Origin of the sequence: Acinetobacter lanii (assembly GCF_011578285.1) — a bacterium.
Taxonomy (GTDB): Bacteria; Pseudomonadota; Gammaproteobacteria; order Pseudomonadales; family Moraxellaceae; genus Acinetobacter; species Acinetobacter lanii.
In genome coordinates, this window is the sequence record NZ_CP049916.1 from 288,139 (window position 1) to 749,511 (window position 461,373).

The following is a 461,373-nucleotide window of genomic DNA, read 5'->3' on the forward strand; positions in this document are numbered from 1 at the left end:
CTGCAGATAAACAACAAGCCAAAGTGGCTTCAGGTCAACAAATTCCTTATCAAACCACTGAAACAGCCGGTGGAGCAGCCACAGCCACAACTTCCTTTAAAGATGCATTGTTAAGTTTGGATGTAACCCCAAGTATTACCCCAGACGGCAAAGTGCAAATGAAATTGAACATTTCAAGTGACTCACCTGCAGGTTATGCACAAAATGGTGAAATCATTTTGAATAAAAATGAAATCAATACCAATGTGTTGGTAGACAATGGAGAAACCGTGGTTTTAGGCGGGATTTTTGAGCAGGAAACCTCGAATACTCAAACTAAGGTGCCGTTTTTAGGTGATATTCCGTATTTAGGTCATTTATTCCGTAAGGATGCAAAAACCAACAATAAACGTGAATTATTAATCTTTGTCACCCCAAGAATTGTTAATGACAGTCCATCGAGAAATCATTAATATACTTTCAATGAAAGCAATTCAATAGGTGACTCCTTGCCAAGCAAAGAGTTTGAATCCCTACCGAATATTTATTTGGTGGGGCCCATGGGAGCTGGGAAAACCACAGTTGGTCGACATCTCGCAGATTTACTGCATCGAGAATTTCTTGACAGTGATCACGAAATAGAAAGAAAAACTGGGGCGACCATCCCATGGATTTTTGAAAAAGAGGGTGAACAAGGATTCCGAGCACGAGAGTCTCTTGTAATTAATGATTTAACGTCAAAGAATAATTTAGTGATTGCGACAGGTGGCGGTGCGGTAACGCAACCGATCAATCGTGAGTATCTTAAACATCGTGGTATCGTGATTTATCTGTATACTCCGGTCGAAATTCAATTACAACGCACTTATCGCGATAAAAATCGTCCTTTACTTCAAGTTGAAAATCCTGAACAAAAACTTCGCGATTTATTGTCTATCCGAGATCCTTTATATCGTGATGTAGCGCATCATATTATTGAAACCAATCAAGGTGCGGCACGCGATTTGGCACAACGGATTTTACATCTGATCTTGACCAAAGAATTGAACTCTCTTTAATGTTATTGGCTTACCATCATGCAAACCCTATTTGTTGAACTTGGCGATCGCCGTTATCCGATTTTTATTGGTAGTCATCTTAATCCGCAGCAACTGCTTGAGCCTTATATTCAGGGTCAGCAAGTGATGATTGTGACCAATACCACGGTACAGCCTTTATATCTTGAGCATTATGTGACAGCGATTGAAGCACTAGGTAAAAAGGTCAACACATGCGTATTGCCAGATGGTGAGCAGTATAAAAACATTGAACATCTGAATTTGATTTTTGATGCCTTGCTTGAAGCCGGCTTTAATCGAGATTGTACCGTGTTGGCTTTAGGTGGTGGTGTAATTGGGGATATGGCCGGTTTTGCTTCAGCCTGTTTCCAACGCGGTGTGTACTTTATTCAAGTCCCGACCACGCTGTTGTCTCAAGTCGATTCAAGTGTTGGCGGGAAAACCGGGATTAATCATCCTTTGGGCAAGAACATGATTGGGGCTTTTCAACAGCCGCAAGTGGTGCTTGCAGACATGGCACAACTCAGTACTTTACCTGATAGAGAGCTTTCAGCAGGTTTGGCAGAAGTGATTAAGTATGCTTTGTTGGGTGATACTGAGTTTTTAAGCTGGCTTGAAGAGCATATGGATGGTCTCGTTGCACGTGATCCTGACTTATTAGCTGAAGCGGTATATCGTTCATGCGCGCATAAAGCACGTATTGTGGCGAATGATGAAAAAGAACAAGGCGAGCGCGCTTTACTCAATTTAGGTCATACCTTTGGGCATGCGATTGAATCCTATTTAGGTTATGGCGTTTGGCTGCATGGTGAAGCGGTGGCAACCGGGATGGTCATGGCTGCAGACTTATCTCATTTGATGGGATGGATTTCAGCAGACGATCTAGCACGTACAAAAAAAATCATTCAACGTGCGCATTTACCGATAAAATGTCCGCAAATTCCAATGGATGAATTCTTGGCTTATATGTCACATGACAAAAAAGTCTTGAATGGGCAACTCCGTTTGGTGCTGATGAAAGCACTTGGGCAAGCCGTCATTACCAAAGATTTTGATCTTGAGTTAATGAAACAGGCCATTTTGCAGAATCAACATTGATCACAGGTACACATATGACAGCAAAACACGCACAGAGAAACCATATTCAACACTATATTTGGTTGATTGCTGGATTGCTGTTTTTATTGTTTGCTTTTATTTTTTGGATCATGACCGACACTAAAGAATTGGTCACCCAGTCGAAACAAATTGAAGAAACCCAAGTCTTAATTCAACCTGAAAAAGTGGCGGCAACCACTAATCTAGGCGGTCTAACCGAAGAAGTGAGACCTTTGCAAATGACCACACGCATGGTGGCATCTGGCAATCATTTGGCTGAATTTCGCGGTACCAAGTTTATTGAAGAAAATGCCAAGCATTATAGTGTTGAGTTGTTTCGCGCAACGAATGAAGACGTGGTGAAGAGCTTTTTACAGAAACTGGATAATCGTAAGGATTTGATTTACTTCCGTTTGAGTGGTGAAGAGCAGGCTGAGCAGTATGTTTTAAGCTTTGGTAATTTTAAAAGTGAACATGATGCAAAAGCTCAACTAGAGCGCTTAACTGTGCCATTGCCTGCTTCAGTTAAGCCTCAATTGGTGAAATTTGAAGATTTTAAAAACCTAGTTAATGATTTGGGTTCTGACGAATTAGTCGGCGGCAACAAAGTCTATGAAGTTAAACTCAAGCCTGCTGCTGTTCCAGTGATTGATGAATCGATTTTGGCGCAAATGAAGCAACAAGTCACCCAAGCTTTAGCCGCTAAAACCACAGATCCTAATCAAACTACCACCCGCACTACGGTGACCCGCAAAGATCAGCAAGGCAATGTCGTTGATGTACAACGTTCACAATCTGCTGTAGTGCCAAAACCTGCGGAAAATCGACCACCAGCTCAAGAGCGTAAACCGGTAGAAACACAGATTAGTGATCCATTTAATTAAAAATAGTTCTAAAATGGCGCAAATTAGGGTATAAAAATATTAAATGCACACTAACAGTGCAACCATAAAGCCACATAAGCATGCCAAACGCCATTGTTTATGATGTGTTGTAATAACTATTTATTTTTAGAGAATAATAATTTTCTGGCACAAATATTGCTTTATTGGTGCACTGCTTTGATTCTTTGTCCCTATTATGGAGCGAAAATATTGAAACAGTGTGCGATTGAAGCGGCGTGTTCTGCGTTAAATAAGTGCGATCTGAGCGAATCATTTCAGCCTATTTAAACAGCCGATGGGAATCCAGCCCAAGACTGATAAAACGAACAACCGAAGAATTAAATCGTATTGAACAATTGAATAAGTTTTTGCCCCCTAGGGCCTTGTTGAGAAGGGTACGCTATGCACATGCCATCGCCTAATACTGTAGCTCCCGCTAAAGGTTTATACCAACCGGATGAGTTTAAAGATAACTGTGGTTTCGGATTAATTGCCCATATGCAGGGTGATGCAAGTCATGACTTGGTCAAGACCGCGATTCATAGTTTAAGTTGTATGACGCACCGTGGTGGTATTGCTGCAGATGGTAAGACCGGTGATGGCTGTGGCTTACTCTTGGCCATGCCAAAACAATTCTTTCGTGAAGAAGCCAAAAAACTCAGCGATATTACCTTAAGTGAAATTTTTGCAGTCGGGACGGTGTTCCTGAACTTAGATCCTGCGCTTGCAGCCCATTCAAAACGTATTTTAGAAAAAGAAATCGAGTCAGAAGGCTTGAGAGTATTGGCTTGGCGTGTGGTGCCGACCAATGTCGATGCATTGGGATCGATTGCACTGCAATCAATGCCTGCTTTTGAACAGATCATCGTGAACTGTCCAATGGGTGTAACTGAGGTTGAGTTTAACCGTAAATTGTTCTTGGCACGTCGCCGTGCAGAACAACAGCTGACCCAAGATTCGTCATTTTACGTTACAACTTTATGTTCTACCGTGATCACTTATAAAGGTCTGATGATGCCTGCAGCCATTGCAGACTTCTATACCGACCTTGCCGATGAGCGTTTAGAATCGCATATTGTGGTGTTCCACCAACGTTTCTCCACCAATACGTTGCCACGTTGGCCTTTAGCGCAACCATTCCGTTACTTAGCACACAATGGTGAGATCAATACCATTACTGCAAACCGTAACTGGGCTATGGCGCGTGTACCAAAATTTGAAAACCCATTGCTACCCGGCTTAACCGAGCTGAATCCAATCGTAAACCGTACGGGTTCGGACTCTTCAAGTTTGGACAATATGCTTGAAATCTTAGTCGGTGGGGGTATGGACTTGTTCCGTGCACTACGTATGCTGGTTCCGCCGGCTTGGCAAAACGTGGAAACTTTAGATGCAGACTTACGTGCATTCTATGAGTTTAACTCTAAGCACATGGAAGCTTGGGATGGTCCTGCAGGTCTAGTCATTCAAGATGGTCGTCATGCGATCTGTATGCTCGATCGTAACGGTTTACGTCCGGCACGTTGGGTGATTACCAAAAATGGCTACATTACATTGGCATCAGAAATTGGTGTGTGGGGCTATGAGCCTGAAGATGTGATATCCAAAGGTCGTGTTGGTCCAGGTCAAATCCTCGTAATCGATACTTTTACCGGTAAGATGCTGGATACCAATGACGTCAGCAATCATTTGAAAAAAATGCGTCCATATCGTCAATGGCTACGTGAAAACTCAGTGCGCCTGCAAGGCAGCCCTGAGCTTGAAGAATATTTGTGTGACCAAGGCTTAAAAGGCGATGCTTTAAAAGCTGCACAAAAAATGTTTATGGTGACCTTTGAAGAACGTGATCAGTTGCTTCGTCCAATTGCTGAAAGTGGTCAAGAAGCGGTCGGCTCAATGGGCGATGATACCCCAATGGCGGTATTGTCTCGTCAAGTGCGCCATGTGACCGATTACTTCCGTCAGCAGTTTGCCCAAGTGACCAATCCACCGATCGATCCCTTACGTGAATCGATTGTGATGTCACTGGAAACGTGTCTAGGTCGTGAGCAAAATGTGTTTGAACAAAGCCCTGAGCATGCAGACCGTCTGATCATTTCAAGCCCAGTGCTATCCAATTCAAAAATGCACCAAATTCGTACCCTCGGTCGTAAGGGCTATGAAATTGCAGATATCGATTTGAACTACCCTGAAGCTGAAGGTTTAGAAGCTGCGATTGCGCGTATCTGTATTGAAGCGGCTCAAGCCATTCGTGATGGTAAAACTTTATTGGTGATTTCGGACAAGAAGATTCGTCAAGGTTTCTTACCTGCAAACTCAGCGATGGTCACAGGTGCGATTCATCACCACTTGATCAAAGAAGGTTTACGTTCAGATGCCAACATTGTGGTTGAAACGGCATTGGCACGTGACCCACATCAATTTGCCGTGATCTTAGGTTTTGGTGCAACTGCGATCTATCCATACTTGGCTTATGACGTGATCAATGACTTGATTGCCAAAGGTGAGTTACTGGGTGATCCGATCCATGCACAATCGAACTTCCGTAAAGGGATTGAAAAAGGCCTATTGAAAGTCCTCTCTAAAATGGGGATTTCAACAGTGGCATCATACCGTGGTGGTCAATTGTTTGAAGCCGTGGGTCTGTCTGATGAAGTGGTTGCGAAATGCTTCACCGGTGTACCAAGCCGTATCAAAGGGGCAACCTTTGTTGATCTTGAAAATGATTTGAAAAAATTGGCAGAGACGGCGTGGAAATCACGTAAGCCAATCGATCAAGGCGGTATGCTGAAATTTGTCTTTGACAAGGAATATCACGCATTTAACCCAGATGTCATCAACGCACTGCATAAGTCTGTTCGTTCAGGTCAATACGCTGACTTCAAAGAATACGCAGAATTGGTGAATCACCGTCCAATCGCAACGATTCGTGATTTACTTAAACTGAAAACAGACAACCCGATTCCGCTTGAGCAAGTGGAGTCTGTAGAAGAGATTCTGCCACGTTTTGACTCTGCGGGTATGTCACTTGGTGCATTGTCACCTGAAGCACACGAAGCGATTGCCATTGCTATGAACACCATTGGCGGTCGTTCAAACTCAGGTGAGGGCGGTGAAGATCCTGCACGTTATGGCACGATTCGTAACTCGAAAATCAAACAGATTGCATCAGGTCGTTTTGGTGTCACCCCAGCCTACTTAACCTCTGCAGAAGTGCTTCAAATTAAAGTCGCGCAAGGGGCGAAACCGGGTGAAGGCGGTCAGTTACCGGGCGGTAAAGTGAATGGTCTTATTGCACGTTTACGTTACTCTGTACCGGGTGTGACTTTGATCTCTCCACCTCCTCACCACGATATTTACTCCATTGAAGATTTATCTCAGTTGATCTTTGACTTGAAACAAGTCAATCCTCAAGCCATGGTCTCAGTGAAACTGGTGTCTGAACCGGGTGTGGGTACGATTGCAGCAGGTGTGGCAAAAGCCTATGCCGACTTCATTACCATTTCAGGTTATGACGGGGGTACGGCAGCATCACCATTGTCCTCTATTCACCATGCAGGTTCGCCATGGGAATTAGGCTTAAGTGAGGCGCATCAAGCACTTCGTGTCAATGACCTTCGTGGCAAAGTCCGTGTACAAACTGATGGTGGTTTAAAAACCGGTTTAGACGTAGTGAAAGCAGCAATTTTGGGTGCGGAAAGCTTTGGCTTTGGTTCAACCCCAATGATTGCACTCGGTTGTAAATACCTGCGTATTTGTCACTTAAACAACTGTGCAACCGGTGTGGCAACCCAACAAGATCATTTACGTCAGGAACACTACATTGGTGAACCTGAAATGTTGATCAACTTCTTCCATTTTATTGCCGAAGAAACCCGTGAATGGTTGGCGGCTCTTGGTGTATCACGCTTAAAAGACTTGATTGGTCGTACAGACTTACTTGAAATGTTGCCGGGTGAAACGGATAAGCATGCCCATTTGGATTTGAGCGCACTGCTTGAATCACATCCTGCGGCAGACGGTAAAGCACAGTACTGCCAAGTGGAAGGCAATGCGCCATTCGATAAAGGTGTGTTGGCAGAGAAAATGGTGGCAGAAATGCTGCCTGCAATTGAAGCGGGTACCGGTGGTGAATACTACTTTACCGTGGGTAACTGTGACCGTTCGATCGGTGCGCGTATTTCAGGTGAAATTGCAAAACGCTATGGCAACTTGAGCATGGAAGCACATCCGGTCACCATGAACCTTAAAGGAACTGCAGGTCAGTCTTTAGGGGTGTGGAATGCGGGTGGTTTACACATCAAATTGGAAGGGGATGCCAACGATTATGTCGGTAAAGGCATGGCCGGTGGTCGGATCTCGATTTTCCCACCAAAAGGTTCACCATTCCAAACCCAGAATACCGCAATCATTGGTAACACGTGTTTGTACGGTGCAACCGGCGGTAAGTTGTATGCTGCAGGTACTGCCGGCGAGCGTTTCGCGGTACGTAACTCAGGTGCCTTTGCGGTGATTGAAGGTGCAGGCGACCACTGCTGTGAATATATGACCGGTGGTATCGTAACGGTGCTCGGTAAAGTGGGACATAACTTTGGTGCGGGTATGACCGGTGGTTTCGCTTATGTGCTTGATTTAGATAACGACTTCGTGGACCATTACAACCACGAGTTGATCGAATTGAATCGTATTTCAACCGAAGCAATGGAAGACCATAAAGCCTTCCTGAGCCGTATTTTAGATGATCATATTAAAGAAACAGGTAGTGCTTGGGCGTATAAGATCCGCAACGAGTTTGATTTCTACAGCCGTAAATTCTGGTTAGTCAAACCAAAAGCTGCCAATTTACAAACGCTGTTAAAAACAACCAAAGCCGATCCACAATAATTCCACTACTGCAGATAGATAGGCAGGTGTAGCGAGAAACACGACTACACCTACCCACGGAGAGAGACATGGCAGAGCGCCTCAACAATGACTTTCAATTTCTGGATGTATCACGCCAAGATCCAGAGAAAAAAGATCTCAATGTCCGCAAAGCAGAGTTTGTGGAAATTTATAAACCGTTTACAGCAGAAGTCGCGGCGAATCAAAGCCACCGTTGCCTCGGTTGTGGTAACCCGTATTGTGAATGGAAATGTCCAGTTCATAACTATATTCCAAACTGGTTAAAACTGATTGCAGAAGGTCGTATTTTCCAAGCAGCTGAACTGTGCCATCAAACCAATACTTTGCCTGAAGTCTGCGGACGCGTTTGCCCGCAAGACCGTTTGTGTGAAGGGGCATGTACCCTAAACGATGGTTTTGGTGCAGTCACCATTGGTAATGCCGAAAAGTACATTAACGATACCGCCTTTGCCTTGGGTTGGCGTCCAGACATGTCGCATGTCAAATGGACCGACAAAAAAGTCGCAATCATCGGTGCAGGGCCTGCGGGCTTAGGGTGTGCTGACATTTTGGTACGTAATGGCGTTAAACCTGTGGTTTTCGATAAGCGTCCTGAAATTGGTGGCTTGCTGACCTTTGGTATTCCAGAATTTAAAATGGAAAAAGACGTGATGAAACGTCGCCGTGAAATTTTCACTGGCATGGGCGTTGAATTCCGTTTAAATACTGAAATTGGTACAGACGTGACCATTGAGCAACTGTTGGCAGATTATGATGCGGTATTCATGGGGATGGGCACATACACTTATATGAAAGGTGGTTTTGCTGGTGAAGATTTCGATGGTGTCTATGATGCACTGGATTTCTTGATCGCCAATGTTAATCGTACCCAAGGTTGGGAAAAAGCTCCGTCTGAATACATCAGCGTAGAAGGTAAAAAAGTCGTCGTGCTTGGCGGTGGTGACACAGCAATGGACTGTAACCGCACTTCAATTCGTCAAGGTGCTGAATCGGTTCTCTGTGCATATCGCCGTGATGAAGAAAATATGCCGGGTTCACGTCGTGAGGTGAAGAATGCACGTGAAGAGGGCGTAAACTTTGCCTTTAACCGTCAGCCGATTGAAATCGTGGGTGAAAATGGCAAAGTGACGGGTGTTAAAGTCGTGACCACGCAACTGGGTGAGCCTGATAGCCGTGGCCGTCGTAGCCCAGAGCCAATCCCAGGTTCAGAAGAGATCCTACCTGCGGATGCGGTATTGCTTGCTTTTGGTTTCCGTACTTCGCCTGCAGATTGGTTTGCAGATGCCAAGATCAACCTCGATGGTTCGGGGCGTGTGGTTGCGGCTGAAAAGCAGCAATACAAGTTCCAAACTTCGAATCCGAAAATCTTTGCCGGTGGCGATATGGTACGTGGTTCTGACCTTGTGGTGACCGCTATTTGGGAAGGGCGTGAAGCAGCAGAAGGCATTTTAGATTATTTAGATGTTTAATCTAAACTGTACAATCCGATAAAGAACCCACTTCGGTGGGTTTTTTTATATCGGAAAGATGAAAAAATTACTGATTTTGTCCAACAAGATCCACTATTATTTTTAATAACTGTTTTGATGCTATTCCACTGAATTTAAAGGTTTAAATGAGTGCATTTACTCGCTTGAATGTGATCGAATTGGCAAAAAATCACATCTGTGCAATGGAGTGAATTTTTTTGCAATATACAAAGTCAAGCATGCAGACAATAGTGGTTTAAATTCCAACAAATGTAGGATTTAAACCATGACGACAACCGCATTGACGACAGAAAAATCATACTTAAATCGTCCAAAAGCACTCGGCATTAAAGTGCGTCGTTTGAGCTATAACCCAAAAAAGATTAAACGCCATTTTTTTGCCAATTCTCCGGTGATGTCGCATTTACTCACGGCATTGTCTTCGACTTTTCCCATCGGTGAACAGTTCTTCGTGCATAGCGTACGCAATGTACGCGACAAAGTGACTGATGAGCGTTTACAAGCACAAATTGCGGCCTTTATTGGGCAAGAAGCCATGCATTCCAAAGCCCATGCAGAGTTTAATGATGCGTGGCGCCGTGATGATTATCAATTGGATAATTTCCAAGCGTGGTTGGCACGCCGAGATGAATTTATCCGGACCGTACATCCTAAATTACAACTGGCCATTACCTGTGCCTTTGAGCATTTCACTGCCTTGTTGGGCGGTTATATCCTGCGTCATCCTGAGATTTTAAGTACCTTGGATGAAGATGCGACCAAGCTCTGGGTGTGGCATGCCATTGAAGAAATTGAGCACCGTGCAGTGGCATTTGATGTTTATCAAGCGGTGTATAAAGATGACAAAGTACGCCGTAGTGTGATGCGCAGTGTGACCACTGGCTTTGCCAGTTTAACTTTTTATTCTGCCAGTCGACTGTTTATGCAAGATTATAAAAAGAGCATTCCTAAAGTTTCCGGTAATCTGTATGGGTTTTATTTGGTCGGCAAGATGTTGATTGAACTGATTCCTGAATATTTATCCTATTACAAAAAGCATTTTCACCCGTCTGAAATTGATTACAGCGATATTGTGGCGCATTGGAAAGAAAAATTAGCCAATGAATATCAGATTGAAGGCTTCCAAGAAGATGAGCCGAAAGCAATTTTATATAGTTAATTCAAGCGAAGTTAAAAAAGCCAATGTTAAACATTGGCTTTTTTGATTGCATAGAACACATTGTATAGAACATTTAGCCGGCATTGAATTGACGTTGGAACATATTTTCCATGGTGTCGACCATGGTGCGGGTCATTTGATCCACTTCATAATTTAACTTGCCACCGACGTACACGTGTTTAAAGGTGGTTAAACGTAAAGTTTCAGGAATTAAATCTACGGAAAGTTGGTTCTTGTCGCGATCTACGCCATTGACAGTTAAGCTACAGCCTTGCAAACCAATAAAGCCTTTTTTAAAAAAGTACTTGATATTGTCTTCAGGGATTTCGAGCTCAAGATGCAGGGTTTCACCATTACGCTCAACCTTCACAATCGTTGCCATACCTTCGATATGCCCATACAGATTATGCCCGCCATTTTCCATGCCGGCTTTGATTGAGCGTTCGAGATTGACTTCATCGTCAATCTTTAAAGCACCCAAAGTGGTGACGCTATTGGTCAGTGCAGAGACATCGAAAGAGGCGATATTCTTGATAGCATCAAAATGGGTTGCAGTTAAGCAGGTCCCGTCAATTGCGACACTTGCCCCGATAAAGACATCATCTAATAAGTGGTTGGTATTGGACACAAACAGGGTGGTGTAGTGATCACCGTGTTGAATGTCGACAATTTTTTCGACGCCTTGAACAATGCCTGTATACATATTGATCTCTTAAATATTGATGCTTCATTGCATGCGAATAGGATGGACGAGCGTTAAATGATGTGCCATAACACACCTTATCGTTTAGAGCTTATCATCTTCAAACTGTTGGATCCGCTGTTGACGTTGCCAAGGAAGTGGACGGTCAATGGCTTCAGGCACTTCACCTGAATTGGAGCGCAGGCGCAAATGGATGGCCGCTTGTGCAATCAAATTCGCCGACACGGGTGCGGTAATAAATGCCAATAACGTAATTAATAGTTCGGCAAAGCCCAAACGGCTGTTAAATGCCGCATACAGCATTCCGGCAATCAAGAAACTGCCCAAACCCAAAGTACTGGATTTGGTTGGGGCATGTAGGCGCATAAATAAATCCGGTAAACGCACCATCCCAATCCCACCGACCAAGGTGAAAAATGCCCCCACCACCAAAAAGAAGGACACCAAGATTTCCATCAATAATTGCATAGACATAGGTATCTCCTAATCGATCACATGACCGGTGGTGAAATAACGGGCAAGCGCAGCAGTGGAGACAAAACCAAGCATAGCCACCAATAACGCACCTTCAAACAAAGACGTGCTGGCCCAATAGATGCCTAAAATCACCACAACACAGGTCGCATTTAAAAACAACGTATCGAGTGCCAGCAGACGGTCGACAATTGAGGGTCCCATCACCAAACGAATCAAGCACAATAACATCGACACCGTCAAGGCAAATAAACAGATGCCAAGGGCATAAGGCAAAATGGTCATGCTTGATCTCCTGGTTCAACGCTAAGTTTTACGCTAAAAATAGCCATCAGTGGGGCTTCGTATCGGGTTTTAATCTCGAGAATATCCGCTTCAGGGTCATCGGTATTGAGTGAGTGAACTAAAATATCGCCACGTTCTTGATCGATACCCGCGCTGACCGTGCCCGGTGTGGTGGTAATGATCATAGCCAACAAGGTATTGACATGCTCATGGTTGGTGTCTAAAGGCACGCGATACCATTTTGGATGCAATTGATCGAGTGGCCCCAAGACCTGTTTTGCCACGCGCATATTCGATACGATAATGTCCCACAAAACCACAAACAGCAATTTAATCGCAAGCGACCAATGAATATTTGGGGTGCGTACAATAAAGGGTTGTACAATTTTGGGAATAAACAGCGCCAATAAAATCGCCACCATCAAGTCAAATAGCTCAATGCTGTGATTGAGCATCAGCCAACTTAAACCCACAATCACCGAGACAAAGGGATGGGGAAAAATTCGGTCACGAAATGAATTTTTATGCTCCATTTATGGCTCCATCGGTTTAAGTTGAGCATCATGCGCGGGTTGAGCGACACGCTGCTCTTGTTGATTGATTTGACGTTGTTTGTAATCCGAAATATGTTCGCCTTTTAAGGTGTCATCACTAATGATATGCGGAATCAAATGTGCATTCGGATCTTGCGACTCTCCACCATACTTGGTTTCAGGCAAATAGGCAGGATCATAAGGTTGCACACTGATGACCTGATCGGATTCATCTTTTTTCAGCACTTGATTGATATACAAAGACTGATTTTGCAGTTGTTGTGCAGTTTGCTCAAGATAGCGCATCACATTCGGTGCGAACACCACATACAGCATCAAGCCCGCCAATAACAGATAAATAGTCCGGTCATTGCGTGGCGGTGCGATGGCAGGCAACTGTTGATATTCGGCAAAGGCTTTTTCTTTCGGATTGTCCTCAGGTGCTGTTGCACGCCAAAACAGCACAAAGCCAACACGCGTAAAGGCAATAATACTGAGTAAACTCACCATCAATACTGTGATGATAATCAGCAACTGATAAGGCGAGCTTGCCGTGGCTTGCAGAATGAAGACTTTACCCAAGAATCCACTAAATGGAGGTAAACCTGCCATCATTAAAGCAATGATGAAGTAAGTAATCGACACCACTGTATTTTGTTTAATTCGCGGTGCTGTTTTAAAATGATCTTTGTAAGCTCCGCGTTGAGAGGTGACCCAACCACAGAGCAGGTAGAACGCACCTGCAATCAGGGTACTGTGCACCAAATAATACAGCGCTGCACTCCAAGCCTGCTCGGTCCACAATGAAAATGCAGTCACGATGGTGCCGACAGAGGACAAAATCATAAAGCCGACAAAACGCCTTAAGCGCTCGGCGCCCATAGCCCCAATCACGCCATAGACTGAGGTGATCAGTCCAATCGCAAGAAGTAAATGGGCGAGTATTTCACGTCCGATCGCATCATCAAAGACATTGGCATTGATACGTAGAATGGCATACAGACCGACTTTGGTCATGATGGTGAAGAGTGCAGCCACAGGTGTGGTCGCCACCGCATAGGTTTTCGGTAACCAAAAGCCGACCGGTAGAATTGCTGCTTTGATGCCAAACACCACAAATAACAGTAGTCCGCCTGCAATCGCCAATTGATGTTGATCGGCTTCAAGGGTAGGCAATAGGCGATGGACGTCCGCCATATTTAGACTGCCGACACTGCCATAAATCATGCCGAGACCAATCAAGAACAGAGCGGAAGCGACTAAATTGATGGTGACATAATGAATACCGAGTTGGAAACGTGCTTTGCCTTGACCATGTAACAGCAATACATAGGATGCCATCAGCAGGATTTCAAAGAACACAAACAGGTTAAATAAGTCGCCGGTTAAAAATGCGCCACACAGACCCATCAATAAAAAATGGCACATGGCATGGAAGTATCGACCACGCTCATCCCATTCTTTACTGGCGAACCACATGATCGGTACTGCCAGTGCATAGGTCAGTACCAACATGAACGCGGCAAGTCGGTCGAGCACCAACACAATCCCAAAGGGTGCGGTCCATTCACTGAGTTGATAGACCGTAATTTGGCCTGTATTGGCTAATTGCAAGTAGCTGATCGCCGTCGCAAGCCCCAACAGCATGGACACTAAACTGATGCCACGACGCCACGGTTGACGCCAATCATGCGCCAAGGACCCCGACCCCGGATTACCCAATAACAGTAAAATAAAGGCGGTAAATGCCGGAATTAAAATACTGAAAATCGGGCTGTGATGCTGCCAAAATTCTAACATCGTCATGATTAAGGCTCATCCTCACGTGGGTCAATTAAGTTTGGATCCTCTTTGGAATCGATATGATCTGTGCCTGATTCATAGCGACTGCGTAGCGCCAATTGCACAATAAAAGCTGTGGTGGCAAAGCCAATCACAATCGCAGTCAATACCAAAGCTTGAGGCAAAGGGTCAGTGACTTTGCTTGAGTCGGTTAAAATGGCCGGTGAACTGATATGCAGTCGTCCCATGGCAAACAAAAACAAGTTGACCGCATAGCCAATCATGGACAGTCCCAGTACCACAGGGAAAGTACGGGCACGTAAAATCAGGTAAATACCTGTTGAAACCAAAAGTCCGATTGCGGTTGCGAGTAAAAATTCTAAACTAATCATGCATTACCCCTTTGGTACCGGACCGGTGATACTGGTGTTACGTGAATCTCCCAACACTGAAATCATCAGCATGGTGGCGCCGACCACGGTGATATACACGCCTAAATCAAATGCAGCAGCAGAGGCCAAATGCATTTTTCCAAGCAGGGCAGGGTGGATATAAATATGGGCACTGGTCAGGAATGGACGTCCCCACAGCCAAGCCGCAATACCGGTGAGACCTGCGATCATTAAACCGATCCCGATCCAAATTTCATAAAGACGCCCAGACTTCGCGCGCAATAGCTTTTCCGCTTGATCTTGACCTAAGGCAATGTATTGAATCACGAGCGCCATTGAGGTGATCAGACCCGCAATAAAACCACCTCCAGGTAAGTTATGACCACGTAAGAAAATATACAGGCTCACCACCAATGCGATCGGTAGAACCCATGACGCTGTCATACGGAACATTAGAGGGGATGGATTGAAACGGTAAGTGAGCCCTTGCGTGATGATGGTGCCATGAGCACGCATCCCATCCATCAAGCACAAAGCACCAATCGCAGCAATGCCGAGTACGGTAATTTCACCGAAGGTATCAAACCCACGGAAATCCACCAAGATCACATTCACCACATTGGAACCGCCACCCAACGGTAAGGACTGTTGCATAAAGAACCATGAAATCGAGTTATGGTCTCGGGTCAGAATCAACCACGCAATCCAACCAATGCCTAGTCCCCCGACAATCGCAATGACGGCATCACGCCAACGGCGTGTTCGAGAAGATTCATAGGGGGTCAGTTGTGGTAACAGTGCCAAGCTCATCAGGAGCAGCACCGTAGTCACCACATCCACCGTGATTTGGGTTAATGCCAAATCCGGTGCAGACAGGCTGACAAACACCATGGTCACCACCAGTCCAACCGCACCACTGATCAGTACCGCTTTAATGCGTTCATGGTGGAACCACAGCATCATCCAGCAGGCAGAGAACAATAATAACCACAGCACAATCGCCAACAACGGTGCATGGGTCAGTTCACGGGTGCCAGTGGTGATGCCTTGCCCAATGAAAGGTAGTGCCACCACTGCGACAGTGAAAATCACAATCCAGAGTAGATAATTTTGTAGTGAGCCGGTCTCGGTGGCACGTTTGAATTTGCGTGAGTTGAGTAATAATTGTTTTAAAAATTGTTCAAATAATAATTTACCTTGAAAAGCCCCCAACATTGGGTCAAGGTCGATGTCACGAATTTTGCCGCCTTTGGCCAAGGCAAAGTAAAAGATCAAACCACCAATCAAAGCAATCGCGCTCATCAGAAGCGGTAAATTAAAGCCATGCCATAAGGCCAAATGAGTGCCTTCAAAAGTTGCCAACTGTGTACTGGCACGTGTGCCAGCATTGACAATTTGCTCAACCAAAAGCGCAGGAAGAATACCCACTGCAATGGTTAGGGTCGCCAATAAAATGGCAGGTGCGCGCATACCGATATGGGGTTCATGCGCATCTTTTTTCGGTACATCTCGGCCGATGTCACCATCAAAAAATACCCCATGAATCAAACGTGCTGAATAGGCAACGGCAAATAGGCCTGCCAAGGTCGCAACAATCGCTGCGGTGACAGCCACACCACCACTTAAATTTTCAAGCAGCTCAGTAAAGAACATTTCTTTGGACAAGAAACCATTGGTCAGTGGCACGCCTGCCATCCCTGCGGCGGTAATCATGGCTAAGGTGGCAGTAAACGGTAGCAGTTGCCAAATCCCACTGAGTTTTCTGAGATCTCGTGTGCCAGTTTCATGGTCAATAATCCCTGCAATCATGAACAATGCCGCTTTGAAAGTGGCATGGTTAATGATATGGAAAATCGCAGCAGCCACGGCAAGCGGTGAGCCAATCCCCAGCAACGCCACGATTAAACCCAAATGGCTGATGGTGGAATAAGCGAGTAAACCTTTTAAATCTTCTTTGAAAATGGCAAAGAATGCCGCCATACACAGCGTTAAAAGACCAATCGTGGTCACTAGGTTGTGATACAGCGCTGAGCCGACAAAGATCGGCAGCAGTCGTGCCAACAAGAAAATACCGGCTTTCACCATGGTCGCCGAGTGTAAATAAGCCGACACAGGCGTCGGCGCTGCCATGGCATTGGGTAACCAAAAATGAAAAGGGAACTGCGCACTTTTGGTAAAGGCACCTAAAAGTACCAACAACAGCGTAGGGATAAACAGCGGACTACTTTGAATGGTTTCACGCATCGTCAGAATTTGATCAATCTGATACGTGCCGGTGATTTGCCCCAATAAAATAAAACCACCAAGCATGGCAAGCCCGCCCAGTCCTGTGATGGTCAATGCCATACGTGAGCCTCTTTGGGCTGCATCGTAATTGTTCCAATACCCGACCAACAGGAACGAGGAAATACTGGTCAGTTCCCAGAAGGTCAGCAAAATCAGTAAATTATTTGAAAGCGAAATACCCAACATGGCTGCCATAAACAGCATCAGTAGGAAATAAAGTTTAGAAAGCGAATTTTTAGGATTTAAATAATAATAAGCATAAATGTAAATCAGGGTGCCAATACCGGTAATCAGTAAGGCAAAAATCAGTCCGAGCGCATCGAGCCGAAAACTAAAATCAATACCGAGCTGCGGTAGCCAAGCCCAAGTTTCAGAAACAGCAGCACCATTAAACACTGCTTTGGCTTGAGTCAGTAATAAGCCGAAACTACTTAAACTGACCCCGATTGCCCCTAAAGCTGTCACCCCGCGTGAGAATTGCTTCAGCCAGAGGACGAGGAAAGTGCCAAGTATTAACGGTAACAATATAATAATCGGTAGCACACTCATATCCGTTGTGTTGAGTAGGTCGAAACCTAATGTGAGTTTTATCTTTCAAAGATTTGAGGATAACAAAGAGAGATCCAATTACTTAAATTTTGAAAGCAGAACAGTTTTAAAAATAAACAAAAACAAGCTGTGTTGCGCAACTTGATAAAGATTTCAAAAAATCAATGAAAAACCCATACCCTTTCATAGATGTATGCGTTTCTCGATCTTATTACATGAACAAAATAACAGCAAACGTTTTTGTCCCCACTTGCAGGATTTTAAAGCTTTTTCATTCCAAGGTCTGTTAAAAAGCGTATGCATTGCAAGAGGGAGCGTACACATTTCATCGGTCAGTCGATGTCGCTCGTTGTTAAAGCTTCACCGACTGATGACTGTCATCCCCACGCATCAGTTTTAGCAATGCCTGTTGTTGCTCATCACTCAATTGTTGGACTTGTTCAAAAAGCGTTTCCACCTTGTTGAGCGCGGTTTGCGGTTCAGTCAATTGCTCAAGCTCCGAGGCAGACACTTCGCTCATTAAGTCTTGATATAAATCATCGAGTGCCATTTGATTGGCTTCAAGGTCAATCTCTTCAAGAGATTGGTGTTCCAGTCTGAAATATTGATAGTGCGTAGCATGCTCAAGCAAATCTTCACTAGTCCCTGTGGCGATGATCTGCACATTGGGAAAGGCTTGATGCAGACGCGGTAAAACATTCTGGGTCATGTCTTGGTCTAGCTGAGCATCAATATTGTCTATCAATAAAATGCCATCGCCTTCCATGCAAGGGAACAGGCTCTTTGGGTTGAGCAGACACATGCGTCGCACGATATCGCCCACCAACGCCACCCAGTTGCGAATACTATTGGACAGTTGGCTAAAAGGCATGGTTTGCCCCTGATAGACCACCATCAACTGTAACTTGGGTTGATATTCCAAATACAGATCAGAAAATTCAGGAAAAACCGTGTTAAGTGCTGTTTTAAGCGCATTCAAACTCGGGGTATGCAGTTGAGCTTGTGCTTGAAACAAACTCTGGCTCAAGGAGCTGTCCTTAAATGTTGTTTCGGACGTATCATCGGCGCTTGGATCTTGTTGTGCATTGTGTGATGTATCTGCGCCATTAGGCGCTGCATCTTGCTGTTTTGATTGTTGTAAAATCTGTTGAAACAGTTGTGCCGTTTGTGCATTTTCAATATCACTGACTTCACGAAACCATTCAAAAAAACGCGCAAACGTGGTGTAAGGTAAGGCTGCCAGTTCATAAGCAGAATGTTGTTGAAACACGCCCGGATTATTTTTACTGATCAGATTCATCTCATTCACGAAACGATCGGTTGGGTAATAGGCAATCATCGGTAGACCAATAAATGGGTCTTGGGCAAGGGCTTGATTGTATAGCTTGGCCATCTGTTCGAGTTGTTGGGTGTCGACTTTACTAAAACCCACGCCATTCGAGTTCAGAGTTTTATATAGTTTCCATGCGCAGACGGAAACATCTTTTTCTTCACTGGTGGTGCTCTCAGCCAAACTGCCAATTTCACTGGGGAAACGCACCTGAACTTCAATTTTCGATTGCACTCGATGTTGCATAATGTCTGAATCGAGCATCACCACACCTGCAGTACGGTTGTCTTTAAAACGTGCCGGGAACCACGTCAGTGCTTGATAAATATTTTTCAGAATAACGGTTTTACCCGAAGACTGCTGACCCAAAATTAGACTAATCGGTTTTTGGGTGGCGTTGAACCTGATGTTTAAATCAGCGAAATGGTGCGCATGGCGCAAATGTATCGATTGTAATTTCATAATCATCCTGCAACGTCTAGTCTGTTATATGCATGATTTGAAATGCACATTGCAGGGTTTAGAGGATGCAGTCTGACAATGTGTTCAAATTATGCTGTTGCTTTATTTTCTAAGGGTTTCAAAGGTGCTTTGATTTTAAGTTGCTGCACCAAATCATAAATATGGTGAATATTTAAACTGATTTTAGCACGAGTACAGGCCACATACAGTAAACGCAGTTCTTCATCGCTGATTTTATGTTCTAAACCGTTAATTTTAAATTGGTAATCATCTTCAATATGCACCCGATTCCACTCTAAACCTTTGGCTTTATGTGCCGTTGAAATCACATAATCCGCTTGCTCAATCGGGGTGATTTTGGCCAAGGCTTTTTTGAGTGGGTCGGTACCATGATCATCGACCAACTTGACTAAGGGTTTAATGTCACTGCCATCATTGGTTTCACAGTATTCATGCACATCATGCCATGAGTTAAACCATGCCAACTCAGGCACATCGACCACACGTTTGCCTTGTTTCAGTAAACTCGCCGCATCGACAAAACGATTCAATTTGGCATGATCCGCTTGTAGACTGACTTTATCCCCTTGCACCAAGCCTGAAAGTAGCAATTCCATGGCACGGGCATTGGTGCGACATAAAATCGCATCGCGCATTTTGGTATGCGGTTTGTTGACAACACTGGATTTCACATCCGGATTACCAATCAAAGGTACGGTTTCTGATAATGCACCGAGTAAACGATTGGCAACATCGGCAATGGCATCGCCAAAACGAAACGAGGTGGTGAGTCGGGATTCAGGCAAAGGCATTTGTTGCATGGCATTGACCGCACCACGCCACGCATAAATTTGTTGATGCGCATCCCCGACATAAATGACTTGGGTATTACGCTGTCTCAGTAAAATCCCAAGCATCAGGGGGTCGGCATCTTGTGCTTCATCGAACAATACATAATCCGCAGGAATATAGGGATCGGATAATGCCCAGAGTTTTAAATAAATATCATGTCCGATGCCGGCTTGATGATTTGGATCAATCGACTCGAGCCAACGTTTTTCCACCGCAGGGTAGAGGTGCGTTTGTAGCGGTTCTATATCATCCGGATGTAACCAACTCGGCGCTTGAATATGACGCGGAGCAGGGTATTGCGAACTGGTCGAACAGAAATAACTGACTGCATTGGCGACAAGGCTCGCTAAACGACTTGGCATCAGGGCATATTTTTCATAACGTCCGCCCATCATGCGGCGTAAGGTAATCGGCTGGAGGCGATATTCTTTGGCGATAAAACTGGGGCTTAAACGGGGCAGGCGAAGTTTGTCAGTCACTCCACGTGGAACGCTACGAAAGGCGAGGGAGTGAAAGGTACGACAGTCGACCCGTTGATGAAATTTATTCTGCGCTTCAGAAGCAATGGCTTTATTGAAAGCCAAATACATACCCCGACGCTGCTGCATCGCATCACTGACCAATTTTAACGTGGTGGTTTTCCCTGTGCCTGCATATGCAATGACTTTGAATGAGTCACCTTTTTGCGCTTGCTCAATGGCAAATTGCTGTTCAAGGGTCGGTTTAATCAGTTCAGGCACAGTGATATCAAGTCTACGAAAGTGGATCAAAATTGATCAGTGAGTATAGCAAGAAATTGAATTGAACAGGCAGAACAATTCAGATGAAACGACATGTTCTGTCTTATTAAATAGCTCGTTTAGACAGATGTACAAAAAACGCTGTAGCCATAAAAAAAGCCATGTCTAAACATGGCTTTTCAACACTAAAGCATTTGAGCGATCGGACTTAGTGACTACGATTGGCTTTTTCAACAAGTCCTGACAAACCTTGACGACGTGCGAGCTCATTCAGCACCAACTGAATGTCGAGGTCGAAATAACCGAGCATCACGATAGTGTGGAACCACACATCAGCCACTTCATAGATCAGGTCATTTTTATTGTCTTCATTGGCTGTTGTTTGAAATTCTTTCGCCGCAATCACGGTTTCAAAACTTTCTTCACCAATTTTTTCTAAAATTTTATTTAAGCCTTTGTGGTAGAGCTTTGCCACATAAGAGGAATCTGGATCAGCCGCTTTACGCTCTGCCATCATTTGACCCAAGTAGCTTAAAACATCGACTTGTTCAGCTTGAGCAGTTGATGCATTCATGGCCAAAGTATGTGGGTTGACAGATTTTTCACCATAGATTTGGTTTGGGTCTTTGAGCTGCGCATCAACAATTTCCCAGCCATTTGGGGTCAATTTACGGTAGAAGCATGATTCACGACCGGTATGGCAGGCAATCCCACCATGCTGTTCAATTTGCAGCACGATGACATCAGCATCACAGTCTAAACGGATTTCATGTACAGTTTGAAAATGACCAGATTCTTCGCCTTTGTGCCATAATTTTTGACGTGAACGAGAGAAGTACACCGCTTGATTTTTTTCAGCCGTCAGTGCCAATGCTTCACGGTTCATCCATGCCACCATCAAAATTCGCCCGCTTTGATGATGCTGAGCAATAGCAGGAATCAATCCTTGTTCGTTAAATTTTACTTCATCGAGCCATTGCACATTGTTCATGAGAGTTTCACCAAAATAGAAAATTTTAAAAGGGCTGGAAAATAAGCCAGCGCCTTAGTTTAAGCGATTTGCATTATTTTGCGAGTAAATTAATACCTTTTGCCTAGAAGCAACACAATTTCATAAGTTTATGTTGAAAGGTCATGGCGATCTGAGCGTGCAATATCCTGATATTGCATCTGGGTGAACATGCCCGACTTTAGACCTGACACCGTTAACGCCATTTCTTTTCTAAAATACGGCACTTTATACATCCAGCCAAAACTCAAATCTCTTAAGCCACCCGCCCACCAAAGATCGGATTGATACAGTGGGGTAATCAAACGACTTAAAAATTGATAAAAGCGGGTTGAGGAGCCTCGTTGCTGATGATAATGCTGCCACAGTTTGCTCCAATCGATCTGTTCATGACGACGTGAGAAATCAATAGATTGACTCAGTGCCCATGCATCCAAAAGCGCCATATTCGCCCCTTGTCCCAATTGCGGACTCATGGCGTGCGCAGCATCACCGATCACCGCAACCCGAGCTTGGCCAAACTTGGACATCACCACATCACGATACTGCGCAGAAAGCCATTGCCTTGACTGCATCAGCCCGTGTTCATTGGGCTGATGAATCACATTTGCCAACCACGTCGCAACTTCCGGCCATTGATCGGCAATATGATTCAGCCACTGTACTCGGTCTTGGCTACGTCTGAGAAAATGATCCAATAAAGGGGTTGGCATACTCCAAAAAATACTCGAGAGACGCTGTTCAGGTTGAGACGGAATAGCGCCTGTTGGCAAAATCCCCAACATCAGTTTTGAGCCCTGATGAAACTGATGCAAAATTTCAGGATCTAAAGCCAAGCATTCAGGCACGATGGTCCATTTTGCTCCCCACGGATATGCCTGATCGACTTTAACCCAAGCCTGCGGTCTAAGAGTACTGCGAGCACCATTGGCAATGATTAAGCCATCAAAGCCACCTTCATAAGTTTGCCCTGAAATCAGGCCTTTCACTCGAATCTCATGTTTCGATTCGCTATAGGATTGAATATCTGCATCCATCTGCCAGTGAATCAAATCCGGATAACTTTGGGCTTTGGAGGCAAGCACATGACACAAGCTGGAACGATGCATTCCGAGTCCGTAGTACTCAGCTCCGACTTGATGATAATGGCTGTTGACCAACAGTTGTTGATTGGGCAGGCGTCCTTCTAAACCATTGACTCGAGCGCCGAGTTTTAAGGCATCGTCTAAAATGCCCAAATGTTCAAAGACCGCTAAACCCGCAGGCTGTAACAAGAGTCCTGCACCCACAGGATCAAGGGTTGGGGCTTTTTCAAATAGTGTGACCTGAATGTTGCGTTTGGCCAGTAAAATAGCCGTGGCGATACCGGCTGTACCTGCACCGACGACTGCAAAATGAAGAGATGTCATTGTTATAAAAATTGTTATGTTTGATTCAATGTAGCAAATAAATCAGTCGCTGCACAATAACGGTGTTGATTGCGTTTGGTTTTAATGAAAGATGCGTATAGAGACTAGCTGATAGCACATCTCTATAGATAGTGATCTTGTATATCGTAACTTAGGTTTGAGCTACAGTTCACATGCAAGATCAAAGATCTTGCATGATGGTTTCAAATTCCTGCTTCTCGACCAATTCCAAAAAGGCGTCTCCTAGACGTTGACTCTCAGCAATGCTTTGCTTCCACAGTGCAATACGTTGCTGTTGGCTCAATCCTTTGAGTGTGAAATCTTTACGGTCAGGCAAGCGTCCGAGTGGTAAACCCCTTAAATACGATGCTGATGGCGAAATCAACACGGTACGGGCTTGATTGTCAGGATTGGCTTTTCTCGACTTCAACATTTTGTCAAACCATCCTGGCGTAATGCTGTCGGTAAAATGCGGATACAGCACCAGTCCTTGGCTTTGAAAGGGCAGGTCAATGTGATAATCAATTAAACCCCCATCTCGATACGCCCCTTCAGGTGCATCGGCAATATTGCGCACTGCAGGCACCGCCACCGGAATCGAGGCCGATGCCATCAGCCAGTCTTCTAAATTAGATGCATTGAGAGGGCAATAATGGGTTTTAAAGCCGTCATCGCTGATTTTAAAGTTTTGTTCGGCTTGTGGCTGTGCAATGACGCGTTCGACAAAAGTCTTCATTTTCGGACGGGCAATCGCATTACTCGCCACGATGCCCAACACTGAAGCAAGGAGCGGCAGGGTACGATCACTTTTAAAAATTTTTTCAGACTTTACCGCCAGTACCGTGAGGTGATAATCAGTATGCTCAACGATATTCTGCTCAAGACCGGCCACCAATTGATGCAACATCTCTCGGCAGACCACACCGACTTCATGGCGGGTCATCTTTTTATCAAATTCTAAATGGGTATACAGTTCGCCGAGTAAATCAGTGCCTGGCTTAGCGCCGTGACCTGCGATACTGGCAAAACGCCAACTGCCAATCGATGAACCGATTAAAGTACGGCGTTGTTGCGCACGTGGTAAAAACTCACCAAAGATCGCTTGGTCTAAACCTTGAATACCAATGCCTTTTGGTCCCCCAGCCGCACCGGGAATAATGTCGACATGATGCGCCTGTAGACCTTCTTTTAAAATCAGTTGACGTGCTTGAGACCCGACACGGATATCTAAAACAGGGTCTGATTTTTTTAAAATTTCGGTCATCTCAAAGCACTCAGGTGATTAGCCATTGAATATTAAAGCTTTGATTAAGCTGAGCAATGGCAAGATAAAACAGAAGTTGACTTATCAGTCATCATCAATTTTAAAGCAAAAAAAAGGATGATTAACAGCATCATCCTTCTGTGAATAGGGGAAAGTTATTTAGCAACACGCCAAATGGCAATGAAACTTGAAACTACAATCAGAATAATCGACACATACCACGGTGCAATAATGGCAATGGACAATAGAATCGCCATCAGGCTACCAAAAATCCAACTGCGTTTTTGCTGATGCTCCATTTGTAGGCGCATACTTTGCAATTCATTCAGTTGTTTGGCATGCCAAGCCGACTGATTCTTTAAGCCATTTAAGCTGTCAATCATCAGGGTCGGTAAATCCTGCGCGCCTAAAAGTAAGTCTGGGATTTTTTGCCCCAACTCTTTTAAGTTCTTTTGCGGATTCATTTGGGCTTTAATCCAATCGGTCAGGATCGGTTTTGCCAGTTTCCAAATATCCAGCTCAGGGTATAAATCTGTCCCTAAACCTTCCACATGCACTAAAGTTTTTAGCAATAGCATCAATTGTGGTGGAATCTCGAGATGGAAACGACGTGCAATATCCATCACTTGAATCAAAATACCGGCAAAGTCCAACTCATGCATCGGTTTGGACACCATCGGTCCCACGGTACGGCGCATTTCACGTGCCAAAGCATCTTGATCAGTGCCCGGTGGAATCCAACCGGCTTGATGCACGATTTGAATCAGTTGCATGAAATCGCTGTTCATCACGGCGAGTAACATGCGTGCCACGGTCATCTGATCGTTCTTGGACAACTCACCCATAATGGCGCAGTCCAAGGCAATAAAGCGTGGATTGCTTGGGTTAATGGTTTCAACAAACACATTGCCCGGATGCATGTCGGCATGGAAGAAGTTGTCACGGAACACTTGGGTAAAGAAGATGGTTAAACCTTTTTCAGCCAAATCCTTGCGATCCATACCCAATCGATCAAAAGTCGCAATATCTGAAATCGGTACACCGGTAATGCGCTCTTCGACCAAGACATGCTTACTGTCCATATATACTTCAGGCACATACATCATGCTTGAGCCGGTGAAGTAATGACGCATACGGCGGGTATTGTCGGCTTCTAGGGTCAAATCCAATTCATTCAAAATGGTCTGACGATAGTCTTGAATGATTTCAGATAAATGCAATGCACGTGCGGCTTCAAGACGCTTTTCAAGATAGTGACCGAGCCATTCTAAAATTTCAAAATCTTGCAGGATTTGCGCACGAATATTCGGACGTGTGACTTTCACCACCACTTCACGGCCATCATGCAAAGCTGCCGTGTGGACTTGGGCAATGGACGCCGCAGCCAAAGGTTGTTCGTCAAAACGTGCAAATAAAGTATTAACGTCTGCTTTTAGCGATTCTTGAATGCGCATTTTGGCTACGTCATTGCCAAAGGGCTTAACCCGATCTTGCAATAAAACCAACTGTTGCAACAGCTCAGGTGGAATCAAATCACGACGGGTTGAGAGCAATTGCCCCATTTTGATCGCAAGAGGCCCCATGTCTTCCAATGCTTCTTTGAGCTTGAGCGGGTTTTTACGCTCACGACTCGACCACGCCGCAGGGTGCATATGGATCAGTTTTAAAATCGGACGGGCTTTTGCAGGGATCTCTTCCGCGGGAAATAACGTGTCGAGTCTATAGTGCGCGGCGATGCGCCAAAGTTCGATTAAACGTCTAATGTGCGGAATCATATATGCAATTACCTAGATCTTATTGGGGATTAAACTGATTTTGAAGTTGTTGAATTTTGGCTTCAAGACGGTCGATATTTTGGCTGAGCTGACGCGTCCCGTGCTGTAAATCATCCATTTGCCAACGTGGTGCAAACAGACCACTGTCTTCTTTTAAGAAGTCTTCTGCAAAGAATAAATGACTGTCTAGAGACTTAAACAGTTGTTTCGGAACGTTTTGAATTTTGCCCAATTGGCTGGCCAAGTTTGGTCCAATCCAAGGGCTGAGTTGCGAGGCCAAATCAGGCTCCGCCTGTTGAAGAATACGTTGAATATTCTGCAAAAGGTGATAATCACCTTGCAATGGAATATTGCCGACATCCTCTGCCAACAGTAATTTAACCAAAGCCACTGCATTTTCAACATGTAAAGTGGCATTGGCTTCAGAAATTTTCTGTGCTTGATCAAAAGGACGTTGCTCGAAAATTGAGGCTTGGGCACTTTGACCAGTCACCGTTGGTTCTAAACGTACTTTTTCATGGTCAAAAAACACATCAACAGAAACTTGCGGAGAATCAATCACCACACGCAACATCTTGCCTTGAAGCTCATTGAGTTGAATGCGGGTAATCGCATCCAAATTAATACAATGATGAATAATGCGTTCAACTGCACCCAATGCCAGAATCGACCACATGATGCTTAACCTTAAAGTTTGAAACCACGGTGGACTGCAACAATACCGGCAGTCAGGTTGTGGTAATCACAGTTTTGGAAGCCTGCATTTTCCATCATGCCTTTTAAGGTACGTTGGTCAGGGTGCATACGAATAGATTCTGCCAAATATTTATAACTTTCTGAGTCATTGGCAATGATTTTACCCATCAATGGCAATGCCGTGAATGAGTACAAATCATAGAGTTTAGAGAACGGCTCAAACACCGGTTTAGAAAATTCAAGCACCAATAAACGACCGCCTGGTTTCAACACCCGGTACATTGCAGCAAGTGCAGCATCTTTATCCGTCACGTTACGTAAACCAAATGAAATGGTCAACAAGTCAAAACTGTTGTCTTCGAATGGCTCCAAGGTTTCAGCATTGGCCAGCACGAAGTCAACATTGGTACAGCCGGCATCGATTAAACGATCACGACCCACATTCAGCATCGATTCATTGATGTCAGATAACACCACATGACCGGTAGGACCTACTTCACGGCTAAACACTTTGGCAAGATCGCCTGTACCACCTGCGATGTCCAACACACGTTGACCACGACGCACGCCCGACATATTGATCGCAAAGCGTTTCCAAAGACGGTGAATACCAAATGACATTAAGTCATTCATAATGTCGTATTTGCTGGCAACTGAATGGAATACTTCTGCCACTTTTTGCGCTTTTTCTTCGCTATTCACGGTTTTAAAACCGAAGTGGGTGGTTTCACCGACATTGCCGGTATTGGCACCACGTGGCAAATTGTATTTAGGCACAGTACCGTTAACAGGGGTAGTGGTCAGCTTTTGTTCTAAAGATTGTTGTTGACCTTGTGGTGTACCTGTTGGCAGCGGTTCAGTTAAAAATGGACTCACTTTGTCTGTGTTATTGTTCGCCGACTCAGCTTGAGCGGTAGGCTGTTGATTTTCGCTAGACATTCGAGTCACTCCTGAACACAAAAATAGTCAATCTTAATGGATTGCATGATGACAGATTCTTGCATTTTTTACAGTCTTGATCATGCAATTGATATGAAAAATATACAGAAAATTGGATCAATTGCTCTGTATTGGATATTCCTGCACAGGATTTCGCAGATGGCTGAAAAGCTGATCAGAAATATCCTGAAATCATTCAGACCTTATCATACTCTAAAGGGATTGGCTTGGCCTGAATGTACATTGTCAACAATGATGCGCTCTTTTGTGGTAAAGCTTTGGATAAATTTGGTCGCCGATTTTAACGGTTTCATGGCAGCAAAACCTTCGCCAATAAAATCATACATCAAATCAAACTTATATTTGTGCGCAGGGCCTTTACACATTTTAAAAGCAGTATGCACAATGAAAGAACGTAAATATTTATCTAGGCTGACACCTAAGCCATCTAACAAATCGAGTTGTTGCAGACGTGCTTGTCGTTGATCTAATTTGATCAAGGTCAGGCGCATCATTTCATCATCGATGGCTTGATCTGCTGGATAATCTTCTAATAGTTGTTTGGCCACTTCTTGATCAAGTCGCATTGCCAATACAGCAAGCCCTACCGATTGTATGCCAGTCAGAATCGTATTTTCAGGCACCATTTTTTCGGCTTTGTGGGCAATTTTCACCAAGCGTTCAATTTGTTTGGCTAAAGCATCGAACTCAGGACCGCCATACAGACGATTTAAAAAGTACTGTGCCATCAACTGGTTTTGAGTTTCGTTAAATAAATCTTGGTGCGTCACTTGAATGCGGTTTTTCAGCCATTGCTGTGCTTCATGTAAACGTTTTTTTAATTGAGGATCATTGTGATAATCAAATTGCTTATATTGTTTAACTAAATCATCTAAAGGGGCAAGTTTGGACATGTGACTGCTCAAAAGGTATTTCGGTTGAAAGCATAAGCGCACTTGTAAATAAGTACTATGACAAATCAACATTAAAGTGGTGAAAATCAAGTCATTCGGTCTGAATAGATTAGATTGCAATAATGCAACATCTCTGACTTTTTATGTTCTACAACATCAGTATACTGAGGAAAACAGAAGAACTTAGAGTATTTCATGACTGAGCATAACACAGAAATTCAGCCGGATAATTTAGAACAACTCAGCTTGCAATTGATCGAAGCGCAGTATGCCTTAAAAAATACCAAAGCCAAAAAAAATGCCAAAAGTGTCCTGATCTTGGTCAATGGCATTGAGCTTGCTGGAAAAGGTGAAGCGGTCAAACAATTACGAGAATGGGTCGATCCACGTTATCTCAGAGTTAAAGCCGATCCACCCAATCTGATTGATGCGCAAACTCCATTTTGGCAACCCTATACACGGCATATTCCGGCTGAAGGGCAAATGATGGTTTGGTTTGGCAATTGGTATAGCGATCTCTTGGCAACTTCACTGCATGTGTCGAAACCCTTTGATGACACCACTTTTAATACTTATGTTGATCAGATGAAAACCTTTGAGCAGGATTTAAAAAACAACCATGTTGATGTGATTAAAGTCTGGTTTGATTTGTCATGGAAATCATTGCAAAAACGGTTAGATAAAATGGATGCCTCGGAACAACGTTGGCATAAATTACATGGACTGGATTGGCGCAATAAAAAGCAATATGACAACCTGCAAAAGCTGCGCAATCGTTTCACTGAGGATTGGTACATCATCGACTGTGAAGATGAAGACAAGCGAGATCAAAGTTTTGCGCAGCATATTTTAAAACATCTAGATCATTTACCGAATCATCCCGTTAAAGTACGTAGCAAATGGCAACAGGCACCTATTCCTGAAGCCTTAATTCAACCGGATGATCAGGCATTAGACAAAGATCAGTATAAAACTGAATTGAAAAAACTCACCAAAAAAGTAGCAGATGCCCTACGCACGCAAGGACGTAAAACCGTAATTGTGTTTGAAGGGATGGATGCCGCAGGCAAAGGCGGTGCCATAAAACGAATAGTCAAAAAATTGGATCCTCGTGAGTACGGCATCTATAACATTTCGGCACCGGAAAAATATGAATTGGCCCGTCCGTATTTATGGCGTTTTTGGAGCAAATTGTTAGATGAGGAAAGCATTTCGATCTTTGACCGTTCTTGGTATGGTCGTGTCTTGGTAGAGCGAATCGAAGGCTTTGCGACCGATGTAGAATGGAAGCGTGCCTACGATGAAATTAATCGCTTTGAAAAAGATTTGGTCGATACCCAAACCACCGTCGTGAAATTTTGGTTGGCCATCAGTAAAGATGAACAGGAACAGCGCTTTAAAGCCCGAGAAGTCACCCCGCATAAACGCTTTAAAATCACCGAGGAAGATTGGCGTAACCGTAGACGATGGGATGATTATTTACATGCTGCCGCAGATATGTTGCAGCGAACCGATACCGAATATGCACCGTGGTATGTGATTGCGACCAATGATAAATATTCTGCACGCATTCAGATTTTAAATGCCTTATTGAAACAACTCAAAGTAGATTAAGTATTGTTGAATGGGCAACAAAAAAGCGGATTTAGAATCCGCTTTTTTATATATCCAAATATGCAAGCTTTAGCTCACCACTTGAGCACTTTGTTTTTGTTGAATGCCTTTGGCCAATTTGTAGCATTCTTCGACATGCGCTTCAGCAACTTTCTTCATCACGATATAACCCAAACTTGCAGCGATGATTGAACCACCAAGCGGGATGAATTTGGTCACTTGTTTGGTAATGACTTTGGCAGCAATATTATTCAGTGATGTTTTTGCCGCAGTACGTGCTACCACTAGACCTGAAAACTCAAAACCACGTTTACGTAATTCGTTCCAATGAATTTTTTTAGTTGCAGGGTCAAATACACTGACTTGTTCAGGCGATAAACCAAAGCGTGCATTAATGTCTGGAATCAGCAGTGACAGCATACCGACATCGATCACTACATCTAAAAACGGCACAGGAATCACCGCTGCACCTGCAGACACATAAGAACGCTTTTTGACGAGTTCCAGACATTCCGCACGTACTTGTTCTAAGTTTAAGTTGGGGTCAATAGAATCTGGAATTTTATCGATTTTCATAACATATCACCTAAAGTATCTGTCTGATTATTATTGGTTAAATCTATGCTTTCGCATAGTGACGTTAAAGTTTTCATCAAGTCTATGCAGCAAAAGTGACATACTCAGTTTAAGATGTATAGTAATTTATGTTTATGATTTTGTGCATTTATGAACATAAACGTTGCGGCTTAAAATAGAAGAGGGTGTATGGGGATTCATGTGATTCAAAGTCAAAACATTGATGTTTTGGTGAAAGGTGTTTTACTCCGTATTCAAAAGCCCTCCAAATCACCCTTAGCGGTGTTGAAAACTGAACATTTTGTAGTGCCGAGTCCTGCAATACAAGAATGGCTGACCCAAACCATTGCCGAGCAACAAGGCATCAGTGCCAACAGTCAGTTTCATCAGCGGATTCGTGGCTTTCAATGGTTTTGTTATCAACAAGTGCTTGAAGATAAAGACCATGTGCGTAAGGCGAATATCCCACGTTTGATGATGAAATGGCGGATTTATCAAAGCCTCAAAGCCTTTATTGAGCCTGATCAAAACGCATTGGCAACTGACCATCCGCTCTATTCAATCGTGCATCGCATCTACGACAGTGCTGCACAGCTTGAAGAGGGTTTAGCCAAACAACTAAAAAAACAAAGCATGTTGTATTGGGTATCGGAACAGGTATCGAAGCTATTTAGTAACTATATGGTCTATCGGGGGTATTGTCAGAACGGTTGTGGTGCGAGTTGTCAATGTCCAACCAATTGGCTAAATACTTGGGGACAAGATCAAAGTATCGATTTGGAAAAGTATTTTCCACAAAACTCCGGGCATGACCATGCCTTTAAGTTCAACCAAGCGCAAGAATTAGAACGCTGGCAACGCTGGTTATGGCAGCATACCTTTCATGACGATTTTATTGACATGCAAGGCATTGATGATGAGTTTTGGCAAGTGTTGGATGATGATCAGCGTCGTGCTGATGCCTTAAAAAAATTACCATCACAAGCGATTATTTTTACGGTATTAGATTTGCCCCCATCCCAATTACAATTCCTACGCCGTTTGGGGCAATACTTGGATGTGTTGATCTTGCATTACAATCCCTCGCAAGAATATTGGGCAGACAGTGTCGATCCAAATTGGAAAAAACGTTATGACCTTAGTGTGAAAGAACGGTTTATTGCTAGACATCCGGACGCCACAGATCAACAGATAGAGGTATTTTTTCAGGCATTCACCTTAAATTTTAATGCGGAAGTGCGTGAATCGCGCCATCCTTTACTGACCCGTTTTGGCAAACAAGCCCGTGACCATTTCTCGATTCTTTCACATTTGTCTTCAGGCGATGAAGGGCAATGGGTGGATGCTTTTGTGGATGAGTATCCAACCCATCTATTAGGAAAACTACAATCGGATATTTTGTATTTGGTTGAACCTGAGCAACAAGGCTATTTGCTTGACGCACAGGATGACTCGATTCAAATACATGTTTGTCATTCCGGCTTACGTCAGTTGGAAGTGCTGAAGGAACAATTGATTCATTGGTTGTCACAAGGTACGCCTGAACAGCCCCGCCGTCCGAGTGACATTCTGGTATTAGCCCCTGATTTAAAGCAGATGGAACCTTTGATTCGTTCAGTGTTTCCACAGAGTGCACAGCATGATGGGGTGTATTTACCTGTAAAAATTGCAGGGGTGACCCAGATTGATGTGAATAATGCATGGCGGGCGGTGCTTGGACGCATGACTTTGGTCCGTGGGCGTTTTAGCCTAGAAGAATTTGCCGATTGGCTGAATCTGACCGCAACGCAACTGCGTTATCAGCTCGATACCCATCGCACGGAACGTATGATTGAGCTATTGGTCAGTGCAGGCTTTAAACGCGGTTTGGATGCTGAGCATTTAAAACAGAGTTTAAGCGAGCAAGATCAGGATTATCGTTTTAGTTTGAAATTTGCTTTGGATCGTTTATCGATGGGGATTGCAATCCCTGAACATGCCATGTTCGATGAAACCTTGAGTTATGCCCAAGTTCAACCAAGTGATTTTGACATTATCGGCACCTTGATCGAGATTTATAACGACTTTGCCCAGCGTCGTGATTGGATGACGCTACATGAGAAACCGAGCGAAAAAGATCGTGAGCGCACACAGGCAAAACCAGTAGAACAATGGCTGAACATTCTTAAAAAAGAGATTGAGGAATTTCAACAGGCCGGTGTCGATGCCTTGCAAGCGGTACATAAGATTGTGAAAAAGCAATACACCATGCTGACCTTGTCCTATAACTATGCCTCGGACAACCCCGTACATCAGCAAATGCATCAGATTCAATTGCCTTTGCCATATTTGATTCAGGAAATTCAAACTGCGCTCGACAGCCAAATAGAGCAGACTTTACCAACAGGGCAAATCACCTTTAGTCAAATCGGTCATATTCGCCCTGTGCCTTATAAATTGATGGTGATACTGAACTTAGACGGCGGGAAATTTCCGAATCGTAATACTCAATTGCCGTTCGATTTGATGAGCTTACTTAAACCGCAATTGGGTGATCGATCACGCTTGGAAGATGATCAAGGTGCATTTTTAGATGCCTTGTTATTGGCACAAGACAATCTATGGCTGTTCTACAATGGTTTTGATGTTAGTGATGGTGAAGTCCGTGATCCATCGAGTGTGTTACAAGAACTGATCAGCCATTTGGCTTTTATTACCCAGTCACCGCATCTGGATGCTACAACTGAAACTGTTGATGTTGTGAATGTTCACGGTGTGGATGTGCCGGCTCAGATTCAGCAACTGTTTCATGTTCATCCCTTACAGCCCTTTGACCCGATGGGTTTTGAAGCAGCACAGGTAGTACGCTTCCAAGACCAATGGTTTGAAGTGGCGCGTCAAATCCAACAGGCGACAGGGCAACGTGAGCCTTGGGTGAATCAAGCTTATGAAGCTCAACAAGACCCCGTGACAGTGCTCGATGCAGCGCAATGGATCCAAGATGTCACTTTCCCTGCTCGATTGTATTTAAAAACCTTAGGGGTGGATAATCTGAAACCTGAGGATATTCCTGCCAATGATGAACCTTTGATTTTAGACGGCTTGGGTCGTTATGCGATTCGAGACTTTTTGCAACAGCAAGAAAGGCTTGAACAGCTGGATTTTAATGTTTTACAAGATCAGTTGCCGGTCGGGAAAGTTCAGCACAGCGCCTTAGAAATGAGCTTGGTTGAGCATAAAAGTTTAAAACACCGCTTAAATCTCTATGCTGAAACCGTCACGGCAACTACACAAAGACAGTGGCGAGTCAGTCCTGAACTGACCATGAATATCAGTTTGCCGAAAAATCCGATGCAGGATTGGGTCAGTCTGGATGCCGCCAGTGCACGAGGCAAAAGACGCGCCAAAGTCTGGTTGGAATACTTACTGTGGTTAAACTATTTAAAGGCCTGTCACCCCCATTTAAGTGATGAAACATCGGCTCAGCTCAAACGCATTGCGGTGTTGAGTGATGCCACGATTTTAAATACAGGGGTCACGGCGACACAGGCACAACAGTATTTACAGTATTGGCTCAATGCCTATAACTATGGCAAAACCCAACCCTTGGTCTTGCCTGCGGCACTGTTATTGGTCTTGGCTGAAAAAGGCAAAGCGCTTGAATGGCAAACGGATGAGTTTGGTAAAGCCAGTATTACCAACTTTAAAGAACTGCAAAAAGAATGGGACAAGAGCGATGCTTTCTTACCCTTCTCACTGTCAGAGATGGAGTGGAGTAAACGCCATCGAGATTGGCAATTTATTTTACAAGAACAGGATGCAACTGCACTGCTTGCCCATGCTTGTGACACCTTTGCTTACGAGCTATATCAGCCGATTTATCTGCATCAAACTGTGGTTCAGGAATAACTGTTGAGGAATACATTATGACGAATCATTTAGGAGCCTCAGTAGCGGTGTCGACCCAACCAATTCAGGACATGCAATTCAGTGGTTTACATTGGATTGAAGCTTCGGCAGGCACGGGGAAAACTTATACTTTATCGAGTCTGATGGTGCGTATTTTGTTGGAAAAATACTTACCTAATCAGGTCATCGCTACCACTTTTACCCGTAAGGCCTCGGCTGAACTGAAAAGTCGAGTACGTAGTCGTTTACAAGATACCCAGCGCTATTTTGAAAGCTGTCGTGAACTGACCGAACAGCAAGTATTGGATAAAGCAGAACAAGAGTCCGATCCACTGTTTGCCGTGGTATTAAAAACCTTTGCCACACAAATCGGCTATGCCTGCGAACGATTAAAATTGGTCATTGATCAACTTGATGAGCTGTTTGTCGGGACATTGGATAGCTTTAGTCAGAAACTGCTGCGTGAGTTTGCTTTTGAAAGTGGCAAAATTGAATATGCCACCATCACCGATGATGCGCAGAAATATAGCTATCAATTGATTCACGATATATTGCGTGAATGGATTCAGCAACAACCGCAACATACCATTGATTATCTACTGCTAAACAATAAGTTGAAATCACAAGATGCCTATGTAGCTGTGGTGGAAAATAGTCTGAATTTTGCTTCCGCCCATTTTCAAGCAGTTCAAATGCCTGAACTCAATTTGAGTCGCTTTGAGCAACAGATTGAAGCTTTAATCCAGTTGGATTTAGAACAGGTTCATACGTTATCTGAGTATTATTTGGCGACAGGGCAATACAATAAGCTCCTTGCGAAAAAATGGCGTGATCAATCCAAACTGCACGTGTTCTTAGAGCAAGATTTACCTGACTTTATCGCAGCATTGAGACAGCAAGGGGCTTATGCCTTATTTGCTCCGCATTATGCAAGCACCTTGAAAATGTGTGCGGACCTATCCAAAAAAGCCTTAAACAAATGTCCTGAGGATGTTCTACAGGGCTTTGAGCAGCATGTGGTGATTGCCAGTCTTAAGCGGTTTTGTGAGGGAGTCGAGCGTTTATCCGCAGATTTAGATCAGCTAGATCGCTATTTAAAATACCACTTGGCCAGTGAAGTTAAAAAACGCTTACCGCAAGTTTTACAGCAAAAAGGCGAAACCACTTTTGCTCAGCAAATTCGCACCTTGGCCGAGTCTTTACACGGTGAGCAAGGACAGCGTTTTGCAGCCTATGTGCATGCACGTTATCCGCTGATTTTAGTGGATGAATTTCAAGACACCAATCAAGATCAGGACGATATGTTGGCGCAAATTTGGCGTCATCCCAACCGAGTGAGTAAAGGCTGTATGATCATGGTTGGTGACCGTAAACAGGCGATTTACGGTTTCCGGGGTGGCGACATGCTGACTTTCCTGAAAGCCCATCAGGACGTGTTTGGTAAATCAGGTCATGCTTATAACTTGGTTCATAACCACCGTTCAGTCCAGCCTCTGGTTGAAGTGGTCGATGCATTGTTTAAGCGCCAAGCCGATTTTGGTGAGCAGGTGATGTATACCCCTGTACAGGCAGGGCCACGACCGCATCCACATTTGATTGACCGCACTGAAATCAATCCTACGCCCCTGCGTTGGATTCAACTTGAAGACAAAGATTCTGAAGCGGAACAAGTCGCATGGAAGATTCGTGATTTGCTTAATCAAAGTATTGAGGGGCAGTTGTATTTAAACGATAGCAAAGCCCCTGAAGCTCAACAGCAGATTCAGATTGATGAAAATGACATTGCGGTGCTGTCTAAAAATCATGATGGCTTAGACAAAGTGCAATCCGCTTTGGAATACTTAGGCATTCGAGTCAATCGACCGTCCAAGAAAAGCGTGTTTGAAAGTCAAGTGGCACGAGATGTCGGCGCAATACTGACCGCGATCATGCATCCTTTCGATGAAGCCAAAATCAAACGGGCATTGCTCAGTCGACTGTTGGGTTTTAATTTACATCGCTTGACTCAACTCGAATTAAAGCCGGATGGTTTAAGTCATTATATCGAGCAGTTCGACCACATCCGTGAGCTTTGGCTCAATCAAGGGTTTTTAACCGCTTGGCAATATGCTCTCAATCAATTCAAGGTGTGGAAAACCTTGGTTGAAAAGCAAAGTCGTGACAATAAACGTGCGGTGGTTAATCTAAGGCATTTAACCGAAGCACTCAGTCAACACAGTGAAGTCTACCAAGGTGCTCAAAACCTGTATCACTGGTATTTAAAGCAACTGACTGAACCGTTACAACGTGAATGGGAAATGGAACGCAAGCTGTCGAATGATGCAGGCGTACAGTTGATGACCATTCACCAGTCTAAAGGTTTGGAATTTAAAATCGTCTTTCTGCTTGGCGCAGATAAATCTGTGACCGAGATGAACAAGACGTTAAATTTTTCCAAAACCGAACAGCTCAATCCGCTTACAGGCAAAATTGAAGAACAGCGTGTCGTCGCGATCAACGATAAAAATGCTTTAGATAAAACTGCACTGGCACAGCATGAAGAACGTCAATTGGCCGAGCATCGCCGTTTATGGTACGTGGCATTGACCCGTGCCAGTCACCGTGTCTATGCCATGCTGAGTGATGTAAAAGGCACATCGACCACAGGACTTGCATTCTGGCGGGGACAGGGTGCGGATGCATTTGAGCATCCATTGTCTCAGCTTGAGCCTTTATTGCTTGAATGCCCAAGAAAAATCCAGCCCAAACAAGAGACAGTGCTTAAAAACATTCAAGCCCTGAATTTTCCATCACAGCGTTTTTATCCACGCGGCAAAACCAGTTTCAGTTATTTGGCACAGCATCTGACCCGTCAGCAAATCCAAGATGCTTTGGCGGTGTCCGAACCTGAAATTGGCAGTGCAGATGATGAATTAAATCAAGAGGTATTTCAAAGCGACTCATCATTTGCGTTGCTAACTGACACTGAAATCCGCAGTGCGCCGATCGCTTGGATCAAAGCCAATTTCCCGATGGGAACGCTGGCGGGAAGTTTCTTACATGAAATTTTTGAGCACATCGATTTCAACAACAATCAAGATTGGGCGCTTGAAATCCGTCGTCGTTTTAAAAATGATTATTTGGCGCTATGGCATGAGATTTTAGACAAAGTAAAGCAAGCCTTTCCACAAGAGGCGGAGCCTGAAAATTTTGTGATTGAATCGGTCATGGTTTGGCTGAATGATGTGCTAAGTACCCCCATTCATAGCCAATTTAAACTCGGTCAACTGCAAGCCCATGAACACTTGGCGGAGTTTCCCTTCCATTTAGCATTGTCCGATAAAGTCTTGGCGATCCGGCGCATTCATCAACTGTTTGCCGACTATGGCATCCACATGCCTGAGTTTTTAGAAGCCAATTCAGCACGCTATTTAAAAGGTGAAATTGATTTGGTGTTCTTCGATGGAGAGCAATATCACATTGCCGATTATAAGAGTAACTTTTTGGGACTACAGCAACATCACTATGCACATGCCGCGATTCAACAGAGTATGAGTCATGCCAGTTATTGGCTACAAGCCGCCTTGTATTTGGTGGCGTTGCATCGTTATTTAACCATTCAATTGCAAGATTATGACATTGAGCGTGATTTGGGAGGCGCAAGTTATCTGTATTTACGCGGCATGAATGGTCAATCTGAGCAAGGTCATTTTTATTGGAAACCCGAGTCTGAGTTTATTTTAAGACTTGATGCAATTTTGGGTTATTTTGCTGATGATAAATCCCGCAAAATTGCATGATTATTTCAATGAATTAAAAATTAAACAGCAACTTACATTGTGGATAACAATGTTGAAAAACATGTAGATAAGTTTGAGGATAACTGTGTGGAAAATAATCAAAATATAGAAGTTGAGTCGCCACAATGGCTTAAGACTTGGACTGAATTGATGCTTCAACACAGTTCAATTCGCCCTGAATTGAAAGAAACTTCTAGTAAGCTGATTCAAGATCTTATGCTGGCCAGCATGCAAGGCGACAGCTGCTTAAAAAAAGCAGAACAATGGGCAGATGCTTCAAGCACACTGTTGGGCGATTTAGTGATTGATGACACCCAAGCCATGCATCAGGTTGCGCCTTTCGTGGTCGATGAGCAGTACTTTTATTTGTATCGTTATTGGAAGCTAGAGCAGCGTTTAGCCACGCAAATTCAACGCTTAAAACAGCAAAACATCGAGCCAGTCGATATCATTGCATTTGAGCATTTGCTTGAAGACCCCTTTCAAAAAGCGGCTTTAACCATGGTTGCCAGCCAAACCTTAAATATCATCACTGGTGGTCCGGGTACCGGTAAGACCTATACTTTGGCACGCATCATTGCTGTGTTGAATCAAGCCATACCTGATTTGCGGGTGGCGATGGCAGCACCGACCGGTAAGGCAGCACAGCGCATGAAAGAAGCGCTTCAAGGCTCGTTAAATGATCCCAAACTCAACCAAATGGGACTCATCTCCGATCGTCTTAAAAACCAAGATACTCTGACCATTCACCGTTTATTGGGTTTAGGCAATCAAGCCACGCCACGCTTTCATCAAAAACAACCCTTGGCTTATGATGTGATTGTGATTGATGAAGCTTCAATGCTAGATCTGAATTTAGCCACTTTATTGCTCGAAGCTGTGCCCGAACACTGTCGCTTGATTTTACTTGGGGATGCCAATCAATTGGCCTCGGTCGATGTTGGTTCAGTCTTGGCAGACCTACAACAAGTACAGATGCTCAAAGACAATCATGTCAATTTGGTCACCAGTCGCCGTTTTAGAGACGGGGCATTGATTGGTGACATGGCGAAGTTTATTCAAGCGCAGCACGATTCGAATGTTCAAACCGAGAAACTGTTATCTGCATTTGAACAGCAGATTGTTCACGCAGGTGAGTTAAAGCCGATTGCTTTGAGTCAAAGCATGGATGATGTGATTCAACTGGAATATTTGCCGGAAAAAATTCAAGCCAGTGCATTAAAAGATTATTACCAAAAACTCAGTTGGGGCTTTCAATCTTATTTTTCAGCCCTAGCGCAGTATATTGAACAGGACTATGCCGAAACTGCGATTGCAGAGGTACTCAGTGCATTTGATCGTTATCGCATCCTGACCGCCATTCGACATGGGGTGTTTGGGCTACAGCAACTCAACTTTGAAATGCAAAAAACCTTACTGAGCCAAGTGTCGAATGTGATCCCACAAGGTGATTGGTATATCGGACGTCCCGTGATGATGACCTATAACGATTATCAGTTGGGGCTCTCTAATGGTGATATTGGGGTATGTTTTAAGCATCGTAGCCAAGCACACCAGTTTGAAGTATTTTTCCCCAGTTTAAACAAATGGGTGCCGGCAACACGCTTGCCGAAATCCATTCAAACCGCCTTTGCATTGACCATTCATAAATCGCAAGGCTCTGAGTTTAACCATACTGCGGTAGTCCTTGATCAAGCTGCCACCAAGCTACTCAGTCAAGAATTGATTTACACCGCCATCACCCGTGCCAAATCGGTGGTGAGTTTATTGGTTAGTCCTGAAGCATTTGCACAATCACTTCGTATAAAAACAACACGTTCTAGTGGATTATCAAATAAAATGAATAAGATAAGTTTAATTTGATATATGACTTTTTTATTTTCTGTTGTAAGATAATGCTTACAAGGATTCAAGAAATTGACGCATAGAGCTTCACGCATTTTTTTGCGATGATGCTTAAACAAAGAAGTTCAACATGGAATGTCGAACAACACCGCATAATAAAAACAATTTGAAGTCGAGAGACTGCGAACTTACATTGAGGTAAGGGATAAAAGAGGAAATTACAGCCGCTAAGCCTTGTAGTTTTGGGAGAGACTACAGGGCTTTTTTATGCCTGTTTGAACAGCATTTGTGCAACATTACTTACAACACGTAAGTTTTTGCTTACATAAAGATACGAAAAATGTGACTTGTGTATCACTTTTTTTGTGCAATAATAGATCATGTAAGGAAATGAATGATTAAGAACAGGGACCGTATTAATAATAAAAGTGACTAAACACTCATTATGACAATATAAATAAAACTACAATAACTAAAACATAAGAATCTACAGCGCAATGAAAAGCCCCTAAGGAAACTTAGGGGCTTTTCTTATTTTTTGGTATAAAATAAATATAAACAATAAGATATAGTCATATTAAACAAGATTGCTTTCAGTTTGATCTGAACCAAATAAGGAGCGACGTTGTTGTTTTGGCACTTTGGGGCAGTGTTTGGAAATCTGATAGAGCACATTGGCTAAGGCCGGTAAATGCGTGCCCAACACCGATTTTCCGGTGTTTAAAAAAGAAACACTGATATCACGCTCAGGATCCGCCCAACATAAAATATTGGAAAAGCCCAAATGACCAAAAGCTTGTCCAGAGTTTGGCCCAAAAATTCCCACAGGATTACTGCCGAGCATCGGACCGAGTGCATAACGCATCGGTGCCAGTAAATTACGATCGAGGGTGGTATTTGAAGTCGGTAATGTAGCGCGAAATACAGTTTCAGGGCTTAAAATACGCTGACCTTGATATTCACCGCCATTGAGTAACATTTCCATAAAGCGGTTGGCTTGCTCTGCACTGGTGTAAATGTTGCCGGCAGGGCAAACCGTGTCCATAAAACGATGATCATTGGTCACGTTCACCGCCAAATTCAGTCCACCGCCTAAGACGCGATTTAAATACAGATCGGTGCCCAATGCGGGGTGCATCCCGGTGGCATAGTTCAGTGCAGCTTCATCACGGAGTTCAGCTTTGAGTCCATAATTAAAAAACGGCATATTCATCGGCTGTTCAATATGTTCATGCAGAAATGCTCGAATATCTTGTCCCGTCACACGCTCAATAAACTCTCCTAAAATATAACCTGCCGTTACCGCATGATAGGACAGTTGCGAGCCGACCCGTGCCACAGGTTTAGCTGCATATAAAAGTTTTAAGATTCGTTCCCGATCGAACAAAAGTTCAGGGGTGACTTCGGTATCAATACTCGGAATGCCACCACGATGTGATAGCAAATGGAAAATGGTGGCACGACGTTTGCCATTGGCGGCAAATTCAGGAATGTAATGGCTAATCGGGTCGAGTAAATTAATTTTGCCTTGTTCATTCAGCAAATGCACCAACATGGCATTGACCAGCTTAGAGGCTGAAAATAAACAAATTGGGGTGTCCGGTGTGGCAATCACCGCATCGTATTCTAAGCCTTGAGCTGAATTCCCACGGCTATAACCTATGCTTCGATTAATCAGAATTTTGCCTTGGCGTCTTAAACACATGCTGATCAGTGGGTGATTGCCGGTGCGATATAAAGCTTCAACGCTCAGCCAAATCTTATCGATCTGTTGAGCGCTCATACCGCCTTGCTCAGGTGCAACTTCATCTTTAGCTTGTGTAATTGAAGCCAGCTCGGCAGGCACATGGCAGGTATTGCTTGAAAATAATTTCACAACTCATTCCATCTGGCTTTTGTTTTTATTGCTGAACAGTGTGTAGCTTTGATGATGCTTTGTCAGTGTCTGAACTGACCTTTGGACTCAGACGTTTATGCAAACCATTTAAACGCCGGATAACTTTGCAATCTGAGGGTAGTTCCTTTAAAATGATCCACTGCTGTAGTGATGCACGGCAGTCAGCTTGGTTTTGAAGACCCAACTTGATTTGTATCAAATACTTAACATATAAGCATCTCGGAGAAATCGAATGGCTTTAACAAACGCAGATCGCGCAGAGATCATCGCTAAATTTGCTCGCGCAGAAAACGACACTGGTTCACCAGAAGTACAAGTATCTTTATTGACTGCTCAAATCAATGATTTGCAAGGTCACTTTAAAGAACACAAACACGACCATCATAGCCGTCGTGGTTTGATCCGTATGGTAAACCAACGTCGTAAATTGCTTGATTACCTTAAAGGTAAAGACACTGCACGTTATGCTGCTTTGATCGCTGCTTTAGGTTTACGTCGTTAATTCGATTAAACTTTTATTTTCGGACTATTGCATGTTAAGTGCTGTATTGCTGAAAACGAAAGTCTATCTGACTTACCTCAGATAAAAGGGAAGGGGCGATGTTTCGCTCCTTCTTTGTGTCTTAAAATCGTATTTTACTCATTTATGAGTATTTAAATTGTCTGGTGAGGTCGGCTTCTAAGCTTTGTCATTTATGTGCATGTCCAACAGCGGTCATGTGAATGCCAAACCTTAGGGGTCTCCACTAGAATAAAATCGGGAAACAAAAATACATGTCTATGTTTAATATTATTCGTAAAGAATTCCAATTCGGTCAGCACCAAGTTGTGCTTGAAACAGGTCGTGTTGCGCGTCAAGCAAACACGGTTGTCATCACCATGGGTGGTGTACAAGTACTTGTTGCTGTGGTTGCTCAACCAAAAGCAAAAGCAGGTCAAGACTTCTTCCCATTGACCGTTAACTACCAAGAAAAACAATATGCTGCGGGTCGTATCCCAGGTGGTTATGGTAAACGTGAAGGCCGTGCGTCTGAAGCTGAAACTTTAATTTCACGCTTAATCGACCGTCCAATTCGTCCATTGTTCCCAGAAGGTTACTTCAACGAAATTCAAGTGACTGCAACTGTGATTTCTTCTGACAAGACTATGGATGCTGACATTGCTGCAATGCTTGGTACATCTGCTGCATTGTCAATTGCAGGTACACCGTTCCGTGGTCCAATCGGTGGCGCACGCGTTGGTTTAATCAACGGTGAATACATCCTAAACCCGAACCATGAACAATTGGCTCAATCTGATCTTGACCTTGTGGTTGCAGGGACTGAGTCTGCAGTATTGATGGTTGAATCTGAAGCGAAAGAGCTTTCAGAAGACCAAATGCTTGGCGCTGTACTTTTCGGTCATGACGAAATGCAAATCGCGATCCAAGCGATCAAAGAATTTGCTGCAGCTGCGGGTGCAGTTGAGTCAACTTGGGTTGCGCCTGTTAAAAATGAAGAACTTCTTGGTAAATTGAAAGAAGCATTCGAAGCGAAAATCTCTGAAGCATATACCATTGCAGTTAAGCATGAACGTTATGCAGCATTGGATGCACTTCAAGAACAAGCATTAGCGCAATTCGTTCCAGAAGGCGACGAAACTGGCATTGCTGACGAAGTAAACGAATTATTCGAAGACTTAAAATACCGCACGGTTCGTGACAATATCTTGTCTGGTAAACCACGTATCGATGGTCGTGACACTAAAACTGTTCGTGCAATCGACGTTCAAGTGAATGTATTAGATCGTGCTCACGGTTCTGCATTGTTCACTCGTGGTGAAACTCAGGCGTTGGTAACCACGACTTTGGGTAATACACGTGATGCGTTGATGGTTGATACCCTTGCAGGTACGAAAACTGACAACTTCATGTTGCATTACAACTTCCCTGCATACTCTGTAGGTGAAACAGGTCGTGAATCTGGTCCTAAACGTCGTGAAATTGGTCACGGTCGTCTCGCGCGTCGTGGTGTTCAAGCGGTTCTTCCTGCAGCTGACCGCTTCCCGTACGTGATTCGTATCGTATCGGATATTACTGAATCGAATGGTTCATCTTCAATGGCGTCTGTATGTGGTGCGTCACTATCACTTATGGATGCAGGTGTTCCACTTAAAGCACCAGTTGCGGGTATCGCAATGGGTCTAGTGAAAGAAGGCGAGCGTTTCGCAGTACTTTCTGACATCTTAGGTGATGAAGATCACTTAGGTGATATGGACTTTAAAGTAGCAGGTTCTGCAAACGGTATTACTGCGCTTCAAATGGACATCAAGATCGAAGGCATCACTGAAGAGATCATGGAATCTGCATTGAACCAAGCGTATGCAGGTCGTATGCACATCTTGAACGAGATGAACCAAGTGATTTCACGTGCTCGTCCTGAAATTTCTATGCATGCGCCGACATTCCAAGTGATCAACATCAACCCGGACAAGATCCGTGATGTGATTGGTAAAGGTGGCGCAACCATCCGTGCGATTACTGAAGAAACCAAAGCGGCGATTGATATCGAAGATAACGGTACAGTACGTGTATTTGGTGAAACCAAAGCGGCAGCGGCTGCTGCGGTTGCAAAAATCCAAGCACTGACTGCTGAAATCGAACCAGGTACAATCTACACCGGTAAAGTGATTCGTATTGTTGAATTCGGTGCGTTTGTTAACATCATGCCAGGTACTGACGGTCTACTTCACATTTCTCAAATTTCAAACGAACGTGTTGCCAATGTGACTGACGTTCTTGCGGAAGGTCAAGAAATTAAAGTTCAAGTGGCTGACGTAGACAACCGTGGTCGTATCAAATTAACCATGAAAGACATCGAACAAGCATAATGCTGTGATGAATTAACATTGTTGTAGAAAAAAGCCTGCGTTAAGCAGGCTTTTTTTATGGCATGATGCACAATGACAGATCAAACACTTATAAAAACGTCATATGCAAACTTACTTTTTTTATCAACATGCGGCTGAACACTATACCTATGTAAGCAAAGTGGCTTTGCCAGATCAAACCCCTGAATTTGTGTGGTTGGATTGCACTCGTAGCGATGTCATCCATCAGGCAGAAACGTGGCATAAAGCAGTACAACAACAAACCGGTATTCTCTTAAATGAATACCACATTCGCGATATTTTAAATCTCGAACATCCTTGTGTGTTTGACACCATGGATGATTATGATCTGTTGATTTTCCGAAAATTAATCACCCCGGATGATCAGATCAATATCAGTGAGCAGGCATTAGAAAAGCATGAAAGTGTGTTTGGCCTTGCCACCACCCCGATCAGCTTTATCATCACCCCTGAGGTGTTGTTGACCGTCCGAGAAGCGGGCAATAAGGCAATTGAAAGCTATGTGGCGCGGATTGAAACCATTCTCTGTCGACATATTGATGAACAAAATAAACCACGTAAATTGCCGAGTACCCCGATTGATTTGGCTTTAAGACTGCTCAACAGCATGGTCGATGGCTATTTGGATTTACGTATTCCTTTAACCCGTCGGGTGGAATTTTGGCAACAGGAACTGTTGCAAGGTCATCGTCGATTCACCAAGTGGAATCAACTGTTGCAAGAGAATATGGCCTTTCAACAGGTGGAAAATCTTTGCGAAGAACAGATTGAGTCTTTGCAGGAACTGCGTGATGAAATCGTCGATAACTATGCGCATTTAAAAGGTAAACGCAAAACTGACAAACAAGATCTGATGTTGGTGCGTGTCGATGATTTATCCAGTCATATTGAACGAATTCAAAAACATACTACTCGGTTAAGAAGTGCGATTCAGGCAGCCATTGATTTACATTTTTCTGCGATTGCCAATCAAACCAATGAAAATATGCGAATTTTAGCCATTATCACCGCCGTGTTTGCCCCATTGACTTTATTGACCGGGATTTATGGAATGAACTTTGAATTCATTCCCGGCTTAAAGTCACCAACCGGATTTTGGGTGATGCTGGGTATTATGCTGATGACCACGATTTTATTGCTTTACTATTTCTATCGTCGGCATTTGGTCGGGCGAGGGGAGCGTAGTGTGATGGATATGTTGGCACAGCAACATAAAGGTCAGCACGTTAACCTGTTTTGGTTTTTAGATTATGAACCGATTAAACAAACCATGAAAGAAGTTGAGAAATTAACTAAATTTAAATAGCTGTTGTCATGCTATCTAAACATTCAATTTCTCAACTGGGCTTTTCATTCTTTAAAGCTTTGAACTTTAATACTTACTCGGTGTCTTTCACCGCCGCCTTTTTTAACAGGGTATATAGGCTGTCTTTCAGTTTAAGCTTCTTGCGTTTTAGTGACTCAATATCATCATTGATCAGATTGACAGGGTCTTGCTCAAGCTGGGTAATTTGCCGATCTAACTCGTCATGATCCTCCATCAGTCTGGCAAAATGCGGATCATCTTGAGCGAGTACCTGCATGATCTCACGATATTCAGGGAACATATTTTTTAATTTTTTATTCATAATTTTGGTATTCATGGTCGACGCTTTACCTCATTTTCAAACAGAGTAAAAATACGGATAAGACTAGAAAATGATTTAGTGTGAAAAATCATCCACCAGTTGTAAATGAATAAAACATGATTAAGTTTGCTTTAATTTAGCTTTTCCTGATCTGAGAGCTACGCACTTGTTTGCGCAGGTGTTGTACCTCATCAATCAAGTCCAGCATCATCGCCACCGCAGATAAACTCGCCTCAAAATCACGCTGTAAGCGGTAAGCTCGACGTGCGCGAGTCACTTCATCGGCAAAAAATTGATGAATCCGGGTTTCGGTTCGTGCAGGCAAAATTTCGTATTCAAGTAATTGCAGTACCCATTCAGGGCTTTGTCCGCAGGCTTGTGCAAAATGATTCAGATCGAAAATACAGTTTTCATCAACGATTTCTGCTTCCAAGCAACCATCTTTAATAATTTCACGATAATGAATTGTCGTCATCACTGTTCTCCTTTAATGGGATCGAGGATTAAAGTGCGAGAAGGCTTTGGCTAAATCTTCATAGGCATGCACTTGCTGTTCAGTTTCGGCTTTCGGATAAACAATATTTAAAATCAGATATAGATGCCCCGGCACTTTGGCCGGAATGCCTTTGTCTTTTAGGCGCAGTTGTTTGCCATAGACCGTGTTTTTGGGAATACCGACTTTGACCTTGCCGTTGGGAGTATTGACTTCAATTTCTTGACCGAGTGCGGCTTCCCATGGACTGATGTCAATGTTGTAGTAAATGTCGGCACCTTCGACACGAAGTTTGTCGTCTTGTTTATAGTGAATTTGAATATAAAGATCACCGGCTTCACCGCCATTGATACCGGCTTGTCCCTGTTTCGACAAACGAATTTGTTGACCTTCTTTCATGCCTTTAGGGATTTTGACTTGTAAGGTTTTGCGCTGAACTTCAGGTTCACCATAGGCATTGTAGGTGGGAATTTGTAAGGTAATATTTTGCGTTGCACCCTGAAAAGCGATCTCGAGATCCACTTCTATGCTGGCATGTTGGTCTTCTCCGCGAAAACTTTGTTGTCTTGAACCATTCGAATATTGTTGATATTGCCCGCCACCAAAACCTTGGCCAAAGCGTCCAAACAGATCTTCAAAACCACTGAAATCTCCCCCTTGAAAACCGCCTTGCGCATTGCCTTGATGAGCACCTTGCTGATAGCCTTGATCGAATCCTTGTCCAAAGCCTGAATGCGTATCTGAACCACCACCATTAAAGCCATAGGCAGCTTGTGGATGATCAAGTTCAAAGTCGTATTGTTTCTTTTTTTCAGCATCACCTAAGGTGTCATAAGCCACATTAATTGCCTGCATCATTGCTTCGGCATTGGCTTCTTTACTGACATCAGGATGATATTTTCGTGCCAATTTTCGGTAAGCTTTTTTAATGTCTTCCGCACTGGCTTGCCGTGAAATCCCAAGGTCATCGTAATAATTTTTTGCCATAGTGTGGTCAATATTTTTGTTTAAGTTTTGATCATTATGAGCCGAGTTTGAATGGCTACAGTATTATCATTGGGTATCTAATTGTTTCAATTTTTTGCAAAAAAAAGAGTGCGAACTAACACACTCTTTCGGTTTTTTTCAGGATCTTAGCAAGCTGATGGCTTAGCTTTGTGGATCCGATAAGGTTTAACTTAAATGTTCACCGAATAGTCCTAAGGCTTCTTCAGCACTAAAGCTATAACGGGTTTGGCAGAACTGACAATCCATGGTAATTGGATTTTGTTCTTCCAAAGTTTCACGCACAGAATCTACACCAATTTGAATTAACGCATCGGCACAACGCTGTTTCGAGCAGGTACAACCGAAATGCAGTTGTTCCGCTTCAGGCAGACGTACTTCTTCTTCGTTATATAAACGATAAAGAATTTCTTGCGCATCCAAATCGGTTAATTCTTCAGCTTTCAGTGTTTCGGTCAACATGGTTAAACGTGGCCAAATGTCTTCATCAACACGTTGCTGTTCTTCTTCATTGTTACGCGGTAACAATTGAATCAGTAAGCCGCCTGAGCGTTGTTCTGAACTTGCTAGAACAATACGGGTTGGAATCTGTGCAGACAAATCGTAATACTGCATTAAACATTTGGCTAAATTCGGTTGATCAAGTGGCACAATCCCTTGATAACGTTCACCAAACTCCGGCTCAATATTGATAAACAAAACTGGATTAAGCAAAGTCGACAGTACGGTCGAGCTGCTGCTGGCTTCAGCAAAACGGTCATCCGCTTCGTAGTCTGCTAGGGCACGCACTTCACCCAAGTGATTACATTCAGCCATCGCCCATTTTAATGAACCTGATGCTTGAATCTGAAGACTAATACGTCCTTTGATTTTCAATGTGCTGGCCAATAACGCCGTTGCACTGAGCATTTCACCCAAAAGAATTTTCACCGCAGGTGCATATTCACGTTGCAATAAAATGGTTTTTAAAGCGTCTTCGAGATGAACCACTTCACCACGCACAGGGCTATTTTCAATAAAAAAACGTTGACGTAAATCAGACATAAAATTCTCCAAATCCCTGCTTAGATGGTGATTATATTGCAAATCACAAGTTAATTTTCTTCATCACGACAAACATTGATCTCATCAAGCCGATCTTTATCTTTAAGTTGTTGATTTCGCACAGACGTCACATCGGGTTGATGTTGTAAATTGGGCTCTAAGTGTTCAAAGTTTTTTGAGTCACTTTCAAAAATATGTTCAAGTTCTGCTAAAAAGTTACGATAACTCTCATAGACTTTTTGTTCATCGGTATAAATTCGTTGCTGTTCATTGATCAGTTGTTCATCATAATCACGGAACAACTCAATACTGTCATGGGCTTCTTGTTCAGGCACATCGAGTAAACATAAAGCACGGTAGGCCATCCCCAGTGAAGACAAATAAGTTTCTCGCCAAATATGCTCAATGCCGAGATCTTTGAGTAAATGCATATGATAGCGATCACGGGCACGTACCAACAGCAACAGGTTGGGGTAATTCAGTCGAATATGCCGTGCCACATTCATTGACACTTCAACGTCATCCACCGCCAAGATAAAAACTTTGGCACTTTGAATGCCTGCAGAACGCAGCAACTCTGGTTGGGTGGCATCGCCATAGTAGAGCTTACCGCCAAACTTACGCACGAAATCAATCCGCTCCAAATTGTTATCAATCGCGGTAAACGGGATGCGTTGCATATGCGCCAAACGTGCAATGATTTGTCCGACTCGACCAAAACCGGCAATGATCATTGGAGGATGTTGATTGGGGATGTCATCGTATTCCGGTTCAACATGTTGCTCAAACAGCGGTACCAGCCATTTGTTCACCATCCAAAATAAAATCGGGGTGAGTGCCATAGACAACGTCACAATCAGAATGATTGGATCCATAATGGCTTGAGTAATGACTTTTTCGCTTTTAGCGACGGCCAAGACCACAAAGGCGAATTCTCCGCCTTGTGCCAAGCACGCCGCAATCATCGCGCTTTGTCCCCATTCATATTTGAAGTAACGTGCCACAGCGAGCATTACCGTAGCCTTGATTGCCATCAGTAACACAGCGCCACCAATAATCAATAATGGCGTATCCACAATTAAATCCAACGGTGTGGTCATCCCCACCGTCATAAAAAACAGACCCAGCAATAATCCCTTGAATGGGGTGATACTGGCTTCAAGTTCATGGCGGAACTCAGAATCAGCCAATAAAACGCCAGTTAAGAAAGCACCCAAAGTCGTAGATATGCCGAGTACATCCATCAGCATCACCACCGCAATCACAATAAATAAGCCTGCAGCCGTAATCAGTTCAGTGGCACCACTTTGCACAATAAATCTGAAAAAAGGACGCATCACATAACGGCTAAATAAAAATAGCCCGCTAAAGGTCGCCACAATCGCTGCAAAGTAAGCAATACCGTGATGACTGCTTTGACCGCCTGCGAGCAGGGGAATCACCGCAATCAACGGAATCGCAGCGATATCTTGAAACAGTAAAATGGAAAAGGATTGCTGACCGTGGGTGCTATTCAGTTGCTGTTTTTCTGCAAGCAGTTGCAATACAAAAGCGGTTGAAGATAAGGCAAGGGCAAAACCAATCACAAAGCTGGCAGAGAAATCACGTTGAAACAGCAACCATGTGGTGGCCATTAACACGATTCCTGTGATCAGCACTTGCGCCGTCCCCACCACAAAAATCGAATGACGCATTTGCCAGAGGCGTTGTGGACGTAACTCTAAACCAATCAGAAACATCAGTAAGATCACACCAAACTCTGCCAAATGGGTAATGGCAGTGGAATCCTGTGCAATATTCAGCACATTTGGACCGAGGATGATACCGGTAAATAAATAGCCCAATACTGTCGCAATACCCAAACGTTTTCCCAAAGGCACCAGGATTAACGCTGCACCTAAGAACAGGGTGATTTGAAGTATTAACGGCATGTACTCATCCTAAGTTTAATTATTGATCTGACTTGATTGTAATGCTGAACCACAATGCCATGTATAAAAATTTGTTGATCGGACACAGGGTTCCACATTCAATCATCAAACCCTCAATTTAACTCAGTTCTTGTGGGTCGACATCAATACTGACTTTCATGCTCGAGGGCTTGTAATGCAACACCTGTTGCCACCATTCTCGGACATAGAAATGCATTTTGGCACGATCCTGTGATAGCAATACTACATGTGCTTGGTAGCGACCGGCTTTACGTTCCATGGGCGCAGGAATCGGCCCCCAAATATCGATCAAATCGCCCGCATGTTGTCTTAACAGTTGGGTCATCTCGGTTAAAAACCGTTGATTATCTTCTTGGTTTTTAGATTCACAACGTAACAATACCGCATAGCGACAAGGCGGCATCAGTGCCAATTGACGGTCGGCCAAGGTAGCTTTGGCAAAAGCACGGTAGTCTTTATGAATCAGGGTATTAAATAGCGGATGATCAGGACGAAGTGTTTGTACATACACCTCACCTTTTTTATCGCCCCGTCCTGCACGACCTGCCACTTGTATGATCAGTTGCGCAGTACGCTCAGTGGCACGAAAATCGACACTGAGCAAACCTGAGTCGATATCCAAAATCGCCACAAGGGTGACATAAGGAAAATGATGCCCTTTGGCCAACATTTGGGTGCCCAATAGAATCATCGGTTCACTTTGATGAATTTGATCATAAATCTTTTGCCAACTGCCGACCCGAGAAGTGGAATCTCGATCGACCCGAAGCACTGGATGATCGGGAAACAGTTCATTCAGGCTTTCTTCAACCTTTGCGGTGCCCATGCCAATCGGCTTTAAGGTTTGCTGATTACACTGAGGACAGGCATCAGGCACACGGTTGATGGTGCCACAATGATGACAATGCAAATGCTCATACGGCTTTTTATGCAGGGTAAAGTGTGCATCACAGTGCGGACAATTGGCTTGCCATGCGCAGCTTTCACAAATCAGCACAGGGGCATAACCGCGACGATTCAGGAAAATCAGCACCTGTTCTTTTTTGTCCAAACGGATTTGGATTTCTTTGATCAGTGTGTCTGAAATGCCATGCTGCTTCTTGGCAATTTTTAGATCAATCAAATGCATTTTTGGCATCAACGCCCCACCGGCACGATGATTCAATTGCAAATGGGTCAATTTGCCCTGTTGTGCCAAAGAGAAACTGTCAATGCTCGGTGTGGCTGAACCTAAAACAATCGGACATTGCTCTAAATGCGCGCGGTACATGGCAACATCACGGGCATGATAGCGAAAGCCCTCATGCTGTTTAAAAGACAGGTCGTGCTCTTCATCTAAAATGATCAAGCCCAATTTGGGCATAGGGGTAAACAGCGCAGAACGTGTACCTAAAATAATCGAGGCTTTCCCTGTTTGTGCATGTTGCCAAGCTTGTAAGCGTTTCGAGTCATTCAATCCCGAATGTAATAGCGCAATGTTGCAATGAAAACGAGATTGAAAACGGCTAACCGTCTGTGGGGTCAGTCCAATTTCGGGCACCAACACCAATACTTGTTTGCCTTGTTTCAGCACCTCATGCATGACTTGCAAATAGACTTCGGTTTTACCACTACCCGTCAAACCATCGAGTAAAAAACCTTGATATTTGTTTTGTGCTTTTAAAATCGTTTGAATCGCTTTTTTTTGTTCATCGTTGGCGGTCAACGGCATTTGTGCCAATTGCAACGGTTCTGGGCTGAAATTTTGGTTTTCTAATTCACAGCGGATAATGCCTTTTTTTTCAATCGCTTTTAAAGTTGCAGTTTCGATGCCACTTAAATTCAAAATCGTTTCTAAAGTCCCATGCGGATGCAACTTTAAAACTTTATAGGCTTCTTGTTGTTTTTCAGAGCGTTTGACTTTGGCTTCTGCATGTTCATCTAGCACTTTCCATGTACGCGCCAAAAGATTATACGGTTTACCTTGGCGCAATAAAGTCGGCAGGGCGGTATGCATTACTTCACCGATCGGGAATTGATAATATTGCGCTGCCCAGCCCGCTAATTTTAAAACCTTGTCATCGATAATGGCATGATCATCTAACAGCTCAGTGATGGCTTTTAGCTGAAAGCGTGGATCGATTGGGGTATCTGGGCTGAGTTTTTCAGTCACCACACCCGTCAGATGTTGACGGCCAAAAGGCACGGCAACACGTGCCCCAACTTGAATCTGATCATATTCAACTTGTGAGACTTTATAGTCAAAACAATCATAGACATGCACAGGCACAGCAACACGAATGCGGTAAAGATCTGAGCTATTTAAACAAGTATTTGTCATAAGTTAGACGAATTCGCTAGTTGAAAAATGATCGTGAAGGGTGATGGCTTATGCTAAAGTGTGCTGTCATTTAGCACCAAGAATATGAATGATTTTAGTGGTCTGAAGCAACAGTGATGACCAAATAATTTGGAAAACTAGAGCATTATAATGCCTGCATATCAATATATTGCCATAGATGCATCAGGGAAGCAGCAGAAAGGCGTGTTAGAGGGTGATTCAGCACGTCAAATTCGACAACAACTCAGGGACAAGCAATGGATTCCTGTGCAAGTCGATGCTGTCGAGCCAAAAGACAAGCAGCAGTCGAGTCGTTGGTTTCAGAAAAAATTTACCGCTTATGACTTGGCACTCATGACCCGTCAATTGGCGGTGTTGGTGGCAGCCGGCATTCCTTTAGAGGAAGCGCTTCGCGCCGTGACCAAACAAAGTGAAAAATCGCATGTGCAAAATATTCTGTCCTCAGTGCGTTCTAAAGTCATGGAAGGGCATTCGCTTGCACAAGGCATGCAACAGTCAGGGCGCTTTCCCGATCTGTATATTGCCACCATTGCAGCAGGTGAACGTTCAGGGCATCTCGATCTGATATTAGATCAATTGGCGGATTACACTGAAAACCGCTTTGCCATGCAAAAGAAAATTCAAGCGGCCATGATCTATCCGATCATTTTGATGATTATGTCCTTTGCGATTGTTATGGGGCTGATGACTTATGTCGTGCCGGATATCGTCAAGACTTTTGATCAAAGTAAGCAAGCTTTGCCATGGATTACCGTGGTGATGATGAAGTCCAGTGAAATCATTCGTCAGGCGTGGCCTTTTATGTTGGTGGCATCTGCCCTCGGTATTTTTCTATTAATGCGATTTCTAAAAACTGCAGCCGGCCATTATGCCTTTGATCGGTTGATTTTGAAAATGCCGTTGTTTGGTAAATTGTCACGAGGCATTAATGCTGCCCGTTTTTCCAGTACCTTATCGATTTTGACCCAATCCGGTGTGCCTTTGGTCGATGCATTGAAAATTGGGGCAGCGGTCAGTAGCAATTGGGTCATCCGAGATGCGGTTAATGTGGCAGCGGAGAAAGTCACAGAGGGCGGTAACTTAGCCTCGCAACTGGAACGCTGCGGTTATTTCCCCCCGATGATGGTACAAATGATTAAAAGTGGTGAAAGCTCAGGTGAGCTCGATCGGATGTTAAAACGTGCTTCAGATATGCAGGATCGTGAAGTCACCACACTGATTTCAACCTTATTGGCACTACTCGAGCCTTTAATGTTGGTATTGATGGCAGGTATCGTTTTGGTGATTGTGATTGCGGTGATGTTGCCAATCGTCAATATGAACAATATGATTTAGCGCAATCCTATTTCGATTAAATCATCTACAGTATTTTAAAATTGAATCTAAAAAATTAGACCGAATAGTCGAGAGATATTGATGCAACGGAAGACAAAACAAATGAAACAGTCAGGTTTTACTTTAATTGAAGTCATGGTGGTGATCGTGATTTTAGGCGTATTAGCGGCATTGATTGTGCCCAACGTGATGGGGCGGGGAGAAAAAGCCAAAGTCGATACCACACAAATTACCTTGAAAGGGGTGGCTGGGGCATTGGATCAATATAAATTGGACAATAACCATTATCCAAACATGCAAGAAGGTGGTCTCGATGCTTTGGTGAATCAGCCGGCTTCTGCAAAAAACTGGTTGCCGGGCGGTTATGTCAAAGGCGGTTACCCGAAAGATAGCTGGGACAATGACCTGCAGTATGTGATTCCAGGCTCAGAAGGTCGTACCTTTGATTTATATTCTTTTGGTGCCGATGGTAAGCAAGGTGGCGAAGGAAATGATGCCGATCTTTATTATCAGCCTTGATTAAGAATCATTCTAAATTAAATTTGATGGGATTAATCAATTCATTGAATCGAATAAATAAAGATTAAGTGAATTGATAATCCTTCCTATTTAATAAAATAATCATAATATACTGATAAATAATAGAATATAAAAATATATTGAGTTGAGAGTTAAAATAAGAATTATTCCCATATTGAATGGTTACAATAAATCCAAATCATGAATCAATATAGACTTTTTATTTAAAATAAATCTTGCATAATAGCACTCATAACAGGGATTAAATAAAGGAGGGTGCGATGAAAACAGTATTATTGTCAGATCAAATCAATCAATGTCATTGGTCGATGCTGAAATCTGTTGTTTTGATTCTTAGCCTTCTTCCACTGAGTCATTTCTTTATGAATCTTTGGCAATCGACTGAGGGCAGTAGTCAGATTATGATTGGCTTTATGGTCATCAGCGTATTTAGTGCCTGTTCGATCATCAGTTTTTATGCTGCTTTAAATGCCACTGTGATGCCGATTGAACAAACTGAAGCTTCAGCGTTTGAACGTGCTGTGGTGAAGGTGTATCGCTATATTCCAATGCTGAGTTTAACTGGCATGATGTCGTTTTTAGCGACTCAGTTCTAAATGAATTTTATTATATTGAATTATAGAAAACCGAGGCATTGACCTCGGTTTTTTCATTGCAGATTTAGATTGTCTAGCGACGCGATTTAAAACTCACATCCACTTTACGTGGGCGAAAGCGGAAACCAATCAGCAACAACAACGCTGAGAAAATCAAAATCGGCCAATCGCTGAGTCGGTTATACAGGGTTCGACCTTCAAAGGCAGGCAAATCACCACGCAGTACCGCTTTTTGATCGGTTGGCGCTTGTTTAACAATATGCCCTTGTTCATTGATAAATGCCGTCACACCCGTATTGGTAGCACGAATAAACCAACGCCCATTTTCTTTGGCACGCATTTGTACCATTTGTAAATGTTGTAAAGGTCCAGCAGTGCCTTTAAACCACGCATCATTGGACACGGTGACCAAGAAATCACTGTCGACTGCATTGCGACGAGTCAGGTTTGGATAAGCCACTTCATAGCAAATCGCGGCCGCCAAATGATGACCTTTAATGTTAAAAGGTTTCTGATCGCTGGCACCTTGAGAAAAACCACTCATGGATGGGTCATTTTGTAGGGCAGGTAAAACCCAACTCAAGAAACCTGAAAGTGGAATATATTCACCAAAGGGCACCAAACGTTGTTTTTTATACAGACCAAATGCATCACTACCTGATGCCATCATGGCATTGTAATACATCGGGTAGCCCTGAACCTTGGACTCTTCAAGATCCCAATAGGGAATGCCGGTCACCCATGCAGTATGAGTGCTTTGGGCTTGATCATCCATCGCAGACAAGAACATTTTAATGTCGGATTGGAACAGTGGAATCGAAGATTCAGGCCAGACAATCAGGTCTCGTCCCCATTCACTACGGCTCAAGTTGGCATAAATTTCTAAGGTTTTGACTTGATATTCGGTCAGCCATTTTAAATCTTGCGGAATATTGCCCTGAATGAGTGAAACAGATAATGGCTTTTCTGCTTTGGGTTCCACAAACTGAATGAATGAAACCGCCCAAGCACCGAGCACTAAAAGTGCCGATGGAATCAGCCAAAAGACACGTTTACGTAAAACTTCGACCAAGGCTGCAGCAAGCAGAATAACGACAAAAGAAACCGCATAGATACCGAACAAAGGCGCATAGTTATCAAGCAGGCGTTCGGTAAAGGCATAGCCGGCAAACAACCATGGGAACCCAGTAAAGACCCACGTTTTCGCCCACTCGAAAAATACCCAAATTGGCGCAAAGGTCAATGGAGTTTCAGGAAAGAAACGACGATAGAGCCAAGTTTGGATGGCGGTAAATAAACCCATGACTAAGGCCATGATCGCAATCATGAGCACGCTTAAATAGGCATTGGTATCGCCATAGACATGGATTGAGGTATACAGCCAAAACGCACCCACAAACCAGAGCCCAAAACCATAGGCCCAACCAATGCCAAAGGCTTGTTTGGCAGAACGTTTATGTAAAGTGGCATACAGCAGGGCAGGCGATAAAATCGCAATCCACCACCAATAAAAAGGGGCCAGTGCCAAACTAAAGATTGCACCCGAAGTGAGTGCAATCAAAAGTGGATAAATCAAAGGGAGTGTTTTTTGTTGTTCTGAAGAATTTAGCAGCTTGTTAAAGTAGGCTCTCATTGACGTACAGCTCGAATCAGATGAATGGTACGGGCATCTGCTTCAACAATGGTAAATGTCCATGCGTCCAATTCAATAATTTGACCCTCTAAATCACTCACCAAGCCAATCTCTTGAAGCAAAAGACCGCCCATAGTTTCTACTTCATCATCTGAAAAATCAGTGTCTAAAACATTATTAAAATGTTCAATCGGTGTAAGTGCTTGGACTAACCATGTATTGGCTGCCTGTGCTGAAGTGTCAGGCACAATGAAGTTGGCTTCTTCATCGATATTGTCATGCTCATCTTCAATTTCACCGACAATTTCTTCTAAGATGTCTTCTAGAGTGACCAAGCCTGAGGTTGTGCCATATTCGTCAATTACAATCGCAATATGGGTTTGGGTATTTTTCAGCATACGCAGCACTTGATCTGAACGTGCGCTTTCAGGGACAAAAATCGGTTGACGCATTAAAGCGTGCACCGTAATTTTTGCATCACGATTGGCCAAGAAAGGCAGTAAATCTTTGGCCAACAAAATCCCAACTACAGTGTCAGGATGATCAGATGAGAACACTGGAAAACGTGAATGTGCAGAGTCAATTAACACCTGCAAAATATCAAGTAATTCATCATCTTCTTGTAAGCTGATCATGGAAGTGCGTGGGGTCATGACCTCACGAATTTTGGTCGCTGGAAGTTCAAAAATCCCTTCAAGCATAGCAACCGTATCAGGTTCGAGTAATCGACGTGAATCTTGTACTAATTTTAACAGTTCATCTCGGGTTTCTGGCGCTGTGCCTAGCCATTTGCGTAAACCGCGCATACCCCATGATGTGCCTGATTCATCGTGCATGATCTTTCCTAAAGACTCTTTCAAATTAAAATATAATTTTTATCATACCGTAGAAAATACAGATGTCTATCTCTATCCATGAACCAAAAGATGAAACTGTTCGGTGTCGATGAAAACAGATGAATAATGTGATTAAATTTAGTCGATAAATTCTATTCAAAGCATAAGACAAAACAATGATAAAAAGACTTATTCTGATCTTTTGTGCAATGATAATCACGAATCTAGTGGTTGCACAAACAGAGCTACAGCAGTATTCCTCTTCGAATACCAACACTGAAAAAGTTCAAGAATATAGTGATGAACCGTATTATTTTATTCATGCATTTCATGGTGTTCATGCCGAGTTTTTAGGTGGGTGTGGTAAAGCGCTTCAGAGTTTAAATAACGTTAAAGCTCAACAGAGAATTCATGAGCCAACCCTAAAGAAGTCAATCGCTTATCACTTGAACACAGATCAAGAGTTTACTGCGATGACATTTAAAATCGAGAATCAAACAATTTATGCAACGATTTTCGATCAAGTATTTCATAAACGCTATTGTCGTAGTGATATTCTGAAACCTCTAAAGGTTTCAATTAATGGTTTCCAAGTCGACATTCAAAACGTAAATAAATATCAGCAGCAGGTGATTATCACTAAGGTGAAAGCAATAGACTAGATAGGATGTCAGTCATAGGCTTATGTTAAAATAGTTTGAGTTGAAAAAATGAGTTTAAATATGTCTGATACATCTACAGCTACAATTCAGTTAAATACTCGAGGCTTACGTTGCCCTGAACCTGTAATGATGCTGCACCAAGCGATTCGTAAATCAAAATCAGGCGATATTGTTGAAGTCTTTGCCACTGACAATTCAACCTCATGGGATATTCCAAAATTCTGTATGCATTTGGGTCATGAATTGTTGCTTCAAGAAGAATGTCTCGATGAACAGGGCAATAAAGAATTTCATTACTTGGTCAAGAAAGGCTAAGAGATGATTATTAATTTAGGAACTCAGTGCTGTTAGCACTTAAGAGTGAAGTTAGCCTAGTTCCTATTTTAGAAAAACAATACCTATACAGCAAAATTGTTAAAAAACATAAATATGTATAGAATGCATACAGAATAATTAGATTTTCTAATCAATTTTAATTTCAAAAATAAATGTTTTTCATAAAACAAATCTAAAAATAAACAATAAAGGTTCGGTATGACATTTCAAGACGTGAATAACGCAAGTGCATCAGGTGCAAGTTCAGTAGGTGAGACTGAGCAAGACGTGGTTGAGCAACCAGTTGAGGTGGCGGTATTTAACCTTGAAAGCACGCGCAGTCCAACCGATTTGCAAATGATGGCCAATCAAATTCAGCGTTTTTTACATGATTGTGGTGATACCAATTTATCGAATTTACAACCCTCGGCGAATGTGCCGATGGTGGCAAACTCCTTTGCACTTACGGGCAGTGTACTGGATCTGATTTTATATAGCTTACTGCCTAAACAAGGCGAGCTCGGCGTACAACAAGTCGCGATGTTGAGTGCTAATCTCATTGGTTTATTTTTGGCACCGCAAGCGGAAGCCCATGTGCGTATGGCCTTACGCCCAATGCTAGGCCTCATGGCCGAGTGCTTATACCGAGAAGGTGGTCACAAATACGAGAAGGCGACATCAAACGCCTGTCGCTGCATCTCAATGCCCGTATTGCTGGGGACTTGGGATTATTTCTTAAAGAAACCAAAGGCAAACTTGGTGGTTTGCTCTCTAGTGCCAGTGCGCTGGGTACCCAAATATTAACGACACTGGCACTGCCTAAACCCAATATCAGTACGGTATTGACTGCATCCACCATTGCAGCGGGCGGTGGGGGAGCGAGTGCTGATAAGCGTGATCCGAAGGAACAATTCACCAACTGGGCTTCGCCCTTGGCCAGTTTGTTGGCCACCCCATCTTTAGCCGATATTAAACCTGTTTTTCCCCTGATTCCCGGTATGAACTTGCAAATTAAAGCCAGCCTTGCCTTGAGCACCCTTGCAGGGGCGATGCAACAACAAGCCGGTGGGCAGAAATACACCCTGATGTGGTTGATCGATGAAACCTTAAAAGCCATTGAGGCACTCGGGGAAAAGGTCAGTGCCAGTGTGCCGATCTCACAAACCGGTGAATTGGAGCGCCATGTCAAAGGGGATATTTTAGAGTTTGTCTCGCTACAGGCGAATGCATTAAATGATCCAAGTTGTGTCACTAAAGCAGGAGATTCTGCCACAGGACAAAGTATTAGCTATGCGATCGGTGCTGAACGAGTCAAACATAGCGATTTCTACCTGTCTAAACTTGGTTTTGGTTTTAGCCGGCAATACAACTCGCAGATGTCAGAGTTTGATGACAGTTGTATCGGTGCACGTTGGATGATGCCGTTTTCCAATCGGATTGAAGCGACCGAATATGGTTATCTGTTTATTGACAGCAATGGACGTAAACACCGCTTGCCAGCCAGTATTACTGAGCAAGCCTACGAAGTGCCATTTGAAGGTTTTGTGGTTGTTCCCTTAGAGAACGGTGATTTGACCCTGAATTTTGGCGGTGATTGGAGCTTTCACTTCCACAATTTTAATGCCGCACAGAATTTGCATGGCACCTACCATCTGATTCAACAGCACAATACCAAAAGCAATGAACAGGTGGATTTAGACTATCTGGTGGTCAATGGACAAGCCTACTTGAAGCAAGTCGATTTTAAACTGAAAACCGCACAGCACAGCCTGAAATTTGCCTACAACGATCAGATTAAAATCATTGCCGTATTTGTTGATGAGCAGGCACAACCCTTAGCCCAATATCAATATGATGCCCAAGGTAACCTGATTAAAGCCATCGATGAAAATGGTCATACCCGAGACTATCAATATAACCATGCCCATCAACTGACACGCTACAGTGACCGTACGGGACGTGGACAAAACATTCGTTATGAATCGACAGCAGTGGATGCCAAAGCCATTGAAGAATGGGCAGATGATGGCCGTTTCCATACCAAGCTCAAATGGCATCCGCGCTTACGCCAAGTTGCCGTTTATGACGCCTATGACAACCCGACTTATTACTACTTTGATCTAGAAGGCTTTACTTACCGCACTCGACTCGCTGATGGACGAGAATCATGGTATTCCCGAGATCAATACAAACGCATTACACGCCAAATTGATTTCGAAGGGCGAGAAATCCAACAAGAATATGATAAAGCTGGGCAACTGAGTAAAATCGTGCAGCCCAATGGTGGGATCATCCGCTTTGCCTATGATGAGCAAGGCAACTTAATCGAAACCAAAGACCCTGAAGGCAATATTTGGAAACGCGAATACGATGCTGAGGGCAATGTCAGCAAAGAGATCAATCCACTGGGGCAGGTGACCCAATACAAATATAACGCCGAAGGACAACTCACAGAAATCATCGATGCCAAAGGCGGTAAAAGGACCTTGCAGTACAATGAACTCGGTCAAATGACCCGTTATAGCGACTGCTCAGGCAAAGAAAGTGCATGGGAATATGATGAAGAAGGGCAACTCAAACAACAACAAGATGCCACAGCTCATGCAGTACAGTATATCTACAGTGAAAAAGGCATGGATAAAGGCCAATTAAAAAGCATTATCTATCCAGATGGCCTCAAAGAACACTTTGAACATGATCAAGAAGGACGCTTACTCAAACATACCGATACCGCAGGCAAAGTCACCACATACAGCTATAATCAAAGTGGCTTATTGACCCAACGCATCGATGCCAATAAACATCAAATTGCTTATCACTGGGACAAACAAGGGCGTATTCAAAAGCTGATCAATCAAAACCATGCCGAATATCTGTTTGACTATAACGGTTTTGGCCAACTGATGCGGGAACAAAGCTTTGATGGCGAAGAACGCCACTATGCCTATATGGAAAATGGACGCCTGTTCCAAATCCGTATGCCAAACGTCATCATCCAGTTTAGTTACCATGCTGATGGGCAAATTGCAGAGAAACTGTATACCCATATTGAAAGCCGTAAAACGCAGAAAGAAACATTTGACTATAACCTCAATGGCCAACTCAGTCGGGTCAGCAATGAACACAGCCAAATCGACTTCTACCGAAATCAAATTGGGCAATTAATACGAGAACATCAGCACTACAAACTGCCTGATCTCAATCCGATGACGGCAGTACTACGTTATGACTATGATGAACTAGGCAATCTGATCAAAACCATCCGACCGGATGGCCATGAAGTCACACATTTAAGTTATGGATCAGGTCATGTCTACGGCATTGCCCTCAATCAAAAAGACATGATTGGCTTTAAGCGTGATGACTTGCACCGAGAAACAGAACGTTACTTGGCCAATGGCTTGATTCAACGCAACCAATATAACGATGTAGGGTTACTGATCTCCCAACAGATTCAGCCTGAGCAAGAAACCCAATCGCCACTTGATCCATCACAACAGACAAAAGTACTGCATCAGGCACAGCGCCACTACCACTACGACAAGAACTACCTACTCACCCAAGTCGACGACAGTCGTTTGGGCAAACTGAACTACCACTATGACCCGATTGGACGCTTGATTAAAAGCCAAAGTCCTCAGCACATAGAAAGTTTTAGCTTTGACCCCGCAGGGAATCTGATTGATCCGATTGCCACTCAAGTCAGCCAAGTCAAAGACAATCTGATTAGAGAATACCAAGGCAAACGCTACAGCTATGATGCACAAGGCAATGTGATTGAAACCACACAGGGCAACAAGACCTTAAAACTCACATGGGACAACCTGAATCGATTAATTCAAAGTAATCATAATGGACGCATCACCCATTATGGTTATGACGTATTTGGCCGACGCCTGTATAAAAAATCCCAAGATCAAAAGGGCACAGAGACCTTAACCTTATTTGGTTGGGATGGTGACCTGATGATTTGGGAGTCTAAAACCATAGCAGCGCATAAAGCTCAGAATAGCCAAGCCGATCACCACAACAAACAGGAATACACCAAGCACTATATCTATGAACCGAACAGCTTTGTGCCAGCCCTACAGGCAGGCTATAGCCAATTTATCAAACTGATTGACACCCCAGACTACAGCCGATTTAAAACTGAGCCATATTCGATTTATAAAGACCCCGTATGGAAAACAGAAACGCGAAAACAACGCACTGAACTCGAACGCGTCGCTTTTTACCACTGTGATCAAGTGGGTACACCGCAAAGTCTGAGTAATGAGTTAGGTGAATGTATTTGGAGTATCCGACAAAGCACATGGGGCAGAGCAGAAGAGATCAGCCAACAAAACCCAGACAACCCGTTTGAGCAAACAGAGATTCGTTTCCAAGGTCAATATTACGATGAGGAAACAGGACTACACTATAACCGTTACAGATATTATGAGCCGCACAGTGCACGCTATATTTCTAAAGATCCAATTGGGCTTAATGGTGGATTAAATAATTTAGCTTATGTAAGTGATCCTAATCAGTGGGTGGATCCGTTAGGGCTTAATCAAGTGTGGGTAAATGTTAAAACTGGTGAGCGTGCTGGGCGAAAAAAAGGACCAGATTGGGAAAATTGGGTGCCTTATAAGGATCCAGATGGACGAGTGAATACTGCGGCATCTAATGTAGAAGCGAAATTAAATAGTCAACGTGAACAAGAAATTGAAGGTTATAATCGTAGAATTGAAAATACTAGAAAAATTGAAAAAGTTAACGAGGCTTGGAATAAGTCTATAGAAAGTATGAATAATCAAAATGAATTATTATCAAAACGAGTATCAAACATCGATTTTATATGTGGGTGTAAAGTTACGTTATGGGGGTCAATAAAAGAAGACTATCAACGTGGTGAAATATTAGATAATGGTCTGCGAGGTGCATTAGGAGTAACTCACGGTTTTACAATGGGGTTATCGACAATAGCGTTAAGAGAAAATAATTTGGTACCTGAGCATCTGCTAGACACAGAGCACATATCGTTCAAAGCAGCGGATAAAGTAGTATTAGTTGGTACTATAGCTACAGGCCGAGGAGTCGTACTATTAAAGCAGGGAGCACATTTATCTAAAAATGTGAGACGTATGGATCCTGAGCAAGTTGGTTATGGGTTTATATCTAACGCAAATAAAGTTGCTGATAAAAAAATGGCTAAAGGTACAGCAATAATAGGGGGGCAATATATACAAAGTGAGGTTGAAGGTGTGGTTGTAGATAAGTTAGATAATTTAATTTTTGGTGATAAATAATATGAAGTTTTTTTTTATATTAGTTTTGATTGGTTTTTTATTTTATAGTTCTTATGATTGTATTATAAATGATGCTTGTGGTTTTGGTCGTGCTGGTAGAGATGTTTTGTGGGGTACGTTAACGTCATACTTTAAAATATCCATTAATGTTTTTTTTATAATATTCTTTATAATTTATTTATTGATAGGTTTTAATAAAAAGTAATTGCAGAGATTTAATATGAAGTTTGTGGTTGTTTTTTTTACAATGATTTTTATATCTAATGCATATTCTAAAGAATTTCTGCTGAAGCTCAATATTGGTAATTTTTTAGAAAAAATAAAAAATTATGATAAAGATAGAAGGTTTGTTTATAAAAATAATGATACTCCTAAAAATAGCCCTCAATTATATTTTTTGAGAGATGCAAAAAGTAATAATAATTTCGGGAATTTTGATAAAGAAGTAATAGAATATGGGTTTGTTGATATGGGTAAGGATATTGATTATATATATGCAGAGCATTTTTTTGATTGTAAATCAAAACATAAAATTATATATAGTCAGATATTTGATGAAAATGGAGTATATTTAAGATCAAAAATATCATATTATAAATTTGAAGACTCAAGCTTGCAATTAGATCAAATGATTTGTAGCGTTAATTAAATATTTTTTAAATGATTTTAGGCTAATCAATAGATCTTGTATCTTAGCGCTTGTAGTGATTAGCTTCCACTATATGCAAATTGTAGAGTTTGTAATAGACCTAAGACTTTTAGTCTGTGAAAGAGATAAAACCTACAATTTGCCCTAACCACTTGCACAACTCTGGACGGTAACTAAGCACTTTGATGCTGTATTCACAAGAAAAGACGGTGGTTATGCTAAAACAATAATTGAATAAATAAAGCAGGTAAAAATTATGTTTTATCTTGGTATTGATGTTGCTAAAGCTAAAATTGATTGCTGTTTAATTTTAGAAAACTCTGTAAGTAAAAAGAAGACTAAAACTTTTTCAAATACACCAAAAGGTTTTGAGCAACTTCAAACTTGGCTAAAGCAGCATGCTGTAACTTCTACGCAGACCATTACTTTAATGGAAGCAACTTCTATTTATCATGAACTCTTGGCGAAATATTTATTTGATGCGGGCTATCAAGTCTGCGTAACCAATCCTGCCAGAGCTCGATATTTTGCTCAGAGTATGTCTAAGCTGAATAAAACAGACAAGGTAGATAGTGAGGTTCTAGCCCGATTCGCAATGACTGCTGATCTACATTTTTGGCAACCTTTACCCCAACATATTCAATTGCTGAATGCTTTGTTGGATAGAAGAGCTGCTCTTTGTGAAGATTTACAACGTGAAGAGAATCGTTTGGAAAAAGCAGAGTCTACCTTCACGATGGAACCTGTACTTCAATCTATCCATAAGAGCATTGAACAGTTAAACAAACACATTCAGGGTATCGACCAGCAAGTTGATGATCACATTGATCAGAATCCCGATTTAAAAAATGATAAAGCTGCTCAGCAGTATTCCAGCCATTGCAGATCGAACCAGTTTATTAATGCTGAGTTTCTTGCGCAGCCATACGTTTGAAAGGGCTAGTCAAGCGGCTGCCTTTGTTGGCTTGGTTCCCATTCAAAAGCAGTCGGGTAGCTCGATTCATGGTAGAAGCCGTTTATCCAAAGCGGACTCTTCCAAAATACGTGCTGGTTTATATATGGCAGCCATTGTCGCAACTCGACATAATCCTCATATCAAAGGGATGAATAAAAGGTTATTGGCCAATGGTAAAACCAAAATGATAGCGATTGGAGCTGCGATGAGGAAGTTGGTTCATCTTTGTTATGATGTACTCAAACATCAACAACCTTACCAAGCAGATTATTCAGCATGAATTTTCAATAATTTGCTTGACGTTTCAGACGGTATCTCTTTCATAAATCAAAAAACGATCTATCTTTTGCTGATTATTTATACCAAAGAATTTTAAATATTCATGCATAATTTGCGGATGAAATACATCGACTCAAAGAAGCTTTCTGAAACACAGTTTAAGCGATATACAGGCATCTCATGGTCAACCTTTGATTTGATGGTTGAACAACTGAAAATGCATGTCCCTGCTAAAGGTAGACCACCTAAGTTAAGTGTAGAAGATCAGGTTTTACTCTGTTTGAGCTATTGGCGTGAATACCGAACATTGTTCCATGTCGCAACAAGTTATGGCGTGTCAGAGCCTACTGCTTCAAGAATTGTTCGCCATGTAGAAGATTGCCTAATCAAGTCCAATTTATTCAATTTACCGAAGGATTTGCCTGAAGGCGAAGGTATAGACTGGAATGTGGTGATCGTAGATGCTACAGAAATCCCAATACAAAGACCTAAAAAAACAGAAGAAAAGCTATAGTGGGAAGAAGAAGGCACATACTTTCAAAGTACAGGCCATCATTCATTATAGAACTCAGCAAGTTCTGAGTTTATGCATAAGTCGTGGTGCAGTACATGATTTCGAGCTCTTCAAAGGTAACTTGAATCAGATTCCTAAAGGGTCTTTTATTCTTGCAGATAAAGGCTATCAAGGGATTTATGCAGTATATCCGAATAGCTTATTGCCTCTAAAAGCAAAGAAGCACTGCAAACTAGATCCCGAGCTAAAAATTTACAATCAAGAAATCAATAAAAGAAGAATTGGAATTGAGCATGTATTTGGCAGTTTGAAAACCTTTAAAATCCTTGCTGAGCGATATCGTAATCGAGGCAAAAGACTAGGTTTAAGATTCAATTTAATTGCTGGAATCTACAACATGGAACTGAGTAAAAATGACTTATGAAAGAACTCTATTTAGAAAACCGAATAAGGGTAATATAACTTTAGATAATATCTGTATAAAGCCTAAAACAGCCTGATCTTATTTGGTTGGGATGGGGATTTGATGATTTGGGAGTCTAAAACCACAACAACATATAAAGTTCAGAATAGCCAAGCCGATAACCCCAAAAAACAGGAATATACCAAGCACTACATTTATGAACCGAACAGCTTTGTGCCGGCCCTACAGGCAGGCTATAGCCAATTTATCAAACTGATCGAAACCCCTGACTACAGCCGATTTAAAACTGAGCCGTATTCGATTTATAAAGACCCCGTATGGAAAACAGAAACGCGAAAGCAACGAACTGAACTCGAACGTGTCGCTTTTTACCACTGTGATCAAGTGGGTACACCACAAAGTCTGAGTAATGAGTTAGAAGAATGTGTGTGGAGTATTCGACAAAGCACGTGGGGTAGAGCAGAAGAGATCAGCCAACCCAACCCAGACAATCCATTTGAGCAAACAGAGATTCGTTTCCAAGGGCAATATTACGATGAGGAAACAGGACTGCACTATAACCGTTACAGATATTATGAGCCGCATAGTGCACGATATATTTCAAAAGATCCGATTGGATTGCAAGGAGGATTAAATAATTCGGCTTATGTAAGTGATCCGAATCAGTGGGTCGATCCCTTGGGGTTAGCAGGAATATGGACAAATGGGAAAGGTGCATATTCAGATCGTAAGGAAGGATCAGATTGGTATCCGGCATCAGACAGCTATGGACGTCCTGATTCGCAAGCGTTAGCGCAGGAAAATAAATTAAATCAGCTTCGCCAACAACAAATTGAAATGGATCATTGGCGTAAGGAGCAGGTTGCACAAAGAAAAGCTATTGAAGAAAATAATGCAAAATATAATGAATGGGCAAGAGAACAGAATAGAAAAGCCGAACAGCAATTACGTATTTATAATGCTAGCCAAATTCCTAAAATTGAAACCCCATGGGTTCCACCAGCTTTACCACAAGAGGTAGTTGATTTTTCGGCAGGAGTTGGGGATATGCTAAGTTTTGGTGCTACAGATTATATAAGAGATAAAATGGGAACGAATGGGGTGGTTGATAAAGGCTCTTACAGTTATGGATCTGGGCAAGCTACAGGTGTTGCCGTGGGAATGATGACTGAGTTTGGTGCTGCAGCCTCAGCTAGAGGGGTGGGTACGGTAGCACAAATTGGCACTACCAATGTTTTAAAGGCATCTGCAATAAGTTCAGTTACAGGTCAAGTGTATACATGTAATTGTGATTATGCATCTGTGAATATAAATACACCTATTGGTTCTGTAGGAACTACTGTTAATTTACTTAGTCCCGATGTATTTGGGTCGGTAGGCGGATCGGCAAGTAATGTAGCGGAACCTGCTGGAAAAGCGATAGCAAAAGCAATTGGTTTACCAACTAAGCACATTGAAAAACCTAAACCAGCTAGTCTTAGTGTTACATTTGGTAAAGTTGAGAATATAAGTGAAAATGAAAATAGAGCAAGAGAAGTATCAGAATTTTTGAAGGGTAAATCTTATAATACCACGGTTACAGCACCTGTAGTTGGTATAACGGGCGGATATACGTTTCCGGGTCAGACTATTGATGAGGGTAAAGATCCTTTCAAAGAAAAATATGCCACAGAACGTGGTTGGTCTATGGGGGGAGGTGGAGTTGATGCGTCCGTTTCTGGCTCAGTAAAAATAATAGGAAAAGGCGGTTGGTATGATCCTTCGGAAAGGAATAAGTAAAAAATGTTTATCATGAATAAGAAATTGCTAATAAGAATTCTACTCGGTGCATGGTTTATATTTCTGTTTTATGTGCTCATTATTCCAAATAAGGTTCATCGTGAAGGTATGATAGATCAAGAACAGCTTTCAAATAAATTATTTGGAGCTTATAGTAGTCATCGGTATGAAGAAGGCCTTAATAAAGAAACATATTTATCAAGCATAGCATTCATTGATAAACAAGAATTAAGCAAACACGATTTAAACGACAAAATAGCTGACTTAAAGAAACATGGGTGGAAGCAAGTCTATCCTGCGCGAGAGGATCAAATCACACTATGTTTCGGGAATCAAAATGAAATTATAATAGTTTATCCAACCAAACTTAACTATCCGAATGGTATGAGATTAACCGAAGCTGATTTAGCGAATTGGATTATAAATTATACATATACTTATAAGGGGGGAGAATATTGCTAACTATTATTAGTGGTTTGTATAGGTATTGTTGCATAAAGCCTTATGAATAGAAAAATACTGAAAAATATTCTATTAGGTGCATGGTTTATATTTCTATTTTATGTACTCTTTATTCCAAATAAGGTTCATCGTGAAGGTATGGTAGATCAAGAACAGCTTTCAAATAAAATATTTGGAGAATATGACAGTTATAATTTTAAAATAGTTTTTACAAAAGAGATTACACTATCTTCAACAGCAAAAGTCAAAAAAGTTGATCTATCCCAGAATACCATGGCTAATAAAATTGATTTATTAAAGGACAGTGGGTGGAGTTATGGCAATGGAGCAAAAGATGATCAAGTGATTTTATGTAATGGTAAAAAAAATATGATGATGATTGTTTTTCCAAGGAAAATTAATTACAAAGATGGGAGAAAACGAGAATTAGATGATTTGAAATATTGGATTATTAATTATGTCTATGCTTATAAGGGAGTAGAGTATTGCTAAAAACCTATTGTTGAAAGGAATTCTGGTAGTGTCTAAATGTGACGTGTTAACCACCTATCTTTCATGTCTTGATTGTATTTTAATAAAAATAGATGCAAGACAGCTTCATGATTTTCTTTCTTCTTCGAAAAGCTTAAAGTTTTCCGTGTAAAACGCCCTAAGCGATTTCTTAATGTGGCATTGAAACGCTCAACATGGTTGGTTAAACCTGTATGTTTACCTACAGAGCGATGAGTATCAGGATCAAATACCTCAGCATAACTTGACCAATAATCACTACAGGTTGCTAAATTAAAGTAGCTTGTGGGAATACGGCAACGTAAATCTGTACACGTTTTATCATTACGCTGACCACACACATAAGCCACTATTTGGCGTGTACGATGGCAGGGAGCAATCCAAGTCCAAACCTTATGGCGACGGGCTTTTACGAAACTCCATAACTCATCAAGCTCAAGGACATCTGTTGGATGAGCATCAAGTAATTCGTCACTCAGTTTCCTGCTGTTTACTTTTTTTTATCCAGGCCATCAGTGTTTCAGGTGCAACACCGAATAGACGCTGCATGCCGTAAGCGTCCGCTGAATCCCATGCCTATTTTTTAATTTTGGTCGGATTTCCAGCGGTGTGGCAGTAATTCTTCTATTTGGGTGACTTTATGCGTCGGCAGCCTTTTCAGCACATCACTTAAATAGGCATACGGATCCAGTCCATTCAGCTTTGCTGACTGGATTAAAGTCATGATATTGGCAGCTCGTTGGCCGCTGCGCAGCGAGCCAGCAAACAGCCAGTTCTTACGTCCCAACGCCCAGGGGCGCATCTGATTTTCAATCCAGTTATTATCTATAGGCAAATTGCCATCATCCAGATAGCGGCAGAGTGCCTGCCAACGTTTTAGGCTGTAATTGATCGCCTTGGCAGTTGGAGAACTCGATGGCACCGCCAGATAATGTTGGCTGAGCCATTCATACAGTTGTTGCATCACCGTTTGGCTATGCTGTTGCCGGTATTCGCGGCGATGTTCTGCTGTACCATCGGTCTTTTTCCTGAGTTCTGCTTCTATGGCATACAGTTTCTGAATCAGCACTAATGCCTGTTCAGCGATCTGACTTTTCCCGGTCACATACAGTTCATGGAATTTACGACGTGCATGTGCCATGCAGCCCACCTCAATGACCTGGCCTGATTTAAAGCGTGCTTTATAACCACTGTAATCATCACAGACCAGATGACCCTGCCAGCCATTCAGGAACGCTTCAGCATGCTGACCTGAACGACTATCCTGAAAGTCATAGATCACTGCCTGAACTGGATTGTACTGTGTAGTGGCATAGGCCCAGACATAACCTTTCTTCGGTTTTTTCTCATCATCACCCATCCGCATGATGGTGACCGGCGTTTCATCGGCATGGATCACCCGCTGTTGCAGCACCACCTGTTTTAAGGCATTGGCCAGAGGTTCCAGTTCCACACCGCAGCGACCAATCCAGTCAGATAAAGTAGATCTGGACAGATCAATGCCCGCCCGCTGATAGATCAGGCGCTGACGGTACAGCGGCAAATGATCGGCATACTTCGATACCAGCACATGGCTGAGCAATTCAGGTGAAGCAATGCCTTTATCAATCACATAGGCAGGCATCGCTTGCTGAGTCAGAGTGTCGCACTGATCACAGACCCATTTGCCACGGACATGCTGTTCCTTGTAGAACTGTGCCGGTCTGAAATGCAGTTTTTCACTGATATCTTCGCCGATACGACGTAACTGGCAGCCACAACTGCATTGGGTTGATGGGTAATCCTCCCATAAATAACCGAAGTTAAAAGTAGAGGTTAAGCAGCCATTAGAGGTGGCTTTCCTTTGTTTGCTTGATGTGGTCTTTCATGGTTGTAATGCCACAGCCAACTCGTTGCATAATCTTGTACTTCATCCAAAGTATCAAATAAATGTTTACTCAGCCAGCTATAACGTATGGTCCGATTATAACGTTCAATATATGCATTCTGTTGTGGCTTACCCGGTTGAATATATTCAATACGAATGCCGTGCTCAGTAGCCCAACGTACAAATTCATGACTGATAAACTCCGGGCCATTGTCACACCGAATAACTAACGGTTTTTCTCGCCATTCCAATAGCTGATTCAACGTACGAATAACCCTGATTGTGGGCAATGAGAATCCTGCTTCAATGGCTAGGCCTTCGCGGCGGTAATCATCAATTACATTCAATAGCCGATACTTTCGACCATCGGAAAGCTGATCATGCATAAAATCTAATGACCAAACTTGATTTTCTCGGATTGGTTCCTTTAGTGGTTCTGGTGCATGTCTTTTTAGTCTTCTTCTTGGCTTAATACGCAGATTCAGTGCCAACTCACAGTAAATGCGATAAACCCGCTTGTGATTCCAGCAGTGATTCTCAACATGTCGTAAATATGAGAAGCACAGACCGAATCCCCAATCTGTATTTTCTTCAGTGAGTTCAATGAGCTGTTCAGCAATTAATGCATTGTCATCGCTGAGTTTGGCTTGATAGCGGTAGCAGGTTTCACTAATGCCAAATGCTTTACAAGCCAAACGAATACTAATGGCATGCTGGGCAACTACCTGATGTGCCATCTTACGCCGGCAAGATGGCTTCACCACTTTTTTACCATCGCTTCCTGGATGATCTCTGCCTTTAATCGTTCTTCCGCATACATCTTTTTAAGTCTGGTATTTTCTGCTTCCAGCTCTTTCAGTCGAGCCATCAATGAGGTATCCATACCGCCATATTTGGCACGCCATTTATAAAACGTGGCATTACTCATGCCGTGTTCACGACAAAGGGCGGCTACAGGTGTGCCAGATTCCGCCTGCTTCAAGATGGACATGATCTGACTGTCAGTAAATTTCGATGTTTTCATGCAGAATCTCCTGCTTGTATCTTAAGAGAAAATTCTACTTTTAGATCCTTTTATTTTTAGGGGGGATTACCATTCCACTCCATAGTTCTAACTTAAATATCTTCCCGATTACAGCAACTATAGGAAAGAGTATTTGAAATAATAATAGATAAAAATAAACCCGCCTAAGCGGGTTTATTTACATTGATTAGATTACATATTCGGGTAATTCGGACCACCCGCACCCTCAGGTGTTACCCAGGTGATATTTTGTGATGGGTCTTTAATGTCACAGGTCTTACAGTGCACACAGTTTGCTGCATTGATTTGGAAACGCTTTGAACCATCATCATTTTCCATGATTTCATATACACCTGCAGGGCAGTAACGCTGAGCAGGCTCATCCCATTTTGGTAGGTTCACATTCACAGGAATTGATGGGTCAGTCAGTTTCAAATGCGCTGGCTGATTTTCTTCATGCACGGTATTGGATACAAACACAGACGACAAACGGTCAAAGGTGAGCTTACCATCTGGTTTTGGATAGTTAGGTTTAAAGTTTACGGCATCAACAGTTTTAATTGCTTTAAAGTCAGGCGTTAAATCATGCAAGGTAAATGGAACTTTAAACACATTTTGATCGATGAAGTTAAAAGCACCGCCCATCCATTGACCAAATTTATGCATTGCAGGGCCAAAGTTACGCGAGTTATAGAGCTCTTCTTTCAGCCAGCTGTTGTTAAATTTGTCTGTGTAAGAGGTCAGTTCTTTAACGAATAGGTCTTCACCTTCAGTCACACGGGCAACCGCAATATCACCGCCTTTTGCTATACCGGCCGCAATGGCTTCAAATACCGCTTCACCACACAACATGCCTGACTTCATTGCAGTATGAGAGCCTTTGATTTTGGCGAAGTTGAGGAAACCTGCATCATCACCAATCAAACAACCGCCTGGAAAGGTCAGTTTCGGAAGTGAGTTGAAACCACCTTTCACTACAGCACGTGCACCATAAGAAATACGCTTACCACCTTCAAGGAATTGCTTGATCAGGGGATGGGTTTTCCAGCGTTGCATTTCCATGAATGGATACATATGCGGGTTTTGGTAAGAAAGATCGACGATCATGCCCAAAGTCACTTGGTTATTTTCAGCGTGATACAACCACCAACCGCCAGAAGAACCAGTCTCACTTAAAGGCCAGCCTGCACCATGCATCACCGTACCTGGTTTGTGTTTTGCCGGATCGATTTCCCATAATTCTTTAATCCCGATCCCGTAGTGCTGAGGATCTGCATCTTTATCTAAATTGAATTTAGAAATGAGACGTTTACCGAGGTGGCCACGGCAACCTTCAGCAAATAAGGTGTATTTGGCATGTAGTTCATACCCTGGGGTAAAGTTATGCGTTGGTTCACCATCTTTACCAATGCCCATGTCACCGGTTTGAATCCCTTTTACAGAACCATCTTCATGGTAAAGGATTTCAGAAGCGGCAAAACCAGGGAAGATGGATACTTCAAGTTCTTCCGCTTTTTGACCCAACCAACGCACCACGTTGCCGAGAGAGATCACGTAGTTACCATCATTGTGCATGGTTTTCGGTACCATCCAATGCGGTGCTTCTTTAGAGGTTGTTTCTGAAAGAAGGAAGAAGGTCTTATCTTCAGTGACAGGCACATTGAGTGGTGCACCTTGTTCTTTCCAATCTGGGAACAACTCATTCATGGCGCGCGGTTCAAGCACAGCACCGGAGAGGATATGCGCACCGACTTCAGAGCCTTTTTCGACGACACAAACGGACAAATCGTTTAGGTTATTTTCAATTGCAAGTTGACGGATTTTAATCGCGGCAGAAAGACCGGCAGGGCCTGCGCCAACGATAACGACGTCAAACTCCATCGATTCACGTTCGATGTGTTCCATAAAGGACTCCTCATACTGTTAAAGGTGGCAACCGTATTTTCATCCTTGATGAACATCAAAACGGTGCTGCCATGAGTGTTCTTAATTCATCGGTACAATTGAGTTATCATACCGTTTATATAATTTGCGCTAGTATAGTTTTAATCCCTGATCTAGCCAATTGGCTGAGTCGTTTTATTTTTTCGTCAGCAAGGGCATAAACCATGGTAAAACAAAATAATTCTACATCGGTCGAGCAGAATACGCTCGTCCCTGATGATAAAAACTTAAACAATATTGCACAATACCTAAAAGATGTACAGCCAAGTCACAAAAGGTCAATCCCGCCTTTAGAGCAATGGCATCCAAAGCATTGTGGCAGAATGGATTTGAAGGTAAAAGCCAATGGAGAATGGTGGCACGAAGGTCAATTGATCAAGCGCCAACGTATGATCGACCTGTTTTCAACGGTGCTGTGGAAAGAAGCGGGTAAATTCTATTTAAAAACCCCCGTCGAACAGATTGAGATTGAAGTAGAAGATGAGCCATTGATGGTCAATCAGGTCGATCAAGTCGAGATTGACGGTCAGTCTTTTATTCAGCTGACCACCACCAATCAAGATATTGTGATTGTCGATGAAGACCATCCAATTTTCATGCGTGAATTTCAAGGCGAATTACGCCCGTATGTGCATGTTCGTTTTGGAATCAATGCATTGATTCAACGGGCGAGTTTCTTCCATTTAGTGGAAATGGGGGTTTTAATTGAGAATGAGCAAGGTGAATCTATTTTGTCTTTGAAAAGTGGAAATTTAGACTTGCAATTAGGCACTTGAGGTTTAAGCTTTGCTGATTCAAATTAACGCATGTAGTCGTCGCTGAAATGTCTGCCATTTTACCCTTGTCCCCTTTAACGGATCGCATGCCGCATGCCGATGCATCCGCACCGATTGGTATTTTTGATTCAGGGATTGGTGGGCTGTCTGTCGCATTGGAAATTGCACGCTATTTACCCAATGAACGGATTGTGTATTTTGCAGATACAGCGCACGTCCCCTATGGTCCACGCAAAGATCAAGAGATTCGTGAGCTGACTGCCAAAGCGATTGAATGGCTGTATCGTCAAGGCTGTAAAGTGGCTGTGGTGGCCTGCAATACTGCATCGGCTTTTAGCTTAGATTATCTGCGTGAACATTATGGTGAGAAATTTCCAATCGTGGGTCTTGTACCTGCGCTGAAACCTGCGGTGTTGCAAACTCAGTCTAAAGTTGTGGCCGTATTGGCAACGCCTGCAACCTTTCGGGGGCAATTGATTAAAGAAGTGATGCATAAGTTCGCAGAGCCTGCAGGGGTTGATGTAATTAATGTGACCTGTCTGGACTTGGTGCCTTTTGTTGAGGCAGGGCAGCAGAATTCGCCGGAATGTCATGCCACTTTGCGGGAAATTTTAGATCCTGTGGTACGTCAGCATGCAGATTATTTGGTGTTGGGTTGCACCCATTATCCATTCTTAAAAGCTGCGATTCAGCATTTATATACAGATCAGTTGACTTTGGTCGATTCGGGATGCGCAGTGGCGCGTCAAACCGCGCGTATGTTGATTAAACATCAGGTGCTTTCCAATCAAAAAAGCACTCAACATCCACAATTAAAATGTTTTGTTAGTGGGCAAAATGCTGAGGAATTAAAACCAATTATCAAACGCTTAATCGATGCTGAAATCTCGTGGTCGATTGAAAATTTAGTTGATAAATGGGACTAATTCGTTCAGCATAGAACTGTAATGAGAATAAAGAATAATTGAGATTTCAAGCCTTGACAAGATTCAGAAAAGGTTAAATATAAAGTGAGACAAAGGAACGGGTTTAGCGATGCTTGATAAGCGTTACCAAGTGTTTATTACAACTTCTGGTAAAGAGATGCAGCCCGAAAGAATGGTGGTATCTCAGACTTTGATCGGTATGGGCTTTTTCTCTTGGGGTTTGGAGCAGAGAACGCCGCTCAGTACCGCATTTGCACGACGTCAAATTGATGATTGTGACTACGTTTTTTTGCTTCTCGGTAGCCAATATGGTGAGCAATCGGTTTCAGGGGTGAGTTATTTACAGCTTGAATATATTTATGCGGTGACTAAGCAAAAACCGATTATTGTGTTTATGCATGAAAATCCTGAATCACGCGATGAATCATTACAAGAATCTAAAAAAGAACTAAAAGATCGCTTTTATGAGTTCCGCCATCAACTACAAAAAGAAGTTGAGCAAGTCATTACCTATCGCACACTGCGAGATTTAGAGCTGAGTATTCGCGCCTATATGCCGCAAATGCTGGAGCGTTACCCTGTCTCGGGTTGGGTAAGACCACAAAGTATTCAAAGTCTGCAAGATGAAATTGATAAACTCAAATCTCAGTTGAGTCAGGCCAAGGCACAACCGTCAAAAGCTGAGATTGATCCATTCTTGTCTCTACCACGTGTCACCATGAGTGACACCTTTAGTTTTGACTATCGGATGCATGCTTATCAAGATGGTAATTTCAAAGAACTCAATCCGATTCGTGAAATGACTTGGGCTGAATTGTTAAAAATTTTAGCGCAGGAATTTAATCAAGCTGCACCCGAAGAGTATTTCTCCAAAGTCCTGAATCAATATCTCAATGAAACTGGGCTTGAAGATGCACAGAAGCAAATGCCACGTGCGCATGCGGTGTCGCGTTGTCAAATTAATGTCCGATCATTGCATTTGATCAAACAACAGATGCGTCAAAATGATTGGATTGTGCCAGTTGGGCGTGATGAACGTCAGCGGATGCTGTGGAAAGTGACTGATAAATCGAGTTTAGTCATCAAAAACTCGGCTTTAATTGGTCGTCAAACGCGCATCATTTAATCCTATTAAGGTTATTGAATTAATTCCTAAGAAGAATCGAATTGAGTCTGCTAAAGTGTGGGCAGTTAAATATTCATCACTGATGTGGACATTATGACTTTATCCAAACCTAAAGTTACAATCATTGTTGCAAATCTTGGTACGCCTGATGAACCAACTGTTCCTGCAGTGCGTGAATTCTTAAAACAATTTTTATCCGATCAGCGTGTGATTGAAATTCCAAAACTGCTTTGGCAAATCATCTTACGTTGTTTTGTGTTGCCTTTTCGACCGAAACGGGTGTCGGAAGCCTATGCGTCGGTGTGGTCGAAAGATTCTCCGATGCGAGAAATTTTATTTGAACAAGTGGCGCAGTTAAAACAATGTTTACTTGCCAAAAATCCTGAATTTGAATTAAAGATTGTGCCTGCCATGAGCTATGGAAATCCAAGTATTCAGTCAGTTTTGGCAGATGTAAGTCATAATCCACAAGAGCATTTAATTTTATTTCCATTGTTTCCACAATATTCAGCGACATCGACAGCACCGTTATATGATGCGGTTGCGCAGTGGACCTTAAAGCAACGTAATCTTCCGGGTATCAGCATCATTCGTGATTATTACCAACATCCATTGTTTATCGATGCTTTGGCAAAAAGCGTGCTCGAATTTCAGCAAAAAAATGGCAAAGCTGAAAAGTTGCTGATGTCATTTCATGGCATTCCGCAACCTTATGCAGACAAGGGCGATCCTTATGCGGATCGTTGTCGTATCACAGCGCAGAAAGTGGCAGATCGTTTAGATTTGGCTAAAGATGAATGGGGCATTAGTTTCCAATCTCGTTTTGGTAAACAAGAATGGGTCAAACCGTATACCGATCAAGTGCTTACAGATTGGGCGAAACAAGGGGTAAATTCAGTTCAAGTTTTAAGTCCTGCATTTTCTGCAGATTGTTTGGAAACACTTGAAGAGTTGGCGATGCAAAATGCTGAGCTATTCTTAGGGCAGGGCGGACAACAGTACCAATATATTCCTGCGTTAAATAGCAATGCAGATCATATTGAAATGCTGAATCAGTTTATACAAACCCAATTGGATGCTTTAAAATTTAGCTTAGCGCAATAAATTAAAATCAAAAGGTTCACCTATGTTGCAAGTCAAAATTGTACCCGTGACAGCATTTGCTCAGAATTGTTCAATTATCTGGGATTCTGAAAGCAAAGAAGCTGTTTTGATTGATGCAGGTGGTGAACCTGAGAAGCTGAAGCAGGAAGTTGAAAGCCTCGGTTTAACCGTAAAAGCCTTGTGGTTAACCCACGGACATTTAGACCATGCAGGTGCTGTGGGTGCTTTGAAAACAGCATGGAATGTCCCTGTGATCGGACCACATAAAGAAGATGCATTTTGGTTAGACATGATTCAAGAAGTGTCAGCACGTTATGGCTTCCCGATCCCTGAACCTGTCATTGTGGATCAGTGGTTAGAGGGAGGTGAAACTTTGAGATTAGGTCAGGAACGCTTTGAGGTTCGGTTTGCACCAGGGCATACGCCAGGTCATGTGATGTTCTATAACGCAACTTATGGCGTGTTATGGACGGGCGATGTGTTGTTTAAGGGTTCTATTGGACGAACGGACTTTCCAAAAGGCAACCATCAACAATTGCTCGATTCGATCGAAAGAGAATGCTTTAGCTTGCCGGACGAAACGCAATTTATTTCAGGGCATGGTCCGATCAGTACCATTGGACATGAAAAGCAATACAATCCATTTGTTGCCAGTAAAGCAGGCTAATCCTTTAAAGGCTTTAATCTCGATGTTTGGTTTAGATACATGCTCTAAAAAAGACCGATAGATTCGGTCTTTTTAATGTAAATGCTCAATAATAAGGTGGGTCATTCTAAAGCGCATTAAGTCTTGGCTAATCGGTAAATGGATTTAGTAGCAGATCTTGCATTTCCAGGCGTAATAAAACAGTAGCTATAGCAAATAAAGCAGCAATGATCAGGAGTGACATGTCTCCCATATAAACGCCTAATATGAGAGAAAAAAGGCTGAGAATAAAAAATACAGTCGTCATTGAAAATAATGTTGTATACATAATCATGAGTCATCTCTTATTTTTATTTATGTGATTTAAGTCACATTATCATAATTTGATTAAAAAAGAACCACATGGTTTGGGTGCACACCTAGGTATTTTTAAATAATTTGTAAATAAAGTTTAAATTTCAATGTAGAAAAGTGATGGATGTATGAAATTGGGCTTTCAAGTGCTAAACGGATTTTTAAGATTTTGTCGATTTTCTAGAGCAATTAATACTGCACAAATTGAAAAAAGAACTGAAATCACAATGAAAAGCATATCAGGTACATATATGCCTAAAACTAAAAATAATAGACTAGCGATCACAAAAGCATATAGCAAAAAGTAAAAGATAGATTTTATCAAGGGAGATTCCATACTTATTCGTATTGAATTAAGTATGGATAAAAAAAAGAAGCTATGTTATTAAAAATTGTATAGAAAATATACTTAAGCGTAATTCTGTGTAATGAATTAGGCATTAATACTCATTACTTTGATCTTCAGCTTGAGGTGCATCTTCAGTGGGTAATTTATAGTCATCACTTGCCCAAGCACCCAAGTCAATCATTTTGCATCGTTCTGAACAAAATGGACGGAATGCATTGTCCTCCCAAGTACTGTCTTGACCACAACGAGGGCATGGAAAATGGCGGGGCATAAGGACTCCTGAGCGAAATGAAAAAACGAACAAATAGGAAAATGGGCTAGGAATTGCTAGACTTGTACAGATTTCCTTAGTTTGATCTGTTTATGCCAATTCGTCAATTTCAAGCCCAGCGTATGCACGCGCCACGCGAATTTAAAACTATCTCTCAGTCTCCGATTTGTGTGGAAATTGGCGCAGGCAAAGGCAAGCATGCCTTGTTGTTTAGTGGACAACATCCTCAATATCATTTGATTGCCATCGAACGTACCCGTGAAAAATTCTTAGCGATGCAAAAACAGCATGCGATTGAGGGGCAACCCAACTTAACCCCTGTTCATGCAGATGCTTTGCCTTGGGTCGTGCATGCGTTGTATCCACAGCAAGTTCAGCATTTTTTTATTTTGTATCCGAATCCTGAGCCGCATAACCCTGCACAGCGTTGGCTCAACATGCCATTTTTTGAATTTTTAATTTCAAGATTGCAAACAGGCGGCACGATTACTTTGGCGAGCAATATTCCAAGTTATATCGATGAAGCTGAAGAACAGCTTAAAACGGTTTGGAAATTGCCGTTTGAGCGTCAAGTGATTGCACAAGATTCAGCACGTACCCATTTTGAAGTGAAATATTTAGAGCGTGGTGAGTTGTGTCAGCAATTGGTGATGACCAAGCCTGAGGGCTATACCACACGATTTGATGCGTTTCAGCCTTTACAGGGGCAGAATGCAACCCAAGCCGCATCTGCAGATCAGACAGAAGCTTAATTGGTTATGTCAGAACACATCAGTATATCTCCATCCATTGCGATTATTGGCGCAGGCCCTGCGGGACTGATGGCTGCCGAAGTCCTGAGTCAGCTGAATTACCAAGTGCATGTTTTCGAGCAGAAGCCGTCCGCAGCGCGAAAATTTCTGATGGCGGGAAAAACAGGGCTGAATATTTCGCATGCTGAACCGATTGAACAGTTTGTCGAGCGTTATGATCAGGTCGATTGGTTGAGTCCATGGGTCAAACAGTGGGATGCCACATGGATTCAAGCGTGGATGAAAGACCTCGGCATTGAATCCTATATTGGTTCATCGGGTCGTGTTTTTCCCATCGAGATGAAAGCTGCACCTTTGTTAAGAGCTTGGCTCAAATGTTTAGCTGAACATCAGGTGAAATTTCATTATCGGCATCAAGTGAAAGATTTAAAGTCGAATCAACTTGAAATTTTAAACTTGGTCAGCAATGAAGTTGTGACACATGAGTATGATGCGATTGTATTGGCCTGTGGTGCGGTGTCATGGTCACGTTTAGGCAGTGATGGTGCATGGCAGCAATGGTTTAATCAAAATGAAATTGAGGCATTTCAAGCCAGTAATGCAGGCGTAGAACGTGCATGGTCTGCCTTTATGCAACCGATCTTTGGTCAACCGCTGAAACGGGTTGAAGCGTGGGTGGCCAATGAGCCGAAAAGCACAGGTGATATTATTGTCAGCCATTACGGGCTAGAAAGTGGTTTGATTTACAAGCAAGGACGTGCTTTACGTACTTTGGTGAAGAATCAGCAACCGATACAAATGTATTTAGATCTATTGCCCGATCAAACAGTGGAGCAATTGGCACAGAAGCTTAAGCCCAGTAAAAAGCAAACTCTGAGCAATGTATGGCGTAAAGCAGGATTGGACCAAGTTAAAGCCAGTTTAGTTCGTGAGATTGTTCCCAAAGCCCTATGGAATGATGCTGTTGCTTTAGCAGGGCAGATTAAGAATTTACGTATTGAGCTTTCAGGTTTTCGTCCGATTGAGGAAGCGATTAGTTGCGCAGGTGGTGTGAAGCAACAGGTATTGAATGAAGCCTTACAGCTTAAGTCTAATCCTTATGTGTTCTGCTGTGGTGAGATGTTGGATTGGGATGCGCCCACAGGCGGTTATTTATTGACTGCATGTTTTGCGACAGGGCGCGCTGCTGGTGAGGGGGTCAATCGCTTTTTGCAAGGGCACAACAAAACCTAAAGATCCTGTCTACATGTTGTGCTAGTCTTTTTTAATTCAATAGTGATGTCTCAAAGAAGAGTACAAATGACAGCACAACAAAAATATCTTGGTGGTTGTTTATGTGGTGGCATTCGATATGAGATTCATGGCGAAATAGGTGAAATCATTCAATGCTATTGTCAGCGTTGTCGCAAATCGAATGGGACGGCTTTTGCCAGCAATGCTCCGGTGAAAATTGCTGATTTTTACTTTGTTTCAGGTGAGCATTTACTGAAAAAATTCCAATCCACGCCAACCACACAGCGTTGTTTTTGTAGCCAATGTGGTTCCCCGATCTTGAGCATTAAACAAGACACACCAGAGCATTACCGGTTAAGAATCGGGACGTTGGATAGTGTGATTCCTAACCGTCCAAGTATGCATATTTTCGTTGCAGATAAAGCAGAGTGGGATCAGATTTGTGATGATGTGCCTCAATATGCACAACGTCCATAGACCCAATTTTTTACGGAATTTGAGTATTTAAGAATAAAAAAAGGATCTTTAAGATCCCTTTTTCATATTCGATGTTTTTTATTTTGCAGTTAATGCCGTGCCTTCAAATTGAATGCCCGCCCAACCATGTTGCATGAATTGACGAATATTCTGGTGATCCGTTGCGTCTGGTGTTGCAAGTACAGCTGCATAATGTTCAGCAAACAGGCTTAACGTTTGCGCTTGGTCTAAACCTTGTAATTGTGCAAAAGAAAAGACTTTCGCACTGCCTTGGTTTTCTGTTGCGGCATTGGCGTGTTGGCCATTTTTAAATGCGGTAGGCGTATGGGTGTAATGCGCTTCGATGTGTGCGATGACATCTGCAAACTTCGCTTCGCCTGCTTGTAGTTTTGCCAATAATGCCTGAGCCATATGCGTCTTCCTTTTTTAATCAATTTAAACACGATGACTATCTTAGCGAAAATATATGCTGAATTGAATGAAGCCTTGCTGTTATTTCTGAAGTTACACAGCACATGAAATAACGAAAACAGTGGTGAAAACTTTAAAATCGTTTAAAAATAGCAGTTCAATAGAAGATGATTTGAGTAGCACGATGAATTGGTTGTTGGTGGCATGTGGTGGGGCGATTGGCGCAAGTCTACGTTATGGTGCTGGCTTTCTTATGTCTAAACCGCAAAGCTTATTTCCATGGACGACATGGAGTGTGAATTTAATCGGTTGTCTTTTGGCAGGAATTTTCTTTGCATTTACTTTGCGCTATCCCATCCTTCAACATGAAACACGACTGTTTTTGATGGTCGGTATACTCGGTGGATTTACCACATTTTCTAGTTTTGGATTGGAAACCTTTCAACTGATTCGTCAGGACCAACTCCTGATCGCATTGTTGTATGCAGTGTCGAGTGTGGTCTGTGGGGTATTGCTCTTGGCATTGGGCTTCTACGTTATAAATAGCTTGCTGCCTGCTAAATAAGGCGACCAATTCAACCCGATTTTCAAATAAAAAAAAGAAGTCTAAGCGGAGGATAGCTGCTTAGACTTCTACACTCAAAGGGTATGAACAACATCTTTGATAAAAGCAACTTAAGTCATGTTGCTTGAGTAAAATCACTTTAAAACACGATACTTAAAAAAAGCATTAACGTTTAAAACGTGCGAAACGTTTATTAAAGCTTGCCACACGACCTTCATTGCTCATTTGACGAATTTCACCGGTATAGAACGGATGGGATGCACTGGAAATATCCAAAGTGACATAAGGGTAGGTCTTGCCTTGGTATTCCTTAGTCTGTTTTGAATTTAAAGTACTGCCAATCACAAAGTACGCATCGGCATTGGTGTCATGGAATAAGACTTCTCGGTATTCTGGATGGATATCTTGACGCATCTGATAAGACTCCTGATTTGGTTTTAAATTGTAATGTTATAATATAACAATAAACCGTAAAATCTATAGAATTCGTGTAACAGCATTCTATAGATCGGTTTTTAAATGAAATTTAAAGCAGAGCCAAATCAAAAAGTGTATTTATACAGGGACCAATTCTTCAAATAGGTCGCTCAAATTATCGTTTACTTTCAAATGAATGAGATTCCAATATTGTCCGGAGATGGTGCGATTCACCATCAGCGTATCGGGTGAAGGTTTGAAAACATCCCAATATTTTAAGGATTGTTTCACCAGTTTTACGCCGTCATGATGTGCAGAATTTTCAGCGAAGTCATATTGTGTGGTCAGCGGGCGTAACAACACTTCTAACCATGTTCGATACAGCTCAGGTGGAAACTTAGCTTTTTCCGCAATTGAATCCAATGCCAAAAGATGATCTTCAATGGCTTCAATATCCGAATGTCGCCCTGCACGCACCAAAGATTTGAAGCGATCGACTAAGGCAGGAGAAAGGGTTTTAACGCCACCAAAATCATAAATAATGACACTACCATCCGGTCTAAAGGCAAAGTTACCTGGATGAGGGTCACAGTGGAAACGTTTTAAATAAAACATTTGCTGACCTAAGGCACGAACCAAACGGCGTCCCATTTCGTTGCGAATATTTTGATCCCACGTACTTGCAGTTTCAATGCTTTCGCCTTGCTCAAAACTCAATGTCAAAACACGACGGCTTGAATATTCACGATAAACCTTGGGAATAATAATCTTGGTATCTAATTTTTCATGAAAGGTTCGAAACACTTCAAGACTTTGCGCCTCGATTTCATAGTTCAGTTCTTCATGTAAGCTGTCTTGAATCTCTTTAAATAAACGGTCTTGCAGTTTTTTATCAACTTTTAAAACACCCATCAAACGTAGCGCTAAACGAACTTGTTTTAAGTCACTGTCACAGGCTTGATCGACCCCTGGGTATTGCACTTTGACCACGACTTCTTTGCCATTGCTTAAAGTGGCTTTATGCACTTGACCAATGGACGCGGCTGCAAAAGGGCTTTGCTCAAAGCTTTTAAAGATCTGTTCTAAAGGCTTGCCCAATTCTTTTTCGACTTGTTGTTTAATTTCTGCAAAGGGCATAGGTGGGGCTTGGCGTTGCAATTTGGCAATCGCTTTTGCCACTTCAGGCGGAAAAATATCTTTATATTGTGAAGCAATCTGACCGACTTTCATCACTGCACCTTTCATTTCCCCTAAGGTGTCTGCGATTTGTAGGCCGATGTCTTGAAAGAGTTGGCTGCGTGCTTCATTTTTTTTGTCATCATCAGCATTAAAGTTGCGAATCGAGTTGGACATTGTTTTAGTGGCAATGCTCGCAGTCATGCCTGCGAGTTTCATAAAACGACGGCCGGGAGAGCTCGCATTTTTTGACATTGAAGATATTCCTCAAAGATAAAATTTTTGGTCTATTTTGATCATAGGCGACAAATCTGATTCTGCCTACTTTATTTTGTTAAGTTGTTATTTCTAAAATTTTAAGGGTCTCGCCATCCAGCAATGATGGTTCTTGAATCAAATCGGTTTGATGTGTTCAAGCTATTGTTCTTAAAATCAAATCGAAATGCTTTATCTTTTAAAGACTACTCAGGAAATCGGCTCTCCTGAGTATTTTGATGAGCATTAATGGAAAATAATCAGTGGATGATTATTTATGAGTCGCTATGATTGAAAATCTAATTTTTGATTATTGTGTTTTAAGCGGATGATCAAGAGTAGACATGCAATCGCAAGTCCGACAATCAACCCGACCCATACCCCAGCTGCCCCCATTGAGGTAAAACGACAAAGATATAGGCCTACAGGGAAGGCAATGACCCAATACGCCAGCATGGTGATCCACATTGGACCTTTGGTGTCTTGCATGCCACGTAAACAACCCGCCGCACTGATCTGCCACGCATCCATCAACTGATAACCCAGTGCAAACAGCATCAGATACATAGCGACTTCTGCAACTTCAACATCTTGGGTGTAAATCGCTGCAATTTCAGGGCGGAAAAACCAGATTAACGCCATGGTCGCAAAAGCAAAAACGGTGCCTGTAGCGAAACCAATTTTCTGAACTTTACGCATCGAGGGCCAATTTTTTTCACCATAGTACATGCCTGTGCGAATGGTCAGTGCAATGGCGAGTGACATGGGAATCATAAACAGTTGTGAAGTGACTGAGATTGCAATCTGATGCGCTGCAACAATGGTGTCGCCTAAAGGACTGATCACAATCGCCGCCGTACTGAAAATACTGACTTCAAAGAAAATCGCTAAACCAATCGGGATACCGAGTTTTAAAATCCGTTTAATCCAATAGCGGTCCATTTTTTCCCAAACCGCAAAGATTTGAGTCTTTTGATAAGGACGACCTTTGAAAATATACAAGGCTAAGCTAAAAAACATCAGCCACTGTAAAATGGCCGTGGCAAAACCACAACCTGCACTGCCCAAAGCCGGAATGGGTCCCCAACCGTACATAAACAGGTAGTTCAGCGGGATCAAGAACACTAAGGCAAATAAACTAATCACAGTCACAGGACGTGGATAACCCAAAGCTTCTGAATAGCCCCTGAGTGCGGCATACATGGTCACCGCAGGCATACCCAAACCAATCGCATGTAAGAACAAACTGGCTTTGGGCAATAAACTATCCGGTACACCGACGATGGGGAGCAGCATCGGTGCAAGCTGTAAAATCAGCCCTGCGATCACCCCTAAAATAAAGGCAATCCATAACGACTGACGGGCAATGGTGGCAATTTTTTCAGGCGAGCGTTCACCTTTAGCTTCAGCGACCAAAGGCGTGGTTGCGATCATAATGCCACTGAACAGCAGCATGACAGGCATCCATAATCCTACTCCCACAGCCACAGCCGCCAAGTCAGCAGGAGAGAGGTGTCCGGCCATAATGGTGTCAATCAGTCCTAAACCCGCTTGTGAAAATTGCGTGATCAGGATAGGAATCATTAAATGAAATAGATGCTTGAGTTCAAAGCGGGTGCTCGATAGGGTCGACACAAAAATACTCGTTATAAAAATGGATACAATTCAGTGGGTCAATTATCGTTGTAAAGTAAACACGACCCCAATAAAAATCAGTAAAGCACCGACAAGACGTTGCCAGTTGACGGGCGTTTTTTCAACTCCAAGCCATCCATATTGATCCAAAATCATCGACATGATGATTTGACCGAAAATAACCAAGCCTGAAAAGGTCAGAAAACTGAGTTTCGGTGCAGTATAAATGCTCATGCTAATGGCATATACCCCTAAGCATCCGCCCAACCATAAATACCCAGGCATGTGAGTCAAGCTGGCTAGGTCAGGTTTAGGTGCAGAGTGTAAATACAGCAAAAAGCCCAACACGATTGTACCAATGAAAAAGGACAAAAACCCAGCCTGCAAGGGCGAATAAAGTCGTTCACTCAATTGACTGTTGATGGCTGTTTGAATGGCCATGGCAACGCCAATCACTAAAGCAAGTGGAATTAACATCAGCATTTGACTGGATATTTTTATCATGGCTTTGTCTTTATTGTGCTTTAAATATAGTCTAAAGCAAAATCATTAGATTGCGAGAAATTGCATGCAATCCGATACAGTTCTCTCAAGATCCGTAGTCAGGCATGTTAAAATAGTTCTTTTGAAAATTTTGAGCTTGCTCCTTGGCTGATTTAAATCCTGCATCTGTTCCTTTGTCTTTATATATTCATATGCCGTGGTGTGTGAAAAAATGCCCGTATTGTGATTTCAACTCACATGCAGTGCCGAATGGCGCTTTGAGTTTGGACTTGGAACAAACGTATTTAAAAGCTTTGGTGGAAGATTTTAAAACTCAAATTGATTTCGCCCAAGGTCGCTCCATTCACAGCGTTTTTATTGGTGGGGGAACGCCATCGCTAATTTCAGCAAAAGGCTATGCATGGCTCTTTGAGCAACTCAAAGCCTTACTACCGTTTGAAGAAAATTGCGAAATTACCTTAGAAGCCAATCCGGGCACGGTCGAGCACGATCCCTTTGCAGGCTATTTGGCGGCAGGCATTAATCGTTTATCGATTGGGGTGCAAAGTTTTAATAGCGATCATTTAAAAGCTTTAGGACGTATTCATAATAATGATGATGCAATCAATGCCATTCATTTGGCGACGGAAGCAGGCTTTAAACGTATCAATGTCGATTTAATGCATGGCTTACCTGAGCAGACTTTAGCACAAGCTCTGAATGATTTGAAATTGGCTGTAGAACATGGCGCAACCCATGTGTCTTGGTATCAACTGACCATTGAACCGAATACGGTTTTTTTTAGAACACAACCGATTTTACCTGTCGATGAGGTATTGGAAGATATTCAAGAGCAGGGTGAGGCCTATTTAAAAGCCAATGGTTTTATCAACTACGAAGTGTCGGCGTGGCGTAAAGAACAGCCCTCTGCGCATAATTTAAATTACTGGCAGTTTGGGGATTATTTAGCGATTGGTGCCGGTGCTCACGGCAAAGTGACTCAGCCTGACGGCGTATATCGTTATCAAAAAACACGTTTGCCTAAAGACTATTTAGCCAAAGTCCCTGCGGAAAATTTACAGTTTAAAAAAATTCAAGCGGAGGATATGCCGTTTGAATTTATGATGAATGCACTGCGTTTAAATGAAGGTGTGGAAGCCAAACTTTATCTTGAACGCACAGGACATCCTATATCTCAAATGGCAGATGTTTTGGATTCATTGCGTCAGCGAAAATTACTGGTTGAAGACGAACAACGCTTGGCATGCACCGAGCAAGGACACATCTTTTTGAATTCAGTCTTAGAAGAGTTTTTATAAGTTTTAAAACGTTTATTTTGTGAAATTTTCAAAAGCCTAAATTCAGATATTTAGGCTTTTTTCGTATGGTTGACTTAGGAGGCCATGATAAAAAATAAAACATAAGCAAGGCTCAACCCCAGCAGCAGACCATTCCATTGCAGTCCTTGCTGACGTTTCAGCATACGTTCTGATGTATCTTCTTTAGGGGCAATATAAGCAATCAATAAGCCGAACAAACTCAACACAGCGATGACTAAGGACATCATGAGTAAAAAGATCCCAAAAGGGGGCAGTTCACAGATGTGGTCGTACTTACACGGTTTTTGGGCTAAATACAGCATAAAAAAACCTGCCACTGTGATACACGCAAAGCTAAATTTTGCAACGTAGTTAGAGACGATACCTAAGCGAGAAGTGTCTTGGATGGGCGTTTGATTTTCTAAGTTCGACATGGTGAAGTGATTTTTATTGTTGTATAAATGCGATTTTAAGACATGACAATGCTGATGTGAATGCTGAAAATGTACGCTTAAATTCAGCGAAAGCGAATATAAAAAAAGAGCACCTCAGTGCTCTTAAAATCTTTTTAAAATTAACGATGTCTTGGCGGTAAACGGTGATCGAAACGATCATGTTTAGCATTAAAAGCATGGTGGTTACGGTTATCGAATTTTCTCATATCGCGACGATCATGCTGGCTAAAATGTTTTTTTGGCGCATGCTTCTTGAAACCGACATGATGGACTGATTTACGATCATAACGATGTGAATCATGATGAGAGGGTGCAGCCATAGTGGTCATTGCACAGGTTGCTGTCACAAGACCAATCATAAGTGTTGAGATTAATTTTTTCATGATAATGTGCCCGTTGATTCAATGAGGCTATCTTATGAAAAACTGATGGAGGGAGGATGAATGCTTCTATGAGATGACTGTAACAAGCATCTCCTTATTTTGGTTTGATGATAGTAATTTGATTTTTATGATTATTTTTTTAATTCAGATTTTTATTTATACGATATGTGCTTATTATTTGCTCGTAAAGTATTGTTTTATCTCCATAATTTTTACAGATTGGTAACAAAATTAAAATCTTTGAATGAAATAGACAGTTCAAAGTAAAATAAGAGCACCGAAGCGCTCTTATTTTTCAATATAAATCAGTTTAAAACTCAATTAGTAATCAAAGCTGAAATGCTCTGGCGCTAAAGAAGTCAATGTTCGAGAAGGATTGACCATTGATTCTGCATGCCCTTGAGTCCGTGGCAGTAAACGCTCAAAGTAGAAATCAGCGACTTTGATTTTGGCTTTATAGAATTCAGTGGTTTCTTGACCATCACCTGAAGCCAATTTTGCGGAAGCCACCGCCGCTTGTTGTGCCCAATAATAGGCCATCATCACATAACCTGAGAACATCAAATAATCGACAGACGCAGAGGATACGATGTCACGGTCTTTACGGGCAGCCAACATAATACGCACCGTTAAAGCATTCCACTGTGCGCAAACTTTGGTTAAATCCCAGGCAAAACGGCGCATGTATTTATTGCGGGCATGTTGACCACAGAATTTCAAAATTTCAGCGGTATAGTCACGCACCACTTTGCCTTTCGAAGACAACAGCACTTTACGACCAATCAAATCTAAGGCTTGAACACCCGTTGTACCTTCGTATAACGTTGAAATACGCGCATCACGTGCGATTTGCTCCATGCCATGTTCTTTAATATAACCATGACCACCAAATACTTGCATCCCATGATTGGCCGCTTCTAAGCCGAGTTCCGTTAAGAAACCTTTTAAAATCGGGGTATAGAAACCGAGTTTGTCATCATATTCGTCAAACTTGGCCTGGTCACCTTGCGCCAACGCATCGGTCATTTTATCTGCCAATTGTGCAGCATGATAAATCATTGAACGACCGCCTTCAGCAATGGCTTTTTGCGTCAGTAACATACGACGCACATCGGCATGGTGAATGATGGCATCAGCCACTTTTTCAGGGTCTTTTTTACCTGAAAGAGCACGCATTGACATCCGTTCTTTGGCATAAGGCAATGCCCCTTGGAATGCCAGTTCAGCATGCGCCAAACCTTGTACCGCCGTACCAATACGTGCCGTGTTCATAAAGGTAAACATGGCATGTAAACCTTTATGCTTTTCACCAATCAGGTAACCAATCGCATCATCGAAATTCAGCACAGCAGTCGCAGAGGCACGAATTCCCATTTTGTGTTCAATTGAACCACAGGTGACAGGATTACGCTCACCCACCGTGCCTTCAGCAGTCGGAAGAAATTTAGGCACGATAAACAATGAAATACCGCGTGTTCCTGCAGGTGCATCTGGAAGGCGAGCCAAGACAATATGCACAATGTTTTCAGTCAGGTCATGTTCACCAGCGGAAATAAAGATCTTGGTACCTGAAATTTTATAGGTTCCATCTGCTTGTGGTTCAGCTTTGGTTTTGACTTGACCTAAGTCCGTACCACACTGAGGTTCTGTCAAACACATGGTGCCAGACCAAGTGCCTGCGGTCAGGTGTGGCATATAGGTATTTTTTTGCTCATCTGTACCAAACTGCATGATGGTGTTCATACATCCCATACTTAAACCCGGGTACATAGTGAATGACCAGTTTGCAGTCCCCATCATTTCTGATTTGATCAGGTTTAAAGACATTGGGAGGGCTTGACCACCAAACTCTTCAGGATATGAAAGACCTTGCCAACCGCCTTGCACAAATTGGTCATAGGCTTCTTTAAAGCCTTTAGGTGTTTTTACTTCACCATTGTCAAAATGACAGCCTTCTTCATCACCACTTTGGTTTAAAGGAGAAAGCACGTTTTCACAAAAATCAGCGGCACCATCGATAATCATATCAACGGTATCTGAATCCACAGCATCACCATTGCTGAGCGTTTTAAAATGCGCAGGATAGTCAAAAACTTCATTCATTAAGAAGCGAATATCGCGGACAGGCGCTTTATATGCAGGCATTGAGGTATTCCTAATCTGAAAATATTATAAATATGAATTGATGATCAAATTATTCAACGTCAAGGCGTTAATTACATTGATAACAACCGTTAAAATAAATGTCAGAAAAGCGAACGACTCTATTGTTGAATCATAGTGATAGGATGGTTATATGCTGTTTTTCAAAGCCGTAAATTAAGTTTTAATTGGTTGATAATGATACAAAATAATATCTTGAATGATTATGTTTTAGTAAGCTTAAAGATGAATAAGGCTGTTCTAAAATTAAAGTACAGTTGTCATTTAAATCAATTGAACTTTCAAATGCTCTTTCTCAATAAACTTTAAACAACATCATCAGCCAAGCCTAACTCATTTAGACTTGGTGATCATGCATTGTAGTCTTACGTTAAATAAAGTCTTTGAGGTTGGGACGAACACCATTCCAAATCGCAAAGGCTTCAATGGCTTGACCGACTAACATCCCATAACCTTCCGAAGTGGGGATATCGCGTTGCTTGGCTTGCTCTAAAAAGCTTGACTGTTTGCCATAAGCCATTTCATAGGCATGATGAAATTTTAATGATTCAGGTAAAATCAAAGCATCACCATTCAGACTTGCTGAGGTCGCATTGATCACAATATCAAATTCGCCTTCGAGTTGATCCAATCCGCAAGCCTTGAGTGTTGCTTCAGGTACTGCAGCTTGCAGATCTTGAACCAATTGTTCAGCACGAGACACAGTGCGATTGGCAATCACAATCTGTTTTGCACCCGCTTTAACCAGTGGGTAGATCACGCCACGGGTTGCACCGCCAGCACCGATAATCAAAATATTTACATTTTCTAACGACCAATTTAGTGCTTTGATTGCCTCGACCAGACCTTGACCGTCAGTATTGTCGCCGTTTAATTCGCCATTTTCCATCCAGAGAGTATTGACTGCTTTGGCTATTTTGGCACGCTCAGTTAGATGATGGCACAAGGCAAAGGCACGTTCCTTAAAAGGCACCGTGACATTCATGCCACAGCCATTTTCATTAAAGAAATCTTTTACACTTGCTTCAAATGCATCAAGTTCGGCAAAGCGTTTGACATAATTCAAATCAATATGGGTCTTTTGGGCAAAGGCATGATGAAGCTCAGGCGAGCGTGATTGTTCAATCGGATTGCCAATCACCGCGAATTGTTTGCTCATGTCGAAATATCCATAGATCTATACAGTGCGAATGCTGATCAATATACGTGATTTTAAGACAGAACAATAATGCGGATCGTTTATAAAACCCATCAAAGATATCGATGAGCGTGTGCCGTAAAAATTCTAGACAAGAGCAGGTTTAGATATGGATATCTTGATGTCAATTGAGTATTTAAGGATTGCAAATCTCACGAATGGTTTCCATCATGATAAACGGCAACACCAACACTAAACCAAAGGCCAAAGCCACACTAAAAGAGATCGAAATACTGTCGGAAACAATATTTTGAAAGGCGATGGTCACGGTCAGCGAGCACAGAAACAACATCAGCATCACCATCGAAAGCTTCTTCTTATGGTTCATCACATTTAATCGCATCTGAATAATCCCTAAAAGATGATTAAATTAGCTTAAACGACTCGAAGCTTGAGTGATTTGCGTTTCTGTCACAGTCTGTTTAACTTTAAGTCGTAACGTAACATCAGTTTAATTTTTAAACGCAAACAAGGCTATTCAATTCACTGAAAATAATGTGTGATTTGTAAACAATAATTTCGAACTGTTATTTTATCTGTGTTATCTATGGGTGATGTTTTTTGATGTTAAAAAGCCATTCGAGGAGAATGGCTTTTTAATCATTATTTTGTATGAACAAGCATGTTTTATTTCAGTTCAGCTAACCAATCTTGCGGTTTTAAATAATAATCGGTGAGTTTTTTCTCAGGTGAATCTGCATCCCATTCTGGACGATATGACCAACCTGCCAAATTGGGCAAACTCACTAGAATGGATTCAATCCTTCCACCGGTTTGTAAGCCGAATAACGTGCCTCGGTCATAGACCAAGTTGTATTCAACATAACGACCACGGCGATAAATTTGGAACTCACGTTGCGCTTCAGTATAAGGTTTATCTTGATTGCGTTTAAAGATTGGCAAGATGGCGTCTAGATAACCATTACCGACTGCTTGCATGTATTGAAAGCAGGTTTCGAAGTCCCATTGATTGAGATCATCGAAGAATAGACCGCCGACACCACGCTGTTCATCTCGGTGTTTTAAATAAAAGTAATCATCACACCATTTTTTGTGTTCTGCATATACATTGTCACCAAAGGGTGCACATAAGTCATGTGCCGTTTGGTGCCAAGCCAATACATCTTCATCATTCGGGTAGAAAGGGGTGAGGTCAAACCCACCGCCAAACCACCAGATACGATCTTGACCTTCTTTTTCAGCCACGAATAAACGTACATTGGCATGTGAGGTCGGCACATTGGGATTTTTGGGATGAATGACTAAAGACACACCTAGGGCTTGCGCTTTAGCACCGGCAATTTGTGGATGTCGCTCTGTCGCAGAAGCCGGCAGTTTGGAAATATTGATGTGAGAAAACATCACGCCGCCTTTTTCAATCACGGTGCCATTTTGCAAGACACGTGATCGACCACCGCCACCTTCAGGACGCTCCCAGTCATCGATTTCGAAGGTCGCTGTGCCACCACCGGCAATTTCTTGTTGCTCTAGACTGGCACAAATTCGTGCTTGTAAATCAAGAAGAAATGTACGAACACGTTGAATATCCGCTGAAGTTGGATGCTGCATGATGACCCTCTTAGAAGATGCTAAATTTGAAAAGCGAAACCGTGTTTACATCAAAACATAAAACCATATAAAAAATAAGGGTTTTAGGATAAATTTTTATTCGAATTTGAAGTGTGTTTTAAACTTTTTTAACATGGTAAAAATCAGCAAATGTATTCAGCCTAAACATTTAGTTCTAAGCTTTGCAAAGAAGACTTAAAAGTCTTCTTTGTTATACATATGTGACATACGCTCATGTTTGGTTTTTAAATAATCGGCATTAAAGGCATTGAGACCTACAGTTAAAGGCACACGACTTACTACATTGATCCCTTGATCTTTGAGGGCTGCAATTTTCAAAGGGTTGTTGGTGATTAATTTCACAGACTTTACTTGCAGATGATCAAGCATGATATTGCACATGTCATAACGACGTGCATCGGCAGGCAGGTTTAACATCAGATTGGCATCGACTGTGTCATGTCCTTGGTCTTGCAGGGCATAGGCACGAATTTTATTGGTCAAACCTATCCCACGACCTTCTTGGCGCAAGTACAAAATCACCCCTTGACCGACGTCATTGATTAATTTTTGCGTGGCCTGAAGCTGCGGGCCACAATCACATTTCAGTGAAGCAAACGCATCACCGGTAAGACATTCAGAATGAATACGGACAAGCACAGGTTCATCGGTCGGCGTGTCTAAGCCTTTAGAAAGGGCAACATGTTCTTCACCAGTTTGTGGGTCTTGAAAAACAGTAATTTTAAAATCGCCAAAAGCAGTTGGTAATTTAGACGTAGCGACAAATTCTATAGGCACAGATGCTTCCATTACATAGGTATAAATTGGCTAAAGTATAGCTGAATGAGGGCATATTGTTTGTATATCCCTATGCTAATTTTCGCAGAACATTTTCTTTTTTGTAGAAAGAATACGATAATAGTTGATAAGTACTATGGTTATTCAGGATAATCAAACTACTCAACTACGCCCGATTAAGCATTTGCTTAATAATGTACCAATATAAATGTGGTTATAGACGGTGATTTTTTTCGTAAGTTCAACGGTTTGAACTTCGAGTTAACCTATTTACCTAGCTTAGGATTTGCCAGGCTTTAGAAGGCATTGCCACATATGTTGTATACCGAGATACCTCATCAACGTCCTTTGACGCCGTTGTTGGATGCCATTGATCATCCAGCACAATTACGTCAATTTGCGAAAGACCAATTGGTTCAAGTCGCGGATGAACTGCGTCAATTTATTTTGTATGCCGCAGGGCAAAGTGGTGGGCATTTTGGTGCAAATCTAGGGGTGGTTGAACTCACGGTTGCCTTACATTTTTGCTTTAACACGCCGCATGATCGCTTGGTGTGGGATGTCGGTCATCAAGCATATCCGCATAAAGCACTGACCGGTCGTCGTGAACAGCTCACCACGATTCGTGCTAAAAACGGTTTAGCAGCATTCCCTGCACGTGAAGAATCTGAATTTGATACTTTTGGTGTCGGACATTCATCAACTGCGATTTCAGCAGGTTTGGGAATGGCATTGGCAAGTCGCTATCAAAATACCGCACGTGATGTGGTGGCGATTATTGGTGATGGTGCAATGACTGCAGGTATGGCGTTTGAAGCCATGAATGATGCGGTTGCACACAACGCAAATTTAATTGTGGTGTTAAACGACAATGACATGTCGATCTCATGTAGTACCGGTGGTTTTGCCAAACACTTAGCTGCGCTGTGGCAAAAAGGGCAGTCGGTTGCCATTCAAGATGACGGTACAGCCTATATTCAAGACTATCCTGAATGGTCGTATAATTCACGCTTACATGAGGCTGCCACTGATGCAGCCGATAACTTATTTAAAGCGATTGGCTTTGATTACTTTGGGCCCTTTGATGGGCATGATGTGGATGGCTTGGTACACGTCTTTAATGCCTTAAAGCATCGTCAAGGTCCACGCTTAGTTCACATCTATACCAAAAAAGGCAAAGGCTTTGCGCCTGCTGAAGCAGATCAAATTAAATATCACGCAATTTTAAAAATAAATGCCAGTGCATCTTCGAATACAGCACCAAAATATTCAGATGTCTTTGGGCAGTGGTTGTGTGATGAAGCTGTACAAGATGATCGCTTATTGGCGATTACCCCTGCAATGTGCGAAGGCTCAGGCATGGTTAAATTTGCCAAACAGTTTCCTGAGCGTTTCTTCGATGTTGCGATTGCAGAACAACATGCAGTCACACTCGCTGCAGGCATGGCATGTGAAGGTTTAAAACCTGTTGTGGCGATTTATTCAACCTTCTTGCAACGTGGCTATGATCAGTTTGTGCATGATGTGGCATTGCAAAATTTAGATGTGACCTTTGGCATCGATCGTGCAGGGCTTGTGGGTGAGGACGGCCCAACGCATGCAGGGGCATATGATTATGCCTTTATGCGTACCGTACCGAATATTGTCATTATGGCGCCAAAAGATGAAAACGAATGCCGTCAAATGTTGCATACGGCGTATCACTATCCAGGACCTGCTGCAGTACGTTACCCACGTGGTAATGGTTTAGGTGTTGAGATTCAACACGCGTTGACTGCTTTAGAGATTGGTCAAGCGGAAGTGGTGTTAGAGCTTAATCCACAACATGAAGAGGGTATTACGATTTTAGCCTTTGGTAGTCGTGTGTCTGTGGCTGTTGAAGCGGCACAAAACTTGGCGTCTGAACTGGATGTCGCAGTGCGTGTGATCAATATGCGCTTTGTGAAGCCGCTCGATGAAAAGATTATTCAAAGCTATGCCGATAAAACCCAATTGTTTGTCACCGTTGAAGAGCATGCGGTGATGGCAGGAGCAGGTAGTGCAGTAAATGAATATTTAGCACGGGCTCAGATTGTGAAACCTATTTTAAACCTTGGTTTACCTGATGCATTCTTGGCGCAAGCCAGCCACAGTGAAATGTTGAGAGACTGTGGTTTAGATACACAAGGGATTGAAAAATCGACAAAACAAGCTTGGTTAAAGCTTGTGCAATGGGTTTAAATCTACCGCTGTAAAATTTTAGAAACATTTTTCCCCTAAAAGCGTCGATATTTGTTAAAATGTCGACGCTTTTATGCATTATTCTTTATCAGTATCTTCAAATTTGTAGTGGGTGTTCAATGGAACCTATGGTGGTGATGGCTGCGCGTGCGGCTCAAACAGTTGGTCAAGAGCTTTTAAAAGCGCATCAGAATCGTCATAAACTTGATCTGCAAGTTGAAGAAAAAGGCATCGATGGTCCAGTAACGCGTGTAGACCGTTATTTGGAAGAATTAACCATCGAAACACTTCGTAAAAGCTATAAAAACCACAGCTTCTTAGGCGAAGAGTTTGGTCTTCAAGAAGGTAAAGGTCACGACGCTGATTGGTGTTGGGTGATCGATCCCCTTGATGGCACATTAAACTTTATCAATGGTTTCCCACATTTCTGTATTTCGATTGCTGTTCAGCACAAAGGTGTGACTCAACACGGTGTTATTTATGACCCTGTGAAAGATGAGTTATTCTCTGCGAGCCGTGGTCGTGGTGCAATGATGAACCAACGCCGTATTCGTGTGAATGTGAAAGATAATTTACAAAACACATTCTTGTCTGTAGGTCATGCTTACCGTAAAAAACGTAACGGTGAAATTGTCTCTTATGCAAAAAACCATTTCGATTCACTTCTTGCTGTAACCGAGCAGGGTGCACAATACCGTCGTTCAGGTTCAGCTGCACTTGATTTGGCTTATGTTGCCGCAGGTCGTTTAGATGGTTATTTTGAACTCGGTTTGAAACCTTGGGATATCGCAGCAGGCGAGTTACTTGTGAAAGAAGCGGGCGGTACGGTGGTTGATGCACGTGGTGGCACAGATTCAGCAGAAAATGGTCAAGTTTTGGCATGTTCGATGAAGATGTTAAAACCATTGATGCAAGCCGTTGTTCCAGCATGGGGCGATGCTGCCAAATAAGTAGTCGTAACATGAGCAGATCAATGTTATGAAGATATAAAAAAGCCCTCAATAGAGGGCTTTTTTATCGTTATAAGGATAGAATGAAAACTAAATACACAAGCAGAACAACAACAAACCGGAAAAAGCAATTAAACTTAATGACATTATAAAAATTTCTGCTATACTCTCGCAACGCACTTAATTTTCGTTCATTACCTGAACATTATCTTCTAATCATTGTATGCGCGTGTTGTCCATAGAGAGGACATATTCTTCGCGCCCCAATCGCTTAAGCGATTCCTTCAGGTTTGCGGCCGTCATCATACGTGCGTCACTACATCGTCGTTATTCGGATCGCTACTGATTTCTGATATTTCAGTTCTATTTGCTGTGCCGCTTTTTGCCGATGTCCATATTGTAATTTATTAAATGGAGCACCCATTTCAGGGTGAACACTCTCTATGAGCAAAACTTTTGCTGATTTTCCACTACACGAATCACTTCAACAAGCATTACAAACGTTAGGCTTCACTGCGCCTACAGCCGTTCAAGAACAAGCGGTACCTGCTGCTCTTGAAGGTAAAGATTTGCTTGTATCGAGCCAAACTGGTTCTGGTAAAACTGCTGCTTTCTTACTTCCAACATTAAATGCGTTGGCGACAAATGAAGATACTTTAACTTCATTTAAAGACCGTATGCGTGCTGTAACTGCACCAAATATTTTAGTTTTATGTCCTACGCGTGAATTGGCACAACAAGTAAGCCAAGACGCGATTGCACTTGTACGTCACATGAAAGGTGTTCGTATTGCTGCAATCATGGGTGGTATGCCTTTTGGTAAACAAATCCAACAATTAAAAGGCGCGCAAGTGGTTGTAGCGACTCCAGGTCGTTTACTTGATCTTGTAAACCGTCGTCAAATTAAACTTGACCAAGTTGATGCGTTGATCGTTGACGAAGCGGATCGTATGCTTGACCTAGGTTTCTCTGAAGACTTAGAAGCAATCAGTGATTTAGCGAACAACCGTAAGCAAACATTGATGTTCTCTGCAACGTTTGCAGGTCGTATCATTACCCTTGCTGAACGTATGATGAATGATCCTGTACGTATTGCGATCGAAACTGGTCACTCTACGAACATGGACATCACTCAAACATTGCATTGGACTGATGGCTTTGAGCACAAGAAAAAATTATTGACACATTGGTTAAGCGCTGAAGATGTTGATCAAGCTGTTGTATTTGCTTCAACACAAGAAGACACTGACATGCTTGCTGAAGAGCTTGCAGAAGCGGGTCTTTCAGTTGTCGCACTTCATGGTGCGATGCCGCAAACTGTTCGTAACCGTCGTTTACGCAGCATCCGTGAAGGTCGTGCAAAAATCTTAGTTGCAACTGACGTTGCAGCGCGTGGTCTTGACGTACCAACAATTTCTCACGTAATTAACTTCGGTCTTCCAATGAAGAACGAAGACTATGTACACCGTATTGGTCGTACTGGTCGTGCGGGTCGTACTGGTAAAGCAATCACTTTAGCGACTTATCGTGAACGCGGTAAAATCCGTGCTTTAGAAGACTTCCTAGATGCACGTTTAAACGTGACTGAAATTGAAGGTCTTGAGCCATCTCCACCTCCTGCACGTGGTGCACGTGATGGTGCTGGTCGTGGCCGTGGTGGTCGTGATGGCGGTGGTCGTGGTCGTGGTGGTTTCGGCGGTCGTGATGGCGCGGGTCGTGCTCGTTTCGAAGGTGAGTCTAACTTTAAACGTCGTGAAGGCGGTGATGATCGTCCACGTCGTAGCTTCGATGACAAACCACGTGGTGAACGTCCTTCTTATGGCGATGATCGTCCTAAGCGTGACTTTGGTGATCGTCCAGCACCACGTCGTGAAGGCGGTTTCGGTGATCGTCCACAACGTTCGTTTGATGATCGTCCAAAACGTGATTTCGGTGATCGTCCAGCACCACGTCGTGAAGGCGGTTTCGGTGATCGTCCACAACGTTCTTTCGATGATCGTCCAAAGCGTGATTTCGGTGATCGTCCAGCGCCACGTCGTGAAGGTGGTTTCAATGATAAACCGCGTTTCGCTGGCAATGATGACAACCGTGGTAACAGCGTAGATTACAAACCACGTCGTGAAGGTAGCTTCGCTGACCGTCCAAAACGTGATTTCGGTGATCGTCCAGCGCCACGTCGTGAAGGTGGTTTTGGTGACCGTCCACAACGTTCTTTCGATGATCGTCCAAAACGTACTTTTGGTGATGACCGTCCTAAACGTGAATTTAATCCAGATCGTCCACGCCGTGAAGGTGGTGAAGATCGTCCACGTCGTAAATTTAACGACTAAGACCGCATAAATCTAAAAAAACCAGTCAATTGACTGGTTTTTTTATTGCGTATAAAAAATAATCTGATAGAATAAATATGCAAACTAGGTCATGTTTTTTTAAATAAGTGGTGCATAATGAATAATAATAACGTTGTTAAAGTAAGCCATCACTCAGCGTTGGGAATGCTTATGCTTTACGTATTTAGCGTGTTGTTAATCTCGAATATCGGATACTTTGTGTATAGCATGGTAATTTAATATTGTGTCTAAGAAGACAGTAAACCCATTAAAAGTCTAATAAAATTACATTATTTCAAAGATATAAAATAAATATATAATAATAAAATTGAGCAATAATGCTACAATGTTCAACCATTTAAGCCATCATCAATAACATTATAATTTTGCTGTAATAGGCTATAGTGTGCAAGCTGATAAATTGCAGGAACATGCTCAGCTATGAATAATCAAACGCTCAACAATGCTCAAGCCTTTATCGAAGTCAAAAACTTGAGTTTCAATCGTGGTGAACGGGTCATTTACGATAATGTAAACCTAACAATAAGACGCGGACAAATTACCGCGATTATGGGCCCCTCAGGCACCGGTAAAACTACATTACTTCGTTTAATTGGCGGACAACTCAGCCCTGATGCGGGTGAAGTCTTGCTCGACGGAAAAAATATCGCACATATGTCGCGTCAAGAGCTTTTTGCAGCACGTGCGCGTATGGGGATGCTGTTTCAAAGCGGTGCGCTATTTACCGATATGTCGGTATATGAAAATGTCGCTTTTCCAATTCGCGCACATACGCAGTTATCTGAACATCTGATTACAGAATTGGTTGCATTGAAACTTGAATCAGTGGGACTACGTGGCGCTGAACAGATGATGCCGTCCGAACTCTCAGGCGGGATGAACCGTCGTGTGGCTTTGGCACGTGCCATTGCACTTGACCCTGAACTGATCATGTATGACGAACCTTTTGCAGGTCAAGATCCGATTGTGATGGGGGTTTTAACCCGATTAATTCGTTCCTTACGTGAAGCACTTGATCTGACCACCATTATCGTATCGCATGATGTGGCTGAAACTTTATCGATTGCTGATTACATTTATGTGGTGGCTGAAGGCAAGGTTCAAGGTGAGGGGGCACCTGCACAATTACGTGAACATTCATCGCCCTTTGTTCAACAATTTCTCACAGGTGCGGTTGAAGGCCCTGTCGATTATCAATTTAGTCATCAAGCTTATTTGAGTGCTGAGGTACGTTCATGAATGCGATTCGCTTATTAGGGCAACGCGTCATTGAGCGTGTAAGTGGCATCGGTGTAGCAGCCATGATGCTTTTGCAGATCCTATTTTCAATGCCGACATGGTTGGGGGTGAAATTATTCATTTACCAAATGTACCGTGTGGGCGTGATGTCATTGTTGATTATTGCGGTTTCGGGTTTATTTATAGGTGCGGTACTCGGTCTGCAGATGTATAGCATTTTGGTGACCTTTGGCAGTGAGGCGATGCTTGGTGCAGCCGTGTCATTAACCTTACTGCGTGAATTGGCACCTGTGGTTGCAGCATTATTGTTTGCAGGCCGTGCCGGTTCTGCCTTGACCGCTGAAATTGGCTTGATGAAAGCGACTGAGCAGTTGTCGAGCATGGAAATGATTGGAGTTGATCCGCTGAAGCGCATCATTTCACCGCGTCTGTGGGCGGGGGTTTTTAGCCTACCGATGTTGGCGGTGATCTTTGCGGCGATTGGCATCATGGGCGGTAAGCTGGTGGGGGTTGATTTTCTCGGTGCAGATGAAGGATCGTATTGGAGTGGTATGGAGAATACTGTTCAATTCTATAAAGATGTCTTGAATGGCACCATCATAAAAAGTTTTGTATTTGCCTTGTTGTGTACTTGGATTGCCGTATATCAAGGCTATTCATGCGAACCGACGTCAGAAGGTATTGCAACATCAACAACACGTACAGTGGTTTATTCGTCGTTGTGTGTCTTAGGTTTTGATTTCGTGTTGACTGCGGTCATGTTCGGAGGTGTTTAATGAAATCACGTACTAGTGAGCTAGCAGTCGGAATTTTTGTTATTGTTTTTGGCATTGCATTGTTTTTCTTGGCGATGAAAGTCAGTGGTTTGGTGGGAACCAATCTCAAAGACAGCTATAGCATGACGGCTGTATTTGATAATGTGAATGGGATTAAACCGCGTGCCAAAGTGGCGCTCAGTGGTGTAAAAGTCGGTGAAGTCGAGTCGATTACCCTTGATCCAGTGACACGCTTAGCCACCGTTAAATTTAATTTAGATGGCACGATGACCTCTTTTAATTCCGAACAACTAAAACAAGTTCAAAAAGATGCGCTTGAAGAATTACGTTACAGCGCAGACTATGAAGCAGCGACACCTGCGAAACAAAAAGAAATGGAACAACAACGTATTGCTAACATGAAGTCCATCACCAATATTGATGAAGATGCTTACATTATGGTGGCAACCAACGGTCTATTGGGCGAGAAATACTTGAAGATCGTACCAGGTGGTGGCTTGAACTATATTCAGCGTGGCGGTCAAATTGGTAACACCCAAAGCACCATGGAAATTGAAGATTTGGTGTCTAAGTTTGTAACGGGTGGCGCAGGTGATAAACCTAGTCAACAAGAAGCGGGCGCAGAAAGTTCAGCTCCCCAACAAGAATCAGCAGATGCACAAACATCATTTGTTGAATAATACAGAGGATACTTTGAATGAATACTTTAGTGAAACACTCTCTCACAGCAACGGTTCTATCGACAATGATCATGGGCTCAGCGTTTGCTGCACCTGCTGAAACACCACCTGCATTTATTAAAAAAGTGGCAGATGGCCTAATTTCACGCTTAAAAGCCGATCAAGCAAAACTACAAAATAATCCGGCTGCTGTTAAAGCGCTTGTGCGTCAAAACCTAGACCCGTACATCGACTCACAATCGTTCACTCGTATTGTGATGGGAACTTATGCCACCAATCAGTATAGTTCTGCGGCACAACGTGCTCAGTTTGAGAAGAATTTCCGTGAAACTTTGATTGAAAACTACGGCAGTGCGTTCTCTAAATTCAGCAACCAAACGTATACTTTGCGTCCGTATAAAGCCTCGACCAGTAAGAATCCTGTGGTGACTTTGGACTTCAATAACAAAGGTGAAAAAATCCCAGTATCGTTCCAGTTGGCAGATACCGGTAATCAATGGAAAATCCGTAATATCAACGTTTCGGGTATTGATTTAGGTTTGCAATTCCGTAATCAATTTGCGGCCACCGTTAAACGTAACGGCGGTAATATTGATAAAGCAATTGCCAACTTTAAACCTGATGCAGATGCTGTGATTGATAAAAAATAATGGGTTTGCATTGAAGCATACAAGTATAGATAAGGGTGACGCATGATTCAGTTGAAAGATCAGGAACTCAAAGTTTCAGGCAAAATCGACTACGACAATGCTGAGCAATACTATCAGTCAGGCATTCAACAGATTAAACAACATGCGCAATTTCCGCTGGTGGTCAATTTGGCGGAGTTAGAACAGGGCAGTACTTTGGCCTTGGCGGTATTTATTCGTTGGTTGCGTCAAACGCCAGATTCGCAAAGTTTGGTGTTTAAATCTGTTCCTACTAAAATGATGAAAATTATTCAGTCTTGTCATTTGGAAGATGATTTGAAGTTAATCTGAAGTTGCAAAATTTCTCTCATAAAGAAAGCACCTAAGGGTGCTTTTTTTATATTCAGGTAATACAAATCTCCCTAGCCCTCTCCTGTTAGGAGAGGGAATTGAAATGGATCAGATCCATTTTTTCCATCGGAAGTAAATTAATGGACCAATGAAGAATGCGATCAGGATCGTGATGACCACAATAAAACTGGTGGTGCCTTGCGCGAAAGGTAATACATCGGTATTCATGCCATAGACACTAGCAACCAACATTGGTGGCGCGAGCATACTCGGTAAAATCGAGAAGCGACGGATCGTGTCATTCTGCTCGGAATTAATGAATCCTGAGGTGGTGTCGAGTAAGAAACGAACCTTTTGGAATAGAAAGGCATCATGTTCGACCAGAGAGCGCACGTCCTCACTCAGTTCGCGAATATCGGCATCATAAATATGACTGCCCAATGCGCGTGGGCGTGATAAGAAAGTCAGCACACGGCGTAAGTCGATTAAGCAGAGCTGTGCTTTTCCGATCATGTCTTCTTTTTGCGCCAAACGGGTAATCATGTCATCCAAATCTAAAATCTGTTCACGATGGCGCACGTTCAAGACTTCGGTGGAATAGGATTCCAAGTCTTTGTGAATGTCTTCTAAGATATCTGCCAGTTCATCGAGTTTGGCTTCCAATAAGCCGAGTAACACCCAAGTCGGGTCTTTATAGTCGATGTCATAGTCATTACGACGCGCACGCGCACGGAAGGCACGAAACGCCACCAGTTTTTCACCACGTAAGGTAAATAAACGGTCTTTATGCAAAATAAAAGCAACGGTTTGTACGGTTGCCAGCATATTGCTGGATTCTTCAGCATCATCTTCAACTTGGTAATTTTTATTTTTCGTTAAAAAATAAGTACTGATATGTAAAATACCATCGTCATCACGGTAGAATCGTGCCGATGATGAAATGTCTTCCAATGATTTTAAAGTCGGTAAGGTTTGCTCGTAGGCTTCGAGTACCCATTCTTGCTCATCTTGTGAGGGTGCAATTAAATCGACCCAGACCAGTTCGGGATGTAGGTCAAATCCACCATTGATGGTTGCATCTTCTAAGCTACCGCGCTCTGTGGCGTAAAAGGCTTCAAGCATTTGATCTTTTCTCCTTAGCGCAGTAATGGTTTATAACGATGGGTGTATTTTAGACAAGGATGGCATGAAAGAACACTGATTACATCACTAAATAATTTAAAAATATCACATATAGTCTAGTTTTAAGGCAAGACAACAAAACAGTAGGGTTAAACGGGTATGAAATCTATCGCCATTTTTTGCGGTTCAACATTGGGAACCGATGCCATCTTTGCAGAAACCGCACAACGCACCGGTCAATTGATTGCCGAACAAGGCAAAACATTGGTCTATGGTGGCGGCCGCTCCGGTCTGATGGGAATCGTGGCAGACAGTGCTTTGGCGGCAGGGGGCAAAGTAATTGGGGTGATTCCGCAAGGCTTGGTCGATCGTGAATTGGCGCACCCGAATTTAACTGAATTGCATGTGGTGACCAGTATGCATGAACGTAAAACCTTAATGGCAGAGTTGTCTGATGGTTTTATTGCCTTACCCGGTGGGGCAGGTACTTTAGAGGAAATTTTTGAACAATGGACTTGGGCACAATTGGGGATTCATTTAAAACCGTGTGCTTTTTTAAATGTAGAAGGCTTTTATGATCCATTATTGCAATTCATTCGATTGACCACGGAAAAAGAATTTACCCGCACACGTTTTACCGATGCCTTAATCCATTCAGCGTCCATTGAAGAAATTTTAAATCAGTTTGAACACTATGTTGCGCCACAACCGAAATGGGGCGTACAAGATCATAAAGAACTGATTCAAATAGATTAAAAGTTAAAGACATTAAGAGAAACCAATGAACACCATTACTGTGGCAGCGGCCATTATTCGCAATGATCAGAATCAATTGTTATTGGTACGCAAAAAAATACCGATTTCTTTATGCAAGTGGGCGGTAAGCTTGAGCCGAATGAAGCGCCTGAGCAGACCATGTTGCGTGAGATTCAAGAAGAAATTGGAGTAAACGCCACAATTGAACAATTCATTGGTCGTTTTGAAACCCAAGCTGCCAATGAGGCTGATCATCTGTTGGTGAGCTATGTGTATCACGTAACGCTTGAAGGTTCACCAAAAATTGATGCGGAAATTGCCGAAATGAAATGGATTGATTTGGATGCAGAACCCTCATTTTTGGCACCCTTAACCACTGAGGTGGTGATTCCATGGTGTCAGCAGCACGGGCTTGCTACGGTGTAATCGGTTTACTTGAAGTTTTCATTCAATGAACAATAGCGTGCGTAGATGTGCGCTATATTTTTATTGTTGTGCTGCTGCAATACATGCGATATCAATGTGTTGGCAACCGAGTTTCTCTAAAGCATTGGCCAAGGCATCGACTGAGCTTCCTGTGGTGACCACATCATCAATGATCAAGACTTTACGATACTTACGTCGTTCAGATTTAATGATTTGAAATTGTTGCTCGATATTTTGCATACGCTCGACTCGGCTTAAGCCTTTTTGCGAATGTTGAGCTAAACGCAGTACCGGTTGCCAAACCGGAATATTGAATTGTTGCGCCATACGGTTGGCAATGATCAGCATTTGGTTATACCCCCGTTCACGGAGTCTTTCTGTAGAAATAGGCATCGGAACAATGGCTTGGACTTGACTTAAATTCAAAGATATTAAACTTTGAGTGAGAAGATTTTGAAAATGCAATTGTTGCTCATATTTATAGCTTTGAATGATGCGATCGATGGGGAAAGTGTAATTTAACGCGATCTGAATCGGTCGATGCTGACGCAGGATAGTGTCTTTCAGCCAAGGTAATTGTTGCCAACACTGCTGACACAGTGAATGGCTTTGTTGAGCATCGATGCCACACAGTTGGCAAGGGAAGCAGGGCTGAATGATGCGTTGAATAAGTGCATGCACTGTATCTATTGTCTTCATCGTATTGTTATTTTTATCTATGAGTGAGCGTCTTGAATAGTATCATTTCATTTGGTGCTGTATAGGTTTTAAAGTGCATTCAATGATTCAGTTTAGCATTTGCCCTGCAATGTATGAGCTGAAAGCCCGAATGGTCTCGGGCTTATACATACGCATAGCGCGGTGCTTCCGGTAACCAACGTTTCAGCAAGGCTTCAGCCTGTTCCGGAAAGTCTTTGAGTACCTGTGCGGCGACATAATGCGCTTGAGTCAGTAGGTGATCATCACGTTCGAGTTTAGCGACGCGAAAGCCCATATCACCGGTTTGTTTGGTGCCTAATAATTCACCCGGTCCACGAATTTCTAAATCCTTTTCTGCAATTAAAAAGCCGTCATTGGTTTCACGCATGATGCGTAGACGCTCCTGTCCATTTTGCGATAAAGGGGTTTTATAAACTAAGGCACAGAAACTGGCTGTTGAACCTCGTCCAACCCGACCGCGAAGCTGATGCAGTTGTGATAGACCTAAACGTTCTGCATTTTCAATCACCATGATAGAGGCATTGGGCACATCGACCCCGACTTCAATCACGGTCGTGGCAATCAGTAGTTGTAGTTGATTGTCTTTAAACTGTTGCATCACTGCTTGCTTTTCATCAGCTTTCATTTTGCCATGCACTAAACCAATATTGAGTTCAGGAAAGCGTTCTTTGATTTCTGCATAGGTGGCTTCAGCAGCTTGCGCATCTAAAGTTTCCGATTGTTCAACCAAAGTGCAGACCCAATAGGCTTGTTTACCTTCAGCACAGTTCGATGCAATGCGTTGTAAGACTTGCTCACGCCGATCCAATGGAATGGTCACGGTTTGAATCGGCGTTCGACCCGGGGGCAATTCATCAATCACTGAGGTGTCAAGGTCACCATAAGCAGACATGGCTAAGGTGCGCGGAATCGGGGTGGCAGTCATCACCAATTGGTGCGGTGTGGTGTTGTCGCTCCCTTTATTACGTAAAGCTAAGCGTTGATCGACACCAAAACGATGTTGTTCATCAATAATCACCAGTCCCAGTTTGGAAAACTGTACATTGTCCTGAAACAGCGCATGTGTTCCTACCACCAATTGGGCTGAACCTTCTTGAATGCTTTGTTCTGCTAATGCACGTGCTTTGCCTTTTTGCTTGCCTGACAGCCATGACACCGCAATGCCTAAAGGTTCAAACCATTTTTTAAAATTCAAATAATGCTGTTCAGCTAAGATTTCTGTCGGTGCCATCAGTGCCACTTGCCAACCTTCTTCAAGTGCATGACACGCCGCAATCCCTGCAACCAGTGTTTTGCCAGCACCAACATCGCCTTGTACTAAACGGAGCATCGGTTTGTTTTGTTTGAGGTCTTTGGCAATTTCATTGGATACCCGTTTTTGCGCATGGGTCATTTCAAAGGGCAGGCTAGACAGCAACTGTTTGGCAAAGCTCTGACTCGGTGAAAAAGCCGGCGCTGAAATCTGTTGAATAAAGGCACGGCGGGTTAGCATGCTGACTTGATGGGCCACCAATTCCTCAAAAATCAAACGTTGCTGTGCAGGGTGCGCACCTTGAGCCAATTGCACCATATTGGCGTTGAGGGGAGGGTGATGGATGTATGCCAACGCTTGTTTTAGTGCATAGCCATTGGTGAATTTTTCAGGCAAGAGTTCAGGTAGATCATCACTGTGCTGAATCAAGGCCTGTTTGACATATTCACGCAGTTTAGGCTGAGTCAGACCGTCTGTTGCAGGGTAAATGGCCGTGAGTTGTGTTTGCGGAAGGGGCGTATGCTCGGTAATGAGTTGAATTTCAGGGTGATACATTTCCAAGCCACGGGCACCAACACGGACTTCACCAAAGACACGCAAACGGTTGCCGGCTTTGGCACGATCCATCAAAGCTTTATAAATATGATAAAAGCGTAAAGTGACTTTACCAAAATCATCCTGCAATAAAATGGCCATCGATTTACGTTTGCCCGGTGGCATATCTATAGATGCAACGATGCCTTCGAGTAAATAGCTTCGACCGACCTGTAGTTGATTCATCGGGACAATGGTGCTGCGATCTTCGTAGTCACGTGGCAGATGAAACAACAAATCATCTGTGGTGAAAATATTGAGTTTCTCTAGTAATGCTGCTGAGGCATTACCCACGCCTTGCAACTGATGGACTGCAGCCATGTCCCCTCGATGTCTATTGTTATACGAAAAGTATCATTGAATTTTAAATTAACACATCAAAACAGTCGATCAAAGTGGTTCAGGCCTGATTGGCCCATGATTCACGTGGAACACAATGTTTTATAGAGAAATTTCTGAGTCTTTAGTCTGAAAATGAACCAACCGCTCAAGTGAGCGGTTGGTAGCTTCAAAATGAGTTTAAAGACAGATTATTTTTTCTTGCGCTTTAAACGTTTCTTGGCTTGTTGTTCTGCCACGGCATCGAGGGCATGTTTCAGTTCTTCATCGGTAAATGAGGTGATGTGTTGCAACATTTGCAAAGTCACATCATCCAAAACCAAGTTGGCATATTGCGCGACATTTTTAAAATTGTCATCAAACACGATTGCGCCATCTTCATTGGTATTGATGTAATTTTGCTGAGTCAGGACTTTGATAAAACTTTGGAACAATGCTTTGTCAAAGAATTCAGGTGAATTGAACTCATACAATACTGACAAGCGTTGACCCAATAAATGACTGAGATCTTCGACTTGCTTGGTCGAGATATTGCCTGAACCACGTTGAGTGATCAGCGCAAGCGTCATGTAATAGCGCTCAATACTTTGCATCACAGGCGCTGCCAAGACTTGCAGTTGATTATGCTCTTCCGTATTGGGTGCAGGGCTGCATAAGTTGCCTTGTTCATCAATCGTAATTAGATGAGCATTCACCAAGCCTTCAACATATTTACAGATTTGCTCTTCTAATTCTTCATCGCTCCATTTCAGGAACAGTTCCGCTTTTAAGAATGGATAGAGTGTTCCAATCACATTGATCAAATCGGACTGACTGATTTTACCGTTATGCTCGACCATAGAGGCAATCAGCGATGGCAATACATAAGCATGCAAAATATTATTGCGGAAATAGGTCAACAGCACCGCTTGATTATCTTCAATCGCAATAATGTCACCCAAAACATGCTTTACACGTTTGATCAGTTTGAGTTTTAAACCATAAGCAATGATTTCTTTACCTGACAATGGCGTGACTTGCATGCGATGGTCATATGGCAATGCAGTCAATAAATCACGATAGGTATCAAGCTGTTTAATACAGATTTCTTCATCAAGGGTGTGTTTGGTAGTCGCCAATAAAATCAGCGATAACAACGACACTGGATTAATCACTGCAGCACGGTTAATATTTTCCAAAATCACTTTGGCTGAACTATTTACAGCATCGGATACTTCTTGAGGAACAGGGTCATCATTGTTTTCAATTTTGATTTGATCTGCGCCGTGCTGTTTTAGCATGTCATCGAGGAATACAGGTTCACCGAAATTGACATGGACTTTACCGAAGATGCGTTCAATTTTACGTAAAGTTTTTAAAATGCCAAAAACCGATTCCGCTTCTTTCGGTTTACCATTCATTTCACCCACATAGGTTGCACCTTCCATCAGGCGTTCATAGCCAAAATAGGTCGGCACGAAGGCAATCGGTTTGGCACGACCACGTAAATGGCTATGCACTGTCATCGCGAGCATACCCGTCTTTGGTGGCAGTAGACGACCGGTACGTGAACGCCCGCCTTCAATGAAATATTCAAGTGGGGTATTGCGGTTTAAAATACTAAACAAATATTCTTTAAACACGGTGGTATATAAAGCATTGCCACGGAAAGTACGGCGAATAAAGAATGCACCACCCCCCCGTAAAATTTGCCCAACAAACGGCATATTTAAGTTATCGCCGGCAGCGATATACGGCACCATCATGCCACGGTTATAAATCACATAAGACAGCAACAGATAATCGATATGACTACGGTGACACGGCGTATAAATAATTTCGTAGTCTTTGGCCAGTTCACGTACAGTGTTGAAGTTATGCACTTCAACGCCGTCATACAGTTGTGTCCATAAGCGTGTTAAGGCTTGTTCGGCAAAACGCACGGTTGAATGCGAGTAATCTGAGGCAATTTCATTGACATAGCCAATCGCACGGCGTTCTGCTTCAACCATACTAATTTTAGAGCGAATACTTTCTTTACGAATGCCATCTTTGACATCCTCAGACTTAATCACCGATTGCATCACATTGCGACGATCAGACACATCGGGGCCAAGCACCACTTCACGTTGACGGTCTAAGTAATCATTCAGTTGATTGACGATATAGGTCGCAGGGGACAAATTCGGATGCGTGACTTTGGCATAGTTGACCAATTCACGTAATGATTTTGGCTCATGGAACTCTAAAAAAGACTGGCGGCCATGTAGACCAATATTCATCAATTGTTTCACCGTACTCGGTGTCGCCCAAGTGTCGGTGAACAGCAATTTAAACCATGAATCTTCTTTATCGGGTGAACGTCCCCACAGGACTGTCACCGGAACCAATTCAATATCGTAATCGGGATGTTTGTCTAAAAGTTCAATCAGGCGCAGCAGACGTGGCGGAAAAGCATGCGGCGGTGGATTGAGCAGATTGGTTTCATCCTGATGCTGTAAAAACAACACTGCTGCTTTTTCTTTTTGTTCGCCAATAATTAAAGGATCAAGTGCTGGTGCAAGTTTTAAACGACGGGTTTCGCCATCGACCACCAAAGCATTACTTTTAGAATAATTCTGTAACACATAGCACACCACTTTCTTTAACGGTTCTGCGCCACTGTCTTGACTGTCTAGTGCTGGGGTTTCAGTTGGAACCTCTCCAAGAACATGCGGTGTTACTACAAGGTCAAGCAGCTTACTTGAAAGCCGACGATATATTTGACCAAAGCCACTCTTGGACATAACTACTCCTAAGCTAAGACAGAAAACGCAGAACTACGAATGCGGGCGATTATTTTCTTCAATATGACGCCAAAACAATATGTCATTTTCTAACAAATTGCATGAAAGTTGGTAGATTTTATCGTTAAAAATCGTATTTTTAGTGATTTTAGTAAAACAATAAGCGGACACTGGAGTCAGCCAAAGTTGCAATCTTGGCTTAAAAATTATGGCAATATAGGGGCAATAAACGTAAACCCTTGCTTGAACATGCTTATTTTAAAAGTATCTTCAATAGAAGGGGCGACACAGTATAGGTTGGATATGAATAATTTAACGCAAGAACTTGTTGATTTACTCACACTTGAAAAACTCGAAGAACATATTTTCCGTGGCAAAAGCTTAAATTTAGTGGGGAAACGTGTCTTTGGTGGGCAGGTTTTGGGTCAAGCACTTCGTGCGGCTTCCTATACCACGGATCGTCCTGCACATTCCTTGCATGCTTACTTTCTATATGGCGGAGATGTGAATGCACCGATCGTGTATGAAGTGGATAAGTTGCGTGATGGCAAAAGTTTCGTGAGTCGCCAAGTGCGTGCGATTCAACATGGGCGCACCATTTTCTCTGCCATGGTGTCATTTGCGACACCGGAAGAGGGCTTGGATTATCAAATTTCTGAACCTGAATATCCGGCACCCGAAGAACTAAAATCTGAACAAGATTTAAAAGAAAATATCATTAGTTTTGTGCCCGAAAATATTCGTACCGCATTTATGCGCGAACGTCATATTGAAATTCGCCCAGTGTCAGTCAGCAATCCGTTTAAACCACAGCCTGAGTCGCCATCGTATGCGCATTATTTACGTACGCATGAGAAATTGCCTGCTCAGGTGGCAGATGATATTTCTTTGAACCAAGCGATTGTGGCGTTCTATTCAGACTATACCTTGATGATGTCGGCACTGCGTCCGCATGGGATTAATTATCTCACGCCAAGTTTGCAGTGTGCCAGCATTGACCACAGCATCTATTTCCATAAACCGCTGAAAGCAGACGATTGGATTTTATATGACATGGATGCCACCGTGAGTGCGAGTTCGCGTGGTTTGAACTTCGGTCGCATGTGGCAAAATGGTCAATTGGTGTGTAGTACCACCCAAGAAGGCTTGATGCGTTTAAGAGAAATCGAACCGCAGTAAACATATCTGAACTACACGATACGAATTTTGAAAAAGCCCTAAGATGATTTAGGGCTTTTTATGTCGTAGATTCATATTCAAAGTGGAGCATCATCAATCCCATTTTAATGCTGAGCCATGCACAAAAAATATCTCGATTCAAAATAGACGGCATGGCATAGTGCATCTAGGATTTTAAAATAAAACATCATGCTATGAGCTTAAACACGCAAATTTTGATTGCCGCGATATTCGGCGTCGCATTTGGATTTTTCCTCAATCTTTTCCCTGAAACTGGATTTTTTACAGGCAGTATTTATGGTTTAAGTATTTTAAGTAGCATCTTTATTGGCTTACTTAAACTGTTGCTGATTCCACTCATTTTTAGCTCGATTGTGGTGGGTGTATCCAATTTACAATCCGGTGGTCAATTGGGCAAAACTTGGAAAATTACCCTAGCGTGTTGTGTCACCACAACCACTTTGGCGCTGATTCTCGGTTTAAGTTGTGCGCACTTATTTGATGTGGGTAAAGGGGTCGACATCAGTTTATTTCAAGATGCAATGACCCAACATCAAACGCCCGATACCTTAACGCCGTCTTCATTTTTTACCAATTTTATTCAAAATACCCTGATTAATCCGTTTAAAGCTTTTGCCGAAGGCAATGTCTTGGCAGTGGTGGTATTTGCCTTGATGATTGGCGTGGCATTGGTCAAAGGCGGAGAAAAATTTTCAACGGTAAAAGCACTGAGTCAGCAAGTGTTTGACATCATGATGCTGATGATTGGCTGGGTGATGAAACTGGCACCCCTCGGCATTTTTGCCTTACTGGCAAAACTGATTGCCACTGAAGATGTTTCGGTACTAAGCCGTTTGGCTGAGTTTGCTGCGGTGGTCACAGGCACCACTATTTTTCATGGTGTAGTGGTGTTGCCATTACTGCTTTGGATCTTTGGCAAGATGAGTCCGGTGACGTTCTTTAAGGGCACACGTACCGCACTGATTACCGCTTTTGCCACCAGTTCAAGTTCAGCGACCATGCCACTTTCGATGAAATGTGCGCAGGAAAATTTAGGCGTGCGTCCACAAACCGCAGGCTTTGTGATTCCACTTGGTACACAGTTGAATATGGATGGTACAGCACTGTATGAAGCTGCAGCAGCGCTGTTTATCGCGAACTTGATGGGTTTGGATTTAAGTATCAGTCAGCAATTGATTGTGTGTCTGACCGCGATGATTGCATCATTGGGTGCTCCCGGCATTCCAAGTGCAGGCATGGTGACCATGATTATGGTCTTGCAATCTGTTGGTTTACCTGCAGAAGCCATTGCAATTCTACTGCCGATCGATCGTTTATTGGATACTGTGCGTACCGTGGTTAATGTACAAGGTGATATGATGATTAGTGTGGTGGTTGATCGTTATACCAATGAAAATGATGCGATTGTGAAAGAGGGCAATAAAGCGGTTTAAGCATTAGTTCTAGATTGGATAAATTTGAATTGCTTTGCTCGCATCACTTTATAAACACATAGTAAACAAGACAATAAAAAAGCAGGGTGAACCTGCTTTTTTTTATGCTTGAAATTTAACTATTCAACTTATGCTGCGACTTTGGGTAAAGCACGTTTTGCAGCAGGAGAGTTGTCTAGATAGGCAATCGCATCTTCGGTTTTTGCTTCATGTACAGGGTCATACCACGGCATTAAATAGCCCAATTGTTGTGAAACCAACCACAGTGGATGCGGTAAAACACGATTGTCTTTTTGCGCAATACGCGCCCACTCACGCCAAATCCAAGGTTTATACACCGCAGGTTGGATTGAAGCATAACGTGGGTCTTGGCTCATGATATGCGCTGCACCATCCACCCATAAACCCAGCACGGCTGCAATCACAATCACACTTTGATAATAACGTGAAATATAACCACCACCTAAATGACGGTATAAATCAAAAGCCACAGTACGGTGTTCAATTTCTTCTGCGCCGTGCCATTTGACTAAATCCAGCATATTGGCATCGGCACCGAGTTCGCCCCATTTTTTATTGTAAAGGGCATATTTACCCAGCACGCAGGTCATGTGTTCAACCGTTGCCACAATGCCTAAACGGAACAAATCCCATTGATGATCTAAAGCTTTTGGCACCTTTAGCCCCAGTGGTTGATCTGCGAGTAATTTGCCAAACAGGAAATCCATAATTTTTAGGTTACGTTCGATATCAATGTTACGAACGGTCAAATATTCTTTATTGGCAGAGTTGTGTGCTTGCGCATGCATGGCTTCTTGACGGATAAAGGCTTTAACGTCTTCAGCGAGTTTTTCATCGGTGATTTGCGGCAGGACTTTGTTGTATAAGCGACAAAACCAAAATTCGCCAGCCGGCAAAATATTATTAATTTCATTGATAAAATAACTGGCAAAGGGTTGTTCTGGAATCCAGTCCACCGGGGTTTGTTGCCATTCAAATTTAACTTTACGCGGTTTAATGTGATATTGAATAGATGATCCAAGCTTACTATTTCTTAATTTATCGAGTAACTTCATCACACTTTCCTAAATTATTGTTGTGATCTTCAACATTCAGTATAAAAAAATGTCCCCAATTGTTATTAGCAATTGGGGACATTCGTTTATCAATTTGTGTAGTTTTTTGTTAGACAAATCAAGTCAGCATCAAGGATTAGCCTTTATCTTGGTTAGGCTCGCTTTCAACATCAACATCAACATCAACATCAACATCAACATCAACATCAACCTCCTCAGCCGAAGCTTCAGGAATTTCTGACATGTCGAAGCCTTGTGGGAACTCAAGGGTGTAGTTCAAACGACCCGCCATCACGCTCGCCAATTCCTCTAAACCTTGTCGATTGAGGGATGAGAACGTTTGAATCGAGAAATTCAACTTCATTTTACGTAAGGTTTGTTGAACCTCTTGCAACACTTTCGACGCAGGACCACGGTTCAATTTGTCAGACTTGGTCAGTAATACATGCACGAACAGTTTGCGTGAATAGGCCCATTCCAACATCATCACGTCAAAGTGTTGAAGTGGATGACGAATGTCCATGAGTAACACCAAGCCTTGTAAGCTTTTACGGTGAATCAGGTAATTTTCTAATTCTTTTTGCCACACTAATTTCATGGCTTCAGGCACGGCAGCATAGCCATAACCCGGCAAATCGACCAAGCGTTGGTTGGGATTGCCCAAGCTAAAGAAGTTGATCATTTGGGTACGACCCGGACGTTTAGACGCACGAGCCAACTGTTTTTGATTGGTCAAGGCATTGATTGCACTTGATTTACCTGCATTTGAACGTCCTGCAAATGCCACTTCATACCCAGTATCTTCAACACAGATACTCAGTTTTGGCGCACTCATCAAGAATTCAGCTTTACGCAACCAGTTGAGTGCTGAAACCGCATATTCCGTAATCGCTGGATCAGCTTTCTTTTCATAGCTAATCTTTTGTTTCGGCGCGTTTGATGTCTTCGTATTCTTAGACTTTCCACTACTGCGATGCATAACTCAACTTCAATAAAATGATCAACAATCGGCATTATAAAGGAAGTCGGACCTGCGTGCGAATCTATGCGTCTGTTTCATGCGAATCGAAAACGTATTGGATGCTTATTGACCATAAAAAATAGAACACTGCGTTTGCATTTTAATTGTTTAGTTTGACTTATGAATAATTATAATAGCGTAGAGTATATGCTAGTTTTCTTTTAGATTTTCAAAACACTCATCAATTTCAACCTGATGAATTTATCCCTTTTTTTAAAGAAATAATTCCCGAATTTTAACTTTAGAATTCAAAGTCTTGTATCTGTATGGCTGCTATTGATTGGAGATTGGTAGTTGTTGTATGAGCAGAGGTAAATTATGGAATCTGTACAACAAGATAGACCAAGGCAATCGTCTATCTGGGTCAAGCTATTGGCCATTGCCTTTATTTTATTTGCACTACCTCTGATTGGTGGTGGTGCATATCTGATCAGCCTCGGTGGCTCTTGGTACTATGCGATTGCAGGTCTTGCCCTGATTGTTTCGGGAATTCAGCTCTTCCGCAATAAAATGTCAGGGGCATGGATCTTTGCGATTTTCTTTGTATTGACCTTGCTGTGGACGATTTGGGAAAGTGGCTCACGTTTTTGGGGTTGGGTGCCCCGTACTGCGGTCTTTGCAGTATTTGCATTAGTTCTTGCATTGTTATTACCTAAAATTGAACGTGGTGCAAGTCGTAAGGTGTCATTGGGAATCAGTGGCTTTTTGGTGCTGTGCTTTGTTGTTGCAGGTATTTGTGCATTTAGCCCACAATTCTCATTCAAATCTGATGCTGCATTTCCAACCCAGCCTTTAACTACAGATGCACGTGTGAATGATCCAACGCAAGCGGATTCAGACTGGAAATACTATGGTCGTGATGCCAACGCCACACGTTTTTCACCTCTAAAGCAAATTAATGCTGAAAACGTATCGAAACTAGAACGAGCTTGGGTCTATCGCACCGGGGATTTACCGCCTGCGGATAAATCCAATAAATGGGCAGCGGAACATACTCCGATTAAAGTCGGCAATGGCTTGTATGTGTGTAGTGCGACCAACAATATCAGCCGTATTAATCCCACCACAGGTAAAGAAATTTGGAAGTTTAAATCAGGTGTAGCGTATAAGAGCATTCCTTATACTGCGGCATGTCGTGGTTTGACTTATTACGAATCTAAAGTGATTCCATCGGGTCAAGCCTGTCACAGCCGTATCGTGGTGGGTACTTTAGATATGCGCTTATTGGCTGTCGATACTGAAACAGGTCAAGCCTGTGAAGGTTTCGGTGAGCATGGTCAAGTGAACTTGCTCAAAGGTATGGGTTATACCGTACCTAGCTTTGTGGCGATCACTGCACCCGTCAGCATCGTGAAAGATACGATTGTCACCAGTCAGGAAGTCAAAGATAACCAACGCCGTTGGGCACCATCTGGTGTAACGCGTGGTTATGACGCTGAAACCGGTGCGTTCAAATGGGCTTGGGATGTGAATCGTCCAGGTCAAAAAGGTGAACCAAAACAAGGTGAAGAATATAGCCGAGGTACACCAAACTCATGGACGGCATCAGTCGGTGATGAACAACTGGGTCTAATCTATATCCCGATGGGGAACTCAGCAGCCGATCATTTTAGTGCCAGCCGTACCGATGCTGAAAATGCTGTGGCATCATCTGTGGTGGCTTTAGATGCAAAAACCGGTGATGTACGTTGGGTGTTCCAAACCGTGCATAAAGATGTCTGGGATATGGACTTAGGTTCACAACCAACCTTGATGGACTATCCTGATGTTTCAGGTAAAGCCGTTCCTGCGATGTTGATTCCAACCAAAATGGGTGAAACTTTTATTATCAACCGTGTTACCGGTAAACCACTGTCTAAAGTGGAAGAAAAACCAGTACCACAAGGTGACTTAAAAGACGATCAACGCTCACCAACACAACCATTCTCTGTGGATATGCCACGACTCGGTTTCCCAGATTTAACAGAGAAACAAATGTGGGGCTTATCACCACTGGATCAATTGGTTTGTCGTATTAAGTTCAAACAAGCGAACTATAACGGGATCTTTACCCCGCCAAGTATTTCTAAGCCGTGGATCATGTATCCAGGGAACAATGGTGGGAGTGATTGGGGTAGTTATGCCTATGATGGCAACTCAGGTGTCATGATTGCCAATTGGAACAACACCCCAATGTATGCACAGCTTTTAACCCGTGAAAACGTGGAAAAAGACGGAGTGTATTCTTTAGATAGTCCGAAGTTTGATCCAAAAATCTTAAGTACCAAACGTCCGATGGATGAAACGCCGTATGGCTTAAATATCAGTCCATTCTATAGCCCAACCAAAATGCTGTGTAGCGAACCACCGTACGGGATGATTTCAGCGATTGATTTGCATACCAAGAAAGTGCTTTGGCAACATCCATTGGGTACGGCGGAACGTAATGGTCCATTGAATCTAAAAACCTATTTGCCGATTCAAATTGGTTTACCAAACAATGGTGGTCCGATTGTGACAGCAGGTGGCGTGGCCTTTGTTGCAGCAACCACAGATAACAAAATCCGTGCGATTGATGTCAAAACTGGTAAAGAGCTTTGGCATGATGTCTTGCCTGCCGGTGGTCAAGCAACACCAATGACCTACTCTCAAAATGGTGAGCAATATCTTGTGATTATGGCGGGTGGTCACCACTTTATGAAAACCCCAGTGGGTGATTATTTAGTGGCGTATAAATTACCGAAATAAAATTTTGAATGAATCAAAACGAACCATCTCAGTCTAGGCTGGGGTGGTTTTTTTATGAGAAAAATAAATTGAAGTAAAGAATAGAAAATTAAAGATTGAGTAAATCGATCAGGAGCTGATTTTCAGATTCAGTATTTTTTTTAAGTTGAATATTGGAAAGCTTTAATACATCGCGCAAGGTGTATTGATCCAAACTTTGATAAAACTGTTGTACCGCTTGATGCAGTAAACCTTTTAAACCGCAATTTGAGCGCAGTACACAGGGTGGCGTATTGCACTCCACGATGTTTTGATCACCTTCTAAAATCCGCAGCACCTGTCCGACTTTAGCATCTAAGGCTTTGGGATTTAAACGAATGCCACCGCCTTTACCGCGTGTGGTCATCAGCCATTCTTGCTTCGCCATAAAATGCACAATCTTCACCAAATGATTTTGTGACACATGCAATTGTTCTGAAATTTCAGCAATGGTGTAGGGTTGTTCTCGCGGTTGCGAAACCAACATCAGCACACGTAATGCGTAATCAGAAAATTTATTGAGTTGCATTGAGTCTTTGGAATTGTCATTGAATGGAAGATTGGGGAATTAAACTTAGTCTGAAAGTGATGCAATTCAAACTTTCAGACTAAGCATTGATCAGATCGAAATCAGATCAACGATTTAATGGTGCGGATAATTTCACAACATCGCCGACATTATAGTGGCTTAACAAAATATTTGCGACCGAGAACTCAGTGCCATTTTCTTCAGCACGCACTTCGAAGCTGTAACTTTGTGCAGAATTGCTTGGAATCAAGGTAAATTGTTGTGCTTGTTCTAAGTCTTGAGCAGGCACTTTAACTTTTACAGACACATATTGACCTGCTTCAGCTTGAGCCACATCTTGACCATCTTGCGTAGTCACAGTAAAGCGTTTAGCTGTTTCAGTGTTTTCAATAGCACTGATTTTAAACTCACGCCAACCTGCCCAACCGCCATTTTGCGCAGCCAAGTTTTCATATTTCTGTTTTTCAACGCCAATTAAAATATCCGCCAATTGGAAATACGCTGCTTTCCAAGCTGCAATCAATTCTGCATCCATAGGAACATCTAAAACTTCACTGATTGAATGCAGTAAGTTTTCACCCACAATCGCATATTGTTCAGGGCGAATATCCAAACTGACATGTTTGGTGGTGATGTGTTCAATCGCTTTTGCCAGCACGCTCGGGTTTTCAATGTGTTCTGCATAAGCCAAGACGGCTGCAGCTAAAGCACGTGGCTGACGACCTGTACTCTGATGGTCTAGGTTGAATACGTTGTTTAATTCAGGGTGATTGTTTAGCATGCGTTGATAAAAATAAGTCGTTAACGCAACACCGTTTTCACGTAGGACAGGGACGGTGCTTTTTACAAGTTCGATATGTTGTGGAGTCATGGCTGGAAAATTCTAGCGAGATAAAAGATGTATTTAAAATATATCTTTAAATTTAAATTTACAATACAGTCTAGCTAGAAAACCCTAAAAAAATTATGGGATATAAAAATATCCCATCATGTATCTTGAAATGATCTGAAAATTAAATGCCTTAAGGGGTGACTCTATTGATATACAGCACATTATTTTTTGCCAAACAAAGAGCCAAGTAAGCCACGTACAATCTTTTGTCCTGTTGATCCGCCCAAGCTTCGTGCAGCACTTTTGGCAAAGGTACCCACTGTGTCTTGAATTAATTTCTCACGCTGTTTAGCCGCACGTTCTGCTTTTTTTTGTTGTTCACGAGCGAGGCGTTCTTGTTCTTTGGCTTGTTGCTTGGCAAAGCTTTCTTGCTGTTTAGCATACTGCTTCGAGAATGCGTCCGCTTGCGCCTGCTGTTGGCTTTGTTGAACCTTATTTTGCAACATTTCAAACGCACTTTCGCGATCTACTGCTTGTTCATACACTCCTGCAAGCACACTTTGACTCATGAGTACTTTACGTTCATCAAAGCTAATCGGACTAAAGGACGAGTAGGGTGGCATGATCCATGCGCGTTCCACTATCTGTGGAATGCCTTGTTCATCTAGGCAACTGATCAGCGCTTCACCTACACCGAGTTCAGTAATCGCTTGATCGACTTTAAATTCAGGGTTGGCGCGAAAGGTATCTGCTGCTGTCTTTACTGCTTTTTGATCTTTAGGCGTAAATGCACGTAAGGCATGTTGCACACGATTACCTAATTGACCCAATACGCTTTCAGGCAAGTCCAACGGATTTTGCGTCACGAAATAAATCCCAACCCCTTTGGAACGAATCAAACGCACCACTTGCTCAATTTTTTCTTGCAGGGCACTACTTGCATTGTCAAACAATAAATGCGCTTCATCGAAGAAGAACACCAATTTAGGTTTATCCAGATCGCCAACTTCAGGCAATTGTTCAAACAACTCAGACAACATCCACAGTAAGAATGTTGCATAGAGTTTGGGGGTATTCATTAGTTTGTCGGCAGCCAGTAGATTGATATTGCCTCGACCTTGGCTATCGGTTTGAATGAAATCTAAAATATTCAGTGCAGGCTCACCAAAGAATTGATCCCCGCCTTGATCCGCCAAAGCCAATAAGTTGCGTTGAATTGCGCCTAAACTTGCAGGGGAAAGATTGCCATACTCAGCCTTGTAATCCGCTGCATGTTCACTGACATGAGTAAGCATGGCTTTTAAATCTTTAAAATCGATCAGCAATAACCCTTGATCATCGGCAATACGAAATACCGCTGAAAGCACACCTTCTTGGGTCTCATTTAAATTCAGCATACGTGCTAAAAGCAGGGGGCCGATTTCAGACACGGTTGTACGAATCGGATGCCCTTGCTGACCCAATAAATCCCAAAACACCACGGGTGATGCTGCAAAAGGGACAGAGTCGATATTTAAACTTTTTATACGCTCTTCAAATTTGGGATTGGATTCACCTGCCTTAGCCAGACTAGATACATCACCTTTAGCGTCGGCAAGGAATACAGGTACACCAATGCGAGAAAAATTCTCAGCCAAAACTTTTAGGGTCACGGTTTTCCCTGTGCCTGTCGCGCCGGCAATTAAGCCATGCCGATTGGCAAATTGAGCGTGTAGTACCACATCTTGTTGAGTATTGGTGGTTTTCTTGGCAATGACAATTGGTGTACCCATAGTTATTCCTATTCTTGTGTTGTTTGTTATGTTATTGCTATTCGTTTTTATGCTGATGCAGTTGTTTTAGTGCATGTTGTATATCTTGAATTAAATCTTGTGGATGTTCTAGTCCTATACAAAAACGCACCAGTAAACCCTGTTGTAAATGTGTGTTTTCAAGTTGGCGCATGTCTTTGAGATTATACAGCATCACTAAACTCACAGGCCCACCCCAACTAAAGCCGAGTTTAAACAATCGTAGTGCATCGCAGAAATAGCGAATGTCATGCATGGTGTATTCGGGTTTAAAAATAACGCTGACCAGACCTGCACTTTGTTCGGTGGTGCAAACTGACTTCCAATACTTATAACCTGCCGACTCAGGATCAGCAGGGTGGAGCACTTGGCTAAATTCCGTTTGTGTTTTTAGCCAATCTTTAATCTGTAGCGCACTTTGCGATTGGTTTTGATAGCGTATTTGCATGGAAGCCAAACTGCGCTGTACCTGAGCGACATCATCACCGGAAACACAGATGCCTTGTAAGGCATGCATACGAAACAATTGCTGATGTAGTTTTTTGTCACGGGTCACCACAGAGCCCATGAGTATATCGCCACCCCCACTTGGGTATTTGGTCAGCGCATGCACGGTCACATCCACACTCAAATGTGCCTCATTCAAATCAAAGGCATTAAAGGCCAAACCTGCACCCCAAGTATTATCGAGTGCTGTCAATATGTCATGTGCTTGGGCTTTTTCAATCAAGCCAATTAAATCGGGAAATTCTAAAGTGACAGAACCTGCCGCCTCTAACCAAATGAGTTTGGCTTTGCTTGTCGGTTGGAAGCTGTTGACATCAATTGGATTATAAACTTTAACGTCAATGCCATAACGCACTTCTAAATTGCGCAGATGCTCCATGTTTGGCTCATAGATATTGTCTGAGACCCAAACTTCATCGCCATGGCTTAAAAAACAGGAATTGACCAAATTAATGGCAGATAACCCACTTGGTGCAAGCAGACAATATTGACCGCCTTCAATCTGTGCAATGTTGTCGCCAAGGGTAAAGGTAGTGGGGGTGCCATGGGTACCATAACTATAATCATAATCATCTGACCAATGGCGATTAAACAAAGCATCAGTGTTGTTAAAAATAATGGTCGAAGCACGAAAAATAGGAGGTTGAATACTGTCTATGTATTGTGGGGCTTTGCGAGGAGCATGGACTAAAGCGGTTTGTGGATGATTTTTCACAACAGAAACTCTGCACCGTAATGGACATTTATAGAACTTAGCAAAACATAAAGTGCAGTCGAAACAAAGCAATCATTTGTTTAAAAATATAATAATAAAATCAGATTGGCTTCATTTTTGCAGGTATAGCGTCTATATAAGAATGATAGGACATAACTCTAATGAAACATTTGAAAGTTCACTATTTTCAGCATATTGCAGGCGAAGGGTTCGGAAGTTGTGGTACATATTTAAAATCCATGGGAGCACAATTGAGTGCAACCGAATTCTTTGCATTGCCCTTAGATCGATCATTGGAGATTGAGGCATTACCTAATATTGAAGACGTGGATCTGCTCATTATCATGGGGGGTACCATGAGTGTGAATGATGAAGCAAATTTTCCTTGGCTAAAAATGGAGAAACGATGGTTGCGCCGTTACTTGGCGACAGGAAAGCCTGCAATTGGATTGTGTTTAGGTGGGCAAATGATAGCCACTGCCTTGGGTGCAAATGTTAGTCGTAATCCTGAGCAAGAACTCGGATGGACCACGGTTTACAAAACACCAAGTGTGCAAAAAGATTGTTTTCAACTCCCAGATGAATTGGAAGTAATGCAATGGCATAGTGAAACCTTTGAAATACCAAAGGGTGCGGTCAGGCTTGCGGAAAATGCCGTCTGCATGAATCAAATGTATCAGATTGGCAAAAATGTTCTAGGTTTTCAGTTTCATCCAGAAATTACCCCTGAAGTATTGCGCTTGTTTATAGACAATGAAGAGCATGATCAGGTCTTTCAAGGTCCCTATGTTCAGTCCTTTAATACGCTGAAAAAAAGCAAGTCAGAACAATTTAACGCAAGTAACCAATTGCTTAATCGTGCAATTGATTATGTCTTGCAATCACAGAAGAGGAGTCAAAGTTTGTCACAATTAAAAATAGAAAAAGAATGCTAAATGTAGAATAAATGCCATAAATAGGTTTGCTTAACAGTTAAACAATCGTTATAATGGGCGACCCTTTAATTGGGAGGGTGTTAGCGGCGAATAAAGTCGTTAACTATCGTTACAGTCGTGGCATCGATCATGACCTTAGTGATAATTATTCACTGCCTTTGACACTTGCCTTGTTTTTTCAAATAGGGGGAGATGCGTCATGGGTGATTCTTTATATATTTGGCTTGGAGTTTACTGGTATGTCTAACCAGAGAATCCGTATCCGTTTGAAGTCTTTTGATCACCGTCTAATTGATCAATCTTCTCAAGAGATCGTAGAAACAGCAAAACGTACTGGCGCACAAGTTTGTGGTCCTATTCCGATGCCTACTCGCATCGAACGTTTTAACGTTCTAACTTCACCGCACGTTAACAAAGACGCGCGTGACCAGTACGAAATCCGTACTTATAAACGTTTGATCGACATCGTTCAACCTACAGATAAAACTGTAGATGCATTGATGAAGTTGGATCTTGCTGCTGGTGTTGATGTTCAGATCGCATTGGGTTAAGACTTTCGGTTAATTAACACTCTGAGTTAATTAAGCCGCTTTTTTAGAGGTTTATGCACATGGCTATTGGTTTAGTCGGTCGCAAGTGCGGTATGACCCGTATCTTTACAGATGCTGGTGTTTCTGTGCCTGTTACAGTGATTGAGGTTGATCCAAACCGCATCACTCAAATCAAAACGCTTGAAACTGATGGTTATCAAGCGATTCAAATCACTACTGGTGAACGTCGCGAATCTCGCGTAACTAACCCACTCAAAGGCCATTTCGCGAAAGCGGGTGTTGCTGCTGGTCGTTTAGTTCAAGAATTCCGCGCTACAGAAGCTGATCTTGAAGGTCGTGAAGTTGGTGGTACGATCGGTGTTGATTTATTCACCGTTGGTCAAATCGTTGACGTAACTGGCCAGTCTAAAGGTAAAGGTTTCCAAGGTGGTGTTAAACGTTGGAACTTCCGTACTCAAGACGCTACTCATGGTAACTCTTTGTCTCACCGTGTTGTAGGTTCTACAGGTCAAAACCAGACTCCTGGTCGCGTATTCAAAGGCAAAAAAATGCCTGGTCACTTAGGTGCGGATCGCGTAACTACACAGGGTCTTGAAATCGTTGCTATCGACACAGAGCGTTCAGTTCTTGTTGTTAAAGGTGCGGTTCCTGGTGCTACCGGTGGTGACGTTACTGTACGTCCTACGATCAAGGCCTGAGGGGAAATATTGTGAATTTAAATACTGTTTCCGGCTCTGCTGTTGAATTGTCTGAAGTTGCTTTCGGACGTGAGTTTAACGAAGCTCTTGTACACCAAGTTGTTACAGCTTACTTAGCTGGTGGTCGTCAAGGTTCTAAAGCTCAAAAATCTCGTGGCGAAGTATCTGGCGGTGGTAAAAAACCATTCCGTCAAAAAGGTACTGGTCGTGCGCGTGCTGGTTCTATTCGTAGCCCAATCTGGGTTGGCGGCGGTAAAACTTTTGCTGCTCGTCCACAAGACTGGTCTCAAAAAGTTAACCGTAAAATGTACCGCGGTGCTATGCAATGCATCCTAGCTGAACTTGTTCGTCAAGATCGTCTAGTTTTAGTTGAAGAGTTTGCTGTTGCAGCTCCAAAAACTAAAGAATTGCTTGCTAAACTTAACGACTTAAACGCGACTCGTGCGTTGATCGTTACTGATGCTGTTGATGAGAACTTGTATCTTGCTGCGCGCAACATTCCACATGTAGATGTGGTTGATGCTGCTGCAATTGATCCGGTTAGCTTGATTGCGTTTGACAAAGTTGTTATGTCTGTAGCTGCTGCTAAGAAAATTGAGGTAGAACTCGGATGAACAACGAACGTATCTATCAAGTCCTACAAGGACCTGTATTCTCAGAAAAAGCACAAGTTTTAGGCGAAACTGCTGGTGTTCAAGTGTTTAAAGTTGCTATCAATGCAAACAAACTTGAAATCAAAAAAGCAGTTGAGCAATTATTTGGTGTTCAAGTTGTTAAAGTTAACACTACGATCACTAAAGGTAAGACTAAACGCTTTGGTAAAACTATCGGACGTCGTTCTGATGTTAAAAAAGCATACGTCACCCTGAAAGCTGGCCAAGATGTTGAAATGGCTGACTTGGGCGATACCGCTGAAAGCACAGCGGAATAAGGACGAGAATTATGCCTATTCAAAAATGTAAGCCAACGTCTCCAGGACGTCGCTTTGTAGAGAAAGTCGTTCACGACCATCTTCACAAAGGTGCACCATACGCTCCATTAGTTGAAGCTAAAAAGCGTACTGGCGGCCGTAATAACAACGGTCACATCACGACTCGTCACGTTGGTGGCGGTCACAAGCAGCATTACCGTCTAGTTGACTTTAAACGTAACAAAGATGGTATTCCTGCAACTGTAGAGCGTATCGAATACGATCCTAACCGTACTGCACACATTGCACTTGTATTGTATGCTGATGGTGAACGTCGTTATATCATTGCGCCTAAAGGCCTTCGCGCTGGTGATAAAGTACAATCTGGTAACGATGCTCCAATTCGTCCAGGTAACTGCTTGCCACTTCGCAACATGCCTATCGGTTCTACTCTTCACAACATCGAACTTAAAATCGGTAAAGGCGCGCAATTAGCTCGTTCTGCTGGTACTTCAGTTCAATTGTTGGGTCGTGACGGTTCTTACGCTATCGTTCGTCTACGTTCAGGCGAGATGCGTAAAATTCACGTTGAATGCCGTGCAGTTCTTGGTGAAGTTTCTAACCAAGAAAGCAACCTTCGTTCACTAGGTAAAGCTGGTGCATCACGCTGGCGTGGTGTTCGTCCTACCGTTCGTGGTATGGCGATGAACCCAGTTGACCATCCACACGGTGGTGGTGAAGGGCGTAACAAAGGTATTCAACCTGTAAGCCCATGGGGTCAAAAAGCTAAAGGGTACAAAACACGTACCAATAAGCGTACGACTAAGATGATCATTCGCGACCGTCGCGTTAAGTAACAAGTAAAGGAATCTGACAATGCCTCGTTCTCTGAAAAAAGGCCCATTCGTCGATGCGCACTTGTTCGCTAAGGTTGAAGCGGCTATCGCGGCTAATAACCGTAAGCCGATCAAAACTTGGTCGCGTCGTTCGATGATCCTCCCGGATTTTGTTGGTTTAACAATTTCTGTTCATAATGGCCGTAACCACGTTCCAGTGATTGTATCTGAACACATGGTTGGTCATAAACTCGGTGAATTCGCGCCAACTCGTACCTATCGTGGTCACGGTGTTGACAAGAAGTCTAAACGTTAAGGTGCTATGATGGAAGTTACTGCTAAATTACGCGGTGCCGCTATCTCGGCACAAAAAGTTCGTTTGGTTGCAGACCTAATCCGCGGCAAATCTGTTGCGCATGCTTTAAACGTATTGACATTCAGCAACAAAAAAGCTGCTGCAATCGTTAAAAAAGCTTTGGAATCTGCAATTGCTAACGCTGAACACAATAACAGTTTAGATGTAGACGACCTTAAAGTTTCTACGATCTACGTTGACGAAGGCACTAGCCTTAAACGTATTTTGCCACGTGCTAAAGGCCGTGCGGATCGTATTACTAAGCGTACTTGTCACATCACCGTTAAGGTAGGGGTTTGATATGGGTCAGAAGGTTCATCCAATCGGTATCCGCCTAGGTGTTGTGAAACGTCATAACGCTAACTGGTACGCGAGTCCGAAACAATATGCTGAATATTTGCTTAAAGATCTTCAAGTTCGTGAGTTTTTGAACAAAAAACTTAAAAACGCGATGGTGAGCAATATTCTTATCGAACGTCCTACAGGCGCTGCTAAAGTTACTATTAGCACTGCTCGTCCTGGTATCGTTATCGGTAAAAAAGGCGAAGACATTGAGAAATTACAACGCGAATTAACATCTATTATGGGTGTTCCTGCGCAAGTAAGCATCAACGAAATCGACCGCCCAGATTTAGACGCTCGTCTAGTTGCTGAAGCAATCGCTTCTCAATTGGAAAAACGTGTGATGTTCCGTCGTGCTATGAAGCGTGCGGTTCAGAACTCTATGCGTTCTGGTGCTAAAGGTATTAAAGTTGAAGTTTCTGGTCGTTTAGGTGGTGCTGAGATTGCACGTACTGAATGGTATCGTGAAGGTCGTGTACCTCTACATACTCTTCGTGCTGACATCGATTACTCATCTGTTCGCGCTGAAACTACATACGGTACGATTGGTGTTAAAGTTTGGGTATTCCGTGGCGAGATCTTAGGTGGCATGAAACAAGTCATGAACCCTGCTCCTGCTGAAGAACGTCCAGCTAAACGCGGTCGTGGTCGTGGTGAAGGTCAGGAGCGTCGTGGTCGTCGCAATGATCGTTCTGCTGAAAAAGGAGAATAATCCATGTTACAACCTAAACGTACTAAATTCCGCAAAGTGCAAAAAGGCCGTAACACTGGTTTAGCACACCGCGGTAGCACTGTATCTTTTGGTACAATCGCACTTAAATCAATTGAACGTGGTCAAATGACTGCGCGTCAAATTGAAGCTGCGCGTCGTACAATTAGCCGTCGTATTAAACGTGGTGGTAAAATCTTTATCCGTGTTTTCCCTGACAAACCAATTACTGCTAAACCATTAGAAGTTCGTATGGGTAAAGGTAAAGGTTCGGTGGAATACTGGGTTTGCCAAATCAAACCAGGTAAAGTCTTGTACGAAATTGATGGTGTAAACGAAGAATTAGCGCGTGAAGCATTTGTACTTGCTGCTGCTAAGCTTCCGTTTAAAACCGCTATCGTGACTCGGACGGTAATGTAATGAAAACTAAAGATCTACGTGAAAAATCGGTAGAAGAATTGACAACTTTGCTTGATGAGCAACAGTTAAACCAATTCCGTCTTCGTATGGCTAAAGCAACTGGTCAATTGGGTAAATCGCACGAAGTTGCGCTTACTCGTAAGACAATCGCTCGTATCAAGACCCTCCTTACCGAAAAACAGGGGAACGCACAATGAGTGAGCAAACAGTTCGCACGTTAACAGGTAAAGTAGTAAGCGACAAGATGGACAAGTCTATCGTTGTGCTTATCGAACGCCGCGTTCAACACCCGTTGTATGGCAAATCAATCCGCCGTTCAACAAAATTACACGCTCATGATGAGAACAACACTGCTAAAACTGGCGATGTTGTAACTATCAAAGAAAGCCGCCCAATTTCTAAAACTAAGTCTTGGACTTTAGTTTCAGTTGTTGAAGCTGCTGCTGAGTAATAAACGTTCTTGTTGCATCATCGGTTGATTTCGAGTACTCTTTGAGCCTTTCGAAATTTCGACCGGTGTTGCTCGGTTTTGGAGTAGGGCAATGATTCAAACCGAAAGTATGCTCGACGTAGCAGACAACAGTGGTGCTCGCCGCGTACAATGTATCAAAGTACTAGGTGGTTCACATCGTCGTTATGCTTCTGTTGGCGACATTATTAAAGTTACTGTAAAAGAAGCTATTCCGCGTGGCCGTGTTAAAAAAGGCGACGTAATGAATGCTGTAGTTGTACGTACAAAATTCGGCATCCGTCGTCCAGACGGTTCTGTGATTCGTTTCGACGATAACGCAGCTGTTATTTTGAACAACAACAAAGCGCCGATTGCAACTCGTATTTTCGGACCAGTGACTCGTGAACTTCGTACTGAACAGTTCATGAAAATCATTTCATTGGCTCCTGAAGTTCTATAATAGAGGCAATCATGGCTAAGATTAAAAAAGGCGATCAAGTAATTGTGATCGCAGGTAAAGAAAAAGGCAAACAGGGTACTGTTCTGTCTGTTTCTAACGACCGTGTTAAGGTTGAAGGCCTTAACTTGGTTAAGAAGCATCAAAAGCCGAATCGTGCAACAGGTGCTGAAGGCGCTATCGTTACACAAGAAGCTACGCTTCATATCTCTAACGTGGCAATTTTTAATGCTACAACCCAAAAGGCTGACCGTGTTGGTTACCAAGTAGTTGAAGGCGTGAAAACTCGCGTATTCAAATCTAATGGTGAATCAGTGGCGGTAGCGAAGTAATAGGTTGATATAGGCCATGGCCAGACTTAAAACACGTTATAACGACGAACTTAAAGCTCAGTTGCAAGAAACTTTGGGCGTTAAGAATGTGATGGAAATTCCACGCATCACAAAAATTACCATCAACATGGGTGTTGGTGCTGCATCAGCTGACAAGAAATTGTTAGATGGCGCTCTTGCGGACATGCAAGCAATTGCTGGTCAAAAACCAGTTCTTACTTTAGCTCGCAAATCTATCGCTGGTTTCAAAATCCGTGATGGTTGGCCGATTGGTTGTAAAGTTACTTTACGCGGCGAACGCATGTACGAATTCTTAGACCGTTTGATCTCTATCGCGATCCCTCGTATTCGTGACTTCCGCGGTTTTTCTGCGAAATCATTCGACGGCCGTGGTAACTATTCAATGGGTTTAAAGGAACAAATCATGTTCCCTGAAATCGACTTTGATAAGATTGATCGTATTCGTGGTATGGACATTACCGTTACTACGACTGCTCGCACCGATGACGAAGGCCGTGCGCTTATGCGTGCATTCGGCTTCCCGTTTAAATAAGAGGTCGATATGGCTAAGAAAGGTATGATTAATCGCGAATTGAAACGCGAAGCTACTGTTGCTAAATACGCTGCAAAACGCGCTGAATTAAAAGCGATTATTGCAAACGTAAATGCAACAGACGAAGAACGTTTCGAAGCGATGATGAAATTTCAAGCATTACCACGTAATGCGTCTCCAGTACGTCTTCGTAACCGTTGTGGTTTAACTGGTCGTCCTCATGGTTACTTCCGTAAGTTCGGTCTAAGCCGTAACAAATTACGTGAAACAGTAATGCAAGGTGATGTACCGGGCGTTGTTAAGGCAAGCTGGTAAGGAGCGACTAGATGAGTATGCAAGATACCGTTGCCGACATGTTAACACGTGTTCGTAACGCACAAATGGCTAAGAAACAAACTGTTTCTATGCCTAACTCTAAGTTGAAGGTTGCTATTGCAAACGTTCTTCAACAAGAAGGTTATATCTCAGAAGTAGCGGTTGCTGAAAACGATGGCAAACCTACTTTAACGATTACTTTAAAATATTTCGAAGGCAAACCAGTTATCGAAACTGTGAAGCGTGTAAGCCGTCCAGGTCTACGCCAATATCGCGGTAAAGATGCACTTCCAAGCGTTAAGCAAGGTTTAGGTATTGCAATTGTTTCTACAAGCAAAGGCATCATGACTGATCGCGCAGCACGTTCTGCTGGTATCGGTGGTGAAGTTATTGCTTTCGTATCTTAATAGGTGATTCCTCATGTCTCGTGTGGCTAAAGCCCCAGTAACTGTACCTAACGGTGTAACAGTTACTCAGAACGGCCGGCAGGTCGAAGTGAAAGGCAGCAAAGGTACTTTGTCTTTCAACCTGCATGCGCTGGTCGAGCTTAAACAGGAAGAAGGCCAGTTAAACCTTGCTCCAGTTAAAGAGTCGAAAGACGCTTGGATGCAAGCTGGTACTGCTCGCGCTGTTCTTAACAACCTTGTTAAAGGTGTTAACGAAGGTTTCGAACGTAAATTACAGTTAATCGGTGTTGGTTATAAAGCTGCGGTAAAAGGTAACGTTGTTAACCTTAACCTTGGTTTCTCACACCCGATTGATTATACGCTTCCTGAAGGTGTAACTGCTGAAACTCCAACAGCAACAGAAATCATCCTTAAGTCAGCTGACAAAGCTGCTTTAGGTCAGGTTGCTGCAGATATCCGTGGTTACCGTCCACCAGAGCCTTATAAAGGTAAAGGTGTTCGTTATTCTGATGAAGTTGTTCTTCGTAAAGAAGCTAAGAAGAAATAAGGCGCGAGGTTCTTATGAACGAAAAGAAACAAACCCGTTTGCGTCGTGCGAAAAGCACACGCTTGCACATCCGTGCATTGGGTGCGACTCGTTTGTGTGTAAACCGCACTCCGCGTCACATCTATGCTCAAGTTATTTCAGCAGATGGTGGCAAAGTATTAGCGCAAGCTTCTACTTTAGACGCTACTTTACGTGCTGGTACAACTGGTAACGTTGATGCTGCAACTAAAGTTGGTGCTTTAATCGCTGAACGTGCTAAAGCAGCTGGTGTAACTAAAGTTGCATTTGACCGTTCTGGTTTCAAATATCATGGTCGTATCAAAGCCTTGGCTGATGCTGCTCGTGAAAACGGCTTGGAGTTCTAATCATGGCTAAAGTTGAACAAAACGAAGGTCTTGTTGAAAAGCTGGTTGCCGTTGATCGTGTAGCCAAAGTTGTTAAGGGTGGTCGTATCTTCTCTTTCACAGCATTAACTGTTGTGGGTGATGGTAATGGTCGTGTAGGTTTTGGTCGTGGTAAAGCACGTGAAGTTCCAGCTGCTATTTCTAAAGCACTTGAAGCTGCTCGTCGCAACATGATCACTGTTGATCTTGCAGGTACTACTCTGCAACACCCTGTGAATGCTCGTCATGGTGCAAGCCGTGTTTACATGCAACCTGCTTCTGAAGGTACTGGCGTAATCGCTGGTGGCGCAATGCGTGCTGTTCTAGAAGCTGCTGGTGTACACAACGTACTTGCTAAATGTTATGGTTCTACTAACGCTGCTAACGTAGTAAACGCGACTTTTAAAGGTTTGCGTGATATGACTTCTCCTGAGAAAGTTGCTGCGAAACGTGGTTTATCAGTAGAACAAATTCAAGGGTAATCAATCATGAAAACGATTAAAGTTACCCAGACTAAATCTTCTGCGCACCGTTTGAAAAATCACAAACTGAGCTTGCAAGGTTTAGGTCTGCGTCGTATTGGTCATACAGTAGAAGTTCAAGACACACCTTCTAACCGTGGTATGATCAACCAAGTCTACTATATGGTTAGTGTAGAGGAATAAGCCATGACTCTGCGTTTAAATACAATTGCGCCTGCAGAAGGTGCTAAGCGTGATAACCTTCGTCTAGGCCGTGGTATCGGTTCTGGCGTAGGTAAGACTGGTGGCCGTGGTGTTAAAGGTCAGAACTCACGTAAGAGCGGTGGTACACGTCCAGGTTTTGAAGGTGGTCAAACTGCGTTATATCGTCGTTTACCTAAATTCGGTTTTACAAGCCAACAAGCTTTGAAAACTGCTGAAGTACGTTTGTCTGAACTTAACAAAGTTGAAGGCGATATCGTTTCTTTAGAAACTTTGAAAGCTGCTAACGTTGTCCGTAAAGATATGATTCGTGCGCGTATCGTTCTTTCTGGTGAAATCACTCGTGCATTCACTGTTCAAGGTGTTGCATTGACTAAAGGCGCTAAAGCTGCTGTTGAAGCTGCTGGCGGTAAAGTCGAGGAGTAATCGCGAGTGACTATGTCTCCTAGTTCTACAGGTCATGTCAACATGATGAAAGGTCAGCCTTTTCATGTGAAATACCGTGAAATCATTCAACGACTCATGTTTTTGGTTGGTGCATTGGTTGTCTTTCGACTAGGAGCGCATATTCCGCTGCCAGGTATTGATAATGTCGCTTTGGAACGTTTTTTCAATGCCAATGAGGGAACTTTCCTCGGCTTGTTTAATATGTTCTCGGGCGGGGCATTGGAACGAATGTCTATTCTGGCTTTGGGGATCATGCCATACATCTCTGCATCGATTATCGTGCAGTTGATGTCTACGGTGGTTCCTCAGCTGGAAGCATTAAAGAAAGAAGGCGAGCAGGGCAAACGTAAGATTAACCAATATACGCGCTACGGCACGTTATTTCTTGCATTGGTGCAAGGTATCGGGATGTGTGCAGGTCTGATCAGTCAAGGGATTACCTTTACTTCAGGTTTAGCATTCTACATTCCAGCGCTAACTTCGTTAGTGGCAGGTACCATGTTCCTGATGTGGTTGGGTGAACAAATTACCGAACGTGGTGTTGGTAATGGGATCTCAATGATCATCTTTGCAGGGATCGTGGCAGGTTTACCAAGTACAGTGATTCAGTCCTTTACCCTTGTGGAAAATGGTCAGTCGAGCTTAATTGGTATTGCGGTATTTGGTTTACTCTCTTTGGCTGTTTTGGCAGCTATTGTGTTTATTGAAAAGGCACAACGTCGAATTCCTGTAAACTATGCGCAAAAGCAGCAAGGCCGTCGAGTATTTACTGCACAGCAAACCCATTTGCCATTGAAAATTAACATGGCGGGTGTAATTCCAGCAATTTTCGCAAGTTCATTGTTGTTGTTCCCTGCAAGTTTAGGTCAATGGTTGGGGAGTTCTGATCCTGATGCGGGAATCATTAAGCGTACACTACAAGATTTGGCATTAGTTTTATCACCTGGACAACCTTTATATTTGGTACTGTTTGGTGCACTCATTATCTTCTTCTGTTATTTCTATACAGCGCTAGTATTTAGCCCTAAAGAAGTATCAGAAAATTTGAAGCGTAGTGGAGCATATGTGCCAGGTATTCGCCCAGGTGAGCAAACTGCTCGTTATTTAGATCATATTCTTAGTCGTTTGACATTTATTGGCGCGATTTATATTACAGTTGTATGTTTAATGCCGATGGTACTGCAAAGTTCATTTGGTATTCCGTTCCACCTTGGTGGTACATCACTGTTGATCGTGGTTGTTGTTGTGATGGACTTTATGGCTCAGCTTCAAGCTCATCTCACTTCACGTCAATATGACAATCAAACGCTAATGAGTAAAACGACTGCTCATCCGAAAGGATAAGCGCACTTAGAAGGTTTCATTATGAAAGTTCAAGCTTCTGTAAAGAAAATTTGTGGTAGCTGTAAAGTTATCCGTCGTAATGGGGTTATCCGCGTGATTTGTAGCGCTGAACCTCGTCATAAGCAGCGTCAAGGTTAATCTAATCAAGACCTGTTGATTTCAGTAGGCTAATTAGGTTATTATCCGCCCCTCAAGATTTTGTCGGGCGGTTGATTATATCTACTGCCTTTTTGGAGAAAGTGAATGGCTCGTATTGCCGGTGTAAACATTCCGGATAACAAGCATGCTGTTATCTCTCTTACGTATATCTTTGGTATCGGTCGTCACACTGCTAAGAATATCTTAGCTGCTGTTGGCATTGCACCAACTACTAAGATTCGCGAATTAGATGACGCTCAGCTTGATGCGATTCGTGCAGAAATTACTAAGGTTCCGACCGAAGGTGATTTACGTCGCGAAATTTCCATGAACATTAAACGTTTAATGGATTTAGGCTGCTACCGCGGTCTTCGTCATCGTCGCAGCTTGCCTGTCCGCGGACAACGCACCAAAACTAACGCACGTACCCGTAAAGGTCCGCGCAAACCGATTAAGAAATAAGATTTCTGGAAGCTAAAAGATGGCTAAAGATACACGCGCACGCAAGAAGGTCACTCGTACCGTCTCTGAAGGTGTTGCACACATTCACGCTTCTTTTAATAACACCATTGTGACTATTACCGATCGTCAAGGTAATGCACTGGCTTGGGCCACTTCAGGTGGACAAGGCTTCCGTGGATCACGTAAATCAACTCCGTTCGCTGCTCAGGTAGCTGCTGAAGTTGCTGGTAAAGCAGCTTTAGATTATGGTTTGAAAAACTTGGACGTCCTTGTTAAAGGTCCTGGTCCAGGTCGTGAATCTGCGGTTCGTGCTTTAGGTGCAGTGGGTTATAAAATTAATAGCATTACCGATGTGACTCCAATTCCTCACAACGGTTGTCGTCCACCTAAAAAACGTCGCGTCTAAGGAGAATCATTCATGGCTCGTTATATTGGTCCAAAATGCAAACTCTCTCGCCGCGAAGGGACAGACCTGCAACTTAAATCAGGCGTTAAACCGTTTGATGTAAAAACTAAAAAACATGCTAAAGCACCTGGCCAACATGGCGGGGCTCGTGGCAGTAAACAATCTGAGTATTCACTACAATTACGTGAAAAACAAAAAGTACGTCGTATGTACGGTGTTTTAGAGCGTCAATTTAGTAACTACTATAAAGAAGCTGCTCGTGTTAAAGGCGCAACAGGTGAAAACTTGTTGAAATTGCTTGAAAGCCGTCTAGATAACGTTGTTTATCGCATGGGTTTTGGTTCTACACGTGCAGAAGCTCGTCAGCTTGTATCTCACCGTAGCATCACTTTGAATGGCCGTCGTGTAAACATTGCGTCTATCCAAGTAAAAGCGGGCGATGTGATTGCAGTACACGAAAGCTCTAAGCAACAATTACGTATTAAAAACGCAATTGAATTAGCTGCTCAACGTGGAACTCCTTCTTGGATGGAAATTGACCATTCTAAATTAGAAGGTACATTCAAATCTGCACCAGATCGTTCTGATTTACCTGCTGAAATCAACGAAAGCTTGATTGTTGAATTGTATTCTAAATAATCCTTGAGGTAGCAATAATGACGCGTACTGCAAACGAGTTTCTCACTCCGCAAGCGATCAAGGTCGAAGCGGCAAGCGGGACCTCGGCAAAAGTGATTCTAGAACCTTTAGAGCGTGGCTTTGGTCACACTCTAGGTAATGCTTTACGTCGCATTCTTCTTTCTTCTTTACCTGGCGCTGCTGTGGTTGAAGTTGAAATTGAAGGCGTCGAGCACGAGTACAGTACTTTAGAAGGCTTGCAGCAGGACATCGTCGAGCTCTTGCTGAACCTTAAAGGATTGTCTATTAAGCTGTTCGATCAAAATGAAGCATATTTGACATTAGAGAAACAAGGTGCTGGCGATGTAACAGCCGCTGACCTTCGTTTACCTCATAATGTTGAAGTGATCAACCCTGAACATTTGATCGGCACTTTAAGTGCATCTGGCTCATTAAAAATGCGCTTGAAAGTTGTTCAAGGCCGTGGTTATGAAACATCTGACTCACGCTTCCCTGAAGGCGAAACTCGCCCAGTGGGTCGTTTACAGTTAGATGCTTCTTATAGCCCGATCAAACGTGTGTCTTACACAGTGGAAAACGCTCGTGTAGAACAACGTACTGACTTGGACAAATTGATCATTGATCTTGAAACAAACGGTACTGTAGATCCAGAAGAAGCAATCCGCAAAGCGGCAACAATCTTGCAACAACAAATTGCAATTTTTGTTGATCTTCAGAAAGATCAAGCACCAGTTGCTCAAGAGCCTCGTGAAGAAGTTGATCCAATCTTGCTTCGTCCAGTAGATGATCTAGAGCTTACTGTTCGTTCTGCTAACTGTTTGAAAGCAGAAAATATTTACTACATTGGCGATCTTGTTCAACGTACTGAAGTTGAGTTGCTTAAAACTCCTAACTTAGGTAAAAAATCGTTGACTGAGATTAAAGATGTTCTGGCATCGAAAGGCTTGCAATTGGGCATGCGTTTAGAGAACTGGCCACCGGCTAGCCTCCGCATGGACGATCGCTTTGCTTATCGTAGTCGTTAATTAAGTAGGACTATCACCATGCGTCATCGTAATAGTGGTGTGAAATTAGGCCGTACAAGCAGTCATCGTAAAGCGATGTTCCAAAACATGGCTAATTCTTTGTTCGAACACGAGTTAATTAAAACTACTGTTCCTAAAGCAAAAGAATTACGTCGTGTTGCTGAGCCTTTAATCACTTTAGCTAAAGTCGATTCTGTAGCAAACCGTCGTTTAGCGTTTGCTCGTACTCGTTCAGCTGCAACTGTAGGTAAATTATTTACAGTTCTTGGCCCTCGTTACAAAGAACGTAACGGCGGCTATCTACGTGTTCTTAAAGCGGGCTTCCGTGCAGGTGATGCTGCACCGATGGCTTACGTTGAGCTAGTAGATCGCGAAGTTAAATAATTTCGCTTGAATAGCGTCAGTTATTCAAAAAAAAGACCGGTGTTTCACCGGTCTTTTTTTATGTCTGTTGTTAGACAATTTGAGAAAATGACCCGAATTGATATAAAAAAAACCGCATTATTTTAAAACTGACATTGTGTATTGTCAGAATTGTGCTTTAATAAAAATGTACTGATAAAAGGTTATAAAAAAAATGGAAAAGCAAGTTGATATTCTTATCGTAGGTGCAGGGATTTCAGGACTCGGAATGGCCGCACATCTCTCAAAAAATAATCCAGGACGTAAATTCGACATTATTGAACGTCGTGAAAGTTTTGGCGGAACTTGGGATTTATTTAAATATCCAGGGATTCGTTCAGACTCAGATATGTCGACCTTTGGTTTTAATTTTAAACCATGGCAAAAAGCCAATGTACTTGCAGATGGCGCTTCGATTAAAGGCTATTTGGGTGAAGTGGTTGAAGAGTATAAGCTCATTGATAAAATTCATTTTCAACACCGTGTCCTTTCTGCGAATTACGATTCATCGATCCAAAAATGGGTTGTAGAAATCGAAAATGATCAAAAAAAGAAAGAAACATGGATTGCAAACTTCGTACTCGGTTGTACCGGTTATTATAACTATGACCAAGGTTTTCAACCGGACTTCCCGAATCAAGATGCATTTAAAGGGCAAATTATTCACCCACAGCATTGGCCAGAAAATTTAGATTATGCTGGAAAAAAAGTGGTGATTATTGGTAGTGGTGCGACAGCGATCACGCTTGTGCCTGCAATGTCAAAAGGCGGGGCAGGACATGTCACCATGTTACAACGTTCACCGACCTATATTGCTTCTGTTCCATCTATAGATGTTGTTTATGACAAAATGCGTAAGTATTTGCCAGAAGATGTTGCATATAAATTAACCCGTGCACGTAATATTGGTGTGCAACGTGGGATTTATGCCTTGGCACAAAAACAGCCGAAATTGGTGAAAAAGTTGCTGTTGAAATCGATTGAATTACAGTTGAAAGGTAAAGTGGATATGAAACACTTTACACCGAACTATAATCCATGGGATCAGCGCCTGTGTGTTGTACCTGATGGAGACTTATTTAAAATTTTGCGTTCAGGTAAAGCAAGTGTAGAAACTGATCAGATTGAAAAATTAACAGAAACTGGTATTCAACTTAAATCGGGTAAGCATATTGAAGCCGATATTATCGTGTCTGCAACAGGTCTAGAAATTCAAATCTTAGGCGGAATTAAAGCCACCATTGATGGTAAGCCTATGGATACCTCGAAACACATGCTTTATAAGGGTGTGATGGTCAGTGATGTGCCTAATATGGCCATGATCATTGGTTATATTAATGCTTCTTGGACTCTAAAAGTTGATGTTGCCGCTGACTATATCTGTCGTTTGTTGAAATATATGGACAGTAAAGGCTTGTCTGAAGTGATTCCGCAAGGGGATCAAACCCAATTGATGGATGACACCGTGATGGGCAGTTTAAGCTCTGGTTATATTGCACGTGCTGCACATGTTATGCCGAAACAAGGTAAATCTGCCCCTTGGAAAGTCAGCAATAACTACTTAGCAGATCGTAAAGAACTCAAAAATGCATCTTTTGAAGATGGCGTACTTCAATTTAAAAAACGTGTTGAACAAGATCATCGTAAACCCAAACTGGTCTCTTAAATTAAGAGCTTAAATGATAAAAAGGAGCTTTAAGCTCCTTTTTATGTTCTTGGTTAAAACTTTTATAGAGATCGAGAAATTAATTCTTTCATGATTTCATTGGTACCGGCATAAATACGATTGGCACGGTTATCAATATAAGCACGGGCAATTGGGTATTCCAACATGAAGCCGTAACCGCCATGCAACTGTAGGCACTCGTCGACCACTTTAGAGAACATTTCTGAAATTTTGTATTTGGCAGCCGCTGCAGCATCAACCCCTAAGCTTCCTTCGAGTTGTAATTCCATGCAACGATCGAGATAAGTACGACAGAAGTCAATTTCAGTACGAAGCTCTGCCAATTTAAAACGAGTATTTTGGAAAGCACCAATAGGTTTACCAAAGGCTTTACGGTCTTTGGTGTATTGCACGGTATGTGCAAAAGCTGCCTCTGCACCAGCTTGGCAGATAATGGCAACCAACATGCGTTCCCAAGCGAGTTCTTTCATGAGCATGATAAAGCCCATGCCTTCCATGCCAATCAAGTTTTCTTTCGGTACACGGACGTTATCAAAGAACAATTCACAGGTGTCTTGTCCTTTCATGCCAATTTTATTCAGTGGTTTGCCTTTGGTGAAGCCGGCACGATCAGCTTCCACAATCAGTAAAGATAAATTGGCAGAGCCTTTGTCACTGTTGCCGGTTTTACACACCACAATCGCCATGTCACACAAGTAACCATTGGTGATAAAGATTTTAGACCCATTAATCACATAGTCATCGCCATCTAAAACCGCTGATGTACGTACTGCTTGTAAATCGGAACCTGTACCTGGTTCTGTCATGGCAATGGCAGTCACAACTTCACCTGATGCCATTTTAGGTAGCCATTTTTGTTTTTGTTCTTCATTGGCAAAGTTGTTGAGATAGTTCGCTACAATGTCTGAATGGAGTGAAAAACCAGTCGATGAATCCATAGCATAGGCTTGTTCTTCAATCAAAATCATGCTGTAAAGGCGGTCTACGCCATAGCCGCCATATTCTTCAGGCATAGTGGTACAGAGTAACCCCATTTCACCTGCTTTATTCCATAAATCACGGTCAACATGCTGTTGTGATTCGTATTTTTCAATATTTGGCACCACTTCTTTTTCATAAAACTTACGCACCGTGTCGCGAAAAGCCTCATGTTCGGCATTAAATAATTTACGTGGCAGCATGTTATCAAGCGGTCGGATTGCACCAGATTGCATTGTCGTTCTATCCCTATGTTTTATTAGAATACACAGACGTTAAGGCAACAGCGCATTTGCTTCAATGTGTTGAATGCTCATTTGTTGCATCTAAATGATGTGTTTGGTCAGTCTTGGTCATAGTGACAGAGACAGGATTTCAAACACAAAAGCGGATGCATCGGTTACACTAAGGATCAACAAAATGTTGTGTAAATTTAGGGAAACCATATGTCTGATGAAATCACGTTAGAAGAACGCAAAGTCATTTACCGTGCACGTCGTGGCTTAAAAGAAATTGATGTTTACTTTGATCCCTATGTCAAAAATTACTATTTAAAGGCAGATGCACATGAACGTGGCTTATTTGCTGAGTTGGTCGAACAAGAAGATCCAGATTTGTTGGATTGGTTTATGGAAGTGTCTGAGCCACCGCGCCCAGAATTGCGTGCTTTAATTCAAAAATTAAAAAATTATGTTCATGGTGCATGATCACTATGTGTTGAAACACAGTCGGCTATCGATTGTGTTTCAGTTGATCTTTTTGATGCTTATTTTAATGCTGCTATCTCAACTCATTCCCATCTACTTTTTGATCCCAGCAATGCTTGCGTTGATTGCTATTTGGATCATGTTTAGACGTCATAAGCGTGTTGAGTATTTACAGCAACTTGAACAAGAACTGTGGTCGATCCAATATGCCAATGACCCAAAAGTTTATCGTGTTAAAATCCGTCAAATTTTAAATCATGGGCTGTATGTGGTGCTGTATTTTGAGCAATCCAAACATCAATCATTGGTGATTTGGCGAGATCAAGTGGCACTTTTAGCGTGGAAAAGGCTACTCATGAGAGCAAAACTACAGTAATTGTCAAACAATAATAAAATCATATAAATTTAATAACATGAATAAAATCAAAAATATAAATTTAAATATATCCTCTATTCGGCCTTTTGTTTGACCAGATTGTATTCATTTAAGATTGTTAGACAATTTCTAATCAGTTTGCATTTTTCTCTTGTACATTAATAAGACCAACAGCAATGAGGGATTTCCAAATGGGTGAAATTCATACGTGGTTGTTTCTAGTCGTTGCGATTTTTTTAGCGATATTTGTAGGGAGACTAGGAACTGTGCTGAGGGAACGAATAGAGCATCGAAAAAGCAAAATTAAAAAACTCGTTTGAGTTTTCCATTTAACAAGTAGCATGTGCCGAACCGTCGCAATGCTACTTTTTTTTGCTTTAAATTCGGAGAAATTGAGATTTCGGTCAATTTTTTATGATTTGATCAGTGACAGACTCTAAACATCGAAAAGACAGTAATATGCTTTAAATCGGATATTTACTCTGATATTTTAGCGGAAAAGGAAGTCATACAATTATTATTAGAGGACAGGACATGTCTAAATTCCAAAAAATGGGCCAAATGGCATTGGTCGTAACTTGTGTCACAACGCTCTTATCGGGCTGTTCTTACGCCGTTAAATCGGGTGCCAATGTCGCACTCGGCTTCAGTGAAAAACATTTAGTCCCGCCTATTTTAGCCATGGGTGATGCCGACATGGCATGTAACCAAGGTACAGCATTGACGCCTGCGATCATGGCGACCAAAGATATGGGTGCTGATCCAACCCGGATGGCGGTATTGCTTTATTCAGCAGCAGGCATGTGTGCAGAAAATAAAGCCCTCGATGCAGAATTACGCTACTTACGCGCTTCTAAAGCCGGCAATGTTTCTGAAGCCCAAGATGCGCGTGTTGAACAAAAACGTTGGGCAGCTTTAGCTTCTGAACGTCAATATGCTGGTTATCAATTGTTTGCTGAGCGTTGGCAAGCCAAATACAAATATACCTTGGGTGACTCTTGCCCAACCATGCGTAAAGATCTCGATCAAACGGTTTATCTGCTTGGCATGATGAGTGGCTTGCAAGCCATGACCAATGACATTAACTCTGGTGGTCAGGTCAATGTACCCAAAGATATTGCGGCTATTGTAGAGCGGGGCATGACGTGTCTAGACAATGCAAAATTTTGGGGTGCACCGAATGCGACCCGTGCCGTGATTTGGACTTTATTACCGGGTGCAGATGAAGGCAAACCTGATCCGTATAAAACCTTAAAAGAATCTATGGCAATTGGTGAGCAAAAAGGCGTACGTCTGTCACATGCTTTATATGCGGTTGCTGCACAAGCCAGTGGTGATGATGCCAAAATTCGTGATGCCTTACGTTCTTATGCAGAGTCACGGGCTGAAGATAAGCCAGTCAATGCTGAGTTCCGTTTACTCGACAGTATGGCAGGGCAAATGATTCAAGGGATTGCAGATCGTTATTGGACTGAAAATACCGGTGTGCGTGCAAGCGATGATGGCTATAGCCAATTCTGGGATGATAAAGGCACTACAGGCGATGATTCATTGTTTGAAGACCTACCTGCGGGTGATGCGCCTGCAGAGGGTGATGCTGAGCCAGTAGCAGAACCTGCCGCAGAACCCGTCAAAGAATAATGCTTTATATAAAGAAAAACATTGAGAAAGAGCGTGAATGCTCTTTTTCTTTTTTGGATCTTTTTTAAAGACAGGTAGATACGACATGCTCGACTCAAAGAAAACATGGTCTGATCAATCACTGCGTTTGAAAATCCTGTTCATTGCAATTTGTTTCAGTGTGTCTGCAAGTCTACAAGTGTTTCAGGAATGGTTTATCTATTGGCGACTGCATTTTTACAGTGAACTTTGGCGAGCTTGGACAGCCCATTGGGTGCATGTCGGTTGGATTCATTTTGCGCTCAATTTATTTGCTTTTGCCTGTCTGCCGTTTATTTTTCCGCATTTAAAAATGCGCTATTTAGCGATACTTTTACTGATTTTACCGCCCTGCATAAGTTTGAGTTTTTATTACTTTTATCCACATGTCGAAGCTTATGCTGGCTTATCGGGGGTATTGCATGGCTTATATGTGGCAGTGGCAATTTATCATTTGAAATTTCCTAAAGAGCGAAAGTTTGCAGCACTGGTGTTGGCTTTAACGTTTAGCAAAATTGCATGGGAACATTTCTTTGGTTCTTTAGATACTGCTGATTTGATTGGCAGCCCGGTTTTGGTGGAGGCGCATTGGTTGGGTGTGGTATGGGCAAGCCTAATCTCATTAATTTATTTTGCATTTCAAAAACGCTTTTTTAGAGCAGATCGGTAATCCGCCCTAAAATCACATCGCTAAAAACAACAGAATTTTCTCATTAAACTGCGTGAGTGATTGAAATAAAAATGATATTTTAGTGTGATCAATCTGTAATCATTTTAATAAGTATTTCTTTTAATCTGAAAATTATGAAAATCTATTTAAGTGCAGTAATTGACATAAATTCTTTTGAAATGTGAATTTCAGTCATTTTAAAAGCGTAAAAAATCGGTCACATTCAAAGACAGTGAAAAAGAGATGGTCACAAGATAAAGGATTTTATCTGACCCACAATAAAGATACGCCGTACAGGTGATGTGCAGCCTAAGTATAAAAATGGAATAACAATGCAAGAGCCTACAAATAAGAGATCTGGTCTAGGTCTGCTCAGCTATATTTGGACAGAATGGATTTCCGCTTTTTCGATACTTCTTCTCCTATTGCTGACCTTAGTGATTGGCACAGGGGAGATGATTCATGGACAAATGCTACGTTTAGGTGAAAGCCTGTATGGTGATCCAAAAACCGGCATGCAATATTCATTCTTACGTGCAGAGCCACAGAAACCCAACTGTGATCGCTCTCCAAATATTGATCAATTGGTACAGGCACAAATGAAAGCCAATGCCAATGATGAATTTGCGGATATTTTTGGTACGACCTCTGAAGCCGATGTGCGTGCTTCGGTCATGGCGGGTCAACAATTATGTGAAGAGAAATATGTTTTTTACGATAAGTCGATGAAACATATTGAAGCACATCCAACGATTCGTCCATATCGAACCATGGAAACAACGTTCTTCGGGATATTCCAATTTGGTACAGACAATAAAGCCTTATTCCTGATTATCATGGTGGTCTTAGCCGCGATTACCACGACCCTTAAAATTCATCATATCGCTTTACGTAGCCCGACCTCACATACAGACTATCGGATCTATGCGATTGCGATGGTATTGGGGAATGGCTTCCTGACCAGTTCTGCGATCAGTCAGTATCGTTCTGTGGTTAATTCAGGGGTACTTCCAACCACTGAAATGAGTCTGATCTATTGGTTGTGGATTATTTTATTTTCCATCCTGACACTGATCAGTTTATTCCAATTGGTCAAAGTGCCTGAGCAGGCGAAATCAGGTGGTTCGATTGGTCTTGCATTCTTGTCGATTCCACTTTATGCCTATATGGCCATTCTTACGGGTGTAAGTTTTACTTTCTTCATGGATTATCCAATGGGGCAAGGGATTTACTTAGGTCAGTTGGTTGAGTTTTCGTCTATTTTCTTGAATCTTGCTTTATTTATTTGGGCAGGGATGTTGTTAAAACAAACTCTGATCGTGGATAAATTCTTGGATATTTTACGTCCTTGGAATCTTGCGCCTGAAACGCTGACATGGTTAATCCTATTGGGTGCAGCATTGCCTACTGCGTATACAGGCGCATCGGGGATCTTTGTGATCGCAGCAGGTGCGATCATTTATAAAGAAGTGTGGAATGCGGGTGGTCGCCGTCAATTCGCTTTGGCCACCGCGGCAATGTCAGGCTCTCTTGGTGTGGTATTGCGTCCATGTTTATTAATTGTGGTGGTGGCATCACTCAATAAAGAAGTGACGACTGACCTGCTTTATCAGTATGGTTTATATGTATTTTTAATCACTTCAACACTCTTTTTGGTGGTATCACTGTTCTTTGCAGAACAAAAATTCCGTATCGCTTCGCCAAGTGAAGCATTACCTCGTTCATTGAAAGGCGTATTGACGATTGTTCCTTATGTTTTGGTTTTCGTGATTGTCTGGTTATTCTATAAATATGCATTGAATACAAATCTTGATGAATTTACCGCACCTGTAATGATGCCAATCATTCTGTTGATTTTAGTGCTTTACGAAAAACTCCGTCATGAACCATCTCCATTAGCGCCTGTGGGGCATTGGGACACTACTTTACCCAATGGTTCAATTGAGAATGAAGCAAATCGTACGCGTGTTACACCTGACGTGATTGCGGCACAAGACAGTCCAAATAATCCTGCACGTCAGGTGAGTTTCTGGAAGTCGATTCATTTATCTGCGAGTGAAACGGTTGGACATATTGGTGCTTTGGTGATTTTAATGGCACTTTCCGTAAGTGTAGGTGGATTCCTTGAGCGGATTGAGTTGATGGAAATGTTCCCGACCAATATCGATAATCTTTATATTGTCATCATGATGATCGTAGTATTGATGGTTTTTGTTGGGATGATTATGGACCCATTTGGTGCCGTGATCCTCATTTCTGCGACTGTCGCACCTGTAGCTTATAAATACGGCATCCATCCTGTACATTTCTGGATGATCGCATTGATTGGTTTTGAGCTCGGTTATGTTTCGCCTCCTGTGGCATTAAACCAACTCTTGGCAAGACAATCTATTGGTGATGCCGAAGTGGCTGCTGCCGATGCGGAAGTACGACATTTGTCTTTCTATTATCGTTATGAGCGCTGGATCTTGCCGCTGATTGTCATGGCACCTGCAATGCTGATTATTGCATTCGTTCCTTTCATTTTTAAAATGTTTGGTTGGTATCATTAAGACAGACATGCGTGAGCAGAAACATAAAAAGCACCTTCGGGTGCTTTTTATTTGATGTTAAAAAATCAGAAGATTTCGGTATTTCATTGCGCGTTATAAGGTTATTTCAATTGATGACAATAACGCTCTTTGCCATTAAGAAATAATGCAAGACAGGGGGTGAGATCTATCTTATTCCTCCTAGACATAGCAATATGCTTATTTCTTACAAGGATATCTAATCGTAATGAGTTATCTGGAATAGGTCATTATCTCGAATAGAGCAGTTATTTAGGCGCTGTTAAATGACATCTCCTAAAAATTTAATTTTGAGCGCTTAGCTGTTGCTCAAGCAATTTGATTTGTTCTTGTTTCAATTCAATCAATTGATCCGCATCGGCTTGTTGTGCTTCTAGATTTTTTTGCTGATCGGCCAACTGGGCTTGAATATCATCCAGTTTGGCAATTTCTTCTTTGGCCAAAGCGGAATGTGCAGGAATCTGCTCATTTAAAATCGATTCATTGACCAAGGCTTTCTCATCGACTGCACTAATGTCAGAATTAGTGGCATGGTTCGATGTATTGTCAACCACTGTTGAGGCAGATTCTGCCTCAACAGGTTGAGGGGTTGCAGTCGCATGGATAGGCGTCGTAGTAGTAGCAGTTGTATTGGATTGCACAGGATCTTCAGCATTCATCCATATCCAAGTGCCTGCTAGAGCCACAATGACCACTAAGCCACCGGCAATTTTCCAGATCAAATTCCCACTATTCGCCTGATCTAACGACATACAGATTCCCCAATCTATTGTGTCTGACGCGGTTTAAATTGAATTACGCCAATCTCATCTGCAACTTCTGGTTCTTGTGGCTCGACATGCGTCGGGCGATTTTCTTCATAACCGCAATCTATACATTCAATCCATTCAGCTTCACCAGAGGTGAGCATGACGATTCGATCCATTGCCTCGCATTTTGGACATTTAGCACCTGCAATAAAACGACGTTTAATCGCCATGATCTCTCACCTATGATTCAGTTATACCAATAGTTTAAGCGTTTTTAGTTGTATCCGTCCAACCTTGATGACGTAACAGGGCGTCTATTTTAGGTTTACGCCCACGGAAATTGACGAATGCGTCAAGCGCCGTATCTTTTCCGCCAACCGCTAGAATAAATTGACGGAACTGTTTCCCTGTTTCTGTATTGAAAATCCCTTCATTTTCAAAACGATCGAACGCATCACTGGCCAAGACTTCCGCCCATTTGTAGGAATAATAACCTGCTGCATAACCGCCTGCGAAAATATGACTAAAACTGTTTTGGAAGCGGTTATAAGCGGTTGTTGGAAGTACTGAGTATTTCTGACGGATCTCGTCCAACGTTGCTTGAATCCCTTGAGCATCCAAGGCAGGCGCATGTTTATGAATGTTTAAATCAAATAGCGCAAACTCAATTTGACGTAAAGTCTGCATACCAGATTGGAAGAAACGGGCATCGAGCAATGATTTCAGTAAATCAGCAGGTAGTGATTCTTGAGTTTCAATATGCTCACTAATCAGCGCTAGACTTTCATTGTCCCAAGTCCAAAATTCCATAAACTGACTTGGGAGTTCTACCGCATCCCATGCCACACCATGTGTCCCTGCAACAGAGATGTTATCGACCTCAGTCAACATATGATGCAGACCATGACCAAATTCATGGAATAGGGTCACGACTTCATCATGCGTGAGCAGGGCAGGTTGATCACCTACAGGTGGCGTAAAGTTGCCCACCATGTAACAGATCGGTTTTTGTAAACCGTCTTGGGTTTGCATACGCGAGCGGAAGCCACTCATCCATGCGCCGCCACGTTTACCGCTACGTGCATAGAGGTCGAAGTAGAAGCCACCAATGACCGTACCTTGATCTTCAAGTTCGTAATAATGTGCGTCTGGATGCCAAAGCAGTGCTTCACGCTCAATCACTTGAATGCCATACAGACGATTCACAATACTAAACAAGCCTTGAATCACTTTAGGCGTCGGAAAATACGGTTTTAAGGCCTCTTGCGATAAATTGAACTGTTGAACTTTGAGTTTTTCAGAATAATAGGTGGTATCCCAAGGTTGAATCTCACTGATGCCATGTTCAGCGGCAATGGCTTTCAGTTCTTCAATTTCTTTTAGGGCAGGTTGACGTGCATGTTCAGCCAATTCCACCAAGAACTGATCAACGGCTTCCACGCTCGGTGCCATTTTGCTGGCAAGCGAGTAGGCCGCATAATTGTCAAAACCGAGGAGTTTTGCCATTTCTTGACGTAAGCTCAAGATTTCTTGCATCACCGCAGTATTGTCAAATTCCGGATGATCTGACTCAGCAGATGCGCGTGTGGTATAGGCTTTATAGAGCTCTTCACGCAAAGCACGATCATCGGCATAGGTCATGATTGCCAAATAAGAGGGAATATCTAAAGTGGCAACGGCTTGCTCTAACTCACGTTGCTGACCGTACTGTTTTAAAAGCTCCACACTACTTTGCGGTAAGCCTTTGAGTTGAGCTTCATTTAAAGGCTTAAAGTACGCTTGAGTTGCATCCAGTACATGGTTAGAGAAATCAGATGCAAGTTGTGATAATCGTGCCGAGATTTCCGCATAGCGTTTTTTCGCTTCACCCTCTAAAGCCACGCCTGACAGTTTGAAATCGCGCAGCGCAAGCTTGATCGCGCTTTGTTGAGCAGCAGGCAGTGTTTCAAAAATACTTGAGTCGAACACCTGTTGATAGGTTTGATACAGCGCCGTGTGTTGACCAAGCTGGGTGTAATACTCACTGAGTGCGGGTAATAGAGATTGATACACTTCACGAGTTTCAGCATTGTTCATCACCGCATTCAGATGTGACAACGCGCCCCATGACTCGCTCATTTGATTTTCAAGGGTATCAATCTGTTCTAAAACCTGAAGTTGTTCTTGAATGCTTTCAGGCACAGATAATAATTGTTGAATGAAGCTTTGACCATTTTCAATCGATTGTTGGATGTTGTTTTTCAGTTGATCTAAAGTGATTTGATCAAATTGTGGAACAGGCAAAGTCGCCTTTTCTAAAGTCATGTGTATGAGCCAAAATTATTTAATAGGTTAGTTATAGATGTAGGGCTTATCGACTCGTAAATCAAGGCAAAATTATTTTTAAGTACATTTAATTGCAATGATTTGACTGTTCATGCTGACCAGATCTAAATCACTTTGATTTTGCATGCCCAATAAAAAGAGCGCCGTAGCGCTCTTTTTTATTTCTTCAGATTAATCTAACTTAGCTTTCGCATTGGCTTTTTTCTTTTTTGCCTTGGCTTTCTTCTTAGCCTTGTCTTTGGCTTTTTGCTCCGCAGACTTTGGAGTCGATTTCTTGGCTGGTTTTTTCGCATCATCGGCTGCTTTTACGCGAGGCTTTTTCTTGCGAACAGGTTTATCACCACCTTCAATCACGAATTCAGGATTGGCAGGTTCGCTAAACATGCGATTAAACACTTCTTCTTTGGTAATCGGTTTCGCCACACGTGGTGCACGACTACGAATCGGACGACCTGCATGTGACAATTGTTGTACCAATTCAAAGTCAATCTTACGTTCTTCAAGATTCACACCAGCAACCTTGATCTTAACTTCATCACCTAAGCTAAAGCTTTGACCACGGTTTTGACCGACCAGACTTTGACTGGCTTGATCATAGACGAAGAAGTCATCGCCCAATTGGCTCACATGCACCATACCATCGACATATAAGTCTTTGAGGGTAACAAATAAGCCAAATTCAGCAGTGGCACTGATGGTACCGACAAATTCTTCGCCCAAATGCTGTTGCATATAATGGCATTTCAACCATGTGGTGACAGAGCGAGAGGCTTCATCGGCACGACGTTCAGTGGCAGAAAAATGCGAACCGGCTTCTTCCAAAGCACCGCCTGAAAGTGGCGACGGTTTCTTATTTAAATGCGCTTTAATGGCACGGTGTAACAATAGGTCAGGGTAACGACGAATTGGCGAAGTAAAATGCGTATAAGCATCATAAGCCAAACCAAAGTGACCGGCATTGTTTGGACCATAGTACGCTTGCATCATTGAGCGTAACAACACTGCATGAATGCTTGGCGCATCAATACGGTCTTTGGTCGCTTCAATCACCGCTTGATAGTCTTTTTGGGTGGGCTGTTCAGGGAAAGTCATACCCAATAATTTCACAAAATCACGGACTTTTTGAATACGTGAGAACTCAGGTGGCTCATGCACACGGTAGAGCATTGGAATTTCATTTTTCAATGCGTATTCCGCTGCGGCAACGTTGGCGAGCAACATACATTCTTCAATCAGTTTATGCGCTTCGTTGCGACTACGTGGCAGAATTTCTTTAATTCCACCCAAGTCATCAAAGGTCATATAGGTTTCAACCGTTTCAAATTCCATCGCATGACGTTCAGCACGTAAGCCTTTTAGGGTTTGATACAGTTGGAATAAGGTATTGAGTGATTTACGTACTGCACGATCTTCAGTAATCGCAGTACTGTCGCCGTCAAAGTACTGCGCCACTTTGTCATAGGTTAGACGTGCTTTTGAATGCATCACAGAAGGGTAGAATTGATAACCCGTCACTTTACCGGCACGAGATAAAGTCAAATCACAGACCATACATAAACGGTCAACGTGCGGGTTCAAAGAACACAAGCCATTTGAGAGTGCTTCAGGTAACATCGGCAACACGAAGTGAGGGAAATACACCGAAGTACCCCGTTCTTGTGCTTCATCATCCAATGGTTTGCCTGTACGTACATAATGGCTCACATCCGCAATCGCAACCACGACACGATAACCGCCACCCGGACGTTTTTCTGCATAGACTGCATCATCAAAGTCACGTGCATCTTCACCATCAATAGTGACTAAGGCTAAATCACGTAGATCGATACGACCTTTAATGTCTTGCTCATTTGGTTCTTTAAAGCTTTCAGCATCTTTGACCACTTCAGCCGGAAACTCAAACGGTAGACCAAACTCTAAAATGGTTTGTGGAATAATAATTTCAGTGTCGGCTTTATCTGCCATCGATTGCACAATGTGGGCATTGGCAAATTCGTCACGGGTCGGGAAGGTGTCAATTTCAACACGTACTGAGTCACCAACTTTAACTTTGGCATGCTCAACCAGTTCTTTTTCGAGTGTAATCGGCTGATGCGCATTCGGCGCTGCAGGTTGAATAAAGTATTCACCTTCATATTCAGCCAATTTGCCAATTATTTGTTTAACACGGCGCTGCGTCACTTCAGTGATATAGCCCCACGCTTTACCTTTACGATCTACAGAGGTCTGCTGAACTTTAATGCGATCACCATGGAACACTTGGCGCAGTTCACGTTCAGGCAGCAGCATCTCGTCTTTTTTACCCTCACCATCTAGGCTCGCTGAACCTAAACCTTTGGCATTGATATAAACCGTTGCATCATGCACGGGTTGATCTGCCATGAGTTGGAATTTAAATCCATCTTTCATGAGCTGACCATCGCGAACCATCGCACTTAAACGATGACTTAAAGCTTCAATACTTTTCTGATCGGCAATTTCAAAAATTTCGACAAGGTCAGAATGCGATAAAGGTTGTTTTTTATTCTCAATCGTTTCAAGAATTAGAATACGGCTTGGAATAGGATTATCGTAACGTTCAGCTTCCGCTTTGGCTTCAGGATCGACCCAATTTTTCATAATGTTTTTGGCTTCATGTCAGAAGATATGTTTAGCATAAGTCATGCCGACTCATACTGCACGTAATGGATTGCAAATAATAATGTGTTTTTAAGCACATTTTCGGTTCATGCTTAAGAATATACTTGATAAATTACTTCAATGTTTCGTCTTATGGGTTAAAAATAGCTGAAAATTGTATAAAAAATAGATGATTGATCAATTTTATGAGATTTTTTTGAAAACTCGCTTGAACAGTGGGGACGAAGTTTGTATTATGGCGACTCGTTACGGTGAGGTGGCCGAGTGGCTGAAGGTACTCCCCTGCTAAGGGAGCGTGGGCTTTAACTCCCACCGAGGGTTCGAATCCCTCTCTCACCGCCAACGAAAAACTTGAAATGCGCTCATAGCTCAGCTGGATAGAGCACTTGGCTACGAACTAAGGGGTCGGGAGTTCGAATCTCTCTGAGCGCACCAATCAAGTTTAAATCGTTGTAACGACGTCGAAAGACACTCAAGTACGCGCTCATAGCTCAGCTGGATAGAGCACTTGGCTACGAACTAAGGGGTCGGGAGTTCGAATCTCTCTGAGCGCACCAACTTGAACATCGAAAGATGTAAAATTGACAAAAAACCGCACATGTTGCGGTTTTTTTGTGCCTGAAATTTGTGAACACTGATAGATGTGTGTTTATACTGAAAAATTAAAACTATAAAGATAATTAAAATGAATAAAAAAAGTTAAAAAAATATGTCTTCATCAGTTTTATTATCTACCACATATTACTATTGATTTTCTTTCTACTTACTTTAAATTCTGATTGTAATATTTTGATAGCGAGTAGTTGTAACAATGTGGATTTAATCTACATTATTTTAATATTTCCTTGGATTGTTATTGCTGTTTTGATACATGAAGTGCTAGTCAATATTTTTTGACTCACATGATCTGAAACTTTATTTAACTTTAGACTTAAATAATATAAAAAATGTATAAATTTAAAGGGTTTTATTTATGCTCAAAATATCCAGTCGGTAAAATATGATTAAACTTGTTGGGTTTTTAATCACAAAGCAGCGTTATGCTTAAATACTAAACACTCGTACGTAAAATTACTTAAAAGCACTTAACAAAAGCTGAAATTCATATATAATGCACCTCATCAAGACGTCGCGCTCATAGCTCAGCTGGATAGAGCACTTGGCTACGAACTAAGGGGTCGGGAGTTCGAATCTCTCTGAGCGCACCAACTTGATAAAATAGAAGAAACCGCTTAATTGCGGTTTTTTTGTGTCTGAAATTTATCGTTGATTTATATAAATAATAACAACAAGCACAATCTCTGTTCTCTCCTTATTTTAGCGTCCTAATTTTTTGCGCAAAAACCACATTAGCCCCGACGGTCGGCAATACATCGTTGTAGGGCAAACTTCTGACGGCACGCAGCAAGAACGGCGCCTGATCATCAATTTTCACTGCTGAGGTCATTTTAAGCAGCGTCCCTTGTTGAAAGTCATCAAAATTCATCTGTCCTTTTAAAAATTTTAAATCACCGCCATTGGCATAAAATTCATTGGCAGTGTTACTCGGATATTTGAAATTAAGCTTAAAATCAAAGGGAATGGTAATCACACCCAAACCAACACTGACTTTAAAATCTGCATTTTGATTATTATTGATCAGATCTGAAGTTTTAATGCTTTTGATTTGACGCGGGAATAACGACTGATAGCTGTTGGGTTGTGTCCATTTCTGTAACTGTTGCGGTGACTTTGCATAGTATTGATAAGTCGTGACAAAACGCATGCTTTCACGACCATGCTGATAGGGCACCGTCGCAGATGGATTGATAAAACTCACGGGTTGTTGCGCGTTTTTGCTGACCTGTGCAATCAAATCGAGTTGCTGTTTGCTCAATTGTGGCGTGGGATATTGACCTGCTGCTAGGGTAAGGACTTTATTGGGGGCAAATTTCTTACGTAAAGATTCCAAGATAAAAGCATTGGTGCCACTCGGAATCCCAAGTTTCGCCTCAGGAATCGCATTTAAGATTTTTTTAAATAAAAAACCCTTGGGTTGATTGAGGTCACCCCATTGGGTCAAGGTGAGCAAAGTTTTATGGTCACCTAAACTGAACCATTCAAATTTTCCGACCCCATACGGGATCGGTGCATCAACCACTAAGCTCGAAAGACTATGATTAGAAAGTTGATGTTGAAAAATAATGTCTTCATGGAAGTTTAAAACAGGAATTGGGGTTGGAATCGACACCTTGTATTTCATCTGACTGACATTGCCTGATTTCTCCAGCAATTTTGCAGATTTTAAGGTCGGAAATAAGCCAATATATTGCTCATGATTGGCAAGGGTTTTAGCAACGACCTCACTACTGACCGGAAGCACAATTGCAGAAGAGCTAAAACTAACCGTAGGATTGGGGTTTTTGGTCAGTGTAGGAATGGAGGTCTTGGTACTTGGGTGAGAAAAAATCACAATCCGATCTTGGGTAATATTGGCCAACTGTTGTGCGTTGTTCTGAAAGGGTTGCAGACTACTCGGAATATTGTCCCTCCATTCAATGAGCTGCGCATGACTGAGGTGGTGAATGCAGACGAGTGCAATCACAGCAGATACAGAAAATCGTTTAAACATAATGGTCCTTTTATTATTTTTTAATCTGTCCTTTTGGGTTCAAATCTTAATATTTTCATGCAGTCAAAAAACAGTGTTGCTCTGTAAAACCCGATAAGAAAAGCGTAAACAAGCTTAAAAAAATCATTTGAAGTGGTGTAATATCTTGGCAACTTGAATGTAAATGTGTTGAGCGCTATGTCTGACAACAAGCCTGCCTTATCTGTCCGTTATTTTCTAAATCTTGAAGAATCACAGGATGGTTTTGCTCTGGCAACCTTTGGTAAAAAACAAATCTCTCGTTTTTTAACGCCGTTGGTGAGCGTGGGTATTGTAATTTGGGGCTTTTACTTGGGCATGAATGGCGTCGGTCGTTACTATGTGGCGCTGGGTCTGTTTTTTATTCTATTGCAATTGATTATGCGCTATTGGTTTTTACCGATGATGTTTAAACGTCAATTTATCAAATATCAATTTGGTAAAAGTGAACAGGGGATTGATCTGTTTCAAAACGCCGCAGAATTGTTTTCAAGCGGTCGCCCAAAACAAGCGTTTAATTATACCGATGTAAATAAATTCACCACCGGTAAATTGACCTATATGATCGAATTGAAAAATAAAACAGTGATCATTGTCCCAAAACGTGCCTTTGCAAATAGTGCAGATCAAACTGTCTTTGAAAATACCTTTAAGAAATAAGGCTAATCTATTTTTTTTGCGTGGTGAGTTGGAAGTGTTGATTCAATCTGCTCACCGCCACATTTTGCTGGAATGCCACGTGTTTCCTTACAAGGCATTTTGCATAAAGTATTTTAAACACCCATCTTAAATACAACGCATAGGGAAGATCATGAGTTCACGTCCATCAAAAATCGTCTGTGTCGGTCGTAGTTATGCAGATCATGCCAGAGAACTAGGCAATGCCATTCCAGATCAACCAGTCTTATTTATCAAGCCGCCCAGCAGTTTACAGGGTTTAGCGCAAGGCATTGATTGGAATAAGAACTTGGGCAGTTGTCATTATGAATGTGAACTGAGCTTACGTATTGATCGTACCCTAAAAGCAGAAAAGGATCCTGTTAAAGCGTTAGAAGCCATTGGCGCGGTGACTTTAGGTTTAGATCTAACCTTGCGTGATGTGCAAGATGACCTCAAGAAAAAAGGTCAGCCTTGGGAACGTGCCAAAGCCTATGATGGTTCATGTGTGTTAGCAGATTGGGTCGATGCCAAAGAAATCGTAGATTGGAATGCGGCACATTACAGCTTAGAGATTAATGAAGAATTACGTCAAAAAGGCGATACAGCCTATCTGATTTTTGATATTGGTACCTTGTTGGCTGAGATTAGTCAGGTCTTTACTTTAGAGCCGGGCGATGTGGTCATGACGGGTACACCTGCTGGTGTAGGACCATTAAAATCAGGTGAGCAATTAAAAATGACCTTAAAAGGTCAAAGCCAAGATTTTGTATGGACGACCTTTGTGAAGTGATCGTGCTTGTAAAAAAAGACCGCCATTTAGGCGGTCTTTTTTATATAGCGGATTGGATCTGTAATTTAAACTTTATTTGGTTTCTAAGATGGTAGACAGCGGCACAGACAACTTTGCTGCTAAATAATCATCGGCTTCAATTAAGGCAGGACCGATGCGTTTGACCCATTGATCATCTTCGTGAATATTACCGACATCTTCCTTGCGTGGCAGGGTGTAAGGTAGCGATTTATAAAACGTCCAAAAATCCAAATGATCAAGATTACGCACCAAAGCCAATTCATCATGATCGGTACGTTTCACCAAATTTTGTTGTTCCAATAATTTGACGTAACTCGGCCAGCGTCCAATTTCACCACGACCCAAAATGTTTAGGGCTTCTGCATCGGTCACGGTTTGTCCGAGTTTTTGTTTTTGATAAAACAACTCGAGGATGTCGAGCATCATCATCACCGGGTGACGGGTTTGAATTTTATCGGTATGGAATGCAGTCAGGGCATAACTAATTTCAACCCCGAGTAACACCACGTTCCAAGACAAATAAATCCACAGCAGAAAAATCGGCACTGCGGCAAATGCGCCATACACCAACTGATAGCTGGTGAAGTTTGACATCACAAAGCCAAACAAGTTTTTGAGTAACTCAAAGGTAATTGCACTAAAAATGGCGGCGATGGCTGCCGAACGTACAGGAACAGATCGGTTCGGAATGGTCCAATATAAAATAAAAAAGCCAAATGCAGTTAACGCAAAAGATACCACCCACAACAAGGCTGCACCATCGAGCTCATAGCCAGCAAAATTATTGCTGAGTACATTCATCGAAGCCACAGTAGAAGACAAGACAAAGGCTGTACCCAATAAAATGGGACCTAAAGAGATAATGGTCCAATAGCGCATAAAGCCGACCAAGCCATTGCGGGTTTCTTTCACTCGCCAGATGCGGTTAAACGCTGTTTCGATACTGGTCAGCATCAGCACAGTGGTGACAAATAAGAACAGCACACCAATGGCGGTTAAATTGCTGGAATTGTCAGTAAACGCATTTAAGGCTTTATCAAAAGCAATGCTGGTTTTGGGTAGGAAATTACTATAAATCAACTGTTGCAGTTGTTGCCGTGCGGGTTCAAGGGCTTTAATCGAGGAGATGATCACCAAGAACACCGTCAACATCGGCACCACAGCAAACAAGGTGGTGTAGGTCAATGAGCCGGCTTGTTCACGACACAGGTTGGCTTCAAAACGCCGAATCACAAAAACAATAAACTGAAACCATGTCTTGTTATAGAAGGGCAGCTTTTTCAGTAGTTCCATCATAAAGTAATCGTCTCTATTGTTTTTAGTAACTTTATTAAGCTTTCAGGGTATAGCTTAACCAAAAAAGCTGAAAAATACCGTATAGTTTTCTTTTTTCATCTTGAAGACCTGACTATGCAAACCTATGTTCTTGTTCTGTATTACAGCAAATATGGCTCGACCAAAGAAATGGCGCATTTGATTGCAGATGGAATTGAAGCTGCTGGAGTGACAGCAAAAATTCGTACCGTGCCGAATATTGCAACAGTGGTGAACGTGGCTGAACCGAGCATTCCTGAAGAAGGTGATATTTACTGTACTTTAGAAGATTTACAGCATTGTTCAGGGCTGGCGTTAGGTTCACCAACTCGCTTTGGTAATATGGCCTCAGAAATGAAATATTTCTGGGATCAAACCACCAGTCTATGGCTGAATGGCGCCCTGCATAATAAGCCGGCTTGTGTGTTTAGTTCTTCAGGTTCAATGCACGGCGGTCAAGAGAGTACTTTACTGACCATGCTTCCGCCATTATTTCATCATGGCATGATGATCATGGGTCTGACCAATGCCAATCCGGCACTGTCCAATACCAAAACAGGTGGGACACCGTATGGTGCAACCCATGTCAGTGGTCCACGACATGATTTGGGGCTTAGCCAAGATGAAAAAATATTGTGTGAAGAGCAAGGTAAACGTTTAGGTGAAATGGTCAAAAAGCTATACGCCCATTGATTGATCAAGTCTGATTAGAAAATTTGAGAATCTAAGACATTAAAAAGTGAGTCATACAGACTCACTTTTTTTATCATTTCGAGATCAGGCTAAATACCATTATTGAGCTTTATCTTCTGCTGTCACATCGATGTTTGGCTGATCAGTTTTAGGCAGTTTCACTTCAAAACGATGTTTACATTTTTGGCATTGGTAATCTAAAAACAAATTCCGATCGATTGCAATGCCGGCTTTTTTACCGACCATATTACCCACTACACCGCCGGTAATCGCAACACTAATCGCACCAATAAACGTGCCGACAGTGCCCCCGACAATGACGCCTAAAGGGCCTGCAACCGTCCCAATCGCTGCACCGACTGAAGCACCTGATGCTGCACCCCCGACTGTGCCTGCGGTGACGCCTGCAGTGGTGGCCAATAATCCGCCTGCACGTTTTAACAGTTTTTCATGATCACGTTTTTGTACATCAGTTGAGCCACATTTTGGGCATTGAATGCTTGTTTGTTCAATCATGGGGTTGTGCTCGCTTGGAATAAAGTCCATTTATGTTGAATCATTTTTTGGTCATTGTATGCTGTTCTGAAAACAGGTTATCTGTCTAATTTGCATCACATATTTATGCACTCATGCTAGCCGAAACTCGGTCACATTTAAGCAGTAGGTTTGTAAATACAGATGCAGAGATTTAAATCTATTGGCATTTGCAGTGTGGTCACATAAGAGCTTAATCATTTCAATGAATTTAGTTTGAATAAATTGATATTTTATTTTGACCTGGTTCTTGGTTAGTTTAAATGCATCGTTAAACATTGAAAAATGAGAATAATTTGAAAAAAGTACTGACAGCGATCGCAACGATTGGATTAAGTTTAACGTTGATTTCTTGTGAAAAAACGCAACAGGCTGAAACGATGACTCAAAAAACGGATGAAACTGGTTTAGAGACTTTAAATATTGGTTATCAAAAAGCCGCACTTAAACTGATTGTAGCGAAAAAGAATCAGAATTTTGAACAGGCTTTTCCCGGTGTAAAAGTTGAGTGGAAAGAGTTTCCCGCAGGTCCACAAACGTTAGAGGCGTTGAATGCAGGTTCGATCGATTTTGGTTATACCGGCGATACCCCAGTGATTTTTGCCCTGTCGGGCAATAAGCCGATCAATTATTTGGCCTATGAAGTCAATTCAAAAAATGCGCACAGTCTACTTTTAGCCAAAGGTAGCCCAATTAAAACCTTACAAGATTTAAAAGGTAAACGGATTGCCTTAATGAAAGGTTCAAGTGCGCACTATTTCTTGGCTCAGATTTTAAATAAAGCTAATCTAAGTTGGCAGGATATTCAGCCGATCTGGCTCACGCCTGCAGATGGTCTTGCCGCTTTAGATAAAAAATCCATCGATGCGTGGGCGATTTGGGATCCGTACTCCAGTGCAGCGCAGTTAAAAGGGGATAATCAGGTATTGATCAGTGCCAGTGAATTTCCACCCGCATACAGTTTCTATTTATCTTCACCAAAATTTTTAAGTGCACATTCAAAACAAGCGCATAAGATTATTGAAACGCTGAATCAAACCGATGATTGGATTCAGGCGCATCCAGATGAAGCGGTTAAAATTCTGGCAGAAAGTACCGGATTGGATGAAGCGGTAGCCAAAAAAGTTTTTGAAAATCGCTTATCCTCAGTTCAAGCGAAATTGGTCGATGAAAATACCCTGCAAGAACAACAGAAAATTGCAGACTTATTTGCAAGTCTAAAATTAATTCCGCATTCGGTAGTACTGAAAGATCATGTTTGGAAGGGGAAATAAGCTTTTAAAAATAATTTTCTAAGCTAAAAAAAAGAGCACTTAATGTGCTCTTTTTTTTACGTGGCATCTCGCAAGAGATTAGTCACGAACGAATTCAACAGTACCATTTGCCAATGACTGAACACGTGCCAATGATTCAACACGGTAGCCTTTTTCCAGCAATAAATCACGACCTGGTTGGAATGATTTTTCAATCACGATTCCAATACCCACCACAGATGCATCTGCTTGGTGGATCAAGTCAGCAAGACCCAATGCAGCCTGACCATTTGCCAAAAAGTCATCGATTACAAGCACTTTATCTGTCGCAGTGATGTGCTTTTTCGAAATCGCAATGGTGCTTTCAATTTGTTTTGTGAAAGAGAACACTTTTGAACGGTAAAGATCATCTTTTAAAGTTAAAGATTGATACTTACGTGCAAAAATGACTGGAACACCAAGTTCTAATCCTGCCATAACTGCAGGTGCAATACCTGAAGCTTCGATTGTAATGATTTTGGTGATTCCGGCATCTTTAAATAGACGCGCGAATTCTTGACCAATTTGTTGCATCATTACAGGGTCAATTTGATGGTTAAGGAAAGAATCGACTTTCAAAACTTGATCAGATAGAACGATACCTTCACTCAAGATTTTCTGTTCTAGTGCGTGCACGGGGAGAATCCTCTAAGGGCAAGATGCTTAGTAAAGCAAAGGCGTATTTTAAAAAGCATCTTGAAAAATGCAAGTAAAATTGATCAAAAAAGATTAATTACTTGTCCCTTTGTAGCCAGTCAGCAATAAACCGTAAGAACTGTCTTTGTCTTGGTGGGTTACTTTCACTGGTAAGTAATCCAATTTAGGAGCCAGCCAGAAGGTGGTATCACGACCCGGTTTATGGTGTTTCATCACCACTTTAATGGTATCAAAGGTACCATAGTTGGTTTTGATGGTTTCATTGCCTTGTTTAACAAATTTACGTGTATCAATGCCTTTGGCGTCCGCCATTAAATAACTGGATTTTAAACCTGAGGATTTTAAATCTTCACGAATTTGCAATTCAGCATTCAGTTCATCCAAGACCCCAGACTGCCATGCAAAAGAACGCGCTTCTTTGTCTTTCATGGTATTGATGGTTTTAGCACTCGGATTAAATTTAATACTCATGGTGTTGTTGTGCACCAAAATTTTACTTGAGCGACTAAAGTTGTTCGACACCAATTGCTTACCATTCAAAGTGAAATTACTGGTCTCAGTTGCAGAGGCAATCACACCTGCTTTGGCTGCAAATACATATTTCCAGCTGTTGCCTGACTTGGACAAAGTACGGGTCGCAGAACCCATGTTTTTACCATTGTATTGAAATTGGTAGCTGGCTTGGAAAGGGCTCATTGCCATAGCTTGGGTAGACAAGCCTGCAAATAACATTGTACCCGTGATGCTTGTTGCCAAACCAAAGTGTTTCAATGTTAAATCAGCCATATGTATGTCCTTAGCGAAGAATAATGAACGCTTGATTTTTAAAACTTAAAGCCATTATGCGACCCAATAAAGAAGAAAAAATCAAGATTTATGCGCATTCTGTGAATTTGTGTAACTTAAACTTCCATCCGAATATTAAGTATTCAAAAGCTTAACGATTACTTCTGTTGAATCGGAGTGATTTTATCATCCAAGTCTTCTTGGTCTTTGGCTTTGTCCTTCACTCGATCTTTATTAAGATCTTTCAAAGTGACGATATCATCATCTTCATCAAAGCGTTCTGAGTTGGCCTTATTAAATATCGCGAGCAAATTCACGTTACCAATGATCACCATTTCAGTTTCACGTAATTCAGCATGATTGACATGGACTTTATTTAAAGTGTCCATAATCGAACGATTTTTGCCTAACCAACGATTTAAATCCAAATGCAACAATTCATCTTTGACTTTCAGCACGTCAAAGCGTTCTAAAATCATGCCCAGTGGGTCTTTGTGCAGAATTTTTTGATAAAAGAATAATGCTGATTTAACGGCCATTTTCATCCAAATGTTTGGATATTGCGCTTCCACGATTTCTGTATCACTGATTTGTTCAAACACAATCAGTTGCATATCTTTGTTCATTTCCATTTGAATCAGTTTCAAATCGACAGACAAAATCAGGCGCATGCCTTTGACGTTTAAAGTCGCGTAAAGACGTAACCAATCATCATGCAAGTCGGCATGCAAGTCTTCAAGGATCGAGACGTTGTCGGTGACGAAACGCTTAAAGGTGGCATTGAGAAAAACTTGTGAGATGGGGATTTCACGCTCTTCTTCAATGAAGCCTTCAGCTTTTTGATAGACTTTACGGAACTGTCTAGCGATATTTGAAAATAACGTTGGCATAAATGGAATTCCATATCATCTTGGTTTTGTTCGGCAGTAATCTTGCAAATTATTTTAAAATTATCTGCTTAAAGATTGCAGTTTAGCAAAATTCAATGCACCATTTTCATGGTTTTAAAATTATGATTCTGAATGTATTAAGTGCATCACGATAGCTTTGCTTAATGTAAGAATAAACGTATTTTAGCGCAATGCAAAATTTTGCTTCGAGTGTTTTGTCGGATTAATGTCATGATCAACAACAGCTTTCGCTCTCCAAGAACAGCGCATCCATGGTGGCAAGATCCACTTTTTGTGGCGGCGGTGGTTTTGGCATTGTTGATGCATGTGCTGTTTTTATCGCTGCAATTTGCGATGCCGCAAAACAGTGATGTGGCGAGTCAAGATATTGCAGTGACGCTCCGCCCAAGTGTCGACAAAATTAAACAGGCAGATTTCCTGGCTCAAGCCGATCAGCAAGGCAGTGGCACCTTCCGTGAAGCTCATCGTATGTCTTCAGACATGCCTGCGCAAACTGATGATGTCAGTGCAGGGGAGCAACAGCTTGAGGCTTTGGAGCAAATCCAGCAGAAACGTGAACTTAAATTTGAAGAAAAAGTCTTGATGACCATGCTCAGTTGGCAAAAGCAAACAGAGCTCAGTGAGCGTAAAAAAGCCATGGAGGAATTGAACAGTCAATTCCAAGCCAAAGCTGCTATGGTGGCGAGTTTAGAAGCGCAGTATTTAAAGAAACAACAAAATTTTAGTCGTCAGCAAAAAATCAAAACTATTGATGGTATTCAAGCCAAGCAAGATGCTGCCGCAGGGTATCTTGATAAATTCCGTGAAAAAGTCGAAGTCTATGGCAACCGCTATTATCCTGATTTGGCCAAACAACAACGTCTTTCGGGTGAAGTTCGTCTAATGGTGATTTTAAATGCATCAGGCGGTATTCGCGCGATTCGTTTGATTGAAAGTTCAGGTCATGCGATTTTAGATGAAGCAGCAAAAAATTCAGTCCGCCGTGGTGCACCTTTTGGGGCATTCGACGCCAAGATGAAAGATATATCTGAGCTTAGAATTGTGCGGACTTGGAAATTTGATCCTGCTGATGCTGAATTTGAAGTGCGCTGATGGCTTTTAATTCTTTTAATGATTGTAGGCTGATGATTCTAATTGGTCGTTGATGCCTGATAGCTTCTCAGGATTTCGCAAATCTCGACACTGAAATGGCTATACCATTTTTCCTTTCCTAATGTTTGAGCCAGCAAATGTTCTGCATCGAGATGCCATGCGTGAATATCATCTAAGCGATTCCAATAAGATAAAGCGATTTCACGCCCATCTTCACACAGACTTTCAAATTTTTCACAATGATAATCTGAAATCGCTTTTTCTCTGAGTTGTCGTGCCAGGATATTGTATTCAGTATCTAATGTGTTAATTTAAGCTTGGAATATGACCACATACTGTTGGGATTGCATGAGCTATTTGGGCTGTTCAGACAGTAATTTCATATGCGGGAAAGGCACTTCAATTTGCGCATCTCTTAATGCTTCTTTAATCTGTTCCAATAGTTTTTCCTGAATACGGGGCAGGCGTTCCATTTGGTACGGCATCAGCCAATAGCGCACAATCACGACAATGCCAGATTCAGCAAATTCATGCACATCAACACTCGGTGCAGGGCTTTTTAAATATTCATCTTCTTGATTGAGGCGATCTAGAATCACCATGCGTGCACGTTCAATATCTTCATGCAAAGCAACACGACAAAAACTTTCAAATCGCATTTTTTCATGCGCGGTCAAATTGGTGACTTCAGCATTGGCAACGGTGGAGTTCGGAATAATGATCAATAAATTGTCACGATTTCGAATTTGTGTGGTGCGTAATAAAATTTGAGTGATTTGTCCTTCAAATTTATTGATTCTGACCCAATCGCCAATTTGAAAAGGGCGTTCAATTAAAATGGTGATGCCCGCAATAAAGTTGGAGAGGGTGGATTGAGCGGCAAAACTGACCGCAATCCCGACAATCCCGAGACCGGCCATAATCGAAATAATGTTAAAGCCAAACTGCGCCATGATGGCCGCGATGCCAAGAATCACCAACAGTACTGAAATAATATTGCGTAGCAGCTGTTTTAAAGAATCATCGATATAAAAACGATCCAAAAAACGCATGGTGAGTTTAGTAAACAAGGTCCAAATAATATAAAACAGCAGGGAAACAATGGCTGCCCTTGATACTGCTTGTAGCGAACTTTCTGAGACCCCAAATTGTGATAACACCGTAATGATAGACGCCAAAATCCAAAAAAACTGAATAGTGTTATTCAGCATATTGATCAAGATCGGGTTGCTATTGAAACGCCGAGCAACGCTATTCAGCACGATACTGAGACCTCGACCCAAAAGCCAAAATAGCCCAATAAGTAATGCTGAAATTAACAGTTTGCTCAATAGTGTTGCAGCGAGGACGTTCCAGTCTAAGTGATGTTCATCAGGCGCACCCATACTCAGAAAAAGGCTACGTTTCAGGGAATTGAGGAACTCGTCAAAAAAATGTTCTAGCATTATTGTTGTGTCACATCGTGAGATCGAGATTGGATACTCAAATTAGCATAGCCCAGCCTCAACAGGGAAGACATCATGTCTTTTGCTTAAATTTGCCTATAAATCCCTACTGAAGATGTTAATGGGTCTTAAGCACAATAAAAAAGCGAGCCGAAGCTCGCTTTTAATGACTTAATTTTTAACGACTCAATCTTTTAAACACTCAACCTGTGAATGATTGAATCTTTTCATGGCAAGTTAGCCGATGCTTGCATCGAAAAATTTTAGTCTTGCTCAGTATAAGGATTGTCAAAACCCAACTTGGCTAAGATTTCAATTTCAAGTGCTTCCATTTCTTCAGCATCTTCATCTGAGGTTTCATGGTCATAACCCATCAAATGCAGCGTGCCATGCACCAACATATGGGTGAAATGTTCAATCGGAGTTTTGCTTTGCTCAATGGCTTCTTGTAATACCACAGGAATACAAATCACCAAATCCCCAATCGGGAAGCTGTCGAGGACAGCCGCCATTTCATCGGGCAAGTCACTTGGGAAAGACAACACATTGGTCGGTTTGTCTTTAGCGCGGTATTCCAAATTGAGTTTATGGCTTTCGTCCACATCCACACAGGCAATACCAATCTCGCAATTACTTTGAGTGTCGATATGGCGTAGGGTGGTTTCAATGACTTTTTTCAAATACGCACGTTTGAGCACCAATTCAGGTGCTTCAAACGATTGTTGTAAAGAGAGGCTAAGTTTCAAGACTTGTCCTTAAACAGATTTAATCCTGCGCAGTGTGCTCAAGACTGTTTTCACCATCGTGTTGAGCATCAGCAGCAGAATCATTGGCTTGAATTAACGCGTCTTGACGGGCTTTACGTTCAGCACGTGCTTCAGCAGTTAATCGGTGTTGTTCACTGTCCCAGCCTTCGTAGGCTTCAACAATTTTTTGTACCAAATGGTGACGAACCACATCACGTGAATGGAAGCGGGTAATGTGAATTTCTTTGACTTTTTCAAGTACACGTAATGAATGTGCGAGACCCGACTGTTGACCACGTGGCAAATCCACCTGAGTGATATCACCAGTAATCACAGCACGAGAACCAAAACCTAAACGGGTCAGGAACATTTTCATTTGTTCAGGTGTGGTGTTTTGCGCTTCATCTAAAATCACGAAAGAATGATTGAGGGTACGACCACGCATATAGGCGAGGGGCGCAACTTCAATAATCTGACGTTCAATCAGTTTCGCCACTTTTTCAAAGCCGAGCATTTCATACAAGGCATCGTATAAAGGACGTAAATAAGGATCGATCTTTTGACTCAAATCCCCCGGTAAGAAACCAAGTTTTTCGCCGGCTTCCACCGCAGGACGCACTAAAAGAATCCGTTGAATCTCATTACGCTCCAACATATCGACGGCGGCTGCCACGGCAAGATAGGTTTTACCTGTTCCTGCAGGACCGATCCCGAAAGAAATGTCACTTTGTAAAATACGCTGTACATAACGTTTTTGGTTGGCACCGCGTGGATTGATCCGACCCTTACGGGTTTGCAACCACACATCGTCCAAACCGGTATGCTCGTTATCAGACAGATCTTCTTGTAGCTCACGATCGGTCTGACTGCCTTGAATCAGTAAATGAATCATGTCGGCACTGATTTGAGAGGATATCTCGGCTTCTGCATGCAGTCGCTGTAACAGACTTTCCGCTCTCTCCACTTCATCTATTCCACCGTCGATATAAAAGCTATCACCACGATGGGCTATTTTGACATCTAAACGTTGTTCGATTTGTTTCAAGTGACCGTTATACGCACCGAGCATGCTTTGTAAACGATCCATTGAAATCCCGGGAAAAGCCACTGTACGTCGAATCGCTGCAGTCAAGAGATATCCTTTTGGGTCAGTTAAATCTATACCCTTACATTACGCCACGTCAGGTTCAAGATTCAAGAGTTCGCCGTAAACTAAATTCAAAGTTTTAATTTCAGTAATCTCGATCTCGGCAAAACGTCCTAACCATGATGCATCCCCAATAAAGGTCACATAACGAGTGTTGTCAGCTGTACCGACCAATAGATTTGGATCTTTATCAGAGACTTTCTCAATCAATACACGTTGAATGGTGCCGAGCATCGCATCTGTTTTATCGATACTTGAGCGTTTAATCCATTTTTGGACTTTAGCAAGACGTTCTTTTTTCACTTCTTCCGGAATCGTATCTTCCAATTCAGCAGCAGGTGTCCCTGGGCGTTTTGAATAGATAAAGCTGTAAGAATGATCGAAGTCTAAATCTTGAATAAACTGATAGGTCTCTTCGAAATGCGCATCAGTTTCACCTGGGAAACCAATAATAAAGTCAGATGACAAATGCATGTCAGGACGCACTGCACGTAACTTTTTAATTTTATCGATATAGACATCAATGGTGTGGTTACGCTTCATCGCTTGAAGGACGTCATTTGAACCGCTTTGAACCGGTAAATGCAAATGCGACACCATTTGGGGTAAGTCACGATAGCATTCAATCAAGTCATCGTTAAATTCAAGCGGGTGAGAGGTGGTATAACGTAAACGGCCAATCCCTGGGATTTCAGCCACTAAACGGAGTAAATCTGCAAAGGTACAAATCTCACCTTCAAAGGTTTCACCACGGTAGCCATTCACGTTTTGACCGAGTAATGAAATTTCACGCACGCCTTTTTCAGCCAAACCTGCAATTTCAGCCAATACGTCATCGAGTGGGCGAGAAACTTCTTCACCACGCGTATATGGAACCACGCAGAATGAACAATATTTCGAACAGCCTTCCATAATTGAAACAAAAGCTTTATAGCCTTCAACACGCGGTTCAGGCAGGAAGTCGAATTTTTCAATGTCTGGGAATGAAATATCGACCAGTTTAATTTTATCTTTTTTTGGTTTCTCCACTTGGTCGAAATGTTGATCCAACATTTGCGGTAAACGGTGCAAGGTTTGTGGACCAAAAATCATATCGACATAGTTGGCACGTTTTTGAATGTTATCGCCTTCTTGCGACGCCACACAGCCACCGACACCAATAATCAAGTCTGGATTTTTTTCTTTCAGTTTGCGCCAGCGACCCAATTCAGAGAACACTTTTTCTTGTGCTTTTTCACGAATCGAACAGGTGTTCATGAGTAAAATGTCGGCGTCTTTCGGGTCTTTGGTCAGCACATAACCGTGAGAATCACCCAATAAATCTGCCATACGATGACTGTCATACTCATTCATCTGACACCCTTGCGTCTCGATATACAGTTTTTTCACTGTTCCATCGATGGCTGGGGTGTGCTGTGGCTGGGTAACAGTGTTTTCTGAGGCAGCTTGGGCACTATTGGGAATGAAGGTTTCAACCGTCATGAAGGCGTTTATCCTATATAAAGGGAAATTAAATTGGGGAACTGAAGCTCAATCGAACTTCAATAAAGCCGAATATTTTACAGTATTTATGACAAAGGGATGAAAAAATAAATATAGCCTGTTATTTCACCCTAATTGTGTGAAAAATGGTATAAATTAATAGAATCGAATCAGCAATTTACATAACAGAACAATACATTGTCGTTTGAGTAATTAAACTACAGTGAAAGATTGCAACACGCATTAAAACAGATAAAGATGCGCGTTCAGAAACAAGCAATACACAAAAAGAGTTGAGAGTAAAAAGCGTGTCGAAAAAATCATTGAAGCATCACCCTTTAACCCCCTATGTTTTGGGCTTCATTGCTTTATCTAGCTTACCTGTAGCACAGGCAGCAGAAGAGCAGTTTAATGATGCTTTGCGCGTAGCCAATTCTGGCAATGTCTCCCAGCTCGAACAATATCGTATCGCGATGCAAAATGATGCGTTAGGTTATTACCCAGAATACTGGGCTTTAAATTCAAATTTGGGTTTTCAGTCACCCAGTAGTATTACCAGCTTTGCACAGCGCTATCCGCAATCAGCTATGGCGGAAAAATTGGCAGCCGACTATGTGGAAGAAAAAGTCAAACAAGCAGACTTTGCTAGTGCACAGCCAGTGATTCAATATGTCACCAATCCTGACCAAGCTGAAACCTGTGCTGTGGCGCAAGTACGTGCCAAATCCGGTGATCCGCTGGTCTATGCAGAATATAAAGACATTTGGTTTAAAACCGAAAGTCAGCCTGAGTCGTGTAATGGTCTAGGTCGTTTAATGATGTCGAGTCCACTGATGACCACATCAGATCGTCAGCAACGACTCTATGCACAGTTACGTGCAGGTCAATCAGGATTGGCTGTGAGTACAGCGCAAACGATAGGTGTGACCTTGTCGTTGTCACAACTGAATCAGATTCAGGCCAATCCACTGAACTATCTATGGTCAGCGCCTAAAGCCAATGCCACTGACTATGCTTATCTGATTTTTGCTTTGGGTCGGGCAGCCAATACTGATTTAACTTCCGCATTACAGACCGTGCCGAAATTGGTGCAAGGTGTTCCTGCGGATATTCAAAAATATTTATACCGTACCGTGGCCTACATTGGTGGTACAACGGTAATGAAAAACAACTTTAACCGTGAAGTGCTGAATAGTTTTGATGCCAGCTATGGAGTGCCTTTTACCCCAGAAGAAGCAGAAATTTATGCTCGTCAAGCGGTACGGTTTGGCGCATGGGAAAGTGTCATTCGAGCGATCGACAGTATGACGGTCTCGCAAAAACAAGAAGACCGTTGGCAGTATTGGTTGGCACGTGCATCTGAAAATCGCAGTGACAAAGCCTCACAACAAGCGGCGAAAAGTATTTACCAACGACTTGCTGCTGCGGGCGATGAGTATCATCATCTGTTGGCCAAAGATCATTTGGGAGTTCGCTATAACGAAGGTCAACAAAAAACACAGCCGAGCTCTAGTGATTTACAACGCTTAAATCAAGATATTCATTTCCGCCGTGCATTTACCTTAAAAAATATCAATGCAGCGGACAGCTATATTAACCGTGAGTGGAATTGGGCTGTCCGTCAGGCCTATTTGAAAAAAGATGATGGTCTTTTATTGGCGGCAGCAAAACGTGCAACCGATATGGGTTGGTACGACCGTGCTATCTATGCAGCAGATCGCACCGTGTCTAAACACAACTATGAATACCGTTATCCGACACCACACCGTAATTTAGTGGTCAGTCACAGTCAGAATGCCGGGATTGATCCCTCTTGGGCCTATGGTTTGATGCGCCAAGAAAGTCGTTTTGTTTCCCATGCCCGGTCGCATGTTGGAGCAGGGGGCTTGATGCAAATCATGCCTGATACTGCAAAACTGGTGGCACGTAAAATGGGTGAAACTTATAATCCCGCAGCCTTGACCGATACCAATACCAATATTCGTTATGGCACCTATTATCTGTCGACCATTCAGAGCCAATTGAGCAATAGTCCAGTGCTCGCAACCGCAGGTTATAACGCAGGGCCAAACCGCGCGCGCCGTTGGCAACCGGAATTTCAAAGCATTTCGGCAGATCAATACACTGAATCGATTCCTTTGAATGAAACTCGAGATTACGTCAAAAAAGTCATGACCAATGCCGCGCATTACGGAATTTTACTGGGACAGGGGCCACAAGCCATTGAAAGCCGAATGCCAACCATTCCAATCCGTAGTACCCCTTAATTCTATCTGCTCTCTCTTTGTTTAGGATTTGATGGCTTGCAATGAAACCTCTCCGCCTTCATCGCTCTTTAGCTCATGGCATGGCACTTACCTTAGTCAATGTCGGATGCACTTTGCCGATTGCGCAGAGCATTGCTGCGCCTGTGGGTTTGCAAGGTTATGTAATGCAAGTGCAAATGACGCCAGCTGTGTGTTCACTGGACACCAGTAAGAAAAAGCAACGTAAGTGCCTAGAAGGGTATTCACTCACAATTACTGGACTGATTCCAGAAACTACACAGCAACATTGCAATACCACTACGTCACCGAATTTATCACCATTACAAGATAAGGTGGTGGCACGTGTTATGCCCGATGAAAATGCGAGAAATCGTTTATGGTATGGCATCGGGGGGTGTACAGGACTCACCGCAAGTCAGTACTTTAGAGATATTATCAATAAAGCCGACAAGCTTAAAATTCCGACAGACTTAACCGGCGTAGAAAACAAATTCGTGCAGCTGAATACGCTGAAGAGTCAGTTTTTAAAATTAAATCCCAATATGCACAGAGAAAGTATACGATTTATATGCCAAAACTCAGGTAAAACAACGCTTTTGACTGGAATTCAGATCTGTTATAAGACCAATGGTTTGTACAAACAATGCTCAAGCCAGGTGCTTTCAAATTGCCCAAATCACTTCTATATCAAGGGCTCTTACTGATTGTTTTTGACACAATTTATATGTATTTCCTATTAGACTTTTGTGGAAGGGATATGCATCCCAAGAATGATTGGAGTACAATCATTCGCGTTTATGATTATTAGGTTAAATGGATTAACTATTTAACCGCATTGACTCTCATCAATTGGAGATAATTAGATGAAGCAAGCCGTTCGTGTTGCCGTAACTGGCGCAGCTGGTCAAATTGGTTACAGCTTATTGTTCCGTATTGCAAGCGGTGAAATGCTTGGTAAAGATCAACCAGTGATCCTTCAATTATTAGAAATTCCTGTTGAGAAAGCTCAAGCTGCGCTTAAAGGCGTAATGATGGAATTAGATGACTGTGCTTTCCCTCTTTTAGAAGGCATGATCGGTACTGATGATCCTAAAGTTGCATTCAAAGATGCGGACTACGCGCTTCTAGTTGGTTCACGTCCACGTGGTCCTGGTATGGAACGTGCTGACTTACTTAAAGTGAACGGCGAAATCTTCATCGGTCAAGGTCAAGCACTTAACGAAGTTGCGAGCCGTGACGTTAAAGTGCTTGTTGTAGGTAACCCGGCGAATACGAATGCTTACATCGCTATGAAATCTGCGCCAGATCTTCCAGCGAAAAACTTTACAGCAATGTTACGTCTTGACCACAACCGTGCGTTAACTCAACTTGCTCAAAAAGCGGGTGTTGCTGTTTCTGATATCGAAACAATGACTGTTTGGGGTAACCACTCTCCAACCATGTATGCTGACTACCGTTTCGCAACTGTAAACGGCGAAAGCTTAAAAGACAAAATCAACGATGCGGCTTGGAACAAAGATGTGTTCCTTCCAACTGTTGGTAAACGTGGTGCTGCAATCATTGAAGCACGTGGTTTATCTTCTGCTGCGTCTGCTGCAAATGCTGCAATCGACCATATGCGCGATTGGGCACTTGGCACAAACGGTAAATGGGTAACAATGGGTATTCCTTCTGACGGTTCTTACGGTATCCCTGAAGGCGTAATGTTCGGTTTCCCTGTAACCACTGAAAACGGTGAATACAAAATCGTTCAAGGTTTAGAAATCGACGAGTTCAGCCGTGAACGTATCAACGTTACATTGAACGAACTTGAAGAAGAGCGTGCAGCAGTTGCTGACATGCTTAAATAATTTAATCGTTTTAGATTAAGTTGAAAAAGCACTCCATTCTGGGGTGCTTTTTTTATCCTTCAAGAAAATTTAAAAACAAAAAATAACATGTACAGATAGAGACTTAACGAACAGACAAAAGATTTAAAGTTAAGCTTGAGCTGAACAATAAAAATTGAAAGGAATAGCTATGTTTGATGAACAGCCGACCATTGAATTACTGTTTGAACAGTTGGGGTTAGATGCAAGTGAAGCGGGGATTGAACAATTTATTCAAACCCACCAACTGGATCAAAATACTGCATTACATCACGCGTCGTTTTGGACGGAAGCACAGCGCAACTTTATTATCAGTCATTGGAAAAAAGATGATGAATGGGCGATGGTAGTCGATAGCCTGAATGCACAACTGCATTCGAATGATGGTGTGGAATAATTACATAAACCCTAATCACAATTTGAAACAACAAACCTAGCAAATGTGCTAGGTTTTTTCTGCATATTCTTATAAGTTAATTGAATAATAAATGACAATAAGTTTGATAAGGAGGTCGTATGAATCTCAAACAAAAACCCTCACTGGAATTGTTGTTTTCTCAATTAGGACTGGCCAATAGTGCCGCAGCAATCGAACTCTACGTGCGTACCCATCAACTCAAAGCCAATGAGAATCTGCATGATGCGCCATTTTGGAATAAATCACAGCGCGATTTTCTCATCAGTCATTTGATTCAAGATGATGACTGGGTGATGTGGATTGATGAACTGAATCAGCAATTGCATATGGATGCCAATCGACTACAAGCGGTTTAAAAATTAAATAGTTAAGTTATTCAGTTTCAATTGCTCGATGAAAAAATTACAACCGAGACAGCTAAAAAATGAATTTCAATTGATGCAAAATGGATCAAATTTAATGGAGTGGTTACAGAGGGAGCAATACAATCTTTTTCATAATAAATGATATTTAGTTCAATCGCCTGCACAACAATAAAAACGCCTCATTAGAGGCGTTTTTTTTCGGTTATTCAATTAAAATCAAGAATATGAATTAATTTAATTTGGCTTTAATCATTTCCATAAACCAAGCTTCGGTTTTGAATTGATCGAAAATCGCGTATTCATGCAAATGGTTTAAATCAAAATCACTGGTTTTGCTGTATTTCTTCAACCAATGGCGTGCCAAAGCCGTTTCATTTTTGGTTGCGCATGCTGAAGCCAACATTAAAAACACTTCACCATGATCATGACAGGTCAAAGGTTTTAAAATTTGCTTGGTAATTAAAGCAAAACGCTCTTCTTTGGTGATGTCGAAATACATCATATAGGCTTTGGCTAAATGCAAAGACAGATTGATATAGGTGCGCATCGGCATTTCAGCATATTCAATGCGTGCTTGCTCTAACAGCACAATCCCTTCTTGAAGAAAGTGAATCTGTTCTTGACGGTGGTGACTGATTTTCACCAATTGCAAACGTAGATCAGCACGTTCTAAAGCCAATTCAGGGGTGTTTTCTTGTAAAAATAATTGATCCGTTTCACCAATACGTTCAATAATTTGTTTAGCGTTGTCTCGCATCGGTAAAATCCTCAGTTATTCATGCCCTCTATATGAGGATGCTTTTCAAAATTTAAAGGATCACCAGATTGAATCTTGGCTACGAAGCCACGCGGTAATCGACAAACGTTGTTGTTTTGACTTTAATACTTCATGTAACAGATCACTTTGGAATAGCGCGATACGATTGGGTTTCGGGGGAATGATATGCCATTCACCTTGTTTATCTTGTAAGCGCAGCTCACCGCCCCAATCGGCGTGCCATTGCTCATGTAAATAATACACAGAGGAAACAACCCGACCATTTTTACCTTGTGGATTATCGCGATGCAGGGCATAAAACTCACCTGCGTTATAGCAAGCAAAATGTGCTTCGACTTCTCGAATGCCAAAATAAAAAGCCCGATTCAATTGTTCAGATAATGCGGTTAAGGCCTGAATATGCTGTTGGGCATAGGCCAATTGTTCATCAATCCATAAGATATGATCGCTTCGAATATTACTCACCACACCATTTTGAATGGCTGCATCGCGAAATTCATTCAGGTGTGCGGTACACTCTTGTACCAATGTCTGCATATATTCTGAAGAATAAGCATCATCAATCAAGCAAAAGCCTTGATGATCTAAATCTTCAATAATTTGATCGATATCCCATGTTTGCGGGAGAGAAATATGGTCCACGTTAGCCACTAAAAAAAGCTCAAAATAATGACTGAATATCTTAGTGCATTCGATGGACAGTGAAGATTTTTTTTTTCGTGCTAAAATGTCGATTGAACTTAGGAATTAAACTGAACATGAATTACCGTCACCATTTCCATGCAGGCAACTTTGCCGATGTCATGAAACATGTGTTATTGCTGCAATTATTGACCCGTCTGAACTTAAAAGATAAACCTTATCGCTATGTGGATACGCATGGTGGTGCGGGTAAATATGACTTGTCGACCTCTGCAGCTCAGAAATCAGGTGAGTTTTTAAATGGTATTCATCGTTTAGTTAAACTTGATGACTCGATTACACGTAATGCCCCTGCAGGCGTTCAACAATATCTTAAAATTGTCAATGAGATGCGTGAAGGCTCAGGCAAAGGCGCTTACCCAGGCTCTCCATGGTTTGCTTTAGAAGGCATGCGTGAGATGGACAAAGCCACGATTTTTGAAATGCAACGTGATGTGTTTCAACAGTTGTATATGAATATTCGTGACCGCCGTGCTGGTTTGCATGAGCGTGATGCCTATGAAGGTCTTTTAGGTGTGATTCCACCAAAAGAAAAACGTGGCTTAGTAATGATTGACCCGCCGTACGAACTTGAACGTAAAGACTTCCCACAATTGGTTGAATTATTGTGTGCAGCCTATCGTAAATGGCCAACAGGCTGTTACGCAGTATGGTACCCAATTAAAGACCGCGCCATGATTGATCGTTTTGAGAAGAAAATGATCAAAACCGGTATTCGCCGTCAATTGGTGTGTGAAATCTGCGTATGGCCAGATGATACCCCAGTGGGCTTAAATGGCTGTGGTTTACTAGTGATCAATCCACCTTGGAAATTCTCAGAAGATGCGGATGAAGCTCTACAGTGGTTATTCCCGCATTTACGTATGAGTGAAAATGGTGGTCACGCCGCTGTTCGTTGGTTGGTTGGTGAATAATCCCTAACATTGGGATTTAAATTTCAATTTAAGACAAAGGTTACAGTTAGGACAGACGAGAATGACAAATATAAGTAAACCTGAAAGTGATTCTTCCACGCGTGATGTACCAAGCTTCGATGGTATTACTTTTGAAGTCGAGGAAGAAGAACATACCCAGGAAGGGCAGAAGGTAAAACGTCGTGGAATCTACCTGTGGCCGAACCTGATTACAACCGCAGCGTTGTTATCAGGTTTCTACTCGATTATTGCGAGTATGAATGGTGAATTTAACCAAGCCATTTATGCCATTTTCTTGGCAGCACTGTTAGATGGTTTAGATGGTCGTGTTGCACGTGCCATTGGTGCACAAAGTGCCTTTGGTGAACAATACGATTCATTGTCGGACCTTTTGGCCTTTGGTGTTGCGCCTGCCATTTTAATGTATAGCTGGAGCCTGCATGATTTAGGTCGCATTGGTCTAGCATGCTGCTTTGTTTATACTGCTTGTGCAGCTTTTCGCTTGGCGCGTTTTAATGTACAAATTGGCGTGGTCGATAAACGTTACTTTATTGGTGTTGCAAGTCCGCTCGCAGCGATTATGATTATCTCTATGGTTTGGGTTGGACGCGATTTTCCAGAAATTTTTGATTTGAGAGAACGTGGTATTCAAATCTGGAATTCGATTTTAATTGTGGTGGTGGGTTTATTGATGATTTCAAACATCAAATATTACTCATTTAAAACGGTTGATCGTAAACGTGTGCCTTTTGCGGTACTTCCGATTATTGTTTTTGTATTTGCTGCCATTACTTATAATATTCCAGTCGGAATATTGGTGATTTCAATTATTTATGCATTGTCTGGTTTTGTCACCACATTCTTAGCACGGAAAAACACCGTATAGAATAAAATAAAAAAGGAGCTTGATATGCAGTTGTTAATGAATCTTATCGATGAATCTCAGCAACTGAATCAAGCTCAGTTTCCGTATAAGCTTGATTATCACGGACCTAAAGGTCGCTTTAAAATTATTCATCAAGGTTTGATGATCCCCGGTTTACCTGCACCGCTTCATTATTTTAATTTTCTTACCATCATTGGTCAGCCCAATGTGCCGATGTTGCGTAATGAATTTGCCATTAAAACCCATGCGCTGGATACCGTATCTCTGATCACCAGTGTTAGCCCGCATATGGTCGGGCATTTTCAAGGCTATTCGATTGAAGAAGATTGCCAGATCAATAAAAATCATTTTAGTTTTGGTGAAAAAGAACAACTGATCGGAACATTTCCACATTTTAAGTTAACCCGTAATGATTCTGAGCTAGCTTTTGATTTAAACATTGAAACCAAACCAGTGATTTCACATTTTACCAAATTGAAATTGGGTTTATTCGATCATTGGTCTTTGCTATGTCATTGCCGTGGCGAAATCATTTACAAAGAGCAAGCGTTTCAAATCGATCAACTCGGTTCATTTGAGTTTGCCCGTGCCATCAATATTCCATATTTGCCTTTAAACTTTTTCACCTACCAAATTATTAATTTAGAGAACCAGAAACAATTGCTGTTGGCACACATACGAAACAGCTTTAATCAGATTGTGCAATCACGCATGTATTTAAGGGATTTAAAAACAGGACAGTCTGAAATGTACGATCAAGCTGTGGATTTTAAACTGCATCGTGTTTATCCAAAGGTCACGACACCCAATGGTCAAGAAATGTATTTACCGCGTGCATTTGAATGGTCATTAAAGCAAGGCAAAAGAAAAATACAGGTCAAAGCAGAAAGTCGTGGCGATTTTAAGTTTGGCTTGGCTGCAGGTTATGTCGGTAGCTTTAGTTACACCGTGAATATCGATGAGCATCAAGAACAGGGCAGTTCAGGCTATTGTGAATACATCGATTGCCGTGCTTTAAAGTGGCAAGAGATCAATAAAGAAGAAAAACTCATGAATGATTTTGCAAATATTGTGCCATGCACGCTTAAAAAATGAGTTGAAAAGCATAAAAATCACATAAATTGATCGTTATGTATTCGCTTAATCAGATTTTTTAAAAATAATTTGAAAAAGGGGTTGTGTCTGTTCTTAAATCCTGTAGAATGCACATCCATCGGCGGTGATGAAGATTAAAACTTCTGATAAAACAGTAACTTAACTAAGATTGGTTGAGTTGGGTTTTAGAAAGAAAGTTTGAAAATAATTTGAATTACTGGTTGACTCTTTAGAGATTTAGAGTAATATAGCCGACCTAGCTTGATGCTGACGAAGCATTGAGAAGATCATTAAGAGATTATGAAGAACAACTTGTGTGGATTTTTACTGGTTGATTGATCGAAATTATTTTCATTGATTGATGGTAGAAATTACTCGAAGTTTATTTGAGAAATATTTGTCAGAAAATTGATGAGCCAAGATTGGCGCCCTTTAAGGCGCTAAGCAATATTAAACTGAAGAGTTTGATCATGGCTCAGATTGAACGCTGGCGGCAGGCTTAACACATGCAAGTCGAGCGGATGAAAGTAGCTTGCTACTGGATTCAGCGGCGGACGGGTGAGTAATGCTTAGGAATCTGCCCATTAATGGGGGACAACAGTTGGAAACGACTGCTAATACCGCATACGCCCTACGGGGGAAAGCAGGGGATCTTCGGACCTTGCGTTAATGGATGAGCCTAAGTCGGATTAGCTAGTTGGTGGGGTAAAGGCCTACCAAGGCGACGATCTGTAGGGTCTGAGAGGATGATCCGCCACACTGGGACTGAGACACGGCCCAGACTCCTACGGGAGGCAGCAGTGGGGAATATTGGACAATGGGGGCAACCCTGATCCAGCCATGCCGCGTGTGTGAAGAAGGCCTTTTGGTTGTAAAGCACTTTAAGCGAGGAGGAGGCTACTTTGGTTAATACCCAGAGATAGTGGACGTTACTCGCAGAATAAGCACCGGCTAACTCTGTGCCAGCAGCCGCGGTAATACAGAGGGTGCGAGCGTTAATCGGATTTACTGGGCGTAAAGCGTGCGTAGGTGGCCAATTAAGTCAAATGTGAAATCCCCGAGCTTAACTTGGGAATTGCATTCGATACTGGTTGGCTAGAGTATGGGAGAGGATGGTAGAATTCCAGGTGTAGCGGTGAAATGCGTAGAGATCTGGAGGAATACCGATGGCGAAGGCAGCCATCTGGCCTAATACTGACACTGAGGTACGAAAGCATGGGAGCAAACAGGATTAGATACCCTGGTAGTCCATGCCGTAAACGATGTCTACTAGCCGTTGGGGTCTTTGAGACTTTAGTGGCGCAGCTAACGCGATAAGTAGACCGCCTGGGGAGTACGGTCGCAAGACTAAAACTCAAATGAATTGACGGGGGCCCGCACAAGCGGTGGAGCATGTGGTTTAATTCGATGCAACGCGAAGAACCTTACCTGGTCTTGACATACAGAGAACTTTCCAGAGATGGATTGGTGCCTTCGGGAACTCTGATACAGGTGCTGCATGGCTGTCGTCAGCTCGTGTCGTGAGATGTTGGGTTAAGTCCCGCAACGAGCGCAACCCTTTTCCTTATTTGCCAGCGGGTTAAGCCGGGAACTTTAAGGATACTGCCAGTGACAAACTGGAGGAAGGCGGGGACGACGTCAAGTCATCATGGCCCTTACGACCAGGGCTACACACGTGCTACAATGGTCGGTACAAAGGGTTGCTACCTAGCGATAGGATGCTAATCTCAAAAAGCCGATCGTAGTCCGGATTGGAGTCTGCAACTCGACTCCATGAAGTCGGAATCGCTAGTAATCGCGGATCAGAATGCCGCGGTGAATACGTTCCCGGGCCTTGTACACACCGCCCGTCACACCATGGGAGTTTGTTGCACCAGAAGTAGGTAGTCTAACCGCAAGGAGGACGCTTACCACGGTGTGGCCGATGACTGGGGTGAAGTCGTAACAAGGTAGCCGTAGGGGAACCTGCGGCTGGATCACCTCCTTAACGAAAGATTGACGATCGGTAAGAATCCACAACAAGTTGTTCTTCATGAAGATGTATCTGAGGGTCTGTAGCTCAGTTGGTTAGAGCACACGCTTGATAAGCGTGGGGTCACAAGTTCAAGTCTTGTCAGACCCACCACTATCTGACTAACGCAGTATGAAAATACTGAAGCGAACAGAACGTAAAGATATATCGAATCTATATGATAAGCTGGGGACTTAGCTTAGTTGGTAGAGCGCCTGCTTTGCACGCAGGAGGTCAGGAGTTCGACTCTCCTAGTCTCCACCAAATTTTAAGATCAGAAAAGCACTGCTTTTCCTTAAAATTTAAGCGAGAAGTTATACTTCGAGCACTGAGTAAGCGATCAGTTGGTTAGATTATAGAAATTAGTAAGAAATTGCGTATAATGCGCGTCTTGTTAACTTCTGTGATTTATCACAGTTGCTGCGATCCGATGAGGACGTAGACAATCATTAACAGAATATATTTGAGTTGAAATTAATTGTTTAACTCATCGAGAGAACGGTAGTTAGAGTTCAATAATTTATTATTGAGTACTAACAACTGTGATTGAAATGAGAACTAGCGAAATTAACTGAATCAAGCGTTTTGGTATATGAATCTAATTGAAGCTGTACTGTAGTTAAATCTACGAGACGCCAACTGTATGATCGAGCAATCGATCTGTTGCTAATCCTGCTTGTAAGGGTTAACGACTGTTTGGGGTTGTATAGTCAAGTAATTAAGTGCATGTGGTGGATGCCTTGGCAGTCAGAGGCGATGAAAGACGTAATAGCCTGCGATAAGCTCCGGGGAGGCGGCAAATATCCTGTGATCCGGAGATTTCTGAATGGGGAAACCCACTTACCATAAGGTAGGTATTGCAACATGAATACATAGTGTTGCAAGGCGAACGAGGGGAAGTGAAACATCTCAGTACCCTTAGGAAAAGAAATCAATTGAGATTCCCTTAGTAGCGGCGAGCGAACGGGGAAAAGCCCATTAAGTCATATCAGTTTTAGTGGAATGCTCTGGGAAGTGCAACCATAGTGGGTGATAGTCCTGTACACGAAAGGGCTGATATGATGATGTCGAGTAGGGCGAGGCACGTGAAACCTTGTCTGAATATGGGGGGACCATCCTCCAAGGCTAAATACTCCTGACTGACCGATAGTGAACCAGTACCGTGAGGGAAAGGCGAAAAGAACCCCTGTGAGGGGAGTGAAATAGATCCTGAAACCGCATGCATACAAGCAGTGGGAGCCGACTTGTTCGGTGACTGCGTACCTTTTGTATAATGGGTCAGCGACTTACATTCAGTAGCAAGGTTAACCGCATAGGGGAGCCGTAGAGAAATCGAGTCTTAATAGGGCGTTTAGTTGCTGGGTGTAGACCCGAAACCAGGCGATCTATCCATGAGCAGGTTGAAGGTTGGGTAACACTAACTGGAGGACCGAACCCACTGTCGTTGAAAAGCCAGGGATGACTTGTGGATAGGGGTGAAAGGCTAATCAAGCCTGGTGATAGCTGGTTCTCCCCGAAAGCTATTTAGGTAGCGCCTCGGACGAATACCATTGGGGGTAGAGCACTGTTTCGGCTAGGGGGTCATCCCGACTTACCAAACCGATGCAAACTCCGAATACCAATGAGTACTATCCGGGAGACAGACTGCGGGTGCTAACGTCCGTAGTCAAGAGGAAAACAATCCAGACCGCCAGCTAAGGCCCCAAAATTGTAGTTAAGTGGGAAACGATGTGGGAAGGCATAGACAGCTAGGAGGTTGGCTTAGAAGCAGCCACCCTTTAAAGAAAGCGTAATAGCTCACTAGTCGAGTCGGCCTGCGCGGAAGATGTAACGGGCTAAAACTACATGCCGAAGCTGCGGATTTGCAATTTATTGCAAGTGGTAGGGGAGCGTTCTGTAAGCCGATGAAGGTGGATTGAGAAGTCTGCTGGAGGTATCAGAAGTGCGAATGCTGACGTGAGTAACGACAAAACGAGTGAAAAACTCGTTCGCTGAAAGACCAAGGGTTCCAGTCCAACGTTAATCGGGGCTGGGTGAGTCGACCCCTAAGGCGAGGCCGAAAGGCGTAGTCGATGGGAAATTGGTTAATATTCCAATACTTCTGTGTAATGCGATGAGAGGACGGAGAAGGTTAAGTCAGCCTGGCGTTGGTTGTCCAGGTGAAAGACAGTAGGCATGCATCTTAGGCAAATCCGGGGTGCTCTATGCTGAGAGTTGATAGCAAGCTGTACTTGTACAGCGAAGTGGCTGATACCATACTTCCAGGAAAAGTCTCTAAGCTTCAGTTACACAGGAATCGTACCCGAAACCGACACAGGTGGTCAGGTCGAGTAGACCAAAGCGCTTGAGAGAACTCTGCTGAAGGAACTAGGCAAAATGGTACCGTAACTTCGGGAGAAGGTACGCTGCTTTTGGTGATGGAACTTGCTTCCTGAGCTGAGAGCAGCCACAGAAACCAGGCCCCTGCAACTGTTTATTAAAAACATAGCACTCTGCAAACACGAAAGTGGACGTATAGGGTGTGATGCCTGCCCGGTGCTGGAAGGTTAATTGATGGGGTTAGCGTAAGCGAAGCTCTTGATCGAAGCCCCAGTAAACGGCGGCCGTAACTATAACGGTCCTAAGGTAGCGAAATTCCTTGTCGGGTAAGTTCCGACCTGCACGAATGGCATAATGATGGGGGCGCTGTCTCCAGCAGAGACTCAGTGAAATCGAATTCGCCGTGAAGATGCGGTGTACCCGCGGCTAGACGGAAAGACCCCGTGAACCTTTACTGCAGCTTGACATTGAACTTTGATCTTACTTGTGTAGGATAGGTGGGAGGCTTTGAAACTAGGACGCCAGTTCTAGTGGAGCCAATCTTGAAATACCACCCTGGTAATATTGAGGTTCTAACTCTGCTCCATGATCTGGAGCGAGGACCATGTCTGGTGGGTAGTTTGACTGGGGCGGTCTCCTCCTAAAGAGTAACGGAGGAGTACGAAGGTGCGCTCAGCGTGGTCGGAAATCACGCGTAGAGTATAAAGGCAAAAGCGCGCTTAACTGCGAGACCCACAAGTCGAGCAGGTACGAAAGTAGGTCTTAGTGATCCGGTGGTTCTGTATGGAAGGGCCATCGCTCAACGGATAAAAGGTACTCTGGGGATAACAGGCTGATACCGCCCAAGAGTTCATATCGACGGCGGTGTTTGGCACCTCGATGTCGGCTCATCTCATCCTGGGGCTGAAGCAGGTCCCAAGGGTATGGCTGTTCGCCATTTAAAGAGGTACGCGAGCTGGGTTTAGAACGTCGTGAGACAGTTCGGTCCCTATCTACCGTGGGCGTTGGAAATTTGAGAGGATCTGCTCCTAGTACGAGAGGACCAGAGTGGACGAACCTCTGGTGTACCGGTTGTGACGCCAGTCGCATCGCCGGGTAGCTATGTTCGGAAGGGATAACCGCTGAAAGCATCTAAGCGGGAAGCCTACCTCAAGATTAGATTTCCCTAGGACTTTATGTCCTCTAAAGAGCCGTTGAAGACTACAACGTTGATAGGTTGGATGTGGAAGCATAGTGATATGTGAAGCTGACCAATACTAATTACTCGTGAGGCTTGACTATACAACACCCAAACAGTTGTTGTATAAAGCATCAATTGATTCGATATTCTACAAAACACCTTGATTTAGTGATCAAGCTAGTTAAACTAAGCAAACTTAATTCAATTCAAGTACTTCTGTTAATAACTTCTTTGACCAAGCAACGGCAATGAGAAACATCGTTTCGCAAGAAAGATGATTTCGATATAAGACCAAATGCAAAGTCACAACAGTTGTGCTGGCGACAATAGCAAGAGTGAACCACCTGATCCCTTCCCGAACTCAGAAGTGAAACCTCTTAGCGCTGATGGTAGTGTGGGGTTACCCATGTGAGAGTAAGTCATCGCCAGCTCATTATTCCTAAAAACACCCTGACTCTATCGAGCAGGGTGTTTTTTTATGCCGAAAAGAAAGTTGAAAAGCAAAATTTCGGTACGAATCGCAGAAATATATCAAATACAGTCATTAAAAAAGCCCCAACGTCCTGTTGGGGCTTTTTGTTATATTCCAATATTTCAACCAATAGTATCGAGCTGTCTTCGTGCATGTTTTAAAGCTGTACGTATTCCTTCTTCTAGAGTGGGGTGGTAAAAGGGCTTTTGCAAAATATCATCAATCCTCAGTTCTTCAGAAATCATCCAAGAGAGTAGATGAGCTAAATGTTCAGCAGATTCAACCAATAACTCTGCGCCCAATAACTTTCTTGTATTTATATCTACATACAGTTCTATAGCACCTTTATTTTTGCCTAATACAATCGCGCGTCCTTGCTTTTCATAATGAACTAAGCCTGTAATAAATTTAATATTTTGTTCTTTAAGTTGCTTATAACTTTGACCCACAGTCGCCATTTCAGGCGAACTAAACATAATACCAAGTGGCGTAAGTGTTTTTAGATTTTTAACCTCTGGATAATTTAAACAGTTGTTTACAGCAAGTTTACCTTCATGTGCCGCTTCATGTTGAATGGGCGTGTTAGTGAATGCATCACCCACGATGAAAATTGGTAAATCTGAAAGTTGTTTGGTTTGTTTATTAATCGGTAAACTTTCTACATCTTCAAAACTAGAATCGATATTTTTTAAATTTAAATTGCCTAAGTGAGTCGTTCGACCAGTGGCCAACAATAAATAATCGACCTTCAAATTTTTTTGCTGATGATCTTCAGTATAAGTAATTGAGACACTAGGGCCATCTCTTCTAACTTCATCGGGAAGGATTTCAAATTTAATATGGAGTTCTTTTGATATTAAATTCTGAGCTAAGACTTGTAGTTGTGGACTGCTTAAGCTACCAATTTTTCGACTTCGTGCAAAAACGGTAGTTTCTACTCCAAGACGTTGCATGGCTTGTGCCAATTCAATTGCAATCACGCCACTGCCTACAATAGCAAGCGATTTTGGGAGAGTTTCGAGTTCAAATACTTCATCTGAAGTAATCAGTTTATCTTTTAAAGTTTCTTTCCATTTGGGGTTAACAGCAGGTTTAGATCCTACAGCAATAATGAAAGATTTCGCTTGGTATTTGTTTCCATTGACTAAAACTGTATTTTTATCGATGAACGTAGCCCGACCAGAAATTTTATGTTGAGGATCCCAACTTTCAACATCCTTTAATGTGGCTCTAGTAAAGCGATCTCTTAAATCATGAACATGTTGCATGACTTTTGAAGTATCGATGGTCGCTTGAGTAATCAGAGAGACATTTTCTGCATGCTGTATATCATGCATACGATTGGCTGTTGAAATTAAGACTTTACTCGGCATACAACCCACTCTTGCACATGTCGTATCCCAAGGACCTTCGTTAATCATCAAAATATTCTTTGTTTTTTTTATGGCCTGTTTATACGCTGAAATTCCCGCAGTGCCTGCCCCAATAATAATGATGTCATACATCTAAATGAATCCTTTTATTGTGATTTTAATAGTGTGCACATAAAAATACCCTCATGATAGAGGGTATTTGTTGGCTTAAAGTTTTACTTAATATTTGTTAGTGTTCGAGTAATGGATTTATTATCTATTTGGAGCGTTAAATTATGCTTGTAATTTAAAGATACAGCCGAAGCTTTCTCTAAGAAGTTTAGAACATTTGGACCTGATAAATAAATACTTCCACTTATACTTTTAGTATTTGTTGATGGTGTTTGATTATCGATTCTCTGTCCTGTTACAGCACTTACATTCGGTAAGTCTAATATTTGAGATCCATCTGTATTAACAGTGAAAGATGAGGTTATTCGACCAGGTACTGAACCTACAGTGAGTGTTACTGGCTCAATATTTGGTGTTGCTGGATTATCATTGGTGATTACACTATAGCTTGAGTCTGCTTGAATAACGTAAAATTCTCCTTCTTTGTAGGTCGGATCATTATAAATATTAAAGCCACCTGTACTACCATCAGCGTCAGGAATATTCACAAAACGGATTTGCTCGGTTTGTTTTAAGCCCCAAGATTGTAAATATGGATAACCAAATTTTCCAGTGACAACGATGTTATTAAGATTTTTATCAGCATTTTGGTTTTCATAAATAATGACTGATGTTTCGCCAATGTAGCTTTCTAAACTTTCTTTAGGTTGTAAATTAGCTAAATCTGCAGCTTTTACATTAAAATTCCAATTAATATATTTATTACCCAATAAGTTTTTTAGTTTTTCTCCATGAATCACGTAGCATCCCTGAATAATTTTTTCTTGTAGGTCAGTAGCTTCACTTGCTGGAGTTTCATCACGGTCAGCATGGCAGTCTTCATAATAAATAAATTCAGTTTTATTTTCATTAAATTTTGAATGCACATCAATCGCAAGTTTTAAAATACCATTTCCAAAAGTATCTAAAGCATGGTCAATATATCCTTTTTGAGTAATTGAATTATTTATATCTAGTTCACCAAATAAAACCGAACCCTCCCTATGAATATGATCTTCAAAAAATTTAGTCTCATTGGTATCCGTTGTGGTTGAGTAATCGCCACTATCTGTTGTATTCTGTTTCTCATAATATCCATCACCTCCTCCACAAGCACTTATTAAGCTTGTTAGAGATAAGCATAAAACTAATTTTGAAAATTTCATTACTTCCCCTAGAAAATTCTTCTTTTGTTTAATCTGTTTATATTGTGTAAAGATAACATACATAAAAAATGGCGCAAAGTGCGCCATAATTTTTATCCGATGATTTTAAAGCCCTGAACCTACCATCACGGTTGCAGTAGGACGGACATTCATCGTACTACATGCCGAAAGTAGAACAAGACTGAAAAGTACAATTAACACTTTATTCATTCAATAAACCTAAAGATTTTGCTTGATTAAATAATACGGTAGAACGTGCACCCGATTTACATACTAAAAGTATAGGTTTCGGTAGGCTATTGTAATATTTAGCAAATTCTTCAGCATCTGTCTCAGTAATTTGACCTGAAATAACAGGTTGATAAATGAGACTGACATGTGCTTGTTCAGCAATCTCCCGAAGTTCATTGGCCGTGGTTAAATTTCCCGGCTCTTGATCAGGACGGTTCACAATGACCGATTTGAAGCCTTTGCCCATTAAGCTTTTAAACTTCTCCGTGGTCATTTGACCAGTCACGCTCACTTTCGGCGTTAAAGCTTTACTCAAGCTTGCTGTATCAGCAAATGACGTTGTTACTGAAAAACTAAAAACACAACACAAAATAAATTTGATCAGATGCTTAGTCATCCAATAAATCCATTTGCTTTGCCAATTGGTAGAGGTTGTTTGAGCGATTTCCGGTACGGCAGAACATCAGAACCGGTTTAGGCAATTCATTGAAGTGATTGGCAAAAGCGCGAACATCTACTTCAGTGATTTGACCTGCGACCACAGGTTGGTAAACATAATCTAAGCCTGCTGCACGTGCGGCTTCTTCAATTTGGACACTGGTTGGTTGGCTTGGACCACCTTCCATATCAGGACGGTTATTGATTACCGATTTAAAGCCTTTTTCAACCACCTGAGTGAGATGTTCAGGTCCGATTTGACCTGCGAAACCAACATTATCGCTCATTTTTTCACTCCCAAAATTTTGGCTTATGGATTTTACATTATCATAGCACTAAGCATTGTTTTGAGCTGAATCAGACTTTAAAAATTGAGTAAATATAAGTAAAAATAGCCAATTGATCTAGGGGTTAGTATTGATCAAAAGGATTAAATTCAGTGCTGTGATGATTGAAATTTAAATTTATCTGATCGAAGGGTTGGTATTGTCAAAACCAGCTCCATTACAATACTGAGATAAAACTATTTGAGAAATCATGATGATTATTGTCTGTCCATCGTGTGGTGCGAAAAATCGTGTACCTGAAGATAAACTAAATTCACAGCCAAATTGTGGTCAATGCCATGAGACATTGATTCCACTAGCACCCATTGAACTGAATGAACAAAATTTCAGTAACATGGTGACGCATAGTGATTTGCCTATTCTGATCGATCTTTGGGCAGAGTGGTGTGGACCGTGTAAAATGATGGCACCGCACTTTGCTGAAGTGGCCAAACATAATCCAAATGTGGTCTTTGCTAAGATTGATACCGAAGCCAATCCGCGCTTGAGCAGTGCCTTCAATGTACGCAGTATTCCGACTTTGGTTTTGATGAATAAAACAACAGAAGTTGCTAGAATAAGCGGTGCTTTACGTGCTAACCAATTACAAGAATGGTTAGACCAACAATTCAATGCTCATCGATAAAAGCCCGGAGTTAATGTGTCAGATTCTTATATAAAACCAGAAGGTACACTGTCTTTACAAACCATTGCGATGCCAGCAGACACCAACTGGAGTGGTGATGTATTTGGTGGTTGGATTGTGTCGCAAATGGATTTGGCAGGTGCGATTCACGCAGAGCGTTTTAGTAAAGGGCGTTGTGCAACCATCTCGATTAACCAAATGACATTTTTGGTTCCTGTAAAAGTCGGTGATGTGATCAGTTGCTACACCAAAATTTTAAAAGTCGGCAATACCTCGATTCAAATGCAAATTGAAGTCTGGGACAGTCATGACAGCTCACGTGATCCTATTCGTGTCACTGAAGGGGTATTTACCTTTGTTGCGGTGGATGTCAAAGGTGGCAAACGTGCCATTCCTGAAGATGTAAAACAGCAGTATTTGGCTTCTCAAGAGGCTTAATCTGTAGATTCACAAGCCTTATATGACCGCTTAGAATGAAATTTAAAATCCCAACCTTGTGTTGGGATTTTTTATAAAGAAGTTGATCTTAGAACATTGTATGGTTGTTTGCGGCTTTTTCAGGGACCGCTTGTTGAACATCCCAATGCTCAACAATTTTGCCATTTTCAACACGGAAAATATCAACGATTGCTGTGCCTTGATCCTTTGCATTTTCTTGGGAATGGACATGTAAAAAGACTAGATCTCCCTCAGCAACAGCACGTTTAATTACACTTTTGGCTTGTGGGTTTTCTTTAAAGTAGCCGCTAAAGTAATCGACAAAGGGTGCCTTACCATCAGGAACATGTGGATTGTGCTGAATGTATTGATTGCCAATATAACGATCTGCATAGGCTTGAACTTGATGCTTTAAGAAAACACCTTCATAAAAATCCGTCACAATCTGTTTATTTTGTTCCGCAGTAAATGATGTATTCGTGTTCTGATTATCGGCAGATGTTTCTTGATTGGTTAATTCGGAAGAAGCTACATTGGCTTGAGTCGTGCGATTTGAACTACATGCAGTGAGTAATGTGGTTACAGCAAGACCAGAAATTAAAACGGTATTACGAATAGAATATTTGATCAGGGAAGATAGCATGAAGGTGCCCAAGTTTAGTTTTTTTAGAAGGACTGATCTTGGGCGAAAATATGCTTAAAAACTGTTCAAAAAGTGTCAAATTGTGCACAGTTTTTGTATCTTTCATACTTACCTAAAGGTAAGTTTTAATTGGTTTTTTAGTCTTAATATGAGTTATTTTTTGAGTGATGCTTTAGATACCCAAGCCCACAGCATTTGGCATTGGATCGGTTCTTCACCCGATTCATCGGTCACGCTCACTTGAACCAAAGTTTCACCTTTGTCTGAATGTTGCATCTGTTGAATTTGTTCATCATTTAAAGTTGCAATAGCAGTCATTGCGCCTTTGCTGGGACGTTTAAAGTCGACATGTAGGCTCTTAATGAGGACGATTGAACTGTCAGGTACATTCATACCTGTGACAAAACCGGTTGCGGTTTCTGCCAGCAGTGCCATCGCGCAGGCATGCACTTGACCAATATGGTTCTGCATTGCTTTGTGATTTTCGATTTTGACCACCACTTTATTGCGCGTGACCTCTAAATAACGTAGCTTTGCAGAACCGACCATCGGAACGACACGGCCAAAGGCTTTACTCCATAAAGTACTTCGAATGCCTTGCGGAAATTTCGAAGTCGTTTTGACTAATTTAGATAAACGATTGCCTTGAGCCATAATCAAATCCTATGTTTATGTATAAGGACTTAGTCCTTAAAGTTGTTAAATTGCAGTGGTACACCAAATTGTTGTTCTTTTAAAAACGCCATAATTTGTTGCAAAGTATCGCGTTTTTTATCGGTCACACGAATTTTGTCACCTTGAATAGAAGATTGCGCTTTGATGCCGCTTTCTTTAATGGCTTTATTAATTTTTTTTGCGGTATCAGAGTCAAGACCATCTTTGAGTTTAATCACTTGAATCACATTTTTACCAGAAGCGGTCATTTTTTGTGGATCAAGTGCTTGGATATCGACTTTACGTTTAAAGAAGTGATTTTCCAGCATGCTATAGACTTGTTCACATTGGAAATCACTTTCAGTTGAGATTTTAATCTCTTTATTTTTTTCGCTAAGTTCAATTTTTACATCGTGACCACGGAAATCGAAACGGGTTGCAATTTCTTTTTCAGTATTTTGAACCGCATGGTTCACTTCAAAAATCTCTAATTCTGAAACAATATCGAAAGAAGGCATAGTTTAGACCTTTACAAAGGGAAAGAATATCTGAGATGCTAGGGATGTTTTCTTCATTTGCCAAGTGTTGTTTACATCAAAGGAGTGCACAATGATCCGTAAACAAGAAATTACAACATTTGAGTTCCCAGAAGGTGCAGTAATCTGGGATGTTCGTGACGCAAAAGCCTATGCAGAAGGCCATGTCAAAGGTGCTGTTAATCAGCCCATTGACGGGTTAAATGCTGATCTTTTGACTCAGGTGGATTCGGATCAGTCGATTTACATCTTATGTGGTGGTGGAAGTAAAGCGCCACGTGCAGCTGAAAAGTTAGAAGGTTTTGATAGCTCTCGTGACTATGTGGTTCTGATGGGAGGAACGCGCGCAGTACGTGATGCGGGCATTGCTTTAGAACAGGGATCATAAAAAATAAAAGCGCCGTCAGGCGCTTTTTTGTGGATGCCATATTTGCATCGTCGTTAATTTTCAGACAATCAAATAAGAAACTTTATTTCTCATCCGATTGTGGTTTTTGATAATAGGGTTTCTTTGGTTTGACTTTTTTAACAAAACGTCTTGGATTGATCTTTTTCAAAATATCGATCGACACAGGACTAAACTCATTCAGCATGTCAGATGCTAAAATTTCAGCACATAACGGTGCATATAAATACCCCTTAGAGCCTAAGCCTGACAGGGTATAAATTTCAGAATTTGTATCGAGTTGTCCCACCAATGGAAAATAATCCAAGCTTTGCGCACGGACGGAAGCTCGACCTTGCCACGTGTCTAAGGCAGGAAGTTGTTTGGCTTGCTCAGGGAAAACCAATTCAAACAGCTCATAGTTATGCTGATGATCTTCTAACAACACTTCATCATCAGCACGATGCGGAAAGAAAGATGCCCCTAAAATCAATTCTTGATCATTGATCTTTGCACAGTAGCCACCGTAGCTATGCGCGAGTTGAGCGTTAAAATCAGATGCTTGATAGTGCATCCAACTGACTTGTCCACGATTCGGTTTTAACGCAGGGTAATAATCGAAAAATTGTGGGCTATTCAGCGCACAGCAGACAACCACATGATCAACCACATCAATGCATTGATCATTCGCATAGAGCGCAACCCCCTCAGATGTTTGATCAATACGATCGATACCCAGCTGTTTAAAGTGAATCAGCGAATGAGCTAAAACTTCATCTTTAAAAAGCTCGGGTTTGACGGTTCCAGCTTGCTCAAAACATAAGGCATCATAGTTTGCCTCGATTTTTTGATCGTTGTTTATCTGTGAGCGATCTTTAAAACTAAAAACGCCGTCAGGATAGCCTTGCATCAATTTGAATGATTCTTCAGGCTGTTTCAGTACAAATTGATTCACTGCGACAGGATGAAAGGCTTTGAATTTTGGATAATGACTTAAGGCAAATTTCCAGCTCACCGTCATTAAGTGGTCATCAATTTTATCAATCGGATTTAACCGAGGGTTAAGTAATGCCAATGGATTACCTGATGCCCCTGAAATCGGCTCAGATTGATCGTAAATGCGCACTTGATGACTACGCAGTGCTACGGCATAGGCAGTGCTTAAACCGGCGATGCCTGCACCAATCACGGCGATCTTGCGTTGTGGGGCATTCGCGACTTTATATGAAGCATTGTTTGTTAAATTCGGTTGAATCGTATCCGAGTGTTCGACTTGATCCGACTCTAGTAATGCCCAAATCGCTTTGAGCATTTCTCGTTTATGACCGAAGCCTTTGGGGCGAGACGTTGTGATCCCGAGGTGTTCTAGCCCCCGTCTCAATTGACCTGCGACACTAAAGGATGAGAATGTTGTGCCGATCTCAGATAAACGAACCAGTTCGGTAAGGACATTGTTTTGCCACAATTCAGGATTGACAGCAGGTGCAAAGCCATCTAAAAACCAGGCATTGACCGCATGCTGTTTGGGTAATTGTTGTAGGTTTTCTAAGGCATCACCGAGCCATAAATCGATGGAGAAGCGTTCATGACTAAAATGAATCCGATGTCCGCCTGAAATAGGCATCGGGTACTGTGCAATCAATTGATCGGCTAGAGGTTTTAGTTCAGGCCATGCATTAAGGGCACGAATCAGATCAGCTTTGCTGAGCGGATGCTTTTCAAAACTTACGATATGTAAATGGCTGTGGTTATCAGGACGAGCCTGTTGCCACAGTTGCCATAAAGCCAAGACATTTAAACCCGTTCCAAAACCGATTTCACCGACACAGAAGTAGTCAAAATCTTTCAGTTGGGATAATCGAGCGCTTAAATCATTGCCCTCTAAATACACGTAACGAGATTCAAGTAATCCGTTGTCTTTAGAGAAATAAATATCACCAAAATGGCTGGAAATAGGAATTTCGATTCCATCAATGCATTGCCAAGTTAATTCAGCAGTTTGAATGGCTTTAGACAAGAGGGTAAACCTTTTGAAAATGAAAACAGAAGAGGAGTAAAAAATTGGATCGAGTCAGTGGCTTACCACTGACGACGACGTTTGGTGTAAATATAACTTGCGATCAGGAAACCAAAAAAAATGCCGACAGCAATGGTCGCTGCGCCATATAAGAACATCTGTGCGCTACGTTCACTTTGTAACACCTGCACTTGAACGCCTAAATTATCATTTTTCAATTGTAATTCTTGGTTCTGAGCCAAAGCATCTAAATTGGCTTTTTCCAGTTGCTGTAAACGTGTCGCTTGATCTTTAACGAGGGCTTTAACTTTGGCTTCAGCCGCTGCTTTTTGTTTGGCAATTTGTTCAGCAGTTAAAGGTTTATTGTCTTCAGCTGTAACCGGAGTTTGAGCATTGGCTGTGGTGGCTAAAGCGGTGGTCATCGCTGTTGCAGTTTGCACAATTGGATTGCCCAATGGCTGTGCACTAGCCGGCTTTTGAGCAGTTGCAACAGGTGCTACTGTGTTTTGTGGCGCTACGGATTGAGATGTAGTGTTTGGAGATGAAGTGTTTGCAGATGCAGCCCCTTGAGCAGGGACGGCTTCAACCGCCCATGCAGACGAGCACAGTAACGTGCTCAAGAAAAGTCCTTTGATGGCAAATTGCATCTTATTTTCCATTCGGTAGCGCTTTATTAAAGGGCTTAACATCAATATGCGAATAGATGCCTTCTTTTAAGAAGGGCTCTTCAGCTAACCATGCATCAAGTTCTTCACGGGTATCAAAATCTAAAATTAGGGTACTGCCATAAAAACCATGCTGTGGATTTTCACGATCGATTGGCATTGCACCGGCAACAATGACACGACCTTCAGCATCTAATTGTTCTAATCGAGCCAAATGTTGCGGACGAGTTGCTAAACGTTTTTCGACTGTACCCGGAGCGTCGGTACAGGTGATTACAAATAAAGCCATTTACTTTCTCTATTCTTTATAAGGGGCAGATTATTCTTCAGGCGACTTAAAGTGCTTACGCAGAATAATAAACTGAATAATAATAAAGGAAAACATCACGATCATGTCACCAAAAGCGGTGAATTCACCCCAATATTTTCCGTTGGCAAAGATAAACGCAAAGAAAATATGTAAGCAGGCCATGCCCACAAACATCAGTCCCCAAGACATATTTAATTTTTTCCAGCCTTGCTCAGTCAGTTCTAACACAGGGCCGAATAAACGCTTGATCAAAGGTTTACGTTCTTTACCAAAATACGGTGAAATAAAGAAAGCCGCAGCAAAGGCAAAATTCAAAATGGCTGCTTTTAGACGAATATAAAAATCGTCACTCAGCATTAAGGTAATCCCACCAAAAATCACCGTCATAAACAACACCAACCATTGTTGTTTATCCAAATGGAAACGCTGTCTGACAAACAATGCGCCGTAGACCACGAGCATGGAAATAATTAAGCCGGTCGTTGCCACTAAAATATTGTTGTTATCAACACCACCTGCAGAGCCAATCAATTGTAATAATGGATGTTCTGAATCTTTAGGATCGACTGTTTTATATAACCAAAAGAAAATTATGAGTGGCACAAAGTCTAAAAGTGCTTTCATGTTAAAGTATCTATTCTGTTCAGGTGAATGGGTAGTATAAAAGATGCAAGGCGTAGATTTACACACACATAGCAATATTTCTGATGGGACTTATACCCCAGAATTATTGGTTCAGGCTGCCCTTGAAAAAGGGATTCACACACTTGCATTGACTGACCACGATAGCATGGATGGATTGGCTTTAGCGGAAAAAATTGCAAATAATCAGCCGATTCAGATTATTTCTGGGGTCGAGATTTCAAGCCAATGGTCAAGACCTTCGACCAACAAGACTTACGGCGTGCATATCGTGGCACTCAATATGCAAAATATGCAGCCATTACAACAACTTTTGCAAGAACAAAAGCGTATTCGTGCCCAACGTGCGATTCAAATTTGTCAGTTACTCGAACCCCTCATTCAGATGGATATTTATCCCGATGTGGTGGCAAAGGTAGAGGGTGAGCCGGATCGAATTACTCGAACCCATATCGCCAAAACCTTAGTAGAAAAGGGCATCGTGGCACGTCCACAACAGGCGTTTGATAAATATATCAAAGAGGGTAAAAAAGCCTATGTGAAATTTGATGGTTTAGGTTTGGCTGAAACCATTCAAGTGATTCACGAAAGCCAAGGCTTTGCCGTCCTTGCCCATCCAACTCGCTATGATCTTTCTGCGACCAATGTGCGTTATTTAATTGAGCGCTTCGCACAACATGGCGGAGATGCGGTTGAGCTTCCCCCTGCAATTGAACCTGCTTCGACCCGTCAAATGGTCGATCGGATGATTGAACAGTGTAATTTAAAAGTCTCGGTGGGCAGTGATTTTCATGGTGATAACATGCCATGGATTAAGCTGGGCAATATTCCCACCTTAAAACAAGGGCAAGTCGGGATTTGGGAAAGCTTCGTTTAGTTCTATTTTAAAAGCTCGAGCTTAGCTTTTACTTTTAGCAGCGCATGCCTCCCTTGGATCAGAGAGGTCATGCAAGCCATAACCAAACTGTATAAACCAAAGATGGTTATAAAAGATTGTGATCCATCGCTTGAATCGGTGGCGGTGTCGGTTTACCCAAAGTCCCTAATAATTCAATTTCAATGGTTCTGACCATGGAGTCTAAAGGTAAGTCATTACTTTGCGTACCAAAAGGCTCTTCAATTTCGGAACTTAAGGCATCGAGTCCCAAAAAGGTATACGCCAAAATACCGACCATAAGGGGTGTCGCTAAACCCAACACTGAGCCTAAGCTAAACGGCAACATAAAGCAGAAAAAATACACGGTACGATTGAGTAGTACTGAATATGCAAAGGGCAAAGGCGTAGTGGCGATACGGTCACAGCCGGTTTGTACTAGGCTGAGTTCAGTCACATGCTGATTCATTTGCATATAAACGATGTCAGAAATTTCCCCTTCTTTCAGCGCTGACATCAGCTCCCAATGGATGAGACTCAGGGTGTATTGCGGGGCATTGGTTTGTTGATACAACTGGGTCAACGCCTGCTGACTGAGTCCACTGGTTTCTAACATCGCATCGGGTGAATGAGTTTGATGACGCAAACGATCTCGCAGTACATTGGCAAATACAATCACATGCTGAATCACACGCTCACGACGACCTTGCGGCAGAATACGGCAGTCACGGTCAAAATGACGTGCATTGGCAATCAGCATACCCCATAGCTTACGGGCTTCCCACCAACGGTCATAACAGGCACTATTTTTAAAGCCTAAAAACAGTGACAGCACCACCCCAATCAGGGTAAAGCCGACCAATGGAATTTCTGGAAAACGATAGAGGTCAATATACTCAATTCCTCCGACCACAGCGGAGAGCAACATCACCAAGCCTAAAGGCGGAAGAACTTTAGGTAGAATTGTGCCACGCCATGAAAATAATAGTTTTAGCGTATCGTTTTGATCACGGACAATCATGGAATTAGGGTCTGTATTTTTTTATGATCTTCATCGCTTGACGGTTGCTTGTCAATGCAAAATTTCAATTCAGCGCATAGATGTTTAAATTGTGAATTTATCCTATTTTTTTGAGAAGTTGATGCTCTGCAAATGAAAAACTTTGTTCGCTTGAAATGATTAAATGATCAAGCAGGCGAATTTCTAAAAGTTGACAGGCTTGTTGTATTTCTAAGGTCAGTTGCTTGTCTTCAATCGAGGGTTCAGCGATACCTTTGGGATGGTTATGCGCAATCACAATGGCGGTAGCATGATGATGAATCGCATGTCGAATTAACTGATTGATCGAAATATTGCAGTAGTTGGTCGAGCCATAGAATAGTTTCTTAAAATTAATTTTGCGTAGCTGTGCATCCAAACACAATACCGCAAACACTTCCTGCGTTTCGCCGAGCAATTCATATCGTAAATAGTCTCGAATCAGATCCGAACGACTCAAATCCGCCCCTTGTTGTAGATGATGGCGTAAGTAGCGCCGTCCAAGTTCTTTTACTGCCATCAGCTGAGAATATTTGGTGTCGCCAATGCCATGAAATTGTCTTAAATCTGATAGTGAAGCATCAAAAATAGCAGACAAATTGCCAAAGTGTTGAATCAAAATCCGAGCAAGTTCGACGGCTGAATGTTGCTGTGAGCCTGAGCGTAAAAAGATCGCAAGCAGCTCGGCATCAGACAGACTTGAAGCGCCTTGTAGCAGTAAGCGCTCTCTTGGGCGCTCTTGTTCGGGCCACTGCTTAATTGAATTATTCATTATTATTCACTGTATTAATTTGATTTATTTTAGGAGACTTTTCATATTTCCCAAGTCGACAGCTTGGGTGCAAGATTATTTAATGCTATTGTGAGCGCCACTGCAACAGAAAGGTAGCCTGATCGTGAGTTTCGATCTCAGTGTGTTTTCCAATAAAAATATTATTCTTGCTGTCACCGGTGGTATTGCTGCCTATAAAAGTGCGATTTTGGTTCGCCGACTCAAAGATTACGGTTTCAATGTCCGTGTGGTCATGACTAAAGGCGCGCAAGCCTTCATTACACCGCTGACCTTTCAAGCCTTATCGGGCAACCCCGTTCATTCAGAATTATTAGATCCCGAAGCGGAAGCGGGTATGGGACATATTGAATTGGCTCGTTGGGCAGACTTGGTTCTCGTCGCACCCGCCAGTTGTGACACCCTTGCAAAATTTGCTGCAGGCTTGGCAGACGATTTACTCAGTACCTTATATTTAGCGACCAAAGCCCCGGTTTGGGTCGCACCTGCCATGAATCAGCAAATGTGGGCAGCCAAACCAACACAGCGTAATTTAAACACCTTGGTGGAAGATGGCGTGCATGTGATCATGCCGGAAGCCGGTTCACAAGCTTGTGGTGATGTCGGTTTAGGACGTATGCCTGAACCTGAAGATTTGGCTGAACAAGTCCGTGAGTATTTCCATAAAGCACAACGTGCGATTGCGGAAAAATTTGGTCTATTGGCGGGTAAGAAAGTCACCATTACCGCAGGGCCAACACGAGAAGCGATTGACCCTGTACGTTATATTTCTAACCACAGTACCGGAAAAATGGGTTTTGCTTTGGCGGCAGCGTGTTATAGCGCAGGGGCAAAAGTTACACTCATTGCAGGACCTGTCAGTCTAGATACCCCGAATGGCGTCGAGCGTAAGAATGTGTCATCTGCGATGCAAATGTTGGATTTGAGTATGCAACAGCTGTATGATGGCTGTGATATCTTTATTGCGACTGCTGCGGTAGCGGATTACCGTGTCGCTGAAGTGTCTGAGCATAAAATCAAAAAAGCAGGTGATGAGCTTGCCGTATCTTTAGTGAAAAACCCCGATATTGTGGCGACCATTGCTCAGCAAAAACAACGCCCATTTATGGTCGGTTTTGCCGCTGAAACGCGTAATGTTGAAGAATATGCAGCAGGTAAGTTAGTGGCGAAAAAACTCGATATGATTGCCTGCAATGATGTATCCCGTGCGGATATTGGTTTTGCATCGGATCAAAATGCCATGACCGTATTCTTTGCCGATCGTTACGAGATGGAAAAACGTGATTTAGAAAAGGCTTCTAAGCAAGAGATTGCACAGCAGTTGGTTGAAGCGATTCATGATGCTTTAGAACAACAGCAACCTGTGGTCTAAATGACAGGGCATAAAATGTAAAAAAGACCGCAGATGCGGTCTTTTTTGATTTTCAAACTTAAAAACTTAAGCTTGACCTTCCGCTGCAGCAGCTTGCGCACGTTGCATATTGGCTTCAAATTCAGCATCGAAGTTAATCGGTGTAAGAAGCAATTGTGGGAAGCTACCTTTAGTCACAAGATCATTCACCGCTTCACGTAGGAATGGGAACAAAATGTTCGGGCAGTAAGCGCCGAGAATGTAAGGAAGACGTTCTTCTTCAACGCCATCAACCAAGAAAATACCTGATTGAGTCACGTCTACGATAAATGCAGTTTCGCCTGCATTATTGGCTTGAACAACCACTTTTAAAGACACTTCAAAATGGGTTGGGTCTACTTTTTCAGCAGCAGATGACAAGTTAATGTTTAATTCAGGTTGCCATTCTTTCGTGAAAACGCTCGCCCCAGGCACTTCAAAAGAAATATCTTTAGTATAAATACGTTCTAACGCGAGTTGTGGTTGAACTTGTTGTTCTTCACTCATTCTATAATCCTTCGTAAACGAGATGGTGTAACTAAATTATTGTACGGATAGCTTAAGCAAGTAATTCGTCGAGTTTGCCTTCACGCTCTAAAGCATAAAGTTGGTCGAAACCACCGATGAATTGATCTTTGATAAAAATTTGCGGCACAGTACGGTGATTGGTACGTTGCATTAACTCGATACGCACTTCAGGTGCTTCTTGAGACAAATTCACTTCTTTATATGCAATGCCTTTACGTTCAAGTAGTTGCTTCGCACGAACGCAGTATGGGCAAACAGATGTTGAATAAACAGTGACTTGAGCTGTCATGTTTCAGACTCCTAAGTTAAGCTTTTTTGCTTTTAACCAATGGTAAGCCTTGGGCTTTCCAGTTACTCACACCGCCATCTAAACGATAGCTATCTGTATGACCGACTTGTTGTAAAGCACTACCTGCCACTTGACCCAAGTTGCAAATAAACACTAAAGGACGATCAGCTGATTTTAATTCTTCAAGATGAGTCGACAATTGGCTGTAAGGAATATTACGGCTACCACTGATGTGACCTTCACGGAAATCTTTCCCGTCACGAAGATCGATCAACATTGCATTTTTAGCTTTAACCAAAATACCGAGCGACTGTGGTGAAATTTTACGACCATTGCGTTGTCCTTCAAATACAAAGAACAGAACGATTAATGCACCTAAAATTGCAAACAAGAAGGGGTGATTCCCCATAAATTCCAACCAACGTTCCACAAATCACCTAATGACAAATTAAAAACTGCGTAGAGTATAGCGTATATATATGGTGATCAAAATCACCGCTTCAAGGCTTCGGATAAAGAAAACTAATTTTTTTGTTGCGCCTCAGTGATCTCCGCAATTAAGCGTAAATAACTGTCTAAACGACGCGATAAAATTTTACCTTCATCGACTGCCTGTTTAATCGCACATTGCTTTTCATGGGTATGGGTACAGTTACGATACTGACAATGCCCAATATAATCCGCAATTTCAGGAAAACCTTGATCAATCTTGTCTAAATCAAGATGCCACAGACCAAATTCACGAATCCCTGGAGAGTCAATCAGAGCGCCATTTTCACCAAAACCGATTAAACGAGTCGAGGTGGTGGTGTGTTGACCCAAGGCAGAGTTGTCTGAAATCACATTGGTTTTCTGCGCGGCATCTGGAACGATGGCATTAATCAGGGTGCTTTTACCTACCCCAGATTGACCCACAAAAGCCACGGTTTCATTGTCCAAACGCTGTTTCAGTTCAGTCAAATCACCATTCGACTGCGTCAACATAAATTCATAACCCAAGGCACGGTATTCTTCGACTAATTTCAGTCGAGTATCCTCTTCACCCTGAAGTAAATCGCATTTATTCAGGACCAACAAAGCCGGAATTTTGGCATCTTCACAAGCCACCAAATAACGGTCGATCAGGGTCGGTGCAGGCTCAGGCAAAGGGGCAATCACGATCACGATCAAGCTGATATTGGCTGCCACAGGTTTAACTTTGTGATAGCGGTCAGGGCGGGTCAGCAGTGAACGACGAGGGTGAATCGCGGTGATAATCCCCAAACCTGTGTTGGGATCCGCTTGCCATTTCACCCGGTCACCAGTGACCAAAAGTTCTAAATTGGTACGGGTATGACAGCGCCAAACACTGCCAACGTCAATCGGTTTCCAAAAAGATTCAGGCTCGCCCGCTTTGGTTTCGGGACGAATAGGGTGATCTTGAGGGACAGAAAGGGCTTGTACTTCGAGTTGTCGACCATAATGTTGAACGACCAGACCTTCTAAGTCATCAGAAGTATCGAGATCTTCTTGACGTGTTTGATGTTGCTTCTGAATGCGGCGTTGCTGCTGTTCAGTTAAACGACGTTTACGAATTAAAGCCATTCATAACCTGATAAAACCATAACAATTGGATGGCAAAAATAGCATGACCCGCTATGGAATTACAGCATCGAGGCGATTAATTTGCTATTCTTCTTCTTTTAATCGTCCAATAAGATTGCACAAGTATGAGCAGCACACCCGACACCCGCTTGATTTGGATTGACCTTGAAATGACAGGTCTAGACACTGACAATGACAAGATCATTGAAATTGCGACCATTGTCACTGATGATAATTTAAATATTCTCGCTGAAGGTCCTGTATTGGCCATTCATCAATCTGACATTATTTTAAATGCGATGGATGAATGGAATACACGCCAACATGGTCAATCTGGTCTGATCGAACGTGTGCGCCGGAGTAAATTAACCGCGCAAGATGCTGAACAACAAACCATTGAGTTTTTGAAGAAGTGGGTCAATCCAAAATCTTCACCGATGTGTGGTAATTCGATCTGCCAAGATCGCCGTTTCATGCATCGTTTAATGCCTGAATTGGAACAATTCTTCCATTACCGTAACCTTGATGTGTCTTCAGTGAAAGAGTTGGCAAAACGCTGGCGTCCTGAAATCATGAGCGGTTTGAAAAAGAATGCCTCACATTTAGCGATGGATGATATCCGTGATTCAATCGCTGAATTGAAATACTACCGTCAGTATTTCTTTATTTCGAATAACTAGGGCTTGTTGACATTTCATAATGGTAACCAGATAAAGATACAGGCTAAAGCAACTGAGTTTTCATAGTTCTGCTTTAGCTTGTCATACCGCGTTGCAATTCCTCGAAAATGTTTTAATCTTGCAAATGCATTTTCCACTAAGTGCCTGATTTTATATAAATACTAATCCATATGCTGACTGCTAGATTTAGAATTACATTTCTTTGGAATATTCGCTTTGGTTTCGGTATTCTCAATTTTTTCTCTAAGTAATTCTGAATCATAACCCTTATCTGCACACAATATTTCTGTGTCTTTTAAATCTAAAGCATCAATCAAATGAGGTGCAACTTTCACATCATGAGTCTTGCCATCACCAATGATAAATTCAATAGGATTTCCATTCGCATCCACGGCTAAATGGATTTTAGAACTATTTCCACCAATGCTTTTAGAAATAGCTTGGTCTTTCACTCCTGCCGCATGTTGATGCGCTCGCACATGAGAGGCATCAATAAAAACCCATTCCGAATCTGCATTATTGGATAATAATTTAAATACTTTTAGTAGCTTACTGTCTTTACACCAACGATTAAATTTTTTAAAAATAGAGTTTGGTTTGCCAAATATTTCAGGCAAATCTCGCCAAGGGCAACCCGTTCTAATCCGATAGAGAATTGCTTCGATGAATAATCTCAAATTATGTTTGAGATAAATACCAAAATTAACGAGAATAGGTTTCAGCTTAGACCAGTGTTGATCCGTCAGCATTGTTCGAGGCATAGCGAGAAGTGAATTTGGTTTGGCGATTGAATTCTACTTTCTCGCTATTTTTTTGAACAGCAAATGTCAACAGATCCTAATCTGTCGAAGAATTATTTTTTCGCATGATTGGTCGATCGTCATATCTGATGATGTCTTTAGTACATTGATTGAGAAGTGTTGATTTCGATGAAATAAAAAGGAGCAATCAGTGCTCCTTTTTTCGGGCTATTTTTTATTCTAGATTTCTTCGGTTATACTGCAATTGCATCATCAACATAACAATTTACAAAAATAAGCGACTTCTTCATTGGATTTACCCAGAAGCAAGCTAATATCTTCCCCAAATGAATATTAAAAAGAGTGATTTATGCAAAGTAATAATCCCATTCTCACCCGTGTAGAAACACATGCTGATTATAGCCAACCGATGACCATTCAAGGTGCGATTGAAAAATCTGTACTTTTGACCGTGATTGCTGCTGTAGTTGGCTTGGGTGTATTTGTTTATAGTTTTATGACGCTGAATATTGGTTTGGCCAATGCAGCAGCCATAGTCGGTGCAATTGGTGGTTTTATTTTGGCATTGATTGCGACCTTTAAGCCGAATACTGCACGTACGCTAGCAATTCCTTATGCTTTATTTGAAGGGGCATTTTTAGGCGGTATTTCGGTGATTTTCCAAGTGAAATATCCGGGTGTGCCTCTACAAGCATTGTTGGCAACGTTTGTGACGTCATTGGTGATGTTTGGTTTATACCGCTTTAAAATCATTCGTGCGACGGAAAAGTTTAAATCGGTGGTGATATCTGCAACGATTGCCATTGCCTTGGTTTTTGTAGTGCAACTGGTGATGCGCCTAGCGTTTGGCTCAAGCATTCCTTATGTATTTGAAAGCAATTGGTTAGGTTTAGGTTTTGCTGCATTTGTCGCAGTGATTGCCTCTTTAAATTTAATTCTAGATTTTGATCTGATTGAATCTGCTGCGGCACAGCGTGCACCAAAATCCATGGAATGGTTATGTGGTATTGCCTTATTGGCGACTTTAGTTTGGATGTATTATTCATTCTTACGTTTAATCGGTTTAAGCCGTGACTAAGCCTGTTTAAACATGAGCGAAAAGCCAATCCTGATGATTGGCTTTTTTATTGTCAGCATCGTGTTGAAAATGAACCGATAAACAGACCAATAACAAAGTTTTTGAAAAAAGGCGCATTATGCAATGTTGAAAATGTTTTAGACTTGGCATTATGCATGAACATTATTTTGAGTGAGAGTCACATGGCACAAGGATTATTGGCAGGTAAACGTTTCCTCATTGCGGGTATTGCGAGTAAATTATCGATTGCCTTTGGTATTGCACAAGCATTGCATAGCCAAGGTGCAGAGCTTGCATTTACTTATCCAAATGAAAAGTTAAAAAAACGTGTTGATGATTTTGCTGAACAGTTTGGTTCAACGCTTGTTTTCCCATGTGATGTTGCGGTAGATGCCGAAATTGATTCAGCATTTGCGGAATTGGCTAAACATTGGGACGGTCTAGATGGGGTGGTGCATTCAATTGGTTTTGCACCTGCACACACACTTGATGGCGACTTCACAGATGTAACCGATCGTGACGGTTTCAAAATTGCACATGACATTAGTGCATACAGTTTTATCGCCATGGCGCGTGCAGCAAAACCTTTATTGGCAGCGCGTCAAGGTTGTTTATTGACCCTGACCTATCAAGGTTCTGAACGTGTCATGCCAAACTACAACGTGATGGGTATGGCAAAAGCATCTTTAGAAGCAGGGGTACGTTATTTAGCGTCTAGCTTAGGTGCTGAAGGGATTCGTGTGAATGCAATTTCTGCAGGTCCAATCCGTACCTTGGCTGCATCAGGGATCAAATCATTCCGTAAAATGCTCGATGTCAATGAAAAAGTGGCTCCGCTGAAACGCAATGTCACGATTGAAGATGTGGGTAATGCGGCATTATTCCTATGCTCACCATGGGCAAACGGCATTACCGGTGAAATTCTGTATGTCGATGCAGGCTACAACACGGTCGGTATGAGTGCTGAGTTGATGAACGATCTCTAAAGTTTAATTCTTAATTTTAACTTAAAAGTCGGCATAAATTGCCGACTTTTTTACATTTAAAAACATCTTTAGTGACAAAGTTTGCTGTTTTATTCAGCATAATTTGATTAAATAGAAAGAATTATAAATTTTTAAATGATAATAACTATGCCTGCAAATATATTTTCGGCATTAGAACAACTTGGTTTAACAGCACAAAAACGTGCCATTCATATACAGTTTTCTAATGCTGCTTTAAATTCCCAAATTTTTCTACAGCGGATTGATGGCGAACACATTTTAAATCAGGGCTTAAAAGCTGAACTGATCTGTCTGTCTACCGATGCAACATTATCTTTAAAACAATTTATCGGCGCACAAGCTGCGATTGACCAAGTCACCGATCAAGGGACGCTCTTTCGTACCACAGGCATTATCACTGAAGCATCACAAGGGCAAAGTGATGGTTCACTGACCCTGTATAAACTCACCTTAGAAGATCCAACAGCACTGTGGCATAAACGCCGTAATAGCCGAGTGTTCATGAATAAATCGGCTGTGGATGTGATTCAAACAATATTTTCAGAATGGCAAAGCAAAAGCCCACTTTTTGCTGCTAGCTTAAGCTTAGACATGGGCGGACTCAGTCAACAATATGATGTCCGACCGTTCATCATGCAAAGCAATGAAACGGACTATGATTTTCTCACTCGACTGATGCGTAGTGAAGGTATTAACTGGCTCATTGACGAAGCACAACTGATCGTCCCAAGTTCCTCGAGCAGTATCGAAGCACAAAAACTCCGCTTAATCGATGACAACAGTCAATACAGTGCACTCGATCGACGCAGCATCAAATACCACCGCAGCAGTGCCACAGAACAACAAGACAGCATCACCAACTTTATCGGACAACGTTCACTACAACCGACTGCAGTCCATGTACAACGTTGGCAAGCTGATAGCTTAGAACAAGATGAAGGTGCAGGCAGTGTACTCAGCAAACACCAACACTCAGACAATGTGGATAATGTCAGCCTAGGGTTAGAACAAGCATGGCACTTTAGCCCGGCTTGGATTCAAGATTTAAAAGGTGAGGATGGCGCTACCAAATCCAGCAACAGCCAACTGGAAAAATTCAATACTCAGCTTAGTCAGTTCTACGAAGGTGAGTCAAAAAAATTTAAAGCCCGATCCACGGTACGGGATACCCAAGTCGGTTACTGGTTTGAGTTTAATGATCATCCTGAGATTGACGGGCACAGCGGAGCCGATAAAGAATTTCTGATCACAGGCAAGCACTTCTATAACCAAAACAACTTACCCAAAGACCTAAATGATCAAATCCAAAAACTGCTACAACAAAGCAATTGGACAGTTAATACAACTCAAAACAATAGCGAAGAACGACAAGCCAATCATCTGATTTTGCAACGTCGAAATATTGCAACTGTGCCTGAATATAATCCACTTGAGCATCGACCAGCAGCGCATCCGCAACGTGCACGTGTAGTCGGTCCAAGTGGAGAATCAATTCATGTGGATGAATGGGGGCGGATTAAAGTCCGATTTCTGTTTACTCGTACAGAAGACCACGGACATGATGGGGGTGCAGGGAGCAATGAGAATGACACCGACTCTGCATGGGTGGATGTCCTGACTCCATGGGCGGGTGATGGCTATGGCGCACGCTTCCTGCCTCGAATCGATGAAATTGTGGTCATTGATTTCTTTGATGGCAATATTGACCGTCCATTTGTGGTGGGGCGACTCCACGAAGCACAGCGTAGTCCAACGAAGTTCGACGTCAAAGGACAATTGCCTGATACCAAAAAACTCAGTGGTATTCGCTCTAAAGAAGTTGGTGGCGGTGGATTTAACCAACTGCGCTTTGATGACACCACTGGGCAAATTTCAGCACAACTGCAAAGCAGTCATGGTGCCAGCCAACTCAACCTCGGTAATTTAAGTCACCCAAAAGAATCGGATAAAAGTGAAGGACGTGGCGAAGGCTTTGAGCTCAGAACGGATCAATGGGGTGCGCTACGTGCAGGTCAAGGTTTATTGATCAGTACCTATAAGCAAAACTTAGCCAAAGAAGATCACTTTGAAGCAGAAGAAGCCAAGAAGCAGCTGGAAGGCAGTTACGTTGTTAGTAAGGACTTAAGTGAAGTTGCCAAAAAGCAACAATCAGATGAGCTTGAGTCATTTGAACAGCTCAAAGCTTTTGCGGAGCAGATTGAAAAAGAGATTGCTCAATTTAAAAAAGCCGTTGTACTCATTACATCCCCAGAAAGCATTGCGATTAGTACGCCTGAAGATATTCATTTATCAGCTGATGGTAAAATTAATCAAGTTGCAAGCGACAGCATCAATTTAAGTACCCAGAAAAATTTAATCGCACAAGCATTAAATAAAGTCAGTGTGTTTGCTGCGCAATCTGGGATCAGTGCCATTGCCGCAAAAGGTAAGGTTGAGCTTCAAGCACAAGATGATGCCTTAGATGTATTGGCCAAGTCAGGCATTACGATTTCGTCGAGTGACGATAAAATCGAGATTAGTAGTCCCAAAGAAATTGTGATTACCGGTGCAAGCTCTCAAATCAAAATCAATGCTTCCGGTATTTTTCCGAGCACCAGTGGGAAGTTTGAAGTTAAAGCAGGACAACATATTTTCCAACCCGGTCAAAGCGCTTCTGGAACATCTAAACTGCCAAAGGCCAGCCCATTAAAAGGTGCCTTAAACTTACTTAAAAGTTATGGTGGAGAAGACTTCTTCAAACAAAATGCTTATAAAGTCATTGATGCCTTAGGTAAGGAAGTCTCTGGTAAATTAGATGGTAATGGTTTTGCAGCAGTCACCGGTATTGCACCAGGCCCTGCCAAGGTCGAATTTGATAAAGACAGACGGAGTTGTTGGTCAACTTCGAGTCATTTTGAGAGTCGAAGCTATGATTGGTCAGATGGTTTTGTCGCAGCTAAGTCATCGTCGGGAGGGTTTTTACAAAACCTACTCGGTGGTGCAAGTCAGAATCTAATCGGTCAATTAAAAGACAATCTCTTTTCTTTAAATTCGGATTCATTAAAAAATATTGGGAAAAATGTACTCAATGACTTAGGCGGACAAGCACTGAATCAATTCACCAATCAAATGGGAAGTGGAGTGCTCGGTGCTTTGTCGAATCAACTCAATTTGAATTTATCTCCAGATCAGATTGCCAATGCAGGTCAAACCTTAAAAAGTGGTCTAAGCACCGTGAATGCGATTCAGGAACAGGGATTGGACTTCTTTAAAGATCAAGCGAGTGCAATGTTGAAAGATAGTATTGGTCAAAACTTGTCTAGTTTTTCCAATGGTATCATTAACCCGAGCTTGACCAATTCTTACATGCCACAAGGCACTGTCGCAGATGAACCTGTTGTGGTCACGGACAATTTTATTAGCCAAAATTATTACCAATCAGGTGGCTTGACCTACACCGAAACAATACGTGAGAGCCAACCTGAAGTGGCGGCACATCATCAGATGACCCAAGTGACACCAGCGCCACAAAGTGTTGAAACTCAAACGGTCCCTCAACCCAAACCAACTAAACCAAATGCTGATGAACCTGTGATCGTGACAGACTCATTTATACGACAGAACTCTTATAGTGACAGTGAAGGCGTGTTGTCTTATACAGAGACTTTACGTGTCAGCACACCCAATGATGATCCAGAAACTTTGAATGCTAAAAAATAAGGGCAATATGAATAATGTCTGCATTCAAAATGAATATAAAACCACAATAGATTAGAAAATAAAGGTTCAGTATGACATTTCAAGACGTGAATAACGCAAGTGCATCAGGTGCAAGTTCAGTAGGTGAGACTGAGCAAGACGTGGTTGAGCAACCAGTTGAGGTGGCGGTATTTAACCTTGAAAGCACGCGCAGTCCAACCGATTTGCAAATGATGGCCAATCAAATTCAGCGTTTTTTACATGATTGTGGTGATACCAATTTATCGAATTTACAACCCTCGGCGAATGTGCCGATGGTGGCAAACTCCTTTGCACTTACGGGCAGTGTACTGGATCTGATTTTATATAGCTTACTGCCTAAACAAGGCGAGCTCGGCGTACAACAAGTCGCGATGTTGAGTGCTAATCTCATTGGTTTATTTTTGGCACCGCAAGCGGAAGCCCATGTGCGTATGGCCTTACGCCCAATGCTAGGCCTCATGGCCGAGTGCTTAATACGAGAAGGTGGTCAAATACGAGAAGGCGACATCAAACGCCTGTCGCTGCATCTCAATGCCCGTATTGCTGTGGGACTTGGGATTATTTCTTAAAGAAACCAAAGGCAAACTTGGTGGTTTGCTCTAGTGCCAGTGCGCTGGGTACCCAAATATTAACGACACTGGCACTGCCTAAACCCAATATCAGTACGGTATTGACTGCATCCACCATTGCAGCGGGCGGTGGGGGAGCGAGTGCTGATAAGCGTGATCCGAAGGAACAATTCACCAACGGGCTTCGCCCATTGGCCAGTTTGTTTGGCCACCCCATCTTTAGCCGATATTAAACCGTTTTTCCCCTGATTCCCGGTATGAACTTGCAAATTAAAGCCAGCCTTGCCTTGAGCACCCTTGCAGGGGCGATGCAACAACAAGCCGGTGGGCAGAATACACCCTGATGTGTTGATCGATGAAACCTTAAAAGCCATTGAGGCACTCGGGGAAAAGGTCAGTGCCAGTGTGCCGATCTCACAAACCGGTGAATTGGAGCGCCATGTCAAGGGGATATTTTAGAGTTTGTCTCGCTACAGGCGAATGCATTAAATGATCCAAGTTGTGTCACTAAAGCAGGAGATTCTGCCACAGGACAAAGTATTAGCTATGCGATCGGTGCTGAACGAGTCAAACATAGCGATTTCTACCTGTCTAAACTTGGTTTTGGTTTTAGCCGGCAATACAACTCGCAGATGTCAGAGTTTGATGACAGTTGTATCGGTGCACGTTGGATGATGCCGTTTTCCAATCGGATTGAAGCGACCGAATATGGTTATCTGTTTATATGACAGCAATGGACGTAAACACGCTTGCCAGCCAGTATTACTGAGCAAGCTACGAAGTGCCATTTGAAGGTTTTGTGTTGTTCCCTTAGAGAACGGTGATTTGACCCTGAATTTTGGCGGTGATTGGAGCTTTCACTTCCACAATTTTAATGCCGCACAGAATTTGCATGGCACCTACCATCTGATTCAACAGCACAATACCAAAAGCAATGAACAGGTGGATTTAGACTATCTGGTGGTCAATGGACAAGCCTACTTGAAGCAAGTCGATTTTAAACTGAAAACCGCACAGCACAGCCTGAAATTTGCCTACAACGATCAGATTAAAATCATTGCCGTATTTGTTGATGAGCAGGCACAACCCTTAGCCCAATATCAATATGATGCCCAAGGTAACCTGATTAAAGCCATCGATGAAAATGGTCATACCCGAGACTATCAATATAACCATGCCCATCAACTGACACGCTACAGTGACCGTACGGGACGTGGACAAAACATTCGTTATGAATCGACAGCAGTGGATGCCAAAGCCATTGAAGAATGGGCAGATGATGGCCGTTTCCATACCAAGCTCAAATGGCATCCGCGCTTACGCCAAGTTGCCGTTTATGACGCCTATGACAACCCGACTTATTACTACTTTGATCTAGAAGGCTTTACTTACCGCACTCGACTCGCTGATGGACGAGAATCATGGTATTCCCGAGATCAATACAAACGCATTACACGCCAAATTGATTTCGAAGGGCGAGAAATCCAACAAGAATATGATAAAGCTGGGCAACTGAGTAAAATCGTGCAGCCCAATGGTGGGATCATCCGCTTTGCCTATGATGAGCAAGGCAACTTAATCGAAACCAAAGACCCTGAAGGCAATATTTGGAAACGCGAATACGATGCTGAGGGCAATGTCAGCAAAGAGATCAATCCACTGGGGCAGGTGACCCAATACAAATATAACGCCGAAGGACAACTCACAGAAATCATCGATGCCAAAGGCGGTAAAAGGACCTTGCAGTACAATGAACTCGGTCAAATGACCCGTTATAGCGACTGCTCAGGCAAAGAAAGTGCATGGGAATATGATGAAGAAGGGCAACTCAAACAACAACAAGATGCCACAGCTCATGCAGTACAGTATATCTACAGTGAAAAAGGCATGGATAAAGGCCAATTAAAAAGCATTATCTATCCAGATGGCCTCAAAGAACACTTTGAACATGATCAAGAAGGACGCTTACTCAAACATACCGATACCGCAGGCAAAGTCACCACATACAGCTATAATCAAAGTGGCTTATTGACCCAACGCATCGATGCCAATAAACATCAAATTGCTTATCACTGGGACAAACAAGGGCGTATTCAAAAGCTGATCAATCAAAACCATGCCGAATATCTGTTTGACTATAACGGTTTTGGCCAACTGATGCGGGAACAAAGCTTTGATGGCGAAGAACGCCACTATGCCTATATGGAAAATGGACGCCTGTTCCAAATCCGTATGCCAAACGTCATCATCCAGTTTAGTTACCATGCTGATGGGCAAATTGCAGAGAAACTGTATACCCATATTGAAAGCCGTAAAACGCAGAAAGAAACATTTGACTATAACCTCAATGGCCAACTCAGTCGGGTCAGCAATGAACACAGCCAAATCGACTTCTACCGAAATCAAATTGGGCAATTAATACGAGAACATCAGCACTACAAACTGCCTGATCTCAATCCGATGACGGCAGTACTACGTTATGACTATGATGAACTAGGCAATCTGATCAAAACCATCCGACCGGATGGCCATGAAGTCACACATTTAAGTTATGGATCAGGTCATGTCTACGGCATTGCCCTCAATCAAAAAGACATGATTGGCTTTAAGCGTGATGACTTGCACCGAGAAACAGAACGTTACTTGGCCAATGGCTTGATTCAACGCAACCAATATAACGATGTAGGGTTACTGATCTCCCAACAGATTCAGCCTGAGCAAGAAACCCAATCGCCACTTGATCCATCACAACAGACAAAAGTACTGCATCAGGCACAGCGCCACTACCACTACGACAAGAACTACCTACTCACCCAAGTCGACGACAGTCGTTTGGGCAAACTGAACTACCACTATGACCCGATTGGACGCTTGATTAAAAGCCAAAGTCCTCAGCACATAGAAAGTTTTAGCTTTGACCCCGCAGGGAATCTGATTGATCCGATTGCCACTCAAGTCAGCCAAGTCAAAGACAATCTGATTAGAGAATACCAAGGCAAACGCTACAGCTATGATGCACAAGGCAATGTGATTGAAACCACACAGGGCAACAAGACCTTAAAACTCACATGGGACAACCTGAATCGATTAATTCAAAGTAATCATAATGGACGCATCACCCATTATGGTTATGACGTATTTGGCCGACGCCTGTATAAAAAATCCCAAGATCAAAAGGGCACAGAGACCTTAACCTTATTTGGTTGGGATGGTGACCTGATGATTTGGGAGTCTAAAACCATAGCAGCGCATAAAGCTCAGAATAGCCAAGCCGATCACCACAACAAACAGGAATACACCAAGCACTATATCTATGAACCGAACAGCTTTGTGCCAGCCCTACAGGCAGGCTATAGCCAATTTATTAAACTGATCGAGACCCCAGACTACAGCCGATTTAAAACGGAAGCCTATTCGATATATAAAGACCCCGTATGGAAAACAGAAATGCGTAAACAACGGGCTGAACTCGAACGTGTCGCTTTTTATCATTGTGATCAAGTGGGTACACCGCAAAGTCTGAGTAATGAGTTAGGTGAATGTGTGTGGAGTATTCGACAAAGCACATGGGGCAGAGCAGAAGAGATCAGCCAACCGAACCCAGACAACCCATTTGAGCAGACAGAGATTCGTTTCCAAGGTCAATATTACGATGAGGAAACAGGACTGCACTATAATCGTTACAGATATTATGAGCCACATAGTGCACGGTATATCTCAAAAGATCCGATTGGGCTGCAAGGTGGATTGAATAATTCGACCTATGTAAGTGATCCGAATCAGTGGATTGATCCCTTGGGTTTGGAGAAAACGGGTGTATTGGGAGCATTATTACCTAATACCATGTCTGCATTTGCTAAGAATCCTCAACAAGCCCGTGCTTTACAGGCTCAAGGGGCTATGCGAAATAATAATTTAGGGGCCGTTGCTGTGGCAGGTTATGGTCCTTATGCTATAGCAGGTGGTGCAGAGAGTATTGCTATAGTTGCTCCTGCTGCTGGTAGAGTTGTTTCTCCAGTAATTAGCAAAGTGACTCCATATTTAGGAACTGGAGCTAGACTTGAGGGAGCTGGTTTAACAGCTGGTACGATTGGTAAAGGGGCTGCAATAAGTGGTGCAGTTTCTGGAGGTCTAGATGCAGGTTTCCAAGCATTGAAATGTAAGTGTGTAAAAGATGTGAATCTTTATCAAACTGGAGGCGTTGCGACAGTAGGAGCTGTTACGGGTGCATGGGGAAGTGCTACATCTGCAGCAGCTAATTTTGGTAGAGTCGGTTGGGTTAATATTGCACAAAATTCTAATAATCTCGGTAAATTTATAAAAAATAATGCTGCAGGTTTTAGCATATTTGCTAAGGAGCAAGTTATAGGCCAAACTGGATCTATTGCAGTAAAATCAGCTGCTAGTAAAAAAGATGCTAAAAAGGAAAAATAATGTTAACAATATTAGTTGAAATAATTATGGGTGTTTTTATAGCGAACTATAGAGCATCAGAGCACCCAATAATTACTTTGTTAATACGTGGATTATTAGTAGCTATTGCAATATTTATTTATGGAATATACCTGTCATATGATGAAAATGAAAAATTTGATTTAGTTTTTGTTACGATGGTTAGTCTAGGAATTGGCTTATTAGTGACTCTGGCTCTTTTTATTATTGAATATTTTTTCAAATGGTTGGAAACGAATAAAAGCTAAACAATTCATCCAAAGACTGCATTTTTATAGGCTATATTATGTCGATAAGAACTACCTACTCACCCAAGTCGAAGACAGTCGATTCGAACAAATGAATTACCACTATGACCCGATTGTACGCTTGATTAAAAGCCAAAGTCCTCAGCACATAGAAAGCTTTAGCTTTGACCCCGCAGGGAATATGATTGACCGATTGCCACTCAAGTCAGCCAAGTCAAAGACAATCTGATCAGAGAATATCAAGGCAAACGCTATAGCTATGATGCACAAGGCAATGTGGTTGAAACCATACAGGGCAACAAGAGCTTAAAACTCACATGGGACAACCTCAATCGATTAATCCAAAGCGATCACAATGGACGCATTACCCGTTATGGTTATGATGTATTTGGCCGACGCTTATATAAAAAATCCCAAGATGCCAAAGGTAGAGAGAGCCTAACTTTATTTGGTTGGGATGGTGACCTGATGATTTGGGAGTCTAAAACCATAGCAGCGCATAAAGCTCAGAATAGTCAAGAAGATAACCACAATAAACAGGACTATACCAAGCACTATATCTATGAACCGAATAGCTTTGTGCCAGCTCTACAGGCAGGCTATAGCCAATTTATCAAACTGATTGACACCCCAGACTACAGCCGATTTAAAACTGAGCCGAATTCAATTTATAAAGATCCCGTATGGAAAACAGAAACGCGTAAACAACGCACTGAACTCGAACGTGTCGCTTTTTACCACTGTGATCAAGTGGGTACACCGCAGAGTCTGAGTAATGAGTTAGGGGAATGTGTGTGGAGTATTCGACAAAGCACATGGGGCAGAGCAGAAGAGATCAGCCAACAAGACCCAGACAATCCATTTGAGCAAACCGAGATTCGTTTCCAAGGCCAATATTACGATGAGGAAACAGGACTGCACTATAACCGTTACAGATATTATGAGCCGCATAGTGCAAGGTATATCAGCAAGAATCCGATTGGGCTCCAAAGTGGATTGAATAATTCAGCTTATGTAAAAGATACAAATCTCTATGTTGATCCCTTAGGTTTAGTGCAATGGACAGGTAGTGCTTATCAAGTAAGTGCAGCTTTGGCAAGTGGAGGTAATTTCACTTTAACAAGTGAATGTAAGGGAGGGAAAAAAGTTAAAGTAGAAATCTATTCGGGTGGTATAGGGCTATCTAAGGGACTTTCAGTTGGTGCATTTGGAATGGGATCTGTAACATTTGAAGACGGTCTTCAACATATTGACCCAGAAGTATTTAATGGCGATTGGGTTGATAGAGGCATAGCCGTTAGTGTAGTTAAAGGTATTTCAATTGGGACGACACAAATAGGCAAAGCAAAGTCTGTTGGTTGGTATAGTTGGATAACTAGGGGGTATGCTGGTGCTATAGGTGTTACAGGAGGAGAAGCTAGAGTTACTAATCGAAGAGTCGAAAGTTGTGTTGATTATAAGTGTGATGAGGCTTGTAAGAGTGAAATAAAGAAAAGGACTGAAGAGTCTAAGAAATATCCTAAACCAGACCCGATAAACATACCACCTTCATCTCAATGGTTTAATGGATTATAACTTTTTACATAGATTTGGAAAAATAAAATGAAGCAATTAATGTTAATAAGTTTATTATTTTTTTTACATGCTTGTTCAAATGAATCTAAAATTTTAAATGGTTTAGATATTAGTTCTAATGGAAATAATAAAGATTTTAAAAATAAAGAAAAATATAGTGAGTTAATCCCGACTCAAAATTATATAATTGCTCAAGAATATAAAAAACAAGATAATAATAGCCTTTATTTGGAATATTTAATCAAAGCTGCTAAAGCAGGTGATCCTATAGCACAAGATAGTCTTGCTGGTGAATATGCATTTGGAGAAATATTAGAAAAAAATGACGAGAAATTCTTTTATTGGGCAGAAAAATCAGCATTAAGTGGTTATATTAATGCACAAGTAAATTTAGGCATGGCATATTATTCTGGATCAAATGGCTTGAAAAAAGATAAAGATAAAGCGAAGAAGTGGTTTAGCTTAGCAGCAGATAAAGGTGATGAAATCGCAATAATGTATTTAAATAAAATAAGTAGTGAATAGACTTCTTTGACAATCATCGTTTACTCAGCTTTAAGTAGATTTGTTGCATAAATAATTTGGTAGTGTCTAAATGTGACGTGTTAACCACCTATCTTTCATGTCTTGATTGTATTTTAATAAAAATAGATGCAAGACAGCTTCATGATTTTCTTTCTTCTTCGAAAAGCTTAAAGTTTTCCGTGTAAAACGCCCTAAGCGATTTCTTAATGTGGCATTGAAACGCTCAACATGGTTGGTTAAACCTGTATGTTTACCTACAGAGCGATGAGTATCAGGATCAAATACCTCAGCATAACTTGACCAATAATCACTACAGGTTGCTAAATTAAAGTAGCTTGTGGGAATACGGCAACGTAAATCTGTACACGTTTTATCATTACGCTGACCACACACATAAGCCACTATTTGGCGTGTACGATGGCAGGGAGCAATCCAAGTCCAAACCTTATGGCGACGGGCTTTTACGAAACTCCATAACTCATCAAGCTCAAGGACATCTGTTGGATGAGCATCAAGTAATTCGTCACTCAGTTTCCTGCTGTTTACTTTTTTTTATCCAGGCCATCAGTGTTTCAGGTGCAACACCGAATAGACGCTGCATGCCTCTCAAACTGCCTCGTTCAAGATAGGTACTGATAATGAGTTCTTTCTGTTCTTCGGTATATTTAATTTTGGGTTTGAGTACACTAGAGCGCCCACAATCTTTACATCTGAACTGTGCATTTCCACTTTTGTTGTGACCATTCTTATGGATATTGGGTGATTGGCAACGGGTGCAGACATAAGTTGTCTTTTCTATGATCATGTTAAAGGTTTATTGCTCAGACATTTTCACGTCTATTCTAAATTAAAACACGTTGTTTTTGTACACTACCAATAATTTTTCAATATGTGTAATAAATAGAAAAAAATATGAATACCCAGAGCGTTTGGAATAATATACATATCATTTAGACTTATCAAAAAAAGCACATGAGAAAAAATGAGTTTAAAACAAACAGATCAAATCATTGAAAAGTTGTCGAAAAGACTTTTCATTGTAGAGGGGGAAGTCACTGACTTACTCACCAGTGAAACCCTACAAAACTTAAATACTAATAATCATAATACAACAGGTGCCATTGCTGTAGGTTCTGCACTTGTAGGGCAAATTGGCAACGCAGCTTTGGCAAGTTTTGCAGCCAGTGATAAAGGGATAGAGGTGAGTGATTTTGCATTAGAGGTTACAGATCAAGAAGGATTAAAACATTACTTTACAGGTTGTTTTCCAGTGGTAGTGTTTCAAAAAGGTGATACCGTTAAAGTCATAGCAGAACCTGATAATGAGAAATATGCACGTGCTGCTGCAATCATTGATCAAAAGAAAAGTTATATATGGACAGCTCAAGAAGTGGTTAAAGGAAGACTGCGATATAGAATTTTTGGAATGAAAGGAGGGCTGTTTTTTGGTTTTCTTGGTGTAATGACTTTTTGTTTATTTGCAATTTTTGATGGTGATGCATTAAGTATTCTTTTATATCCACCAGTGTTTTATTCGTTGCTTAGTTGCTTAGTTGCTTAGTTGCTTAGTTGCTTAGTTGCTTAGTTGCTTAGTTGCTTCTTTGCTCGTTGGTTGGCGTATTGGAGCAAGCTTTGACGGTCAAAGTATCGAATTTGAAGCAATCTTAAAAAAATTAGGATTTAATAAACCCAGTCGTATGGATTTCCAAAAATATGCTTTAACAGATTTAGCTTGGCAAGATAAAGAAAACAAAGAAGAAGATGAGCGTTGGAAAGACTATACCTATCGGATTGATTTAGCGAAACAATATGATGAAGAAAAATATGGTAAATAAAAAAGCCCCGCAGGGCTTTTTTAAATATAGATTTAAGGCAACTCTTTAATCGGACTACCACCCAAAGCTTGCATCAACGTCACATAAGCATTGTATTGGCTTTGTTTGGTTTGCACCAAACTGACACGCGCATCACGTGTGGTTTTTTGATAGTCGATTAAGTTCTTTAACGCCACCGCACCATTCTTATAACGCACTTCAGTTAAACGTTCCGTCTTTTCAGCCAGTTGAACATTACGCTCCTGCAATGCCACTTGCTTATTTAATTCGGTACGTGCTGATAGGGCATTTTCCACATCAGCAAAGGCATCATACAAAGTCTGACGATATTGCATAATGGCTTTTTCATAATCCAACTTACTGATCGCAATATCCTTCTTCATATCGTTATATTGCAAGAAAGGTAGGCTTAAGTTTGCACCTAGTGCCAAAGTCGGGTTTTGAATCAAAGCAGTAAGTGAAGTGCTTGATGCACCTAAGCTACTGGTCAAACTGATGGAAGGGTAGTAACTGGCTTTGGTCGCATCCTTAGTCGCAAGTGCCTTACGTAAACGCAGTTCAGCCGCTTTTAAATCAGGACGACGAGACAACAAATCGGCAGGTAAACCCGCAGCCACTTCAGGCAATGCAATTTGCGGTAAGCGCTGTGGCTCTGCAATACTGAGTTGTTGTACAGGCTGTTGTAATAGCACAGCAAGCGCTGTACGTGTCTCCACCTTTTGCTGAGCAATCTGGCTTAAGGTCGACAACTGACTTTGAACCGATTGTTCTGCGGAAGTGAGTTCAATCCCTGATACTGCACCATTGCGGTATTGTACTTTGACTAAATCATAGGTCTTTTGCGTGCTGGCTAAGTTTTGTTGTGCCACACTATAGCGTTCATTTAAATAACCCAATTGCCAATACAGTTGTGCTGTGGTGGCAATTAAACTTTGTGCAGTGGCTTGCAGATCTTGTTCAGTGGCAAGCGCTTCCCAACGAGAAGCTTCAGTTTGACGAGCGAGTTTACCAAACAAGTCCATCTCATAACTTACACCACCGCTTAAGGAGAGTCCTCGTGCAGAGTCATCTCCTGAGTTTAAATCAAAGTTATGACCGGTAGAGACACTTGAACTGACACGTGGACCTTGTTGATTGGCTCTTAAATCCGCTTGTAGTCGGGCGGTTTGTAAGTTAATCCCGGCAACAGCTAAATCGGTATTTTTCGCCAAGACTTGATCAACCAAGGCATTCAGTTGAGCATCGCCAAACAAGGTCCACCATTGATCTGCGTAGACATCGGCATGGACTTGTTTGCTCAAGTTTTTACTGTTCTGAAAACTGTTGGGAATATCGACCGCAGGTGCTTCATAAGGCGTTTTCACCAGTGCTGCACAGCCGACCATCGATCCCGTTAAAATCAGTGTAGCCAGTAATTTGCTTATCTTTGTTTGCATCATCATTTCCTTATTCTCGAGACAGTGCATCAACAGGATCAAGTTGTGCTGCATTACGTGCAGGAATAAATCCGAACACAATACCAATCAAACTTGAGCAGACGAAGGCTGCCACAATCGAGGTGGTTGAGTAGGCCATTTGGAAAGTGTCTCCAGCAAAGTGACCAATCAATTGACCAATACCGAGAGACAACAACACACCCAAAATACCGCCCAAGATACACACCAAAACAGCTTCAATCAGGAACTGTTGCAAAATGTCACTTTGACGTGCACCCACCGCCATACGTACCCCAATTTCTTGTGTACGCTCAGTCACCGACACCAGCATAATATTCATGACCCCAATACCACCGACCACCAATGAAATCACGGCAATGGCAGAGATTAATAAGGTCATGGTTTGCGTCGTCTGTTGAATGGTTTCTCGAATACTGTCTGCATTTTGGGTGAAGACATCTTGAGCACCATGACGTTGTACCAATAAACTTAAAATGGCATTTTCCGCCGCAGCACTTGGGTATTCGTCTTTAATGCGCACAATGATGTTACGCACATGCGACTGCCCGAGCATCCGACTCAATACGGTTGAATAGGGTAAATACACATTTAAGCTATCGGCATTGCCCATCATGCTTTTCTGTGCATCAATCACGCCAATGATTCGGCTTGGCACACTCCCCAAAAGAATCACTTGCCCGACAGGATCAGTACCATCGGCAAAGAAGGTATTTTTGGTGTTGGCATCAATCACCACATCTTGGGCTTGCTGAGTCACACTGCTTTTATCAAAAGGTTGACCCGATTGAAAGGTCATTCCTTTGACATAGAAGAAGTCTTCGCTGACGCCATTCACAGTTGCGGAGGCTTCTGTCTCTTTAAAACGTGCTGTGACACTTGAGGTCACCGATGGACTAACGCCATCCACATAGGGCTGTTCAGCGAGGGCATCACCATCGGCAGGCACCAAAGTTTTGACCTGTGCGGTTCGGGAGTTATCACCAAAGCCTTTACCGGAATATACGGTAATGGTGTTGGTCCCCAAACTACTGATGTTTTCTAAAATCTGTTTCTGTGAACCATTCCCCAGCGCCACAACCGACACCACCGAGGCAATCCCGATGATAATCCCGAGCATGGTCAGGAAGGTTCGCATCCGATGCGCATTCATGGCTAGAATCGCCATGCGGAAGGCTTCACTTAAACGATCGACTGCCGAACGCCAAGAGGGCGTTTTCTTCTGTTCATTCGATTGCAACACTTGCTTTTCGAGCGGTGCGTCTTCAGTGACAGGGACATTGGCTTTATCAGAAATAATGTTCCCGTCACTGATCTCAATAATACGTGTAGCATTTTTTGCCACATTGAGATCATGCGTAACCAAGATAATGGTATGACCTTTGGCATTCAGTTCACGTAAAATACGCATCACTTCAATACCACTGTTCTTGTCCAATGCACCGGTCGGTTCATCGGCCAAAATCACGTCACCCCCATTCATCAAGGCACGCGCAATCGAGACACGTTGCTGCTGACCGCCTGACAACTGACTTGGACGGTTTTGGGTTTTTTCACCTAGTCCCAATTCGGTCAACAGTTCAGTTGAACGCTTTTGTCGTGCTTCCGCATCCACCCCTGCATAAATGGCAGGGACTTCAACGTTACCCGCGGCGTTTAAATCCCCGAGTAAATGATAACGCTGGAAAATAAAACCAAAGTATTCACGGCGTAATTGTGCCAGTTCATCGGCCTCAAGTTCTCGGGTCTCGCGACCTTTGACTTTATAGCTACCTGTGGTGGGTTTATCTAAACACCCTAAGATGTTCATTAGGGTCGATTTACCCGAACCGGATTGACCCACAATCGCAACCAATTCACCCGGATAGATTTCGAGGTTGACCCCTTTGAGAATCTGTACTGTGGTTTCCCCCGCGGGGAATTCACGAGTCAGATTCTTGACCTCGAGGAGAGGTTGTTGATTTTGACTCATGATTACATTCTCATTGGACCAGCACCACGACCACCGCCACTACGTTTTGCTGAATTGTTGCTGGTGTCTGAACCATCGGCAATCACCACTTGATCACCTTGTTTCAAACCTTTAATGACTTGTGCAGTGACACGGTTATTTAGGCCAATCAGTACAGGTTGTGGCTTTGCAGTACCATCCGCTTGTAATACACGCACCATGGCCATGCTGGCTTTACCTTGCTCAATCAAGGCTTTTTCATCCGCAGTCAGTTCTAAACGTTTTGGACGATCCGCTTGGTTACGTTTTTTAGCTTCATCGCTACGTGGAGCACTTGGGACTGCGCCTGCATCGGCATTTTCAGCTTTTTTACGTGCAGGGCGGTTTGATGCTTGAATGGCAGACGCTGGAATCGTGAGGACATTTTTGGCTTGATCCAAAATGATATAGACCTGAGCAGTCATATCAATGCGTAGTTTGCCATCTTCATTCGGTACATCGAACAAGGCGTTATAGTACACCGCAGAGCTGGTTGAAGAGGTTGAGTTGTTGTTCGATTCTGTATTGATTGAATTTGGCGCAGGCTCGACTTGACGCAAAGTCGCATACAATTTCTTTTCAGTGTTACCCAAAGTGGTGAAGTAAACCGATTGACCTTCTTGCACTTTCATCACATCGGCTTCTGAAATCTCAGCTTTGATGGTCATGTTGTTGAGTTGGGCCATTTTTACAATGGTTGGCGCACTTTGGTTGGCGTTTACGGTTTGACCTTCTTCAGTCACAATTGCCACAATGGTGCCGTCCATTGGTGCCAAGATTTGGGTATAACCCAAGTTCTCTTTTGCAGTCGATAAGGTTAAGCGAGACTGTTCGATTTGCGCGTTGATCGCATCAATATCCGCTTGTGCTGTTTTATAGCTCGCTAAAGCACTTTGAAGTTCTGCCAATGAGGTTGCATCTTGAGCATACATATTTTTTTGACGGTTATATTCAGCTTCAACTTTGGCTAAATTGGCTTTTTTGACTGCCAATTGAGCTTGTTGATTTTTAATACTCGCTTCAGAATTTTTAACTTCATTGTCCTGACGAATCGAGTCAATTTGTGCAATCAGTTGACCTTGTTTCACTTGATCACCCAATTTCACATACATTCTTTTCACCTGACCAGACACCTGTGCACCGACACTCACCATTTTGGTGGCTTCAAGAACACCTGTTGCCAAGACTGAATTTTCAATATCACCTTTGCTGACTTCAGCCGTAATATATTCAACTTTTTCTTGCTTTGGTTTGAAGAAATACCAAGCTGCGAAAGCAACCGCAATCGCAATGACCACGGCAATGATCAATTTCATCGGTTTTATTTTTGGCATATGCGTTTATAAAAAATAGTAGAGAATTGATCAAATTATAGAGAGGAAATGAGGATAAAGCGTGAATTTTTTTAAGATTCTGATCATGTTCGCTATTCTTTATTTTAATCGTTCAGTCTTTTACGCAAAATCAGGTGCCAAATAAGCGACGTCCACATAATTCAGCAATACACTGTTGAATCAAATGTTCGGGATTTTCTTGGCTCTTGCCTTTAATTGCAGCATCGATGCGTAGCAATAACTGGGGCCAAGTTAAAAAATGCTGTGGATTTAAACGCCTTAAAGCTTGTTGATACAGATTAACTTTGGTCTTCCAAATACCCAATTGCAAGGCATTTTGCGGTTGTTCAAACAACTGCATCAATAAACGCATTTCTTTGCTGATGGTCCACAAGATCAAACTATAAGGCTCGCCTGAAGCGATCAAGTATTGAAAAGTCTTAATCGCCTGACTGAGATTACCGCTGAGCATCGCATCGCTTAAGTCAAAAGTGCTGTAGCGGGATTGATCCTGTAAGCATTCCAGCAAATGTGAAATTTGAATCGTGGATTCATTGGGGAAAGTATCTGCAACTCGCATCAGGCTATTTTTAGCCGCCAGCAGATTGTGTTCATGGTGTTGTTCGAGCCAAACCCATGCATCTTGCTCAAGTTGAATGCCCAACTTTTGGGCTTCAACCGCTAAAATTTGCTGACGCTCTTTTGGATAATTCGCAGTGAGGGAAACCACAACACCATTGGCTTCTACCGTTTGAAAAAAGGCAGATTTTAAGCTGCTGCTGTCCTGTTTCGGCATAATGATCACAAGTAGATTATGTTCATTGTGCTGAATGTAGCTTTTCAGCAATTTCAGGCTATTGGCATCGGGTTTGATGTTGCCATGCACTTCAATCGCAAGATTTTGCGAGAAAAGTGACAGGCTATTTAAGGCATTGAAGACGTTTTTCCATTCGCTGACATTGTTAATATCAAAGCGTTGTCGTTCGATGTCTTGCTTGGTCCAACTTTGGCGGAACGCATCCACCAAGTTTTGTTCAAGTAAGGGTTCTTGACCATGCAAAATCCAAGCGCCACGAGCTTCATCAATGCGCTTGAGCGCTTGGAGATAGTCAATTTTCATTACAGATTATGGATTTCTTAAGGTCACAGATGAATTGTTTTGCGTTGGCGCTTGGGTATTCACTTGCGCTTTCGGTAGACGATTCGCCGCAATTTGACGTGAAATTTGCTGTGCAACATCATCAATCAAAATTTTGCTTAAATACACATATTGCTGATCGTCTGAGTTGACTGTCGCAATGTTGTATTGGTAGCTACGTGTACCAGTCAAAGTACGTGGTTGAGTGATGGGGTTGCCTTCACGGTCTTCAATTTGGAAAGTCACGCTCAAGCGTAAAATCACTTCAATTAAAGTGCCACGAAGCTCTTGACGTACTGGTTTGTAGTCTAAAATTCGGAGCACATACGCATCATTCGAGTTGCTGAGTTGCACGCCAGTTGACGAAAGATGGGTACTTAAAATCCGTTCTAAATTTTCAGCTTCACGTGGCACGACCAATTGAATTTTATCGTAAACCAATGGTGTTGCTGAAGTATTGGTTCCTTTTAGGTGAAAATCACAGCCAGCCAAGCCTGCACTTAAGCCTAAAGTTAAAACAACTGCTGCTAAACGTTGCGCTAGGTGCATGATCTGTCCTCTGTCAATATTCCCATAAATGGGTAGGGTAGGGATTGCCCATAGTATTAGGGCATTTTAATGGCAAAACCCGCTGTGAGACAACGGGCTTTGTCTGGGAATTGTGAAATCCTTTATAAAGTTCCTTCTCCCTCTGGGATGAGGAATATATTCCGCAAGAGGATGAGGCTATTTTTACAATTGACCTCTCCCCTTGTGAAACAGCGTTTCTCATCTCATAAAAGGAGAGGGAATAAAAGGATTAAACCACCAAGTTTACTAACTTATTCGGTACCACAATTTCTTTCTTGGTTGGACCGGTCAAGAACTGTTGTACTTCAGGTAATGCTTTGGCTTGCGCTAAGATGTCGTCTTTCGCTGCATCAACAGCCACTTCTAACTTACCACGAAGTTTACCGTTGACTTGAACCACAATCGTTTGCGTATTACGAGTCAGCGCAGACTCATCCACAACAGGGAATAACGCTTCAGTGAGCTCAATCCCAAACTCAGTCAATAAGGTTTGACTTAAATGCGGTGCAAATGGTGCAAGTAAAGTTAATAACGTAGTAATCGCTTCACGCGCAACCGCCACATCGTTATCATCTTTCGCTTCAAACTTGTTGCTTGCGTTTAGAAGTTCCATCAACGCTGCAATGGCAGTATTGAATGCATGACGACGCTCAAGGTCATCACCCACTTTTTGGATGGTCTCATGCGTTTTACGACGTAAGTCTTGCGCATCTTTAGACAAGTTTGCTTTATCCATCGTTGCCGCCGCATTGCCTTTTTCAAGGAAACCAGTTGCCAAACGCCATACACGTTTTAAGAAGCGGTTTGCACCTTCAACGCCTGCATCTGACCATTCAAGTGATTGATCTGGTGGGGCAGCAAACATCATGAACACACGTGCCGTATCGGCACCATATTGATCAATAATGGCTTGCGGGTCGATACCGTTATTTTTCGATTTCGACATTTTCTCTTGACCACCAACCGTCACTTCTTGACCGTCACCTGTGTACTTCGCTGAAATAATACGACCTTTTTCGTCTTTTTCCAGTTCAATATCCGCAGGGTTAAACCAGGTTTTCTTGCCTGACTCCGCTTCACGGTAGAAGGTATCTGCCAACACCATGCCTTGCGTTAACAAGTTCGTGAATGGTTCGTTGCCTTGTACCACACCTTCATCACGCATCAATTTGTGGAAGAAACGTGCATAAAGCAAATGCAGAATCGCGTGTTCGACACCACCAATATATTGATTTACAGGCAACCAAGATTGCGCAGCTTCAGGTTTAACCATGCCACCTGTAAAGTCAGGCGATGCATAGCGTGCATAGTACCAAGATGATTCTACGAAGGTGTCGAGTGTGTCTGTTTCACGACGTGCGTCGCCACCACAGCAAGGACATTTGGTTTCATAGAATTCAGGCATTTTGTTGAGTGGATTACCTGAACCATCTGGAACCACATCCGTTGGTAAAATGACTGGAAGTTGTTCTTCAGGTACAGGCACCTGACCACAGCTTTCACAGTTGATCATTGGAATTGGGCAACCCCAATAACGCTGACGAGACACGCCCCAGTCACGTAAACGGAACTGAACTTTCGTGTTTGCAAGTTTCTGTGGTTCTAGTTTCGCAATAAATGCATCAAATGCAGCTTGGAAGCCTAGACCGTCAAACTCACCTGAATTAACCAGTTTACCTTCTTTCGAGCCGTACCACTCTTGCCATGTCGTAGAGTTAAACTCAGCATCATCTGCGCCTTTGGCATCGATGACTTGTTTAATGGTCAGACCGTATTTGTTGGCAAATTCGAAATCACGTTCATCGTGCGCAGGAACCGCCATGACAGCGCCTGAACCATACGACATCAGTACATAGTTTGCGATCCAAACAGGAACTGCTTCACCTGTGACAGGGTGCTTCACAGAAAGACCTGTTGCCATGCCTTTCTTCTCAGCAGTCGCAAGATCTGCTTCTGCCACAGAACCCATACGACATTCTTCAATAAATGCCGCCAATTCAGGGTTTGTTTCTGCCGCTTTCAGCGCCATAGGATGTTCAGCAGCAACCGCAACATAAGTCACACCCATTAAGGTGTCACCACGCGTGGTATATACGGTTAAGTCGTCTGCATATACGTCAGGGCTCGCAGAAGGGAAAGTGATTTCCATGCCTTGAGAACGACCGATCCAGTTACGTTGCATGGTCAACACTTGTTGAGGCCAGCCGTCTTTCAATGAATCAAGATCGTCTAAGAGTTCTTGTGCGTAGTCGGTAATGCGGAAGTAGTACATTGGAATATCACGTTTTTCAACCAATGCACCTGAACGCCAACCACGACCATTTTCAACTTGCTCATTGGCAAGTACGGTTTGATCGACAGGGTCCCAGTTCACCGTAGACAATTTACGGTAAATCAGACCTTTTTTATAAAGCTGTACAAATAACCATTGTTCCCAGTGGTAGTACTCAGGAGTACAGGTTGCAAATTCACGATCCCAGTCAACCGACAAGCCCAATTTTTTCAATTGGTCACGCATATAAGCGATGTTTTCAAAGGTCCATTTCGCAGGTGCAACTTGGTGTGCAATCGCTGCATTTTCAGCAGGTAGACCAAAGGCATCCCAACCCATCGGCTGCAGCACGGTTTCACCTTTGAGGCGGTGGAAACGACTGATCACGTCACCAATCGTATAGTTACGCACATGACCCATATGCAGTTTGCCACTTGGGTAAGGGAACATCGAAAGGATATAACGACGCGGACCTTCTACAGTGTCGGCAACTTTAAAGGCTTTGCGAGATTCCCAGTCTTGTTGGACAGCAGGTTCAATCGCACTGGCTTGGTATTCTGAGTCAATGTGAGTAGTCATAAACGTAATTAAGAACAACGGTTAAAAGTTTGTTGCACAGCATAGCGCAAAATACACCTAAAAGTGAATTTTGCGCTTTGGATTCAGGCTAAAAATATGAAAAAAAATCCAACAGTTTTGAGGGAGGGATTAACGTGGTTGTTCAGCACGTTCCACATGGCCTTGTTGTAATGCGGCATTGGCTTCACGCTGTTGCTGATCTTGGGCTTGACCTTGTGGCGCAGGTGCAGGCGAGGTATTCGAGCTGGTTTGTGCGTTGTTATTTTGCTGCGCCGTAGATGGGGTATTTTGCTGAGTAGACGGTGAATAATAACCGTAGGTATCAATTTTCCCTTTGCTTTTCGCATTTTTAGGCGGTGGGGTTGCGGTGTAATGGGTCGAGCCTTTGCTGTCGACCCATTTATAATATTCTTTGGCAAAACTTTGACCAGAACACAGCAACGATAAACTCACCGTAATGCCCAAGTAGGCTAATTTTTTATAAGTCATATTATTTTTCATAGGAAGCTACCTTAAAATAAACAGTCGATCTTGAATCAAAGAAAATCGATTTAAATACGATTATATCGACTTATGTCTATGATTGTAATTTTGGCGTTATTTTAACCGAATACACAGCGCAAGTCATATTTCTTTTGGAAATTTATAATCTTATAAGTCTTTGATTTTTTAATTATAAATCATATAAAAAAAAGTTATGGTTTAAAAAATGTTCGCTTGGTAAATAAACAATAAAAACAACCATGCAAACCTTGACTTTAATCGCAAAAGTAACTAAAAATGCTGCTCTAGTTTTATATGTTTTGTTCGATCACCCTTCGAATAAAGTACATAGCTTGTAATAACGTCTTCTCTAAGCCGAAAAGATGAAATCGCTACAATGTGTTTATCCCAACATATTGATTATGCAGTCACAACTCACAAACGGTTGTGTCCCGAATATTTTTTTATTACAGCAAAAACGAGTAAATATGTGTGCTATAACAGTGCATACAAATCAATGAATGAATCACGGTTTATGTCTCCCATAAATCTCGTGGAATAATGATTAGGGTGAATACGTTGGAACTTTTATCTGGTGGTGAAATGCTTGTTCGCGCATTGGCGGACGAAGGCGTTGAACATGTTTTTGGGTATCCAGGCGGCGCAGTTTTACACATTTACGATGCGCTTTTTAAACAAGACAAAATTAACCATTACCTCGTACGTCATGAGCAAGCTGCTGGTCATATGGCAGATGCATACTCACGCGTAACAGGCAAAACCGGTGTGGTTCTGGTGACCTCAGGTCCAGGCGCAACCAACACCGTGACACCAATCGCAACTGCTTACATGGACTCAATCCCAATGGTGATTTTGTCTGGTCAGGTAGCGTCGCATTTGATTGGTGAAGATGCATTCCAAGAAACCGATATGGTCGGCGTGTCACGTCCAATCGTAAAACACAGTTTCCAAGTGCGTCACGCAAGTGAAATTCCGGGCATTATTAAAAAAGCATTCTATATCGCATCGAGTGGTCGTCCAGGTCCTGTGGTAGTTGATATTCCGAAAGACGTCACCAATCCAACGGATAAGTTCGCTTACGAATATCCAGAAAAAGTAAAAATGCGTTCGTACCAACCACCGCATCGTGGTCATACCGGTCAAATTCGCAAAGCCATTGATGAGTTGTTAACCGCGAAACGCCCAATCATTTACAGTGGTGGTGGTGTGGTTCAAGGCAATGCATCGCATTTATTGACTGAACTTGCGCATTTATTGAATTTCCCTGTGACCAATACCTTGATGGGCTTGGGTGCATTCCCAGGCAATGATCCACAGTTCGTGGGTATGCTCGGTATGCATGGAACCTATGAAGCCAATATGACCATGGCCAATGCCGATGTGATCTTGGCGATTGGTGCGCGTTTCGATGACCGTGTGACCAATAACCCTGCAAAATTCTGTCCAAATGCCAAAGTAATTCATATTGATATCGACCCTGCGACGATTTCAAAAACCATCATGGCGCACATTCCAATTGTGGGTGCAGTTGAACCTGTACTTCAGGAAATGTTGGCACAATTGAAACAACTGAATGTGTCTAAACCAAACCCTGAAGCGATTGCGGATTGGTGGAAACAGATTGATGAATGGCGTCAGGTGCATGGCTTACGCTATGAAGCGGGCGTTGATGGGGTAATGAAGCCACAACAAGTGGTTCAAGCCTTAGACCGAATCACCAATAGCCAAGCGATTATTACCTCTGACGTGGGTCAACACCAAATGTTTGGTGCGTTGTACTACCGTTACACACGTCCACGTCAGTGGGTGAACTCAGGTGGTTTGGGGACCATGGGTGTCGGCTTGCCCTATGCAATGGCGGCGAAACTGGCATTCCCAGATCAACAAGTGGTATGTATCACCGGTGAAGCTTCGATTCAGATGTGTATCCAAGAGTTGTCGACCTGTAAGCAATACGGCTTAAATGTCAAAATCTTGTGCTTAAACAACCGTGCTTTGGGTATGGTAAAACAATGGCAAGATATGAATTACGAAGGTCGTCATTCTAGCTCTTACGTTGAGTCTTTGCCTGACTTTGCCAAATTGATGGAAGCATACGGTCATGTGGGTATTCAAATTGATCATGCTGATGAACTTGAGTCTAAACTTGCTGAAGCAATGGCGATCAATGATAAATGCGTATTTATCAATGTGATGGTTGACCGTGCTGAGCATGTCTATCCAATGTTGATTGCAGGTCAATCGATGAAAGATATGTGGTTAAGCAAAGGGGAGCGCACGCAATGAGACATATCATCTCTGTTCTTGTAGAAAATGAAGCAGGTGCGCTTTCACGTTTGGTGGGTTTATTTTCTCAACGTGGTTATAACATTGAGACTTTAAATGTAGCGCCAACTGAAGATTCAACCATGTCGCGTTTAACATTGACGACTTATGGTGATGACCACAAGATCGAACAAATCACCAAACAACTCAACAAATTAGTTGAAGTGGTGAAAGTGGTTGATTTATCTGAAGGTGCGCACATTGAGCGTGAATTGATGCTGATTAAGGTCAAAGCATCAGGCGCGGCACGTGATGAAATCAAACGCACAGCCGATATTTTCCGCGCGCAAGTGGTTGATGTCACCCCGACGACGTATACGATTCAGATCGCAGGTACGACTGACAAAATTGATGGTTTTATTGATGCACTCGCTGAGAACACTATTTTAGAAGTGGTGCGTTCAGGTGTGTCAGGTATCGCACGCGGCGAAAAAGTTTTAACAATCTAATTTATTCATTTATTCTTCCTGACCTAAGAGGGTAATCTAGGGCGCTTACAAAAAAAGCGTGACTTGATCTAAGGGAAACAAAAAAGCATTTTAGCGGAGACAGCAATGCAAATTTTTTACGATAAAGACTGTGACTTATCTATCATCCAATCTAAGAAAGTAGCAATTATTGGTTACGGTTCACAAGGTCACGCACATGCGCTTAACCTTAAAGATTCTGGCGTTGACGTAACTGTAGGTCTGCGTGCGAACTCTACTTCTTGGAAAAAAGCTGAAAATTCAGGTCTTAAAGTTGCTGAAGTTGCTGCTGCTGTAGCGCAAGCTGACGTAGTCATGATCTTGACTCCGGACGAATTCCAATCTCAACTTTACCGTGACGAGATTGAGCCAAACATCAAGCAAGGTGCAACTCTAGCATTTGCTCACGGTTTCTCAATTCTTTACAACCAAGTTGTGCCACGTAAAGACCTTGACGTGATCATGGTTGCGCCAAAAGCACCGGGTCATACTGTACGTTCTGAATACCAACGTGGTTCAGGTGTGCCTGACTTAATCGCTGTTCATCAAGATGCGTCTGGTAATGCGCGTAACGTTGCACTTTCTTACGCTTCAGGCGTAGGTGGTGGTCGTACTGGTATTATCGAAACTTCATTCCGTGAAGAAACTGAAACTGACCTTTTTGGTGAGCAAGCAGTTCTTTGTGGTGGTGCGGTTGAATTGGTTAAAATGGGCTTCGAAACTTTGGTTGAAGCAGGTTATGCTCCAGAAATGGCGTATTTCGAATGTTTACACGAGCTTAAATTGATCGTTGACTTAATGTTCGAAGGCGGTATCGCGGACATGAACTACTCAGTATCAAACAATGCTGAATACGGCGAATATGTAACAGGTACTGAAGTAATTAACGAACAGTCTCGTGAAGCGATGCGTAATGCGCTTAAACGTATTCAATCTGGTGAATACGCGAAGATGTTCATTCAAGAAGGTGCGTTGAACTACCCATCTATGACTGCACGTCGTCGTCAAAATGCTGCACACGGTATCGAAGTAACAGGTAACAAACTTCGCGCGATGATGCCTTGGATTCAAGCAAACAAAATCGTAGACAAAGAAAAGAACTAAGTTCTGATTTCTAAGTCAAAAAAGCCCTAGTTTTTAACTGGGGCTTTTTTATGTTGTAACGAAATTAGTATTAGCGTTATGTGCCTCAAGAGAAATAAAGCAGTGCTTTCTCTTCCTTGCGCTTCACTCAGAACAGTGTTCTGAGCTTGCTCATACCTTGGATTCAAGCAAACAAAATGGTGGATAAAGAGAAAACGCAGTTCTTATTTCTAAGTCAAAATTTCTAGTTTGTTTGACTGAGGTATTTTGTATTGCAATGTGGCTTTTTCTTTTATAGTTTAAAGAATGAACATTAGAAAAATGATAACCCGTGTTGAACAGTTATGAATTTAACATCGCATCAAGAATGGATCATTTGGAAATGCATCTCCCATGCATGGACTGAATATGGGTTAGATAATGTAGAAATTAAACAGTTCGCTATAGATTTAAGGTCAAGCTCAGTCACTTGGGATGATATTCATAACACTATTTTCAAACAATGTTATTGGGGTTACTCATGGATGGGGTTGGCTTTTTTTATAGGGTTTATTCCTATTCTAGGATGGATAGCAACGGCAACATTGCTGCCCGAGGCTGAATGGGAGGATGCTTGTATTCAAAAACAAATCGAAAATTTTAAAGCGTGGAAGGTATTTTATTATTTGAATCCCTTATGTTGGCTCGGCTATGTTCTATGTTGTTTCATCGCTCATAACTTTACCCGAAAACTTAAGAAAGCTTATCTCTTAGAGTAACTCGATCTTGGTAATGAATTCGCTGAAAGAAATATCAATTACGACTTTACTCTGTGTGATTTCAGTTGTGATAAAGTAGAGATATTTCATTTTAAACGTGTGGCAAGTGATGAATTTCAAGACTCTCGTTTCTATCGCTGCGTTGACTTTGCCTTTATTAAGCCATGCAGAAGTACAGAATAGTTCAAGCGCAAACCCATTGAAACAACTGACCAATGTCCGTGTTTCAATGCAGCGTATGCTGAAGTCTTCAGAGGGGCGTTATTTCCTCAGCCTTTATGCCGGTATCGCCAAACCACATGCAGTCCTGACCGATCTGATTGAAAAGAAAAATATCAATTTTAAAGGTACGCAGAAAGCCGATCAAATTGTGATGGATGCCGTGAATGATAGTACTTCAGATGATTTTATCCCAATGCAATTGAGTGGTTCATTGAATGTAAACTCAGGGATATTTAAGTCCAATCTGGTGAATGTCCAAGATAAAACCTCAACTGCAGTACAGTTTGAGCCAGCGTTTAAAGTGGCGAATAAACCACTATTCACCTTTAAATTTTATGGGGTAAAAGCCGATACCCCAGCGCAAGAACAACTGCTCACCCGTGTCGATGTTATTAATAAAACCAACAATACCGTGGCGCAAACACTGACAGGGTTCTCAGCGTATCCAAACAGCATTGGCTATATGGATATTAACTTTGATGGTTATTATGACGTGATTTTGTCGGATCTTTCTCAAGATCGTAAAGTGCAAGATAAGCGTTATGTCTACTGGATGTATAACCCGAAAACCAATCAATATCAGCGTTCACCGCAATTGGATAAAATTGTCGGTCTGCCAAAATTACATGGTGAAACCAAGCAAATTGATTTTGGTGAAGGGCAGGTCTACCAAGTGGACAATAAAGGGTTACTACATCCTGTGAATGCACCCGAATAACAGCATGAAGCACACTTCATGGTGTGCTTTTTTTTTATGTGGTGTGTTGTTGGTTGTTCATTTGAATGAACCATTGAATAGCAAATATAAGAACACGCAATTTAGATAGGCGTGTTTGATCAGTTTTGATAAAATCCAAGCATCGATGCAATTTATATACTAGGAAGACCTATGGGCTTACGTTGGAGTGATACGATTGATATCGCCATTGAACTTTCAGAAGCACACCCTGAAGTAGACCCGCAATGGATTCGTTTCACAGACCTGCATGCTTGGGTGTGTGCATTGCCTAATTTTAGTGATGATCCAAACAAATCCACTGAAGGGTTGTTAGAAGGTATTCAAATGGCGTGGATTGACGAAGTCCGCTAATCGCTTGTTTGAAAAAAAGCACTTTTTTACATATCAAAAGCTGATAATGGCGCATTATTCGGTATAATGCGCAAAATTTTCATGTCAATATGACCTAAGGAGCCGATCATGGCTATCGAACGTACTTTATCTATCGTTAAACCAGACGCAGTTGCTAAAAACCACATCGGTGACATCTTTGCTCGTTTCGAGAAAGCTGGTCTTAAAATCGTTGCAACTAAAATGAAACATTTGACTCAAGCTGAAGCTGAAGGCTTCTATGCTGAGCATAAAGAACGTGGTTTCTTTGCTGACCTAGTTGCATTCATGACTTCTGGTCCAGTTGTTGTTTCAGTTCTTGAAGGCGAAAACGCAGTTCTTGCTCACCGTGACATCCTTGGCGCGACGAATCCTAAAGAAGCTGCTCCTGGTACAATCCGTGCAGATTTCGCTGTAAGCATCGACGAAAACGCTGCTCACGGTTCTGACTCTGTAGCATCTGCTGATCGTGAAGTGAACTACTTCTTCGCTCAAACTGAGATTGCTCCACGTACTCGTTAATTCGCAGTATTCGAACCAGATAAGTGATATAATACTTATCTGGTTTTTTTATTCCCTGAATAATCCTTTGCTCACTTATTGAGCTTCTCCTTTCATCTTTAGACATGGTTTAGGTATATACACATGAGTACTGAAGCAGTCGCTGTATCAGCAGTTTCTGAGGCACAGCAACACACTCCATCCGCTCCTGCACAGGAAAAAACTGTGGAGAAAGTGAATTTACTCGGCATGTCACGTCCCCAAATGGAAAAATTCTTCGAAGATATGGGCGAGAAGAAGTTCCGTGCTGGACAGGTGATGAAATGGATTCATCAGTATTTTGTGACTGATTTTGCTGAAATGACCAACATTTCAGGCAAACTCCGTGAAAAATTAGAACGCATGTGTGAAATTACTGCGCCTGAAGTGGTGCATCGTAATTATTCAAAAGATGGCACACGTAAGTGGGTATTCCGTGTCGGTGACGGTGCAGGTTCATTGGTTGAGACGGTACTGATTCCGGCAGATGACAAAACCGGTGCACGTAAAACCTTATGTATTTCTTCGCAAGTGGGTTGTGCCTTAGACTGTTCATTCTGTTCAACCGGTAAACAAGGTTTCCAACGTGACCTGACCCAAGCTGAAATTATTGGTCAGTTGTGGATGGCAAACTTCTCTTATATGGAAGATGTGCCTGTGGCTGAGCGTGAACGTTCAGTGACCAATGTCGTGATGATGGGGATGGGTGAACCACTCCTCAACTATGACGCTGTACTGAACTCTATGCGCATTATGCTCGATGACTTTGCCTACGGTATGTCTAAACGCCGTGTGACTTTGTCGACCTCGGGTGTGGTACCGAAGATTGATCAATTGGTCAAAGACATTGATGTTGCTTTGGCGATTTCTCTGCATGCACCAAATGATGAGCTACGTAACGAGCTTGTGCCAATCAATAAAAAATATCCGTTAGAACAGTTGATTGCGGCATGTAAGCGTTATATCGAAAAAGATGGTAATGAAAGTTCACGTAAACACGTAACGATTGAATATGTGATGCTCGATGGCGTCAATGACCATCCTGAACACGCACAGCAAATGATTAAACTTCTGAAAGATTTACCAAGTAAAATCAACTTGATCCCATTTAACCCGTTCCCGCATGCACCTTACGGACGCTCAAGCAGAAATCGTATCATTTCTTTCCAAAAAACTTTGTCTGATGCCGGTTTTGTGTGTACGATTCGTCAGACACGTGGTGATGACATTGATGCTGCGTGTGGGCAATTGGTGGGTCAAGTGGCAGACCGTACTCGCCGTGCCGAACAATGGAAAAAGAAAGTCGAAGAACGAAACGTGATTATGCGTTCTCAGGGCTAAACTTATAAGACAAAAGGTATTATAAAGGGGCGGGCATTGAATAAACCTGTGTATAAAAAACTGATCGTCGCTATGACGGTGTGTTTGTCTGCATTGGTTGTACAAGGGTGTCAGACGACAAAATCGGGAAGTGTAGTTAAAAAAGACCCTGAAAAAGCAGCCAAAGTACGTACCCAAATGGCGGCTGAATATATTCGATCGGGTGATCTAGACGCGGCAAAGCGCGCGCTGGATCAGGCGCTTGAGGCAGATTCTCGAGATTCAACCGCCAATATGATGATGGGTGTGTTACTGCAACAAGAGGGCAGTAAACTCAATATGGAAAAGGCCGATAGTTATTTTAGTCGTGCCATTTCCCTAGACCCTAAAAATGCACAGGCGCGTAATAATTACGGCACATATTTATACCAGTTAAAGCGTTATAATGATGCCATCCAGCAATTTAGTATTGCGGGTGCAACATTGGGTTATGATCAGCGTTATAGAGCCTTGGAAAATTTAGGTCGAACCTATATCAAACTTGGCGATATGGCGAATGCTGAAAAAGCATTCAAACAAGCATTGCAAGTTAACCGTCAATCGACGGTTTCAATGTTAGAGTTAGCTGAGATTTTATATTTGCAGCACAATGCTGTTGCAGCACGCCAACTCTACGAACAATATGTCCGTTTGGTTGGTCAAAAGGAGCAAGGTGCTCGTGCACTTTGGATTGGCTTACGTATCGCGCGTGCCAATGGTGATACGATGGGAATGCAAGTGTTGGTCAATCAAATGCGCGCATTATTTCCAGAGAGTCAAGAATATCAACGTTATTTGCAATTACAGTACAATACTGAGGCCGTATGGAAGTAAATCCTAATTCACAGCAACCTACTGGTTCAAACGTAGTACCAAATGCTTTAGGAAATATCCAGCGTCCTGGTGAATATCTGCGTCAAATTCGTGTTTCACAAGGTCTTGAGCTGAGTGTTGTGGCTCAAGATTTGAAGATGCCGGTAAAAACCTTAGAAGCTTTGGAACAAGACAACTATAAAGTGTTACCTGAAGCGACCTTCATTAAAGGGTACTATCGTTCTTATGCCAAGTATCTCAAAGCAGATGCGACTGCGATTATTCAACGTTTTGATGAGATCTATGAAAATGACACCGGTTTAGTGCCGAATCATGCTCTGAATAATTCTCCCATCAAAATCATGGGTAAATTACCGGGCTCCAATAGCGATCGTAACCGTAAATGGTTAAAGCGTATTTTAATTGCGCTGGTCGCGATTGCACTGATTTGGTTGGTGATTGCAGCGATTCAGAAATTCAGCTCAAAAGGGTCTGCTGAAAGCACGGCTGAAACCAAGAACAATGACGTTCAAGTATTGACCCTTGATGGTGCCAATGGCTCGGCGGTTTCAGGCGATGAAATGGTGCTTGAGTTTAACCGTCCGACTTCAGTGCATATTGTCGACAGTACCAACAAAGTTTTAGCAACAGGTCGTCAAGCAACGACTTTAAAAGTAAATGGTCAATCACCGTTCCAAATTCGTTTGGATGATGCCCAAGCCGTTTCACTGAGCTTAAATAACGAAAGTATTTCATTGTCTCCATATACCGTAAACGGCAAAGCAGAATTCCGTTTATCGCGTTAATGGATAAAGAGTAGAAGCATAGAATGATCGTAAATCCAATTAAACGCCGTCCAACACGTAAAATTCGTGTCGGTTCGGTGTATGTAGGTGGTGATGCGCCGATCAGCATTCAAAGCATGACCAACACTGAAACTTGTGATGTGGCAGCAACCGTTGCCCAGATTCAGCGTTGTGCCGATGCCGGTGCCGATATTATGCGTGTCTCTGTTCCCTCAATGGAAGCGGCAGCAGCCTTCGGTGAGATTCGTAAGCAAGTGACGGTGCCTTTGGTGGCAGACATTCACTTTGACTACAAAATTGCATTGGCAGTTGCCGACTTAGGTGCAGACTGTTTGCGTATCAATCCGGGTAATATTGGCTCGGAAGCGAAAATTCGCGAAGTGGTGGCGGCAGCGCGTCATAACGATATTTCTATGCGCATTGGTGTCAATGCCGGCTCTTTAGAAAAAGATATTCAAAAGAAATATGGCGAACCCACCGGTCAGGCGTTGCTTGAATCGGCGATGCGCCATATTGATATTTTAGACCGTTTAGATTTTCACGAGTTTAAAGTGTCGGTGAAAGCATCCAACGTGTTCTTGACCATGGATGCCTATCGTTTATTATCACAACAGATTGATAATCCGTTGCATTTGGGTGTAACCGAAGCGGGGATTTACCGCACCGGTTCAGTCAAGTCTGCCATCGCTTTGGGTGGTCTACTGATGGAAGGCATTGGCGACACCATGCGTATTTCATTGGCAGCAGAGCCTGAAGAAGAAGTTAAAATTGGTTTTGATATTTTAAAATCCTTGGGTTTGCGTTCTAACGGGATTAACTTCATTGCTTGCCCAAGCTGTTCACGTCAAGAATTTAACGTGATTTCAGTGATGCAACAATTGGAAGAACGTTTAGAAGATATTCGTACCCCAATGGATGTATCGGTGATTGGCTGTAAGGTCAATGGACCGGGTGAAGCCAAAGAAGCGGATATTGGTGTGGTCGGTGCAGCTCCTCGCTCATTGGTATATCGCAATGGTGAAAAGAGCCACTTGATTGACACGAAGCAGTTGGTAGATGAAATTGAAACCATGGTGCGTCAACGCGTGGTTGAAATCGAAGAAGCCAAATCTAAAGAGATTATTCGTACAAGTTCTGAGTAAGTTATAAGTCATGAGTTCAATCGTCGCAATTAAAGGTTTTAATGATATTCTCCCAACGCAAACGCCGGCTTGGAGACGTCTTGAACAACATTTAGCATCCCTCATGGATGCTTATGGTTATCAACAAATCCGTTTGCCGATTGTTGAGCAAACCAATCTGTTCAAACGTTCAATTGGTGATGCAACCGATATCGTTGAAAAAGAAATGTACACCTTCTTTGATAAAGGTAATCCACCTGAATCATTGACTTTGCGTCCTGAAGGCACGGCAGGCTGTGTGCGTGCGATGCTTGAACACAACATGCTGCGTAGTGCGACTCCACGTGTTTGGTATGTGGGTCCGATGTTCCGTTATGAAAAACCGCAAAAAGGTCGTTACCGTCAGTTTCATCAGTTTGGTGTTGAAACCTTTGGTGTAGCAACACCGGATATGGACGCTGAACTCATTTTGATGACGGCACGTTTGTGGAAACGCATGGGTGTAGCAGACAAAGTTCAACTTGAACTCAACACTCTAGGTGAGTCAGACGAACGTGCTGAATACCGCACTGCTTTAGTGAATTTCTTAGAAGCACATAAAGCAGACTTGGATGAAGATTCACAACGTCGTTTGACCACCAATCCACTGCGGATCTTGGATTCCAAAGATGCCAAAACCCAAGCGATTTTGGAAAATGCACCAAAATTACATGAGTTTATGGGTGAAGACACCATGCAGCACTTCGCGAAATTGCAACAGTATTTGACTGATGCAGGCGTGAAGTTTGTGATTAATCAAAAGTTGGTACGTGGTCTAGACTACTACAACAAAACGGTATTTGAATGGACCACCACACATTTGGGTTCACAAGGTACCGTATGTGCCGGCGGTCGTTATGACGGTCTTGTGGGTCAATTGAAAGGTAAGCCAGAACAATCAGTGCCTGCAGTCGGTTTTGCCATGGGTATGGAGCGCTTATTGCTGCTGCTTGAACAAGTTGAAGACAATACGCCAGTGCGTGATTGTGAGTTCTTCTTGGTAGCCGATCCTGCAACCCAAGGTCAAGCTTTGGTGGCCGCGGAACAAATTCGTAACCAGCTTGAAGATGCCAACAGTGCGATCCGTTTAAAAACCGGTTCACAAGGTTCAATGAAATCTCAAATGAAAAAAGCCGATCAATCGGGTGCTTTGTTTGCTTTGATTTTGGGTGAACGTGAGCTTGAAGCGGGTCAGTTCTTGGTGAAAGAGTTGGCGACAGCTGAGCAAACTGAAGTCGCGGTAGCTGATATTGTACCGTTTATGATTGAAAAAATTTCTTCACAATAATTTAAACATAAGGAAAAGGTAGTCTCATGAGCGCAATGACTGACCAAGAACAACTTGATACAGCAAAGTCGTTTTTTAAGCAATATGGCTCTGCCATGATCAGTGGTGTATTGATTGCGTTGATTGCCTTTTTCGGTTTTCAGTATTGGCAGAAAAAAGGCACGGCTGAAAATCAAATTCAGACTGCGAAGGTTCAGCTGTTTGTCGATGAAGCTAAAGCGGCTGTAACCGATCCAAAAGCGGCGACAGCTTTGGCTGCCTCTGCAGAAAAGATTGTCAAAGAAAATCCAGATTCAATTCATGCCATTCAAACCCAGTTTGTGATGGCAAAATTGGCATTTGATCAAAAAGATTATGCCAAAGCTGAGCGTGAGCTGAAAAAAATTGAGAATAGCAAGATTGATGACGAAGGCTTGAAACAGATTATTAAAATCCGTTTGGCCGATGCTCAGCTTGCCCAGAAGAAATATGATGATGCTTTAAAAACTTTAGCAACTGTAACTTTACCGTCTTTTAAAGCAACCGCTGAAGAAGCACGTGGTGATGTTTATGTGGCAAAAAATGATATTGAAAATGCCAAGAAAGCGTACCAAAGCGCATGGAATGTTTTATTAGAATCGAAACAAGAACGTCAAATTTTACAAATCAAACTCGAAAGTGTTGGCGTATTAGTGGATGATCCTGAAATTGAGCGCCCAATTTTAGAAACACAAATGGATGAGTCTTAATGGATAGAAAGTATAAATTATCAGTCGCCGTCGCTGTTCTAAGCTGTGCGATGAGCGGATGTTCTTTTTTAAATAAAAGCAAAGTAGAAGAAGTTAAACCGAATCCATTGCCACGTTTGACCCAGTCAACCGACTTGGCTTTGGTGGGTGCTTATAAAGTCAGTGCAACAGACGCTGCAGATCCACTGCGTTTAAGAATTAAAACCGATCAGGGCAACTTATTTATCCTTGACCCGAAAGGCACGGTGAGTGCTTATCAGGGTAAACAACGCCTGTGGGAAAAACAAGTCAGCAAGACCGGTCTCAGCTCTGGGGTAGAAGCTGCTGAAGGTGTAGTGATTGTCGGTAACAAAAAAGGTCAATTGTTCGCGCTTGATGGTGCAACAGGGGCTGAGAAGTGGACGGCACAATTGTCAGGTGCACTCATTAGTTCTGCGTTGATCCATGCCGGTCGTGTGATTGTGGTTGCCAATGACGGCACTGTATTTGGCTATGAGCTTGAAACAGGGCAACAAGTCTGGACCTATAAGCTACCCAATGAACAGTTAAGCTTACGTGGTCAAGCGTCACCTGTACCGGTCGATTCACGTACTGTGGTGATTGCCTCTTCAAATGCCTATATTTATGCGATTGATGCGGTTACGGGCACGCTGCGTATGCAACGCCCTGTAGCGGTGAGTGATGGTCGTTCTGATATTCAACGTTTGATTGATATTGATGGTGATCCGGTTGCAGCAGGTCAATTCTTGGTGACTACAAGTTATCAAGGTCAAGTGACGGTGACGGATATGGCCAGCCAACGTGTGGTATGGAGTCATGACTCAAGCAGTTTGACCCGTGCTGAAGTGGCAGGTCGTCAGGTTTTTGTTGCCCAAGCGGACGGTAAAATCGTGTCTTATGATTTGATTAATGGCACCACGCTTTGGGAAAATGACCAACTGCTCAATCGTAATTTAAGTAATCCAGTGGTACTTGGAGATTACTTGGTGGTCGGTGATCTAGACGGTGTTTTACACTTGATCGATCCAACCTCAGGCTCACTTGTCGGTCGCTCAAAGAGTACCGGTGAAGTGCGTTGGTTACGTGTATTGGACAATCAACTCTATGCAGTGACGCGTACTGGTGCACTCAGCATTTGGCAGAATCGTTAATTTTTTGTCTGCTTATGGTAAACTAGTGCCCATATCTTAATTTTTATACCTCGGGGTCTTCGATTTTCTAAGACCCCGAGGTTTTTATTCAGGTTATTGAACCTAAAGATCTATGAAATTTATACAGATCTTCCAATCTTCCACAGTTTCTGATGTTCAGGCCAATCGAGTTGGCTGATCTTGTAAAAAGGTAATCTATGAAACCCGTAATTGCGCTCATTGGTCGTCCGAACGTCGGAAAATCAACGCTGTTTAACCAAATTACCAAAAGTCGTGACGCACTTGTTGCTGACTTTGCCGGTCTTACGCGCGACCGTAAATATGGTGATGCGAAATTTGAAAATAAATCCTTTATTGTGGTGGATACCGGCGGTATTGGCGAAAATGAAGGTGGTATTGATTCATACATGGCGGAACAGTCTAAAACTGCCATCAATGAAGCCGACATTATTGTATTTGTAGTCGATGCCCGTGCAGGTTTGCTTGCATCGGATGAACAAATCGCACGTGAACTACGAACGCTAGGCAAAAAAGTTTATTTGGTTGCCAACAAAGTTGATGGTGTACACGCTGAAGCGGCGCTGGTTGAGTTTTATAAACTCGGTATGGGCGAGCCAATGCAAGTGGCAGCAAGCCATGGTCGTGGTGTACAGCAGATGCTTGAAGAAGTGCTTGCTGAAGTTCCAGAAGATCAAGATGAAGCTGAACACGATGAAGCAACAGGTTTACGTTTAGCGGTGATTGGTCGTCCAAACGTGGGTAAATCAACATTGGTCAACCGTTTGTTAGGTGAAGACCGTGTCGTGGCATTTGACCAACCGGGAACTACACGTGATTCAATTTATATTCCATTTGAACGTGATGGTCGTCAGTACACCTTGATTGACACCGCAGGTGTACGCCGTAAAGGTAAAGTCGATGAAATGATTGAGAAATTCTCAATCGTGAAAACTTTGCAAGCGATTAAAGATGCCCATGTGATTGTGGTGGTACTTGATGCGCGTGAAGGCGTGGTTGAGCAAGATCTACATTTGATTGGTTATGCTTTAGAAGCCGGTCGTGCCATGGTGATTGCGATCAACAAATGGGACAATATGTCTGAGTATGATCGTAAGCAATGTAAGCTCGATGTCGATCGTCGCTTTGACTTTATTCCTTGGGCTAAAGTGCATTTAATTTCTGCTTTGCATGGTACCGGTGTCGGTGAGATGTATCCATCGATCCACCGTGCTTATGATTCTTCACATTTGAAAGTGTCCCCTGCAAAAATCACGCAGATCTTAAGTGATGCGGTTGAAGCGCATGCACCTCCAATGGTACAAGGTCGTCGTATTAAAATGCGTTATGCGCACATGGGTGGGCAAAATCCACCGACGATTGTGGTGCATGGTAACAAGGTGGATAAAACCCCTGCGGATTACCGTCGTTACTTAGAAAATGTGTTCCGTAAAGTGTATAAACTTGAAGGGACACCAGTTCGTATCGAATTTAAAACGTCTGAAAATCCATTTGAAGGTCGTAAGACGGTGATGGATGAGCGTATTGCGGCGCGTAAACGTCGTTATGTGCAGAAATTTAAGAAAGCTGAGAAGAAATTTAAGCGTTAATTTCAGTTGACTGCTTCAAGAAAAAAACCCATCGATTGATGGGTTTTTTTATGGGTGGTTAGATTTTACATTTTTTCGCTGTTTCATAGATTGCAATGTTGTCTAAATTCGCTTGTGCAACCTCAACAGCTTGTTGTGAGCTTGCCGCCGTTTGTTGACTGTCTTTTCCTGAAAAAGAGGAAGCGATTTGGCTCATTTTAGATGCGGTATTGGATTGGCTCGAAAAAGCACTGAGCGCACTGCCTGCCAAACCGGCAAATTTTGAGATGCCATTGTTGGCTTGTACATTGGCTTGATCCGCACTTTGTTGTGCCGCATTTAAAGTGCGCTCAAAAGATTTTTTTTCAACCGCAAGGTCGGTACAGTCTAATGTTTTTAAGTAACTGGTCGAATACACGCCATTGTTCATATTAGAGGCTTGGTTATAATTGCTGGCATAACCGGCATCTGCTCGAGCGATGGCAGCATTGGCTGCAGCACGGCTTTGATGCATGCGCGCTTCTGCCTGATCCATAATTGCGCCATTTTGTGCCCCCATAATCCCGGTTGCAAGGTCAAGTAAACCTGCCTGTGATGTTGCAGAGAGTGTAAAAACTGCTGTGCTTAAAATAATTTTTTTTAACATTTTTAAGTGGCCTATATTTTTGGTGGTGCATTTTTATGCATATTTATTCTATATTAAAAATAATTAATTTTAAATTATTATAGATATCATCGTGATAATTTGACTTAATGTTTAAATGTGATGTGTTTTGGGATCTATGCATTAAGATGCTGAAAGCAAAAATCTGAATGTATTTAGATGAATAAAATTAAGCATTGATATCGAAAATCGTAAAATAGGGAACATGGCTTTTATGGCTAACATTCACATTGAGTTTTCTCCGATTAAACAGATGATTCAAGTTTCTGATCAGCTCGATCGAGCAACGCAGATTCACATGCGTAAGGATGCAATTCACCAATACCGTAATCAATTGCTGTCGAAGCAACTCAATTGCGCCATCGAACCTAGCATGTTCAGTCAAACCGAGCAGGGCAAACCCTATTTGCAAGACTTCCCAAAATTTCATTTTAACCACAGCCACAGTCAAAAGCATTATGCATTGGCGATGTCACATCAGATGAAAGATTTAGGGATCGATATTGAGGACTTGGACCGACAAGTGCGATTTGAAGCCCTTGCCAAACATGCCTTTCACCCTGATGAATTCAGCATGTGGCAGTCTTTAGAAGAAGATCCACTGTATTGGTTTAAGGTATGGACCACCAAAGAAGCGGTGTTGAAAGCCAATGGTTTAGGCATTCGTATGAATCTAAAAGAACTCAATACTAAGCTACATCCCTTACACAATGGCGGCATGCTTGAACATGAAAGTTTAGGGATATTTGCTTATCAAAATATTCAGTTGGCAAACACCATGCTGACCGTTGCTTGGCGCAGTGAACAGTCTTGCAAAGGCTTTGCTTTACCGCAGATCGAAATTCATCAGCACTAAGGCTCAGCACTAAGATATTATTTGTTATTCAATCTAAGCCATAAAAAAAGCCCATCAGATGATGGGCTTTTCTCATTCAAGTCAAAGCGAATTAATGCGGAATTTCTTCTTCATCAAATTCAGGTTTCACTTGCACAATAAAGTCTTGACGGTTCAAGCCACGCCATAGTGCAAATGCAGTACCGATATAAATCGAAGAATAGGTACCGACAAATACACCAATAAACATCGCAATAGAGAACCAATGCAGACCATCACCCCCCAAGAACATCATTGCCACAACCACCAGCAATAAGGTCATTGAAGTATGAATGGTACGACGTAAAGTTTCGGTTAAAGAAATATCCACCACTTCACGCGGGGTTGCACCACGAATCTTACGGAAGTTCTCACGAATACGATCCGACACCACGATGTTATCGTTGAGTGAGAAGCCGAGCAGTGCCAAGATCGCGGCCAATACGGTTAAGTCAAATGGCCATTGCATCATCGCAAATACACCGACGGTAACCAGTACGTCATGGAATAATGACAGTACCGCACCGAGCGCGAGTTTGAACTCGAAACGAATGGTCACGTAAACCAACATCAACAGCATCGCAAGCGCCACAGCACCGGCAGAGCGAATATACAGCTCATTACCGACTTGACCACCCACGACATCGACCTTATGCACGGTTGCCGTGTTATTCGGCAGTTGCACTGCCGCAGTAATCGCATTGCTCAAGTCGTCCGCTTTCACGTCCTCTTGAACAGGCATACGTACCAACAGGTCTTTATTACTGCCCAGCGTCTGCGCCACAGCATCTTTAAAGCCGGCTTTCTCTAAAGATTGAATCACTTCAGTTTGATTGACTGCCTTACTGTAATTCAATTCTGCTGAAATACCGCCCGTGAAGTCCAAACCGAGGTTCAGTCCTTTGGTGCAAATAAAGAAAATACTCGCCAACGTCAGCAGAATCGAGATGATTGCCGCAGGTTTGGCAATCTTCATAAAGTCGATAATACGCTCGTTATCAGGACGGCCGTATTTTTTTTCTTCTGGCATTTTTGGCTCGTGTTGAGTCATATCAGTCATCATCGATCTCCTATATGCTCAACTTTTTCAAGTTTTTGCGTTTGCCATAGATGATTTGTACGATCGCACGGGTCACTGTAATCGCAGTAAACATCGAGCAGACAATACCGATCATCAGGGTGACCGCAAAGCCTTTGATTGGACCTGTACCAATGGCGAACAGGATAAATGCCACCAAGAATGTGGTTAAGTTCGAGTCGAAAATGGTGTTATAAGCACGATCATAACCCGCCACAATGGCTTGTTTCGGTGACGCACCCCATTTGATTTCTTCTCGTATTCGCTCACAGATCAGTACGTTGGCATCGACCGCCATACCAATGGTAATCACGATACCGGCAATACCCGGCAGGGTGAGGGAAGAACCAATCCAAGACATGACGGTTAAAATCATGGCTAAGTTGAACACCAGTGCAAAGTTAGCAATTAAACCAAAGACACGGAAGAACACCACCATCCAAATCGCAACCAGTAAGAAACCGATTTGCGTTGAAAGTACGCCTTTATCAATGTTGGCTTGGCCCAAGCTTGGACCAATTACACGTTCTTCAACAAAGTACATCGGAGCAGCAAGCGCGCCGGCACGAAGCATGAGCGCAAGCTCAGAGGCTTCTTGTGGTGAATCTAGACCGGTAATACGGAATTGTGAACCCAACACCGCTTGAATGGTTGCGGCATTGATCACCACAGATTCGGTATACGGGGTACGCACTTCAGTTTGTGCACCTGTGGTTGGGTCGGCAACGTAGCTGATTTTTTGTTTATTTTCGATAAACAAAACCGCCATACGTTTACCCACAGCGCCACGAGTGGCATCTGCCATCAGCTTACCACCCGCAGTATCTAAAGTAATATTTACTTCAGCGCCACCACTGTCTTGGCTAAAGCCGCTTGATGCATTTTGAACACGTTCACCGGTTAAAATGCGGTTACGGTTCAAGATTAAATCACGACCACTGTCTAAAGATTCAAAGGCAAAGGCTTCAGTGCCCGGAGGTAATGCACCTTTGGCTTTACCTGACATTGGATCAATATATTGATCATTTAAATCAGACACCAAACGGAATTCAAGGTTCGCTGTACGACCCAAGACACGTTTTGCTTCAGCGGTATCTTGTACACCAGGTAATTCAACCACAATACGGTTGCTACCTTGGCTTTGAACCACAGCTTCCGCCACACCTAACTCGTTAATACGGTTACGTAAAGTCGTTAAGTTTTGGTCAAGCGCATAGCTTTGAATTTCTTGTTGAGTCGCATCGTTATAGGTCAACTTTAACGTTGCGCCAGACTCAGAGGCTAAAGCTTGTTGATTAAATTTATTGCCATCACGACGCAGTTGATCCATCGCAGCAGCACGATCTTCACTGTTGGCAAATTGAATGGTAATCGTGTTGTTATTTAATGACAAACTATTGAATTTAATTTTTTTGTCACGGAAATCACGGCGTAAATCTGCTGCTGAAGTTTCAATACGCTGTGCAATGGCTTTGTCCATATCCACTTCAAGCAAGAAGTGAACACCACCGCGTAAGTCCAGACCCAGTTTCATTGGCTTAGCACCAATTTTTTGCAACCACTCTGGGGTGGTTGGCGCAAGATTCAGTGCCACAACATAGTTGTCACCTAAACCTTGACGCAATGCTTCTTTGGCTTTTAATTGGGCTTCAGAAGTATCAAGACGAAGCAATGCTGCATTTTGAGTGAAACTGCTGTCATGAGAAGCGATATTCTCGCTTTTTAATATTTGCTCTGCTTTTTGAATCACTGACTGATCAATCAGAGTACCTGCTTTTGCGCCAGAGATCTGAACAGCAGGTTCATCAGGATACAAACTTGGCAGGGCATATAATGTACTGACCACTAAAACCACTAGGATCAGCAAATATTTCCATGCTGGGTAACGCATTTGCTTTCTTCTTAAAATGAAAAAGCCGTGCTAGAGCACGACTTATTTTTGATTAAAGGTTATCAAGAGTGCCTTCTGGAAGCACTGAAATAACACTTGCACGTTGAATTTTGACTTCATTACCACGGTTTAACTCAACCACTGCGAAATCGCCTTCTAATTTTTTGATGCGACCCATCAAGCCACCAGCAAACACGATTTCACTGCCTACACCTAAGCTTTCAATTAAACCACGATGTTCTTTGGCACGTTTTGCTTGAGGGCGCCAAATCAGGAAATAGAAGATCGCAACGAATACCGCGATCATCAAAAGGTTTGCCACTAAACTTGGCTGTTGTGACGCTTCACCTGCTGCATGTGCAGTGGAAATAAAAAGGCTCATTACACTTTCCTAACTAAAGTAAATTTTGTTTAATACGTGATAATAAATTGGCTTGTTCTGCAATTTACCTTGTCTTTTTCTTCAGCGCAAATGCTGTTGAATTAATCTTGCGGGCAAGGTGGCACTTCTAAACCACGACGCTTATAGAAATCTTCGACAAAGGCATCAAAAGTACCGTTGTCGAGTGCATCGCGCATCATTTCTGTCAGGCGTAGGTAATAACGTAAGTTATGAATCGTGCCCAACATCGATGCCAACATTTCACCGCATTTTTCTAAATGGAATAAATACGAACGGGTGAAGTTGGTACAGGTGTAACAGTCGCAATGTGGATCAAGCGGACTTTGGTCATGACGGTATTTGGCATTACGAATACGCACTAAACCGTCGGTCACAAAATAATGACCATTACGGGCATTTCGGGTTGGCATCACACAGTCGAACATATCGACACCACGACGTACCGCTTCCACGATATCTTCAGGTTTGCCCACGCCCATTAAGTAACGCGGTTTATCTGCAGGCATTTTTTCAGGCAGATAATCCAAGACTTTGATCATTTCTTCTTTTGGCTCGCCTACAGACAGACCACCAATGGCATAACCGTCAAAGTCGATGTCGAGTAAACCTTTTAAAGACTCTTCACGGAGGTCTTCGTACATCCCGCCTTGGATAATACCAAACAGGGCATTACGGTTTTTCAGCACCTCATGATGTTGTATCTTACAACGCTTCGCCCAACGCAGTGAAAGTTGTAGCGATTTTTGTGCTTCTTCATGGGTTGCAGGATAAGGCGTACATTCGTCAAAAATCATCACGATGTCAGAGTTCAAGGCATGTTGAATGTCCATTGAAATTTCTGGTGATAAAAACACTTTTGAACCATCAATTGGTGAGCGGAAAGTCACCCCATCTTCTTTGATTTTACGCATCGCTCCTAAGCTAAACACTTGGAAACCGCCTGAATCGGTCAAAATGGGTTTGTTCCATTTCATAAAACCGTGTAAACCGCCGTGTTCACGAATCACTTCGATGCCTGGGCGTAGATACAAATGGAAGGTATTGCCTAAAATCACCTGTGATTTAATTTCTTCAATATCACGCGGTAACACACCTTTGACGGTACCGTAAGTACCCACAGGCATAAACATAGGTGTTTGAACAACACCGTGCTCTAGGGTCAATTGACCACGACGGGCGCGACCCGACTGAGCTAATTTTTCAAACTTCATAATAGGTCCAAATCGAGGCGAAAAAACAGTTCGCTGATTGATTGTGGTAAAGCGCTCTATTTTCCTAGATTACAGATGTTTATGCTAGGAAAATTACAATAATCTTAACGACTTGGATGGGGGTGAAAATTTTAAATTCAATTTAAAATTTTATTTTTATTCAATAATTTTTAAAAATTGAATTGTTTCATTCGATTTTGGATTTCCTGCTTGGTCATCACCAAATAACCTTCTTCCATGGCTGCAATATCATTAATTAAATTTTGAATATAGGGGCTGGTTTCTAAAAAATACGGCTCAAGTGACAGCAAGTACGCTTGCTGCGCAATTTGCATATCATCATAAGGTTCAATTTCAAGGCTTTGCCCGAGATCAGTCAGAATGTCTTTATCGACTTGGCTGAGTTTAAATCTGGTTTTGCCTTGAGTAATCACGGTAGATTTTAAATTGGCAATCGCTTCAAACAGATTGGACGAGGGGGGGTTTAAACGCTCTAAAGAGCGAATTGCCACCTGTGGATCATTGGGCAAATGCACCATGAAAGTAATTTTGTCTGCCAACAGGTCATATTTATCTAAAATTATATCTTTCACGTCTTCCATGCCTTGCACATAGAAGTTCAACGCATTTTGATTAAAACGATCTTTAGAATGAACGCTGGTAAAACTTAAACGGGTGTGTTGAAAGTACTCACTCATGCTGCGGCTAAACGAGGAAACCCCTTGATTGGTTTGCGCACGATATTGCCATTTTTCCACATTCCACATGTCCTCTTCGGACAAGTATTGGTATTTATTTTCAACTTCTGTGAGTAGGCTCTTTTTGGTCGATACTGTGGTGTACTGCGCCACCAACAGACCATCTAAAACCAAAGCGAATGCATAAATCCCCTGATCATGATGCTTTTGATATAAAGCATCAAATTCATGCAATAGTGCTGTTTTTAAATCTGCCAAATATTCAGATTGGCTAAATTGAAGATCAAACATTATTTTCTCTGTTTTGATTATTTTATATTTACGTGATTATTTTGGATGATTTCAGTCAGAATGTAAATTGATCAAAGCGTGATCATTTAAAAATTTGGACGATAATCAAAGTTTTGCGTGGTCACATTGTCTGAAAATGGACGGATTGGCTTTTTAGAAAGTGTGACACTATTCACTAAATTGTTTGGAAAGATCTGAATGTTGTTATTAAAGGCTTCAACATTGCGGTTGAAGATGGTGATTGCAGCGCCGACATTCTCATTTTGCTCTTGAATGTCATCCATCATTTTTAAATACAATTGATCGGCTTTTAGTTCAGGGTAGTTCTCCACCACCACATTCAGATTTTTCATCAGGTCTTGGTTGAGCTTTTCAATATGTTGCAATTGACCAATGTCAGCATCTTTTAAATTTAGATTTAAAATTTGCTGACGCAGTTCAGTGACTTTTTCCAAGGTCGATTGTTCAAACTGACTATATTCTTTTAACGTCTGCTCAAGGGTTTCTAAGGTTTTGACTTTTTGACGTTCGAAATTGGCGACTTCAGACCAAGAACGACGTGTGGCATTGAAATAACGCACGATGTTATTTCGAACCATAATTCCCCAAATCAAGATCAACACAAAAATCGCTAAGAAGATGAGAAGTCCCATAAAAAAATACCCAATTGAATTATCGTTATTTATCTTTCAGCAAACATGCTGAATGTTTATGCAATGAAGTTTAGCATGCGTTGTTTGAATTGTTGATAGTCCGGCATGTCTAAAGTGCGCAAATAGCCGCGTAAATCGGAAATATTTTGAATGTCTTTGCGTGGTTTTTTACTTAAGCTACGAAACAGGTTTTGCTCGCCCATATAACACAAGATATGTTCATCAAAGTGAATCACCAAATCACCTTGAGTATCTTTAAAAAAATCACTCAGTTTTAAAGTCAGAGCAGGGCGAATGGTTCGTGCCAATTGTTGTTGATCATAACCGAAAATATTGAGGGTTTGATTGAGTTGAATGTCACTGCTTTGCCACGACTGGGTATAGGGGTAGAAAAAAAGATCACGTCGATTGGACGCTGCAATCCCTAAAGGCTCGACTTGAAACACAAAAGCGCCCCATAAATCTTTTTCAATTTTCTTGATTTTTTGTTGACCGCCATCGGCATGCGGAATCGAAAGCTGCGACACGTAATGATATTTAAACAGCAACACCGGATGGCTTTTCTGATGTTGATCTACCCATGTGGTGGAAGCAAATCGTTCAATTTCGTTGGATTCAGTGCCTTGATTAAAGAGTGGAAAGTTTTGTTTTAATTTTCCTAGCACTAAAACTGAGCTCATCACGCCGGTTAAGTGCGGCGGTAGTTTGTGAAAATCCAACTGATCTTTAAACAGTTTCATTTTCAATTCTAAAGCCTGAATCACCTCTACAATGGGATCATCAGATTCATAACTGATATAGCCGATAAAAAACCATGTGCACGCAATTAATATGCTGAAGAAGATGGGGATAGAGTCGAAAAACAAAACACCCAAAATCAAACTCAATGCACCACACAACATAAATGCATAGCTAAAACGATTGTGAAATTTTAGGCTATTGTTTTTTCCCCAAGGATGTAGACCATCCAAAATCTCTTGAGCCGATTGTGCTTGACGAGACAAATCCCAAAGCCGTGCAACATTCTGCATCACGCGTTTATTGGTTTTTGATCTGAGATGAATCAGCTTGTGAACGGTATCAACTGGCATGGGCGTGACTTATGTATATGATTAAAATCAATGTTCGATTAGCGCCATCACTGGAGCTGTTTAAGCAAAAGCTATTCAGTGTGAATGTTCTGCATGATCAGATCAACCCCGTCAAATACATCAAAAATCCAACACATCAGATCTACCCATCAGTCTTAAAGCTCCGCCAGTAAAGGCTTTAAATTTTGCTGTAAATGCTCAAATTGTGGCATCGATAATTGTTCTAAGTGCAAGACTAGATCTTCTATGCGCTGAATGGGTGTGTGAATCGACTGTTTCTTTAAAATATCTTGATCAAACAGCCAGAGCAAACTTGGAAAATCAGGATGTATATAAAAGTCACCTTGATAGTCTTGCATGGCTTGTTCTAGTTTTAAAATACGGGATGGGCTAAAAAATCGGGCCAATTGCATTTCGTTACGACCACTGAGTTGATAGCGCTGATTAAACTGGATGTCAGGACTGTTCCATGCAATGCCGAGTCGACAATTGCGCTTCTGATGTGCACTGATGCTGATGCCTTGAAAAGACATATGATGCACCAAAATGCCCCACAAATCATGATGCTCATACTTCACTTTCTTCTTGCCATCGGAGTCACGTGTTTCAATTTGATTGATATAGTGATAATTGAACAGCATAAAGGGCTGGATTTTGCCGTCGAATGTCCATGAACCATAGATGCATTGTCTAATCTCGTTATTGTGATTGCCTAAGCGAAATAAGGGAAAATTCAATACAGTCGGGGCATCGGGGAATTCAGTGGGTCGGTCAAACTGCAGTTGATATTGATCTGCCAAAATAAAGGCTTCAAGTCTTTGAATTAAACCTTGATACGCTTTAGGAGATTGCCGTTGAATAAAAGCATAAACAACAAAACTAATACCGAGTAAAGTGAAATAGGGGTGGATTGTGCTCGCACAGATCAATGCAACCACAGCCAAGCAAATACAGATCCAAAAGCTGTAATTTTGAATATAAAAATCCTGCGCATGTGGCCACTGTCTGAGTGTGTTTAAAAGCTGTTTTGGCGTGGGGCGTTGTAATAATAGTTTTTCAATTTCAGCAATATTGTTTAAGGTATTTTGATTGTGCTGAGACAAATATGACAATTTTGATTTGATGCGTTGCAAAAAAGAATGAGAAGTCATAAAAAGGGTCGAATGGAGAAGTTGTTATTGGTCTAGGTGTATATGTTTCAATTCAATGTAGTTTTATTTTAGGCTCAGGTCAAACCATTATCAGAAATACAAAAAAGCGACCACATGAATGCAATGTGGTCGCTTAGAGCGATTAACCAAATTAATTCAAACTTAGCACATGCTTAAGCACGATCAATCAACATCGCATCGCCATAACTAAAGAAGCGATATTGGCTTTCAACGGCATGCTTGTAGGCATTTAAAATGTTGTCACGATTTGATAGTGCTGACACCAGCATCAGTAAAGTCGACTCAGGCAAGTGGAAATTGGTAATTAAACGGTCCACTACTTTAAAGTCATAGCCTGGATAGATAAAGATTTGCGTATCACCGGTCCAGCCTTTCAGTTCACCGCCATTGGCTTGAGCCGCACTTTCGGTGGCACGGGTTGCGGTTGTGCCCACTGCAATCACTTTATTGCCACGCTCTTTAGTGGCTTTGATGAGTGCCATCGATTCATCCGACACTTGGCACCATTCGCTGTGCATAATGTGATTTTCAATGTCATTGGTACGTACAGGCAAGAAAGTGCCTGCGCCAACATGTAGCGTCACAAAGGTTTTTTGAATACCTTTTTCTTCTAACTTTTTCAATAACACATCATCGAAGTGCAATGAGGCAGTCGGTGCAGCCACACTGGCAATCTTGGTTGGATCATTAAATACGGTTTGATAACGTACTGTATCAATGTCTTCTGCTTCACGATTGAAATAAGGGGGAATCGGCAGCTGACCATATTGATCTAACACGTCAAGAATCGGCTGTGAAAACTCAACCACATATAAGTTTTCATGACGACCTGTCACCGTCACTTTAACTTCGTCCGGTCCAATAAACAGTTCAGCACCAGCTTTAGGTGAGTTACTGGCTTTAATATGGCAATGCGCAATACGTTGATCGAACATGCGTTCAACCAAAACTTCAACCGCACCACCACTGGCACGTTTACCTTTAAGGCGCGCTTTCATCACTTTGGTATCATTTAACACCAATAAGTCGCCTTCATTGAATAAATCTAAAATATCAGTGAAGTGTAGGTCTTGATATTGACCATCGGCTTGAAGGTGAAGCAGGCGTGATGCGCTACGTTGTTCCAACGGGTAACGCGCGATCAATTCATCAGGGAGATCAAAATTAAAATCAGAAAGTTGCATAATCGAAGAGGGCTTAAAAGCGGAAAAAACTGGCGCTAGTATAGTCTTTTTTCAATTTATTGGCTGAATTTGAGTGAATATAAAGCAAAAATGCAATGTTTGATTTAAAAGTAAACAATTGAATTAATTGAGCGTTGACAATGTTTTTAAACACGCTATTATACAGGCACAACCTCTCCCGAGGTGGTGAAATTGGTAGACGCGGCGGACTCAAAATCCGCTGTCAGAGATGACGTGTCGGTTCGAGTCCGACCCTCGGGACCACTTAATTTTTTAAGTTAAACCTAGATTAAAAAATTAAGTTGAGTGTTTGAAAGATTCAAAAAACCCCAAACTGATGCAGTTTGGGGTTTTTTTATGGTAGAAGAAAACATTGAAAAATATCAGTATTTTTTGTTTGGTAATATTCAATGCCGAATGAAACAAATCCATACAATATAGAGAAATGCTTATCTTGTTATATTAAATGTTGATAAAACAATAGATTAAGTGCTATTTTTAAGCATAAGCTAAATAAATCATCCAAAATCTTTTAGATTTAATAATAAAAATCATAGGCTTTAGTCTAAATTACAAAAAATAAAATGGAATTTAATGTTCTTTTACATTGTAAGTTTATGTATTAATATTAAACGACTTAGATATCAGTCATTTTCTTTCTATATACGGTATTTGAGTATAAAAATTACATCCATTGTGATTAGACAGTGTTCAGCATTCAGTTGGATTTACGCCAATCTGATAACGTTCTCTAAAACTAGGGTATGGGCATGCGATTAGAATTATTAAAAGTAGAACAAGCAGACCAGCTCAGTGCCTGCAAACTTTCGATATTGCTTGGTGTGATGACGCCAAAGAGTCAGGTGGAAGGCTTTCTGAAATTCGCGCGCGGCATCTTAAAAACTGAAAGTGCCATTCTTAGCTTTCATCATGAACCTTATATTTGGTTGTCTTCACCACAAGGCTTTGGTGCTTTCCATGCCAAGAAAGAAGCCAAATTGTTGCCGTATTTTAAGGGCGCAACCTCACTCGATTCCGCACATGAAAACTATTCTGAATTTTCAAAATACATTCGTAGCCTCGGCATCGACCATGAGCGTGTGATTGGTTTTAATTTAAAAACCTCAGAAGAGCATTCGATTGGTCAAGTTCTGCTGTTTGATGAGTGTAAAGATCCCTATGATCCAGACAGTTTGGAATTGGTGCATGAGTTTGCAATGAGTTTGATTCGCATCATTGAAACACGCTTGGAAAATGAAGAATTAAAAGAACTTTGCGAACAACAATCAGCACTGAATTTTAGTAAAACCAAATTTTTTCAGATTATCGCGCATGATCTGCGCGCACCCTTTCATGGACTACTGGGCTTTTCAGAAGTGCTTGCGGAAGAAAGAGCCAGTTTGGATGATTCAAGTATCCAAAATATTGCAGATTATTTGCATGATACCGCACAGTCCACCTATAACTTATTGGAAAGTCTATTGAATTGGGCAATGGCAGAAGGTGGACGCTTTGTATATCACCCCATTAATTTCCAGCTCAAACAAGCCACCAAAATTGTTTTTGATGTATTAAATACTTTAGCTGTCAAAAAAAATATTCAATTGATTGAAAATGTCCCGGAAGATCTTCGAGTCTTCGCTGACATTAATATGATTACCTCAGTCATTCAGAATTTGGTCTCCAATGCGCTGAAATTCACCCATGTAGATGGCACGGGTAAAGTCTATATTGAAGCTTGTCAGGTTGAACAAAGTATCGAAATCTCGATTCGAGATACTGGGTTAGGCATGACCGAACAACAAATTGAAGGCTTATTTCAGCCAGACATTAAAGTCACGTTGAAAGGCACTTCAGGCGAAAAAGGGGCGGGTTTAGGGTTAGTGCTGTGTAAACGCTTTGTGGATTTGAACCATGGGCAGATCAGTGTTGAGTCTAAACAAGGTCAGGGCACTATATTTAAAGTTCGTCTGCCCTTGGCGGGAAGTACCCATCAAAGCTTAAATACAAGCTATAAAAATGATGATCCATCCAGTTCAGATCAATTGGAAAAAATGCATTAAAAATTAATTTAAATTTTCCAAAAAACAATCTTGAACTGTTATAAATGTCTTTGAATATAAAGTTGAAGGCATGTTTGAATGAACGCTGAACAATTGCAAAAAACCTTAAGAGCCAGCCAATACGCAGAACAAGTTCTAGGCTTGCATCAAATTTTACTCGAACAAGATTATGCAATTGATCAATTTCAAACTTCATTGGCAACCACGCAGATTCAGCAACTCGTTCAAACAGAATTACAAGACGTTCAAGATGAAAATCAATGGATGCGAACGCTCCGGATTCTACGTGCACGTCTAATGTTTCGTTGGATTTGGCAAGATGCGAATGTCCTGACCGATGTAGTCACATTGACCCGTGAACTGTCAGATTTTGCTGATGCCAGTATCAATGCAGCCAAAGATTTTGCACGTGTTGCTTTACTTGCCAAACATGGTGAGCCCATCAGCTATAGCGGTCAGGTGCAAGATTTGATTGTGGTGGCGATGGGTAAACTCGGCGCACAAGAACTGAACCTGTCTAGTGATATTGACCTGATCTTTGCCTTTGACGAACAAGGTGAAACCAATGGTCGTAAGTGTATTGATGTGCAGCAATTCTGTATCGCGTGGGGGCAAAAGATCATTTATTTGCTCGAACACATGACCGCAGAAGGTTTTGTGTTCCGTGTTGATATGCGCTTGCGTCCTTGGGGAGATGGTTCAGCACTTGCGATTAGTCATGCGGCATTGGAAAAATATTTGAGTCAGCATGGGCGCGAGTGGGAGCGTTATGCATGGATCAAAGCCCGCATTGTGTCAGGGGGTAAATCCGGTGATGATCTGCTCGACATGACCCGTCCTTTCGTGTTCCGTAAATATGTCGATTACACCGCTTTTGCTGCCATGCGTGAAATGAAAGCGATGATCGAGCGCGAAGTGGCACGCCGTAATATCGAAGATGATATCAAGCTTGGCGCGGGGGGGATTCGGGAAGTTGAATTTATTGTTCAGGTATTCCAACTGATCTATGGTGGATCAAAGCTTGAGTTGCAAGATCGTCAATGCCTAGTCAGCTTAAAGCATTTAGGTGAAGTGGGATTGCTCGATGATCAAGCTGTCATCGATTTAGAAGATGCCTATTTATTCTTGCGCCGTGTTGAGCATGCGATTCAGGCTTTAAATGATCAACAGACTCAATCTTTACCAAGTGAGTCTGAACCTCGTCAACGGATGATTGACACTTTAGGCTTTGCATCTTGGGATGATTTTCTGGTTTTTCTGAATGCGAAACGGGAAAAAGTCATTTATCAATTTGAACATTTGATCAAAGAAAAAGGCTTAGAGTCTCCAAATCAAAGTTTTAGTCAGCTTGAGCAGCAGTTGGATGAGATTTTAGATGAGCATGCTAAAAATTTAGTGCATGAGTTTTGGTATGGGCATGCGATTAAGAAACTGCCTGCCAAAGCAGTACAACGTCTCAAAGAATTTTGGCCGCATCTGATTCAAACCATATTAGAGTCTAATAAACCACAAACGGCATTAGTGCGACTGATGCCGTTGGTTGAGTCGGTGATGCGCCGTACCGTATATCTGGTGATGCTGATTGAGAGCAAAGGGGCATTACAGCGTCTGGTAAAAATGGCGACTGTCAGTCCTTGGATCTGTGAGGAGCTGACGCATTATCCTGTTTTGCTCGATGAATTCTTGTCGATGGATTTTGAGTTGCCGAAACGCCAAGATTTGGAAGATTCGCTGCGTCAACAATTACTCCGCATTGAAATTGATCAAGTCGAAGATCAAATGCGAGTCTTAAGATTATTTAAAAAATCCAATGTATTGACGGTAGCGGCCAGTGATGTATTGGCAGAAAGCCCATTGATGCGCGTGTCGGATGCGCTCACCGATATTGCTGAAGTGTCTGTCATGGCGAGCTTGAATTTAGCCTATCAAATTACGGCAAAAAAACATGGTTATCCGCTCGATGCAGAAGGTCAACGTTGTTCATTGGATCATACCGCTTTTGCAGTGATTGGTTATGGCAAAGTAGGGGGAATCGAACTTGGTTATGGTTCAGATTTGGATTTGGTGTTCATTCATTATATGGATGAACAAGCTGACACCGATGGCTTAAAACCCATCAGCGGCTTTGAATTTGCCATGCGAGTTGCACAAAAACTGATGTCACTCATGACCACGCAAACCTTGGATGGACGTGTCTATGAAATTGATACACGACTACGTCCATCAGGTGAAGCAGGGTTGCTCGTGACCAGCCTAAAAGCCTTTGAACAATACCAATTGAAGAATGCATGGTTGTGGGAACATCAAGCGATTGTGCGTGCCCGTTCAATTGCGGGTGAAAGCTCATTACGTGAAAAGTTTGAACAACTTCGTAGACTTATTTTGACTTTGCCACGTGATGAAAATTATGTTCGTGAAGAAGTGCTTAAAATGCGTCAAAAGATGAAAGACCATTTAGGTTCGTCAAAAGAGCAGAAAAAAGATGGAATTTTTCATTTAAAACAGGATGCAGGTGGTATCGTTGATATCGAATTTATGGCACAGTATGCTGTATTAGCCTGGAGTGGGACGAATCCTGATCTCGCCCATTATTCCGACAATGTACGAATCTTAGAAGATGCTGCCAAAGCACATTGTTTATCCAGCGATGATGCTTCAGCCTTGATTCATGCCTATTTGAGTGAACGTGCTGAGAGCCACCGATTAGCGCTTGCAAACCATAATATGCAAGTCAGCGCTGCGGAGTGGTTCGATACCCGAGAGGTCGTTTGTAAATTGTGGCAAAGATTAATTGATCCAACTGCGGTGTTCGCAGTGGATAGTGAATAATTAAGTATACATTTGGAGTTAAAGTCATGAATTTGGCTGATCGTGATGGTTTTATTTGGCAAGATGGACAATTGGTTGATTGGCGTGAAGCGAAAACTCACGTCCTCACTCATACATTACATTACAGTATGGGTGTTTTTGAGGGTGTCCGTGCTTATGAAACCCCAAATGGTACAGCGATCTTCCGTTTAAAAGAGCATACCAAGCGCTTACTTAACTCTGCAAAAATTTATCAAATGAAAGTTCCATTTGATCACGCGGCATTAGAACAAGCACAAATTGATGTGGTACGTGAAAACAAACTCGCATCTTGCTATTTACGTCCAATTATTTTTATTGGTTCAGAAAAACTCGGGATTGCAGCAACAGACAATACCATTCATGCAGTGGTTGCAGCATGGAGTTGGGGTGCTTATTTAGGTGAAGAAGCGATGGCGAAGGGTATTCGCGTTAAAACATCATCATTCACCCATCACCATCCAAACGTGACCATGTGTAAAGCAAAAGCGTCAGGTAACTATACCTTGTCGATTCTTGCACACCAAGAAGTGGCACATTCAGGGTATGACGAAGCAATGCTTCTCGATCCACAAGGTTATGTATGCCAAGGTTCTGGCGAAAATGTATTCTTGGTACGTGATGGCGTGATTCATACGCCGGATATCGCAGGTGGTGCGCTGGATGGTATTACTCGTCAAACGATCATTACTATTGCTAAAGACTTGGGTTATGACGTGGTTGAACGCCGTATTACCCGTGATGAGTTCTATATCGCAGATGAAGCATTCTTTACCGGTACAGCCGCTGAAGTGACGCCAATCCGTGAATACGATGATCGTCAAATTGGTGAAGGGGTACGTGGTCCAATCACGACTCAAATCCAAAAAGCATACTTCGATGCTGTTCAAGGCAAAGATCCAAAATATGCACATTGGTTGACTTACGTTAAGTGATTTAATTTTGTGTAAAAAACCTCTCTATTGAGAGGTTTTTTTTATTTTATTTGCGCCATGTTTGAAAAGTTATGTCATCATATTAGCTAATCTTAAATTCAATCGAGAGTATGGGCATATACCATGAGTAATATTGTTATATGTATGAAATGGGGAACCAAATATGGTTCTGAGTATGTCAATCGTTTATATAACATGGTGAAGCGACATACGACGGTTGATTTTCAGATGGTGTGTTTAACGGATCGAACTGAAGGCATTGATCCAAATGTTCAGTGTTTTCCAATCCCTTCTTTGGCATTGCCAAAAGGCGCCCCTGAGCGTGGCTGGAATAAACTCTCAACTTTTGAGCCTGATTTATATGGTCTAAAGGGCAATGCGCTTTTCTTAGATCTCGATGTGGTGATTGTTGATAATATCGATGGTTTCTTTACCCATCCTGGTGAGTTTCTGATTATTCACGACTGGAAACGTCCATGGCGTGTCACCGGAAATAGTTCAGTGTATCGTTTTCAACTGGGAAGTTTTTCAGGAATTTTGCCTTATTTTCGAGAAAATTTTGACGAGATTCGTAAAAAGTTTCGCAATGAACAAGAATACCTATCTTGGTATGTCGATAAAGAGAAGAAATTAACGTATTGGCCTGAAGCATGGTGTAAAAGCTATAAATATCATTGTTTACAGAAAATTCCATTTGCTTATGTTAAACCTCCAGTTAAACCTGAAGGCGCGAAAATTATTATTTTCCATGGTGAAATTAATCCACCTGATGCAGTAAATGGTGGTGGTGGGAAATGGTATCGTTATGTGTTGCCATCAAAATGGATTAAGGATGCTTGGCAATAATGCCGGCACGTTTTATAGCTAAATAGATTTGATGATATATGGGAAAAATTGATTTTGTCATTGCATGGGTGGATGGTAGTGATCCTAAGCTGAGGGATAAAAGAAAGAAATTTCAATCAGATAATGTTGTAAAAGGATCTTTCGAAGAGACTCGATTTGCAAGTAATGATGAAATTTATTTGGCAATTGCATCTATATTAAAATATGCACCATATGTAGGCACAATCTATATTGTTACTGATGATCAAAGGCCAGTCTATCTTGATGAATTTTATGATCAAGGATTGTGTGAGCACAATCAAATTCAAGTGATTGATCATAAAACTATCTTTAAAGGTTATGAGCATTATTTACCAACATTTAATTCATTAACGATTGAAACAATGCTATGGAATATTCCAAATCTTTCAGAAAATTTTATTTACTTAAATGATGATTTTTTCTTAAACAGCGCATCTGAAGTAACTGATTTTTTAATAGATCAACAAACTAAAATTTATGGTCATTGGGTAAGTAATAAATTCGTTCAATTAAAATTTAATTGGCGTAAAGGATTGAATAAGTATTTTGGCAAACCTTTACAGCCCAAATATACAATTGCACAAATGTTAAGTGCTGTATTATCCGGTTTTGATCACTATTATGAGATTCATCATCGTCCGCATTTACTTGATAAAATGATATTGAAAACATATTTTCAAGAGAATCCAAAAGTTTTAACAGAGCAAATTAGTTATCGTTTTAGAAGCGCATTTCAGTTTTTGCCAGTGGGTTTAAATAACCATTTAAAAATAAAAGAAAAAAAAGCAATTTTGTATAAAGATATTGAAATTGCATATTTGAAAAATGAATCTTCTATTGCTGAATTTTTATTGAATATAGAGAATTCTTCAATAAAATTTGGTTGTATTCAAAGTTTGGATCAGCTTAATTGTTACCAACAAGATCAAATTCTTTCTGCACTTAAACTTAAGTTCAAAGGTTATTTACCTCAATCTGTATCTTGCTAAGAGTCGTTAATGAAAGTCATAACATATTTAATTAACTTAGATGGAAGCCATGATCGTTTAGCTGAAGCGACTCAGCAGCTTAGAGATATCAACTGGTCTTTTGAACGTTTCTCTGCTTATGATGGTCGAGGTAAGGATCTCACTCATTTCCACCAGTATAATGATGTAAAAGCACGACAATTTTTAGGTCGAAGTTTATTGAATGCGGAATTAGGCTGTTATCTCAGTCATTATGGTTGTGCTGAAAAATTTCTACAAACCGATGCGGATTATTTGGTTGTTTTAGAAGATGACATGAAAATCGCAGATAACTTTAAAACGGAATTGGAATACGTTTTAAATTATTTGGATCAGCATCAAGACTTAGATTGGTATTTAATTAATATTGCTGCCAAAAAGAAAAAATTTTCACGTGATATTGTGCAGCATAATGGTTTAAGCTTATGGCATGCTTTTTATTTTCCTATCCGTGGTTTAGGACTAATTTGGTCACGTCAGGGTGCACAAGCTTTTGTTGAAGCAGGTCGAACCATCAGTGTACCAGTTGATATTTTTTTCCAAAATTGGCTGAGCCAAAATGGTAAAGGCTTAGGCGTGTGGCCTGCATTGGTTAAACCTGCAGGACTTGATAGTGATATCTTAGGCACTGTAGCGACTCAAGGGATTGCACGGAAAGCAAAGGAAAATCGTGATGCGAGTTACGATTTTAAGAAGCAAAAACGCATGTGGAAAGATCGTTTTTCTGCTTTGAAATTTAAATATTTTTCAAGTTAATTATATAATTTATAATACTGCTCTTAATTTAAATTTTGGTGAAGTAATGATTTTAAAGAAAGCGAGCTCTCGAAATTCGATTTCAATTGTCGATGGGGGTTCCAAGGAAATTATAAAATCAAACCATAGTATAGTACCGTGCTATTGGTGGGATACTTCATTGAATTTTGGAGATTGGATAGGACCTTGGATAATTTCTCTAAAATTTGGAAAAAATGCCATTAATACAAAAAACATTAAATCTGTATCAAATACGATATTTTCAGTAGGTTCGATCATACATCATTTACCCAATGAATCGGGTCAAATTACAGTTTGGGGGTCAGGATTAATAAAACCGATTAGCTGGCGGAAGCGTTGGTCACTTAAAAAGAAAATGAAAGATGTTGAATTTATTGCTGTAAGAGGTCGTTTAACATATCAAGAAATAACGTCTAAACTTAAAACTAAAGTGCCTGAAGTTTTTGGTGATCCTGCTTTGTTATTACCAAAGTACTATCAACCTACTAAAAAGCAAGCAACAAAAATAGTGTTATGCCCTCATTATTCTCATTATGATGAATTAAAAAATAAATTTTTAGACTATGAAGATATTAATGTTATCGATTTAAAAAGAGATCCTCGAAAAGTTATTGATGATATAACGAATGCTGAAATATGTATTTCAAGTTCCCTGCATGGGTTGATCATTGCTCAAACCTATGGCATTCCTTGGATTTGGTTAAGATTTAAGGATAATAGATTATCAGGTGATAGTTTTAAATTTCATGATTTTTATTCTACTTTGAAGAATTGTAGCCATGATCATGTGAGCGAGCATTCCATTAAGGCTATCAACTATGATGATATATTGGCCGCGGCTAATAGTGTTAAATTATTTGAGTTATCCATTGATTTACAGTTGTTAGATAGTGCCTTGAAGGAAATTTAGTATCATTGATTTTGAAGTAATGTGTTAAGCAAGATTTTTTTAATCTTGCTTCATGTAACATAATATATACAAATAAAGATTAAATAATATACAATATGTAAAAGTGAAGTAATAGAATAAAAATAATTTTTGACTAAATTATTTCATATGAAAATTTTAAAAAAAATATTTTATCAAATAAAATACTCCTTTATGTATCGTAATAAGATTCGAGCAAAAAATTTAAATATTGATAACTATGCCAATGTATTGGTGCTAAATCCAGTCCAACATCTAGCACAAATTCCAAAGAAAATTTGGATGTATTGGGAAGGTGAAATTCCTGTTTTTGTTCAAGATTGTATAGAAAATATTCGCTTACGTAATCCAGACTATCAGGTCTATGTACTTTCACCAGAAAATGTACATGAATATACCACCATTGACTTTAGTCAACTCGACATTGCCATGCCACAACATAAAGCAGATTTAATTCGCTTTAATTTATTGTATTTGCATGGCGGTATTTGGTTGGATGCAAGTATTATCGTATATGAAAAGTTGGACTGGGTTCATCAATTAATTGAGAAAAATCAGACTGAAATTTTCGCCTATTATCGTAAGAAAAATACCACTCAACAATGCTCGCCTGTTATTGAAAACTGGCTTCTCGCTAGTCAACCTCAAAACATTTTTTTTAAAGCATGGTTTGATGAGTTGCTGAATGCAATGAAAATTGGTCCTAAACAATATGTCAAAAATATTCGTGAGGCGATGAAAGACTGTGATCAGGTGTTTCAACGGATTAGTAATCCCGAATATTTAATTTCATATGTCGTTTGTCAAATCATTATGAAGCAATATCAGCCGAGTATTACCTTAATTGACTGTGATCAAAATGCCTTTTTTTATCAAGTGAAAAATCGTTGGGTAAAAGAAAAAACATTGATTGATATGGCATTGAATCATCAACATGGTGAATATCCAAAGCTGATTAAATTCGCAGGCAAAGAGCGAAATCATGTCGCCAAGTACTATGAAAGAGGAATGTATTTCGAAGATTCACTGCTTGATTTCAAAAAAAACCTGATGACTTAATGAGATCAAGCCATGTCCTACTCAACCCCATGAGTGATACTGACTTTAGGAAAGTGCGGAATAATACTGATATGAGATAAGTTATAGACCTTTTTATTTTTTTGATTGAATACCCGTGCAGCGCAAGCAAATGCTTTCAGAATATCATCTAAGTGATGATGAATGAGCGTAGGTTGCTTGTGTTGCTCTGATTCATAAAAGCGTGCTTGGTTTAAATCTGTGAGATCAATGCCAATCAAGAAAATTTCTTCATAACCTAATCCGTAGATAATTTGAAAAGCGGTATAGGCAACCGTGTAGTAGTCAAATATGGCATCTTGAAAATTAAGTGAAAAGCCAAAATTTTCATGAAAAAAATAATGTTCCTGATGTTCATGACCTGTAATAGTATCGCCCATAAATTTTTCATTTTTACCAGCGCTGATAATTTCAATAACTTTAAAGTCACAACGAATATCTGCCAAATGCATTTTCTTTAAAATTTCGTCGAGACATCGTGCAGTTGTAAAAAATATACATTTCATCTGCAAAACTTTTGTTACGAGATCAAATCGATTCCGAATAAAATCATGATCAATAATCACATAGTACTTAAACTGAATGTTGGGCAGTGTAATGGCACCATTGACCCCCATATAATCAATATCAGAACGTTGGTAATGTTTTGCATCTAAGTGCTGGGTCGAGGGACCTGTCGCAACCAACATACATTTTCGATTTTGAATGAGGGGTGTCCGTTCATGATCAACAATGAGCTGATTTCTAAAAAAAACCTGCTTAATATGACCAGATTCATTTCGAGTCACCTGATAAAAAGGCCAATATCTACGGTTATGTTTATAACTTTTTGGATATAGAAACTTATAGGTATATTTCGCTAAATTTCGAATAATATAATTAAATATTAGCCCACTCATAAGCGTTTATCTCATTTATTTTTTAATTACTTTTTATAAATTTGTATGGTGTTTTCTAAGTGCTTAATCGTCTAAATGAAAAGTTTTATTTTCAGGTTTAAATTTTTGTATTAACTGTTTAAACCATGAAGCCTGATGTGTATCACGTGTGACCTGATTGCCTTTATACTTTTTCTGTGAGGCCTTATAGAATGTACCGTAAGGCTCAATCATATAGTCTTCTAGTTTAAAACCAGCATCTAAGGCTTCTTGATAATATTGATCGAACAGTTGCGCTAAATCTTGGCGAGGATGCTCTAAAATTTCTCCATCGAACCAATGCTGGGTATCATTTTTTGCTAATCGTGGAATTGAGTATTTATGGCTAAACTGGGTGCCCATATCTGAATAATGAAGGATTTTAATCTCTGATATATCTAGATCTTCTCCATCAATACAATTGTAATGATCTTGATAAGGTTGAACGAGCTCCGGATGTGCTTTAATTTTTTTCATTAAATTTTGATGGGCATCAGGATCGTTTTTTAAACGATCAATATCGGGTAGTACAGCTTTTGCTTTCGCACAGTCCCAAACGCAAGTACAAAGTCGAGCAGTACTTTTGCCGCCCTTTGCTGCTACAACGGCATTACCTTCGATCGGATGTCGCCATAAAGTATTGAGATCTGAGAGTACGATCACATCTGTGTCCATATAAATGGCACGACCTTTATAACCACAATATGCAGGAATCGCCCAACGGAATCCAGAGAAAGGTGTTGCCCATTTTTCGGTTCTCCAACCTGATTTTGATTCAGCATCTGCAAACCAAAAGCTTGATGAATCATGTGAAAGTTGCATCCAAATAATGTCTACAGGGGATGAACTATGTTTTTGAATGCTATAGTCCAGCACCATCATTTGTTCGAGATCACAATTGTTGGGGTCGCAACCCACAAAAACTTTGATGTTATGCAAGCTCATAATTCGGCCTTTGAATTTTAATAGTTTTTTAATTGGAATTTTATATTGAATGGAATTTGAACGAGTTCAACTTTTCCTTTCAATACTATTTTTAATCTGGCAATACAATTTTTTGATATGGAGCAATATCCAATATATTCTTTAACCAGTTATGGAAGCAATACTTTTCGACTATATTTTGGTCTATTTGGGTATAGGGACGTGCTAAAAAATCCTTTAACTGGGGGAGATTGTTGGTTTCCCAAATGAAGATGTTATCGGGATGATAAAAGTCATAATTTTTAATATTAGCATTACTGGTGATTAATTTTTTTTGATAATAGAGTGCTTCAAATGTACGAAATGATAAGCCTTGATGAATCGGATTGAGTATATCGACGAGAATGCTAGCCTGATAGATATGTTCAATATTTTTAGAAAAATCTATATTTTTTTTAATGATTTTAATTTGAGCATCATCATATTTTTTTCGACTCGTTTCTATGTTTTTTAAAATTCGAATATTAAAATCCAATTGAATGCCAAGTTTAGACAATATATCTGCACACTGAGTTAAAGTTTCGACACGTTCGTCAAAATGTAATCCTACGAAATATGCCCTTTGACCCTTATGGTGCGTTGATGTAGGTTGATGCATATCAAAAGAAAAGTTAGTGATGCCTATCAAATTCAATGTATCGAATTTCGGATTGTTAAGATCACTATGGTCAAACACAAAAAAACGGTCAAATAGTCCAATTCGAGCAACTGTATCAGGAAATCTGTCTAATCCATTCCATTGATAGCCCACATAGTTATGCTCTGATTTTTGACGAAGTTGTTGCAATCTATCCTGTGAGAATAAATCAGGGCGAATTACCAAAATATGATCGTGATCAGTCAATAAGGGTATCTGATCAATCATTTTACTAATGTAATCTTCCTTGAGCCAAGTTTTTTTGAGTTCTTTGTAATCAGAATTTTTGAATAATGCCTTTCGAATGAAGTGAATGCATTTATCTATGAAACTGAGACGCATTTTTTTGAGATGTTCAGGAGAGGCATCAATAAAAGTTACGCTGTATCCATGAAATTTTAAATTTTCAATCATCGGAGAACAAAAATTACTATGACTGGGCATTGCTAAAACAATATGTTTTTTCAAATTTATTATTCATATCATTAATTAATGCTTGATATTATTATTAATTTTATTTAAACAAACATTTGATATCTTGAAATATTTTGTAGGGTAATATTATTTAATATTTAAATTTGTAATTTTTAGATTATCTGGTTTATTTCCCATGCCATTAATGATGAAAGGCATGGGGATTACTACAAAAAACGAATCTACTTACGATCCGCATTTCCCTTTAATACCATATAAATCAATGCTGAAATAGAACCAAAACCGGCAATGAAACTACTGGTACTGAAATACACAATACGCTGATATGTGGTCAGATTAAATAATTGCTCATTTAAAATATAACGCATGAAAGCCCATTGGACGATACAAAACACAATAATAATAATTGTATGACGACGAACATCGGGACGCATTGCCATGAGAATAGACCTATAAATAGATATGGCTATTATGCCATTTTTCGCAAAAAATCTCAATTTGAGTGAGGCGTGATAAAAAAGCCCCACTCACTGAGCAGGGCTTTTTATGGATTAGCTAAATCTTATTTAGCTTCTTCAGCTTTTGGTTTTTCGCGTAAACGAATACCCAAATCACGCAATTGATTTAGTTCAACTGGCGCAGGGGCTTGAGTCAATGGACATTCAGCAGTTTTGGTTTTCGGGAATGCAATCACGTCACGAATCGAAGATGAACCGGTCATCAACATCACAAGACGATCTAGACCGAATGCCAAGCCACCATGTGGAGGCGCACCGAATTTCAATGCATTCAACAAGAAGCTAAATTTTTCTTCTGCTTCTTCTTCAGAGATGCCTAAAGCTTCAAAGATTGCTTTTTGCATTTCTAGATTAAAGATACGTAGAGAACCACCACCGATTTCAGTACCGTTTAATACCATATCGTAAGCAACAGAAAGGGCTTCGCCTGGATTGTTCTTCACTTCTTCAACGCTTGATTTAGGTAGCGTGAATGGATGGTGAACAGAGGTCCATTTGCCATCATCAGTTTCTTCGAACATTGGGAAGTCAACCACCCAAAGCGGTGCCCACTCACATGTTGCCATGTTCATGTCATGACCGATCTTGATACGTAAAGCACCCATTGCATCGTTTACAACTTTGGCTTTGTCTGCACCGAAGAATACGATATCGCCGTTTTCAGCACCGACACGTTTCAACAAATCAAGCACGATTGGCTCGATGAATTTCACGATTGGAGACTGAAGACCTTCGATGCCTTTTTCAAGTTCGTTGACTTTAATGTAAGCCAAACCTTTCGCGCCATAGATGCCCACAAATTTCGTGTATTCATCAATTTGGCTACGTGGAAGTGAACCTGCACCTGGTACGCGAAGCGCAACGATACGACCTTTAGGATCTTTCGCTGGACCTGCAAATACTTTGAACTCGACGTCTTGCATCATGTCTGCAACGTCAACCAGTTTCAAAGGAATACGCATATCTGGTTTATCAGATGCGTAGTCACGCATTGCATCTGCATAAGTCATACGTGGGAATTTGTCGAATTCAACGTTAAGAAGTTCTTTGAACATCTTCACTGTTAAACGTTCCATCAAATCCATGATGTCATCGTCACTCATGAACGATGTTTCAACGTCGATTTGGGTGAATTCAGGCTGACGATCCGCACGTAAGTCTTCATCACGGAAACATTTAGCGATTTGGTAGTAACGATCAACACCACCCACCATCAACAACTGTTTAAACAATTGTGGTGATTGTGGAAGCGCGTAGAAGCTACCATTTGAAACACGACTTGGCACTAAATAGTCACGCGCGCCTTCAGGTGTTGCGCGGGTCAAGATTGGTGTTTCAACGTCTAAGAAACCATTTTCTTCGAAGTAGTTACGAATTAAGTTGGTTAACTTAGAACGGAAACGTAAACGATCGATCATTTCTGGACGACGGATGTCCAAGAAACGGTATTTCAAACGTACTTCTTCAGAAATATTAGTATTTTCGTCATTTAATGGGAATGGAGGTGTTTCAGAGGCAGCAAGAACTTCAATTTCTTTTGCCAACACTTCGATTTGACCACTCACCATGTTGGCATTTTCAGTACCTTCATAACGGCGACGTACACGACCTGTAATTTTTAGTACGAATTCTGAACGTGCTTTATCGGCAGTTGCAAATGCTTCAGGGGTATCCGGATCGATCACCACCTGAACCAGACCGTCACGGTCACGCATGTCCAAGAAAATAACACCACCGTGGTCACGGCGACGATGTACCCAACCGCATAATGTAACGGTTTGGTCGATTTGAGCTTCGGTTAATGTACCGCAGTAATGAGTTCGCATCATAGCGTAAACAATCCAACTATATGGTTTAAGGCGAGCGTATACGTAAACAGCGTACCGCTTTCGAATACTGAATTATGCCTCTTTGGGGTATGAGTCACAAGAACTAGATCAAAAAACACCATCAATTCGCCTAGAGAAATGCTGAAATACCGTCAAAATCGGGTTAGATTTTCAAATTGAGTCTATTCGGAATGTTTACGATCAATCAGCAAAAAGATGAAACAGCCTAAACTAAAGGTGAGCAAAAACATACGGCAGAAGTGATTGACAGATTGACCAATAAATACGTACAGGTCAGAAGCAAATAAATGAATTCCAATATCTTGAAAGAATCTTAAATAATAGGCACTTGCCGTTAATAACGATAGCAATAAAACGACATACCCACTGAGTTTAATCTTTGACTGTATGGCATTGGACTGTTTGAACTTAAGGTAATAATGCACCAGCATCCATAGCATGATGGGTAGCGCAATCGCAGAAGTGCCGATTTGCAACACACGGTGCATGGGGTAAACATGCCCCATAAGTGATAGGTTTTGACTTAAAAAATCATTGAAGGCAAAGGTACGAAAGTCTGAATGGGTTAGTCCATCCCAGATCAGGTGCGTGGCAATACCCATCACTAAAGCCACAATTACACTGAGGATAAATCCCAATACTTTATCAAATGAGATTAATCCTAAAGGTTTCACCATACCTATCCAGCGGAACACGGCTGGTCGCCATAGCCCATACCACAATAGACAAAAACCGATTCCAATGAGTAGGTTAGGAATTATAATCCCACTCCAGTGGTGAGAAACATCATAGCTTTCAGCCGTAAATAGGCGATATAAATCAGGGGTCATACTGCCAATTGCAAGGGCAGAGATTGGCAGTCGATAACCGGTGAGTTTTGCAATCGGTGGAGCTATGACAGCATGCGAAATGGTAAAGGGCATAACAGTTGAATATCAATTCAGACACATTGAGGCATTGGACTTTACCTTAACAAAATCTTGACTCAATTGTGTCGATGAAAGGCGGTGTTTTGTAAATAAATGATAAATAACAAGCTAATTGAAATATAGAGTTCTTTTAAGAAAAACGCAGATCAATATTGCAAAATTAATGAAATGTTATATTATAACATTAATTAAAAATTGAGCCTTCTCTTACTCATGTCTATGCACAAGAATATTTTGACTTTGTCGATTCTCGGGATTATTTCACCAGCCGTTTTGGCTGAAGATCAAATTCAGAACACTACACCCACCACAAAATTAGAAACGATTCAGCTGCAAGCGCACCCCTTAACCCAATCGGCTGCCGATTTTGCTGTTGCAGACCAAGTTATTCATCAAAAACAATTGGCAGAGCGTGGTACCACCATTGGAGAAGCACTGTCAGGTCAGTTGGGCGTATATTCCAATCAATTTGGTTCAGGTTCAAGCCGACCGGTGATTCGTGGACAAGATGGTCCTCGTGTTAAAGTCTTACAGCATGCTTCAGAAACTTCTGATGTATCGAGTTTATCGCCTGATCACGCAGTAACTGTCGATCCCATTCTCGCGAAACAAGTTGAAGTGATTCGTGGTCCTTCAACGCTGTTGTATGCTGCTGGCACCGTAGGTGGATTGGTTAATGTCACAGATCAAAAAATCCCAACGCAGATGCCAGAAAAAGGCTATGAAGGGCAAGTGGGTCTACGTTACAACACAGGAAGTGATGAAAAGCTTGCCAGTGCAGGTGTGACTGCTGCGATAGGGGATCAATTTGCAATTCGCTTAGAAGGAACGAAACATAAAGCCAATAATTATATTGCCCCGAATTATTTCCATGAGCATGAAGGTGAATTAGAGAAAGAGCGCCGTGTAGATAACACCTTTGCCGATGGTCAAACGTTTAATATTGGTGGTTCATGGATTCATGACCGCGGGTTTGTCGGATTATCTTATAGCAATCGTCAAGATCAATATGGTTTGCCGGGGCATAGTCATGAATATGAAAGTTGTCATCCACATGGTGATCACTTACATTGTGATGGGGGAGAAAATCATGGACATGCGGATGAGCATGATCATTCAGCACATGGGCATGATGAACACGAGCATGAACACGGTGGACCATGGGTTGATTTAAAGTCTGAACGTTATGAATTTCGTACCGAGTTAGCAGAGCCGATCCCAGGCTTCGAGAAGCTCCGTGCGCATGCGAGCTATACCGACTATAAGCATGATGAAATTGAGGAAGGCATTGCCGAAACGACATTTAAGAGTAAAGGTTATGATGCTCGACTTGAATTGGTACATGTGCCTGTTGCCGGTTGGGAAGGGGTGATTGGTGGACAGTACAATCAACAAAAGCTCAATATCAGCGGTGAAGAATCCTTGTTTGATCCGAATAAAACCCAAAAATTCAGTGTATTCGCTTTAGAGCATAAACAATTAGGCGATGTGCATTTAGAACTTGCTGCACGTGCGGATCATCAGAAAATTGATATTCAGTCGAATCAAAAAGATTATGAGGACACCGCATTTTCAGGTTCAGCAGCAGCCAATTGGGCATTTGCACCCAACTATAAATTGTCTTTAGTCGGTTCGCATCAACAACGTTTACCGCTTGCACAAGAGTTATATGCCAATGGTAAACACTTTGCGACCAATACTTATGAACGTGGCAATCAAAACCTCGATATTGAGAAATCGAATAACCTAGAATTGGGTTTGCATTTTGATAATGAACGTGTCGATTATCATCTGCATGTGTATCACAACTGGTTTGATAATTATATTTATGCATCCACTACCTATCCCTATAAAAATTTCCGTTTAGTGGATTACACTCAAGACAAAGCACGTTTTTACGGTGTTGAGGGTGAATTAAACGTTAAATTGAATGATGTTTATAAAGTGGGTGTATTCGGTGATCATGTCCGAGGCAAAATTGATGGAGCAAATGCCCCACGTGTGCCAAGTGGTCGTTTGGGCGCACGCGCAGAAGCTGATTTTGCCGATGGCTGGACCGGTTCGGCTGAATATTCACATGTCTTTAAACAAGACAAGATCAGTGCCTTTGAGCAAGAAACCGCAGGCTACAACATGGTGAACTTGGGGGTATCTTATGCCGGTCAATATGCGCAAGGTAATGATTACCGCATTTATGCGCAAGCCAATAATCTGTTAGATGAGCAAGTTTATTCACATGCTTCGTTCTTGGCGAACATTCCACAGGTCGGTCGTAACTTTACTTTGGGAATTGAATTTGGATTCTAAATTTGAGTCTAGAAGCATCACCTGAAATGCGCTTAACAACACAATAACGCTTGAAAAATAAAACATTTAAACCTAGTCTGCAGTGATCGGACTAGGTTTTTTGTTATGCGTATTTTTCAACGAATTCATCAAAAATTGAATTGGTCAAAGCGTCAGTATTTCGGCTTGATGATCGGTTTTTTGGCCTTGGGCTATCTATCGTCTGCAATTTACCACATGTATAAACCTTTGCCTGATGGGGTGAATTTTACAGGCAAACTGCGTCATGCGCAGGTCAAGTTTTTAGCGGACATGACGTATATTGATGCCCAAGGTCAACAGCAGCAACAACATACGATTTTTAATGAAATGCTGAGTCTGATTGATCAAGCACAAACCACGATTGTGTTGGACATATTCTTATTCAATAAAGAAGTGGGCGCATCGAAAGTACAGCAAGATCAGCTCATGCAAAAGCTAACTAATGCCTTGATTCAAAAACGTCAAGATGTCCCTAATATTGAAATCAAAGTCATTACCGATCCGATCAATTCCGTCTATGGCGGGATTGCACCAAAGCATTATCATCAGCTTCGTCAAGCGGGTGTCGATGTGATTGAAACGGATTTAACGCCATTACGGGCATCTAATCCCACTTGGTCTGGGCTTTGGTATTTATGTTGTCAAACGCTACAAAATAACCCTGAAAAAGGCTGGCTCAATAACCCTTTTGGTACAGAGAAAATCACTTTACGCAGTTATACAAGTTTGCTGAATTTTAAAGCCAACCATCGTAAAACTTTGGTGGTGGATACCACAGCGGGCTGGAAAGCCTTAGTCACTTCTATGAATCCGCATGACGGCAGTTCACGGCATTCGAATGTGGCGTTGGTGGTGTCAGGCAATACAGCAGTGGATGTATTAAAGACTGAGCAAGCCGTCGGACAGATGTCGAAAGCCAATATGCCTATGGTGGTGATTGGTGAATTTGAAGAAGCCAAAACCTTACCACAAGTTCAGGTCTTGACTGAGAACGCCATTTTAGATGCGACACTCAATTTAATTGAAACAGCCAAAGCCAAAGAAAATATTGATTTAGCGATGTTCTATTTGTCTGAACGTCAGATTGTGAAAGCCTTGATTAAAGCAAAACAGCGTGGCGTGAATGTTCGGGTTCTGCTTGATCCAAATAAAGATGCCTTTGGTCGTCAGAAAAATGGCATTCCCAACCGTCAAGTGGCAAGTGAATTAATTGATGCCGGCGTGACGGTACGCTGGTGTAATACCCAAGGCGAACAATGCCATAGCAAAATGATTTTAAAGCACAATGCCAAAACCGCAGAAATGATTTTAGGTTCAGCCAATTTTACCGCACGAAATTTAAAAAATTATAATTTAGAAACTGATTTACGCACGTTAGGTGATGTGAATGCTGCACTATTCCAAGATGCACAGCAATATTTCAACACCGCTTGGTCGAATCTTGATGGTAAAAATATGAGTGTGGAATATGCTCAATATGCTGATGAATCGAAGTTTAAATATGGTGTGTATCGCTTTATGGAATGGAGTGGTTGGTCGACATTTTAAGTTCATTATTTTTTAATCTCCCTAAATCCCTCTTTGAAAAAGAGGGACTTTCCTCCCTTTTTTAAAGGGAGGTCAGGAGAGATTCATTAAGGCGCAGGATTCGGTGGAATGATTTGATCCAAATCTTTATCAGTCATCGTATCCAACTCATTTTCAAGTTCTTTAATATCGGTTTTGATTTTCCACTGTGCTTCATCTTCTACAGGTTGCGGCAAACGTGCTTCTAACCAGTCACACACCACGTCAGGTGGAAAGTCTTCGTGATTACATTGAATCACCCAAGACAAGAATTGTTTTGCTTCACCGTTCATATACGGTGGAGGAGAAACAGGTAAAAATTGGGTCGGTAAGCGTTCATTTTTAGAAATATAATTCAGCACATGTCCCAATTCCTGCACGGTTTGCCATGCAAGTGGATGATCCACATTAATTTGGAATTTAAACCACCATGCACTTTTACCGTCAGTCCCGTAGGAATCAATCATGGATTCTTGAACACTGGGTACTTTACAAAAAAATTGATGTAAACGATCAAAACTTAATTCTGACACGGCTTCGGATCCAGCAATTTAAAAAATCAATATTAGCAGAAGCAAATGATCTATGCGGTGTTTCAACGGCTTAAAAAAATCATTCGCTGACAATTGGCTGTTTTTTATTCATGGTTTCTCTATCATTTTGAGATAAATTAGAAGCATAAATCGGCATGTGGCAGGGGGGCTTTAAAATGAACAAGATTACAAATCAGGACAAGCAGCGCAAGATTTCTTGTTATTTGAGTCAAATGCGCGTTGTATGTGTCGCTTCATTGTTGCTGATGCCGAGCTTGAGTGCGCAGGCAGAAACCAAACTGGGTTATCGGATGAGTCCACCGAAACCACCTGTACAAGCCAATTCAGGGTCTACCTTTAGCAATTCGACTTATAAAGATGTGACAGTTCCTCCTCATATGACTCGGCCACCGCTCTATCAGCAGAATCGTCCTTATCCGTCGCAATATCCAAATCGTCCTTATCCACCCCACGGGCAGCAGGGCTATCCGCAACAAAATGGCGTCACGATTATTTATAACCAGTCTTTGCCCAGCCAAACCACGTATACCCATCAAAGTTATGGCTATGTAAACGGCAATGGCGGTACGATTGAAAGTTCAAGCTATATGTTGATCTCAGATTGGCGACGTTATGGTTTACCTGATCCAAGCGTGGGGATGCATTGGATTTATCAAAATGGACGTTATCTGCAAGTCCCCAATGATCGTTAATGACTGATATATGAATCCTGTCTATTCAATCAAAATAAAAAATCCCTCATCAAGAGGGATTTTTTTATGACAGATTAATCGATATTAAGCCAATTCGTCATCTTCAGGGCGTGGAGTTTTACCCGGTGCTAAAGGCTTTTCATCGTATTTGTCTTTAATGACCGATGGAAATTTCCATGAGGCAAAACGAATGATCAAAATGGCAAAACCGAGCACCAAAATAGAACCGGTGATGATCAGTAAATCCAGATCTGCTTTGTGGTCGTGTTGTATGTCTGAAATCAACAAGCGAGTCAGGGCGGTGATCGCAATATAAATCAGAAACCGCACCGGCATATGATTGGTTTTAAAATAAATCCCGACCATCGCACCGAGTTCTAAATAGATAAATAACAGCAGAATGTCATCAATACTGGCATAGTGATTGTCAGTTAAAATTTCATACACAGTATGTGCAGCTGACCAAATTACCATACAACCAATAATAAACAGGGCGATGTAGTGAAAACTTTCGACTGCAAGATTGCCAAAACGATCAAGGAAGGATTCTATTTTTTTGATTCTAGGATCAGTATTCACGGGTTTATCCTCCTATTCTAATGTTCAAAATGAACAAAGATGCTGTTCAGCTTAACGCATGCAAATTTCATGCGCATGAAAAGCTCATCTATTAAAAGAATGAATTTTTTGGTTTTTTAGTGTTTTTTTTATTCAAAATTAATGTAATGTAGACTCTGTCATTTAACGACGAAGGGAAAATCATGTTAAATAAAATTCAAACAAAAATAGATTCTCTAGCACAAGGCAAAAAATTAATCCTTGGAACTGGCATTCAACTTGATGAAATGCAAAAGGTGGTTGCCTTATGTGAAGAGTTGCAATCCAGTGGGCAGATTAAAATTGTGCGCGTGAATAAAGATCCGAATAAAGCACAGGGTCTTGCGACGGGGATTGTGCTTGAAAAGAATTAATTCATGTTGAATAGATAAAATAAAAAAAACGCCTGACTGATCAGGCGTTTTTTTTATGTAGTTTACTTTCTCAACATGCTCACATTAAGCTTGATTGGTAAAGTAGTCTTCGTTGAAACTCATCACGGTGTCAGAGCTAGCTTTTAAACGTGCAAGACGAGTGTTCAAGTCAGGCAGTACGCGTTGAATGTAGTAGTTCACCAAAGACAATTTGTTTTGGTAGAACTCACCCGGTTTTGCATTGGCTGCTTTAGCGATTTTAGCAAACATATACGTGAAGCTGAGTAAGCCGACCGCATGCAGGTAATCGACCGCTGCTGCATTGGCATAGTCTGGATTTTCTCTAGCACGTTCAATAACCAATTGTGTGACCACTTCAAGCTCAGTCGCTGCATCCAATGTTGCATCTTTGATGTAATTTAAGTCTGAATCAAGATCATTGGCGAAATCACGAATTTCTTCGATATATTCAGCAATGAATTCACCCTGACATTTAATGGTTTTACGACCGATCAAATCTTGCGATTGCACGCCATTGGTGCCTTCATAAATTTGAGAAATACGAAGGTCACGGATACACTGCTCCATGCCCCATTCACGAATATAACCATGACCACCAAACACCATTTGCGCATCAAGGGTTGCGTTAAATGCGGTATCGGTTAAGTAGGCTTTTGCAATTGGTGTGAGGAGGGCAACACGATTATTGGCTTTAGCCACGGCTTCAGGGTCGGTTGAGAACTTGGTAATGTCGAGCTGTTGACCGACATAGACGGCAAAAGCACGAGATGCTTCGTTGTTGGCACGAACGTTAAGCAGCATACGGCGCACATCGCCATGCACTAGAATACTGTCTGCTGGTTTCTCAGGGGTTTTTGCGCCAGTTGAACTACGACCTTGCAGTCGATCTGTCGCATATTGCGCTGCATTTTGATAAGCATATTCAGAAGCCCCTAAACCTTGAATCCCCATCGATAAACGTTCATAGTTCATCATGACAAACATCGCGGCTAAGCCTTCATTTTCTTTGCCGACCAAGTAACCTTTCGCGCCGTCAAAGTTCATGACACATGTTGCAGAGGCTTTGATCCCCATTTTATGTTCAATCGAACCTGGGCCTGCAGTATTGCGCTCACCCAAAGAACCATCTGGATTGACGATGAATTTCGGCACGATAAACAATGAGATACCACGCGAACCGGCAGGGGCATTTGGTGTTTTCGCTAACACCAAATGAATAATGTTTTCTGCAAGGTCGTGGTCACCACCGGTAATAAAGATTTTGGTGCCTGTGATGTTATAGGTACCATCTTCATTGCGTTCAGCTTTGGTTTTAATAATACCGAGATCTGTGCCTGCATGCGGTTCAGTTAAGCACATCGTGCCTGACCATTCACCTGAATAAATTTTAGGTAGGTAAGTTTCTTTTTGCTCTTGCGATGCGTAACTGTTTAATGCCATACCTGCGCCCACGGACAAAAGCGGGTAGAGCATGAAGGATGGATTGGTGGCAAACAACATTTCATCTGCAAGCACAGTCAGCATTTTTGGCATGCCTTGACCGCCCCATTCTTCGTCTGCGCCAAGACCAATCCAGCCACCCTCGGCATATTGTTTGAATGCTTCTTTAAAACCAGCAGGCGTGGTCACTGCACCGTTGTTATAACTTGCACCTTCTTCATCACCTGTACGGTTAAGCGGTAAAGTGACATTTTGAGCAAATTTCGCCATTTCTTCGAGAATGGCTTCTGCCGTTGCTGCATCCACATGTGCAAGATTTTCATTGGATTGCCAGAATTGTTCAGCATTAAATACATCGTTCAGGATGAATTTCATGTCTGCAAGTGGTGCGTTATAAATTGGCATTTTCCTTCACCTATTTTTTGTTCAATCTAATTGGTATGTATCTTGAGTCTAACCAAGCCTTGATCGCGTTGTTAGACGACTAAAGGTTAATGGTATGACTTTATTTATCATTCTTTTATAAAGAAAAAGGACTGCCAAATCTATGACCGTCCTTTTCTTTTTTTACATGTACTGACTATCACGCATTAGAATGCGAAATGTTCAGCATCTAAAGACATCAATGGCTCTAAACCACTAGAGATCACATCAACGTGAGCGCGTACACGTGGCAAGATTTTCTTGAAGTAGAAGCGAGCTGTGGTAATTTTCGCATTGTAGAAGTCAACTTCAGATGTACCTGCAGCCAATTTTTGTTGTGCAACCAAAGCCATACGTGCCCAGAAGTATGCCAAAGTCACATATCCTGAGAAGTACAGGTAATCGACTGCTGCTGCACCCACTTCATCTGGGTTTTGCATCGCACGCATACCAATTTGCATGGTCAAATCACCCCATTCTTTGTTCAGCGCAGCCAATGGCTCAACAAATTCTTTCAAATCAGCATTGTCTTTGTTTGCTTCATTGAATTTATGGATGATTTTGGTGAAGTCTTTTAACATTGCACCTTGGGTTTGCAGAACTTTACGACCAAGCAAATCCAATGCTTGAATTTCTGTTGTACCTTCATATAAGCAAGCAATACGTGTATCACGTACGATCTGCTCCATGCCGTGTTCAGAAATAAAGCCGTGACCACCGAAGACTTGAACACCATGTTTCGCAGCTTCTGAACCTGCTTCAGTCAAGAATGCTTTAGCAATAGGCGTCAATAGCGACAATAGATTGTCTGCATATTTACGTTCTTCTTCAGTTTGACCGTGTTCTACGATGTCAGCATGATGAGCCAAAGCATATACAAGGGCACGACCACCTTCAGCAAATGCTTTTTGTGTTAACAGCATATTACGTACAGCAGGATGCACGATAATTGGATCTGCTTCTTTTTCTGGCGCTTTAGGGCCTGAAAGTGAACGCATTGCTAAACGATCTTTGGCGTATGCAAGCGCACCTTGGAAAGATGACTCAGATGCAGATAGACCTTGTACAGCAGTACCAATACGTGCAGTGTTCATGAAGGTAAACATGCAGTTTAGACCACGGTTTTCAGGGCCGATCAAGAAACCTTTGGCACGGTCAAAGTTGATCACACAGGTCGCATTACCATGGATCCCCATTTTATGCTCGATTGAACCACAACGTACGCCATTACGTTCGCCCACTTCACCGTCAGCAGTGAGGTTAAACTTCGGTACGATGAACAGTGAGATACCTTTGGTGCCTTTCGGTGCACCTGGTAAGCGTGCAAGAACGATGTGAACAATGTTGTCCGCCATGTCATGCTCACCCGCTGAGATAAAGATTTTCTCACCCGAAATCGCATAACTACCGTCACCATTCGGTTCAGCTTTGGTACGGATAATGCCTAAATCAGAACCTGCATGTGATTCTGTAAGACACATGGTGCCTGTCCACTCACCTGAAACCAATTTTGGTAGATACGTATTTTTTTGTTCTTCAGAACCATGATGCTCAAGCGTACGTACTGCACCATGCGACAGACCTGGGTACATGCCCCATGCCCAGTTTGAAGAACCAATCATTTCAGACACGATAATGCCTAAAGAATTGGGTAAACCTTGACCGCCGTATTGCTCTTCAGCAGCCAATGATGGGAAGCCCAATTCTACATATTTTTTATACGCTTCTTTAAAGCCAGTCGGCGTCGTAACGACACCATCATTCCACGTACAACCTTCACGGTCACCGACTTGGTTGAGTGGAGATAATTCATTTTCACAGAAATCAGCCGCAGCTTCTAAGTATTGATCTAACAACTCACGGCTTACGTTTTCTTGGAATGCAGGGAGTTTTGTGAAGTGTTCTTCAGCATTTAATAATTCATGCAAAACAAATTGCATATCACGTAAGGGCGCTTTGTATTGTGGCATATCGGGTTCCTCAATACTGGTTAAACCAGATTTATAATCCTAATAAAAAGGGTGGTGTCTTCAGCGACACCTATGTTCATCTACATCGTGCAATATCTTGAGGCGAGGTACAAGTTTTAAAAGGTGTTTCTGAATGACTGTAAAGTCAAAGAAAAAAATACGAAGTGTTTTAAGTATTTAGACTATATAGATATTTTGTTACTTAATGATGCAACAAATAGTCAAAAGCCATTTTAAACCATCAAACAAAAAAAAGACGCATAATGCGTCTTTTTTTCAACATCTTAAAAGCTTCTTTGCTTAAGCCGCTTTAGGTGCTGTCGGTGCAATAGGCGCTTTCGGTTGGAAGCGCACTTCACATTGACCATTTACAGTGTGTTCGCCAAGTTTAATCTGTACCGCTTTACCGTTGCTTTGACCTTGACATGCTTTGGCAATCGCTTGCTGACGTGCTTGGCGTTCAGCTAAACGTTGCTCAAATTTTTGAGTTAATTCAGCACGTTTTGCATCAGTTAAAGGCTCATGCTGAGTGCGAACATTTTTAATATCACCACGCATTGGACGGTGTTCACCTTTCATTGGGTGATGCTCAGCACGCATTTTTTTCATATTTTCCTGCATGTCTTTACGGTCGGCTTTGAAGTGGATGGCACAGCTACCGTCGATAGTTTTCTCGCCCAATTTCACTTGAACCGCTTGACCGACAGCTTTGCCATCACAAGCTTTTTTGATTTGCTCAAAAGCCTGTTTACGTTGTTCTTGACGTGCTTTAAACGCTTCACGTTGTTCTGGTGACATTTTACGATCCATACGATCGGCGTGACGACCATCAAATTGATGCGCACCTTTAGCATCCTTCGGAGCGGTTGTGGTTTGACAAGCAGTCAAAGCGCCAACGCTCAGAACACTTGCAGTCAAGATTGCGATTTTAGACATGGTATTCATTGCTTACATCCCCGAAGTTGGTATTGGTTTCAATGAGATAAGAATAAATAATAATGATGTAGAAACAATGGAGAGTATTTTTATGAAGTGTTGGTTACAATGCTGAAATGAGAAGAAAATGTGAGACCCGTTTTGAAGATACGCCGTGTGCCCATTGCACTTCGCTTATTTTTAACCGTGCTATTGACCACCTTGGTCATTACCACCGTGAGTTTAAGTGTGTTGCATTGGACGATGCAAAAAAACTTTGCCAAATATGTTGCAGATGTTGAAATGCAAAAACTCGATCACCTGATTGAAAATTTAGGTGGTGTATATGGCGTATATAAAGACTGGGGCAATGCAGTTCAAGCGCAAATTTTGCAAATTGAAGGTAAGGCAGCACCGGATGACTATGACAAGTTGTCGCGTTGGTGGTTACGCCGTCAGTATGATATTGCGCAGCAGCAGCGTTATTTTAAAGAACATACTTTAATGAGTGAGATTGAAGCCCAACAATCTCAAACCATTAATAAGCAAGAACTTAAAGTTCTTGAGGAAAATTTGCCGTCACCTTATCGACCGTTTGAGGGCTTGAAGTTTCCGCTCAGTGCCAATCAAAATCAATTCCGCAATGCCGACAAAAATGGCGATAACCGTAATTCGAGTTTGAGAACCTCAGAGCAGCAACAGGGTAAGAAGTTGTTTATTTCAATGGCAGATCATTTGGGCTTGAGCGCAAGACTGTCACTTTATGATGCGAAACAACAGTTTATTTTAGGTGAACCATCGGAGAATCCAGTGTCGTATCGAGCGATTATGGTCAATGATCAAATCGTGGGATATTTGGGTTTACGCCCCGTATTGGATCAAGATGATGCCTTGAGTATTAATTTCTTTAGTAATCAAAAGCGTTATTTATTGCTGATTTATATTCTGACTTTAATGGCGAGTTTGGTGGCGGCTTTACTGTTGGCAACTTATTTTAAAAAGCCGATTCAACAGTTATTAAATGCGACGCGTGAATTGACCAAAGGCAATTTTCAACATCAAGTCAAAGTCAATCGTAATGATGAATTGGGTGATTTATCCACTGAGATTAATCAGCTTGCGGTGATTTTAGATCAGCATGAAAATTCACGTCGTCAGTGGGTGGCCGATACTTCTCATGAACTCAAAACCCCCTTAGCCGTATTGCAGGCACAGATTGAAGCGATGCAGGATGGGATTCGTAAACCGACGCCTGAACATTTTGATTCCATGCTCCGTCAAGTCAGCAGTTTGAAAAAACTGACCCAAGATTTGGCTGACTTGGCGCAAGCCGAAGCACAGCAGTTGAATTTCTATTTCACTGAGGCCGATCCGTGGGATGTGGTATTACAAGAGATTGAAAACTTTAAACCTAAATTTGATCAGGCGGATTTGACCATTTCAGCACAAGGCCAGGGGACACATTTACAATTAGATGTAGATCGTTTTAAACAAATTATGGTTAATTTACTGGGCAATAGCATTCGCTACACCGAAGCAGGTGGTGAAGTGAAAGTGCATACTGAACAAGATGCCCACAATTGGAGTGTGATTGTCGATGACAGTCCTTTAGGACTGACGGATGAACAATTGACACAATTGGGTCAGCGCTTCTACCGTGTGGATGATTCGCGTACACGTAGCACCGGCGGAACAGGGCTTGGTTTGGCATTGTCAGGTAAAATTGCCCAAGGTTTGGGTGGTACGCTCACTTTTGATCATTCACCATTGGGTGGTTTGCGTTGCAAATTGACCTTTCCAAAACAGTCTAAAGCATAAAAGGAAAAGACATGAAGCATGTGATGCTGGTTGAAGATGAAGTTGAACTTGCACAGTTGGTGCGAGACTATTTAGAAGCGGCTGGATTTGAAGTCAGTATGTTTCATGATGGTCAAGAAGCGTATGACAGCTTCTTACAACGTAAACCCAGCTTAATGATTTTGGACTTGATGGTGCCCCGTATGGATGGTTTAACCATTTGCCGTAAGGTGCGTGAGCAGTCCGACTTACCGATCATTATGGTGACGGCACGGACTGAAGAAATTGATCGTGTGCTAGGTCTAAATATGGGTGCAGATGACTATCTGTGTAAGCCGTTTAGCCCGAAAGAATTGGTGGCACGTGTGCAAGCAGTTTTACGTCGTTTAGAGCGTAAGGCTGAACCTGAAGAAAGCAATTTATTCCGCATTGATAAAGCGCAACAACGCATTTGGTATCAACAAAAATCCTTAAGTTTGACCCCAACTGAATTCCGTTTATTGGAATTGTTCTTAGAGCATGTGGGGCAGGTGTATTCACGCGCACAATTGCTTGACCATATTAACCCGGACAGCTTTGATGTGGCAGACCGTGTCATTGACAGCCATATTAAAAATTTACGCCGTAAGATTTCAGATGCAGCGGAAACTGGGAATCGTCATGAATGGGTTCAAGCTGTATATGGCGTAGGCTACCGCTTCGAATATCCTGAAGATTGATATGTAAATATCTTCAAATAGAGCGAATGGCGTGAGCCATTCGCTTTTTTTATGTAAATTTTTAAATACTGAATAGATTTTTAATGTATTTAAATCAAATCTTTAAACCCTTAAACTCATGATAATCAAACCAATCTCTCTCATTTAAACGGGTTGTTCGTATTGCCTAGACTAGGTGAGAGCGCTCGAAGCGATTACAATCCCTATTTTTATTGACTATGAGAGTGTGCTTTGAACAACGAGACGCCCAAACTTCAGCGCCGTTTGAAGAATCGTCATATCCAACTCATCGCCATGGGCGGTGCAATTGGTACAGGACTTTTCTTAGGTTCAGCACATATTATCCAGTCTGCGGGCCCGTCGATTATTTTGGGCTACTTGATGGGTGGTTTGATTGCGTTCCTGATTATGCGCCAATTGGGTGAAATGATTGTGCATGAACCCGTGACAGGTTCATTTAGTTATTTTGCATTTAAATATTGGGGTAAGTTTTCAGGATTTCTCACCGGCTGGAACTATTGGATTCTCTATATTTTGGTGGCGATGACCGAGCTCACTGCCATTGGTAAATATATCAATTATTGGTGGCCTCATATTCCTGCTTGGGGATCTGTACTGTTCTTTTTTGTGGTGGTGACACTTGCCAATTTAGCCAATGTAAAACTTTATGCTGAGTCTGAATTTTGGTTATCTCTGATTAAAGTGATCGCCATAGTCAGCATGATTGGTTTTGGACTGTATTTGCTGATTACTGCCGATGTGGGTTCGACTGTTTCGATCAGTAATTTATGGGCACATGGTGGCTTCTTCCCAAATGGTTTTGAAGGCTTATTTTATATGCTGGCCTTTATGATGTTTGCCTTTGGGGGGATTGAACTGATCAGCATGACCGCAGCAGAAACGGAAAATCCGGATCAGAATATTCCGAAAGCCATCAATCAAACCGTGATTCGAGTATTTTTATTCTATATTTGTTCATTGGCGGTTTTGCTGTCGTTGGTGCCATGGAATCAGTTGCAATTGGGGGATTTAGACCATAGTCCCTTTGTGATGATTTTTAGTCAGATGGGGATTGCTTGGGCTGCACATTTACTGAATTTTATTATTTTGACGGCATCACTTTCTGTTTGTAATAGCGGTATGTATGCCAATAGTCGCATGTTATTGGGCTTGGCAGAACAGGGCAATGCACCGCAAGTGTTTAAGCGTGTGAATCAGCATGGGACTCCGATCGCAGCCGTTCTATTTTCAGCATTATTGATCTTTGGTTGTGTGTTGCTGAATTACTTCTTGCCTGAAAAAGCCTTAAGTTATTTGATTTATGTGGTGGTGGCAGCTGCGGTATTGAACTGGATCATGATCAGTTTAATTCATTTAAAATTTAGACAAGCCATGAAACAACAGGGGATTCAAAGCAAGTTTCCTGCGCTATTTGCACCATTGACCAATTATTTGGTTTTAGCGTTTATGTTGATGTTGTTATACATCATGTGGACGCAAGGCTTTATGTTGTCGGTGTTGATGTTGCCAGTATGGATAGCGGTGTTATTTGGTGTGTTTAAGCTTCGAAATAAAAGGACTTAAACAGTCTATCTTTAAATCAGTATTGATCAATAAAGCCCAAATGATGTCATTTGGGCTTTTTAATTGTTTAATCGTTGTAGTAGGCTTCAGGAATATTGACGACTTTACCTGTTATCTCTCTTAAAGGCTGTACATATGAATCAAAGAAATGCGTATCGGCGGTAAATATATCTAAATTATCTGCATCATTTGTTTTAACTGTTAATTGTGAATATCCTGGTCCTCTACCGGGTAAATAATTTATAACTGTAAATGATTTAATATTTTCATTGTTAAGAATCAGGGCTGTATCAGTTCCTGAAAATCCAACTTTTTGATTTTTTCGATCGAACCATATTCCACTGTTATCCCTTAGTAAATTTTTTATCATGATTGGTATATGTTTGATTGAATCATTTTCCATATGATTTAAATTAATTTCTATGGATTTATCAAAGGGTAGTAATTCAGAGACTTCAATGATTTTTTCATAATTTTCATTTATTAAAAAATGTTCATAGGGTCTTTCATTGTAGAAATGCAATGATGTACTCCCATCACTATAGGTGGATTCATCATCATAGTCATAACGAATAGATGCTGCTATCCCTTCAGCAAATTGAAATCTTAAATAGCATTGGTCATCTCTTTCCCATCCAAAATCATCAACATCGATATCTTCATTTAACCAAAAATCACGAAGTTCTTTGTAACTTTGGTCAGAATGTGTATTGTCATATAGGTCTACGTAAAATTCTTGAATCGGTCGATTGCGAATAACATTATCCACATAGAGTTCAAGTTGATTAATCAGAATATCTTCAACCCTGACAGGATATTTGAATCTTGCATATTGGGTACCATAACTAGAAGTGTAATATTCAATATAACCCTTAGTTTCTAATTCATTATAAGTTGTATCCCACGATAGCATTTGTTTTGGCTCGGTATAAATTTCATAGCCAAAATCACCATCTTGAAAATCACCTTCTAAAAATTGATAATTTTTAGCAAAGTTCTTTCTCCAAATTTTTACTTTTTCATTTTCTATTCTGTTTTTTGAGATAGTGAAGAAAGTTTCATCGTCAAAATTGAAAATTTGAGAAAGTTCACGATAGACATGATTAAAGTCATCTAATTCTGTTGAAATATAATGCTCAGTGTCAGAAAAAATATATAAATACGGTATACCTCCTAAAATATGTACATAAGCATATTTCATGAGATCAATATCTAGCGTTTCTAGATTGTTGAAATGGTTATAGTGAAGTATGTTTTCTTCTATCCAAATTTCTTTATTTTTCATATTTGATCCAATTATTTTTGTCTGATATTTAATTATTAAGCTTGTGCAAAAAATCAGTACTACCTAAGTAACTGAATTCTTAAACGTTCAACTTTGCCAATTTTCTTGACCACCAACGCATAAGAATCTTTCACCAAATCCTCAATCAATAAAGCATCAATATGTTCACCTTCATATACTGAAATCCAATGCTTTTTATTCATGTGATAACCCGCTCGAATTGAAGGGTAGAGTGCTTTTAATTCATCTGCATAGATTGGATCACACTTTAAATTCACCAAAAGCTGTTGTTGATATTGCGTCGAGAGTAGAAATACTTTATCCATGACTTTGACCACATCACACCCAACACCAAAAGGTTGACTTAATGTGGTTTCAGGCAGACTTAACGCAACTTTAAGCGCGAGTTTTTGAATCTCATCTCCATGCATATCAGCCAATCCTTTTTATTCGAGTTAAGGGTAAATCATAATCGGCGTGCCATTATCGACCAATTGCCAAATCTCATCCATATCTGTATTACGAACGGCAACACATCCCCAAGTCCAATCCTTTTGCGGTAAATAATCCATGAGCTGAGGCAAGGCCTTGAGCTGTTGGTGATTCGCTGAACCGTGAATCATAATATCACCTCCAGGGGAAACCCCTAAATCTTGTGCTTTTTTCTTATCTTCTGCATTGGGGTAGGAGATGTGTAGTGATTTATAGAATTGGCTATTGGGATTGCGCCAATCAATCACATAGTGTCCCTCAGGTGTTTTACCATCACCTTCTTGAACTTTATGCCCAATCGGATCGAAACCCAAACGCATGCTATAACTGCGTATGATTTGAGTATCATGTCGAAGTTGAACGAGGCGTTTCGCTTTATAAACATGAATGTCCGTGATTGGGCTGTTTTGTCGAATGTTTTGAATGTCTACAGCATTCAAAGAATAGGTCTGATCTTGTGTTAAGGCTTCTGCTGATGTGGGAATAAATTGACTGTACTTGTTATAAGCGATCACGAGAATCACCATAAAAATAATAGAAAATATAAGCCAGAAGAGATTTTTATTGTTATGCATTTTGAGTAGCTACATTCAAAGATTCATTATTATTTTAAATGTCTGTAGACAGTTTAAGTTCTACAGACATTGCGATGGTTATAGCACCGTGTAAATGTGCTTATGAAGAACAGCTCACCATGACTTCTGGCACATCACTGGGTAATGGTCCAAGGTCTTGGGGTTGCTCTAAATCAGGTTGCTTCTTGAAGGGCTGACTGAGAAGCTGAAATAGTCGATCGACCTCAGAAAAATCATTAGCCTCTGCCAATTCAATGGCTTTCTGCGCCATATGATTACGTAAAATATAGTGAGGATTAGCCTTCTGCATTTCCGCATCCAATTCAGCAGTATCCTGATGTTTACGAATGCTGTCATACAGGCTTAAGAAACTTTCAAAAGCACGACGGTCTAAGCAATCATCTTTAATGGTTTCATATTCTTTGTTTTGCAAACGGATAAAACTTTGGGTGTAATCCAATTGCTCGCTTTGCAAAATCCGTAAGAAAGCCATGGCACAATCAAAACTGTCTTTATGGAAAGACGGCAGTCCCATTTTTTGATTTAAGCCCATTTTGTAATGCTCTAGGAAGGTAGGCTCATAGTGCTCCAAACATGTGGCTAGTGCGTCTTTCCATTGCTCTTTATCGAATTCAGCAGGGCATAGAGGCACTAGATTATTTAGCCAATTCCATAGATTCCAATGCCCAATACTTGGTTGTTGTTGGTAGGTATAACGTCCATGATGATCGGAATGGTTATTGATCCAATTCGGGCGGAAGCGTTCCATAAAACCATAGGGACCGAAGTCGAGCGTTGAGCCTGTAATATTGAGGTTGTCGGTATTCATCACGCCGTGTGCGAAACCCACCAATTGCCATTTGGCTATCATCACCGCAGTGTTTTGAATCACTTGCGTAGCAAAAGCTAAGATTGGTTGTTCAGCTTCTAGACATTTCGGGTAATGCCACTCAATACATTTTTGCGTAAATTCAGTAAGCAAGTCACCTTGGTACTGATTAATCCATTCAAAATGTCCCAAACGAATGTGACAATCTGAAGTCCGTAACATCATGGCACCACGTTCTAGCTTTTCACGTTGCACGCCTTGATCGGAAGAGGTGAATCCAACCGCATTACTTGAAACCACACCTAAGGAATTGAGTGCATGACCTGCCAGATATTCGCGAATCGTAGAACGTAACACGGCACGTCCATCACCCATACGAGAGTAAGGCGTTGAACCTGCCCCTTTTAAATGCAGATCAATGGTTTGATGATTTTTATCTAAAATTTGAGCAATCAGTAAACCACGACCATCACCCAATTGACCTGCCCATTGACCAAATTGATGACCTGCATAGACCATCGCTAAGGGTTCAAATTCAGCAAAGGTTTTTTGTCCGCTACAGATCTCAACCCAAGCCTGTATATCCTCATCAGACCAATTCAGTTGCTTGGCCAAGGCTATATTAAAATGACCTGCTTTTGCCCCTTTGAGTGGGAGAGGTTGCTGATGATGGTAAAGCTTAGGGCTTAGAGTATTGTAGTGAGAATTAAATTGCATGATCTTATACAGCGTTTAGAAAGCTGTTTTCACTATAGCAAAGTTCAGTACAGAAGAATGTGGCTTTCATTTAAATGCAATCAAACATGTATTTTCAAGCAAAAGAAAAGCTCCCGGAGGAGCTTGTCTATATATGGATGAAAAACTAGATTAGTTTGAAACGGCACCTTTTTTAAGATTGCGCATCAACTGATTTAAAGTTTCACGGTGTTGCGACAAACGCAGCTCAACTTGATGGAACTCATCTTTTAGTTTGCTGTCCATTTGATGAATCTTTTCAGCAACAGAAGCTTTTTTGGCTTGAATTTCTTGCTCTTTCAATTTTGCCCAATCATTTAGGGTTTGAGAGAAGGCATCATATTCTTGAGCAATACGCAGTTTCGCAGTTGCAATATCTTCAGTCATGTTATGACCATACACCGCAAGGTCTTGCTGCGCATATTTAAACTTCATCGCCAATTCGGCTTTCTTGATGTTAAAGCTTGGAATACGACGCAGGTTTTTCGCCAAACCGAATTTAGAGAACGTCCAAATCAACCATTTGGTTGGATCGTACTGCCACCATTTCACGCCATTACGATAATCGTATTGGAAAATATGGTGATAGTTATGATAACCCTCACCCCAAGTCGCAATCGCTAGCCAGAAGTTGTCACGTGCAGTGTTCTCGTCGGTATATGGACGTTTGCCCCACATGTGGCATAAAGAGTTAATAAAGAACGTCACATGATGGCTCAAAATCAAGCGGACTAAACCACCCAATAACATCACACCCCACATATCACCCACCAAATAACCGACAGGGATTAGAATCGCAGCATGTACAGCCGCAACTAAGGGAATGTAATATTTGTCTTGGAACATTACCACTTTGTCTTTTAACAAATCTGGTGCATTTTTATAGTTTGGTTCCGCAGCAGGATAGTCACGGAGCATCCAACCAATATGCGCGTACCAAAAACCATTGTTAATCGAGTATGGATCTTGTTCCACATCATCGACATGACGGTGATGGGTACGGTGACCAGATGCCCAATACAGAATGCTGTTTTGAACCGCAAAGGTCCCCATAATCATTAACAGAATTTTTAAAGGGGTCGTCGCTTCATACGCACGATGTGCCCATAAGCGGTGATAACCTGCCGTAATCCCCAAGCTACTGACGCCGAGTAAAACGAACATACTGATCCATGCACCCGCGCTAAAATCATGATTCATGGCATAAAGCGGGATAGCGATCAGTGCAACAATAGGGATAAACACCAATGCGAAAACTGCAATCCAGTTAATTGGGGCTTTGGGTAGGGGAGCATTCATCTCCAACAGCACTCCTAGAACCTTTTCAAGGTTGATCAAGGTATAAATAGAAGCCTAATCTACTACTTTTTATAGGGATTAAACTTTTGGCATCTTAGCATGAGCGAACAAATGTTCACTAGCATTATTGTACAGTTGTATTGAACTCAACAGTAACAGAATAAATTCTTTTTTCATTGGATTTATCGTCTTAAAAACATCCAAACCTGCACAACAACGATATCGTGTCACTCTAACAATCAATGATAGAGAAACAGTGAAGTTGATGTTTTATTTTGGCATGAATCTATAGGTAGATTCAGTGTATTTATTGAGCATTTAAGTGTGTTAATTTACATGATTGATTTCGCTGAATTAAAAGTAATTTTTAGTGTATTTTCGAATTTATTTTTGAGTTTTCTGCCATGCAGTAAAATTCTAAATTGAATATCTTATAGATGTTGCGACATCATTTTCGGAAAGTCCGTGATTAACCCTTGAATGCCTAAATCACGCAGTTGTTTTGCACGTTCAATCTCATTGACTGTCCAAACACTGACATTTAATCCCTGTTCGAGCGTATCTTTAATCAGTTGCTCTGTCGCTAAACTATTTTTCCAGCCGATTTGGCAACAGTTCAGCTCAAGTGCCTGATCAATCGCTTGATGACCCACTTCATCTTCAATCAACAGCCCACGTTTAAACGTTGATTGTTGCTGTTGTAAAGCCTGATGAATTTTAAGATCAAAACTGGTGATTACTGCTGAATTTGAAAAACCAGTTAAAGCCTGTTGTAAATGCTCAACCAAATGCTGGGCTTCATCTAAACTGTCAACTGCTTTGACCTCAACCTCAATATGTTCGAAATTTTTCATCAGTTGAAGGGAGTCTTGAAGGCTCGGGGTGATTTCAAAGTCTGTCCAATCTTGCCAAATATAGGCCTGATCAAAAGCCTGTAAATCTGCAGTTGAACATGCATATAAATCATGTGATTGACCGGTCGTTCGTAAAAACTGGTCATCGTGCATAATAATCAACTGGTCATCTTTGAGCTGGCGAACGTCAAATTCGACCGCACGAATGCCTACGTCTTGAATATAACGAAAGCCACCTAAGGTGTTTTCAGGAGCTTCACCACGTGCACCACGATGACCAATGATTCGCATTGTATGACTCAAAAGCAGATGATTTTAAAATGCATTATAAAGTGCTGTTTAAATCGTGTCGTTAATATTTTTTTGCCACAGTACTTCAGTGCCGCCTTCTGCATGTTGTAGAGTACGTGATGCGACAAATAACCAATCAGACAAACGATTCAGCAATTGCAGGGAAGTGGCTTGAATATTTTGATCACGTGTATGTACTGTCATTAAGCTACGCTCTGCACGACGACACACTGAACGCGCTTGATGGGCATAACTACATGCCAGTGTTCCTGCAGGGAGAATAAAATCTTTCAGCATCGGCAAGGTTTCATTCATTTCATCAATTTCATTTTCGAGAAATTCAACCGAAACAGGTAGAACCATATTGAAATTAGGAATACAGACTTCACCGCCTAAATCAAATAGCCAATGTTGGATCAGGCTTAAAGATTTATCCCATTTGGCTTTGTTTTCAATAGTGCTGACAGCAATTTGTGAACGTAATAAACCGATACATGAATTGAGTTCATCGACATCACCTAAGGCATGAATACGTAGGTCATCTTTTGCGACACGTGATCCATCACCTAAACCTGTGGTGCCAGAGTCGCCTGTACGGGTATAAATTTTACTTAAACGGTGTCCCATGGGTATTCCTTATGAAAGTTTAAAATTGAGATGCAATAAAAAAAGGGTAATGTCTTATAGACATTATCCTGAGTTTTTTTAAGCTGTACATCAGTATTTAAAAGTGACGCCGACAGAGGCTTGACGCCCACCGTTGACATAGTATTGATCACCACCGCTGTGAATAGTTTTGAATTTCACATCACCAATATTTTGAATATTGCTGAATAATTTAATATGCGAGTTTAGATTCCAGTAACTGTTTAAATCTATACTCATATAGCCTGGAATATCACGTGCAAAATCTTTGGCTTTCGATTTAGCGACCAAAGATGCGCTTAAGCCATAATTTTGATTTTGTATACCAGTACTAATACTCAGAGATTGGCGTGGACGACGGAGCAGTTCACTGTGATCCTCATCATTACGTGATTCGACGTAGATGTATCCAGCATTAAGGAAAATTTGGTCATTTTGCCAAGCAGCATTGAATTCACCACCATGCATAGAGGCTTTATCAACATTTAAATTTTGATAAACAGGGAAAATGCTGACCCAGTCACCATCGCAATCTTTTACACAGACTGAATTAATTAGATTATCGACTTTGGTGTAGAACGCAGAAGCACCAATTTTAATATTAAATGGCAATTGCTGATCAAAACCGACTTCATAAGAAATACTTTCTTCAGGATCAAGTTGGTCATTGCCACCATAAGCATAGAGATCATTCAAGGTGGGTGATTTAAACGCTGAACCAATGTTTGCATAAATACTGGTTTGATCCAGGACTTGATAGCGGATTGCACCTTGTACGACCATATGTGCACCAAATTTTTCATTATCTTCTACACGAACACCCAATTGGGTATTGAGCTGATCAGATTGGTACTGATGTTGAATATAGTAGCCTGTAGAATTGATATCTTCATTAATGTCTTGCGTGACGGCATCAATATTACGTGTGGTGACACCCACTAAAATATTTTGATGTGGAGTGTAATGCCATTTACCGTAGAGCTCTGCTTCTTGCGTGATGCTATGCACAAAACTGGTCGACCCCAGCTGGTCTAAGTCATCTTTGAATTGAGAAAGACGAGCATTAATTTCTAAGTTCTTGGTTGCATTAACCCGACCTTTTAGATTAATGATTTCATTTTTAAAGTCTTGGCTCGCGAAACTTCCCCAATTGTTGTATTCGTTGTTACCCTCATTTTCACTATAGTCGACCGATGCCGCATAATTGTCTTTTTCAATACCAAGTTTGGCACTCATCCCTTTTTGATCATAGCTGTATTTACGCAAATCATTTTTATTAAATACCGCAGTACCATCACTTTCTACACGTTGACCACGAATTTGGCCATAAATATCATTTTCGGTAAAGTCTGCACCTACGATTGATTTATAGGTTTTATTCTCACCCATTTCACCTGTGATAAACGCACCCGTTTTTTCAGGGGTTTTAGAAACAAACTGGATGACACCACCAATTGCATCCGTCCCATACAAAACAGAAGCAGGACCTTTAAGCACTTCAATCTGTTTGAGGTCAGTAGTATCTAGAAATGGAAGTGATGCAGAGCCAGTGGTTGCCGTATTTAAACGTACACCATCGCGTAGAACTAGTGTTTGGTTAGAGTTGGTGCCACGTAAAAAAATGGAGGTTTGCTGACCATATCCACCTGATTGAACGACATTAATACTTGGATCTGTTTTTAAAAGATCAGGTAATGCTGCAATTGGAGATTGTTCTAAAATATGTGGTTCAATAATGGAAATACGTGCAGGCACATTTTCAATCTTTTCTTCTGAACGGGTTGCTGTGACCACTAAGGTGTCTAGCTTTGCATTGACATTATTTGTGGATTCAACAGTCTGTGCAGATGTGAGTGTAGAAAAACCCATCGCAAGCGCGATCGCGCCTACCAAAGCGGTAGGCTGAGAGAGAAATTGCATGTTTTGCTCCATACATTCACCCCACGTGAATGATTGAGTTAATGAACACGACAAGCAGGTATCCGGACTACAATGCAATAAGCCAAAACTTATTTGCCACGCCACCTTCCCACATCATCGCTGCAGTGGTGTAAACCCTAAGGTTTATAAAGCGTGGTTTTTCATTTATACCGTTGCGGGGGCAGTGTTGGACTTGCACCAACTTCCCTAAGCCAAAGCTTAAACTTGTCGCAATTTGGGCGCAGTATAAGGTTTGTACTGCCTATAAACAATGTGTGTTTTAAGGCCAGATGCAGTCAACCTTTAAGTTTGATTAAAAAATACAACAGAATAATTTGACTCAAACCTCAAGAATATCTATAACTTGATTTTTCATGCGCATAGAACTTGAGCTGAGACAGAATGCGAACACGCGCAAAAATTTGTGGTATAACTCGAATCGAAGATATTCAAGCGGCTGTGGCAAGTGGAACCGATGCCATCGGCTTGGTGTTTTATCCCCCAAGTCCACGAGCAGTCAGCATACAGCAGGCCAAAGCCTTGGTTGAGCAGATTCCTGCCTATGTGCAAGTGGTCGGCTTATTCGTTAATGCAACTGCAGATGAAATTAATCAAGTCTTAGAGCAAGTGCCTTTAGACGTATTGCAACTGCATGGTGATGAAACGCCTGAGCAGTGTCAGCGCATTGCACAATCGACTAAGCGCCGTTGGTATAAGGCCATTCAAGTAAAGCCGGGTATCGATATTATTCAGACAATTGTTGAATACCAAGCTATGGGTGCCAGCGCTATGCTGCTTGATGCTTGGCATCCTGAGCTGAAGGGTGGAACAGGCCATTCATTTGATTGGAACGTATTTCCAAAACTCGATATTCCATTAATTTTAGCAGGCGGTTTAAGCCCTGAAAATGTAGAACAAGCGATTCGGACCACCCAAGCCTATGCAGTGGATGTCAGCGGTGGGGTAGAGTCGGCAAAAGGTATTAAAAACCAACAACTCATGCAACGCTTTATACAAGGAGTCCAACGTGGATCAGCAAAGCAATAACCAAAACGGTCAAACCATCGACTATACCCAATTCCCAGATCAAAACGGGCATTTCGGTATTCACGGTGGACGTTTTGTGTCGGAAACGCTGATGGCGGCTTTAGAAGACTTAGAAAAGCTCTATTTCCGTATGAAAGATGATGCGCAGTTTCTTGCAGAATTTGATCGTGACTTAGCCTATTACGTCGGGCGTCCGAGTCCTCTGTATCATGCTGAGCGATGGTCGAAAGAGTTGGGTGGTGCACAGATTTATTTAAAACGAGAAGACTTAAACCATACCGGTTCACATAAAGTGAATAACACCATTGGCCAAGCGCTTCTTGCGAAACTTTCAGGTAAAAAACGGATTATTGCGGAAACTGGTGCGGGTCAGCATGGTGTGGCGACAGCAACCATTGCTGCACGATTAGGTTTGGAATGCGTGGTGTTCATGGGCGCAGAAGACGTCAAACGTCAAGCCATGAACGTCTACCGTATGCGTTTACTTGGTGCAACGGTGGTGCCTGTAGAAAGTGGTTCTAAAACATTGAAAGATGCCATGAACGAAGCGATGCGTGATTGGGTCACCAATGTCGATTCAACCTATTATGTGATTGGTACTGTGGCAGGTCCACATCCATACCCACAATTGGTGCGTGATTTCCAATCGATCATTGGTCGTGAAGCACGTAAACAAATTCAAGAACAAGCGGGACGTCTACCTGATGCCCTTGTGGCTTGTGTAGGTGGTGGTTCAAATGCGATGGGCTTGTTCTATCCATTCTTGAATGATCAAGATGTAAAAATGTATGGTGTGGAAGCAGCGGGGTATGGCATTGAAACAGGCAAACATTCTGCGCCATTAAATGCGGGTCATGTGGGTGTGCTTCATGGTAACCGCACTTATCTCATGTCAGATGAACAAGGTCAGATCATTGAAACCCATTCGATTTCGGCAGGCTTGGATTATCCGGGCGTAGGTCCAGAACATAGCTTTTTAAAAGATATGGATCGTGTGCAATATGTACCGATTAATGACAATGAGGCATTACAAGGCTTCCGTGACTTAACCCATATTGAAGGGATTATTCCTGCTTTGGAAAGCTCACATGCGATGGCTTATGTAACTAAACTTGCCCCAACCATGGATAAAGATCAAATTATCATTGCGACAGTATCTGGTCGTGGTGATAAAGATTTGATGACTGTTGCTCGCATCGATGGGGTGGAAATGGTCGATATGTAATTCCAATAAAATACAAAATTAAATATGAAAGATAGATTTTGCCTTTTAAGTTGGCGGTCCTAGCTTAAAAGGCATTTTTATCGATCTTGTGTATAAACTTAAGTCTAATACCTGAAAGTCGCAAGGAAATGGCAAATTATTTAAATTATAATTTTACCATTGTTGGCATATTTATGATTAATTTTATGCAGATGATTTGAATCCATTGATCAACGAATACTATTATATAACTTAAGTCGTATACTATTTTTGAAAAAATCAGGTATACTCGTTTACGGGCTAATTCCAGTCATATATATAAATCGTATTTATGGTGCCATAAATCAAATAAATGGAATATGGATATTTATTTTTTTGATATCAATATTTCTGATTTTTGACCTTTATATGATGTGGTGTTGTTTTGAAAATTTGGGGTTGATGTGTCAAATCTATATATGGTGATGCTCGGCGGACGCCATAAAAATGCGTTTACTGAAGTTCACGATGTAGTAATGGCAGTCGGTAGTTCTCTTGAGGATGTCTATCCTCAACTCAAGCAAGCGTGGTTTGCTGAGTCGAAAGGCTTGCATATCGATGCTTGGTCTGAAATTCATGGTGTGAGCCATGAAGGGCAGCATTATCAAATCCAATTTTCAAATACTCAACCTCGACCATCAGACCTAAAGTTATATTTGATTAATTTGGGTGGTTATCATCCAGATCAATTTGGTGAACTTCACCGATATAGCTTGGTGGTTGCGGAAAACCCGGCCATGGCAAAGCGATATAGTAAAGCTCAATTTGCTGAGCAATGGCAGAAGCAACATGTGGATGCTGTGATTGATGTTGATGACTGTTTTGAAATCGATCAAATTCAAGGCCGTTATGTGTATTTAGTCGAGGCTGATTATCAGCCGACTTATTGGGAAAATTGTTATATCGTTTTAAGCTAATTTTTAGATCTAAGTTTGTTGTCAAAATTCAGCACAATATCGCTTAATTTTTGTACGTTATAATTAAACTTACCTCGTTTTTGATCACTTCTTCAGCAATTTTAGAGGTGGAATTTTCGTTTTTTAAAATTTTTTTTATAAAAAAAATGTATTAAAAAAAATAACTTAGCAATTCGATCGGAATTTGCTTATTGAAGTTACACAAAATCGGCGTAACCTACACACATTGTACACAATGATTTAGGTCGTCATTTTATGTATCTCTCCCCATTATCTAAGGCGGTTTCTGCATCCCTAGCAACCTTCATTTTGGCTGTTTCTGCTGCACATGCAGATGATGCTTTCAGCACTGAAAGCCAGTGGATGTTTGGTGATTGGAACGGTAAACGTACTGAACTCCAAGAAAAAGGCTATGACTTTAATTTTGGCTACGGTGGTCAATTTGCCACACTATTAGATTCATCAAAAATTGATTCTACACATGGTGCTGAATATTCTGATCAAATTGTTTTAGGCACTCACTTCGATTTAGAAAAAATCGCAGGTTGGAAAGACACTGAAGCGCAAATTAACGTCACTAAACGTATGGGTGATTCACTTTCTCGTACGTCTGATGCATTAGATGGTCATCAAACAGCTGCGCAAGAAGTTTGGGGGCGAGGTCAAACTTGGCGTTTAACTGATTTTTGGATCAAGAAAAAATTCTTTGACCAGAAATTAGATATTAAAGTCGGTCGTATGGGTGAGGGGGAGGACTTCAATAGTTTTGAATGTAACTTCTCAAACTTATCCCTTTGTGGTTCTCAAATTGGTGACTATGTAGGCGACCAGTGGTACAACTGGCCAGTCAGTGTTTGGGCTGCGCGTTTCAAATATAACTGGACACCTGAGTTCTACACTCAAATTGGTGTTTACGAATATAACCCAGAAAATATTGATAACCGTGGTAAAGGTTTCAATATGAGCTTTGATGGCGGTAAAGGTGTGATCCTTCCGGTTGAAGCAGTATGGCAACCAAAATTTGGTGCAAGCAAACTTCCTGGTGAATATCGTTTAGGTTACTACTACAGCACAGCTAATGTGAAACAAGTGGTTGATGAATCTAAGCGTGGCAATAAACAGGGTGGTTGGTTGGTTGCTAATCAACAATTTACCACGCATCACGGTGATGTAAATCGTGGTTTGTCTGGTTTCATGAATTTAGCGTTTATGGACAGTAAAACCAATGCTGTTACTGATATGCAAAATATTGGTTTGCGTTACGTCGGTATGATGGATGCACGTCCTAAAGATGATTTGGCGATTGGTGTGTCACGTATTAAAGTAGGTGATAACGTTAATCGTCATAACGATAGTATTGGTTATGTTGACCAGTATGGTCGTGGTTATCAAAGTGATGAAATCAACGTCGAGCTTTACTACGGTATTCATTTCGCAAATTGGTTAACTGTTCGTCCAAATATCCAATACGTCAATCATGTCGGTGGTTACCGTCATGGTAATGATGCATGGGTAGGTGGTATTAAATTTAACACAGCATTCTAGTTTTTTAAGTGTGGACTCCCGTGTTTGATTGAGCGTAGTGATGCATCTCTATGAGATGCATGCTCAAGTGGTTGGGTCATTCGCATTTAAACAACTATATGGTGCCTATACAGTGGTTGGGTATAGGCTTTCAAAGAATCTTTTATAGGTGGTTCATATGAGCACTCCAGCATCAGGTTCAGTACTTAAAACGATTCTTGCAGTGGTTGCTGCAATTATCGGTTTAGTATTGCTGATTGGAGGGATTTATCTTGCAGTTCTTGGTGGGTCTTGGTACTACATCATTGCAGGTATTTTCTTCATCGTGACTGCAGTTTTATTGCAAAAGCTTAAAGGCTCTGCACTAACTGTTTATGCTGTACTTGTTTTAGGTACAGTGGTTTGGGGCTTATGGGAAGTAGGTTCTGACTTCTTCGCATTGGCACCTCGTTTAGACATTTTAGGTGTTTTCGGTCTGTTGTTATTGATTCCTGCGGTTACTCGCGGTTTTGATGGTGCAAAAGGCGGAAAAATTGCATTGACTGGTTCTCTTGCAATTACCATTCTTGTCATGATTTATGCAGTATTTAATGACCCACAAGAAATTCGTGGTGAATTAAAATCTCAACAACCTGAAACTGCTAAACCAATCCCAGGTGTAGCAGATGCAGATTGGCCTGCATATGGTCGTACTCAGTCTGGTTTACGTTATTCTCCGTTGAAACAAATCACTTCAGATAACGTTAAAGATTTGCAAGTTGCGTGGGAATACCACACTGGCGAATTCAAAACTGAAAACGACTCTGGTGAGACAACCAATCAGTTAACGCCAATCAAAGTTGGTGATAACATGTACATCTGTACAACTCACCAAAAATTGACTGCGCTTGATCCTGCTACTGGTAAAGCGAAATGGACTTACGATCCTAAGTTACGTGCTGATAACACTTATCAACATTTAACTTGTCGTGGTGTGTCTTACTATGATGCAAACAACACTGTTGGTTTCGAAACAAGCTTAGCTGCGAAGAAAACAACCTCTGCTGAATGTCCTCAAAAAGTTATTCTTCCTGTGAACGACGGTCGTCTAGTTGCGGTTAATCCACAAACTGGTAAACCATGTTCTGACTTTGGTAAAAATGGTGAAATTGATCTTCAAAAAGACATGCCATTCCCTTACCCAGGTGGTTACATCCCAACTTCTCCTCCAGTTGTAACAGGTACTACGATTATTATCGCGGGTTCTACAACGGATAACTATTCTACTGAAGAACCATCTGGTGTTATCCGTGGTTACGACGTAAATACTGGTGAACTTCTTTGGGTATTTGATACAGGTGCTGAAGATCCAAATGCGATCCCTGCTCCAGGTCAAAAATTTGTACACAACTCACCAAACGCTTGGGCACCATTGGCTTATGATGCTGACCTAGACATCGTATATGTTCCAACAGGTGTAGGTACTCCGGATATCTTCGGTGGTCACCGTACTGAGTTAGATGAGCGTTATGCAAACTCTATGCTTGCAATCAACGCGACTACTGGTAAGTTGGTTTGGAACTTCCAAACTACACATCACGATTTGTGGGATATGGACGTACCGTCACAACCTACATTGGCTGATATTAAAGACAAAGACGGTAAAACTGTTCCAGCAATCTATGTATTGACTAAAACAGGTAATGCCTTTGTTCTAGACCGTCGTAACGGTAAAGCAATTGTGCCGATTACAGAGAAACCTGTTCCACAATCTGTAAAACGTGGTCCACAGACTAAAGGTGAGTTCTACTCTAAAACTCAACCGTTCTCTGATTTCGACATGGCGCCAAAAGAGAAATTAACTGACAAACAAATGTGGGGTGCCACTATGTTTGACCAATTAATGTGCCGTGTATACTTCCACAAATTGAACTATGAAGGTATCTACACTCCACCTTCAGAAAATGGTACTTTGGTATTCCCAGGTAACTTAGGTGTGTTCGAATGGGGCGGTATGTCTGTTAACCCAGACCGTCAAATCGCTGTAATGAACCCAATTGGCTTACCATTCGTAACTAAATTGATCCCACAAGATCCAAACCGTAAGCAAACTGCGAAAGGTGCGGGTACTGAAGCTGGTGTTCAACCAATGTACGGTGTGCCTTACGGTGTTGAGATCAGTGCGTTCTTATCTCCATTCGGTTTACCATGTAAACAACCTTCATGGGGCTTCGTGGCTGGTGTTGACTTAAATACTCACGAAACTGTTTGGAAACGTCGTATCGGTACAATTTCTGACAGTATGCCTGGTATTCCATTACCTCCATTCAAAATGGGTGTACCAATGTTGGGTGGTTCTATCTCAACTGCGGGTAACGTAATGTTTGTTGGTGGTACACAAGATAACTATATCCGTGCAATCAACGTGACTAACGGTGATGAGCTTTGGAAAGGTCGTCTTCCTGCGGGTGGTCAAGCGACTCCTATGACTTACGAAGCAAATGGTAAACAATACGTTGTTATCATGGCGGGTGGTCACGGTTCGTTCGGTACCAAAATGGGTGACTCTCTAGTGGCTTATGCACTTCCTGAGAAAAAATAATTAAGTCTTAACTTAATTAAAAAAAAGCCTGATTCGTCAGGCTTTTTTTTGTCTCATTGAAAAGCATACTGTGTTTATTTTGATATGAAAAAAACTGCTAAATAATCGATAAAATAATCAAATCACATGCATAGATCATCAAAATCCGGCAAAGCCTTTATATCAGTGAAGTTTGAGGTGTCTTATCAATAAAACCGCTATTAAATATGTAAAAAACGCATTTTATTGATAGTTTAAATGCCGTTATTCTGTCTGCCTTTATAATGACACTACTAGCTGTACGCCATGTATTTATATACTGATTTCGATCAGCAACTGATCAATGAACGTGTTGCACAGTTCCGCGACCAAACGGAACGTTATTTAGCGGGTAAATTGACGGAAGATGAATACCGTCCGCTACGTCTGCAAAATGGGCTTTATGTGCAACGTTATGCACCTATGCTTCGTGTAGCAGTGCCTTATGGTCTAATGAACTCAAACCAATTACGCAAAATTGCATCTTTGGCAAAAGACTATGACCGTGGTTATGCGCACGTGTCTACACGTCAAAACATTCAGTTTAACTGGCCTGCGCTAGAAAATGTCCCAGAGATGCTGGCTGAGCTTGCAACTGTCCAAATGCATGCGATTCAAACCTCAGGAAACTGTATTCGTAACACCACGACTGACCAATATGCAGGTGTGGTTGCAGGTGAAATCGCAGATCCACGTCCGACTTGTGAATTGATCCGTCAATGGTCAACGTTCCACCCAGAGTTTGCATTCTTACCACGTAAATTCAAGATAGCAGTGTCTGCACTTGAGGAAGTTGATCGTGCTGCAACGTCTTTCCATGATATCGGTGTATATATCGTAAAAAATGAAGCAGGTGAGATCGGCTACAAAATCAAAGTGGGTGGTGGTCTAGGTCGTACACCTGTGATTGGTAGCTTTATTCGTGAGTTTTTGCCACGTGAAGACTTAATTGCTTATCTTGAAGCTGTGCTTCGTGTGTATAACTTGCATGGTCGTCGTGATAATAAATATAAAGCACGTATTAAGATTTTGGTGAAAGCATTAACTCCTGAAGTCTTTGCAGAGAAAGTTGAAGCTGAATTTGCTCATACGATTCAGACTTTGAAAATTCAACCTGAAATCTTGAAAAAATTAGACGAAGAATTTACACCGTTTGATTATCAAGATTATGCAGAGGAAGACTTCACAGCACAATTTGCTGAATATCCAAAATTCAAACAGTGGTTTAACATCAATACCAATGCGCATAAAGTCAAAGGTTATCGTATCGTGACGATTTCTTTGAAACGTGCCGGTATTGCGCCGGGTGATATGACCACTGAAGAAATGAATTTGATCGCAGACCTTGCAGACAAGTATACTTTTGGTGAATTACGTACTACACATGAGCAAAATATTGCACTTGTAGATGTACCACAAAAAGACTTATTTGAACTTTGGATGATTCTAGAAAAGAACAATTTGGCACGCGCACACATTGGGTTCTTGACGGACATCATTTGCTGCCCAGGCGGTGACTTCTGTTCATTGGCCAATGCGAAATCGATTCCAATTTCTGAAGCGATTTCACGTCGTTTTGATGATCTCGATACCATTTACAACTTGGGTAAATTGGACCTTAACATCTCAGGGTGTATGAATGCCTGCGGTCATCACCATGTGGGTAATATTGGTATTCTTGGCGTAGATAAAAAAGGTGCTGAGTTCTACCAAATCACTTTAGGTGGTAATGCAGACCATGATGCATCCATTGGTGACATCTTAGGGCCATCGTTTGCAGCAGATCGTGTGCCAGATGTGGTGGAAGAAATCCTAAACACTTATCTTGATCTGCGTGAAGAGGGTGAAGAGTTTATTGATACCTATCGCCGTGTTGGCATCAAACCATTTAAGGAGCGTGCATATGCTTAATACCGCACTACAAGTGCTCTCTAAAGATGGCACAGTTTCAGATAACACTTACCAACTCATTGGTGAAGATGGCGTATTGCCACAAGGTGATGTGGTTTTAACGGTTGAGCAGTTAGATCAAATTGCCAATGTGTCAGGTAAAAAAGCGCTTTACATCACTGTAGATGCTTCTCCTGAAACCAACGTATTTCCATTGGATCAGTTGGATGCCATCTTTATCGAGTTTGCTGGTTTCAATGATGGTCGCGGCTATTCATTTGCAGCACTGCTTCGTCGCCAAGGTTTCCAAGGTGAGCTTCGTGCAACAGGCGATGTATTTAAAGATGTGTTGAACTATATGAAGCGTTCTGGTTTCGATACTTTCGTCATTAAAGAAGGTAAAGACATTCAGGAAGCAGCAGCAGGTTTGGGTGATTTTACCAATCCTTACCAAGCATCTACGGCTGTATCACAAGCACAATACCAAACAGGTAAATAATCTGTTTTGAAATAAAAAAACCTCCTAAGTGGAGGTTTTTTTATTTTAGCTCCCTCTCCTAGAGGGCGAGGGGACTTCAATGAATTAAATTAATTCAATCGCAACAGCAGTTGCTTCACCACCACCAATACATAGGGCTGCAATACCACGCTTGCCACCCGTACGCTTAAGCGCATGAATCAAAGTGAGAATAATACGAGAACCCGTAGAGCCGACAGGATGACCTAAGGCACATGCACCGCCATTGATATTCACTTTTTCAGGATCAAGTTTGAATTCATCCATTGGACACATGGTGACCATCGCAAAGGCTTCATTAATTTCCCAAAGATCCACTTCTTCCACTTTCCAGCCCGTTTTATCCAAGACTTTTTGAATCGCACCAACAGGGGCAATGGTAAATTCAGATGGATGCTGTGAATTTGATGCATATGCCACAATTTTTGCCAAAGGTTTTAAACCTTTAGAAGAAGCATGCTCACTTGATGTAAGCACTAATGCTGATGCACCATCTGAGATTGAACTTGCATTTGCAGCAGTGATAGTCCCATCTTTGGCAAATGCTGGGCGAAGCGTTGGAATTTTTTCGATATTGGCATTGAACGGTTGCTCATCTTTGTCAACCACGACATCACCTTTACGTGATTTTACGGTCACAGGCACGATTTCATCCGCAAAGTAGCCTTCATTTACGGCTGTTTGTGCACGTTTTAAAGAGCGAATCGCAAAATTATCCATTTGTTCACGGGTATAGCCTTTGGTGTTTGCCATATCTTGCGCAAAAGAACCCATCAAACGACCGGTTTCAGCATCTTCTAAACCATCTAAAAACATATGGTCTTTAATCTCACCGTGACCCATACGGAAACCACCACGTGCTTTTGGCAGCACATAAGGCGCATTGGTCATAGATTCCATACCACCAGCAACAACAATATTGGCTGAGCCTGCTTTAATCATATCAGCCGCTTGCATGACCGCTTTCATCCCAGAACCGCAAAGTTTATTGATGGTGACTGCACCTGTGGAATCAGGTAGTCCTGCTAGACGCATCGCCTGACGCGCAGGCCCTTGTTTTAAGCCAGCAGGGAGTACACATCCCATAATCACTTCTTCGACATCTGTTGGTTGTAGACCCGAGCGTGCAATCGCTTCTTTGATGGTTACGGCCCCTAGTTCTGGTGCTGTTGAGCTCGCTAGGCTTCCTTGAAAGCCACCCATTGCAGTTCTTGCACCATTGACAATCACGATGTCAGTCATTGTTTTCTCTCCAATTTTGTTTTAATCAAACGCTCCAAGCACAAGCAGTATATTGAAAAAAGAACAAGAATAAAGCGGAAAAATGAAATCTTAGTTAACTATGCAGTGGTAGAAGATGATGTTTTATAAGCTTTGACAATGGGTGATTGTTTGTATACGTGTATGACCCATCGGACTAATCGCAATATAACGATGGTTTTCAGGATGTTTAAAACTACAATACATAAAATTACCTTGTGAACCACGTGGTAAACCTGAATCATCTTGAAAGCTAATGGTATTGGGGTTTGCCGCGCCACCATTCCATTGGAATGAACCATATTTCATATCAGTCATGACTGTTTTTTGAATCGGTTCATTGCTATCTAAGGTTTTATTTTGATTAAGATCACTGAAAATAATCATGCCTTTATGCCATTGGTTGTTTTCACATTTAGTCGCATTGGAGCTTGAACAGATCACGATTTGAGTATGATAGGTACTGGCTAAACTTTTAGACAAATTAACATGTTGTCGGATAGTGGTGAGAAGCTGAGCAACTTCTTGACGTTCTCTGAATTGATGATAATGAGGGATAGCAATCATACTGATAATTGCAAGAATAGTAATGGTAACCAGGAGTTCAATCAGGGTGAAAGCATGTGTTTTACAGAGAGAATACATTGTTAAGTCTTCTTATCTTTGTTAATCTTATGAAATTAAATAATTTTTTATTTAAAAAATGCAGAATAAAGCATCGTAAAAAAAGATTACTATCATTTATAATTGCTGTTAAAATGTCGGCAATGAAAAGATTAAGTTATTCACAATAGTAATTTGAGTAAATTTTTACCGAAATACAACGGAAATTGTAAGCAATTTTGTCAATAATTGAGTTGATTAAAGTAATCAAGCACTTGGAAAATTGCTCCAGTGTTTGTATGATTCAAACGTGAGTAGCTTAAAAAAAATACTGGGGTATAAAAAAGCCTATCTCAGGAAGCCATAATAGTTTTAATTAGGGCTGAGCTTGAACAATAAATTTTATCTCTGGAGGATATCCATGAAATTGAGTCGTATCGCACTTGCTATGCTTGTTGCTGCACCTTTAGTTGCTAATGCAGGTGTAGTGATCACACCAATCTTGGTTGGTTACACGTTCCAAGATTCTCGTCATAACAACAGCTGGGCTGAACATTTGACCAATGGTCCTGAGCTTCAAGACGATTTATTCGTTGGTGGTGCTTTAGGTATTGAATTAACACCTTGGTTAAGCTTTGAAGCTGAATATAACCAAGTGAAAGGTGACGTAGATGGCGCTCTTCCAGGTGCTGAATACAAACAAACTCAGATCAATGGTAACTTCATTGCGACTTCTGACTTGTTCACTAAAAACTATGACAGCAAAATCAAACCTTACGTATTGTTAGGTGCTGGTCATTACAAATATGATTACGATGGCGTTCAAAACCGTTGGGGTACTGGTTCACTTAAAAATGACGAAGGTACATTATACAATGGTGGTGTAGGTGCAATGTGGCGTCTTAACGATGCATTGTCTCTACGTACTGAAGCACGTGCAACATATAACCAAGAAGAAGATTTTTGGAACTACACAGCTTTGGCTGGTCTTAACGTAGTGTTAGGTGGTCACTTGAAACCTGCTGCTGCAGTGGTTGAAGTTGCGCCAGTAGAGCCAGCTCCAGTTGTTCAAGAACCAGTTCAACAACAGTTGACTGAAGACTTGAACATGGAACTACGTGTGTTCTTTGATACCAACAAATCAAACATCAAAGATCAATACAAACCTGAAATTGCTAAAGTTGCTGACAAGTTAGCTGAATACCCGAATGCGACTGCTCGTATTGAAGGTCATACAGATAATACAGGTCCACGTGCATTGAACGAACGTTTATCTTTAGCGCGTGCTAACTCTGTTAAATCAGCGTTAGTAAGTGAATACAACGTAGATGCTTCTCGTTTGTCTACTCAAGGTTTTGCTTGGGATCAACCGATTGCTGACAACAATACTAAAGAAGGTCGTGCTATGAACCGTCGCGTATTCGCAACGATTTCTGGTAGCCGTACTGTTTCAGCTCAATAATTTGAACGCTGGTACTTGAAAAAAAACGACTCTTCGGAGTCGTTTTTTTTTGTAAATAAAAGAGTAGCTTATAAAGTTAGTGTGATATGTTTCTCAAAATAAAATTTAGATATGAACAATAAGAGAGATAATCATGAAAAAAATTATGCTGACAGGTGTCCTGCTGAGTTTATTTACAGTAGGTTGTGCAACTCAAACCACCACAACAAATACTTCTGCTCAAGATGCTGCATCTCAAAAAGCAATGAGTGAACTTAAAAATGGTGTATCAATTTATTTTGATAAAAATTCAAGCCAGATCCAAAGTAAATATCATCCTTATTTAATGGCTGCATCTAAAGGCTTGGCTCAAAATAAAAATCTTATCTTAGAGCTTGAAGGGCATACCGATAGTACTGGGTCTGTGGCTGCAAATAAGCGTGTGTCTCTAGAGCGTGCCAATGCGGTACGCAATAAGCTGGTGATTGATTATAACGTTGATCCAGATCAGCTTGTGGCAGTCGGTGCTGGCTCTTTGAAGCCAATTGATACTAACAATACCGCTGAAGGTCGTGCCAATAACCGCCGCGTCAGTGCAATCCTAAAAATTCGCTAATTAAATGTGTTTAAAAAAATCGGATTGAGATCCGATTTTTTTGTTTCTGAATTTTCAATCATAAAAAAACAGCCCGTAGGCTGTTTAATGTCAGTCAAATTGCATTACTTGATGATCATTCCTTATCCACATTCACGGGTTGAACGTCCATCTCTTTATAAGGTACCAGTTTGGTTTTCATTTTTAATTTATAACCAAACCAAATGATCAAGAACAGTGGAATACTGATATAGGTCGACAGCAATCCGAGCCAATCGATTTTACCGCCTAGTAAGGCTTGATAATTTTGTCCGAGAATAATTACCGTACACAAGATAAAAGCGAACCATGGGGCAAAGGGGAAGAATTTCGCAGTATAAGCAAGATCTTCTAGTTTATAGCCTTGCGCCAAATAACCTTTACGGAAGCGATAATGTGAAATCGCAATCCCAAGCCAAACGATAAAACCACACATGCCTGACATATTGAGTAACCAGTTAAAGACTTGTTGCTCACCGATAAATGTGGTTAAGAAACACAGTGCGGCAACGGCTGTAGTTGCGTATAGAGCATGCATCGGCACACCGCGAGGATCAAGTTTGGCAAACCATTTTGGTGCGCGTCCTTCACGTGCCATGTCAAACAACATACGAGTTGATGAATACATTCCTGAGTTACCTGCAGACAAAATCGCAGTTAAAATGACTGCATTCATCAAGCTTGCGGCAAAGGCAAAACCGGCTTGTTCATAAAGCAAAGTAAATGGTGAAAGCGCCACATCTTCACTTGAAGCAGCTTGCAATAAACGAGGATCGTTATAGGCAACGAGTGTTCCAATGATGAAAATACACACCACATAGAACAATAAAATTCGCCAGAAAATTTGTTTGATGGCAATTGGAATGGTCTTTTTCGGGTCTTTGGATTCACCCGCCGCGACCCCCACCATTTCAGTGCCTTGGAACGAGAAACCGGCAATCATCGCTACGCCAATGAGCGCTTGAAAACCACCGACAAAAGGTGCATCGCCTTGGGTCCAATGGCTAAAGGTGTGCATCCCCGGCGTCAGCATGATTTTACCAATCATGGCTAGACCGATGATGATAAACACCACAATTGCAATCACTTTCACCAAAGAGAAGATGAATTCGCTTTCACCAAAACCTTTCACGGACATGGCATTGATGGCGAAAATCACCGCAAGGAAAATCGCACTCCAATAGACGCCAGGAATGTCTGGAAACCAGAATTTCATGATGAACTGAACAGCAACCAATTCAAATGCAACCGTAATCGCCCAGTTATACCAATAGTTCCAGCCTAAGGCGAAACCGAAGCCGGGTTCAACATATTTGGTGCCATAGGTAAAAAAAGCACCTGAGGTTGGATTATGCGTTGCAAGTTCACCTAAGCTGGTCATGAGGAAATAAATCATCACCCCAATCAGTGCATAAGCGAGGAGGGCACCACCGGGACCTGCATTGGCAATGGTTGCACCTGAGGCTAAAAATAAGCCTGTACCAATAGAACCACCAATGGCAATCATGTTCAGATGGCGCGCACCCAGCTTGCGCTTCAGGTGCTGAGATTGATCTGTTTCGCTCATCGACGTTCCTTATTTCTTTTGAGTGTTTGCGAACAACACTTTAAAGCCTTGTTGATCAGCTTTGGTTGTACACTGACCAAAATTCTGTTCAATTAAAATCGGGTAATTGAGAAAACGATTCGCTACGATCCAGAGTTCACCTCCAGATTTTAAATGGCGACGAGATGTTTTACACAAATTTTCACTCGCATTGTAATCTGTCTTGATTCCCTGATGGAATGGGGGGTTACTCACAATTGCATGTAAAAATAGCGGTGCGTCTTCAATACCTGTGACCGCTTTGATCTCAAGTTGTTCTGGTGCAAGCTTATTTTGTGCAAATGTCATGCGGGTTGATTCAAGTGCAAAGGCATCGACATCCATCGCAAAAATACGATTTTTCGGATTCAGTTTAGCTAAGTAAGCACTAATCACGCCTGCACCACAACCAAAGTCGGCAATTTTACCTGAAGTCACTTGTGATAGATAAGGCAATAACACGGCTGTGCCTACATCTAAACGATTTTGACTAAATACCCCGGGAAGTGCGCAAATGGTCAAATCACCATTTGGCGTAGCGACGTTATATTGCTGTGCCCAATCGGCAAGGGATTTAGCTTGTACAGTTTTATCAAGGGTGAGTTGCCACATTTGGCAGTGACGCGCACTGTCGAGTTTAATCGATTTACCAAAAGGCTGAAGCTGTTTCGCTGCACGCTCAACACCGGCTTTCTTTTCCCCGACCAAGAAAATAGAAGCCCCTTCGCTTAAACGGCTGACAATATTATGCAAAAGATAATTCAATAATTCTTTTGACTTGGGAACAAAAATAATCGCCTGATCAAAAGGACTTTCAGGAACATCAACACCAAAATGCACATTGGCTTGTTGATTTTGAAAATATTGATATTCGTTAAAGTTCCATGTCCACACTTGAGTTTCGATATCGTTGCCTAAATTTGAAAGCAGATCATCTGTGGGAGCATTAGCAAGTAAGACACGACCAGAAAGATATTCGTGCTGTCGAATGACAACTTCACTTCTCGGATCCATTTTTGATTCTCCATAGAACAGTTCTGCCCAGTCAAAGCTGGGCAGAGTGGTTCTGAAATGAAATTATTTCTTCGTTTCAGGAAGAATAATATTGAGTAATAAGGCTGCAATACCGCCAGTGGCAACGCCAGAGCTAAAGATATTGCGGAATAATTCAGGTAGGTGTTCTAAAATTTCTGGAACTTGAGCCACACCTAAACCGAGTGCAAGAGAGATTGCGATAATTAAAAGTGCACGACGATCCAGTTGTACGCCGGCTAAAATATTAATCCCCGATGCAGCAACCGCACCAAACATCACCATCACTGCGCCACCCAAAACCGCTTGTGGAACGGCCTGAATCACACCTGCAACGCCCGGTAGCAATCCTAAAATCACCAATAATGCGGCAATCCAAATGCCGACATAACGACTCGCGACACCGGTCAGTTGAATCACACCATTATTTTGTGCAAACACTGAACTAGGGAATGTGTTGAAGATGCCCGCTAAGAACGAATTGGCACCATTGACCAATACGCCCCCTTTAATGCGTTCCATCCATTTTGGACCATCAACTGGCTGATTGGAGATTTTAGAGGTTGCAGTGACATCACCAATCGCTTCTAAAGACGTCACGAGGTAAATAAAGGCCATTGGAATAAACAAACTCCAAGAGAAGCTTAGACCAAAATGCATCGGCGTTGGAATTTGAACCAAAGGTGCATCTTGAAGACCAGAAAAATCGAGATGTCCCATAAAGCCTGCAACAGTATAGCCAACTACAAGGGCAATCAGGATTGCTGAGCTTTTGACCCAAGTGATGCGAATGCGATTCAATAGAATGATCAGTGCCAAAACGGTACATGACATAATCAGATTGTCAGCATTGGCAAAGGTCTTATCAGACAGAGCTTGATAGCCGCCGCCCATGCTGATTAAACCTTCTTTAATTAAGGTTAATCCGATAAGCAGAACGACAATACCCGTGACCAACGGTGTAATCAGCTTTTTTACCCACGGTAAAATGCGTGATACACCCATTTCAATAAAGGAGCCTGCGATCACCACACCAAAAATAGAGGCCATCACGGCTTGTACAGGCGTGCCTGCTGCAACCATGGCAGAACCAATACCAATGATGGGTCCAATAAAGTTAAAACTGGTACCTTGAACAATGAGTAAGCCTGCGCCAAAAGGTCCCACTTTTTTACATTGAAGAAAAGTTGCGATCCCTGAAATCACCAAGGACATGGATAAAATCATGTTGGTGTCTTGTTTGGATACACCCAATGCTAAACAAATCAGCAGACCGGGTGTCACAATCGGAACAATAATCGCAAGTAAATGTTGAAAAGCGGCTAAAAATGCAACAAAAGGTTTCGGGCGATCATTGAGACCGTAAACCAAATCCAAAGGAGTATTTTGCTCTGGAGGCGTGTTTAAATCAGACATTAGTCATCAAAGTTTTGGCAGGATGGTGCTATTCTAATCGAGATACACAGCATTACAAAACGAAAAGGTGGGGTTTTGTCAAAAAAAATCGATATTGTCAATCAACTGTCACTACTAAAAGTTTAGTTTTTTCTGTATAATTTGCCCTCAAATTAAATACGCATTGAATTTACATGTCAGATATTAAAACTCTCCGTAACATCGCCATTATTGCGCACGTCGATCATGGTAAAACCACTCTTGTAGACAAACTTTTGCAACAATCAGGTGCTCTTGGTGATCGCGCGGGTGAGATCGAGCGTGTCATGGATTCGGGCGCTATCGAGTCTGAACGTGGTATTACCATTCTTGCAAAAAATACTGCAATTAAATGGACAGATGCCCGTACAAACACTGAATACCGCATCAACATCGTGGACACCCCGGGACACGCCGACTTCGGTGGTGAAGTTGAACGTGTTCTTTCTATGGTTGACTGTGTATTGCTTCTTGTTGACTCTCAAGAAGGCCCAATGCCACAAACACGTTTCGTAACGCAAAAAGCGTTCGCACGTGGTTTGAAACCAATCGTGATTATCAACAAAGTGGATAAGCCAAGTGCGCGTCCTGATTGGGTTATTGACCAAGTATTCGATTTGTTCGATAACTTAGGTGGTACTGACGAACAGTTAGACTTCCCAGTGGTTTATGCTTCTGGTCTTCGTGGTGTTGCGGGTCCTTCTCCAGAAGAACTTGCTGATGACATGACGCCATTGTTCCAAACCATCGTAGACATTGTTGAACCACCAGCAGTTGACGTTGATGGTCCATTCCAAATGCAGATCTCTTCACTTGACTATAACAGCTTCGTAGGCGTTATCGGTGTAGGTCGTATTCAACGTGGTTCAGTTAAATTGAACACACAAGTGACTGTAATTGATAAAGAAGGTAAGACACGTAACGGTCGTATCTTAAAAATCATGGGTTACCACGGTCTTGATCGTGTGGATATTGAAGAAGCGAATGCAGGTGACATCGTTTGTGTAACTGGTATTGATGAACTTCATATCTCTGACACGATCTGTGATCCTAAAAACGTCGAAGCATTACCAGCATTGTCTGTAGATGAACCTACAGTGACCATGACTTTCCAAGTAAACAACTCACCGTTTGCGGGTAAAGAAGGTAAATTTGTCACTTCACGTAACATCCGTGAACGTCTAGATCGCGAATTGATTCACAACGTAGCATTACGTGTTGAAGATACTGATTCTCCAGACCGTTTCAAAGTATCTGGTCGTGGTGAACTTCACCTTTCAGTTTTGATTGAAAACATGCGTCGTGAAGGCTTCGAGATGGGGGTATCTCGTCCGCAAGTAATTTTGAAAGAAGTTGACGGTGTTAAACAAGAACCGTATGAAAACGTAACGTTTGACGTTGAAGAACAGCATCAAGGTGCTGTAATGGAACAAATGGGTCACCGTAAAGGCGAAATGACCAATATGGAAGTTGACGGTAAAGGCCGTATCCGTATTGAAGCCACTGTTCCTTCACGTGGCTTAATTGGTTTCCGTTCTGAATTCTTGACCATGACTTCTGGTACAGGGATCATGACGTCTAGCTTCTCGCATTACGGTCCAATGAAACAAGGTACTGTTGCGAAACGTCAAAACGGTGTGTTGATTTCTATGGTCCAAGGGACTTGCTTGGGCTATGCATTGTTTACCCTTCAAGACCGTGGCCGTCTATTTGCTAAGCCACAGTTAGAAGTTTATGAAGGTATGATCATCGGTATTAACTCTCGTTCTGATGACATGACAGTAAACCCAACTAAAGCGAAACAGTTAACTAACGTACGTGCTTCTGGTACGGATGAAGCGTTAACACTTGTTCCTGCTGTTGAATATACACTTGAACAAGCGCTTGAATTCATTGAAGATGATGAATTAGTTGAAGTAACACCGAAGTCAATTCGTATTCGTAAGCGTTACTTGACTGAGAACGAACGTAAACGTAACCGTTCTGGTAAATAATGTTTTAAATCAATTTGATTTAAAATCTTAGAAAAAATGCTACTCGTTGATGGGTAGCATTTTTTTTTGTTTAAAATGAGCAACAAAATATATAAATAAGACAATAATCTGATTAAATTACATGGGATTATGTGTAAACTTATTTTATAATTAGAATGAGATTTACATCACAAAATTTAATTATAAAGTATCAATCATTTGGAGATTTAAATGAGTATTATTCAAGAGTTTAAGGAATTTGCTGTCAAAGGCAATATGATGGATTTGGCTATCGGTGTAATTATCGGTGGTGCTTTTGGGAAAATTATTGATTCTTTGGTGAAAGATATCATCATGCCATTGATCACAGTGATCACTGGTGGTGGTGTCGACTTTACTCAAAAATTCTTTGTACTTGGGGACAATCCAAATAACCTCACTTCACTTGATGAATTGACCAAGGCAGGTGTAAACGTTTTAACCTACGGTAGCTTTTTGACCGTATTCTTAAATTTCCTGATCTTGGCTTGGGTGGTGTTCTTGTTGGTTAAAGTCTTAAACCGTATTCGTAAAAAACAAGAAGTGGCTCCAGAGCCAGAAGCAACGCCAGCAGATATCGAATTACTTCGTGAAATTCGTGATGAATTGAAAAAACGTCCTCAAATCTAAACTTTCGATTTTGAAATAAAAACGGCACTTAAAGTGCCGTTTTTTTAATCCATACGGAATTTAATTTCTAACAAGTGCCAACCAAACTGGCTTTTGATCGGACCATGCAACTCACGTTCAGGTAGGGTAAATACGGCTTTATCGATCGGACCGACCAACTGACCTTTTTTAATCTCACCCAATTCACCGCCTTTTTTAGCTGAAGGACAGGTCGAGTGTTGTTTTGCAATTTTTGCAAAATCAGTTCCCGCTTTAATTTTCTTTTTCAGCTGTTCGCAGAGCTCTTTGTCTTTGACAAGGATGTGACGAACGATGGCAGATTTCATGCTTTGGAACTCTTGATAGCTTTCTTGCCGGCTATTTTAACCTGTTTTAAAGGCTGACATTCAGGGCAATACACACTTGCACGTTGTCCGAGCTTTAAATTCTGTAGTGTGGTTTCACAGTTCACACAAATTTCACCTGCACGCCCATACGCCAACAATGTTTGTTGAAAATAACCATTTTCACCCATCGCATTGGTGTAGTCACGTAGGGTCGAACCGCCTAAATCAATGGCTTGTTTTAAAATGCGCTTGATTTCAATCACCAACTTTTCAATTTGTTGAAAGCTAAGACTTGAGGCAGGTTGAGCAGGGTGAATGCCAAGATTAAACAAGCTTTCCGTGGCATAGATATTCCCTACACCGACCACAATATGGTTGTCCATAATCGCAACTTTGGCACCGACATTTTTTGTTTTAAATTTTTCAGCCACATACTCGGCGTTGAAAGCATCACTGAGCGGTTCAGGGCCAAGCGTATCAATCAGCTTGCTTTGTGAATGATCATCGAGCCATAAAATACAACCAAAGCGACGTGGATCATGATAACGCAGTTGAAAATCCTCAAACTGAATTACTAGGTGATCATGCTTTCTGAGTTCATCTTGAGGTTCACACAGGCGAAAACTACCGGACATGCCTAAGTGCCAAAGCATGGTGTCTTGTTCAAATTCAGCCAAAATATACTTAGAACGACGTGTCAGTTTTAACAGTTTTTGTCCCTTGAGCTTGGCAATATTCTCAGGAATCGGCCAACGCAAACTCGATTGATAAACTTGTACCGATTGTACGGTTTGATCAATCAAGGGGAGCAAACTGGTTTTGGTGGTTTCTACTTCGGGTAATTCAGGCATGTCGTGATCATGGCAGCGGCTAGGGAGACCCTTAATATCGGGGTGAGTTGCATAGAATACAAGCATCTATGTCAATATAATTGGCTGGATAATGCAAAAGTCGAATATTCTTTGATCATTAAGATTGCCTAAAAGATCGACAAATGAAATAGATTTTTTTTCTATTATTTTATAGTTGAAAAGATGGTTTTTTATATTTTTGTATCATTTAAGTAATTGAAAGTTAGGGTAAATTTAATACAAGGATTAACTTTTAGTTATTGTTAATTCCTCTTTGATAATGAAAAGTTCGGTAAAGGTTAAAAAAAGACAAGATTTTTCATCCAAAAGCAGGTAGTTTGCACGCCACATATGGAGCTGTTTCTCTCTCTGAACAGTTCCATATGTCCCTTAATGAATGAGGATAACTATGGGAAAATTCAGTCGTGCATTATTACCTGCATTTATGCTGATTGCGATGACCCAATCGCATGCTGATGAAAAAGCATTTGATCTGAAAGGACAATACTTTTTTGGAGATTGGCATGGTAAACGGACTGAATTGGCTCAAAAAGGATATAAATTCGAATCACATCTTCGTGCAGACAGTACTTACCTCGCAGATGGGGGACGTAATCCGCATGCAGATCCTGAAGTGGCGTCTCAGCTTTGGCTCGGCACGACCTTGGATATGGACAAGATTGCAGGTTGGGATGGCGTCACCATCAATGCCGTGATTACCGCGCGTCAAGGGCAAAGTACAGGGCCACGCAATATCCAAGATCCGAACGAACCGATTCTAGGCAATGTGCAAGGTGCCTTCGGTCGAGGCAATCAATACTCTCGAATTACCACACTCACCATTGAAAAAGAATTCAAAGACACGGGCTTAAATCTAAAAGCCGGTCGTATGGCGATTGGTGCTGATTTTGACTTTATGCCTTGTGATTTCCAAAACATGTCTTTCTGTGCAGCGCAAATGGGTAAATGGCAAAACAGCATTTGGAAAAATGCACCGGCTGCACAGTGGGGTGCACGTGTCCGCTATGCATGGACTCCAGAGTGGGTGACTTCCGTTGGGGTGTATTCATTTAACCCTGATGATGGTAATGCCAATCAGGAAAGTCAGGGCATGAGCTTGGATATGGACAATGCCGATGGCGTGACTATTCCCGTTGAGCTGATGTGGGCACCAAAGAAATTCATCAATGATTTATCGGGGACTTATCGTATTGGTGCGATGTATAACACTTCTGATGACCCGAAAAATCAAAAAGATATCGTGACCAGTCAGCCGGAAGATCATAGCTATGGCAGTTGGATCGCGATTGAGCAACAACTGACTTCACATGGCAAAGGTAAATCTGGTCTACATGCCTTTGCTAACCTGACTTGGCATGACAAAACCACCACCAAAGTGGACAGTTCGCAACAGTTTGGCTTTAAGTATTACGGTTTATTTGCTAACCGTCCAAACGAGTCGTTGGGGCTTGGTTTCGACCGGATTCATTTAAATAAACGTTTTGTCGATGCCAAAAATGCCAATCCAAAATTCAACTTTGATGGCAGTGCCGAATACGATATTGAGTTGAACTATCAATATTTTCCGACCCAATGGTTAATGCTACGTCCAAATATTCAGTACATCATCAATCCGGGCAGTACCAATAATGTGGGCAATGCCTTGGTCTTGGGCTTAAGCAGCAAATTAACGTTTTAATCTGAATCATATAAAAGGAGAAATTTTATTTCTCCTTTTATTTTGCCGATCAACGGCTTTTTTTAAATGTAAATAATGGAAATTTCATTTGAAAAAGATTGTTTTAGATAGCGCTAATTATCGGTATTACAGCACCGCCTTAAGATAAACAGTTGTTCAAATTCAAATACTTGTTTCATGGAGGAACCTGATGAAAATAGACACTTTAGCGCTTGTTACACTGACTGGATTTTTGAGTATATCGAGCAGCTATGCCATGGAAAAAGCCTTTGATCCAAATGGGCAATATCTGTTTGGAGATTGGCAAGGCCAGCGTACAGCACTAGAACAAAAGGGAATTAAGTTTGAAGCCAATGTCCGTACCGACACCGTCTATTTAGCCGATGGGGGTTATGATGCGGATCACGCTGAAACTTCAGCACAAGAATTGTTGGGTGTAAGTATAGACTTTGAAAAACTGATGGGATGGCAAGGGCTAAGCTTTCAAATTGTGGCAACAGCACGCAATGGTGAAAGTTTAAGTGCCGATCATATTCAAGACCCGTCTGCACCAATGTTATCCAATACTCAAAGTATGTTTGGACGAGGCAATCAGGATTCACGCCTCACTGTACTGACGTTTGAGAAGAATTTTAAAGATTTGGGCTTAAGTATTAAAGCTGGTCGAATGGGGATGGGGATTGACTTCGACTATATGCCCTGTGACTTTGAAAATTTAGCCTTTTGTGCTGCACAAATGAAATGGCAAAATCAGTTTTGGAAAAATGCCCCAGTTGCGCAATGGGGTGCACGCATTAAATATGAGCTTGCACCGCAATGGTCAGCCTCCATTGGCGTATTTGAATCAAACCCCGATGACAGTAATGCCAAATTAGAAGAACAAGGCTGGAGTATGGATTCAAAGCATGCCGACGGTGTGACCCTACCTGTTGAGTTGCTATGGAAGCCAAAACTGTTTCAAGATCAGTTAGCCGGTACTTACCGTTTCGGGGCGTTTTATAACACCTCAGATGATCCGATCAATCAAAAGGACATTAAAACCAACGCACCAGAAAATCGTACTTTTGGTGGATGGATTGCGATTGAACAACAGCTCACGGCAAAACATGGCACAGGTAAGCAAGGCTTACATGGCTTTGCCAACTTTACATGGCATGACCGCGCGACCACCAAGGTGGATCAATCCCAACAAATCGGCATGAAGTACTATGGCGTTTGGGATGCACAACCGAATGATTTTCTCGGATTTGCTGTCAATCGAACGCAGTTGAATCAACGTTTTAGAGAAGGGCAAATGGCGCAGGGCAATCAGCAGTTCAATGCAGAGGCAGAATATAATATTGAGCTAAATTATAATGCTTATGTCACGCCGTGGTTATCGCTATTACCCAATCTGCAATATATTGTGCATCCCGGGGGAACACGCAACGTGAATAATGCCTTTGTAGTGGGCATTGGTTCCAAAATCGTGTTTTAGTGTGCTGAATTGATGCTGAATACCGAGTTTTGATTAAGACGTATCAGACTCGGTATTCAAGGGTAGATCGAGGAATGGCAATTCAAAATAAAAAATCAAAATAGAAAATTAAAAAGCCTTAAGCACAATCACTAAAGTCAAAAACGATCATCACCGTTGTTCAAATCATAAAGATTAATGAGATTTTTGTATTAAAACCCTGTAACTTCACGCCTCTTCCTAAGCAGTTTCTCCTCTCTTGCTTGAGCAATTCTTTGTTTCTTCGCGTTTCATTTCTAGGCTGTCTATGAAGAAAGTTGTCGTTGTTGCGCTTGCACTCTATCCATTTTTACTTTCACCCTCTGTATGGGCTAAACACAGTCATCTCGCTTCACGTACTCATCTGTTGGAGGATGGGCAAGGAAAACGTCAAGTTCTGGCAAACAAAGGCATACGCTTTGATGCCAATTTAATTAGTGACACAGCTTATTTGATCAGTGGGGGACGGAATCCCGGCGCACGCCCTGAAAGCTCAGCGCATTTGGGTTTGGATGTGGATTTCAATATGCAAACGCTTGCCGGTTGGAAAGGGGTAAATATTCATACCCAAATCACTGCACGCCAAGGGCAAAATACCAGTGTGCGTAATCTACAAGACCCCATGGCACCTGAGCTATCGAGTGTGCAAGTGGCTTTTGCCCGAGGCAATCAGGGCAGCCGCTTGTCTGAACTGTCGATTGAAAAGAAATTTGATCAACATGGTTTAAGTATTAAAGCAGGACGTTTGAATCTCGGGGGTGACTTTGATGTGATGAGCTGCCATTTTCAGAACAGTTCATTCTGTGGCGCTCAAATGGGCAAGTGGCAAAGTGGTTTATGGATGAATACGCCTGTTGCACAGTGGGGGGCACGGGTCAAATTTGGTATACATCCTGAGTTGAGCGCACAAATTGGGGTCTATGAATTTAATCCTGACAATGGCAATGCCCACGCTGAAGGGCAAGGTTGGAGTTTGGACAGCCAACATGCTGATGGCGTGACTGTACCGGTGGAGCTGATATGGCATCCTCAATTTGGATCGCATGATCTCGCGGGCACTTATCGCGCCGGTTTCATGTGGAACACCGCACACGATGTCAATAATCAAAAAAATGTCGTTACTGGTTTGGCTGAAAATCACAGTGATGGAGAATGGATTTCAATTGAACAACAACTGACGACTAAAGCAGGTGCGGGATCAGGCACACAACAGGGCTTGGAAACCTTTGAAAATTTCACATGGCATGATCAAGCCACTAATAAAATCGACAATACCCAGCAAATCGGCTTGGAATATGTGGGGCTCAGTGATCATCATCCGCATGATATTTTAGGCTTGGCGGTGAATCGGGTACACCTCAATCCGCATTTCGTACATACTCAAGAATTACATGGGAAACATCAATTTAATGCGCGTGCAGAATATAATCTTGAGTTAAACTATAATTACAATTTAACACCGTGGTTATTGTTACGGCCGGACTTACAATATGTCGTACATCCTGGTTCATCGAATAATTTAAATAACGCTTTTGTCGTTGGATTAACCACCAAGCTCGTTTTTTGATTCGCTTTTTATCATTATCATGAAGGTTCTTCATTATGCAAAAAAAAATATCCACTCAAACATTAAATTTCAGCTTGCTATGTCTTAGTGCGTGTATTTGCCAAAGTTTATATGCAGAAACAGAAACCTCATCGAATGTGGTATTACCGACTTTAAAAATTGAAGCGACTCGTACAGACACCAGTTGGTTAAATACTCCTGCTTCGGTTTATCGTGTTGAACAAAATAAGAATCAAAATAATTTAGGGGTGAATCTGACCGAAACCTTAAAAGGGGTGCCGGGTTTACAGCTCAATAACCGTGAAAACTATGCGCAAGATTTGCAAATTTCGATGCGGGGCTTTGGTGCACGTTCAACCTTTGGTGTACGTGGTATTCGTTTATATGTTGATGGTATTCCTGCGACCATGCCCGATGGACAAGGTCAAACCTCCAATATTGATTTGAGCAGTTTGGACCATATTGAAGTGTTGGGCGGACCTTTTTCATCGCTCTATGGTAACTCTTCAGGTGGTACGGTGTTGACCACCACCAAACAGGGTGAAGGACGTGACTCGATTGAATTGGGCTATAGCACAGGGTCGCACAATAAAAATCGTGGTGACATTATTTTACAGGGCGGTTCAGACAAAGCAGGTGAACCAAGCTATGTCGTAAGTACCTCTTATTTTGATACCGATGGCTACCGTGACCACAGTGAAGCCAATAAGACTTTAAGTAATGCCAAGCTGACTTGGGACTTAAATGATGGCTCTAAAATCAACTGGATGATTAACCATGTTGATATTACGGCGAATGATCCGGGTGGTTTAAACTATTCTGATTGGAAGAAAGATCCCAAACAAGTTGTTGCAAATGTTACTAAGTACAATGCTAGGAAAGATATTAAACAAACCCAGACTGGTGTGAACTGGACTAAACCACTCAATGAAAAAAATGAAATCTATGTAATGGGTTATGCTGGACAACGTGAAGTAACTCAATTTCAATCCACTCCAGAAATGTCGCAAATTAAAGATCCAATAAATGAGCAAAAAAAACCATATCAAGCTGGAGGCGTCATTGATTTTGATCGATCATACTACGGATTAGATTTACGTTGGACTGGTAAAGATTTATTACCTAATACAAGATTCTCAGCAGGTTTAGCTTTTGATTATATGGATGAAGATCGTCAGGGCTATAACAACTTCACAGCCACTGAAAATGGCGTGAAAGGTGAGTTACGTAGAAATGAACGAAATACGCTATGGGATTTAGATCCTTATTTACAGGCATCTTGGAATTTTTTACCAAGTTGGACATTAGATGCAGGACTTCGTTATAGCAACGTACATTATAAAACCAAAGATTTTTACGTAGTGGGTAAAAATTTAGACAATAGCGGCAAAACAGATTACGACAAGTTTTTACCTTCAGCAGCACTATCTTGGAAAATTACGGATTCTTTATCTGCTTATGCGAGTTATGCCAAAGGATTTGAAACACCAACCTTTACCGAAATGGCGTATTCACCTGCAGGCGAATCGCAAGATAACAACTTAGATTTAAACCCATCAGAAAGCGATAATTATGAAATTGGTGTTAAGTCTCAAAATGTACTAGGTAATTTCACAGCATCTGCATTTGAATCAAAAACCAAGAATGATATTGTTTCAGCAGGATCAATTGATGGTCGTTCGACATTTAGAAATGCTGATAAAACCTTAAGACAAGGTTTTGAATTCTCATGGGATAAAAATTTATGGCGAGATTTAACCGCCCAATTAACTTACAGTTTTATTGATGCTACATTCGATGCAAATATTCCAGCAGAGAATGGGGTTGATGAAGTAAAAAAAGGAACTTTTATACCTGGTATTGCGAAAAATCAAGCTTACTTTGCATTAGGCTGGTTACCTGAAACAGGATTTAACGCCGGTATAGATATGCGTTATATGGATAAAATCTATGTTAAAGATAATCACAGTACCAATCAAGATATAGCTCCAGACTATATTTTAGTTTCGGCAAACATTGGATATATCTGGAAAAATGATGATTGGAAAGTACGTACCTACGCTCGTGTCGACAACTTATTTGATGAAAATTATGTCGGTTCAGTGATTGTTAATGAAAGTAACAGTCGTTATTTCGAACCTGCCGATGGTATCAATTGGAGTGCAGGTCTTAGCGTGACCAAAGCCTTTTAATCAAGCAACAAGGAGTGCGGTGTGTCTTTATTATTTGAATCCATACAGTTTGGACAGTTAAGTCTTCAAAATAAAATTGTGATTGCACCCATGTGCCAATACTCGGCTACCGATAATGGTGAAGTGACTTATTGGCATGAACAGCAATGGGCACATTATGCTTTGTCAGGTGCAGGGCTATGCATCATTGAAGCCACCGCCGTACAACCTGAAGGGCGTATCAGCTATGCTGATTTAGGTCTTTGGAATGACCTGCAACGTGCTCAAATGAAAGCCTTGTTAGAGAAAGTGAAATCACTGTCTCCGATGCCAATGGCGATTCAGTTGGCACACGCTGGTCGTAAAGCATCTACTGATAAGCCTTGGAGTGGAAAGGGACAAATAGCCCCTGACCATACACAGGGTTGGCAAACGGTTTCGGCAAGTGATCTGCCATTTAATGACACCGATGCTGCACCGCATGCTTTAACGATTGAAGAGATTCAAAAAGTGATTGCGGACTTTGCTGAATCGGCAAAACGTGCAGTGGATGCTGGCTTTGATTTGATCGAAGTGCATGCGGCACACGGTTACTTGTTGCATCAGTTTATGTCACCACTTTCTAATGTTCGTACAGACGAATACGGTGGCAGTTTTGAACATCGGATTCGCTTGACTCTAGAAGTTTTTCAAGCGATTCAAAATGTGGTACCCAAAGGCTATCCGGTTGGCATTCGGATCTCTGCCACAGATTGGATGGACGGTGTGGAAAGTTGGGATGTTGAGTCTAGCATTGGTTTAGCCAAAGCCTTAGAGCAGTTAGGTGCAGTCTATATTCATGTGTCTTCAGGCGGATTACATGCCAAACAAGACATTAAAATTGGTGCCAATTACCAAGTGCCTTTTGCTGAAGCGATTAAACAAAATGTCTCGATTCCCGTGATTGCGGTCGGTTTGATTACTGAAGCCCAGCAAGCAGAAGATATTTTGCAAAATGCACAAGCCGATGCGATTGGTTTGGCACGTGCGATTCAATATGATCCACGTTGGCCATGGCATGCAGCGGCAGCACTGGGTGCTGAAATTGAGATCAGTCCGCAATATTTGCGTTGCCAACCGCATGGTCTTAAGCAACTATTTAAAAAGTTTTCAGATTAAAATGGTTTAAGGATTAATTTTTGCTTTAAAATTAAGCATTCTTTATTGGTTTATATAGCGATGTGGCTTTGCATCACGCATGTGAAGGCGCATCCTATAGACTATCCTTTTACGTTTTAAGGTTTTGATTATGGTCTTTACGGTCATTGTTCCTATTTTTCTGTTGTTATTTTTAGGATATTTGTCCGTAAAACTGAAAATCTTAGTGAAAGACCAGACCAATGCAGTGGGTACATTTGTCATTCGGATCGCTTTACCTGCATTGTTGCTGCATTCTTTAGCAGAAAAAAATCTGCATGAAATTTGGATTCCTTCCTTCTTTTGGGTCTATACAGCGGTTACGTTTTTATTGTATTGCCTAGCCCTGTATCTATCACGTCAATATTTTCGCAATTCATTGTCTGGCTCAGCTGTGCTGGCGTTGGGCGCTGCAATGTCAAATACAGGGTTGATTGGCACAGCCGTGTTAACCATGTTAATGGGGCATGCCGCCATGACCCCCATCAGTCTGGTGGTGATTATTGAAAGTGTACTCTTGGTTCCCACTGTAATGGTGTTGGCGCAATTGGGTCGACAAAGTGACCTTAAAGTTTCAGCGATTGCGATTCGAACAGTTCAAACCTTAATTAAAAATCCGCTATTTATGAGTGTGGTAATAGGGATCAGTTTAGCGGCATTAGAGCTTAAGATTCCACATCAGATCGATGAGGTATTGACGCTGTTGGGCCATACCGCTTCACCCTTAGCATTATTCTCAATTGGTGGGGGCATAGTGGGGCTGAGCTTAAGATATGTAAACTTGCAAAGTTTTTATCTGGTGGCTTCTAGTAATATTTTGATGCCTTTATTGATGTTTTTAGGTTTGAGCTATTTGACAGAATTGGATCAAGACATGGTCTATGCCGGCACTTTAATCGCAGCGTTACCGATGCCAACGATTTTTGGCATGTTGGGGCAAGCCTATGGTATTAGTGAAAAGACCCTAACCCCATTATTGATGAGCACAATATTTGGTTTTATGGTGACGATTGGATTGATCACCGTATGGTGGTCTTAACCGAAAAACCTTTTGCGCTGTCATAAGCGGAAAAGCTTATAGGTTTGATAAAATCAAGGGGAGTTCAGGGGATATCTAATCGAATCAGATCACATCCCCCTAAAGCGATTATGATTTGGCTTTTGTGGTCGCTGCTTTGGCTGGCGCTTTGCCTTTTTCAGCGATGAGTTTATTCACTACGTCTAAGCTTTGTTTAGCTTGAGGAATGTTTTGTTGCGCGAGTGCACTAAAAATTTTCTGCGCTTCAGGCAAGTTTTGAGGCACGATGTTGCCATTCACAAACATATTGCCAATCGCCATCAGGGCAGGGATATAACCTTTCTTGCCTAAGTCCTGAATACTGGCTAAACCTTGCTTGATGGGTGCTTCTTTTTTGGTTTTAAAACCTGTAGAAATGTCATACAGCGCTTTGGCATGAATCGCAGGATAACTGCCTTTTTTGATCAGCGGATCCAATTTTTGCAGCGCTTGCTTGTCAGATGCATCTTTACCTTCAGCAAACAGCACCACTGCCAATTCAACAATCGCATCATCAAAACCTTGAGATGCCGATTTCTCTAGATATTGACGCGATTTTTTTTCATTTTTGGTCAGTCCTAAACCGCCTGTGGCATAGTTTTGTGCAAGTACGTAGTTCGCCAGTGCATAACCTTTATTACCGGCTTGTTCATACAATTGAACCGCTTTGGCATTGTCTTGTTTGGTGCCTTGACCGGCTTGGGTCAGGTAAGCCAAATTATAAGTGGCTTGCGCACTACCTGCTTTGGATAAGCGTTCAAGCTCTTGGTAAGCCGCTGTGAAATTCTTTGCTGCGACCAGTTGTTGGACTTTTTCAAATTGTGGATCGACATTGGGCGTTGCAGCAAAAGTGAAGCTTGAGGCTACTGTGAGTAAGGCACCGCATAATAATTTTTTCATGATTTTTATATAACCTATAAACGATTTCTAAATCCATTTATCTAATGAAAATAGGGTTTTAATATTCATTTTCATCATAGTAACTATTGTGTGAATGTAAATATAGGAAATGTACTTAATCTGATTTATTTATTCACAATCGCTTTATACGGTTGTTTTTCAACTTGGTTTAAACATGCGACTCTGCTTAAATGATCGCATTGAAAATAGGTAGTGAAAACATGTTTATTAAAGGCATTAAGCGCAATTATTTAAGAGTGCTTGAAGATGAAAGTATTCCAGATCATGAAAAAATTGATGCACTGTTGATGAAGCTCGGTGGTCAATTTTTAGTGAGTAAGGATGATCGCGTTTATATCTTTAAAGATGGTGATGCTGAAGCAAAATTTGATGCTAAACATGCTCGTGCTTATCACTTCAAAGACTATGTGATTAAAGACATGAATAAGTTATTTCATGATTTTAATGCCGACTAAATTAAGCATAAGCAAATAAAAAGCCTCTGAATTATAGAGGCTTTTTATATGATTTAAAATCGATCATTTTTATTTAACTATAGCTTTATTTAAGACGGTTTTTACCACAGCTTTAGGGGCTAAGACGTAGTAAAAAGTTGCACCTAGAAATGCACCAATAAACCAGTTAAAAGGCGCTAAATGTTGTAAGGCTGGCACAAGGGTAAATACCAAACCAATCACGACGGCAGGGACTAAAGCTGCTATAGCTTTAGGATTAACTCCATTGCGGTACCAATACGCACCATTGGGTTGATCATTAAATAATTCATCCACTTGTACAGTTTGTTTCTTTATAAAATAAAAATCAGCGATCAAGATTCCAAACAGTGGTCCAATAAAGGCTGCAAGTACATCCAAGGTGTAATGAATCAGTTGTGGTGAATTGAACAAATTCCATGGTGTGATCAGTACTGAACCGAGTGCAGCAATCATACCGGCACTACGGAAGCTGAGTTTTTGAGGCATAAGATTGGAAAAATCGAAGCCAGCGGAAACGAAGTTAGCCACGATGTTAATGCCGATGGTTGCGGTGAGTACGGTTAATAAACCTAAAACCACCACAAAAGTGTTATCAATCATCGCCACTGTTTCTAAAGGATCCGTGACCATTTTGCCAAATAAACTATACGTGCCTGACACTGTAAGTACAGTAATGATCGAGAAGAATAGGAAATTGAATGGTAAACCCCAAAAATTTCCTTTTTTTACTTGTTGCATAGATTTGCCGTAGCGTGAAAAATCACCAAAATTAAGCAGAGGACCTGAGAAGTAAGACACCACTAAAGCGATTGCGACAAACAATTGTGCCCACTGTTCAGATGCGGTGAGTTGTTTAGAGCCTAAATTAAACGAGATATTTGACCAACCAACCTGCGAAATAAGCCATGCCGCTAAAGCAAACATCACCACATAAACCAATGGTCCTGCCCAGTCAATAAAGACTTTGATGGTGTTCATGCCTTTCCAAAACACCAATGCTTGTAGAATCCACATGGTGCCAAAACACAGCCATCCAATAGCAGATAAACCCACAAAAGAACTCTCAGTGAAATAGCTGAGTTGTGGGAAAAACTTCAGTACAATCAGCATGAGTGCATTGGATGCTAACCATGTTTGAATACCGTACCAAGACACAGCAATTAAGCCACGAATAATTGAAGGGATATAAGCGCCATAAACACCAAAAGCTTGTCGAGCGATGACGGCATAGGGAACACCACTTAACTGACTCGGCTTTGCCACTAAATTTGCCGCTAACTGAACAATCACGATGCCAATGATTAAAGCTAGGAAAACTTGCCAACTGGCTAAACCGAGTGCAAATAGACTGGCTGCGACCATATAGCCGCCTATGCTATGCACATCAGACATCCAAAAGGAGAAGATGTTGTACCAACCCCAATTTTGTTTTGCAGGGACTAGATCTTCATTGCTGAGTCTTGGACTATAATTTTTATCATTCATCTGTGGACACTCTCATTCTACTTAAAATATATAGAGCAGAAAATGTGCCAACAGCTTTAAAAACCACCAGAACTTGGCTTAATTCGATAAGATAATAATCACAAGTGGTTCAAAAATTGCTTATCAATTAGGCGTTATAAGGGCATTCTTTATACGTTCTTTTTTCTATTTAAATCTAGCCTACTTGAGCTGACTCATTTGAAATGACTATGAAAATTCAAATAATTAATCCTAATACTTGTTTAGAAATGACCCATAGCATGGGTCAAATGGCTCAAAAAGTGGCATTACCCACGACTCAAATTGAATCTGTATCGCCAAGTGAGGGTGTTGCTTCAATTGAAGGGCACTATGATGAAGCAATTTCAGCTGTAGGTGTACTTCAGTTGATTCAACAAGGCAAATTACAACATGTGGATGGACATGTGATTGCATGTTTTGGTGATCCAGCTTTAGATGCAGCAAGAGAAGTAGCCGATGCCCCAGTGATTGGAATTGCTGAAGCAGCATTTCATATGGCAAGTTTGGTTGCGACAAAGTTTTCGATTGTAACCACTTTAGCGAGAACCAAAATCATTGCAGAACATTTATTATACCGTTATGGTTTTGAGCGCCGATGTGCCCAAATTCGATGCATAGATTTGCCAGTCCTCAGTTTAGAACAAGATCGTGACAACGCATATCAAGCCTTATTGGTTGAATGTGAATTGGCAAAGCGACAGGATGGCATTGGTGCAATTGTGCTTGGTTGTGGTGGAATGTCTGATATGGTGCAAGATATTAGCCAACAGTTGAATATACCGATTATCGATGGCGTAAGTGCTGCAGTTAAACTACTTGAGGGTTTGCATGGAATGGGCATAACAACCAGTAAGTGGGGTGATTATGCTTACCCGAATCTAAAATAAATGTTATCAATTTAAATGCAGTCATAAAAAGCCTCCAAATTGGGAGGCTTTTTTTATCAAGCAAATTGTTTGGTTAGAACTTCCATTCCACAGCACTCCCGACCAATGTTTGATGATCCTCTTTCGAGCCTTCTTCTAAAAGTAAGTAAGATGCATAACTATAAATACGCAGGTTTTTCTTTAAGGCATAATCAGCACCGACAATAAACTGCGAAATATCACGGTCTACATAGCCATGTTTCATTTCGGCTTCAGTTGCGGTGTATTGGGCTTTTAAGGTCCATTTTTCTGCTTGAGGTAGATTATATTCGGCACCGAGCAACCAGCTATTGGCTTGATCAATATCATCGGCATGACCGGCATTGCCTTTACGCTCTTCGACTTTCGAGTTTTGATATAAACCACGTAAGCTTAAACCATTGTTTAAATCATAACGCCCTACAGCACGAACCGTATCCGCAGCAGCAAAAGCACCTGAGGTATCGGTATAGGTATCCTCGGTATTTAAATAGGCTTTACGCAAAAAGTTACTCGGCATGGCGTGGTCATAGGCCACACCTAAAGACAGTTTTGAATCGGTATAGAGTACAGAAGTCGAGATGGCATCGCCTAAATGATGTCCTGCTGCTTTGGCACCGCCTTCGGACTTGGTTACACCGGCGCGTGAACCCATAGGAAGCATCACTGCAACATCAATTTCACCTTGACCTGCTGGAATGGCAGGGGATTCATACATAAAACTGTCATCGACTCGGTTATCACCGCCCATGACACCTTGGATATCGGCATTGTTTTCTACAGCATTGTTATATGAGTCCACCAAAACACCGAGCTGTTTGAGCGGTGAATCTTGCTTACCAAATTTAAGCGTGCCTAGTTTTTGATCTTTTATACCGAAGAATTGGTTACGTGGGGTCAGTACGCGTGGACTTCTTTCTTTATGGATGGTGATTAACCATTCACTTTGGTACACCGCACTGAAGCGATCATTGAATTTTTCTTCGCCTTTAATCCCGATGAGGGAGTTATTTGAATTGAGTCGAAATTTATCTTCATCCCGCTGGGTCGCATTATGTTGCGGTAAATAGTCTAAAGACAGGTCAATCTTGCCATAAAATTTCGGTTGGGCAGAAGCAGTATGAGTCAATAACGCACTGCAACACGTGACCATGCATAGTGCGATTAATTTTTTACTCATCTTGTTGTAGCCCTCAAACATTGAGCACTACCTTAACAGTTGAACATGAAGCTAACCTTAAGAAATCTCATAAAACAGAAAGATGTTCTCGTTTTAGTCGTGTTTGTCTGTTTTTAAGCCGATATGTGGTTTTTATTTTATAAGGGTTAAAAAAAAAGCCCCATGGTGAATGAGGCTGTGCTTAAAAAGCGGATTCAAGTGGGATCTAGAATTTCCACTCGACGGCTTGACCAATCAGCAGTTGATTATCTTCTTTCGCACCTTGCTCTAAAGTTAAATAACCTGCATAGCCATATGCTCTTAAATTTTTACTGAAGGCATAATCTGCGCCCCCCATCACTTGCCAAATGTCACGATCTTCTTGTCCATTTTTCATATTGGTATTGGTCTGGGTGTACTGCGCTTTCAACGTCCATTTTTTGGCTTGAGGCAGTTGATATTCTACACCCACCAACCAGCTATTGGCTTGGTCAATATTGACGGCGTTGGCAGAGTTCCCTTTCTCTTGATTGACCTCAGCATTTTGGTATAAGCCACGCAGACTTAAACCATTGTCTAAATCCACTTTAGCAATGGCACGAATGGTGTTGGCAGCGGCAAAAGCACCTGAGGTACTGGTTTCTGTATCGATGGCAGTGATATAGCCTTTACGTAAGAAATTGGTCGGTATTGCATAGTCATAAGCTAAGCCTGCAGTGACAACAGGGGCTTTATAGATGATAGAACCTGAAAAAGTTCGACCAATATCCTTGCCAGCAACTTTCGCACCGCCCTTCGATTTTTCAATATGATCGCTCGGCCCAATCGGTAACATCAGTGTGGCATTGATTTTGGCATCAGCGACTTTAAAAGCAGGGGACTCATAGGTCAGGGTATTATCAATCCGGTTTTCACCGCCCATAATGCCTTGCATATCGGCATTGTTCTCAACCGCATGGTTATATGAGTCGACAATAACCCCTAACTGTTTTAAAGGGGTATCGTTCTTGCCGTATTTTAATGTACCCAGTTGTTTGTCTTGAATACCAATTAATTGGTTACGTGGTGTAAAGGTTTCATTGCCATTTCTTTTTAAAATAAAGGTCCATTCGGATTGGTACATTACACTGAAACGTTGATTGAGTTTTTCTTCACCTTTAATCCCGAACAGCGTGTTATTCGAATTGAATTGGACATGATGATCATCTTTGTTTAGATGGTTGTCGCGAGGCATATAATCAACGGATAAATCGATTTTGCCATAAGGCTGTGGCATTGCAAAAGCTGGACTTGCTAAAAGTGCTGAAATCAAAGAGAGAGTGATTTTAGATTTCACCGATAAAACTCATATAGGTATTGAAAATAGGCGCGCAGGATTTCATATTATGTATATATTACAAAGTGATTAATTTTAATTTTATTATCCAAATTTGAGATTAAGCTGTTTTATTAAACAAATTTTATAAGGCATAAAAGAAAATAAAACACAAGCTTTTCACGTAATATCAATCAGATAAAATAATATCGATGAAGATGAGTTATTTATATGGTGTTGGATATTTAAACAATAGATTTGAAGATTATTCGTTTAAAAAGAAAGCAGTACATATTATAAATGCGTGCGTTATTTATTCAATCATTTCATAGATCACCATGAGCCTGAAGCACCGCCACCGCCAGAACTGCCGCCTGAATCACGTTTAGTGGAGGAAGATGTCGAGTGAGGATTCAATGTTGAACTTGAAGATGATTTTTGCTCTCTGTGGTCTTTTGCTTCGCTATATGGCTCAAACGGACGCTCACGGTTTTTTTTGATTCTTATATATTGCTGACCATCCGTACCCATCACGATCTCAGGAAGTGGCGTTTTGGCTTTGTTTCTGTTTTTAAAATATAAGAACAGCAGTAAAAGGGGAGTCGCAAGGATTAAGCCACTGATACCATAAAGGATCAGAACCAAAATCACTGTGCCCAATGAAAGTTCTACATCTGTATTCGATTGCAGTTCATTTTGTGTGTGTGATAAATCGTTGTCTTTATTTACACTTGAAACGCTACTGTATACCGAATCTGTCGCAGTCTGAATTCCATCGTAATATTGATTCTGTTTAAAATAGGGGGCAAGATCGTATCGAATAATACGTCCTGCCTCTATATCGGTGAAATCACCCTCCAAACCATAACCGACTTCAAAGCGCATCTTCCGGTCATCTTTAGCGATGATGAGTAATAAACCATTATCGAGCTTTTCATTGCCAATTTTGATGGTGTTGAATACGTCTAAGGCATACTGCTCAATGGATTCTCCTTGAGTAGAGGGAATCATCAAAATTTTAAAATCGACATTCGCATCTTGGTAAAGTTGCTCATTTTGCAGTTTTAGTTTTTCAATTTCATTGGCGCTTAGGGTTTGTGTAGAATCCACAATATTTTCTTTTTTTAATTTTTCTAGTAGCGCTGAATCGAATTCGGCATAAATGCTCGATGATATAAGGCAACTCATGAGGATTAAGCAATTGAATAAGAAAAAACGTAAAGGAAAATGATTCGACATTTTTATCGTCTATTTTTAGTATGTATTAATTTTAGACAGCAAAAAAATAAAAGCCAAACAACTTTTGTTATTTGGCTTTCAATATTTTTAAAAAAATTTATGGCTTATACAGGACGTGCCACATCACCATTTAAGGCTTCAGGCAACGCCAAAACAGTCACATCTAAACTCTCTAAAGCTTCAGGACGTGCCACCACCAATGCCACATAACCATTTGCAGTAGCAGCACTGTTCACAACTTGCACATGGTCATGCAATTGAGCGGTTTGCTCAGGCGCAGTGCCTGTACCTGAAATGGCATGCAACCACGCTTTTGGTTTGGCTTTAAACCATAAACGTGCAATCACTTCCTGACCCAAGTAACAACCTTTGTCATAGTGAACGCCTTCACGTTGATGTAAACGGAGTTCTTGTGGTTGAAACACATGCTCAGTTGCTTGGGTGATAAATGCCTGACCCTGCTCAATCGCTTGAACTTGCCATGCAGCCACATCGGTTGTTTCTGCTGTGAAAGTCGTTAGATCGTCTTGAAGGGTCGGGAACACTTGACCTGCTTCTTCAAGTTTCATTTTTGAGAATGCACCAAACTTTTTAATGTGTTTGGCAAATTCTTCGGCTTGGTCTTGTGTGGTCACAATCACAAAGCTTTCAGGGTTCAGTTTAGTCAGCCATAAACCAAAGTGAATACGACCTTTTAAATCACAAATCGCGGTGTAGCGTGTGACATTTTCTTCAAGGCGTTCAACATGTAAGGTCACTTGACCTTGTAAGAATTTTTGCGCATCCACACCATTTAAAGTGAATGAGGAAAAAGCGAGATTGCTCATTTATTACTCTCGTGAATAGCATCTAATACTAAAGAATTACCCTAATTTTCCACTATTTTGAAGAAAAAAGCACATTTAGAGCTTTAATTCTAAAGTTTATGTAACTAATTATGTCTAAAACCCAGTTTTTTATATCTAAGTTAATGAAATATATAAGATTTGGGAAATGGACTTTTGACAGCGTACAATGCCTGAAATTTGATTGAAAACAATCATGCAAAAATTACAGTGAAGAAAAAAGTCAATAAGGCAGGTATGCAATGAACAATAACTACCGTAAACCGCTGCAAGGCACTCAGCTCGAATATTTTGACGTGCGTCAAGCCGTAGAAGATATTCAGCCAGGCGCATATGCGACTTTACCCTATACCTCAAAAGTGCTTGCAGAACAGTTGGTGCGCCGTTGTGATCCTGCAATTCTAGAGCAATCGTTGAAAGAATTGATCTTCTCTAAACAAGATCACGATTTTCCATGGTATCCCGCACGTGTGGTGTGTCATGACATTTTGGGTCAAACGGCACTGGTCGATTTGGCAGGCTTACGTGATGCGATTGCAGAGCAAGGCGGTGATCCATCCAAAGTGAATCCTGTTGTGCCAACCCAACTGATTGTCGATCATTCATTGGCAGTGGAATACGGCGGTTTCGATCCAGATGCTTTTGAGAAAAACCGTGCCATTGAAGACCGTCGTAACGAAGACCGTTTCCATTTTATTGAATGGACCAAAACAGCCTTTGAAAATGTCGATGTGATTCCGGCGGGCAACGGCATCATGCACCAAATCAATTTGGAAAAAATGTCACCGGTGATTCAAAACCGTGGTGGTATTGCTTATCCAGATACCTGTGTCGGCACAGATTCACATACCCCACACACTGATGCTTTAGGCGTGATTTCCATTGGTGTGGGTGGTTTAGAGGCTGAAAACGTGATGCTCGGTCGTGCGTCTTGGATGCGTCTGCCGGATATTATTGGGGTCGAGTTTGTCGGTCAGCGCCAGCCGGGCATTACCGCAACCGATATTGTACTAGCACTGACTGAGTTCTTACGTAAAGAACGTGTGGTTGGTGCATACCTAGAATTCTTCGGTGAAGGTGCAGACAGCATGTCGGTGGGGGATCGTGCCACGATTTCCAACATGACCCCTGAATACGGTGCAACGGCTGCAATGTTCTATATCGACCAGAACACCATCGATTACTTAACGTTGACGGGTCGTGAAGCTGAACAGGTGAAACTGGTTGAAGCCTATGCCAAAGAAATTGGGCTTTGGGCATCTGAGATGAAACAAGCCAAGTATCCTCGAGTGCTTCGTTTTGATTTATCGACTGTGACCCGTAACATTGCAGGACCATCGAATCCGCATGCGCGTGTATCCACAGCAGACTTAAAAGCAAAAGGTATCGCAGGTAACTTAAACGCGGCGCGTGCGCAAGAAGCGGAAGGTTTAATGCCAGATGGTGCAATCATTATCGCTGCGATTACGTCATGTACCAATACTTCAAACCCGCGTAACACTGTTGCCGCAGGTTTGCTTGCACGTAAAGCCAATGAACTCGGTCTGGTGCGCAAACCTTGGGTGAAATCTTCATTTGCACCGGGGTCTAAAGCGGCTGCGCTGTATTTGGAAGAAGCCGGTGTACTGAAAGATTTAGAAAAGCTTGGTTTCGGTATCGTGGCGTATGCATGTACCACCTGTAACGGTATGTCGGGTGCGCTTGATCCAAAAATTCAACAAGAAATCATTGACCGTGATTTGTATGCGACTGCGGTACTATCAGGTAACCGTAACTTCGATGGTCGTATCCATCCTTATGCAAAACAAGCATTCTTGGCATCTCCGCCATTAGTGGTGGCTTATGCAATTGCAGGGACAATTCGTTTTGACATCGAAACCGATTCGCTTGGCAATGACAAAGATGGTAATCCGATTTACCTCAAAGACATTTGGCCATCGGATGAAGAAATTGATGCACTGGTGAAACAAGCGGTGAAGCCTGAGCAGTTTAAGAAAGTCTATATCCCAATGTTTGATTTGGGTGTGAATGTCAAAGCTTCGAGTCCTTTATACGACTGGCGTCCGCAAAGTACCTATATTCGCCGTCCACCGTATTGGGAAGGGGCACTTGCTGCACCTCGTACCTTAGCAAATATGCGTCCGCTTGCAATTTTGGGTGACAATATCACCACCGATCATTTGTCACCATCCAATGCGATTGTGTTGGACAGTGCTTCGGGTGAATATTTGAAGAAAATGGGCTTGCCTGAAGAAGACTTTAACTCTTATGCAACGCACCGTGGCGATCACTTAACCACACAACGTGCGACTTTCGCCAACCCGAAACTGTTTAACGAAATGGTGGTGCGTTCCGACGGTACGATTAAGCAGGGTTCGAAAGCGCGTGTTGAGCCTGAGGGCGAAGTGATGCGTATGTGGGAAGCGATTGAAACTTACATGAACCGTAAACAGCCTTTAATCATTATTGCAGGTAAGGATTATGGTCAGGGTTCGAGTCGTGACTGGGCAGCGAAAGGGGTGCGTCTTGCTGGTGTTGAAGCGATTGTAGCGGAAGGTTTTGAGCGTATTCACCGTACCAACTTGGTCGGTATGGGCGTATTACCGCTTGAGTTTAAATCAGGGACTGATCGTAAAACCTTAGGCTTAGATGGTACTGAGCTGTATAGCGTGATTGGTAATATTGCGCCACGTTCTGATTTGACTTTGGTGGTTGAGCGTGCAACTGCGGATGGTAAAAATGAAATTGTGAAAGTGCCTGTGACTTGTCGTTTAGATACCGAAGAAGAGGTGCATGTGTATGAAGCGGGTGGAGTATTACAACGCTTTGCGCAGGATTTCTTGGAAGGGAATGTGGCTTAATTTAATTTCAAAAAAACCTGCAACTTTCTGTTGCAGGTTCCTATTATATTGATAGATATTTTCTTAAAAAATCGTCACGATGATAATGATGAATTAATAAAGGAATACCACTCAAAAGATAAAAATCATCCTTAAAAGAAAGTTGTTTATCAAGAATTAATTTTTGAGTAATTGAATCCTTATTTTCAGGGTAGTGGGAAATTGAATTGACTATATGATTTGATTTTAAAATAGTTTCTTTGAAGACATTTTTAATAGTTTCACTACAGTCAATATTGATTTGTTTAGGTTCGCATTGCGCAACATGGCTTTTATAATTCTCTAGCTCAACTATTGGTAAGGGCGAACGTGATTCAAGGATGGATTGTCCGCATTTAATAATTTTATAACAGTGCCTAAAGACTTCAACCATAGGGTAATTTATAAATAATTTGCCTAAGTGAAATTCATCTGAAAAAACTTCGCACATTTTCTTGATTTTATTTTCATCATAATTGCCAACATGAGGATCATAGTCAAAGATCAGATAAATCTCAGAAATATCATCTTTTTTTATCTCATTGAATGGAAAATTCTTATTCTCTTGTCTTTTTTGAAAGTGATCTAAAAGGTGAAATATATGAAAGTCTTCTTCTGTTGATAGAAATTCTTCGACCTTTTTAAATAAACCATAAAGACAGGTGCCGTATACTAAAGATGGACCCGAAGGTAAAATATCTTCATTGTTATTTGTAAGTAATCTAATTTGATTATTTACAGAAGACTCATGTTTACCTTCGACAATATATAAAATAATACCTTTACTCATTCAAAACTTCCTGAACGATACATTTTTTCAATGTTATGAGCTAAGCGAATATCTTTTTTTGTACTATTATGAAGAGATGTAATATCTTTTCCAGTTATCTTAAATCCACAGTCTGGTCTGATTAGATCATTATCTAAAAGAGTTGTATTATGGGTGGTTAATACTACTTGAGAATCAATGTTTTTAAGTCGTTCTACAATTTGACGTGAAAGTTTGAAATGATAAGATGAATCAAACTCATCAATAAGCAAGAATGAAATTTTACCTTCCTTAATCTCTTGCCACCAAAAGTAGAATAAGGCAAGGCTTTTAGTACCAGTAGACCCAATAGAAGAGATTGGAATAACTTTATTTTTAAATTTAAAACCGATCGTAGGCTCACTATCACTTAAAGTTTCAGCTAGTTGACATTCGATTTCACAATCGTTCAGGAATTTTTCAAAATCTTTAAGATTTCCTTTTTTTAAAATATCCCTAAAAATATGATCTGCTCCATTTCTATAGCCAGCATACGTTTTAGAATCAAAAAGTGTTCTAAAGAGTAACATGCTATTTACAAAATTCATGAACTGAATAAATACTTTATTTTGGGGATTTCTTTTATCTAGATTACTATTATTGAAAATGTATTTTAAGGCTGATATTTTATTATCCTTGTCTAAATGTTTATTTAAACTTTCTGTACCTTTCAATGAGCAAGAAAAAGGTGAGCCTATTTTATAGTATATAACCTCAAGATCATCGATTTTTAATTTTTCTGAAATTAATTCAGCATCGCTATTTTTTTTATAAGCATAAGAAACTTTAGTTTTTTCAAATAGAAAATGATATTCAAATGAGGCATATTCTAATTCTGAATTTTCATTCAGAAAATTATTTGCTGGAATTGAATTACTATAATTATCAGTAATATGTCTAATTATATCGAATATAGCCCATGCTAGGTTTGTTTTCCCAGTACCATTTTTTCCATATATCAAGGCAGTTTTTACATGATTGTTTTTTATGCAATCTTGGTTGAATTCATAATTAGCAGCTTTCCAATCGAGTGTAATCTGATCTTCAAATCTCTTGAAATTTTGGACTGAAAATTTAGTAAGCATTTTGCCAACCATTAATTAAGATAATTGAGTTAGCAATGTATCATTTCTTTGCCGTAAAAAAAATACGGCAATAATTAAATGTTAATTAGTTGGGAATCTTCGCCCAACGGCCATCATTTTGTAACATTTTGGTCAATTACAAGCGATTTGGCTAAGTTATACTCGATGTACCATTTCTAAAACAATACGGAGAACGACAATGGTTCAAGCTGGCTCTACACCCGGAACAGGCTTCTATTTTTGCGTTCAGTGCGGTCACCGCGCTTACTTAGAAATTGGTACAGACCGTTTACCACCGTGTACCAAGTGCCAAGGCAATCAGTTTAACAACAAGAACGCCTAAGCCAACACACATAAAACAGCGATCCCTGTTTTAATCATAAAAAGCCCTATTACTCCATAGGGCTTTTTTGTTACCTTAAACAAAGTACATTCAATATTCCCTATAAAACCAATAACAACGAGAGGTCACCCATGGAAACCATTCTTGGACTTTGTATCGGCATAGGACTCAGTGCAGCCTGTGGCTTTCGTGTTTTTGTACCCTTGTTGGTCATGAGCATTGCCGCAATCACCGGTTTATTTGAACCCTCAAAAGGACTCGAATGGCTTGCGATGCCTGCGGTCTGTATTGCACTTGGGATTGCTACAGTCTGTGAAATTGCAGCCTATTACATTCCTTGGGTGGACAATGTCTTGGACACCATTGCTACACCCGCAGCGATGGTCGCAGGCACACTCAGTACCATGGCAGTTAGTTCAGGGGAAATGTCGCAGTTTGCCAGTTGGGCGTCTGCGATTATAGTCGGTGGTGGAACAGCAGGGGCGGTACAAATGGGGACGGTTGCCGTACGTGCAGTATCGACTGCGACCACAGGCGGGGTGGCAAATCCTGTGGTGTCTACAGGCGAATGGATTGGGGCAGCAGTGTTATCGGTGCTGTCATTGATTGTGCCGGTATTGGTGGTTGTGGTGGTGATTATTGCGGTGATTTGGATGGCTCGATGGGTGAGTCGTAAGAAATCGGAAAATACCCATGCCACAACAACACTTTAGCGTTGTAGACTGACAGCATCACTCAAAGAAGATAGCGCTCTCTACTCTTCATTCTGGCATTCGCTAAAATTGGATCATCCATTATGAAAACGCATTTGTTTAACGTCATGCTTATTGCAGCTTTGGGGCTGAGCACAGCACCCAATCTATATGCCCAAGAGCCATTAACAGAAGAACAAATCCAACTTCAAAAAGATCACATCAAATATAAAGCGCTGATTCCTGCCAAATACACCTTATTTGAAGCAGTTCAAGGCGATTTAAATAAAGATGGTAAAGCTGACTTGGTGCTGATTGTGAAAGCGACCGATCCGAAAATGTGGGTACTCGATCACGATCAGCAGAAGGTCGACCGCAACCGCCGTGGTGTGTTGGTCTTTCTCAATCAGAAGGGCAAATATCAAAAGTTGCTCCAAAACCTGAGTTGTTTCAGCTCTGAAAATGAAGAGGGCGGTGTGTATTTCCCACCTGAATTATTTCCGACAATTGAGAAAAATATCCTTAAATTCAATTATGGACATGGACGCTATGGCAATTGGAGCTATACATTCCGACTAGAGGGGCAAGATTTACGTTTAATTGGATATGACTTGTCGAGTAATTCGGGACCCTATAGCGACTATCAAAAAAGTATTAATTTTTTAACCCAGAAAAAATTGTATCGGGACAATATCAATAAAGAAGATCGAGACAAACCTGAGGTTTTTAAAGAAACATGGTCGAAGATCAACATCAGTCCAATCTATCTATCCAAAATCAAAGACTTTGATCAACTCTACTTTGAATAAACCTGATTTTGATCCACTGCACTTGTGTTGAACTTGGATGAGATCCATCCCCTTGAGGTAAATCAAGTTTTAACACTGTGAATGACGTCTTTGAATAACGTCTTTAAATAATACTAAACTGCCAACCTATAGGCTTATGCTGAGGGGTTGATCATAAAAGATGATTTTAAAACCATGGTGAAGCTTAAAGCATTCACCTATACTCTGTTGTATTAAAAATAGTCACTAAGCAGTTTAATCGGCGTGAAGGCAGTCCTATGGGAAAAATGACACATCTCCTAGCGCGAAGCGTAGTCATTCGCAGGCTACTTATTGTGTTTATGATTGGCGGATTTGGTTGGATTGATCTGTTAACCGGCTATGAATTTTCATTTGCCTTACTGTATTTATTGCCTGTGTTTGTGGCTGCTTGGTATGACAATAAATTTATTAGCGGACTGAGTGTCTTATCCTCGGTCTTGGTATGGTTCTATGCCGACTATAGTTCAGGTCATGTGTATAGCTATCCGATCGTACCGTATTGGAATGCGTTGGTTCGTATTATCTTTTTTGGCATTGTGGCGGTGTTGCTTTATAAAGTGCGTGGCAATCTAAACGCCATGACCCAAATGGCGATGCAAGACACTTTGACTTCACTGGATAATTCGCGCGCTTTTAATTTGGAATATCAACAGATTCGCCGGCACGGTATCAAAAAAAATCAAAAGCTGGCGATCGGGATTATCGACTTAGATGGTTTTAAGACCGTGAATGACACGCTGGGACACAGCAAAGGCGATGATATTTTGGTGGAGTTTGCGCAAATCCTGCGTTCTTCCACCCGCAGTACAGATACCGTGGCAAGGCTGGGGGGGGATGAGTTTGTGGTGATTCTACAAAATACCAATACCCAAGGGGCAGAAGATTATTCGCAGCGCTTACGCACCGTATTTAATCAAAGTGGTTTGAAACAGCGCTACGGTGTGGATTTTAGTATGGGCATTAGCTTATTTGAAGCGCTACCTGAAGACCTCGATGAAGCGACTCATCAAGCTGATCAACTCATGTATAAATCTAAAATGTCGGGCAAATCACGCACCACCATTCATGTGGCTTAAGCTGAATTTTGATGTGCAGATGAGTTTGAAAAAAACAAGCAAGCAATTCAAATTTTAAAATAAAAAATGCCGATAATTGTGATTATTTCGGAATAAATAACCATAAAATTTACCTTTATGAAAATTATTTCTTTTATAGGGTGCTCTTGTGAAAAATATTTTTAAAATCTCAACAAATCAATCGATCTTAGGAAATTAATTTCGGCATAGATTCACTACTATGTATTTCAAGGGTGTGACGGGAATTGAAAAGAGTAGCATGCTGACAGGGCGCACGACGCGCGAGCAGTACTTACCCACAAGGTCTCGATTCTACTTAGGACGCTATAGATTACAAATTTATAGGCACACGGTGATACTTACAAAGTGAAGCCAGTTGAAGTTAAACATGATTGTTTTTCCCAACACCCTCAAAAATTCGTAGTAAAACCTAAGATAAAAATAAATGCATTCTGAGACAAAACCACTTCACAATAAATCTTCCTCTTTCTTTTCTCTGATTTTTACATCATTCACTTATCACAGACTAAACTAGCGTTTTGCATGATTCAAACGCATAAGATTGACAGTCAATTTTTCTATTGTTATGTTGCGCCCACTTTTGCCAGTCACGTTGTGCTATGTCTTCCTTTGACAATTTTGTATACGCTCCACCTCAAGATCCGATTTCGATTCTGTATGAAGATGAAGACTTGGTGGTGATTGATAAACCTGCGGGTTTATTGTCTGTGCCGGGGCGTTTAGCTGAACATCATGACAGTGCGTATTTTCGAGTACTCGACATTTATCCCAATGCCAAAATCACCCATCGTTTAGACATGGCGACTTCAGGTATTTTGATGTTTGCCAAACATCGTGATGCAGAAGTGGGGGTGAGTAAAATGTTCCAAGCACGCACAGTGAAAAAACATTATGTGGCATTGGTACAAGGTCAAATCGCACCTCAAGGTTCGGTTGATGTGCCTTTAATCACCGATTGGGAAAATCGTCCCCGTCAGATTGTGCATTTTGAGTTGGGTAAACCCTCACAAACGCTATTTGAGTTGGTTGACTATGATCAAAACCTCGATGTGAGTCGAGTATTATTAACCCCAATCACAGGACGTTCGCACCAATTGCGGGTACATATGCAATATATTGGGCATCCGATTACGGGCGATAAGCTCTATCACCCTGAGCCTGCGCGAAGTCAATTGGGGCGTATGGCATTGCATGCCAGTTATTTGGCATTTCAGCATCCTTTACAAGGGAATGAGGTTGAGATTAAAGGTGTGGTGCCTTTTTAATACTTAAACAAGGTTGTTAAAATAAGCAGAATAAAATGAGCCAAGAGATTGAAGTTGTGATTCAGCGTGATAGCGTATCGATGGGAGATGACATTCAAGCCCCGCATGCGTATCGGGTATGGATCTCATCTCAGACCACCATTGAAGCGTGTTGTACTGAATTAAATTTGCATTTGTATTTACCGAAAATCGTGACAGGTGAGGCGGTTTGGACGGTTGAAAATGCACAGGGTGATGCAATGCTATTGATCGCTCAACAATGGGCTGATCTATATTATTTTGTCCCGCAGCATTCCTTATTATTAGAGCATTTGATTTTCGATGAGACACATCAAGCCTATACGCTTTATCTGCGTTATCACATGCAAATTGATCCTCAGCTTCTTATTCAACAGTTGGAATCACTCAAAACAGACTCAACTTTAAAATGACACATTTTCGCGTTAATCTGAGTACAATGAGCTCAGTATGATAATGATGAAGATAAGGACGAGAACATGACACGCGATTTTGAACAATTCCCTGATGACGACAATGGCAACGTCCTTTGGCAAATGCACGAAGACGGTGACGACCTGACCGAAGCCCATGAAATCGAATATTCGATTGCCTTTAACAGCAAAGAACAGGCAGAAAAATGTGCACTGTATTTGCTGCAAGAAGAACAGAAAATCAGTTTATTTATTGACGAAGAAGCAGCACAGCCTGAATGGGTCATCACCATTTATGTGTATATGGAACCTGAATATTCAGACATCGTCGATTTAGAAGAATGGTTCACCAAAATCGCAGAGCAACATGGCGGTGAATACGATGGTTGGGGCTGTATGGCTTATGTCTATGATGACGAAGATATTGAAGAGTTAGACGAAGAATTTAAAAGCTAAGCACTTTTGATTTGAAGTGAAAACCCCAATCGATTTGCATTGGGGTTTTTTATGGTAGGTCAAAAATGAGCATGAAAAATAACCCGAAATTTACAGTAACACTCTAGAATTTCTGCAATAAAAATCTTCACAATAGAACAAATTATAAGAATTACGGATGTTCTATGAATAACGAGAAATCCCTCAATATTGAGGGGCCGAATAAAACCGAAATATCGAGCAATACCGATACTGAACAGTACGAACAACAGCATGCGTCAACACAACGAGCACTCAAAACCATGGCTGGTTTTGTGATTGCAAGCGTGATTGTGCTGGCGCTTTATTTTGGCAAAGAAATCTTTATTCCATTGGCGCTGTCGGTGCTGTTGGCATTTTTACTTGAGCCTTTGGTATCACGCCTGAAAAAGTGGGGTTTACCGCAATTGCCATCGATTGCATTGGTGGTGCTGATGGCACTCAGTGTATTGGGCGGTGCGGTGACCTACTTGGGGTATCAATTGGGAAGTTTAAGCCAAGAGTTACCGCAGTATCAGGACACCATTAAACAAAAACTCAATTCAGTGAAAAGTCTGACCTCAGGGCCGAGTGTGTGGGATGGTGCGATTGCCACAGTCGATACCATACAAAAGTCAATTCAGACCGATCAGCCTGCCCAGCAGAAAGAGGGGGTGCAGCAAGTCCAAGTGGTGGGCGCGCAACAAAGTTCTACCGATGCAGCAGTGCAATGGGGTTCTAAGATTTTGAGCCCACTGGCGACGGCAGGTATCGTATTCTTGTTTGTGGTGCTGATTCTACTCAGTCGAAAAGACCTGCATGACCGTTTACTCAAACTATTGGGGGGCAATCTCAATGTCGGTACAGATGCCCTCGATGAAGCGGCAGATCGCATCGGCACTTATTTGCGTATGCAATTGTTGGTCAATGTCAGCTACGGTGTGCCGATGGCATTGGGGCTGTTTTTTATTGGGGTACCTGCCGCGATTATGTGGGGCATTGTCGCAATTGCCATGCGCTTTGTGCCTTATGTGGGGCCGATGATTTCGGCAGTCTTTCCGATTACCTTAGCCTTTGCAGTCGACCCCGGTTGGAACATGGTGCTATGGACGGTGGGACTCGTATTGTTGCTCGAGTTGATCAGTAACAATGTGATTGAGCCGTGGTTGTATGGGGAAAGCACCGGACTGTCGACCTTAGCGATTATTATTGCAGCGACCTTTTGGACCAGTGTTTGGGGACCTGTAGGGTTGATTCTATCGACACCGCTAACAGCATGTTTATTGGTGCTTGCCAATTACATACCCGCCTTAAGTTTTGTGAAAACCTTGATTGGTAATGAACCTGTACTCAGTCCACCGGAGCGATTTTACCAACGTTTGGTGGCAGATGATGTCGATGATGCTTTGGAGTTGGCGCAAGAACAGATTAAACAAGACTTACCCAAGAAACCGAGTGATGAAGTGGTGGTACGTAAGGTCAATGCTTTTTATGATGAAGTGGCGATTCCTGCGATTCGGTTATTTTCGGAAAGCCACAACACCGATGCCAGTGCCGAACATCGTTTACGTATGCAACAAGGTCTAAAACTGTTTAATCACCAATTTCAAAATCAATACCCAATTGATCAAGACTTGTCGCAACCGCAAGTGGCCTGTGTTGGGGCACGTTGGGAAGTTGATGTGATGGCATCGTCAATGTTGGCACATGGCCTCAATCTAAGAAACATCAGTGCAATCAGTCATACCGATGCGATTATCCAATCCAACGTCAATGTTTTGGAGCATTTGACCCAACAGATTCAAATGGTGTGTATTTCAGTTTTTCATCGACAACCGATGGCGCAAGTGCGCTTACTCAGTCAAAAAGTCCGTGACATGTTACCCAATGCCAAACTCATTTTTGCGATTTGGGGCAATGACAGTGATGAACTGCGCGATGAGATTTTACGTCGTTTTGAGCCTGATGCCGTGGTGAACAGTGTTAATGAATTGATGCTCAGTATCGATGCTTTAATGCTTGAACAAGGTGAGAATCCTGCACGTGAACTGTTGGCTGAAAACGAGTCAGAACGTTTGGCGGCTTTACATGAGTTGTCGCTGTTAAACCCTGAGACTTTACCGATTTATGAGCAATTTATTGAGGAAGCCTGCCAAGCCTTTGATGTCAAATACGCACAAATTTCCTTGGTCGATGACACTTGGGTGAATACCCCTGCCAGTCCATTGGCGGATGCCAAGCAAAATCCTTTAGATGCCGGTATTGCGCGAGAGGATTCAATTTGTACCCACTTGGTTCATCAAAATGAGTCCTTAATCATTGAGGATATTGACCGTGATCCACGCTTTAAAAAGAATGTCGAGCTGAGTAAAAATAAAATCAAATTTTATGCCGGTGTACCACTGAGAACCAAGCAGGGGTTGGTCTTGGGTAGCTTATGTATTTTAGATAAACATACCCGAAAAATGACTGAGGATGATCTGATCTTACTCAACGAATTGGCTGAAGAATTAATGCGAACCTTAAGCCATGAAAAAACCAAACATCAAAAGTTGGAAGAAATTGCAAAGCTACAAAATGCTGAAGTGGTGCACAGTATTTCAGAGATTCAAGCCGATCCCGAACAGCCTCATCAGGCTTAAACAGAGACGGATAGACACTCAGAATCAGCACTCAAGTTATTTTCAAGCAGTTGTTTAATCCTTATTGTTTATAAGGTTTTAACGGCAAAGCACAGGAAAAGTGATATATTGCATGACTTTCATGTTTGTATCATTTTTCCTTTTTTATATGTGGAATCGCCATGTCTTTACCCAACTGTCCAAAATGTCATTCAGAATATACCTATGAAGATGGCGATTTATTGATTTGCCCAGAATGCTCGCATGAGTGGAAAGAAGGCGAAGTCGCTGAAGATATAGTGATCATTAAGGATGCCAATGGCAATGTTTTGACCGATGGCGATACCGTAACTGTGATTAAAGATTTAAAAATCAAAGGTTCTTCATCTGTAGTCAAAGTGGGCACCAAAGCGAAAAACATTCGTTTATTGCCCGATGCGACAGATGGTCATGACATTGACTGTAAAGTTGATGGCTTTGGTGCAATGAAACTTAAATCTGAGTATGTGAAAAAAGCATAAAAGGATTTTTTTCAAGAGCGAATAGCATGATCACTGCAAGTGCTGGTGTTATTCGCTTGATAGAAAACTCGGATGTGTCTGTCTAAGTATGCAAGGTGGGTTTCATCCATAACAGCAGCTCATCGGCTGAGCATAAATGATTTGAAACTTTCAAAAAGTAAAGGGTGATATCGATTGAAAAAGTTGATCTTAAGCAGCTTGGCATGCCTCATGCTGGTTCTGTTCGTGGCTTTCGCCTCACCGTATTGGATGCTCTATCAAATCAATCAAGCTTTAGAAAACAACCAAGCAGATCAGATTGCTCAATATATCGATTTTCCTGCGGTCAGAGCGAGTTTAAAACCCCAAGTTGAAGCGATTATTGCTGAGAAAACTGGTTTAAACGATCAGCATCATCCATGGGCAAAGTGGGGCTTAAAGCTGTCCAAAAAAATTGCAGATCATACTGTCGATGCGACCATTAACAGTGAAACCATCGCCTTGTTGATGCAGGGTAAAGCCCTAAAAGAATCGATTTCAATTTCGGAAATAGCGGGACTCAGTGGACTGCTTTCTTCTCAAAATGATGATCAAACGAGTCTGGCTCAAGTCTCGGATTTAAAGCTGCAAAAGCTGTCTGTATCACAACATTCAACGACGTTTTCAGCAGATAAGGCTACAACTCAGAAAACGCAATTGCATAGCCAATATGTAAATTGGAATACCTTTGCCGTGAATGTTGAGCGTGGCAGTGGAAATATGACCCAATTTATTTTTAAGCGTGATCAGCTCAGTTGGAAGATGAAACAGATTCAGCTCAATGACCATCTATTCTAACTGTTCTAAATCGAATTTATTTAGTTAAAGTTTAAAGCGTAGCAATGCCATCAACAAAATCTAAAGCTGTTCACAAAAACTGCTAAAAAAAGCCAATTATTAGACAAAATGTTATTATCAATGAATTAAAAAAGTGTTAACTTCGTCACAAATATAAGAATATTTGAGGTGGTTCTTAATGTCTTTAGCCGCTGTACAGATCGACGGTGACCCAATCATTGCCCAAGAGGTTTTGGCTCAAATCAAATTGTGGGATCAGGCGGTAATCGGTTGTGATGCCGATGCCTTGCTGTCGCAATGCGCGCAAAACGTGAGTATGTTTGATGTCAGTTCACATATCAATGGACTGAACGAATATCGCGCTGAATGGGGAAAATTTAGTCCTTACTTTATGGATGGGATGCAAATTTCTCGTCGCGATGTCAAGCTGATCACCAGTGAAAGTTTGGCGGTGTTGCATTGCCAATCTAAAGTAGAACACAGTGCCTTAAAGGGTAAGCTGCAAATGCCATGGTGTCGTACCACCTTATGCCTAGAAAAGAATCAAGGGCAGTGGCGTGTAGTGCATCAACATATCTCGATGCCTGTGGACATGATGACGGGGAAAGCCATCGTTTTAAAGGATAAACCTAAATTACGTTTAGTGGTTTAGGTGAAATTAAAATAGGTCATCGTTCAAGTGTTAACGCAGATGATTCTCTGAATACTGATATGAATATCCTGTTCAATCTTGGTGTTGCATTTGAGTACTGAATTTTAGACATGATTAAAGACCTGATCGACCTCAATCGGGTCTTTTTTATTATATTTATTGCGTTATCACGATGCGCTATGGTTTAGTTTTGAGTTGGTTTTAATTTGAGGTTTTTTCTGATCTTTCTCCTCAACTCAATACACGCTTGCGGTTTTGTTTTTTGAATCATCACAAAGCGAGATGCAGAATCTTTTGCACAGGATAATATAGACTGTTGCTATGCGCTAAAATTGCATAACATTTCATCAGTATAAATGATAGAAATCAATCATGAGTCATCAGGACTCGAATAAAAGTTTTTGAAAACAACAATATTTGATTGCCGACTTTGCCTGAGCGTACCGCATTAAGCGCATTCCGCACGAGACTTTTCACATGAGCGCATTATTCTCAAATTTAGCCAAATGGCTGAGTCCATTGACCCCACGTGATCCACATCAACCGCATCGGGTAGCAACGCCTTTAGAGTTGTTGTTTGATTTAATCTTTGTGGTGGCGATTGCCACGGCAGGGCAGCAGTTTCATCACAGCATTGTAGAAAACCATTTGGGTGCAGGCTTGGTCAGTTACTTGATGGTGTTTTTTGCACTGTGGTGGGCGTGGATGAACTTTACTTGGTTTGCCTCAGCCTATGACAATGATGACACCGTTTATCGCATCATGACCTTTGTGCAAATCACCGGTTCATTGGTGATGGCCGCTGGTATTTCGGATGCCTTTCAACAGCAGGATTTTGACGTGATCATTATTGGTTATGTGATCATGCGGTTGGGGCTGGTGACGCAGTGGATTCGGGTGGCGTGTTCTGATCCTGAGCGGCGAAAAACAGCATGGACTTATGCGATTGGCATTATCATTGTGCAAATGTGTTGGCTATTGTTTCACTTTACCCCGATTCATTTCTCTGTGTATTTGTTTGGGCTATTGGTGGTTGCAGAACTAAGTGTGCCGATACTTGCTGAGTCTCAAAATATGACGCCGTGGCATCCGCATCATATTGCAGAGCGTTATGCTTTATTGACCATCATTGTGTTGGGCGAGTCGATTGTGGGCTGTTATTCCGCGATGGTCGATGCACTGCATCATCAAAGCTTTAGCCATGAATTGCTGTTTTTAATGATTGGTGGTTTGGTACTGATGTTTACCATGTGGTGGGCGTATTTTGATCATGAAATTGCTGAGCGATTGAACAGTCGTAAACGCGCTTTCACTTGGGGCTATGGGCATTTCTTTATCTTTATTGCCATTGCTGCGATTGGTGCAACTTTGGCAGCATCAGTCGACGTGGCAACCCATCAGGCGGAAATTTCAGATCAATGGGCAGGTTATTTGGTTGCCGTACCTTTGGTGATTTACACCGCGAGCCTTTGGGCATTACATGAGGCACATGCCCAAAATGGGGTAAGGAAATGGCTTTATCCTTTAAGCACCATCATCGTCTTGTGTATTCCTTTGTTTTCAACCGATATCGGCTATAGCGTATTTACCATTTCAATGGTGTATGCGATTCGCTTGATTTTATCTAAGCGTTATCTGATTTAATGGCAATCTTTTAGAGGTGAGAAGGCTATGGCGTATGATGATTTTTATCGAATGAGTTCGCATGCTGTGATTGTTAATGATCAACAGCAGGTGTTATTGCTCAAAGCCACTTATGCAGACCATGCATGGGGCTTGCCGGGTGGCGGCTTGGATCTGGGTGAAACCATTCATCAAGCCTTAGTACGTGAATGTCGCGAGGAGCTTGGCTGTGACGTTGAAATCGATTATCTATCGGGGGTGTATTTTCATTCAGCCGTGACGTCTCATGCCTTTATTTTTCGTTGTCATTTAAAAGCGGGTGCTCAGATTCAACTCAGTGATGAACACAGTGAATTTGCATGGTTTAATGTAGATCAATTAAGCAACGTCCAAAGGATTCGGGTACAAGATTGTTTAGACTTTAAGGGTGTGGTCGTGAGTCGAGCATTTTAAAACAAGCTCGAAAAGCCATGATATAAAAACCATAAAATAGGTGCTGTATGAAAAAAAATTTAGAACAACTCAGCGATCAAGAGGCGCTAGGCATTGCCAATCGGATGATGGATACACTCATGGATGCTTCAACGCGTCAGGATTATGCTGCACATAGTCAGCATTTTTCTAAACGTGCCCAAAGTGCCTTAGATGAAACCCAATTTGAAGTGGTCTGTGAGATCTATCAAAAGAAATACGGTTTTTTTCAGGAGCGTGAGTTTGTGAAATTATTTAGACGTCCTGAGTCGATTGCGTTTATTTGGAAACAACGCTATAGCAAAGTCGATGGAGATTATGTCGCTGAAATGGTCATGATCATGGAGGAGGGCGAATACAAAGTCGATCATGCTTTTGTATTCTAAGTTATGTATTTTAAGTTGTGTATTTTAAGCTGTGTATTTTAGATCATGTATTAGAATGCCCATTTTAAATGAATGGATTAACTCAAAAAGAATAAAACATCATGACAACATTAAATTTAGAACAACTCTTTTATCAAACTCAACAAAATTACGCATTGATTCCGCATTTTTTAGATCAACTCTTGCTGTCTAATGTGTATTGTTTAGGAACAGAAGAGCAAGATCAAAAGCGCAATTTTAGAGTGTTAGAAACCCCTGAGGGTGATCAGGCGATTCCATTCTTTTTAGAACTTGAAACGGTGTATCGGGACTTTGGTGCTCAGGTCGAGCACTTCACCATCAATACTCGGATACTGTTTGAAATCACGCAAGGGGCGACCTTGGTACTTAATCCAACGTCTGAATTATCTAAAGAATTTCAGCCTGAGGAGATTCGATCGATTCTCGAAATGGAAAAACCTTTCGAGCAATCTTGATGCCATGATCAAAGCAAAAAGCCTTCGATATCATCAAAGGCTTTTTTGTTTATTGTTTATGGCTTTAAGTGGTCTGAGCAGCCTTTAACTTATCTTCAATTTCAGTCAATGCTTTAATCCGTTTGACTTCATCCCATAAAGCTTTCGCTTCAGGGTAATGCTTTGACATCATGCCGAGCCATTGCTTATAGCGACCGACCATATTCATTTCTTTCTTATAAGAACCGTTCAAAAAGCGAACCTGTAAGTCGAGTAATTCCTGCCATGTGATCAAGGGATCATCACAGTTCTGACGAATACATTGGGTCACATCTGGTGTGGTCACCGCAGCACGTCCAATCATGAGATCTTCACAGCCTGATTCCAATTGGCATTGTTTGGCATCGGCATTGTTCCAGATCTCACCATTGGCAATCACGTTGATTTTTAAGGCTTCACGAATCGGTTTAAGCTGATCCCAAAATGCGGGAGGCGTATAACCCTCAGCTTTGGTACGGGCATGTACCGTCAGCCATGATGCCCCTGCATCTTCAATCGCATGGGCATTTTCTAAGGTGAAGTTGCGATCCATATAACCCAAACGCATTTTGGCTGATACTGGAATATGCGCAGGCACGGCATCACGAACCGCTTTAACCAATTCATGCACCACCTCAGGTTCATCTAAAAGCACTGAACCGCCACGGTGTTTGTTGACGGTTTTTGCAGGGCAACCAAAATTCATATCAATCACAGGCGCACCGAGTTGCACGGCTTTAATCGCGTTGGCCGCCAGCATTTCAGGGTCATTCCCTAGGAACTGAACGTGTACGGGCGTACCTGCCGCAGTTTTACCCCCATTTAACAGTTCAGGGCAGTAGTGATGATAAACGTGATCGGGCAGGATGGAGTTGGTGACACGAATGAACTCTGTTACGCACCAGTCAAAACTCCCTACAGAGGTGAGCACGTCACGCATAATAGGATCAGTTAAGCCTTCCATCGGTGCAAGGATGAGTTTCACAGTATTCGAGCCGTTGAATCAAAAAACAGGGTTATACGCATTTTAAAGGAGGATGTCTAGTTTTGACTAAACACCAATAGAGAATGTCTCAAGGAGATTGAATGCTTTAACGACCTAAAATCATTTCTAAAATAAATTTAGTGCCAATAAAACCAATGGCAAGCAATAGAAATCCGACAATGGTAAAACGACGTGCCTTTTGTCCACGCCAGCCAAAGGCATAATGACCGAACAACAGTGTCCCATAGACAAACCAAGACAAAATACTAAACGCAGTTTTATGTGCCAAATGCTGACCAAAGAAATCATCGATGGTGAAGAAACCAAACAGCAACGCGGCAGTCAGCAAACCAAAACCTGTGATGAGCATATCGAACAGCAGGGATTCCATGGCTTGATAAGCAGGAAGTAAACTGACCCAGACCCGATTTTTCTGTTTGTTTTTCAGTTCACGGTCTTGAAGCCAAAGCAGTACTGCATGAATGGTGGCCATCAACAGCACTGCATAGGCCGAAAGCGAGAGGATAATGTGAATATCCAGTCCAAGGGTATTTTTTGCAACAGCCAATTCTGCCGATTGGCTCAGGCTAAAACCTAAAATTAAGCCCAGTGCAGCCACAGGTATGCCAATCAGATTCAGTGCAATGACTGGTCGATAGGTACTATACAGCAGACTCAAGAAAAGCATGAGCGCCGAAGTGAAGGACATTAAATTAAAGACATCATAATTTATGCCCAATGGGGTGTTCATATCATGATATAACACCGTAGCATGCAGAATTAGACCCAAGGCAGAAACAATGCCAATAAACCAGTGGTTCGGAGCACGTTTTGACATTAAGTGTAAAAACAAATACCAAAACGAGGTGGTATAAGCAATTAATGCTAAAATTGTGTAAACCAAAGGGAGGCTAATCATGTCAAACCTTTTTCTGGATGCTGAATATTCATGCTATGAGATATAAATTCCATGCGAACTACAGTATCCTATAGCATCTTATGCATAAATTTTCTATTTTAAGAAAGATTTTTTTGCAACAACCATTTTAAGCGGATTTTGCAATGTTTGATACCTTAACAGAACGACTCACGCAGAGTTTAAGAAATGTTACTGGCTCAGGGCAACTGACCGAAGACAATATTAAAGATACGTTACGTGAAGTACGTATGGCTCTGCTTGAAGCTGACGTTGCCTTGCCTGTAACTCGTGAGTTTATCGCGAAAGTTAAGGAAGAGGCATTGGGTCAGGAAGTGATGACTCAGCTTTCTCCAGGGCAAGCTTTCGTTAAAATCGTCCATGACGAACTCACCAAAATGATGGGTGATGCCAACGAAACCCTAGATTTAGCAGCAAAACCACCTGTGGTGATTTTACTTGCCGGTTTACAAGGGGCGGGTAAAACCACGACTGCGGCAAAACTTGCGCGCTTTTTACAAGAACGTCAAAAGAAAAAAGTCGCGATGGTCTCTGCCGATGTGTATCGTCCAGCAGCGATTAAACAGCTTCAAACGGTCGCAGGTGAAGTCGGCGCGATTTTCTTTGAATCGAATGCCAATGAAAACCCTATCGTGATTGCCAATCGTGCGATTGAACAAGCTAAGATTCAATTTGCTGATGTGTTGATTGTCGATACCGCAGGTCGTCTACATATCGATGACGATATGATGGACGAAATTAAAGACTTACACGCTGCGATTAACCCAACTGAAACCTTATTCGTGGTCGATGCCATGACTGGTCAGGATGCGGCAAATACAGCTAAAGCCTTTAATGATGCTTTACCATTGACCGGTGTGATCCTCACCAAAACTGATGGTGATGCACGTGGTGGTGCGGCGTTGTCTGTTCGTGCGATTACCGGTAAGCCAATCAAATTCTTGGGTATGGGCGAAAAGCTCGATGCCTTAGAGCCATTCCATCCTGAGCGTGTTGCACAACGTATCTTGGGTATGGGTGACGTGCTGTCTTTGGTCGAAGAGCTTGAACGTAAAGTCGACAAAGAAAAAGCCGAAAAAATGGCGAAAAAATTGCAAAAAGGCGGCAGCTTCAACTTTGAAGATATGCTGATGCAGTTTGAGCAAATGAATAAAATGGGCGGCATGATGGGCTTCTTGGACAAGTTGCCGGGCATGAGCAATTCAGGCATTCAAGATGCAATTGCGCAAGCGAATCCTGAAAAGCAAGTGAAAAAAATGGAAGCGATTATTCAATCGATGACCATTAAAGAGCGCCGTAACCCAGACTTAATGAACCCAAGCCGTAAAAAACGGATTGCAGCGGGTTGTGGTATGGATGTGGTTGAAGTCAATAAATTGATTAAACAACATGCCCAAATGGCGAAAATGATGAAGAAATTTGCTAATCCATCGGGTATGGCAAAAATGATGAAATCACTCAGCGGTATGCAGAAGAAATTCGGTGGCGGTGGCGGTATGGGTCCATTATTTGGTGAGAATACACCAAAGAAATAATGTGAGCGTCACATCGTCAGAAAAAAGGTGCCTTGTGCACCTTTTTTTATGCATGATCAACAGGTTGATAAAGCGATAATGGAGTGAGTCACTTACAGTTCTTAGCAAAGTCCAGATAGTTTCATGAAGCGGGTTAAGGCAAGATAAAGACTCACTTAGATAATGAAAAGGATGTTCCATGGCGCAAGTGAATGTCATACATGGTTATACCGCCAGCCCAGAAGAAAACTGGTTCCCATGGCTACAAGCACAGGCAGATCAGCACGGGATTGAACTGAATGTTTTGCGTTTAGATCCGTCAGAACGACCTCAATTGCAGGTTTGGGATCAACAGATTCAGCAGCAGCTGGGCGCACTGAATGAAGACAGTGTGCTGATTGCACATAGTTTAGGATGTTTGGCGACGTTGCACTATCTCAGTCATGCGTTACAGCAGCAGCGTATTCGTAAGTTGATTTTGGTGGCGGGTTTTAATGGTCGCTTAGGGCGATTGGAGCAGGTCAATCCTTTTATTGATGCTGCGGTGATTGATTTTGAGTTGTTAAAGCAACAGATTACAGAACGCGTGGTGATTTACTCTGAAGGAGATGCGCGGGTTTTGCCGAAGTTTAGTTTGGAACAGGCACATCGTTTGAATGCCAAAGTGATTGCGGCGCAACACCAAGGTCATTTTATTGACTCCGAAGGGTGTACTGAACTGCCTGAAGTGTGGCAGGAAATAATCAGTGTCATACCGCCTACGGAATAACGTTAATGAGCATAGGCATGCTGTACAAGTCTTTGTATCGGACAAAGCTTAAATGTGAAAACAAAAAAAAGCAGCATTGAAAAGCTGCTTTTTTATTGAAGCGATGAGTTAGTTGAATATTAGTTTATCTCTTCTTCTAATTCGGCGTAGATGGCGTCGATGATTTCAGACTGTTGTTGATCATCTTCAACTAACTTGCCTTGTTTATCCCAAATTTTATGTTCAATCACATGGTTAGAACCATCATTACTGATGGTGAGTTCAGCTGCTTTAACGCCATTGGCGTGCCATAAAGTTTGTTGAATGTTGTCGGTTGTGGTTTCACTTTCTAAACCGACTTTTCCATTGGCATAGAAGCTTTGTGATTTACCAATTTCTTGACCATGGTCATCATAGGTGCCTTGGTATGAAACTTGACCATTGGGAAAATATAAGATGATTGGACCACTGGCAACATCACTGGCGAAGCTAAATAATCCCATTGGATCACGAATCCAAATTGGTGAAGACTGTGGTTTCTGGGTTTTTTGATAAAAATCTTGGACTAAGAAACGCCCAGTTTTATCACGCCCCAATAAAGTACGGTAGTAGCCATCTTCGATCGGCACCAAGGAATAGGTGGGATCAATGGTCGATGCACAGCCACAGTCTTGTTCATTGGGTGTTTTACTAAAATAAGCAATAATCGGCTGTTGTGTCGTCAGCTGTTGTTGAATATTTTGTGGAATTGCTTTTGAAGCAGTCGGCAGGCTATTACAGCCACTGAACAGTAGACTCAGACCAATCACTGCGCCAGAAAAGAGGCGAATAGAATAATCTTTAAATGCAGCTTTTTGAGCTGAAGCGAATTGAGTTGTATTGATCATGATGATGATGCTCTTGAGTGTTTATTGTTGATTTAAATATTTTTAAATATCGTTATAAAAAGTCATGCGTACATATTGAATATGAATTATTAGAAATGTACTGAGCCTATGATAAATGTGAAATCAATCACATTAAATATAAATCAAGAAAAAATGACAAAAAATCAACATGGTAAATCAGCATCATTGGCGCTTTGCTAAAAAAGGCACCGATGATGCAATTTAATGGATTGCTTTTTTAAACACCGATTTTAAAACACGTGTTTAAAGCAATATCAGGATGATTTAAGCTTGATGTGAGATATATAGGTTTAAACCTTTGAGCAATAAATCAGGTTCAATGATCGGATTAAACTCTTTTAAATAATGGGCAAATAAAGCGGCATCACCACCAGTTAAAACCAATTGGCGAGGGGATTGGCGCAAGACATTTTCAATGGTGCTGAGTAGACCCAAGAAAATCCCATGATGCACCGCATCAATGGTATTGCGTCCCGGACTGAGTTCGGCAAAGGCCATATCGGGGATTTTAATGCCTTTGGTATTTTGAATGAGGGAATTGCGTTGTAAATAGAGATTGGGGAGGATATAGCCGCCCAAATGCTGTAGCCCTTCAGTCAAATCAATGGTCAAAGCTGTTCCACAGCTCACCACACATAGATTTTGTTCCGGATGTGCAACCGCCAACACCTGTAACCAACGGTCAATGCCAAGCTGAGTGGTGTCATCATAACCACAGCGTAATCCTGCATATTCGGCATGGACTTTGGCAAACCTTACAGGCACATCCAGCATTTTTAGAATTTTAATAATACGGTCATTGTTCTTTTTGTCTTGTACCGAAGAGATGCCAATTTTATCCAAATTTAAGGCTTTAAAATGTTGAATCAAGCCTAGCAACAAATCAGCAGGCGATTGCAAATGCATTTCTGCTGCATGTTCAATCACAACGCGATCTTGAGTGATCCAATATTTTAAACGGGTGTTACCAACGTCTAGCCAAAGTCGTTTCATGACATTCCTTACTGATTTTGATAGTCCACTTTTGGTTTTTGTGAGTATGATAAAAATTAGGCTTTAACACGCAGCCGACCTTGGTAAAAGCCTTGTAAGCCTTGTTCGGTCAGCACATTGATTTTACCGTCATCTGAGATGCCTTTAAAAATCCCTGTAGTGATTTGCTCACCATGCTCAAACTCAACGCTTTGATTCATAAACGCAGCATAGTGATTAAAGCGTCCCGACAGGTTGTAACTGCCATGCTCGAACCATTGACCAGCTTGCTGAATGGCTAAATATAGCTCACTGATGATTTGAATCCGATTGGGATATTGCAAACCGAGTTGCATCAGTGACGTGGCTTGTTGATCAATCCCTTCTTGAGATACAGGCAAGAGGTTGATGCCGACACCGACAATGGCTTGATGGGTATTGATCGGCTCTACCAAGATTCCGCCCCATTTGCCTTGTGCGCTATACAGGTCATTCGGCCATTTAATTTGTAGACCTTGCAGGTTCTTAAGCGAGGGCATTTGTAAGATATTTAGAGCAATTTCAAGCGATAAACGACCATCTAAGGGTGTTCGTGTTTCGAGCAATGTGCTTAAATAAATGTTGCCGACCGGTGAGACCCATTGCCGTTGATGCTGTCCACGACCTTGTGTCTGGGTTTCACTACACACCAAAATTCCGTGTACATGGTCACTGACTAAGGCTCTCACGTCATCATTGGTTGAGGTGGTACTTTGTTTTAAGTGCAAGACCTGTGGAAGCTGATGTGCATCGCTGAGAAGTTGTCGAAGATGACGAGTCTCTAAATCCATATTGAATCTGAGAAGAGTGAAAAAGATTAATGGAGTTAATCATATATTTAGCCATCGGTGCAATCGCTGGATTTGCCGCAGGGCTTTTTGGTGTCGGTGGTGGATTGATCATCGTACCGATTCTGTACGTGGTGTTTACCCATATGGGCTATGAGCCGAATGTGATTATGCATATGGCTTTGGGCACGTCTTTAGCCACCATTATGGTGACTTCGATCAGCTCGGTCATGGCGCATCATAAACGCGGTGCGGTGATGTGGCCCGTATTTAAAAACTTGGCACCTGGACTGGTGATCGGTTCTTTTGCAGGTGCAGGCATTGCAGGCTTGATGTCAGGGGCGCATCTACAATTGGTGATTGGGATATTTGCGGTATGGGTAGCGTACCGCATGTTTAGCAGTGCGCATGTTAAAGTCGATGAATCTAAACGTTTGCCATCGACACCCATGCAAAGCTTGGCTGGTGGTGTGATTGGTGTAGCATCTGCAATCTTTGGGATTGGCGGTGGTAGTTTGACTGTACCGTATTTAAACCGTCATGGGGTGGTGATGCAAAAGGCGGTGGCCACCTCAGCTGCCTGTGGTTTACCGATTGCGGTCGCTGGTGCATTGGGCTTTATGTTCTTTGGCGCGAAAGCACAGCATCAGATTGAAAATGCCATTGGTTTTGTGCATATCTATGCCTTTATAGGCATCAGTATCATGAGTTTTATCACTGCCAAAGTCGGTGCACGGGTGGCACATGCACTGTCACCGGCGATGCTAAAAAAATGTTTTGCCGGTTTGCTGACGATTGTCGGACTGTATTTTATCTATCAAGGGGTGTTTTAAGGCGAAAGCTACTTAAGCCAGCACCCAGCACCTCTGCATGATTCCAATTGACTGAAAATTTTTAAAATTGTCAGACAAAGACATAGCCAAGCCCTATCCTGATCGTATAAAAACGAAACTAGATGCTCAGGATGAAGTTGAGCAAAAATAGAAAAATAAATAGGAATATTATGCAATTGGAAGATATGGATAGTCTCTCCGAGCAAATCGCCAAACATATCAGTGAGCAGATTATCAGTGGTGAGTTGGTTGAGGGAGAGCGCATTCAAGAACTCAGAATCGCCAAAGAGCTCGATGTCAGTCGAGGTTCGGTGCGTGAAGCCTTGTTGCTGCTTGAACGAACCCATTTAATTGAGATTTATCCAAGACGCGGTGCGATTGTTTCTGAAATGTCGGCGCAACAAGTCCGTGCCTTGTTTGATACCTGTGCGCTGATGCTCGGGCAAATTGTGCAACGGATGAGCGAAACATGGCGCACGCATGAAGCCGAAGCTTTACAACAGTTACTGAATTATTTGATTGAACAAGTCAAACAAAGCAACACTGAAAAATTCTATGATGGCGTGTTCCAATTCTTAGCAAAACAACAAGATATGGTCGCCAATCCCTACTTAATGAAGTTCTATAAAGAGCTGTTGCCATCCTTACGTCGCAGTTACTTTTTGACCTTAAATACCTCACGTCGGGAGCTTCAAGAAGCACTTGAACTGATAAAGCTCGTGATTGATGCAATTTTAATCCGAAAATCACAACAAGCCACTTTATTTATGGACGATTTTTGCCGACACTTGCGCAACCTAGTGTTAGAGTCGCTAACACGTATGAAACAAATTGAATTAGCTTGGGCGCGGAGATCGCGCAGATAATTAGGACATTATGCGATTAAGCAGCTTAAAACTTTCAGGCTTTAAATCTTTTGCCGACAGTAGCACCTTACAATTTAAAGCAAATCGGACTGCTGTCGTGGGGCCAAACGGCTGCGGTAAATCCAATGTGATCGATGCGATCCGTTGGGTGATGGGGGAATCCAGTGCACGCCAACTGCGTGGCGGAAGCATGCAGGATGTAATTTTTACAGGGACTGCAAAACGTAAACCTGTGGGTATGGCGAGTGTTGAACTGCGTTTTGAAAATACCTATGGCAAACTCGGTGGCGCATACAATGCCTACAGTGAGCTGGCTGTACGTCGCCAAGTCAATCGTGATGGTAAATCTGAATATTTTCTGAATGGCACCAAGTGCCGTCGTCGTGACATCACCGATATTTTTCTAGGCACCGGTTTAGGTCCACGTTCATATGCGATTATTGAGCAGGGCATGATCAATCGTTTGGTCGATGCCAAACCTGAAGAAATGCGAGTCTATATCGAAGAAGCGGCAGGGGTGTCACGCTATCAGGCACGTCGCCGTGAAACCCTGCAACATTTGGAACATACCACGCAAAATTTGAGTCGTTTAGATGACATCGCTTTAGAACTCAAATCGCAACTTAAAACCTTAAAGCGCCAAGCAGAAACCGCGATTCAATACAAAGCCTTAGAAACTGAAATTCGTACTTTAAAAATTGAAATCTTGTCATTTCAATGTCAGCAAAGTCAGCGCATACAACAAGAATATTCCGCTGAAATGACCGATTTGGGTGAGCAATTCAAACTAGTACGTTCAGAGCTGACCACGGTCGAGCATGATCTGACGGCAACCAGTGAGTTGTTTCAACGCCTGATTCAACAGTCCACGCCATTACAAAATGAATGGCAACAGGCAGAGAAAAAACTCTCTGAATTAAAAATGACGTTGGAGCAAAAACAACGGCTGTTCCAACAAAATAAGGATACTTTGCTGCAACTCGAACAACAAAAACTGCAAACCAAAGAGCGGATGCAGTTGATTGATTTGCAACTTGAAAGTTTGTTCAGTGCCCAAGAAGCGCAATCGGAAACCTTGCAAGACAGCGAAATCGAGTCGCAACAAGGCAATCAACAATTGCAAGATTTGAAAGCTCAGCACAGCCAAGCTGTGCAACAGTTTGAACAGATCAAAAGCCAAGTTGAAAAGCAACAACAACACAAAGCACAGATGCTCGCGCAAAGTGAACAACTGAGTAAAAATATTCAACGTATTGAACAGCAAAAAGACACCTTAAAAGCGCAGTCTGTACAGATTCAAGATCAATTTGATGATGCAGATCTGCAAGAACTGCATTTGGAGCAAGCCAAACTTCAGCTTCAGATCGAGCAAATTGAACAAAAAATTGCCCAATATACAGCTGATTTAGCGCAACAGCAGCAACAGATTCAAGCGCAAAAGGCAAGCATTGCTGGCTTTAAATCAGATAGACAGGTGTTGCAGTCTGAGCAGAAAAATCTGAATCAATTGATGGCAAAAACTACAGTTAAAGTGAATGCCAATGTCACCCAGTTGATGCATGTGTTGAAACTGAACGATCAAGCCAAGCCGCATGCACATTTGATTGAGAAATTCTTAGCCAAATGGTTATCTGCGCATGTGGTTGAAGATGCAAACGATTTCCAAGAGAGTGTGGCACGTCAAATCAAAGCAGGGTTTAGCGCTGATCGTATTTCAGTGACAGAGTTAGACTGTTTAGCCGATTGGATTGAAACCCCGCAGCATTCTCTTTGGCAAAGTGTCGCGCTTGCACCAGATTTGAAGACCGCCTTAACACATCAACAGGCACTTAAAACGGGGCAGTCGATTTTAAGCCTAGATGGTTATCAAGTTGGACAGGATTGGGTCATTGGTCTGTTATTTGATGAAGCCAGTCAATCCGCACAAGGTGCACTGAGCCATCGGATTCGTTTAGATGAAATTGAGCAGGCTTTACAGCAATTAGCGCCACAGTTACAAGCGGCAGAAACAGTCTTGCCTGAGCTGACTCAGCAACACAATGAGCTGCAACAGCAAGTGCATACTGCACAGCAGTCACTCAAGCAATATCAAGCAGCATCACAAGCTTTGCATGTACGTCTTGCCAAGCAACAAGCTGCGATGCAGGCTTTTGATGTGCAAAAGCAACAACTCAGTTCGCAGTTGGCACAATTGGATCTGCAACTTGAAGAAGATGCAATGCAAAAAGATGATCTTGAGATTGATCTACATGCCCTGAATTTAAAGCTTGAGCAGAATTTACCGGCCTATAAAACCGCGCAGTTTCAGGTTGAAACGGTGGCTGAACAGCTTGAACAATTGCAACAGCAGATGCAGCACAAGCAGAATGACTTAGAAGCGTCACGCCGTTTAGCGCTACAAAATCAACAGCAAATTGCACTGTTGGAAAAAGATGCCTCATTCTTAAAAGCACAGTACCAACAGATCATTGCACAGATTGAACAAGCACAGCAGTTTGTCGATCCGATTCAGCTTGAATTGCCAAATTTACAAACGCAAGTCGATGAGCAAGCGCAGAGCACCGAAAAGTTGCAAAAAACCTGGTCTGAATGGCAAGTGGAACTGAACAACGTTCAAGCCAAACAGCAACAGTTGACCGAGTTACGTCATAGCCATCAACAAAATGATGAACGTTTTAGAACCCAATTGGAAGAAAAGCGTTTGGCTTGGCAAGTTGCCAAGTCTGATTTACAGCACTATTCAGATCAGCTCAAAGAGATGAACAGTGACATCATTGCAGATCTCAGCATTGACTTAAGCAGTCATCAAGGCAAGTTAGAAAAAGCACAACGTAGCTTTGAAAAGATTGGGGCGGTGAATTTGGCTGCCTCTGAAGAATATGACGAGGTATCAAAACGCTTTGAGGAACTCAGCCATCAAATTGAAGATTTAGAAAAAACAGTCGGTCAATTGAAAGATGCCATGAAAAGCATTGATCAAGAAACCAAAAAACTGTTTATGACCACCTTTGATCAGGTCAATGCTGAATTGCAAAAGCTGTTTCCAAAAGTGTTTAATGGCGGTGAGGCAAGCTTAAGTTTAGACGATGATTGGCAGTCAGGTGTTAAACTGATGGCACGTCCACCGGGCAAACGCAACAGTTCATTGGCATTGTTGTCAGGGGGTGAAAAAGCCTTAACAGCATTAGCGTTGGTGTTTGCGATTTTCCGACTCAATCCTGCGCCATTTTGTGTGCTCGATGAAGTGGATGCGCCACTCGATGATGCCAATGTCGGACGTTTTTGTAATTTGGTAAAAGAGCTTTCTGAACAGGTGCAATTCATTTACATTACCCATAACAAGGTTGCAATGACCATGGCCACTGATTTATTAGGTGTGACGATGCCTGAACCGGGTACATCGAAGCTCGTCACTGTGAATTTGGAACAAGCGAAAGAATACGGTTTAGCCGCGGAGTCATAATATGGAAGTCTCTACAATCATTGGAATCGTGGTTGCGATCATCATTTGTATCGTCGGTTTAAGAATGATATTGCGTAAGCCGGCTGATGCCGCACCCTCTTTAGATTCTGCATTGCACATCAATCAAGACACGCAAAAGCCAGTGATTCCGCGTCATGTGCGTGATCAACTGCAAGCAGAAAAAAGCACAGCAGTGCCAGCACAACGTGTTGAACCGAGCTTAGCGCAAGTGAAGAGCAGTGAAGAAACATCGGTTCAAACTGAAGTTGAAGCCGCGACAGAAAAAGCCGCTGAACAAGCGATTGCCCATGCGCAAGTGCAAGAAGCGACACTAACGCATTCGGCTGAATCTCACGTTGAGCAAATTGCGGGTGAAGTGGCTGAGGCCAAAGTGGAAATTGAAGAGGCAGTGACGGAAGCAGAAACGCCGAAAGCTGTCGAACCTGAATTTAGCTTGAACCCCAATGTGGAAACCGCTCAGATTCAAGAGTTCAATGATGAAAGCAGTATTTTAGATATTAACTTGCATGAGCAACAACGTTCAGATGATGAAAGTTCGCTTGCCAATGCAGAAACCATTATTGCTTTAAATGTGTATCCAAACCCACGTAAAGCCTTGTCAGGCGATAAGACCTTAAAAGTGCTGCTCAAATATGGTCTACGTTTTGGCGAAATGCGTTGTTTCCATCGTTATGAAGATCCGGAAAATCCTAGTCCACTGTTGTTCTCAATTTTACGGATTACCGATCAGGGCCCTGAAGGTTTTGACTTAGAATCCTTGCTGTCTGAACAAGTCAAAGGCTTGGCATTTTTCTTGGCATTGCCGCATCAAAATGTGCAAAAAGGCTATGACAGTATGGTCAGTATTGCGGGTCTGATTGCGCGTGAAATTGACGGTACAGTCTATGATGAAAATAACCTTGAATTTACGCCACAGTTAAAAGAACATTGGCGTCATAAGGCGATCGATTATCGTCCGGGACAAGCGGTTTAAAACAGATCAGCATTCATTGAAAACTGATTTATAATGCGTGAACGCAAAAAACTTTGGGCGGAATTTTCCGCCCTTTTATTATGGTGAAATATTGTATGGATCAATCTGCTGTCGTGGCGCAAATGCGTCAACTTATTCAAGTCTTGGCACAACATAATCATGCCTATTATGTGATGGATCAGCCAACGATTGAGGACAGTGAATACGACCAATTGTTCCATCAGTTAAAAGCATTAGAGCAACAGCATCCTGAGTTGACTCAACCAGATACACCGACCCGTAAAGTGGGTGGTAAGGCCTTATCCAAATTTGAAACGCTGACCCATAGCGTCCCAATGCTGTCTTTGGGCAATGTGTTTAACCAACAAGAACTGAATGACTTTGCGCGTCGTATTGAAGAACGTTTGCCTAATCAAAAAATTCAATATGACGTGGAACTCAAGTTTGATGGCTTGGCCATTTCGCTATGGTATGAGCATGGGATATTGGTGCGTGGTGTCACCCGAGGTGATGGTGAAACTGGTGAGGTGATTACTGAGAATGTCAAAACCATTCGTAATTTGCCTAAAGTTTTGACGTCAACCACCACACCAATTCCTGAGCTACTTGAAGTGCGTGGCGAAGTACTCATGCCCAAAGCTGGCTTTGAAAAACTCAATGCTGAAAATGAGGCGAAAGGCGAGAAAACCTTTGCCAATCCACGTAATGCAGCCGCAGGTAGTTTACGTCAGCTTGATCCAAGTATTGCCGCTTCACGTCCTTTGGCTTTCTATGCTTATGGCATTGCACAGTGTCAGCCACATCATGGGCAAAGCACCATGTCTGCAAGTTTAGAATGGTTGACTCAGTTTGGCTTTGCGGTGGGTGAGCAGCATTTTGTCTGCGACAGTATTCAAGAAGTGCAAACGGCTTATGAAAAAATCAATGCTGAGCGTCCGAACTTAAGCGTTGAAATTGATGGGATGGTCATCAAAGTGGATGACCTGAAGCAACAGCAACAACTCGGTTTCTTAAGTCGTGAACCGCGTTGGGCAACAGCCTATAAATTCCCTGCAGTCGCGGCACTCACCACAGTCGACAATATCGACTGGCAAGTGGGGCGTACAGGAACATTAACGCCTGTGGCACGCTTAAATCCTGTCGCTGTGGGTGGGGTCACGGTATCCAATGTGACTTTACATAACATTGGTGAAATTCATCGCCTTGATGTGCGCATTGGGGATACGGTCAGTGTCTATCGCAGTGGTGATGTAATTCCCAAGGTGGAAAAAGTTTGGCCTGAATTCCGTCCTGTAGATAGCGTTGAAGTGCATTTACCTGAACAATGTCCTGTCTGTGATTCACCTGTGGTGATGCCTGAGGGCGAAGCTTTGGCACGCTGTTCAGGCGGACTGTATTGTGCAGCACAACGCATTGAAGCCATTCGTCATTTTGTGTCACGTAAAGCCATGGATATTGAAGGTTTGGGCGATCGCTGGGCAGAGTCTTTGTTGCATTTGGATTTGCTCAAAGATGTGGCGGATATTTATCATTTACATGCGCATCGTGAAAAATTACTGACCATTGAAAAAATGGGTGAAAAGTCGGTTCAAAATCTGATTGACTCCATTGAGAAGAGTAAAAAAACCAGCTTTGCCAGTTTTATTTTTGCGCTCGGGATTCGTGGGGTAGGTGAAACCACCGCACGTATGCTCGCCAATACCTTCCAAACCTTAGATGCGCTACGTAACGCAGATTTGGATGCCTTAAAGAAAACGCCAGATGTGGGGGACATCACCGCAGAATGGATTATCGACTTCTTCCAAGCACCCCATAATTTAGAAGTGGTAGATCGCTTAATCGCTGCTGGTATTCATTGGGATGCACCAATTGCCCCGACCCGTCAGCCCTTAAATGGCGAAAGTTGGGTGGTAACAGGAACCTTAAGCAGTATGGGGCGTGATGAAGCGACACAGATGCTTCAAGCCTTAGGTGCTCGCGTCAGCGGCAGTGTTTCAGCCAAAACCAAATGCTTAGTCGCAGGTGAAAAAGCGGGTTCTAAATTAGACAAAGCTGAAAAGTTGGGTGTAGCTGTCTTAGATGAACAGGCTTTCTTGGCACTAATGGCTGAGTATGGGCAAAGTTTAGATGCTTAAAATGGAGGGTGAATATTTAAAAACATTCACGCTTCAAATGCTTTAGTTTTAACAATCAACATTGGATTTGATTCCATATCGGATCTAATTCCATCTAAAGCTTAAACCTGTTAGTGCACATAGCTGCTAACAGGTTTTTTTTATGCTTGCTGTTATGCCCGATTTAATGTGTGTTGAAAACAAAAAAATAATGAAGACTCAGATGTTGCTGTGTAAAGCGAAGGTTACATTAAGTTAACTGCTTTATTTTTAATCATAATTTATGCTAAGTCCTCAGTGCAGATTCCATTCTGATAGAACTTACATCTAATGCACTGCCTGATTCAGTGTTGATTTTCATGCTGCTGAAGATTTCTTTGACCCTTTGGGCTGTTCTTTTTAATTAAAACGATATGGAGGAGCTATGTCTTCCAAAAACACATCTTGGTATTCCAATGTGAATCCAAATGTCTTTTTAAGTACTGTGGTTATTATTGTTCTTTTTCTTGCATTGGTGGTGCTTGCACCGAACGCATTTGACCTATTCACCAAGCAAATGAATCAATGGATTACAGATTCATTTAGCTGGTTCTACGTCTTATCTGTCGCTGTATTTCTGATTGTGCTGTTGTATATCGCCTTTACCGACATGGGTAAAATCAAACTCGGTAAAGACCATAGTGTCCCCACTTATAGTAAGGGTTCATGGTTTGCCATGCTGTTTACGGCAGGGATGGGTATTGGACTGATGTTCTTTGGCGTGGCTGAACCTGTGATGCATTATGTATCACCACCTCAAGGTGAGGGGTCAACCATTGATGCCGCTCAACAAGCCATGCGGGTGACTTTTTTCCATTGGGGACTACATGCTTGGGCAATTTATTCGATTGTTGGTTTAGCCTTGGCTTACTTTGCCTATCGGCATAATTTACCCCTCAAAATTCGTTCTGCGCTGTATCCCTTAATTGGTAAAAAAATTTACGGCCCTATGGGAGATGCTGTAGATACCTTTGCCACCATTGGTACTGTTTTTGGGGTAGCAACCACCTTAGGTTTTGGGGTGACCCAAATCAATTCGGGCTTAAATTATTTATTTGGTTTTGAACAGTCCACTACCGCGCAAATTATTTTAATTATTGTGGTCAGTGCAATGGCCTCGTTGTCGGTATTTTTTGGACTGGACAAAGGCATTAAACGATTATCCGAGTTGAATTTGATCTTGGCCTTGATTCTATTGGTGTTTGTATTTTTTGCCAGTTCCAGTATTTATTTGCTACAAACCACCATCCAAAATGCCGGTCAGTATGTCTCTAATTTATTTAGCATGACCTTTAATCTGTATGCCTATCAACCCAATGGTTGGATTGGTGGATGGACGATTATGTATTGGGCATGGTGGATTTCATGGTCACCATTTGTGGGGATGTTTATTGCACGTGTGTCCGAAGGTCGCACCATTCGTGAGTTTATTGTTGGGGTGTTATTGATTCCGACAGGCTTTACCCTGATTTGGATGGGCTTTATGGGCAATGCTGCCTTATATAGTATCTTGCATGAAGCCAATACCGGTCTGGTCAGTGCCGTGCAAACCGACTCTTCTGTCGCATTGTTTGAGTTTCTGAGAAGCCTGCCATTTTCTTCCGTGACCAGTATTTTAGCCACGCTTTTGGTGATGCTCTTTTTTGTAACGTCAGCCGATTCAGGGGCTTTGGTCACCGACTATTTAACCGCTAAATCTGACAACTCACCGACCTGGCAACGGCTTTTTTGGACGGTATTGATGGCGCTATTGGCAATCGTATTGCTGTTGGTGGGGGGCTTGAGTGCCTTGCAATCTGCCACCATGATGAGTGCTCTACCATTTACCTTGATTATGCTGTGTATTTGTTGGGGCTTGCTCAAAGCTTTGAAGTTGGATGTGACCAAAATGCATGCTTTACAGGATGCCAGAATTACGCCAAGAGCCATTCAAAATCCGCGCAGTTGGCAACAACGTTTGGGCTTGATTATGCATTATCCGCACAGTGAAGCAGAGGTACGGCATTATATTGCAAGCGATGTACGTAACGCCTTTGAGAGCATTCAAACTGAGTTTAAGCGCCGTGCTCTGCAGGTGACGATTCAAGAAGTAGAGGATGGTTTAGCACTTAAAGTTGATCATCACAATGAATTGAATTTCACCTATCAGGTGGTGGCACGCGAGACTGTGCCGCCAAGTTTTATGCCTGAATCTTTAGAGGAAAATATTCAGTACTTTCAAGCTGAAGTTTTCTTAAAAGAAGGCGGGCAAGCCTACGATGTGATGGACTGGACAGCGGATGATTTACTGCAAGATATTATTGATCAGTATGAACGTCATTTACACTTCTTAAGTTTGGTTCGACTACCTGAATCCTCTTAATCATTCATTCGCTATAAAAAAGACCTTGTATCTTAGCGCTTGTAGTGATTAGCTTCCACTATATGCAAATTGTAGAGTTTGTAATAGACCTAAGACTTTTAGTCTGTGAAAGAGATAAAACCTACAATTTGCCCTAACCACTTGCACAACTCTGGACGGTAACTAAGCACTTTGATGCTGTATTCACAAGAAAAGACGGTGGTTATGCTAAAACAATAATTGAATAAATAAAGCAGGTAAAAATTATGTTTTATCTTGGTATTGATGTTGCTAAAGCTAAAATTGATTGCTGTTTAATTTTAGAAAACTCTGTAAGTAAAAAGAAGACTAAAACTTTTTCAAATACACCAAAAGGTTTTGAGCAACTTCAAACTTGGCTAAAGCAGCATGCTGTAACTTCTACGCAGACCATTACTTTAATGGAAGCAACTTCTATTTATCATGAACTCTTGGCGAAATATTTATTTGATGCGGGCTATCAAGTCTGCGTAACCAATCCTGCCAGAGCTCGATATTTTGCTCAGAGTATGTCTAAGCTGAATAAAACAGACAAGGTAGATAGTGAGGTTCTAGCCCGATTCGCAATGACTGCTGATCTACATTTTTGGCAACCTTTACCCCAACATATTCAATTGCTGAATGCTTTGTTGGATAGAAGAGCTGCTCTTTGTGAAGATTTACAACGTGAAGAGAATCGTTTGGAAAAAGCAGAGTCTACCTTCACGATGGAACCTGTACTTCAATCTATCCATAAGAGCATTGAACAGTTAAACAAACACATTCAGGGTATCGACCAGCAAGTTGATGATCACATTGATCAGAATCCCGATTTAAAAAATGATAAAGAACTGCTCAGCAGTATTCCAGCCATTGCAGATCGAACCAGTTTATTAATGCTGAGTTTCTTGCGCAGCCATACGTTTGAAAGGGCTAGTCAAGCGGCTGCCTTTGTTGGCTTGGTTCCCATTCAAAAGCAGTCGGGTAGCTCCATTCATGGTAGAAGCCGTTTATCCAAAGCGGGCTCTTCCAAAATACGTGCTGGTTTATATATGGCAGCCATTGTCGCAACTCGACATAATCCTCATATCAAAGGGATGAATAAAAGGTTATTGGCCAATGGTAAAACCAAAATGATAGCGATTGGAGCTGCGATGAGGAAGTTGGTTCATCTTTGTTATGGTGTACTCAAACATCAACAACCTTACCAAGCAGATTATTCAGCATGAATTTTCAATAATTTGCTTGACGTTTCAGACGGTATCTCTTTCATCGAGGTCTTTTTTTTAATGGCATCTTTTTTGAAATCTGTAGCAAGATTTTATCATTGCAAATCTGCAATGCTATGTCACATTTAGATGGGCTTTCATGGCGATGCCAACGCTTTACCATATTGTCTTGATCACAATAAATCGAATGGATAATGATGCGCTTAGAAAATACACAACAGGTTAGCCCTGAACAATTGGTAGTGGCCTATGGCGAATATTTGAATCAACAAAATATTGATCAAATCTTATCGCTATATACCGATCAGGCTGAAATTATTCCCGATCAATTAGCAAGTCTACAAGGGGGCACAGCGATTGTAGAATTTTATCAAAACACTTTTAATAGCATCAAAATTGAGGGTGGCTTACAGATAAAATCGGTGGATATCTATGCCGATGTTGCAATTGTCCGCTGTGAAGAACCGGCCCAAGTGACTGAGCTTGCAACAGGGCAAAGCACGGCACATTATTTTAGAGAATTGTTTGTGCTGATTAAAAAAGAGGGGCGTTGGTGGATTGATAAATACATGTTCTCGCAAAATGACAGCCAAGCTTAATCCGTCAATCCCGATGGTTGTTTGACACATCAAGTTATCGTGATAAACAAAGCCCATTTTCGATGGGCTTTGTTGTTTGGCTAGTCAGTCAGTGACTTGTAAGCCAGTCGCTTGTAAGTCAGAGGCTTGGAGAATCAGCTGTTTAGATAATTAATTGTCTAGATAGTCAGTTGCTTAGCTATGTTGATTTTACGGATTAACCACGTTTTTTCACGATGCCATCATCAATCAACTGTTGAAAGTGTTCAACCAAACTGGTTTCCACATCACGATATTGCATGCCCAATTCATCAATACTTTTTTGCGCATTGAAATAAATTGGATAACCGACATTCAGCTCAACATATTTACGCGAATGCCCGATCAGCGGGCCCATCAGTTTAAATAAAAATTTAGGCGCATGCATGGTCGGGAAAGGGTACTTGTTGCCAAAGTAATCTCGTAAAGCCTGACCCATTTCAAGCAAGGTCAAGGATTTGGCATTGATGATATAACGTCCTTTGGCATTCGGTTCAAAGGCTGCCTTTAGATGCGCTTCTGCCACATCACGCACATCGACCAAGCCATTCCACATTTGCGGAACGCCAAAGCGGGTCATGCCATTGCCAAACTGTTGTAGCACTTCGACACTGCCCGATTGAGTCGATGGCGTGAGCGAAGGACCAATCACCAAAGACGGGTTGATGCAGACCAACTCCCAACGGTTTTGCGCTTGTTGCATTTGCCATGCTTTGCGTTCAGCCGCCACTTTGGAGTAATAATAAGGCTGATGTTCAGCCGAACTGGTGGTGTTCCAATGGCTTTCATCAAAGGAGTTATATTTGGTTTTTAAAATATCGATGGCATCGCCATACGTTGAGGCAATACTCGAGGTGACCACCACTCGTTTAACCGATGCTGTGCGATTGACGCTGTTCAATACATTGATGGTGCCTTTGAGTGCAGGGTCAACCAAGTCCTTAATCGGGTCTTTAAAATTGGTCACCAAGAAAGGAGATGCCATATGAATGACCACTTCACAGCCTTGCATGGCCTCATCAAAAGAGCCTTCATCCAGTAAATTGGCTTTAAATAAACGTAATTCACCCTCGCTATGCGCGGCTATTTTTTCGAGATGTTGAAAACTGGCTTTTTTATTCAGATCACGAACTGTGGCATGTACGCTATGACCTTGTTCAAGTAGTTGTTTAATTACCCAACTGGCGATATAGCCTGTGGCACCTGTTACTAAGATAGGTGATGTTATTGTCTTAGTGTTCATATTATTCAACTTTGATTGATCCATTTTGGTTTTATCATATTGAGAATCTGAAATTTTGTCTTTGATTAATTGAATATTTTTAATATGAGCAATTGAGCGCGCCATCTCGTTGATTGTTTGCGTTATGGTGCAATCAACGTGTTTGTGCGCTGCTACATATAGGCTAAATCATATGGCTTAAATGCGTTAACTCACCACTTGAGCTTCTGAGCTTGGCTGAATATCTGACAGACAAATGCACGGATTGAGTCGTCATCCTGAGTTGAATTCACGTACAATATCCACTTTCAAGCAGGATTCATCCTGCCTCATCAGATGATTCTGTTCTCCCGTTGATTATTGGCATATACATGGCGCAACCAAAGAAAGCATTTCCAAAGCAAAAATCGGAATTACACCCGCGAAATTTGCATCGTAGTCGTTACGATTTTCCGCAGCTGATCAAGAGTTGTCCGGAACTTGCGCCTTATGTCAGCCCCAATCCATACAATGATCTTTCGATAAATTTTTCTGACCCTGTAGCAGTCAAAATGCTCAATAAAGCCTTGCTCAAGCATTTTTATGGGATTCAATATTGGGATATTCCCAAAGATTTTCTGTGTCCACCTATTCCGGGGCGAGCCGACTATATTCATTACTTGGCCGATCTACTCAGCGCCAGTAATGCAGGTCACCTTCCAACAGGGCAAGGCGTGCGAGTCTTGGATATTGGGGTGGGGGCGAACTGTATTTATCCGATGATTGGTCATCGGAGTTATGGTTGGAAATTTGTCGGGTCGGACATTCATGCTGCATCGGTAAAAAATGCCAAGCTGATGATTGAAGCCAATCGTAATTTGAGCAAAGGTATTGATATTCGATTGCAGAAATCGGCAAAAAATATCTTTAAAGGCGTGATTAAGCCGACTGATCTTTTTGATTTGACCCTGTGTAATCCACCATTTCATGCCTCGCAAGATGAAGCCCATGCCACAGCAACTCAAAAATTAAGAAAACTAGGCAAGCCCGTTGATCGAACTAAGGTGGTGTTAAACTTTGGTGGGCAAAAAAATGAACTGTGGTGTGACGGCGGAGAAGAACGCTTTGTCTGCCAAATGGTCGAAGAGAGTGTACTGTTTGCTGAGCAATGTTTTTGGTTTAGTACCTTGGTGTCTAAGAAAACCACCTTACCAGCGCTACTCAAAACCTTAAAGCGTATTGGGGCAGTCGAGGTTAAAACCATTCAAATGGCACAGGGGCAAAAAGAAAGTCGCTTTGTGGCTTGGACTTTTTTAGATGCACAGCAACAGCAAGCGTGGATGCGTACTCACTCGAGCAAAGCTTAGGGCTCGCCGAAGTCGATCGCTTTATAATTTTGAATTTAGTTACAAAAAAACCAAACAGCATAAAAGTAGCAGCGTCTTAAAAATAAAAGCGCTGCGCTGAATGCAAGATGTTCTTTTATATATGTTAATTGTTGGGGGTATCGCTGTAAATGCGTATGCTTCTCATTTTAATTATATAAAAATCATGAGCTTACATAATTTATATTTTGCATAATGATGATGTTTTATTCATAATGACGGTTAAAGAAATGGAGATATTGAAATGCGTGGCAATCCAGAAGTAATAGATTATCTGAATATGTTGATCGGTGGTGAGCTGGCTGCACGTGATCAATATCTGATTCACTCACGTATGTATGAAGATTGGGGCTTAAGCAAAATCTTTGAACGAATCGATCACGAGATGCAAGAAGAAGCACAACATGCCGATGCGATTATTCGCCGTGTGTTGTTTCTAGAAGGCACGCCAAATATGAACCGTGATGATATTGAAGTCGGTCAAGAGGTGGTGGCATGTCTCAAAGCAGATTTGAAACTTGAATACGAGGTTCGTGAGAAATTGGCTCAAGGCGTAAAACTGTGTGAAGAAAAAGGCGATTACGTCACTCGTGATATGTTGCGTCAGCAAATGTCAGATACCGAAGAAGACCATACCTATTGGTTGGAAAAGCAATTACGCTTAATTGAATTAATTGGTTTACAAAATTACATTCAGTCTCAAATGTAAGTTGGACAGACTGATACCCTCTAAACGGGTATGAAATGAGAAGCCCAGCATAGTCTGGGCTTTTTTAACACTGAATCAAAATCATTCTATCCTCACTTACCTAAAAAACGCTCAATTTTGAAATTTTTTCTCACTGTGCCTGACGCACTGAGTTTATATACTGAAAATCAAAGAAAAAATAATTAGGATTTGCGGGATGCAAAGCATTTTAATGATCAGTGGATGGGGGATTGGTACACAACCTTTAATTCCACTGCAACAGAATTTAATTAAACACGGTTATCAGGTTGAACTGATCAATATCTTCAATATTTTTGAAACTACCGCTTTAAATAAACACCTGCGCTTGGCTGAACAATTTGATGTGATTTTGGGTTGGTCTTTGGGGGGACAAATTGCCACATTTTTGGTAGATCAACTGTATAAACAAACAGGCAAACTTAAAACCCTGATTACGCTGGCAAGCAACCCACGCTTTGTCAGTAGCGAAGATTGGAATGTAGGCATGGAACAGATGAGCTTTGCCAGCCTAAAAGAGTCTTTTGAAAAAGATCCAGTCATGACCCTGAAGCGGTTTTATTATTTGGTCACTCAAGGCAGTCAAACAGCCAAGCAAGACTGGCAGAAATTGCAAAATTTCATTCAACTAGAAGATCTGTTAATCCAACGCTATGCTTTAGAGATGTGGGAAAAAATGAATTGTGTCGAGTTACTGAAAAAATTCAGTGGACAACAATTGCATGTGTTTTTTGAACAAGATGGATTGGTTCCCCATAAAGTGATCGATTTAATCAAGCTGTTCGATGCTCAGTGTTTAAAATTACACAGTATCAATGGGGCACATGGTTATGCGTTGTTTCAACCGAATCTAATGAGTGACAAAATCATAAATTATTTAAAACAACTGTCGAAATCAACAGTTCCAATTTAAAAAAGGTCATCAATCTACAAACAAGAAAGCATTACGTTTTCATTGTTTCGTTTCATTATTTTGATTTTTTCAATATGAAAAGCCACTCAATTGAGTGGCTTTTTAGTATCAACGAACTTTAAAAAATTAGAACTTTTTAAAGCCTTTGTTTAAACCAAACGGTTTACGTTGAGCAAATTTGTTTTCGCCACGATTTTGCTGTTCGAATGTATTGCCATTCGGTTCAGCACGACGTTCAAAGCGGTTGCCACTGTTTTGGTTGGTGCGCTCTGGACGGCTATTGCGGTTTTCTGAACGTGCTTGATCATAACCCATTTGACGTGGGTCACGGCGTTGTTCAGAGTAGTGATGACGTGGGTCACGACTTTCTGTTGCTTCACCTTCGTCACGACGTTGCTGACGTAAATAACCACCACGACGCGCAGCCAAAGGTTTGTCTTGCATACGTTCGTTACGGCGTTTTGCCATACCGTAAAGACCCGTACCTTGACGTGGTTTCAATTCAACCGCTTTGGTTAAGTTGTCGATGTCATTCTTATCCAATTCAACCCAACGACCAGTACGAAGTTCACGTGGCAGAATCACCGTACCATAGCGAGTACGTAACAGACGGCTTACTTTTAAACCTTGCGACTCAAAGATACGACGCACTTCACGGTTACGACCTTCTTTAACCACCACTTGATACCAACGGTTAATCCCGTCACCACCAATTTCAGAGAACGATTCAAACTTCGCAGGACCATCATCAAGCACAACACCTGTGGTCATGTTCTTTTTCAATTGTGGTGTCACTTCACCCATGACACGCACAGCATATTCACGTTCGATTTCACTCGATGGGTGCATCAAACGGTTTGCCAATTCACCATCATTGGTAAACATCAATAGACCGGTTGAGTTAATGTCGAGACGACCGACCATCACCCAACGATCGCCTGGAATTGCTGGCAATTGATCGAATACTGTCGGACGGTTTTCAGGATCGCTACGCGAGCAGATCTCACCCTCAGGTTTATAATAAATAATCACACGACGACGAATTTCGTCTTCAATTTGGAAGGCAACTTTACGACCATCGATGCGAAGCTCATCTGTTGGTTCAATACGTTCGCCCACTTGAGCAATTTGACCGTTGACACTTACACGTCCTGCAGCAATGACTTCTTCCATATAACGGCGAGAGCCTAAACCAACCCGTGCGAGTACCTTTTGCAATTTTTCACTCATAACAGCATAACCTTAGAAATAATCATCAACAGTTCACCTATTTAAGACTTCGCTGCTTGCGCATCTAAAGCCATAAAAGCTTCCTTGGCATCCTGAAGGGGAGGCAATTGACTTAGCGACGCTAAACCAAATGCGTTCAAAAATTGTGGCGTTGTAACCAACAACGCGGGTCTTCCTGGAAGTTCACGAAACCCTGATTCTTTAATCCAGTTCCATTCGAATAACGTTCTAAGTAGCTGACTGTTATTCGTAACTCCACGTATTTGCTCAATATCAGCTCGGGTCACGGGCTGATGGTAAGCAATCACTGCCAAAGTTTCTAACAGTGATGGTGATAATTTGGTTGGGCGTTCAGGCCAAGTTTGCGCAATGATCTGTTTATATTTCGCGCGCACTTGAAAACGAAATCCTTGAGCGGTTTCCACCAACTCAATTGAACGCCCATGTTGTAATACTGCCAACTGTTGCAAATATGCATTCAGTTGTTGTTTCGAATATTGGTGTTGAAAGGCTTCTTTTAAACGAGCCACCGATACCGGTGCTTCACTCACAAAAATAATCGCTTCCATTTGCATCAGAATCTCATGGTGGAGTTCATCTGCATGAAACACATTGCTTTGATCGATGGTCACGCACACATCCCCTGAATTGCCAATGGCGCTTCGATCCCTGATGCCACAATCTGTACTTTTTGCTGACGAGTCAGTTCCAAAATTGCCATAAAGGTCACCACCAAGCCCATTTGTCCTTGACTCGGACGTAGCAGCTTTTGAAAACTCAACACCTCACCACTTTTGACCAACTGTTCAATATAAGCAATTCGTTCTTCAAGTAAAACAGGCTCTTGAACAATCTGATGGCTCACGGGTTCAGGTCGATTAAAAATACAAAACATTGCATCGCGAAGCATATCTGCTTCATAACCTTGATAAACAGTAGACGTTTGTCCAATTCCGACATTGGTTGCAAAGGTATCACGGTCGAAAATTGGCATTTGCCCTAAACGTTCCGCCGCTTGTTTAATTCTTAAATAGGTTTCGAGACGATCAATCAGTTGTTGTTTTGGATCTTTTTCTAAAGTGACGGCTTTAGGTTTCGGAAGCAGTAGACGTGATTTTAAATCTGCAAGTAGGGCAGCCATCACCAAATAGTCTGCCGTTAACTCAATATTTAGTGACTTCATACTGTCGATATAAGATAAATATTGCGTCGCAATCGGGGCAATATCAAGTTGCAACAGGTCAAAACCGTTTTTTTGAATCAAGTAAATTAAAAAATCGAGTGGTCCTTCGAAATGTTCAATAAGAATTTCGAATGCTGCAGGCGGTATATATAAATCTTCAGGAAGATCGGCCTGCCACTCATCCAAGACACGGATGTGTGGAAGATGTTCCATCGAATTATGGATTGCTTGAGTCATTACAGTTATTAGCCACGCGAATTTTCAAAAGCATGTTAGGTGATTCAGGAGGTCGGTGATCGGCATCAAAAAAACATTGATCCGAAATACTTATAAAGAGTAAGCCTATTCTAAAGCAAAAACACCGCTGAATAAATTGTTAATCCATTTATTACGATAAAAAACTGAAATTAAATTGACAGTATTTTTAAATAGAGCTAATTAAAGTGATTGATAATCGCTATATTCAAACTATAAAACTGAATTTAATCAGAAAAAACTCATATTTAAGTAGAATTTAAAATTAAATCGACTTATTCAAAAGCACTGACATCTCCAACCCCACGACGTACAATCACAGGGTTATCTCCCGAAAGATCCACAATACTGGTGGTGGTAAGCGTGCCTAAACCACTGTCGATAAAAACATCAATCCGTTTTTCTAATTGTTGCTCAATATCATAAGGGTCATCTAAAGGCTCCGTTTGACCCGGTAAAATCAGGGTACTGGTCAGCAAGGGTTCACCGAGTTCCTGTAACAGCATTTGGCACACAGGGTTACTGGGTACACGTAAGCCAATGGTTTTCTTTTTTGGATGCATCAGGCGACGTGGTACTTCACTGGTCGCGTTTAAAATGTATGTGGTCACCGCAGGGGTATTGGCTTTCAATAAACGATAAGTGGCATTGTCCACTTTGGCGTAGGTCGCGATATCAGATAAATCGGCACAAATAATCGCATATTGATGTTTTGCCCCTAAGTTACGAATCTGTGCAATGCGTTCCATCGCATTTTTATTGCCAATCTGACAGCCAATCGCATAGGCGGCATCGGTCGGGTAGACCACGACATCACCGGCGCGAATACGTTCTACCGCTTGGCTAATCAAGCGAGGTTGTGGGTTGTCAGGATGGACTCTTAAATGAAGCATATGTTTTCTCCTGAGAAAGACCTATTTTAGTTTTATGATATTTTGCTTGTGCATTTAATAGACGATGTTACGGGTTATAGGTATCTGTTGATCATGCAGTAGCGAAGCCTGAACCAAGACTTAAATCATTGTTATGCTCACTGCTCAGGGGATTACTATTGATCTCAACATTATCACTTGAGCGTAAGCGATGATTCAATCTTTCAATGTTGATTTATGTAAATTAATCAAGCATTTCTCGTGTAAATTCTGTCAGCTCTAAAGCTTTACCTTCACGACAACAGATGCAGATACATTCTATAAATCGCTTCGCATCACGGGGCAGTTTGGCTTCACCATTGAAATACCGTTGAACTTGAGCAAAGACATTGTCTTTAAAGCTTGTACCATCTCCGCTATCTCCAGTCAGATTATCTAAAGACACACGGAACTTACGACCAAAAGCATGTGCGAATAACCATTCAATCGCTTGCGGTTTAATTTCGACTTGCTCAAATAAAGCTTGCTGTTCTGCGGTACGGCCATCTGGGGCATACCAATAGCCTAAATCGGGCAATAAACGGCGTTTTTCACCGGCAATGGTCCAGTGACTAATCTCATGTAATGCGCTGTTAAAAAAACCATGTGCAAACTGAATTTTTGCAGAACTTGTTGATGTTGCAGGAAAATATTCAGGTTCAAAATCACCCTTCACCAAAGTCACATTTAAGTGGGAAAACCAGTGATTAAAGTGTAATATAAGCCAGTCTACCTGTTGAGCTTCTGTTTGCAGATTTACCCAAGGTGCGAGTTGCACGCGGTCTAAGTGATCCGTTAAATTTGAACTCGAAGGATAGTTTAACTGTAATGAAGTTGTGACTTCAGGTTGCGGCTGCAACTGATGCATGACTTGTATTACCCAAATGATCTGTCTTAATAAGTACAAAATTGTATCTTAATCTTTGACAGAGTACTTATGAATTTGTAGAATTGCCGCCTTAATTATGTCAGCAAATACCTTTCCGGCACAGATTGAGCCGTTTAAATGGGCTGAGCAAGGCTTTACATGGTCAGGTACCCTGCCATTGTCTCGTCTTGGTCGTATATCCCGTGAAGCTGTTGGATCAATTGATAATCAATTGATCAATATAGACTGTAAGCTATCAATGGATGCGTATCATCGTGTCGTTTGGTTAGATGGCAGCGTCGAAGCGAGTGTTCCAATGGAATGTCAGCGTTGTCTGGACACTGTTGAAATTCCACTTGCTTTAGATTTTCATTTAGCCTTGATCGATGATGAGTCACTGATAGAGCGCTTGGATGAGGATGCTGATTTCATCGTTTTAGGTGAAAGCGAAGCAACGACCAAAGGTTCATTTGATGCACCTGCAACCGCTGATTTGCTCGCACTGATAGAAGATGAATTGTTATTGTTGGTGCCGTTGTCGCCTAAGCATGAGTCTTGTGTGCATAAGCATCAACCTGCCGAAGAAGAGATAGTCGAAGAAAAACGAGATAATCCGTTTGATGTTTTGGCTGCTTTGAAGGGTAAACTTAACTAATTTTTGTGTTATACTCTCGCGTATAAGACAATCGAATTTGTTCTGATCCATTTTTTCGATCTTTGTAAGGAGCCATCATGGCCGTTCAGCAAAACCGTAAAAGTCGCTCTCGCCGTGACATGCGCCGTTCACATGACGCTTTAACCGAGAATGCATTAACTGTAGACCAAACTACAGGTGAAACTCATCGTCGTCACCACGTGACTAAAGATGGTGTTTACCGTGGTCGTCAATTATTCGCTAAAGCATCTGCTGAATAATATACGGTGTATTAAGCGTCAAGCTTAGTAGAAAAAATGGGAGCTTAGCTCCCTTTTTTTTGTTTAAAATAAACTACTTATCTAAAAATAATCCGTGCTGAATTTTTAAAAAATAGGCCTTTATAACAACAATAATGCGAACAATGATGATGAAAAAATGAAAATCCTTCCAATGCTATTGTGTTTGGTTTTGGGACAGCTTGAAGCCAAAACAATACAGGCAGATGTTGCAGGTTCAAGTGTTGAATCAGCTCAAAAAACGGAGCAAAAAACAGCGTCTAAATCTTCTATACTTCGCTTAGGTGTACCGCTTTCATTGGCTGAATTTCAATACATGACCCAGTCTAAAACGGCACAAGCCAAAGCGGTTTCGGCTGATTTTTGTGTAGGAGTGATGGATGATGAAGAGTAGATTAAAAGTATAGAAAATATTCAATATCGCGTTTTTCAAGGCAAATATGCGATTGAACGTGTCATTTTATCGGGAAAAACTGAAAATTTTTCTGTCAGTCTTTGGTCTAAGCGAGTGAATAAACAACCCAAGCTGCAGAAATCAAATCGATCAAAGCAAAAGTGATGCATCTGTCAGAAAAAGGACACCTTCAAGATAGCTATACAGGGCGAAAGTTTGCTTATACAGATCGTTATAGCATCCGAAAACCAGATCAAGATGATTTAATTCATGCTTATTTCAATGCCGATAAATTGATTGGACTACAATATGTGATGCAATGTTAGGCGTTTATCTGATTGATAGATAAGAGTTTGCTTTAATTTTTTGCGCTTATACTTAAAAATGAGCTCGAAATCGGCAATTCATGAAAAACGGTATTTTTTGCGATAGCGACAGGGTCATAAGCTTGTTAAGCTATGCCTCAATTCACTTTAGACAAACAAGATGGAAAACTGATGTCCATTGTAGAAAGTTCAAATTTAGTTGCAGCAACCAAGACTGCTTTTGTTTTTCCAGGTCAAGGCTCACAGAAAGTGGGCATGTTGGCTGATTTAGCAGCACAATTTAGCAGCGTTGAAGCCACTTTTGCTGAAGCGTCTGAAGCAGTCGGTTTTGATCTTTGGCAGATTGCTCAAAGCGGTGAAGGCCTAAACCAAACAGAATTTACTCAGCCTGTATTGCTGACTGCAAGTATCGCTTTATGGCGCGTGTGGTTGGAATTGGGTGGTGTAACACCAAAATTTTTAGCGGGTCATTCACTTGGTGAATACAGTGCCTTAGTGGCTGCCGGTGCATTAAGCCTTGGCGATGCAGTGAAGCTTGTGAACTTGCGTGGCAAACTCATGCAAGATGCTGTACCTCAAGGTCAAGGTGCAATGGCTGCAATCTTAGGTCTAGAGGATGCTAAAGTCGTTGAGCTTTGCCAAGTAGCAAGTGCAGACGGTGAAGGTTCTGTAGAAGCAGCAAACTACAATGCACAAGGTCAAGTGGTGGTTGCAGGGGCAAGCGCTAAAGTTGAAGCAGTCATGGCAGCGGCGAAAGAAGCCGGTGGTAAAGCGATTGCGCTGCCTGTCTCTGTGCCATCACATTGTTCACTCATGAAACCTGCTGCAGAAAAATTTGCTGAGGCTTTGGCACAAGTCAAGATTGAAATGCCTCGCATTCCTGTGATTCAAAACGTTAATGCAGAAGCGGCAGCGGATGTTGATGCACTTCGTAAAGCGCTTACAGAGCAATTGTATGAATCTGTACAATGGACCAAGACTTTGCAATTGTTGCAGGATCAAGGGATTCAATACATCGCTGAATGTGGCCCGGGGAATGTTCTCAGCAATTTAGCAAAACGTTTACCGAATATTGAAAAAGCTTTTCCACTCGATACGCAAAGTCGAATGGAAGATGCTTTAAATGCTATTTTAGTTGCAGAAGGGAAAATTGCATGAGCCAAGAACGTAAAGTTGCCTTAGTTACAGGCGCAAGTCGTGGTATTGGTGCAGCAATTGCACAGCAATTGATTGCGGATGGTTTCTTTGTTGTGGGTACTGCAACCTCTGAATCAGGCGCTGAAAAACTGACAGCTCAATTTGCTGAACATGGTGCTGGTGCGGTCCTTGATGTACGTGATGCAACGGCTATTGATGCATTGGTGACTGACATAGAGCAAAAATATGGTTCAGTCATGGTCTTGGTGAACAATGCCGGCATTACTAAAGACAACTTATTGCTACGTATGTCTGAAGAAGACTTTGATGATATTTTAAATATTCATTTAAAAGCAGTCTTCCGCTTGTCTAAGCGTGTGCTGAAAGGCATGACCAAAGCACGTTTCGGTCGCATTATTAATATTAGTTCTGTGGTTGCGCATTTTGCAAACCCAGGTCAGTCAAATTATTCGGCTGCTAAAGCAGGGATTGAGGCATTTAGCCGTAGCCTTGCGAAAGAAATGGGTAGCCGTCAAATTACGGTGAACAGCATTGCACCGGGCTTTATTGCTACCGAAATGACTGAGCAACTCAGTGAAGAGATTCGCAAAAAAATGAGTGATCAAGTGGCGTTAAACCGCTTTGGTCAACCACAAGACATTGCCAATGCTGTGAGTTTCTTGGCCTCTGACAAGGCTAGTTACATTACAGGTACGGTTTTACATGTGAATGGTGGTTTATACATGGCGTAATGCGATGTATAAACTTTGAAAAATTTCTAGATTCAATTAAACTAGTGGCAATTCAAACGCCACAAGCAATGAGGAGAATTCCTGTGAGCGATATCGAACAACGTATCAAACAAGCAGTAGCTGAACAATTAGGTCTTAAAGCTGAAGAAATCAAAAACGAAGCATCTTTCATGGATGACTTAGGTGCTGATTCTCTAGACTTAGTTGAGCTTGTAATGTCTTTCGAAAACGATTTCGATATTACAATCCCAGACGAAGATTCTAACGAAATCACGACTGTTCAATCTGCAATTGACTATGTTTCTAAGAAACTTGCTTAATTAAAGATCTTTCGGCATCGCTGAAAAATGAAAGCCACTTGAAAGGGTGGCTTTTTTTATATCGATAAAAACTAAATTAAAAAATAAACTGAATTATTTTAATTACATATCGTTACGTTTAATTCACCAAAGACAACCTTTAATCGTATAAATTTTAGGTATAAAAATAGAGTTTAAATTTTTATTACATCAGCTACATAGCATTTTTACAACAACATTTAAAACGAGATGGAGAAATACAATGGGTCTTTTTGATTTTGTGAAAGGCATTGGTAAAAAAAATACAGCACCTGCTGAGCAGCAAGCAGCACCAGCAACACCATCTGAGCCATCTGCTCAGGAAATTGCCAACAAACTTTTAGGTCATATTAAGGCATTGGGCCTACCTGTTGCAGGTTTGTCTGTGAGCTATAACGGTGATTCAGACTTAGCAACAGTAAAAGGTCAGGTACAAACCCAAGCTGATCGTGAAAAAATCATTTTGGCTGTGGGTAATGTTGATCATGTGGCAAAAGTAGATGATCAATTGACAGTAGCAACACCATCTGCTGAAAGTAAATTCTACACCGTGAAGTCTGGTGACAACCTGTCTAAAATTTCTAAAGAATTTTATGGTGATGCAAACCAATACAACAAAATTTTTGAAGCAAACCGTCCGCTATTGAAAAATGCAGATGACATTTTCCCAGGTCAGGTACTTCGTATTCCTCAATAAAATTTGAGCAATAAAAAAGGCGCTTGATGCGCCTTTTTTTATTCTTTAACGATGACAATAGGTATGCACGTAGATGTGGATAGTGGATATATTCAGTCTAATCGAATCAATGGATAATCTTTTCTAGCAGAGTCAACCAATTTCCAAAACGCATTTTTTCAATGAGTGCTTCAGAATAACCACGTTGCTGCATACGTTGAAGCAGCTGAGGCATATATGTTACATCAGCCAAATCCAAGGGCAGCAAACAACCGTCAAAATCTGAACCAAACCCAACATGATCCTCACCAATATGCTCAAGCAAATAACTGAGATGATCGATAATGGTGTCGATTGAGGTGTTGGGATCACGCTGTCCATCGCTTCTTAAAAAAGCCACATCAAAATTAATACCGACCATGCCATGACTTTGTTTCACTGCTTTTAATTGCGAATCTGTCAAATTTCGCGCTTGAGCACACAAGGCATGCACGTTGGAATGGGTCGCCACGATCGGCTGATGAAAGCCTTCCAGTATCTCCGCGGTATCCCAAAAGGCACGTTCATTCATATGAGAAACATCAATGATCATCCCTTTACGGGCACAAGTGCGTACGAGTTCTTTGCCTTGTTGCGTTAACCCTGATCCAGTGTCTGGTGAATGTGGAAACGTAGCATTCAGACCATCACCAAACAAACTTTTGCGATTCCAAAGTGGCCCGATACTGCGTAAGCCTTTTTTGTGGAAGTCATCCAGTAGCATCGGGTCACACGCGAGAACTTCGGCACCTTCTAAATGAAGGACAATTGCCAATTGCTGATGCTGAAAACAGCTTTTGATTTGTGATAAAGAAGTACAAATCTGAATTTTGCCTTCAGATCGTAATTGCAACTGCTGAGCAATCTCTAACTGCGCCGTGCAAATCTCAATAATCTGTTCTGAGCTAAAATCCGTTGCGGTCGGGTCTTTGATTTTTTCCGGATGATGCTGTTGCAAATAGCGATAAGGAGGAAGAAAAATTGAAAATAATCCTCCCGTCCATTGTGCTTGCCTACAACGTTTGAAATCTAAATGACCAGGCAACGTACCATGAAGGAATTCATGTACTGGATCTTTGGCAGAACTGAGCCATAGACGGGTCAATAGGTCATTATGTCCATCAAAGATCATGTCTTTAAGTGTCCTGATTAGTCGATCACGGTACGTGTAGGAATCAATTGTTTTTGACTGAGCTGTTTAGAATTTTTTGGATTTCTAAACACCAGTTGATCAAAAGGAATCGGGGTTTCACTTTCGATTCGCGCATTTAAAATCTTATGATGATCAGGTGATTTACCACAAACAGGATCGGCATTTTTAGCATCTCCAGTCATCATAAATGCCTGACAACGACAACCGCCATAGTCTCGATCTTTATCTGAGCAACTTTGACACATGTCTGGCATCCAATCATCACCACGGAACTCATTAAAGCTCGGTGAGTCATACCAAATCTCGGAAAGCTGATGCGCTTTAACATTCGGGAATTGAATCGGGAGCTGACGTGCTGCATGACAAGGTAATGCAGTCCCATCTGGAGACACGGTTAAAAAGATTTTCCCCCAACCATCCATACAGGCTTTTGGACGTTCTTCATAATAATCCGGGACCACAAAAATCAATTTACACTTGATATCTTGTTCCTGAATTTTTCGACGATATTCATTGGTAATGCGTTCAGCACGAACCAATTGTTCTTTGGTCGGTAATAAGCCTTGACGGTTCTCATAGGCCCAACCATAAAATTGGCAAATCGCCAATTCAACGGTATCCGCTTCCAACTCCAAACAGAGCTCGATGATTTGATCAATCTGATCAATATTATGCCGATGAATCACAAAATTCAGCACCATCGGATAACCGTACTGTTTGACCAAACGTGACATATCATACTTTTGCTGAAATGCATGTTTAGAACCCGCAAGGGCATTATTCACAACCGGATCACTGGCTTGAAAGCTGATTTGAATATGTTGCAAACCTGCTTGTTTCAACCCTGCAATACGCGCTTCATTTAAGCCCATACCGGAGGTAATCAAATTGGTATAGAAACCTTTCTGATGTGCATACGCCACCAATTCTTCAAGATCTTGGCGAACTAAAGGTTCACCCCCTGAGAAACCCAGCTGAACGGCTCCCATTTGGCGTGCTTGGTCAAAAACATTAAACCATTCCTGTGTGCTCAACTCTTGATTATGCAACGCATAATCAAGAGGATTAGAACAATAAGGACATTGTAAAGGGCAACGATAGGTGAGTTCAGCCAATAACCACAGTGGCAGCCCTACAGGTGCTTTCATGCTAAATCAATCCAATGTTCACGTTGAGCCACCAACATATACTCAATAATATCCTGTTTAATTTCAGGGATATCACCAAATTTTGCGGTAACTTTTTGAATAATATCAGCAATCGAATTTTGTCCATCGATATGCTGACCAATTTCACTCGCGCTTTGATTCAGTTTAATCATTCCTTCAGGGTACAGCAGAACATACGCATTTTGAGCGGGTTCAAACTGAAAACGATAACCTTGACGCCATGTTGGAATAATCGATAAATCTAATTCAGGTAAACTCATTTGAATAATCCTTTATGCCAAACATGATCAGAAGTGACGCTATGATAAGGCGCTTGGTGATGCACATAGGCCAAAGTCAAAGCGTCTAAAATGGTCCAAAGAATATCCAGCTTAAACTGTAAAATTTCGAGCATACGCTCTTGTTCTTCAACCGTTTTAAACGAATCTAAGGTGATGGTCAGACCATGTTCTACATCACGACGTGCTTGACTTAGACGAGAGCGGAAGTAGGTATAACCTTGTTCTTGAATCCAAGGATAATGTTTCGGCCAAGACTCTAAACGCGACTGGTGAATTTGTGGGGCAAATAATTCAGTTAAGGAACTACTTGCAGCTTCACGCCATGTGGTACGGCGCGCAAAATTAACATAAGCATCTACAGCAAAACGTACACCCGGCAAGACCAATTCTTCAGAAATTACCTGTTCACGGGTTAATCCGACTGCTTCGGCCAAACTTAACCACGCTTCACGACCACCCCCATCAGGATAAACACCATCTTGATCGATCATGCGTTGAATCCACTCTTGACGCACACGTTGATCAGGACAATTTGCCATAATCGCTGCATCTTTCAGTGGAATATTAATTTGATAATAGTAACGGTTTGCCACCCAAGCCTGAATTTGCTTTTGTGTCGCTTTTCCTTCATGCATCATGATGTGAAAAGGGTGGTAAATGTGATAATACTGACCTTTGGCAAGAATCGCTTCTTTAAACGCTTCTGGACTTAAGGCTTCTGTAAGCTGTTGCATCATGTCACCTTATAATTCGATTTGCATACCATCAAAAGCCACTTCAACCCCGTGTGCTTTTAATTCTGCAGCTTGTTGAGATTGTTCATTTAAGATCGGATTCGTGTTATTGATGTGAATCAGTACCTTACGCGTATGGTCGAGTTGATCTAAATACGATAACGATCCACCCGCACCACTGATGTGTAAGTGTCCCATTTCTTGACCCGTTTTTTTACCGACACCATATTCTTGCATTTCAGTATCAGTCCATAGAGTTCCATCAATCATGACGCAATCCGAAGCTTGCATGATTTGCATCACCTGCTCATCAATTTTGCCTAAACCCGGTGCATAGAATAGCTGTTTCTGTGTTTTTGAATCTTTCACAATCAGTGCAATATTATCGCCATCATGTGGATCGTGACGATGCGGCGAGTAAGGTGGCGCAGCACTTCGAATGATTAAAGGCGTGAACTCTAAATGTTCAAATCCTTCAATTTTAAAAGCACGTTTTGGATCAATTTGACGATATTCAAGTCCACCATTCCAATGCTTCAACATGTTGAAAATCGGGAATCCTGTGGTCAAATCTTGATGCACCATGTCGGTACACCAGACTTTAATCGGGCAACCTTCACGAAGCGTTAATAGACCAGTCGTATGGTCAAGTTGACTGTCCATCAACACCACATTGGTGATGCCTGTATCACGCAATTTGCGCGCAGGTTGTGCAGCTTTAAAATCGAAAAGCTGCTGACGAATATCGGGGGAAGCATTGCATAAAATCCAATCGACACCATTTTCAGAAATGGCAATTGAAGACTGGGTACGTGCTTTGGCTTGAATGGTGCCTTGACGAAGACCATGACAATTGTGGCAATTGCAGTTCCATTGTGGGAAACCACCGCCCGCTGCTGAACCTAAAACATGAATATACATAGATAACTTTTTCCAAAAAATAAAAGCCCTAGTCGTCTAGGGCTTTTATTCGATTTAGGTCTATTAAATCTTAACGTGCTTCGAAATACATTGTGATTTCAAAACCGATACGGATATCTTGAAAAGCGGGTTTAGTCCATTGCATGGGAGTGCTCCGAAAAGTTCTTACTTTAAAGTAAGAGAGTGGAAAGAAATTTTCTCAATAATTATATGAGTTTTATTGATTGATACCAAAGCGCTTTGTAATAATTCTGTAAATTTTACTGATTTGATTGTTATTTGCGATCAAGGATAATCCTGTTTAGCTAAGTAGGGGATTTATCCTCAATCTATATTGTGTCGTATATTATTCAAGAAGTTAATTCATAGACGAATATACTGAGCTAAGGTATGGTTATATTCTTTCTAAAAGTGAAATAGTTCTAGTTAGGAAAGACTTTTAATCCATAACCATTAAAATTACCGCCTGTATTGTTTCGCCCACCTTTACAATAAAATTTGTTTTCTAGACTTTTAAAGTTTTGATGATCTTTTTCGGGTCTAAGATATTTGCATCGGATAGGTTCGGTCACAAGGTCTGCCAACTGTAAACCTGTTGAATTTGATTTTTTACTAACAAATTCAATTTCAAAATTTAATTTTGAATTCTCCCAATGATGTGGTTCTAGGATTTTAGACCACGCCTATAAGTGATAATCTACTCCCCAATAAGCATGGGAAATGCTTGTTTTTGGAGTCAACCATGACACGAAGAAAACGTCGTAATCATTCAGCAGAGTTTAAAGTTAAAGTTGCTCTCGCAGCAATTAAAGGCGACCACACACTCGCTGAACTTTCTACTCAATTCGATTTACATCAAAACCAAATCATCGATTGGAAAAATCAACTGCTTGAGCAATCAGTCAATATTTTTTCACGACCAACAGCACAACAAGAACCAGAGATTGACCTCAAAGCTCTACATGCCAAGATAGGACATCAGGCATTGCAAATTGATTTTTTAGAAGGTGCGCTCAGAAAAATAGGGCAGCTGAGCGGCAAAAAATGATCGATAAGACCCATCAACTTTCGGTACGACAACAATCGCAATTGATTCAAATCAATCGCAGTACGTTGTATTACAAGCCCAAAGAGATTTCATCAACTGATTTGAGTTGGATGCGTCTAATCGATGAAATTCATCTCGACTACCCATTTATGGGCAGTCGAATGATACGAGATATGCTACAGCGTCAAGGACATCAAATAGGTCGGCGTAAAGTCCGACGTTTAATGCGCTTGATGGGAATACATGCCTTGTATCCAAAACCCAATACCAGTAAGCCTAATCTTGCACACCGTATTTTCCCATATCTGTTGAAAAACATGGTCATCGATCACTCTAATCAAGTCTGGTGTACAGATATCACGTACATTCCTATGGCTAAAGGCTTTGTCTATCTGTGTGCAATTATAGATTGGCATAGTCGTAAAGTACTGGCTCATCGAGTATCGATCAGTATGGAAACAGACTTTTGCATAGATGCGTTGCAAGAAGCAATTGTGAAATATGGTTGTCCAGAGGTGTTTAATACAGACCAAGGCAGTCAATTCACAAGCGAGGCATTTTTGAATGAGTTAAAATTGCGAAATATCCGTATCAGTATGGATGGGAAAGGACGATGGATGGATAATGTGATGATTGAGCGTTTATGGCGCAGCGTGAAGCATGAGGAAGTCTATTTGAAGGCTTACGATACGGTTAAACAAGCGAAACAATCACTTGCTGAATATTTGGATTTTTATAACATGATACGTCCTCATTCAAGTTTGAATAAGGCAACACCGGATGAATTTTATGATGAACATTTACTAAAAGTAATGGCAGCATAATTTAAATATTTAGAGCGGATTTATCACTTATAAAACTGAATTGAGTGGTCTAATTAACGGAACCACATTACAATTCTCGCCACTCTTAATTTTGTTAAATGAGTGTTTAAGTTTAATGTTGGAATGCTGATCTCTACTTTCAATTAGAATATGAGTAATTTTATCAGCTTGATTTCTTTCAACCATGAACCTTTGTATTCTTTCCAGTGAATATTTAAGGGCGATATCATAAGGATTTTGTGGCGTTGAGTATTTTTCTAGTAATCTTTGTTTATCTATAACTGTTGATATTAAAATAAAGTTAGTAGATTCAATTATTTCTGTAAGACGACCTAAAAAAATACCTCTAATTTTGGGATCTTGTAAGCATTTAAAGTCACCAATACAATTCATCATGTCATATCCATGAATAATAGTTTGATCATGACCAAATGTATCGAACTTAAGTTTTTGAAACTTCGGAACTGCTTCTTTTGCGTAATAGTTCTTGTCAAAGATACAAAATGCTAATACAAAATAGCGATCATCTTTTTTGAAGTTTTTTAAATTATCTGTACCACTTTCATCAACAAATACTGTATATGCGTTAAATTCTGGCATTATTATCTCAACTATTTGATTTTAAATATTAAAATTTTATTTTTTTACAGGGGATAAAAAGGGGAAGAAAACTTCCCCTAGTTTTAAAATATTTTTTAACTAAATTAACGTCACGCGACACAAGGTTTGTCATTTCGATACTCATTAATTCAATTACTTAGTAAGCATTGCGACACATGATGACAAGAATCAGCGACACAACCTATGACAATTTTTTGATAAAACGACACAACCTATGACAATTTTTGAAAGTGTGTTTTCAATGTCTTGTTCTATTGCAATCAATAACTACGATATTAATTTTACCTTCCTGAGCTGATCGACTATTTGCAATTAGCATTTCTTGTAGTTCCTTAGTAGTGTTAGGAACAGGTTTTCCTCTACCCAACGTTTTAAGCTTTTTATTATCAGTTCTGTTACCAAACCAAAGTACTAAATAAATACCTCTACCATCGGCTCTCCAATCAGTGGTATATAATTTATCAAGTTGTTGGTCAGCTCCAGTCCAAAGGTCGCGATGCCACTGACCTTTTATCTCAATTGGTAGACGAGATTTACCCACAGAGCAAGTGATATCAACTTCTTTATCATCTGCAACATGTGCTTCAGGTTCATATGTGATTGTATTATCACCTTGACGAAGTAAACCGATTAAATGGTCACGACATCGTTCCTCCTCAAAAGGCTTACCTTGATCATTGAAAAAACCACGCCAAGATTCAGCATCGTCACTCTTGATTTTTGCTTGCACGATACTTAGCTCATCTAATATGACTGTTTGTAAATCAGAGCTTGATTGAGGATTATCATTAGTAATAAATGCTTTAATTGTATTGATCGTTGGTGGTATATAAAGATGCTCACTACGAATAAGTTTTTGTTCATACTTTACTGTTTTGATTAAGTCTGTATATTCGTCGAAAGATGATATTTTTAAACGTTCCATAGCTTTACAAGCTTCATCACTATAGTTTTTACCTAATAGTTTAATGAGCTGAACTATGAATTTTGAAGCATCCCAAGGATTTGTATCTCCAAATGTTCCTCCTATAGGTTGACCTACATTTGGCCATAAATTGCGGAAAGTTGTAATAATCCACTCTAGTTGATTAGTATCTAATAGATTTTTGTAATGATTCTCTCTGTAGCGACCAGTTATTCTATCTCGTAAAGTCCAAATTAAACTTTTATCTATTGGTTGACTTCCTAGACTATTGATTGTTTCTTCAAAATTTATAAGTAGGTTGACAGATATCCAGTATTTTCGTCGTTCTTCATTCACTAATAAATCTAAGGACGGAATGAGCTGTTTCAATTCTTCAAATTTTCCATTGTGTAGTAAACAATCCGCAAGTTCCTTTTCATCCTCATTATTAAGATTTTTAAACTTATTTAACCAATTTGTTGCTAATTCAGTACCTAATTCAGCGTATTCTATTTTTCTCATAAATTGTGATAACCCACCAATATGAGTGCATTGAGCTTCAAAGTGTGGCTCATAAAAAGCTTGTATTGCTTCTTTGAATTTTTTTCTTTTTTTAAGTTCTTCAATTATATGTGTATAAAGGTTACTGATTCCCGCGTGCTCATCATATCGACGATACGATAAAAAAAGATAGGCAGCTATTAGTCTCTCATCTGGGAGATCAGAAAAATATTTACTATTTCTAACACGTTCAGCTAATCCAACTATCAGGATAAAACTCGCTTCGTAGTATCGACCTTGAGGCAAAATAGTTGCAATATCTTGTGCATTCACATCAGGTGGGTTTTTAATTAAATTTGCCTCAAAACCCTCCATACATGCTTCAGAAATATCAGATCCGATCCAATCTGATATACGTTCATGTGCAGGGATCTCTTTACTGATGTCAGTGAATAGACGTAAATAAACTTTAGCGGGTGTAAGTATCAGTTCATATTCACCTTGGCATAATCGATTGATACTTGAGATGTAAAATAATCTGTGTTTGGCTCGATCTGTAGATTTTTTAACTTCTCTTTGTTTTTTCCTTTCAAGGTCTTTAATTTGCCAATCTTCTAATTCAATGACAGAAATTTGATTTAACCAAGTTTGATCATCCTTGCTATTGAGAGTGAAGGGTAATGCAGCCTCTCTTACTTCCTTGCCAATTTCAGCATCGTGACGTGTTAATTGAACAATTTCTTTCCAGCGAATATCTTTCGAATTTTTTAAATACAATTTTTTAAGAATGAATATTAGATCTAGAGTAGTAAGAGCTAAGCCTGAAGATCGACTTGAAAGATATATCGCTCTTTGCCAAATATTTCCTTCGTGGGGTAAATCCAACAAAACCATGTACTGTAGCGCTTGCTTTGATATGTAATCATTTTTTAAATATTCTGCTAGCTCTTTAATACTTTCGCCTTGATATCCATATGTATTCCCGAAAGGTTCAAGCCATTCCCACAACTTTTTAGGTGTAATAGCATATTTTTCTATAAATCTTAGAATCAATCGGTATGCAAAATTTTTGGCTTCACTTTTAATTTCTGAATCATCATCTTTCCCAAGGGTTTTAAAGCCCATAATAAAATAGTTTAGAACATATTCAATTTGTTCTAAAGGTAAATTTTCTTGTAAATACCATAATGTTCCGACAGTATTACTATTTATTTTTAAATATGAAATAGCAAGATTAGCAATTAAATCATCATTGGTTTTGTTGTAGCCAGTATCATCTAATAACTCTATTGCTAATCTAATAGATGACTCATCACCTAATTGAAATAGGGATGTATATATACTAGGCCAATCTATAAATTGTTCTTGAACAGCTAGAGCTTCACCAGCTGATTTACGTATTGCAAATTCTATTTTGGAATCATTAATAAGATTAGTTAATATTTGGATAAAATCATTTGGAAGTTGATATCCTTTAATGACGTCTATTAGAAAAAGTTTAAAGCCAAAGGGAATATCAGATTGAATTATAATTTTCTGGATTTGAGATAAGATTATTGGCGTTGTGAAAGCTCGAATGCTGTATCCATTTCTATTATAAAAGTTATAAAAACTAGGATTATTTTCAGCTAAATCTTCAATACTATTTAGTAGAGTCTGAGCTTGCTCTACTGTTATTGTTCCAACATCACCATATTCAAGAATACCTATAGGGTCTGCTTTCATAATACTTGAGACTAAAGCAGGGTCACTCAGTAGCCATGAATGTAAACCACGTAAGTTACTCGGAACAAATTCATGGCTATGGAACAAGGATAAAAGACGCTTACGTTTACGGTTAGTATCAGCTAGTTTTACTAGCCATTTTGCTCCTAAGAACTCACCAATTCGACGATGAATGTAAGTAAAACGTTCTACTCCATTTGATCGAAAAAGGCGTGAACCTAAAACTAGATCGATTTTTTCAGTGCCAGGAAGTTGTTTAACTTCACTTATCGGTAGTTCACCGTCAATTAAATTTATAATTGATTTTCTAGAAATAGCTTCATTACCTGTCAGGATTAAACTGGCGAAAGCAGCTCCTGCTGCATCAAGTGAGACTTCGCTTGGCAATTGTGCTTCAGATTTAGATTCCGAATGTTCTGCTCTTAAAATTTCTATAGCTTGTTCAAATAATTGGGTTAAAGATTCAGGTAGCTCTCCCTGAATTGCAACTTTAGCAATTAAACTAAGAGTTTGAGGGTTGCCTAGCAAATCATCCAGATTTTTAGCTGTAAAGTGAGTGATAATTTCTTGAGCTCTTTGGGTGCTAAGGTTTTGTTCAAGAAATATAGCCATATCATTTTGAGTGAAAGGATTTAAATGAAGTTCTAAAGGTGATTCTGAATATTGTTCTCTTATAGCTTGTATGCCTGTAGCACTTTTCCAATCTGCTGCACGGCAAGCTAAAATAAATTTTGGATATCCTAAAAATTCAAGCTTTTGCAATACTCCATCTACTGCATCACCATCATTTTTCGAACTTACCTCATCGAGTGAATCAATAACTAATATGCTATTTTTACCAAGAAGAGGGCGGGGATCGGCACGATTTAGTAATTGACGTGCAGTACAATATGCGTAATTTTCTAAGTTTCCTAGCCATTCTAAAAGGCTAGACTTTCCCATTCCTGCTTCACCTAAAATAACCAATGAATTAGTTATTTCAAGTATTTCATGTTGACTAATTTTTTTTTGAGTATCATCACATTGATACCATAGAGTTCTCGGGATCATGATCTAAATTTAATAAATATTGTATAGTTAATAGACTTCTCATAATCTTAGCATGAATAGTTAGTCGATTAAGAAATTGATTTGAAGGGAAAATACAAATGGGGAATAAGTGAATTTTACTATCTTTTTATTGCAGAAAATTAAACTTATTGTTGATAATAGTGGGTTTATTGCTAAATTTACTATAGGTATTGGTATATGTTTTATCCTTTTATATTTTTGGCATATTGATTACTTTCCTACTGATTTATCATTAGGAGATGGACTTTTATTTTTCTTAATTACAATAAAATTTTTATTCATCTATGTATTCTTTTTGGGCTCGCACTATGCGCTTGGAAGTGTTTTATTATTTTGTCTAAGGGCTGTAGGGAGTTTTTTCAAGGTTTTATTTTCATTGCGAATAATATTGTCTAAAGGCTTAATTGACCTAATTTTTTTTGAGTTAAATTTCAAAGGTTTTTTTGAAAAAATAAGCAATAATTCTATTAAATTTTTGTTTTACCTTTTTGGTTTTGTTTTTGCATTAACATTTTATAGTGGGAAATCAATAAATATATTGGTAATGCTCTTTTTAAGTATTCTTTTAAAAATTTTTATTGATAAATTTATAGAGAACTTGAGAGAAAATAACGAGAAATTAGCTGAAAATGAAAGTAACAAAAAAAATATAAAGCTTTCAATGATGTTGCTTTATATCCTACTGGTTCCAAGTACTGTATATGTTTTTTATACTGAAAAATCCAAAAATATTTTTATTAATATCGCATTAGGCTCTGTCAGAGAGGATGAAAAAAACAGCTTGATCTTTATCAAATCGGAATATAAAGACTTTTTTCCAAAGTTGAGTATTGGAGAGAAAAAAGGTGAATATGTAGAGATAAAAAGAGTTGAGATATTATTAAAAGGGATTGGTAAGAATGCATTGATTCAATATAAGACTAAAACCAAAGACCAGAATTCAAAAGATGTAAAAATAAAAGTTAAAGTTGAAGTTCCTAATGAAGCCCTATTAATTGTAAGAAGATCCCAGCAAAAGGACTAGATGGGATCGGGGTTAGTTTAGTTTATTAATTACAAATTTTTAAAATATCCTCTTTCTTAAAAAGCCTAACTTTTTTATCTCCCTTTCCCAAATAGTGAGGCTTCATAATTCCTATCTTCTGTAAGTTAGTGATATGAGAGTGGCGCATACCTAAGAGTGTGCTTGCTTCAGCACCAGTGATGTATTCCTCTTTTAACTTCAAAACTTCAGTTAGTTCATTCTTATTGATGAGCTTCCAGTAAATTAAATCTTCAATATGCAAGAATCCCGTATCACACCAATATTTTTTCATCCAATTAATAGGACAGTTCAATTGCTTTGTTGCCTCTGAGTAAGGAACATAATCTTCGCTATCAAGTTTATTCTTAAGGTTTACTAGAGATCTAGTTTTGATTTGAACTGAGATAGGATCGTTCTTATCTTTGCTAAGAATACCCTTTTGAACTAGTACAGCAACCTTATTCGGACTAATCCCTAAAAGTACAGCAGCTTCTTTTAAAGAGTAATAATCTGTACTCTTCGCTAGAAATCCTAACTTATTTTTTTGTCTACCAGTACGTGTTGGATAGTGTTGAATCACTTCTAAATCAACTGAAATTATATTTTGAACATCTTTCTTTAAAAAAATGTTAATGGGTGTCGAATCAATATGGGGTCCATGAACGGGCATAATATCTATTGATGCTAATTTCTCCACAAGATTTGTAGGGTTTACTTGCAACTGTTTCGCTAAATGAGTGGTCAGTATATATTTACTATCAAATTCATAAAGTTTTTTCTTTGAATACTGTTTAGGCCCATCTACAGCTAGTTCATCTTGTTCTAAACTGAACCACCCTATATTTGCTAGTTTACGAGCAGTTTCATAATTAATTTTTAAAACTGCAGAAATCTTTTTGAGGTCAATATGCTCATTATAGATAGCTGTTGTTTCTTGTGTATACGCTGTAGGTTTATCCTTATTCACTAGACCCATAATAAAGCGCTCAATATCTATACTTGATATCTTTCCATGGTAAAGCTCCTTTTTTCCTAGATTTAGATAGTCATTTTTAATTAATTTATCAAGTTCAAAACGAGAAACTTGCAAAATACGTTTTATCTGATGATTCCTAAGTTTTTTAGAAATACTTTTTTCACTAATTTTGTATTCTTCGGCATTTTTTTCAACGACTTCAATATGCTTCTTGAATTTTTTTTCATACTTTAAAAAAGGTATTAACTGTACTCTAGGATGTGAGTAATTGATTCTAGAATTAATAAGAGCACTGAGTTTAAGCGCGGATACTTCAGGATTATGGAAATACTCATGGACATAGCGAGAAACTTTTGAATCTGTATTTGATCTATCGAACTTAAAAAACTCATTAAAAGCATTCCAACATGCTAAGTAATCTTTAAATAATATGTTGGAGTTAAAATTTAGAACGTCGATAAACCAAAAAATAATTTCAATAGATTTTGCCTCTTTAATTGGTGCCTTATGTAATTCAAAACCACAACAAGCACAGTTTTGAACCCCTGTTTTTGGTTGAATTGGATTTTCACAATTTGGACAAGTATCAATCAAAAAACATGAGTGAATAGGGCATGCATAAATTGGTTTGAGCATCCATAGTTTTTTTAGATACGCTTTTTCAGAAAGGCATAGAGGGCAGTAACGTATGTTATTTAATTCTAGTAGCTCAAGAGAGATCTCAATTGCTCCTAGTGTCCTTGGCGATCTACTAGTTGGTTTTGCTCTTTTAAAAGCTAGAAATGAGTAACTACTATCTATATTTAAAGCGTTTAGAACTAAGCTAAAACGTGGTTCATCTGAGAGATGATGATTTAGTGATTTTTTAATGATGGCTTGATACTTATCTTTCCCTACTAAATTAGAAATAGAACTATGTAAATTAAGTTTAGAGGTTCTTAGTAGAAAGCTGATAGGTGATTCATCCTCATAAGGGATTGCTTGTATTAAAAGAGAATTTTGCATAATTATGGTTATTTCATAAGTGAGATGATTTGAGAGATATTCATTTCGAAGGGATTTTTATTTTGTTTACTAATGTATAGTGTGATACCTAATTTCCAAGCATAACTAAAATCATTAGAATTTATGACTTGCCGACCATCATTTAAAGCATAAGTAATACTTTCTCTAATAAGACTCATAATGTATGAGTGATAACCTTTCGTTGCTAATTGAATTTGCATGCCTATTAGTTGGCTATCTAGTGGTGGTATAAAACTAATATTTTGCCTATTGAGATTTCTTGAGACTTCTGCAAGAAATGCAAATAGACTCCCTCCTTGGGATGGATCAACAGTTAATGGGTTTAGCTGGTAAATGAATGGAAATCTACGTGCAATTTGACTATCTATTTGAAGCAGTGGAACAAACTCTGGTAAGCCAACCAAGCAAAAGCTAATACCAGTTCGATTGACTAGAGTTTTAAGCCAATTTCCAGTTGTTCTATTCATCCTCGTAGAAGTTGGTTTACGCTCAAATAAGTGATGGAACTCATCTAAAAATATGAGCTTAGTTTCGCATTGAGCAAGTAAATGAATAAGCCTACTCGTTAGGTATTCAGTAGTGCCATACCCATTTTCACAAGTAAGATCACCAAGTTCTTTGAGCATCATTATAGCTAATGACTTTACGGTGGCTGGTGAGGGCACTTCTACATAACATACTGGAATAATAATTTTTTTATGATCTTTTTCAATTTTTTCTGTACGTGGCATCAGGCTTAAGATTGCTTTGCACAAGGTTGTTTTTCCTAATCCACCTTCTGCGAGCAACATACTTCCAACTGGTTCACTATAGGAAATGCTTCTTTTGACACAATCTTGTATACCTGTAAAAGCTGTCATAAATTCATTTGAAGTAATGACGATATTGTTAATAGATCGAATTTTATCGAATCTATTGTCAAATTTTTCCATGTTTAAATACCTCCAAAGAACCAAACTGCTCAATTGGAGTCGGTATATTTATAGTGGAAACAGGTTGTTCAGTTTTATCCATTTCTTTCGAAAAAAGCTGCTCTTCAACTTTTTTTAATTGCGTGGGAAGTTCTAAAGTAAGAGGCTTTAATCTCGGTTTATGTTTAATAAGATTGCTTTGTATCTCGTGCATAAGTTTATACAGGTGATATAAGTCCGACTTTGGACCAATCCTTTGTTTATCAGATTGAGTTTGGGCTTTCTTTAACTTTTGCACTTCAAGATGTGTTACGCGTGACAAACCAAATGTATAGTCTGGATTGGTTGAGTCTGCTTGAATGACAATATCTTTATCGTTGGGATCAATGATGAAAACTTCGTTTAAATTTAAATCGTCAATCAGTACAGTAACTGTTTTTGTGCCTTGCGCCTGGAGTGTCGTCAGCGCATGAGAAAAATAACTAATGCCGTCTACTCGGACTTGACCGTGATTAATACTTCTTTCAATAGGCCTGCGACATAAAATTTTTGCATCTATATCAGTGAGAAAACTGGGGCGAATATCTTCAATTGCATCTTGCCACATAATAATAGGAGAGCGACCAGTCGTATGGTGAATGGCTTTGTGATAGACATCGTGGATCCAGGTATCTATATATTGTTTCAATTGTTCTAAAGTTAATTGAGCAATTTTATTGGAGTTATAGCTCCCTCTATCTATCGGATTTGAAAAAGTTGTGCCAGGTAATTTTTGAAGAATCCCATGAGTGAGTGTGCTAAAAAAGCGTTCAATATGAGGCTTGTTATTTGGAGTACCGACTTGAGATGGAGTTAAAGTAATTTTCAGCTGTTCGCACACTCGCGCAAGTGAATTATTTTTAAACTCAATTCCATTATCAGGAATGATAATACTAGGAATACCTCCTGGTAATTTATGATTTGGCCGAGTAACCATGTCCTTAATAGTTTCTAAAGTAGTTGCAGCGCTAGGTGGATACATACTGATATATGTACCTACAATTGTTCTTGAATAAACATCAATTGCACAAGCAAGAAATGGTCGTCCTAAAGCAACCTTATTCTTTGGATCGACTATAATAATATCGAGATAATGTGTATCAATTTCGACCATATAAAGAGCAAAAGGGCTAATAATGCTTTTGCCGGCAGCTTGAAAAGTTTTCTTCGCTATACGAGAGCCTTTCTTTATTTTTAATTCAATATAAGGGTCTAGTTTTTTGATGTGTCGTTGGATACTCCTCAGTGTTGGTAACTGTTCCAAGGAGATCCCTTGCTCTATGAATCGACCAAGCATATAGGCTTGTACATCTTTACTAGTTCTATATTCAGGTTTCAAATAGACTTCATTAATTGCTTGATTCAGAATTTGGTAGACTTCAGGTGGGAATCTTAAGTGATGATTGCCTATATATTTATCTTGTAAACAGAGCTTGTTCTGCGAAAATTTTTTATATTTAGTAATCCACCTTGCGACAGTACGGCAGGAAGGAGGGTTAGGATCTTTAATTTCAGTCGAGATATGCTCTATTAATTTTGATAAATGTTGAGGGCTCGTAGGGGATTTTAGAGTTTGAACAGCACTTATAACATAACGTTCTTTACGGTGTATTTCTGAATTGTGTTTAGGGTTGATCATCAGCTTATCAGGTGAAAATACACATAGAATTTCACCTTGTTTGTAGCGGCTTTCAAACTCATTCGGGGGTATTGAAAATGATTTTCCACCAGCAATTGCTGCATATCGTATAGTGTTGTAGGTGATTGAACCAATTTCAAAAATATAGTCAGGATGTTCTTGAAAATAAAAACGAAAACCTGGTTGCGGGATTAAAAGAGTATTGTTCATATTAATAGGCCTCGCTTATTTCTTGTTTGACGGGGCTAATTTTTATTATTTGATGAAAAAATAAATAATCAGCTAGTTCTGGTTTGAGGCCTATTGATTCAAGTGTTCTATAGACTTGATTCGAGTTATCAAACTTTTTGAGCTTTAAATGGTCTATAGCATAATTTATTTCGAAGGTATTCCAGTTGAATCTATGACCTCTTTGATACCAATAAAGCAGCTGGGAAATTTCTGTTTCGCTTGGTAAATCAGTGTTATCTATTAGCTTAAAAGTAATATCAATTGAGTGAAGTAGGTCTGAAAGTATTGCAAAGCGGTTTAAGTCTTCAGTCGATAAAGAAGCTATGGAAGGTTTGACCTCATGAACTTCATAAGTCCCTTCTTTTGTTTGAACTAAGAAATCTGGAAAACAATACTGTTCATTAGCTAGCAAAATTTTTAATGCTTGTGAACGATAATTTATGATGTTGGAATCTTGTTCTAATGAGATTGCATGAGCGAGTTCCAGTCGGCTTTCTAAGGGTATTGCTCCACAACACTTTTCACTCGGGAAAAGTGAAGTTCGACGACCAAAAGCACCTTGGTAGATTTTGCGTTGTCCATGAAGTGTGGCTGCTACATTTGCTGTTGATGCAAATGCTATCCTGATTTGTTCTAGGATGTTTGCTTGAATATCATTTTTTGAAAATCCTGCTTGATAAGGCATATCTGTTCATCCATAAGTAGTTATATTCTCAGTAGATATTTGAGAGTGAGCTAATCTGTACTATTGCGATCGAATAGCACTTACTTGACTGGTGACGATATAGAGGAGATACTATGATTCTCACGTCTTTATATTCTTCTATATAAAGTCACCAACGGATCCTTTTTAGGGGTCCGTTTTTTATTGAATTTTTCTCTAGTTTTACATAATTACTCCAATGGTTTTTCTGAGTATTTAGAACTTTGGTGGTGCGTGAACAAGACGTAACAATAATTTCACGCAACTAATAATCATCTTTAATTCCTAATTTAACTGCGATTTTGTGGCTCTCTCCTCGGATAGGAGGTCTATTCATTTTCAAGACTCTATATACCAATTCTGGTGGAAAGTTATTCTCTTTAGCCCAATCTGAAAAGGACCTCCCTTGCTTTCGAAATTCTGTTTTAACTTGCTCAATAGATTTAGCCATACTGTAGAAACTTGTAAAATATAGGAGGAAATTTAGTTTCAAAAAAAAATTAAATCAAGCTATTTTTTAAATTAATTTGTTGTTTTTTAAGTAAATTTTTTTAAAATGATTATCTTGGTGTTTTCATAATATTTTTAAAAAACTATCTAAAATATTTAGTTTTGCTCTTTTTTTCTCTCCATCTAAATCAATTTTTTGATCTAAATTTATAAATTCCGAATTAAGTTCTGGATATTTTAATAAGAGTTCATACAAGTACTCTTTTTGAGTATTTAAGCTAATTATGTTTTTGTTTATTAAATCTTTTTCAATCTCTATGACGCTTTTTAAGCGGGTATTTAAAAAATGATTTCTGTTCTGTTTCAGTTTCTCAGTTTCGCTATAAAGAAATATACGACTGTTACTTTCTGACCTTTTAAAACTCAAGAATCCATGACGTAATAAGGTTCTTAAAGATGCATATATGTGCGATGCATGAATGGTAGAATTTTTTCCTTTAAGATTTTGAATATTTTTTAAAAACATTTTCGCTTCCCACTCATGGATTTCATTTTGAAGAAAAACTTTTTCAAACTTTTCTGCGTATGGAAGATAAAATTGAAACATAGCTATTAAATCTTTCTGATAAAAAAAGGAGATTATAATCCGTGGATATATAGTCCTCAATTGGTGATATTTCTGTTTTTGAGTAGTTAGTTGCAAATGTCAGAATTATCAGTAGCGATCGGTCAATTAATCCGCAATAGACGAACACAACAAAAGTTAACTCAGGAATCTCTTGCCCTTCAGTCTGGGATAGATCGTAGTTATATGGGACGTATTGAACGTGGTGAGGTTAATCTCACTGTTGAAAAAATTTATGAAATTGCTATTGTGTTGAAAGTTAGTGCCAAAGAATTACTACCTTAAAATTAAATCACCTATTACATTCAATAGTTTTTGGTCTTTATGACGCTCAATGAGTCTTGCTGACATTCCTAAAGAAATGGGTGTTTCAACATCTAAAACTGGGTGATCTCCAATAAATAGCATTTCAGACATTTCACAGCCGAAATGCGTCTTAATGGTTTCATAAATTTGCTGCTCAGGTTTTATAGTTCCAACTTCATAACTAAACACAATTGCATCAAATAAACTAGGAAGTAGTATTTTGAGTTGTTTACCATAAGGCATAGCTAAATTGGAGCAAAGTGCAATTTTGAAACCATTTTGTTTTAAAGTTTGAAGCGTAGGTATTGTATCTTCATAGAGTTCAATTGTACTTAATTCAAGCTGAAGATCATTGTTTATGTCCTTTAAAAGTTGTATTGGAAGCTCTTCTCCAAAAAGCATAGCTAATTGTGAAATATCAATAGCATTTGACATAATAATACTTGCATCTTTTGTGCTTGGCTTACGACCGTTGGCTTTTAGCCACTTCATCAGTTTACGATACGGAGATCTGCTTGTACTTATTTTTACAAGCGTTCCGAAAGCATCAAAAACAACAACTTTAGGAAAGTGATTCATGATTTCAACAATAGATACGAAGTTTATACTGTGTTTAGTTTAGCAAAGATTAAAAATACAATTTGATTCATTCTATATTTTCAAAATTAAAAGGCTCAGAATATTCTCTAAGCCTATTTTTCAAACAGGCATAAGTTTATTACCCTGTTCTGTACTATTAATTCTTAATACTGGTTGTATACCATCACCTTTAAAATCATAAACTATGACATCAGGATGATTTTTATCGATCCCTTGACCTATTGCGACACATGCAGCATTTGGAGCAATGACAAGTAGGTGGACCAATGCTATTCCATAGTCACTTTTTAGTTTTATTAACAGTTTTTGGATTTGTGCTGTTAGAATCTTTACATTTTTAGGATGAGGGATACTTTGGCCACCTCTATATTGTTCTAGGTTCGTAATTTCGATAATTTGTATATTCTTTTCTTCTGCTATAGCTCTAGCTGTTTGTTGTAAAGGTTCTGCAATTGCTGTGGCATGAATACATAATACTATTTCAGATTGTTTCTCGAGATTATCTAAACCAGTGACTTCATTTATTGGATCAATCATAGCAGTACTAGGCCATTCCCATTTTTGAGTGTCTCTTGATTTAAACATAGGAATAAACTCTCCTTTATTTCCCAAGAGTGCTCCTAATCCAATCAAAGCTGGCATAGGACCAAATGCGAATATTGCGGCCTTATGATTGTGGTGCTGAGTTTGTCTGTAAGCGTCCGCTGAGCCCCACTTTTCCTGACTCATTAATACCGCGATAGTGTCCACTAAAATTTAAGTGGACACCTATTTATGGATTTAAAGACAGTTATAGACACTGCACCAACGCTAAAAAAGCCCCGTCGAACCTTCACGGCTGAATTTAAACATCAACTTATTCAGCAATGCCAGCAGCCAGATACATCGGTGGCTAAGGTCGCAATGCAACATCAGATCAATGCCAATCTGTTGCATAAATGGATTCGTCAGTCCAGATCAATGGTTCCATCATTAACAATCTCATCCATTCCACAGACCGACTTCCTTCCCGTCATTCTTCACCCGACGCCAGTCAAACAAGAAGCACCTCCGCCACCTGTGCCAGAGAAGAAAGCTACCGCTCATATCAGGATTCCATTACATGATGAACAAGGTTCCGTAAGGGATCAGATGATCGAAATCGAATGGCCGGTGGAGTCTGCAACTGAATTACTGCTTTTACTTCAGGGCTTGATCAAATGATCCGTATCGATGAAATCTGGTTGTCTACCCAGCCCATGGACATGCGTGCGGGTATGGATACGGCCATGGCGCAGATTATGAAAGCCTTTGGCTCAATCAAACCGCATTGCGCCTACCTGTTCTGTAATAAACGTGGTCATCGTATGAAAGTGCTGGTACATGATGGACTGGGCATCTGGCTGTGTGCCAGGCGGCTGGAACAGGGAAAATTCCACTGGGCTAAAGTTCACCAGGGTGAAAACGTAGCTCTCAGTCCAGAACAGTTACAGGCACTAATTCAGGGTTTGCCCTGGCAGCGCATTGGACGACAGCAAGTGGTAACAATGCTCTAAACTAGGCTGCTACATTCTGCTATTCTCCAAACGTTCTATTTCCTCTGCGTCATGACCTCAGGCATACTGCGGTCATGAAAATGCTGCCTGATTTAAGCCAACTCACCCATGAACAACTGCTGGAATTTACCCGGCAGTTGGCGATGCAGCATAAGTCTCTGGCACAATCAAATCAAGAATTAGAAAAATCAAACCAGCAATTGGATGCCAAAGTTCAGCATCTTTCTATTCTCAATCAAAAATACGAGCATGAACTGGCGCTGTTTAAAAATCATAAATTCGGCAGTAAAAACGAACATCTTACCGCAAAACAAATCCATCTATGGGACGAAGCGGTCGAAGAAGATATCGCAGCCGTTGATCTAGAATTAGAACGATTAAATGCAGATAAAACCGATGCAGTGACACAGAAAGCCACAGTCAACAAACCTAAACGTCGACTGCTGCCAGATCATCTACACACCATCCGTATTGAGCATGAACCTGCATCAACCCAATGCAGTTGTGGCTGCCAGTTACGTCGTATCGGCGAAGATATCAGTGAAAAACTGCATTTCAGACCGGCACAGTTCTACAAGGAACAGCATGTCCGTGGCAAATGGGTCTGTGATCAGTGCGACACTCTGACTCAGCAAGCGATGCCTGCCTATGTGATTGATAAAGGCATTGCTTCACCTGAATTGCTCAGCCATGTGCTGGTATCGAAGTATGCCGATCATTTGCCGCTGTACCGTCAGCGCCTGATCTATCAGCGGGCGGGCATTGATCTGTCCAGATCTACTTTATCTGACTGGATTGGTCGCTGCGGTGTGGAACTGGAACCTCTGGCCAATGCCTTAAAACAGGTGGTGCTGCAACAGCGGGTGATCCATGCCGATGAAACGCCGGTCACCATCATGCGGATGGGTGATGATGAGAAAAAACCGAAGAAAGGTTATGTCTGGGCCTATGCCACTACACAGTACAATCCAGTTCAGGCAGTGATCTATGACTTTCAGGATAGTCGTTCAGGTCAGCATGCTGAAGCGTTCCTGAATGGCTGGCAGGGTCATCTGGTCTGTGATGATTACAGTGGTTATAAAGCACGCTTTAAATCAGGCCAGGTCATTGAGGTGGGCTGCATGGCACATGCACGTCGTAAATTCCATGAACTGTATGTGACCGGGAAAAGTCAGATCGCTGAACAGGCATTAGTGCTGATTCAGAAACTGTATGCCATAGAAGCAGAACTCAGGAAAAAGACCGATGGTACAGCAGAACATCGCCGCGAATACCGGCAACAGCATAGCCAAACGGTGATGCAACAACTGTATGAATGGCTCAGCCAACATTATCTGGCGGTGCCATCGAGTTCTCCAACTGCCAAGGCGATCAATTACAGCCTAAAACGTTGGCAGGCACTCTGCCGCTATCTGGATGATGGCAATTTGCCTATAGATAATAACTGGATTGAAAATCAGATGCGCCCCTGGGCGTTGGGACGTAAGAACTGGCTGTTTGCTGGCTCGCTGCGCAGCGGCCAACGAGCTGCCAATATCATGACTTTAATCCAGTCAGCAAAGCTGAATGGACTGGATCCGTATGCCTATTTAAGTGATGTGCTGAAAAGGCTGCCGACGCATAAAGTCACCCAAATAGAAGAATTACTGCCACACCGCTGGAAATCCGACCAAAATTAAAAAATAGGCATGGGATTCAGCGGACGCTTACGTTTGTCTTAGAATTATATTAGCTTCTGTTTCAATACATTGTATAAAAGCTTGATCAAATAAATCAGGATGAGGTATTGAGCATTGAGGAATTAAAGCACCATTAATTCTGTAATTTAAAGGATATAAACTAGTTGAAATTTCTTTTAAATCAGGTGTTGAAGATACATTCCCATGAACTGGCCATAAAATGGAATATACTTGAATTGGTTCAAAGGCTAGAGCATCTAATAATTTTTCAGAATTTGTCTTATGCATTTCTCTCATTTTATTTAGAGTGAGAGCATCATATTCTGCAGCTGCTACTTTATCTATTAGGCGATGATGTTTGTCACAGAGTAGAAGAACATTTTCTGCTTTATTTGAAAGTGCTTCTGAAAGGTACGGTAATCCTCTTTCTCCATTATCTGAAGAGGCGATATTGTGTGCGTTATATGCATAGTTGCCTTTTCGCCCAGTTAGTTTGTCAATATTTAAGTTTTCTCCACATCCTGTAAACATACAACGGCCATGACTATCTAACATCACTTGGTGAATAGTTTTGCTAGTAAATGGATTGCCTCTTCCTGTTTTGATTTCATTACTATAAAAAGTTGTAATGAATTGAGATTTTTCAGTTTTGTTTTTAAGTACAATTGATGTGAAGTGGTAGTTAGCCCAAAGATCTTGTAAAAGGTTAAGATTGATAACTTCCTGATGGGTTATTTGTTTATCAGGAATAGATCGAACTTCGAGTGATTTTCTAGGTCCTAGAATGTACTCGACAAATTCTAAAAATTCATTTTTATTCAAATTTACACGGAAGGCTGATTGTAATTCCTCAGTTTTGTAGATAAGAAAAATTAAATTATCTCTTGTACTATCCCTTAAAAGCGTGACTTTATCCCAAGTTAAAATAGGCTTTACATGATCAATAAAGGCTTTAGCAAGTATTAGACTATCAAAGGGAAGGTGTTTGGTTTGAATGAGATCTAATGTTAGCTCAGAAGATGTAATATTCATAAAGTAATTAAAACCTAATGACAGAAGCAGTATTCAGTAAATTTTTTTTGAAACGAAAAATTTTAATTTCCTGGACTCCAACGATAATAAAAAATAAATTTCGATCTACATTTCTTGCTATACAGTGTTTCCAGTCCTCCTCATCAATGCTAGATTGAATTGGTATGTTTTGGGGATGGCTATGCCATGTACCCAAATAAACAGATGTACCATTAGATTCTTTATACTTTTTATCGAGAAACTTCTGGTGAAATGGATCTTTCATCACAAAGTTATATCTAGTTCTAATGTCTAGTTCTTGTGGGGTAGTAACGAATTCTAGTTGAAAGACTTGAGTACCTTGAATTTGATGTCCTATTAATATTCCGCAAGCTTCTTTAGCTTCAGATGAGATTTGACGATACTGTTCCCATATTTCAATGATATCTTTATTGATATGAACAGTAGCGTCAGAAACATGAACAGTTAATTGGTCATTCATTACAAATATCACATTCTGGATTCAATAGTGGTGTGAACAGTAATGATTTTGAAAAGCTAGAATAACGATCAGTTAACTCTAAATTTTCATTTAAAGCATCTAGATTAGAACCCTTCCAGCTTACCTTTGAAGACTCTTTGACTTTCCCTTGTAAAAAATTTAAGGCTAAATCTGTAGTGATACTAGCGGTTTGAATGGCAGATAAGTTTGAATAGGGTAGAAAGGCATTTCCACATCCTGAAAGATTTCTAGTTAAATCCTGATTTGGTTTTAAAAAATTAAGATTAGAAACTAAACCTCTACATAAATTTTCATTATCTACATAAGCACATCTTAAGCATCCTTTTTGCTTAGGGATATCTAAAACTGCATGCCCCCCAACACCATAGCCTTCTGTCCATGTATTAATTATGGCCGTTTCTACTTCATTTTTTATGCAGTAGTCATGAAATATCCGTTCTTTTGTCGGAGAGCCTATAGCAATGATAATCAGATCATATCTATTGATAATAGAATCGTTTCTCAGCTCGAGCAAACATCCATCAGCTGGGATTACGTTAACCCAAGGATATTTAGTTGTTATTCTAAATTGTAGTCCTATAGTTTTGTATTGATGTAAATATTCTATTGGTAGATAGTGTCTGTATATATTTTCTATGGAAAGGGTATCGGAATCGACAAGAGTTAGATTTCCTAATCCACATGATGCTAACTGATCTGCTATATAACCACCTACAGACCCACAGCCTACTAATAAAACGTGTTTGTCTTGAAGATCACAAAAAGCACCGCCACGGGGTATTAAGCTTGATTTATCAAATAATTTAATCGAGCATGCCTCTATATTCCATTCAGTGAAGCTTTCTAATTTGAGTGGAAAAGTTTTGTTTACTTTAGATTTTTTATATTGAAATTTTAGTCCAAACCAAGATTTTCCTGAGGATGTATCAATGTTAAAGATTACCCAGAATATATTCTTCCTAGTTTGAGCGAAGGTTGTTACGAATTTTTTTTTAGTATTAGCATCTAATAACTCGAAATGTTCCAAAAACCATTTAGGGAGGTCACTTACATTCCATGGAATAGAGGTAATACAAGGTAATGGGAGAATACAACCTAAATCAGGACTCTTTTTTCTTTGAGCTACTTGAATTTTAAAAAAAGGTTCTTTTGTTGCAAGATCATAATTTTCAGGGTGAACTAATACGCTACTTTTTAATCCGTATTTCCCTTCAGGCGCATAAACTTTTAACTTACAAAACTCAGGTGAATCTACTAGACAAAGAACATCATTAAATTTTGTATTATTTAAGCTATACCAACTGGCTAAGAACTCTCTTAGAAGCTCTTTTTTGTTTTCAGCTGGATCAGTTAAACATTTTGTAAGCAATTCAATATGCTTTTTTAATGAATCTTCAAATGCAAGGGTTGGAACTTCATAATTTACTGATACAGAGTCTGTGACATTCACACATATACTTGCTAAGTTATAATCATTGAAAGACAAGGTATGAGCAAGTCTTGGAAATTGCTGAGGATCTTTTAAATAAAATGAAGGCATTGAAGTTATTTCATCAACTTCAAAATGAATAAGTGTAATGGTATAACTACCAATAGTCACATTAACTTCTATCGTATCCCGAGCAAGTACATTGGCTGCAGATACTGAGTATCCACAGCTTTGTAGATGCTGAATTATTAATTGATAATTCATGCGCCTTGAGATGTTCCTACAGATCCAGCTGAAGGAAATACAACCTTAGCTGCTTCATTTTTTGAGTTATTTTTAGTACCTTCAGGGAAATCTTCGCCAAATATTTCTCTTAATAGATCGCATTGTTTGGATTCATCTGACTCATCAATGACTTTCTTTAAGTTATTTCTCAAGGTGGATAGTTTATTTTTCAATTGAGTACCTGTATCTATACTACTACCAAAGAAAATATCTCTGTATGGTGATACGGGTAAATCAACTTTTACTTTCCATTGACTGTCGTTTTGGTATAGAAAGTAATTTGACTGATCTAGTATTTGGTCGATAGTATTTTTCAAAGCTTCTAGATCATTTTCAAGGCCTTCATCATTAATTGAACTTTGAAACTTTTCTTTGAGCATTACAGTAAGACCGATCGAAAAAACCTTTCTGCAGGTATCCTCATGGAATTTGATGTTTCTCCATCTTTTAATATATCTAGTTAATCGTTTAAATTGCTGAAGTTTCTGTGTTTCATAAATGCCTGAGCTGTCTTTAGCATTGATCCAATCAATTAAACCTTTGGGATCTGAGTCAGACCACTCCCTATTATTTTCATCAGAATTTTTCTTGCCCACAGCTAATTTGTAATAACCGCTCTCCGATTTACTATAAATAGGGATATCAATATGTAAATCCTCATTTTTATAGTCAGCAGTGACACAAGGTTTTTTAATTTTAGCGTTCTTGAAACCTCTATTTTCTAGAATTTCTAAGACAACCTTCTTAGGTATAGTTGGATCAGTAGGGGCATCATTTTCATTGATGACTATCGCTCTATCTATATCGAAGTCTTTTCCTTTTTCCTTGATTGCTGTGTTAGTTGCTAAAGAACCTTGAATGAAATCTTCTTGGACGGGATAGCCATTTTGTCGAAATTTTTTGCGAATGTCTTCTGTAATGCTATCGTCTTTTTCACGTGCATTCTTATATTCCTCGCTTTGACGAGTTATGTAGATATTGGTGTTAAATGTTAAAAATTTACTTTGTAAGCCCATTTTTACCTTCTTAATCGATTATTTATTTTGAAATTAATTATTTGTTTGATTATTCAAAGCACAATTACCCCTTAGCCAGAATTAGCCAAACTTTTATATTCAACTTCAGATTTAAAATTTTAAAGTGATATGTTTTAAGTTACCCAATAAGAAACCTAGATCTCTTAGTGGGTATATATTGAAATTAGCATCAATGATAATTTCTGTGTCTATTGATGTTTTGACAGACCTTGCGTCGTCTTATGACAAACCATGTGTCGTTTTTGACAAACCATGTGTCGCATGACGATTAAGCGATTACCAGCTTAACGCACCACCTGTTTGGTAGTCAGTTACGCGAGTTTCGAAGAAGTTCTTCTCTTTACGTAAGTCCATCATTTCAGACATCCATTGGAATGGATTGGTCACGCCAGCGAACTGTTCAGGCAAGCCCAATTGAGCCAAACGACGGTTTGCAATGAACTTTAAGTATTCTTCCATCATTGCAGCATTCATACCCAATACACCACGTGGCATGGTGTCACGAGCATATTCGATCTCAAGCATTGTCCCTTCAAGAATCATTTGAACGATTTCTTCTTGGAACTCAGTAGACCACAGGTGAGGGTTCTCAATCTTGATTTGGTTAATCATGTCGATACCAAAGTTCAAGTGCATAGATTCATCACGTAAGATGTATTGGAATTGCTCAGCAACACCATTCATCTTGTTACGACGACCCATCGACAAGATTTGTGAGAAACCACAGTAGAAGAAGATGCCTTCAAGTACGCAGTAGAATGCGATCAAGTTGCGAAGCAAGATTTGGTCGTTTTCAGGTGTACCTGTTTTAAAGGTTGGATCACTGAGTTCTTGCGTATATTTCAAGCCCCACGCTGCTTTACGTGCAACTGATGGAACTTCGCGGTACATGTTGAAGACTTCGCCTTCATCCATACCTAAAGATTCGATACAGTACTGGTAAGCATGCGTATGAATCGCTTCTTCAAACGATTGACGCAAGATGTATTGGCGGCATTCAGGGTTAGTAATGTGACGGTAAATTGCCAAGACTAAGTTGTTTGCAACCAATGAATCTGCTGTTGAGAAGAAACCTAAAGAGCGCATCACAATCGTACGTTCGTCTTCAGTTAAACCATCTTCTGACTTCCAAAGCGCGATGTCGTGGTTCATGTTCACTTCTTGAGGCATCCAGTGGTTTGCACAACCGTCTAGATACTTCTGCCAAGCCCATTCGTATTTGAACGGCACAAGTTGGTTTAAGTCAGCACGACAGTTAATCATCGCTTTGTCATCAACTTGTACACGTTGCGCGCCCATTTCAAGCTCTTCTAAGCCTGGAGCAACATCCAAACTTTCTAAGGCAGCAGATGCTCTTGCCATTGAATCGGTTGAATGTTTTGTGGCTCTTTGATTGGTGCGAGCGGGTTGTGTAGCTGCCAAATTCGGCGCTGATGATTGTGCATCAGATACCACTTGCGAATGAGTCGCTTTTTGCGGTTCGATGGGCGCAGACTGGTGTTCAGGTGCAGCCGGTTTCTGTGAATCATCTTCGAAATCGTCCCAACTTAGGATAGACATATCAATTCTCACTTCGTTGCTTATATCTTTATAGACATCTCACACACGAAGATGTCCTTACTATAACGCTTATTCTGTGTAAGCAAAATCAAGTTTTGTTGATGGCGCAGGTTTTTCAAACCAAATCGCTTAAATCTCCACTACTTATTTTGATTACGCTTTTGTTGACGAATTTTATACCACGCGTACGTGACAGGGAGGTAAAAACAAAAAACAAAGGAAAGCACCAGAACAATCAGTCCTAACGTATAGTTATGGGTCATATGGAGCATGGTGTTATTCCTTCTCAAAAATTTAATCTCCCCATACCCCTCTTTAAAAAGAGGGGCTTCCATCCATTGATTTAATTTTTGGAAGTCCCCCTTTGAAAAAGGGGGATATAGGGGGATTTTTTAGAAACTCACCAATTATTGGCAAGCCTCACAATCAGGGTTGTCAATTGAACATGCCATTGGCACTGGTGCTGCTTGCGCAAAACCTTCTTCTTCAGCAGGGACTTCCGCTTTAGGTGCTTCTTTTGCAACCGCTGCTACAGGTGCAGCAACCGCAGTTGCTTTAACTGCATTCAATGCGCCCGTATTAATGGTCGATTTCTCAGCAGATGTTGCACCCAATGCACGGAGGTAGTAAGTGGTTTTAAGACCACGTAACCAAGCCATCTTGTAAGTGATGTCCAATTTCTTACCGTTCGCACCAGAGATGTAAAGGTTAAGCGACTGTGCTTGGTCGATCCATTTTTGACGACGTGATGCAGCATCCACGATCCAACGAGTATCCACTTCGAATGCAGTGGCGAAAATCGCTTTCAATTCTTCAGGAATACGTGCAATTTTTTGAACAGAACCTTCAAAATGTTTCAGGTCGTTCACCATCACAGAATCCCATAAACCGCGATCTTTTAACGCACGTACTAAGTACGGGTTGATCACTGTGAATTCACCAGAAAGGTTAGATTTCACATACAAGTTTTGGAATGTAGGCTCGATTGACTGAGACACACCACAAATGTTCGAAATGGTTGCAGTTGGTGCAATCGCCATCACGTTAGAGTTGCGCATACCGTCTTTTTGAACTTTGGCACGTAACGTGTCCCAATCCAAACGCGTTGTACGGTCAACTTCAAACATACGCTCAGGACGAGATTTCGCAACGATGTCTAAAGAATCGATTGGCAGGATGCCTTGATCCCACAATGAACCTTTAAATGTCTCGTAAGCACCACGTTCAACCGCTAAATCGCTAGACGTTTGAATTGCGTAGTAAGAAATCACTTCCATAGATTCGTCAGCGAAATCAACCGCAGCATCTGAACCGTAAGCCAATTGCATTTCATACAATGCATCTTGGAAGCCCATGATCCCCATACCCACTGGGCGGTGTTTCATGTTTGAATTGCGCGCTTGTTCAACGGCGTAGTAGTTAATGTCGATCACGTTATCGAGCATACGTACTGCAGTTTTAATCGTGCGAGCTAATTTCTCACGGTCTAACTTGCCACCTTGAACGTGTTGTACAAGGTTGATTGAACCTAAGTTACATACCGCGATTTCGTCTTGGTTTGTATTTAAGGTAATTTCAGTACACAAGTTAGAAGAGTGCACTACACCTACGTGTTGTTGTGGTGAACGTAAGTTACATACGTCTTTGAATGTGATCCAAGGATGACCTGTTTCAAACAACATTGACAACATTTTGCGCCATAAGTCTTTCGCACGGACTTTCTTATGCAGCATGTCTTGGTCTTTTGCGATGCTTTCGTAATACGCATAACGCTCAGTAAATTCAAGACCAGTTAAATCATGTAGATCTGGTGTTTCTGATGGTGTGAACAGTGTCCATTCAGCATCTTCAAAGACACGTTGCATGAACAAGTCTGGAACCCAGTTCGCAGTGTTCATGTCGTGGGTACGACGACGGTCATCACCGGTGTTTTTACGAAGCTCTAGGAATTCTTCGATGTCCAAGTGCCAAGTTTCAAGGTATGCACATACAGCACCTTTACGCTTACCACCTTGGTTGACAGCAACAGCAGTATCGTTCGCCACTTTAAGGAATGGAACAACACCTTGAGACTTACCGTTTGTGCCTTTGATATAAGAGTTCAATGCACGAACTGGCGTCCAGTCATTACCTAAACCGCCTGCCCATTTAGAAAGTAGGGCATTGTCACGCATAGAACCATAAATGTTGTATAGGTCATCTGCGATGGTGGTTAAGTAGCAGCTTGATAACTGAGGACGTAAAGTACCTGAGTTAAACAAGGTTGGCGTAGATGCCATGTAATCGAAGCTAGACAATAAGTTGTAGAATTCGATTGCACGTTCTTCACGGTTGTCTTCATTGAGTGCAAGACCCATAGACACACGCATAAAGAACAACTGCGGTAATTCGAAACGTACGTCATCTGAATGGATGAAGTAACGGTCAAATAAAGTTTGAAGACCTAAGTAAGTGAATTGGTTAGAGCGTTCAGGTTTGATCGCAGCTGCCAATTTCTCAAGGTCAAAATCAAGTAAATCTTTAGAGATCAGCTCAAGCTCAACACCTTTTTTCAAGAAGGTTTCTAAAGCATCGCCTTCATTGGTGTCTGTCGGTAGACCTAAGAACTCAAGACCTGTAGCAACCAAGTTGTCACGGAGTAAACGTGCAGTTACGTAAGTATAGTTTGGTTCTTGTTCAATACGGGTACGCGTTGCCATCATCATGGTGGTTGAGATGTCAGTCGCTTTTACGCCGTTATATAAGTTCTTCACGGTTTCATCAACAATCGCTTGAATGTCGATGCCTTCAAGACCTTCGCTCGCTTTCGCAATCGTTGCTTGCAAACGGCTTAAATCTAAAGGTTCAAGCTGACCGTTTGTACCGGTAATTTGAAGTGTTGGGTGATGATGCGCGCCCAATTGCTTACGCGCTTCAGAGCGTTGCTCACGATAGATCACATACGCACGCGCAACTTTTTGTTCGCCTGTACGCATAAGTGCTAATTCAACTTGGTCTTGAATCTCTTCAATGTGAATTGTGCCACCTGAAGGTAAACGGCGTTTGAAGGTATTCATTACCATATCGGTTAATTGTTCAATACGGTCATGGATACGGCTTGAATCGGTGCTTTGTTGACCTTCAACAGCCAAAAATGCTTTACCAATTGCTACAGAGATTTTTTCTGCATCAAAAGTGGCAACGTCACCAGTGCGTTTAATCACTTGGAGTTGACCCGGGGTTGTATTAGCGCTCATTGTCAGCGTAGCTCCATTGTCATCATTATTATGTTTATAGACCATTTGAATCGGACAAAATCTAAAGATTCATCTGTCACGACGTTTGAGGGATAAACACAAGACTTAGTGGTTTAATTTGATTTAAGGCACAAGATACGGGAATTTTTTATGTAGATCAATATTGACATTTTGATAATTTTTTTTCTGTAAAACGATTCAAAATTCCTTGTTGTTTTTGCTTGAAAAATGATTTTTTGGGTCGCGCTTTTTCAAGGGGGCAAGCATAGCAGAGACTCGAAAAGATGCTTATAGATAAGCCTGTGGATAACTATAAAAGTCGAAAAAACAGATCAGTGGTTGCTTAAAAAGTAGATACTGAAATAATTTGTATGTATTTTATGCAAATTATTTTGTGGTTGATTTATTGGGTTCAATACAGATTGGCTGTGCTATATAAAAGCGCCTAAAATTCAAGGATTAAATAAACTTAACAAAATGCAACGCTCGTGTATCAGTTTGGTGAACAATCTCTTGTTTACAATGTAAACGTGTGTATATTGCAAAATATAGTGTGTTGAATCTGCGCCTATTGAGTCGCAATGACAGCCTCAATGCAGGAAAGTTAACAAATATAGGGGCGATATATGAGCCAAGAAGAAAAGTTACCTAAAATTTTGATCGTTGAAGATGACGAGCGACTTGCGCGTTTGACGCAAGAATACCTAATCCGTAATGGATTAGAAGTCGGGGTAGAACCGGATGGCAACCGTGCAATCCGTCGAATTATTGCAGAACAACCGGATATGGTGGTGCTGGATGTGATGCTACCGGGTGCAGATGGTTTAACCGTTTGCCGTGAAGTGCGTCCACATTACCATCAACCGATCTTGATGTTGACTGCACGTACCGAAGACATGGACCAAGTCTTGGGCCTAGAAATGGGTGCAGATGACTATGTGGCAAAACCAGTTCAGCCACGTGTCCTTTTAGCACGTATTCGTGCATTGCTTCGTCGTACCGACAAAACCCCTGAAGATGAAGTGGCACAGCGTATCGAATTTGATGATTTGGTCATTGATAATGGTGGTCGTTCAGTGACTTTAAATGGTGAATTGGTTGATTTCACCAGTGCTGAGTATGATTTGCTGTGGCTATTGGCATCGAATGCCGGACGTATCTTGTCTCGTGAAGATATCTTTGAGCGTCTGCGTGGCATTGAATATGATGGTCAAGACCGTTCAATCGATGTGCGTATTTCTCGTATTCGTCCAAAAATTGGTGATGATCCAGAAAATCCAAAACGTATTAAAACCGTACGTAGTAAAGGCTACTTATTTGTAAAAGAAACCAACGGGATCTAAGATCCCTTTGGTGCATATGACACACTTATTATTAGGCTAAATTATACGTGTCTAAACACAGCATATTCCTGCGGATTTACGCAGGATTGGTCATCTTGGTTGTTCTTGTGGCGATCTTTGGGTATTTGCTGGTGCAAATTATCAATTATCAACGTGCCCAAGAATATCGAGAATCGTTGACCGATGGGATTGCCTTTGTGATTAGTGAGGGTGTTGCACGTCAACAAACCCCACAACAAAAGATGGATTGGATTTCGGATGCCTCTGATTTGCTCGAACTTCCGATCTATTATCTTGAATCCAATAAAGTCGAACTGTCTCGCACTGAACTCAAACGAATTGAGAAACAACAGGCTGTGGTGCGTTATGACGCCGAGCAGGGTGTTGCTTATTTGATTGTTGGGGTCAAGAACGATTTAAAACATTATTTATATGTGAAAATCGACTCGATTGGTGAAAAACAGATGAAAGCGATCCCGATCTTTATCTGGGATTATTTGGTTTATTATCCGGGTCAGGAAAAAGAATACCTCGCTAAGATTCAAAAGCACTTTTACTACAATGTAGACATCCGCAATATTTCTCAGCTCAGTCTCGATTCTGAACAGATTGGACGTTTGCGTTCCGATCAAAGTGTGATTTTGTACCAAGACAATGCTTCGGTACGTGGCACCACGATCTCGATTTTATCGCCTATGCCGAATCAACCGGGGGATGTGTTGGTGATGGGACCTGTGCCCATGTTTAACTGGATGCCATTTCAATTGGCGGCAGGCATTACCTTGCTGAGTATGTTTATTCTGTGTTTGGGTGTGTATGGGTTGATTGTGCCGATGCAACGTAAGCTGCGTCAGGTCAATGATGCCTTGGACATTATGCAAAAAGGCGATATGACCGTTCGTGTGCCGGTAGAAGGGCGTGACGAGATGGCCAACTTGGCATCCAGTTATAACAGCATGTCGGATCATATTCAGCGTTTGATTGAAGCACAGCGTGAATTGATGCGTGCGGTGTCACATGAACTGCGTACGCCTGTGGCACGTATTCGTTTCGGTATGGAAATGTTGGCAGAAGAAGAGGAATATGACTATCGACTTCAACAAGTGGACATGATTGATAAAGATATTGAAGCACTGAATACCTTGATTGATGAAATCATGACCTATGCCAAACTTGAGCAGGGTATGCCTTCACTGGATTTTGAAGAAATCGTGCTGTTTGAAGTGCTCGATCAAGTGGTGGTGGAAACCGAAGCCCTAAAAACCAACAAACGCATTGAATTGAATGCACCGCCCATCTCTTTGATGGTGGATGCTGAACGCCGTTATTTGCATCGTGTGGTGCAAAACCTAGTGGGTAATGCGGTGCGTTACTGCGATGATCAAGTCTTGATTAGTGGTGGAGTGACCGCGCAAGGTATGGCCTATGTCTGTGTCGAAGACGACGGTCCGGGTATTCCTGAAGATGAACGTGAACGCATCTTTGAAGCCTTTGCCCGCCTTGATGACAGTCGTACGCGTGCCTCAGGGGGTTACGGCTTAGGCTTGTCGATTGTGAGTCGAATTGCCTATTGGTTTGGTGGCACCATTCGTGTCGATCAAAGTCCAACGCTCGGCGGTGCGCGTTTTATTATGCGTTGGCCGGCACAACGCTTTAAAAAGAAGAAACATCAGAAAGAGTTCAAAGAGATTAAGGACAGTAAAGAAGCTGAAGACGGTAAAGAGCTTAAAGATTAATGCTTTAGGCTTTATTGCTTCATTGTAATATTGGGTCATCAATCTTCTAAGTCCCAATAAAAAAAGCACCGAGAGCGGTGCTTTTTTTTATGAAAGGGATTTGATCACTTATTGATAGTGATTGCCATGAGGTTCATTGATGCGTTTACCGTCACGGAGTGCGCTTAAGGCATCTGCATTAAAATCAATCAGTAAGCTGTTGTTCGATGCATCGATGTTGTAACTACTAATAATTTTTTGGTCACCAGAAATGGTATCCACCGTATATTCGTCTGCAATATTTAAAATCGCATTCAGATTGGTAGTGGTCGATGGCAAGTCTTGTTGGAAAATTTGGTAAATGTCACGCAGATCAAAAATGGCGTTATTGGTTTCAGGATGCTTTTTGACATACCCCTCAATATGTCGAATGATCAGTTGCGCATATAAAAAATAGTTGGGTTTATGCGTAAAATCTAGACTCATTTTTGCTTTTCCTTGTAGTTTGTTTTGATGTTTTTATATACATAGCACACTCTCGAAAACAGGTGTAAATGTGTTGCAAAAATGACACAAGAAACTCAAAAGATCTGTATTAAATTTGATCAACTTAATGTGCTAAAAAATAGTTGGATTGATTAAAAAATAGCAATCACGTGCTTAAAAAAGAAACATAAGGAATTTTGACCATTATTTATTTGCGAAATGATGGTAATCAAGCAGATTTCTTAAATTGATAGTATTTTCAACAATAAAAATATTTTCAAGCCCTAAAAGTGAGGGCTACAATTTTCTAAGGAAATCTTTTTTGTATAAAAAATAATTAAAAAATCGATTTTAATTTGCTAATCCGATTAAAGTGCACCTGAATATACACAAAAAAAATAAATTATAAAATTGATTAAAAAAACACCCTATCGACTAAGGTCTATAAGCTAGTAAGTGAAATCATAAATCAGGTACAATCTGCGTGATTAATTTTGTGTTTGGTGTATTAAAAGGCCAATACATACATTCTTTGTTAATAAATAGGCCTGCCAGGAGTTATCCCCGCATGAGTGCCATTACTCCATACGATTGGGCAGTTATTGCCTTCGTGATCGGCGTTACATTTTTATGCGTCTTTATGCTTACTGTCCCATTACTCCTTGGTGGTAAGTCATGGGGCCGTGCAAAGCAAGAGCAGTTTGAGTCAGGTGTTGTAGGTGCTGGTGGAGCACGTATTCGCTTGTCTGCGAAATTCTATTTAGTGGCGATTTTCTTCGTGGTGTTCGATATCGAAGCACTTTATCTTTATGCATGGTCGACATCGGTGCGTGAAGTGGGTTGGTTTGGTTTCACAACCGTGATTATTTTCGTGGTCGATCTTTTAATTGCATTGATTTATGCAGTGAAAGTGGGTGCGTTGAATTGGGCGCCTTCAGACAAACGTAAAGCCGCAGGACGCACATTGAAAATGGGCTCTCCAAATATGGATCTTGCAGAAATTACTCGCTTTAACTCTATTGAAGAGTTGGTGATGGACCCTACGGGGACTATTCCAGCGCAATCATCTGGTCGTGTTAAACCTAAAACACCGACTGCATCATCTGATAAGGAGTAATACGGGATGAAATATACCTTAACCCGTGCGAATCCGGATGCTGATCAATATCCACTTCAAGATCGTCAGATCGTAACGGATCCGCTTGAAGAAGAAGTGAATAAAAATGTGTTCATGACTCGTTTAGAGGACGTGATGCATACAGCAGTAAACTGGGGTCGTAAAAACTCAGTTTGGCCGTTCAACTTTGGTACGTCTTGCTGTTACGTTGAATATGCAACCACTTTAACCGGCGTACATGACTTGTCACGTTTCGGTGCAGAGGTGATTCGTGCTTCGCCACGTCAGGCCGATTTGATGATCGTTGCAGGGACATGCTTCATGAAGATGGCGCCTGTAATTCAACGTTTATATGAACAAATGCTTGAGCCTAAATGGGTGATCTCAATGGGCGCATGTGCAAACTCAGGCGGTATGTACGACATTTATTCAGTTGTACAAGGGGTGGATAAAATCATTCCTGTCGACGTTTATGTGCCGGGTTGCCCACCACGTCCTGAAGCATTGATCCAAGCGTTAATGTTATTACAAGACCAAATTCAATTAGAGCGTCGTCCACTTTCTGCCGTAATCGGTGATGATCTTAAGCCAGTGTATAAGCCAAAGATGATGCCTGAACGCGACCGTAAGAATGCTGAACGTATTGCAGTGAAAAACTTGCGCTCTATGGATGAAATTAAATAATTTAAACGATTTATATTGATACACCTGATTGGGTGTAACGCCGTTTAAGTTGACTGAATTTGAATAAAATAGGAAGCCAAGCCAATGGCTGAAACTGACATTGCTATGCCAGAGTCAACGCCAGTTGATTCACGCCCTGCATTTGCAATCGTAGAAGAGCTCAAAACCAAGTTTGGTGAGAACTTCTATGTGCAAACGACTTTTGAAGACTTTCCAACAGTCTGGGTTGAGCGCGCACGTGTACAAGACGTCTTAATGTTCTTGCGTACCGTGTCACGTCCTTACGTGATGTTGTTTGACTTGTCAGCGGTAGATGAGCGTTTACGTACGCACCGCGACGGTTTACCTGCGTCAGACTTCACTGTGTTCTATCACTTGTTATCGTTAGAACGTAACAGTGATATTCGTATCAAAGTTGCGCTTGCTGAAAATGATATTAATCTGCCAACAGCAACCAATATTTGGCCGAATGCCAACTGGTACGAACGTGAAGCATACGATATGTTTGGGATCAACTTCGAAGGGCATCCAATGCTCCGTCGTATCTTGTTGCCAACGTATTGGGAAGGTCATCCACTTCGTAAAGAATATTCTGCACGTGCCACTGAATATACCCCGTATATGCAGAACCAAGCGAAGCAGGACTTCGAACAAGAGCATTTGCGCTTTGTCCCTGAAGATTGGGGTCTAAAACGTGGTAATGACGACGAAGATTTCATGTTCTTGAACTTAGGTCCAAACCATCCTTCTGCGCACGGTGCATTCCGTATTATCTTGCAGTTGGACGGTGAAGAAGTGAAAGACTGTGTGCCTGACATTGGTTATCACCACCGTGGTGTGGAAAAGATGGCTGAACGTCAAACTTGGCATTCATTCATTCCGTATACAGACCGTGTCGACTACTTAGGTGGTTGTGCGCAAAACATGCCTTATGTGATGGGTGTGGAGCAAATGGCAGGGATTACTGTGCCTGACCGTGCGCAATGTATCCGTGTGATGATGTCTGAATTGTTCCGTATCAATAACCACTTGTTGTTCATTGGTACAGCGATTCAGGATGCCGGCGGTATGACGCCTGTATTCTACATGTTCGCCGATCGTCAAAAAATCTATGACGCGATTGAAGCGATCACCGGTTACCGTATGCACCCAGCATGGTTCCGTATCGGTGGTACCGCGCATGACCTTCCAAACAACTGGCAACATTTGATCCGTGAAATCTTGGATTGGATGCCAAAACGTTTGAAGGAATACCATACTGCAGCGCTAAAAAACTCTGTCTTTATTGGTCGTACCCGTAACGTTGCGCAATACGATGCAAAATCTGCATTGGCTTGGGGTGTCACAGGTACAGGTCTGCGTGCAACAGGGATTGACTTTGATGTACGTAAATACCGTCCATACAGTGGCTATGAGAACTACGATTTCGATGTTCCTGTAGAGTATGAAGGCGATGCCTATGCACGTGTGCTTGTTCACTACCGTGAAATTGAAGAATCACTAAAAATCATCAAGCAATGTTTAGACAACATGCCGTCTGGTCCATATAAAGCGGATCATCCATTGGCTGTTCCACCACCAAAAGATAAAACTTTACAAGACATTGAAACCTTGATTACGCACTTCTTAAGCGTGTCATGGGGTCCTGTAATGCCGGCGGGTGAAGCATCTGTAATGGCAGAAGTGGTCAAAGGCGCGTCGAACTACTACTTGACTTCAGACAAGTCAACCATGAGTTACCGTACCCGTATTCGTACACCAACTTTCACGCACTTACAGCAAATGCCTTCGGTGATTAACGGCAGCTTAATGTCGGATTTAATCATTTATTTAGCGACCATTGACGTCGTAATGGCTGACGTGGATCGCTAAGGGGTAATCGCATTATGATGATTTTGACTGATAAAAAACCACGTGTGAACGTTGAAGGGATTTTGACAGCTGACGAAATCCACGAAATTGAACATCACATTGAACATTATCCGTACCCACGCGCGGCATGTTTGGATGCATTGAAATGTGTTCAACGCCGTAATGGTTGGGTCGATGATGCGCAAATGAATGCCATTGCACAAATGTTGTCAATGAGCGTTGCAGATTTAGAGGGTGTTGCGACTTTCTATAACCGTATCTACCGTCAACCGGTCGGTCGCAACGTGATTTTACTGTGTGACTCAATTGCATGCTTCTTGATGGGTGCTGAAACTTTGGCAGAAGCGTTCCAGCGCGAGTTGGGGATTCAATTTGGTCAAACGACTGCTGATGGTCGTTTTACTTTATTGCCAATCTGCTGCTTAGGGAACTGTGACAAAGGTCCAACCTTGATGATTAATGAAGATACCCACGGTTTAGTTGAGGTTTCTTCAGTGAAACAGCTCTTGGAGAAGTATGTATGAATACTGAACCAAAACCAATTTACGGCGACGGCAACCCAGAAACTCACCCACTGACATGGCGTTTGAGCAAACAGGAATTCGTTCGCAGTGCAGACGACTATGAGGCTTTAGAAGGTTATGCGGGCTTTAAAAAAGCTTTAAGCATGAAACCGGCTGAAGTGTTAGACGTTGTTAAAGCTGCAACAGTAAAAGGTCGTGGTGGTGCAGGTTTCCCAGCAGGGATTAAATGGTCACTGATGGCACCGAATGATGGTGGTCCTCGTTACCTGATCTGTAATGCCGATGAAATGGAACCAGGTACCTTTAAAGACCGTTTGTTGATGGAAAAACTTCCACATCAATTGATCGAAGGGATGTTGATTGCAGGCTATACGCTTGAAGCAACACAAGGTTATATCTTTATTCGTGGTGAGTATATTGAAGCTGCGAAGTACCTCAATGAAGCGCTTGAGCAAATTCGTGCCAAAGGCTACTTGGGTCAAGATATCTTGGGTACAGGTTGGAACTTTGATTTACACGTGCATACCGGCGCAGGTCGTTATATTTGTGGTGAAGAAACTGCATTGATTAACTCGCTTGAAGGTCGCCGTGCAAATCCGCGTACCAAACCACCGTTCCCACAAGTGGCGGGTGCTTGGGGTCGTCCTACGATTGTCAACAACGTAGAGACCTACAACAACTTACCTGCGATTATGCTTCGTGGTCCTGAGTGGTATGTCGGTTTATCGGAAGGTAAATCAAAAGACCCAGGCACAAAAATTTACGGCGCATCAGGTAAGGTGAAATTCCCAGGGCTTTGGGAGCTTCCATTTGGTACGACTGCACGTGAAGTGATTGAAGAGCATGCAGGCGGTATGCGCGACGGTCTGAAGCTCAAAGCGTGGTTACCGGGTGGTGCATCGACTGACTTCTTGGCCGCTGAACATATTGACTTGCCTATGGATGCAGAAAGCATCATGAAAGCAGGTTCACGTTTAGGCACATGCTTGCTCATGGTGGTGGATGAAACCCAATGTATGGTTTCAGCGACACGTAACCTTGAAGAGTTCTTCGCGCGTGAATCATGTGGTTTCTGTACCCCTTGCCGTGATGGTTTACCTTGGGCTGTGAAAGCGCTTAAAGCACTTGAAGACGGTACAGGGAAGAAAGAAGATATCGATCACTTACAAGAGCTTACTCGTAAGCTTTGGATTGGTAAAACTTTCTGTGCCCATGCACCGGGTGCGATGGAGCCATTAATGGGCGCACTCAAACATTTCCGTGGCGAATTTGAAGCAAAAGTGGTGAATGCCGCTGCTCAAACTAGCACCGTAGAACAAGCTTAAGGAATTCGACTATGGCTACAATTCATGTCGATGGCAAATCGTATGAAGTCAACGGCTCGGAAAACTTGCTACAAGCATGTTTGAGTCTTGGCATTGATATCCCATACTTTTGTTGGCATCCGTCCTTAGGTTCTGTCGGTTCTTGCCGTCAATGTGCCGTAACCCAATACGCGAATCCTGAAGATACGCGTGGTCGTTTGGTTATGTCATGTATGACGCCAGCTGCTGACAATACCTACATCTCAATTGAAAACCAAGAAGCGAAAGACTTCCGTGCTTCAATTGTAGAGTTCTTGATGACCAATCACCCACACGACTGTCCAGTCTGTGAAGAGGGTGGTCACTGTCATTTACAAGATATGACCGTGATGACGCAGCATGATCGTCGTCGTTACCGTTTCACCAAACGTACCCATTACAACCAAGAGCTCGGCTCATTCATTTCTCACGAAATGAACCGTTGTATCGCGTGTTACCGTTGTGTTCGTTACTACAAAGACTACGCTGGCGGTACAGACTTTGGCGTGTATGCCAATGCATCACGTGTGTACTTCGGTCGCCCTGAATCAGGCACATTAGAGTCTGAATTCTCAGGTAACTTAACTGAAGTCTGCCCAACGGGTGTATTCACGGATAAAACTCACTCAGAACGTTATAACCGTAAATGGGACATGCAGTATGCGCCAAGCGTATGCCAAGGCTGTTCTTCAGGTTGTAACATCTCTCCGGGTGAGCGTTATGGCGAACTTCGTCGTGTCGAAAACCGTTTCAACGGTGAAGTGAATCAATACTTCCTCTGCGATAAAGGTCGTTTCGGTACCGGTTATGTGAACCGTGCAGATCGTCCACGTCAACCGCAGTTCCGTTCAGGGAATAATGTTGAGACTGTGTCTGTAGATACAGCGTTAGACACTGTGATTGCGAAAGTTCAAGGCAAAAAAGTCTTGGGTATTGGTTCGCCACGTGCATCACTTGAATCTAACTTCGCACTTCGTGAGTTGGTCGGTCAAGATAACTACTCAACCGGTCTATCGCAAAAAGAGCAAAACTTGGTTGAGCTTGCAGCTTCTATCATGCAAACCGAGGGTGTGTATAACCCGAATATGCGTGAAATTGAAAGCTACGATGCTGTGCTGATTTTGGGTGAAGACTTAACGCAAACTGCGCCTCGTATGGCATTGTCTGTTCGCCAAGCGGCGAAAAACAAAGCAAAAGAGATGGCGGCAGAGCGTCGTACGCAAGAATGGTTGGCTGAACCTGTCCAACGTATTGGTCAAGATGCTAAATCTCCGATTTACATCTTAGCTGCAACGCAAACACGTTTGTCTGACGTTGCGACAGGTGAAGTGGTTGCTTCTCCAAATGACATCGCGCGTTTAGGTTTTGCGATTGCTGCAGGCGTAAAAGGTGAAACCATTCTTGGTCTTGATGACGATGCCAAAGCATTTGCGCAAACCATTGCTGATACATTGAAATCTGCTAAAAAGCCATTGATCATCTCGGGCACAAGCTTACAAGATCCAGCAATCATGGAAGCTGCTGCACAAGTGGCACAGAACCTGGGTAATGCGGGTTTAACCTTGACTGTTCCTGAAGTGAACTCAATGGGCTTAGCGATCTTTGGTGGTCAAAGCTTAGAACAAGCCTTTGCAAAAGATTACGATGCGATCATCGTGGTTGAAAATGACCTTTACCGTCGTTTACCTGCAAAACAAGTCGATGCGGCTTTAGCGAAAGCGAAAGATGTGATTGTGCTTGATCACTCTGAAACTGAAACTGTGAAGAAAGCGAATATCGTTCTTTCAGCGGCATCGTTTGCTGAAGGTGATGGTACGGTAGTTTCTCAAGAAGGTCGTGCACAGCGTTTCTATCAAGTCTATGACGCGAGCTACTACAAACCTGAATACGCAATTAAAGAATCTTGGCGCTGGTTACATGCGCTTGAGACGGGCGTAAAAGGTCAAGCGATTTCTTGGACTGTACTTGATGATGTGATTGATGCAGTGGCGAAAAATGTACCTGCACTTGAAGCGATTCAAGACGTTGCACCTGATGCGGGCTTCCGTGTACATGGTTTGAAAGTAGCGCGTGAACCGCGTCGTTACTCAGGTCGTACTGCAATGCGTGCGCCGTTATCTGTACATGAGCCTAAACAACCGACCGATAAAGATTCTGCATTAACATTCTCTATGGAAGGTTATGTGGGTAATCAAACACCATCTCCACTGGTTCCATTTGCATGGTCTGCAGGTTGGAACTCACCACAAGCTTGGAACAAATTCCAAGACACCGTGGGTGGTCACTTAAAAGGTGGTGATTCGGGTATTCGTTTATTCGATCGTTTAGCGAAACGTCCTGCACGTACATTCGTTGCACCAGCACCTGTACTTGTGAATGCAGATAGTTTCCGTCTTGTGCCAATGCACCATATCTTTGGTTCAGGCGAATTCACGGTGAAAACACCTGCCATGGAATCACGTATTCCTGAAGCGGTATTTGCAGTGGGTGAACAAGATGCCACACGTTTGAATTTGAAAGACGGTCAAAAAATCACAGTCAAAGCAGGGGATACTTCAATTGTTCTTCCTGTACAAGTGATTGAATATTTACCAACAGGTTATATTGGTTACCCAATTGGTTTAGCACCAACGGTATCTCTTGCAGAGCCTGTATCAGTCGCGGTAGGAGTGTAATTCATGAATCAAGAAATTATGCGTCAAACACCGCTTTGGGCTGAAAACTGGCCAATCGCTTACTCCGTGATTCAAGCGATTGTGATTTTGCTTGTTGTGGTTCTGGTAGCGGCGTTGATGTCTTTCATCGAACGTCGTCTATTGGGTCTATGGCAAGACCGTTATGGTCCAAACCGTGTCGGTCCAGGGGGTATTTTCCAGATCGTTGCCGACATGCTGAAAATCATGTTCAAGGAAGACTGGACACCAAAGTTTGCTGACAAATTGACCTTCCGTATGGCACCAGCAGTTGCGATGGCAACTGCGGTGTTGTCATTCATGGTCATTCCTGTATCGCCTACACTCGGTGTAGCTGATATGAGCATCGGTCTATTGTTCTTTATGGCAATGGCAGGTGTGGCTGTATATGCAGTACTGTTCGGTGGTTGGTCGTCTAATAACAAATATGCGTTATTGGGTGGTCTACGTTCAGCAGCACAAACCATTTCTTATGAAGTGTTCTTGGGTATTTCATTGATGGGTGTGGTGGCAATTGCTGGCTCATTCAACATGCGTGAAATTGTAGAAGCACAAAAAGATGTATGGTTTGTGGTTCCTCAATTCTTGGGTTTCCTGATCTTCGCGGTTGCGGGTGTTGCGGTAACGCATCGTCACCCATTTGACCAACCCGAAGCAGAACAAGAATTGGCTGAAGGTTACCATGTGGAATATGGTGGTATGAAGTGGGGGATGTTCTTCGTTGCAGAATATGTCAACGTGGTTCTGATCTCTGCATTGATTGTGACTTTATTCTTCGGTGGTTGGTTAGCACCATTCAATCTAGAAATTTCATTTATTCCACCAGCATTCTGGTTCATCATTAAAACAGCATTCTTCGTGATGATGTTTGTATTGGCACGTGGTTCTTTAATGCGTCCACGTTATGACCAAGTGATGAACTTTGGTTGGAAGATTTGTTTGCCTTTGGCGTTGGTCAACTTGTTGGTGACTGGTGCTGTGATTCTGATGAATCAGGCCTAGGACAGCAGGGAGTACAAAATGTATAAAATTCTAGCTGGATTTGGAACAATCGTACGTTCGTTGTGGATGGTGTTCAGCCATGCCACACGTAAACGTGACACGATTTTATATCCAGAAGTGAAAGCCGAAGACATCGTACCACCTCGTTTCCGTGGTCGTATCGTGTTAACGCGTGACCCTGATGGCGAAGAGCGTTGTGTGGCATGTAACTTATGTGCCGTTGCTTGCCCAGTCGGTTGTATCTCACTACAAAAAGCAGAACACGAAGATGGTCGTTGGTATCCGGAGTTTTTCCGTATCAACTTCTCACGTTGTATTTTTTGCGGTATGTGTGAAGAAGCATGTCCAACGACTGCAATTCAGTTGACCCCAGATTTCGAATTGGGCGAATACGTTCGTCAAGACTTGGTCTATGAGAAAGAAAACTTACTCATTTCAGGTCCGGGTAAATATCCTGATTACAACTTCTATCGTGTGACCGGTATGGCTGTAGCAGGTAAAGACAAAGGTCAAGCACAACGTGAAAGTGCCCCTGTTGACGTACGGAGCTTATTACCATGATGTGGCCATTTTATTTGATGGCACTTGTGGCCATCGTTTCTACGATTCGTGTTGTCACCAATGCGAATCCTGTACATGCTTTACTGAGCTTAATCATTTCACTGCTTGCAGTGGCGGGTATGTTTATGATCGTGGGTGCGCCGTTTGCCGGTGCGCTTGAAATCATCGTTTATGCCGGTGCGATCATGGTCTTGTTCGTCTTCGTGGTGATGATGTTGAACCTCGGTCAAGACACGGTTGAACAAGAGCGTAAATGGTTGACTTCATCGGCGTGGGCGTATCCTGCGTTGATGAGCTTCCTGATGGGCTTAACCTTGGTCTGGAGCTTTGGCTCAGACTTCAACCACTTGACTGCACCTTTAATGGGTCAGGAAGTGATTGGTCCTAAAGCGGTCGGTTATACACTCTTTACCAAGTACTTATTGTTGGTTGAAATTGCTGCGATGTTATTGCTTGGCGCTTTAGTCGCTGCATACCATCTTGGCAAACGTGAACCAAGTGCAGAAGAGGAAAAGAATAATGGGTAATATCCCTTTAGAACATGGTTTGATTGTTGCAACCATTCTTTTTGCACTCGGTTTTTACGGTGTAATGGTGCGTCGCAACCTTCTGTTTATGTTGATGAGTCTAGAAGTCATGATGAATGCAGCAGCGCTTGCATTTGTATTGGTCGGTAGTGCATGGGCACAACCAGATGGCCAAATCATGTTCATTCTGATTTTAACCCTTGCAGCAGCAGAGGCTTGTATCGGTCTTGCTATCGTCCTTCAGTTCTATCATCGCTTCCATCACTTGGATGTAGATGCTGCTAGTGAGATGCGCGGATGAGTTTATTAGCATTAACAATATTATTTCCGCTGATTGGTTTTGTCCTTTTAGCGGCAGGGCGTAATAAGCTTCCTGAATCTGTAGCAGCCATTATTGGTGTAGGTGCAGTTGGTCTTTCAGCGTTATGTGCACTGATTTCAGGTCTGAAATTTGTCAATAGCGGTGCAACACAACAAGTCGATCATTTGTGGACTTGGTTCAATGTTGGTGGTTTTAACCCAGGCATTAGCTTGCACTTAGATGGTTTGTCTTTGGTGATGCTGGGCATGATCACCGGTGTGGGTTTCCTCATTCACATCTTTGCATCATGGTACATGCGTGGTGAAGAAGACTTCGCACGTTTCTTCTCTTACTTCAACCTATTCGTGGCGAGCATGTTGCTGCTCGTTTTAGGCGATAACTTAGCGTTATTGTTCTTGGGTTGGGAAGGTGTAGGTCTGTGCTCTTACTTGCTGATTGGTTACTACTACTCAAATCCAGACAACGGTTTGGCAGCAATGAAAGCCTTCACAGTAACCCGTGTCGGTGACGTGTTCCTATTGATCGGTTTGTTCTTGGTGTTCCAACAATTTGGTACATTGGACATTGCTTATATCGTAGAAAATGCATCGACCGTGATGACACAAAGCTCATCAATCACCATTTGGACAGCACTGATGTTGTTCTTGGGTGCTGCAGGTAAATCAGCGCAAATTCCATTACAAACGTGGTTAGCCGATGCGATGGCAGGTCCTACACCTGTATCTGCATTGATCCATGCTGCAACCATGGTGACAGCGGGCGTTTACTTATGCTGCCGTCTGTTCTCTGTCTTTGAAATGGCACCTGAAGTGATGGTGTTTATCTCAATCACAGGTGCGGTGACCTTGATTGTTGCTGGTTTTGCTGCATTGGTTCAAACCGACATCAAACGTATTTTGGCTTACTCAACCATGAGTCAGCTCGGTTATATGTTTATGGCGGTGGGTGCTGAAGCATACCAAGCAGGTTTGTTCCACATGTTGGCACACGCATTCTTCAAAGCATTATTGTTCTTGTCATCAGGTGCGGTAATTCTGGCCTACCACCACGAACAAAACATTTTCAAAATGGGTGGTTTGTTCAAACATAACAAATTCTTATTTGCATGTTTCGCGATCGGTGGCGGTGCCTTGGCAGCGATTCCATTCTTAACCATCGGCTTCTTCTCTAAAGATGCGATTTTGGGTGCAGTTTGGGTTGCAGGTCAATCGGTTGCTGTGTATGACTGTCTATACTGGACGGGTGTTGCTGGTGCATTCTTAACCTCAATCTATACCTTCCGTCTCATTTGGATCGTATTCTTTGGTAAAGAAAATACGCCGTATCACGCGATCAAAGGTGCAACCTACTGGTTACCACTTGCGATTCTTGCTGTACTTTCAACGTTCGTTGGTGCGGTATTGAAAACGCCAGTAGCGAATATTTTAAGTGCTGCGAAAATCCCTGCATTTGATATTCCAGAAGCACTTGAGCATGGTATGCATGCTGCTGAACATACAGCAGTCGGTATTGCGCTTGCTGGTTTAGCAGTGGGTATCGTGTTATTTGCCTTTGCTTATAAAGCAGTTCAAGGTTTTGCACGTACTTCATTGGGTTCAGGTCTTGCGAATATCTGCCGTAATGCACTGGGTTTCGATGCCTTATACGACATCATCTTTGTTAAACCTTATTTACTTATCGCGAAGCTTTTAGGTCGTGATCCAATTGACGGCGTTTGGTTAGTTTTGCCTGCGTTGGTTAAAGGTGGTCATCGCTTTACAAGTTCACGTCAATCAGGTTCTTTGCGTGAATACGCATCAAGCATGGCTTTCGGTATTGTGGTCATCATGATGATCTTGATCCTGACTCAGGTCGTGGGGAAATAAAATGGAAATCACAAACAACTGGTTTTTACCCGCGCTGATCCTTGTACCGTTCATTGCAGGTTTTGCATGTTGGTTGGTCGATAAAATTGATCAACACTTGCCACGTTACATCGCTTTAGCAGGGATGTTGGTGACTTTAGTGATCACGATTGCCTTATGGCAATCGGGCACCTACACCTATGAATTAGGTGCACCTACACCAACATGGTCTGCCGAATTCATGGTGCCATGGATTCAAACTTTAGGTATTAACATTCACTTGGCTGTGGATGGTCTTTCACTTCTGATGGTGGGCTTAACTGCACTTTTAGGTGTATTGGCAGTCGGCTGTTCTTGGGGTGAGATTCAAAAGAATGTTGGTTTCTTCCACTTAAACCTTTTATGGTCTTTGGGTGGTGTGATCGGTGTGTTCTTAGCGATTGATATGTTCATGTTCTTCTTCTTCTGGGAGATGATGCTTGTTCCAATCTATTTCTTGATCGCACTTTGGGGTCACAGTGGCGCAAACGGCAAATCTCGCGTTTATGCTGCAACGAAGTTCTTTATCTATACCCAAGTTGCAGGTTTGATCATGCTGATTGGTATCTTAGGTCTAGTGATCTACGGTTACCTCATGACCCAAACCATCAGCTTTAGCTACAACCATTTATTGGCGGTTGCCAATGCACTTGATGCAAATGCACAAACAGCAACGATTGCTTATGGCTTCATGATCTGCTTGTTCATTGGTTTCGCTGTGAAACTTCCAGTGTTCCCATTGCACGGCTGGTTACCTGATGCGCATGCGCAAGCACCGACAGCAGGTTCTGTCGACTTAGCAGGTATCTTGATTAAAACTGCGGCTTACGGTTTATTACGTTTCGTGATTCCGTTCTTCCCAGTGGCATCTGCACAGTTTGCCGATATTGCCATCATCTTCGGTTTAATTGGTATTTTCTACGGTGCGTGGTGTGCTTTCCAACAAACCGACATGAAACGTCTTTTGGCGTATACCTCTATTTCGCATATGGGCTTCGTGCTTCTTGCAATCTATGCAGGTAACATCTTAACCTTCCAAGGTTTGATGATCATGATGTTGGCACACGGTCTATCTTCAGCTGCATTGTTCATTATGTGTGGTCAAGTGTATGAACGTCTGCATACGCGTGATTTGCGTTTGATGGGTGGCTTACGTAGTCAGTTCCAATATTTACCATTCTTCTTAATGTTCTTCGTCTCTGCACTTGTGGGTATTCCAGGTCTAGGTAACTTTATTGGTGAATTCCTGATCTTGATGGGTTCATTCGGTAAATTCCCAGCGTTCACCATTCTTGCTGCGGTAAGCTTGGTGTTTGCAGGTCTTTATGGCTTGATCTTGATCCACAAAGCTTTGTTTGGTGCGCCAAATGAAGAACAAAAACAGCATTACACCAGTCCGTTAAAAGACTTAAATGCGCGTGAAGTGGTGATTCTGTTGATCTGTGCATTCGGTCTATTGTGGTTAGGTCTATACCCACAAACATTCTTGGATGTATCTAACTCAAGCATGGCATGGTTAGCGAACAGCTACATTCCTGTACAAGAAGTTGTTGATGCTACTCAACAAGTCGTATCTCAACAAAATGTGGAGATCCAATAAGTCATGAACTTCACAGTCTCTTTTTCTGAGCTCATGCCATTAGCGCCTGTAATGATCGTTGCCTTGACTGCTGTCGTGGTGATGATCCTTATCGCGATCAAACGTAATCATAATTTGATTGCGACTGTATCCGTGATTGGTTTGAACTTGGCTTTGGCAAATATTTTATTGTCATTGTTTGGTGGGGCACTGGTGCCTCACAACGTGATGAACTTGTTCATCGTTGATCCATTTTCATTGCTTTACCAATTGATTATTTTGGTTGCAGCATTGGCTTGCTGTACGCTATCTCACGCTTATATCGATTCGTATAAAGACAATCGTGAAGAGCTTTATCTATTAATGTTGTGCTCGGTAACGGGTGCACTGTTAATGGTGTCAAGTTCACACTTGGCGTCGTTCTTCATTAGCTTAGAGTTAATGTCGATTCCAGTTTATGGTTTGCTTGCGTACACACATCAACGTGCGAAGTCTTTAGAAGCCGGTGTGAAATACTTGGTGCTTTCAGCAACAGCTTCGGCAATGTTGTTGATGGGTATGGCATACATTTACTCAGTACTCGGTTCATTGTCTTTTGCGGGTCAAGTAGACGACATGTTCTGGGCAATCACCAAAACTCAAGATCCACAAATGATGATGGCGCTTCAAGCGTACCTTCCGCAGTTGGGTGAAAAATTCACTTCTGTGTTTGGTATCTTGGGTCTTGGTTTAATTGTTGCTGCGGTGGCATTTAAATTGTCACTTGCACCATTCCATAAATGGACACCAGACGTATATGCAGGTGCGCCTGCACCAATCGCAACATTCTTAGCCACTGTTGCGAAAGTGGCAATGATTGGTTTGTTCGTACGTTACTTGTTGGCTTCAGGTGTGATTGGAATCGAGTCAATCAAAACGATTATTATCGTGATTGCTGTTCTGTCTATTCTTGTAGGTAACTTACTTGCTGTGAAGCAAGTGAACTTGAAACGTATCTTGGCATACTCTTCAATCGCACATTTCGGTTACCTCATGCTGGGTCTAGTGAGTGCTTCATTCCTTAGCCTGACTTCTGTAAACGTGTATGTTGTAACTTATGTACTGACCACCATTGGTGCTTTCGGTACGGTGGCCTTAATGTCGAGTCCTTACAACAATGCCAACGAAGCTGAATCACTAGCGGACTACCGTGGTTTGTTCTGGCGTCGTCCAGTGTTAACTGCAACTTTAACCGTGATGATGTTGTCTTTGGCGGGTATTCCGTTAACGGCAGGTTTCATTGGTAAGTTTGTACTGATTATGAGCGTTGTGTCTGAAGGCCATTGGTTCTTCGCTGCAATGATCATTTTAGGTTCGGGTATTGGTCTGTACTACTACCTACGTGTGATGGTTGTGTTGTACATGACACCACCTGAAACACCACGTATTGACGCCGATAAACAATGGGGTCAAAAAGTGGGTGGTATTATGGTATTGCTTGCAGCTTTAGCGGTGTTGGTGGTGGGTGTTTACCCAGATCCAATTATTGCTTTGGCAAATCAAGCGCAATTGATCGCTCCATTACACATTGTTCTTCAATAATTTATAAAAATTATTGCTGTTAACAAAAAAAAGCCTCCATTCCTTGGAGGCTTTTCTTATTTCTTATATAAAAAACAATTATAATAGTGGATATTTACTTTTATGCTTCAGGTGTTCTCCCGTGCCCATTCAAGAAATCCGTCATCCGCTTATTCGCCATAAACTTGGTTTATTACGTCGTGCAGACATCAGCACTAAGAACTTCCGTGAGCTTGCGCAAGAAGTCACCATGCTGCTCACTTATGAAGCAACCAAAGATTTACCGATGGTTGAACATGAGATTGACGGTTGGAATGGTAAAGTTCATGTTGATCGCATTGCCGGTAAAAAAATCACGGTTGTGCCGATTCTTCGTGCGGGTATTGGGATGCTCGATGGTTTCTTAAACCTAATTCCAAGTGCCAAAGTCTCTGTATTGGGTCTTGAGCGCGATGAAGAAACTTTAGAAGCACGCACTTACTATAAAAAACTCGTGCCTGATGTACAAAATCGTCTTGCGATGATCATTGATCCAATGTTGGCAACAGGTTCGTCATTGGTTGCTGCCATTGATGTACTTAAAGCAAGTGGTTGTAAAGATATCCGTGTGATGGTACTGGTTGCTGCACCTGAAGGGATTAAACGTGTGGAAGAAGCACATCCTGATGTGGTGATTTTCACTGCTTCAATTGACCATGGTTTAAATGAGAACGGTTATATCGTGCCGGGTCTTGGCGATGCGGGTGACAAAATCTTTGGCTCAGTGCAAAAAGATTAATTTTTGCGATTGAACAAAAAAGGGGCTTCACGCCTCTTTTTTTTATAGAATAGTAAATGTGTTATTACAGTAGGAAATGTTCATGAAGTTAGATTATCAATTCGGAAAAGTGATCAAATACAATCCAGAAAAGGGCTTTGGTTTTATTTCTATGGCTGGAGAAGATGTCTTTTTTCATATTTCAGAATTTCCTGAAGGTCTAGACAAAGAGCCGAAACGTAATGAAAAAGTAAAGTTTGTCTTGGTGGAACAAGATGACAAGTTTAAAGCCACTAAAATTGAGCGTGTTGATCCCAATCCAGCCAAAACCAAAAAGAATAAAATTATGGATCACAACAAATCGATTACCTCGGCTTTGTTGAGTAACCTACGTCGTTAATATCAGCATCGTTTTTAAGTACTCATTGCGCAGTTAAAAAGAGACCTAAGGGTCTCTTTTTTATATAATAAACTCTTAAATAAAAATAGATGAGAGAGCTGTGATGTTTGTTGAGGGGCAGGTTAAAAGTTATAACGCAGAACGGGGTTTTGGTTTTATTGCTATGGGTGGCAAGAGTAAGGACTTATTTTTCCATATTAAAGATGTACCGCAGACTTAGATTCAACCACAAGTCGGTGAGCGGTTTAAATTCATGATCACGGAAGATGCAGGCAAACTCAAAGCAGATCGGATACAGCGCCTAGATGTTCAAGTGTCTAGTTCTACTTCAATTGCTATGTCAACTGCTACGTCAACGTCAACTCAAACTCCCATAGACACACCTAGAGTTCGGCATATCCCGCAGAGTCGTGCTTTAGCAAATGCTACTACACAGCGCCATAGCGCTCAGCGTTCAGCACAAAGCAAGCCAGGTTTTCCATTGCTAAAATGGATGCTGATAATATTGATCTTTGGTGTAACCATCGCACTGTTAAAACCGATTCTATCTGGCATTTTCCATCGCGCAGAATTACAGGCTCAACCGGTAGCAGAGCTTCAAAGATTGGCTCAAAAGCCAAAACCCGTTGAATCCTTGCCACAATTTAAATGTGATGGACGCATTCACTGTAGCCAAATGCATTCTTATGAAGAGGCGGTATTCTTTATGAAGAACTGTCCGGGAACCAAAATGGATGGTGATGGAGATGGTCAACCGTGTGAAAGTCAATACGGTCGCTAATTCATTCAGGTTTTGTCGAAAGTATATGATTTTTCAAAATTTAAGTGATTTAATCGATATTTGGATTAAAGCTATACAAAAAGGCTAAAAAATGAGTAAAATAGGCAGAGGCATTTGCCTAATTTAGCTAAGTATTTAAAATAGAATAACTTTCAATAATTATAAATAATAAATTTTAAATGCATCTCAAACCAATGGGGAATGATATGTTTCATAAAGGCACGCTCAAAACTTACGATTCAGACAGTAAGATTGGCACGATTTATCTTCCTGACATTGCATTGGAATTGCACTTTTCTGTGGAAGATTTACCCAATCCGAGCATTCCTCCGCAAATTGGCGAACGGGTCAAATGCTTTATCAATGAAGATGAAGAAGATGCTAAAGACAAAGCCAAATTTATCGTTCGTTTAGACCATAAAAATTCAAGAACTGAAAAACCGCTTAATCGAATTTTTTACAGTGAAGAAGAAGACTTAAAAGCACTCAAAGAAAGAGAGCGTTTGAAGGCGGAAGAAGCCCGTGCCTTAGAGCAGTGGCAACGTGAAGTTGAAGAAGAAGTGAGAACACGGGTTGAACTTGAAGTTGAGCAAGCCAAAAAAGAATTGATTCAACATATTCAAGAGCATGTACCTGATTTGGATGCAGATCAAAAAGCTCAACCTTTAGATGTGCAAGCGACAGATCCACAAAGTTTGGCTTTAAACTCTTTAGCTCAAGATCAACCTGATCAGCAAAATCCTGTTCAACAAGGTACTACTGCAACAGAGCTTGAAGCTGTAGATTCGACAAAACCCTTTATACATTCAGCAATTGAAACAGCCGTTGCTGCTGAACCAAGCTTGAGCCATTCAGAAACTTTGCATCAAGTTGAATCAACGCCCACTCTGATGCATTCAAATGGAAGTGCAATACCCGATATCACAAATCTACAAAAAAATGAATTGCCAGAAATTGATGATGTATTGGTGGTTAGTTCAAATTTTATTGCCCCAAATGCTAAATTAAATCTCGATATTCATCAGGATACCAATACCTCTTTTAAATTCTCAGATTTAAGTGTGAGCGATGTAGACGCATTGAACACCACTGAGCAGCCTAAATCTGAACTCGATTCTTCTTCTGTGTTTAATCTGGATTTGGGTAAAGCCGAAAAAATTGAGCTTGATGCGGTGAAACTGAATCCACAGCCGGCGAAGGAGCTCAATTCAGCCCTCAATATTCCGCTGGCTCCAAAGCTCTCTGCCTTAATGGATGAAGTGCCGTTACAGTTAGCACAAACTTCACAGCAGCAAGCATGGCAAAATCCAGAGCAGCGCTTGGATTCTTATCCACATGCACCGAGTCTTGAAGCACAATCTGCTGAATCTTTTACCTCCCATCAGCAGGGAGCTTTTGCCCATGACAATGCACAAGCTAAAAGCTCAGTCCTGAATAAGCTTAAAACCAAAATCGAATATCAAACCCATACCCCAGTCAAAGCACAACGTAAGCCGAGTAAAGACATCAATCCATGGCCGATTATAATGCTAATTGGTGTATTGAGCTTGATCGGAGCTGGCTATGTGGGCTATGTGAAATATCAACAGCATGTGCAAGAACGTGAAGCCAAAGCCAAGCTGTATCTGCTCGAACAACAACGCTTGATTGAAGAACAACGTAAACGCTTAGGGAAATTACCCGATAAAAAAGTTTTATCGGACAAATCTTTAGATGAATTGCTGGGTAAAGATCGCCCTAAATAGGGGATATGAAAAGGTAGTTAACAATAAATAAAAAGCCCCAAGTGGGGCTTTTTAATGTTTTAAATCGATAACTTAAGCGTCGCAGAATTTCATAAATGCTTTTAAACCTGGACCTTGGTATTTTTGACGATGTACCAACATGAACAATGGACGGGTCAATTGCCAGAAAGGCGTCTCTAGAATCACCAATTGTTCTTTCTCGATTAAAGGCTGAATCGCAAGTTTAGAAATACACGATACGCCTAAACCGCCTGCCACAATTTTTAAAATTGCTTCGTTATGTCCTAGCGTTAAACGAATATTGGCATTGGGTAAGTCTTGTAAAATCGCATTATCAAACACTTCACGTGTGCCTGAACCTTCTTCACGCAGTACCCATTCAGCATCAATAAAATCTTGCACAGTAATGGCACGATTGAGTTTTGCCAAAGGATGATCCGGTGCACAGCAGACTGCCAATTCATCATCTTTCCAATGAATCGATTGCAGTTGTGGTAAATGACATGACCCTTCAATCAAGGCCAAATCGAGTTGGAACTGATTCACCGCTTCAATCATTTGGCGGGTATTGCCGACTTGAAGCTGTAAATGAGCTTGAGGCTGTGCTTGTAAAAAGTCCGCCATCAAGTCAGGCATTAAGTAATCACTGATGGTCAGTGTTGCCCCAATACGTAAATCAATACTTTGTAATTCGCCTTTGGCGGCTTGTTCGAAAGACTCACAACGTCCTAAAATTTCAAGGGCTTGTGGTAACAAAAAGCGACCTAAGTCATTTAATTGTAAGCGTTTACCAAGACGGTCAAACAGGGGAGCACCTAAGCCATCTTCAAGGTCTGCTAAAGCCATACTGGCAGCACTTTGAGTCAGGCGAACCGCGTCGCTTGCCTTCGTTACAGTACCTTCTTGAGCAACGGCTACAAAAACAGCCAATTGGCGTAGTGTCATGCGCATGGATGAAGCCTTAATATGAAATGTTGAAAATGTTGCAGGTGGAAATAATATTTTAAATTAAGTATAACCGCGAATTGACTCGCCAAAATAAACAAATGCTACACAATTAGTCTAGCGTGTGAAATTGGTCTCAATAATATGCCCCATAAAGATAGAACAAATCAAAATTTTTTCAGTATCTAATCAAACGATTAAGTAAAAAAATTACCCTAAAGCGTATTCGATTTTTGCTTACTCGAATTGAGCTTTGATTATGCCTCATTTATGAAATTTCAAACACCCTCACTGTCATGCTAACATGAGCACAGTCTGTCGTGCCACGTTGAAATTATGTCAATTGAGAAATTTAGCCTAGAAAAAGTGTTGTCTGTTCATCGTTGGACCAATACTTTATTTAGTTTTACCTTAACTCGACCTGCTCATTTTAAATTTACTGCAGGTCAATTTGCGCGCATTGGTTTAATGGTCGGCGAGGAGTTGGTGGTCAGAGCCTATTCGGTGGTGTCATCACCCTTTGATGAAACTTTAGAGTTCTTTTCAATTGTGGTGCCTGATGGTGCATTTACTTCAAATCTTCAACATCTGAAAGTGGGCGATGAGCTGTACTTGGAAAAAAATCCTTATGGTTATTTAACCTTGGCTCGTTACCAGTTACCGTTACCCCAAGATTTATGGTTACTCGGTACTGGCACAGGTCTGGCGCCGTTTCTGTCCATGTTACAAGACTTTGAAACTTGGCAGAATTATCAGCATATCCATTTGGTCTACAGTGTTCGAACTGAATCAGAATTGGCTTATGTTGAGCGTATTCAAGAGATTGCTGAAAGCTTTGGGGAAGGGCATGCAGGTTTTAAATTCATTCCGATTATTACCCGGGATCCACAAGCAGCCTTACATGATCGCTTACCTGTGTTGATTGAAAATGGTGAATTGGAAAAATTTGCCGGATTGGAATTTAATCCTGCCTCTACCCATATTATGCTGTGTGGTAATCCACAAATGGTTGAAGACACCAAAGAAGCCTTAAAGGCACGTGGCTTAACCATGAACCGCCGAGGTGAAGGTAATATTGCAGTGGAAAATTATTGGTAAGCCTTTTTGCTTCATTTTTCAAACGAAGCGGATAAATTCAGCTAGCCCCAGTATTTCACTACTCTCTTGCGTAGCGGTGCTACTCATCTCCGACAAGGAGAGGGAGTATGCAAGCCTATTAGACTTAAAAAACCTCCATAGTTGGAGGCTTTATTTTTTAAACTTTGATTGGAACTTAATGTACAAACATGTCCATAAATTGGCGGATTTCTTGAATCGCGGTTTCCACATTACTGGTTAACCACGTCGGTTCAAACAGTCCGGCATAGTGTTCTAAACGATCTGCAGGTACCACTAAACGAATCGGGCAATCTTCTTCAAGCAAACGCCAAGGGATAATCGGCACTTCATTGTCAATAAAAGAGGCAATGTTACGAATGTCGATAATAATGGCATTGATACATTCGGGAAAGGGCATCACAGAAAATTCTTCTGTTTTCCTGCGGAAGTATTCCAAATCACCCCATTTCAAAATATAGCTTGGCTTTGTGAATTCAATGATGCCGATCAAATGCCCATCACGTGTGTTATGTAAATAACATTGATGGGTGACATCTGTGTCCAAATCTAAAGAGACACTTTGTCTAAGATAGCTCATAAACTTCAACAGCGAAAAAGATGGGAGCATATTATAGCTCATTTTTTATTATGCACAGGGATTTAAAGCAAGTACGAATTCGCAATGTTTATTCACACAAAGCAACACAATGTATTGCTACTATGAAATTCAACGCCTTAATACTATAACAATGCGGGGTTTCCTAACATGGCACATGATTTTAATAAACCACCCCATGGCAATCAGTCAGAGGGTTCTAATCAAAGAAGACGAATTCCTGTGTTTATTTTGATTATTGTGGGTATTTTTCTAGCCTCTTTAATTTTCTATATGGTCGCAGATCGTGATCCGAAACCGGGGGAAGTGCCTGCAGACACGTCCATTCCTGCAACGTCTGAAAAAGATTCCAACAATGCGACCGCAACCGCGGTGGATGATACTGTGCAACACGAGTCCAACACTGCGACAGCCACTGACCGTTAAAGCCTAACTCATTGATAATGCATTTCAATGAACATCTAAAAGCCCTAGTTTAACTAGGGCTTTTTTGTGGGCTAGGGGTTTAAGGTCACAAAAGAATCAATGATTTGTTAGTGTTTTGCATTTTGGAGTTGAATAAAAATCAACCAAGTTTTAAGGTGGTAAATGATGGATCAATCAATTGAATTATGAAGTCACTTTAAAATCACCTATCAGATAAATTTTATAGAATAAAAAAGAGGATAAAGAAGATGAATAATTATGATGCCTACCGTCGAGGTGGGTTCGATGCCATGTATTATTGGGAGCAATTTCATCCAATTCTTGCCGCAATTGCGATTTTGTTGGTCGGTTGGATTATTGCACTGATTGTTGCTTCTGCTGTGCGTAAAGTCTTGGCCAAGCTGAACACCAATACCCGACTCTCTGGTGCAACAGGACACCGCTCAAATATTGAAAATATCATTGCACGAGTCGTGTTTTGGGTGGTGATGATTATTGCCGTGATTGGGGCACTGAATGTTTTAAACCTGAACAGTATCAGTGGTCCGTTTAGTAGCATGATTCAACAGTTCTTGCTATTCATTCCGACTTTGCTGGCGGCTGTGGCGGTTGGGTTTGTCGGATGGATTGTGGCCAATCTGATCAAAGTCGGTCTTAACAATTTACTCAATCGTACTCAACTTGATGAAAAGCTCAGTCAAGATGTGGGTGTGAGTCCCATCAGCCAAAACATCAGTGAAATTGTGTATTGGTTGATTCTACTTTTATTTTTACCGATTGTACTGTCGATCTTGGGTTTGAACGGATTGCTTTATCCTGTTCAGAACATGGTCAATGAAGCTGTGTTGTACTTGCCGAATATCTTTATGGCAGGGGTGATTGTTTTTGTCGGTTATATCTTGGCAAAAATTGTACGTGGTATTGTTGAGGGACTACTCAGCAGTTTAAGCGTACAACAACAAGCAGAAAAGATTGGCTTATTTAAAAACTCGAATTTACCCAAAGTCTTGGGTTCGTTTGTATTTGCCTTAGTGATCATTACCGCATTGATTGTGGCGTTTGAAACCTTAGGCATTGAAGCCATTTCTCAACCTGCCACCGCAATGCTGTATGAAATCATGAATGCCATCCCGCATATTATTGCTGCGGGTCTGATTCTGATTTTGGCTTATGTGGTGTCACGTTTTGTGGCGAAACTGGTGGTTGAAGTGATCTCAGGTACAGGGGTCGATGATATTCCGGCTAAACTGGATCTACAACGCTTCTTGGGCACCACCAAAGTGTCATGCATCGTGGGTTATCTGATAGTTTTCTTCACCATGTTATTTGCGGTGTCTGAAGCAGCCAATCGCTTGGGCTTCGAACAAGTCAGTGGCTTAATTGCGATGTTTATCCAATTTGGCGCCAGCATCATGTTGGGTGCAGTGATCTTGGTCATTGGTTTCTGGTTGGCCAATATTGTTGCAAATGTGGTGCAACGCGGTGAATATAACAGTTCACGTTGGTTAGGCAATTTAGTCCGTGTCTTGATTATGGGCTTAGTGGTTGCCATGGGTCTACGTGCCATGGGCATTGCCGATTCGATAGTGAATTTAGCCTTTGGTCTGACTTTGGGCTCTGTGGCGGTTGCATTTGCTTTGGCCTTTGGTTTAGGTGGTCGTCAACCGGCAGAACGTGTGCTGACTGATTTGATTGATAAAGCCAAGCAAGATGCAAAATTGCCGAACCCAATCAAAGACGATCTGATGACGGCACAGCCGAGTTCAACAGTTGCACCTACAACGCCTGAACAGTCAGCATCAAGTTTGAATCCGGCAGCAGCGCATGTTCAACCGAATCCGGTCACGCCACCTAAGCCTGAAGATGATTCCAATCTTTAATGTTTAACTAAGATTGAGTTCATGCTTATGCAAGATTAACACGTACGATTTTTACCAAAGATAGACTTAGATTGACTTGCGTGTTACCCAAAGGATCATCCACAATCAAGTGGATGGTCCTTTTTAATAGTGAGGAGAATAAAATTGAATAAACACAACAAACAACCGAATAAATTTTTAGCCCCCATTGTGATTGCAGGGGTGACCATTGGCTTTTTAGCCAGTGCCTATAAGTTTGTCTTTGCCAAAGCTGAGCCAAATAAAACGCGTGAACAAGAACCTGTGCAGCAAGAGCCCTTAAAGCAAAATGCGATCGAGCCGGAAAATTCTGAACAAAAACCCTCATGATTGAAGACGTTTTTAAATCGGTTTAAGCTGAAAGAATTTCATAAGCACAGCGCATAAAGAGAATAGGTGTTTAAAATCAAAGTCTTTTATGGAACTATTCAAGAAAAACGAAAAGCCATTCATGGATGTATGGCTTAAATCAAAACAAATCAATGGGAGAATGCAGTCATGTTAAAAATGATCTCTACATGGATAAAACCGAATGTATTGAAGCTTTTTCAGGCTTTAAAGACCCGACTACAGACTTGCAAAATTTGAATATGGAGCGGGCAATGTTAAGAATTCAAAACACACCTAATCTGAGTTTATTTCGCACAGATTATTTAGAATAAGGCACTATTCAATCAGCCTTGATATCTCACTTAGATCAGCGAATCAAGGCAATGCTTTAAGCATCCTTATGTAAAAAGCCCTCATGGTTATGGCGAACATGAGGGCTTTGATATTGCGATCTAAACGTTAAAATGATTTAAATCAGTTTAAACGAATTGTGATGCTGCATGTGCCGATGACCATGCCCATTGGAAATTGAATCCGCCCAAATGACCCGACACATCCAGCACCTCACCCACAAAGTACAGTCCTTGCTGTTTTTTACTTTCCATGGTTTTAGAGGACACTTCCGTGGTGTCGACACCGCCTAAAGTCACTTCGGCAGTTCGGTAACCTTCTGTGCCTGAGGGTTTAACTTCAAAGCCCTGCACACGTTCCGCAACATGACTGAGTTTTTCATCACTGATATTGCCAATCGCATTTTCAGCAACATCCGCCCAAATCAAGCTTTGTAGTTCTAACACCACACTTTTTGGCAAATGTTCAGTCAGCAGAGTACGCAGTAGCACTTTAGGTTGACTGGCTTTCTTGGTTTTTAAGAAATCAAACAGATCGAGATAAGGCAGGAAGTTGATGTTAAAACTTTGACCCGCTTCCCAGTAATTTGACAGTTGTAAAGAACTTGGACCACTTAAACCACGATGGGTAAACAGCAAAGCTTCCGTAAAGCTATTCAGCGTATTCGACAAGGTTGCATCAACGGCATTACCGCTCAAGCGAGTCGTGACTTCTTTAAAGCTGTCTGAAAAAGTAAACGGAACCAAACCTGCACGAGTGGCATAAATGTGATGACCAAATTGTTTGGCAATCTCATAGCCAATCCCTGAACCGCCTAGGGTCGGAATAGACAAGCCACCGGTCGCCACTACAACAGATTCAGCCTGATAGTGGCCAATCGTGGTCGCAATTTGAAAACCGATGCCGTCAACCACATTCACTGCTTTGACTTCAGCGCTGGTTTTGATCTCAACCAATTGGGTTTTTTCACATTCAGCCAATAACATGGCTAAAATTTCTTTGGCGCCGTTTAGGGTAAACAACTGACCGTGTTTGCGCTCTTCGTATTCGATGCCGTGTTCACAGACCAAACCAATAAAATCCCAGTTGGTATAACGAGTCAGTGCAGAAATAACAAAGTGCGGATTATGCGAAATGAAATTTTCAGGCTCAACATACAGATTGGTAAAGTTACATTTACCGCCACCGGACATCAGAATTTTTTTGCCGACTTTATTGGCTTTTTCTAAAACTAAAACTTTACGTCCACGTTGAGCAGCCATGTAGGCAGTCATTAAGCCAGATGCACCTGCACCAAGCACTACGACATCATATTGATTTAAAGACATGACACACTCACGGGATTTTAAAGCAGGGCATTATAGTCAATTTCAGTTTCTTTTTCAGGACTATCTCAGATCGATCGCATTTCAGTTAAGCGCCCTTGTAAGCCACCGCTATGGATCACCAACAGACGTGTATCGCTTGTCATTTTGCCTTGATCAATCAAATCAAAGATGCCGAGCATCATTTTAGCGGTGTAGACCTGCTCCAAGGGAATGGCATAGTTTTGTTCAAATGTGTACATAAAATGCAGCAGCTCAGCTGTGGTTTTGGCATAGCCCCCACAGCAGTAGCCATCGCTAATGTGCCAATGGGTTTTTGAGGTCAGTTGCTTGACATCATTCGTTAAAAAATCACCTTTTAAGGCAGAAAAACCCAGTACCTGCTGTTGTTCACCACTCGCTTCAATTAAGCCAGTGAGGGTCCCACCGGTGCCAACTGCACAGCAAATCACATCAAAATCGGTGCGATCATGATCGCTCAGGATTTCTTGACACCCTTGAATAGCGAGTGCATTGGTGCCGCCTTCAGGAATTAGATAATGCTCAGGAAATTGAGTATTTAACTCGGCTAAAAATTCAGGCGTGTTTTTTGATTTATATTTTTCACGTGAAACATAATGTAAATGCATGCCGTGAGTTTGCGCCGTGGCTAAGGTCGGATTTAAAGGCCGATTTGCTAATTCTTCGCCACGAATCATCCCGACACTGTCAAAACCGTAGTAATCAGCGGCATAGGCTGTGGCAGCGATATGATTGGAATACGCACCCCCAAAGGTCAAGACTTTGCTAAAGCCTAAGCGTTTCGCTTCTAAAAAGTTATATTTCAGTTTAAAAAATTTATTGCCTGAAATTTGTGGATGCAGCAAATCCAGTCGTTTTACGGTAATTTTTACATTTTTATAAAATAAGCTGTCATAGGGAATGGCGTGAGGTGAATGTAGGGCAATATCGTCAAACATAGCGCTGTCAATGAAAACATATAAAGCTAAAGCAAACAGTATAACCAACAAGAGGTGTGATCCGCTGAATTTGATTGGGTTAGCAAGTTGGGTGCATCCAATGTATTTTTGCTAAACTCAACATAGGATAAAAATAAGCACCATAAAAATGACGATTTTCCGCCGGATAGCCCAAATACAACCTCTAAAGTTTAATCTTCAAATCAGATGTAGATGCCAAAGCATTTTGAAAAAATTCACTCCTGTACTTGCTATCGGGTTGATCTCAGCACTGACGGGATGTGATTCTAAACAGTCGATTTCTGAGTCAGCTGCTGTTTCGGAAACCACGCAGACTCAGTCTGAAACATTAGAATATCGGGATGCATTTGATGCGTGGAAGCAAAGCCAAAATCCGCAAACCTTATTGGCTTATGAAGATTATTTTAAAGCCCATTTCAAGCAACCACCGAGCCTGTATGTCTTGACCGTCAATACGCATCCTTTTGAGCAAGACTGTGAGCAATACCGATTTGCACTGCCTCCGAAGCAGATGTGGCACAACTTGTTACCGGCATTGCAGTTGGTCGAGCAATTACAACAGCAGGGTATTTTTGCCGAATATAAAATTGTGTCTGTGTATCGCAGTCCTGAAGCGAATCATTGCGCGCGAGGGGCTAAAGCCAGTAAACACTTAAACAATTATGCGGTGGATTTCAAACCCTTAGATGAATCATTGCAACCCTATGCGGATGATGCTGCGATGGATCAGAAACTCTGCGCATTTTTGCACAAACACGGTCAAAAACTACACTTGGGTTTAGGCCTGTACGGCAAACAACGTTATCACATCGATCGACAAGGCTACCGCACATGGGGTGTTGGCTATGGTTCAGCCACTTCACCTTGTCTTAAAAAATAATGTTTTGTATCGCATCATTTTGTCGGTTGAGAAGATGCTTGGGGTGATGTTGAATAATTCCTGAAAATCACTTTCATTTTATTGAGAGGTATCGACAGAAGTCACCACAGACATCCCAGGACTCAGCCGTTCAGCGCCTTGTTGACGGGGATCAATCGCAATTCGAACAGAGATACGCTGCACCACTTTGGTAAAGTTACCGGTGGTGTTGTCCGGCTTTAACACACTAAACTCAGAACCTGCGGCAGGCGAGATTTCTTCCACTTTGCCGCTAAATTTTTGATGATTGAGCGCATCGACTTCAAAGCTTGCCGGTTGTCCAATCTTCATATTGGCAATTTGGGTTTCTTTAAAATTCGCAATAATCCAACGTTGCTGTGGAATCAGATACATGAGCTGTGAACCGGCAGCAACATATTGCCCAATGCGTGGAGCAACTTCACCCAATTGACCATCCATTGGAGCAATAATAGTACTGTAATCCTTGGTGGTGACCGCTTGATCAAATTGTGCTTGGGCATTGGTGACTTGGGCTTTGAGTCCCGCTTCAGCCACCTGCGCCGTTTTTAAGGCTTGTTTTGCCACCATGACATTGGCTTGCGCTTGTTTGAGTTGGGCCAAATTATTCTTAGCATCGGCTTTCATGCTGTCTTGTTCGGACTTCGACACTGCACCGCTATCACCGAGTTGTTCATAACGATTAAGTTGCGCATTGGCCAACTCATAAGCAGCACGGATTTGTTCGACTTTGGCTTGCGCAGACAAAATATCGGCTTTACGCTGTTCAATGATCTGGGTTTGATTACTCAAGGCATTCTTGGCTTGATCCACGCCTGACTCAGCTTGAGTGACTTTTTGATCATAGGTGCGTGCATCAATTTTCATCAAGACCTGACCTTTTTTGACATGGTCAAAGTCCGTGACCAATACCTCTTGTACATAGCCATTGATCTGTGAAGACAATACCGTGGTTTTGCCTTTGATATAGCTGTTATCGGTGGATTGGGTGGCAGTATTGAAAGGGCCAATTTTCCAAGCCCATAATACCAATGCAATACCGATCAACAGCACGACCAACATCATCATCAAGACTTTTTTATCGGTTGAAATCAGCTTACTTGGCGGCGCTGATATGGGCGCTGCTGTCGGTGCAGCTGGCGGGGTAGAACGATTCTGTTGTTCTGAGGCTTGGTCGGATGTTGTTGTGTGCGCTTTGGCATTTAACTCTTGATCTTGTACTGTGGCGTGACTGCTGTGCTGATCAGCGTCTTGATGCGAGGTTGTATCTGACTTTGGATTTGGGTTTTGATTATTGGTATCTGACATGAGTATGCTCTTCATTTTAATAAGGTCTGCTGATGGTGTCTAAGGTCGACTCAGCTAAGTGAAGATATGTTTTTGTTTATAGGCTCGATATTTCTCTATCAGCATTAAACTGATGCGCCACAGCAACAGCAGGACGCCAAATACGCCGTTTAATACAATTACGTCGCTATAAGCACGCACTTGGGCTTCTTTGCTGATCGTTTGACTTAAAGTACGCTGGGCTTGATTTTGCGCTTGCACTGGATCAAGCGTGTAGCTTTTGGCTTGTACAGCATAACTTTGCATACGTTGCTCAAGCATAGGATGGGTCGGGGAAAGTTGACTGATGATTTCTGCTTGATAGTTTTTGGTACGCACCTGCTGATAGGTCGAGAAAAATGCCGAACCCATCAAACCGCCAAAAGTTTGGGTTGCCGATAGCATCACCACAAAAGTCACCATATGGCTTGGGCCTTTTTGCATCATGTTGACGAAGCCAATCAAAATCAGCGGGCCAATAAACAGACCGCTGGCAAATCCCACCAAGAATTGGCTCAAATAGAAATCCGCAGGACGTACCGCACTGGTCAAGTGATAATCCAAGCTACAGGCCACTAAAATTAAGATCACCGCACTAAACAGGTGAATGGTTGCCCATTCCTTTGTAAAGGTGAATGCGCTGAACACAGTACCGAGAAAAATCCCGAGAAAGATTAAGCTATAGAATGTGACAAACTGATCAGGGCCCATGCCCATGGTTTTTAAGAAATTGACCGCGGCATAACTTTGCTCAGACATTAAAAAACGAATGGCAAAGGCACCAAAAATAAAGCGCAACATGATGGATGTGCCAATCCAGCGGGTAAAGATCAGTGGACTAACACGATAATGTTCATATAGGAAACCTAAAAATAAACACAGCATTGCACCGATCAGGACATAGGCCAGCCATTTCGCTTCAAACCACCATAAAATTGGACCTTGGGTCAACAAAATACACAGCAGGGCAAAGCCGGTCGCCATCAAACTAAAGGTGACCAAATCACGGTATTCAAACACCTCGATTCGAGCACTACGCGGCAGTTTTAATGACACCACCATCGCTAAACAACACAGTACCAAACCCAGTTCAAAGGTATAAAAGATTTTCCAATCTTGGACATCGACCAAGTAAGGAGAAATCATCCACGCCAACGGCATTCCAAGCTGTTGAAAACCGAAGGCTAAATATAAACCCCGCACAAAATGCACCCGTCTAAAGGCTTGGGTGATGTAGTAAATGCCCAAAGAGGTTAAGGGTGCAGACACAAAGCCGCTGACACTGCGCACCAACACCGCCATTTCAAAGGTACGTACGAAAATATGCAGCAGCAACACCAAACTAAACAGAATTAAAGCCAGCTCCGAAAACAGCCTTAATCCATACTGTTGCCGTGCTTTAAATAAAATCAAGTTAGAACTGACATTGGCCATGACATAAGCGGCAGGTAACCATGCTGCTTGTGAGGGGGTAAGACTGTATTCACCTTGGATTAAAGGCAAATTGGCGGAAATAAAGCCATTACTTAAACTGCCTGCAATCGCAATAAAAGTGCCAATAAAAAAATATAGAAAACGTTTATAGGTCGGATGGGCAATCGATGCTGGTGAACCCGGTAAAGTGGGCTTTTCTTCTTCAGTCCAGTCGGGCGGGGTTTCCAATAAACGTGGCGATGGAGTACTCATACGCTTTGCCTAAGCTTTAATGCCATTGAGCAACAGCTCAACTGCACGCTTCGCCAATCTCAGCTGATCTTGTTCACTGTAGCCTTGTAATGAACTGCGTAGAATGGAAGTCACCATACTGTAGTCACGTGTGGTGAAATCAGCTCGGCAATGTCCGGTGGCAATCGCTTTATCAATCAGGGGCTGCAAAATTTCGTCACGGCGTTGGTACATGGCCTGCAAACTTGGATCATCTTTGACAATCACCCGCCAATATTCGACTAAGGCGGTCAAATAGGGAATGTTATAAATATGATCTTGGATCAGTTGAATAAAGCCATCATCAAACTGTGCTAGTGTCTTGGCTTTTTGCTCAAGTCGATCGAAAGATTGTTTCATCAAGGCAATCACCAATTCTCGCCGATCAGCAAAATTACGGTAAAAGGTCGCACGTCCAACCTTGGCTTCATCAATAATCAGTTGTAAGGGCGCATTGATGCCATGAACTCGAAAGACCTGTATGGCCGCTGCCAACAACTCTTCTCGATTTTGCGATGCCAATTGTTGACGTGAGTTCATGCTAGGCTCTGCTTTGAAGTGGATTGATCTTGCATATTAAACGGACAAAATTGTCCGAAGTAAAAATAAACTCTGTAAATTTGTGTAATTTTTAATCTATATTTTTGATTTTAAATGCGAATAAAATTTAATCTGTGTGTTAACTTTTGCTCAATAGATGCTATGCTCAATACAGAATAACAATCAAAAGCAGGGTGGGTTATGAACAAATATGCCATCATCGTGTCACTTAGCCTTGTGCCGTTTATACAAGCCTGTGATATCAAAGATCCAACCAATAAGCCAAAAACTGAAGCGCGCACCATGATCATCGGTGGTGTGCCTGTACATGATCGTGATTTTAAAATCACCCAAAAATCGATGCTTGTGGCTAACATAGAAGACTTGAGCCCTTCCTCAATGACACCTTAAGTTTCAATGTTCAATGATAAAAATGCCTTATTTCAGGCAATAGTCAGTTCACTGCCTATAATCGAGGCATTGCTACAATGTAATTTAAATTTTATGCAGAATTTTGCTGACAAAGGTTGTAAAATCGCTGTTCAAAATTTCTTAATGCATATTTAAGGTGTGGACTTGGATTCTTTACTCATTTTAGGCTCGATTGCTTTGGCACTGATGTTAGGTGCAATGAGTCCTGGTCCGACCTCAATTTATGTGGCAAAAAACTCCATTTCCATTTCTCGTCAGCATGGTTTGTTCACTGCACTCGGTACGGGTACAGGCGCTGCGGTATTTGGTCTATTGGCTGTGCTAGGTTTACAAGCCTTCTTATTGGCGGTGCCGTCTGCCTATCTGGTGTTGAAAATTTTTGGTGGTATCTATTTGCTGTATTTGGCGTTTAAAATTATTAAACATGCCAAAGAACCGATGCAAACGCATAATGATGCCAATCAACAAATGTCGTTACGCCGTGCGTTTTTCACCGGTTTAATCACACAGTTGTCTAATCCCAAAATTGCGATTGTTCTGGCGAGTATCTTCACTGCGTTGTTGCCAAAAGACATTCCGAGCTATTTTTACGTAGTGTTGCCTTTACTGTGTTTCTTTATTGATGCAGGTTGGTGTTCACTGTTGGCGGTGGCACTGTCTTCTGAGAAACCACGCCGTGTCTATTTGAAATTTAAAGCGGTTTTCGACCGTCTTGCCGGTGGTGTGATGACCATCTTGGGTCTAAAACTGATTTTCGGAATGAAATAATCAAGCACTTAGCTTTATATAACCCGAATCCTGTTTAAGCCGATGACTCCATAATTTGAATTGTTGGCTTATTTTTATGGATCAGTTGATATGCACACAAGGACGCGTAAATCCCTCCTAGAAATCCATGAACACTACGTGCTTTGCTTGTCACTAAATTGTACTGACCTTTCAATAAACTGAATAAAGTCTCTATCTTATTGCGCTGTTTTAAGTGATATCTATCTGAATCAGAAAGTTGTATAGCCTGCATATTTTTTCGATGATAGGTAATTAAATCAATGCCTTGCTCTTTCAACCTACTCTTCAGTTCTTGACTAATATAGCCACGATCTCCATACAACTTTGCTTCCATCTCTTTAACGAGTCTCTCAACCATTTTTATGTCAGCAACATGTCCATTCGATAAAGCAGAACAAGCAATTTCCCCAAATTGGTTCATTGCAATGTGCAATTTACAGCCATAAAACCAGCCCATTGAACTTTTACCACGAGATGCAATTTTAGCTAAAGATTTATGGCGTTGAATACGTTGATTTTTACAAACTGGCAAAGTCGTTGAATCAATCCATAAATATTGTGTATCTTGGTCTTTCATTAGCGCCACATGTAAAGCGTGTAGAGCTAATTGATGTCTATTGATCAGATGAATCATCCGTTGGTAACAGGGTAAGCTTTTAAATAAATGATTTTTATCCTGTTTCAACCATGTGAAAAATGCTTTGAAATTATTGAAATGAGAACATTTATACCAGATCGCAATAAAAGTGATTTCTGAGATACTCAAATGAGCGGTTCGGACTCTGGAGAAACGACGACTTTGTTTAAGAAAATTCCAGTAGGTTGTTTCAAATTTGAGAAAGAAATCATCAATTACGCAAAATAATTCGGTACTATTAAACATCGGGACTAGAGTTTTAAGTTTTGTGTGGTAACTCAACTGATGGCTCTAGTCCTTCTATTTTTCAAGTTAATTTCTTATCCGCGATTCAGGTTTATATATTGTCTAACAATACGTACTTTGTGACCCTTAATCACATTGTGCAGTCCTGATCGGCTATGAACTTTAATGCGACATCACAGTAGGGTAGAAATATGTCTTTCTCCCTGAGTGATGTATGCAAACTCTTCTAAGAAGTAAACCTCAAAATAAAACCGTCCAACACAAAGTCAAATACCGCCTTGGACAATTGGGCACCAAATTTTTAGGTGCTGTGCCTGCATGTAAACAGGCGAATCTTCCACGTGATTATAATTTTGATGCGCATGTGTTCCATCCGCAATTTGCCAGTACTCATTACGGCATCATGATTCCAGATTTACCTGAGCCGTATCGCTATTTGTCTTATGCCTCTGTCATTGGTGATGTGGGGGCAAAGATCACTAAAGTCTGTCCAACATTGTGCCCGCATACGCCTGCAAATACCGCCACTTTGGTGCATGGTACAGCCTTGTCAGATGCCAAAGAAGCTTATCGGATTTACTCGATTGAAGAGCAACTTCAGTTCCAACAAAGCCCGTTTCGAATCGATTTTGCCGAAGATTCCTCGCTGTATGAACAAGACGGGACATACCGTCTGGTATCTAATCTTGAAGATTTAAAAGTCGATTTAACCTTAACCCCCACCGATGCTTTGACTTGGTTTGCTCACAGTCAAATCTATCAGCATTTTAGTGTGCTGATGCGTTATACCGGCACGATTACCCAACAGGGTCATACGGTTGAAGTTTCAGGTTTGTGTACGCTTGAGCATTGGAAAGCCATAGCAGTATCGATGTTGCCAGAGCGCTTTTTATCACGTCATTTGACCTTGCCTTTGAACTCATTTACTTATCAAGTGATTAATTTAGATGATGAATCACAATTGGTGTTGGCATTTGTGGGGGCATTTGGTCAGCCGGCTTACACTGCCGTGTCGTACCGTCATGTCGATGGTACATCTATTCAATATGATGATGCTTTTTTTGAAGTGGTGGCTTTAAAAACCGAGTCGATGATGACCCCTGATGGTCATGCGATGGAAGTTCCGCAGTCGTTTCGTTGGGTGGTGCATCATCAAGGGGAAAAGGTATTAGAGCTTTTAGCAGTGGTGGATACGCCGTATTGTTATGGTTTGGCAGCGGGGTATGTAAGTAGTTATCAATGGACAGGGGAGTTTAAAGGTCAAAAGGCTGAGGGACGAGGATATTTGGAGTTTATTGATCGGCGTTGAATGATTAACTGGGGATAATATTCAACAGTCATTTTTCATCATCTTGTTCAGATGAGTCATGATTTTGTTTGAGCATGTCAGAAGCTACACGGGCAGGTGAGTCTACAGGTTCGTCTTCAATCAGTTTTGAAAAATCAACCATTTTAAAACTTCCAGTTTCACAGTTCGCTAGTTTACATACTTCTTCTTGATAAGCATCTTCGCCCATTGATTTAATCGCCTGTTCTTTCCAATATTGAGCCTTTTCTTCGTCTTGTTGTTCAATCGGACGTCTAAAATTGTATTCATCTACCAATGTGCGCTGTGCGATAGGAGAACCTTGATGACCTGCCTTTTCTAAATAAGTCATATATTGTGGTGAATGATCACCATAATATTGCGCCAATAAATAAGATGCATAAGCATTATCTTGATCCGATAAGTACTCAATGGGTTTGAGATCTAACTCATTTCTTATTTCATCATTTTGGAAAAAGAGTACATATTCCAATAATGCCATGGAAGCAGATTGATCACCTTTTTGGATATCGCTTTTAAGATGTTTTATATAGCTAGCAGTTTGTTGCTCAAAATAAGTTTTCAGCTTTGTTTCTTTGCCTTCTTTTAACAGTGTGGTTAATTCTTTAGAGTACTCTGGGGATATCGGATCATTGGGGTCTGACATATAGGCATTTAATAGTTTTTGGTAGCGGTCTTTTACGCTTTGCACATTAGCGCTAAATGTGTAATTAGTTTCATTGACTGATGCAATGCTTAGAGTGGAAACGATACATGTTAAGAGAAGTAGAAGCGCTTTCATATTTTCTTAATTAATTTTATTTGGCTAAAAGATTAGCAGATTTATGGAAATTTAGAAAATTTAATCCTCATTTTGTTGGGTTAAAAGTAATAAAACCCCTTTGTTAGTTATAGAACAAGTTCGTGTACCCCTAACGAACGGGCGACATTCATGACGCGAGTCATTTGATTGACTACTGCCTTGTAAGTTAAAAAGAATTTCCCTCTCCTTTTAGGAGATGAACAGCAATGTTGCGCAAGGGAGTGAGGGTAAAACAAAAAAAGCCCCTACAATGTAGAGGCTTTTTCTTATCTAAGACTTAAATCTTAAGACACTTTATCACCCGGTTTAGCACCAGATTCAGGTGAAATCACCCAAACACCGTCGCTATTACCTGCAGCTAAAACCATACCGTTAGAAATACCAAAACGCATCTTACGTGGTGCAAGGTTTGCTACCATCACCACCAATTTGCCTTTTAGGTCTTGAGGCTCATAGAACTCACGAATACCGCTAAATACGTTACGTGGCTCAGCTTCACCGACATTTAAAGTCAATTGAAGAAGTTTATCTGAACCTTCAACTGTTGCAGCTTCAAGAACTTCCGCTACTCGTAAGTCAATTTTCATAAAGTCTTCGATGCCAATGGTGCTTGTGTTAAGAGCAGCTTCACCGACTTTAGGTTCAGCTTTCTTCTCTTTAACTTTCTCTTTTTTCTTCTCAGCTTTTGGTGCTTCAGCAGGGGCAGCTAAAGAGTCTTTAGAGGCATCGACCATAGCAGCAACAGCTTTCGGGTCAACACGTTGCATGAGTGGTTGGAACAATGCAATTTCATGACCGACTAAAATCGTTTCACGAGAAGCGAAGTCAAAAGCATCGAGTTGCAAGAAGTTTTGAACTTGCTGAGCCAAAGTTGGCAATACAGGTGCAAGGTAAACCGCCAATTGACGGAATAGGTTAATACCCACAGAGCATACGTCATGCACTTGTTGGTCTTCACCTTCGATTTTAGCCAAAGCCCAAGGCTTTTTCTCATCGATGTATTGGTTGGCTTTGTCTGCAAGCGCCATGATTTCACGAATCGCAGCAGAGAACTCACGCGCTTCGTATTGCGCAGCGATCGACGCACCTGCATCAATAAAGCTTTGAACCAATTCAGGCTCTGCACAAGTCACAGAAAGTTTATTGTCAAACTTGGTATTAATGAATTTCGCACAACGACTGGCAATGTTCACCACTTTACCGACCAAGTCAGAATTCACTTTTTGAACGAAATCATCAAGGTTCAAGTCAGAATCTTCAACTTTGTCAGAAAGTTTAGAGGCGAAGTAGTAACGTAGGTATTCAGGGTTCAAGTGCTGTAAGTAAGTCTCAGCTTTGATGAAGGTACCGCGAGATTTCGACATCTTCTGACCATTCACAGTCAAGAAGCCGTTTACGAATAAACCTGTTGGGGTACGGTAGTTTGCACCTTCAAGCATTGCAGGCCAGAACAATGCGTGGAAATAAACGATGTCTTTACCAATGAAGTGATACACCTCATTTTTAGAATCTTTCTTCCAGTAGTCTTCGAAGTTGAGTTCTGGACGTTTGCTTTTGATGTAGTTTTCAAAACTCGACATATAACCAATTGGCGCATCGACCCAAACATAGAAGTATTTGTTGGGTGCATCAGGAATTTCAAAACCAAAATACGGTGCATCACGAGAAATATCCCAATCGTTTAAGCCCGCTTCAAACCATTCATCCAGTTTGTTGGCAATCGACACAGGTAAACGACCTTCATCGCGTGTCCACTTTTGTAGGTATTCACCAAAATTCGGCAGTTTAAAGAAGTAGTGATCTGAAGATTTCTCGACAGGTGCAGCACCGCTTAAGGTTGATTTTGGATTCAACAATTCAGTCGCATTGTAGGTTGCACCACACACTTCGCATGAATCGCCATACTGATCTTCCGCTTTACATTTCGGGCAAGTCCCTTTAATGAAACGGTCTGACAAGAACATGCTTTTTTCAGGATCGAATAACTGAGTTACAGGACGAACCGCGATATTGCCTGCTTCACGGTTTTTAATATAAATCTCAGAAGCACGTGCTTTGTTGGCATCGCTGTTGGTTGAATCATAATGGTCAAAGTGAACACCAAAGCCATCAAAATCACGCATATGTTCTTTTTGAACATTGGCAATTTGCGCTTCAGGCGAAATGCCATTGGCTTCAGCACGAAGCATGATGGCTGTACCGTGAGCATCATCCGCGCAGACATAAGTCACATCATGACCCATAGCACGCATGGCACGAACCCAAATATCTGCTTGGATATAACCGAGTAAGTGACCCATATGGATAGGACCATTGGCGTATGGAAGGGCGTTAGTGACTAAGATATTACGCACGGATATAACTCTCTCATTCGTCGTGTATGCAAGGTGGCTAATTTTACATGACTTGCATGTGAGATGCACAAAGGTTTCGATCAATTCGACTGAAAAGTAGATTTTTATATATTCAACGCACAATAACAGCGATAATGTTGAGTTAAAGTGATACCAATGAGAAAGCCATGACCAAGCCCCATAATGATCGTTATGACGATTTTGAACATGATGACTTTCAAGATGATCAGTTTGATCGTGAGGTGACCCGTATTCCTCAACACAAAACTCAAAAAGTCTTGGGCAAAACAATTTTGGAGTTAGCACATCAATATTGGCAGGACATTGTTGAGGCTGAACACAGTTTACTGATTCAAAGCCTGCGTCAATTGGCACAAAAAGAATCGTATTTTGATGTGCTTGCCGATGAGCTCGATCAACCTCTCGATGCCAAAATTGCCAATGATGCTTTAAATTTTATGCATTTTTGGAGCTTGATTCAAAAGCATGAAGTTGATGCTGCGCAGTTCAATTTGCTTGAATTGATCAATACCGAATATTTCCAAACTGAATTTTTTAATGCCTTTGATGCGTTAGAGATTACTGAGCGTAAAGCCCAACGCCGTGTGATTTTGCAGGAAGCCTTTAAGTTGTATCAACTTGAATGTTATGCAGGCTGTATCCCTGTGATTTATGCACAACTCGAAGGGCTGTTGACCGATGTACTGATTGAGCAAGGCTTCTTAAAACAGAGCCAAACCAAATTGGTCGATGTGTATAAAATCGTACCCGGTTTAAAGGGCAATGAAATTAAGAGCTTGTGGCATAAATCAAAAATTGCCGGTGAATTAAATCGTTATTTTGCAGAGTTGGCAGCCTACAAAATGGACAGTAGTTCTACTGTGACCATGACCCGACACAATATGTTGCATGGCACGGATGTTGACAACTTCAATCAGGAACGTAGTTTTATCTTGTTTATTTGGTTGTTCTCAGCAGTCAGCTTTATGAGTACCTTAAGAAAATAAAGATTTACATAAAGAAGGTAAATAAATATTTACCTTCTTATTGCTATACTTCTTTCAAATCTAATATGAATCAACACGATTTATTAGTTCTTTGATCTCTTTTTTTAGAGTACAAGCTTTTCTACAATGACGGTAGGTGAGAACTTTTTCCCAATTCTGATCTTTGATCAGGCAAACCTTAAAATATCCATTACCTTTACCATTATATTTATACCAACCCACATCTAGTACTATGTTTTTCTCTAAAAATTTTATTTGTAATAAATCTTCAGAAAAATCTAAGAAAGAATTTTTATTTAGCTTGTAATCACTATTCAACCAAGAAAGATTATCAAAATTCACAACGCCTGTTCTTATATTGATTCCCCACCATAATGTTGCTTCAGATAACTCGCTTTGGCTCATATTTTAACTGTCCTTAATCAAAAATATAGCTCACTATATACCAAGATAATTGCTCATACTTTAGTTTTAATCTTGCACTATGAGCTGTTTAATTTTGGTCGCTTTTTCAAAATGATCCAATCGATGCGTTTGGATCCACCATGTTGCAACTTGCATTAAAGTGTCTGGATCATCATTTTTATTGGCAAAGAAGGCATAAAACGATAAGCCGACATTGTCACCTTTCTGTCTGATTTTATTTTCGCAAATTTGAATAATTTTTTGTTTTAGCTTCGAATCAAGTTTGGTTTTTTGAGTATCTGGCATCGTTTTACTTCTAACGGTCATTTTTGATGTTTAAAAAATGACTGTAACACTTGTAAGCAAAAAATACTGCGCAACAGCATGTAGT

410 protein-coding genes, 7 tRNA genes, 3 rRNA genes, 14 pseudogenes and 1 riboswitch (1 of these 435 only partly in view) are annotated in these 461,373 nt (G+C 41.5%); of the genes and pseudogenes, 246 read left to right on the top strand and 188 right to left on the bottom strand.

Going from position 1 to position 461,373, the window contains the following annotated elements:
* From pilQ to G8D99_RS01370, 7 genes are all read left to right on the top strand, one after another.
* Positions 1-452 carry the 3' end of a type IV pilus secretin PilQ gene (pilQ, locus tag G8D99_RS01340; protein WP_166321917.1) on the top strand. 1,738 nt of this gene lie to the left of the window's left edge, so 452 of the gene's 2,190 nt are visible here — the last part of the coding sequence; its start codon lies beyond the left edge, outside the window; its stop codon occupies positions 450-452.
* A 36-nt stretch (positions 453-488) separates the two neighbouring features.
* Positions 489-1,037: a shikimate kinase AroK gene (gene aroK / locus G8D99_RS01345; protein WP_166321919.1), complete on the top strand. Its 549-nt coding sequence runs from the start codon at positions 489-491 to the stop codon at positions 1,035-1,037.
* Between the two features lie 18 nt (positions 1,038-1,055).
* Entirely contained in the window at positions 1,056-2,135 is a 1,080-nt protein-coding gene (gene aroB / locus G8D99_RS01350; protein ID WP_166321921.1) for a 3-dehydroquinate synthase, read from the top strand.
* Positions 2,136-2,149: 14 nt separating this feature from the next.
* A complete protein-coding gene (locus tag G8D99_RS01355) occupies positions 2,150-3,019 on the top strand; it encodes a hypothetical protein (protein WP_166321932.1) in 870 nt (289 codons plus the stop codon).
* A 408-nt stretch (positions 3,020-3,427) separates the two neighbouring features.
* On the top strand, positions 3,428-7,903 hold the full coding sequence (gene gltB, locus G8D99_RS01360) for a glutamate synthase large subunit (RefSeq protein WP_171522772.1): 4,476 nt from the start codon (positions 3,428-3,430) through the stop codon (positions 7,901-7,903).
* Between the two features lie 68 nt (positions 7,904-7,971).
* The gene (locus G8D99_RS01365) at positions 7,972-9,393 is read left to right on the top strand and encodes an FAD-dependent oxidoreductase (protein WP_166321936.1); all 1,422 of its coding nucleotides are present in this window, start codon (positions 7,972-7,974) and stop codon (positions 9,391-9,393) included.
* A gap of 286 nt (positions 9,394-9,679) precedes the next feature.
* Positions 9,680-10,573, top strand: a complete 894-nt coding sequence (locus G8D99_RS01370) for a metal-dependent hydrolase (RefSeq protein WP_166321938.1) — start codon at positions 9,680-9,682, stop codon at positions 10,571-10,573.
* Between the two features lie 73 nt (positions 10,574-10,646).
* On the opposite strand, the gene G8D99_RS01375 is transcribed toward G8D99_RS01370, so the two are convergent.
* The 16 genes from G8D99_RS01375 to G8D99_RS01450 all read right to left on the bottom strand — a co-directional run bounded on the left by G8D99_RS01375 (position 10,647) and on the right by G8D99_RS01450 (position 28,967).
* Positions 10,647-11,276: a riboflavin synthase subunit alpha gene (locus G8D99_RS01375; protein WP_166321940.1), complete on the bottom strand. Its 630-nt coding sequence runs from the start codon at positions 11,274-11,276 to the stop codon at positions 10,647-10,649.
* Positions 11,277-11,360: 84 nt separating this feature from the next.
* Positions 11,361-11,744 (bottom strand): Na+/H+ antiporter subunit G, encoded by a 384-nt coding sequence (locus G8D99_RS01380; protein WP_166327432.1) that lies wholly within the window; start codon positions 11,742-11,744, stop codon positions 11,361-11,363.
* 15 nt (positions 11,745-11,759) lie between these two features.
* Entirely contained in the window at positions 11,760-12,035 is a 276-nt protein-coding gene (locus tag G8D99_RS01385) for a monovalent cation/H+ antiporter subunit F (protein ID WP_166321942.1), read from the bottom strand.
* On the bottom strand, positions 12,032-12,568 hold the full coding sequence (locus G8D99_RS01390) for a Na+/H+ antiporter subunit E (protein WP_166321944.1): 537 nt from the start codon (positions 12,566-12,568) through the stop codon (positions 12,032-12,034). The genes G8D99_RS01385 and G8D99_RS01390 overlap by 4 nt, the downstream gene beginning before the upstream one ends.
* A complete protein-coding gene (locus G8D99_RS01395) occupies positions 12,569-14,374 on the bottom strand; it encodes a monovalent cation/H+ antiporter subunit D (protein ID WP_406741503.1) in 1,806 nt (601 codons plus the stop codon).
* A gap of 2 nt (positions 14,375-14,376) precedes the next feature.
* A complete protein-coding gene (locus G8D99_RS01400; RefSeq protein ID WP_166321946.1) occupies positions 14,377-14,742 on the bottom strand; it encodes a Na+/H+ antiporter subunit C in 366 nt (121 codons plus the stop codon).
* A 3-nt stretch (positions 14,743-14,745) separates the two neighbouring features.
* Positions 14,746-17,577: a monovalent cation/H+ antiporter subunit A gene (locus G8D99_RS01405; RefSeq protein ID WP_166321948.1), complete on the bottom strand. Its 2,832-nt coding sequence runs from the start codon at positions 17,575-17,577 to the stop codon at positions 14,746-14,748.
* A 352-nt stretch (positions 17,578-17,929) separates the two neighbouring features.
* Positions 17,930-19,369, bottom strand: a complete 1,440-nt coding sequence (locus G8D99_RS01410; protein ID WP_166321950.1) for an AAA family ATPase — start codon at positions 19,367-19,369, stop codon at positions 17,930-17,932.
* A gap of 89 nt (positions 19,370-19,458) precedes the next feature.
* Positions 19,459-20,961 carry a UvrD-helicase domain-containing protein gene (locus tag G8D99_RS01415; RefSeq protein WP_406741504.1) on the bottom strand — a complete coding sequence of 501 codons (1,503 nt, stop codon included), beginning with the start codon at positions 20,959-20,961 and terminating at the stop codon, positions 19,459-19,461.
* 208 nt (positions 20,962-21,169) lie between these two features.
* Entirely contained in the window at positions 21,170-21,952 is a 783-nt protein-coding gene (gene hisIE / locus G8D99_RS01420) for a bifunctional phosphoribosyl-AMP cyclohydrolase/phosphoribosyl-ATP diphosphatase HisIE (RefSeq protein ID WP_166321952.1), read from the bottom strand.
* 128 nt (positions 21,953-22,080) lie between these two features.
* Positions 22,081-23,379, bottom strand: a complete 1,299-nt coding sequence (locus G8D99_RS01425; protein ID WP_166321954.1) for an FAD-dependent oxidoreductase — start codon at positions 23,377-23,379, stop codon at positions 22,081-22,083.
* A 181-nt stretch (positions 23,380-23,560) separates the two neighbouring features.
* Positions 23,561-24,643: a patatin-like phospholipase family protein gene (locus G8D99_RS01430; protein WP_166321956.1), complete on the bottom strand. Its 1,083-nt coding sequence runs from the start codon at positions 24,641-24,643 to the stop codon at positions 23,561-23,563.
* 155 nt (positions 24,644-24,798) lie between these two features.
* Positions 24,799-26,418 (bottom strand): ABC1 kinase family protein, encoded by a 1,620-nt coding sequence (locus tag G8D99_RS01435; RefSeq protein ID WP_166321958.1) that lies wholly within the window; start codon positions 26,416-26,418, stop codon positions 24,799-24,801.
* Between the two features lie 19 nt (positions 26,419-26,437).
* Entirely contained in the window at positions 26,438-27,094 is a 657-nt protein-coding gene (locus G8D99_RS01440; protein ID WP_166321960.1) for a ubiquinone biosynthesis accessory factor UbiJ, read from the bottom strand.
* Positions 27,095-27,105: 11 nt separating this feature from the next.
* Positions 27,106-28,053 (bottom strand): bifunctional demethylmenaquinone methyltransferase/2-methoxy-6-polyprenyl-1,4-benzoquinol methylase UbiE, encoded by a 948-nt coding sequence (gene ubiE / locus G8D99_RS01445; RefSeq protein ID WP_166321962.1) that lies wholly within the window; start codon positions 28,051-28,053, stop codon positions 27,106-27,108.
* A 206-nt stretch (positions 28,054-28,259) separates the two neighbouring features.
* Entirely contained in the window at positions 28,260-28,967 is a 708-nt protein-coding gene (locus G8D99_RS01450) for an FFLEELY motif protein (protein WP_166321964.1), read from the bottom strand.
* A gap of 195 nt (positions 28,968-29,162) precedes the next feature.
* Between G8D99_RS01450 and pap the strand changes: the two genes are divergently transcribed.
* Complete coding sequence (pap, locus tag G8D99_RS01455; RefSeq protein ID WP_166321966.1) at positions 29,163-30,581, top strand: polyphosphate:AMP phosphotransferase; 1,419 nt, start codon at positions 29,163-29,165, stop codon at positions 30,579-30,581.
* Between the two features lie 69 nt (positions 30,582-30,650).
* Here pap and G8D99_RS01460 read toward each other — a convergent pair whose 3' ends face one another.
* The gene (locus tag G8D99_RS01460; RefSeq protein ID WP_166321968.1) at positions 30,651-31,157 is read right to left on the bottom strand and encodes a hypothetical protein; all 507 of its coding nucleotides are present in this window, start codon (positions 31,155-31,157) and stop codon (positions 30,651-30,653) included.
* A 189-nt stretch (positions 31,158-31,346) separates the two neighbouring features.
* Here G8D99_RS01460 and G8D99_RS01465 point away from each other — a divergent pair, with 189 nt between their 5' ends.
* The 3 genes from G8D99_RS01465 (at position 31,347) to recD (ending at position 40,687) form a co-directional block, all read left to right on the top strand.
* On the top strand, positions 31,347-35,045 hold the full coding sequence (locus G8D99_RS01465) for an exodeoxyribonuclease V subunit gamma (protein WP_166321970.1): 3,699 nt from the start codon (positions 31,347-31,349) through the stop codon (positions 35,043-35,045).
* 17 nt (positions 35,046-35,062) lie between these two features.
* Positions 35,063-38,824 carry a UvrD-helicase domain-containing protein gene (locus G8D99_RS01470; RefSeq protein WP_166321972.1) on the top strand — a complete coding sequence of 1,254 codons (3,762 nt, stop codon included), beginning with the start codon at positions 35,063-35,065 and terminating at the stop codon, positions 38,822-38,824.
* 87 nt (positions 38,825-38,911) lie between these two features.
* Positions 38,912-40,687: an exodeoxyribonuclease V subunit alpha gene (gene recD, locus G8D99_RS01475; protein ID WP_406741505.1), complete on the top strand. Its 1,776-nt coding sequence runs from the start codon at positions 38,912-38,914 to the stop codon at positions 40,685-40,687.
* Positions 40,688-41,246: 559 nt separating this feature from the next.
* On the opposite strand, the gene G8D99_RS01480 is transcribed toward recD, so the two are convergent.
* Entirely contained in the window at positions 41,247-42,545 is a 1,299-nt protein-coding gene (locus G8D99_RS01480) for a serine hydrolase domain-containing protein (protein WP_166321974.1), read from the bottom strand.
* Between the two features lie 253 nt (positions 42,546-42,798).
* Between G8D99_RS01480 and rpsO the strand changes: the two genes are divergently transcribed.
* The 3 genes from rpsO to G8D99_RS01495 all read left to right on the top strand — a co-directional run bounded on the left by rpsO (position 42,799) and on the right by G8D99_RS01495 (position 46,761).
* On the top strand, positions 42,799-43,068 hold the full coding sequence (gene rpsO, locus G8D99_RS01485; RefSeq protein ID WP_166321976.1) for a 30S ribosomal protein S15: 270 nt from the start codon (positions 42,799-42,801) through the stop codon (positions 43,066-43,068).
* Between the two features lie 278 nt (positions 43,069-43,346).
* Positions 43,347-45,434 (top strand): polyribonucleotide nucleotidyltransferase, encoded by a 2,088-nt coding sequence (gene pnp, locus G8D99_RS01490; RefSeq protein ID WP_171522773.1) that lies wholly within the window; start codon positions 43,347-43,349, stop codon positions 45,432-45,434.
* 103 nt (positions 45,435-45,537) lie between these two features.
* The gene (locus G8D99_RS01495; RefSeq protein ID WP_166321980.1) at positions 45,538-46,761 is read left to right on the top strand and encodes a magnesium transporter CorA family protein; all 1,224 of its coding nucleotides are present in this window, start codon (positions 45,538-45,540) and stop codon (positions 46,759-46,761) included.
* A gap of 73 nt (positions 46,762-46,834) precedes the next feature.
* Here G8D99_RS01495 and G8D99_RS01500 read toward each other — a convergent pair whose 3' ends face one another.
* The 6 genes and pseudogenes from G8D99_RS01500 to G8D99_RS01525 form a co-directional block, all read right to left on the bottom strand.
* On the bottom strand, positions 46,835-47,098 hold the full coding sequence (locus G8D99_RS01500) for a YdcH family protein (RefSeq protein WP_166321983.1): 264 nt from the start codon (positions 47,096-47,098) through the stop codon (positions 46,835-46,837).
* Positions 47,099-47,219: 121 nt separating this feature from the next.
* Positions 47,220-47,558: a chaperone modulator CbpM gene (locus tag G8D99_RS01505; RefSeq protein WP_166321985.1), complete on the bottom strand. Its 339-nt coding sequence runs from the start codon at positions 47,556-47,558 to the stop codon at positions 47,220-47,222.
* 12 nt (positions 47,559-47,570) lie between these two features.
* On the bottom strand, positions 47,571-48,563 hold the full coding sequence (locus G8D99_RS01510) for a DnaJ C-terminal domain-containing protein (RefSeq protein WP_166321987.1): 993 nt from the start codon (positions 48,561-48,563) through the stop codon (positions 47,571-47,573).
* 186 nt (positions 48,564-48,749) lie between these two features.
* On the bottom strand, positions 48,750-49,625 hold the full coding sequence (gene hslO, locus G8D99_RS01515; RefSeq protein WP_166321989.1) for an Hsp33 family molecular chaperone HslO: 876 nt from the start codon (positions 49,623-49,625) through the stop codon (positions 48,750-48,752).
* 175 nt (positions 49,626-49,800) lie between these two features.
* Positions 49,801-51,556: pseudogene (locus tag G8D99_RS01520) on the bottom strand (monovalent cation:proton antiporter-2 (CPA2) family protein); the annotation flags it as partial.
* Between the two features lie 118 nt (positions 51,557-51,674).
* Entirely contained in the window at positions 51,675-53,897 is a 2,223-nt protein-coding gene (locus tag G8D99_RS01525) for a primosomal protein N' (protein ID WP_166321993.1), read from the bottom strand.
* 150 nt (positions 53,898-54,047) lie between these two features.
* On the opposite strand from G8D99_RS01525, the gene gspF reads away from it, so the two are divergent.
* From gspF to G8D99_RS01540, 3 genes are all read left to right on the top strand, one after another.
* The gene (gene gspF / locus G8D99_RS01530) at positions 54,048-55,253 is read left to right on the top strand and encodes a type II secretion system inner membrane protein GspF (RefSeq protein WP_166321995.1); all 1,206 of its coding nucleotides are present in this window, start codon (positions 54,048-54,050) and stop codon (positions 55,251-55,253) included.
* 81 nt (positions 55,254-55,334) lie between these two features.
* The gene (gene gspG, locus G8D99_RS01535) at positions 55,335-55,772 is read left to right on the top strand and encodes a type II secretion system major pseudopilin GspG (protein ID WP_166321997.1); all 438 of its coding nucleotides are present in this window, start codon (positions 55,335-55,337) and stop codon (positions 55,770-55,772) included.
* 281 nt (positions 55,773-56,053) lie between these two features.
* Positions 56,054-56,389, top strand: coding sequence for a hypothetical protein (locus tag G8D99_RS01540; RefSeq protein WP_166321999.1), 336 nt, complete (start codon positions 56,054-56,056; stop codon positions 56,387-56,389).
* A 73-nt stretch (positions 56,390-56,462) separates the two neighbouring features.
* Here the strand turns inward: G8D99_RS01540 and lnt are convergent, their stop codons facing one another.
* Positions 56,463-58,022 carry an apolipoprotein N-acyltransferase gene (gene lnt / locus G8D99_RS01545; protein WP_166322001.1) on the bottom strand — a complete coding sequence of 520 codons (1,560 nt, stop codon included), beginning with the start codon at positions 58,020-58,022 and terminating at the stop codon, positions 56,463-56,465.
* The gene (locus G8D99_RS01550; protein WP_166322003.1) at positions 58,019-58,858 is read right to left on the bottom strand and encodes an HlyC/CorC family transporter; all 840 of its coding nucleotides are present in this window, start codon (positions 58,856-58,858) and stop codon (positions 58,019-58,021) included. The genes lnt and G8D99_RS01550 overlap by 4 nt, the downstream gene beginning before the upstream one ends.
* A gap of 227 nt (positions 58,859-59,085) precedes the next feature.
* Between G8D99_RS01550 and G8D99_RS01555 the strand changes: the two genes are divergently transcribed.
* The 10 genes and pseudogenes from G8D99_RS01555 (at position 59,086) to G8D99_RS01600 (ending at position 70,680) form a co-directional block, all read left to right on the top strand.
* A complete protein-coding gene (locus tag G8D99_RS01555; protein WP_166322005.1) occupies positions 59,086-59,520 on the top strand; it encodes a hypothetical protein in 435 nt (144 codons plus the stop codon).
* A 60-nt stretch (positions 59,521-59,580) separates the two neighbouring features.
* A complete protein-coding gene (gene tusA / locus G8D99_RS01560) occupies positions 59,581-59,835 on the top strand; it encodes a sulfurtransferase TusA (protein WP_166322007.1) in 255 nt (84 codons plus the stop codon).
* A 219-nt stretch (positions 59,836-60,054) separates the two neighbouring features.
* Positions 60,055-64,385 (top strand): annotated as a pseudogene (locus tag G8D99_RS01565) (RHS repeat-associated core domain-containing protein); the annotation flags it as partial.
* Positions 64,386-65,346: 961 nt separating this feature from the next.
* Complete coding sequence (locus G8D99_RS01570; protein ID WP_166322009.1) at positions 65,347-65,775, top strand: hypothetical protein; 429 nt, start codon at positions 65,347-65,349, stop codon at positions 65,773-65,775.
* 256 nt (positions 65,776-66,031) lie between these two features.
* Positions 66,032-67,010: pseudogene (locus G8D99_RS01575) on the top strand (IS110 family transposase).
* Positions 67,011-67,112: 102 nt separating this feature from the next.
* On the top strand, positions 67,113-67,523 hold the full coding sequence (locus G8D99_RS01580; protein WP_166322011.1) for a transposase family protein: 411 nt from the start codon (positions 67,113-67,115) through the stop codon (positions 67,521-67,523).
* Positions 67,471-67,947, top strand: a complete 477-nt coding sequence (locus G8D99_RS15570; RefSeq protein WP_196782895.1) for a transposase family protein — start codon at positions 67,471-67,473, stop codon at positions 67,945-67,947. The genes G8D99_RS01580 and G8D99_RS15570 overlap by 53 nt, the downstream gene beginning before the upstream one ends.
* Positions 67,948-68,013: 66 nt before the next feature.
* A pseudogene (locus G8D99_RS15850) lies at positions 68,014-68,697 on the top strand (RHS repeat-associated core domain-containing protein); the annotation flags it as partial.
* Positions 68,698-69,729: 1,032 nt separating this feature from the next.
* Positions 69,730-70,188, top strand: a complete 459-nt coding sequence (locus G8D99_RS01595; RefSeq protein ID WP_166322013.1) for a hypothetical protein — start codon at positions 69,730-69,732, stop codon at positions 70,186-70,188.
* Between the two features lie 42 nt (positions 70,189-70,230).
* A complete protein-coding gene (locus G8D99_RS01600; RefSeq protein ID WP_166322015.1) occupies positions 70,231-70,680 on the top strand; it encodes a hypothetical protein in 450 nt (149 codons plus the stop codon).
* Between the two features lie 32 nt (positions 70,681-70,712).
* Here G8D99_RS01600 and G8D99_RS01605 read toward each other — a convergent pair whose 3' ends face one another.
* From G8D99_RS01605 to G8D99_RS01620, 4 genes and pseudogenes are all read right to left on the bottom strand, one after another.
* Positions 70,713-71,177 carry an IS1 family transposase gene (locus G8D99_RS01605; RefSeq protein WP_166327440.1) on the bottom strand — a complete coding sequence of 155 codons (465 nt, stop codon included), beginning with the start codon at positions 71,175-71,177 and terminating at the stop codon, positions 70,713-70,715.
* A gap of 104 nt (positions 71,178-71,281) precedes the next feature.
* Positions 71,282-72,472: pseudogene (gene tnpC / locus G8D99_RS01610) on the bottom strand (IS66 family transposase); the annotation flags it as partial.
* A gap of 41 nt (positions 72,473-72,513) precedes the next feature.
* Positions 72,514-73,589 (bottom strand): IS3 family transposase gene (locus tag G8D99_RS01615; protein WP_104505755.1). Its coding sequence is split into 2 segments (ribosomal slippage): positions 72,514-73,337 and positions 73,337-73,589, totalling 1,077 coding nucleotides; the frame shifts between segments, so codons are not numbered across the junction.
* Between the two features lie 192 nt (positions 73,590-73,781).
* Complete coding sequence (locus G8D99_RS01620; protein WP_166322017.1) at positions 73,782-75,494, bottom strand: electron transfer flavoprotein-ubiquinone oxidoreductase; 1,713 nt, start codon at positions 75,492-75,494, stop codon at positions 73,782-73,784.
* 203 nt (positions 75,495-75,697) lie between these two features.
* Here G8D99_RS01620 and G8D99_RS01625 point away from each other — a divergent pair, with 203 nt between their 5' ends.
* From G8D99_RS01625 to G8D99_RS01645, 5 genes are all read left to right on the top strand, one after another.
* Positions 75,698-76,309, top strand: a complete 612-nt coding sequence (locus G8D99_RS01625; RefSeq protein WP_166322019.1) for a DUF1285 domain-containing protein — start codon at positions 75,698-75,700, stop codon at positions 76,307-76,309.
* Positions 76,310-76,356: 47 nt separating this feature from the next.
* Entirely contained in the window at positions 76,357-77,235 is an 879-nt protein-coding gene (gene murI / locus G8D99_RS01630; protein WP_166322021.1) for a glutamate racemase, read from the top strand.
* Positions 77,236-77,344: 109 nt separating this feature from the next.
* Positions 77,345-78,361, top strand: a complete 1,017-nt coding sequence (locus tag G8D99_RS01635; protein ID WP_166322023.1) for a DUF4062 domain-containing protein — start codon at positions 77,345-77,347, stop codon at positions 78,359-78,361.
* Positions 78,362-78,454: 93 nt separating this feature from the next.
* Complete coding sequence (gene hemH, locus G8D99_RS01640; protein ID WP_171522747.1) at positions 78,455-79,465, top strand: ferrochelatase; 1,011 nt, start codon at positions 78,455-78,457, stop codon at positions 79,463-79,465.
* 22 nt (positions 79,466-79,487) lie between these two features.
* Positions 79,488-80,132: an MBL fold metallo-hydrolase gene (locus G8D99_RS01645; protein ID WP_166322025.1), complete on the top strand. Its 645-nt coding sequence runs from the start codon at positions 79,488-79,490 to the stop codon at positions 80,130-80,132.
* Between the two features lie 773 nt (positions 80,133-80,905).
* On the opposite strand, the gene G8D99_RS01650 is transcribed toward G8D99_RS01645, so the two are convergent.
* Positions 80,906-81,085: a DNA gyrase inhibitor YacG gene (locus G8D99_RS01650; protein WP_166322027.1), complete on the bottom strand. Its 180-nt coding sequence runs from the start codon at positions 81,083-81,085 to the stop codon at positions 80,906-80,908.
* An 86-nt stretch (positions 81,086-81,171) separates the two neighbouring features.
* Here G8D99_RS01650 and G8D99_RS01655 point away from each other — a divergent pair, with 86 nt between their 5' ends.
* The 3 genes from G8D99_RS01655 to G8D99_RS01665 all read left to right on the top strand — a co-directional run bounded on the left by G8D99_RS01655 (position 81,172) and on the right by G8D99_RS01665 (position 83,547).
* Entirely contained in the window at positions 81,172-81,837 is a 666-nt protein-coding gene (locus G8D99_RS01655) for a class I SAM-dependent methyltransferase (protein ID WP_171522774.1), read from the top strand.
* 24 nt (positions 81,838-81,861) lie between these two features.
* Entirely contained in the window at positions 81,862-83,070 is a 1,209-nt protein-coding gene (locus G8D99_RS01660) for a TIGR03862 family flavoprotein (RefSeq protein ID WP_166327444.1), read from the top strand.
* A gap of 66 nt (positions 83,071-83,136) precedes the next feature.
* On the top strand, positions 83,137-83,547 hold the full coding sequence (locus G8D99_RS01665) for a GFA family protein (RefSeq protein WP_166322032.1): 411 nt from the start codon (positions 83,137-83,139) through the stop codon (positions 83,545-83,547).
* A gap of 78 nt (positions 83,548-83,625) precedes the next feature.
* On the opposite strand, the gene G8D99_RS01670 is transcribed toward G8D99_RS01665, so the two are convergent.
* The gene (locus G8D99_RS01670; RefSeq protein ID WP_166322034.1) at positions 83,626-83,958 is read right to left on the bottom strand and encodes a HopJ type III effector protein; all 333 of its coding nucleotides are present in this window, start codon (positions 83,956-83,958) and stop codon (positions 83,626-83,628) included.
* Positions 83,959-84,142: 184 nt separating this feature from the next.
* On the opposite strand from G8D99_RS01670, the gene crcB reads away from it, so the two are divergent.
* Positions 84,143-84,523, top strand: coding sequence for a fluoride efflux transporter CrcB (crcB, locus tag G8D99_RS01675; RefSeq protein ID WP_166327446.1), 381 nt, complete (start codon positions 84,143-84,145; stop codon positions 84,521-84,523).
* A 165-nt stretch (positions 84,524-84,688) separates the two neighbouring features.
* Here crcB and G8D99_RS01680 read toward each other — a convergent pair whose 3' ends face one another.
* The 4 genes from G8D99_RS01680 to G8D99_RS01695 all read right to left on the bottom strand — a co-directional run bounded on the left by G8D99_RS01680 (position 84,689) and on the right by G8D99_RS01695 (position 88,510).
* The gene (locus tag G8D99_RS01680; RefSeq protein ID WP_166322036.1) at positions 84,689-84,937 is read right to left on the bottom strand and encodes a type B 50S ribosomal protein L31; all 249 of its coding nucleotides are present in this window, start codon (positions 84,935-84,937) and stop codon (positions 84,689-84,691) included.
* Positions 84,938-85,078: 141 nt separating this feature from the next.
* Entirely contained in the window at positions 85,079-86,371 is a 1,293-nt protein-coding gene (locus G8D99_RS01685; protein ID WP_166322038.1) for an ABC1 kinase family protein, read from the bottom strand.
* Positions 86,372-86,656: 285 nt separating this feature from the next.
* Positions 86,657-87,955 carry an MATE family efflux transporter gene (locus G8D99_RS01690; protein ID WP_166327448.1) on the bottom strand — a complete coding sequence of 433 codons (1,299 nt, stop codon included), beginning with the start codon at positions 87,953-87,955 and terminating at the stop codon, positions 86,657-86,659.
* 93 nt (positions 87,956-88,048) lie between these two features.
* Positions 88,049-88,510 carry a DMT family transporter gene (locus G8D99_RS01695; RefSeq protein WP_166322040.1) on the bottom strand — a complete coding sequence of 154 codons (462 nt, stop codon included), beginning with the start codon at positions 88,508-88,510 and terminating at the stop codon, positions 88,049-88,051.
* A 143-nt stretch (positions 88,511-88,653) separates the two neighbouring features.
* Here G8D99_RS01695 and hemW point away from each other — a divergent pair, with 143 nt between their 5' ends.
* The gene (gene hemW, locus G8D99_RS01700; RefSeq protein WP_166322042.1) at positions 88,654-89,808 is read left to right on the top strand and encodes a radical SAM family heme chaperone HemW; all 1,155 of its coding nucleotides are present in this window, start codon (positions 88,654-88,656) and stop codon (positions 89,806-89,808) included.
* 74 nt (positions 89,809-89,882) lie between these two features.
* Here hemW and G8D99_RS01705 read toward each other — a convergent pair whose 3' ends face one another.
* The 7 genes from G8D99_RS01705 to ribA form a co-directional block, all read right to left on the bottom strand.
* Positions 89,883-90,242 carry a hypothetical protein gene (locus tag G8D99_RS01705; protein ID WP_166322044.1) on the bottom strand — a complete coding sequence of 120 codons (360 nt, stop codon included), beginning with the start codon at positions 90,240-90,242 and terminating at the stop codon, positions 89,883-89,885.
* 140 nt (positions 90,243-90,382) lie between these two features.
* Positions 90,383-90,646 carry a hypothetical protein gene (locus G8D99_RS01710; protein ID WP_166322046.1) on the bottom strand — a complete coding sequence of 88 codons (264 nt, stop codon included), beginning with the start codon at positions 90,644-90,646 and terminating at the stop codon, positions 90,383-90,385.
* A 321-nt stretch (positions 90,647-90,967) separates the two neighbouring features.
* Positions 90,968-92,791 carry an acyl-CoA dehydrogenase C-terminal domain-containing protein gene (locus G8D99_RS01715; RefSeq protein ID WP_166322048.1) on the bottom strand — a complete coding sequence of 608 codons (1,824 nt, stop codon included), beginning with the start codon at positions 92,789-92,791 and terminating at the stop codon, positions 90,968-90,970.
* Positions 92,792-93,179: 388 nt separating this feature from the next.
* Positions 93,180-93,968 carry a shikimate dehydrogenase gene (gene aroE / locus G8D99_RS01720; protein WP_166322050.1) on the bottom strand — a complete coding sequence of 263 codons (789 nt, stop codon included), beginning with the start codon at positions 93,966-93,968 and terminating at the stop codon, positions 93,180-93,182.
* A gap of 175 nt (positions 93,969-94,143) precedes the next feature.
* Positions 94,144-94,350: a hypothetical protein gene (locus G8D99_RS01725; RefSeq protein WP_166322052.1), complete on the bottom strand. Its 207-nt coding sequence runs from the start codon at positions 94,348-94,350 to the stop codon at positions 94,144-94,146.
* 284 nt (positions 94,351-94,634) lie between these two features.
* Entirely contained in the window at positions 94,635-95,576 is a 942-nt protein-coding gene (hemF, locus tag G8D99_RS01730; protein ID WP_166322054.1) for an oxygen-dependent coproporphyrinogen oxidase, read from the bottom strand.
* A gap of 195 nt (positions 95,577-95,771) precedes the next feature.
* Complete coding sequence (gene ribA, locus G8D99_RS01735; protein WP_166322056.1) at positions 95,772-96,374, bottom strand: GTP cyclohydrolase II; 603 nt, start codon at positions 96,372-96,374, stop codon at positions 95,772-95,774.
* Between the two features lie 315 nt (positions 96,375-96,689).
* Between ribA and dxs the strand changes: the two genes are divergently transcribed.
* The 8 genes from dxs (at position 96,690) to G8D99_RS01775 (ending at position 105,570) form a co-directional block, all read left to right on the top strand.
* Positions 96,690-98,594 (top strand): 1-deoxy-D-xylulose-5-phosphate synthase, encoded by a 1,905-nt coding sequence (gene dxs, locus G8D99_RS01740; protein ID WP_166322058.1) that lies wholly within the window; start codon positions 96,690-96,692, stop codon positions 98,592-98,594.
* 119 nt (positions 98,595-98,713) lie between these two features.
* A complete protein-coding gene (locus G8D99_RS01745) occupies positions 98,714-99,544 on the top strand; it encodes an inositol monophosphatase family protein (protein WP_166322060.1) in 831 nt (276 codons plus the stop codon).
* A 443-nt stretch (positions 99,545-99,987) separates the two neighbouring features.
* On the top strand, positions 99,988-101,874 hold the full coding sequence (locus G8D99_RS01750; RefSeq protein WP_166322062.1) for a DEAD/DEAH box helicase: 1,887 nt from the start codon (positions 99,988-99,990) through the stop codon (positions 101,872-101,874).
* Between the two features lie 441 nt (positions 101,875-102,315).
* A complete protein-coding gene (locus G8D99_RS01755) occupies positions 102,316-103,134 on the top strand; it encodes an ABC transporter ATP-binding protein (protein WP_166322064.1) in 819 nt (272 codons plus the stop codon).
* The gene (gene mlaE / locus G8D99_RS01760; RefSeq protein ID WP_166322066.1) at positions 103,131-103,910 is read left to right on the top strand and encodes a lipid asymmetry maintenance ABC transporter permease subunit MlaE; all 780 of its coding nucleotides are present in this window, start codon (positions 103,131-103,133) and stop codon (positions 103,908-103,910) included. The genes G8D99_RS01755 and mlaE overlap by 4 nt, the downstream gene beginning before the upstream one ends.
* Positions 103,910-104,590, top strand: coding sequence for an outer membrane lipid asymmetry maintenance protein MlaD (gene mlaD, locus G8D99_RS01765; RefSeq protein ID WP_166322068.1), 681 nt, complete (start codon positions 103,910-103,912; stop codon positions 104,588-104,590). The genes mlaE and mlaD overlap by 1 nt, the downstream gene beginning before the upstream one ends.
* Positions 104,591-104,607: 17 nt before the next feature.
* Complete coding sequence (locus G8D99_RS01770) at positions 104,608-105,240, top strand: MlaC/ttg2D family ABC transporter substrate-binding protein (protein WP_166322070.1); 633 nt, start codon at positions 104,608-104,610, stop codon at positions 105,238-105,240.
* A 42-nt stretch (positions 105,241-105,282) separates the two neighbouring features.
* Entirely contained in the window at positions 105,283-105,570 is a 288-nt protein-coding gene (locus tag G8D99_RS01775) for an STAS domain-containing protein (RefSeq protein ID WP_166322072.1), read from the top strand.
* A gap of 108 nt (positions 105,571-105,678) precedes the next feature.
* Here the strand turns inward: G8D99_RS01775 and G8D99_RS01780 are convergent, their stop codons facing one another.
* A complete protein-coding gene (locus tag G8D99_RS01780) occupies positions 105,679-106,692 on the bottom strand; it encodes a CorA family divalent cation transporter (protein ID WP_166322074.1) in 1,014 nt (337 codons plus the stop codon).
* 159 nt (positions 106,693-106,851) lie between these two features.
* Here G8D99_RS01780 and G8D99_RS01785 point away from each other — a divergent pair, with 159 nt between their 5' ends.
* Positions 106,852-107,448 (top strand): LOG family protein, encoded by a 597-nt coding sequence (locus G8D99_RS01785; RefSeq protein WP_166322076.1) that lies wholly within the window; start codon positions 106,852-106,854, stop codon positions 107,446-107,448.
* Between the two features lie 25 nt (positions 107,449-107,473).
* A pseudogene (locus tag G8D99_RS01790) lies at positions 107,474-107,874 on the top strand (NUDIX hydrolase).
* 60 nt (positions 107,875-107,934) lie between these two features.
* Here the strand turns inward: G8D99_RS01790 and G8D99_RS01795 are convergent.
* The 3 genes from G8D99_RS01795 to plsB all read right to left on the bottom strand — a co-directional run bounded on the left by G8D99_RS01795 (position 107,935) and on the right by plsB (position 113,544).
* The gene (locus G8D99_RS01795) at positions 107,935-108,573 is read right to left on the bottom strand and encodes a ComF family protein (protein ID WP_166322078.1); all 639 of its coding nucleotides are present in this window, start codon (positions 108,571-108,573) and stop codon (positions 107,935-107,937) included.
* A 142-nt stretch (positions 108,574-108,715) separates the two neighbouring features.
* Entirely contained in the window at positions 108,716-110,761 is a 2,046-nt protein-coding gene (gene recG, locus G8D99_RS01800; protein ID WP_166322080.1) for an ATP-dependent DNA helicase RecG, read from the bottom strand.
* Between the two features lie 209 nt (positions 110,762-110,970).
* Positions 110,971-113,544, bottom strand: a complete 2,574-nt coding sequence (gene plsB / locus G8D99_RS01805; RefSeq protein ID WP_166322082.1) for a glycerol-3-phosphate 1-O-acyltransferase PlsB — start codon at positions 113,542-113,544, stop codon at positions 110,971-110,973.
* A 303-nt stretch (positions 113,545-113,847) separates the two neighbouring features.
* Between plsB and G8D99_RS01810 the strand changes: the two genes are divergently transcribed.
* Together G8D99_RS01810 and G8D99_RS01815 are read left to right on the top strand one after the other, a co-directional pair.
* A complete protein-coding gene (locus G8D99_RS01810; protein ID WP_166322084.1) occupies positions 113,848-114,723 on the top strand; it encodes an acyl-CoA thioesterase in 876 nt (291 codons plus the stop codon).
* A 194-nt stretch (positions 114,724-114,917) separates the two neighbouring features.
* Complete coding sequence (locus tag G8D99_RS01815) at positions 114,918-116,177, top strand: dicarboxylate/amino acid:cation symporter (RefSeq protein WP_166322086.1); 1,260 nt, start codon at positions 114,918-114,920, stop codon at positions 116,175-116,177.
* Positions 116,178-116,305: 128 nt separating this feature from the next.
* Here the strand turns inward: G8D99_RS01815 and G8D99_RS01820 are convergent, their stop codons facing one another.
* Both G8D99_RS01820 and yihA read right to left on the bottom strand, forming a co-directional pair.
* The gene (locus G8D99_RS01820; protein ID WP_166322088.1) at positions 116,306-117,253 is read right to left on the bottom strand and encodes a metal-dependent hydrolase; all 948 of its coding nucleotides are present in this window, start codon (positions 117,251-117,253) and stop codon (positions 116,306-116,308) included.
* A 136-nt stretch (positions 117,254-117,389) separates the two neighbouring features.
* Positions 117,390-118,232 (bottom strand): ribosome biogenesis GTP-binding protein YihA/YsxC, encoded by an 843-nt coding sequence (gene yihA / locus G8D99_RS01825; protein ID WP_166322090.1) that lies wholly within the window; start codon positions 118,230-118,232, stop codon positions 117,390-117,392.
* 360 nt (positions 118,233-118,592) lie between these two features.
* Between yihA and G8D99_RS01830 the strand changes: the two genes are divergently transcribed.
* Positions 118,593-121,001, top strand: a complete 2,409-nt coding sequence (locus G8D99_RS01830) for a membrane-bound PQQ-dependent dehydrogenase, glucose/quinate/shikimate family (RefSeq protein ID WP_166322092.1) — start codon at positions 118,593-118,595, stop codon at positions 120,999-121,001.
* Between the two features lie 88 nt (positions 121,002-121,089).
* Here the strand turns inward: G8D99_RS01830 and G8D99_RS01835 are convergent, their stop codons facing one another.
* From G8D99_RS01835 to G8D99_RS01850, 4 genes are all read right to left on the bottom strand, one after another.
* Entirely contained in the window at positions 121,090-121,548 is a 459-nt protein-coding gene (locus tag G8D99_RS01835; protein ID WP_166322094.1) for an RrF2 family transcriptional regulator, read from the bottom strand.
* A 106-nt stretch (positions 121,549-121,654) separates the two neighbouring features.
* Positions 121,655-122,419 (bottom strand): globin domain-containing protein, encoded by a 765-nt coding sequence (locus tag G8D99_RS01840; RefSeq protein WP_166322096.1) that lies wholly within the window; start codon positions 122,417-122,419, stop codon positions 121,655-121,657.
* Positions 122,420-122,601: 182 nt separating this feature from the next.
* Positions 122,602-124,152 (bottom strand): helicase HerA-like domain-containing protein, encoded by a 1,551-nt coding sequence (locus tag G8D99_RS01845; protein WP_166322098.1) that lies wholly within the window; start codon positions 124,150-124,152, stop codon positions 122,602-122,604.
* A 37-nt stretch (positions 124,153-124,189) separates the two neighbouring features.
* On the bottom strand, positions 124,190-125,392 hold the full coding sequence (locus G8D99_RS01850) for a PLP-dependent transferase (RefSeq protein WP_166322100.1): 1,203 nt from the start codon (positions 125,390-125,392) through the stop codon (positions 124,190-124,192).
* A 161-nt stretch (positions 125,393-125,553) separates the two neighbouring features.
* Here G8D99_RS01850 and G8D99_RS01855 point away from each other — a divergent pair, with 161 nt between their 5' ends.
* The 30 genes and pseudogenes from G8D99_RS01855 to G8D99_RS02000 all read left to right on the top strand — a co-directional run bounded on the left by G8D99_RS01855 (position 125,554) and on the right by G8D99_RS02000 (position 141,805).
* On the top strand, positions 125,554-126,327 hold the full coding sequence (locus G8D99_RS01855) for a type 1 glutamine amidotransferase (protein WP_166322102.1): 774 nt from the start codon (positions 125,554-125,556) through the stop codon (positions 126,325-126,327).
* A 239-nt stretch (positions 126,328-126,566) separates the two neighbouring features.
* Entirely contained in the window at positions 126,567-126,878 is a 312-nt protein-coding gene (gene rpsJ / locus G8D99_RS01860) for a 30S ribosomal protein S10 (RefSeq protein WP_004725677.1), read from the top strand.
* 59 nt (positions 126,879-126,937) lie between these two features.
* A complete protein-coding gene (gene rplC, locus G8D99_RS01865; RefSeq protein ID WP_166322104.1) occupies positions 126,938-127,576 on the top strand; it encodes a 50S ribosomal protein L3 in 639 nt (212 codons plus the stop codon).
* Between the two features lie 11 nt (positions 127,577-127,587).
* On the top strand, positions 127,588-128,190 hold the full coding sequence (rplD, locus tag G8D99_RS01870) for a 50S ribosomal protein L4 (protein WP_166008618.1): 603 nt from the start codon (positions 127,588-127,590) through the stop codon (positions 128,188-128,190).
* The gene (rplW, locus tag G8D99_RS01875; RefSeq protein WP_166322106.1) at positions 128,187-128,507 is read left to right on the top strand and encodes a 50S ribosomal protein L23; all 321 of its coding nucleotides are present in this window, start codon (positions 128,187-128,189) and stop codon (positions 128,505-128,507) included. Before rplD ends, rplW begins: the two co-directional genes overlap by 4 nt.
* Positions 128,508-128,518: 11 nt before the next feature.
* Positions 128,519-129,343, top strand: a complete 825-nt coding sequence (gene rplB, locus G8D99_RS01880; protein WP_131291429.1) for a 50S ribosomal protein L2 — start codon at positions 128,519-128,521, stop codon at positions 129,341-129,343.
* A 19-nt stretch (positions 129,344-129,362) separates the two neighbouring features.
* Entirely contained in the window at positions 129,363-129,638 is a 276-nt protein-coding gene (rpsS, locus tag G8D99_RS01885) for a 30S ribosomal protein S19 (protein ID WP_004281508.1), read from the top strand.
* Positions 129,639-129,647: 9 nt separating this feature from the next.
* Positions 129,648-129,977 (top strand): 50S ribosomal protein L22, encoded by a 330-nt coding sequence (rplV, locus tag G8D99_RS01890; RefSeq protein WP_166327450.1) that lies wholly within the window; start codon positions 129,648-129,650, stop codon positions 129,975-129,977.
* A gap of 1 nt (position 129,978) precedes the next feature.
* Positions 129,979-130,795, top strand: a pseudogene (gene rpsC, locus G8D99_RS01895) (30S ribosomal protein S3).
* On the top strand, positions 130,735-131,148 hold the full coding sequence (rplP, locus tag G8D99_RS01900; protein ID WP_166322110.1) for a 50S ribosomal protein L16: 414 nt from the start codon (positions 130,735-130,737) through the stop codon (positions 131,146-131,148). The pseudogene rpsC and the gene rplP overlap by 61 nt, the downstream one beginning before the upstream one ends.
* Entirely contained in the window at positions 131,148-131,345 is a 198-nt protein-coding gene (gene rpmC, locus G8D99_RS01905; protein WP_152874609.1) for a 50S ribosomal protein L29, read from the top strand. The genes rplP and rpmC overlap by 1 nt, the downstream gene beginning before the upstream one ends.
* Positions 131,342-131,599 (top strand): 30S ribosomal protein S17, encoded by a 258-nt coding sequence (gene rpsQ / locus G8D99_RS01910; protein ID WP_166322112.1) that lies wholly within the window; start codon positions 131,342-131,344, stop codon positions 131,597-131,599. The genes rpmC and rpsQ overlap by 4 nt, the downstream gene beginning before the upstream one ends.
* 91 nt (positions 131,600-131,690) lie before the next feature.
* Positions 131,691-132,059 carry a 50S ribosomal protein L14 gene (gene rplN, locus G8D99_RS01915; RefSeq protein WP_004725701.1) on the top strand — a complete coding sequence of 123 codons (369 nt, stop codon included), beginning with the start codon at positions 131,691-131,693 and terminating at the stop codon, positions 132,057-132,059.
* 11 nt (positions 132,060-132,070) lie between these two features.
* Positions 132,071-132,388, top strand: a complete 318-nt coding sequence (gene rplX, locus G8D99_RS01920; protein WP_166322114.1) for a 50S ribosomal protein L24 — start codon at positions 132,071-132,073, stop codon at positions 132,386-132,388.
* 16 nt (positions 132,389-132,404) lie between these two features.
* Positions 132,405-132,941: a 50S ribosomal protein L5 gene (gene rplE, locus G8D99_RS01925; RefSeq protein ID WP_166322116.1), complete on the top strand. Its 537-nt coding sequence runs from the start codon at positions 132,405-132,407 to the stop codon at positions 132,939-132,941.
* Between the two features lie 9 nt (positions 132,942-132,950).
* Positions 132,951-133,256 carry a 30S ribosomal protein S14 gene (gene rpsN, locus G8D99_RS01930; protein ID WP_166322118.1) on the top strand — a complete coding sequence of 102 codons (306 nt, stop codon included), beginning with the start codon at positions 132,951-132,953 and terminating at the stop codon, positions 133,254-133,256.
* Positions 133,257-133,267: 11 nt separating this feature from the next.
* Positions 133,268-133,663: a 30S ribosomal protein S8 gene (gene rpsH, locus G8D99_RS01935; RefSeq protein WP_086188634.1), complete on the top strand. Its 396-nt coding sequence runs from the start codon at positions 133,268-133,270 to the stop codon at positions 133,661-133,663.
* 13 nt (positions 133,664-133,676) lie between these two features.
* Positions 133,677-134,210, top strand: coding sequence for a 50S ribosomal protein L6 (gene rplF / locus G8D99_RS01940; protein ID WP_166322120.1), 534 nt, complete (start codon positions 133,677-133,679; stop codon positions 134,208-134,210).
* A 14-nt stretch (positions 134,211-134,224) separates the two neighbouring features.
* Positions 134,225-134,575, top strand: a complete 351-nt coding sequence (gene rplR, locus G8D99_RS01945) for a 50S ribosomal protein L18 (protein ID WP_166322122.1) — start codon at positions 134,225-134,227, stop codon at positions 134,573-134,575.
* A 2-nt stretch (positions 134,576-134,577) separates the two neighbouring features.
* A complete protein-coding gene (rpsE, locus tag G8D99_RS01950) occupies positions 134,578-135,075 on the top strand; it encodes a 30S ribosomal protein S5 (protein WP_004657688.1) in 498 nt (165 codons plus the stop codon).
* 6 nt (positions 135,076-135,081) lie between these two features.
* On the top strand, positions 135,082-135,258 hold the full coding sequence (gene rpmD / locus G8D99_RS01955; RefSeq protein ID WP_004691302.1) for a 50S ribosomal protein L30: 177 nt from the start codon (positions 135,082-135,084) through the stop codon (positions 135,256-135,258).
* A 3-nt stretch (positions 135,259-135,261) separates the two neighbouring features.
* Positions 135,262-135,702, top strand: a complete 441-nt coding sequence (rplO, locus tag G8D99_RS01960) for a 50S ribosomal protein L15 (RefSeq protein ID WP_166322124.1) — start codon at positions 135,262-135,264, stop codon at positions 135,700-135,702.
* A gap of 45 nt (positions 135,703-135,747) precedes the next feature.
* Entirely contained in the window at positions 135,748-137,067 is a 1,320-nt protein-coding gene (gene secY / locus G8D99_RS01965; protein WP_171522662.1) for a preprotein translocase subunit SecY, read from the top strand.
* Positions 137,068-137,088: 21 nt separating this feature from the next.
* Complete coding sequence (gene rpmJ, locus G8D99_RS01970; RefSeq protein WP_000867907.1) at positions 137,089-137,205, top strand: 50S ribosomal protein L36; 117 nt, start codon at positions 137,089-137,091, stop codon at positions 137,203-137,205.
* 105 nt (positions 137,206-137,310) lie between these two features.
* Positions 137,311-137,667, top strand: coding sequence for a 30S ribosomal protein S13 (rpsM, locus tag G8D99_RS01975; protein ID WP_039619811.1), 357 nt, complete (start codon positions 137,311-137,313; stop codon positions 137,665-137,667).
* A 19-nt stretch (positions 137,668-137,686) separates the two neighbouring features.
* Positions 137,687-138,073 (top strand): 30S ribosomal protein S11, encoded by a 387-nt coding sequence (gene rpsK, locus G8D99_RS01980; RefSeq protein ID WP_004281491.1) that lies wholly within the window; start codon positions 137,687-137,689, stop codon positions 138,071-138,073.
* 12 nt (positions 138,074-138,085) lie between these two features.
* Entirely contained in the window at positions 138,086-138,712 is a 627-nt protein-coding gene (rpsD, locus tag G8D99_RS01985) for a 30S ribosomal protein S4 (RefSeq protein WP_166322126.1), read from the top strand.
* Positions 138,713-138,729: 17 nt separating this feature from the next.
* Positions 138,730-139,737 carry a DNA-directed RNA polymerase subunit alpha gene (locus tag G8D99_RS01990; RefSeq protein ID WP_166322128.1) on the top strand — a complete coding sequence of 336 codons (1,008 nt, stop codon included), beginning with the start codon at positions 138,730-138,732 and terminating at the stop codon, positions 139,735-139,737.
* Between the two features lie 18 nt (positions 139,738-139,755).
* Positions 139,756-140,121: a 50S ribosomal protein L17 gene (gene rplQ, locus G8D99_RS01995; RefSeq protein WP_067726622.1), complete on the top strand. Its 366-nt coding sequence runs from the start codon at positions 139,756-139,758 to the stop codon at positions 140,119-140,121.
* A gap of 193 nt (positions 140,122-140,314) precedes the next feature.
* The gene (locus tag G8D99_RS02000) at positions 140,315-141,805 is read left to right on the top strand and encodes a flavin-containing monooxygenase (protein ID WP_166322130.1); all 1,491 of its coding nucleotides are present in this window, start codon (positions 140,315-140,317) and stop codon (positions 141,803-141,805) included.
* A gap of 62 nt (positions 141,806-141,867) precedes the next feature.
* On the opposite strand, the gene G8D99_RS02005 is transcribed toward G8D99_RS02000, so the two are convergent.
* Complete coding sequence (locus G8D99_RS02005) at positions 141,868-143,040, bottom strand: acyl-CoA dehydrogenase family protein (protein WP_166322132.1); 1,173 nt, start codon at positions 143,038-143,040, stop codon at positions 141,868-141,870.
* Between the two features lie 210 nt (positions 143,041-143,250).
* On the opposite strand from G8D99_RS02005, the gene G8D99_RS02010 reads away from it, so the two are divergent.
* From G8D99_RS02010 to G8D99_RS15855, 5 genes are all read left to right on the top strand, one after another.
* Positions 143,251-143,511: an FAD assembly factor SdhE gene (locus tag G8D99_RS02010; protein WP_166322134.1), complete on the top strand. Its 261-nt coding sequence runs from the start codon at positions 143,251-143,253 to the stop codon at positions 143,509-143,511.
* A 112-nt stretch (positions 143,512-143,623) separates the two neighbouring features.
* Positions 143,624-143,887 carry a hypothetical protein gene (locus G8D99_RS02015; RefSeq protein WP_166322136.1) on the top strand — a complete coding sequence of 88 codons (264 nt, stop codon included), beginning with the start codon at positions 143,624-143,626 and terminating at the stop codon, positions 143,885-143,887.
* Between the two features lie 534 nt (positions 143,888-144,421).
* Positions 144,422-145,528 (top strand): hypothetical protein, encoded by a 1,107-nt coding sequence (locus tag G8D99_RS02020; RefSeq protein ID WP_166322138.1) that lies wholly within the window; start codon positions 144,422-144,424, stop codon positions 145,526-145,528.
* 85 nt (positions 145,529-145,613) lie between these two features.
* Positions 145,614-146,216, top strand: coding sequence for a rhombosortase (gene rrtA / locus G8D99_RS02025; RefSeq protein ID WP_166322140.1), 603 nt, complete (start codon positions 145,614-145,616; stop codon positions 146,214-146,216).
* A 1,166-nt stretch (positions 146,217-147,382) separates the two neighbouring features.
* Positions 147,383-148,768, top strand: a complete 1,386-nt coding sequence (locus G8D99_RS15855) for a TRAP transporter large permease subunit (protein ID WP_406741512.1) — start codon at positions 147,383-147,385, stop codon at positions 148,766-148,768.
* A 302-nt stretch (positions 148,769-149,070) separates the two neighbouring features.
* Here G8D99_RS15855 and G8D99_RS02035 read toward each other — a convergent pair whose 3' ends face one another.
* From G8D99_RS02035 to rnr, 4 genes are all read right to left on the bottom strand, one after another.
* Positions 149,071-149,538 (bottom strand): restriction endonuclease subunit S domain-containing protein, encoded by a 468-nt coding sequence (locus G8D99_RS02035; protein ID WP_166322144.1) that lies wholly within the window; start codon positions 149,536-149,538, stop codon positions 149,071-149,073.
* 14 nt (positions 149,539-149,552) lie between these two features.
* Entirely contained in the window at positions 149,553-149,759 is a 207-nt protein-coding gene (locus G8D99_RS02040; RefSeq protein WP_171522777.1) for a YheV family putative zinc ribbon protein, read from the bottom strand.
* Between the two features lie 40 nt (positions 149,760-149,799).
* Positions 149,800-151,839: a M3 family metallopeptidase gene (locus tag G8D99_RS02045; RefSeq protein WP_166322148.1), complete on the bottom strand. Its 2,040-nt coding sequence runs from the start codon at positions 151,837-151,839 to the stop codon at positions 149,800-149,802.
* Positions 151,840-152,031: 192 nt separating this feature from the next.
* A complete protein-coding gene (gene rnr / locus G8D99_RS02050; RefSeq protein ID WP_166322150.1) occupies positions 152,032-154,479 on the bottom strand; it encodes a ribonuclease R in 2,448 nt (815 codons plus the stop codon).
* 271 nt (positions 154,480-154,750) lie between these two features.
* On the opposite strand from rnr, the gene G8D99_RS02055 reads away from it, so the two are divergent.
* The 4 genes from G8D99_RS02055 (at position 154,751) to G8D99_RS02070 (ending at position 155,708) form a co-directional block, all read left to right on the top strand.
* Positions 154,751-154,842: transfer RNA gene (locus G8D99_RS02055), tRNA-Ser, on the top strand.
* 16 nt (positions 154,843-154,858) lie between these two features.
* Positions 154,859-154,935: transfer RNA gene (locus G8D99_RS02060), tRNA-Arg, on the top strand.
* Between the two features lie 45 nt (positions 154,936-154,980).
* Positions 154,981-155,057, top strand: a tRNA-Arg gene (locus tag G8D99_RS02065).
* 574 nt (positions 155,058-155,631) lie between these two features.
* Positions 155,632-155,708 (top strand) — tRNA-Arg (locus G8D99_RS02070).
* 104 nt (positions 155,709-155,812) lie between these two features.
* Here the strand turns inward: G8D99_RS02070 and G8D99_RS02075 are convergent.
* Positions 155,813-157,111 (bottom strand): SRPBCC family protein, encoded by a 1,299-nt coding sequence (locus G8D99_RS02075; protein WP_166322152.1) that lies wholly within the window; start codon positions 157,109-157,111, stop codon positions 155,813-155,815.
* A 177-nt stretch (positions 157,112-157,288) separates the two neighbouring features.
* On the opposite strand from G8D99_RS02075, the gene G8D99_RS02080 reads away from it, so the two are divergent.
* Positions 157,289-157,789, top strand: coding sequence for a YcxB family protein (locus G8D99_RS02080; RefSeq protein WP_166322154.1), 501 nt, complete (start codon positions 157,289-157,291; stop codon positions 157,787-157,789).
* Between the two features lie 151 nt (positions 157,790-157,940).
* Positions 157,941-158,579 carry a fumarylacetoacetate hydrolase family protein gene (locus G8D99_RS02085; RefSeq protein ID WP_166322156.1) on the top strand — a complete coding sequence of 213 codons (639 nt, stop codon included), beginning with the start codon at positions 157,941-157,943 and terminating at the stop codon, positions 158,577-158,579.
* Positions 158,580-158,651: 72 nt separating this feature from the next.
* Here G8D99_RS02085 and G8D99_RS02090 read toward each other — a convergent pair whose 3' ends face one another.
* Positions 158,652-159,896 (bottom strand): YihY family inner membrane protein, encoded by a 1,245-nt coding sequence (locus G8D99_RS02090; RefSeq protein WP_166322158.1) that lies wholly within the window; start codon positions 159,894-159,896, stop codon positions 158,652-158,654.
* 114 nt (positions 159,897-160,010) lie between these two features.
* On the opposite strand from G8D99_RS02090, the gene wrbA reads away from it, so the two are divergent.
* On the top strand, positions 160,011-160,607 hold the full coding sequence (gene wrbA, locus G8D99_RS02095; RefSeq protein ID WP_166322160.1) for an NAD(P)H:quinone oxidoreductase: 597 nt from the start codon (positions 160,011-160,013) through the stop codon (positions 160,605-160,607).
* A gap of 99 nt (positions 160,608-160,706) precedes the next feature.
* Here wrbA and G8D99_RS02100 read toward each other — a convergent pair whose 3' ends face one another.
* Positions 160,707-161,105 carry an FmdB family zinc ribbon protein gene (locus G8D99_RS02100; protein ID WP_166327454.1) on the bottom strand — a complete coding sequence of 133 codons (399 nt, stop codon included), beginning with the start codon at positions 161,103-161,105 and terminating at the stop codon, positions 160,707-160,709.
* 332 nt (positions 161,106-161,437) lie between these two features.
* On the opposite strand from G8D99_RS02100, the gene G8D99_RS02105 reads away from it, so the two are divergent.
* Positions 161,438-162,415, top strand: coding sequence for an aliphatic sulfonate ABC transporter substrate-binding protein (locus G8D99_RS02105; RefSeq protein WP_227554341.1), 978 nt, complete (start codon positions 161,438-161,440; stop codon positions 162,413-162,415).
* 78 nt (positions 162,416-162,493) lie between these two features.
* Here G8D99_RS02105 and G8D99_RS02110 read toward each other — a convergent pair whose 3' ends face one another.
* From G8D99_RS02110 to G8D99_RS02120, 3 genes are all read right to left on the bottom strand, one after another.
* The gene (locus G8D99_RS02110; RefSeq protein ID WP_166322162.1) at positions 162,494-163,069 is read right to left on the bottom strand and encodes a xanthine phosphoribosyltransferase; all 576 of its coding nucleotides are present in this window, start codon (positions 163,067-163,069) and stop codon (positions 162,494-162,496) included.
* A gap of 93 nt (positions 163,070-163,162) precedes the next feature.
* A complete protein-coding gene (locus tag G8D99_RS02115) occupies positions 163,163-163,876 on the bottom strand; it encodes a DUF3108 domain-containing protein (RefSeq protein WP_166322164.1) in 714 nt (237 codons plus the stop codon).
* A 158-nt stretch (positions 163,877-164,034) separates the two neighbouring features.
* A complete protein-coding gene (locus G8D99_RS02120) occupies positions 164,035-164,766 on the bottom strand; it encodes a hypothetical protein (RefSeq protein ID WP_166322166.1) in 732 nt (243 codons plus the stop codon).
* A 231-nt stretch (positions 164,767-164,997) separates the two neighbouring features.
* Between G8D99_RS02120 and G8D99_RS02125 the strand changes: the two genes are divergently transcribed.
* On the top strand, positions 164,998-165,879 hold the full coding sequence (locus G8D99_RS02125) for an energy transducer TonB (RefSeq protein ID WP_166322168.1): 882 nt from the start codon (positions 164,998-165,000) through the stop codon (positions 165,877-165,879).
* Between the two features lie 353 nt (positions 165,880-166,232).
* Here the strand turns inward: G8D99_RS02125 and G8D99_RS02135 are convergent, their stop codons facing one another.
* The 4 genes from G8D99_RS02135 to miaB all read right to left on the bottom strand — a co-directional run bounded on the left by G8D99_RS02135 (position 166,233) and on the right by miaB (position 170,699).
* Positions 166,233-167,324: a mechanosensitive ion channel family protein gene (locus G8D99_RS02135; protein WP_166322170.1), complete on the bottom strand. Its 1,092-nt coding sequence runs from the start codon at positions 167,322-167,324 to the stop codon at positions 166,233-166,235.
* 263 nt (positions 167,325-167,587) lie between these two features.
* Positions 167,588-168,070, bottom strand: coding sequence for an rRNA maturation RNase YbeY (ybeY, locus tag G8D99_RS02140; protein ID WP_166322172.1), 483 nt, complete (start codon positions 168,068-168,070; stop codon positions 167,588-167,590).
* 19 nt (positions 168,071-168,089) lie between these two features.
* The gene (locus tag G8D99_RS02145; protein ID WP_166322174.1) at positions 168,090-169,202 is read right to left on the bottom strand and encodes a PhoH family protein; all 1,113 of its coding nucleotides are present in this window, start codon (positions 169,200-169,202) and stop codon (positions 168,090-168,092) included.
* A 39-nt stretch (positions 169,203-169,241) separates the two neighbouring features.
* Positions 169,242-170,699, bottom strand: coding sequence for a tRNA (N6-isopentenyl adenosine(37)-C2)-methylthiotransferase MiaB (gene miaB / locus G8D99_RS02150; protein ID WP_166322176.1), 1,458 nt, complete (start codon positions 170,697-170,699; stop codon positions 169,242-169,244).
* A gap of 353 nt (positions 170,700-171,052) precedes the next feature.
* On the opposite strand from miaB, the gene G8D99_RS02155 reads away from it, so the two are divergent.
* From G8D99_RS02155 to G8D99_RS02175, 5 genes are all read left to right on the top strand, one after another.
* The gene (locus G8D99_RS02155; protein ID WP_227554385.1) at positions 171,053-172,966 is read left to right on the top strand and encodes a lytic transglycosylase domain-containing protein; all 1,914 of its coding nucleotides are present in this window, start codon (positions 171,053-171,055) and stop codon (positions 172,964-172,966) included.
* 41 nt (positions 172,967-173,007) lie between these two features.
* The gene (locus tag G8D99_RS02160; RefSeq protein ID WP_454923391.1) at positions 173,008-173,670 is read left to right on the top strand and encodes a ribonuclease T2 family protein; all 663 of its coding nucleotides are present in this window, start codon (positions 173,008-173,010) and stop codon (positions 173,668-173,670) included.
* A 159-nt stretch (positions 173,671-173,829) separates the two neighbouring features.
* Positions 173,830-174,816 carry a malate dehydrogenase gene (locus tag G8D99_RS02165; RefSeq protein WP_166322178.1) on the top strand — a complete coding sequence of 329 codons (987 nt, stop codon included), beginning with the start codon at positions 173,830-173,832 and terminating at the stop codon, positions 174,814-174,816.
* Positions 174,817-174,985: 169 nt separating this feature from the next.
* Positions 174,986-175,231, top strand: a complete 246-nt coding sequence (locus G8D99_RS02170; RefSeq protein WP_166322180.1) for a DUF2789 family protein — start codon at positions 174,986-174,988, stop codon at positions 175,229-175,231.
* Between the two features lie 119 nt (positions 175,232-175,350).
* Positions 175,351-175,608, top strand: coding sequence for a DUF2789 family protein (locus G8D99_RS02175; protein WP_166322182.1), 258 nt, complete (start codon positions 175,351-175,353; stop codon positions 175,606-175,608).
* A gap of 238 nt (positions 175,609-175,846) precedes the next feature.
* Here G8D99_RS02175 and G8D99_RS02180 read toward each other — a convergent pair whose 3' ends face one another.
* Together G8D99_RS02180 and G8D99_RS02185 are read right to left on the bottom strand one after the other, a co-directional pair.
* Positions 175,847-176,374: a hypothetical protein gene (locus G8D99_RS02180; RefSeq protein WP_166322184.1), complete on the bottom strand. Its 528-nt coding sequence runs from the start codon at positions 176,372-176,374 to the stop codon at positions 175,847-175,849.
* 60 nt (positions 176,375-176,434) lie between these two features.
* Complete coding sequence (locus tag G8D99_RS02185) at positions 176,435-177,037, bottom strand: 2OG-Fe(II) oxygenase (protein WP_166327462.1); 603 nt, start codon at positions 177,035-177,037, stop codon at positions 176,435-176,437.
* Between the two features lie 116 nt (positions 177,038-177,153).
* Here G8D99_RS02185 and G8D99_RS02190 point away from each other — a divergent pair, with 116 nt between their 5' ends.
* From G8D99_RS02190 to rrf, 8 genes are all read left to right on the top strand, one after another.
* On the top strand, positions 177,154-178,011 hold the full coding sequence (locus G8D99_RS02190; protein WP_166322186.1) for a 23S rRNA (adenine(2030)-N(6))-methyltransferase RlmJ: 858 nt from the start codon (positions 177,154-177,156) through the stop codon (positions 178,009-178,011).
* Positions 178,012-178,072: 61 nt separating this feature from the next.
* Positions 178,073-178,897: a CDP-diacylglycerol--serine O-phosphatidyltransferase gene (gene pssA, locus G8D99_RS02195; protein WP_166322188.1), complete on the top strand. Its 825-nt coding sequence runs from the start codon at positions 178,073-178,075 to the stop codon at positions 178,895-178,897.
* Positions 178,898-178,921: 24 nt separating this feature from the next.
* Positions 178,922-179,992 (top strand): DUF6670 family protein, encoded by a 1,071-nt coding sequence (locus G8D99_RS02200; RefSeq protein WP_166322190.1) that lies wholly within the window; start codon positions 178,922-178,924, stop codon positions 179,990-179,992.
* Between the two features lie 452 nt (positions 179,993-180,444).
* Positions 180,445-181,979 (top strand): 16S ribosomal RNA (locus G8D99_RS02205).
* Between the two features lie 61 nt (positions 181,980-182,040).
* Positions 182,041-182,117, top strand: a tRNA-Ile gene (locus tag G8D99_RS02210).
* Between the two features lie 74 nt (positions 182,118-182,191).
* Positions 182,192-182,267: transfer RNA gene (locus G8D99_RS02215), tRNA-Ala, on the top strand.
* A 444-nt stretch (positions 182,268-182,711) separates the two neighbouring features.
* A 23S ribosomal RNA gene (locus tag G8D99_RS02220) occupies positions 182,712-185,603 on the top strand.
* A gap of 215 nt (positions 185,604-185,818) precedes the next feature.
* Positions 185,819-185,933, top strand: a 5S ribosomal RNA gene (rrf, locus tag G8D99_RS02225).
* The 16S, 23S and 5S rRNA genes sit together here with 2 tRNA genes alongside, the layout of an rRNA operon.
* A gap of 163 nt (positions 185,934-186,096) precedes the next feature.
* Here the strand turns inward: rrf and G8D99_RS02230 are convergent.
* The 5 genes from G8D99_RS02230 to G8D99_RS02250 all read right to left on the bottom strand — a co-directional run bounded on the left by G8D99_RS02230 (position 186,097) and on the right by G8D99_RS02250 (position 189,619).
* Entirely contained in the window at positions 186,097-187,479 is a 1,383-nt protein-coding gene (locus tag G8D99_RS02230) for a dihydrolipoyl dehydrogenase (protein ID WP_166322192.1), read from the bottom strand.
* An 83-nt stretch (positions 187,480-187,562) separates the two neighbouring features.
* Positions 187,563-188,750: a hypothetical protein gene (locus G8D99_RS02235; RefSeq protein WP_166322194.1), complete on the bottom strand. Its 1,188-nt coding sequence runs from the start codon at positions 188,748-188,750 to the stop codon at positions 187,563-187,565.
* 18 nt (positions 188,751-188,768) lie between these two features.
* A complete protein-coding gene (locus G8D99_RS15860; RefSeq protein WP_166322196.1) occupies positions 188,769-188,873 on the bottom strand; it encodes a lipoprotein in 105 nt (34 codons plus the stop codon).
* Positions 188,866-189,291: a beta-lactamase hydrolase domain-containing protein gene (locus G8D99_RS02245; RefSeq protein ID WP_166322198.1), complete on the bottom strand. Its 426-nt coding sequence runs from the start codon at positions 189,289-189,291 to the stop codon at positions 188,866-188,868. The genes G8D99_RS15860 and G8D99_RS02245 overlap by 8 nt, the downstream gene beginning before the upstream one ends.
* Complete coding sequence (locus G8D99_RS02250; RefSeq protein WP_166322200.1) at positions 189,284-189,619, bottom strand: TIGR01244 family sulfur transferase; 336 nt, start codon at positions 189,617-189,619, stop codon at positions 189,284-189,286. Before G8D99_RS02250 ends, G8D99_RS02245 begins: the two co-directional genes overlap by 8 nt.
* 253 nt (positions 189,620-189,872) lie before the next feature.
* Between G8D99_RS02250 and trxC the strand changes: the two genes are divergently transcribed.
* Both trxC and G8D99_RS02260 read left to right on the top strand, forming a co-directional pair.
* Positions 189,873-190,304, top strand: a complete 432-nt coding sequence (trxC, locus tag G8D99_RS02255; protein WP_166327464.1) for a thioredoxin TrxC — start codon at positions 189,873-189,875, stop codon at positions 190,302-190,304.
* 15 nt (positions 190,305-190,319) lie between these two features.
* On the top strand, positions 190,320-190,742 hold the full coding sequence (locus G8D99_RS02260; protein WP_166322202.1) for an acyl-CoA thioesterase: 423 nt from the start codon (positions 190,320-190,322) through the stop codon (positions 190,740-190,742).
* 88 nt (positions 190,743-190,830) lie between these two features.
* Here the strand turns inward: G8D99_RS02260 and G8D99_RS02265 are convergent, their stop codons facing one another.
* The 3 genes from G8D99_RS02265 to G8D99_RS02275 all read right to left on the bottom strand — a co-directional run bounded on the left by G8D99_RS02265 (position 190,831) and on the right by G8D99_RS02275 (position 192,557).
* Positions 190,831-191,385: a nuclear transport factor 2 family protein gene (locus G8D99_RS02265; RefSeq protein ID WP_166322204.1), complete on the bottom strand. Its 555-nt coding sequence runs from the start codon at positions 191,383-191,385 to the stop codon at positions 190,831-190,833.
* A gap of 153 nt (positions 191,386-191,538) precedes the next feature.
* Positions 191,539-192,039 carry a DUF4442 domain-containing protein gene (locus G8D99_RS02270; RefSeq protein WP_166322206.1) on the bottom strand — a complete coding sequence of 167 codons (501 nt, stop codon included), beginning with the start codon at positions 192,037-192,039 and terminating at the stop codon, positions 191,539-191,541.
* A 29-nt stretch (positions 192,040-192,068) separates the two neighbouring features.
* Positions 192,069-192,557 (bottom strand): YajQ family cyclic di-GMP-binding protein, encoded by a 489-nt coding sequence (locus G8D99_RS02275; RefSeq protein WP_166322208.1) that lies wholly within the window; start codon positions 192,555-192,557, stop codon positions 192,069-192,071.
* Between the two features lie 91 nt (positions 192,558-192,648).
* Between G8D99_RS02275 and G8D99_RS02280 the strand changes: the two genes are divergently transcribed.
* Positions 192,649-192,963 carry a rhodanese-like domain-containing protein gene (locus G8D99_RS02280; protein WP_166322210.1) on the top strand — a complete coding sequence of 105 codons (315 nt, stop codon included), beginning with the start codon at positions 192,649-192,651 and terminating at the stop codon, positions 192,961-192,963.
* Between the two features lie 82 nt (positions 192,964-193,045).
* Here the strand turns inward: G8D99_RS02280 and mnmC are convergent, their stop codons facing one another.
* The 4 genes from mnmC to G8D99_RS02300 form a co-directional block, all read right to left on the bottom strand.
* Positions 193,046-194,977 (bottom strand): FAD-dependent 5-carboxymethylaminomethyl-2-thiouridine(34) oxidoreductase MnmC, encoded by a 1,932-nt coding sequence (mnmC, locus tag G8D99_RS02285; protein WP_166322212.1) that lies wholly within the window; start codon positions 194,975-194,977, stop codon positions 193,046-193,048.
* A 62-nt stretch (positions 194,978-195,039) separates the two neighbouring features.
* A complete protein-coding gene (locus G8D99_RS02290; protein WP_166322214.1) occupies positions 195,040-195,624 on the bottom strand; it encodes a hypothetical protein in 585 nt (194 codons plus the stop codon).
* Between the two features lies 1 nt (position 195,625).
* Positions 195,626-195,931 (bottom strand): YciI family protein, encoded by a 306-nt coding sequence (locus G8D99_RS02295; protein WP_166322216.1) that lies wholly within the window; start codon positions 195,929-195,931, stop codon positions 195,626-195,628.
* Between the two features lie 30 nt (positions 195,932-195,961).
* Positions 195,962-196,576 (bottom strand): septation protein IspZ, encoded by a 615-nt coding sequence (locus tag G8D99_RS02300; RefSeq protein WP_166322218.1) that lies wholly within the window; start codon positions 196,574-196,576, stop codon positions 195,962-195,964.
* A gap of 43 nt (positions 196,577-196,619) precedes the next feature.
* Here G8D99_RS02300 and G8D99_RS02305 point away from each other — a divergent pair, with 43 nt between their 5' ends.
* A complete protein-coding gene (locus G8D99_RS02305; protein ID WP_166322220.1) occupies positions 196,620-197,471 on the top strand; it encodes a PHP domain-containing protein in 852 nt (283 codons plus the stop codon).
* 106 nt (positions 197,472-197,577) lie between these two features.
* Here G8D99_RS02305 and G8D99_RS02310 read toward each other — a convergent pair whose 3' ends face one another.
* Together G8D99_RS02310 and radC are read right to left on the bottom strand one after the other, a co-directional pair.
* Complete coding sequence (locus G8D99_RS02310) at positions 197,578-198,489, bottom strand: bestrophin family protein (RefSeq protein ID WP_166322222.1); 912 nt, start codon at positions 198,487-198,489, stop codon at positions 197,578-197,580.
* A 97-nt stretch (positions 198,490-198,586) separates the two neighbouring features.
* Complete coding sequence (gene radC / locus G8D99_RS02315) at positions 198,587-199,279, bottom strand: RadC family protein (RefSeq protein ID WP_166322224.1); 693 nt, start codon at positions 199,277-199,279, stop codon at positions 198,587-198,589.
* A 124-nt stretch (positions 199,280-199,403) separates the two neighbouring features.
* On the opposite strand from radC, the gene coaBC reads away from it, so the two are divergent.
* Positions 199,404-200,669 carry a bifunctional phosphopantothenoylcysteine decarboxylase/phosphopantothenate--cysteine ligase CoaBC gene (coaBC, locus tag G8D99_RS02320; protein WP_166322226.1) on the top strand — a complete coding sequence of 422 codons (1,266 nt, stop codon included), beginning with the start codon at positions 199,404-199,406 and terminating at the stop codon, positions 200,667-200,669.
* Positions 200,670-200,735: 66 nt separating this feature from the next.
* Here coaBC and secB read toward each other — a convergent pair whose 3' ends face one another.
* The 4 genes from secB to rsgA all read right to left on the bottom strand — a co-directional run bounded on the left by secB (position 200,736) and on the right by rsgA (position 203,088).
* A complete protein-coding gene (secB, locus tag G8D99_RS02325; protein WP_166322228.1) occupies positions 200,736-201,194 on the bottom strand; it encodes a protein-export chaperone SecB in 459 nt (152 codons plus the stop codon).
* 52 nt (positions 201,195-201,246) lie between these two features.
* Positions 201,247-201,504, bottom strand: coding sequence for a glutaredoxin 3 (grxC, locus tag G8D99_RS02330; RefSeq protein ID WP_166322230.1), 258 nt, complete (start codon positions 201,502-201,504; stop codon positions 201,247-201,249).
* A gap of 16 nt (positions 201,505-201,520) precedes the next feature.
* Positions 201,521-201,934: a rhodanese-like domain-containing protein gene (locus tag G8D99_RS02335; protein ID WP_166322232.1), complete on the bottom strand. Its 414-nt coding sequence runs from the start codon at positions 201,932-201,934 to the stop codon at positions 201,521-201,523.
* 92 nt (positions 201,935-202,026) lie between these two features.
* Positions 202,027-203,088, bottom strand: a complete 1,062-nt coding sequence (gene rsgA / locus G8D99_RS02340; RefSeq protein WP_166322234.1) for a small ribosomal subunit biogenesis GTPase RsgA — start codon at positions 203,086-203,088, stop codon at positions 202,027-202,029.
* A 125-nt stretch (positions 203,089-203,213) separates the two neighbouring features.
* On the opposite strand from rsgA, the gene orn reads away from it, so the two are divergent.
* Positions 203,214-203,768 (top strand): oligoribonuclease, encoded by a 555-nt coding sequence (orn, locus tag G8D99_RS02345; RefSeq protein ID WP_166322236.1) that lies wholly within the window; start codon positions 203,214-203,216, stop codon positions 203,766-203,768.
* A 14-nt stretch (positions 203,769-203,782) separates the two neighbouring features.
* Here orn and G8D99_RS02350 read toward each other — a convergent pair.
* Positions 203,783-204,529: pseudogene (locus G8D99_RS02350) on the bottom strand (IS5 family transposase).
* A gap of 349 nt (positions 204,530-204,878) precedes the next feature.
* On the opposite strand from G8D99_RS02350, the gene G8D99_RS02355 reads away from it, so the two are divergent.
* The 7 genes and pseudogenes from G8D99_RS02355 to G8D99_RS02395 all read left to right on the top strand — a co-directional run bounded on the left by G8D99_RS02355 (position 204,879) and on the right by G8D99_RS02395 (position 217,703).
* Complete coding sequence (locus G8D99_RS02355) at positions 204,879-205,607, top strand: Bax inhibitor-1/YccA family protein (protein ID WP_166322238.1); 729 nt, start codon at positions 204,879-204,881, stop codon at positions 205,605-205,607.
* A 182-nt stretch (positions 205,608-205,789) separates the two neighbouring features.
* Positions 205,790-206,593: an enoyl-ACP reductase FabI gene (locus G8D99_RS02360; protein WP_166327465.1), complete on the top strand. Its 804-nt coding sequence runs from the start codon at positions 205,790-205,792 to the stop codon at positions 206,591-206,593.
* 147 nt (positions 206,594-206,740) lie between these two features.
* Entirely contained in the window at positions 206,741-210,313 is a 3,573-nt protein-coding gene (locus tag G8D99_RS02365; RefSeq protein WP_166322240.1) for a type VI secretion system Vgr family protein, read from the top strand.
* 71 nt (positions 210,314-210,384) lie between these two features.
* A pseudogene (locus G8D99_RS02380) lies at positions 210,385-214,707 on the top strand (RHS repeat-associated core domain-containing protein); the annotation flags it as partial.
* 629 nt (positions 214,708-215,336) lie between these two features.
* Positions 215,337-215,603 carry a hypothetical protein gene (locus G8D99_RS02385; RefSeq protein WP_166322246.1) on the top strand — a complete coding sequence of 89 codons (267 nt, stop codon included), beginning with the start codon at positions 215,337-215,339 and terminating at the stop codon, positions 215,601-215,603.
* 25 nt (positions 215,604-215,628) lie between these two features.
* Positions 215,629-216,656 (top strand): annotated as a pseudogene (locus G8D99_RS15610) (RHS repeat domain-containing protein); the annotation flags it as partial.
* A gap of 549 nt (positions 216,657-217,205) precedes the next feature.
* Positions 217,206-217,703, top strand: coding sequence for a tetratricopeptide repeat protein (locus tag G8D99_RS02395; RefSeq protein WP_166322248.1), 498 nt, complete (start codon positions 217,206-217,208; stop codon positions 217,701-217,703).
* Positions 217,704-217,769: 66 nt separating this feature from the next.
* On the opposite strand, the gene G8D99_RS02400 is transcribed toward G8D99_RS02395, so the two are convergent.
* Both G8D99_RS02400 and G8D99_RS02405 read right to left on the bottom strand, forming a co-directional pair.
* Positions 217,770-218,234 carry an IS1 family transposase gene (locus tag G8D99_RS02400; RefSeq protein WP_166327440.1) on the bottom strand — a complete coding sequence of 155 codons (465 nt, stop codon included), beginning with the start codon at positions 218,232-218,234 and terminating at the stop codon, positions 217,770-217,772.
* Positions 218,227-218,508: an IS1 family transposase gene (locus tag G8D99_RS02405; protein WP_166322250.1), complete on the bottom strand. Its 282-nt coding sequence runs from the start codon at positions 218,506-218,508 to the stop codon at positions 218,227-218,229. Before G8D99_RS02405 ends, G8D99_RS02400 begins: the two co-directional genes overlap by 8 nt.
* A 177-nt stretch (positions 218,509-218,685) precedes the next feature.
* Here G8D99_RS02405 and G8D99_RS02410 point away from each other — a divergent pair.
* Positions 218,686-219,538, top strand: a pseudogene (locus G8D99_RS02410) (putative type VI secretion system effector).
* A gap of 32 nt (positions 219,539-219,570) precedes the next feature.
* Here G8D99_RS02410 and G8D99_RS02415 read toward each other — a convergent pair.
* From G8D99_RS02415 to G8D99_RS02445, 7 genes are all read right to left on the bottom strand, one after another.
* Entirely contained in the window at positions 219,571-220,974 is a 1,404-nt protein-coding gene (locus G8D99_RS02415) for an efflux transporter outer membrane subunit (protein ID WP_166327467.1), read from the bottom strand.
* A 10-nt stretch (positions 220,975-220,984) separates the two neighbouring features.
* Positions 220,985-222,964: a MacB family efflux pump subunit gene (locus tag G8D99_RS02420; protein WP_166322252.1), complete on the bottom strand. Its 1,980-nt coding sequence runs from the start codon at positions 222,962-222,964 to the stop codon at positions 220,985-220,987.
* Positions 222,965-222,966: 2 nt separating this feature from the next.
* Positions 222,967-224,316: a MacA family efflux pump subunit gene (locus G8D99_RS02425; protein WP_166322254.1), complete on the bottom strand. Its 1,350-nt coding sequence runs from the start codon at positions 224,314-224,316 to the stop codon at positions 222,967-222,969.
* A gap of 130 nt (positions 224,317-224,446) precedes the next feature.
* Positions 224,447-225,436 carry a DNA polymerase III subunit delta gene (gene holA, locus G8D99_RS02430; protein WP_166322256.1) on the bottom strand — a complete coding sequence of 330 codons (990 nt, stop codon included), beginning with the start codon at positions 225,434-225,436 and terminating at the stop codon, positions 224,447-224,449.
* 6 nt (positions 225,437-225,442) lie between these two features.
* Entirely contained in the window at positions 225,443-226,003 is a 561-nt protein-coding gene (locus G8D99_RS02435; protein WP_166322258.1) for an LPS-assembly lipoprotein LptE, read from the bottom strand.
* 250 nt (positions 226,004-226,253) lie between these two features.
* Complete coding sequence (gene leuS / locus G8D99_RS02440) at positions 226,254-228,875, bottom strand: leucine--tRNA ligase (protein WP_166322260.1); 2,622 nt, start codon at positions 228,873-228,875, stop codon at positions 226,254-226,256.
* A 129-nt stretch (positions 228,876-229,004) separates the two neighbouring features.
* Positions 229,005-229,364 (bottom strand): DUF4124 domain-containing protein, encoded by a 360-nt coding sequence (locus G8D99_RS02445; protein WP_406741513.1) that lies wholly within the window; start codon positions 229,362-229,364, stop codon positions 229,005-229,007.
* 573 nt (positions 229,365-229,937) lie between these two features.
* On the opposite strand from G8D99_RS02445, the gene G8D99_RS02450 reads away from it, so the two are divergent.
* The 15 genes from G8D99_RS02450 to der all read left to right on the top strand — a co-directional run bounded on the left by G8D99_RS02450 (position 229,938) and on the right by der (position 244,794).
* Entirely contained in the window at positions 229,938-231,665 is a 1,728-nt protein-coding gene (locus tag G8D99_RS02450) for an acetolactate synthase 3 large subunit (RefSeq protein ID WP_166322264.1), read from the top strand.
* The gene (gene ilvN / locus G8D99_RS02455; protein ID WP_166322266.1) at positions 231,662-232,153 is read left to right on the top strand and encodes an acetolactate synthase small subunit; all 492 of its coding nucleotides are present in this window, start codon (positions 231,662-231,664) and stop codon (positions 232,151-232,153) included. The genes G8D99_RS02450 and ilvN overlap by 4 nt, the downstream gene beginning before the upstream one ends.
* 105 nt (positions 232,154-232,258) lie before the next feature.
* A complete protein-coding gene (gene ilvC, locus G8D99_RS02460) occupies positions 232,259-233,275 on the top strand; it encodes a ketol-acid reductoisomerase (RefSeq protein ID WP_166322269.1) in 1,017 nt (338 codons plus the stop codon).
* A 323-nt stretch (positions 233,276-233,598) separates the two neighbouring features.
* A complete protein-coding gene (locus tag G8D99_RS02465) occupies positions 233,599-234,012 on the top strand; it encodes a hypothetical protein (RefSeq protein ID WP_166322271.1) in 414 nt (137 codons plus the stop codon).
* Positions 234,013-234,121: 109 nt separating this feature from the next.
* Complete coding sequence (locus tag G8D99_RS02470; protein ID WP_166322273.1) at positions 234,122-234,952, top strand: XAC2610-related protein; 831 nt, start codon at positions 234,122-234,124, stop codon at positions 234,950-234,952.
* 171 nt (positions 234,953-235,123) lie between these two features.
* Entirely contained in the window at positions 235,124-235,324 is a 201-nt protein-coding gene (gene iscX, locus G8D99_RS02475) for a Fe-S cluster assembly protein IscX (RefSeq protein WP_166322275.1), read from the top strand.
* 108 nt (positions 235,325-235,432) lie between these two features.
* Complete coding sequence (ndk, locus tag G8D99_RS02480; protein ID WP_035265623.1) at positions 235,433-235,864, top strand: nucleoside-diphosphate kinase; 432 nt, start codon at positions 235,433-235,435, stop codon at positions 235,862-235,864.
* Positions 235,865-235,987: 123 nt separating this feature from the next.
* The gene (gene rlmN / locus G8D99_RS02485) at positions 235,988-237,223 is read left to right on the top strand and encodes a 23S rRNA (adenine(2503)-C(2))-methyltransferase RlmN (RefSeq protein ID WP_166322277.1); all 1,236 of its coding nucleotides are present in this window, start codon (positions 235,988-235,990) and stop codon (positions 237,221-237,223) included.
* Between the two features lie 72 nt (positions 237,224-237,295).
* Positions 237,296-238,075 (top strand): type IV pilus biogenesis/stability protein PilW, encoded by a 780-nt coding sequence (gene pilW, locus G8D99_RS02490; RefSeq protein ID WP_166327468.1) that lies wholly within the window; start codon positions 237,296-237,298, stop codon positions 238,073-238,075.
* Positions 238,066-238,860: a helix-turn-helix domain-containing protein gene (locus G8D99_RS02495; protein ID WP_166322279.1), complete on the top strand. Its 795-nt coding sequence runs from the start codon at positions 238,066-238,068 to the stop codon at positions 238,858-238,860. The genes pilW and G8D99_RS02495 overlap by 10 nt, the downstream gene beginning before the upstream one ends.
* Positions 238,861-238,883: 23 nt before the next feature.
* Entirely contained in the window at positions 238,884-240,002 is a 1,119-nt protein-coding gene (ispG, locus tag G8D99_RS02500) for a flavodoxin-dependent (E)-4-hydroxy-3-methylbut-2-enyl-diphosphate synthase (protein ID WP_166322281.1), read from the top strand.
* 10 nt (positions 240,003-240,012) lie between these two features.
* Positions 240,013-241,308: a histidine--tRNA ligase gene (gene hisS, locus G8D99_RS02505; protein ID WP_166322283.1), complete on the top strand. Its 1,296-nt coding sequence runs from the start codon at positions 240,013-240,015 to the stop codon at positions 241,306-241,308.
* Positions 241,309-241,334: 26 nt separating this feature from the next.
* Complete coding sequence (locus tag G8D99_RS02510) at positions 241,335-242,036, top strand: YfgM family protein (RefSeq protein WP_166322285.1); 702 nt, start codon at positions 241,335-241,337, stop codon at positions 242,034-242,036.
* Complete coding sequence (gene bamB, locus G8D99_RS02515; protein ID WP_166322287.1) at positions 242,036-243,187, top strand: outer membrane protein assembly factor BamB; 1,152 nt, start codon at positions 242,036-242,038, stop codon at positions 243,185-243,187. Before G8D99_RS02510 ends, bamB begins: the two co-directional genes overlap by 1 nt.
* Positions 243,188-243,384: 197 nt before the next feature.
* Positions 243,385-244,794, top strand: coding sequence for a ribosome biogenesis GTPase Der (gene der, locus G8D99_RS02520; protein WP_166322289.1), 1,410 nt, complete (start codon positions 243,385-243,387; stop codon positions 244,792-244,794).
* A 58-nt stretch (positions 244,795-244,852) separates the two neighbouring features.
* On the opposite strand, the gene G8D99_RS02525 is transcribed toward der, so the two are convergent.
* Complete coding sequence (locus G8D99_RS02525) at positions 244,853-245,419, bottom strand: hypothetical protein (protein ID WP_166322291.1); 567 nt, start codon at positions 245,417-245,419, stop codon at positions 244,853-244,855.
* A 232-nt stretch (positions 245,420-245,651) separates the two neighbouring features.
* On the opposite strand from G8D99_RS02525, the gene G8D99_RS02530 reads away from it, so the two are divergent.
* Complete coding sequence (locus G8D99_RS02530) at positions 245,652-246,293, top strand: 4'-phosphopantetheinyl transferase family protein (RefSeq protein WP_406741506.1); 642 nt, start codon at positions 245,652-245,654, stop codon at positions 246,291-246,293.
* A gap of 91 nt (positions 246,294-246,384) precedes the next feature.
* Here the strand turns inward: G8D99_RS02530 and secF are convergent, their stop codons facing one another.
* The 9 genes from secF to queA all read right to left on the bottom strand — a co-directional run bounded on the left by secF (position 246,385) and on the right by queA (position 255,983).
* Positions 246,385-247,374 carry a protein translocase subunit SecF gene (secF, locus tag G8D99_RS02535; RefSeq protein ID WP_166322295.1) on the bottom strand — a complete coding sequence of 330 codons (990 nt, stop codon included), beginning with the start codon at positions 247,372-247,374 and terminating at the stop codon, positions 246,385-246,387.
* A 7-nt stretch (positions 247,375-247,381) separates the two neighbouring features.
* The gene (gene secD / locus G8D99_RS02540; protein ID WP_166322297.1) at positions 247,382-249,280 is read right to left on the bottom strand and encodes a protein translocase subunit SecD; all 1,899 of its coding nucleotides are present in this window, start codon (positions 249,278-249,280) and stop codon (positions 247,382-247,384) included.
* A gap of 52 nt (positions 249,281-249,332) precedes the next feature.
* On the bottom strand, positions 249,333-249,662 hold the full coding sequence (gene yajC, locus G8D99_RS02545; RefSeq protein ID WP_166322335.1) for a preprotein translocase subunit YajC: 330 nt from the start codon (positions 249,660-249,662) through the stop codon (positions 249,333-249,335).
* A 101-nt stretch (positions 249,663-249,763) separates the two neighbouring features.
* On the bottom strand, positions 249,764-250,894 hold the full coding sequence (gene tgt, locus G8D99_RS02550; protein ID WP_166322337.1) for a tRNA guanosine(34) transglycosylase Tgt: 1,131 nt from the start codon (positions 250,892-250,894) through the stop codon (positions 249,764-249,766).
* A 170-nt stretch (positions 250,895-251,064) separates the two neighbouring features.
* Positions 251,065-251,883 (bottom strand): DUF4303 domain-containing protein, encoded by an 819-nt coding sequence (locus tag G8D99_RS02555; protein ID WP_166322339.1) that lies wholly within the window; start codon positions 251,881-251,883, stop codon positions 251,065-251,067.
* A gap of 86 nt (positions 251,884-251,969) precedes the next feature.
* Entirely contained in the window at positions 251,970-252,536 is a 567-nt protein-coding gene (locus G8D99_RS02560; RefSeq protein WP_166322341.1) for a LemA family protein, read from the bottom strand.
* A gap of 56 nt (positions 252,537-252,592) precedes the next feature.
* Positions 252,593-253,627, bottom strand: coding sequence for a DUF2157 domain-containing protein (locus G8D99_RS02565; protein ID WP_166322343.1), 1,035 nt, complete (start codon positions 253,625-253,627; stop codon positions 252,593-252,595).
* 155 nt (positions 253,628-253,782) lie between these two features.
* Positions 253,783-254,778 (bottom strand): hypothetical protein, encoded by a 996-nt coding sequence (locus tag G8D99_RS02570; RefSeq protein ID WP_166322345.1) that lies wholly within the window; start codon positions 254,776-254,778, stop codon positions 253,783-253,785.
* A 173-nt stretch (positions 254,779-254,951) separates the two neighbouring features.
* Positions 254,952-255,983: a tRNA preQ1(34) S-adenosylmethionine ribosyltransferase-isomerase QueA gene (queA, locus tag G8D99_RS02575; protein ID WP_166322347.1), complete on the bottom strand. Its 1,032-nt coding sequence runs from the start codon at positions 255,981-255,983 to the stop codon at positions 254,952-254,954.
* A 177-nt stretch (positions 255,984-256,160) separates the two neighbouring features.
* Here queA and G8D99_RS02580 point away from each other — a divergent pair.
* The 9 genes from G8D99_RS02580 to G8D99_RS02620 all read left to right on the top strand — a co-directional run bounded on the left by G8D99_RS02580 (position 256,161) and on the right by G8D99_RS02620 (position 266,466).
* A tRNA-Leu gene (locus tag G8D99_RS02580) sits at positions 256,161-256,247 on the top strand.
* A gap of 506 nt (positions 256,248-256,753) precedes the next feature.
* On the top strand, positions 256,754-258,046 hold the full coding sequence (locus G8D99_RS02585) for a sensor histidine kinase (protein ID WP_166322349.1): 1,293 nt from the start codon (positions 256,754-256,756) through the stop codon (positions 258,044-258,046).
* Between the two features lie 78 nt (positions 258,047-258,124).
* Positions 258,125-260,875 (top strand): bifunctional [glutamate--ammonia ligase]-adenylyl-L-tyrosine phosphorylase/[glutamate--ammonia-ligase] adenylyltransferase, encoded by a 2,751-nt coding sequence (glnE, locus tag G8D99_RS02590; protein WP_166322351.1) that lies wholly within the window; start codon positions 258,125-258,127, stop codon positions 260,873-260,875.
* Between the two features lie 26 nt (positions 260,876-260,901).
* Positions 260,902-261,828, top strand: coding sequence for a branched-chain amino acid transaminase (locus tag G8D99_RS02595; protein WP_166322353.1), 927 nt, complete (start codon positions 260,902-260,904; stop codon positions 261,826-261,828).
* A gap of 123 nt (positions 261,829-261,951) precedes the next feature.
* Complete coding sequence (locus G8D99_RS02600; RefSeq protein ID WP_166322355.1) at positions 261,952-262,674, top strand: glycosyltransferase; 723 nt, start codon at positions 261,952-261,954, stop codon at positions 262,672-262,674.
* Positions 262,675-262,712: 38 nt separating this feature from the next.
* Positions 262,713-263,684, top strand: coding sequence for a Stealth CR1 domain-containing protein (locus tag G8D99_RS02605; protein ID WP_166322357.1), 972 nt, complete (start codon positions 262,713-262,715; stop codon positions 263,682-263,684).
* A 9-nt stretch (positions 263,685-263,693) separates the two neighbouring features.
* Positions 263,694-264,458, top strand: coding sequence for a glycosyltransferase family 25 protein (locus G8D99_RS02610; RefSeq protein WP_166322359.1), 765 nt, complete (start codon positions 263,694-263,696; stop codon positions 264,456-264,458).
* A 46-nt stretch (positions 264,459-264,504) separates the two neighbouring features.
* Positions 264,505-265,389, top strand: coding sequence for a polysaccharide pyruvyl transferase family protein (locus G8D99_RS02615; protein WP_166322361.1), 885 nt, complete (start codon positions 264,505-264,507; stop codon positions 265,387-265,389).
* A gap of 147 nt (positions 265,390-265,536) precedes the next feature.
* On the top strand, positions 265,537-266,466 hold the full coding sequence (locus G8D99_RS02620) for a glycosyltransferase family 32 protein (protein ID WP_166322363.1): 930 nt from the start codon (positions 265,537-265,539) through the stop codon (positions 266,464-266,466).
* A 17-nt stretch (positions 266,467-266,483) separates the two neighbouring features.
* Here G8D99_RS02620 and G8D99_RS02625 read toward each other — a convergent pair whose 3' ends face one another.
* The 6 genes from G8D99_RS02625 to G8D99_RS02650 form a co-directional block, all read right to left on the bottom strand.
* Entirely contained in the window at positions 266,484-267,173 is a 690-nt protein-coding gene (locus G8D99_RS02625) for a lipopolysaccharide biosynthesis protein (protein ID WP_227554342.1), read from the bottom strand.
* A 273-nt stretch (positions 267,174-267,446) separates the two neighbouring features.
* On the bottom strand, positions 267,447-268,346 hold the full coding sequence (locus G8D99_RS02630) for a glycosyltransferase (protein ID WP_166322367.1): 900 nt from the start codon (positions 268,344-268,346) through the stop codon (positions 267,447-267,449).
* Positions 268,347-268,437: 91 nt separating this feature from the next.
* Positions 268,438-269,490 carry a hypothetical protein gene (locus tag G8D99_RS02635; protein ID WP_227554343.1) on the bottom strand — a complete coding sequence of 351 codons (1,053 nt, stop codon included), beginning with the start codon at positions 269,488-269,490 and terminating at the stop codon, positions 268,438-268,440.
* Positions 269,491-269,678: 188 nt separating this feature from the next.
* Positions 269,679-269,897: a hypothetical protein gene (locus tag G8D99_RS02640; RefSeq protein WP_166322369.1), complete on the bottom strand. Its 219-nt coding sequence runs from the start codon at positions 269,895-269,897 to the stop codon at positions 269,679-269,681.
* Between the two features lie 122 nt (positions 269,898-270,019).
* On the bottom strand, positions 270,020-271,804 hold the full coding sequence (aspS, locus tag G8D99_RS02645) for an aspartate--tRNA ligase (protein WP_166322371.1): 1,785 nt from the start codon (positions 271,802-271,804) through the stop codon (positions 270,020-270,022).
* Between the two features lie 182 nt (positions 271,805-271,986).
* A complete protein-coding gene (locus G8D99_RS02650) occupies positions 271,987-272,748 on the bottom strand; it encodes a DUF4184 family protein (RefSeq protein ID WP_166322373.1) in 762 nt (253 codons plus the stop codon).
* Positions 272,749-272,967: 219 nt separating this feature from the next.
* Between G8D99_RS02650 and znuD the strand changes: the two genes are divergently transcribed.
* A complete protein-coding gene (gene znuD / locus G8D99_RS02655) occupies positions 272,968-275,061 on the top strand; it encodes a zinc piracy TonB-dependent receptor ZnuD (protein WP_166322375.1) in 2,094 nt (697 codons plus the stop codon).
* A gap of 105 nt (positions 275,062-275,166) precedes the next feature.
* Positions 275,167-276,630, top strand: coding sequence for a phospholipase D family protein (locus G8D99_RS02660; protein WP_166322377.1), 1,464 nt, complete (start codon positions 275,167-275,169; stop codon positions 276,628-276,630).
* 86 nt (positions 276,631-276,716) lie between these two features.
* Here the strand turns inward: G8D99_RS02660 and G8D99_RS02665 are convergent, their stop codons facing one another.
* On the bottom strand, positions 276,717-277,181 hold the full coding sequence (locus tag G8D99_RS02665) for a hypothetical protein (protein ID WP_166322379.1): 465 nt from the start codon (positions 277,179-277,181) through the stop codon (positions 276,717-276,719).
* Positions 277,182-277,357: 176 nt separating this feature from the next.
* On the opposite strand from G8D99_RS02665, the gene G8D99_RS02670 reads away from it, so the two are divergent.
* Positions 277,358-277,894, top strand: coding sequence for an RcnB family protein (locus G8D99_RS02670; RefSeq protein ID WP_227554344.1), 537 nt, complete (start codon positions 277,358-277,360; stop codon positions 277,892-277,894).
* 84 nt (positions 277,895-277,978) lie between these two features.
* On the opposite strand, the gene G8D99_RS02675 is transcribed toward G8D99_RS02670, so the two are convergent.
* The gene (locus G8D99_RS02675) at positions 277,979-278,473 is read right to left on the bottom strand and encodes a phosphate-starvation-inducible protein PsiE (RefSeq protein WP_166322381.1); all 495 of its coding nucleotides are present in this window, start codon (positions 278,471-278,473) and stop codon (positions 277,979-277,981) included.
* Positions 278,474-278,655: 182 nt separating this feature from the next.
* Here G8D99_RS02675 and G8D99_RS02680 point away from each other — a divergent pair, with 182 nt between their 5' ends.
* Positions 278,656-278,865, top strand: coding sequence for a hypothetical protein (locus tag G8D99_RS02680; RefSeq protein ID WP_166322383.1), 210 nt, complete (start codon positions 278,656-278,658; stop codon positions 278,863-278,865).
* Between the two features lie 84 nt (positions 278,866-278,949).
* Here the strand turns inward: G8D99_RS02680 and G8D99_RS02685 are convergent, their stop codons facing one another.
* The 3 genes from G8D99_RS02685 to G8D99_RS02695 all read right to left on the bottom strand — a co-directional run bounded on the left by G8D99_RS02685 (position 278,950) and on the right by G8D99_RS02695 (position 283,664).
* Entirely contained in the window at positions 278,950-280,731 is a 1,782-nt protein-coding gene (locus G8D99_RS02685) for an acyl-CoA dehydrogenase C-terminal domain-containing protein (RefSeq protein ID WP_166322385.1), read from the bottom strand.
* Between the two features lie 185 nt (positions 280,732-280,916).
* Entirely contained in the window at positions 280,917-282,719 is a 1,803-nt protein-coding gene (locus tag G8D99_RS02690) for an acyl-CoA dehydrogenase C-terminal domain-containing protein (protein ID WP_166322387.1), read from the bottom strand.
* Between the two features lie 300 nt (positions 282,720-283,019).
* Positions 283,020-283,664: a hypothetical protein gene (locus G8D99_RS02695; protein ID WP_166322389.1), complete on the bottom strand. Its 645-nt coding sequence runs from the start codon at positions 283,662-283,664 to the stop codon at positions 283,020-283,022.
* Positions 283,665-283,796: 132 nt separating this feature from the next.
* Here G8D99_RS02695 and baeS point away from each other — a divergent pair, with 132 nt between their 5' ends.
* The 3 genes from baeS to G8D99_RS02710 all read left to right on the top strand — a co-directional run bounded on the left by baeS (position 283,797) and on the right by G8D99_RS02710 (position 287,734).
* Positions 283,797-285,452, top strand: a complete 1,656-nt coding sequence (gene baeS, locus G8D99_RS02700) for a sensor histidine kinase efflux regulator BaeS (RefSeq protein WP_166322391.1) — start codon at positions 283,797-283,799, stop codon at positions 285,450-285,452.
* 11 nt (positions 285,453-285,463) lie between these two features.
* A complete protein-coding gene (locus G8D99_RS02705; protein ID WP_166322393.1) occupies positions 285,464-286,150 on the top strand; it encodes a response regulator in 687 nt (228 codons plus the stop codon).
* A 231-nt stretch (positions 286,151-286,381) separates the two neighbouring features.
* Positions 286,382-287,734: an amino acid permease gene (locus tag G8D99_RS02710; protein WP_166322395.1), complete on the top strand. Its 1,353-nt coding sequence runs from the start codon at positions 286,382-286,384 to the stop codon at positions 287,732-287,734.
* Positions 287,735-287,801: 67 nt separating this feature from the next.
* Here the strand turns inward: G8D99_RS02710 and G8D99_RS02715 are convergent, their stop codons facing one another.
* The 8 genes from G8D99_RS02715 to G8D99_RS02750 form a co-directional block, all read right to left on the bottom strand.
* On the bottom strand, positions 287,802-289,019 hold the full coding sequence (locus G8D99_RS02715) for a hypothetical protein (RefSeq protein ID WP_166322397.1): 1,218 nt from the start codon (positions 289,017-289,019) through the stop codon (positions 287,802-287,804).
* A gap of 59 nt (positions 289,020-289,078) precedes the next feature.
* The gene (locus G8D99_RS02720) at positions 289,079-289,450 is read right to left on the bottom strand and encodes an MmcQ/YjbR family DNA-binding protein (RefSeq protein WP_166322399.1); all 372 of its coding nucleotides are present in this window, start codon (positions 289,448-289,450) and stop codon (positions 289,079-289,081) included.
* Positions 289,451-289,474: 24 nt separating this feature from the next.
* The gene (locus G8D99_RS02725; protein WP_166322401.1) at positions 289,475-290,086 is read right to left on the bottom strand and encodes a L,D-transpeptidase family protein; all 612 of its coding nucleotides are present in this window, start codon (positions 290,084-290,086) and stop codon (positions 289,475-289,477) included.
* Between the two features lie 100 nt (positions 290,087-290,186).
* Positions 290,187-291,632, bottom strand: a complete 1,446-nt coding sequence (locus G8D99_RS02730) for a protein adenylyltransferase SelO (RefSeq protein WP_166322403.1) — start codon at positions 291,630-291,632, stop codon at positions 290,187-290,189.
* A gap of 150 nt (positions 291,633-291,782) precedes the next feature.
* A complete protein-coding gene (locus tag G8D99_RS02735) occupies positions 291,783-292,949 on the bottom strand; it encodes an acyl-CoA desaturase (RefSeq protein ID WP_166322405.1) in 1,167 nt (388 codons plus the stop codon).
* Positions 292,950-293,380: 431 nt separating this feature from the next.
* Positions 293,381-294,094, bottom strand: a complete 714-nt coding sequence (locus G8D99_RS02740) for a glycerophosphodiester phosphodiesterase (RefSeq protein WP_166322407.1) — start codon at positions 294,092-294,094, stop codon at positions 293,381-293,383.
* 48 nt (positions 294,095-294,142) lie between these two features.
* Positions 294,143-294,721, bottom strand: coding sequence for a cob(I)yrinic acid a,c-diamide adenosyltransferase (locus G8D99_RS02745; protein WP_166322409.1), 579 nt, complete (start codon positions 294,719-294,721; stop codon positions 294,143-294,145).
* Between the two features lie 90 nt (positions 294,722-294,811).
* Positions 294,812-296,659 carry a TonB-dependent receptor plug domain-containing protein gene (locus G8D99_RS02750; protein ID WP_166322411.1) on the bottom strand — a complete coding sequence of 616 codons (1,848 nt, stop codon included), beginning with the start codon at positions 296,657-296,659 and terminating at the stop codon, positions 294,812-294,814.
* A 36-nt stretch (positions 296,660-296,695) separates the two neighbouring features.
* Positions 296,696-296,903: riboswitch (cobalamin riboswitch) on the bottom strand.
* A 158-nt stretch (positions 296,904-297,061) separates the two neighbouring features.
* On the opposite strand from G8D99_RS02750, the gene G8D99_RS02755 reads away from it, so the two are divergent.
* The 7 genes from G8D99_RS02755 to G8D99_RS02785 all read left to right on the top strand — a co-directional run bounded on the left by G8D99_RS02755 (position 297,062) and on the right by G8D99_RS02785 (position 306,378).
* Positions 297,062-297,706 carry a phosphoribosylanthranilate isomerase gene (locus tag G8D99_RS02755; RefSeq protein WP_166322413.1) on the top strand — a complete coding sequence of 215 codons (645 nt, stop codon included), beginning with the start codon at positions 297,062-297,064 and terminating at the stop codon, positions 297,704-297,706.
* Positions 297,687-298,931, top strand: a complete 1,245-nt coding sequence (gene trpB / locus G8D99_RS02760; RefSeq protein ID WP_166322415.1) for a tryptophan synthase subunit beta — start codon at positions 297,687-297,689, stop codon at positions 298,929-298,931. Before G8D99_RS02755 ends, trpB begins: the two co-directional genes overlap by 20 nt.
* Before the next feature lie 422 nt (positions 298,932-299,353).
* The gene (locus G8D99_RS02765) at positions 299,354-299,866 is read left to right on the top strand and encodes a DUF1543 domain-containing protein (protein WP_166322417.1); all 513 of its coding nucleotides are present in this window, start codon (positions 299,354-299,356) and stop codon (positions 299,864-299,866) included.
* A 255-nt stretch (positions 299,867-300,121) separates the two neighbouring features.
* Entirely contained in the window at positions 300,122-301,411 is a 1,290-nt protein-coding gene (locus G8D99_RS02770) for a carbohydrate porin (RefSeq protein ID WP_166322419.1), read from the top strand.
* Between the two features lie 157 nt (positions 301,412-301,568).
* Positions 301,569-303,971, top strand: coding sequence for a glucose/quinate/shikimate family membrane-bound PQQ-dependent dehydrogenase (locus tag G8D99_RS02775; RefSeq protein WP_166322421.1), 2,403 nt, complete (start codon positions 301,569-301,571; stop codon positions 303,969-303,971).
* Between the two features lie 285 nt (positions 303,972-304,256).
* On the top strand, positions 304,257-305,900 hold the full coding sequence (locus G8D99_RS02780; protein WP_166322423.1) for a nitrite/sulfite reductase: 1,644 nt from the start codon (positions 304,257-304,259) through the stop codon (positions 305,898-305,900).
* The gene (locus tag G8D99_RS02785) at positions 305,893-306,378 is read left to right on the top strand and encodes a DUF934 domain-containing protein (protein WP_166322425.1); all 486 of its coding nucleotides are present in this window, start codon (positions 305,893-305,895) and stop codon (positions 306,376-306,378) included. Before G8D99_RS02780 ends, G8D99_RS02785 begins: the two co-directional genes overlap by 8 nt.
* Before the next feature lie 84 nt (positions 306,379-306,462).
* Here G8D99_RS02785 and G8D99_RS02790 read toward each other — a convergent pair whose 3' ends face one another.
* Positions 306,463-307,638: a thiolase family protein gene (locus G8D99_RS02790; protein ID WP_166322427.1), complete on the bottom strand. Its 1,176-nt coding sequence runs from the start codon at positions 307,636-307,638 to the stop codon at positions 306,463-306,465.
* Positions 307,639-307,761: 123 nt separating this feature from the next.
* A complete protein-coding gene (locus tag G8D99_RS02795; RefSeq protein WP_166327472.1) occupies positions 307,762-308,301 on the bottom strand; it encodes a pilus assembly FimT family protein in 540 nt (179 codons plus the stop codon).
* Between the two features lie 379 nt (positions 308,302-308,680).
* Between G8D99_RS02795 and omp38 the strand changes: the two genes are divergently transcribed.
* Both omp38 and G8D99_RS02805 read left to right on the top strand, forming a co-directional pair.
* The gene (gene omp38 / locus G8D99_RS02800) at positions 308,681-309,721 is read left to right on the top strand and encodes an outer membrane protein Omp38 (RefSeq protein WP_166322429.1); all 1,041 of its coding nucleotides are present in this window, start codon (positions 308,681-308,683) and stop codon (positions 309,719-309,721) included.
* A gap of 133 nt (positions 309,722-309,854) precedes the next feature.
* Positions 309,855-310,316 carry an OmpA family protein gene (locus G8D99_RS02805; protein WP_166322431.1) on the top strand — a complete coding sequence of 154 codons (462 nt, stop codon included), beginning with the start codon at positions 309,855-309,857 and terminating at the stop codon, positions 310,314-310,316.
* A 115-nt stretch (positions 310,317-310,431) separates the two neighbouring features.
* Here the strand turns inward: G8D99_RS02805 and G8D99_RS02810 are convergent, their stop codons facing one another.
* From G8D99_RS02810 to G8D99_RS02820, 3 genes are all read right to left on the bottom strand, one after another.
* Positions 310,432-311,901, bottom strand: coding sequence for an amino acid permease (locus G8D99_RS02810; RefSeq protein ID WP_166322433.1), 1,470 nt, complete (start codon positions 311,899-311,901; stop codon positions 310,432-310,434).
* 9 nt (positions 311,902-311,910) lie between these two features.
* On the bottom strand, positions 311,911-312,933 hold the full coding sequence (locus G8D99_RS02815) for a methyltransferase (protein WP_166322435.1): 1,023 nt from the start codon (positions 312,931-312,933) through the stop codon (positions 311,911-311,913).
* Positions 312,934-312,996: 63 nt separating this feature from the next.
* Positions 312,997-314,367 (bottom strand): uracil-xanthine permease family protein, encoded by a 1,371-nt coding sequence (locus tag G8D99_RS02820; RefSeq protein ID WP_166322437.1) that lies wholly within the window; start codon positions 314,365-314,367, stop codon positions 312,997-312,999.
* A gap of 173 nt (positions 314,368-314,540) precedes the next feature.
* On the opposite strand from G8D99_RS02820, the gene typA reads away from it, so the two are divergent.
* Complete coding sequence (gene typA, locus G8D99_RS02825; protein WP_166322439.1) at positions 314,541-316,379, top strand: translational GTPase TypA; 1,839 nt, start codon at positions 314,541-314,543, stop codon at positions 316,377-316,379.
* Positions 316,380-316,589: 210 nt separating this feature from the next.
* Positions 316,590-317,027, top strand: a complete 438-nt coding sequence (gene mscL / locus G8D99_RS02830) for a large conductance mechanosensitive channel protein MscL (protein WP_166322441.1) — start codon at positions 316,590-316,592, stop codon at positions 317,025-317,027.
* A gap of 44 nt (positions 317,028-317,071) precedes the next feature.
* Here the strand turns inward: mscL and G8D99_RS02835 are convergent, their stop codons facing one another.
* Both G8D99_RS02835 and mutM read right to left on the bottom strand, forming a co-directional pair.
* Positions 317,072-317,353: a peptidylprolyl isomerase gene (locus G8D99_RS02835; RefSeq protein ID WP_166322443.1), complete on the bottom strand. Its 282-nt coding sequence runs from the start codon at positions 317,351-317,353 to the stop codon at positions 317,072-317,074.
* A complete protein-coding gene (gene mutM / locus G8D99_RS02840) occupies positions 317,350-318,204 on the bottom strand; it encodes a bifunctional DNA-formamidopyrimidine glycosylase/DNA-(apurinic or apyrimidinic site) lyase (RefSeq protein WP_166322445.1) in 855 nt (284 codons plus the stop codon). The genes G8D99_RS02835 and mutM overlap by 4 nt, the downstream gene beginning before the upstream one ends.
* Before the next feature lie 409 nt (positions 318,205-318,613).
* On the opposite strand from mutM, the gene G8D99_RS02845 reads away from it, so the two are divergent.
* From G8D99_RS02845 to G8D99_RS02870, 6 genes are all read left to right on the top strand, one after another.
* Complete coding sequence (locus tag G8D99_RS02845; RefSeq protein WP_166322447.1) at positions 318,614-319,903, top strand: carbohydrate porin; 1,290 nt, start codon at positions 318,614-318,616, stop codon at positions 319,901-319,903.
* A gap of 190 nt (positions 319,904-320,093) precedes the next feature.
* Positions 320,094-321,380 carry a carbohydrate porin gene (locus G8D99_RS02850; protein WP_166322449.1) on the top strand — a complete coding sequence of 429 codons (1,287 nt, stop codon included), beginning with the start codon at positions 320,094-320,096 and terminating at the stop codon, positions 321,378-321,380.
* A 286-nt stretch (positions 321,381-321,666) separates the two neighbouring features.
* Positions 321,667-322,965 carry a carbohydrate porin gene (locus G8D99_RS02855; protein WP_166322451.1) on the top strand — a complete coding sequence of 433 codons (1,299 nt, stop codon included), beginning with the start codon at positions 321,667-321,669 and terminating at the stop codon, positions 322,963-322,965.
* A gap of 35 nt (positions 322,966-323,000) precedes the next feature.
* On the top strand, positions 323,001-325,157 hold the full coding sequence (locus G8D99_RS02860; protein ID WP_166322453.1) for a TonB-dependent receptor family protein: 2,157 nt from the start codon (positions 323,001-323,003) through the stop codon (positions 325,155-325,157).
* Positions 325,158-325,178: 21 nt separating this feature from the next.
* Complete coding sequence (locus G8D99_RS02865; RefSeq protein ID WP_166322455.1) at positions 325,179-326,294, top strand: NADH:flavin oxidoreductase/NADH oxidase; 1,116 nt, start codon at positions 325,179-325,181, stop codon at positions 326,292-326,294.
* A 130-nt stretch (positions 326,295-326,424) separates the two neighbouring features.
* Complete coding sequence (locus G8D99_RS02870; protein WP_166322457.1) at positions 326,425-327,351, top strand: AEC family transporter; 927 nt, start codon at positions 326,425-326,427, stop codon at positions 327,349-327,351.
* Positions 327,352-327,459: 108 nt separating this feature from the next.
* Here the strand turns inward: G8D99_RS02870 and G8D99_RS02875 are convergent, their stop codons facing one another.
* Positions 327,460-328,269 carry a tetratricopeptide repeat protein gene (locus tag G8D99_RS02875; protein ID WP_166322459.1) on the bottom strand — a complete coding sequence of 270 codons (810 nt, stop codon included), beginning with the start codon at positions 328,267-328,269 and terminating at the stop codon, positions 327,460-327,462.
* Between the two features lie 221 nt (positions 328,270-328,490).
* On the opposite strand from G8D99_RS02875, the gene G8D99_RS02880 reads away from it, so the two are divergent.
* Complete coding sequence (locus tag G8D99_RS02880) at positions 328,491-328,745, top strand: hypothetical protein (protein ID WP_166322461.1); 255 nt, start codon at positions 328,491-328,493, stop codon at positions 328,743-328,745.
* 69 nt (positions 328,746-328,814) lie between these two features.
* On the opposite strand, the gene G8D99_RS02885 is transcribed toward G8D99_RS02880, so the two are convergent.
* On the bottom strand, positions 328,815-330,251 hold the full coding sequence (locus G8D99_RS02885; RefSeq protein ID WP_166322463.1) for an NCS1 family nucleobase:cation symporter-1: 1,437 nt from the start codon (positions 330,249-330,251) through the stop codon (positions 328,815-328,817).
* A gap of 209 nt (positions 330,252-330,460) precedes the next feature.
* Between G8D99_RS02885 and G8D99_RS02890 the strand changes: the two genes are divergently transcribed.
* Positions 330,461-331,159 carry an aspartate/glutamate racemase family protein gene (locus G8D99_RS02890; RefSeq protein WP_166322465.1) on the top strand — a complete coding sequence of 233 codons (699 nt, stop codon included), beginning with the start codon at positions 330,461-330,463 and terminating at the stop codon, positions 331,157-331,159.
* Between the two features lie 73 nt (positions 331,160-331,232).
* On the opposite strand, the gene G8D99_RS02895 is transcribed toward G8D99_RS02890, so the two are convergent.
* From G8D99_RS02895 to ygfZ, 4 genes are all read right to left on the bottom strand, one after another.
* A complete protein-coding gene (locus tag G8D99_RS02895) occupies positions 331,233-332,357 on the bottom strand; it encodes a porin (protein ID WP_166322467.1) in 1,125 nt (374 codons plus the stop codon).
* Between the two features lie 205 nt (positions 332,358-332,562).
* Positions 332,563-333,672 (bottom strand): porin, encoded by a 1,110-nt coding sequence (locus G8D99_RS02900; RefSeq protein WP_166322469.1) that lies wholly within the window; start codon positions 333,670-333,672, stop codon positions 332,563-332,565.
* Between the two features lie 312 nt (positions 333,673-333,984).
* Entirely contained in the window at positions 333,985-334,761 is a 777-nt protein-coding gene (locus tag G8D99_RS15615) for a TPM domain-containing protein (RefSeq protein ID WP_264821718.1), read from the bottom strand.
* A 233-nt stretch (positions 334,762-334,994) separates the two neighbouring features.
* Entirely contained in the window at positions 334,995-335,717 is a 723-nt protein-coding gene (ygfZ, locus tag G8D99_RS02910) for a CAF17-like 4Fe-4S cluster assembly/insertion protein YgfZ (RefSeq protein ID WP_166322473.1), read from the bottom strand.
* Between the two features lie 260 nt (positions 335,718-335,977).
* On the opposite strand from ygfZ, the gene acnD reads away from it, so the two are divergent.
* Positions 335,978-338,596, top strand: coding sequence for a Fe/S-dependent 2-methylisocitrate dehydratase AcnD (gene acnD, locus G8D99_RS02915; RefSeq protein ID WP_166322475.1), 2,619 nt, complete (start codon positions 335,978-335,980; stop codon positions 338,594-338,596).
* A 43-nt stretch (positions 338,597-338,639) separates the two neighbouring features.
* Here the strand turns inward: acnD and G8D99_RS02920 are convergent, their stop codons facing one another.
* The gene (locus tag G8D99_RS02920; RefSeq protein WP_166322477.1) at positions 338,640-339,404 is read right to left on the bottom strand and encodes a hypothetical protein; all 765 of its coding nucleotides are present in this window, start codon (positions 339,402-339,404) and stop codon (positions 338,640-338,642) included.
* Positions 339,401-340,507, bottom strand: a complete 1,107-nt coding sequence (locus G8D99_RS02925; protein WP_166322479.1) for an AAA family ATPase — start codon at positions 340,505-340,507, stop codon at positions 339,401-339,403. The genes G8D99_RS02920 and G8D99_RS02925 overlap by 4 nt, the downstream gene beginning before the upstream one ends.
* A gap of 184 nt (positions 340,508-340,691) precedes the next feature.
* On the opposite strand from G8D99_RS02925, the gene G8D99_RS02930 reads away from it, so the two are divergent.
* From G8D99_RS02930 to G8D99_RS03000, 15 genes are all read left to right on the top strand, one after another.
* Positions 340,692-340,850, top strand: coding sequence for a zinc ribbon-containing protein (locus G8D99_RS02930; protein ID WP_227554388.1), 159 nt, complete (start codon positions 340,692-340,694; stop codon positions 340,848-340,850).
* A gap of 131 nt (positions 340,851-340,981) precedes the next feature.
* Entirely contained in the window at positions 340,982-341,563 is a 582-nt protein-coding gene (locus G8D99_RS02935; protein WP_166322483.1) for a DUF4126 domain-containing protein, read from the top strand.
* Between the two features lie 83 nt (positions 341,564-341,646).
* Entirely contained in the window at positions 341,647-342,351 is a 705-nt protein-coding gene (locus tag G8D99_RS02940) for a hypothetical protein (protein WP_166322485.1), read from the top strand.
* A 266-nt stretch (positions 342,352-342,617) separates the two neighbouring features.
* Entirely contained in the window at positions 342,618-343,448 is an 831-nt protein-coding gene (locus G8D99_RS02945; RefSeq protein WP_320108669.1) for a GGDEF domain-containing protein, read from the top strand.
* A gap of 620 nt (positions 343,449-344,068) precedes the next feature.
* Positions 344,069-344,734 (top strand): pseudouridine synthase, encoded by a 666-nt coding sequence (locus tag G8D99_RS02950; RefSeq protein ID WP_166322489.1) that lies wholly within the window; start codon positions 344,069-344,071, stop codon positions 344,732-344,734.
* 35 nt (positions 344,735-344,769) lie between these two features.
* Positions 344,770-345,165: a hypothetical protein gene (locus G8D99_RS02955; protein ID WP_166322491.1), complete on the top strand. Its 396-nt coding sequence runs from the start codon at positions 344,770-344,772 to the stop codon at positions 345,163-345,165.
* 66 nt (positions 345,166-345,231) lie between these two features.
* Positions 345,232-345,621 (top strand): ribonuclease E inhibitor RraB, encoded by a 390-nt coding sequence (locus G8D99_RS02960; protein ID WP_166322493.1) that lies wholly within the window; start codon positions 345,232-345,234, stop codon positions 345,619-345,621.
* Between the two features lie 164 nt (positions 345,622-345,785).
* Complete coding sequence (locus G8D99_RS02965) at positions 345,786-348,260, top strand: AI-2E family transporter (RefSeq protein WP_166322495.1); 2,475 nt, start codon at positions 345,786-345,788, stop codon at positions 348,258-348,260.
* A gap of 161 nt (positions 348,261-348,421) precedes the next feature.
* On the top strand, positions 348,422-348,760 hold the full coding sequence (locus G8D99_RS02970; RefSeq protein WP_166322497.1) for a zinc ribbon domain-containing protein YjdM: 339 nt from the start codon (positions 348,422-348,424) through the stop codon (positions 348,758-348,760).
* 210 nt (positions 348,761-348,970) lie between these two features.
* Positions 348,971-349,576, top strand: a complete 606-nt coding sequence (locus G8D99_RS02975; RefSeq protein ID WP_166322499.1) for a DUF2939 domain-containing protein — start codon at positions 348,971-348,973, stop codon at positions 349,574-349,576.
* A gap of 178 nt (positions 349,577-349,754) precedes the next feature.
* Positions 349,755-350,228, top strand: a complete 474-nt coding sequence (locus G8D99_RS02980) for a nuclear transport factor 2 family protein (protein WP_166322501.1) — start codon at positions 349,755-349,757, stop codon at positions 350,226-350,228.
* Between the two features lie 477 nt (positions 350,229-350,705).
* Positions 350,706-351,872, top strand: a complete 1,167-nt coding sequence (locus tag G8D99_RS02985) for a low temperature requirement protein A (RefSeq protein ID WP_166322503.1) — start codon at positions 350,706-350,708, stop codon at positions 351,870-351,872.
* 27 nt (positions 351,873-351,899) lie between these two features.
* A complete protein-coding gene (locus G8D99_RS02990) occupies positions 351,900-352,304 on the top strand; it encodes an NUDIX hydrolase (RefSeq protein ID WP_166322505.1) in 405 nt (134 codons plus the stop codon).
* Positions 352,305-352,351: 47 nt separating this feature from the next.
* Entirely contained in the window at positions 352,352-352,708 is a 357-nt protein-coding gene (locus tag G8D99_RS02995) for a hypothetical protein (RefSeq protein ID WP_196782897.1), read from the top strand.
* Positions 352,709-352,809: 101 nt separating this feature from the next.
* Positions 352,810-353,184 carry an SseB family protein gene (locus G8D99_RS03000; RefSeq protein ID WP_166322507.1) on the top strand — a complete coding sequence of 125 codons (375 nt, stop codon included), beginning with the start codon at positions 352,810-352,812 and terminating at the stop codon, positions 353,182-353,184.
* A gap of 64 nt (positions 353,185-353,248) precedes the next feature.
* On the opposite strand, the gene G8D99_RS03005 is transcribed toward G8D99_RS03000, so the two are convergent.
* Together G8D99_RS03005 and G8D99_RS03010 are read right to left on the bottom strand one after the other, a co-directional pair.
* Complete coding sequence (locus G8D99_RS03005) at positions 353,249-354,187, bottom strand: tRNA dihydrouridine synthase (RefSeq protein WP_196782898.1); 939 nt, start codon at positions 354,185-354,187, stop codon at positions 353,249-353,251.
* A 106-nt stretch (positions 354,188-354,293) separates the two neighbouring features.
* Positions 354,294-355,106 (bottom strand): cytochrome C assembly family protein, encoded by an 813-nt coding sequence (locus G8D99_RS03010; protein WP_166322517.1) that lies wholly within the window; start codon positions 355,104-355,106, stop codon positions 354,294-354,296.
* A 143-nt stretch (positions 355,107-355,249) separates the two neighbouring features.
* On the opposite strand from G8D99_RS03010, the gene ffh reads away from it, so the two are divergent.
* Positions 355,250-356,659 carry a signal recognition particle protein gene (gene ffh / locus G8D99_RS03015; RefSeq protein ID WP_166322519.1) on the top strand — a complete coding sequence of 470 codons (1,410 nt, stop codon included), beginning with the start codon at positions 355,250-355,252 and terminating at the stop codon, positions 356,657-356,659.
* Between the two features lie 178 nt (positions 356,660-356,837).
* On the top strand, positions 356,838-357,407 hold the full coding sequence (locus tag G8D99_RS03020; protein ID WP_166322521.1) for an RBBP9/YdeN family alpha/beta hydrolase: 570 nt from the start codon (positions 356,838-356,840) through the stop codon (positions 357,405-357,407).
* 119 nt (positions 357,408-357,526) lie between these two features.
* On the opposite strand, the gene G8D99_RS03025 is transcribed toward G8D99_RS03020, so the two are convergent.
* The 3 genes from G8D99_RS03025 to G8D99_RS03035 all read right to left on the bottom strand — a co-directional run bounded on the left by G8D99_RS03025 (position 357,527) and on the right by G8D99_RS03035 (position 360,096).
* Positions 357,527-358,273, bottom strand: coding sequence for a toxin-antitoxin system YwqK family antitoxin (locus G8D99_RS03025; protein WP_166322523.1), 747 nt, complete (start codon positions 358,271-358,273; stop codon positions 357,527-357,529).
* A 285-nt stretch (positions 358,274-358,558) separates the two neighbouring features.
* Positions 358,559-359,287, bottom strand: coding sequence for a type III pantothenate kinase (locus G8D99_RS03030; RefSeq protein ID WP_166322525.1), 729 nt, complete (start codon positions 359,285-359,287; stop codon positions 358,559-358,561).
* A gap of 56 nt (positions 359,288-359,343) precedes the next feature.
* The gene (locus tag G8D99_RS03035) at positions 359,344-360,096 is read right to left on the bottom strand and encodes a biotin--[acetyl-CoA-carboxylase] ligase (protein ID WP_166322527.1); all 753 of its coding nucleotides are present in this window, start codon (positions 360,094-360,096) and stop codon (positions 359,344-359,346) included.
* Positions 360,097-360,125: 29 nt separating this feature from the next.
* Here G8D99_RS03035 and G8D99_RS03040 point away from each other — a divergent pair, with 29 nt between their 5' ends.
* The 9 genes and pseudogenes from G8D99_RS03040 to G8D99_RS03075 all read left to right on the top strand — a co-directional run bounded on the left by G8D99_RS03040 (position 360,126) and on the right by G8D99_RS03075 (position 372,589).
* Entirely contained in the window at positions 360,126-360,926 is an 801-nt protein-coding gene (locus G8D99_RS03040) for a sulfite exporter TauE/SafE family protein (RefSeq protein WP_166322529.1), read from the top strand.
* 170 nt (positions 360,927-361,096) lie between these two features.
* A complete protein-coding gene (locus G8D99_RS03045; RefSeq protein WP_166322531.1) occupies positions 361,097-361,792 on the top strand; it encodes a GntR family transcriptional regulator in 696 nt (231 codons plus the stop codon).
* 10 nt (positions 361,793-361,802) lie between these two features.
* On the top strand, positions 361,803-365,255 hold the full coding sequence (gene smc, locus G8D99_RS03050) for a chromosome segregation protein SMC (protein WP_166322533.1): 3,453 nt from the start codon (positions 361,803-361,805) through the stop codon (positions 365,253-365,255).
* Position 365,256: 1 nt separating this feature from the next.
* A pseudogene (locus G8D99_RS15950) lies at positions 365,257-365,479 on the top strand (cell division protein ZipA C-terminal FtsZ-binding domain-containing protein); the annotation flags it as partial.
* Between the two features lie 212 nt (positions 365,480-365,691).
* Positions 365,692-366,249: pseudogene (locus tag G8D99_RS15955) on the top strand (cell division protein ZipA C-terminal FtsZ-binding domain-containing protein); the annotation flags it as partial.
* 95 nt (positions 366,250-366,344) lie between these two features.
* Positions 366,345-368,384, top strand: a complete 2,040-nt coding sequence (gene ligA, locus G8D99_RS03060) for an NAD-dependent DNA ligase LigA (RefSeq protein WP_166322537.1) — start codon at positions 366,345-366,347, stop codon at positions 368,382-368,384.
* Between the two features lie 403 nt (positions 368,385-368,787).
* Positions 368,788-370,764 carry a BCCT family transporter gene (locus G8D99_RS03065; protein WP_166322539.1) on the top strand — a complete coding sequence of 659 codons (1,977 nt, stop codon included), beginning with the start codon at positions 368,788-368,790 and terminating at the stop codon, positions 370,762-370,764.
* Positions 370,765-371,009: 245 nt separating this feature from the next.
* Positions 371,010-371,990 (top strand): IS110 family RNA-guided transposase, encoded by a 981-nt coding sequence (locus G8D99_RS03070; protein ID WP_166322541.1) that lies wholly within the window; start codon positions 371,010-371,012, stop codon positions 371,988-371,990.
* A gap of 194 nt (positions 371,991-372,184) precedes the next feature.
* Positions 372,185-372,589 carry a YybH family protein gene (locus tag G8D99_RS03075; protein ID WP_166322543.1) on the top strand — a complete coding sequence of 135 codons (405 nt, stop codon included), beginning with the start codon at positions 372,185-372,187 and terminating at the stop codon, positions 372,587-372,589.
* 196 nt (positions 372,590-372,785) lie between these two features.
* On the opposite strand, the gene G8D99_RS03080 is transcribed toward G8D99_RS03075, so the two are convergent.
* Entirely contained in the window at positions 372,786-373,850 is a 1,065-nt protein-coding gene (locus G8D99_RS03080; protein ID WP_166322545.1) for an SDR family oxidoreductase, read from the bottom strand.
* A gap of 350 nt (positions 373,851-374,200) precedes the next feature.
* On the opposite strand from G8D99_RS03080, the gene rlmF reads away from it, so the two are divergent.
* From rlmF to G8D99_RS03095, 3 genes are all read left to right on the top strand, one after another.
* On the top strand, positions 374,201-375,175 hold the full coding sequence (gene rlmF, locus G8D99_RS03085) for a 23S rRNA (adenine(1618)-N(6))-methyltransferase RlmF (RefSeq protein ID WP_166322547.1): 975 nt from the start codon (positions 374,201-374,203) through the stop codon (positions 375,173-375,175).
* Between the two features lie 262 nt (positions 375,176-375,437).
* Entirely contained in the window at positions 375,438-375,902 is a 465-nt protein-coding gene (ftn, locus tag G8D99_RS03090; protein WP_166322549.1) for a heteropolymeric bacterioferritin subunit Ftn, read from the top strand.
* Positions 375,903-376,098: 196 nt separating this feature from the next.
* Positions 376,099-376,833: an alpha/beta hydrolase family protein gene (locus G8D99_RS03095; RefSeq protein ID WP_166322551.1), complete on the top strand. Its 735-nt coding sequence runs from the start codon at positions 376,099-376,101 to the stop codon at positions 376,831-376,833.
* 126 nt (positions 376,834-376,959) lie between these two features.
* Here the strand turns inward: G8D99_RS03095 and rluB are convergent, their stop codons facing one another.
* The 5 genes from rluB to G8D99_RS03120 form a co-directional block, all read right to left on the bottom strand.
* The gene (gene rluB, locus G8D99_RS03100) at positions 376,960-378,063 is read right to left on the bottom strand and encodes a 23S rRNA pseudouridine(2605) synthase RluB (RefSeq protein ID WP_166322553.1); all 1,104 of its coding nucleotides are present in this window, start codon (positions 378,061-378,063) and stop codon (positions 376,960-376,962) included.
* Between the two features lie 41 nt (positions 378,064-378,104).
* The gene (gene scpB / locus G8D99_RS03105; RefSeq protein ID WP_166327478.1) at positions 378,105-378,638 is read right to left on the bottom strand and encodes an SMC-Scp complex subunit ScpB; all 534 of its coding nucleotides are present in this window, start codon (positions 378,636-378,638) and stop codon (positions 378,105-378,107) included.
* A gap of 53 nt (positions 378,639-378,691) precedes the next feature.
* Positions 378,692-379,483 (bottom strand): segregation and condensation protein A, encoded by a 792-nt coding sequence (locus G8D99_RS03110; protein ID WP_196781656.1) that lies wholly within the window; start codon positions 379,481-379,483, stop codon positions 378,692-378,694.
* 293 nt (positions 379,484-379,776) lie between these two features.
* Positions 379,777-380,394 carry an L-threonylcarbamoyladenylate synthase gene (locus G8D99_RS03115; protein WP_166322555.1) on the bottom strand — a complete coding sequence of 206 codons (618 nt, stop codon included), beginning with the start codon at positions 380,392-380,394 and terminating at the stop codon, positions 379,777-379,779.
* Positions 380,395-380,617: 223 nt separating this feature from the next.
* Complete coding sequence (locus tag G8D99_RS03120) at positions 380,618-381,280, bottom strand: elongation factor P hydroxylase (protein ID WP_166322557.1); 663 nt, start codon at positions 381,278-381,280, stop codon at positions 380,618-380,620.
* Between the two features lie 97 nt (positions 381,281-381,377).
* Here G8D99_RS03120 and G8D99_RS03125 point away from each other — a divergent pair, with 97 nt between their 5' ends.
* The 8 genes from G8D99_RS03125 (at position 381,378) to lysM (ending at position 385,857) form a co-directional block, all read left to right on the top strand.
* Entirely contained in the window at positions 381,378-381,935 is a 558-nt protein-coding gene (locus G8D99_RS03125) for a YceD family protein (RefSeq protein WP_166322559.1), read from the top strand.
* A gap of 77 nt (positions 381,936-382,012) precedes the next feature.
* Positions 382,013-382,195: a 50S ribosomal protein L32 gene (gene rpmF / locus G8D99_RS03130; RefSeq protein ID WP_005011848.1), complete on the top strand. Its 183-nt coding sequence runs from the start codon at positions 382,013-382,015 to the stop codon at positions 382,193-382,195.
* A 157-nt stretch (positions 382,196-382,352) separates the two neighbouring features.
* Positions 382,353-382,607 (top strand): hypothetical protein, encoded by a 255-nt coding sequence (locus G8D99_RS03135; protein WP_166322561.1) that lies wholly within the window; start codon positions 382,353-382,355, stop codon positions 382,605-382,607.
* 164 nt (positions 382,608-382,771) lie between these two features.
* On the top strand, positions 382,772-382,933 hold the full coding sequence (locus tag G8D99_RS03140; RefSeq protein ID WP_166322563.1) for a hypothetical protein: 162 nt from the start codon (positions 382,772-382,774) through the stop codon (positions 382,931-382,933).
* A gap of 171 nt (positions 382,934-383,104) precedes the next feature.
* Positions 383,105-384,091 carry an ACP S-malonyltransferase gene (gene fabD, locus G8D99_RS03145; RefSeq protein WP_166327482.1) on the top strand — a complete coding sequence of 329 codons (987 nt, stop codon included), beginning with the start codon at positions 383,105-383,107 and terminating at the stop codon, positions 384,089-384,091.
* On the top strand, positions 384,088-384,822 hold the full coding sequence (gene fabG / locus G8D99_RS03150) for a 3-oxoacyl-ACP reductase FabG (protein WP_166322565.1): 735 nt from the start codon (positions 384,088-384,090) through the stop codon (positions 384,820-384,822). Before fabD ends, fabG begins: the two co-directional genes overlap by 4 nt.
* A gap of 83 nt (positions 384,823-384,905) precedes the next feature.
* Positions 384,906-385,142: an acyl carrier protein gene (gene acpP, locus G8D99_RS03155; RefSeq protein WP_166322567.1), complete on the top strand. Its 237-nt coding sequence runs from the start codon at positions 384,906-384,908 to the stop codon at positions 385,140-385,142.
* A gap of 241 nt (positions 385,143-385,383) precedes the next feature.
* Positions 385,384-385,857 carry a peptidoglycan-binding protein LysM gene (gene lysM / locus G8D99_RS03160; protein WP_166322569.1) on the top strand — a complete coding sequence of 158 codons (474 nt, stop codon included), beginning with the start codon at positions 385,384-385,386 and terminating at the stop codon, positions 385,855-385,857.
* A gap of 106 nt (positions 385,858-385,963) precedes the next feature.
* Here the strand turns inward: lysM and G8D99_RS03165 are convergent, their stop codons facing one another.
* The 6 genes from G8D99_RS03165 to pqqA all read right to left on the bottom strand — a co-directional run bounded on the left by G8D99_RS03165 (position 385,964) and on the right by pqqA (position 390,278).
* Complete coding sequence (locus G8D99_RS03165) at positions 385,964-387,007, bottom strand: dipeptidase (protein WP_166322571.1); 1,044 nt, start codon at positions 387,005-387,007, stop codon at positions 385,964-385,966.
* Positions 387,008-387,024: 17 nt separating this feature from the next.
* The gene (gene pqqE, locus G8D99_RS03170) at positions 387,025-388,176 is read right to left on the bottom strand and encodes a pyrroloquinoline quinone biosynthesis protein PqqE (RefSeq protein WP_166322573.1); all 1,152 of its coding nucleotides are present in this window, start codon (positions 388,174-388,176) and stop codon (positions 387,025-387,027) included.
* Positions 388,173-388,457: a pyrroloquinoline quinone biosynthesis peptide chaperone PqqD gene (gene pqqD / locus G8D99_RS03175; protein WP_166322575.1), complete on the bottom strand. Its 285-nt coding sequence runs from the start codon at positions 388,455-388,457 to the stop codon at positions 388,173-388,175. The genes pqqE and pqqD overlap by 4 nt, the downstream gene beginning before the upstream one ends.
* Complete coding sequence (gene pqqC, locus G8D99_RS03180) at positions 388,454-389,212, bottom strand: pyrroloquinoline-quinone synthase PqqC (RefSeq protein ID WP_153389531.1); 759 nt, start codon at positions 389,210-389,212, stop codon at positions 388,454-388,456. Before pqqC ends, pqqD begins: the two co-directional genes overlap by 4 nt.
* 9 nt (positions 389,213-389,221) lie before the next feature.
* A complete protein-coding gene (gene pqqB / locus G8D99_RS03185) occupies positions 389,222-390,133 on the bottom strand; it encodes a pyrroloquinoline quinone biosynthesis protein PqqB (RefSeq protein WP_166322577.1) in 912 nt (303 codons plus the stop codon).
* A gap of 70 nt (positions 390,134-390,203) precedes the next feature.
* Positions 390,204-390,278 (bottom strand): pyrroloquinoline quinone precursor peptide PqqA, encoded by a 75-nt coding sequence (pqqA, locus tag G8D99_RS03190; protein WP_075107140.1) that lies wholly within the window; start codon positions 390,276-390,278, stop codon positions 390,204-390,206.
* A 597-nt stretch (positions 390,279-390,875) separates the two neighbouring features.
* Between pqqA and G8D99_RS03195 the strand changes: the two genes are divergently transcribed.
* A protein-coding gene (locus tag G8D99_RS03195) for an IS3-like element ISAcsp5 family transposase (RefSeq protein WP_166322579.1) occupies positions 390,876-392,005 on the top strand; the annotation gives its coding sequence in 2 pieces (ribosomal slippage) (positions 390,876-391,128 and positions 391,128-392,005; 1,131 coding nt in all).
* Between the two features lie 27 nt (positions 392,006-392,032).
* Here G8D99_RS03195 and G8D99_RS03200 read toward each other — a convergent pair.
* Positions 392,033-392,605 (bottom strand): DUF3800 domain-containing protein, encoded by a 573-nt coding sequence (locus tag G8D99_RS03200; protein ID WP_166322581.1) that lies wholly within the window; start codon positions 392,603-392,605, stop codon positions 392,033-392,035.
* 259 nt (positions 392,606-392,864) lie between these two features.
* A complete protein-coding gene (locus tag G8D99_RS03205) occupies positions 392,865-396,806 on the bottom strand; it encodes an NACHT domain-containing protein (RefSeq protein WP_166322583.1) in 3,942 nt (1,313 codons plus the stop codon).
* Positions 396,807-396,915: 109 nt separating this feature from the next.
* Here G8D99_RS03205 and G8D99_RS03210 point away from each other — a divergent pair, with 109 nt between their 5' ends.
* Positions 396,916-397,851 (top strand): hypothetical protein, encoded by a 936-nt coding sequence (locus tag G8D99_RS03210; protein WP_166322585.1) that lies wholly within the window; start codon positions 396,916-396,918, stop codon positions 397,849-397,851.
* Between the two features lie 25 nt (positions 397,852-397,876).
* Here the strand turns inward: G8D99_RS03210 and G8D99_RS03215 are convergent, their stop codons facing one another.
* The 6 genes from G8D99_RS03215 to G8D99_RS03240 all read right to left on the bottom strand — a co-directional run bounded on the left by G8D99_RS03215 (position 397,877) and on the right by G8D99_RS03240 (position 404,433).
* Positions 397,877-399,832 (bottom strand): TniQ family protein, encoded by a 1,956-nt coding sequence (locus G8D99_RS03215; RefSeq protein WP_166322587.1) that lies wholly within the window; start codon positions 399,830-399,832, stop codon positions 397,877-397,879.
* 8 nt (positions 399,833-399,840) lie between these two features.
* Positions 399,841-400,785: a TniB family NTP-binding protein gene (locus tag G8D99_RS03220; protein ID WP_166322589.1), complete on the bottom strand. Its 945-nt coding sequence runs from the start codon at positions 400,783-400,785 to the stop codon at positions 399,841-399,843.
* Positions 400,772-402,652, bottom strand: coding sequence for a Mu transposase C-terminal domain-containing protein (locus tag G8D99_RS03225; protein ID WP_166322591.1), 1,881 nt, complete (start codon positions 402,650-402,652; stop codon positions 400,772-400,774). The genes G8D99_RS03220 and G8D99_RS03225 overlap by 14 nt, the downstream gene beginning before the upstream one ends.
* Before the next feature lies 1 nt (position 402,653).
* Positions 402,654-403,358 (bottom strand): hypothetical protein, encoded by a 705-nt coding sequence (locus G8D99_RS03230; protein ID WP_166322593.1) that lies wholly within the window; start codon positions 403,356-403,358, stop codon positions 402,654-402,656.
* Positions 403,359-403,641: 283 nt separating this feature from the next.
* A complete protein-coding gene (locus G8D99_RS03235; protein WP_166322595.1) occupies positions 403,642-403,827 on the bottom strand; it encodes a DNA-binding protein in 186 nt (61 codons plus the stop codon).
* Positions 403,828-403,950: 123 nt separating this feature from the next.
* The gene (locus tag G8D99_RS03240) at positions 403,951-404,433 is read right to left on the bottom strand and encodes a hypothetical protein (protein ID WP_166322597.1); all 483 of its coding nucleotides are present in this window, start codon (positions 404,431-404,433) and stop codon (positions 403,951-403,953) included.
* A 96-nt stretch (positions 404,434-404,529) separates the two neighbouring features.
* Here G8D99_RS03240 and G8D99_RS03245 point away from each other — a divergent pair, with 96 nt between their 5' ends.
* Positions 404,530-404,736 carry a helix-turn-helix domain-containing protein gene (locus G8D99_RS03245; RefSeq protein ID WP_166322599.1) on the top strand — a complete coding sequence of 69 codons (207 nt, stop codon included), beginning with the start codon at positions 404,530-404,532 and terminating at the stop codon, positions 404,734-404,736.
* Here G8D99_RS03245 and G8D99_RS03250 read toward each other — a convergent pair.
* Complete coding sequence (locus G8D99_RS03250) at positions 404,728-405,336, bottom strand: HAD family hydrolase (RefSeq protein WP_166322601.1); 609 nt, start codon at positions 405,334-405,336, stop codon at positions 404,728-404,730. The genes G8D99_RS03245 and G8D99_RS03250 overlap by 9 nt on opposite strands.
* A gap of 120 nt (positions 405,337-405,456) precedes the next feature.
* Positions 405,457-406,086, bottom strand: a complete 630-nt coding sequence (locus tag G8D99_RS03255; RefSeq protein WP_227554346.1) for an SAVED domain-containing protein — start codon at positions 406,084-406,086, stop codon at positions 405,457-405,459.
* 45 nt (positions 406,087-406,131) lie between these two features.
* Here G8D99_RS03255 and tnpA point away from each other — a divergent pair, with 45 nt between their 5' ends.
* The 3 genes from tnpA (at position 406,132) to tnpC (G8D99_RS03270) (ending at position 408,571) form a co-directional block, all read left to right on the top strand.
* A complete protein-coding gene (gene tnpA / locus G8D99_RS03260; protein ID WP_004783683.1) occupies positions 406,132-406,560 on the top strand; it encodes an IS66-like element accessory protein TnpA in 429 nt (142 codons plus the stop codon).
* Positions 406,557-406,892 (top strand): IS66 family insertion sequence element accessory protein TnpB, encoded by a 336-nt coding sequence (gene tnpB / locus G8D99_RS03265; RefSeq protein WP_004783682.1) that lies wholly within the window; start codon positions 406,557-406,559, stop codon positions 406,890-406,892. Before tnpA ends, tnpB begins: the two co-directional genes overlap by 4 nt.
* Before the next feature lie 74 nt (positions 406,893-406,966).
* Positions 406,967-408,571, top strand: coding sequence for an IS66 family transposase (gene tnpC / locus G8D99_RS03270; RefSeq protein WP_166322603.1), 1,605 nt, complete (start codon positions 406,967-406,969; stop codon positions 408,569-408,571).
* A 27-nt stretch (positions 408,572-408,598) separates the two neighbouring features.
* On the opposite strand, the gene G8D99_RS03275 is transcribed toward tnpC (G8D99_RS03270), so the two are convergent.
* The 6 genes from G8D99_RS03275 to G8D99_RS03300 form a co-directional block, all read right to left on the bottom strand.
* On the bottom strand, positions 408,599-409,603 hold the full coding sequence (locus G8D99_RS03275; protein ID WP_227554347.1) for a hypothetical protein: 1,005 nt from the start codon (positions 409,601-409,603) through the stop codon (positions 408,599-408,601).
* Positions 409,604-409,610: 7 nt separating this feature from the next.
* Complete coding sequence (locus G8D99_RS03280; protein WP_166322605.1) at positions 409,611-410,084, bottom strand: Mov34/MPN/PAD-1 family protein; 474 nt, start codon at positions 410,082-410,084, stop codon at positions 409,611-409,613.
* Positions 410,077-411,798, bottom strand: coding sequence for a ThiF family adenylyltransferase (locus G8D99_RS03285; protein ID WP_166322607.1), 1,722 nt, complete (start codon positions 411,796-411,798; stop codon positions 410,077-410,079). Before G8D99_RS03285 ends, G8D99_RS03280 begins: the two co-directional genes overlap by 8 nt.
* Positions 411,795-412,835: a nucleotidyltransferase domain-containing protein gene (locus G8D99_RS03290; protein WP_166322609.1), complete on the bottom strand. Its 1,041-nt coding sequence runs from the start codon at positions 412,833-412,835 to the stop codon at positions 411,795-411,797. Before G8D99_RS03290 ends, G8D99_RS03285 begins: the two co-directional genes overlap by 4 nt.
* 297 nt (positions 412,836-413,132) lie before the next feature.
* Complete coding sequence (locus G8D99_RS03295) at positions 413,133-414,416, bottom strand: ribonucleotide-diphosphate reductase subunit beta (protein WP_166322611.1); 1,284 nt, start codon at positions 414,414-414,416, stop codon at positions 413,133-413,135.
* Between the two features lie 407 nt (positions 414,417-414,823).
* Positions 414,824-417,697: a ribonucleoside-diphosphate reductase subunit alpha gene (locus tag G8D99_RS03300; protein WP_166322613.1), complete on the bottom strand. Its 2,874-nt coding sequence runs from the start codon at positions 417,695-417,697 to the stop codon at positions 414,824-414,826.
* Between the two features lie 581 nt (positions 417,698-418,278).
* Between G8D99_RS03300 and bfmR the strand changes: the two genes are divergently transcribed.
* Entirely contained in the window at positions 418,279-418,995 is a 717-nt protein-coding gene (gene bfmR / locus G8D99_RS03305) for a response regulator transcription factor BfmR (RefSeq protein ID WP_166322615.1), read from the top strand.
* A gap of 47 nt (positions 418,996-419,042) precedes the next feature.
* Complete coding sequence (gene bfmS / locus G8D99_RS03310) at positions 419,043-420,731, top strand: sensor histidine kinase BfmS (RefSeq protein ID WP_166322617.1); 1,689 nt, start codon at positions 419,043-419,045, stop codon at positions 420,729-420,731.
* A gap of 108 nt (positions 420,732-420,839) precedes the next feature.
* Here bfmS and G8D99_RS03315 read toward each other — a convergent pair whose 3' ends face one another.
* A complete protein-coding gene (locus G8D99_RS03315; protein WP_166322619.1) occupies positions 420,840-421,196 on the bottom strand; it encodes a hypothetical protein in 357 nt (118 codons plus the stop codon).
* Positions 421,197-421,764: 568 nt separating this feature from the next.
* Here G8D99_RS03315 and ndhC point away from each other — a divergent pair.
* The 18 genes and pseudogenes from ndhC (at position 421,765) to G8D99_RS03400 (ending at position 440,546) form a co-directional block, all read left to right on the top strand.
* Complete coding sequence (gene ndhC, locus G8D99_RS03320; protein ID WP_166322621.1) at positions 421,765-422,313, top strand: NADH-quinone oxidoreductase subunit A; 549 nt, start codon at positions 421,765-421,767, stop codon at positions 422,311-422,313.
* 6 nt (positions 422,314-422,319) lie between these two features.
* On the top strand, positions 422,320-422,997 hold the full coding sequence (locus G8D99_RS03325) for a NuoB/complex I 20 kDa subunit family protein (RefSeq protein ID WP_166322623.1): 678 nt from the start codon (positions 422,320-422,322) through the stop codon (positions 422,995-422,997).
* Between the two features lie 84 nt (positions 422,998-423,081).
* Positions 423,082-424,869 carry an NADH-quinone oxidoreductase subunit C/D gene (gene nuoC / locus G8D99_RS03330; RefSeq protein ID WP_166322625.1) on the top strand — a complete coding sequence of 596 codons (1,788 nt, stop codon included), beginning with the start codon at positions 423,082-423,084 and terminating at the stop codon, positions 424,867-424,869.
* A 14-nt stretch (positions 424,870-424,883) separates the two neighbouring features.
* Positions 424,884-425,393: an NADH-quinone oxidoreductase subunit NuoE gene (nuoE, locus tag G8D99_RS03335; RefSeq protein WP_166322627.1), complete on the top strand. Its 510-nt coding sequence runs from the start codon at positions 424,884-424,886 to the stop codon at positions 425,391-425,393.
* Positions 425,390-426,718: an NADH-quinone oxidoreductase subunit NuoF gene (gene nuoF, locus G8D99_RS03340; RefSeq protein ID WP_166322629.1), complete on the top strand. Its 1,329-nt coding sequence runs from the start codon at positions 425,390-425,392 to the stop codon at positions 426,716-426,718. Before nuoE ends, nuoF begins: the two co-directional genes overlap by 4 nt.
* A gap of 11 nt (positions 426,719-426,729) precedes the next feature.
* Positions 426,730-429,411, top strand: coding sequence for an NADH-quinone oxidoreductase subunit NuoG (gene nuoG / locus G8D99_RS03345; RefSeq protein ID WP_166322631.1), 2,682 nt, complete (start codon positions 426,730-426,732; stop codon positions 429,409-429,411).
* Positions 429,412-429,414: 3 nt separating this feature from the next.
* The gene (gene nuoH / locus G8D99_RS03350) at positions 429,415-430,431 is read left to right on the top strand and encodes an NADH-quinone oxidoreductase subunit NuoH (protein ID WP_166322633.1); all 1,017 of its coding nucleotides are present in this window, start codon (positions 429,415-429,417) and stop codon (positions 430,429-430,431) included.
* Between the two features lie 18 nt (positions 430,432-430,449).
* Positions 430,450-430,992 (top strand): NADH-quinone oxidoreductase subunit NuoI, encoded by a 543-nt coding sequence (gene nuoI, locus G8D99_RS03355; RefSeq protein ID WP_166322635.1) that lies wholly within the window; start codon positions 430,450-430,452, stop codon positions 430,990-430,992.
* Positions 430,992-431,519 (top strand): NADH-quinone oxidoreductase subunit J, encoded by a 528-nt coding sequence (nuoJ, locus tag G8D99_RS03360; protein WP_171522781.1) that lies wholly within the window; start codon positions 430,992-430,994, stop codon positions 431,517-431,519. The genes nuoI and nuoJ overlap by 1 nt, the downstream gene beginning before the upstream one ends.
* A complete protein-coding gene (nuoK, locus tag G8D99_RS03365) occupies positions 431,512-431,820 on the top strand; it encodes an NADH-quinone oxidoreductase subunit NuoK (protein ID WP_166322639.1) in 309 nt (102 codons plus the stop codon). The genes nuoJ and nuoK overlap by 8 nt, the downstream gene beginning before the upstream one ends.
* A complete protein-coding gene (gene nuoL, locus G8D99_RS03370) occupies positions 431,817-433,706 on the top strand; it encodes an NADH-quinone oxidoreductase subunit L (RefSeq protein WP_166322641.1) in 1,890 nt (629 codons plus the stop codon). The genes nuoK and nuoL overlap by 4 nt, the downstream gene beginning before the upstream one ends.
* 7 nt (positions 433,707-433,713) lie before the next feature.
* Positions 433,714-435,324: an NADH-quinone oxidoreductase subunit M gene (gene nuoM / locus G8D99_RS03375; protein ID WP_171522782.1), complete on the top strand. Its 1,611-nt coding sequence runs from the start codon at positions 433,714-433,716 to the stop codon at positions 435,322-435,324.
* Between the two features lie 3 nt (positions 435,325-435,327).
* The gene (gene nuoN / locus G8D99_RS03380) at positions 435,328-436,884 is read left to right on the top strand and encodes an NADH-quinone oxidoreductase subunit NuoN (RefSeq protein ID WP_166322645.1); all 1,557 of its coding nucleotides are present in this window, start codon (positions 435,328-435,330) and stop codon (positions 436,882-436,884) included.
* A 121-nt stretch (positions 436,885-437,005) separates the two neighbouring features.
* Positions 437,006-437,641, top strand: a complete 636-nt coding sequence (gene upp, locus G8D99_RS03385; RefSeq protein WP_166322647.1) for a uracil phosphoribosyltransferase — start codon at positions 437,006-437,008, stop codon at positions 437,639-437,641.
* 82 nt (positions 437,642-437,723) lie between these two features.
* The gene (locus G8D99_RS03390; RefSeq protein ID WP_166322649.1) at positions 437,724-438,020 is read left to right on the top strand and encodes a cold shock domain-containing protein; all 297 of its coding nucleotides are present in this window, start codon (positions 437,724-437,726) and stop codon (positions 438,018-438,020) included.
* 103 nt (positions 438,021-438,123) lie between these two features.
* Positions 438,124-438,240: a cold-shock protein gene (locus G8D99_RS15865; protein WP_227554389.1), complete on the top strand. Its 117-nt coding sequence runs from the start codon at positions 438,124-438,126 to the stop codon at positions 438,238-438,240.
* A 411-nt stretch (positions 438,241-438,651) separates the two neighbouring features.
* Positions 438,652-438,801, top strand: a pseudogene (locus G8D99_RS15870) (excalibur calcium-binding domain-containing protein); the annotation flags it as partial.
* A gap of 206 nt (positions 438,802-439,007) precedes the next feature.
* Complete coding sequence (locus tag G8D99_RS03400) at positions 439,008-440,546, top strand: hypothetical protein (protein WP_166322651.1); 1,539 nt, start codon at positions 439,008-439,010, stop codon at positions 440,544-440,546.
* A gap of 72 nt (positions 440,547-440,618) precedes the next feature.
* On the opposite strand, the gene gigC is transcribed toward G8D99_RS03400, so the two are convergent.
* A complete protein-coding gene (gigC, locus tag G8D99_RS03405; protein ID WP_166322653.1) occupies positions 440,619-441,497 on the bottom strand; it encodes a LysR family transcriptional regulator GigC in 879 nt (292 codons plus the stop codon).
* A 330-nt stretch (positions 441,498-441,827) separates the two neighbouring features.
* On the opposite strand from gigC, the gene G8D99_RS03410 reads away from it, so the two are divergent.
* Positions 441,828-442,589: a ferredoxin--NADP reductase gene (locus G8D99_RS03410; protein ID WP_166322655.1), complete on the top strand. Its 762-nt coding sequence runs from the start codon at positions 441,828-441,830 to the stop codon at positions 442,587-442,589.
* Between the two features lie 175 nt (positions 442,590-442,764).
* On the opposite strand, the gene G8D99_RS03415 is transcribed toward G8D99_RS03410, so the two are convergent.
* Positions 442,765-443,187: a hypothetical protein gene (locus tag G8D99_RS03415; RefSeq protein ID WP_166327484.1), complete on the bottom strand. Its 423-nt coding sequence runs from the start codon at positions 443,185-443,187 to the stop codon at positions 442,765-442,767.
* A 168-nt stretch (positions 443,188-443,355) separates the two neighbouring features.
* Here G8D99_RS03415 and G8D99_RS03420 point away from each other — a divergent pair, with 168 nt between their 5' ends.
* The 4 genes from G8D99_RS03420 (at position 443,356) to G8D99_RS03435 (ending at position 446,191) form a co-directional block, all read left to right on the top strand.
* Entirely contained in the window at positions 443,356-443,631 is a 276-nt protein-coding gene (locus G8D99_RS03420) for a hypothetical protein (RefSeq protein ID WP_166322657.1), read from the top strand.
* A 248-nt stretch (positions 443,632-443,879) separates the two neighbouring features.
* A complete protein-coding gene (locus G8D99_RS03425) occupies positions 443,880-445,511 on the top strand; it encodes a mechanosensitive ion channel (protein ID WP_166322659.1) in 1,632 nt (543 codons plus the stop codon).
* A 144-nt stretch (positions 445,512-445,655) separates the two neighbouring features.
* Positions 445,656-445,859: a hypothetical protein gene (locus G8D99_RS03430; RefSeq protein ID WP_166322661.1), complete on the top strand. Its 204-nt coding sequence runs from the start codon at positions 445,656-445,658 to the stop codon at positions 445,857-445,859.
* A gap of 188 nt (positions 445,860-446,047) precedes the next feature.
* Entirely contained in the window at positions 446,048-446,191 is a 144-nt protein-coding gene (locus tag G8D99_RS03435; RefSeq protein ID WP_166322663.1) for a hypothetical protein, read from the top strand.
* A 147-nt stretch (positions 446,192-446,338) separates the two neighbouring features.
* Here the strand turns inward: G8D99_RS03435 and G8D99_RS03440 are convergent, their stop codons facing one another.
* Together G8D99_RS03440 and G8D99_RS03445 are read right to left on the bottom strand one after the other, a co-directional pair.
* Positions 446,339-447,538, bottom strand: coding sequence for a BaiN/RdsA family NAD(P)/FAD-dependent oxidoreductase (locus G8D99_RS03440; RefSeq protein ID WP_166322665.1), 1,200 nt, complete (start codon positions 447,536-447,538; stop codon positions 446,339-446,341).
* Positions 447,539-447,603: 65 nt separating this feature from the next.
* Positions 447,604-448,494 carry a 1-aminocyclopropane-1-carboxylate deaminase/D-cysteine desulfhydrase gene (locus G8D99_RS03445; RefSeq protein WP_166322667.1) on the bottom strand — a complete coding sequence of 297 codons (891 nt, stop codon included), beginning with the start codon at positions 448,492-448,494 and terminating at the stop codon, positions 447,604-447,606.
* A 226-nt stretch (positions 448,495-448,720) separates the two neighbouring features.
* Here G8D99_RS03445 and G8D99_RS03450 point away from each other — a divergent pair, with 226 nt between their 5' ends.
* Complete coding sequence (locus tag G8D99_RS03450; RefSeq protein WP_166322669.1) at positions 448,721-449,395, top strand: D-Ala-D-Ala carboxypeptidase family metallohydrolase; 675 nt, start codon at positions 448,721-448,723, stop codon at positions 449,393-449,395.
* 78 nt (positions 449,396-449,473) lie between these two features.
* Here the strand turns inward: G8D99_RS03450 and G8D99_RS03455 are convergent, their stop codons facing one another.
* The 3 genes from G8D99_RS03455 to G8D99_RS03465 are packed head-to-tail and all read right to left on the bottom strand — an operon-like array spanning position 449,474 to position 452,983.
* Positions 449,474-450,721 carry an HlyD family secretion protein gene (locus G8D99_RS03455; protein WP_166322671.1) on the bottom strand — a complete coding sequence of 416 codons (1,248 nt, stop codon included), beginning with the start codon at positions 450,719-450,721 and terminating at the stop codon, positions 449,474-449,476.
* 54 nt (positions 450,722-450,775) lie between these two features.
* A complete protein-coding gene (locus G8D99_RS03460) occupies positions 450,776-452,425 on the bottom strand; it encodes an MFS transporter (protein ID WP_166322673.1) in 1,650 nt (549 codons plus the stop codon).
* 9 nt (positions 452,426-452,434) lie between these two features.
* Positions 452,435-452,983, bottom strand: a complete 549-nt coding sequence (locus G8D99_RS03465) for a TetR/AcrR family transcriptional regulator (protein ID WP_166322675.1) — start codon at positions 452,981-452,983, stop codon at positions 452,435-452,437.
* Between the two features lie 201 nt (positions 452,984-453,184).
* On the opposite strand from G8D99_RS03465, the gene G8D99_RS03470 reads away from it, so the two are divergent.
* Together G8D99_RS03470 and G8D99_RS03475 are read left to right on the top strand one after the other, a co-directional pair.
* On the top strand, positions 453,185-453,394 hold the full coding sequence (locus tag G8D99_RS03470; RefSeq protein WP_166322677.1) for an NF038215 family lipoprotein: 210 nt from the start codon (positions 453,185-453,187) through the stop codon (positions 453,392-453,394).
* Positions 453,395-453,559: 165 nt separating this feature from the next.
* Positions 453,560-454,183 (top strand): LysE family translocator, encoded by a 624-nt coding sequence (locus G8D99_RS03475; protein WP_166322679.1) that lies wholly within the window; start codon positions 453,560-453,562, stop codon positions 454,181-454,183.
* 34 nt (positions 454,184-454,217) lie between these two features.
* On the opposite strand, the gene G8D99_RS03480 is transcribed toward G8D99_RS03475, so the two are convergent.
* Entirely contained in the window at positions 454,218-455,087 is an 870-nt protein-coding gene (locus tag G8D99_RS03480) for an IS982 family transposase (RefSeq protein ID WP_166322681.1), read from the bottom strand.
* 214 nt (positions 455,088-455,301) lie between these two features.
* Here G8D99_RS03480 and G8D99_RS03485 point away from each other — a divergent pair, with 214 nt between their 5' ends.
* On the top strand, positions 455,302-456,396 hold the full coding sequence (locus G8D99_RS03485) for a DUF6670 family protein (protein WP_166322683.1): 1,095 nt from the start codon (positions 455,302-455,304) through the stop codon (positions 456,394-456,396).
* Positions 456,397-456,424: 28 nt separating this feature from the next.
* Here the strand turns inward: G8D99_RS03485 and G8D99_RS03490 are convergent, their stop codons facing one another.
* Both G8D99_RS03490 and metG read right to left on the bottom strand, forming a co-directional pair.
* Positions 456,425-457,195, bottom strand: coding sequence for an SEL1-like repeat protein (locus G8D99_RS03490; RefSeq protein ID WP_166322685.1), 771 nt, complete (start codon positions 457,193-457,195; stop codon positions 456,425-456,427).
* Between the two features lie 305 nt (positions 457,196-457,500).
* Positions 457,501-459,570 carry a methionine--tRNA ligase gene (metG, locus tag G8D99_RS03495; protein WP_166322687.1) on the bottom strand — a complete coding sequence of 690 codons (2,070 nt, stop codon included), beginning with the start codon at positions 459,568-459,570 and terminating at the stop codon, positions 457,501-457,503.
* 167 nt (positions 459,571-459,737) lie between these two features.
* Here metG and G8D99_RS03500 point away from each other — a divergent pair, with 167 nt between their 5' ends.
* Positions 459,738-460,577, top strand: coding sequence for a hypothetical protein (locus G8D99_RS03500; protein WP_166322689.1), 840 nt, complete (start codon positions 459,738-459,740; stop codon positions 460,575-460,577).
* Positions 460,578-460,637: 60 nt separating this feature from the next.
* Here G8D99_RS03500 and G8D99_RS03505 read toward each other — a convergent pair whose 3' ends face one another.
* Both G8D99_RS03505 and G8D99_RS03510 read right to left on the bottom strand, forming a co-directional pair.
* A complete protein-coding gene (locus tag G8D99_RS03505; RefSeq protein WP_166322691.1) occupies positions 460,638-460,982 on the bottom strand; it encodes a hypothetical protein in 345 nt (114 codons plus the stop codon).
* 66 nt (positions 460,983-461,048) lie between these two features.
* On the bottom strand, positions 461,049-461,288 hold the full coding sequence (locus G8D99_RS03510; protein WP_166322693.1) for a DUF6500 family protein: 240 nt from the start codon (positions 461,286-461,288) through the stop codon (positions 461,049-461,051).
* Positions 461,289-461,373 lie beyond the last annotated feature (85 nt).

Excerpts from the sequence above, each read along its gene's own strand:
- aroB (WP_166321921.1), top strand. The coding sequence starts at position 1,056 with ATGCAAACCCTATTTGTTGAACTTGGCGATCGCCGTTATCCGATTTTT.
- G8D99_RS01355 (WP_166321932.1), top strand. The coding sequence starts at position 2,150 with ATGACAGCAAAACACGCACAGAGAAACCATATTCAACACTATATTTGG.
- gltB (WP_171522772.1), top strand. The coding sequence starts at position 3,428 with ATGCCATCGCCTAATACTGTAGCTCCCGCTAAAGGTTTATACCAACCG.
- G8D99_RS01365 (WP_166321936.1), top strand. The coding sequence starts at position 7,972 with ATGGCAGAGCGCCTCAACAATGACTTTCAATTTCTGGATGTATCACGC.
- G8D99_RS01370 (WP_166321938.1), top strand. The coding sequence starts at position 9,680 with ATGACGACAACCGCATTGACGACAGAAAAATCATACTTAAATCGTCCA.
- G8D99_RS01375 (WP_166321940.1), bottom strand. The coding sequence starts at position 11,276 with ATGTATACAGGCATTGTTCAAGGCGTCGAAAAAATTGTCGACATTCAA.
- G8D99_RS01380 (WP_166327432.1), bottom strand. The coding sequence starts at position 11,744 with ATGCAATTATTGATGGAAATCTTGGTGTCCTTCTTTTTGGTGGTGGGG.
- G8D99_RS01385 (WP_166321942.1), bottom strand. The coding sequence starts at position 12,035 with ATGACCATTTTGCCTTATGCCCTTGGCATCTGTTTATTTGCCTTGACG.
- G8D99_RS01390 (WP_166321944.1), bottom strand. The coding sequence starts at position 12,568 with ATGGAGCATAAAAATTCATTTCGTGACCGAATTTTTCCCCATCCCTTT.
- G8D99_RS01395 (WP_406741503.1), bottom strand. The coding sequence starts at position 14,374 with ATGACGATGTTAGAATTTTGGCAGCATCACAGCCCGATTTTCAGTATT.
- G8D99_RS01400 (WP_166321946.1), bottom strand. The coding sequence starts at position 14,742 with ATGATTAGTTTAGAATTTTTACTCGCAACCGCAATCGGACTTTTGGTT.
- G8D99_RS01405 (WP_166321948.1), bottom strand. The coding sequence starts at position 17,577 with ATGAGTGTGCTACCGATTATTATATTGTTACCGTTAATACTTGGCACT.
- G8D99_RS01410 (WP_166321950.1), bottom strand. The coding sequence starts at position 19,369 with ATGAAATTACAATCGATACATTTGCGCCATGCGCACCATTTCGCTGAT.
- hisIE (WP_166321952.1), bottom strand. The coding sequence starts at position 21,952 with ATGAACAATGTGCAATGGCTCGATGAAGTAAAATTTAACGAACAAGGA.
- G8D99_RS01425 (WP_166321954.1), bottom strand. The coding sequence starts at position 23,379 with ATGACATCTCTTCATTTTGCAGTCGTCGGTGCAGGTACAGCCGGTATC.
- G8D99_RS01430 (WP_166321956.1), bottom strand. The coding sequence starts at position 24,643 with ATGACCGAAATTTTAAAAAAATCAGACCCTGTTTTAGATATCCGTGTC.
- G8D99_RS01435 (WP_166321958.1), bottom strand. The coding sequence starts at position 26,418 with ATGATTCCGCACATTAGACGTTTAATCGAACTTTGGCGCATCGCCGCG.
- G8D99_RS01440 (WP_166321960.1), bottom strand. The coding sequence starts at position 27,094 with ATGTGGTCGATTCTGGCATTGGGTGCAGTTGAACGCATTATTCATCAT.
- ubiE (WP_166321962.1), bottom strand. The coding sequence starts at position 28,053 with ATGTCTAGCGAAAATCAACAGCCTACCGCTCAAGCTGAGTCGGCGAAC.
- G8D99_RS01450 (WP_166321964.1), bottom strand. The coding sequence starts at position 28,967 with ATGTCCAAACTTGCCCCTTTAGATGATTTAGTTAAACAATATAAGCAA.
- pap (WP_166321966.1), top strand. The coding sequence starts at position 29,163 with ATGACTGAGCATAACACAGAAATTCAGCCGGATAATTTAGAACAACTC.
- G8D99_RS01460 (WP_166321968.1), bottom strand. The coding sequence starts at position 31,157 with ATGAAAATCGATAAAATTCCAGATTCTATTGACCCCAACTTAAACTTA.
- G8D99_RS01465 (WP_166321970.1), top strand. The coding sequence starts at position 31,347 with ATGGGGATTCATGTGATTCAAAGTCAAAACATTGATGTTTTGGTGAAA.
- G8D99_RS01470 (WP_166321972.1), top strand. The coding sequence starts at position 35,063 with ATGACGAATCATTTAGGAGCCTCAGTAGCGGTGTCGACCCAACCAATT.
- rpsO (WP_166321976.1), top strand. The coding sequence starts at position 42,799 with ATGGCTTTAACAAACGCAGATCGCGCAGAGATCATCGCTAAATTTGCT.
- pnp (WP_171522773.1), top strand. The coding sequence starts at position 43,347 with ATGTTTAATATTATTCGTAAAGAATTCCAATTCGGTCAGCACCAAGTT.
- G8D99_RS01495 (WP_166321980.1), top strand. The coding sequence starts at position 45,538 with ATGCAAACTTACTTTTTTTATCAACATGCGGCTGAACACTATACCTAT.
- G8D99_RS01500 (WP_166321983.1), bottom strand. The coding sequence starts at position 47,098 with ATGAATACCAAAATTATGAATAAAAAATTAAAAAATATGTTCCCTGAA.
- G8D99_RS01505 (WP_166321985.1), bottom strand. The coding sequence starts at position 47,558 with ATGACGACAATTCATTATCGTGAAATTATTAAAGATGGTTGCTTGGAA.
- G8D99_RS01510 (WP_166321987.1), bottom strand. The coding sequence starts at position 48,563 with ATGGCAAAAAATTATTACGATGACCTTGGGATTTCACGGCAAGCCAGT.
- hslO (WP_166321989.1), bottom strand. The coding sequence starts at position 49,625 with ATGTCTGATTTACGTCAACGTTTTTTTATTGAAAATAGCCCTGTGCGT.
- G8D99_RS01525 (WP_166321993.1), bottom strand. The coding sequence starts at position 53,897 with ATGACAAATACTTGTTTAAATAGCTCAGATCTTTACCGCATTCGTGTT.
- gspF (WP_166321995.1), top strand. The coding sequence starts at position 54,048 with ATGCCTGCATATCAATATATTGCCATAGATGCATCAGGGAAGCAGCAG.
- gspG (WP_166321997.1), top strand. The coding sequence starts at position 55,335 with ATGCAACGGAAGACAAAACAAATGAAACAGTCAGGTTTTACTTTAATT.
- G8D99_RS01540 (WP_166321999.1), top strand. The coding sequence starts at position 56,054 with ATGAAAACAGTATTATTGTCAGATCAAATCAATCAATGTCATTGGTCG.
- lnt (WP_166322001.1), bottom strand. The coding sequence starts at position 58,022 with ATGAGAGCCTACTTTAACAAGCTGCTAAATTCTTCAGAACAACAAAAA.
- G8D99_RS01550 (WP_166322003.1), bottom strand. The coding sequence starts at position 58,858 with ATGCACGATGAATCAGGCACATCATGGGGTATGCGCGGTTTACGCAAA.
- tusA (WP_166322007.1), top strand. The coding sequence starts at position 59,581 with ATGTCTGATACATCTACAGCTACAATTCAGTTAAATACTCGAGGCTTA.
- G8D99_RS01570 (WP_166322009.1), top strand. The coding sequence starts at position 65,347 with ATGAAGTTTGTGGTTGTTTTTTTTACAATGATTTTTATATCTAATGCA.
- G8D99_RS01580 (WP_166322011.1), top strand. The coding sequence starts at position 67,113 with ATGCATAATTTGCGGATGAAATACATCGACTCAAAGAAGCTTTCTGAA.
- G8D99_RS15570 (WP_196782895.1), top strand. The coding sequence starts at position 67,471 with ATGCTACAGAAATCCCAATACAAAGACCTAAAAAAACAGAAGAAAAGC.
- G8D99_RS01595 (WP_166322013.1), top strand. The coding sequence starts at position 69,730 with ATGTTTATCATGAATAAGAAATTGCTAATAAGAATTCTACTCGGTGCA.
- G8D99_RS01600 (WP_166322015.1), top strand. The coding sequence starts at position 70,231 with ATGAATAGAAAAATACTGAAAAATATTCTATTAGGTGCATGGTTTATA.
- G8D99_RS01620 (WP_166322017.1), bottom strand. The coding sequence starts at position 75,494 with ATGGAACACATCGAACGTGAATCGATGGAGTTTGACGTCGTTATCGTT.
- G8D99_RS01625 (WP_166322019.1), top strand. The coding sequence starts at position 75,698 with ATGGTAAAACAAAATAATTCTACATCGGTCGAGCAGAATACGCTCGTC.
- murI (WP_166322021.1), top strand. The coding sequence starts at position 76,357 with ATGTCTGCCATTTTACCCTTGTCCCCTTTAACGGATCGCATGCCGCAT.
- G8D99_RS01635 (WP_166322023.1), top strand. The coding sequence starts at position 77,345 with ATGCTTGATAAGCGTTACCAAGTGTTTATTACAACTTCTGGTAAAGAG.
- hemH (WP_171522747.1), top strand. The coding sequence starts at position 78,455 with ATGACTTTATCCAAACCTAAAGTTACAATCATTGTTGCAAATCTTGGT.
- G8D99_RS01645 (WP_166322025.1), top strand. The coding sequence starts at position 79,488 with ATGTTGCAAGTCAAAATTGTACCCGTGACAGCATTTGCTCAGAATTGT.
- G8D99_RS01650 (WP_166322027.1), bottom strand. The coding sequence starts at position 81,085 with ATGCCCCGCCATTTTCCATGCCCTCGTTGTGGTCAAGACAGTACTTGG.
- G8D99_RS01665 (WP_166322032.1), top strand. The coding sequence starts at position 83,137 with ATGACAGCACAACAAAAATATCTTGGTGGTTGTTTATGTGGTGGCATT.
- G8D99_RS01670 (WP_166322034.1), bottom strand. The coding sequence starts at position 83,958 with ATGGCTCAGGCATTATTGGCAAAACTACAAGCAGGCGAAGCGAAGTTT.
- crcB (WP_166327446.1), top strand. The coding sequence starts at position 84,143 with ATGAATTGGTTGTTGGTGGCATGTGGTGGGGCGATTGGCGCAAGTCTA.
- G8D99_RS01680 (WP_166322036.1), bottom strand. The coding sequence starts at position 84,937 with ATGCGTCAAGATATCCATCCAGAATACCGAGAAGTCTTATTCCATGAC.
- G8D99_RS01685 (WP_166322038.1), bottom strand. The coding sequence starts at position 86,371 with ATGTCAAAAAATGCGAGCTCTCCCGGCCGTCGTTTTATGAAACTCGCA.
- G8D99_RS01690 (WP_166327448.1), bottom strand. The coding sequence starts at position 87,955 with ATGATTCCTATCCTGATCACGCAATTTTCACAAGCGGGTTTAGGACTG.
- G8D99_RS01695 (WP_166322040.1), bottom strand. The coding sequence starts at position 88,510 with ATGATAAAAATATCCAGTCAAATGCTGATGTTAATTCCACTTGCTTTA.
- G8D99_RS01705 (WP_166322044.1), bottom strand. The coding sequence starts at position 90,242 with ATGTCGAACTTAGAAAATCAAACGCCCATCCAAGACACTTCTCGCTTA.
- G8D99_RS01710 (WP_166322046.1), bottom strand. The coding sequence starts at position 90,646 with ATGAAAAAATTAATCTCAACACTTATGATTGGTCTTGTGACAGCAACC.
- G8D99_RS01715 (WP_166322048.1), bottom strand. The coding sequence starts at position 92,791 with ATGCCTGCATATAAAGCGCCTGTCCGCGATATTCGCTTCTTAATGAAT.
- aroE (WP_166322050.1), bottom strand. The coding sequence starts at position 93,968 with ATGAGCAAACAATTCGCGGTGATTGGCAATCCGATTGAACAATCACGC.
- G8D99_RS01725 (WP_166322052.1), bottom strand. The coding sequence starts at position 94,350 with ATGCGATTAAATGTGATGAACCATAAGAAGAAGCTTTCGATGGTGATG.
- hemF (WP_166322054.1), bottom strand. The coding sequence starts at position 95,576 with ATGCAGCATCCAACTTCAGCGGATATTCAACGTGTTCGTACATTTCTT.
- dxs (WP_166322058.1), top strand. The coding sequence starts at position 96,690 with ATGTTGTATACCGAGATACCTCATCAACGTCCTTTGACGCCGTTGTTG.
- G8D99_RS01745 (WP_166322060.1), top strand. The coding sequence starts at position 98,714 with ATGGAACCTATGGTGGTGATGGCTGCGCGTGCGGCTCAAACAGTTGGT.
- G8D99_RS01750 (WP_166322062.1), top strand. The coding sequence starts at position 99,988 with ATGAGCAAAACTTTTGCTGATTTTCCACTACACGAATCACTTCAACAA.
- G8D99_RS01755 (WP_166322064.1), top strand. The coding sequence starts at position 102,316 with ATGAATAATCAAACGCTCAACAATGCTCAAGCCTTTATCGAAGTCAAA.
- mlaE (WP_166322066.1), top strand. The coding sequence starts at position 103,131 with ATGAATGCGATTCGCTTATTAGGGCAACGCGTCATTGAGCGTGTAAGT.
- mlaD (WP_166322068.1), top strand. The coding sequence starts at position 103,910 with ATGAAATCACGTACTAGTGAGCTAGCAGTCGGAATTTTTGTTATTGTT.
- G8D99_RS01770 (WP_166322070.1), top strand. The coding sequence starts at position 104,608 with ATGAATACTTTAGTGAAACACTCTCTCACAGCAACGGTTCTATCGACA.
- G8D99_RS01775 (WP_166322072.1), top strand. The coding sequence starts at position 105,283 with ATGATTCAGTTGAAAGATCAGGAACTCAAAGTTTCAGGCAAAATCGAC.
- G8D99_RS01780 (WP_166322074.1), bottom strand. The coding sequence starts at position 106,692 with ATGCTTGAAGCCTTTTACGCCACAGAGCGCGGTAGCTTAGAAGATGCA.
- G8D99_RS01785 (WP_166322076.1), top strand. The coding sequence starts at position 106,852 with ATGAAATCTATCGCCATTTTTTGCGGTTCAACATTGGGAACCGATGCC.
- G8D99_RS01795 (WP_166322078.1), bottom strand. The coding sequence starts at position 108,573 with ATGAAGACAATAGATACAGTGCATGCACTTATTCAACGCATCATTCAG.
- recG (WP_166322080.1), bottom strand. The coding sequence starts at position 110,761 with ATGGCTGCAGTCCATCAGTTGCAAGGCGTGGGTAATGCCTCAGCAGCA.
- plsB (WP_166322082.1), bottom strand. The coding sequence starts at position 113,544 with ATGTCCAAGAGTGGCTTTGGTCAAATATATCGTCGGCTTTCAAGTAAG.
- G8D99_RS01810 (WP_166322084.1), top strand. The coding sequence starts at position 113,848 with ATGAATAATTTAACGCAAGAACTTGTTGATTTACTCACACTTGAAAAA.
- G8D99_RS01815 (WP_166322086.1), top strand. The coding sequence starts at position 114,918 with ATGAGCTTAAACACGCAAATTTTGATTGCCGCGATATTCGGCGTCGCA.
- G8D99_RS01820 (WP_166322088.1), bottom strand. The coding sequence starts at position 117,253 with ATGAAGTTACTCGATAAATTAAGAAATAGTAAGCTTGGATCATCTATT.
- yihA (WP_166322090.1), bottom strand. The coding sequence starts at position 118,232 with ATGCATCGCAGTAGTGGAAAGTCTAAGAATACGAAGACATCAAACGCG.
- G8D99_RS01830 (WP_166322092.1), top strand. The coding sequence starts at position 118,593 with ATGGAATCTGTACAACAAGATAGACCAAGGCAATCGTCTATCTGGGTC.
- G8D99_RS01835 (WP_166322094.1), bottom strand. The coding sequence starts at position 121,548 with ATGCAACTCAATAAATTTTCTGATTACGCATTACGTGTGCTGATGTTG.
- G8D99_RS01840 (WP_166322096.1), bottom strand. The coding sequence starts at position 122,419 with ATGACTCCACAACATATCGAACTTGTAAAAAGCACCGTCCCTGTCCTA.
- G8D99_RS01845 (WP_166322098.1), bottom strand. The coding sequence starts at position 124,152 with ATGGGTACACCAATTGTCATTGCCAAGAAAACCACCAATACTCAACAA.
- G8D99_RS01855 (WP_166322102.1), top strand. The coding sequence starts at position 125,554 with ATGAAACATTTGAAAGTTCACTATTTTCAGCATATTGCAGGCGAAGGG.
- rpsJ (WP_004725677.1), top strand. The coding sequence starts at position 126,567 with ATGTCTAACCAGAGAATCCGTATCCGTTTGAAGTCTTTTGATCACCGT.
- rplC (WP_166322104.1), top strand. The coding sequence starts at position 126,938 with ATGGCTATTGGTTTAGTCGGTCGCAAGTGCGGTATGACCCGTATCTTT.
- rplW (WP_166322106.1), top strand. The coding sequence starts at position 128,187 with ATGAACAACGAACGTATCTATCAAGTCCTACAAGGACCTGTATTCTCA.
- rplB (WP_131291429.1), top strand. The coding sequence starts at position 128,519 with ATGCCTATTCAAAAATGTAAGCCAACGTCTCCAGGACGTCGCTTTGTA.
- rpsS (WP_004281508.1), top strand. The coding sequence starts at position 129,363 with ATGCCTCGTTCTCTGAAAAAAGGCCCATTCGTCGATGCGCACTTGTTC.
- rplV (WP_166327450.1), top strand. The coding sequence starts at position 129,648 with ATGGAAGTTACTGCTAAATTACGCGGTGCCGCTATCTCGGCACAAAAA.
- rplP (WP_166322110.1), top strand. The coding sequence starts at position 130,735 with ATGTTACAACCTAAACGTACTAAATTCCGCAAAGTGCAAAAAGGCCGT.
- rpmC (WP_152874609.1), top strand. The coding sequence starts at position 131,148 with ATGAAAACTAAAGATCTACGTGAAAAATCGGTAGAAGAATTGACAACT.
- rpsQ (WP_166322112.1), top strand. The coding sequence starts at position 131,342 with ATGAGTGAGCAAACAGTTCGCACGTTAACAGGTAAAGTAGTAAGCGAC.
- rplN (WP_004725701.1), top strand. The coding sequence starts at position 131,691 with ATGATTCAAACCGAAAGTATGCTCGACGTAGCAGACAACAGTGGTGCT.
- rplX (WP_166322114.1), top strand. The coding sequence starts at position 132,071 with ATGGCTAAGATTAAAAAAGGCGATCAAGTAATTGTGATCGCAGGTAAA.
- rplE (WP_166322116.1), top strand. The coding sequence starts at position 132,405 with ATGGCCAGACTTAAAACACGTTATAACGACGAACTTAAAGCTCAGTTG.
- rpsN (WP_166322118.1), top strand. The coding sequence starts at position 132,951 with ATGGCTAAGAAAGGTATGATTAATCGCGAATTGAAACGCGAAGCTACT.
- rpsH (WP_086188634.1), top strand. The coding sequence starts at position 133,268 with ATGAGTATGCAAGATACCGTTGCCGACATGTTAACACGTGTTCGTAAC.
- rplF (WP_166322120.1), top strand. The coding sequence starts at position 133,677 with ATGTCTCGTGTGGCTAAAGCCCCAGTAACTGTACCTAACGGTGTAACA.
- rplR (WP_166322122.1), top strand. The coding sequence starts at position 134,225 with ATGAACGAAAAGAAACAAACCCGTTTGCGTCGTGCGAAAAGCACACGC.
- rpsE (WP_004657688.1), top strand. The coding sequence starts at position 134,578 with ATGGCTAAAGTTGAACAAAACGAAGGTCTTGTTGAAAAGCTGGTTGCC.
- rpmD (WP_004691302.1), top strand. The coding sequence starts at position 135,082 with ATGAAAACGATTAAAGTTACCCAGACTAAATCTTCTGCGCACCGTTTG.
- rplO (WP_166322124.1), top strand. The coding sequence starts at position 135,262 with ATGACTCTGCGTTTAAATACAATTGCGCCTGCAGAAGGTGCTAAGCGT.
- secY (WP_171522662.1), top strand. The coding sequence starts at position 135,748 with ATGAAAGGTCAGCCTTTTCATGTGAAATACCGTGAAATCATTCAACGA.
- rpmJ (WP_000867907.1), top strand. The coding sequence starts at position 137,089 with ATGAAAGTTCAAGCTTCTGTAAAGAAAATTTGTGGTAGCTGTAAAGTT.
- rpsM (WP_039619811.1), top strand. The coding sequence starts at position 137,311 with ATGGCTCGTATTGCCGGTGTAAACATTCCGGATAACAAGCATGCTGTT.
- rpsK (WP_004281491.1), top strand. The coding sequence starts at position 137,687 with ATGGCTAAAGATACACGCGCACGCAAGAAGGTCACTCGTACCGTCTCT.
- rpsD (WP_166322126.1), top strand. The coding sequence starts at position 138,086 with ATGGCTCGTTATATTGGTCCAAAATGCAAACTCTCTCGCCGCGAAGGG.
- G8D99_RS01990 (WP_166322128.1), top strand. The coding sequence starts at position 138,730 with ATGACGCGTACTGCAAACGAGTTTCTCACTCCGCAAGCGATCAAGGTC.
- rplQ (WP_067726622.1), top strand. The coding sequence starts at position 139,756 with ATGCGTCATCGTAATAGTGGTGTGAAATTAGGCCGTACAAGCAGTCAT.
- G8D99_RS02000 (WP_166322130.1), top strand. The coding sequence starts at position 140,315 with ATGGAAAAGCAAGTTGATATTCTTATCGTAGGTGCAGGGATTTCAGGA.
- G8D99_RS02005 (WP_166322132.1), bottom strand. The coding sequence starts at position 143,040 with ATGCAATCTGGTGCAATCCGACCGCTTGATAACATGCTGCCACGTAAA.
- G8D99_RS02010 (WP_166322134.1), top strand. The coding sequence starts at position 143,251 with ATGTCTGATGAAATCACGTTAGAAGAACGCAAAGTCATTTACCGTGCA.
- G8D99_RS02015 (WP_166322136.1), top strand. The coding sequence starts at position 143,624 with ATGCTTGCGTTGATTGCTATTTGGATCATGTTTAGACGTCATAAGCGT.
- G8D99_RS02020 (WP_166322138.1), top strand. The coding sequence starts at position 144,422 with ATGTCTAAATTCCAAAAAATGGGCCAAATGGCATTGGTCGTAACTTGT.
- rrtA (WP_166322140.1), top strand. The coding sequence starts at position 145,614 with ATGCTCGACTCAAAGAAAACATGGTCTGATCAATCACTGCGTTTGAAA.
- G8D99_RS15855 (WP_406741512.1), top strand. The coding sequence starts at position 147,383 with ATGGCCATTCTTACGGGTGTAAGTTTTACTTTCTTCATGGATTATCCA.
- G8D99_RS02035 (WP_166322144.1), bottom strand. The coding sequence starts at position 149,538 with ATGTCGTTAGATCAGGCGAATAGTGGGAATTTGATCTGGAAAATTGCC.
- G8D99_RS02045 (WP_166322148.1), bottom strand. The coding sequence starts at position 151,839 with ATGACTTTAGAAAAGGCGACTTTGCCTGTTCCACAATTTGATCAAATC.
- rnr (WP_166322150.1), bottom strand. The coding sequence starts at position 154,479 with ATGAAAAATTGGGTCGATCCTGAAGCCAAAGCGGAAGCTGAACGTTAC.
- G8D99_RS02075 (WP_166322152.1), bottom strand. The coding sequence starts at position 157,111 with ATGTTTAAACGATTTTCTGTATCTGCTGTGATTGCACTCGTCTGCATT.
- G8D99_RS02080 (WP_166322154.1), top strand. The coding sequence starts at position 157,289 with ATGTCTGACAACAAGCCTGCCTTATCTGTCCGTTATTTTCTAAATCTT.
- G8D99_RS02085 (WP_166322156.1), top strand. The coding sequence starts at position 157,941 with ATGAGTTCACGTCCATCAAAAATCGTCTGTGTCGGTCGTAGTTATGCA.
- G8D99_RS02090 (WP_166322158.1), bottom strand. The coding sequence starts at position 159,896 with ATGATGGAACTACTGAAAAAGCTGCCCTTCTATAACAAGACATGGTTT.
- wrbA (WP_166322160.1), top strand. The coding sequence starts at position 160,011 with ATGCAAACCTATGTTCTTGTTCTGTATTACAGCAAATATGGCTCGACC.
- G8D99_RS02115 (WP_166322164.1), bottom strand. The coding sequence starts at position 163,876 with ATGGCTGATTTAACATTGAAACACTTTGGTTTGGCAACAAGCATCACG.
- G8D99_RS02120 (WP_166322166.1), bottom strand. The coding sequence starts at position 164,766 with ATGCCAACGTTATTTTCAAATATCGCTAGACAGTTCCGTAAAGTCTAT.
- G8D99_RS02125 (WP_166322168.1), top strand. The coding sequence starts at position 164,998 with ATGATCAACAACAGCTTTCGCTCTCCAAGAACAGCGCATCCATGGTGG.
- G8D99_RS02135 (WP_166322170.1), bottom strand. The coding sequence starts at position 167,324 with ATGCTAGAACATTTTTTTGACGAGTTCCTCAATTCCCTGAAACGTAGC.
- miaB (WP_166322176.1), bottom strand. The coding sequence starts at position 170,699 with ATGACGGTTGAAACCTTCATTCCCAATAGTGCCCAAGCTGCCTCAGAA.
- G8D99_RS02160 (WP_454923391.1), top strand. The coding sequence starts at position 173,008 with ATGAAACCTCTCCGCCTTCATCGCTCTTTAGCTCATGGCATGGCACTT.
- G8D99_RS02165 (WP_166322178.1), top strand. The coding sequence starts at position 173,830 with ATGAAGCAAGCCGTTCGTGTTGCCGTAACTGGCGCAGCTGGTCAAATT.
- G8D99_RS02170 (WP_166322180.1), top strand. The coding sequence starts at position 174,986 with ATGTTTGATGAACAGCCGACCATTGAATTACTGTTTGAACAGTTGGGG.
- G8D99_RS02175 (WP_166322182.1), top strand. The coding sequence starts at position 175,351 with ATGAATCTCAAACAAAAACCCTCACTGGAATTGTTGTTTTCTCAATTA.
- G8D99_RS02180 (WP_166322184.1), bottom strand. The coding sequence starts at position 176,374 with ATGCGAGACAACGCTAAACAAATTATTGAACGTATTGGTGAAACGGAT.
- G8D99_RS02190 (WP_166322186.1), top strand. The coding sequence starts at position 177,154 with ATGAATTACCGTCACCATTTCCATGCAGGCAACTTTGCCGATGTCATG.
- pssA (WP_166322188.1), top strand. The coding sequence starts at position 178,073 with ATGACAAATATAAGTAAACCTGAAAGTGATTCTTCCACGCGTGATGTA.
- G8D99_RS02200 (WP_166322190.1), top strand. The coding sequence starts at position 178,922 with ATGCAGTTGTTAATGAATCTTATCGATGAATCTCAGCAACTGAATCAA.
- G8D99_RS02230 (WP_166322192.1), bottom strand. The coding sequence starts at position 187,479 with ATGTATGACATCATTATTATTGGGGCAGGCACTGCGGGAATTTCAGCG.
- G8D99_RS02235 (WP_166322194.1), bottom strand. The coding sequence starts at position 188,750 with ATGGCGCACTTTGCGCCATTTTTTATGTATGTTATCTTTACACAATAT.
- G8D99_RS15860 (WP_166322196.1), bottom strand. The coding sequence starts at position 188,873 with ATGAATAAAGTGTTAATTGTACTTTTCAGTCTTGTTCTACTTTCGGCA.
- G8D99_RS02245 (WP_166322198.1), bottom strand. The coding sequence starts at position 189,291 with ATGACTAAGCATCTGATCAAATTTATTTTGTGTTGTGTTTTTAGTTTT.
- G8D99_RS02250 (WP_166322200.1), bottom strand. The coding sequence starts at position 189,619 with ATGAGCGATAATGTTGGTTTCGCAGGTCAAATCGGACCTGAACATCTC.
- trxC (WP_166327464.1), top strand. The coding sequence starts at position 189,873 with ATGATTATTGTCTGTCCATCGTGTGGTGCGAAAAATCGTGTACCTGAA.
- G8D99_RS02265 (WP_166322204.1), bottom strand. The coding sequence starts at position 191,385 with ATGCTATCTTCCCTGATCAAATATTCTATTCGTAATACCGTTTTAATT.
- G8D99_RS02270 (WP_166322206.1), bottom strand. The coding sequence starts at position 192,039 with ATGGCTCAAGGCAATCGTTTATCTAAATTAGTCAAAACGACTTCGAAA.
- G8D99_RS02275 (WP_166322208.1), bottom strand. The coding sequence starts at position 192,557 with ATGCCTTCTTTCGATATTGTTTCAGAATTAGAGATTTTTGAAGTGAAC.
- G8D99_RS02280 (WP_166322210.1), top strand. The coding sequence starts at position 192,649 with ATGATCCGTAAACAAGAAATTACAACATTTGAGTTCCCAGAAGGTGCA.
- G8D99_RS02290 (WP_166322214.1), bottom strand. The coding sequence starts at position 195,624 with ATGCAATTTGCCATCAAAGGACTTTTCTTGAGCACGTTACTGTGCTCG.
- G8D99_RS02295 (WP_166322216.1), bottom strand. The coding sequence starts at position 195,931 with ATGGCTTTATTTGTAATCACCTGTACCGACGCTCCGGGTACAGTCGAA.
- G8D99_RS02300 (WP_166322218.1), bottom strand. The coding sequence starts at position 196,576 with ATGAAAGCACTTTTAGACTTTGTGCCACTCATAATTTTCTTTTGGTTA.
- G8D99_RS02305 (WP_166322220.1), top strand. The coding sequence starts at position 196,620 with ATGCAAGGCGTAGATTTACACACACATAGCAATATTTCTGATGGGACT.
- G8D99_RS02310 (WP_166322222.1), bottom strand. The coding sequence starts at position 198,489 with ATGATTGTCCGTGATCAAAACGATACGCTAAAACTATTATTTTCATGG.
- radC (WP_166322224.1), bottom strand. The coding sequence starts at position 199,279 with ATGAATAATTCAATTAAGCAGTGGCCCGAACAAGAGCGCCCAAGAGAG.
- secB (WP_166322228.1), bottom strand. The coding sequence starts at position 201,194 with ATGAGTGAAGAACAACAAGTTCAACCACAACTCGCGTTAGAACGTATT.
- grxC (WP_166322230.1), bottom strand. The coding sequence starts at position 201,504 with ATGACAGCTCAAGTCACTGTTTATTCAACATCTGTTTGCCCATACTGC.
- rsgA (WP_166322234.1), bottom strand. The coding sequence starts at position 203,088 with ATGGCTTTAATTCGTAAACGTCGTTTAACTGAACAGCAGCAACGCCGC.
- orn (WP_166322236.1), top strand. The coding sequence starts at position 203,214 with ATGAGCAGCACACCCGACACCCGCTTGATTTGGATTGACCTTGAAATG.
- G8D99_RS02355 (WP_166322238.1), top strand. The coding sequence starts at position 204,879 with ATGCAAAGTAATAATCCCATTCTCACCCGTGTAGAAACACATGCTGAT.
- G8D99_RS02360 (WP_166327465.1), top strand. The coding sequence starts at position 205,790 with ATGGCACAAGGATTATTGGCAGGTAAACGTTTCCTCATTGCGGGTATT.
- G8D99_RS02365 (WP_166322240.1), top strand. The coding sequence starts at position 206,741 with ATGCCTGCAAATATATTTTCGGCATTAGAACAACTTGGTTTAACAGCA.
- G8D99_RS02385 (WP_166322246.1), top strand. The coding sequence starts at position 215,337 with ATGTTAACAATATTAGTTGAAATAATTATGGGTGTTTTTATAGCGAAC.
- G8D99_RS02395 (WP_166322248.1), top strand. The coding sequence starts at position 217,206 with ATGAAGCAATTAATGTTAATAAGTTTATTATTTTTTTTACATGCTTGT.
- G8D99_RS02405 (WP_166322250.1), bottom strand. The coding sequence starts at position 218,508 with ATGATCATAGAAAAGACAACTTATGTCTGCACCCGTTGCCAATCACCC.
- G8D99_RS02415 (WP_166327467.1), bottom strand. The coding sequence starts at position 220,974 with ATGCAAACAAAGATAAGCAAATTACTGGCTACACTGATTTTAACGGGA.
- G8D99_RS02420 (WP_166322252.1), bottom strand. The coding sequence starts at position 222,964 with ATGAGTCAAAATCAACAACCTCTCCTCGAGGTCAAGAATCTGACTCGT.
- G8D99_RS02425 (WP_166322254.1), bottom strand. The coding sequence starts at position 224,316 with ATGCCAAAAATAAAACCGATGAAATTGATCATTGCCGTGGTCATTGCG.
- holA (WP_166322256.1), bottom strand. The coding sequence starts at position 225,436 with ATGAAAATTGACTATCTCCAAGCGCTCAAGCGCATTGATGAAGCTCGT.
- G8D99_RS02435 (WP_166322258.1), bottom strand. The coding sequence starts at position 226,003 with ATGCACCTAGCGCAACGTTTAGCAGCAGTTGTTTTAACTTTAGGCTTA.
- leuS (WP_166322260.1), bottom strand. The coding sequence starts at position 228,875 with ATGACTACTCACATTGACTCAGAATACCAAGCCAGTGCGATTGAACCT.
- G8D99_RS02445 (WP_406741513.1), bottom strand. The coding sequence starts at position 229,364 with ATGACTTATAAAAAATTAGCCTACTTGGGCATTACGGTGAGTTTATCG.
- ilvN (WP_166322266.1), top strand. The coding sequence starts at position 231,662 with ATGAGACATATCATCTCTGTTCTTGTAGAAAATGAAGCAGGTGCGCTT.
- ilvC (WP_166322269.1), top strand. The coding sequence starts at position 232,259 with ATGCAAATTTTTTACGATAAAGACTGTGACTTATCTATCATCCAATCT.
- G8D99_RS02465 (WP_166322271.1), top strand. The coding sequence starts at position 233,599 with ATGAATTTAACATCGCATCAAGAATGGATCATTTGGAAATGCATCTCC.
- G8D99_RS02470 (WP_166322273.1), top strand. The coding sequence starts at position 234,122 with ATGAATTTCAAGACTCTCGTTTCTATCGCTGCGTTGACTTTGCCTTTA.
- iscX (WP_166322275.1), top strand. The coding sequence starts at position 235,124 with ATGGGCTTACGTTGGAGTGATACGATTGATATCGCCATTGAACTTTCA.
- ndk (WP_035265623.1), top strand. The coding sequence starts at position 235,433 with ATGGCTATCGAACGTACTTTATCTATCGTTAAACCAGACGCAGTTGCT.
- rlmN (WP_166322277.1), top strand. The coding sequence starts at position 235,988 with ATGAGTACTGAAGCAGTCGCTGTATCAGCAGTTTCTGAGGCACAGCAA.
- pilW (WP_166327468.1), top strand. The coding sequence starts at position 237,296 with ATGACGGTGTGTTTGTCTGCATTGGTTGTACAAGGGTGTCAGACGACA.
- G8D99_RS02495 (WP_166322279.1), top strand. The coding sequence starts at position 238,066 with ATGGAAGTAAATCCTAATTCACAGCAACCTACTGGTTCAAACGTAGTA.
- ispG (WP_166322281.1), top strand. The coding sequence starts at position 238,884 with ATGATCGTAAATCCAATTAAACGCCGTCCAACACGTAAAATTCGTGTC.
- hisS (WP_166322283.1), top strand. The coding sequence starts at position 240,013 with ATGAGTTCAATCGTCGCAATTAAAGGTTTTAATGATATTCTCCCAACG.
- G8D99_RS02510 (WP_166322285.1), top strand. The coding sequence starts at position 241,335 with ATGAGCGCAATGACTGACCAAGAACAACTTGATACAGCAAAGTCGTTT.
- bamB (WP_166322287.1), top strand. The coding sequence starts at position 242,036 with ATGGATAGAAAGTATAAATTATCAGTCGCCGTCGCTGTTCTAAGCTGT.
- der (WP_166322289.1), top strand. The coding sequence starts at position 243,385 with ATGAAACCCGTAATTGCGCTCATTGGTCGTCCGAACGTCGGAAAATCA.
- G8D99_RS02525 (WP_166322291.1), bottom strand. The coding sequence starts at position 245,419 with ATGTTAAAAAAAATTATTTTAAGCACAGCAGTTTTTACACTCTCTGCA.
- G8D99_RS02530 (WP_406741506.1), top strand. The coding sequence starts at position 245,652 with ATGGCTAACATTCACATTGAGTTTTCTCCGATTAAACAGATGATTCAA.
- secF (WP_166322295.1), bottom strand. The coding sequence starts at position 247,374 with ATGATGACTGATATGACTCAACACGAGCCAAAAATGCCAGAAGAAAAA.
- secD (WP_166322297.1), bottom strand. The coding sequence starts at position 249,280 with ATGCGTTACCCAGCATGGAAATATTTGCTGATCCTAGTGGTTTTAGTG.
- yajC (WP_166322335.1), bottom strand. The coding sequence starts at position 249,662 with ATGAGCCTTTTTATTTCCACTGCACATGCAGCAGGTGAAGCGTCACAA.
- tgt (WP_166322337.1), bottom strand. The coding sequence starts at position 250,894 with ATGAAGTTTGAAAAATTAGCTCAGTCGGGTCGCGCCCGTCGTGGTCAA.
- G8D99_RS02555 (WP_166322339.1), bottom strand. The coding sequence starts at position 251,883 with ATGTTTGATCTTCAATTTAGCCAATCTGAATATTTGGCAGATTTAAAA.
- G8D99_RS02560 (WP_166322341.1), bottom strand. The coding sequence starts at position 252,536 with ATGGGACTTCTCATCTTCTTAGCGATTTTTGTGTTGATCTTGATTTGG.
- G8D99_RS02565 (WP_166322343.1), bottom strand. The coding sequence starts at position 253,627 with ATGCCAGTTGATACCGTTCACAAGCTGATTCATCTCAGATCAAAAACC.
- G8D99_RS02570 (WP_166322345.1), bottom strand. The coding sequence starts at position 254,778 with ATGACTTCTCATTCTTTTTTGCAACGCATCAAATCAAAATTGTCATAT.
- queA (WP_166322347.1), bottom strand. The coding sequence starts at position 255,983 with ATGCAACTTTCTGATTTTAATTTTGATCTCCCTGATGAATTGATCGCG.
- G8D99_RS02585 (WP_166322349.1), top strand. The coding sequence starts at position 256,754 with ATGCGATTAGAATTATTAAAAGTAGAACAAGCAGACCAGCTCAGTGCC.
- glnE (WP_166322351.1), top strand. The coding sequence starts at position 258,125 with ATGAACGCTGAACAATTGCAAAAAACCTTAAGAGCCAGCCAATACGCA.
- G8D99_RS02595 (WP_166322353.1), top strand. The coding sequence starts at position 260,902 with ATGAATTTGGCTGATCGTGATGGTTTTATTTGGCAAGATGGACAATTG.
- G8D99_RS02600 (WP_166322355.1), top strand. The coding sequence starts at position 261,952 with ATGAGTAATATTGTTATATGTATGAAATGGGGAACCAAATATGGTTCT.
- G8D99_RS02605 (WP_166322357.1), top strand. The coding sequence starts at position 262,713 with ATGGGAAAAATTGATTTTGTCATTGCATGGGTGGATGGTAGTGATCCT.
- G8D99_RS02610 (WP_166322359.1), top strand. The coding sequence starts at position 263,694 with ATGAAAGTCATAACATATTTAATTAACTTAGATGGAAGCCATGATCGT.
- G8D99_RS02615 (WP_166322361.1), top strand. The coding sequence starts at position 264,505 with ATGATTTTAAAGAAAGCGAGCTCTCGAAATTCGATTTCAATTGTCGAT.
- G8D99_RS02620 (WP_166322363.1), top strand. The coding sequence starts at position 265,537 with ATGAAAATTTTAAAAAAAATATTTTATCAAATAAAATACTCCTTTATG.
- G8D99_RS02625 (WP_227554342.1), bottom strand. The coding sequence starts at position 267,173 with ATGTTGGTTGCGACAGGTCCCTCGACCCAGCACTTAGATGCAAAACAT.
- G8D99_RS02630 (WP_166322367.1), bottom strand. The coding sequence starts at position 268,346 with ATGAGCTTGCATAACATCAAAGTTTTTGTGGGTTGCGACCCCAACAAT.
- G8D99_RS02640 (WP_166322369.1), bottom strand. The coding sequence starts at position 269,897 with ATGGCAATGCGTCCCGATGTTCGTCGTCATACAATTATTATTATTGTG.
- aspS (WP_166322371.1), bottom strand. The coding sequence starts at position 271,804 with ATGATGCGAACTCATTACTGCGGTACATTAACCGAAGCTCAAATCGAC.
- G8D99_RS02650 (WP_166322373.1), bottom strand. The coding sequence starts at position 272,748 with ATGCCCTTTACCATTTCGCATGCTGTCATAGCTCCACCGATTGCAAAA.
- znuD (WP_166322375.1), top strand. The coding sequence starts at position 272,968 with ATGTCTATGCACAAGAATATTTTGACTTTGTCGATTCTCGGGATTATT.
- G8D99_RS02660 (WP_166322377.1), top strand. The coding sequence starts at position 275,167 with ATGCGTATTTTTCAACGAATTCATCAAAAATTGAATTGGTCAAAGCGT.
- G8D99_RS02670 (WP_227554344.1), top strand. The coding sequence starts at position 277,358 with ATGAACAAGATTACAAATCAGGACAAGCAGCGCAAGATTTCTTGTTAT.
- G8D99_RS02680 (WP_166322383.1), top strand. The coding sequence starts at position 278,656 with ATGTTAAATAAAATTCAAACAAAAATAGATTCTCTAGCACAAGGCAAA.
- G8D99_RS02685 (WP_166322385.1), bottom strand. The coding sequence starts at position 280,731 with ATGCCAATTTATAACGCACCACTTGCAGACATGAAATTCATCCTGAAC.
- G8D99_RS02690 (WP_166322387.1), bottom strand. The coding sequence starts at position 282,719 with ATGCCACAATACAAAGCGCCCTTACGTGATATGCAATTTGTTTTGCAT.
- G8D99_RS02695 (WP_166322389.1), bottom strand. The coding sequence starts at position 283,664 with ATGAATACCATGTCTAAAATCGCAATCTTGACTGCAAGTGTTCTGAGC.
- G8D99_RS02705 (WP_166322393.1), top strand. The coding sequence starts at position 285,464 with ATGAAGCATGTGATGCTGGTTGAAGATGAAGTTGAACTTGCACAGTTG.
- G8D99_RS02715 (WP_166322397.1), bottom strand. The coding sequence starts at position 289,019 with ATGAAAAATAAAGAAATTTGGATAGAAGAAAACATACTTCACTATAAC.
- G8D99_RS02720 (WP_166322399.1), bottom strand. The coding sequence starts at position 289,450 with ATGCATGGAGATGAGATTCAAAAACTCGCGCTTAAAGTTGCGTTAAGT.
- G8D99_RS02725 (WP_166322401.1), bottom strand. The coding sequence starts at position 290,086 with ATGCATAACAATAAAAATCTCTTCTGGCTTATATTTTCTATTATTTTT.
- G8D99_RS02730 (WP_166322403.1), bottom strand. The coding sequence starts at position 291,632 with ATGCAATTTAATTCTCACTACAATACTCTAAGCCCTAAGCTTTACCAT.
- G8D99_RS02735 (WP_166322405.1), bottom strand. The coding sequence starts at position 292,949 with ATGAATGCTCCCCTACCCAAAGCCCCAATTAACTGGATTGCAGTTTTC.
- G8D99_RS02740 (WP_166322407.1), bottom strand. The coding sequence starts at position 294,094 with ATGCGAATCATTGGTCATCGTGGTGCACGTGGTGAAGCTCCTGAAAAC.
- G8D99_RS02745 (WP_166322409.1), bottom strand. The coding sequence starts at position 294,721 with ATGGGACACCGTTTAAGTAAAATTTATACCCGTACAGGCGACTCTGGC.
- G8D99_RS02750 (WP_166322411.1), bottom strand. The coding sequence starts at position 296,659 with ATGCAATTTCTCTCTCAGCCTACCGCTTTGGTAGGCGCGATCGCGCTT.
- G8D99_RS02755 (WP_166322413.1), top strand. The coding sequence starts at position 297,062 with ATGCGAACACGCGCAAAAATTTGTGGTATAACTCGAATCGAAGATATT.
- G8D99_RS02770 (WP_166322419.1), top strand. The coding sequence starts at position 300,122 with ATGTATCTCTCCCCATTATCTAAGGCGGTTTCTGCATCCCTAGCAACC.
- G8D99_RS02775 (WP_166322421.1), top strand. The coding sequence starts at position 301,569 with ATGAGCACTCCAGCATCAGGTTCAGTACTTAAAACGATTCTTGCAGTG.
- G8D99_RS02780 (WP_166322423.1), top strand. The coding sequence starts at position 304,257 with ATGTATTTATATACTGATTTCGATCAGCAACTGATCAATGAACGTGTT.
- G8D99_RS02785 (WP_166322425.1), top strand. The coding sequence starts at position 305,893 with ATGCTTAATACCGCACTACAAGTGCTCTCTAAAGATGGCACAGTTTCA.
- G8D99_RS02790 (WP_166322427.1), bottom strand. The coding sequence starts at position 307,638 with ATGACTGACATCGTGATTGTCAATGGTGCAAGAACTGCAATGGGTGGC.
- G8D99_RS02795 (WP_166327472.1), bottom strand. The coding sequence starts at position 308,301 with ATGTATTCTCTCTGTAAAACACATGCTTTCACCCTGATTGAACTCCTG.
- omp38 (WP_166322429.1), top strand. The coding sequence starts at position 308,681 with ATGAAATTGAGTCGTATCGCACTTGCTATGCTTGTTGCTGCACCTTTA.
- G8D99_RS02805 (WP_166322431.1), top strand. The coding sequence starts at position 309,855 with ATGAAAAAAATTATGCTGACAGGTGTCCTGCTGAGTTTATTTACAGTA.
- G8D99_RS02810 (WP_166322433.1), bottom strand. The coding sequence starts at position 311,901 with ATGAGCGAAACAGATCAATCTCAGCACCTGAAGCGCAAGCTGGGTGCG.
- G8D99_RS02815 (WP_166322435.1), bottom strand. The coding sequence starts at position 312,933 with ATGGATCCGAGAAGTGAAGTTGTCATTCGACAGCACGAATATCTTTCT.
- G8D99_RS02820 (WP_166322437.1), bottom strand. The coding sequence starts at position 314,367 with ATGTCTGATTTAAACACGCCTCCAGAGCAAAATACTCCTTTGGATTTG.
- typA (WP_166322439.1), top strand. The coding sequence starts at position 314,541 with ATGTCAGATATTAAAACTCTCCGTAACATCGCCATTATTGCGCACGTC.
- mscL (WP_166322441.1), top strand. The coding sequence starts at position 316,590 with ATGAGTATTATTCAAGAGTTTAAGGAATTTGCTGTCAAAGGCAATATG.
- G8D99_RS02835 (WP_166322443.1), bottom strand. The coding sequence starts at position 317,353 with ATGAAATCTGCCATCGTTCGTCACATCCTTGTCAAAGACAAAGAGCTC.
- mutM (WP_166322445.1), bottom strand. The coding sequence starts at position 318,204 with ATGCCTGAATTACCCGAAGTAGAAACCACCAAAACCAGTTTGCTCCCC.
- G8D99_RS02845 (WP_166322447.1), top strand. The coding sequence starts at position 318,614 with ATGGGAAAATTCAGTCGTGCATTATTACCTGCATTTATGCTGATTGCG.
- G8D99_RS02850 (WP_166322449.1), top strand. The coding sequence starts at position 320,094 with ATGAAAATAGACACTTTAGCGCTTGTTACACTGACTGGATTTTTGAGT.
- G8D99_RS02855 (WP_166322451.1), top strand. The coding sequence starts at position 321,667 with ATGAAGAAAGTTGTCGTTGTTGCGCTTGCACTCTATCCATTTTTACTT.
- G8D99_RS02860 (WP_166322453.1), top strand. The coding sequence starts at position 323,001 with ATGCAAAAAAAAATATCCACTCAAACATTAAATTTCAGCTTGCTATGT.
- G8D99_RS02870 (WP_166322457.1), top strand. The coding sequence starts at position 326,425 with ATGGTCTTTACGGTCATTGTTCCTATTTTTCTGTTGTTATTTTTAGGA.
- G8D99_RS02875 (WP_166322459.1), bottom strand. The coding sequence starts at position 328,269 with ATGAAAAAATTATTATGCGGTGCCTTACTCACAGTAGCCTCAAGCTTC.
- G8D99_RS02880 (WP_166322461.1), top strand. The coding sequence starts at position 328,491 with ATGTTTATTAAAGGCATTAAGCGCAATTATTTAAGAGTGCTTGAAGAT.
- G8D99_RS02885 (WP_166322463.1), bottom strand. The coding sequence starts at position 330,251 with ATGAATGATAAAAATTATAGTCCAAGACTCAGCAATGAAGATCTAGTC.
- G8D99_RS02890 (WP_166322465.1), top strand. The coding sequence starts at position 330,461 with ATGAAAATTCAAATAATTAATCCTAATACTTGTTTAGAAATGACCCAT.
- G8D99_RS02895 (WP_166322467.1), bottom strand. The coding sequence starts at position 332,357 with ATGAGTAAAAAATTAATCGCACTATGCATGGTCACGTGTTGCAGTGCG.
- ygfZ (WP_166322473.1), bottom strand. The coding sequence starts at position 335,717 with ATGAGCAATCTCGCTTTTTCCTCATTCACTTTAAATGGTGTGGATGCG.
- acnD (WP_166322475.1), top strand. The coding sequence starts at position 335,978 with ATGAACAATAACTACCGTAAACCGCTGCAAGGCACTCAGCTCGAATAT.
- G8D99_RS02920 (WP_166322477.1), bottom strand. The coding sequence starts at position 339,404 with ATGAGTAAAGGTATTATTTTATATATTGTCGAAGGTAAACATGAGTCT.
- G8D99_RS02925 (WP_166322479.1), bottom strand. The coding sequence starts at position 340,507 with ATGCTTACTAAATTTTCAGTCCAAAATTTCAAGAGATTTGAAGATCAG.
- G8D99_RS02935 (WP_166322483.1), top strand. The coding sequence starts at position 340,982 with ATGGAAACCATTCTTGGACTTTGTATCGGCATAGGACTCAGTGCAGCC.
- G8D99_RS02940 (WP_166322485.1), top strand. The coding sequence starts at position 341,647 with ATGAAAACGCATTTGTTTAACGTCATGCTTATTGCAGCTTTGGGGCTG.
- G8D99_RS02945 (WP_320108669.1), top strand. The coding sequence starts at position 342,618 with ATGACACATCTCCTAGCGCGAAGCGTAGTCATTCGCAGGCTACTTATT.
- G8D99_RS02950 (WP_166322489.1), top strand. The coding sequence starts at position 344,069 with ATGTCTTCCTTTGACAATTTTGTATACGCTCCACCTCAAGATCCGATT.
- G8D99_RS02955 (WP_166322491.1), top strand. The coding sequence starts at position 344,770 with ATGAGCCAAGAGATTGAAGTTGTGATTCAGCGTGATAGCGTATCGATG.
- G8D99_RS02960 (WP_166322493.1), top strand. The coding sequence starts at position 345,232 with ATGACACGCGATTTTGAACAATTCCCTGATGACGACAATGGCAACGTC.
- G8D99_RS02965 (WP_166322495.1), top strand. The coding sequence starts at position 345,786 with ATGAATAACGAGAAATCCCTCAATATTGAGGGGCCGAATAAAACCGAA.
- G8D99_RS02970 (WP_166322497.1), top strand. The coding sequence starts at position 348,422 with ATGTCTTTACCCAACTGTCCAAAATGTCATTCAGAATATACCTATGAA.
- G8D99_RS02975 (WP_166322499.1), top strand. The coding sequence starts at position 348,971 with ATGCTGGTTCTGTTCGTGGCTTTCGCCTCACCGTATTGGATGCTCTAT.
- G8D99_RS02980 (WP_166322501.1), top strand. The coding sequence starts at position 349,755 with ATGTCTTTAGCCGCTGTACAGATCGACGGTGACCCAATCATTGCCCAA.
- G8D99_RS02985 (WP_166322503.1), top strand. The coding sequence starts at position 350,706 with ATGAGCGCATTATTCTCAAATTTAGCCAAATGGCTGAGTCCATTGACC.
- G8D99_RS02990 (WP_166322505.1), top strand. The coding sequence starts at position 351,900 with ATGGCGTATGATGATTTTTATCGAATGAGTTCGCATGCTGTGATTGTT.
- G8D99_RS02995 (WP_196782897.1), top strand. The coding sequence starts at position 352,352 with ATGAAAAAAAATTTAGAACAACTCAGCGATCAAGAGGCGCTAGGCATT.
- G8D99_RS03000 (WP_166322507.1), top strand. The coding sequence starts at position 352,810 with ATGACAACATTAAATTTAGAACAACTCTTTTATCAAACTCAACAAAAT.
- G8D99_RS03010 (WP_166322517.1), bottom strand. The coding sequence starts at position 355,106 with ATGATTAGCCTCCCTTTGGTTTACACAATTTTAGCATTAATTGCTTAT.
- ffh (WP_166322519.1), top strand. The coding sequence starts at position 355,250 with ATGTTTGATACCTTAACAGAACGACTCACGCAGAGTTTAAGAAATGTT.
- G8D99_RS03020 (WP_166322521.1), top strand. The coding sequence starts at position 356,838 with ATGGCGCAAGTGAATGTCATACATGGTTATACCGCCAGCCCAGAAGAA.
- G8D99_RS03025 (WP_166322523.1), bottom strand. The coding sequence starts at position 358,273 with ATGATCAATACAACTCAATTCGCTTCAGCTCAAAAAGCTGCATTTAAA.
- G8D99_RS03030 (WP_166322525.1), bottom strand. The coding sequence starts at position 359,287 with ATGAAACGACTTTGGCTAGACGTTGGTAACACCCGTTTAAAATATTGG.
- G8D99_RS03035 (WP_166322527.1), bottom strand. The coding sequence starts at position 360,096 with ATGGATTTAGAGACTCGTCATCTTCGACAACTTCTCAGCGATGCACAT.
- G8D99_RS03040 (WP_166322529.1), top strand. The coding sequence starts at position 360,126 with ATGGAGTTAATCATATATTTAGCCATCGGTGCAATCGCTGGATTTGCC.
- G8D99_RS03045 (WP_166322531.1), top strand. The coding sequence starts at position 361,097 with ATGCAATTGGAAGATATGGATAGTCTCTCCGAGCAAATCGCCAAACAT.
- smc (WP_166322533.1), top strand. The coding sequence starts at position 361,803 with ATGCGATTAAGCAGCTTAAAACTTTCAGGCTTTAAATCTTTTGCCGAC.
- ligA (WP_166322537.1), top strand. The coding sequence starts at position 366,345 with ATGGATCAATCTGCTGTCGTGGCGCAAATGCGTCAACTTATTCAAGTC.
- G8D99_RS03065 (WP_166322539.1), top strand. The coding sequence starts at position 368,788 with ATGTCTTCCAAAAACACATCTTGGTATTCCAATGTGAATCCAAATGTC.
- G8D99_RS03070 (WP_166322541.1), top strand. The coding sequence starts at position 371,010 with ATGTTTTATCTTGGTATTGATGTTGCTAAAGCTAAAATTGATTGCTGT.
- G8D99_RS03075 (WP_166322543.1), top strand. The coding sequence starts at position 372,185 with ATGATGCGCTTAGAAAATACACAACAGGTTAGCCCTGAACAATTGGTA.
- G8D99_RS03080 (WP_166322545.1), bottom strand. The coding sequence starts at position 373,850 with ATGAACACTAAGACAATAACATCACCTATCTTAGTAACAGGTGCCACA.
- rlmF (WP_166322547.1), top strand. The coding sequence starts at position 374,201 with ATGGCGCAACCAAAGAAAGCATTTCCAAAGCAAAAATCGGAATTACAC.
- ftn (WP_166322549.1), top strand. The coding sequence starts at position 375,438 with ATGCGTGGCAATCCAGAAGTAATAGATTATCTGAATATGTTGATCGGT.
- G8D99_RS03095 (WP_166322551.1), top strand. The coding sequence starts at position 376,099 with ATGCAAAGCATTTTAATGATCAGTGGATGGGGGATTGGTACACAACCT.
- rluB (WP_166322553.1), bottom strand. The coding sequence starts at position 378,063 with ATGAGTGAAAAATTGCAAAAGGTACTCGCACGGGTTGGTTTAGGCTCT.
- scpB (WP_166327478.1), bottom strand. The coding sequence starts at position 378,638 with ATGCAAATGGAAGCGATTATTTTTGTGAGTGAAGCACCGGTATCGGTG.
- G8D99_RS03110 (WP_196781656.1), bottom strand. The coding sequence starts at position 379,483 with ATGACTCAAGCAATCCATAATTCGATGGAACATCTTCCACACATCCGT.
- G8D99_RS03115 (WP_166322555.1), bottom strand. The coding sequence starts at position 380,394 with ATGCTTCATTTAAGAGTCCATCCTGACAACCCACAACCTCGCTTGATT.
- G8D99_RS03120 (WP_166322557.1), bottom strand. The coding sequence starts at position 381,280 with ATGCATCAGTTGCAGCCGCAACCTGAAGTCACAACTTCATTACAGTTA.
- G8D99_RS03125 (WP_166322559.1), top strand. The coding sequence starts at position 381,378 with ATGTCAGCAAATACCTTTCCGGCACAGATTGAGCCGTTTAAATGGGCT.
- rpmF (WP_005011848.1), top strand. The coding sequence starts at position 382,013 with ATGGCCGTTCAGCAAAACCGTAAAAGTCGCTCTCGCCGTGACATGCGC.
- G8D99_RS03135 (WP_166322561.1), top strand. The coding sequence starts at position 382,353 with ATGAAAATCCTTCCAATGCTATTGTGTTTGGTTTTGGGACAGCTTGAA.
- G8D99_RS03140 (WP_166322563.1), top strand. The coding sequence starts at position 382,772 with ATGCATCTGTCAGAAAAAGGACACCTTCAAGATAGCTATACAGGGCGA.
- fabD (WP_166327482.1), top strand. The coding sequence starts at position 383,105 with ATGTCCATTGTAGAAAGTTCAAATTTAGTTGCAGCAACCAAGACTGCT.
- fabG (WP_166322565.1), top strand. The coding sequence starts at position 384,088 with ATGAGCCAAGAACGTAAAGTTGCCTTAGTTACAGGCGCAAGTCGTGGT.
- lysM (WP_166322569.1), top strand. The coding sequence starts at position 385,384 with ATGGGTCTTTTTGATTTTGTGAAAGGCATTGGTAAAAAAAATACAGCA.
- G8D99_RS03165 (WP_166322571.1), bottom strand. The coding sequence starts at position 387,007 with ATGATCTTTGATGGACATAATGACCTATTGACCCGTCTATGGCTCAGT.
- pqqE (WP_166322573.1), bottom strand. The coding sequence starts at position 388,176 with ATGAAAGCACCTGTAGGGCTGCCACTGTGGTTATTGGCTGAACTCACC.
- pqqD (WP_166322575.1), bottom strand. The coding sequence starts at position 388,457 with ATGAGTTTACCTGAATTAGATTTATCGATTATTCCAACATGGCGTCAA.
- pqqC (WP_153389531.1), bottom strand. The coding sequence starts at position 389,212 with ATGCAACAGCTTACAGAAGCCTTAAGTCCAGAAGCGTTTAAAGAAGCG.
- pqqB (WP_166322577.1), bottom strand. The coding sequence starts at position 390,133 with ATGTATATTCATGTTTTAGGTTCAGCAGCGGGCGGTGGTTTCCCACAA.
- G8D99_RS03200 (WP_166322581.1), bottom strand. The coding sequence starts at position 392,605 with ATGCCAGAATTTAACGCATATACAGTATTTGTTGATGAAAGTGGTACA.
- G8D99_RS03205 (WP_166322583.1), bottom strand. The coding sequence starts at position 396,806 with ATGATCCCGAGAACTCTATGGTATCAATGTGATGATACTCAAAAAAAA.
- G8D99_RS03215 (WP_166322587.1), bottom strand. The coding sequence starts at position 399,832 with ATGCAAAATTCTCTTTTAATACAAGCAATCCCTTATGAGGATGAATCA.
- G8D99_RS03220 (WP_166322589.1), bottom strand. The coding sequence starts at position 400,785 with ATGGAAAAATTTGACAATAGATTCGATAAAATTCGATCTATTAACAAT.
- G8D99_RS03225 (WP_166322591.1), bottom strand. The coding sequence starts at position 402,652 with ATGAACAATACTCTTTTAATCCCGCAACCAGGTTTTCGTTTTTATTTT.
- G8D99_RS03230 (WP_166322593.1), bottom strand. The coding sequence starts at position 403,358 with ATGCCTTATCAAGCAGGATTTTCAAAAAATGATATTCAAGCAAACATC.
- G8D99_RS03235 (WP_166322595.1), bottom strand. The coding sequence starts at position 403,827 with ATGGCTAAATCTATTGAGCAAGTTAAAACAGAATTTCGAAAGCAAGGG.
- G8D99_RS03240 (WP_166322597.1), bottom strand. The coding sequence starts at position 404,433 with ATGTTTCAATTTTATCTTCCATACGCAGAAAAGTTTGAAAAAGTTTTT.
- G8D99_RS03245 (WP_166322599.1), top strand. The coding sequence starts at position 404,530 with ATGTCAGAATTATCAGTAGCGATCGGTCAATTAATCCGCAATAGACGA.
- G8D99_RS03250 (WP_166322601.1), bottom strand. The coding sequence starts at position 405,336 with ATGAATCACTTTCCTAAAGTTGTTGTTTTTGATGCTTTCGGAACGCTT.
- G8D99_RS03255 (WP_227554346.1), bottom strand. The coding sequence starts at position 406,086 with ATGAGTCAGGAAAAGTGGGGCTCAGCGGACGCTTACAGACAAACTCAG.
- tnpA (WP_004783683.1), top strand. The coding sequence starts at position 406,132 with ATGGATTTAAAGACAGTTATAGACACTGCACCAACGCTAAAAAAGCCC.
- tnpB (WP_004783682.1), top strand. The coding sequence starts at position 406,557 with ATGATCCGTATCGATGAAATCTGGTTGTCTACCCAGCCCATGGACATG.
- tnpC (WP_166322603.1), top strand. The coding sequence starts at position 406,967 with ATGAAAATGCTGCCTGATTTAAGCCAACTCACCCATGAACAACTGCTG.
- G8D99_RS03275 (WP_227554347.1), bottom strand. The coding sequence starts at position 409,603 with ATGAATATTACATCTTCTGAGCTAACATTAGATCTCATTCAAACCAAA.
- G8D99_RS03280 (WP_166322605.1), bottom strand. The coding sequence starts at position 410,084 with ATGAATGACCAATTAACTGTTCATGTTTCTGACGCTACTGTTCATATC.
- G8D99_RS03285 (WP_166322607.1), bottom strand. The coding sequence starts at position 411,798 with ATGAATTATCAATTAATAATTCAGCATCTACAAAGCTGTGGATACTCA.
- G8D99_RS03290 (WP_166322609.1), bottom strand. The coding sequence starts at position 412,835 with ATGGGCTTACAAAGTAAATTTTTAACATTTAACACCAATATCTACATA.
- G8D99_RS03295 (WP_166322611.1), bottom strand. The coding sequence starts at position 414,416 with ATGTCTATCCTAAGTTGGGACGATTTCGAAGATGATTCACAGAAACCG.
- G8D99_RS03300 (WP_166322613.1), bottom strand. The coding sequence starts at position 417,697 with ATGGTCTATAAACATAATAATGATGACAATGGAGCTACGCTGACAATG.
- bfmR (WP_166322615.1), top strand. The coding sequence starts at position 418,279 with ATGAGCCAAGAAGAAAAGTTACCTAAAATTTTGATCGTTGAAGATGAC.
- G8D99_RS03315 (WP_166322619.1), bottom strand. The coding sequence starts at position 421,196 with ATGAGTCTAGATTTTACGCATAAACCCAACTATTTTTTATATGCGCAA.
- ndhC (WP_166322621.1), top strand. The coding sequence starts at position 421,765 with ATGAGTGCCATTACTCCATACGATTGGGCAGTTATTGCCTTCGTGATC.
- G8D99_RS03325 (WP_166322623.1), top strand. The coding sequence starts at position 422,320 with ATGAAATATACCTTAACCCGTGCGAATCCGGATGCTGATCAATATCCA.
- nuoC (WP_166322625.1), top strand. The coding sequence starts at position 423,082 with ATGGCTGAAACTGACATTGCTATGCCAGAGTCAACGCCAGTTGATTCA.
- nuoE (WP_166322627.1), top strand. The coding sequence starts at position 424,884 with ATGATGATTTTGACTGATAAAAAACCACGTGTGAACGTTGAAGGGATT.
- nuoF (WP_166322629.1), top strand. The coding sequence starts at position 425,390 with ATGAATACTGAACCAAAACCAATTTACGGCGACGGCAACCCAGAAACT.
- nuoG (WP_166322631.1), top strand. The coding sequence starts at position 426,730 with ATGGCTACAATTCATGTCGATGGCAAATCGTATGAAGTCAACGGCTCG.
- nuoH (WP_166322633.1), top strand. The coding sequence starts at position 429,415 with ATGAATCAAGAAATTATGCGTCAAACACCGCTTTGGGCTGAAAACTGG.
- nuoI (WP_166322635.1), top strand. The coding sequence starts at position 430,450 with ATGTATAAAATTCTAGCTGGATTTGGAACAATCGTACGTTCGTTGTGG.
- nuoJ (WP_171522781.1), top strand. The coding sequence starts at position 430,992 with ATGTGGCCATTTTATTTGATGGCACTTGTGGCCATCGTTTCTACGATT.
- nuoK (WP_166322639.1), top strand. The coding sequence starts at position 431,512 with ATGGGTAATATCCCTTTAGAACATGGTTTGATTGTTGCAACCATTCTT.
- nuoL (WP_166322641.1), top strand. The coding sequence starts at position 431,817 with ATGAGTTTATTAGCATTAACAATATTATTTCCGCTGATTGGTTTTGTC.
- nuoN (WP_166322645.1), top strand. The coding sequence starts at position 435,328 with ATGAACTTCACAGTCTCTTTTTCTGAGCTCATGCCATTAGCGCCTGTA.
- G8D99_RS03390 (WP_166322649.1), top strand. The coding sequence starts at position 437,724 with ATGAAGTTAGATTATCAATTCGGAAAAGTGATCAAATACAATCCAGAA.
- G8D99_RS15865 (WP_227554389.1), top strand. The coding sequence starts at position 438,124 with ATGTTTGTTGAGGGGCAGGTTAAAAGTTATAACGCAGAACGGGGTTTT.
- G8D99_RS03400 (WP_166322651.1), top strand. The coding sequence starts at position 439,008 with ATGTTTCATAAAGGCACGCTCAAAACTTACGATTCAGACAGTAAGATT.
- gigC (WP_166322653.1), bottom strand. The coding sequence starts at position 441,497 with ATGCGCATGACACTACGCCAATTGGCTGTTTTTGTAGCCGTTGCTCAA.
- G8D99_RS03410 (WP_166322655.1), top strand. The coding sequence starts at position 441,828 with ATGTCAATTGAGAAATTTAGCCTAGAAAAAGTGTTGTCTGTTCATCGT.
- G8D99_RS03415 (WP_166327484.1), bottom strand. The coding sequence starts at position 443,187 with ATGAGCTATCTTAGACAAAGTGTCTCTTTAGATTTGGACACAGATGTC.
- G8D99_RS03420 (WP_166322657.1), top strand. The coding sequence starts at position 443,356 with ATGGCACATGATTTTAATAAACCACCCCATGGCAATCAGTCAGAGGGT.
- G8D99_RS03425 (WP_166322659.1), top strand. The coding sequence starts at position 443,880 with ATGAATAATTATGATGCCTACCGTCGAGGTGGGTTCGATGCCATGTAT.
- G8D99_RS03435 (WP_166322663.1), top strand. The coding sequence starts at position 446,048 with ATGGATAAAACCGAATGTATTGAAGCTTTTTCAGGCTTTAAAGACCCG.
- G8D99_RS03440 (WP_166322665.1), bottom strand. The coding sequence starts at position 447,538 with ATGTCTTTAAATCAATATGATGTCGTAGTGCTTGGTGCAGGTGCATCT.
- G8D99_RS03445 (WP_166322667.1), bottom strand. The coding sequence starts at position 448,494 with ATGTTTGACGATATTGCCCTACATTCACCTCACGCCATTCCCTATGAC.
- G8D99_RS03455 (WP_166322671.1), bottom strand. The coding sequence starts at position 450,721 with ATGTCAGATACCAATAATCAAAACCCAAATCCAAAGTCAGATACAACC.
- G8D99_RS03460 (WP_166322673.1), bottom strand. The coding sequence starts at position 452,425 with ATGAGTACTCCATCGCCACGTTTATTGGAAACCCCGCCCGACTGGACT.
- G8D99_RS03465 (WP_166322675.1), bottom strand. The coding sequence starts at position 452,983 with ATGAACTCACGTCAACAATTGGCATCGCAAAATCGAGAAGAGTTGTTG.
- G8D99_RS03470 (WP_166322677.1), top strand. The coding sequence starts at position 453,185 with ATGAACAAATATGCCATCATCGTGTCACTTAGCCTTGTGCCGTTTATA.
- G8D99_RS03480 (WP_166322681.1), bottom strand. The coding sequence starts at position 455,087 with ATGTTTAATAGTACCGAATTATTTTGCGTAATTGATGATTTCTTTCTC.
- G8D99_RS03485 (WP_166322683.1), top strand. The coding sequence starts at position 455,302 with ATGCAAACTCTTCTAAGAAGTAAACCTCAAAATAAAACCGTCCAACAC.
- G8D99_RS03490 (WP_166322685.1), bottom strand. The coding sequence starts at position 457,195 with ATGAAAGCGCTTCTACTTCTCTTAACATGTATCGTTTCCACTCTAAGC.
- G8D99_RS03500 (WP_166322689.1), top strand. The coding sequence starts at position 459,738 with ATGACCAAGCCCCATAATGATCGTTATGACGATTTTGAACATGATGAC.
- G8D99_RS03505 (WP_166322691.1), bottom strand. The coding sequence starts at position 460,982 with ATGAGCCAAAGCGAGTTATCTGAAGCAACATTATGGTGGGGAATCAAT.
- G8D99_RS03510 (WP_166322693.1), bottom strand. The coding sequence starts at position 461,288 with ATGCCAGATACTCAAAAAACCAAACTTGATTCGAAGCTAAAACAAAAA.